The 385,857-nt window shown below is 31.8% G+C and carries 320 protein-coding genes (1 of these 320 only partly in view); 178 read left to right on the forward strand and 142 right to left on the reverse strand.

Annotation, left to right across the window (positions count from 1 at the left end; translation table 11 throughout):
• Positions 1 to 689, reverse strand: partial view of a lysophospholipid acyltransferase family protein gene (locus tag GCL57_RS01125; protein ID WP_152211417.1) — the 5' portion only. 172 nt of this gene lie to the left of the window's left edge; 689 of the gene's 861 nt are visible here — the first part of the coding sequence; its start codon is at positions 687 to 689; its stop codon lies off the left edge, out of view.
• 83 nt (positions 690 to 772) lie between these two features.
• Positions 773 to 1,582 carry a hypothetical protein gene (locus GCL57_RS01130; protein ID WP_152211418.1) on the reverse strand — a complete coding sequence of 270 codons (810 nt, stop codon included), beginning with the start codon at positions 1,580 to 1,582 and terminating at the stop codon, positions 773 to 775.
• A 152-nt stretch (positions 1,583 to 1,734) separates the two neighbouring features.
• Between GCL57_RS01130 and GCL57_RS01135 the strand changes: the two genes are divergently transcribed.
• On the forward strand, positions 1,735 to 2,016 hold the full coding sequence (locus GCL57_RS01135) for a 2Fe-2S iron-sulfur cluster-binding protein (RefSeq protein WP_152211419.1): 282 nt from the start codon (positions 1,735 to 1,737) through the stop codon (positions 2,014 to 2,016).
• Between the two features lie 41 nt (positions 2,017 to 2,057).
• A complete protein-coding gene (locus GCL57_RS01140; protein ID WP_152211420.1) occupies positions 2,058 to 3,158 on the forward strand; it encodes a diaminopimelate epimerase in 1,101 nt (366 codons plus the stop codon).
• Here GCL57_RS01140 and GCL57_RS01145 read toward each other — a convergent pair.
• A complete protein-coding gene (locus tag GCL57_RS01145; RefSeq protein WP_152211421.1) occupies positions 3,122 to 4,315 on the reverse strand; it encodes a hypothetical protein in 1,194 nt (397 codons plus the stop codon). The genes GCL57_RS01140 and GCL57_RS01145 overlap by 37 nt on opposite strands.
• Before the next feature lie 113 nt (positions 4,316 to 4,428).
• Here GCL57_RS01145 and GCL57_RS01150 point away from each other — a divergent pair, with 113 nt between their 5' ends.
• Positions 4,429 to 5,025: a hypothetical protein gene (locus GCL57_RS01150; RefSeq protein ID WP_161597531.1), complete on the forward strand. Its 597-nt coding sequence runs from the start codon at positions 4,429 to 4,431 to the stop codon at positions 5,023 to 5,025.
• Here the strand turns inward: GCL57_RS01150 and GCL57_RS01155 are convergent, their stop codons facing one another.
• The 3 genes from GCL57_RS01155 to GCL57_RS01165 form a co-directional block, all read right to left on the reverse strand.
• Positions 5,026 to 6,657: a peptide ABC transporter substrate-binding protein gene (locus GCL57_RS01155; RefSeq protein ID WP_152211423.1), complete on the reverse strand. Its 1,632-nt coding sequence runs from the start codon at positions 6,655 to 6,657 to the stop codon at positions 5,026 to 5,028. It abuts the gene before it with no gap.
• A gap of 76 nt (positions 6,658 to 6,733) precedes the next feature.
• A complete protein-coding gene (folE, locus tag GCL57_RS01160; protein WP_152211424.1) occupies positions 6,734 to 7,333 on the reverse strand; it encodes a GTP cyclohydrolase I FolE in 600 nt (199 codons plus the stop codon).
• A 10-nt stretch (positions 7,334 to 7,343) separates the two neighbouring features.
• Positions 7,344 to 7,688: a YhbY family RNA-binding protein gene (locus GCL57_RS01165; protein ID WP_152211425.1), complete on the reverse strand. Its 345-nt coding sequence runs from the start codon at positions 7,686 to 7,688 to the stop codon at positions 7,344 to 7,346.
• A gap of 149 nt (positions 7,689 to 7,837) precedes the next feature.
• On the opposite strand from GCL57_RS01165, the gene GCL57_RS01170 reads away from it, so the two are divergent.
• The 6 genes from GCL57_RS01170 to cheB are packed head-to-tail and all read left to right on the forward strand — an operon-like array spanning position 7,838 to position 13,543.
• Positions 7,838 to 8,206, forward strand: coding sequence for a response regulator (locus GCL57_RS01170; RefSeq protein ID WP_130609049.1), 369 nt, complete (start codon positions 7,838 to 7,840; stop codon positions 8,204 to 8,206).
• A gap of 15 nt (positions 8,207 to 8,221) precedes the next feature.
• The gene (locus GCL57_RS01175) at positions 8,222 to 8,785 is read left to right on the forward strand and encodes a chemotaxis protein CheW (protein ID WP_152211426.1); all 564 of its coding nucleotides are present in this window, start codon (positions 8,222 to 8,224) and stop codon (positions 8,783 to 8,785) included.
• Between the two features lie 13 nt (positions 8,786 to 8,798).
• A complete protein-coding gene (locus GCL57_RS01180) occupies positions 8,799 to 9,110 on the forward strand; it encodes an STAS domain-containing protein (RefSeq protein WP_152211427.1) in 312 nt (103 codons plus the stop codon).
• 41 nt (positions 9,111 to 9,151) lie between these two features.
• Positions 9,152 to 11,386 carry a chemotaxis protein CheA gene (locus GCL57_RS01185; protein ID WP_152211428.1) on the forward strand — a complete coding sequence of 745 codons (2,235 nt, stop codon included), beginning with the start codon at positions 9,152 to 9,154 and terminating at the stop codon, positions 11,384 to 11,386.
• A gap of 31 nt (positions 11,387 to 11,417) precedes the next feature.
• On the forward strand, positions 11,418 to 12,491 hold the full coding sequence (locus GCL57_RS01190; RefSeq protein ID WP_152211429.1) for a chemotaxis protein: 1,074 nt from the start codon (positions 11,418 to 11,420) through the stop codon (positions 12,489 to 12,491).
• Positions 12,492 to 12,508: 17 nt separating this feature from the next.
• Complete coding sequence (gene cheB, locus GCL57_RS01195) at positions 12,509 to 13,543, forward strand: chemotaxis-specific protein-glutamate methyltransferase CheB (protein ID WP_152211430.1); 1,035 nt, start codon at positions 12,509 to 12,511, stop codon at positions 13,541 to 13,543.
• A 7-nt stretch (positions 13,544 to 13,550) separates the two neighbouring features.
• Here the strand turns inward: cheB and GCL57_RS01200 are convergent, their stop codons facing one another.
• Both GCL57_RS01200 and GCL57_RS01205 read right to left on the reverse strand, forming a co-directional pair.
• Positions 13,551 to 14,240, reverse strand: coding sequence for a Crp/Fnr family transcriptional regulator (locus tag GCL57_RS01200; protein ID WP_152211431.1), 690 nt, complete (start codon positions 14,238 to 14,240; stop codon positions 13,551 to 13,553).
• A 31-nt stretch (positions 14,241 to 14,271) separates the two neighbouring features.
• On the reverse strand, positions 14,272 to 16,347 hold the full coding sequence (locus tag GCL57_RS01205; protein ID WP_152211432.1) for a hypothetical protein: 2,076 nt from the start codon (positions 16,345 to 16,347) through the stop codon (positions 14,272 to 14,274).
• A gap of 157 nt (positions 16,348 to 16,504) precedes the next feature.
• On the opposite strand from GCL57_RS01205, the gene lspA reads away from it, so the two are divergent.
• The 7 genes from lspA to rlmN (GCL57_RS01240) all read left to right on the forward strand — a co-directional run bounded on the left by lspA (position 16,505) and on the right by rlmN (GCL57_RS01240) (position 25,484).
• The gene (gene lspA / locus GCL57_RS01210) at positions 16,505 to 17,131 is read left to right on the forward strand and encodes a signal peptidase II (RefSeq protein WP_152211433.1); all 627 of its coding nucleotides are present in this window, start codon (positions 16,505 to 16,507) and stop codon (positions 17,129 to 17,131) included.
• A 55-nt stretch (positions 17,132 to 17,186) separates the two neighbouring features.
• Positions 17,187 to 19,676 carry an ATP-dependent Clp protease ATP-binding subunit gene (locus GCL57_RS01215; protein ID WP_152211434.1) on the forward strand — a complete coding sequence of 830 codons (2,490 nt, stop codon included), beginning with the start codon at positions 17,187 to 17,189 and terminating at the stop codon, positions 19,674 to 19,676.
• A gap of 38 nt (positions 19,677 to 19,714) precedes the next feature.
• On the forward strand, positions 19,715 to 20,611 hold the full coding sequence (locus GCL57_RS01220; protein WP_152211435.1) for an FkbM family methyltransferase: 897 nt from the start codon (positions 19,715 to 19,717) through the stop codon (positions 20,609 to 20,611).
• A gap of 42 nt (positions 20,612 to 20,653) precedes the next feature.
• Complete coding sequence (locus tag GCL57_RS01225) at positions 20,654 to 22,153, forward strand: carboxypeptidase M32 (protein ID WP_152211436.1); 1,500 nt, start codon at positions 20,654 to 20,656, stop codon at positions 22,151 to 22,153.
• Positions 22,154 to 22,489: 336 nt separating this feature from the next.
• A complete protein-coding gene (locus GCL57_RS01230) occupies positions 22,490 to 23,431 on the forward strand; it encodes a ribose-phosphate pyrophosphokinase (RefSeq protein WP_152211437.1) in 942 nt (313 codons plus the stop codon).
• A 9-nt stretch (positions 23,432 to 23,440) separates the two neighbouring features.
• Entirely contained in the window at positions 23,441 to 24,352 is a 912-nt protein-coding gene (locus GCL57_RS01235; RefSeq protein ID WP_152211438.1) for an alpha/beta fold hydrolase, read from the forward strand.
• Positions 24,353 to 24,359: 7 nt separating this feature from the next.
• Positions 24,360 to 25,484: a dual-specificity RNA methyltransferase RlmN gene (rlmN, locus tag GCL57_RS01240; RefSeq protein WP_152211439.1), complete on the forward strand. Its 1,125-nt coding sequence runs from the start codon at positions 24,360 to 24,362 to the stop codon at positions 25,482 to 25,484.
• A 15-nt stretch (positions 25,485 to 25,499) separates the two neighbouring features.
• Here the strand turns inward: rlmN (GCL57_RS01240) and GCL57_RS01245 are convergent, their stop codons facing one another.
• Together GCL57_RS01245 and GCL57_RS01250 are read right to left on the reverse strand one after the other, a co-directional pair.
• A complete protein-coding gene (locus tag GCL57_RS01245) occupies positions 25,500 to 25,787 on the reverse strand; it encodes a hypothetical protein (protein ID WP_152211440.1) in 288 nt (95 codons plus the stop codon).
• A 213-nt stretch (positions 25,788 to 26,000) separates the two neighbouring features.
• The gene (locus GCL57_RS01250; RefSeq protein ID WP_152211441.1) at positions 26,001 to 26,729 is read right to left on the reverse strand and encodes an aspartate/glutamate racemase family protein; all 729 of its coding nucleotides are present in this window, start codon (positions 26,727 to 26,729) and stop codon (positions 26,001 to 26,003) included.
• A gap of 191 nt (positions 26,730 to 26,920) precedes the next feature.
• On the opposite strand from GCL57_RS01250, the gene GCL57_RS01255 reads away from it, so the two are divergent.
• Positions 26,921 to 27,727, forward strand: coding sequence for a substrate-binding periplasmic protein (locus GCL57_RS01255; protein WP_152211442.1), 807 nt, complete (start codon positions 26,921 to 26,923; stop codon positions 27,725 to 27,727).
• 20 nt (positions 27,728 to 27,747) lie between these two features.
• Here GCL57_RS01255 and GCL57_RS01260 read toward each other — a convergent pair whose 3' ends face one another.
• Complete coding sequence (locus GCL57_RS01260; RefSeq protein ID WP_152211443.1) at positions 27,748 to 28,452, reverse strand: hypothetical protein; 705 nt, start codon at positions 28,450 to 28,452, stop codon at positions 27,748 to 27,750.
• A gap of 166 nt (positions 28,453 to 28,618) precedes the next feature.
• Here GCL57_RS01260 and GCL57_RS01265 point away from each other — a divergent pair, with 166 nt between their 5' ends.
• Positions 28,619 to 31,114 (forward strand): alpha-ketoacid dehydrogenase subunit alpha/beta, encoded by a 2,496-nt coding sequence (locus GCL57_RS01265; RefSeq protein WP_152211444.1) that lies wholly within the window; start codon positions 28,619 to 28,621, stop codon positions 31,112 to 31,114.
• Here GCL57_RS01265 and GCL57_RS01270 read toward each other — a convergent pair.
• Positions 31,082 to 31,846: a substrate-binding periplasmic protein gene (locus tag GCL57_RS01270; protein WP_152211445.1), complete on the reverse strand. Its 765-nt coding sequence runs from the start codon at positions 31,844 to 31,846 to the stop codon at positions 31,082 to 31,084. The genes GCL57_RS01265 and GCL57_RS01270 overlap by 33 nt on opposite strands.
• A 115-nt stretch (positions 31,847 to 31,961) precedes the next feature.
• On the opposite strand from GCL57_RS01270, the gene GCL57_RS01275 reads away from it, so the two are divergent.
• Positions 31,962 to 32,600 (forward strand): lysoplasmalogenase, encoded by a 639-nt coding sequence (locus tag GCL57_RS01275; RefSeq protein WP_152211446.1) that lies wholly within the window; start codon positions 31,962 to 31,964, stop codon positions 32,598 to 32,600.
• 7 nt (positions 32,601 to 32,607) lie between these two features.
• Here the strand turns inward: GCL57_RS01275 and GCL57_RS01280 are convergent, their stop codons facing one another.
• Positions 32,608 to 33,279 (reverse strand): MarC family protein, encoded by a 672-nt coding sequence (locus GCL57_RS01280; RefSeq protein ID WP_161597532.1) that lies wholly within the window; start codon positions 33,277 to 33,279, stop codon positions 32,608 to 32,610.
• Positions 33,280 to 33,348: 69 nt separating this feature from the next.
• Between GCL57_RS01280 and GCL57_RS01285 the strand changes: the two genes are divergently transcribed.
• Positions 33,349 to 34,476, forward strand: a complete 1,128-nt coding sequence (locus tag GCL57_RS01285; RefSeq protein WP_152211448.1) for a PilZ domain-containing protein — start codon at positions 33,349 to 33,351, stop codon at positions 34,474 to 34,476.
• Here GCL57_RS01285 and GCL57_RS01290 read toward each other — a convergent pair whose 3' ends face one another.
• Together GCL57_RS01290 and GCL57_RS01295 are read right to left on the reverse strand one after the other, a co-directional pair.
• On the reverse strand, positions 34,477 to 36,600 hold the full coding sequence (locus GCL57_RS01290; protein ID WP_152211449.1) for an asparagine synthetase B family protein: 2,124 nt from the start codon (positions 36,598 to 36,600) through the stop codon (positions 34,477 to 34,479).
• A gap of 10 nt (positions 36,601 to 36,610) precedes the next feature.
• Positions 36,611 to 38,269, reverse strand: coding sequence for a hypothetical protein (locus tag GCL57_RS01295; RefSeq protein ID WP_152211450.1), 1,659 nt, complete (start codon positions 38,267 to 38,269; stop codon positions 36,611 to 36,613).
• An 81-nt stretch (positions 38,270 to 38,350) separates the two neighbouring features.
• On the opposite strand from GCL57_RS01295, the gene pyrG reads away from it, so the two are divergent.
• The 16 genes from pyrG to GCL57_RS15160 all read left to right on the forward strand — a co-directional run bounded on the left by pyrG (position 38,351) and on the right by GCL57_RS15160 (position 60,046).
• Complete coding sequence (gene pyrG / locus GCL57_RS01300) at positions 38,351 to 40,006, forward strand: CTP synthase (protein ID WP_152211451.1); 1,656 nt, start codon at positions 38,351 to 38,353, stop codon at positions 40,004 to 40,006.
• Positions 40,007 to 40,009: 3 nt separating this feature from the next.
• Positions 40,010 to 41,320 carry a glutamate-1-semialdehyde 2,1-aminomutase gene (gene hemL, locus GCL57_RS01305; protein WP_211363200.1) on the forward strand — a complete coding sequence of 437 codons (1,311 nt, stop codon included), beginning with the start codon at positions 40,010 to 40,012 and terminating at the stop codon, positions 41,318 to 41,320.
• A 248-nt stretch (positions 41,321 to 41,568) separates the two neighbouring features.
• On the forward strand, positions 41,569 to 42,441 hold the full coding sequence (locus tag GCL57_RS01310) for a CPBP family intramembrane glutamic endopeptidase (protein WP_161597533.1): 873 nt from the start codon (positions 41,569 to 41,571) through the stop codon (positions 42,439 to 42,441).
• A gap of 15 nt (positions 42,442 to 42,456) precedes the next feature.
• The gene (gene dtd, locus GCL57_RS01315; protein ID WP_152211453.1) at positions 42,457 to 42,987 is read left to right on the forward strand and encodes a D-aminoacyl-tRNA deacylase; all 531 of its coding nucleotides are present in this window, start codon (positions 42,457 to 42,459) and stop codon (positions 42,985 to 42,987) included.
• A complete protein-coding gene (locus tag GCL57_RS01320; protein WP_152211454.1) occupies positions 42,984 to 44,435 on the forward strand; it encodes a sensor histidine kinase in 1,452 nt (483 codons plus the stop codon). The genes dtd and GCL57_RS01320 overlap by 4 nt, the downstream gene beginning before the upstream one ends.
• 12 nt (positions 44,436 to 44,447) lie before the next feature.
• Entirely contained in the window at positions 44,448 to 45,944 is a 1,497-nt protein-coding gene (locus GCL57_RS01325; protein WP_152211455.1) for a phytoene desaturase family protein, read from the forward strand.
• Positions 45,945 to 45,949: 5 nt separating this feature from the next.
• Positions 45,950 to 46,495, forward strand: a complete 546-nt coding sequence (locus GCL57_RS01330; protein WP_152211456.1) for a hypothetical protein — start codon at positions 45,950 to 45,952, stop codon at positions 46,493 to 46,495.
• 26 nt (positions 46,496 to 46,521) lie between these two features.
• Positions 46,522 to 47,670: a polyprenyl synthetase family protein gene (locus tag GCL57_RS01335; RefSeq protein WP_152211457.1), complete on the forward strand. Its 1,149-nt coding sequence runs from the start codon at positions 46,522 to 46,524 to the stop codon at positions 47,668 to 47,670.
• Positions 47,667 to 49,730, forward strand: a complete 2,064-nt coding sequence (locus GCL57_RS01340) for a phytoene/squalene synthase family protein (RefSeq protein WP_152211458.1) — start codon at positions 47,667 to 47,669, stop codon at positions 49,728 to 49,730. Before GCL57_RS01335 ends, GCL57_RS01340 begins: the two co-directional genes overlap by 4 nt.
• Positions 49,731 to 49,742: 12 nt before the next feature.
• Entirely contained in the window at positions 49,743 to 51,284 is a 1,542-nt protein-coding gene (locus GCL57_RS01345; RefSeq protein ID WP_152211459.1) for a phytoene desaturase family protein, read from the forward strand.
• A 44-nt stretch (positions 51,285 to 51,328) separates the two neighbouring features.
• Positions 51,329 to 52,189, forward strand: coding sequence for a dienelactone hydrolase family protein (locus tag GCL57_RS01350; protein ID WP_152211460.1), 861 nt, complete (start codon positions 51,329 to 51,331; stop codon positions 52,187 to 52,189).
• 484 nt (positions 52,190 to 52,673) lie between these two features.
• Positions 52,674 to 54,659 carry an acyltransferase family protein gene (locus tag GCL57_RS01355; RefSeq protein WP_152211461.1) on the forward strand — a complete coding sequence of 662 codons (1,986 nt, stop codon included), beginning with the start codon at positions 52,674 to 52,676 and terminating at the stop codon, positions 54,657 to 54,659.
• Between the two features lie 287 nt (positions 54,660 to 54,946).
• The gene (locus GCL57_RS01360) at positions 54,947 to 56,932 is read left to right on the forward strand and encodes an acyltransferase family protein (RefSeq protein ID WP_152211462.1); all 1,986 of its coding nucleotides are present in this window, start codon (positions 54,947 to 54,949) and stop codon (positions 56,930 to 56,932) included.
• A gap of 280 nt (positions 56,933 to 57,212) precedes the next feature.
• Positions 57,213 to 59,198 carry an acyltransferase family protein gene (locus GCL57_RS01365; protein WP_161597534.1) on the forward strand — a complete coding sequence of 662 codons (1,986 nt, stop codon included), beginning with the start codon at positions 57,213 to 57,215 and terminating at the stop codon, positions 59,196 to 59,198.
• A gap of 242 nt (positions 59,199 to 59,440) precedes the next feature.
• A complete protein-coding gene (locus GCL57_RS15155; protein ID WP_152211464.1) occupies positions 59,441 to 59,551 on the forward strand; it encodes a transposase in 111 nt (36 codons plus the stop codon).
• Between the two features lie 261 nt (positions 59,552 to 59,812).
• Positions 59,813 to 60,046: a transposase gene (locus GCL57_RS15160; RefSeq protein ID WP_425483321.1), complete on the forward strand. Its 234-nt coding sequence runs from the start codon at positions 59,813 to 59,815 to the stop codon at positions 60,044 to 60,046.
• Positions 60,047 to 60,103: 57 nt separating this feature from the next.
• On the opposite strand, the gene GCL57_RS01380 is transcribed toward GCL57_RS15160, so the two are convergent.
• Together GCL57_RS01380 and GCL57_RS01385 are read right to left on the reverse strand one after the other, a co-directional pair.
• The gene (locus GCL57_RS01380; protein ID WP_152211465.1) at positions 60,104 to 60,613 is read right to left on the reverse strand and encodes a GNAT family N-acetyltransferase; all 510 of its coding nucleotides are present in this window, start codon (positions 60,611 to 60,613) and stop codon (positions 60,104 to 60,106) included.
• Between the two features lie 94 nt (positions 60,614 to 60,707).
• Positions 60,708 to 61,373, reverse strand: coding sequence for an HAD family hydrolase (locus tag GCL57_RS01385; RefSeq protein ID WP_152211466.1), 666 nt, complete (start codon positions 61,371 to 61,373; stop codon positions 60,708 to 60,710).
• Between the two features lie 104 nt (positions 61,374 to 61,477).
• Here GCL57_RS01385 and priA point away from each other — a divergent pair, with 104 nt between their 5' ends.
• The 4 genes from priA to GCL57_RS01405 all read left to right on the forward strand — a co-directional run bounded on the left by priA (position 61,478) and on the right by GCL57_RS01405 (position 69,432).
• Entirely contained in the window at positions 61,478 to 63,607 is a 2,130-nt protein-coding gene (gene priA / locus GCL57_RS01390; protein ID WP_161597535.1) for a replication restart helicase PriA, read from the forward strand.
• Between the two features lie 72 nt (positions 63,608 to 63,679).
• On the forward strand, positions 63,680 to 64,945 hold the full coding sequence (locus tag GCL57_RS01395) for a tetratricopeptide repeat protein (RefSeq protein WP_152211468.1): 1,266 nt from the start codon (positions 63,680 to 63,682) through the stop codon (positions 64,943 to 64,945).
• Positions 64,893 to 65,789, forward strand: coding sequence for a hypothetical protein (locus GCL57_RS01400; protein WP_152211469.1), 897 nt, complete (start codon positions 64,893 to 64,895; stop codon positions 65,787 to 65,789). Before GCL57_RS01395 ends, GCL57_RS01400 begins: the two co-directional genes overlap by 53 nt.
• 1 nt (position 65,790) lies before the next feature.
• Positions 65,791 to 69,432 (forward strand): ATP-binding cassette domain-containing protein, encoded by a 3,642-nt coding sequence (locus GCL57_RS01405; RefSeq protein WP_152211470.1) that lies wholly within the window; start codon positions 65,791 to 65,793, stop codon positions 69,430 to 69,432.
• Positions 69,433 to 69,484: 52 nt separating this feature from the next.
• On the opposite strand, the gene GCL57_RS01410 is transcribed toward GCL57_RS01405, so the two are convergent.
• From GCL57_RS01410 to GCL57_RS01420, 3 genes are all read right to left on the reverse strand, one after another.
• Positions 69,485 to 71,044: a GH3 family acyl-acid amido synthetase gene (locus tag GCL57_RS01410; RefSeq protein WP_152211471.1), complete on the reverse strand. Its 1,560-nt coding sequence runs from the start codon at positions 71,042 to 71,044 to the stop codon at positions 69,485 to 69,487.
• Positions 71,045 to 71,165: 121 nt separating this feature from the next.
• Positions 71,166 to 71,873, reverse strand: coding sequence for a YggS family pyridoxal phosphate-dependent enzyme (locus GCL57_RS01415; RefSeq protein ID WP_152211472.1), 708 nt, complete (start codon positions 71,871 to 71,873; stop codon positions 71,166 to 71,168).
• A 19-nt stretch (positions 71,874 to 71,892) separates the two neighbouring features.
• On the reverse strand, positions 71,893 to 72,504 hold the full coding sequence (locus GCL57_RS01420; protein ID WP_152211473.1) for a Maf family protein: 612 nt from the start codon (positions 72,502 to 72,504) through the stop codon (positions 71,893 to 71,895).
• Between the two features lie 115 nt (positions 72,505 to 72,619).
• On the opposite strand from GCL57_RS01420, the gene GCL57_RS01425 reads away from it, so the two are divergent.
• From GCL57_RS01425 to GCL57_RS01445, 5 genes are all read left to right on the forward strand, one after another.
• Positions 72,620 to 75,613, forward strand: coding sequence for a chemotaxis protein CheA (locus GCL57_RS01425; RefSeq protein WP_161597536.1), 2,994 nt, complete (start codon positions 72,620 to 72,622; stop codon positions 75,611 to 75,613).
• Positions 75,594 to 76,202, forward strand: a complete 609-nt coding sequence (locus GCL57_RS01430) for a chemotaxis protein CheW (RefSeq protein WP_152211475.1) — start codon at positions 75,594 to 75,596, stop codon at positions 76,200 to 76,202. Before GCL57_RS01425 ends, GCL57_RS01430 begins: the two co-directional genes overlap by 20 nt.
• A 46-nt stretch (positions 76,203 to 76,248) precedes the next feature.
• Positions 76,249 to 76,518: an OB-fold nucleic acid binding domain-containing protein gene (locus tag GCL57_RS01435; protein ID WP_152211476.1), complete on the forward strand. Its 270-nt coding sequence runs from the start codon at positions 76,249 to 76,251 to the stop codon at positions 76,516 to 76,518.
• On the forward strand, positions 76,515 to 78,044 hold the full coding sequence (locus GCL57_RS01440; RefSeq protein ID WP_152211477.1) for a hypothetical protein: 1,530 nt from the start codon (positions 76,515 to 76,517) through the stop codon (positions 78,042 to 78,044). The genes GCL57_RS01435 and GCL57_RS01440 overlap by 4 nt, the downstream gene beginning before the upstream one ends.
• Before the next feature lie 151 nt (positions 78,045 to 78,195).
• A complete protein-coding gene (locus tag GCL57_RS01445; protein WP_152211478.1) occupies positions 78,196 to 79,320 on the forward strand; it encodes a DUF2786 domain-containing protein in 1,125 nt (374 codons plus the stop codon).
• 23 nt (positions 79,321 to 79,343) lie between these two features.
• Here GCL57_RS01445 and GCL57_RS01450 read toward each other — a convergent pair whose 3' ends face one another.
• Together GCL57_RS01450 and GCL57_RS01455 are read right to left on the reverse strand one after the other, a co-directional pair.
• Positions 79,344 to 79,577, reverse strand: a complete 234-nt coding sequence (locus GCL57_RS01450) for a hypothetical protein (protein WP_152211479.1) — start codon at positions 79,575 to 79,577, stop codon at positions 79,344 to 79,346.
• Positions 79,578 to 79,627: 50 nt separating this feature from the next.
• Entirely contained in the window at positions 79,628 to 80,821 is a 1,194-nt protein-coding gene (locus tag GCL57_RS01455; protein ID WP_161597537.1) for an MFS transporter, read from the reverse strand.
• Positions 80,822 to 81,012: 191 nt separating this feature from the next.
• Here GCL57_RS01455 and GCL57_RS01460 point away from each other — a divergent pair, with 191 nt between their 5' ends.
• From GCL57_RS01460 to GCL57_RS01475, 4 genes are all read left to right on the forward strand, one after another.
• The gene (locus GCL57_RS01460) at positions 81,013 to 81,813 is read left to right on the forward strand and encodes a substrate-binding periplasmic protein (protein WP_152211481.1); all 801 of its coding nucleotides are present in this window, start codon (positions 81,013 to 81,015) and stop codon (positions 81,811 to 81,813) included.
• A gap of 198 nt (positions 81,814 to 82,011) precedes the next feature.
• Positions 82,012 to 82,785 (forward strand): hypothetical protein, encoded by a 774-nt coding sequence (locus tag GCL57_RS01465; protein ID WP_152211482.1) that lies wholly within the window; start codon positions 82,012 to 82,014, stop codon positions 82,783 to 82,785.
• Between the two features lie 17 nt (positions 82,786 to 82,802).
• Entirely contained in the window at positions 82,803 to 84,671 is a 1,869-nt protein-coding gene (locus GCL57_RS01470) for a S8 family serine peptidase (protein WP_152211483.1), read from the forward strand.
• A 35-nt stretch (positions 84,672 to 84,706) separates the two neighbouring features.
• Complete coding sequence (locus GCL57_RS01475) at positions 84,707 to 85,372, forward strand: hypothetical protein (RefSeq protein ID WP_152211484.1); 666 nt, start codon at positions 84,707 to 84,709, stop codon at positions 85,370 to 85,372.
• A 100-nt stretch (positions 85,373 to 85,472) separates the two neighbouring features.
• Here the strand turns inward: GCL57_RS01475 and GCL57_RS15040 are convergent, their stop codons facing one another.
• Positions 85,473 to 88,076 (reverse strand): ATP-dependent Clp protease ATP-binding subunit, encoded by a 2,604-nt coding sequence (locus GCL57_RS15040; RefSeq protein WP_152211485.1) that lies wholly within the window; start codon positions 88,074 to 88,076, stop codon positions 85,473 to 85,475.
• 249 nt (positions 88,077 to 88,325) lie between these two features.
• Between GCL57_RS15040 and GCL57_RS01485 the strand changes: the two genes are divergently transcribed.
• From GCL57_RS01485 to GCL57_RS01510, 6 genes are read left to right on the forward strand one after another with little or no spacing between them, the layout of a single operon-like run.
• The gene (locus GCL57_RS01485; protein WP_161597538.1) at positions 88,326 to 89,591 is read left to right on the forward strand and encodes an FtsX-like permease family protein; all 1,266 of its coding nucleotides are present in this window, start codon (positions 88,326 to 88,328) and stop codon (positions 89,589 to 89,591) included.
• A gap of 16 nt (positions 89,592 to 89,607) precedes the next feature.
• Entirely contained in the window at positions 89,608 to 90,861 is a 1,254-nt protein-coding gene (locus GCL57_RS01490) for an aldo/keto reductase (protein ID WP_152211487.1), read from the forward strand.
• Between the two features lie 33 nt (positions 90,862 to 90,894).
• Complete coding sequence (locus tag GCL57_RS01495; protein WP_152211488.1) at positions 90,895 to 91,530, forward strand: MotA/TolQ/ExbB proton channel family protein; 636 nt, start codon at positions 90,895 to 90,897, stop codon at positions 91,528 to 91,530.
• A 14-nt stretch (positions 91,531 to 91,544) separates the two neighbouring features.
• Positions 91,545 to 91,970 carry an ExbD/TolR family protein gene (locus GCL57_RS01500; RefSeq protein ID WP_152211489.1) on the forward strand — a complete coding sequence of 142 codons (426 nt, stop codon included), beginning with the start codon at positions 91,545 to 91,547 and terminating at the stop codon, positions 91,968 to 91,970.
• A 34-nt stretch (positions 91,971 to 92,004) separates the two neighbouring features.
• A complete protein-coding gene (locus tag GCL57_RS01505; protein WP_161597539.1) occupies positions 92,005 to 93,327 on the forward strand; it encodes a glutamate-cysteine ligase family protein in 1,323 nt (440 codons plus the stop codon).
• Positions 93,328 to 93,361: 34 nt separating this feature from the next.
• Positions 93,362 to 94,333, forward strand: a complete 972-nt coding sequence (locus tag GCL57_RS01510) for a DMT family transporter (protein WP_152211491.1) — start codon at positions 93,362 to 93,364, stop codon at positions 94,331 to 94,333.
• On the opposite strand, the gene GCL57_RS01515 is transcribed toward GCL57_RS01510, so the two are convergent.
• Together GCL57_RS01515 and GCL57_RS01520 are read right to left on the reverse strand one after the other, a co-directional pair.
• The gene (locus GCL57_RS01515) at positions 94,320 to 94,847 is read right to left on the reverse strand and encodes a hypothetical protein (protein WP_161597540.1); all 528 of its coding nucleotides are present in this window, start codon (positions 94,845 to 94,847) and stop codon (positions 94,320 to 94,322) included. The genes GCL57_RS01510 and GCL57_RS01515 overlap by 14 nt on opposite strands.
• Entirely contained in the window at positions 94,801 to 97,080 is a 2,280-nt protein-coding gene (locus GCL57_RS01520; RefSeq protein WP_152211493.1) for a DUF4301 family protein, read from the reverse strand. The genes GCL57_RS01515 and GCL57_RS01520 overlap by 47 nt, the downstream gene beginning before the upstream one ends.
• Positions 97,081 to 97,220: 140 nt before the next feature.
• Here GCL57_RS01520 and rlmN (GCL57_RS01525) point away from each other — a divergent pair, with 140 nt between their 5' ends.
• The 3 genes from rlmN (GCL57_RS01525) to GCL57_RS01535 all read left to right on the forward strand — a co-directional run bounded on the left by rlmN (GCL57_RS01525) (position 97,221) and on the right by GCL57_RS01535 (position 100,278).
• A complete protein-coding gene (gene rlmN / locus GCL57_RS01525) occupies positions 97,221 to 98,291 on the forward strand; it encodes a dual-specificity RNA methyltransferase RlmN (RefSeq protein WP_161597541.1) in 1,071 nt (356 codons plus the stop codon).
• Complete coding sequence (locus tag GCL57_RS01530; RefSeq protein ID WP_152211495.1) at positions 98,292 to 99,401, forward strand: tRNA dihydrouridine synthase; 1,110 nt, start codon at positions 98,292 to 98,294, stop codon at positions 99,399 to 99,401.
• Positions 99,402 to 99,531: 130 nt separating this feature from the next.
• Positions 99,532 to 100,278 (forward strand): Bax inhibitor-1/YccA family protein, encoded by a 747-nt coding sequence (locus GCL57_RS01535; RefSeq protein ID WP_161597542.1) that lies wholly within the window; start codon positions 99,532 to 99,534, stop codon positions 100,276 to 100,278.
• 670 nt (positions 100,279 to 100,948) lie between these two features.
• Here GCL57_RS01535 and GCL57_RS01540 read toward each other — a convergent pair.
• The 4 genes from GCL57_RS01540 to GCL57_RS01555 all read right to left on the reverse strand — a co-directional run bounded on the left by GCL57_RS01540 (position 100,949) and on the right by GCL57_RS01555 (position 104,938).
• On the reverse strand, positions 100,949 to 101,905 hold the full coding sequence (locus GCL57_RS01540) for a putative adhesin (RefSeq protein WP_152211497.1): 957 nt from the start codon (positions 101,903 to 101,905) through the stop codon (positions 100,949 to 100,951).
• A gap of 408 nt (positions 101,906 to 102,313) precedes the next feature.
• A complete protein-coding gene (locus GCL57_RS01545) occupies positions 102,314 to 102,790 on the reverse strand; it encodes a hypothetical protein (protein ID WP_152211498.1) in 477 nt (158 codons plus the stop codon).
• Between the two features lie 403 nt (positions 102,791 to 103,193).
• Positions 103,194 to 103,847 (reverse strand): energy transducer TonB, encoded by a 654-nt coding sequence (locus GCL57_RS01550; protein WP_152211499.1) that lies wholly within the window; start codon positions 103,845 to 103,847, stop codon positions 103,194 to 103,196.
• Entirely contained in the window at positions 103,805 to 104,938 is a 1,134-nt protein-coding gene (locus GCL57_RS01555; protein ID WP_161597543.1) for a glycoside hydrolase family 3 protein, read from the reverse strand. The genes GCL57_RS01550 and GCL57_RS01555 overlap by 43 nt, the downstream gene beginning before the upstream one ends.
• Positions 104,939 to 104,994: 56 nt before the next feature.
• Between GCL57_RS01555 and GCL57_RS01560 the strand changes: the two genes are divergently transcribed.
• Positions 104,995 to 106,503 (forward strand): FGGY family carbohydrate kinase, encoded by a 1,509-nt coding sequence (locus GCL57_RS01560; RefSeq protein WP_152211501.1) that lies wholly within the window; start codon positions 104,995 to 104,997, stop codon positions 106,501 to 106,503.
• A 73-nt stretch (positions 106,504 to 106,576) separates the two neighbouring features.
• Here GCL57_RS01560 and GCL57_RS01565 read toward each other — a convergent pair whose 3' ends face one another.
• The 3 genes from GCL57_RS01565 to GCL57_RS01575 all read right to left on the reverse strand — a co-directional run bounded on the left by GCL57_RS01565 (position 106,577) and on the right by GCL57_RS01575 (position 108,764).
• On the reverse strand, positions 106,577 to 107,026 hold the full coding sequence (locus GCL57_RS01565) for an Hsp20/alpha crystallin family protein (RefSeq protein WP_152211502.1): 450 nt from the start codon (positions 107,024 to 107,026) through the stop codon (positions 106,577 to 106,579).
• Positions 107,027 to 107,220: 194 nt separating this feature from the next.
• The gene (locus GCL57_RS01570) at positions 107,221 to 108,420 is read right to left on the reverse strand and encodes a hypothetical protein (protein WP_152211503.1); all 1,200 of its coding nucleotides are present in this window, start codon (positions 108,418 to 108,420) and stop codon (positions 107,221 to 107,223) included.
• 110 nt (positions 108,421 to 108,530) lie between these two features.
• Complete coding sequence (locus tag GCL57_RS01575) at positions 108,531 to 108,764, reverse strand: KH domain-containing protein (protein WP_130612833.1); 234 nt, start codon at positions 108,762 to 108,764, stop codon at positions 108,531 to 108,533.
• Positions 108,765 to 108,974: 210 nt separating this feature from the next.
• On the opposite strand from GCL57_RS01575, the gene GCL57_RS01580 reads away from it, so the two are divergent.
• Positions 108,975 to 110,552, forward strand: coding sequence for a hypothetical protein (locus GCL57_RS01580; protein ID WP_152211504.1), 1,578 nt, complete (start codon positions 108,975 to 108,977; stop codon positions 110,550 to 110,552).
• Here GCL57_RS01580 and GCL57_RS01585 read toward each other — a convergent pair.
• From GCL57_RS01585 to GCL57_RS01605, 5 genes are all read right to left on the reverse strand, one after another.
• Complete coding sequence (locus GCL57_RS01585) at positions 110,464 to 111,267, reverse strand: hypothetical protein (protein ID WP_152211505.1); 804 nt, start codon at positions 111,265 to 111,267, stop codon at positions 110,464 to 110,466. The genes GCL57_RS01580 and GCL57_RS01585 overlap by 89 nt on opposite strands.
• A gap of 50 nt (positions 111,268 to 111,317) precedes the next feature.
• Complete coding sequence (locus tag GCL57_RS01590) at positions 111,318 to 111,878, reverse strand: phosphatase PAP2 family protein (RefSeq protein WP_152211506.1); 561 nt, start codon at positions 111,876 to 111,878, stop codon at positions 111,318 to 111,320.
• Between the two features lie 3 nt (positions 111,879 to 111,881).
• Positions 111,882 to 113,981: a transketolase gene (tkt, locus tag GCL57_RS01595; protein WP_152211507.1), complete on the reverse strand. Its 2,100-nt coding sequence runs from the start codon at positions 113,979 to 113,981 to the stop codon at positions 111,882 to 111,884.
• A 120-nt stretch (positions 113,982 to 114,101) separates the two neighbouring features.
• Complete coding sequence (locus tag GCL57_RS01600; RefSeq protein WP_152211508.1) at positions 114,102 to 114,800, reverse strand: DUF3313 domain-containing protein; 699 nt, start codon at positions 114,798 to 114,800, stop codon at positions 114,102 to 114,104.
• 40 nt (positions 114,801 to 114,840) lie between these two features.
• Complete coding sequence (locus GCL57_RS01605; RefSeq protein WP_152211509.1) at positions 114,841 to 115,095, reverse strand: glutaredoxin; 255 nt, start codon at positions 115,093 to 115,095, stop codon at positions 114,841 to 114,843.
• A 229-nt stretch (positions 115,096 to 115,324) separates the two neighbouring features.
• On the opposite strand from GCL57_RS01605, the gene GCL57_RS01610 reads away from it, so the two are divergent.
• The gene (locus GCL57_RS01610; protein ID WP_152211510.1) at positions 115,325 to 115,729 is read left to right on the forward strand and encodes a hypothetical protein; all 405 of its coding nucleotides are present in this window, start codon (positions 115,325 to 115,327) and stop codon (positions 115,727 to 115,729) included.
• 4 nt (positions 115,730 to 115,733) lie between these two features.
• On the opposite strand, the gene GCL57_RS01615 is transcribed toward GCL57_RS01610, so the two are convergent.
• Positions 115,734 to 117,422 (reverse strand): ArnT family glycosyltransferase, encoded by a 1,689-nt coding sequence (locus tag GCL57_RS01615; protein WP_152211511.1) that lies wholly within the window; start codon positions 117,420 to 117,422, stop codon positions 115,734 to 115,736.
• Between the two features lie 161 nt (positions 117,423 to 117,583).
• Here GCL57_RS01615 and crcB point away from each other — a divergent pair, with 161 nt between their 5' ends.
• The 7 genes from crcB to GCL57_RS01650 all read left to right on the forward strand — a co-directional run bounded on the left by crcB (position 117,584) and on the right by GCL57_RS01650 (position 126,148).
• Positions 117,584 to 117,961 (forward strand): fluoride efflux transporter CrcB, encoded by a 378-nt coding sequence (crcB, locus tag GCL57_RS01620; RefSeq protein ID WP_152211512.1) that lies wholly within the window; start codon positions 117,584 to 117,586, stop codon positions 117,959 to 117,961.
• A gap of 101 nt (positions 117,962 to 118,062) precedes the next feature.
• Positions 118,063 to 120,450 (forward strand): TonB-dependent receptor plug domain-containing protein, encoded by a 2,388-nt coding sequence (locus GCL57_RS01625; RefSeq protein ID WP_152211513.1) that lies wholly within the window; start codon positions 118,063 to 118,065, stop codon positions 120,448 to 120,450.
• Between the two features lie 30 nt (positions 120,451 to 120,480).
• Entirely contained in the window at positions 120,481 to 121,476 is a 996-nt protein-coding gene (locus GCL57_RS01630; RefSeq protein ID WP_152211514.1) for a hypothetical protein, read from the forward strand.
• A gap of 68 nt (positions 121,477 to 121,544) precedes the next feature.
• Complete coding sequence (locus tag GCL57_RS01635) at positions 121,545 to 122,564, forward strand: adenosine kinase (protein ID WP_152211515.1); 1,020 nt, start codon at positions 121,545 to 121,547, stop codon at positions 122,562 to 122,564.
• A 31-nt stretch (positions 122,565 to 122,595) separates the two neighbouring features.
• On the forward strand, positions 122,596 to 123,627 hold the full coding sequence (locus GCL57_RS01640) for a L,D-transpeptidase family protein (RefSeq protein WP_152211516.1): 1,032 nt from the start codon (positions 122,596 to 122,598) through the stop codon (positions 123,625 to 123,627).
• 280 nt (positions 123,628 to 123,907) lie between these two features.
• Complete coding sequence (locus tag GCL57_RS01645) at positions 123,908 to 125,530, forward strand: beta-ketoacyl synthase N-terminal-like domain-containing protein (RefSeq protein ID WP_152211517.1); 1,623 nt, start codon at positions 123,908 to 123,910, stop codon at positions 125,528 to 125,530.
• Positions 125,531 to 125,533: 3 nt separating this feature from the next.
• Entirely contained in the window at positions 125,534 to 126,148 is a 615-nt protein-coding gene (locus GCL57_RS01650) for a 3'-5' exonuclease (protein ID WP_152211518.1), read from the forward strand.
• Here the strand turns inward: GCL57_RS01650 and GCL57_RS01655 are convergent.
• From GCL57_RS01655 to gltX, 3 genes are read right to left on the reverse strand one after another with little or no spacing between them, the layout of a single operon-like run.
• The gene (locus tag GCL57_RS01655; RefSeq protein WP_152211519.1) at positions 126,143 to 127,612 is read right to left on the reverse strand and encodes a sensor histidine kinase; all 1,470 of its coding nucleotides are present in this window, start codon (positions 127,610 to 127,612) and stop codon (positions 126,143 to 126,145) included. The two genes, GCL57_RS01650 and GCL57_RS01655, sit on opposite strands and share 6 nt — an antisense overlap.
• 9 nt (positions 127,613 to 127,621) lie before the next feature.
• Positions 127,622 to 130,375, reverse strand: a complete 2,754-nt coding sequence (locus tag GCL57_RS01660) for a M16 family metallopeptidase (RefSeq protein ID WP_152211520.1) — start codon at positions 130,373 to 130,375, stop codon at positions 127,622 to 127,624.
• Positions 130,376 to 130,384: 9 nt separating this feature from the next.
• The gene (gene gltX / locus GCL57_RS01665; RefSeq protein ID WP_152211521.1) at positions 130,385 to 131,836 is read right to left on the reverse strand and encodes a glutamate--tRNA ligase; all 1,452 of its coding nucleotides are present in this window, start codon (positions 131,834 to 131,836) and stop codon (positions 130,385 to 130,387) included.
• 249 nt (positions 131,837 to 132,085) lie between these two features.
• On the opposite strand from gltX, the gene GCL57_RS01670 reads away from it, so the two are divergent.
• Positions 132,086 to 132,382 (forward strand): hypothetical protein, encoded by a 297-nt coding sequence (locus tag GCL57_RS01670; protein WP_152211522.1) that lies wholly within the window; start codon positions 132,086 to 132,088, stop codon positions 132,380 to 132,382.
• 195 nt (positions 132,383 to 132,577) lie between these two features.
• Positions 132,578 to 133,975, forward strand: coding sequence for a delta-60 repeat domain-containing protein (locus GCL57_RS01675; protein ID WP_152211523.1), 1,398 nt, complete (start codon positions 132,578 to 132,580; stop codon positions 133,973 to 133,975).
• 118 nt (positions 133,976 to 134,093) lie between these two features.
• On the opposite strand, the gene GCL57_RS01680 is transcribed toward GCL57_RS01675, so the two are convergent.
• From GCL57_RS01680 to GCL57_RS01700, 5 genes are all read right to left on the reverse strand, one after another.
• A complete protein-coding gene (locus GCL57_RS01680) occupies positions 134,094 to 135,227 on the reverse strand; it encodes a porin family protein (RefSeq protein ID WP_152211524.1) in 1,134 nt (377 codons plus the stop codon).
• 49 nt (positions 135,228 to 135,276) lie between these two features.
• Positions 135,277 to 136,773 (reverse strand): M17 family metallopeptidase, encoded by a 1,497-nt coding sequence (locus tag GCL57_RS01685; RefSeq protein ID WP_152211525.1) that lies wholly within the window; start codon positions 136,771 to 136,773, stop codon positions 135,277 to 135,279.
• Between the two features lie 11 nt (positions 136,774 to 136,784).
• Positions 136,785 to 138,335, reverse strand: a complete 1,551-nt coding sequence (locus GCL57_RS01690; RefSeq protein ID WP_152211526.1) for an ABC transporter substrate-binding protein/permease — start codon at positions 138,333 to 138,335, stop codon at positions 136,785 to 136,787.
• Positions 138,332 to 139,105, reverse strand: a complete 774-nt coding sequence (locus tag GCL57_RS01695; protein ID WP_152211896.1) for an amino acid ABC transporter ATP-binding protein — start codon at positions 139,103 to 139,105, stop codon at positions 138,332 to 138,334. The genes GCL57_RS01690 and GCL57_RS01695 overlap by 4 nt, the downstream gene beginning before the upstream one ends.
• A 172-nt stretch (positions 139,106 to 139,277) precedes the next feature.
• Positions 139,278 to 140,036: a substrate-binding periplasmic protein gene (locus GCL57_RS01700; RefSeq protein ID WP_152211527.1), complete on the reverse strand. Its 759-nt coding sequence runs from the start codon at positions 140,034 to 140,036 to the stop codon at positions 139,278 to 139,280.
• 285 nt (positions 140,037 to 140,321) lie between these two features.
• On the opposite strand from GCL57_RS01700, the gene GCL57_RS01705 reads away from it, so the two are divergent.
• Complete coding sequence (locus GCL57_RS01705) at positions 140,322 to 141,317, forward strand: ABC transporter substrate-binding protein (protein WP_152211528.1); 996 nt, start codon at positions 140,322 to 140,324, stop codon at positions 141,315 to 141,317.
• Positions 141,318 to 141,356: 39 nt separating this feature from the next.
• On the opposite strand, the gene GCL57_RS01710 is transcribed toward GCL57_RS01705, so the two are convergent.
• Both GCL57_RS01710 and GCL57_RS01715 read right to left on the reverse strand, forming a co-directional pair.
• Positions 141,357 to 143,225 (reverse strand): M3 family oligoendopeptidase, encoded by a 1,869-nt coding sequence (locus GCL57_RS01710; protein ID WP_161597544.1) that lies wholly within the window; start codon positions 143,223 to 143,225, stop codon positions 141,357 to 141,359.
• A gap of 71 nt (positions 143,226 to 143,296) precedes the next feature.
• On the reverse strand, positions 143,297 to 143,959 hold the full coding sequence (locus GCL57_RS01715; protein ID WP_152211530.1) for a Dph6-related ATP pyrophosphatase: 663 nt from the start codon (positions 143,957 to 143,959) through the stop codon (positions 143,297 to 143,299).
• A gap of 306 nt (positions 143,960 to 144,265) precedes the next feature.
• Here GCL57_RS01715 and pstS point away from each other — a divergent pair, with 306 nt between their 5' ends.
• From pstS to pstB, 4 genes are read left to right on the forward strand one after another with little or no spacing between them, the layout of a single operon-like run.
• Positions 144,266 to 145,375, forward strand: a complete 1,110-nt coding sequence (gene pstS / locus GCL57_RS01720; RefSeq protein ID WP_152211897.1) for a phosphate ABC transporter substrate-binding protein PstS — start codon at positions 144,266 to 144,268, stop codon at positions 145,373 to 145,375.
• A 53-nt stretch (positions 145,376 to 145,428) separates the two neighbouring features.
• Complete coding sequence (gene pstC / locus GCL57_RS01725) at positions 145,429 to 146,352, forward strand: phosphate ABC transporter permease subunit PstC (protein ID WP_211363201.1); 924 nt, start codon at positions 145,429 to 145,431, stop codon at positions 146,350 to 146,352.
• Positions 146,349 to 147,197, forward strand: a complete 849-nt coding sequence (pstA, locus tag GCL57_RS01730; protein ID WP_152211532.1) for a phosphate ABC transporter permease PstA — start codon at positions 146,349 to 146,351, stop codon at positions 147,195 to 147,197. The genes pstC and pstA overlap by 4 nt, the downstream gene beginning before the upstream one ends.
• A complete protein-coding gene (gene pstB, locus GCL57_RS01735; RefSeq protein ID WP_152211533.1) occupies positions 147,194 to 148,054 on the forward strand; it encodes a phosphate ABC transporter ATP-binding protein PstB in 861 nt (286 codons plus the stop codon). The genes pstA and pstB overlap by 4 nt, the downstream gene beginning before the upstream one ends.
• Here pstB and GCL57_RS01740 read toward each other — a convergent pair.
• The 4 genes from GCL57_RS01740 to GCL57_RS01755 form a co-directional block, all read right to left on the reverse strand.
• The gene (locus tag GCL57_RS01740) at positions 148,051 to 149,130 is read right to left on the reverse strand and encodes a trypsin-like serine protease (RefSeq protein ID WP_152211534.1); all 1,080 of its coding nucleotides are present in this window, start codon (positions 149,128 to 149,130) and stop codon (positions 148,051 to 148,053) included. The two genes, pstB and GCL57_RS01740, sit on opposite strands and share 4 nt — an antisense overlap.
• A 119-nt stretch (positions 149,131 to 149,249) precedes the next feature.
• Positions 149,250 to 150,209: a Crp/Fnr family transcriptional regulator gene (locus GCL57_RS01745; protein WP_161597545.1), complete on the reverse strand. Its 960-nt coding sequence runs from the start codon at positions 150,207 to 150,209 to the stop codon at positions 149,250 to 149,252.
• A complete protein-coding gene (locus tag GCL57_RS01750) occupies positions 150,206 to 151,222 on the reverse strand; it encodes a chemotaxis protein (RefSeq protein WP_152211536.1) in 1,017 nt (338 codons plus the stop codon). The genes GCL57_RS01745 and GCL57_RS01750 overlap by 4 nt, the downstream gene beginning before the upstream one ends.
• A gap of 76 nt (positions 151,223 to 151,298) precedes the next feature.
• Positions 151,299 to 152,321, reverse strand: coding sequence for a cyclic nucleotide-binding domain-containing protein (locus GCL57_RS01755; RefSeq protein WP_152211537.1), 1,023 nt, complete (start codon positions 152,319 to 152,321; stop codon positions 151,299 to 151,301).
• Between the two features lie 163 nt (positions 152,322 to 152,484).
• On the opposite strand from GCL57_RS01755, the gene GCL57_RS01760 reads away from it, so the two are divergent.
• On the forward strand, positions 152,485 to 152,784 hold the full coding sequence (locus GCL57_RS01760; RefSeq protein WP_152211538.1) for a YggT family protein: 300 nt from the start codon (positions 152,485 to 152,487) through the stop codon (positions 152,782 to 152,784).
• Here GCL57_RS01760 and sppA read toward each other — a convergent pair.
• The 3 genes from sppA to GCL57_RS01775 all read right to left on the reverse strand — a co-directional run bounded on the left by sppA (position 152,781) and on the right by GCL57_RS01775 (position 157,122).
• On the reverse strand, positions 152,781 to 153,785 hold the full coding sequence (gene sppA, locus GCL57_RS01765; RefSeq protein ID WP_161597546.1) for a signal peptide peptidase SppA: 1,005 nt from the start codon (positions 153,783 to 153,785) through the stop codon (positions 152,781 to 152,783). The two genes, GCL57_RS01760 and sppA, sit on opposite strands and share 4 nt — an antisense overlap.
• Before the next feature lie 113 nt (positions 153,786 to 153,898).
• Positions 153,899 to 155,662, reverse strand: coding sequence for a 30S ribosomal protein S1 (locus GCL57_RS01770; RefSeq protein ID WP_152211540.1), 1,764 nt, complete (start codon positions 155,660 to 155,662; stop codon positions 153,899 to 153,901).
• A 158-nt stretch (positions 155,663 to 155,820) separates the two neighbouring features.
• Positions 155,821 to 157,122 carry a 30S ribosomal protein S1 gene (locus GCL57_RS01775; protein WP_152211541.1) on the reverse strand — a complete coding sequence of 434 codons (1,302 nt, stop codon included), beginning with the start codon at positions 157,120 to 157,122 and terminating at the stop codon, positions 155,821 to 155,823.
• Positions 157,123 to 157,231: 109 nt separating this feature from the next.
• On the opposite strand from GCL57_RS01775, the gene GCL57_RS01780 reads away from it, so the two are divergent.
• Together GCL57_RS01780 and GCL57_RS01785 are read left to right on the forward strand one after the other, a co-directional pair.
• Entirely contained in the window at positions 157,232 to 158,224 is a 993-nt protein-coding gene (locus GCL57_RS01780; RefSeq protein ID WP_161597547.1) for a type 2 periplasmic-binding domain-containing protein, read from the forward strand.
• Positions 158,225 to 158,242: 18 nt separating this feature from the next.
• Positions 158,243 to 159,445: a metallophosphoesterase gene (locus GCL57_RS01785; protein WP_152211543.1), complete on the forward strand. Its 1,203-nt coding sequence runs from the start codon at positions 158,243 to 158,245 to the stop codon at positions 159,443 to 159,445.
• On the opposite strand, the gene GCL57_RS01790 is transcribed toward GCL57_RS01785, so the two are convergent.
• From GCL57_RS01790 to lepA, 3 genes are all read right to left on the reverse strand, one after another.
• Positions 159,432 to 160,412 (reverse strand): DUF7986 domain-containing protein, encoded by a 981-nt coding sequence (locus GCL57_RS01790; protein ID WP_152211544.1) that lies wholly within the window; start codon positions 160,410 to 160,412, stop codon positions 159,432 to 159,434. The two genes, GCL57_RS01785 and GCL57_RS01790, sit on opposite strands and share 14 nt — an antisense overlap.
• Positions 160,413 to 160,493: 81 nt before the next feature.
• Entirely contained in the window at positions 160,494 to 161,684 is a 1,191-nt protein-coding gene (locus GCL57_RS01795) for an MFS transporter (protein WP_152211545.1), read from the reverse strand.
• Positions 161,684 to 163,504, reverse strand: a complete 1,821-nt coding sequence (lepA, locus tag GCL57_RS01800; protein WP_152211546.1) for a translation elongation factor 4 — start codon at positions 163,502 to 163,504, stop codon at positions 161,684 to 161,686. The genes GCL57_RS01795 and lepA overlap by 1 nt, the downstream gene beginning before the upstream one ends.
• A 77-nt stretch (positions 163,505 to 163,581) precedes the next feature.
• Here lepA and GCL57_RS01805 point away from each other — a divergent pair, with 77 nt between their 5' ends.
• The gene (locus GCL57_RS01805; protein WP_152211547.1) at positions 163,582 to 164,157 is read left to right on the forward strand and encodes a hypothetical protein; all 576 of its coding nucleotides are present in this window, start codon (positions 163,582 to 163,584) and stop codon (positions 164,155 to 164,157) included.
• Here the strand turns inward: GCL57_RS01805 and ruvB are convergent.
• Together ruvB and ruvA are read right to left on the reverse strand one after the other, a co-directional pair.
• Complete coding sequence (ruvB, locus tag GCL57_RS01810; RefSeq protein WP_152211548.1) at positions 164,152 to 165,171, reverse strand: Holliday junction branch migration DNA helicase RuvB; 1,020 nt, start codon at positions 165,169 to 165,171, stop codon at positions 164,152 to 164,154. The genes GCL57_RS01805 and ruvB overlap by 6 nt on opposite strands.
• An 11-nt stretch (positions 165,172 to 165,182) precedes the next feature.
• A complete protein-coding gene (ruvA, locus tag GCL57_RS01815) occupies positions 165,183 to 165,884 on the reverse strand; it encodes a Holliday junction branch migration protein RuvA (RefSeq protein ID WP_152211549.1) in 702 nt (233 codons plus the stop codon).
• 422 nt (positions 165,885 to 166,306) lie between these two features.
• Between ruvA and GCL57_RS01820 the strand changes: the two genes are divergently transcribed.
• Positions 166,307 to 167,038, forward strand: coding sequence for an MIP/aquaporin family protein (locus GCL57_RS01820; RefSeq protein ID WP_152211550.1), 732 nt, complete (start codon positions 166,307 to 166,309; stop codon positions 167,036 to 167,038).
• Positions 167,039 to 167,140: 102 nt separating this feature from the next.
• Positions 167,141 to 167,785 carry an EcsC family protein gene (locus GCL57_RS01825; protein WP_152211551.1) on the forward strand — a complete coding sequence of 215 codons (645 nt, stop codon included), beginning with the start codon at positions 167,141 to 167,143 and terminating at the stop codon, positions 167,783 to 167,785.
• Positions 167,786 to 167,865: 80 nt separating this feature from the next.
• Here GCL57_RS01825 and vioE read toward each other — a convergent pair whose 3' ends face one another.
• The 5 genes from vioE to GCL57_RS01850 form a co-directional block, all read right to left on the reverse strand.
• Complete coding sequence (gene vioE / locus GCL57_RS01830) at positions 167,866 to 168,447, reverse strand: violacein biosynthesis enzyme VioE (protein ID WP_152211552.1); 582 nt, start codon at positions 168,445 to 168,447, stop codon at positions 167,866 to 167,868.
• Between the two features lie 108 nt (positions 168,448 to 168,555).
• Entirely contained in the window at positions 168,556 to 169,845 is a 1,290-nt protein-coding gene (vioC, locus tag GCL57_RS01835) for an NADP-dependent violacein biosynthesis oxygenase VioC (RefSeq protein ID WP_152211553.1), read from the reverse strand.
• A gap of 4 nt (positions 169,846 to 169,849) precedes the next feature.
• Positions 169,850 to 172,873 (reverse strand): iminophenyl-pyruvate dimer synthase VioB, encoded by a 3,024-nt coding sequence (gene vioB / locus GCL57_RS01840; RefSeq protein WP_152211554.1) that lies wholly within the window; start codon positions 172,871 to 172,873, stop codon positions 169,850 to 169,852.
• A gap of 57 nt (positions 172,874 to 172,930) precedes the next feature.
• Positions 172,931 to 174,217 (reverse strand): flavin-dependent violacein biosynthesis tryptophan-2 monooxygenase VioA, encoded by a 1,287-nt coding sequence (gene vioA, locus GCL57_RS01845; protein WP_152211555.1) that lies wholly within the window; start codon positions 174,215 to 174,217, stop codon positions 172,931 to 172,933.
• A gap of 461 nt (positions 174,218 to 174,678) precedes the next feature.
• Positions 174,679 to 175,233 (reverse strand): SOUL family heme-binding protein, encoded by a 555-nt coding sequence (locus GCL57_RS01850; protein WP_152211556.1) that lies wholly within the window; start codon positions 175,231 to 175,233, stop codon positions 174,679 to 174,681.
• Positions 175,234 to 175,453: 220 nt separating this feature from the next.
• Here GCL57_RS01850 and GCL57_RS01855 point away from each other — a divergent pair, with 220 nt between their 5' ends.
• The gene (locus GCL57_RS01855; RefSeq protein ID WP_152211557.1) at positions 175,454 to 176,554 is read left to right on the forward strand and encodes a hypothetical protein; all 1,101 of its coding nucleotides are present in this window, start codon (positions 175,454 to 175,456) and stop codon (positions 176,552 to 176,554) included.
• Here GCL57_RS01855 and GCL57_RS01860 read toward each other — a convergent pair.
• The 3 genes from GCL57_RS01860 to GCL57_RS01870 form a co-directional block, all read right to left on the reverse strand.
• Positions 176,551 to 177,921: a hypothetical protein gene (locus tag GCL57_RS01860; RefSeq protein WP_152211558.1), complete on the reverse strand. Its 1,371-nt coding sequence runs from the start codon at positions 177,919 to 177,921 to the stop codon at positions 176,551 to 176,553. The genes GCL57_RS01855 and GCL57_RS01860 overlap by 4 nt on opposite strands.
• A 158-nt stretch (positions 177,922 to 178,079) precedes the next feature.
• The gene (locus GCL57_RS01865; protein ID WP_152211559.1) at positions 178,080 to 179,054 is read right to left on the reverse strand and encodes a CobW family GTP-binding protein; all 975 of its coding nucleotides are present in this window, start codon (positions 179,052 to 179,054) and stop codon (positions 178,080 to 178,082) included.
• Between the two features lie 47 nt (positions 179,055 to 179,101).
• Entirely contained in the window at positions 179,102 to 180,121 is a 1,020-nt protein-coding gene (locus GCL57_RS01870; RefSeq protein WP_152211560.1) for a FliG C-terminal domain-containing protein, read from the reverse strand.
• Between the two features lie 54 nt (positions 180,122 to 180,175).
• On the opposite strand from GCL57_RS01870, the gene GCL57_RS01875 reads away from it, so the two are divergent.
• A complete protein-coding gene (locus GCL57_RS01875) occupies positions 180,176 to 180,619 on the forward strand; it encodes an acyl-CoA thioesterase (protein ID WP_152211561.1) in 444 nt (147 codons plus the stop codon).
• Between the two features lie 3 nt (positions 180,620 to 180,622).
• Entirely contained in the window at positions 180,623 to 182,650 is a 2,028-nt protein-coding gene (locus GCL57_RS01880) for an acetoacetate--CoA ligase (protein WP_152211562.1), read from the forward strand.
• Positions 182,651 to 182,667: 17 nt separating this feature from the next.
• On the opposite strand, the gene GCL57_RS01885 is transcribed toward GCL57_RS01880, so the two are convergent.
• Complete coding sequence (locus GCL57_RS01885) at positions 182,668 to 183,663, reverse strand: M14 family metallopeptidase (RefSeq protein WP_161597548.1); 996 nt, start codon at positions 183,661 to 183,663, stop codon at positions 182,668 to 182,670.
• Between the two features lie 242 nt (positions 183,664 to 183,905).
• Between GCL57_RS01885 and GCL57_RS01890 the strand changes: the two genes are divergently transcribed.
• Both GCL57_RS01890 and GCL57_RS01895 read left to right on the forward strand, forming a co-directional pair.
• A complete protein-coding gene (locus GCL57_RS01890) occupies positions 183,906 to 185,921 on the forward strand; it encodes a S9 family peptidase (protein ID WP_152211564.1) in 2,016 nt (671 codons plus the stop codon).
• Between the two features lie 178 nt (positions 185,922 to 186,099).
• Positions 186,100 to 186,399 (forward strand): FmdB family zinc ribbon protein, encoded by a 300-nt coding sequence (locus tag GCL57_RS01895; protein ID WP_152211565.1) that lies wholly within the window; start codon positions 186,100 to 186,102, stop codon positions 186,397 to 186,399.
• A gap of 8 nt (positions 186,400 to 186,407) precedes the next feature.
• On the opposite strand, the gene GCL57_RS01900 is transcribed toward GCL57_RS01895, so the two are convergent.
• From GCL57_RS01900 to GCL57_RS01915, 4 genes are all read right to left on the reverse strand, one after another.
• Positions 186,408 to 187,283, reverse strand: a complete 876-nt coding sequence (locus tag GCL57_RS01900; RefSeq protein ID WP_152211566.1) for a hypothetical protein — start codon at positions 187,281 to 187,283, stop codon at positions 186,408 to 186,410.
• Positions 187,284 to 187,478: 195 nt separating this feature from the next.
• On the reverse strand, positions 187,479 to 190,886 hold the full coding sequence (locus GCL57_RS01905) for a UvrD-helicase domain-containing protein (protein ID WP_152211567.1): 3,408 nt from the start codon (positions 190,884 to 190,886) through the stop codon (positions 187,479 to 187,481).
• Positions 190,879 to 193,698 (reverse strand): PD-(D/E)XK nuclease family protein, encoded by a 2,820-nt coding sequence (locus GCL57_RS01910; RefSeq protein ID WP_152211568.1) that lies wholly within the window; start codon positions 193,696 to 193,698, stop codon positions 190,879 to 190,881. The genes GCL57_RS01905 and GCL57_RS01910 overlap by 8 nt, the downstream gene beginning before the upstream one ends.
• 115 nt (positions 193,699 to 193,813) lie before the next feature.
• Positions 193,814 to 194,698: a DNA-processing protein DprA gene (locus GCL57_RS01915; RefSeq protein WP_152211569.1), complete on the reverse strand. Its 885-nt coding sequence runs from the start codon at positions 194,696 to 194,698 to the stop codon at positions 193,814 to 193,816.
• A gap of 506 nt (positions 194,699 to 195,204) precedes the next feature.
• Here GCL57_RS01915 and GCL57_RS01920 point away from each other — a divergent pair.
• Both GCL57_RS01920 and GCL57_RS01925 read left to right on the forward strand, forming a co-directional pair.
• Positions 195,205 to 195,474 (forward strand): hypothetical protein, encoded by a 270-nt coding sequence (locus GCL57_RS01920; RefSeq protein WP_152211570.1) that lies wholly within the window; start codon positions 195,205 to 195,207, stop codon positions 195,472 to 195,474.
• Entirely contained in the window at positions 195,471 to 196,109 is a 639-nt protein-coding gene (locus GCL57_RS01925) for a hypothetical protein (protein ID WP_152211571.1), read from the forward strand. The genes GCL57_RS01920 and GCL57_RS01925 overlap by 4 nt, the downstream gene beginning before the upstream one ends.
• On the opposite strand, the gene GCL57_RS01930 is transcribed toward GCL57_RS01925, so the two are convergent.
• From GCL57_RS01930 to GCL57_RS01950, 5 genes are all read right to left on the reverse strand, one after another.
• Entirely contained in the window at positions 196,090 to 197,019 is a 930-nt protein-coding gene (locus GCL57_RS01930) for a DMT family transporter (RefSeq protein ID WP_161597549.1), read from the reverse strand. The genes GCL57_RS01925 and GCL57_RS01930 overlap by 20 nt on opposite strands.
• A 174-nt stretch (positions 197,020 to 197,193) precedes the next feature.
• Positions 197,194 to 198,414: a murein transglycosylase A gene (mltA, locus tag GCL57_RS01935; RefSeq protein ID WP_161597550.1), complete on the reverse strand. Its 1,221-nt coding sequence runs from the start codon at positions 198,412 to 198,414 to the stop codon at positions 197,194 to 197,196.
• Between the two features lie 159 nt (positions 198,415 to 198,573).
• Positions 198,574 to 199,542 carry a hypothetical protein gene (locus GCL57_RS01940; RefSeq protein WP_152211574.1) on the reverse strand — a complete coding sequence of 323 codons (969 nt, stop codon included), beginning with the start codon at positions 199,540 to 199,542 and terminating at the stop codon, positions 198,574 to 198,576.
• A 183-nt stretch (positions 199,543 to 199,725) separates the two neighbouring features.
• Positions 199,726 to 200,343: a YceD family protein gene (locus GCL57_RS01945; protein WP_152211575.1), complete on the reverse strand. Its 618-nt coding sequence runs from the start codon at positions 200,341 to 200,343 to the stop codon at positions 199,726 to 199,728.
• Between the two features lie 20 nt (positions 200,344 to 200,363).
• Entirely contained in the window at positions 200,364 to 201,701 is a 1,338-nt protein-coding gene (locus tag GCL57_RS01950) for an MFS transporter (RefSeq protein ID WP_152211576.1), read from the reverse strand.
• Positions 201,702 to 201,821: 120 nt separating this feature from the next.
• Here GCL57_RS01950 and GCL57_RS01955 point away from each other — a divergent pair, with 120 nt between their 5' ends.
• The 6 genes from GCL57_RS01955 to GCL57_RS01980 all read left to right on the forward strand — a co-directional run bounded on the left by GCL57_RS01955 (position 201,822) and on the right by GCL57_RS01980 (position 207,925).
• Positions 201,822 to 202,046, forward strand: a complete 225-nt coding sequence (locus GCL57_RS01955) for a flagellar FlbD family protein (protein ID WP_152211577.1) — start codon at positions 201,822 to 201,824, stop codon at positions 202,044 to 202,046.
• 61 nt (positions 202,047 to 202,107) lie between these two features.
• Positions 202,108 to 204,894 (forward strand): tetratricopeptide repeat protein, encoded by a 2,787-nt coding sequence (locus tag GCL57_RS01960; RefSeq protein ID WP_152211578.1) that lies wholly within the window; start codon positions 202,108 to 202,110, stop codon positions 204,892 to 204,894.
• Positions 204,895 to 204,925: 31 nt separating this feature from the next.
• The gene (locus GCL57_RS01965; RefSeq protein WP_152211579.1) at positions 204,926 to 205,228 is read left to right on the forward strand and encodes a hypothetical protein; all 303 of its coding nucleotides are present in this window, start codon (positions 204,926 to 204,928) and stop codon (positions 205,226 to 205,228) included.
• Entirely contained in the window at positions 205,225 to 205,719 is a 495-nt protein-coding gene (locus GCL57_RS01970) for a hypothetical protein (RefSeq protein WP_152211580.1), read from the forward strand. The genes GCL57_RS01965 and GCL57_RS01970 overlap by 4 nt, the downstream gene beginning before the upstream one ends.
• 83 nt (positions 205,720 to 205,802) lie before the next feature.
• The gene (locus GCL57_RS01975) at positions 205,803 to 207,002 is read left to right on the forward strand and encodes an aminotransferase class I/II-fold pyridoxal phosphate-dependent enzyme (protein WP_152211581.1); all 1,200 of its coding nucleotides are present in this window, start codon (positions 205,803 to 205,805) and stop codon (positions 207,000 to 207,002) included.
• On the forward strand, positions 206,999 to 207,925 hold the full coding sequence (locus GCL57_RS01980) for a 2,3,4,5-tetrahydropyridine-2,6-dicarboxylate N-succinyltransferase (protein WP_152211582.1): 927 nt from the start codon (positions 206,999 to 207,001) through the stop codon (positions 207,923 to 207,925). The genes GCL57_RS01975 and GCL57_RS01980 overlap by 4 nt, the downstream gene beginning before the upstream one ends.
• Before the next feature lie 4 nt (positions 207,926 to 207,929).
• On the opposite strand, the gene GCL57_RS01985 is transcribed toward GCL57_RS01980, so the two are convergent.
• Genes GCL57_RS01985 through GCL57_RS02000 form a run of 4 tightly spaced genes read right to left on the reverse strand, consistent with a single transcriptional unit; the run spans position 207,930 to position 210,944 of the window.
• Positions 207,930 to 208,631 carry an amino acid ABC transporter permease gene (locus tag GCL57_RS01985; protein ID WP_152211583.1) on the reverse strand — a complete coding sequence of 234 codons (702 nt, stop codon included), beginning with the start codon at positions 208,629 to 208,631 and terminating at the stop codon, positions 207,930 to 207,932.
• Position 208,632: 1 nt separating this feature from the next.
• Positions 208,633 to 209,346 carry an amino acid ABC transporter permease gene (locus GCL57_RS01990; RefSeq protein ID WP_152211584.1) on the reverse strand — a complete coding sequence of 238 codons (714 nt, stop codon included), beginning with the start codon at positions 209,344 to 209,346 and terminating at the stop codon, positions 208,633 to 208,635.
• A 31-nt stretch (positions 209,347 to 209,377) separates the two neighbouring features.
• A complete protein-coding gene (locus tag GCL57_RS01995; RefSeq protein ID WP_152211585.1) occupies positions 209,378 to 210,190 on the reverse strand; it encodes an ABC transporter substrate-binding protein in 813 nt (270 codons plus the stop codon).
• 13 nt (positions 210,191 to 210,203) lie between these two features.
• A complete protein-coding gene (locus GCL57_RS02000) occupies positions 210,204 to 210,944 on the reverse strand; it encodes an amino acid ABC transporter ATP-binding protein (protein ID WP_152211586.1) in 741 nt (246 codons plus the stop codon).
• 67 nt (positions 210,945 to 211,011) lie between these two features.
• Between GCL57_RS02000 and GCL57_RS02005 the strand changes: the two genes are divergently transcribed.
• Both GCL57_RS02005 and GCL57_RS02010 read left to right on the forward strand, forming a co-directional pair.
• Positions 211,012 to 212,394, forward strand: a complete 1,383-nt coding sequence (locus GCL57_RS02005) for a DEAD/DEAH box helicase (protein ID WP_152211587.1) — start codon at positions 211,012 to 211,014, stop codon at positions 212,392 to 212,394.
• Positions 212,363 to 213,583 (forward strand): DUF790 family protein, encoded by a 1,221-nt coding sequence (locus GCL57_RS02010; protein WP_161597551.1) that lies wholly within the window; start codon positions 212,363 to 212,365, stop codon positions 213,581 to 213,583. Before GCL57_RS02005 ends, GCL57_RS02010 begins: the two co-directional genes overlap by 32 nt.
• 225 nt (positions 213,584 to 213,808) lie before the next feature.
• Here GCL57_RS02010 and GCL57_RS15165 read toward each other — a convergent pair whose 3' ends face one another.
• The 3 genes from GCL57_RS15165 to recA form a co-directional block, all read right to left on the reverse strand.
• The gene (locus GCL57_RS15165) at positions 213,809 to 214,231 is read right to left on the reverse strand and encodes a thiol-disulfide oxidoreductase DCC family protein (protein ID WP_152211589.1); all 423 of its coding nucleotides are present in this window, start codon (positions 214,229 to 214,231) and stop codon (positions 213,809 to 213,811) included.
• Between the two features lie 31 nt (positions 214,232 to 214,262).
• Positions 214,263 to 215,531, reverse strand: a complete 1,269-nt coding sequence (locus GCL57_RS02020; RefSeq protein WP_211363202.1) for a BaiN/RdsA family NAD(P)/FAD-dependent oxidoreductase — start codon at positions 215,529 to 215,531, stop codon at positions 214,263 to 214,265.
• 164 nt (positions 215,532 to 215,695) lie between these two features.
• Positions 215,696 to 216,850, reverse strand: coding sequence for a recombinase RecA (gene recA, locus GCL57_RS02025; RefSeq protein WP_152211590.1), 1,155 nt, complete (start codon positions 216,848 to 216,850; stop codon positions 215,696 to 215,698).
• A gap of 224 nt (positions 216,851 to 217,074) precedes the next feature.
• Here recA and GCL57_RS02030 point away from each other — a divergent pair, with 224 nt between their 5' ends.
• The 3 genes from GCL57_RS02030 (at position 217,075) to GCL57_RS02040 (ending at position 221,065) form a co-directional block, all read left to right on the forward strand.
• Positions 217,075 to 218,253 carry a D-alanine--D-alanine ligase family protein gene (locus GCL57_RS02030; protein ID WP_152211591.1) on the forward strand — a complete coding sequence of 393 codons (1,179 nt, stop codon included), beginning with the start codon at positions 217,075 to 217,077 and terminating at the stop codon, positions 218,251 to 218,253.
• 130 nt (positions 218,254 to 218,383) lie between these two features.
• Positions 218,384 to 220,486, forward strand: a complete 2,103-nt coding sequence (gene fusA / locus GCL57_RS02035; protein WP_152211592.1) for an elongation factor G — start codon at positions 218,384 to 218,386, stop codon at positions 220,484 to 220,486.
• A 120-nt stretch (positions 220,487 to 220,606) separates the two neighbouring features.
• Positions 220,607 to 221,065 (forward strand): ferritin family protein, encoded by a 459-nt coding sequence (locus GCL57_RS02040; protein ID WP_152211593.1) that lies wholly within the window; start codon positions 220,607 to 220,609, stop codon positions 221,063 to 221,065.
• Here the strand turns inward: GCL57_RS02040 and GCL57_RS02045 are convergent.
• Entirely contained in the window at positions 221,048 to 221,824 is a 777-nt protein-coding gene (locus tag GCL57_RS02045) for a hypothetical protein (RefSeq protein WP_152211594.1), read from the reverse strand. The two genes, GCL57_RS02040 and GCL57_RS02045, sit on opposite strands and share 18 nt — an antisense overlap.
• 165 nt (positions 221,825 to 221,989) lie before the next feature.
• On the opposite strand from GCL57_RS02045, the gene kdpA reads away from it, so the two are divergent.
• The 7 genes from kdpA (at position 221,990) to GCL57_RS02080 (ending at position 230,174) form a co-directional block, all read left to right on the forward strand.
• Positions 221,990 to 223,720 carry a potassium-transporting ATPase subunit KdpA gene (gene kdpA, locus GCL57_RS02050; protein ID WP_152211595.1) on the forward strand — a complete coding sequence of 577 codons (1,731 nt, stop codon included), beginning with the start codon at positions 221,990 to 221,992 and terminating at the stop codon, positions 223,718 to 223,720.
• 1 nt (position 223,721) lies between these two features.
• Positions 223,722 to 225,752: a potassium-transporting ATPase subunit KdpB gene (gene kdpB / locus GCL57_RS02055; protein ID WP_152211596.1), complete on the forward strand. Its 2,031-nt coding sequence runs from the start codon at positions 223,722 to 223,724 to the stop codon at positions 225,750 to 225,752.
• 15 nt (positions 225,753 to 225,767) lie between these two features.
• Positions 225,768 to 226,352, forward strand: coding sequence for a potassium-transporting ATPase subunit KdpC (kdpC, locus tag GCL57_RS02060; protein ID WP_152211597.1), 585 nt, complete (start codon positions 225,768 to 225,770; stop codon positions 226,350 to 226,352).
• Position 226,353: 1 nt separating this feature from the next.
• Positions 226,354 to 227,478 carry a kinase gene (locus tag GCL57_RS02065; RefSeq protein WP_152211598.1) on the forward strand — a complete coding sequence of 375 codons (1,125 nt, stop codon included), beginning with the start codon at positions 226,354 to 226,356 and terminating at the stop codon, positions 227,476 to 227,478.
• Positions 227,475 to 228,602, forward strand: coding sequence for a PAS domain S-box protein (locus GCL57_RS02070; protein WP_152211599.1), 1,128 nt, complete (start codon positions 227,475 to 227,477; stop codon positions 228,600 to 228,602). Before GCL57_RS02065 ends, GCL57_RS02070 begins: the two co-directional genes overlap by 4 nt.
• A 189-nt stretch (positions 228,603 to 228,791) precedes the next feature.
• Positions 228,792 to 229,022: a hypothetical protein gene (locus GCL57_RS02075; protein WP_152211600.1), complete on the forward strand. Its 231-nt coding sequence runs from the start codon at positions 228,792 to 228,794 to the stop codon at positions 229,020 to 229,022.
• 30 nt (positions 229,023 to 229,052) lie between these two features.
• Positions 229,053 to 230,174, forward strand: coding sequence for a hypothetical protein (locus GCL57_RS02080; protein ID WP_152211601.1), 1,122 nt, complete (start codon positions 229,053 to 229,055; stop codon positions 230,172 to 230,174).
• Between the two features lie 229 nt (positions 230,175 to 230,403).
• Here GCL57_RS02080 and GCL57_RS02085 read toward each other — a convergent pair whose 3' ends face one another.
• On the reverse strand, positions 230,404 to 230,598 hold the full coding sequence (locus GCL57_RS02085; RefSeq protein WP_152211602.1) for a hypothetical protein: 195 nt from the start codon (positions 230,596 to 230,598) through the stop codon (positions 230,404 to 230,406).
• Here GCL57_RS02085 and GCL57_RS02090 point away from each other — a divergent pair.
• From GCL57_RS02090 to accC, 7 genes are all read left to right on the forward strand, one after another.
• Positions 230,597 to 232,978 (forward strand): ribonucleoside-diphosphate reductase subunit alpha, encoded by a 2,382-nt coding sequence (locus tag GCL57_RS02090; RefSeq protein ID WP_152211603.1) that lies wholly within the window; start codon positions 230,597 to 230,599, stop codon positions 232,976 to 232,978. The genes GCL57_RS02085 and GCL57_RS02090 overlap by 2 nt on opposite strands.
• Before the next feature lie 29 nt (positions 232,979 to 233,007).
• Entirely contained in the window at positions 233,008 to 233,991 is a 984-nt protein-coding gene (locus GCL57_RS02095) for a ribonucleotide-diphosphate reductase subunit beta (RefSeq protein WP_152211604.1), read from the forward strand.
• A gap of 76 nt (positions 233,992 to 234,067) precedes the next feature.
• Positions 234,068 to 234,337, forward strand: a complete 270-nt coding sequence (locus GCL57_RS02100) for a hypothetical protein (RefSeq protein WP_152211605.1) — start codon at positions 234,068 to 234,070, stop codon at positions 234,335 to 234,337.
• Between the two features lie 154 nt (positions 234,338 to 234,491).
• Positions 234,492 to 235,355: a YdcF family protein gene (locus GCL57_RS02105; protein WP_152211606.1), complete on the forward strand. Its 864-nt coding sequence runs from the start codon at positions 234,492 to 234,494 to the stop codon at positions 235,353 to 235,355.
• Between the two features lie 115 nt (positions 235,356 to 235,470).
• A complete protein-coding gene (gene efp, locus GCL57_RS02110) occupies positions 235,471 to 236,037 on the forward strand; it encodes an elongation factor P (RefSeq protein WP_425483322.1) in 567 nt (188 codons plus the stop codon).
• A gap of 248 nt (positions 236,038 to 236,285) precedes the next feature.
• Entirely contained in the window at positions 236,286 to 236,816 is a 531-nt protein-coding gene (gene accB / locus GCL57_RS02115) for an acetyl-CoA carboxylase biotin carboxyl carrier protein (protein WP_161597552.1), read from the forward strand.
• 28 nt (positions 236,817 to 236,844) lie between these two features.
• Complete coding sequence (accC, locus tag GCL57_RS02120) at positions 236,845 to 238,185, forward strand: acetyl-CoA carboxylase biotin carboxylase subunit (RefSeq protein WP_152211609.1); 1,341 nt, start codon at positions 236,845 to 236,847, stop codon at positions 238,183 to 238,185.
• 14 nt (positions 238,186 to 238,199) lie between these two features.
• Here the strand turns inward: accC and acpS are convergent, their stop codons facing one another.
• Positions 238,200 to 238,586, reverse strand: coding sequence for a holo-ACP synthase (acpS, locus tag GCL57_RS02125; RefSeq protein WP_152211610.1), 387 nt, complete (start codon positions 238,584 to 238,586; stop codon positions 238,200 to 238,202).
• A gap of 85 nt (positions 238,587 to 238,671) precedes the next feature.
• Between acpS and GCL57_RS02130 the strand changes: the two genes are divergently transcribed.
• Positions 238,672 to 239,256: an ATP-dependent Clp protease proteolytic subunit gene (locus GCL57_RS02130; RefSeq protein WP_152211611.1), complete on the forward strand. Its 585-nt coding sequence runs from the start codon at positions 238,672 to 238,674 to the stop codon at positions 239,254 to 239,256.
• 5 nt (positions 239,257 to 239,261) lie between these two features.
• Here the strand turns inward: GCL57_RS02130 and hemG are convergent, their stop codons facing one another.
• Positions 239,262 to 240,710: a protoporphyrinogen oxidase gene (gene hemG / locus GCL57_RS02135; protein WP_152211612.1), complete on the reverse strand. Its 1,449-nt coding sequence runs from the start codon at positions 240,708 to 240,710 to the stop codon at positions 239,262 to 239,264.
• Positions 240,711 to 240,998: 288 nt separating this feature from the next.
• On the opposite strand from hemG, the gene GCL57_RS02140 reads away from it, so the two are divergent.
• Positions 240,999 to 241,235 (forward strand): (2Fe-2S)-binding protein, encoded by a 237-nt coding sequence (locus GCL57_RS02140; protein ID WP_161597553.1) that lies wholly within the window; start codon positions 240,999 to 241,001, stop codon positions 241,233 to 241,235.
• Here the strand turns inward: GCL57_RS02140 and bfr are convergent.
• A complete protein-coding gene (gene bfr / locus GCL57_RS02145) occupies positions 241,177 to 241,656 on the reverse strand; it encodes a bacterioferritin (protein ID WP_152211614.1) in 480 nt (159 codons plus the stop codon). The two genes, GCL57_RS02140 and bfr, sit on opposite strands and share 59 nt — an antisense overlap.
• 317 nt (positions 241,657 to 241,973) lie before the next feature.
• The gene (locus tag GCL57_RS02150) at positions 241,974 to 242,621 is read right to left on the reverse strand and encodes a hypothetical protein (protein WP_152211615.1); all 648 of its coding nucleotides are present in this window, start codon (positions 242,619 to 242,621) and stop codon (positions 241,974 to 241,976) included.
• Positions 242,622 to 242,999: 378 nt separating this feature from the next.
• On the opposite strand from GCL57_RS02150, the gene GCL57_RS02155 reads away from it, so the two are divergent.
• Positions 243,000 to 244,604, forward strand: a complete 1,605-nt coding sequence (locus GCL57_RS02155) for an APC family permease (protein WP_152211616.1) — start codon at positions 243,000 to 243,002, stop codon at positions 244,602 to 244,604.
• Positions 244,605 to 244,610: 6 nt separating this feature from the next.
• Here GCL57_RS02155 and GCL57_RS02160 read toward each other — a convergent pair whose 3' ends face one another.
• Positions 244,611 to 245,213 (reverse strand): DUF3575 domain-containing protein, encoded by a 603-nt coding sequence (locus GCL57_RS02160; RefSeq protein ID WP_152211617.1) that lies wholly within the window; start codon positions 245,211 to 245,213, stop codon positions 244,611 to 244,613.
• Positions 245,214 to 245,410: 197 nt separating this feature from the next.
• On the opposite strand from GCL57_RS02160, the gene GCL57_RS02165 reads away from it, so the two are divergent.
• Complete coding sequence (locus GCL57_RS02165) at positions 245,411 to 245,842, forward strand: acyl-CoA thioesterase (RefSeq protein ID WP_152211618.1); 432 nt, start codon at positions 245,411 to 245,413, stop codon at positions 245,840 to 245,842.
• Between the two features lie 74 nt (positions 245,843 to 245,916).
• On the opposite strand, the gene GCL57_RS02170 is transcribed toward GCL57_RS02165, so the two are convergent.
• Complete coding sequence (locus GCL57_RS02170; RefSeq protein ID WP_161597554.1) at positions 245,917 to 246,639, reverse strand: toxin-antitoxin system YwqK family antitoxin; 723 nt, start codon at positions 246,637 to 246,639, stop codon at positions 245,917 to 245,919.
• A gap of 243 nt (positions 246,640 to 246,882) precedes the next feature.
• The gene (locus GCL57_RS02175; RefSeq protein WP_152211620.1) at positions 246,883 to 249,153 is read right to left on the reverse strand and encodes a heavy metal translocating P-type ATPase; all 2,271 of its coding nucleotides are present in this window, start codon (positions 249,151 to 249,153) and stop codon (positions 246,883 to 246,885) included.
• A gap of 130 nt (positions 249,154 to 249,283) precedes the next feature.
• On the opposite strand from GCL57_RS02175, the gene GCL57_RS02180 reads away from it, so the two are divergent.
• Together GCL57_RS02180 and GCL57_RS02185 are read left to right on the forward strand one after the other, a co-directional pair.
• On the forward strand, positions 249,284 to 250,066 hold the full coding sequence (locus tag GCL57_RS02180; protein WP_161597555.1) for an SDR family NAD(P)-dependent oxidoreductase: 783 nt from the start codon (positions 249,284 to 249,286) through the stop codon (positions 250,064 to 250,066).
• A gap of 17 nt (positions 250,067 to 250,083) precedes the next feature.
• Positions 250,084 to 251,640, forward strand: coding sequence for a multicopper oxidase family protein (locus GCL57_RS02185; protein ID WP_152211622.1), 1,557 nt, complete (start codon positions 250,084 to 250,086; stop codon positions 251,638 to 251,640).
• A gap of 1 nt (position 251,641) precedes the next feature.
• On the opposite strand, the gene GCL57_RS02190 is transcribed toward GCL57_RS02185, so the two are convergent.
• From GCL57_RS02190 to GCL57_RS02210, 5 genes are all read right to left on the reverse strand, one after another.
• Positions 251,642 to 253,684, reverse strand: coding sequence for an amylo-alpha-1,6-glucosidase (locus tag GCL57_RS02190; protein ID WP_152211623.1), 2,043 nt, complete (start codon positions 253,682 to 253,684; stop codon positions 251,642 to 251,644).
• Between the two features lie 70 nt (positions 253,685 to 253,754).
• Positions 253,755 to 254,306, reverse strand: coding sequence for a superoxide dismutase family protein (locus GCL57_RS02195; RefSeq protein WP_152211624.1), 552 nt, complete (start codon positions 254,304 to 254,306; stop codon positions 253,755 to 253,757).
• 26 nt (positions 254,307 to 254,332) lie between these two features.
• A complete protein-coding gene (locus GCL57_RS02200) occupies positions 254,333 to 255,355 on the reverse strand; it encodes an NAD(P)/FAD-dependent oxidoreductase (RefSeq protein ID WP_152211625.1) in 1,023 nt (340 codons plus the stop codon).
• Positions 255,356 to 255,506: 151 nt separating this feature from the next.
• On the reverse strand, positions 255,507 to 257,645 hold the full coding sequence (locus tag GCL57_RS02205; protein ID WP_152211626.1) for a carboxy terminal-processing peptidase: 2,139 nt from the start codon (positions 257,643 to 257,645) through the stop codon (positions 255,507 to 255,509).
• Between the two features lie 9 nt (positions 257,646 to 257,654).
• On the reverse strand, positions 257,655 to 258,137 hold the full coding sequence (locus tag GCL57_RS02210) for a hypothetical protein (RefSeq protein WP_152211627.1): 483 nt from the start codon (positions 258,135 to 258,137) through the stop codon (positions 257,655 to 257,657).
• Here GCL57_RS02210 and GCL57_RS02215 point away from each other — a divergent pair.
• Positions 258,136 to 258,891 (forward strand): DUF3025 domain-containing protein, encoded by a 756-nt coding sequence (locus GCL57_RS02215; RefSeq protein ID WP_152211628.1) that lies wholly within the window; start codon positions 258,136 to 258,138, stop codon positions 258,889 to 258,891. The genes GCL57_RS02210 and GCL57_RS02215 overlap by 2 nt on opposite strands.
• Positions 258,892 to 259,009: 118 nt before the next feature.
• Positions 259,010 to 259,762 (forward strand): substrate-binding periplasmic protein, encoded by a 753-nt coding sequence (locus GCL57_RS02220; protein WP_152211629.1) that lies wholly within the window; start codon positions 259,010 to 259,012, stop codon positions 259,760 to 259,762.
• Here the strand turns inward: GCL57_RS02220 and GCL57_RS02225 are convergent, their stop codons facing one another.
• Positions 259,763 to 260,959 (reverse strand): esterase/lipase family protein, encoded by a 1,197-nt coding sequence (locus tag GCL57_RS02225; protein ID WP_152211630.1) that lies wholly within the window; start codon positions 260,957 to 260,959, stop codon positions 259,763 to 259,765.
• Positions 260,960 to 261,182: 223 nt separating this feature from the next.
• Here GCL57_RS02225 and aroA point away from each other — a divergent pair, with 223 nt between their 5' ends.
• From aroA to GCL57_RS02290, 13 genes are all read left to right on the forward strand, one after another.
• Complete coding sequence (gene aroA, locus GCL57_RS02230) at positions 261,183 to 262,568, forward strand: 3-phosphoshikimate 1-carboxyvinyltransferase (protein WP_152211631.1); 1,386 nt, start codon at positions 261,183 to 261,185, stop codon at positions 262,566 to 262,568.
• A 4-nt stretch (positions 262,569 to 262,572) separates the two neighbouring features.
• Positions 262,573 to 263,685 carry a chorismate synthase gene (gene aroC / locus GCL57_RS02235; protein WP_152211632.1) on the forward strand — a complete coding sequence of 371 codons (1,113 nt, stop codon included), beginning with the start codon at positions 262,573 to 262,575 and terminating at the stop codon, positions 263,683 to 263,685.
• Positions 263,663 to 264,901, forward strand: a complete 1,239-nt coding sequence (locus GCL57_RS02240; RefSeq protein WP_161597556.1) for a 3-dehydroquinate synthase family protein — start codon at positions 263,663 to 263,665, stop codon at positions 264,899 to 264,901. Before aroC ends, GCL57_RS02240 begins: the two co-directional genes overlap by 23 nt.
• 146 nt (positions 264,902 to 265,047) lie before the next feature.
• Complete coding sequence (locus GCL57_RS02245) at positions 265,048 to 265,509, forward strand: PH domain-containing protein (protein WP_152211634.1); 462 nt, start codon at positions 265,048 to 265,050, stop codon at positions 265,507 to 265,509.
• A 112-nt stretch (positions 265,510 to 265,621) separates the two neighbouring features.
• Entirely contained in the window at positions 265,622 to 267,145 is a 1,524-nt protein-coding gene (locus GCL57_RS02250) for an ArnT family glycosyltransferase (protein WP_152211635.1), read from the forward strand.
• Positions 267,146 to 267,274: 129 nt separating this feature from the next.
• Positions 267,275 to 268,222, forward strand: coding sequence for an ABC transporter substrate-binding protein (locus GCL57_RS02255; protein WP_152211636.1), 948 nt, complete (start codon positions 267,275 to 267,277; stop codon positions 268,220 to 268,222).
• Positions 268,223 to 268,461: 239 nt separating this feature from the next.
• Entirely contained in the window at positions 268,462 to 269,409 is a 948-nt protein-coding gene (locus GCL57_RS02260; RefSeq protein WP_152211637.1) for an ABC transporter substrate-binding protein, read from the forward strand.
• Between the two features lie 30 nt (positions 269,410 to 269,439).
• Positions 269,440 to 270,501, forward strand: coding sequence for an NAD/NADP-dependent octopine/nopaline dehydrogenase family protein (locus tag GCL57_RS02265; RefSeq protein WP_152211638.1), 1,062 nt, complete (start codon positions 269,440 to 269,442; stop codon positions 270,499 to 270,501).
• Positions 270,492 to 271,406 (forward strand): DMT family transporter, encoded by a 915-nt coding sequence (locus GCL57_RS02270; protein ID WP_152211639.1) that lies wholly within the window; start codon positions 270,492 to 270,494, stop codon positions 271,404 to 271,406. The genes GCL57_RS02265 and GCL57_RS02270 overlap by 10 nt, the downstream gene beginning before the upstream one ends.
• On the forward strand, positions 271,387 to 272,409 hold the full coding sequence (locus GCL57_RS02275) for a FecCD family ABC transporter permease (RefSeq protein WP_152211640.1): 1,023 nt from the start codon (positions 271,387 to 271,389) through the stop codon (positions 272,407 to 272,409). Before GCL57_RS02270 ends, GCL57_RS02275 begins: the two co-directional genes overlap by 20 nt.
• Positions 272,402 to 273,400: a FecCD family ABC transporter permease gene (locus GCL57_RS02280; protein WP_152211641.1), complete on the forward strand. Its 999-nt coding sequence runs from the start codon at positions 272,402 to 272,404 to the stop codon at positions 273,398 to 273,400. The genes GCL57_RS02275 and GCL57_RS02280 overlap by 8 nt, the downstream gene beginning before the upstream one ends.
• A 90-nt stretch (positions 273,401 to 273,490) precedes the next feature.
• A complete protein-coding gene (locus tag GCL57_RS02285; protein WP_152211642.1) occupies positions 273,491 to 274,519 on the forward strand; it encodes an adenosine deaminase in 1,029 nt (342 codons plus the stop codon).
• A 190-nt stretch (positions 274,520 to 274,709) separates the two neighbouring features.
• Positions 274,710 to 275,870, forward strand: coding sequence for an NAD-dependent formate dehydrogenase (locus GCL57_RS02290; protein WP_152211643.1), 1,161 nt, complete (start codon positions 274,710 to 274,712; stop codon positions 275,868 to 275,870).
• A gap of 13 nt (positions 275,871 to 275,883) precedes the next feature.
• Here GCL57_RS02290 and GCL57_RS02295 read toward each other — a convergent pair whose 3' ends face one another.
• A complete protein-coding gene (locus GCL57_RS02295; RefSeq protein WP_152211644.1) occupies positions 275,884 to 276,570 on the reverse strand; it encodes a hypothetical protein in 687 nt (228 codons plus the stop codon).
• A gap of 228 nt (positions 276,571 to 276,798) precedes the next feature.
• On the opposite strand from GCL57_RS02295, the gene GCL57_RS02300 reads away from it, so the two are divergent.
• Both GCL57_RS02300 and GCL57_RS02305 read left to right on the forward strand, forming a co-directional pair.
• Complete coding sequence (locus GCL57_RS02300) at positions 276,799 to 277,338, forward strand: sugar dehydrogenase complex small subunit (protein WP_152211645.1); 540 nt, start codon at positions 276,799 to 276,801, stop codon at positions 277,336 to 277,338.
• 51 nt (positions 277,339 to 277,389) lie between these two features.
• Positions 277,390 to 278,988: a GMC family oxidoreductase gene (locus tag GCL57_RS02305; protein WP_152211646.1), complete on the forward strand. Its 1,599-nt coding sequence runs from the start codon at positions 277,390 to 277,392 to the stop codon at positions 278,986 to 278,988.
• 11 nt (positions 278,989 to 278,999) lie between these two features.
• Here GCL57_RS02305 and GCL57_RS02310 read toward each other — a convergent pair whose 3' ends face one another.
• The 3 genes from GCL57_RS02310 to GCL57_RS02320 all read right to left on the reverse strand — a co-directional run bounded on the left by GCL57_RS02310 (position 279,000) and on the right by GCL57_RS02320 (position 282,012).
• The gene (locus GCL57_RS02310; RefSeq protein ID WP_152211647.1) at positions 279,000 to 279,734 is read right to left on the reverse strand and encodes a substrate-binding periplasmic protein; all 735 of its coding nucleotides are present in this window, start codon (positions 279,732 to 279,734) and stop codon (positions 279,000 to 279,002) included.
• A 120-nt stretch (positions 279,735 to 279,854) separates the two neighbouring features.
• Positions 279,855 to 281,084 carry a 3-deoxy-7-phosphoheptulonate synthase gene (locus tag GCL57_RS02315; RefSeq protein WP_152211648.1) on the reverse strand — a complete coding sequence of 410 codons (1,230 nt, stop codon included), beginning with the start codon at positions 281,082 to 281,084 and terminating at the stop codon, positions 279,855 to 279,857.
• Positions 281,085 to 281,124: 40 nt separating this feature from the next.
• Complete coding sequence (locus tag GCL57_RS02320; protein WP_152211649.1) at positions 281,125 to 282,012, reverse strand: undecaprenyl-diphosphate phosphatase; 888 nt, start codon at positions 282,010 to 282,012, stop codon at positions 281,125 to 281,127.
• Between the two features lie 160 nt (positions 282,013 to 282,172).
• On the opposite strand from GCL57_RS02320, the gene prfB reads away from it, so the two are divergent.
• From prfB to GCL57_RS02350, 6 genes are all read left to right on the forward strand, one after another.
• A protein-coding gene (gene prfB, locus GCL57_RS02325; protein WP_152211650.1) for a peptide chain release factor 2 occupies positions 282,173 to 283,313 on the forward strand; the annotation gives its coding sequence in 2 pieces (ribosomal slippage) (positions 282,173 to 282,232 and positions 282,234 to 283,313; 1,140 coding nt in all).
• A 61-nt stretch (positions 283,314 to 283,374) separates the two neighbouring features.
• Positions 283,375 to 283,911: an adenine phosphoribosyltransferase gene (locus GCL57_RS02330; RefSeq protein WP_152211651.1), complete on the forward strand. Its 537-nt coding sequence runs from the start codon at positions 283,375 to 283,377 to the stop codon at positions 283,909 to 283,911.
• Between the two features lie 325 nt (positions 283,912 to 284,236).
• Complete coding sequence (locus GCL57_RS02335) at positions 284,237 to 286,003, forward strand: hypothetical protein (RefSeq protein ID WP_152211652.1); 1,767 nt, start codon at positions 284,237 to 284,239, stop codon at positions 286,001 to 286,003.
• A gap of 141 nt (positions 286,004 to 286,144) precedes the next feature.
• Positions 286,145 to 287,251, forward strand: coding sequence for a GTP-binding protein (locus GCL57_RS02340; RefSeq protein WP_152211653.1), 1,107 nt, complete (start codon positions 286,145 to 286,147; stop codon positions 287,249 to 287,251).
• A 109-nt stretch (positions 287,252 to 287,360) separates the two neighbouring features.
• Positions 287,361 to 288,350, forward strand: coding sequence for a type 2 periplasmic-binding domain-containing protein (locus GCL57_RS02345; RefSeq protein WP_152211654.1), 990 nt, complete (start codon positions 287,361 to 287,363; stop codon positions 288,348 to 288,350).
• Entirely contained in the window at positions 288,317 to 290,614 is a 2,298-nt protein-coding gene (locus GCL57_RS02350) for a sensor histidine kinase (protein ID WP_152211655.1), read from the forward strand. Before GCL57_RS02345 ends, GCL57_RS02350 begins: the two co-directional genes overlap by 34 nt.
• Before the next feature lie 13 nt (positions 290,615 to 290,627).
• Here the strand turns inward: GCL57_RS02350 and GCL57_RS02355 are convergent, their stop codons facing one another.
• Positions 290,628 to 292,247: a HAMP domain-containing methyl-accepting chemotaxis protein gene (locus GCL57_RS02355; protein ID WP_152211656.1), complete on the reverse strand. Its 1,620-nt coding sequence runs from the start codon at positions 292,245 to 292,247 to the stop codon at positions 290,628 to 290,630.
• A gap of 217 nt (positions 292,248 to 292,464) precedes the next feature.
• On the opposite strand from GCL57_RS02355, the gene GCL57_RS02360 reads away from it, so the two are divergent.
• Entirely contained in the window at positions 292,465 to 293,091 is a 627-nt protein-coding gene (locus GCL57_RS02360) for a glutathione S-transferase N-terminal domain-containing protein (protein WP_152211657.1), read from the forward strand.
• On the opposite strand, the gene GCL57_RS02365 is transcribed toward GCL57_RS02360, so the two are convergent.
• Positions 293,088 to 293,843, reverse strand: coding sequence for a substrate-binding periplasmic protein (locus GCL57_RS02365; protein ID WP_161597557.1), 756 nt, complete (start codon positions 293,841 to 293,843; stop codon positions 293,088 to 293,090). The two genes, GCL57_RS02360 and GCL57_RS02365, sit on opposite strands and share 4 nt — an antisense overlap.
• 387 nt (positions 293,844 to 294,230) lie before the next feature.
• On the opposite strand from GCL57_RS02365, the gene GCL57_RS02370 reads away from it, so the two are divergent.
• Positions 294,231 to 295,592 (forward strand): NHL repeat-containing protein, encoded by a 1,362-nt coding sequence (locus GCL57_RS02370; protein WP_152211659.1) that lies wholly within the window; start codon positions 294,231 to 294,233, stop codon positions 295,590 to 295,592.
• On the opposite strand, the gene GCL57_RS02375 is transcribed toward GCL57_RS02370, so the two are convergent.
• The gene (locus GCL57_RS02375) at positions 295,593 to 296,252 is read right to left on the reverse strand and encodes a carbonic anhydrase (RefSeq protein WP_152211660.1); all 660 of its coding nucleotides are present in this window, start codon (positions 296,250 to 296,252) and stop codon (positions 295,593 to 295,595) included. It abuts the gene before it with no gap.
• Between the two features lie 278 nt (positions 296,253 to 296,530).
• Here GCL57_RS02375 and GCL57_RS02380 point away from each other — a divergent pair, with 278 nt between their 5' ends.
• The 14 genes from GCL57_RS02380 to GCL57_RS02445 all read left to right on the forward strand — a co-directional run bounded on the left by GCL57_RS02380 (position 296,531) and on the right by GCL57_RS02445 (position 314,936).
• Entirely contained in the window at positions 296,531 to 296,962 is a 432-nt protein-coding gene (locus tag GCL57_RS02380; RefSeq protein WP_152211661.1) for a BLUF domain-containing protein, read from the forward strand.
• A gap of 162 nt (positions 296,963 to 297,124) precedes the next feature.
• Positions 297,125 to 297,775 (forward strand): hypothetical protein, encoded by a 651-nt coding sequence (locus tag GCL57_RS02385; protein ID WP_152211662.1) that lies wholly within the window; start codon positions 297,125 to 297,127, stop codon positions 297,773 to 297,775.
• Between the two features lie 81 nt (positions 297,776 to 297,856).
• A complete protein-coding gene (locus tag GCL57_RS02390; RefSeq protein WP_152211663.1) occupies positions 297,857 to 298,777 on the forward strand; it encodes a hypothetical protein in 921 nt (306 codons plus the stop codon).
• 80 nt (positions 298,778 to 298,857) lie between these two features.
• Entirely contained in the window at positions 298,858 to 298,998 is a 141-nt protein-coding gene (locus GCL57_RS15170) for a DUF4113 domain-containing protein (RefSeq protein WP_152211899.1), read from the forward strand.
• Positions 298,999 to 299,609: 611 nt separating this feature from the next.
• Complete coding sequence (locus tag GCL57_RS02400; protein WP_152211664.1) at positions 299,610 to 300,053, forward strand: SRPBCC family protein; 444 nt, start codon at positions 299,610 to 299,612, stop codon at positions 300,051 to 300,053.
• A gap of 421 nt (positions 300,054 to 300,474) precedes the next feature.
• Positions 300,475 to 304,539 carry a TcdA/TcdB pore-forming domain-containing protein gene (locus tag GCL57_RS02405; protein WP_152211665.1) on the forward strand — a complete coding sequence of 1,355 codons (4,065 nt, stop codon included), beginning with the start codon at positions 300,475 to 300,477 and terminating at the stop codon, positions 304,537 to 304,539.
• 22 nt (positions 304,540 to 304,561) lie between these two features.
• A complete protein-coding gene (locus GCL57_RS15045) occupies positions 304,562 to 305,734 on the forward strand; it encodes a TcdA/TcdB pore-forming domain-containing protein (RefSeq protein WP_281349638.1) in 1,173 nt (390 codons plus the stop codon).
• A 61-nt stretch (positions 305,735 to 305,795) separates the two neighbouring features.
• Positions 305,796 to 306,284: a hypothetical protein gene (locus GCL57_RS02415; protein WP_152211667.1), complete on the forward strand. Its 489-nt coding sequence runs from the start codon at positions 305,796 to 305,798 to the stop codon at positions 306,282 to 306,284.
• 356 nt (positions 306,285 to 306,640) lie between these two features.
• Positions 306,641 to 307,126, forward strand: coding sequence for a hypothetical protein (locus tag GCL57_RS02420; protein ID WP_152211668.1), 486 nt, complete (start codon positions 306,641 to 306,643; stop codon positions 307,124 to 307,126).
• 701 nt (positions 307,127 to 307,827) lie between these two features.
• A complete protein-coding gene (locus GCL57_RS02425; RefSeq protein WP_152211669.1) occupies positions 307,828 to 310,428 on the forward strand; it encodes a hypothetical protein in 2,601 nt (866 codons plus the stop codon).
• Positions 310,428 to 311,531: a hypothetical protein gene (locus tag GCL57_RS02430; RefSeq protein ID WP_152211670.1), complete on the forward strand. Its 1,104-nt coding sequence runs from the start codon at positions 310,428 to 310,430 to the stop codon at positions 311,529 to 311,531. Before GCL57_RS02425 ends, GCL57_RS02430 begins: the two co-directional genes overlap by 1 nt.
• Before the next feature lie 835 nt (positions 311,532 to 312,366).
• Positions 312,367 to 312,960: a hypothetical protein gene (locus GCL57_RS02435; RefSeq protein ID WP_152211671.1), complete on the forward strand. Its 594-nt coding sequence runs from the start codon at positions 312,367 to 312,369 to the stop codon at positions 312,958 to 312,960.
• Between the two features lie 351 nt (positions 312,961 to 313,311).
• On the forward strand, positions 313,312 to 314,313 hold the full coding sequence (locus GCL57_RS02440) for a nucleotidyltransferase domain-containing protein (protein WP_152211672.1): 1,002 nt from the start codon (positions 313,312 to 313,314) through the stop codon (positions 314,311 to 314,313).
• Positions 314,313 to 314,936: a Cap15 family cyclic dinucleotide receptor domain-containing protein gene (locus tag GCL57_RS02445; RefSeq protein WP_152211673.1), complete on the forward strand. Its 624-nt coding sequence runs from the start codon at positions 314,313 to 314,315 to the stop codon at positions 314,934 to 314,936. The genes GCL57_RS02440 and GCL57_RS02445 overlap by 1 nt, the downstream gene beginning before the upstream one ends.
• Here the strand turns inward: GCL57_RS02445 and GCL57_RS02450 are convergent.
• The 4 genes from GCL57_RS02450 to GCL57_RS02465 are packed head-to-tail and all read right to left on the reverse strand — an operon-like array spanning position 314,933 to position 320,324.
• Positions 314,933 to 315,667, reverse strand: a complete 735-nt coding sequence (locus GCL57_RS02450; RefSeq protein WP_152211674.1) for a hypothetical protein — start codon at positions 315,665 to 315,667, stop codon at positions 314,933 to 314,935. The two genes, GCL57_RS02445 and GCL57_RS02450, sit on opposite strands and share 4 nt — an antisense overlap.
• A complete protein-coding gene (locus GCL57_RS02455; RefSeq protein ID WP_152211675.1) occupies positions 315,664 to 318,657 on the reverse strand; it encodes a Tn3 family transposase in 2,994 nt (997 codons plus the stop codon). Before GCL57_RS02455 ends, GCL57_RS02450 begins: the two co-directional genes overlap by 4 nt.
• 1 nt (position 318,658) lies before the next feature.
• Positions 318,659 to 319,690, reverse strand: a complete 1,032-nt coding sequence (locus GCL57_RS02460; protein WP_152211676.1) for a PDDEXK nuclease domain-containing protein — start codon at positions 319,688 to 319,690, stop codon at positions 318,659 to 318,661.
• Positions 319,691 to 319,712: 22 nt separating this feature from the next.
• Positions 319,713 to 320,324 (reverse strand): recombinase family protein, encoded by a 612-nt coding sequence (locus tag GCL57_RS02465; RefSeq protein ID WP_152211677.1) that lies wholly within the window; start codon positions 320,322 to 320,324, stop codon positions 319,713 to 319,715.
• 246 nt (positions 320,325 to 320,570) lie between these two features.
• On the opposite strand from GCL57_RS02465, the gene GCL57_RS02470 reads away from it, so the two are divergent.
• The 4 genes from GCL57_RS02470 (at position 320,571) to GCL57_RS02485 (ending at position 322,191) form a co-directional block, all read left to right on the forward strand.
• Positions 320,571 to 321,026: a hypothetical protein gene (locus tag GCL57_RS02470; RefSeq protein ID WP_152211678.1), complete on the forward strand. Its 456-nt coding sequence runs from the start codon at positions 320,571 to 320,573 to the stop codon at positions 321,024 to 321,026.
• A gap of 208 nt (positions 321,027 to 321,234) precedes the next feature.
• The gene (locus tag GCL57_RS02475; protein ID WP_152211679.1) at positions 321,235 to 321,489 is read left to right on the forward strand and encodes a hypothetical protein; all 255 of its coding nucleotides are present in this window, start codon (positions 321,235 to 321,237) and stop codon (positions 321,487 to 321,489) included.
• Positions 321,490 to 321,518: 29 nt separating this feature from the next.
• Entirely contained in the window at positions 321,519 to 321,905 is a 387-nt protein-coding gene (locus GCL57_RS14885) for a hypothetical protein (RefSeq protein ID WP_211363203.1), read from the forward strand.
• A gap of 25 nt (positions 321,906 to 321,930) precedes the next feature.
• A complete protein-coding gene (locus tag GCL57_RS02485) occupies positions 321,931 to 322,191 on the forward strand; it encodes a hypothetical protein (protein ID WP_152211680.1) in 261 nt (86 codons plus the stop codon).
• Positions 322,192 to 322,267: 76 nt separating this feature from the next.
• On the opposite strand, the gene GCL57_RS02490 is transcribed toward GCL57_RS02485, so the two are convergent.
• Positions 322,268 to 322,834, reverse strand: coding sequence for a MarR family transcriptional regulator (locus GCL57_RS02490; protein WP_152211681.1), 567 nt, complete (start codon positions 322,832 to 322,834; stop codon positions 322,268 to 322,270).
• A 97-nt stretch (positions 322,835 to 322,931) separates the two neighbouring features.
• Here GCL57_RS02490 and GCL57_RS02495 point away from each other — a divergent pair, with 97 nt between their 5' ends.
• The 3 genes from GCL57_RS02495 to GCL57_RS02505 are packed head-to-tail and all read left to right on the forward strand — an operon-like array spanning position 322,932 to position 325,991.
• Positions 322,932 to 323,378, forward strand: coding sequence for a hypothetical protein (locus GCL57_RS02495; RefSeq protein ID WP_152211682.1), 447 nt, complete (start codon positions 322,932 to 322,934; stop codon positions 323,376 to 323,378).
• Positions 323,379 to 323,433: 55 nt separating this feature from the next.
• A complete protein-coding gene (locus tag GCL57_RS02500) occupies positions 323,434 to 325,188 on the forward strand; it encodes a hypothetical protein (RefSeq protein ID WP_152211683.1) in 1,755 nt (584 codons plus the stop codon).
• Between the two features lie 26 nt (positions 325,189 to 325,214).
• Positions 325,215 to 325,991: a hypothetical protein gene (locus tag GCL57_RS02505; RefSeq protein ID WP_152211684.1), complete on the forward strand. Its 777-nt coding sequence runs from the start codon at positions 325,215 to 325,217 to the stop codon at positions 325,989 to 325,991.
• Positions 325,992 to 326,012: 21 nt separating this feature from the next.
• Here GCL57_RS02505 and GCL57_RS02510 read toward each other — a convergent pair whose 3' ends face one another.
• The 9 genes from GCL57_RS02510 to GCL57_RS02550 form a co-directional block, all read right to left on the reverse strand.
• Positions 326,013 to 326,312 (reverse strand): hypothetical protein, encoded by a 300-nt coding sequence (locus tag GCL57_RS02510; protein WP_152211685.1) that lies wholly within the window; start codon positions 326,310 to 326,312, stop codon positions 326,013 to 326,015.
• A gap of 679 nt (positions 326,313 to 326,991) precedes the next feature.
• Positions 326,992 to 327,417, reverse strand: coding sequence for a helix-turn-helix domain-containing protein (locus tag GCL57_RS02515; protein ID WP_152211686.1), 426 nt, complete (start codon positions 327,415 to 327,417; stop codon positions 326,992 to 326,994).
• Positions 327,414 to 327,734, reverse strand: coding sequence for a DUF4258 domain-containing protein (locus tag GCL57_RS02520; RefSeq protein ID WP_152211687.1), 321 nt, complete (start codon positions 327,732 to 327,734; stop codon positions 327,414 to 327,416). The genes GCL57_RS02515 and GCL57_RS02520 overlap by 4 nt, the downstream gene beginning before the upstream one ends.
• Positions 327,735 to 327,878: 144 nt before the next feature.
• Entirely contained in the window at positions 327,879 to 328,721 is an 843-nt protein-coding gene (locus GCL57_RS02525; RefSeq protein ID WP_152211688.1) for a hypothetical protein, read from the reverse strand.
• Positions 328,718 to 329,329 (reverse strand): hypothetical protein, encoded by a 612-nt coding sequence (locus tag GCL57_RS02530; RefSeq protein ID WP_152211689.1) that lies wholly within the window; start codon positions 329,327 to 329,329, stop codon positions 328,718 to 328,720. Before GCL57_RS02530 ends, GCL57_RS02525 begins: the two co-directional genes overlap by 4 nt.
• Before the next feature lie 101 nt (positions 329,330 to 329,430).
• Positions 329,431 to 330,003: a HEPN/Toprim-associated domain-containing protein gene (locus GCL57_RS02535; RefSeq protein WP_152211690.1), complete on the reverse strand. Its 573-nt coding sequence runs from the start codon at positions 330,001 to 330,003 to the stop codon at positions 329,431 to 329,433.
• A gap of 29 nt (positions 330,004 to 330,032) precedes the next feature.
• Positions 330,033 to 330,908, reverse strand: coding sequence for a tyrosine-type recombinase/integrase (locus GCL57_RS02540; protein ID WP_152211691.1), 876 nt, complete (start codon positions 330,906 to 330,908; stop codon positions 330,033 to 330,035).
• Positions 330,895 to 331,458, reverse strand: coding sequence for a hypothetical protein (locus GCL57_RS02545; RefSeq protein ID WP_152211692.1), 564 nt, complete (start codon positions 331,456 to 331,458; stop codon positions 330,895 to 330,897). Before GCL57_RS02545 ends, GCL57_RS02540 begins: the two co-directional genes overlap by 14 nt.
• Before the next feature lie 281 nt (positions 331,459 to 331,739).
• Positions 331,740 to 332,084: a hypothetical protein gene (locus GCL57_RS02550; RefSeq protein ID WP_152211693.1), complete on the reverse strand. Its 345-nt coding sequence runs from the start codon at positions 332,082 to 332,084 to the stop codon at positions 331,740 to 331,742.
• 42 nt (positions 332,085 to 332,126) lie between these two features.
• On the opposite strand from GCL57_RS02550, the gene GCL57_RS02555 reads away from it, so the two are divergent.
• From GCL57_RS02555 to GCL57_RS02565, 3 genes are all read left to right on the forward strand, one after another.
• On the forward strand, positions 332,127 to 333,464 hold the full coding sequence (locus GCL57_RS02555; RefSeq protein WP_161597558.1) for a thymidylate synthase: 1,338 nt from the start codon (positions 332,127 to 332,129) through the stop codon (positions 333,462 to 333,464).
• A 14-nt stretch (positions 333,465 to 333,478) separates the two neighbouring features.
• On the forward strand, positions 333,479 to 335,287 hold the full coding sequence (locus GCL57_RS02560) for a DUF4209 domain-containing protein (protein ID WP_152211695.1): 1,809 nt from the start codon (positions 333,479 to 333,481) through the stop codon (positions 335,285 to 335,287).
• 506 nt (positions 335,288 to 335,793) lie between these two features.
• Positions 335,794 to 336,318, forward strand: a complete 525-nt coding sequence (locus tag GCL57_RS02565) for a hypothetical protein (RefSeq protein WP_152211696.1) — start codon at positions 335,794 to 335,796, stop codon at positions 336,316 to 336,318.
• Between the two features lie 153 nt (positions 336,319 to 336,471).
• Here the strand turns inward: GCL57_RS02565 and GCL57_RS02570 are convergent, their stop codons facing one another.
• From GCL57_RS02570 to GCL57_RS02585, 4 genes are all read right to left on the reverse strand, one after another.
• Positions 336,472 to 336,801, reverse strand: coding sequence for a helix-turn-helix domain-containing protein (locus GCL57_RS02570; protein WP_152211697.1), 330 nt, complete (start codon positions 336,799 to 336,801; stop codon positions 336,472 to 336,474).
• Between the two features lie 2 nt (positions 336,802 to 336,803).
• Complete coding sequence (locus tag GCL57_RS02575; protein ID WP_152211698.1) at positions 336,804 to 337,136, reverse strand: type II toxin-antitoxin system RelE/ParE family toxin; 333 nt, start codon at positions 337,134 to 337,136, stop codon at positions 336,804 to 336,806.
• A 264-nt stretch (positions 337,137 to 337,400) separates the two neighbouring features.
• Positions 337,401 to 337,580 (reverse strand): Tn3 family transposase, encoded by a 180-nt coding sequence (locus tag GCL57_RS02580; protein ID WP_152211699.1) that lies wholly within the window; start codon positions 337,578 to 337,580, stop codon positions 337,401 to 337,403.
• A 198-nt stretch (positions 337,581 to 337,778) separates the two neighbouring features.
• Complete coding sequence (locus tag GCL57_RS02585) at positions 337,779 to 338,543, reverse strand: substrate-binding periplasmic protein (RefSeq protein ID WP_152211700.1); 765 nt, start codon at positions 338,541 to 338,543, stop codon at positions 337,779 to 337,781.
• Positions 338,544 to 340,006: 1,463 nt separating this feature from the next.
• Here GCL57_RS02585 and GCL57_RS02595 point away from each other — a divergent pair.
• Positions 340,007 to 340,723: a hypothetical protein gene (locus GCL57_RS02595; RefSeq protein ID WP_152211701.1), complete on the forward strand. Its 717-nt coding sequence runs from the start codon at positions 340,007 to 340,009 to the stop codon at positions 340,721 to 340,723.
• Here the strand turns inward: GCL57_RS02595 and GCL57_RS02600 are convergent.
• Both GCL57_RS02600 and GCL57_RS02605 read right to left on the reverse strand, forming a co-directional pair.
• On the reverse strand, positions 340,720 to 341,097 hold the full coding sequence (locus GCL57_RS02600; protein WP_152211702.1) for a type II toxin-antitoxin system VapC family toxin: 378 nt from the start codon (positions 341,095 to 341,097) through the stop codon (positions 340,720 to 340,722). The genes GCL57_RS02595 and GCL57_RS02600 overlap by 4 nt on opposite strands.
• Positions 341,094 to 341,336, reverse strand: a complete 243-nt coding sequence (locus GCL57_RS02605) for a type II toxin-antitoxin system Phd/YefM family antitoxin (protein ID WP_152211703.1) — start codon at positions 341,334 to 341,336, stop codon at positions 341,094 to 341,096. Before GCL57_RS02605 ends, GCL57_RS02600 begins: the two co-directional genes overlap by 4 nt.
• Positions 341,337 to 341,690: 354 nt before the next feature.
• Between GCL57_RS02605 and GCL57_RS02610 the strand changes: the two genes are divergently transcribed.
• The 3 genes from GCL57_RS02610 (at position 341,691) to GCL57_RS02620 (ending at position 346,226) form a co-directional block, all read left to right on the forward strand.
• Positions 341,691 to 342,773: an acyltransferase family protein gene (locus GCL57_RS02610; protein WP_152211704.1), complete on the forward strand. Its 1,083-nt coding sequence runs from the start codon at positions 341,691 to 341,693 to the stop codon at positions 342,771 to 342,773.
• Between the two features lie 603 nt (positions 342,774 to 343,376).
• On the forward strand, positions 343,377 to 344,765 hold the full coding sequence (locus GCL57_RS02615; RefSeq protein ID WP_152211705.1) for a phosphatidylinositol-specific phospholipase C domain-containing protein: 1,389 nt from the start codon (positions 343,377 to 343,379) through the stop codon (positions 344,763 to 344,765).
• 369 nt (positions 344,766 to 345,134) lie between these two features.
• The gene (locus tag GCL57_RS02620; protein WP_152211706.1) at positions 345,135 to 346,226 is read left to right on the forward strand and encodes an alkene reductase; all 1,092 of its coding nucleotides are present in this window, start codon (positions 345,135 to 345,137) and stop codon (positions 346,224 to 346,226) included.
• Positions 346,227 to 346,764: 538 nt separating this feature from the next.
• Here the strand turns inward: GCL57_RS02620 and GCL57_RS02625 are convergent.
• The 4 genes from GCL57_RS02625 to GCL57_RS02640 all read right to left on the reverse strand — a co-directional run bounded on the left by GCL57_RS02625 (position 346,765) and on the right by GCL57_RS02640 (position 352,065).
• A complete protein-coding gene (locus GCL57_RS02625) occupies positions 346,765 to 348,390 on the reverse strand; it encodes a methyl-accepting chemotaxis protein (RefSeq protein WP_211363204.1) in 1,626 nt (541 codons plus the stop codon).
• A gap of 394 nt (positions 348,391 to 348,784) precedes the next feature.
• Positions 348,785 to 349,555 (reverse strand): hypothetical protein, encoded by a 771-nt coding sequence (locus GCL57_RS02630; RefSeq protein WP_152211707.1) that lies wholly within the window; start codon positions 349,553 to 349,555, stop codon positions 348,785 to 348,787.
• Positions 349,556 to 349,868: 313 nt separating this feature from the next.
• On the reverse strand, positions 349,869 to 350,501 hold the full coding sequence (locus GCL57_RS02635) for a YceI family protein (RefSeq protein WP_152211708.1): 633 nt from the start codon (positions 350,499 to 350,501) through the stop codon (positions 349,869 to 349,871).
• Between the two features lie 235 nt (positions 350,502 to 350,736).
• Positions 350,737 to 352,065 carry a hypothetical protein gene (locus tag GCL57_RS02640; RefSeq protein WP_152211709.1) on the reverse strand — a complete coding sequence of 443 codons (1,329 nt, stop codon included), beginning with the start codon at positions 352,063 to 352,065 and terminating at the stop codon, positions 350,737 to 350,739.
• Positions 352,066 to 352,645: 580 nt separating this feature from the next.
• Between GCL57_RS02640 and GCL57_RS02645 the strand changes: the two genes are divergently transcribed.
• A complete protein-coding gene (locus tag GCL57_RS02645) occupies positions 352,646 to 353,470 on the forward strand; it encodes a penicillin-binding transpeptidase domain-containing protein (protein ID WP_152211710.1) in 825 nt (274 codons plus the stop codon).
• 71 nt (positions 353,471 to 353,541) lie between these two features.
• Here the strand turns inward: GCL57_RS02645 and GCL57_RS02650 are convergent, their stop codons facing one another.
• The gene (locus tag GCL57_RS02650) at positions 353,542 to 355,596 is read right to left on the reverse strand and encodes a GAF domain-containing hybrid sensor histidine kinase/response regulator (protein WP_152211711.1); all 2,055 of its coding nucleotides are present in this window, start codon (positions 355,594 to 355,596) and stop codon (positions 353,542 to 353,544) included.
• 357 nt (positions 355,597 to 355,953) lie between these two features.
• Here GCL57_RS02650 and aqpZ point away from each other — a divergent pair, with 357 nt between their 5' ends.
• The 4 genes from aqpZ (at position 355,954) to GCL57_RS02670 (ending at position 362,295) form a co-directional block, all read left to right on the forward strand.
• On the forward strand, positions 355,954 to 356,682 hold the full coding sequence (gene aqpZ, locus GCL57_RS02655) for an aquaporin Z (RefSeq protein ID WP_152211712.1): 729 nt from the start codon (positions 355,954 to 355,956) through the stop codon (positions 356,680 to 356,682).
• Between the two features lie 105 nt (positions 356,683 to 356,787).
• Positions 356,788 to 357,531, forward strand: coding sequence for a response regulator (locus GCL57_RS02660; protein ID WP_161597559.1), 744 nt, complete (start codon positions 356,788 to 356,790; stop codon positions 357,529 to 357,531).
• Positions 357,532 to 357,543: 12 nt separating this feature from the next.
• A complete protein-coding gene (locus GCL57_RS02665) occupies positions 357,544 to 359,598 on the forward strand; it encodes a tetratricopeptide repeat protein (protein WP_152211714.1) in 2,055 nt (684 codons plus the stop codon).
• A 63-nt stretch (positions 359,599 to 359,661) separates the two neighbouring features.
• Positions 359,662 to 362,295 carry a PAS domain S-box protein gene (locus tag GCL57_RS02670; RefSeq protein WP_152211715.1) on the forward strand — a complete coding sequence of 878 codons (2,634 nt, stop codon included), beginning with the start codon at positions 359,662 to 359,664 and terminating at the stop codon, positions 362,293 to 362,295.
• A gap of 5 nt (positions 362,296 to 362,300) precedes the next feature.
• On the opposite strand, the gene GCL57_RS02675 is transcribed toward GCL57_RS02670, so the two are convergent.
• Entirely contained in the window at positions 362,301 to 363,500 is a 1,200-nt protein-coding gene (locus GCL57_RS02675; RefSeq protein WP_152211716.1) for an MFS transporter, read from the reverse strand.
• Positions 363,501 to 363,665: 165 nt separating this feature from the next.
• Here GCL57_RS02675 and GCL57_RS14730 point away from each other — a divergent pair, with 165 nt between their 5' ends.
• Positions 363,666 to 363,824, forward strand: coding sequence for a hypothetical protein (locus tag GCL57_RS14730; RefSeq protein WP_161597560.1), 159 nt, complete (start codon positions 363,666 to 363,668; stop codon positions 363,822 to 363,824).
• A 57-nt stretch (positions 363,825 to 363,881) separates the two neighbouring features.
• On the opposite strand, the gene GCL57_RS02680 is transcribed toward GCL57_RS14730, so the two are convergent.
• From GCL57_RS02680 to GCL57_RS14735, 9 genes are all read right to left on the reverse strand, one after another.
• Entirely contained in the window at positions 363,882 to 364,091 is a 210-nt protein-coding gene (locus tag GCL57_RS02680) for a cytochrome b/b6 domain-containing protein (RefSeq protein ID WP_161597561.1), read from the reverse strand.
• 37 nt (positions 364,092 to 364,128) lie between these two features.
• A complete protein-coding gene (locus tag GCL57_RS02685) occupies positions 364,129 to 365,691 on the reverse strand; it encodes an SGNH/GDSL hydrolase family protein (protein WP_152211718.1) in 1,563 nt (520 codons plus the stop codon).
• 142 nt (positions 365,692 to 365,833) lie between these two features.
• Positions 365,834 to 379,063 carry a non-ribosomal peptide synthetase gene (locus GCL57_RS02690; protein ID WP_152211719.1) on the reverse strand — a complete coding sequence of 4,410 codons (13,230 nt, stop codon included), beginning with the start codon at positions 379,061 to 379,063 and terminating at the stop codon, positions 365,834 to 365,836.
• 536 nt (positions 379,064 to 379,599) lie between these two features.
• Positions 379,600 to 380,214 (reverse strand): hypothetical protein, encoded by a 615-nt coding sequence (locus GCL57_RS02695; protein WP_152211720.1) that lies wholly within the window; start codon positions 380,212 to 380,214, stop codon positions 379,600 to 379,602.
• A 2-nt stretch (positions 380,215 to 380,216) separates the two neighbouring features.
• On the reverse strand, positions 380,217 to 381,947 hold the full coding sequence (locus GCL57_RS02700; RefSeq protein WP_161597562.1) for a hybrid sensor histidine kinase/response regulator: 1,731 nt from the start codon (positions 381,945 to 381,947) through the stop codon (positions 380,217 to 380,219).
• Positions 381,948 to 382,386: 439 nt separating this feature from the next.
• Complete coding sequence (locus GCL57_RS02705; RefSeq protein ID WP_152211722.1) at positions 382,387 to 383,838, reverse strand: ABC transporter substrate-binding protein; 1,452 nt, start codon at positions 383,836 to 383,838, stop codon at positions 382,387 to 382,389.
• Between the two features lie 21 nt (positions 383,839 to 383,859).
• Complete coding sequence (locus tag GCL57_RS02710) at positions 383,860 to 385,314, reverse strand: ABC transporter substrate-binding protein (protein ID WP_161597563.1); 1,455 nt, start codon at positions 385,312 to 385,314, stop codon at positions 383,860 to 383,862.
• 108 nt (positions 385,315 to 385,422) lie between these two features.
• Complete coding sequence (locus tag GCL57_RS02715) at positions 385,423 to 385,623, reverse strand: hypothetical protein (protein ID WP_152211724.1); 201 nt, start codon at positions 385,621 to 385,623, stop codon at positions 385,423 to 385,425.
• Between the two features lie 45 nt (positions 385,624 to 385,668).
• Positions 385,669 to 385,857: hypothetical protein (locus GCL57_RS14735; protein WP_161597564.1), on the reverse strand; the 189-nt coding region annotated here is incomplete at its 5' end.

The following is a 385,857-nucleotide window of genomic DNA, read 5'->3' on the forward strand; positions in this document are numbered from 1 at the left end:
GCTTTTCTTTTAATTATAACAGGGATAACAGGAGCATTTCTTTTTAACCAAAGTTTAGCAAGGCTATTATTTGTCGAGGCATCTTTTCCGAAAAATGGAAGAATTTCTCCACGTGGTCGTTTTTGGTCAACTATAAGTCCAACAACTTCTTTTTGTTCAAGTGCATTGAAAATTTGAGTGGTCGATGATTTTTCTCCTTTTCGATCGATAATACGATATCCAATGGAGGCACGCATATTTTCAATCCATTTTGCAAGGGTACCCTTGCCTATAGGTTTAACAACAACGTGAACGGGAGCAAAGTAAATGGAGTTTATATGGCATAAATACTCCCAATTTCCAATATGTATGCACATTGCATAAATACCTTCATTTTTCTTAAAAGCTTCATCTACTAATGGTTTATTTTTAAATATGACTTTAGTTTTTTTAAAGAGTTTATTTGCTGCAAGTAACTCTAAAACTGTGCGAATAAAATGAATTGTAGAAAGTCTTCCTATCTTATTTAATTCATTTTCTGATTTTTCGTTTTGAAAGGCAATAGTTAGATTTTTGAGAATAACTGTTCTTCTAATTCGTAAAATATCATAAGAAATAAATCCGATAATTTTAGATAAAACTAATATTCCTTTGAAGCCAATGAGGCTTAAGAAAGTGGAAAGACAATTTAAGAAAAAAACTAAGAACATGCTATCCCTCGGATTTAATAAAAATAACTCATAAAGTTATTATTTTAGTAACGTGTGATTGTATGCATATTTGTAGGAAGAGTCTACACTGTTTCGACTAAAGGGTGTTCATTAAAATGATTTTCTGCTTCCATTTTGGTAAAGAATTTTTCATTGCATACAGAGCAAACATAATTTGACCCATTTCTAATAAATGGCTTTTGTCCTGGGGTTCTAAAATGGACTGGTTTGTCTTTTTCAGCAGGTTTTTCATAATAAACGGTATCATGATCCATTGGTTCGCCTGTTGCTGGTTCTGTTTCTGGCATTTGTTCAAGTTGCGGGGCTTGTGCTTTGATTTCTGTCGATTCATTTTCTAATGAGTCAAAACTCTTTTCTGGGGAAGGGGGTGGGCTAGAGTCTTCATCGTCATCCAAGGAATCATTCATTTCAGTTGCTTTTTTACTCAAACTTTGATTGTCAGCTTCAGAAACAGAAGTAATCCCTCCTCTTTGACGGGTGCTAAGAAGATTTCGTCTTGTCTTAGGATCACTGTTTAACATGGAGTAAGCCATGCTGAGCAAATGTTCTGAAAGTATTCTTGGAAACCAACCATTTTCAACGTCACGAATGGTGCATATAGATGTATCTTGTTGATTAGCATATGCTTTTCCGCATAAGATGCATTGATAATTGTGTGCAAATGAATTGCTAGAGGCTATGAGGTGTGATTTTATTTTTAAACCACCAATGGTAACACATTTCCAAGCGTCTTTTAATTTTTTATAACGTCTGCCACACAGTCCACAAATGTAACAATCCGGACCTTTCAGAACCCTACATACGCGCTGCATTGTAGGGGAGGAGGATTTGGACTTAGCTCTAAGTAATAATTGGATATTTTCAACAACCATGCTTAATTCCAATCTACGTACAAAGAGTTGCCCTCATGTGCACGTCAGATCATATATCGGTGCAATGAATGAAAAGTAAATATTGCGATAAGATATGATTTCAGTTAGGAATACGCGGTACCCTTTGGGGAGTTAAATAAGGAAATCGATAAATGCCCATACTGACAGTAAAGACTGATAAAAAAAATATTAATATCGAAAAAGGTGCTGCAATTATAGATGTTTGTGAGACAGAAGAAACAAGCATTCTCTTTGGATGCCGTGATGGCGCATGTGGGGCATGCATGATTCGCGTGCTCGAAAATCCAGAAAATTTAAGTCCAATGGAAGAGCATGAGCGCGACTTTCTAGAAACAATGGCAGCACGTGAAGATGAACGTCTTGCTTGCCAATGTAAAGTGCTTGGTAATGTGACAGTTGAGGTTTCTGAGTAAATTTTTGATTCATTTCCGCTCTATTAAATGAAAGGGAAAATGTGCCAAAAATTTTTGATAATATTCAATTTGAAAAATTACACGGAGCATCCAACGATTTTATTTTTCTTGATTTTATTCAATATTCAAATTTAATTAAGAAGATAAATACTCAGAATAAAGCTCCAATATCATACCCTCAATTTTTTTTAAAAGAATTTGTGATAAATTTGTGCCACAGAACCCGCGGTGTTGGTGCAGATGGAATTGTTTTTTATAAGTTTGTAGACCCTCAGATAAGAAGTAACAAAACCAATAATCAGAAATTAAAAGTTGAAATACTTATCGTAAATTCGGATGGTAGTTTTGCTGCTACTTGCGGGAATGCTCTGCGTTGTTTAGGTCTTATGTTAATGCGCAGTAGAGTTTGGGATGGTTTAAAAGAATTACAAATTGATCGATTGTCGCCAAAAGAGTTTAGTATAAAAAAGAATGATATTTCAAATGATGAGCAGTTTGTTTGTGAAATAAACCCATTTGCCACTCTCATATTTGGCCAGTATGTAAAAGACACGGAAAAAGAATTAGCTGTAATAAATGTGGCAATGGGAATTGAAAAAAAAGTTTTTTTAACACCGCTCGTTGAGAATTCTCTTATTCATTTTGGTAAAGAAGTTGATTTTTTAACTCCTGTTTTTGTTCAATTATCCAATCCTCATTGGGTTTTTATTTCGCCTCTTTTTAAAAGTTTTACTAAAAAGCAGTTTGAAGAATTTGGTTTATTGGCACAAATTGAATTGAAAAATAAAATATTAGGAAATTCTGTTCCTTTAGCAAATATTGGAATGTTGTCTGTTCTTGATATTTCACAAAACTCAAAAGAAAAAATTATTTCCAAAAATGAAAATAATTGGAGTTTAGCAGTTTTTGAACGAGGGGCTGGGTTCACAGAGTGTTGTGGCTCTGGTGCAACAGCCGCACGTGTAGCACTTGAATATTCTCAACTTATTCCAAAAGAAATTGAAGAAGTGTACTTTAAAATGCCGGGCGGAAAAGTCAGTATTTCTAATAGAATTATACAGAATCAAACCCAACGTGTTTTATCTGGTGATGCGCAGTTCGTTTTTCAAGGATCAGTTTCTTTCACAGCTTTTTCTAAATAACTTTTATTTTTAATAGCTTTAAAATTTATATTTACTTCTCTAAATAAGTTAAAAATATTTTCTCGTGATTTAGTTTGTATTTCTTGAAGTGGGATTGGTTTTTTGGGTGTTATAGAGATAAAAAAGTATTTTGGATTTTCAATAAACCTGTTAAATTCTAATAAGCCATGTTCTAAAGGTGTTTTTTCTATGAAAATGAGCATCATATTATTTTGCTTAATAGCTTTTCTTTTTTCTTCATCATATGAAATATTATTTTCTAGTGATTTTCTCCAAAAATAATTATTAATAAAATTTAAATCTTCTAAAAGAATAAACATATTATTTAATTTATAATTTTCTGAATGAAATATCTCCTCAATTAAAAAGGATGTGTTGATGTTTAAATGAAGTATCTTATGAATCAAAAGTTTAATTTTTAGTTCGTAATTATTTTCTATAGATTTGTCAAAGTTTAATTCTAAATCGGTGTAAATGGTGTCAACTTTATTACCTAATAAATCTTTTAAAGCAGGATTTTTTTTAATATTTTCTTTTAAAGAAATTGCTATGTCTTCTAAATTTATTTTCATTTTTTTTATGAAAAATTTTAAAGGATATTTTGTTTCATTTAATGGAAACTGATTGATGGTTAAATAGCTTTCCATTAATTTTATTTTTCCTTTAGATAAGGAAGTTTCAATTTCATAGATTTCTTTATTATATTCTCCTTTTAAACTTAAAATTGATTTATCTAATATACTGTCTATTGTCTCTTTCGAAATGGGAAATTGTTTATGCGTTCTTTGTAAAGATTCTTTTAAGTTATTTAATGAAAAAAATGTAATACTATTTGTTTCAAAATTCATAGGTAAAATATCAGGTCCATTTTTTATATAATTACTAACGCATAGGCTTTTTATGTAAATATTTAAAAAGTGATATTTTGAATGTATAACAATGTCTTTAATGTAAAATGTTTTGTTTATGAAAAAAAAAGGAGAAAGAGAAATGCGACTGAATTCAATCTGTTCAGGGTATGAAGGCCTGTTTTTAAAGTTTTTAATACTTTTATCTAAACCAATGGATATTTGAATTTGAGCATACAGCATACTAATACAGTATAGGGTGCAAAGTAAGACAAATGCACTCAATATGACTATGGCTCTTTTTCTCATTTCAATGAATTTCCTTAATTTTTTTTGTTTTAAAAATTGAAAATTAAATTGCATATGATATTATAAAGATAATCATACACATTAACTTTGTAAGAGTACAGTAGATGAATCTTATGTACAAAAAAGTCGTCATGCTCGTTGTGCTATTTATAATTTTAAATATTGGCGCTAAAAACTCTAGTTTTTGGGGAGAAGACAGGGCAAATGGTTTGTCAAGTTTAAATCCTTCCATCCCCAATGGCGTATATATTTTAAAAAACATAAATATTTGTAAAGTGGGCCATGATCATGGGGAAGAGTGCAAATATGATAAAATTAATGTGAAAGGCAATGCTAAAATTTCGTTGGCAAAAATTTTAGATGGTCAGTATTGGCTGGTTTTTCAAGGATATTCAAAAATAAGATATAAAAATTCAGATATTACTTTTGGTTGTAAGACCGGAATAATTGACACTCACATTTTTTTTAATAATAAGCAGAAAAACGAATTTTCTTTTGAAAAATCTCAAGAAAACGAAGTTTCTGTTGTTTCAAGTCAAGTGAGGATTTTTGAAAACACCTGTTTATCTGATTCTACATATTTTGTTTGTGACGGAAATTTTTTAGGAGATTATTCTTACTATCAAATATCAAAGAAACTTTATATTTACCAGTCACGCATGTTAAATGGCTCAAGGGTAAAAATGTACAGTGAGTTTGACAAAAGTTAATTAACTATTTCCATCATGTGAAACGATATAAAGATCTTTTGTTGGATAATGGTCATTTGGATTATTAAAGGCAGCACCTTGTACGTAATGTTTTATAAGTCGCATATTTGTCCCAGAATAAATTGGAGACACTGAATAATCTTCAAGTCCAATTTTCATTGCTTCTTTAATGAGAATTTTCCGTTTATCTAAATTTGTTTCTAAATTGGAAGCGGCGAGCATTTCATCAAACTTTTTATTTTTATGGTTTGTTAAGTTTTGAGCGTTGTTACCTTCAATTAATGAAGCAAAATTTAACGCATCATCAAAATCAGCTTGCCATAGTCTTAAAGTCAATTGATATTTTTTTTCATGCAATGAATTGATATGTACTTTCCATTCCGAACTCGATAACTCTGTTTTAACTCCAAGATTTTTTGCCCACATTGAAGTGATAGCTGTTACATATTTTTTATCTGTTTCATTTGTTTGGTGCTGAATCGAGATTTTAGCAGGATTATTTCTAGAATAACCAGCTTCAGCGTAGAGCTTTTTAGCTTCAGCAATTCGCTTTTCACTGCTCCACTGTGCCCATTCGGGTTCATACTGTGAATAATTAGCAATGCCGTAAGGGCTTAAATCATAGAGAGGTTTTTCGCCTTTCTCTAAAATATATTTTGCAAAATCATCGCGATCGACAGACAAAGCAAGCGCTTTTCTGAGCTTTAAATTGTCAAGAGGAGGTGCTTTGGTATTAAACATTAAATAACTAGTTGATAATGAGGGAGAATGTTTAACTTCTGACTTAAATTCTTTTTTTATTTTTGTCACTTGACCAGGAGGGAGGCCATAGGTCCAATCTATTTGACCTGCTTGATATAAGCGCAGGGCAGCTGTTTTATCAGTTACTACCCAGTAATTTACATTTTCAATCACTGTATTTTTATTATCCCAGTAGTTTTTATTACGTTCCAATGAGATGTGATCAGATATCTTCCATTCCTTTAAAATATAGGCTCCATTTGAAACCATATTTTTTGCTTGAGTCCATTCAGAACCGTATTTTTCAATGATATCTTGTCTTAATGGAACAAGTTGTGACATTGTGGCTAAACTTTGAAAATAAGGAGCAGAATATTCTAAAGTAATCTGTAAAGTGTGGTCGTTTATTGCCTTTACGCCCAGAGCTTCAGGCTTTAACACTCCTTGGTTTACTTTATCTGCATTTTTGACCATAGTTATCATATAAGCCATTGATGCAGCCGTTTTTGGATCACTCAGCCTTCTAAAGCTATAGACAAAGTTGTTTGCTACAACGGGTTTGCCATCGGACCATTTTGCATTTTTTCTCAAATAAAAAGTGTATACAAGTCCATCTTTACTTATGTCCCAATGGGTTGCAGCTCCTGATACGTATTTCCCTTGGGAGTTATTTACGATGAGAGTTTCATAGAGGTCATCAATAATAAATGTGCTTAAATTATCTGAACTTAAAGACGGATCAAGCGAAGTTATTTCACTCGAGTTGTCTTTATTTAAGAGCTGTTTCTTGGCGAGTTTAGTGCCTACTGGAATAACCGCAGCAAATATTTCAAAACACATGAAGAGTGAAATACTTGTAATAAGCGCCTTTTTTAAGTGCTTTTTTTGCATAAAAAAACCTCCAAAATGGTTTAATGTTTACAAATTAAACTAATGGAAGTGCATTGAATGTCAAGATAGTAAAAATTTAATTCTTTGTTATAAAAGACATGAATTCATTGCGTGAGGCAGCAGAGTCTCTAAATTGTCCAAGCATGGTGCTTGTTACCATTTTAGCTGATTGTTTGCGTACGCCACGCACACACATACAGCTATGAGTTCCTTCAAAAACAACAGCAACACCCTGAGGGTTTAAATGCTTAGCTATTGCTTCGGCAACTTGTTGAGTGAGTCGTTCCTGAACTTGGAGGCGTTGAGAAAAAGTATCAACAATGCGTGCGAGTTTAGACAGTCCTACAATTTTTCCTTCCGAAGGAATATAAGCAACATGGGCTTTACCACTGAAGTTGAGTAAGTGATGTTCACAAGTTGAGGTAAATTCGATGTCTTTTAACAAAATCATTTCATCGGATTGAGATTCAAATGTGGTTGATAGGATTTCTTCTGGATTAGAGCTGTATCCTTCTGTGAGTTCTAAAAGTGCACGACAAAATCTATCTGGAGTGTCAATCAATCCTTCCCTATCAGGGTTTTCTCCAATATATCGTAACAATGTCCGCACAGCATCGGTCGCTTCTTTTGCTGTAATATTATTTGAAGAAATTGCCTTTTTAAAAAATGGACTCATTGCTAACTCCTCATAATCTTTTCAGAGTGATTTTTGCCTCACTGGGATCTTTTTCAAAATATAGAATAAGACTTCTGCCAATTCTTCCTATCACATGCGTGTTTTTTGGCAAGATTTGGCTGATTTCATCTTTTTTGCTGTTTTTGCTTTCTGCATCGCTGTTTCCTGGCAATTGCACTTTAATGAGCTCATGTTTATCAAGTGCCAATTGAATTTCTTTTAAAACAGTTTCGCTGAGTCCTTGTGTGCCCACTTGGACAACGGGTTTTAAATGGTGAGCTTTCCCTTTGAGTTTTGCCTTTTGCTCACTTGAAAGAGTGTCACAGAATTTATGTGCTTTTGGTTCTTTTGCCATGCTAAATCGCTCCCTTCTAGAACGTTAAAAACGCAGCTTGCCCCAAAACTTTCCGAAATGCCATACTTTTTGCAGCTCATAAATGTTACAAAATACCTTAATTTCTAAAATTAAGTGACGATAACGACTCTGCAACAGGGAGGATGGCAATGGCCAAGAAAATACTCATCGTGGATGATTCTCGTACGATTCGTCAGCAGGTGGGTTTCACCTTGACTAAGGAAGGTTTTGAGGTTGTCGAAGCCGAAGATGGTCAAGATGGAATCAACAAACTGCAAAGTTCTGGTGAGATCAGCATGATCATTTCCGACGTAAACATGCCAAATATGGGTGGTCTTGAAATGGTTGAAGCCATTCGCCAAATTGAGCAATTTAAATTCTTGCCAATCATTATGCTTACAACAGAAAGCAGTGGTGACAAGGTTGAAAGAGCTAAAAAAGCAGGTGCAAGTGGTTGGTTGGTGAAACCTTTTAATCCAGAGCAACTTGTTGGTGCTGTTAAGAAATTAGCACGCTGATGAAAGGATATCAATATGTCTAATAAACCAGGGGGAGCAAAGGGAGGTAAAGGAGCTAAGCTCGATGATCTTTATAAATTAAAGCATGACAATTCTGGTGTGAGAAAAAGAATTGCTCCAACAATTGAGACATATAAATTAATTGGATTTAAATTAAATGAAGAAGAGTTTGTTATTGAAATAGAAAGAGTCAAGGAAATAGTTCGTGTTCCTTTAGTGACTCGTGTTTCAAAAGCTCCTCACTTTGTCGAGGGAGTTGCAAACTTACGTGGTGATATATTACAAATTGTAAATTTTCATAAAATAATGGGTCTTGAAAATCCAATCATATCTGAAAAAAGCAGAATAATTGTTTTAGATGATAAAAATGTATTAGCTGCAATTATTGTTGATGGAGTGAGTGAAGTTATAGAAGTTGAAAAAGAAGCAGTTCAACAAACTCCAGATATTGTTGCAGGTGAAAGATCAAAGTTTTTAAAAGGAATTATTAAACCACACAAACATAGAAATATTCTTTGGCTTGATTGTGGAGCAATTTATTCAGAGTTTAGTGCACAAAATCAAAAATCAACTGCTTAGTATAGAGGTTTTTATGTCTTCATTAGTTGCTTATGCAAATAGAACTTTTACTTTTACAGGTAAACTCACTATTTACAAAGTTTCTGAATTAAAAAATAAAATAATTGAAGGCTATAATAGCGAAGCAACTAAAAGCGGTGATTTTTTTATAGATATGTCTGCAGTAGAAGCAGTAGATGCTGCTGTATTACAATTACTTGTTGCTTTAAAAAATACTATAAAAGGGAGTCAAGGAAACTTAAAAATTAAATCAAGTGCGCAAACATTTGATTCCTTGCTCGATTTATTTGGAATACCAGCTGATACATTTCCGAAAGGAAAGTAAATGGATTCTTTATTGTTATCTCAGTGAAGAGGTGGTAAGTCGTGAGTTATAACGAAGAACAGATGCAAGAAATATTCTTTCAAGAAATGCGAGAAGTCTTCGAGCATATTGACAGCTGTATTCTTGTGCTTGAAAAGACACCGGGTGATCTCGAAATCATTAAAAACTTATTTAGAGAAGTTCATACTTTAAAAGGTTCGAGCGGTGTATTTGGTTTGCGTGAAATTGCCGATTTAACACACCATGCAGAAGATCTTCTTGATCGTATGCGTGAAGGAAAACTTGATCCAACAGAAGAAGTTTTTTCTGCTTTGTTACGTTGTTTTGACAGATTAAAAGAGATGATGAGCGGGGCTCAAAAAAAGCAGAATTTAGCAAGTTTTGACAATGCCGATATCGTACGTCAACTTTGTGATTTTAAAGAAATTACAGGAGAGCAACTCCAACAAAAAGTTGCTGCTGGGGAAGTCGCTCCTACCCCAAGTGCAGAAAATATAAAACCAGGTGAATGCCCCTATCATATTTCTATTACTGGAGCAGATCAATTCTTTTTAACTGGAATTGATCCTATAACACTGGTGCTCAACTGTCGTGATATTTCAACAGGCACATTTTCATTATTTACAAATATTTCTCGTATTCCATTAATAACAGAATTAGAGGCAGAACGTTGTTATTTTGAATTTACATTTAATTTTGTTTCGATGGCTGAATTTAAAACAGTTCAAGATATTTTTGAATTTGCAATTGGCTCAAGCAATGTGAAAATTGAAATGGATGGGGTAAGTGCCGTGGGAGCAGGAAAAGCGTCCGAAGCCAAACCAGCAGTTGTTCAAGCCCCAGCGCCTGCAGCAGCCAAAGCCGCTACTCCAGCAGCAGCAGCAGCAGCTCCAAAAGTAGGTGCAGCACCAGCAGCAGCGGCTGCCGCAAAACCAGGAGCCGTTGCTCCTGGCAAAGCCGAACCTGCACATGGCGGAGGCAGCGATGCTAATGATTTCGTTCGTCTTAAGAAGGAAAAACTAGATCAACTGATGAATCTTGTGGGTGAATTGATTACAGTTAAAAATCTTTTTGTGCATTTATCGAATAAACTCGAAGAAGTATTGCCTGAAAATGAGATTACCAAAGGATTTAAAGAAGGAACAGGACATGTCACGCGTCTTTCTGCACGTTTGCAAGAAAGCGTAATGAATGCACGTATGGTGCCAGTGGGTAGTGTATTTACTAAATATACAAGACTTGTTCGTGATGTAGCTAAAAAACTTAATAAGAAAATTAATTTTGTTATTGAAGGTGAAGACACTGAGCTCGATAAAACAGTCAGTGAAGCAATTTCAGATCCAATTATGCACCTCATTCGAAATTCTATAGACCATGGAATTGAAACACCTGAAGTGCGAAAAGAACGAGGAAAGAGTGAGACAGGTACTTTGTTACTTAAAGCAGGTTATGAGGGTAACAATGTAAAACTCGTTGTCCGTGATGATGGGAATGGTATTGATTTAGACAGAGTTAAAAATAAAGCTGTTACTTTAGGTATTATTACTCAAGAACAAGCAGATATGCTTGCTAAAAAAGATATTATTGAATTTATATTTCACAGCGGATTTTCCACTGCGGCAGAAATCACGGATGTGAGTGGACGTGGTGTGGGAATGGATGTTGTAAGAAATAATATTCGCAAATCCAGTGGATCTATTTTTGTTGATACAAATCCAGGACAAGGAACAGAATTTAAAATCATTTTACCATTAAGTTTAGCAGTTATTGAAGCATTATTAATTGGAGTTGATGGAGAAACCTATGCATTGCCTCAAGAAGTTATTACAGAAACTGTAAGAGCAGAGAAAAAAGATGTTGTTAATTTAAATAATCAGCCAAGTATTAACTTGCGTGGTGAAGTGATTCCACTTTTACGATTGAATGAAGTTGTTAATTTAAGACCATCTATACTTGACGATTTTATTCACGCAGAAAAGAAAAGAATGAGTCAAGCAGGGGAAGAAAGTGAAGATGCTGAAAATAATTTACAAGAGCAAGATGATGGATTGACTAATCCTGTTGTGATTGTGCAAATAGATGGCCTTAAAGTCGGAATTCTTGTTGATGTTTTATACTGGCAAGAACAAATAATGATCAAACCATTAGGCGGTTTTTTAGCGAATATCCCCGTATTTACAGGTGCTTGTATCATGGGGAATGGCTCTGTCGTGCTCGTACTTGAGCCAAAAGAGCTTTATTATGCGGCCTGTCATGACGATGCTAAAGCAGCATGAGTTTTGAGTTGGCCCATTTAGGAGATATGCAATGGCAATTTATATCGCCAAGAGCAAAAAAGAAGAGAGAATGTTACAAATCGGGAGCAACAAGTTTGAACTTGTTGACTTTAGATTGAAGGATTATCCTATTGGAGCTGATACATCTGGCTCTGCTCAATATGAAGGAATTTACGGTATTAATATTGCAAAAGTTCGTGAAATTAATAAAATTAGTCAATTCACTAAAATGCCAAACTGTCATGAATGTATTGAAGGACTCCTCGAACTCCGTGAAGAAGCTATTCCAATCGTAAATTTGGCAAAATATCTAGGCTATGCAAATCATAGTTTAAGACCGACTGACAATATTATTATATGTGAATTTAACGGCTTGGTAACTGGATTTGTGGTTCACCAAGCAATGAGAATTCGTCGTATATCCTGGGAGGCTATTTTACCTCCGACACGTTTAATTGGGCGTGAAGGGGGCTGTGTCACTGGTATGCATAAACTTGCGAAAGGGCAAGATAATGAACGTGACCTTATGCTTCTTATTCTTGACTTTGAAAAAATTGTTGCTGAAATCAATGGTGAAACCGATGCCCTAAACCGCTTTACAGAAGATAAACTCAACAATCGTGTTTCCACAGGCAATGATGAAACCAAAACAGTTCTTGTGGTTGATGACAGTATGACTGCACGCACCCAAGTTGAACTCTTCTTAACTCAACATGGTTATCGTGTGATTACGGCTACAGATGGTGAAGAAGGTCTCTTCACTCTCACAGCACTGTATGATCAAGCACAACATGAAGGTAAGGAAATTACAGATCTTGTGCAAGTGATTGTAACTGACGTTGAAATGCCACGTATGGATGGACATGCTTTTACGCAAACATTAAAGAAAGATCCTCGTTTTAATTCTTTACCAATTATCATGCATACATCTCTTTCAGGTAGAGCGAATCAAGAAACAGGTAAGAGCCTAGCAGATGAATATGTTGTGAAATTCAATGGTGAAGCTCTCATTGCGACAGTAAATCGTATATGGAAAAAATTAATGGATAAAAAAGAAAATGAAAGAACCGAAGAGTTAAACGAAGACGAAGATATGGCATCCTAGCTAATGGAGTTTTTCTCATGGCAGTAAATGTATTAATCATTGATGATTCTTCGACAGTGTGTGCAATGTTAACACAGATGTTGACTGCTGCTGGATTTACTGTTGTGGGAGTCGGTAAAAATGCAGATGAAGGGCTTGAACTTGCAGGCAAATTAAAGCCAGATGTAATCACTTTAGATATTGAAATGCCTGGAAAAAGCGGATTACAAATACTTCCTCAATTGCAAAAAATCTGTGATGCTGCAATTATCATGTGTTCTACTTTAACAAATCAAGCTGCTTCTGCAACTTTACAATCCCTAGAAAAAGGAGCATTTGACTATATTCCAAAGACTGAAATTGGAAAGGCATTTACTCCTGATATGCTAAGAGAGCGTGTAAATAATGCTCATACGTATGTTATAGGCAAACGTAAAGGTGAAGTGGCTCATTATAAACCAACAGTTCCTGTGACTTCATTGCCTTTTGTCGCTCCTAAAGCCATTGTTATTGGAGTCTCTACAGGAGGCCCCGCTGCACTGCATAAGCTCTTTACAGCGCTCCCAATTATGCCAGTACCGATTGTTGTCGTTCAACATATGCCAGCAGCCTTTGTGGCTTCGTTAGCCGAAAGAATAGCTCAACAATCAAAGCACAAAACTTCAGTTGCAAAAGATGATCACACGTTTGTTTCTGGAGAAGTTTGTTTTGCTCCTGGAGATAAACACGTTGTTTTTAAGAAAATTCAAAATAGACTTTATTGTGATTTAAGTGAAGAACCTAAAAATATACTACACAAACCTTCTGCTGATGTCTTATTTCAAACGGCAGCTGAAGTTATGGGCAAAGATCTTCTTGCGGTTGTTTTAACAGGCATGGGGCGCGATGGGGCAGATGGTTCTAAAACAGTTCGTTTGCGTGGTGGTATGGTGTTAGCAGAAAGTAAAAGCTCATGCGTTGTTTATGGAATGCCAAAAACAGTTATCGAAGCAAAAACCGCAAATTTTGAATTTGATTTACAGGATATGGCTGCAGCAATTACAAAAATTGTGACTGGAAAAATTATTAAATAATAATTATTTAAAACTCAGAAATTTCTTTTAATTTATTCTGATCTAAAATATTAAAATCTGCAATACTTCCTTCTACTGCACCAAGTCTTTTTAATTCTGCAAAAACCCTGCTCACAGTTTCGGGAGTCATGTCTGCAAGATCTGCAAAATCACTGCGATTGAGCAGTGCTTTTTTATAGAAAGATTTATTTTTTAAATAGGGTGAAAAATCAAGAAAACAGGATGCGAGTCTTTGCTTCGCTGATTTATAACGAACACCTTCTATTCTATTATATAGACGAGAGGATACATTGCTCAAACGCTTTAAAAAATCAAAATAAAGCGAAGGATTTTTTTCAGCAATTCCGAAGATAGCAACGTTCGGCACTGCAAAATAATCGCAATTTGTAATTGCTGTACATGTTCTTTCAAAATAAGGAGATTTAGAAAAAATTTCTAAGACTCCGAAGCTATCTCCTTCTTTTGCAAGTGAGCTTATTATTGTTTTATCCTTATCAAATTCTCTTGTAAACTTTACACATCCATTAACAATTAAATAAATAGAATATGATTTTTCACCAGCTATAAAAATATTTTGCTCTTTTCTTACGGATAATTCAGAGGAACTTTGGTATAATAGTTCGATTTCTTCTTCATTAAGCGTTGGAAAAAAAGAGGCAAACTTTTTAAATGAATGTCCTGTTGGATTCTTTTTCACTTGCAAATCCTTACTACTTATAAATTATTCTTTAAAAATCAAACCATTCTTCCCAAGTTTTGCCACCATGATTATCAGTCAATGTTGGAATAACTTTTTCATTAGCGAACTGTGGGAACGTTGTTTTTAGCGATTCATCTAAAGCAAAAACAAGTCCGCATCCTCCGAATGAAAAATCAAGACGACTTTGAAGAACTTCATCGGCACCTAATTTAGTCAGATTGATAACTTGTGCTATCTTTCCTGAGAAAATTGCTTCTTTGGGATCTAAGCCAAGGTTTTTTACAATAGCCTCAGTGTAAAGAACATGTGTTGCATGAATAAAATCTCCAGATAATCCTTCTTCTTTAAAACGATCAATGAAGTTCTTTTCGAGTACAAACTGAAATTCTTTAAGCCAATCATAAGTTTGCTCTTCGGATCGGCCGCTCATAAAAAGGCAAATCGGTGTCAAACAACCTCTTCCTAGCCAAAGGCTGCAAAGCTTAGCAACTTCTTCCGTAGAGTATTGTAGACCAACTTTCAAACTGTTTTTTACATCGCCCTGAGGAATTAGATGAGTTTTAGAATTTTTTAGTTTTTTTGTAAATGTTTCTATCGTATTATTTGTGCCAAAAACTATAGCTGCATCAAAATAACTCAAATCTTTTGAGAGATTTCTAGTTTTTTCAACGACTATTTTTGTAGGAAAGAAAAAAGGTTCAAGTTTATCTGTGAGATCTTCAATTTTTGCGCGAACTCTATTTGCGGCGAGATCATCACCTCTTAGTGAAGGTAATTTAATGTGTATTGAATTTGCACCCAATAAGCATGCCACTCGAGCGGGATATACCCAAGTAATTGGAATGTTTGCAGAAGAAATAATTAATATATTCTTGTCTTTTAGTTTTTCAATATTTTTAATTTGTATTTCATTCCAAGAAAAAAGAGTTGATGCTAAATCTGCCCAACAAAATGATGTCCAAACTTTTGAATCAAGTGTTTCAATAAAACTAAAGACATCTGCAGGTGAGTGAAAATTTTCACGAGAGACTATATTTCTAGGGAGTTTTTCTTGAATGTCTGTTTCTAAACTCAACTCAGAAAAGAAAAAAGTTTCTTTAACATTTAAACTACAGCCTTTTAAAGTAGCATCGGGAGCTCGTCCTTTGAGTTCAAAAATACCTTCTTCCTGATCAAAAATACAGCCAATATCATCGGTAATTATTGATGGCCAAGTATCCATATTAAGTGAGTCAATAAATCCTAAAAATCCATATTCATTCACTTTTAAAATTTTTCTTTCTTTCAAATTAATTGCAACAGGTACCATAGTTTTATTACAAATAAATGTACCATCATGCTGGCTTTTAGCAGACCAAGCTTGTGAAGCAAGTTCACACATACCATACTCTGATAAGAATAAAAATTCATTAGGATTGCCATATGTTTTTTTAAATATTATTTTTGTTTCTTCAAGACTGAAGTTTTGAGTTCTTCCTTTTGTTCCGCCCGTATCAATGAGGGCAAGTTTGTTACCTTTAAATAGTTTTTCAATTTTATTAGATTGGACAAATTCACTTACAATAATGTGATGAAAGGTTGTTCCAAAAATAATAGTCTGGTTATATGTTCCATTATTTTCCAGAATTTTTTTGAGATTTTGGCAATCTTTTTCAATGTTACAGTAAATAATATTGAGCCCTAAATCTTTAAACATTGAGATCATGGCGGCTAACGAACTTTTATTCCAAATTTCTTTTGCTGGAATAAGACTGATTACGGGAATATTTTTGTTTAGATTATGTTTTTTTAAAAATCTCAAAAATCCTTCTGTGGAGTGTTGAGCATAAAGTCCTAACCTTTGCGGAGTGAATACATGCTTTGCTTGAATTGCATGTGTGCTTCCACTGGAAAAAAAGGTTGTATTCTCTTCTGCCTGTTTTCCAATGTGCAAAGTAAAATCTCGAAAGCAACGAATAGGTAAAAAAGGTAAATTATTTTTAATATCAGGATTTGAAAAATAGATATCTGTAAAAAAATTTTGAAGCTTTGGATTAACTGTTATGAGCGCATGTTTTTGCCGGACCATTTGTTTTAAGATATCAGCTGTGAGAAATTCATTCATTTTAAACCTACTCTTAATAAAATTATTGATTAATATATCCATTATATCGAGGTAAGATAAAAGAGCCTTTCTTAAATTCTATAAACTGTATACTTGCCTATATGAGTGATATGCATTAATTATATGCTTGTTTGATTTTTTTTTCAAAGGATTATAAATGCAAAAAGATTCCTCAAGCATCGAGTCGCTTCCAGTTAAGATAAAGGCATCAAAAGGTTCACTCTTAGGTTTTTTATTTCTTTGCGTAGGCTTTGTTTTATTAGATCAATCGACAAAACTTTGGTCTGAAAAATATTTTATGGTGAGTACGTCTGCAACAGATATTCGCAATTATTATCCAAGTTCACAACATGTTTTTACATTAGGCAATTCCGTAAATTGGCTTGATTTTAATACTACATATGTCAGAAATACAGGTGCTGCTTGGGGCTTTTTAGGAAATTTGCCTGAAAATATTAGACCATATTTTTTTTATATATTAACAATTGTTGCAATGATCGTAATTTTAATTTTCTTTTTTAAAACAAAAGCAGATCAAATTTTTTCGCGTTTAGGTATAGCGTTTATTTTTGCAGGGGCTGCAGGAAATTTCATTGATCGTATTTGGTTGCATTATGTAATAGATTGGATCCATGTGCAATGGAGTGTAATTGGTTGGCAATATGATTATCCCGTTTTTAACGTTGCAGATTGTTGCGTAACAACTGGAGTTATCATTCTTCTTATCGATGCTGTTCGAGAAGAATTACTTGCCAGAAAATTAAAAAAGAAAAAAGAAGGTTGACATATTGCTTTTTCTGTAAATGTTATGTGAAACAGACATAGCGGAGTAATAATGTATGGCTCAACAGTTTTTGAAAAACTCGACTCATCGCGTTAATGAACTTTTTCAGTCAGGAATTACCGAAGCATTAAATGCGCAAGTTAAAATGCTCATTCCCGAATTTCTTTTATTTGCTCTTGTGGAACAAAAGGATTCCATCGCATTAAAAATTGCTGTGGAATGTAAACTTGATGAAGTCTTAGTTAAGACAACAATTATAAATGGTATTTATGATAGTATCAATCAATTGCAGAAAAAACAGGACACTCATTTTCCGCATATGCGTGACGCATCGGGAATGTATGGATCTCCCGAAATTGCCTATTTATTAGAAAGAGCTGATTTAGAACGAAAAAATTTTGGTGATGCCTACATTAGTACAGGAACGTTATTTCTCGCATTCTTCGATTCTCGCTTAAATTCAAAAGATATTCTTATAAAATCAGGTCTTAACTATGAAGAAGTTAAGAAAGCTTTGCTTGATGTGCGTGGCAATCATCGGGTTACCAATCGAGATGATGAAGCAAAGCAAAGTGCTTTAAGTCTTTATACGCGAGATATTACGGCAATGGCGCGCAGAGGTGAACTCGATCCGGTGACTTGCCGTGAAAAAGAAATTGGAAGAGTTGTGCAAGTGCTTTCTCGTCGGAAAAAAAATAATCCAGTCTTAATTGGTGAACCGGGAGTTGGAAAAACGGTTATAATTGAAGGTCTTGCACAGAGGATTGTTGATTTAGAAGTACCTGATCATCTTGTCGGTAAAAGAATTTTAAGTCTCGAAATGGCAGATCTCGTTGCAGGCAGTAAAATGCACGGTGAATTTGAAGAGCGTTTAAAAGCAATAAAAGAAGAAATTATTGAATTAGAAGGGCAGGTAATTTTATTTATCGACGAAATTCATACCGTTGTAGGCGCAGGGCGTACGATGGGAAGCCTTGATGCATCAAATATTTTAAAGGGATCTTTAGCGACAGGACAATTGCAGTGTGTAGGTGCAACAACATTTAAAGAATATAAGCAATATATAGAAAGTGATAGAGCGCTTGAGAGACGTTTTCAACCGATTAAAGTTGAAGAGCCATCACTTGAAGATGCAAAAGAAATTTTAAAATCTATCGCAAACAAATATGAAAAGCATCATCAAATAAACTATAGTCCTGAATCACTTGATGCAGCTGTTGAATTAAGTAATAAATATGTTTTTAGTAGAAGTCTTCCTGATAAAGCCATTGATCTAATTGATGAAGCAGGTGCTTTAAAAAGAATTAAAGTTGTTAGCATTCCTGCAGATATCCAAAAATTAGAGCGTGAAAAAGCCAAAAAAGAATTAGAACGAAGTGATTATTTTAATAGGCAAGATTTTGCGATGGTCGCTAATGCGCAAATGGAATTGCTCACATTGGAAAATAAAATCTCTGAGCGGAGAAAACAATGGGGTCTTGAAATGAATCAAGAAGATCGCATTGTCACTGCTGAAGATATTGCAATATTAATCTCAAAAGTAACAGGTATTCCAGTACAAAGATTGCAAGCAGAAGATTTAGAAAAATTAGCACATATCGAAGATGCATTAGCAAAAAGACTTATTGGACAAAAATATGCAATTCAAGCTGTCGCCAATGCACTTAGAAGAAATCGAATCGGCTTGAGAGAAAGAAAAGCTCCTATTGGTAGCTTCTTTTTTTTAGGCCCCACAGGTGTTGGAAAAACAGAGCTTGCAAAGGCTTTGGCAGAATATGTTTTAAATGATGAACATCGCTTGTTGCGCTTTGATATGACTGAATTTATGGAACGACATGAAACTTCAAAACTTATAGGTTCTCCACCGGGTTATGTGGGCTATGGCGAAGGTGGGCAACTGACTGAGAAAGTAAAACGCCAGCCTTATAGTGTATTACTTTTTGATGAAATTGAAAAAGCGCATCCTGATGTTTTTAATTTATTTTTACAAATTCTTGATGATGGCCGCTTAACTGATGCTGAAGGTCAGTTCGTTAGTTTTGAAAATACTCTTATTATTTTTACAAGTAATATAGGCAGTGAATATATAAGTGAAAATAAAAGAGGAGTGGGGCTTGGTGATTTTAACAAAGATCTTACAAATGATGAAGTGCGTGATCTTGTTATGGGAGAATTAAAAAAATCATTTAAGCCCGAATTTCTTAATAGATTAGATGAGGTTATTGTTTTTGAGAAATTAAACAAAGATGATATTATGCAGATTTTAAATTTAAATCTTGAGAAATTATCCAAGAAAGTAAAAAGTCAAGGTCTCGATTTATCAATTCATGATGATGTAAAGAAATATTTGGTAGAACGTGGGTTTGATCCTTTGCATGGAGCAAGACCTTTGCGTCGTTTATTAGAAACCGAAATAGAAAATAAAATTGCTCAAGAAATTATTAGTAAAGGGAAAGACAAAATAACAGGTTTAGTGAATGGAACAAAATTAGATATTGAGTTACAAAAAAACCCTGAGACGTGTTTGATCGTTAATATATCTTGATTTGACAAATCAGATTAGTTGTACAGGGTTAGAAATTGATGAAAATTAGAATTAAAAATCGTAGAATGGTAAATTTTCATGCAAAAAAAAGATGGATAAAAAGACTCAATATCTTCAAATTTCCAGGGCAAAGTTATGTAGAATGGAATGGATTTAAGATTTATGTTGATTTGAGTGATTGGTGCGGTCCATCTTATCATGTTTTAAATTGGGGTATGGATACATATGAATCAAGAAGTATGGAAATCTTAGAATACATTTCATCGGAAGATTCTGTTTTTATTGATATTGGTGCAAATATTGGAATTTTCTCTATTATGATGGCTAATAAATTTCCGAAAATGAGTATATATTCGTTCGAGCCAGAACCAGATGCATTTAATTGTTTGAATAATACTATAAAAAAGAATAATATTAAAAATGTAAACTTGAATAAACACGCAATCTCCAATAAGATAAGTCAAGAAAAATTTTATTATGACAGTCGTAACCATGGTGGTCATTCTTTGGATCCTCAATCAATTATAGATGAAGGAAGTTTAATCTCACACAGTTTAAATGTTAATATAGAAACTTTAGATCATTTTATTGGACAGAATTGTATTCCGAAAATTGATATTATTAAAATTGATGTGCAAAGACATGAAGATAAAGTATTAGAAGGAGCAATTAATTCGATTCAGAAGTTTCGCCCAATTCTTTTAATAGAATGTTATGTTAATGATATGAACTCTGAAGAATCAGTATTAATGAATGCTTTGAAAAAATTTGAAAATTATTTTTTATATGAACCAAAATCAAAAGCGCTTTCATTGCTTGAAAATTACTCTAAGGAGTTATTTCTTGAAAAAATAAATAATAAAGCTGTTGAATATTGTGATTTATTTTTTATTCCGTCAGAGAAAAAGGATAATTTTTTAAATAGTATTAATTAATATTATTATTTTGATTTTATAAAACGAATGGGAGCTTTGTAAATGAACTCAGCTGAATGTTTTAAAAAATTAAGCGATCTCATTTGTGAAGTGACTGAAATGCGTTCTATTTCAAATCTTTTGCATTGGGATCAAAACACTTATATGCCAATTCAGGGCGCAAAAGGGAGAGGGCGCCAAGTAGCAACTTTAGGAAAAATTACCCACGAAAAATTTACAAGCGTTGAAATTGGAAAGTTATTAGAACAATTAGAGGGGTATGAAAACCAGATTCCTTATCATTCCTTTGAGTCTTCTTTTTTGCGATTGGTACGTAGGGAATTTCAACTTGCGACTCAGGTTCCAGCAAAATTTATTTCCGAAATGTTAAATCATTTTTCTGCTTGTTACAACACTTGGATAAAAGCACGAGCAGAAAATAATTTTAAACTAATTCAATCAATGCTTGAAAAAAGTATAGAATTTTCTATTCAATATGCAGACTTTTTTCCTCATAAACATATTTCTGATCCTCTCATTGCAGAGTTTGACTATGGTTTTTCAGCAGCAAGTGTGCAAGAAATATTTACAAAGTTACGTGTAGAACTTTTACCATTTGTTAAAGAAGTTCTAAATCAAGAACAAGAAAATCATGATTTTTTAAATAAAAAATATCCCAAAGATTTACAAAAAGAAATAGTAGAAAGAATTTTAAAGGAAATTGGTTATGATATGTCTCGTGGACGTGTTGATGTTACATATCATCCCTTTATGCTTTCTCTATCTCATGGCGATGTTCGTATTACAACACGCTATGATGAAGATAATTTTACAGACAGTCTTTTAAGTACAATACACGAAGCAGGACATGCTTTTTATGAGCTTGGCAATGCAGAATCTTTAGATGGATCTATATTATTTGGAGGAACTTCAGCGGGGATACATGAAAGTCAATCACGTTTGTGGGAGAATATGGTTGGAAGAAGTTTTTCATTTTGGGAATTCTTTTATCCTACGTTGCAAAAAACATTTTCCGATCAATTAAATAATGTATCCGTTCAACAATTTTATGCAGGAATTAATAAAGTCACTCCTTCACTCATTCGTACAGAAGCAGACGAACTGACATATAATTTGCATGTTATGATTCGTTGTGATCTTGAAACTCAAATGCTTGAAGGAAACTTAAAAGTAAAAGATCTTCCTGAAGCGTGGAATGCTCGTTATTTAAGTGACCTAGGTATTAAGGTAACAAATGATGTTAATGGTTGTCTTCAAGATGTCCACTGGTTTTCTGGTTTAGTTGGAGGCAGCTTTCAGGGATACACACTTGGAAATATTATGAGTGCCCAATTTTATGATGCAGCACATGCAGCGTTGCCAAATTTGAAGAGTGAAATGAAAGCTGGAAATTTTGTTAATTTAAAGAATTGGTTGACTGAAAATATTCATTGCCACGGCAAAAAATTTACGGGACTGGAAGTTCTAAAAATGGCAACAAAGAGTGAGTTGAATATCGCAAATTATATGAATTATCTTAAGAAAAAATTTCCTATCAAATAAATGACGATCATGTAACTTTTTATATGTTTATATATTTGCAAAGTCGTCGAAAGTATGAATAGCGGCTCGCGGTTATATTGCAAACGACCTTCAGGAAGAAGGTGAAAAGGAAACCTAATTTGTGCCATTGTTTAACAATGCACTTTGGACATCAGCTTTAAAAAACAGCTGATTAGCCTACGGATGGGTTCAGATTCTCAGGATGGAATCTTGGTTGCGGTTTGCATTAGAATTGTGCTCCGCTTTTTTTATTTAAAGTTGCATTCATGTGTTTTTACCGCTACAGAGTAAAGGTCTATGTATCATTGTTTTACTCTATTTTAGCGGGTTAATCATATGGAAAGTGAACTCCTTATATTTTCAGGCAATGCAAACCGTGAGCTGGCAAATAAAATTTGTCAATATCTCGATGTCCCTTTGGGAACTGCATTTATTGGTCGTTTTTCAGACGGAGAAACGCGCATTGAAATTGAAAGCAATGTGAGAGGCCGGGATGTTTTTATCATTCAGCCGACCTGTGCTCCAACGAATGAAAATGTCATGGAACTCCTTATTATGATTGATGCTTTGCGACGAGCTAGTGCGCTGAGAATCACAGCTGTTATTCCTTACTATGGTTACAGTCGACAGGAACGTAAAAGTGCTCCAAGAACTCCTATTACTGCAAAATTGATTGCAGATCTCCTAGTCAGTGCGGGTGTAAATCGAATTCTTACAATTGAACTCCATACCGGCGCTATTCAAGGCTTTTTTAACCTCCCTGTCGATCATCTTTTTAGCAAGCCAGTCTTTGTTGAACACTTCACAAAAATGAATTTAAAAAATATTATTACAGTTTCTCCTGATGCGGGTGGTGTAGAAAGAGCGCGTGCTTTGGCTAAGGTTTTGGGTTGTGGTCTTGCTATAGTGGATAAGCGTCGTGATCGCCCAGGTGTTTCTCAAGTTATGAATTTAATTGGTGATGTTAAAGATAAAACAGCAATATTGGTGGATGATATCTGTGATACCGCTGGTTCTTTAACATCTGCTGCAGCTGTATTAAGTGAACGTGGAGCTGTTAAAGTTTATGCTGCTATCACGCATGGGGTTTTATCAGGACCTGCTATTTCTCGCTTAAATGAGAGTTGCATAGAGAAACTTTTTATCACCGATACTATTCCTTTGAGTGAAGAGGCCATGAAGTGCTCTAAAATAGAGGTGTTAAGTGTATCTGAGCTTCTTGGAAAAGCCATTCGGCGCATTCATAATTCAGATTCCATCAGCAATCTTTTTATTTAAGGCGAATCTGTGAATAATCTTGAATTTTCTTCCTTGCCTCAGTCTCTATTTGATGCTTTTCTAACAGAAGAGACAGGTGTACAGTTTCTGGAATTTGAAGGAGCAAGAATTGCTTTTGACTTCCAGCCTGCCAAAGAAACTTGTCAGAATTTATTGATTTTAGTAAATGGGTATCAGCGCAGTCGTCTTGATTTCAGAGCTTTTCGTAAAAAAATTGAAAGGTTGTCTCCAAATACAGCAACTCTTTCTTTGGACAATCGTTTCTGTGGTGAAACGATTGTAAATGATTTGGAAAGTCTTTCCGTACAGATTATGGCGCGAGATGTTTGTGCATTAGCAGCCATTTATTGTCAAAAACTCAATCTAAATTCTTTTTCTTTACTTGGCATAAGTATGGGTGGGATGATTGTGCAGACACTAGCTGCTCATAATGAAAATGTTGAAAAGCTTTTTCTTGTGAGCACCACAGCCGGAGGCTCTGGACGGATATGGCCTGTGCACGTGAATGATCCTAAAAACCTAAAGTTTAAAAATAATTATATAACTTTAGAATCAACCAAAGAACATATGTTTCGTTACTTTGGAAAGAGATTTTTACAAGGTTCTCCTTTACTTTTTGATATGATGTGTAAGTCTATTTTAAAGGCAAGAGTTGAGAATGAATCTAATACGGATAAAGGTGCGGAAATTCAATTTTATGCATCTGCTGAGTTTGATGGAGTTTCATTTCTTTCGCAAATAAAGGCTAAGACATTTATTATATCAGGGAATGAAGATCAAATCATACCTGTTGAAAATTCTTATTATCTCAAAGAAAATATTGAGTCTTCAAATTTAAAAGTCTATGAGGGTGTAGGGCATCTGATTTTAGTTGAAGAAGCTGACAAATTTGTAGAAGATGTGAGTGCATTTTTAATTTAAGGTTATTATGAATAAGAAAATAGCTCTTACAATGAGCGAAAAAGATTGGGCCGATTGGTTTATCAATAATGGCGACAAAGGTTTTAGGGCTCGTCAAATTATGGATTGGCTGTTTTTGCGTCATTGTTTTTTGCCTCAAGATTTTTCAAATATTCCTAATAAATTTCGTGAAAAATTAAATGATGAATTCGACTGGTCTGTTCCTACAATAGATACAATACTGTCCTCTGATGATGGCAGTGAAAAAATATTGTTGAAATTACATGATGGGCGTTTTTCTGAATGTGTTCTCATGCCATCTGAAAATCGTGTTACTTTATGTATTAGCAGTCAAGTGGGCTGTAGAATGGCTTGCACATTTTGCCAAACAGGTAAAATGGGTCTGAGTCGGAATTTAGCTATGGGCGAAATATTAATTCAAATTGTCATTGCTAACAAAAGACTTATTGAAAGAAATATTCATGAACGAAAAGTAACAAATATTGTTTTTATGGGTATGGGTGAACCACTCGATAATTATGACAATGTTGTTGCTGCTTGTAAGCTTATGGTTGATCCAAAAATGTTTGGGCTTTCAAAGCATAAAGTTACAGTTTCAACTTCTGGTTTATTACCTGAAATTGTTCGATTGGGGCAAGATGTTCCAGTCGCATTAGCAATTTCATTGCATTCTCCAGATGAAGAGCAACGTTCTTCTATGATGCCAATTAATAAAAAATATTCACTTGCAGAAATGAAAAAAGTTTTACTCGAATATCCTGTGCAAACTCGTCATGGTATTACATTTGAATATGTTATGATTAAAGGTGTGAATGACTCTATGACACATGCAAAGAAATTAGTAAAATTTTTGCACGGAATAAAAGCAAAAGTCAATTTAATTCCTATGAATCCACATCCAGGTGCAGACAATATGGTTGCAACAGATTTTGATCGAATGCGTGAATTTCAAAAATATTTGTCTGACAGATCCATTCCTGCTCCCGTACGATACAGTCGTGGACAAGATGTGAGTGCAGCCTGCGGACAGTTGGCATCTAAACGAAAAGATGAATTAAATCTTCCTCCTCGTACAGTTGCATTGGCAAGACGACGTGAATATTTAAATGCAAAGCAAGATTTTATTGATTAGTATAAAAAAATTTAATTAGTGGTAAAAACCATCTGGTTTTATATCTTGAATGTCAAATTCCAAAGTATCTTTGTTTTCATTTTCACTTTTGTTTTCTTGAAATAGATTATATTCTTGTTCTTTTTTTATTATAGTTTCTTTTTCATCTTCGCGAGCTGAATCTGCTATATCAAGTAAATTTACAAATTTCTCTAAAATTTTATAGTAGAGTGGTTTATTCACAAGCCTAAGATCTGATCTATTAAGAGATTTTAAGATACCTATTAATTCGCTTTGAATAGCGTCACTAGTAGAATTTTTCATTTTCACACCTTAAAATAATAAATTTATTAACAATAAAATAATGTTATCTTATAAAACGATATTCGTCAATTTTTTTATATCAATTATTATTATAGATTTGGAGATCAGTTATTTATAAAAAATATTGAAATATTTAATTAAATTAATTACTCAGTGTGAAAATTTGAAACTTGTGTCTGAAAATTTAAAATACATATAAAATTAGATTTTATTTTAATCTATTTTTAGATTATTTCTCTGAGTTAAGTTTAAATACCTTTTTACGCAAGCATGCGCTAAAGCATCATAAGAGTCGGTAATATTTACAAATCGATTGCTTCCTTCAATTTTTAAGCAAGGCGATAAATCGCTATTGGTATTCATAATACTATCGCAGTTTTGTTCCAGACAGTAATTATAAATGGTTTTCCATAATTTTTGGGAATGAGCTGAAAAACCGGTTTGCTTGATTGAAATAATCAACTGCGAAACATTATCTTGTAATTCATCATCATGGAAAAAATCAATTCCTCTATCCAGAAATTCTTTTTGGTAAGTTCCAAGCTCGATTGTTGAGCTTGCTCCTAAGAGAGCTAATTTTTTATTTTCTGTTGGAAGTGAGTTTAGTGCTTCTTCAACTATATGCAAAATAGGAATATCTGTTAACTGTGAAATAAAATCGTAATAAGTATGTATATAATTACTTGGTATTACTAAAAAATGAATCTGCGCATTTTTGAGTCTTTCTACTCCAAATCTCAAACACTCCTTTAAATTTTCATTATCAACAGGCTTATTAGGAAAAAAGGGAACGGGCAGTGAATAGATCATCATATGTGGGAGATCAGAATCAAGCCGTGCGCCATATAGAATTTGGCAATATGAGACAATCCTGTCCAAAAAGGGGGCCGTTGTTTTAGGGCCATGTCCTGCAAGAATGCCAATCACGATATTTGATAACATTTATTTCTCCTCATATTTTTTTATTTTAAGTGCTTTTATAATAATTTGGAGTGTCAAAGAAATATTATATTGGTATTTATAATTTATGAAATATACTTTTTTTCATAGAGAGAAATTTTTTGATTCGAGGAACTTTTCGAATTTGAAATTATTAAGTTAATGTATAATTAATATTAAAGATTAAGATTTATATGTTTATAAAAAAAATTTTGAAATATTATTTTATATTGTCTTTTATTTTAACAGTAAATTGTTCTTTTGCAAAAACACAGGTTTTAATTTATGCAGATGATGGTTATCAGCCGTATTCATTTGTAAATAATGGCAAGCCTGATGGGATTTATTATGATATTTTAAAAATTGCTTTTGCAAGAATGAAAAATTTTGAAGTTGTGGTGCAAACCATTCCTTGGAAGAGAGGACTTCAGGAAGTGGAGCAAGGTATTGTTTTTGCAATTTACCCACCTTATTATAGACCAGTGGATAGAGCATGGATGGCATATTCTAAGAAAATATTAGATGAAAAATATACTATGTTTTGCAGAGCAACAAAAAAGATTAAAGCTAAAAAGAAGTGGCCTGATGATTATAAAGGTTTAGTTGTTACTAAAAATTCTGGTTTTGCATTGCCACCCATTTTCATGGAAGCTGTAAAAAAAGGATATGTTTCTTTAAGTGAAGTGAGAGAAACAGAGCGAAATTTAATGAAGGTCATAGCACATCATGCTGATTGCTATGTGAATGATGAATTAGGAATTCAAATTGAACTTGCAAGGATGAAAAAAATAGGGAAATATAATCCTAAAAATAATGAAGATAAAATTATTAAAATAATGGATCTAAGTAATGAAAATGGGTATATAGGTTATTTGAAAAATAATTCAAAAAAATTTCCTTATACAGATTCTTTTGTGAAAGAATTTAATAATATCATTACTGATATGATTAAGTCTGGTGAAATTGATAAAATAAAGAGCCAATTTATTAAAAAATATTAGAGTAAAATTTATTTTTTTGATTATAAAATCCATCTGAATGAAAGTGGTGAGATTTTTAAGTCAAATGTATTTCTTCCAGAAGAAATTCCTACTGAGTCATACGTGTATGAATAATTAAAAGAAATATAGGGAACGATAAATAAGTGTGAAGTAAGTTCTTTTGCATAGAGCTCTTCTATAAAAATATTTACACCTTTTTGTTCTGTCATTAAGGTAGATGAGTTATTTATAGTCATTCTTTGATCTAGATATTCATAAGAAATACGCAGTGTAAATTCAAGGTCATTTTTAACAATTGATGTGTGAAATATTTTGATGTAAGGCCCAAATAGTAAATTAGATTCAATGGTCTCACTTTTTGTATCTCCATTTCCTAATTTTTTTTGACTTCTATTTAAGGAAAGATATAAACCAATTTCAATATTATCTTGAAATATTTTTCCAATTGAAAAATCCCCATTTGTAGATGAATTATATGGATTTAAAGCAATAAAAGGACGGAAAATAAAATTTTGGCTTTGAAAACAAAAGTTGAGTGAAGGTCTTCCTGTAAATGTTTGTTGAGTTTCTCCTGAGTTGTTATTATTGTCAGCAACTATATTTTGGTAATCATAAAGAAATGAGTCAATTTGCAGGTAGTTGCATAAGTGTGATGTTGATTGCGATTGTGCAAAAACATAGGAGTTAAATAAAAAAAATATTATTAAAAATACTGTATTTTTCATGTATTTTCCTTAATATATATAAAAGTCTCTGCTTGACAAAGAAAATTAAGTAACTGGCTAGATTTTTTAAATTGTCTCATATATGTGTAGGTAAAAGCAAATCCCATATTTTTGGGAGAATGCCTTAAAAGCGAATGTATGCAAAAGGTTAGAGGAGTGCGTTTCTATGGAAACAAACCACGTTGTAAAGACTCCCAATGGGAAATATTCATTCTCATTTGAAGAAATTTTAAATGATTTTCGCATTGCAATACGGAGTCGTATTGCGAGTGTAGTGGGAAGGAAAGAAGTCTTAACAGGTAAGGCGAGTTTTGGTATTTTTGGTGATGGAATTGAATTGCCACAAATTGCTGTAGCAAAAGCCTTTTTAAAAGGAGACTTTAGAACAGGCTATTATCGTGATCAAACCTTTGAAATGGCAATCGAAAATGTAAGTGTAATACAGTTTTTTTCCCAACTATATGCTGATATTAAATTGGAAAATGAACCGAACTCAGGCGGAAGGCAAATGAATGCGCATTTTGCAAGCAGGCTGCTAGACGAAGATGGACGTTTTAAAAATCAGTTAGAAAGTAAAAATTCCATTTCAGATATTTCACCTACGGCCGGGCAAATGAGTCGTATGCTTGGTTTAGCTTATGCATCAAAAATCTATCGTAATAATAAAAAACTAGAAAAATATTCGAAGAATTTTTCAAAGCATGGCAATGAGGTTGTTTTTGGTTCAATAGGTGATGCTTCAACCTCAGAAGGCGTTTTTTTTGAAGCTATGAATGCTGCTGGAGTGTTACAAGTTCCTTTGGTTATGTCCGTGTGGGACAATGGTTACGGAATTTCCGTACCGCGTGAACTGCAAACAGTTAACAATTCGATATCAAAAGCGCTTGCAGGATTTTCCTCTGAAAAAGCTCACGAAGGAATTTCAATATATAAAGTAGAAGGTTGGGATTATTTAAAATTATGTGAAACCTATTTAGAGGCAACTGAAAAATCGCGTAAGGATCATAAACCCGCTCTAATACATGTTACTGAATTAACTCAGCCTCAAGGGCACTCCACAAGCGGGAGTCATGAAAGATATAAATCAAAAGATCGTTTAGAGTGGGAAAAAGAATACTGTTGTTTAAAAAAATTTCGAGAATGGATTCTCGATAGAAAAATCACAACATCTGCAAAGCTCGATAAAATTGAAGACGAAGAAAAATTATTTGTAGAACAATCACGTAAAAAAGCTTGGAATCTTTATTTAGATCCTATTAAAGAAGAAAAATCTATTGTCTTGACTTTACTATCAGAGAATTTAAAATCCGCCCAAAATAAAGATAAAATAAAATCACTAATCAATAAATTAGAAAATTCTATTTCGTTAAATCGTAGATATATTCATTCTATTTTATTTAAGGCTCTTTTAATTTTATCTGAAGAAGAAACTTTAGAAAAAAATAAGCTCATTAAATATTATGAAGAATATGCTGCAAAATTTATTAAAGTTTATGAAAATAGACTCTACAGTGAATCAAGCGAATCTCCTTTAGAAGTTAAAGAAACTAAGCCAATTTATTCTGAAAAATCAGAAATGGTTGATGGACGTGTTATATTACAGCGCTGTTTTGATCAGCACTTTACATCAAATGCAAAGTTTTTTGCCATTGGTGAAGATGTTGGTAAACTTGGAGATGTTAATCTCGTATTTGAAGGTTTAAATGCTAAATATGGAGATTTACGTGTGACCGATACCGGCATACGTGAGTCAACAATTTTAGGGCAAGGAATTGGTGCAGCTATACGAGGTTTGCGCCCTATTGTTGATATTCAATATTTAGATTATTTTTTATATGCAATTCAAACAGCTTCTGATGATCTTGCAACACTCCATTATAGAACAGCAGGAGGGCAAAAAGCACCTGTTATTATCAGAACGAAAGGACACCGTTTAGAAGGTATTTGGCACACGGGTTCGCCAATGGCAATGCTTTTGAGTACTTTACGTGGAATATATATATGCGTTCCAAGAAATATGACTCAGGCAGCTGGAATGTACAACACCCTTTTACAGTCAGACAATCCTGCTGTTGTTATCGAAGTGTTAAATGCCTATCGTTTAAAAGAAAAAGTCCCTGAAAATATTTCGACCTATACTGTTTCACTTGGTGTTCCAGAAATTATTCGTGCAGGTCGTCATTTAACTGTTGTTACTTATGGTGCGTGTTGTAAAATTGCACTTGATGCTGCTGAAGAACTTGAAAGTTTTGGAATTTCAGTTGAAATTATCGACGTTCAGACTCTTTTGCCATTTGATATCTCAGGAATAATTGCAAAATCAATTAAGAAGACAAATGCTGTTCTCTTTTTTGATGAAGATGTACCGGGTGGTGCAAGCGCTTATATGATGCAGCAAACATTAGAAAAAAATAATGCTTTTCATTATCTCGATTGTATGCCGCGTACTTTAACTGCTACAGAGAATCGTGGCGCATTTGGACGTGATGGAGATTATTATTGCAAACCACAAATTGAAAATGTTTTTGAGGTTTGTTATAAGATTATGCGTGAACGTGAACCAAAAAAATATAGAGATCTTTTTACCGCACAAAAGAAAATAATGGGGGCAAGTTCAAACGAAAAGGAATTAATTCTTAACAGTAAGTCCATATTTCTTTAATATTTTCTGATATTCTCCTGATTTTTTCATTTTAGTGAGGCCTTTATCAACAGTATCTGCTAATTTTTGAGAATTCGGGAGAACTTTTGGAAATCCAATATATAGCCCTGCTCTTTTCCCAATATTGCCCGTAAATTTCATTGATGTAGATAAATCTAATTTTTTTATATAATATTGCAATACATGATTTTCATCAAGAACAGCATCAATTTCTTTGTTTTTAAGTTTCATTAAATTTTTTTCGAGTCCATTTTCTCCACCAATTTCACTTATTTTTTTTGCATTATTTTTTATTTGATCAATATTTCCACCATATATATAACCTAAAATCAATCCAAGATGAATGTCTTTAAGTGAATTAAAATTTTTAAACTTCCAATTTGTTTCTTTCAAAACAACAAAAGATTGTAAACTCTGTATCAATTCTATTTTATGAAAAATGAACTTTTCTCTTCCTTCTTTAAAAGCAGCAAGAATTGCGTCAATTTCTCCTTTTTCACCGCGTTTTAATGTCCGAGCCCAAGGCATAAATTCAAATTTAACTTCATAGTTTTGTGAGTTGAATATGCTTTCTGTAATATCGCGAAAAAGTCCTTTTTGTTTTATAGCGTTTTCATCGCACATATAGGGGCACCATTCATCTCCTTCAATATGTAAAACAACTTTTTCACTTGCATATGTATTCATTGTCAAAAAGAAAATAACTATAAAAAGAATTAATTTGAAATTCAATGAATGCCCCTTCAATAAAGCTCAATATTCCATAATTCATAATATTATGATATATTTTACTGCAAGTTTAAAGAGCGTTAAAATTTTGGCTTTTCCTATTTAATTGAGGTCTGAGATGTTTCAAGTGAATGGTCTTATAATAATATCTGCTATTTTTTCATTTATATATCTTCTGTCATTAAATTTGTATCCTTTTAAGTTGCATTGGCTTATAAAAGGAATGTCAATTATAGCAATTGCTATTTATAGTTTTTTTTACATACCTAACTCATTTGCTTTTATTTTTGCAGTATCACTTTTATTTTCTGCATGTGGAGATATGTTTCTTGCATATGATGGACAGAAATTTTTTATTCAAGGGCTTATTTCTTTTTTGATTTCCCATATAATATACGCTTACATTTTTTTTATGAATTCAGGTCATTTTTTAAATGATTTATCTGTTCGTGTGTTTTTACTTGTTTTAATGCTCACTTTTTTTACTGTTATGCTTAAAGTTCTTTCGCAGAAAGTTGGCAATCTAAAAATTCCTGTTTTTATTTACATGACAGCTTTATCATGCATGGTCATTGCATCAATATTAATAAAAGATTTAAATTATCTTCTAATTTTAGGTGCGTTATTATTTGTTCTTTCTGACACACTTCTTGCAATCCAGAAATTTATAAATTCTTATAAAGGTATAAATTACTTTATTTGGATAACTTATTACTTTGCGCAAATGTTACTTTTAGCTGGAATGTTTAAACTTTAATCTAGTGTTAATTCCATAAATTTGGAAAAGAATCTCGTAGACCTGTGATCATAAATTCTACAGCAATTGCAGCAATGAGGATGCCCATTATTTTACCCATTAAATTTAATCCTGTTTTACCTAAGAGACGGAAAAGATATTGACTTGATTTTAAGGTTAATGAAGTGACCCACATAACGAGAACTATAGCAATTAAAAGAAGAATAAAGTCGATCCAATTTTGTCCGCGGGTAGATTGAACAACAATGGTCGAAATAGCTCCTGGTCCTGCTAGGAGAGGCATAGCCAAAGGAACTATTGAAATATCATCCTTTGTAAGACTTTCATCTTCTTCATCGCCTCTTATTTTTTCAGAGTCACCTTTCAGATGCTCTAAGGCAAATTTAAGAAGTAGAATACCTCCAGCAATGCGAAGTGCTGAAATTGAAATTCCAAAAAAGTTTAATACACCCATGCCAGTTATGGCAAAAGTAAGTAAAATTGCTGAAGCAACCAGAATAGATTTACGTCGTGTTTTTTTGACATCTGCAGGAGTGAAACGCTCTGTCAGAAGAAGATACACTGGAATTGCAGCAAAGGGATCGACCATGACAAATACGGACACAAATGTGTTAAAAAGATAAGTAATGGATGTTCCAATTGTTGAGTTTTGTTCCATCAGTAATGAGATGAAGCTCATAATCTTTTCCTGTCGTTGTTCAAAGTTTGCATTGCGTAAGAACATCTTGCTTTGCAAAGGAGGATACTAGTGAAATTTCTTGCTGTGAGTCAAGACAAGTCTCTTTTAAAATCTATGTGTGCTGAATTTGAACTGCAAAAATACCTTGTGTTTAGTGCAAACTCATTAAAAGAAGCTGGAGAAGTATGTGAAAAAGAAAAACCAGAGGTGATTGTAGCTGATCATATTCAATCTGACGGTAACTTCTTTGATTTTTACGACTCTTTAAAAATGTCTTTAAAAAATGAAACAGCTCCCGTAGCAATCATATTGGTCGAACCCAAAAGCACTCTTACACCTGAGGTGGCAATCGCTATGGGTGCGTGGGCGTTATATACAAAGCCATTTAATATTAAATCCTTATATTACTCAGTAGAAGATGCTGTGTTTTCTCGTAGAGCGGGCTATACGAAAAGACTAGATGAACGAGTTGATCTTATTTCAAGACTTGAAGTCAAGCTAGAATCTTCTCAGGAATATATTTCTACGTTTTCAACAAATATTAGTTTTGGAGGTTTTTTTGCAGCACTTACTTCAAATATTCCTGAAATTAATGAAAAAGTAGATTTTAAATTAAAATTTACAAATTCGGATGTGATTGAGGGGAAGGGGAGAGTTGCTTGGGTGAGAAAAACTCCAAAAGTTGGAGCCCAAATGGGATGTGGAGTTCAATTTAGTGCGGGGCGAGAAAAATATGTAAAAATTTTAGTTCCTATCATTAATGAGGCTCGCACGCGACAAATAGAAACAGCCTCTTTTCAAATTGAAGATTTAAAGGAACTTTTAGCTCTTTCAATTCAAGCTGCAAAAGAGAAAATTTCAAAAAAACTATCAGAAATTGAATATAATCCACCAACAGAAAAAATAACGATTATGTGTCGTTTGCCACAAATTCACAGTGCATTTACTGAACTTTTATACGAACTTATTTATCCAATGCGTGAAATAGCAAATTCAAAATGTACTATTGAAATTAAAAATAAAGATGAAAAGTATGTTCAAGTCTTATTTGTTTGCATACCAAGTGGAACATCATTATACATTGATCAATTGATTGCTGAAAAAGTTCAACCTATTCTTGATCTACATAAAGCAAGTATTGAAAGTGAATTTAATTCTATAAATTCAACTGTTACAATAACTTTTCCAAAAAACTAATTAAAATACTTTTTGATTTACAAGAACTTTTTCTTCGTACTCTAAATCTCTCTTTGGAGTTATTTCTTTAACAATACTCTCATCAATCATAGAAAAACTTATAAATGTTTGTAAAGCTGATTGAAGATGCGTGTATGTATGAGGAGACGATTTCTTTTTAAAAGCAGGATCTTTAAGAACAAAAATAAGATCTTTAATAGCTTTTTCTTCAAATAAATTAGTTTCTTTAGCCTTTAATAAAATATTTTGTTGATGTTTTTGTAAATCTTTTTCTTCAATTAAAAAAGGAGCGCCAAATTGTTTTTTAGGGGCCATGGCAAAGCGTGAGTCAATTTTACTTTTGTAACTTCTTCTTAAAATAGATTTGTTTTCAAAACCACGAATAAGCATATTGTCTTTCAGATTATAAATGAAATTTTTTATTTCTAATGATAAAAAAGGAGTGCGTCCCTCTAATGTATTTGCCATTTCCATACGATCTCCTACCCAATTTAGAACTTGGACGGGAAGATGTGTTTTGCAAAAATAATTTTGCCAGAGCATTAATGTATTGTTTGGATCCGTTAAAAATTCTTCATCTTTTTTAAGACCAAAAGAAAACCAAGAAGAAACAGATTCTCTTTGTTCCTTTAAAAATTTTAAAGCTTCATCTGCACCTAAAAGTGCAGTGGCAATTGTTTTAATTTGTGTAAATAATGGGTGTGGAACTCCCCAGATAGAAAGGCTTTCTATAAAATCTTCTCCCGATCCTTCTGAACTTGATCCTGCGGCCCAAGGATCTTTGCTTTCATTTAAAAATTTCTTGGCATAAACTGTATCTCTCCAATTTTGTCCAATTGGTACCTTAGCTATTTTATCAAATAAATTTTTTTCTTCTCGATTGTTCAGAGCAAATTTCCACCAATTTGCATATTGAAAACTTGGATATCCACAAAATAATTCATCAGCTCCATCCCCAGTTAAAACACCTTTTACATATTTTCCCGTAAAGCGACTGAGCCACCATTTTGCCGCACCATTGGTATAGGGTTGAATATTTTCGGAGTGATAAACAGCATGTTCATATGAGTATGAGAGATCTTTATCTAAAATTTGTAATACATGCGGCAAAAAATTTAATTTATGTGCATAAGCGAGTGATTCATTTGCTTCATCAAAGACTTCATTTTTAAAACTTATGGTAAATGATTTAAGTTTTTTTGATATTTTATGTTTTAAATAATACTGTGAGGCTTCATAGGCAATAACTCGTGAATCAACTCCACCACTTAAATAAACGCCTAATTCAACCTCAGATAGCATTCTATTATGCACAGAACGACTGAGTCTTTTAGAAAATTCTCCATATAATTCATTATCATTTTTTTCAACAGCAGTTAATAAATTTCTAATAGATTTATTTTGTATTTGAATTTTCGTATTGTAAATATCACCACTTTTTTTTGCGTATAAAAACGAATTTGGTGGCATTTGTATGATATTTTGGAAAGGAGTTTTAATGGGTTCATATAATCCAACAAACTGTTTTATAAAGCCATTGCGATCCCATTTTTTTTCGACCATCAGTCCTTTAATTTCGCTTGAAAAATTAATTGATTTTGTATCGAATAAATAGATTTCTTGTGCATTTGAAAAAATTTGCGTATTAACTCCTTCAAAAGCAAGGAAAAGTGGTTTTACTCCATAAGGATCACGCATGGCAAAAACTTCTGTTCCATCTGTGCGACTAATTACAAAGCTAAATTCACCTTCAATGAGATCTTTTATTTGTTGGCCATAATTTAAAAATCCAGCGAGAATAGCTTCAGTATCACCCTTTGTTTGAAAGGAGTAATCAAATTCTGTTTGAATTTTTTTTCTTAATTTAGGAAAATTGTAGATTTCGCCATTAAAAGTGATAATCCATTTTTTATTTTGACTGAACATAGGTTGAACATTTGTTGTCAAACCTTGAAAAGCTAAACGAAAATGAGCTAGAAAAAGATTATTAAATGTTTCTTTTCGTATAGGTTCATTTCCTCTGTGTTTTAAGCGGGATGCTGCTGCAAAGAATTTATCTTTGCTATTTAAATCTTTTGCAAAAAAACTTTGAGGAGAGAAAATAAGACCAGCATATCCACACATAGAGTCTTTCTTATTTCTTTGAAGTTTCTTTGGCAAGTCTTGCGAGCACTGCAAGAGCTCTGGTGACAGGGTTGTTACCTAAGTTATCTTCAATGTTTGGGTTTAATATAATTTCTTTCCACATTGCGAATTCAGCTGATATATCTTGGTTATTCAGTGAATTTGCGAGTTGAGATTGAAAGCGCGCTTCAGCACTTGCATATTGCATAGCTTCCGTACGTGTCAATCTTGCAAGGAGATGAAGTGCATACAATGATTCTGTTCGACTGGCAAAAAAAGGTGATTTTTTACGCATTGATCGCGCGATAAACTCAACATAATCATAGTGTGGCTGGGCCGGCTCAAAATTTTCTATGAGTGTTTCTTGATATACTTTTTCAAGCAACTTAAAGGAATGTTCTTGCAACCATTGTGCAGGAGCTGTTTGAAATATTGAGGCACAATAGAGACTGCCAGCTTCAATGACCCAATTGGGTGGTTCGCGTAAGCTGGCATCCCAAATATGTGCAGCAAGAGTTCTTATCCAGCGCCAATGGCTTCTTTTAAAAAAACGACTTTCTTCATTTTGTAAAGGTATTTCTATTGCCCAATTAGCAATGTATTTTGAAGTATAATTGTTATCTTTTTCCGCTAACGTAACAATTGATGGAAATATATTTTGTGCCAAGGACAATGCTCTTTCGAGTAAACTTGGTTTATATTCTTGAATTTTTTGCATTGGATGTGTTGCTAAAAAAGAGAAATCTTTTTGAATTGCACGGATAAGTCCGCGCATAATATGCAGTTGATTACCCAAATTTAAAGAAATATATTTAATTAAATTAATGTAACTATCATTATTTTCTTCATTTAGGATGGCTTCAACTAACGATTTTTCAAATATCCATTCAACAATAAAACCTGTTTTAAAATCCGAGGCATTTGAGGTCTTTAAAATGTCCATAGCCGTGTTAAAATGCTTAATACGGCCTGAAGTTCCTTGACTTGTAGGTTCAGTTTTATAATAAGAAGGGCCATTGCGTAAAAGATGATCGTCCGCAGTTTTTAAAATGATATTTAACATTTCTAAAGGTTGGGGGCGAACCGAAGCTAAATTTGTTTCATTTATGTAGTCATTTGGAGACATCAGCATAAAGCGAAGATGTTGAAAATGTGGTGAATTTCTCATTAGTTTGGCAAGTGTCGGATTTGTCGTTTTTATAAGGATTGTTAAATTTGCCTTATCTTCAAGGTCAACCGGTTTGCGAGCATGGAAAAAAGAAAGAATTCTTTCAGAAAGTAATTCAATGATGGAGTCTATTCTGATATTGCCTAACAGTTCTTGCGACATATTTTTTTGAAGATAGCGCAATAAGGCACGAAGTGAACCAGAGGCAGCTTTAAACGACAAAAACTCAGGAAATTGCGGGTGGGACGATAGATAGAAAACGAGATCGCTACAATCTTCTGTAGAGTTTGCATGGGTTACGGCCTCTAAGATGCCATTGCATGTAGCTATATTTAAGAGATGTGCTGGTACGTGAGACTCAAATATTTGAGCGCGTAAGACATCAGCTATTGTTTGCGGAGAAATTTTTCTTTCCACAAAGCCCATTAACATATGAGAAACAATTCCATCTGTGGAATGATTTTCTGCAGTCATTTGAAATTGGCTGCGTAGATTCTTCATTGTTATCTTGACTCCTGACCATTAGTTAGTGTTACTCTGTGTTCCCGTGTCGAAACAAGATTATCGAACGGAGTAAGTATAATGCAACATCATGATAGTAAATCCCCCAAACGTTTCTCTCAACACCCTGTAAAGTATATATTTGTTACCGGTGGAGTGGTCTCAAGCATCGGCAAAGGTCTTGCTGCTGCGAGCATTGGAGCACTGCTTGAAACACGTGGTTTGCGTGTATCTATGACGAAGATGGATCCATATATTAACGTCGATCCTGGGACAATGTCTCCTTTTCAGCATGGAGAGGTTTTCGTAACTGATGATGGAGCGGAAACAGACCTTGATTTAGGGCATTATCAGCGTTTTACAAAGGCAAACTTAGCAAAACGCAATAGTTTTACTTCTGGACAAGTATACGACACTGTCATCAATAAAGAACGTCGTGGTGATTACCTTGGTGGAACAGTTCAAGTTATTCCTCACATCACAGATCAAATTAAAGCAAACATCATCACAGCATCAGAAGGCGCAGATGTTTCAATCGTTGAAATTGGCGGCACCATTGGCGATATTGAAAGTCTACCATTCCTCGAAGCCATTCGCCAGTTTCGTAATGATGTTGGAAAAGAAAATTCTATATTTATTCATGTTACACTTATCCCATATATTCGTGCTGCAGGTGAATTAAAAACAAAACCAACCCAACATTCTGTAAAAGAATTGCGTTCCATTGGGATTCAGCCTGATATCTTAATTTGCCGAGCAGACCAGCCTATGTCAGAAGATGTGCGTATGAAGATATCAACTTTCTGTAATCTTCCCAAGGAAAGCGTTTTTGAAGCTCTTGATGCCGATAGTATTTATAAAATGCCAATTATTTATCATGAACAAAGAATGGATGCGCGCATAGTAGAGTTATTAGGAATTTGGACAGCACAGCCAAATCTTGATGAATGGAAGCGTATTATCGAGTGCATCGAAAGGCCAAAGCACTATTTAAAAATTGGTGTTGTTGGTAAATATATGGGGACAAGGGATTCTTATAAGTCAGTTTATGAAGCATTAACTCATGCTGGTATAGCAAATGAATCTCATATTGAAATCGTAGGTATTGATTCTGAGCAGTTGAGTGTAGCAAATACAAAAGAGATTTTAGTTGAATATGATGCCATTCTCGTTCCTGGAGGATTTGGAGATCGCGGTGTGCTTGGAAAAATGGCAGCTATTCAATTTGCTCGTGAAAATAATATTCCATTTTTTGGAATTTGCTTAGGTATGCAGCTTGCATGTCTCGAGTATGCACGAAATGTCATAGGTATTGCCGATGCCACATCTGAAGAATTTGATACAAATGCGCGCAATAAGATAATTCACTTGATGGAGAGCCAACAGTGCATCGATAAAAAAGGTGGAAGTATGCGCTTAGGAGCTTACGATTGTATCGTAAGAAGAGGTACAAAAGGATTCCAAGCTTATAATAATGATCGTATCAGTGAACGTCATCGTCATCGTTATGAATTTAATCCTGAATTTCGTTCTCGTTTTGAATCATCGGGATTCATTGTATCAGGTGAAAGTCCAGATGGAACTTTAGTTGAAATGATGGAATTAAATAATCACCCATGGTTTGTAGGTTGCCAAGCACATCCAGAATTAAAGAGTCGTCCTATTGCACCTCACCCCTTATTCAAAGATTTTGTTGCAGCTGCTCTTGAAAGATCAATTCATAAAAAGGAGAATTAAGCTTTGCAAAATAAAAAACTCAATTTTTCGAATTCAATTTCAGTTATGGAAAGAAGTCAAAGAGTTTTCCCAGGTGGAGTCAATTCACCTGTTCGTTCTTTTCAATCCGTAGGTGGAACGCCAATTGTTTTTTCTTCTGGAAAAGGCAAATATCTTTATGATGTAGATGGCAATGAATTTATTGATTTCTGTGCTTCTTGGGGCCCCTTGATTGTTGGATATTCACATCCCGCAATATTGAGCGCAATGGAAGAACAGCTTCACAAAGCAGTTACTTTTGGTGCGCCATCGGATCTTGAAGTCCGTCTTGCTGAAAAAGTAATAGATTGGGTACCTGGGCTTGAAATGCTGCGTTTTGTGAGCAGTGGAACAGAAGCTACAATGAGTGCGGTAAGGGCGGCAAGAGCTGCTACAGGTAAAAATAAATTTATTAAATTTGAAGGCTGCTACCATGGTCATGCGGATCAATTTCTTGTGAAAGCTGGAAGTGGTCTTGCGACTTTAGGAAATCCAAGTTCAGCTGGAGTTCCTGAAGGAACTATCTCTGACACTTTGACCGCTATTTATAATAGTGAAGAAAGTGTGAATGAATTATTTGAAAAATTCGGAAATGAAATAGCAGCTGTTATTATTGAACCAGTTGCTGCTAATATGGGACTGGTATTGCCAAAACCTGGATTTTTACAATTTCTTCGTAAAATTACAGAAAAATTTAGTGCAGTGTTAATTTTTGATGAAGTCATGACAGGTTTTCGATTAGCACGTGGCGGTTGCGCAGAACTTTTTTCTGTACAGCCAGATATGTGGACTTTTGGGAAAATTATTGGTGGTGGAGTTCCTGCCGCAGCTTATGGTGGAAAAAAAGAAATTATGCAGCAAGTTGCTCCACTCGGTGCTGCATATCAGGCTGGAACCTTATCAGGAAATCCGCTTGCTATGGTTGCAGGTTATGCAACTCTTTGCGAAATAGAGAAGCAAAGTGCATTTAATTTACTTGAAAAACTAGGGCAAAAACTAGATTCAATTGTTGAAACAGAGTTAAAACCTTTTTTTGAAAAAGAAAAAATTTGTTATGTTCGTGAGGGTTCATTCTTCTGTTTCTTTTTTGGAACAAATAAATTGCCAAATAATTTCTCCGAAGTGGCTGCGACAAATATGACTCTTTTTAATAAGGTCTATCATGCATGGATTAAACAAGGAATTTATCTTGGGCCAAGTGGATATGAAGTTGGTTTCTTAAGCACTTGTATCGAAGAATCTGACCTCAAAAAAATGGTTAATGTTGTTAAAGATGTTTTAATGACCGAAGAATAATTCTTCGGTTTTTTTTGGTTTATCTTATATTTAATTCCTTAAATTGAATTGGGTTCAGTGAGTAAAGGAAAATGAAATCGATTGAGAACGAATTGCAATCAATTTTTAAGTAGGTTTGAGAAGGTAAGCAATACCCATCAGAAAATCGACTTGTTATGGTTTCAAGCTATGTTACACTTTACTCACAGGCCAATAATAATGATTCAGTGATATATAAAAATTCTTCGCTATTTAAAGGGTTAAATTTTATGCTGAGTACGAATCTCCTTTTTGCATTAGTCTGTTTGTCTTCTATTTCACTTTGGTTTTTTGTAAAACCGATTGTTCCAATTGTCCTCTCCTATATTTTCCTCATTGCCTCCTTTTATGAGGGATATGTTTCTTATCAATCTGTAATTTTTGTTGTGTTATTTACATTTTTTTGTGTTATTTATGAGAAAAAATCAAGTCAATTTGCAAAAAATTTTTCATTCATTGTTATTCTTTGCTTTTTATATATTTTAATTGCAGAGGATTTTCCTTATTCAACAGAGATTCCAATCTTTACTGGAGTTAAATTTAGCTCAATTTCAAAACCATTTTGGCTTGACATCAATGTGGAGAAAACAGTTTGCGCTGTTTCGATGGCTGCAATTCTTATGAAAAGATGCCAAACATTTAATGAGTGGAAAAAAATATTTAAAGAAGCTTTTCTCCCTTTATTAATTATAACAGTGATCATTATTCCGTGTGGTGTTTTAACTGGATTTATTAAGTTTGATTTTAAATTAGCAGCTGGCGCATTTTATTTTCTTTCTATAAATTTATTTTTAGTTTGTGTTGCAGAAGAAGTTTTCTTTAGGGGTTTTTTACAAAAAAGAATTTTTGATTTTCTTTCAAAACATTTTAAATCGAAAATCTCTGCCCCTATTTTAGCTAATGTATTAGTTGCTCTTTTATTTGGCTATGCCCATCTTTATTCAGGATATCTATTTGCTACTTTTGCATTTATTGCAGGATTAGGCTATGGCTATGCTTATCAAAAGTCTGGGAAGATTGAATCTGCAATTCTTGTCCATTTTGGTTTGAATTTAATTCATTTCTTATTTTTTACATACCCAGCATATCAGACATTGCCTTAGTAAGGAATTATAAATATGCATGATGATGATCTTCTTGTTAGGTGTGTTGTGCAAAGAGCCACTCATGCTGAAGTTATTATAGAAGGAAAATCTCAAGGCAGTTTTACAAAGGGACTTGTTATATTATTTGGAATTGGTTTTCAGAAATCACAACCCGAAATTCCTGAAACTGATGTTCCTGTGCTTTTAAATAAATTTTATCCAACCTTTGAAAAGCTTGCTGAAAAATTAATATCACTCAGAATATTTAACGACAATGATGGAAAAATGAATTTATCTGTAAAAGATATTAAGGGTGGCCTTTATCTTATAAGTCAATTCACGCTTTTTGCCGATTGTAAAAAAGGAAATAGGCCTAGTTTTACTTTGTCTGCTAGACCTTATCTAGCAAAACCTTTATATGAGTTATTTTTTGAAACATTACAGAAAAAAGCAGAAGAAAATAAAGTTCTCAGCGGAATTTTCGCTGCTAATATGCAGGTTTTATTTTGCAATGATGGCCCTGTTACTTTAACAATTGAAGCAGGTGTAAAGGGGATTTTGTGAATTTGGAATCAAAATTCACAAAGGTAAAAGCCAATTTACGACCTCTTATATCAGTATTTTATCCGAGTACTGTTAAACAAAGAATATTTCTTGGTATTATTCTTGGTGCTTTTATTGCCATTATACTCGATCAGTTTTTTCCTTTTGTGTTTATTTTACCAGGTTTTTTTCTATATTGTTATTATATTTTATATATTCTTGTTGATAAACCCACTCATTCATTATTGCAATTAACCCGTCATGGTGGGTTTGATGCAGGGATCGATAAACGTCCCATTGTTGGTAATGATGAATTTTCGAGAATTGCTCGCGCTGTGCAAGACATGGCCAAAAGAATGCGTTTTAGTATTTTAGAAGCACGGGAACAAAATACAAGACTCGACGAAATTTTTGGTGCGATTGGGGAAGGGGTTGCAATAGTTAATTCTGAAGGGAAAGTAATTAAAATAAATAACACTGTGCGTCGATGGATAGGTTGGTACACTGAAGTTGCTGATCGAAATGTTCTTGAAGTGCTTCGAAATGTCGAAATTTCTGAAATTATCCAAAATATGATTCGTGAAATGAAAGAAAAAAATAATATTCCTGCGCAAATTATTGAGTCTATTCATTTAGATGGTCCAGAAATACGGCGTGTGCGCGCTAAAATTGTTGCTATTCAGTCAGAGCAACAGAATCCTGTATTTATGATTTTTTTATTTGACTTAACAGATATTCATAAAGGGGAAGAAATACGCCGTGAATTTTTTGCGAATGTAAGTCACGAACTCAAAACTCCCATCGCAGCGATTCGTGGATATGCAGAGATTATTCAAGATATGCCTGACATATTAAAAAATGAAATAGCTCAAAACTTTCTTTCCGTTATTGTCCGAAACTCTGAAAACTTAACGAAGTTAATCGATGAAATGTTAATATTAACTGGTCTTGAGTCGGGAGCTTTAACCCTTGTGATAAAGCCTTATAATGTTAATGCTGGTTTTACTCGTGTTATCGAAAATATTATGCCAAAAGCAAAGCAAGCAGATGTTGACTTACTTGCAGATGTCGATCCTGAAATTGAAGAAATTATGGTTGATGCGCAACGCTTTGATTCTGTGCTTGTTAACTTAGTTGACAATGCCGTTAAATACAATCGCCCTGGGGGTGTGGTAAAAATAAGTGTGCGTCAGAACGAAACTCACCATATTATCTTTGTTGAAGATTCAGGAATTGGTATTCCTGATAATGCACGTATACGTGCATTTGAGCGATTTTATAGAGTTGATAAATCACACAACCGCCTCGGTGGAGGATCTGGCCTTGGACTTGCCATTGTAAAGCATGTGGTGCAGGCACATGGTGGAACTATTTCCTTAAGAAGTGAATTAGGGGCTGGCAGTGTCTTCACAATTATGTTACCTAAAACTCCAAGCAAAAAGAAAATAGATCTTTTAACCCCCTTCTAATGAAGGAGTGTCATGAAAGCAGCTATCGTTGGTGCTGGAGTTGGAGGATTAACAACTGCAGCCCATTTAGCAAAAATGGGTGTTGATGTTGATGTTTATGATATGGGTGCATTTGCTGGTGGCAAAATGTATAAATACACAAACAATGAAGGGCTCACTTGGGACACAGGTCCAACACTTATTTCTTTGCCAGATCAAATAAAAAAAACTTTTTCAGAGTTAAATTTAAACCCTCCAGAACTCTTAACTTTGAATGAAGGAAGCCACCTATTATTTGCTGATGGAACAGATTGGCATCTTCCAATTGGCAAAGATTCTCTTATTTCATATTTTAAAAAAAAAGATTATTTACTTTCACAACAATTAAATACATCTCTTAAAATTGCAAAATCAATTTTTGAATTTGCAGATAATTTTATTTTCAATGAAGAACCTCCAACAGTATTATCACTAGGTTTAAAATCAATGGCTTCGGGCGTTGTTTTTCAGCATCCAAAAACAATGCTAAGAGTTTACTCACAGGTAATTGATTCTCTTTTTACAAATAATAATATGCGTGAGTTTTTTTATCATTTTGCAAGTTATATTGGCGTTCAACCATCGGTAGCGCCAGGTGCTATTTTAAGTATTGCACATGTTGAACTCGGTTCTGATATTGTTTTTCCAAAAGGAGGTATTTATTCTATTGCAAAAAGCTTATATGATGCCGCTATAAAATATAATGCTAATTTTAGTTATCAAACAAAAGTAACAAAAGCAATTCCTCTAGGAAATGAATTTAAAAATAGAGGATGGCAACTTTATTTTCAAAGAGATAAACATGAGGAGACAAAAAAATATGACATTCTCATTTCAAATGGAGATCCTTATGTTGCTAGCCAAAATTGGATTGAAAGTGAGTTTATTAATAAGTTACTGAATAATAAGTTAACAAATAAACTCTTACGACCATCTGAAAGTCAATTTGTTATTCTCTTTGATTGGAAAGATCATACAGAAATTTCTCATCACACAAAAATATTTCCAAAAAGTTGGAATCAAAGTTTTTATGAGGTTGGAGTTGAATTAAAAATACCTGAAGATCCTTGTATTTATTTAGTTTGGCCACATGCTACGGATAAAAATATTTCACCTCGCATATTATTTATTTCTGCAATGGCTCCTAATCTTGCATCTGGTCACAGTTGGGATGAAAAATCTTCTTTAATTTATACAAATAAAATTTTAGATATTTGCAGAAAGCGAATAAATTTATCATTTAATGGAGAAGTTTTTAAAACAATTTCTCCATTAGAATTACACGAGCGCACACAAAGTTTGATGGGAGGAATTTACAGCGCAACAAGTGCTCAATTCCGCCCCATGTCTTTTCATTTCTCAGGAGAATCTAAGGTCGAAAGTCTTTTTTTTGTTGGTGCTGGTATTCATCCAGGTGCTGGTGTTACAATGGTTATGAAATCATCTGAACGTATTATAAAACGCATTCAAAAAAAATATAAATTAGGATAGTTGTTATGAGTATTGAAACTATGAGTTGTTTCTTTCTTATTCTCTTTACCATTGTTGCAACTGTTGATGGGCTTTACTTTCATCTTTATAAATATCGTTTATACGAAAAGCCAGAATCGCAAAAGGAACATGCACTCCACACATGGAATTCATTTTTATTTCCTTTCACTGTTTTTTTTCTTTTTGCAGAAAATTTTTCAGGAATATTTCTATGGATAGCAGTTATACTCACTTTTGTAACTTTAATAATTGAATTTTGTGATGTTTTTGAAGAAAAGAAAAGCAGACAAGCATTAGGCGGGCTGACAAGTTTAGAGTATTCCATGCATTTTGGTATGGCAGGCTTACGCGCTGTCTTTACGACTCTAATTCTAGCAAATAAACCTTGGTTTGCCTGGTCATTTACAGGACCACTTTTGCTTTATAACTACTCAAATTATGTGCGCTTTATCGGTTATTCAATTGCTTTTGTTGGAATCCCCATTTTTATACTGCATTTTATGTTAATGTTAAAAACAAAGAAAAATATTTTGAAATCAATACCTAGTTAAGGTTAAGAAATTTTTGGAGAGAACAATTGCCTCAGAGTAAAAGCACAAGACATATTGTTATGCGAGATTATCAATATTTCTCAATGAGACTCAATCATTTTTTTGATAAACTTGAGAATGACATAGATAAAATATCTCAAAATCAATTTGTAAACTTAGGTATAAAAGAAAGTCTACTAGAGTTGACTCTCTCTTCATTAAACTCTAAAGCAAAGAGAATTCGCCCTTTAATGTGTTCATGGATGCTAAGAAATTTTTATTTAAAAGAAGATTTTTTAAAAGATTACGGAGAGATTGAAAAAAAGAGCAGATCTGTCATTGAGAATTGTATGAAAGTTCTCTTGAGTGTTGAAATCCTACACTGTGCAAGCCTAATAATTGATGACATAGAAGATGGGAGTTTAGAAAGGCGTGGTCAGCAAGCTCTTTATGTTCAATATGGTATGCCAAATACTTTAAATACTGGAACGTGGATGTATTTTTTAGCAATTAAAAATCTACCATTAACAATGCAACCCATAGCTATAAATACTCTTTATGATTGTCATGTTGGACAAGCTTTAGATTTAAGCAATACAAATAAAAAGTTTATTGAATCGCTTTTTTTTGGCAACTCAGAGCAGCGTTGGGAGTTTTATAATAAATGTGCTGAATTAAAAACGGCACGTTTACTTCAGTTTTCAGTTGAGTGTTTAAGTCGTATTATTAAAATAGATAAAAGCAGCTCTCAAGCCATTCATACACTAATTAGAAACTATGGACTCTCCTTTCAAATTTATGATGATATTAAAAATCTATTACCTGAAATGAGCGGTAGTAAATCTCTTGAGGATCTTAATTCTGGTCTGCGTAGCGCACTTTCACTGGCATTTCTCGATTTTCTTTCTCCTCTTGAAAAGCAAAGCGCATATAATGCTTTTTTAAAAAATCAATTTTCTGACTTTATGCTTTCTCATGTTAAATTTAAGTCGAGTTTAGAGCTATGCTTCCAAAAAGCTCAGAGTTATTTAGAAAAATCCTCTCTTTTATTAGATTCTGTTTCCTGTCATAAAAAATCACGAGAATACATTCATCTTATTCTTGAAGTTCCTTTGGATAATATCAAAATAAGTGTATCTAAAGTAAAGCGAGATCATCACAGGAATACATCTGAATTGCAGAGTTTAATTTTATGAACATTTTAGAAATAGAAAAAGCTGAAATTGCAAAAATTGAATACCCAGCTCCTTTTCTATTGTCTAAATTTTTAAAAAATATTTGTTATGAATGGTTGTATTTTGAAATTACCTATGAAAATCAGCATATATTATGTATATTGAGTACATATGATCCTTTTACAGAGCATAATTATGAAAATATACCTGCGACGGTTTATTTAACTTGGTACGAAGATAATAACTTACTTGCATATTCATACACTGTATTTTCAAATTCTGAACGAGAGCACTTTGAGAATAAAATTGAAAGTTGGTTGAACGGAACAGATAAATATTTAGAATTTATATTGCCTTGTCATTCTTTAAAAAAAATAATTAAATTTTCTATAATCAATCCATTCAAATCATATAATAAAAATGATATATCTGTGAAGAAATTAGAAGGGTGTTCTAAAAAGCATTTTTGGCAATTATTAACCCATTCATTAAAAATAGATGGAAGTATCAGTACAGTTGAAGTTACAAAAGATGATTTAAAATACTGTTGTGAAAGATATTCATTTTTTTATGATAAATATCTACAAAATAAGCTTTTATTTCAATCCGCAAAGCGTATCCAATTTAGGGAAGCTAAATTATATTTTGATCATAATGCAGGAACAGAGAAGCTATCAAAATTAAAAAATAATTGGTTTTGGTGGCACTGCGAAAAAGAAAATTCTTGGGAAGTTTGTTATTATTTTCCAAAATATGAAAAAGCATTTTATGTAAATCAAGAATTAGGTGAACAAAATGCTATCATTTTAGAAACAAAAACTACTGAGATTGTCGTTAAATATGCTAAATCATGTTTTTTCCTAAAATATCCAGAAAAAATTTCTTCTCCTTTGTTTGGGGAAGTTTGTTTAAACCTTAAAATTGAATCAGCGCCTTTTTATTTTAGAGTCAGAGGGTTGGATAAATTTAATATAACTTTGGAAATATTAAATCCAAATAACATTGCAAAAAAAATCACTCAAATACTTATGGGAGCGAGAAAAATTTTCTTTAAAAGTTCTCATGTCCAATTAGATGATTTTCAATGTTTTCATTCATTAGAATATATTTGCAAAAATATCACAAAAAATAATGGTAAATCATTTTATCTTGCTTCTCATGTGCTGTTAAAGGAACAAAGAAATTCTGCATATTTTATTTATGCTCTCTGTCGACTTATAGATGATGCAACAGATGAGTTTGTTAAAATTCCAAACCTTCGCAATGCCTTACAAGGGGCAAGTTTTTCAAATAAATTTTTAAGTGTTTTATGGGGAAAGGATTCTTTGGTAGCAGCCCATTTTTTATTGCAAGTTAAAGAACGTATTTCTTTCTGTCTATTTATGATTATTGACTTAAAATCCGCGGAAAACTTTGTTTTTGAGGCGCGTAGAAAAGTCATTGAATTTAACTTAGAAAAAAAGCATTTTGAGGAGCTTATTATTGGTCAAAAAATGGATGAAAATTTTTCTCAACCACAAAACTTTAATGATTTTTATTTATATTGTTATCGAGTAGCTGGTGTTGTTGGACATATAATGGCAAAAATATTTAAAGTATCTCAAACAAATGATGCATCTGTAGCTGCGGAACATTTGGGTATTGCAATGCAGATAACAAATATATTAAGAGATATAAAACAAGATTTTGAAAATGGTCGAGTTTATATTCCAAAATCTTACTGTGAATATTATAATATAAAAATTGATAACAACTTCTTTTCAGAGAATAATAATTTAAAAAATTTATATTTTATAGATGATCTTTCCAATCAGGCAATAAATTATTATATAAGTGCTTATCAAGGAATTAAAAGTATTCCAACTCTTCGAGCGCGTTTTTGTGTTCGCCTTATGCTTGCAATCTACGGGTCAATATTAGGTAAAATTTTAATTGATAAACAAAATATTTTAAAACAGAGAACTGTTATTTCAAAAATAACAAGAATTTTTATCTTTTTTAAAATAATTTTAGGATTTTCTCCTATTAAGGTTGCAAAATTAGATAAAAATTTTAGAGTAGATAGAACTGTCATTTTGTGAAAAAGGTAAATTATGAGTCTATTTGATGTAGCTATTGTGGGCGCTGGCTTTGGAGGGCTGTCATCAGCCTTAACCCTACAAAGCATGGGGATGTCTGTTATTTTAATAGAATCCCTCGATAAAGTAGGTGGGCGTGCCTATGTTGAAGAACATCAGGGTTATCGTTTTGATAGAGGACCATCTATTATCACAGCACCCTTTTTAATTGATGATATTTTCCAAATGTCTGGTGCAAAAAGAGAAGATTATTGTCAATTTATTTCGGTTGATCCCTATTATAATGTCGTTTTCCATGATGGCTCACATATTTCTCATTTTAATTCAAAGCAGAAGTTATTAGAAGAAATTGTGCGTGTCAGCCCTAATGATGTTGAAGGTGTTATTGCTTTTTTTTCGCACGCAGAAAAAGTATTTCAAAAAGGTTTTATCGAATTGGGTGATAAAAACTTTTCAAATCCAATGAGTATGTTGGGAGTTGCTCCCCATTTATTAAAACTGGATGCTATTCGTCCCGTATATTCTCTTGTCTCTCGTTACGTTAAAAGTGAAAAAGTGAGACAGTTTTTAAGTTTTCATCCACTTTTAATTGGGGGGAATCCCTTTCGAGCAGCGGGAGTTTACTCTCTTATAAATAGATTAGAAAGAGCATATGGAGTTTATCATCCTGTGGGTGGTATGCATGCTCTTGCTAGAGCATTTCAAACACGATTTAGAGAATTGGGAGGGGAAGTCTTATTGTCCTCGCCTGTTGAGTCAATTAAAAAAAATCATAATGATCATTTTGAATTAAGAACTCCATTTAATATAGTTCGAGCAAAAAAAGTTGTTGCCAATGCCGATATGCATCGTTTTGTGCAAACAGTTTTAAAAGGAACTGCGCAGCCTAGAAGACTGGCTCGTAAACTAAACCGAGCAGATTACAGTATGTCAGCATTTTTAATGTATTTTGGTACAAATAAACAATGGACACATTTACCGCAGCATACAATTGCACTCGGACCACGTTATAAAGAATTACTTGAAGATATATTTACAAAGAAAATAATTTTCGATGATTTTAGTATCTATTTACATATTCCCACACGCAGTGATCCTTCATTAGCTCCTGAGGGTGGAGAAGTGATTTATGCATTGGTACCCGTTGCGAATCTTGCAAGTGGTACCAATTGGGATGTGTATAAAAATGAGTTTGCAAATAAAGTAACAGATATGCTTGAAGAAAAATTCTTACCGGGATTAAAATCTTCAATTGTCGTAAAAAGTATTTTTACCCCTGAAGATTTTAGCAATACATTGCAAAGTCATTTAGGAAATGCTTTTGGTTTAGAGCCTTGGCTTTTGCAAAGCGCTGGTTTTAGACCTTCAAATAAATCAAAAGAAATTGAAGGGCTTTATTTTGTAGGGGCAAGCACTCAACCGGGCGCTGGACTTCCTGGAGTTTTTTTAAGTTCACGGATTACCTGTCGTTTACTTGCTCAAGATGACGGTATAAAAACAATGCCTTCTCTTTTAGCAAATATTAAAAGTGCCTTTTCTTATGTTAATCCACACTAAGTCAGTTTTTGTTTTTGTAACTCATATTTCGAGCAGGAGAGACTATGACTGATCAAAACGAGAAAGAAAATTTAAGTCAATTGAATAGACGTGAATTCGTTATAAAAACAGCTTTAACAACGGGCTATGCACTTGCTGTTATGCCTATTGCGCACTCTGCAATTTCGACAAATTTAAGTGGCATTGAGGAAAAGGATGTAATGATACCTGTCGGAAAAGACAATATTCCTGCTTATCAAGTGATTCCGACAGGAAATGGTCCTTTTCCAGTTTTAGCAATTTGTCATGAAATATTTGGCTTGCATGAACACATTCGTGATGTGTGCCGGAGGTTTGCAAAGGAAGGTTTCTTCGTCATAGCGCCAAGTCTTTATTATAGACAAGGTGACGTAACAAAATTAAAAGATATTCCTGAGATTATGACTAAAGTGGTTTCTAAGGTAACTACAAAACAGGTCAATGGCGACATTGATGCTACTTTTGCTTTTATTAAGGCAAATAAAAAAGCAAATATGTCAAAAACTAATATTGTAGGATTTTGTTGGGGCGGAAAAACTGTGTGGTTATATGCCAGTCACAATCCTAAAATTAAAACGGGTATTGCTTTTTATGGTCCACTCGTAGGAACTTCGCCTGTGCAGCCGCAAGCAGCTGTTGATATTGCTTCCTCTTTAACTGTTCCTGTTCTTGGTTTGTATGGTGGAAAAGATAAATATATCACTTGGGATCACATTGCTCAAATGGAAAAGATATTAGAGAAAGGCAAAAGTAGTTCAAAAATAATTGTTTATCCTGATGCAGACCACGGTTTTTTTGCTGATTACCGAGAAAGTTACAATAAGAAAGCAGCTACTGAGGCTCTGGAACAAATGACGATTTGGATAAGAAAGCATAATGGACTATGATTTCAAAGTTTTACTTAAAATGTAAATTAAAATTATTACATCGATTAAAAATTAAAACTATATTCTGCATTATCAGTGCTTAAGATTACAATACTGAATTATTTAAACATAAATATATTAATATATAATTAATAGTGAAAGAGTGAATTTTATATGATTCAATTTTTATCCAAAATTGAATCATATTTTTGCTTGCATCAAGGAGTATTATTAAAAAAGCACTATAAGCCTTGAATAATTGAAATTATAATTATTAAAAAGAGAGTAATTCCATTTTTATAAATTATTATTGATTTTAATAATTTGAAATAAATATTGAAATATTATAATTTTGTTTTGAAATACAGTTGGTTCTAAAATGAAATAAATTGATAAGAATATACAATAACCTCGCTTTAGTAATTGATTAAATACAAAAAGATTGATAGTCCTATTTTAAATAGTAATTATTAAAATTATTATTAAGATTAAAAAGGGATTATTAATGAGTCATAATATAGTTTACCGCCCAGATATAGATGGCTTGAGAGCAATAGCGGTGATTTTAGTTGTATTTTTTCATTTGTTTCCTGAAGCAAATCCAGGCGGATTTATCGGCGTCGATATATTTTTCGTTATTTCTGGATTTTTAATTTCAACTATCATATTCAAAAATTTAGACAATAAAACCTTTAGTGTTACAGATTTTTATTTTAGAAGAATAGTTCGGATATTTCCAGCGCTTATCTTAGTTTTACTTTCAACTCTTTTAATAGGATGGCTTCTCTTATTAGATGGAGAATTTAAAAATCTTGGAATGCATATAGTAGGTGGTCTTGGCTTTGTATCAAATGTAATACAATGGAAGGAAGGTTTAAATTATTTTAATTCAGACTTGAAACCACTTCTTAATCTATGGTCACTTGGTGTTGAAGAGCAATTTTATTTTGTATGGCCATTTGTTGTAATTATATGCTGGAGATTTAAAAAATATTTACTAAGAATTATTGTTTTATTATTATTTTTGTCTTTTATAGCCAATATCTTTTTTCTATTTTCATTAGAGAAAGTAAATTTTTCATATAAAATGCCTATAACGAGATTTTGGGAGATTTTATTTGGAAGTTTATTAGGATATATTACTTTATATAAAAAGAGAGATGATAGAAAAATTATAAATAATTTTAAGTCATTATTGGGTATTTTATTCATTATTTTATCACTCATTTTTATAAATAGTGATAAGTTATTCCCTGGTTTTTGGGCTCTATTACCTGTTATTGGCACTTATTTAATTATTGACTCTGGACAGAATTCTTATATCAATCGAGTGTTTTTAGCCAATCGTTATGTAGTTTATATAGGTTTGTTAAGTTATCCTATTTATCTTTGGCATTGGCCATTAATTTCTTATAATAAATTATTATTTTCAGATCATCCTCCACTTATAAGTTTAATAATAGTTTTATTTTTAACAGCATTATTGTCAATAATGACTTATCATTTTCTTGAAAAGCCAATTAAGAAAGTCAATAAAAAATTTGCGGCATACACTTTGTTGTCAGCTTCATTATTTGCCGGGTTAATTGGAATAGGAGGATACATTGGCATAATCAAACCCTATTCAGATCAATTTGGAATGACTGAGTATAGTATTGCAATGAATGATTGGAATTTTCCCACAAAAAATTTACAGGCAAGAAAGTTTTTGGATTCAGATTTTTATGAAAGTAAAGATTATAAAGAAAAAATTCTTTTTTTGGGTGATTGTAATATGGAGCAATATGCTCCAAGAATTGAAAGACTTTTAAGTGAAAATAAAAATATTGAAAAAAAATCTATATTTTTTACAAAACAAGGATGTATGCCAATTAAAAGTGTAAGGGTATTGAATAAGCCTGAATGTCATCCTTTTGTCAATAATGCTTATAAATTTTCCGAAGATCCTGAAATAAAAACAGTGGTGATTGGATCTTTATGGTTGCGTTATTTTGATGATAATAAAAAAGCGTATTATAAAAATGGTAATTTTAATGAATATTTAATTCAATCACCTCTTGCTGTTGAAAAAACTCTGCTTGAATTCCAATTAAGTATTAAAAAGTTAGTGGATTTAAAAAAATCTGTTTACGTTATACTTAATATGCCGAGAGGAGATAAGGTTGATCCTATGAAAATGATAAATCGTTCTTTAGTTGGAGAAAAGTTTAGCCTGAACTTAATGAATCTTTATAAAGATGAAATTATAAACTCAAATAATTCATTTGTAAAAAAGTTAAAAAATGTTGCAATTCAAGCGGGTGCTCAAATTATTGATCCTTTAGACTATCTCTGCGACATTAATGGAATATGTCCTAGTTTATTTCAAAATAAACCTATTTATAAAGATGAATATCATCTCCGAGCTTCTTTTGTTAGAGATAATGTGAAATACTTAGACTTTTTAATTTTGGATAATAAAACAAGTGTTAGTATGGATAAAGTTGATTAATATAATTTATTAGGGTTTTAGAAAGGAAGCGACAAGTTTCCTTGTTATCTGCAATCTTTTAGAACATACTTTTTTAAATATGGAATAATATTTTTTTAATCAATTTTTATTAATCATTTGATAAAATATTATGAATTTTTTAATATTGTATCATTTTATTTACTATATTGAAGTGTTGGTTGCGATCATAAAATATTCTTTGCAATTGATTAAATTTAAAAAACTTGTTAAGCCTGCTTCTAATAATAATTATCAAAATTATTATTAAGAGTAAAAAGGGATTATTAATGAGAAATAATATAGTTTACCGTCCGGATATAGATGGATTGAGAGCAATAGCAGTGATTTTAGTTGTCTTATTTCATTTGTTTCCTGAAGCAAATCCAGGCGGATTTATCGGTGTCGATATATTTTTCGTTATTTCAGGGTTTTTAATTTCAACTGTCATATTCAAAAATTTAGACAATAAGTCCTTTAGTGTTTCAGATTTTTATTTTAGAAGAATAGTACGGATATTTCCTGCACTTATCTTAGTTTTACTTTCAACCCTTTTAATAGGATGGCTTATTTTATTAGACGGAGAATTTAAAAATCTTGGAAAGCATATTTTAGGTGGTCTTGGCTTTGTATCAAATGTAATACAATGGAAGGAATATACAAATTATTTTGATTCAGAATTAAAACCTTTGCTTAATCTATGGTCACTTGGTGTCGAAGAGCAATTTTATTTTGTGTGGCCATTTGTTGTAATTATATGCTGGAGATTTAAAAAATATTTATTAGGAATTATTATTTTATTTTTAGCTTTATCTTTTATAGCCAATATCTTTATTCTATTTTCATTAGAGAAAGTAAACTTTTCATATATAATGCCTGTAACAAGATTTTGGGAGATTTTATTTGGAAGTTTATTAGGATATATTTCTTTATATAAAAAGAGAGATGATAGAGAAATTATAAACAATATTAAATCATTTGTAGGTATTTCGTTCATTATTTTATCACTCATTTTTATAAATAGTGATAAGTTATTCCCTGGTTTTTGGGCTCTATTGCCTGTTATTGGTACATATTTGATTATTGACTCTGGACAGAATTCTTATATCAATCGTGTGTTTTTAGCAAATCGCTATGTAGTTTATATAGGGCTGATCAGTTACCCAATTTATTTATGGCATTGGCCATTGATTTCTTATAATAAATTATTATTTTCAGATCAACCTCCATTTATGAGTTTAATAATAGTTTTAATTTTAACAGTATTATTGTCAATAATAACTTATCACTTTTTGGAAAAACCAATTAAGAAAATTAATAAAAAATTTGCGGCATATACATTGCTATCAGTTTCGTTACTTGCAGGATTGATTGGATTAGGTGGATATATAGGCATAATCAAACCCTATTCAGATCAATTTGGAATGACTGAGTATAGTATTGCAATGAATGATTGGGATTTTCCCACAAAAAATTTACAGCCAAGAAAATTTCTAGATACAGACTATTATGAAAGTAAAGATTATAAAGAAAAAATTCTTTTTTTGGGTGATTCTAATATAGAGCAATATGCTCCAAGAATTGAAAGACTTTTAATTGAAAATAAAAATATTGAAAAAAAATCTATATTTTTTACAAAAAAAGGATGTATGCCAATCAAAAATGTAATGACAGATAAAAATCCGAGGTGCCGTTCTTTTGTTAATGATGCCTATAAGTTCTCTGAAGATCCTGAGATAAAAACAGTTGTGATAGGAGCCTCGTGGATAGGTTATCTAAAAGATAAAACAAAAGCATATTATGCTGACGGAATTTTTAATGAATATTTAGCTAAATCTCCAATTGCAACTGATAAAATATTGCATGAATTCCAATTGAGTATTAAAGAATTAGTAGGACTAAAAAAATCTGTTTACGTTATACTTAACATTCCAAGAGGAGAAGAGCTTAGGCCAGTAAAAATGATTAATCGTTCTTTAGTTGGAGAAAAATTTAGTTTAAACCCTGTAAATCTTGATAAAGATGATATTATAAAATCACATGGTTCATTTTTAAAAAGGCTTAAAAATGTTGCAATTCAGGCGGGTGCTCAAATTATTGATCCTTTAGATTATCTCTGTGATAAAGATTCAATTTGTCCAAGTATATTTCAAAATAAAATAATTTATAAAGATTCTGCTCATCTCTGCGCTTCTTTTGTTAGAGATAATGTGAAGTACTTAGACTTTTTAATTTTGGATAATAAAACAAGTGTTAGTATGAATAAAGTAGAATAATACAATTTATTAAGGTTATAGAATGGAAGCGACAAGTTTCCTTGCTATCTGCAATCTTTTAGAATCTACTTTTTTAAACACAGAATAATATTAGTTTTTAATCAGTTTTTCTTAATCATTAAATAAAATATTATAAATTTTTAATATTTTATTTAATGAATTTATGTGTAGATTACGATCATAAAATAATCTTTGCAATTGATTAAATATAAAAATCTTGTTAAGCCTGCTTTTAATAGTAATTATCAAAATTATTATTATGAGTAAAAAGGGATTATTAATGAATCAAAATATAGTTTACCGCTCAGATATAGATGGCTTGAGAGCAGTCGCGGTAATTTTAGTTGTATTTTTTCACTTGTTTCCTGAAGCAAATCCAGGGGGATTTATCGGTGTCGATATTTTTTTCGTTATTTCAGGGTTTTTAATTTCAACTATCATATTCAAAAATTTAGACAATAACTCCTTTAGTATTTTAGATTTTTATTTTAGAAGAATAGTTCGGATATTTCCAGCTCTTATCTTAGTTTTACTTTCAACTTTTTTAATAGGATGGCTTCTCTTATTAGATGGAGAATTTAAAAATCTTGGAAAACATATTATAGGTGGTATTGGCTTTGTATCAAATGTAATACAATGGAGGGAAGGTTTAAATTATTTTAATTCATACTTGAAACCACTTCTTAATCTATGGTCACTTGGTGTTGAAGAGCAATTTTATTTTGTGTGGCCATTTGTTGTAATTATATGCTGGAGATTTAAAAAATATTTACTAACAATTATTATTTTATTTTTAATTTTGTCTTTTATAGTCAATATCTTTTTTCTATTTTCATTAGAGAATTTAAACTTTTCTTATAAAATGCCTGTAACGAGATTTTGGGAGATTTTATTTGGTAGTTTATTAGGATATATTTCTTTATATAAAAAGAGGGATGATAGAAAAATCATAAACAATATTAAATCATTCTTAGGTTTATCATTTATTATTTTATCACTCATTTTTATAAATAGTGGGAAGTTATTCCCTGGTTTTTGGGCTCTATTGCCTGTTATTGGCTCATATTTGATTATTGACTCTGGACAGAATTCTTATATCAATCGTGTGTTTTTAGCCAATCAATATGTGGTTTATTTAGGGCTGATCAGTTACCCAATTTATTTATGGCATTGGCCATTAATTACTTATAATAAATTATTATTTTCAGATCAACCCCCACTTGTCAGTTTAATAATAGTTTTGATTTTAACAATATTTTTGTCAATGATAACCTATCACTTCCTAGAAAAACCGATTAAGAAAGTCAATAAAAAATTTGCGGCATATACATTGCTATCAGTTTCGTTACTTGCAGGGTTGATTGGATTAAGTGGATATATAGGCATAATCAAACCTTATTCAGATCAATTTGGAATGACTGAGTATAGTATTGCAATAAATGATTGGAATTTTCCCACAAAAAATTTACAGCCAAGAAAATTTCTAGATACAGACTTTTATGAAAGTAAAGATTATAAAGAAAAAATTCTTTTTTTGGGCGATTCTAATATGGAGCAATATGCTCCAAGAATTGAAAGACTTTTAAGTGAAAATAAAAATATTGAAAAAAAATCTATATTTTTTACAAAAAATGGATGTATGCCAATCAAAAATGTAAGGGTATTGAATAAGCCTGAATGCCATCCTTTTGTCAATAATGCTTATAAATTTTCCGAAAATCCTGAAATAAAAACAGTGGTGATTGGATCTTTATGGTTAAGTTATTTTGATAATAATACAAAAGCTTATTATCAAAATGATAATTTTATTGAGTATTTATCTAAATCACCTATTGCATCTGATAAAGTATTAAATGAATTCCAATTAAGTGTTAAAAAATTGGTGGATTTAAAAAAATCTGTTTACGTTATACTTAACATTCCAAGAGGAGATGGGCTTCAGCCGAATAAAATGATTAATCGCTCTTTAGTTGGAGAAAAGTTTAGTTTAAACTCTGCAAATCTTGATAAAGATGAAATTATAAATTCATATGATTCATTTGTAAAAAGGTTAAAAAATGTTGTGATTCAAGCGGGTGCTCAAGTTATTGATCCTTTAGATTATCTCTGTGATAATGATTCAAAATGTCCAATTTCATTTGAAAATAAATTAATTTATAAAGATTCAGGTCACCTCCGTGCTTCTTTTGTTAGAGAAAATGTGAAATACTTAGACTTTTTAATTTTGGATAATAAAATGAGTGTTAGTATGGATAAAGTTGAATAATCTAATATAAGATTAAACATTTTGTAAGATTAAGAATTTTATAATTAGGGTGTGTTCTCAAATATCGGAGAACACTTGATTTTTGGCATGTTTCCCGCAAAAGTTGAATTACTACGTCTAACGAAATAGGGAAAGTTGAGGCTGATGATAACAGATGCAATATGGTCGAGGCTAGCTCCATTGCTTAAAGATTTTAAAATTTATTTTTCAATTAGAATTAGGATTTTTATGGAGTCTGTTTTTTGGAAGTTAAGAACAGGAGCCCTTGGAGAGATCTTCCAACGGAGTTTGCTTCATATTCAACAGTATTTAATAAATTTAATCAATGGTCAAAACTAGGAATTTGGCGGTAATTATTTTTAAAAATTCGAGGCGAATTAGATAATGAATGGAATTTTATTGATTCAACAATAGTTAAAGCGCATCAGCATTCTTTAAATTCAAAATGCAAAAAGGAAGAATGCATTGGTCGGGCTGTTTGTGGAAATTCAAGTAAAATACATATGATTGCAGACTCACATGGAAACCCTATAGACTTTATTTTAAGTGAAGGACAAGTTCACGATAGTAGAATGGGAAATTAACTTATCGAAGTTAGCAATGCTGAAAATTTAATTGCAGATCGTGTATATAGCAATAAAAATGTAAGAGAGAAATTAACGAATAAAAAAATTCAAGTAATTATTCCTAAAAAGAAAAATTTTATTGATAGTAAAAATGATGGTTTTGATATACATGTATACAAAATTCGTCATTTAATAGAAAATTTATTCGCTAGATTAAAACAGTTCAGAAGCATTGCGACCCGTTATGATAAAAGTAACAATAACTTTGCTTCTATGGTTTAAATGGGGTGTCGCTTCATTTGGGGGAAAATTTGAGAACATACCCTAGGTAATAAAAAATTATTTTATATTCTTCCATAAATAAAGTATTTGGATTAAATCCATTCCATCAAGTTTAAAAGGTCTTTCTTCAGTTGCTTCCGCCCCAATTCTTTTATAAAAATCAGTAAAAGGATTTTCTTTTAAAATAAGAGCTGAAGCAGAATGATAGCCTTTTGTTTTAAAATATTTGACAATTTCTTTAATTAAAAGTTGACCTCCTCCCTTTCTTCTAAATTCTTTTAAAATGTAAATACAATACACTTCACCATGGCCTGCTATGGGTGGATCCCGTTGGGGACCCGCATTGGCAAAACCAAAGACTTCGCCTTCATCTTCTAAAACCCAAGTTATTCCTTGCCCATTTGGATAATTTAACCCTAATTTTTGCCACTCTTGCTCCTTGTTTTTTTCGGATAGATTTGCAAGGTATTCTTTGGGGAGAATGCCTTTATAAGTGGTTTGCCAACTCTTTACATGAATATATGCAATACGAGGAATATCTTCTACTTTAGCACTTCGAATAATCATAAAATTTTCCTTCCTGATGTGAGCATATTTGTTTTAGTTTCATGAGCTCATGAAGTTTTGTCAATGCTTTACTAAAAATTTATTTATATTTAATTTAACAGTTCCACTTTAAAAGCGTATAATTTTTATTTAACTCTTTAGTAAAAATCGATAAATGTTTATCTTTGGGGCAAATAATATATCTTTTATTTGAGCGAACGAGCATGGGGAGATCTGCAATGTGATCGCTCCATGCACTGTGCCAAATAAAATCTTTTCCAAGTGCTTCATGTATTCTATTTATTTTTTCTTCTTGATAACAATTTTTAGAATTGAGAACCACACCTCCTGCAAAAAAAGTGAGACGTGTCCCTATGATTGTTCTAAATTGAAGTTTATGTTCTGAAAGCATGGCGCGCACCCAAGTTTGGCCCGAAGCTGTCACAATTACGATTTCAATCCCCTCATCTCTAAGTTTTTGAAATGTCTGATTTGCTTCTTTAAACCATATCTTTTGACTTTCTGATGCAATGGAGTTGCGTAAAAAACGAACAGAATTTCTTTTGCTTTTGCCAAAGGTGAGACTCCAAAGTAGAGCTGATTTTGCTTTGGTTTTATCGAGCTTTAGCAAGAAGGTGAGTAAAAGAGTGGGGCTTACAAAAAGCAAAAGAAAAATTCTCCAAGGCGCGCCCTTGAGACCTTTGCGTAAAAGTGTCAGGAAAGAGTCTTGGCTTATGAGTGTGCCATCAAAATCGAAAAAGGCATAGCGTGGTTGGTTCATATTGTCTCCAGTGGGAATGGGAAAATCTTTGTGATTGCCCAATGTGTATGAAGGAATAGTTATCCTTGTTTTGTTTCTTATGTCAAAATCGAGATTGAGAAATGATGAATTTAGAATGTGAAAATAAATTTGGAAGATTTTTAGTTGTTGCTCAGACAGGGTTGTTGTTGACTTATTCTATTCCAAATGAATTTTCTCAAATGAAAAAAGGATCATTTTGCCTACTTCCATTAAGGAAGGGAAAAATTGTTAAAAAACACGTAGGAGTTTTCATAGGTTTTTGCCTTAAACCAGAGTTTAATTGTCAAAATATTTTAAGTATTATTCCTTTTACAAGAAATCTTTCAGAAAATTTATTATTGGTATTACAATGGACTGCTGATTATTATTTATCTTCATTAGAAAAAATTATATCCCTTGTTGCCCCAAGTTTCATTTGGGATGTAGCAAAACATCAGGCCTTAGAAAAAAGAATAGCAAAATTTATTTTTAATAACTCAGAGAATAAATCTAAAGAAAATACTCACAAAATAAAGGGCGAAATTCATCTCGAAGAACGTTCAGAAATAATATTGAATGAAGAACAATCAGCCATTTATAATGAGTTATTAGAAAATTTAAACTCTACTATTGTTTTGCATGGGGTAACGGGTTCAGGAAAAACAGAGGTTTATTTAAAAATAGCGCAAAAAATAAATCAATTAAATAAGAATGTCCTCATGCTTGTGCCTGAAATTGTCTTAACTCCTCAAATGAGCGCAAGATTTCGCTCAGTATTTAAAGGAGACTTAGCTATACTTCACTCGGGTTTAACAAAGGTTGAATATGAGAGAGAGTGGTTTCGTATTCAGAATGGTCAAGCAAAAATTGTCTTAGGTGTGCGCACAGCTGTTTTTTGTTCTCTTGAAAATATTGGACTTATCATTGTAGATGAAGAGCATGATGGGAGCTATAAATCTCATGACTTTCCTGTTTATCATGCTCGTGATGTTGCTGTGGTTAGAGCTAAAAAAGAAAATGCTATGTGTCTTTTAGGATCTGCAACACCTTCTATAGAGAGTATGTACAACGTTAAAAATTTAAAATATAAATATCTTAGTATTAAAAATAAATTCTCAGGAAGTCGAGTTGATAGTTTAATTATTGATAGCAAAAAAAATTTATTTTTAAATTATTCACAAAAAAAATTAAATTATACAACTCGTTCAACTCAAATTTCCTTTCAAGAAAATGCAATTTCACAAGCTGTTTGTGACTTTATTAAAGAAAATAAAGAGCAAGGTGAGCAAAGTATTGTTATTATAAATCGTAGAGGTTATGTGAATTTTGCGATCTGTGCACAGTGTTCCACTCCTTTAAGTTGTCCGCACTGTTCTGTTACGACAACGTTACATAATAGTGGGAATCTTGAAATTTGTCATTATTGCGATTTTAAAATTCAACGCAGAAAATCCTGTGCAAGTTGTCACAGCACTCATTTTCTGGATCATGGTATAGGCACACAAAATATAGAAGAAAGACTCACGCAGCTTATTCCAGACTTAAAAATTGCCCGTCTTGATCGGGATGTGATGACGAGTAATAGCAGAATTACTGAAATTATTGATGATTTTAGAGTTGGTAAAACGGACTGTCTTGTAGGGACTCAAATGCTTGCGAAGGGGCATGACTTTCCTAAAGTAACGTTGGTTGTTATTTTGCATGTTGAGGATGCTCTTTTCCTTCCAGATTATAGAGCAGCTGAGAGGACATTTCAGTTGTTAACCCAAGCAATGGGGCGAGCAGGACGAGGAAATAAATCAGGCAAAGTCGTATTGCAGTCGCTTGTTTTAGGCCATCCTGTGATCGAAATGTCTCTTAATCACGATCTAGAGGCTTTTTGGCAGCGCGAATTACAAATGCGTCGTCTTGGCTTTCATCCTCCCTATTCGAGGCAAATACTATGTGAATTTCGCCATAAAAATAAGGATAATGCTTTTTATTTAGCTAATAAACTTAAAGCTTTTCTTGTTAAATTTTGGCAGGAAAATAAATATACTGAAAATGAAGTGCGTTTGTCTGGACCCTATTTAGCAGCACTAGAAAAATTGAAAGATGAATATCGAGTGCAACTCTGTTTGAGCTCTGTTAAAAATCTTCACCCTGCTCGTTTATTTCCGGAAGAGGTGTTTTCAGATAAAGAGCTTTCTCGCCAAGTTTTACGTCTTGATGTGGATCCCTACTCTTTCCTCTAGAGTTTTTTTAATCTTTTCCGATACGTTCTATGCTCTAAGGATAGGTAATAATTTGGTTTTTTGGAGTGAAAAATGGCTGATGCGAACACAAATACAGGGGGAGGAAAAATTTGTGTTCTTATTGTCGAAGAAAAAGCCGATTTGCGTACTTTTTTTATGGGTATCTTAACAAAAAGCGGTAATTTTGATGTAAAAAATGCAGCTACTGCAAAAGAAGCTCTTGATATTTTAGCAAAAGAATCAAATGCGATTCATGTAGTTGTGTTTGATTGGTCAATGGTAGATGTTTCAGGTTCCGTTTTTGTACAAAAACTAAGAAGAGATCCTCTATATGATCATATTGAATTTGTTGTGTGCTCACAAGCTTTAAGTCAGGATGATTCATTTTTAATGGTTGAAGTTGATGTTCATTACAGTATTATAAAACCAGTCAATGCGAACGATTATTTAAAAACAATGGAACTTGTAAGATCAAAATATAATAAAAATAAGCCTATAAACTCAAAATTAAAAGAGTTAAGTCATCTAATAAGCGAAGAAAAAATACAAGAATGCGATGAATTATTAAAAACTCCAGGAATTGAAGATGAAATAAGCAAAAATCCTCGTTTTGTTTATTTAGGCGGGGAAATAAGAATTTTAAAAAAGCAGTATGGTGAAGCGGTTGAGTTTTTAAAAAATTTCTTTAAAAATAAGCAGGAAAATCCTGCTGAAGATAATTTAAAATCATTAAGTACTTTGGGCAAAGCACTTTGTTTGGTGGGTCGTTTTGACGAAGCATTGATTATCTTTCAGAAATTAGAAGATAAAAGTCCAAAAAATTTAAGTCATAAGGTTATGGTGGGTGACGCTCTTTTGGGACTCGATAATATTGATGGAGCTGAAGAAAAATATGGAGAAGTTTTGGAAAATGATTCTACAAATAAAGATGCATTGATTGGCATGACAAAATCAAATTCAGTTAATGGAAATTATGAGCAAGCAAAATCTTTTTTTGAAAAAATTGAAGGTAATTTTGAGAGCCGCACTCTTGCTAGTTTTTATAACAATAAAGGTGTTGCTTTGGTTCGGAGTGGAAAAGTCAAGGAAGCTATTTTATTCTATGAAAATGCTTTGCAATTATTTGATAAATTTAAAGGACATGTTTATTTTAATCTTGGGATGGCTTATTATCGTGATGGTAATATTGCCAGTGCATTAAGTTGTTTTCAGGCTGCATTGGCAACAGATGAACTAGATTTACTTGCAGAAAAGAAAATTTTAAAAGAATTTCAGGATAAAGGCATTGAAAAATTCACAGCAGATTATAAAGACAGAATGGCAAAGAAAAAAAGATAAATATTTAATCGCAAGTATTCTTTTTGTTGTTACTTCAATTAGTATAACTTGGTTTATTCAATTTTTATTTAATGCTATTTTTGCAAAAAATTATTTAATATTAGCAAAATTTTTAATTATTTCTTGGATACCTTTTTTAATAAGTATTTCAATATGTGTAGCATTTAAATTACCGATGAATGTATTTATAATTTTACCACAAAAAAGTAAAAAAGTAATGTGGAGCTTACTCATTCCATCCCTTGTGGCCTCCATTGCTCTCTATTTAAGCCAATACATGCTTACTTTGAGCATTGAAGAACCAAGTTTAGCAATGGCAATGGCTGGTGATCATGTAGCTTCTGCTTTATTTCTCCTTTTTTCGAGTTGGTTTCCTGTCGTGATCTTTTGTTTTATGATTTCGGTTGGAATCGAAATTGCATTGAGAGGCTTTTTTATTGAAGTGTGTAAACGCGCCTCAATACCACTCCCTTGGTTTATCGCTGGGCTAGTTCAATTTCTTATTTTGTTACCTTTTTTGTGGTTTGGTTATATAGGGGGAGGACCCCAAAATATTAGATATATAATTTGTTGGTTTTTTCTACAAATTTCATTATCTGCTTTTTATTTTTGGCTTTCTCTTTCTGAAGATAAAACTAATTTGCAAATAAATAAAGCAAATAGATCTCTTATCTCCGTATTGCTTGCAGCTTCAACACAAAATATAGTCTATTATGTTATTGCATCTCATTTTGTTATAGAATCTGGTTATTGGTGGATGTCTGGTCCTGCAAATGTAATAGCTGTTGTGTTATACTTTCTTATTACTATTTTTTTGCTAACAACGAAAAGGTTGAAATACTGATATGTCTGGATTTCATAAAAAAAACTCTTGGTTTGTAATAGTAAAAGATTTTATTTTTTCAAAAAATTTAGATTCGCCTGAAGTTTTATTTAGAAAAATAGAAAACGATAAAAAAACTTTATGGTGGTTATTTTTTTATTCTTATAGAAGACAAATTTTATTTCTTTCAATTTTACAAATTTTATTTCTTTCTTTTATTTTGTGTTTTCCTTTAGCAATTGATTTCTATTTGAAATTCTTTTTAAGATCCACTTCTCCAATTGTACAGGCTCGATTGTTTTCTGCTTCACTCTATTTGCTTTCGTTTGTTATATTATTTATTTTTATTATATACTTTAAAAATAAATATTTATTAAACTGGGTTAGAACTATTAAATATCATTCTTGGTATATAATGGCTAAGCTATGTCAGGAGTCGCAGAAAAATAGTAATCATTTTCTTTATAAAAATTTTACTGAAGAGAATGAACAAAAAATTATTGATAAATGTATAGAATTTCCTAAAATATTAACAAATTTATTTTCTTTTCCGGCTTTGATTATTTCTTATTATTTTATTTATAAAACAATGGGACAATCCTTTTTTATTCCGTTGTTTTTGTTGTTGATCGTTTTTATTTTTCAATTTAAAAACGAATTTTTTCTTACAAAAAAATTTCAAAAAATATATGCTCTTTCTCAATTTAGAAGTCAACTTCTAAAAAAAATATTTACTTTTGGAAATCGAGTCCGTTATTTAGCAATGGAATCTTTTTTTCTTAGAAAAATAAATTTATCGCAAGATTATGCTCATAAAATCACAAAAAATATCCTAAATAATATCGCATTGTCTCGGGTTATTATTTATACTTCTGGTTTTATAATATTAATTCCAAGTGTAGTGGCTTTTGTCGTCATTAATAAAAATGCATCCATTGCAAGCCTAACAGAGCTTGTTATTCTTTTTATATTAGTTGCTCATTTTTACTCAAACATTATTTATCTTTTCTCGAAAAGTAAGACATGGAAGACAAATTATAACCAATTTAAGTCTCATATTAGTCTTGCAAAACAAGCTCAAGTAAAAAATGTTTCAAATCAAGAGGAGTGGAGTGAAGAGTTTAGTAATATTTTAATTAATACAAAAAGTAAAACACACTCTGCAGCTCAACTTATTTTTAACAAAGCCTCTTTCTTTTCTTCGAGCGGATTGTGTCTTTATAATTTATCTTTTGAGACTAAACCTGGAATGCTCATTGCAGTTGTTGGCCAATCTGGTTCAGGTAAGTCTGATCTGCTCAGTGCCTGTGCTGGTGAGCTTAATTTGGTGAGTGGAGAAGCAATTTTTTCAAATAATTTTGAAATTATATCAAGGAACTTTCAATTATTTGAGGGCACTCTTAGAGAAAATATTATTTTAAATCGTGAGTTTGATGGTCGACGTTATATTGAAACAATTCGTTCCTGTGCACTTGAAGAAGAAATGAACGCACTTGTGGATGGGGATGAAACGACAGTTGAACTTTTAAATGAAAAATTTTCGGTGAATTTTGTAAAAAAAGTTTGTCTAGCTCGTACTATTTATGGAAAAGCAGATTATTACTTTTTTGATAAACCCTTTCACGAACTCTCCAAGGAAGATGCTTCACATATTTTCAATGAAGCTTTGCAAAAACAGCTTTCTTCTTCTATCCGTATTTTTGCAACTGAAAAACTCGAATTTGCTTCATTGTGTCATCATATTTTAGTTATGAAAGACGGTTTAATTGTTGAGCAAGGCTCACATAAGACACTCGTAGAACGTTCAGGTACTTATGCTCGACTTTATTATTCTAGTGCAGATTCCAGAAGGTTTGAATTTTCTCAAAATTATCAAGGTAAAAGATTACAAAATACCATTTCTCCTTTAATTGACACTGCAGTTGAAGACAATCGATCCCGTGAAGGTCATATAGGCGAAAATAAATATTTTCGCTCTATTTTCGATTCCTTAAAATATTTTATTAAATTTTATTTTAAAGATAGAAGAGCTTTACCAAGTTTTGGGTTAGCGCTTTTGTCCCAATTATTTCTATGCACTGCTTTTTTTGTATTGTTTTCAGAATACTTTCAAGAAAGATTAACTCATATTTGGCAGGTTTCCTTATTTTGTTCTTTTTCTTTGCTTGCTTTAACAAGTTTTTTCTATTTTCATTTCAAGAATGCAACTATAAATATGATATTAGGTTCATCACTCGAAAAGAAAGTATATGATGTTTTAATTAAAGATCACAAACATGATTTAGCTTATACAGCACATTATCTTGAAGAGTTTTCTCAAGTCAAAGAAAAGCTTTTTGCAAATTTTACATCTTTATTAGTTCGTAGCTCATTTTTTATCGCAGGTTGTTTTTTGCTTTCAATTACAAATTTATCTGCTCTTTTTCTTGTCATAGCTATGATTGCTTTTATCTCAGTCTTTATTCTTTTTTATAAAGCGAAGTTTTTTCATGCTCAAGTAAAAATAAAATCAGAATTTTCTTTGCTTTTTAAATCATCAAAAAATTACTTTGAACTCTTCACGCAAGCACATTCTTTTTCTCTGCGAAACTTTGTTTTAAGAAAGTTAAAAGAAAAAATAGAAATTTCACAAAAAATTTCAGCTGAAAAAGACAAAATTATTTCTCTTTTCATTCAATTTGTCTCAATTTTCTTTTGTATTTTAATTGCGATTTCATTAGCATATTTTGTTGCTTATTATGATACTGTTTCTGCTGGAAGTGTTACACTATCTGTTATTGCAACTATTTTCTTTTTTCAGGCTATTTTTAATATTTCAACTGAATTAAATTCATTCATGCTTTGTTTACCACATTTTGAAAACTTAATGCGTACTTCACTTTTGCATGAAGCCAATGAAGATTTACATTATTCAACTTCTGAATATTGGCCTCAAAAAGGATCTCTTCGTATTATGTCATTGACAACTCAAGGGACTGAAGAATTTCCAAAATATTTGAGAAATTTAGATCTTTTTATTGCCCATGGCAAACGCTTTGCAATTGTTGAAGAGTCAGATACGAATAAAATATCTCCGTTCTTTGCTTCACTCTTACTATTTGTGCCTTTTCAATCTGGAACAGTTTTTTTAGATGATGAAGATATTCTTAGAATAAATCCTATAGAATTAAGAAATCGTTTTGCTTATATTTCTCTAAATTCATTTTTTCCATTTTTAAGCGTACGGGAAAATCTTGATCCATTCGAATATTTTGATGATTCAGAAATTTGGACGGTATTAAATAGAGTGGGCATTGCGCAACCAGTTGCAATATTACGCAATGGTTTAAACTCAAAAATAGAAGAGTTTCCCAATCAGTTTATTTGGTCAGGAGAACTTATACTTTTATCTTTTGCAAAAGCATTGCTGCATGCAAATAAAGTATTATTACTGGATAACTTATCTATTCCAGAAGAAATTGAATTGCGAATAATTGATTTAATTGAGCGCGAGTTTCTAGATGCCACTATTTTGATTTCAACTGATTCAAAATCGCCATTATTGCAATTATGTCCTGATATTATTCGGATTGATAATGGAGAAATGGTAAGAATTTCAGTTGATAAAAACAGTTATCATATTCCTATTCCATATGAAGAAATTGAAAATACAAGGCAGCATTAAATAGTTATTTTTAAGAATTGATTTTGTGTTAAATTTCTTACAATTTAATTATTTAAAATATATTTTCTAAATATTTTTCTAGATTCGGAATTTTTTCTTTCCAAAATGCATCAAAATCGTTTTTATTAGCAAATGCATTTTTCATTTTGAATTGCCCTTGGCCACTTCCTTGCAAAAAATATTGCTTAGTTAAAAATGCAGGAACAATTCGAACGGAAGGAGATTGTATGGCCCCACTCTCAAGTCTTTTATTCTTATAATTTTGTGAAGCTTCCATCATTAACTCATCTAACAAATTTTGCAATTGAACATGTGTTATATTTTTTAAATTATCGGAGCAGAGAATCCATTCATAGCGGGGTTTTTGATCAAATATTTTTGGATATACAAAGAAATGATCAATGACGCGGTTTAATTTATTTTGTAAATTGGATATGACCTGTAATATAGAATTTTGTGAAACTTTTTCAGATGCAATATTGAGCACAGCATCTTTTCTACCAAGTACTTTAAAAGTTAAGTTTGGCTTAACATGAATGACCTTAATTGTGTCTTTCATAGAGTACTGTATGAGACCACACAGATTGGATATATTCACATTGTATTCGCCACCCTCCTGTAATTCATTTAATGCTAAAGGCGTTGAATTTGGATGATCGGCGTTGATAAAAGAAAAGACAACGTGTTCTGGAGTAGGAATAAAAGTATGACTGCCGTCTGAAAGTTCTGGAAACTCGTAGCCCATGGGGCCTTCTGTAGCAGCATATGCTCCCACGCAGGTCACTTTGTCACCGATTGCTGTAAATAAAGCTTGCTCGTAATTTTCTATTGGCGTACCCGAATATCCAATGGCGCTTAAATTAGGCCAAATTTCCTTCAACGTCTGCTTTCCGCTGATATTTAAAATATCATGAACGAGATTCAGGATATGACAAGGGAGCCCAAAAATAATCTGTACATCTTTATTTTTTGTTTCATTATAAATTTGTAAAGAACGTTCACTATAATCGTCGATCATAAACGTCTTTGCAGATGGAAATCTTCCTTTTTTTAATTCTTCAGGTGGACTGATTCCAATAATCCCACTTAAATATCCTTGTGGAATGTCATCGATATTTCTTAAAAAAGGTTTTGCTCCCAAAGAAATATTTATTGAACTCATTGAAATTTTAGAAGAGCATCTTGACATAATGGAAATGAGTTCAAGTTGAAATGTTTTAAATATATCTAGCATTTCTTTACTGCAAGGAATTATTTTACTTGTTCCTGTAGTCGCAGAAGATGTTAAATAGCATTCAGGACGTCCTCTAAACATTTGTCCAAAATTTCCTTCAATTGTTTTTTTTATATATGGCTCAAAAAAATTGAACTCATGTATTGGTATTTTTTTTATAAATTCACTTACGTTACTTATTTTCTCTAATTTAAATTCTTTACTAATTTCAGTATCTGCAATTTGTGATTTAATTCTTTCAAATGCTATTTGTTGAGAATGCATAGGATTTTGTATAATATGAGAAAGTTTTTGTCTGATGGCATTGATTTTTTCGCATTCTGATTTATAATCTAATAAACTATTATTGATATTATAATTATTTTGTAAATAATTCAAAATAATCTCCTTTTTTTAAGATGTACGAATGTCAAAAACTTTTCTTATTAAATTTTAATACCAGAAATTTTAAAAAATTAAAATAATAAAAAGGCATTATTAAGGTGAGATTAAAAATGAATTACTTTTTTTTTCCAAATATCGCTGTACCAATACGAAGAAGTGTGCTGCCATGCTCAATGGCTATTTCATAATCAGAACTCATACCTAAAGATAAGATATATTTTTCTTTGGAATTATCTGCACAGGATTGCCAAAGACTTTCAGAATTTTTTGCAAATACTTCATATGATTTTCTTAAATAATCTTTGTTGGTTTCTTCAGGACCAATTCCCATAAAGCCGGCAAATTTCATTTTTTTTGATTGAACAATATACGAACAAAGTTCCTTTGCATTTTCAAAAGAAATGCCTGATTTATTTTTATCATTTTTATCTATTTGGAGTTGAACAAGGGCTTTGATTTTTAAATTAGAATCAATATTCGATTTTTTTTCGATTTCTTTAGCTAAATTTAATTTATCTATTGAATGAATACAGTGAATATTTGAATTGATATATTTTGCTTTATTCGATTGAATATGTCCAATAAGATGCCATTTTATGTTTGGTAAATTATTGAGTGCAGTATGTTTTTTCTGCCATTCTTGAATATAGTTTTCCCCAAAGTTTTCAATTCCGCATTCATATGCTGCCTTTATGCTCTCAGTTGTGTGGTATTTACTAACAGCAATAAGATTTATTTCTTTCGAATCCCTTTGGTATTTTTTTGCAAAAAAATTAATTTGATCTTGAATTTCACTAATATTTTTTTTGATCTTGTTTTCCATTTTAAACTCTTTTTTATTATTATGCTTCTTTTTGTGTGTATGTTTCTATACCGGCATAATTTTTAAGATCGAGAAGCACTTGACTCAATGGAAGTCCCATAACATTTGTATAACTCCCTTCTATTTTTTCAATAAAACCCATAGCACGACCTTGAATGCCATAGGATCCTGCTTTATCAAAGGGTTCACCTGTTTTAATATAAGCATCAATTTCTCTGTCGCTTAGTTTTCTGAAAGTCACAGATGTCTCTATGACTCGGGCTATTATTTCTTTTTTATTTTGAAATAAAGAATATCCGCTTAAAACAAGGTGTGTGTTTCCAGAAAGTGATTGCAACATTTTTTTTGCATGCTCTGGATTTTGTGGTTTTTCAAGAATTTTATCATCGTTTGTAACAACAATTGTATCTGCACTTAATACAAATTCTTGACTTAAAGTTTTTTCGCATATTGCGATTGCTTTTTCTCGTGCATTACGTTGTACATAAGCGTGTCCCCCTTCATTTTCTAAAGGCTTTTCCTCTATATCTGCAATGACAATATAAAATGGAATTCCACTTGCTTGTAACATTTCTTTGCGACGTGGCGAGGCACTTGCTAGAATTATTTGTTCACTTTTTTTCTTTGTCATAATTTACCGCCAAATCCCTAACTCTAAAAAATGCATATACATATAATGCGTTTAAAATACGAATATATGGCATAAAACGAATATGCCCAAATATGGTATACATACGGGGGCCAATGTGTTCTACGGCAACAAGACTGTTTTTATCCAAGCACCTGACGATGCATCTTCAGATAATGGACTTGCAGAAGAATTAAAGAACGAAGCAACAGAGCTCGTAGAGCGCTTAGCAGTACTTTGTCAAGGCTTTCAAGAGCATCTTATTGCTAATGAAGAAGTTCCCTTAGAAGAAAGCCAAGAACTTTTTAGAACATTGCACACTCTAAAAGGTCTTTCGCAAATGGCAAACCTAAATGAAATGGTTGCCACTGCCCATGCTGTAGAAGATTATATCGAACTTGTTCGTTCAGAAAAAGTAAAGCTTGTAAAAGAAATTATTGAACTTGTGTCTGACGCGCAAAATGTCTTTGAGCAAGTTTTTAAATCATTTCCTAAGCCCATTGACCCTGATGTTTTAATGGAAGCTGAAAGGGTTGCAAGGGAGTTTCATCATAAATTTGAAGAAGTTAAAAATGGGGGAGCTCCGTCTGCACCAGCTGCTGTTCCTGCTCTAGCGGATGCGCCTCCAGCCGCTGCTCCAGCAGAAGGTGATACTCTTGCCTTAACACCTGAAGAAAATGCTGCGTTTGAAAAATTTAAAACCCGTGTAGAGGGTTTATTTTCAGTTGTTTTAGCTGCAGATGTTTATAAAAATCTTGATGAAATTAGGGCAGGAAAACACGTTGATAATATCTCGCGTGTTGGTGATTCCATTTTAATAAAGCATTCTGCTCAAGGTTCATTGATTATTTTTGTAGCAGATTTGGATGAGGGTACATTAAAAGGAGTTGTCGAAGCCGAAGTTAAAAAGCTTGCAAAAGAACCTAATTGTTTAAGTATTTTGGGAGCCCCTTGGAACACTCTTGTTTTTTCAGGAGGGGGGGCTCCTGCCCCAGCTGCAGTGGCTTCAGCAAGTTCAGCCGCGGGAGCTTCTCCGCCAGCCGCTGCTTCCGCTCCTGCGGCAGGGGGGCATGGAGGAGAGGATGATGAAGGCCCTGAAGATTTTGACACGAAAAATTTGTCAGGTGCAAATGCAGTTGATGTTCCTGATCTTGACCCAGAAATGTTACAAGATTTCCTTTCAAATGCAGATGATCTTCTTGAGAATTTAAGCCAAGCAATGCTTGATCTGGAAGGCAATCCAGAAAGTAAAGAATCAGTAGAAAATATATTTAGAAATGCTCATACAATTAAGGGAACCTCAGGAATGTTTGGTTTCCGTGCAATTGAAAAGGTGACTCATAAAATGGAGAACCTTTTTGATAGCATTCGCAAGGGAAATCTTAAAGTAACACCTGCATTGATGGATGGACTTTTCTTTGGACTTGATCGCATTCGTAGTATGTTTGAAGCGGTAAAAGCAAATAAATCATCCGAACAACCGATTAATGATGCTCTAGAAAAAATTCGTTTGGCTGTTTCAAAAGTAGGTGCAGGCGCGGCACCCGCAGCAGCTGCTGCGGCAACACCCCCACCCGCCGCTGCTCCGCCTGCTGCAGCCGCTTCTCCTTCTCCTGTAGCTGCACCCGTCGCCGCTCCACCAGTTGCCGTTCCAGCTCCTGCGGCGGCTAAGCCTGCAGGAGAGAAGAAAAAAGCAGAAGAAAAAAAAGGTGAGGCTAGCGAAGCAGGCGGTACGATTCGTGTCGACTTAAAAAGGCTCGACAGTCTTGTTAATTTAGTGGGTGAACTTGTAATTGATAGAACCCGTTTCGCCAGAATAGAAGAAGAATTAAGAGGAAATGGAAATAGTGAGCTCGGTCATTCCATGAGTGAAAGTGTTTTGCTGTTCGGTCGTCATATGAATGAAGTGCAAAGCATTATAATGAAAATTCGAATGGTACCTGTGGGGAATGCATTTTATAAATTTACTCGAGTTGTACGTGATTTATGTAGACAAATTGGTAAAGAAATAGATCTGCATATTATTGGTGGTGAAACCGAGCTCGACAAAACGCTTGTGGAAGAAATTGGTGATCCATTGGTGCACTTAATACGTAATAGTGTGGATCACGGCGTTGAATTACCGGATGATCGTGAAAAGATCGGAAAATCAAGAAAAGGAAATATTCATTTAAAAGCCAGTCAAGATGGTAATATGATTGTTATTACCATTCAAGATGATGGCAAAGGTTTGCAAGTTGAAAAATTAAGAAGCAAAGCCGTTGAGAGAGGGCTCATTAAAGAAACAGATCATCTTACAAATAAAGAAACGTTCAATTTAATTTTTGAGCCAGGATTTTCTACAGCCGAAAAAATTACAAATATTTCCGGTCGTGGCGTGGGTATGGATGTTGTAAAAAAGAGTATCGTTAAATTAAAAGGAATAATTGAGCTTGATAGTGAAATCGGTAAAGGAACAACTACAACAATAAAGCTTCCATTAACTCTAGCAATTATTCCAAGCCTTATGGTTGAAACACGAGGAGAAAGTTATGCTATACCACTCGTAAATGTGATTGAAAGTATTCGTATTAGACCGGAAGATGTACAAAAAATGGGAACAGCTGATTTTGTTAAGTTAAGAGATCGTGTGCTGCCATTATTACGATTAACAGATGTTTTTGAACTTCAAATGATGGCTGAGTTACTTTGGTACTCTGTTTCTGATATTCAAAGAATTAAACATCATGATGAAGAAGAAGTAAAACCAGAAAAAGACAATGCAGGAAATCCTGTGGAAAAAAGTGAAAAGAAAGTTGAAAATGCACCACCGAAAACACCTTCACTGCCAAATTCTACATCATTTCGAGCGCGCCATACAAAGCCACGCATCATTTTTGTTGTTGTAGGAGTTGGAGAAAAAAGAGTGGGGGTCATTGTAGATCAATTGCAAGGGCAACAGGAAATTGTAATTAAATCATTGGGACAATTGATGGGAAAAAGAAGGGGTGTCGCAGGAGGATGTGTTTTAGGCAACGGGCGTGTTGCATTGGTTCTTGATGTTGGAGAAATAATAGACGATTTTTCACAAACAAAAATGGGGTACTCAAATCGTGCTGCATTATCGAATTAAAAATATTCATGCATCAGGAGGAGATGCGTCACAAGTTCAGTTACCTTATCAAGATGACACATCCAATAATCATTATATAAATGATGTAACCGATGAAGGCGCAATTCAAACTCCAGGCATTCAACACATCGGATTTAAATTACACACCGAAGAGTTTTTACTCCCTATGTCGCTTGTGCGTGAAATCATAATGCTCACAACAATTACGTTTGTTCCAAAGGCGACTTTCTTAGTCGAAGGAATAATTGCATTGCGTGGTGAAATTATGCCTGTATTAAACTTAAGAAGATTTCTTAAGTTTGAAAGAGGGAAGGCAGCATCAACCACTCGAGTGATCATATTGCAATGTGATTATGGAGGTTTTGGAGTTATAGTAGATGACATAACCGAATTTGTGCGATTGCAACAAACTGAGGTTGAGTCCATTCCACAAAACTTTTTCCCAGCTGAATATAAAATTTTAGCAGGTGTTTCTAGGGTTGGAGAACGTATTCGTGGTATCATAGATTTAAATAAAGTTGTAGATGAAATGACCTCTGATTTACAGAAGGAACAAGAGGATGAAGAGACTTCTTCACCTGAGCATTAGTATATTTATTTGCTTAAATTTTTTTTCATGTGAAAAAAGAGCACGTTTGGTTGATATCAAACTGCTTTTATTAACTCCAGATGGTTATTTTAATCAACCTATTGTGTTGTCAGGAAAAGTAAATGAAATAGGTCCAGGTGCGCTGTGGTTTATTTTAGAAGATAAAACAGGTTATATTCAGGTGACAACAGAAAATATTTCCCATCACAACTCCTGTATTCATAAAGGTAATGAATTATCTTTATCAGGGCGTTTAGAGCAATATGAAAATCATAAATATTTTTCTTTGCATTCAGTTTTGAGGTGTTTTCATTGAAAAATAATTTATTTATACTTATTTTTTTTATTTTTCTTTTTTCTGCATGTAGAAAAATTTCTTCAGATAATGAAAAGCAATATTTTGTTTTTCAAGGGTTATCAAATAAAGACATAATTCTTTATAAAATGACTCGAGATGATAAAGATAATAAAGTATATTATCCTTTGATGAAAGTGAATACAAATACAAAGGTTTTACTCCCAAAGGGAAAATATTTTTTAGCAAATGAATGTAGCTCTTATGAATTTAATAATGAAAGTGAAAAAGAAGAAAAAGTTGTTTTGAGTCGTGTGAGTATTATTCTTGGCAATAAAAATATTACAAATAATTCTCTTGATCAGAAAGAAAATGTCTATAATAGTTATTGCATTGACCCACTTGATGGTAAAGAACATTGGTTTATAAATAAATTAAGTTTTGATATATTACCAGGAAAGAACTCAATATCTATTTCTGGCCGCACTGTAGATTTAAATTTCCAAGCTGGATTATTTTCTGATAAAAGGATAGATCTTTGGCCTCTCACGCTTTCTTCTCCTATAAATACAGATTCCAGTAAGTTTTTTTCATTGCCACTTGATTTAACTTTGAAAGAGAAAAAATTTGTTATTTCTGCACCAGTAAATGGAACTTTATGGTTACAAGCGGGGCGTTATCAAGTTGAAGTCAATGGTAGCAAGCAGATTATGTTAATCCAACCTTCTTCAACTTATAATATTAAACTTGGAGTTATTCGTATAGGTTCTCCGAAAAATTTTCCTATTGAAGAGAGATTGAAAGCAGGTGGACAACCTATCTTTGCATATATTAATGAAAAAGTTTTATTTCGTCTGAATACAGATTATCCTGTTTTTCCAGGAAAATATAGAGTTACTTTAGAAGGGACAGAAATTGAAAAAAATGTAGTTGTGAGCGAATATGAATTGAGCTCTGTAAAAACTCAGGGGGCTTTGGTCATGTCGCCACCCTGCGGAGAAAAATATGAAAAATGTAGAGCTCCTTCACGAATAACTATCCATATGAATAGAATGCCTTTTGTGCTCATGACAGTTCCATCGGATATGCCTTTTTTAGTTTTTGATCAAAAATATGAATATGGAATTGAAGGTATTAAAGGTATTTTTAAAAATCTTTATACGTCAGAAGATTCAGTACGCATTGATAAATTAGGGCGTATTAAAATTAAATGGGAAACGCGTTATACAACAGGGAATACCAAAACAGATTTTGTCCGTTTTGAATCTAAAAGTATGAATATGTTTGGAAAATCAATAGATATTATGTATTTTAAACCGGATGAAATTTATCTACCTGAGGGAGATTATTGGTTAAGCTACTTTGTAGGCGATCAGAATTTAGTATTGCCAAAGACACGAGTTGATGTTTCCTTGGGTGGAGGGTTGACAAAAGAAGTGACCATCCCTCTTTATATGGAAAAAACCACGGAAAACTTAACAGCAGAAAAAAATAAAGAAAACTCAACATTGACAACAAAAACAACACTTTCTCCTATTAAAAACTAATAATTATAAAGATCAATACAGTTCTTAAAATGAAAAAATTACTTTTTAAAAAGCGGGATAAAAAATTTCTTAGTTTGCCCATATTTTGATACTTAAATGAAAATATTTCAAATGTGATGTAGAATTGTATTTGGAGGCAGTTAAGGATTTTATGAAATTTCAAAAGATTAAGAATGATTTACGCACTCGATGGACATTACAACTGTATAAAGAATATGGAAATATTTGTTATCAATATGGCGTATACTTAAAGAAACCTCTTATTTTAATAGAAGATTTAAAGAATACTTGGGGAAATTGGAACTCCCATTCTAAAATTATCACCCTCTCTATTTTATTGATTGAAGAGTACCCGTGGGATGTCGTTATAGGAGTGCTCAAGCATGAAATTGCTCATCAAATAGTAACAGATATCTTTTGTTCAAATGATAAACACGGTTCAGACTTTCAAAGAGCCTGCGAAATGATAGGTGTGTCAAAAGAATTTTGTAAATGCACTTTAGATATAGAAAATAAAATATTGCATTTTCGCAACGAAAAAAATTGTAATGAAGACGAAAATGTTCTTCGGAAATTAGAAAAACTACTAAATCTAGCACAATCTGCAAATGAAAATGAAGCTTTGTTAGCTATGGAAAAAGTGCAAGATCTTTATAGTAAATATAATGTTAAAAGAATACAAGAAGGGCAAAAATCAGAGTATTATTCACTTGTTGTTAATTTCAATAAGAAAAAAGCACCGAGTACTTATGTTTATATTGCTTCACTTTTACAACAACACTATTTCGTGAATGTTATTTTTTCAGATCTATATGATCCACTTGCAGATGAATCCTTTAAAACCCTCGAAATTTTGGGCACACGTCACAATGTGCTTATGGCTGAATATGTTTTTTATTTTTTAATTGAGCGCATTGAATCACTGTGGAAAAACTATCAAAAAGAAAAAAATGTCACGGGCCGTCATAAAATGTCTTATCAAAAGGGGTTGCTCGTTGGTTTTCAAGATAAACTAAACCTTTTACAAAAAGATAAATTAAAAAAGAAAAAAGAAAATAATATTGATCAAGAAAATATAACTTCTTTAATTCTCCTTGAAGATAAAAAATTACAAGATTTTACGAAGAAAATGTTTCCGCGTATTGTTAAAAAAGATTCATCTACAAATAAAGTCTTTACGGAACACTATGATAAAGGAAAGAAAGAAGGTGAAAAAATTATATTAAATAAAGCGGTAACAACTCATGTTAAAGAAAAACGTTTTTTAAGTTCGTAATTTAAATCCTAATATATTTAAATTTACAAAGTTCTAAAATAATGATTTATAGAAAAATTATAATCATCCTCACATTGATTATATGTCTTCCCTTCTGCAAGGCAGCTATTTAGAAAAGCTGTATAGGTTAATGCTGTATCGTGAATTTCTACAAGATTTTTTTCAACAAGAGATTGTATTTGATTTTCGTTGGCAAAAAGTGTATTTGAAAAAGAAGATAATATAAAATAAACTATAGCAATTTTTTTTGAACACATATCGATCCTCAAATGCAAGTGCTGATCAAATAGACATCCCTTAGAAAAGATTATTTTTCGGGCAATTGTCTGTTATTAAGTTCTTCATCGATTTTTAAATATTTAAATATTAAAGTCAATAATAGAATTCCTGCAAATATTTCAATATAGGCGGCATATCGCAATACCTTAACAGCACCAATGATATCTGCAAAGACTCCTGAGGCAGCTGCTAGAGAGGCCCCTAAAGTGCTTTTGGCTAATTGAATGATTGAAAAAGCAAATGGTCTATACTTTTCTTCTAAATCATTTTGGACTTTTGTTTCAACAAGAACTATTGTTACAGCTCCCATTAGTCCTAATAAAGTAAATATTGTACAACTGATATAAAAGTTTCCACTTATCGTAAAAAGAAAAACGAGTAAACCATCAAAAATGACGAGTAGTATAATTGAAAGAGCCTCATTTTTAAATTTCAAAAACATGGGTATTAAAGCCCCCGTGATACCTCCAATACCAGCCATTGAAAATAAAATACCTGTTATAGAATTGTCAGCATTAAACTTTTCTTTGACAAATGGAAAAATAAGAGGAGTTTGCATTTCAAGAACGATCACAACAAGACAATAACTTATTATAAGAAATAGTATGATTCTTTTTGAAAACAAATATAAAATATTTTCCTTAAAAGAGAGAGTTTTTTCTTGTCTAGCTGCCTGAAAATTAATTTTAACATTTTTTAAATTAATTAAGAAAAAAATTGGAATCAAGCAAAGAAATGACAATGATAAACAAATTTGTGAGAGGCTATAAAAGGCTGCGACAATACCTCCTAATGCAGGTCCAACGATGATTGCAATTTCACTTAAAAACGTTTTTTTACTATTGAATTTTGCTCTCAGCTCAGGTTCGATTTGTATTGCATCAAAGGATTGTTTGGAGACTCGAATAATTTGATCAAGTATACCATTTAGTATAATTAAAATCATTAGAATACTTGTATTATAATTATAAAAATAAAGGACAATGAGTGCAAAAAATTTTATAATACTACAGAAATGGATGTTTTTAATAAGGAGGTGAGATTTGAAGAAACGACCCGAAAAAAAACTTATTAAGAATGAAGGAAGAGTGATTGCTAAAGCAATAAAACCAATTTGAGAAGCGCTTTGGTTTGCTTTATAAACACCTCCTATAATTGCGATGTAATATAAAAATGCAGATGAAGTTAGGAAAAAATCTAAGAAGATAAGCCTATAATACATAAAATCCTCAATACCCATTCTAGAAAATTGTCTACTATAAATGAATCAAATTAAATTTAAAATGAATGAAATAACTTGATAGTCTCATTTTAAAATAAAATCATATTAGTATGTCAAGATCTCTAATTGAATATTTCTTTCGAGTGAAATAAAATTAGAAAGATGAAAAGTAATTTAAGAGGAGAATTTGCATGAAATTAATATCTCAGTATGTGTTACTTTTAACAATCCTACCACAGTTAAGTGTTTTAGGTCAAGATCTCCCAAAATGTTTTAAAAAATTTACACTCTCATATCTCGAATCAAATCATTTCTATAATTCTAAAAAAGACAAGGGGATTGATAAAGACATTATAAGTGAAATTTCAAAACGTTCTCATTGTCAATTTGTCACAGTTCATATGACGAGAGCTCGCATGTGGAAATCTATTGAAAGTGGAGAGCTTGATTTTAGTACGGGTGCGATCATAACACCAGAACGGGAAAAATTTGGCTATTTTAGTCTATATTATAAGAGCAAAAATTTAACTCTTCTCAGGAAGGAAATAAAAAAATCCTTAATGTCTGATTTTTTAGAAGATACCAAATTACGATTTGGAGTCGTAAGAAGCTTTAAGCATGGGAGCAATACACTTGATAATGTATTTTTAAAGAATCTTCAAAAAGAAGGGCGTGTGCTTGAATTTGTAGATCAGGAGAAACTTTATTTAAATTTATATCACAATAAAGTTCAAGGTATTTTCTTAGAATCCTTTAAATTTAGAGATTTATTTGAAAAATACAAGGATATAAAAGATAAGTTGAATATTGTGGATTGGATTCCCAAAGAAGAACCCTTTCTCAATGGAATTATTATGTCTAAAAAATCAATTCCGCAAATAGAGGCTGTAAAATGGCAAAAAATAATAGCTGAAATTGTTTCAGATGGAACACTTGAAAAAATATTTAGAAAATATTTGCCAATTGAAGATATAAAAAAAATAAGTTTATGACATTAAGTGTCAAATTCACCAGAAAAGATCACTCTTTTTCTTAGATGAAAAGTGTCAACTACAAAATGGGGGCACGAACAGCATGCAATTTATTACATAAAAGTCATCACTTTGACTTTTGAGATTATACTTTAAATTTATAATCTAATATGACTTTTAGTTATTATAATTTAAAAATTTTAAATATCGGAGATGAACTTGAATTATAAAATTATTATAATTTTATCTGCGGTTATTTTATTGCTCTTTATTGGAGTTAAAATACTAAAAAAAGATGAGAAAATTGAAAGCCAAAAAGTCGAAGAAAAAGTTCTTGAACAGCCACTTCAGTCAAATGCTCAAGGTGAGAAAGAGGTTATTAATTTGCCAGCAGAATTGACTAAGGAACAAAAGGAAATATTAAGTAAAGCACCAAAAAATCGTTTTGAAAGAGATATGTTGCTTTTAGAGGAAAAAAATAAAAATTTGCATAAGAATGTTGAATTTAAAGAAAGTGAATTTAAAGTCTTTTTAAAAAAAGAAGCAAATAGAAAAATTCCAAGTACAAATAATTGGTCATTTGTTAATAATGTTCTAGCAATGGATAAAAAAAATTTGAAGGATCCAAATAAAAAAATATTATGGGAAGATGATAATTTTTATTATGTAAGAACTAACTCATCTGAAATGAATGGTTCATATGAGCATTTTAATCCTAAGTTTTCATTAGTTGCAATCCAAAATGATACTTTTTCTGTTGGAATTGTCAATGGTTTTTTTATTATAGAATTAAAACAAAAAATAAATGATATACATGCTTTTGAGATACAAAATCATGTGAAATTAATTTCTTCTTATCCAAAAAGCAATATTATTGTGGTGCGTGCTCAGGAAAAGAGTAATATTTTACAAACTATTTATGACTTAAAAATAAATCCAAATATTAAAGATTCAAATTTAGAAATAATTACAGGCTTTCCTGTGCCTAATTAATAATTAAGAGGTCTTAAATGTCTAGTAAGAATATTTATTTACTTTTAATTTTACTTCTTGCAGGTTGTGGAAAAGATGGAAAGAGTCATAATAATTCATTATTTGATAAGCAGTGGCATTTAAAAAACACCGGTCAAAAATTATTTATCAATGAAGTTGGGAAGGCAGGAGTAGATATTAATTTGACTTTTCCAAGTAAATTTACTGGAAAAGGAGTTAATGTTCTCGTCACTGATACTGGGGTTGATTTTTATCATGTTGATCTTGAAAAAAATATGAAACCGAATTCTTTTATTGATTTTACCAATGCAATTGGACTAAGAGTTTTAAATAAATATAAATTAGAATTTGGAGAATCTCATCATGGGACAAGCGTTGCTGGTATAATTGGAAGTTCAGTTAATGCAGACAATCATTTTAGAGGTATAGCTCCTGATGTTAAAATAGCTTCCGCAAATTATTTATCTAACTATAAAATTATATCAATTGCTACACTTTTAGGTTCAGAGATGTTTATTTATGACTTTGCTGCTAATAATAATATTAAAATAATTAATGAGAGTTATGGTTCTCCAGCTTTTAATCCTGGTTCATTTTATTTAGGTCCTGATATTCATTTAAATAATGTTATAAAGAATAATATAAAAAATGCTGGAGCTGGATTTATAATTGTTAGATCTGCAGGTAATGCAACGTGCAGCCAATATTATGCAGAAAAGATATTAAAAGCAAAAGGATACTCCTATTGGCGTGTAAATGATATTTTAGAGACATTGACTCCGAATTCATTTTCAACTCTAAACATTGATATGACCGAGATATTAAAAGCAATTCGACCCACTTTGTCGCAAATGGACGAAGATAAAACAAATCCTTATAGAATTGTAGTGGCTGCTTTGAGCGCTAATGGAAACATTGCTTATTATTCAAGTATAGGAGCAAATATTTGGGTAACTGGATTATCAGGAAGTGAGAGTAGCGTTCGCGCAAACGATGGGATTTTTCATTCACCCATTTCTAAAATGGAATATCCAGAAATCCTCACAACAAGAATAGCGGGAATGCCAAGTAAAGGTGATTATTCTTTATTTGATATTGGTTTTTTAGTAGAAAATAAAAAACTTAATTACACTGCAAATTTTAATGGAACTTCAGCAGCTGCACCAACAGTCAGTGGCGTCATCGCACTTATGTTAGAGGCGAATCCTAATTTAAGTTTTCGTGATGTAAAACATATATTGGTTAAAACATCTAATCGAGATAAATTAACTCCAGACCCTAAACCTTATTGCATTAAAATCCTAGAAAAAATTGGCAATTTTAATCCTAATTTTTCACAGCTTTGGAATGTGAATTGGGTACAAAATCAAGCAGGAAATGTTTTCCATAATTTTTATGGATTTGGTCTGATTGATGCGGATAGAGCAATTGAAATGGCGAGAAATTTTCATTCACCATTTGGAACAAATCAGATTGAAATTAATGAAAAAAAACCTGAAAATATGAATGTTGGAGCTGGTATTTCTTCTACCTCGAATTTAAATATTGGAAATAATTTAAGCATTGAAGCTGTGCAAGTCACTCCTTTTATTGAAGCAGATTGGCCAGATGGTTTAGGAATTGTATTGCAGTCTCCTAGGGGCACCAAAAGTACATTATTATATCCAGGGAATTCATTGATAGCACTTGAAAATGATCGTAAAATTAAAAATTATTCATACCCAGTAAAAGATTATTCAAAAGTTGATACCACTTCGGGAGGTGTTTATCTCTCTAATGCCTTTTATGAAGAAAGATCGGATGGCGAATGGAAACTAACTCTTTTAAATAGCAGTCAACATCCTGCTAAATTAACTGGATGGAAAATAAAAATAATTGGACATTAAATATAGAATTTTTTGATTTTCACATGAGGTTTTTCATGGATTTAAAAAGAATAATATTGCTAATAGTTCTGATTTTTTCTTGGCAGAACTCTTTTGCTTTGGGAAGTAATTCAGATTTAGATATTCTGACAGGAATAGGTATCACGCGATATAATGAAAACAGTGATGATCTCTCGCCAATTTCTAATGCAGCTCTTACAGGAATAAATTTAAATGGCACTCTTTTATTTCCAATAAATAATGGTCAATTTTGGGCTCCTGTTTTTGGTGGGGGAATGACGTTTTCAGCTTTATTTGGAAAAGAAAATATCGGAACGTATAACTCATCAACCGTATTCATGTCATCCTTATTTTTAATTGCAAATGGGGGATTAAAATTTGGTTCCACTCCTTCATTTTCTCTATATACACTTGTGAACCTTGGATATTCTTTATATGATAAACATTCAGCTGAAATAGAAACAATATTTAGCACCTATCATGTGGATACTGAAATTAAAAACCATTATTTGTATGGTATAAATATAATTGGAATGTTTGAAAAATCAAAAAATTTTAATATGGGTGGCGGTTTTATATTCAATAGACACTCAATGAGATATAATAGTTTTATACTTCTTGGAAAAGAGCCTACAAATATTGGCATTGACACCACTTTTGATGAGTATTCTTTTAACTTTTTAATCAGTTTTAATTTCTAATTCTAAGATCATTTCTAGAAATTCTTGTGCAAAAATTCGATTTATAGAAGTGTTGTAGGACAAGAGTTTCTAGAAAGTTTATTAACGAATAAAAATAAAATTATCTTTTGCTAAAGACAATTTTATTTTCGCTGTTTTCATTGGCGACTATGGTGTCTCCTTCAGAAAAATGACCTGCTAAAAGTTCCATTGAAAGGGGCACTTCCACCAATTCTTGTAAGGAACGTTTGAGAGGACGGGCTCCAAAGTTTATGTCCCAGCCTTCAAGAGCAATGCGTTTAATGAGGTTTGCAGAAACTTCAAGTTGCATATTTTGCTGTGCAGCTAAACGAGCACTTAAGCGTGCTACCTGTATGCGGACAATTTTTTCAATAACATCTTCACCCAATGCGTTGAAAATTACAGTTTCATCAATACGATTCAGAAGTTCTGGACGCATGTGAGTGAGCAGTTCTTGCATAACAGCTTGTTTTAATTTTTCACCGTTACGTTCATGAGCCGGTTCTTCGAGTATGCGATGTGCTCCAATGTTGCTTGTCATAATAACAATGCAGTTTTGAAAACTTATGGTTCTTCCCTGACCATCGGTTAAACGACCATCATCCAGCATTTGTAACATAATGTTTAGGACTTTGGGGTGTGCTTTTTCAATTTCATCAAATAAAACAACGCTATAAGGTTTTCTACGAATGGCTTCGGTGAGCTGACCACCTTCTTCAAAACCGACATAACCAGGAGGTGCGCCAATTAAGCGAGAAACAGAGTGTTGTTCCATATACTCAGACATGTCTATTCGGATAATAGCCTTTTCGGAGTCAAATAAACTCTTTGCAAGTGCTTTTGCCGTCTCGGTTTTACCAACTCCAGTAGGACCTAAAAACAAGAAGGAACCCATTGGTTTATTTGGATCTTTCAAGCCACTGCGGCTTAAGCGAATAGCGTTTGCCACAGCTCTGAGAGCATGGTCTTGACCTACGACGCTGTCACGCAGCTCATCTTCAAGTTTAAGTAGGCGTTGGCGTTCTGCTGAGAATAATTTATTCACAGGTATACCTGTCCAAGTTGAAACAACAGCTGCAATGTCTTCTGCATCGACTTCTTCTTTTAATTGAACAGATAATTCGTCTGGTTTACGCTCTTCATTTTCTAATGAGTTTTGAGTGAGATCTCTAAGACGCTGTTGAAGTTTTGGCATTTCTCCAAATTTTATTTCACTTGCTCGAGCGTAATCGGCATGTCTTTCATATTCTTCCATTTTAACGCGGGCTTTTTCGATTTCTTTTTTTAGAGAATTAATTTCGTTGACGCTGCCTTTTGCTGATTGCCATTTTGCATGCAACCTTTTTGCCTCAAGTTCGAGTTCTTTCAGTTGATTTTCGATGTCAGATTTTCTTGAAAGTGCTTGAGAATCTGTTTCTTTAGATAAAGCAACCAGCTCAATTTTATATTGAGATATTTTTCTTTCGATAGTGTCAATTTTTTCAGGTACACTGTCCAGTTGAATTTTAAGGCGACTTGAAGACTCATCAATTAAGTCAATTGCTTTATCAGGTAAAAAACGATCGGGAATATAACGATCAGAAAGCGTTGCTGCAGCTACTAAAGCATTGTCTTTAATGCGAATTCCATGGTGGATTTCATAGCGTTCTTTAAGACCACGTAGAATAGTTATTGTGTCTTCAACGCTCGGAGGATTGACCATAACAGGTTGGAATCGACGTGCGAGTGCAGGATCTTTTTCAATTATTCTATATTCATCGAGAGTTGTTGCGCCAATACAACGTAACTCTCCTCTTGCAAGCGCAGGTTTTAGCATATTTCCTGCGTCCATTGCACCGTCTCCACCACCTGCTTTCACCATGGTGTGAATTTCATCGATGAAGAGAATTATTTTGCCAGAAGCATCTTGGACTGCTTTTAATACAGCCTTTAATCTTTCTTCAAATTCGCCACGAAATTTTGCTCCTGCAACCAAAGCAGAAATGTCGAGACCCATAAGTTTTCTATTTTTTAAGGTTTCAGGTACGTCACCACGAATAATGCGTTGAGCAAGACCTTCTGCTATAGCGGTTTTACCAACTCCAGGTTCTCCAATTAAAATAGGATTATTTTTTGTTCTCCGTGAAAGAATTTGAATAACTCTTCTCACTTCACTGTCACGGCCAATAACGGGATCGAGTTTATTTTCTTCGGCGAGTTTTGTTAAATCTCGCGCGTATTTTTCAAGGACACCGAGTTTGTTTTCAGGGGTTTGGTCTGTCACTTTGTTGTTGCCTCTTATGCTTTGAACAGCTTTTTTTAGAGTGTCTAAATCGAGATTATATTTTTTGAATAAATTAGAAATCGATGTTTGTTTACATATTGGTGCAGCAATTAAAAAATGTTCAATTGAAATAAACTCATCTTGAAATTCTTTTTTAATTTTTTCAATTTCATCAAGATAAGATGACAAGAAAGAACCAGTGGATGGCTCTGCACCACCTGAAACCTTAGGCAGATTTTCAACAATTTTTTTAAATTCATTGGCAAAAACTTGAGTTTTGATGCCTAAGTGTTGAAATGTCATTTTGACGATTTCTTCGTCTGTATTAAAAATGGAATAGAGGATATGGGAAGGGGTGAGTTCTGGATTTCCATTTTTTCGAGCAAGGGAATGGGCTTCATTGATTGCATTTTGAGCGTGGGTCGTAAAGCTGTAGGCCATGTGCAAAATCTCCTTATTTTTGTTGAGATCACAATAAGTTAATTTGCGAGTAACTTTTTAACTTGCTTTCTCACAAGATAAAAGATTTATCTTGCAGTAAAATTGTCAAGGTCTGTGCTTAAAATAGAATAAAATCTTTTTTGGGCACAGTTGGTTTCAGTCTCGAAAGAATATGATAAGTCATTCTTGATGTTGGATGTCCGAGCAAAAAAGTGCATGGTAGACTTTAATAACAAGAGGTTAATTATAGTGAACTTAATTTCAAGATTAGCTCTTAATTTTATTTGTAAAAAAAATTCAAAAAAGTTGAGTTTTACATCACTTGTTTCAATTGTTGGAATATGTTTTGGTGTTTCTGCTTTTCTCGTAGTTATTACTGTTTTAAATAGTTTTCAAGCGGAAATTAAAAATATTATTTCAACGGTTAATCCAAATTTAATTGTATTTTCTCAATATGGGATTCAAGATGTTAAAACAACAGAAAAAGAATTAAAGAAATTAATTAAAGCACCTGTTGAAGGTATGAGCCCATTTATTTATCAAGAATCTGTAATGGGACTCGGTCGGCAAACATCCTCGGTTTATATTAAAGCAATTCAAGGAACGAAGTCTGCGTCTGCAAATGAGGTAAGTAAATTTATTTATCCAAAGAGTGCGCTTGAAACGTTGAATGTTTCAAGTAAACTTATCGATCAATATCGTAACACATTAGATGCAGGTAACAATCCAGCTCTGTTGCCCCATGTTATTTTAGGTAAAGAACTTGCAGATGATCTCGATGCTAAAATAGGTAGTATTGTTACTTTAATGACTTTTGGAGCGGGAAAAAGCGCACTTGGAGTTCGTTATAATAAACTCTATGTGACTGGTATAGCCTCAACTGGATTATCTGAATATGATCGTAAAAATGTTTTTATGAATTTTCAAGATGGTGTGAATTTATTTGGCAGTGAAGGTTGGGCCAGTGGAGTTGAAATAAAACTCAAAAACTCAACTGAAGCTTTGCAAGTTTCAAAAGATTTACATGGAAAAACACCATATAACATTGTTGCATGGCAAGATATAGATACAAGTTTATTTGAGCAAATTGAAAGAGATGGTACGTCTATTAAATTAATTGTACTTATTATTTCTTTTGTAGCTGGTTTTAACATAATTGTTGCACTTAGCTTAACGGTTATCGATCGTTCAAAGCAAATTGCATTGTTAAGAGCTTTAGGCGCTAAGAAAACTCTTATTATAAGTACATTTGTATTTTCTGGTCTTTTTCTTGGAATTTTAGGTTCAACATTAGGAGTTTTTTCAGGACTTGTTCTATTAAAAGTATTTTCAGGAATCTCTTTGGGAGATTTTCAGAAATTTTATTACCTTGAAAAAATTCCCGTACAAATTGACACTCAGCTTATTATATTTGCATTTTTAACATCGATATTGTTATCATTTTTTGGTGCTTTGTACCCTGCTTGGAGAGCTTCTAAAGTTTCTCCTATGCATGGCTTAAAGCAAGGAAATTAATGGAAAGGAACTTGGAATGGCTTTACTCCCCGGATATGCAACTGCAAATGACACAAAACCTTCAAAAAACTCTTTGGGGCGTTTTTTTGAATCGCGTAGAAGGTGTTTGTATAAGGGAGGACCAAGCGTTTCCCCAGTGGGTTTTGGTTCTTATAGAGTGGGTTTGTCAAAAGGATTGGGTTTTCCAGAGTGTGCAAATGCATTGGAACTCGCTCTTAAAAAAGGTTTAAATTTAATTGACACAAGTACCAATTATGGTGGCGGTCAATCAGAAATGTTAATTGGAAAAACTTTAAAAAAACTTATCAATGAAAATTTAATTCAAAGAGAAAATATTATTATTGTTTCAAAAGTAGGTTATATTCAAGGCAGTAATATTGAGCTTGCAAAGTCAAAAGAATTACAAGGCATTTCATTTTCTGAAATAAGTAAATTTGGAGAAGAAACTTGGCATTGTATTCATCCAGATTTTATTTTTGATCAGATTGAGCGTTCAAGAAGTCGTTTAGGGCTTGAGACAATTGATGTTTATTTATTACACAATCCAGAATATATGTTAAAAAAATTTGAACTCGAAAAGATGGAACAAAGTGAAGCACAAAACTTATTTTATTCACGTATTCGAGAAAGCTTTCTTGCACTTGAAAAATTGGTTGAAGAAGGAAAAATTTGTGCTTACGGAATAAGTTCTAATAATTTAGGCGCACCTGAAGAAGAATATTCATCGGTTTCAATAAAAAGAATGCATGAAATTGCACTTTCAATTTCAGCGGACCATAATTTTAAAGTTGTGCAAATGCCAATGAATTGGCTTGAAGTTTCCCCGGCATTTTATGATGTCGAAGAAATTGGCGAGTCAACTCTTTCCTATGCACAAAAAAATAATATTGGTGTTATGTTAAACCGACCATTTAATGCGATGTTTAATGATGGACTTATTCGTTTAACACGTCCGCAAGTTTCTCAGGAAGATTATGATAAACTTGATGAAGGCATGAGAAAGGGGCTTGAAAATTGGACACAATTGTCATCTGATTTAGAGCGTCTTGCAAAAGAACAGCTTGCAGATGTTCCAGGTTATGACGATGCCACTCTTTCTCAGTTTGTTGTTTCGACACTTGCATGGGTTCCAGGGGTTACAAGTGTACTCTGTGGTATCCGAAAAGAGAAATATGTGAATGATGTTGAACAAGCGTTGGCAAGACCGTCTTTACCACGAGCACGCGAACATTTACGTGGAATATATGAGAACTTAGAATTTAGAAGTTAGTTAACTTTATTACTAAGGAATAAGGTAAATTGTATGAATCTCACACAAGAGTTTTTAAAGTTTGCCCTTGCGACAGGCCCTCAGTGGGTTATGTATCTTCTTATAATTTGTAGTATAGTTAATATTGCTATCATTATAGATCGTATATTATTTTTTCAAAAAATGCGTGGTGATTTTTCGGAGTTTATTAAAAATTTAACAGAGCGGCTTAATTCTTCTGAATCACTTGATAAAACATCTGCTTGGTGTTCGGGACAAAAAATGCTTGAAGCAAGCGTTGCTGCGGTTGGTCTTGAAAGAGGAACTGATAATTTAAAAGCAGCTGAAGAGTCAATGAATGCAACAATGATTGCTGCAAAAATGCGTCTTGAAAAAGGGACGGTGGTATTAGGAACGCTTGGTAGCAACACTCCTTTTATTGGTTTATTTGGCACTATTATAGGAATCATTGAAGCATTTCATGCTTTATCAACTGCAGCAAATCCAGGTCCCGAAGTTGTTATGGCCTCTATTTCTGAAGCACTTGTTGCTACAGCTCTTGGTCTTCTTGTAGCTATTCCTGCAGTTATTTCATATAATTTTTTCAATCGCGCTATAAAAAAGAAAATGGCAAATAGTGATGCAACTGCTCGCATTGTATTGACTCATATTGGTTCTAGAAGGTATTAGTCTGGAGTTTAAAAATGGCTGGTGGAAACAAATTTGGTGGAGATGATGAACCTATAGTTGATATTAATATCACTCCTTTTGTTGATGTGGTCTTAGTTTTACTCATTATTTTTATGGTTACAGCTCATTTTATTGTGAATAAAGGTATGAAGTTACAGTTACCTAAAGCTGCAACGGCAGAGCAATTACAAAATCAAAAATCGTTTAATATTATGATAGATAAAAAAGGTGAATTTATGCTCGATGGAAAGTTTGCAAGTCTCGATCTGCTAAAAACAGCAGCTCGGAATGCAATCACTTCAAACTTAAAAGTTGTTGCAATGATAAGCGCAGATAAAGATGTTGTTTATAATTCTGTTGTTTTAATAATGGATGCTCTTCGTTCTGAAGGTGTTTCTGATTTTGCTCTCCAACTTGATCCTTCCCCACAAAAAAAATAAAGTAGAAATCCTTTTTCTTTTTTTTGGAGTTTCTATGTTATTTCAAAACTCAATGGATCCTGAAAGTATTTGTTCACGCGTTTGGGTTAAGCCCATAAAAGGCACACGCGATGGAGTTGAAAAAATTGGTCTTGAAATGGAGATGCATGCATACGATTCTAAGACATTGGCTCCTATAGGCACCGAAAATTCTAAATTAAATATTCAAGATCTTTTACAGCGAATAGCTGAAATTTCACCAAAATCTACAATAAAATATGATAATGCTACAGGACTTATCACAACTGTTTTTTTAAAAGCAGGCGGAAATTTTAGTGCTGAACCGGGTGGGCAAGTTGAATACTCTTCAGATCCATTTGAAAAAATCGCAGATTTATCTATTGATGTCTCAACAAACTTAAAACTTCTTGAAGAAGCTTCGGCTGGAGATTTGGTTTTTCTTTCGCATGGGACAAATCCAATTGCTCAAGAAAACCATCCTTTAATTCTTGCCAAAGAACGTTATAAAATAATGACCCGTTATTTTAATTCTGCGCCAAATATTCGTGGAATAGATATGATGCGTCACAGTGCAACTGTTCAGGCAAATGTTGATATTTTTGGTGATGAAAATTGGCAAGATGCGGTTAATTTGACTCTTGTTCTTATTCCATTAACGGCAAAATTATTTGCAAATTCTAAATATTTTAAAAATAATAAAAGCTTATTTTATTCAGAGAGGCAGGAAATTTGGGAGCATATGGATCCCACACGTTCAGGCTTTCCGACTCATATGCCTTTTGCAGAAAACTCTGAGTGTGAATATGCGAAATGGGCTAAAAAAGCGTATGTCTTTTTTGTTGAAGGCTTGCCAATTAATGAGCAACCTTTATACGGCGAACTTACCTTTGAAAATTGGTTAAACAATGGTTATAAGGGAACAAGACCCACAGTTGAAAGTTGGGAAACTCATTTAGGAACTTTGTTTCCGCATTTACGGTTGAGAGATTTCTTAGAAATTCGTCATATCGATGCTCAACCCTTTGAGCACACTTTAGCGCCTGCTGCTTTTTTCTCTGTCCTGTTAAAAACAAGAAAAATAAGAAGTGAAGTTTGGGAGCTTATTCAGAATGCAAAAATTGATGTAAAAAATGTTTTTCAATCTAATGAAGATTTTTCAAGAATTCATTTTCCACTGATCGATTATGCATGCTCCGTTCTTGAGCAGCTAAAAGAAAAAGAAGGAATGAATGCACTTATTGCATATAAAAAGTTTGTAAAACAAAAAGAGGAGTATTGGAGTGCAGAAAATGCACTAAACTTTGTTCAGAAAAATAAAACTATCACTCCCTCCCTAGAATTCTTAAGGAATTTATAATAAATTAATTTGATTTTTATTTTAAAAGGATCCTATGGAGAGTGAAAATAAAAGAAACTATGTTGTCGGTACAGTGGAAATTGCCTTAGCTAATTCGTTTGTTGGAATAAATATTGTTATCAATAAATATCTTGTTGAAAAAGCTTCTGTCATTCAATTGCTTGAACTCAGATATATATTTGGGACTCTCATTTTAGCAGTCTTTTCTCTTTTTTTAAAAAAAGGATTCACTTTTTACTTAACAGAAGAAAAATTTGATCGTCGTAATTGGATTCTTTATTTATTAATGGCATTAAGCGGTGGAGTCCTATTTAATTTAATATATATGCTTGGAATTGGAAAAACAACTGCAACTTCTGTTGGAGTTATTAGCAGCTCTATTCCAACCTTAATAGCAATCTTTTCTTTTTTTATTTTGGGTCAATCCTTAAAGAGAGTTCATTTTTTATGTGTAATTTTGGTAGTTATTGGAATATTAATACTAAATATGACTGGAAATAAATCGCATTCAGGTTCGAATACTATAAACTCTTATGATATGTTCGTGGGAAATGTAATTGTTTTTCTTGCAATGATACCCGAGGCGCTTTTTACAATTCTTGCAAAACTTATTAGAATTAAAGTCTGTCCAGTCGTTTCAGGCCTGTTGATTAATTTTATCAATGCCTTAGTTTGCCTGCCTTTTGTTCTTTTAGGCGAGTTTAAATATGGAATATTTGAAATTGAATTTTCTGTTTGGGTTTTTAGTTTTTTTATTGGATTGATTAATGGAGCTTTATTTTACACTCTTTATAACAAAGGAATTGCAAAAATAGATTCTCAAACAGCAGCAATTATGACTGGAATGGTTCCGATAAGCTCTGCCTTATTTGGAATTGTTTTTTTGCGTGAGCCTTTCTATATTAACACTTTTATTGGTATTGTTTGTGTTTTATCTTCTATTTATATCGGAGTTCGTTTTGGAGAGAGTTCAAAAGTTTTGTTAAGAAGAGTCAGGCAAAAGTAATTGAGAGTGAGTCTGCTAAGAGTAACAACATTTCACTCATCTGAGCAGCAGATAAAGTTTTTTCATTCATTGTTCTCACATAATTGTCATCAATAATTTTAAATTCTTCTATGATTCCACTTTTTAAGATAAATAATTCAGGTCGACTTGTTTCACCCATTTCATTGCTGAGCTGTTGAACAACTTTTGTGGCACGATATAAATATATTTTTTCAATTCCAGTTGAGGGTTCTAGTAAAAAACCAGCATGATCTGGAATATGTAGAAATAAATATTTTTTTTCATATTTAATAAATGGCTTATGTTTAAATTGATCTAAAGACATAGAGCCAAAGGTAACTTTTAATTTTTCAAAGAAATGACTCTTTTCAAGATCTTTTTGTCCGCTTAAATATTGAAGATCTTTTTCGAGTTGTTTATTTAATGAGAATAAGAATTTAAGTCCGAGTTCTTCTTGTGAATGCGGATTAGAAATTTCGGGTTTCTGTTGTTGCCAAAGTTTCGTCAAAACCATAAGTGCGTCTGTCATTTCCTAATGAGTCAAAATAGGACTTATGCGGTCTAAATAATGTTCGTGGAACTTCAATAAAAACAAGATTTGTTGTTGCTGAATTTCCAATAAGTTCATGTAAGACAGTTTCATGATAACACACAGGTGTTCCCTTGTATTCTTTTTTACTTAATAGCCAAAACCGTTCGTCAAAAAGTTTTGAAAATTCAACCTTTTTACCTATAGATGGAGTGCTTTCAAATGCTCTTGTGTGCGTTTTTAATTCAAAAAATGCGAGAACGGGATTAAAATGAGTTGCTTTACCGCGTGGACCAAAATACTCACGAGCATCTTCTTCGTTTGCGTGAGGCATTTCAAGACAAAGTTTTATTGTGGTTCCATCAGGTAATGCTGCAAATACGGGACCTCCTCCAACATCGGCCACTTCTTTACGAACCACTCCAAACACAGAAATAGGCTTTTCAAGCCACTGCATAGTTTGTTCCCAAGCTTCGAAATCTGTTGAATGGGGAGTTAAGGGTTGCCAATGGAATAGATTTCCTAATATTTTATGAAGAGATGGATAAGGCACTCCCGTAAATGTTAATTTTTCATCGACACATGCGTCGAGGGCTTCATTTGCAATATTGTCGTCGATAAAATTTGCAAGGTAACGAAGGACATGAAAAGTGGTTTCATTTTGCAATCGATTGTTACTTTGATTTTTTATATAATCAAATAAATAATCTTCGACTTGTGCTCTTAAAAATTCAATACAATCACGAATAATTTTGAAACACTCTGCTGGAATATTGAGTTCAGAAGATCTATCCAGTGAAGAGCCTATTACATTATCAATGTTTCTGATGTGCAAACATTCAGCGTCAGGAAAATTATTTGTAATTTCGTCGAATAAATGAATAAGTTCACCATGGCCTGCCGAGACGGGAATATATTTTCCATTTTCATCGGTGTAAGGTCGACCATCCATATGGAAACGTATTGTGGAAAGATTTCGCCCTTGTTCTAACACAGCCCATGCACCACTTGTTTTTCTATTTTCTTTTAACCAAAGTGGTGCAAAAGGACTGTTTCTGAGTGCGAAAATATCACTTACATTTTCTTGTAACTGTGGTTTTAATAGTTCGATTTCTTTTTCAAACTCACTTTTCATAAAGGCAGGAACAACTAGGATATTGCCTAAACAAGGTAACAAGCCAATTTGTTCTGCAAGTTTAAGCATGAGAAATGAATCACCTTCAGAGGTAGTAGGAACCAGTGCTTTAGGAAGATTTGAATATTTATTTAACATTAAACAGCATGCAGAGTAGGTTTTTAGTATATTTTCTTCATGAGCGCTTAAATAAACAGAGGGTTCTTGTGAAGTATTTAGCTCTTTTCTTGCAAAAAGAGTTTGAGGAGTGATGCGATCCATCCAATGGGATGTGATTGAATCTGAATTGTGATAAATTTCATTATTTAAATTAGAATTGATTTCTGAATATTTACTTTTTCCAATATTTTTATTGTATTCCCAAGGAGTTCTGACAATGCTTTCTGAGTGAGCAATAGATTTAGTAAATTCTTTTTTAGAAAAATCTAAACTGCTTTGAGTTTGCAATATTGTATTTTGTAGATTTTTCTTGTCTACATTTCCTGAGATCAATAATTTGCTTAAATAATAATAAAAATGTTTTGAATATGCTTTTATTTCTTCGTCATCTTGTTCAAGTAATCCATCGTAAAGAGAAGATAATTCGGGAGAAATTTTAGTGTTTTGCAAAATTTCTTGAATATTTTTTCTGCTTTTTAAAGTCAATTCTAATTTATTTTTGTCATTTAGAAATAAATTAAATGAGTTTTTAAATTCTGGTATCTTATTGTCAATTCCTAGTACAAATTTTTCTAAATCAGTAAAAAAACGTGAAGCTGCACCTGCTGCAGGTATGCATGTTAATAAATAGTTTTCACGCCAATAGCGCAAAGAATTTTTTTGAAACTTTCGTAAACTAGGATGAAAAGTTGTAGATAACAGTCTTGTTACGAGTTTCCATGAAATAATTCCGCCGTTGTTAGTAGTACATGCTCCCATAATAGGAATTGTCGTATTTGTTTCGTTATTTAGTGCTTGCATAATTCTAGAGTGGTGAATTGATATTTTATTAATATTTAGTTCATTCTCTAATATAAGCTCATCTGAGAGTGGATATTTATTTTGTACTTTTGTATTTTTAGTCTTATCACTTTCAACTTGCATTGAATCTCCCCTCAAAATTCATCAGATGCAGCCCAATAGCATGAAATGTATTTATTAGCAAAAAACTTCTTGACCATATGAACATACTTTGTTTGAAAAAAGATCACCAATTTGAGGTGGTACTTAAGGAAATAAAAACAATGAATTCTTTTTTCGGGGCTGGGCGCATAGAACTTGAAGATAAAATTGCTGAGATATTTGGCACTAAAAAGGCTAAGCTGCGCTCAGAAACTATCTTTAAAAAAATATATAAACAAAACCCTTTAGATAATTATGATTTTTCAGAGTTGAGCCATGAAGTTATCGCTTGGCTAAAAAATAATTATGACTTTTCTGTTCCCTTAGAAATTTCTGATATTCAGATGAGCACTCACGATGGTTCTGTGAAGTTTGCCATGAGGCTAAAAAGTGACGGCAAGTTAGTAGAAAGCGTTCTTATTCCTGAAAGAGGGCGTTTGACTCAATGCATTTCTACCCAAGTTGGTTGTGCGCAAGGTTGTCGCTTTTGTCAAACAGGTCGCATGGGACTCATGCGGAGTTTAACGACTGAAGAGATTATAGGACAAGTTATTTTAGCGGAAAAGTGGAGAAAAGAAAATTTAGACTTTCATGTTTCAAGTTATCAGAGAATAACAAATATTGTTTATATGGGAATGGGTGAACCTCTTGATAATATAGATAATGTTATAAAAAGCACACAGATATTTTGTGATCATTTAGGACTCAATCTCTCTCCAAATAAGGTTACAGTGAGCACGGTAGGGCTTATGCCAGCGCTCGATCGCATTTTAAATGAAACAAAGGTTGCTGTTGCTCTCTCTTTACACTCTCCATTTGAAGACGAGAGATCAAAGGTCATGCCGGTAAACTTGCGTCATCCTTTGACTCAAGTTATTGAAACGCTCAGAAAGCACACTCTTTCTGGTACCCGTCATTCTTTTATGATACAATACACTCTTCTTAGAGGTATTAATGACACTGAACGGCATGCGGAAGCTTTAGTTTCATTATTACAAGGTGTTGGTGCTAAAATAAACCTCATTCCCCTCAACGAGCATGAAGGGGCATCTTTCAGGAGGCCTGACTTAGGTCGAGTCTATCAATTTCAACAAATTCTTAAAAATTCTGGAATGGTTGCTACTGTCAGATTGTCTAAAGGGCGTGATATTCAGGCAGCATGTGGGCAATTGATCAAAGATAAGGTAAAATGAATGAGTTTTTTTAATCAACCAATTCAAATAGGTAATTTAACCCTAAAAAATAGAGTTTTTTTAGCTCCTCTTGCAGGCGTTTCTGATATTCCCTTTCGTAGAATTTGCCAAGAGCTAGGCGCTGGGTTGACTTATGTTGAAATGCTATCTGCAACTGCTATTGCTTATAATAATAAGAGAACCTTTGAAATGATGGCGCGGCATGCTTCTGAAAACGTATTAGGTGTTCAAATCACGGGACCTACTGCCGCACAAGTGGCACACGCAATTTCCGTTCTTGATAAGCAAGGATTTGAAACTATTGATATTAATATGGGTTGTCCCGTGCGTAAGGTTGTCACTGCTGGCTGTGGAAGTGGTATTTTAAAAGATCCTGAAAGAATTTCTGAAACTGTTAAGCTAGCTCGCAGCGCAACATCTCGACCTCTTTCTGCAAAGTTTCGTTTAGGTTACACCCGTGAAAATATAAATGTTGTGAACACTGTAGAACGTGTTTTAGCTGAAAATGTAGATATGTTTACCATACATGGTCGCACCCGTTCCGAAAGTTATTCAACTCCATGCGATTTATCTGGTATTAAATTAGCAATGCACACAGCTTTGGCAAATTCAAAGCCAGTCATTAAAGTTGGAAATGGCGATGTTTTTGATCTTTCCTCTGCTTTAAAAATGCAGCAAGAAACAGCCTGTGATGCGATTATGGTGAGCCGTGGAGCTCTTGGGAATCCATGGATATTCAAAGAAATATTAAGTGCCAAAAAGGTTCAGCCCGAATTTTCTGAATGGCTTGATGTTGTTTTTCGCCATCTTGATTATCAAGAAGAGCATTTTGGGAAAACAAAATTGGCCGCCATTCTGGCTCGTAAACATTTGCTTTGGTATTCGAAAGGATTTCCAGCGAGTAAAAGTTTAAGAGATGTCCTTAATAGAGTTGAAGATCTCAATGATGCACGTGCACTCTTAAAAAATTATGCCGCAAATACTCCAAAAGATTTTATTCGTTATGCTGGTAGCAATACGGATCTTTCAAGTGATTATGATCCAAAATATGAAATGGATAGAAAACTTGATCGAGGTGTGGGAGATGAAGGCATGGAGCAATCCGTTTGATCTTCTTTTGTCAACATTAAAGTCATTAAGTCAAAGCACCTTGCCAATTACTAAAATTCGTTTAACTTTTAAAGGGTGTAGAGATTAATTACTTTTGCACAACTATTTTTACATGAGAAAGGATTTAAACATGGGATTTAATAGTTTTCAAAATAACGGCGGAGATTGGATGCAATCTGCTGGTAAAAACGCTGTTGCACAGTCTGTTGCGAGTAAAACCATAGCTGGTGTGTATGGCTGGATGGCATTTGGGGTTCTTTTGAGTGCGATGGTTGGAATGGGGCTTATACAATCTGGTGGATTGCAAGCTATTTTAAGCATGGGAAGCGGAGTATTTATAGCACTGATGATTGTGCAAATTGGTCTTGTAATAGGTATGAGCTTTGCTGCAAATAAATTAAGTGCAACTGCTTTAAAGGGAATGTTTTTACTTTATGCTTCTCTGACAGGTATAACATTTGCAACTATTATGGTTATTTACCCTATTGGAAATGTTGTTGCTCTGTTTGCTGTTGCTGCGCTTGGCTTTACAGCTCTTGCTGTTTTTGGTGCGGTAACAAAAAAGAATTTAGGATTTATGTCCACATTTTTAATGATGGGTTTATTCATGATTATTGGTGTTGGTATTATAAATATGTTCGTGCACAGTGAAATGCTACGTACGTTCACAGGTTGGGCAGGAATTCTTGTGTTTTCTGGTTTAACAGCTTATGACTCTCAACGCATTCGCGAAGGCGCTTACAGTCTCTCTTTACAAAGCGCTGGAGATTCTCAGGCGATGGGTAAATTTATGATATTTGGCGCCCTTACTATGTATTTAAACTTTATTAATCTTTTCATCAGTCTTCTGCAAATTTTTGGTGGGCGTAAAGATTAAATATTACTTTAATATATGTTAGTTAAGAACTAAAAATATACAATTAAAATAGGAACATATACCTAAATATACAGGTAGAAATCGTTCTAAAACATGAACTATTAGTCCCTTAGTGGATCGAGCTTTTGATGCAATTTGAAGTTCACTCTGTTCAATCAGCCATTTAAAAAAGATTTCAATGAATTATCTGATAGAACTAATAGATTTGAAATAGACTTTTTCATCACTAGAGTTAGTTTTTTTATTTCTAGAAAGTTTTATTGAAGTATGTAAAACAGAATTTCTTTTAGCTAAGTGTTCTTGAGTTGATTGATCAATAGATTCTTAGAAGAGGAGTATCCAACTGACGAAATATCTTTGGCAGTATTGCACTTGTGGACACAAAAACCCGTGGTGAGCATAATAGGTAAAGAGTCGATTAAAATAAAAGGCTGTGACGAATTTAAAGTAACTTTTCTTCGATGATTTACCTAGGGTGTTCTATCATTTAGGTAAAAATTTGAGAACACACCCTAAATGGTGATGAATTGGCTTTGCCAGTACATTGGTAGCTCCTTTGTTGCTTTTTTTAGCAACAATTAATTAATAAATCGGAGCTATTTCTTCAATTCTCTCAATATTTTTCTTAACTCTTAACTGGCATTATTAAATGCTGAATTATAAGTTTTAATTATAATCTATACATCAAATCTTTATTTCTATCATAACCAAAATCAGACAAATATACTAAACAAATGGAACGAATATGAACAACTAATTTAAGTAACTCAAAAAATGTTTTATTACTTGCTAGATTTAATTCATTAAAATTGTCTTCAATTTTGTCGGCGTATTTAACATAATCTATGAGTATTCCATAGAATTCAATTTGATTTTCAGGTATGTTCAAAAAAAAATGTCTTTTGCTTTTAAAAAATTTTTGTAGACTAGATAAACTCAATAAAAATCCTTGCACCAATATTCCGATGTTTCTAATAGCTGATATTTTATTACTTAATTTATTTGAAATTTTATATAATTCGATCACTTTAGTTTCAATTAATTTAGAATAGCTGTCTGTCATAATATTATTGTAAATAGAATATTCAATATTTATTTTTGGGAAATGAGTTTTCTTATTAAAACCTAATTTCCTACTTATTGCAGAGGAAAGGTAACCTCGGCAAGCCATTAAATGAATTTCTATATATAAATTATTCTGTTTATCTGATGGTATAGAAGAGTGAACATCTTTTAATAATGAGCTCAGTGAATTCCATTGTCCGCAATTTAATAAAGGTGGAATAATATCGAATTTTTCCGTTAATGATTTATTATATAATATTATTTCATCTTTACTTAAATTACCTAAGTACATATTATTTACTTTCATGCCCGGTGTATAAATTTCGGGAATAAATGCCTTGCAATTTATATTCATGAAATCAAGATGTTTCATCCTTTCACCTAATGTTTTATATGATTGCTCTTGATGATAATGCAAAATATCTGGAATAACGTCACCTTTTAATAAACTCCCTTTTTGAGTATATAGAATTAAGAAGATATTATTAGGAATTTTTGTTTGCATAAACATCCCAGAAGCGCCATGTGATAATATGAATTGTAAGCAATTTTGATTTATCATTTTTTAGATTTCCTATAAAAATAAATTAATTAATAATTTAATTATTTTCTCCAATTTATATTTTTTTAATAATAGTGAATTATTTCGATGCAAATTCCATTTATTTTTTTGCAATATTGTCCTTTTATATAAGTTTAAATTTCACATTAAAAATAGATAAACTTCTAACCTAAAACATAATTAAGCAAATTTAATGCCAAACTATTTAGATTATAATTTTTACTTATATTTAGCAAAAAGAAGATTAAATATTTAAGAAAATTAATATTTTTAAAAAAAATCTTTAGTGTAAAAGCGAGCAGAATAATATATTTCCCTTATAAAAGAAGATGCTTGACACCCATTTTGGGTATCCCTAGTAGATGTTCCAACAGTGCACCACGAATGCGATGAATATTGATAGATCTTTTACATCAATGCTGTGTTAAAAATAAGGGTTGGTTTCTCTAAATTGTTTTTATAAGAGAAGGTTTTAAACAACTTTTCCTTGCAGAAATCAAAAGCTTTTATATTGAGCAATTTAATATTTAAAAGTGATTCCTTGGGCTTAATGAATGTATTTCGATTAGATTCAAAGGAGAGAAAGAGGAAAGCAAGAAATTTCTGCAGACTTCGTGGGAAAACTTTTTTAAAGAATGCACTTTCATTTTTATTGAGTTCTGAGATATTTTTTAAAAAGAATGGGCTAAATATTTTTTTGTCATCTGTTTTTTTACAGATACAGATTTTTAGAACTTCTTTTATATTTTTATTTTGAATTCGCCCTTTAACGATATATTCATTAACTTCATTAACGCATTCTTGTAGAACGATCTCTTTTGTGATACCTTTTTCAAGTTTTCGGCCTGTTAAATATTGAGAGTAAGAAGTTCTAATCGCATTCATAAAATCTTCCTTGTATTAATTATTTTAAAATTGCTTAAACTTTTAAGACTTCAAGCAATGATATTAAGCAAGCAATATCCGTTCCAATCTTGAGCTCACCTTAAACAAATATTATTTTTATAAAATAAATCTTTTTAAGAAATATTCTCAATTACTGAAAAAGATTTGATTTTTAGGGAATTGTTTTGACTCCTTCTTAAGGTGAGTCATTCTTAATAATTTAAATGTTTATCGTGGTTATAGCAATTATTTTTACATTAAATATTCTTTTATCAGAGGATGTATTGTAAACATTATATAATTTTTAAAAATTAAAATTTATCGCATTAAAATGAAAAAATGAGGGACAACTTTATGAAAATAAAAATTATTCATCTTATTAAAGATGAATGTGCATTGAGTTTTATGGAACAATCATCCAAGTTATTCTTTTAATAACCCCAACACTGTGTTTTTCACGCCAAGCAGGTTTACAGTCAAGTTCTTTAGCAGCAGCAAGTGCAACTTGATCGATTTTGTAGCCTGTGCCTTTTATAAGTTTTGCTTCAATAACTTTGCCAACGCTGTTTATTTGGACCTCAATAATAACAGATCCACTTGTTATTCCAGCATTTGCAGCATCATCAGTTATATTAATTTCAGGCAAAGTGCACTGAGCCGTTTTATCGACAGTGGATTCTGCGGAAAAAAATTCTTTGCTGTCGTTGGTAGACTGTCCTGATGGAGTGACAGCTTCTTGCATTTTTTGGGCTGTAGAAACTTTTTCTGCAGGAATTTCTTTAGGGGCGGGGGATGGCTTTCCAATTGATTTAACAAATTCTTTTGTTGGTTGAACTTTATCACGATGTTTAAGTAAACTTTGCTTATTAGAATTTGGAGTCTTTGAAGAGATTTGTACCGTATTTGTAGTAACACGGAGATCCGTTATATCGACAGGATTAGGAGTTAAGAAATTTATTAAAATAACAAGTAAAATATGAAAAAAAATACTATAGCATAAAACAATGTAAAATTTTACTTCTTTTGTGTCTTTGTCAAAATAAAGTAGATTTTCCAAGCTTTCTCCAGCATGTGTTTATGAAATAATTTATCATTTTTCATTTTTTTTGCAATCGAGTGTGCAATTCTTGCTTCTCTTTCAATGCTTTGGCAACTTAGCAAAATATCACAACCTGCTTGAAGAGCGTCAATGGCTGCAATATCAAGATAGGAATCTTCCTCTGATAAAGAAACAGGGTTATTTTCTGTTATAGAGGATTCAATTTTTCGATTTTCTTTATAAAAATTTGCAATAGCGTTCATTCTTAAATCATCACTTAAAATGAGTCCTTTAAATTTTAAACTTTTTTTCAGTTGCTTTGTTAATATTTCATAACTTAACGTTGCTGGGAATTTAGCATCTAATTGAGGAATGAGAACGTGTGCTGCCATTATAAATGGTATTTTTTCAGAAATTAAATTTTTAAATGGAATCCATTCTCGTGTTTGCAGAGTATTTAAACTCACATCGCTTACACTAAATTCTTTATGAGAATCCGTTTTAGTATTCCCATGCCCTGGAAAATGTTTAGCACAAGAAAATAATCCTTCCTTTAATAAAGTTTTATTTACAAGGGAAGTGTATTTAAGCACGGTTATGGGATCTCTGCCGAAGCATCGATCGCCCATCACAGGATTGCTTGGTTCGGTTAAAATATCGGCTACAGGACTTAATAAGCAATTAATACCAAGCCCTTTTGCAACAAAAGCTTGATGAAGAATTTGATTTTCTAAACCTATTTCATCATTATTATCCGAAAACTCCAGCGCAGGCTTTCCTCTTGAAAAGGGGGGGGGCAGTCGAGACACTCGTCCTCCCTCTTCATCAATAGAAATAATAAAGGGCATACTAAACTTATGATTTTCTCTTTCACAAATTTTTATGATATTTGAAATTAAACTTTTACCTTGAGAAAAATCTGTGAAATTTCTTTTAAAAAGTATGCATCCTGAAGGTTTAATTTTTTTTAATAATTTAATTTCATTTTTATTCAGATCACTTTTTCCTATTGAAGGCCAAAGAAAAAAACCTGCCTGTTCTAAAAATGGTAAGGAAGTAAAATATTTTTTGAAAGTTTTAGGGAAATGTTCTTGCACAAGTAAACTCACATCACTATCCTCCATAATTGTATTTGATACATTGAAAATGCAAAAGGAGAAAACCTATGAGCGATTTTATTCTTTCCATTGACGAAGGTACCACCGGAATTCAAGCATCATTTTTTAGCATGACCGATTTTTCAATGCATGGGAATAATAAAATAGAATTTCCACAAATTTATCCTCGCCCTGGGTTGGTTGAGCACAATCCTGAAGATATTTGGAACACGACTTTAAAAGCAATTGAGAATAGTATCAAATTTGCAGAAGGTGAAAATAAATTTTTTTCAAAAAAGAATATTTCTGCAATTGGTATTACCAATCAAAGAGAAACCTGTCTGGCTTGGAATAAGAAAACAGGCGAAATTGCAGGGAATGCAATCGTGTGGCAGGACAGACGGACTTCTGAATTTTGTGATTTATTAAAGAAAAATGATTCTGTGCGTAAAATGATTTTACATAAAACAGGATTGGTTTGCGACCCCTATTTTAGTGCTTCAAAAATGCATTGGATGCTTGAACACTATGCAAAAGCGAAACAGTGGTCATTAACGGGTGAACTTGCCTTAGGTACTATTGATTCATTTTTAGTTTGGAGATTGACGGGGGGAGCATCTTTCGTAACAGATCACACAAATGCAAGTCGTACAATGCTCTATAATTTACACACAGGAAATTATGATTCTGAATTATTAAATTTATTTTCAATTCCAGAAAATGCTCTGCCAGAAATTAAACCAAGTATTGGACGATTTGGTTTTACTAAAAATGTTTCTGGTTTGCCTGATGGTATTCCCATCACAGGAATTTTAGGCGATCAGCAGGCCGCATTATTTGGGCAAAACTGTGTGCGGTCAGGAGAAGCAAAAATCACCTTTGGAACAGGCGCATTTTTACTGATGAACACCGGTGAAAGTATTGTTACTTCAGATGAAGGACTTTTAACTACAGTGGCATACAGCACAACACAAAAAAGAACTTTTGCTCTAGAAGGATCAGCATTTATTGCGGGAGCTGCTGTTCAATTTTTAAGAGATAATTTTGGCTGGGTTAAAAATTCTTCGGAGAGTGCAGAGTTGGCCATGGGGTATCCGCGCGATGAAGATGTTTTATTTATCCCATCTCTTGCAGGATTAGGCGCACCTTATTGGAATCCGCAAGCTCGTGGAGTGCTTTTTGGAATGACGAGAGGAACTCAAAAATCACAAATTATTCGTGCTGTTTTAGAAAGTATTGCATTGCAAAATGTTCAGCTGTTACGTTTGATGGAAAAAGTAAGTCATCAAAAAATAATTCGAGTTGGAGTGGATGGCGGTGCCTCACGTAATGATTTCCTAATGCAATTTCAGTCTAATATTTTACAAACTACCTTAGTGAGACCCACAAATATTGAGACAACTTCTTTAGGCGCAGCAATGGCAGCTTGTGTGGGAGTGTTAGAAGAAGATGTTGAATTTAATAAAGTAGAGGTGGCAAAAGAATTTAAACCAGAAATGCCCGGAGCCCTTGCAAATGCAAGTCTATATAAATGGTTGAAAGCAGTTGATTGCGTAAATGCTTTTTATAAAAAATAAATTATATTTAAATATTTCCTTTAATAAAATAAAAATATAAAAAAATCTCCTCTTTTAAAGAGGAGATAAAAAGTTATGACTTGATTTCAATTTTTTTCACTTCGTCCTTTTTTTCAGTTTCTTTTTCAACCTTTACAGTAAGAACTCCATTTTTAAAGGATGCTTCGATATTTTCGTCATTAATACTTCCTTGAAATTCGAAGGTTCTATTGAATTTACCATTCACAATTTCTTGATGATAGAATTTGTGATTTTCATTTTGATTGATATTCTTTTTTTCACCTGAAATGGAAAGCATATTTTTTTCCAGTGAAATTTGAATGTCACTTTGTTCAATACCCGCAAGTTCCATAGTAATATAGAAGTTATTTTTATCTTCATATAAATCTGTACTTGGATTTATATTTGTAAAGTCTTCTTTTTTATTACGGACTAAAGTATTTAAAAGATTGCCAAAATCATTTTGGAGTGCAAAAAATGGTTCTAAAGTTTCGTAGTTCTTTGCAAACTTTCTAATATACATACTGTTCTCCTTTATTGTTAGATTTGAAAAATTCCCTTTCTCATATAAAGGAACATAACCCGAATAAAAATTTGTAAAGGTCTGTTAACTTAATTTTTTGACAATTTATTTTTATTGTTTTTTTTTATATATGAGGTATTGACAAATAGTTATGCCGTTTAATTTAAACAGAACTATTTTAATAATTTGAATATTTATTTCATATAAGTCAATGGAACTTTAAAACTATACTGGTAAGGTGTTGATGTGACAATGGGTGTGTAAGGGCTGGCAGCTGTGGTATTAGAAGCTAAAAAATTTTCACTATCAAGTAAATAGGCATCGAGAAAGTAGCTTGTTCCAGCTGTAAGTGCTGTGAGATCGGTAAAGATATTTGTAATATTCATATTGCAAGTTTGAAAAGGATATACAATCGCTCCGTGTGTTCCTGATACTGACAAAGTGATTTGGCATTTAGCAACAAATGAACGGTTGTTAGAATTTGATTGACTGTTTGGATAAAAGCTCGTCATTCCTGAGCTTATATCTGGAGGCGAAAACGTATATGAAGCAATGTCAGCATAACGTGGATTTCTATTCAAAGAATCGCGTCGCGTGGCAATGGAAATTTCATCATCTAAAAAGCTATCTGTGCTTTCGTTCATGGGAGTGAGGGTTCCTGCTCCACCAATTTGCATAAAATAAAACTTAGCAGTTGAAGATCCTTTTGGTAAAGTTGGGGTAAATATTTGCGTTGTGCCGTCAGTCGTTACAACCCGAAAGCGAAATTGCCCAGAACTGCTGTAAATTGGAATGTCTGTTGGATATCTGCCGCCTGAATCGACGGATTCAGACAGAGGTGTTTTTTTACAAGGATCTATAATTGAACTTTTGCTTATGACATCTTCTAGGTAAACAGTCGCATTTGCCGCATTTGCATTTGATGAATCTAATATTTTAAAACCAAAATGATCAAAATTTACGAGCGTAAAAGGGTTTGGGAAATTAATGTCGATGGAACTTGTTGTTTCGTCTATAGATAAAGTTTGTGTGAGTTCAGTATAAAGCACGGAAGTGGTTTGATTATTGTTTGAATTGCACTGCTGCGCAAGAGTTTGACTTCCCGATAGACCAATAGCGAGATAACCAATTGTCAATGTGAGAGAGGTGGCAACAGGTAAAGAAATTGTATTTGCACCAGCTTGTAAAGTTCCTGTAAAGGAAAACCCTGCATTGCTTGTGATGGAAATGGGGATGTGGAATGGAGCAAAGGATGTAAAAGTAGAATAATTACTAAACTTAGGTAGATTAGGGCTTTTTAATTTAAAACCAAGGTTTTGTGTTTTTAAATTGCCACAACTAAAAATAATAGAAGAAATAAATATATAAAAAAATGAAATAAAGATTTTTGACATATTCTTTCCTATCAAAATGAATGTATTTTTATTTTCGAGTATAACATTTATTTATAAATATAGGAAAGAATTTTTTGACAATAAAATGATAACTAAAAGAGGCAAAAATTTTATTCGTCAATTATATGTAAAATATAACGTTTATTCATTTTGGCAGCACCACAATTTAAAATGGTGCGAATCGCATCGGCGGTACGACCGCTTTTTCCAATTATTTTACCAACATCTTCTTTTGCTACTTTAAGTTCGATGACATTTGTCTGAGCGCCATTTATTTCGTTGATTTCGACCTTTTCGGCATTATCAACGAGAGATTTTGCAACGTATTCGATTAATTCTCGCATGGAGGCCGCTGCGGCTATGGACATGGACAACTCCCTTCACAGTATTAACAAGTTCCACAAGAGCAAAAATACCACAAAGTATTAACTCGGGTTTTGGCGATCGATGCTTTAGTAACCAAAATAAAATTATATTTCAAGCAATCTATGCCGCCTCAAGTTCTTACTCAAGCTATACGATACGCTATAGTACTGTAGTCTGGGGGAAAAAGAGTGGACTCGCAGCAATTTGAACTTAAAAATGGTAATTTGTTTGTCCTTGCAGAAGCTGCTGGTGGAGTTTATAATGGCGGGCAATTACGCTTAATTTGTGAAGTTGCTGAAGATGTTTCTGCTTTTTTAAAAGTGACTGAAGATCAACGTATTGGTTTTACTGTCCCTAAAGATAAAATTTCTGATGTTCAGGCTCGTTTGGCGAAGTCTGGAATATTAGTCAAACATTATAGAAGTTTTTCAACCCTTTCCCCCAAGGCTTGCCTCGGAGAACTCTGTCCAAAATGTGAACAGGATGCACTCGGTGATGCAATTGAGATTTCTCCATTTTTGAACGAAAAGTTTAAATCAACTTTTTCAACTTTAAATATTGGAATGAATGGTTGTGCAACGGCATGTGTAGCATCTTCAACAGATGAGGTTCATATCGTGGGTGATAAGGATGGGTATAAAATATATATTGGAGGTCGATCCTGCGAACCTCCCCAAGTTGCTCAACTGGCCGTTGAAAAAGTACCACGTAAAAAAATTGGCTTGGCCATTGCAGATATTTTAGAAGTTTACTCAAAGAATAAACAAGATGAAGAGAAAATTGTAGATGTGCTTGCTCGTATTGGCATGGAAGAGTTTGCAAGCGTATTGGCAAAACATGTGAATGGGGAAGAGGCTGCATCTGCTGAAGATGAAGCTCCTATCATGGATGCCTCTGCTCCCGCACCCGAAAGTGAAGTCCCAGACATGGATGATGCAGTAGAATCTCCCCCTGCTGAGGGCGAAGCTCCTCCTATAAACGCGGCTCCAGTAGATGAAGCTCCTGCAGAAATGCCTGCAGAACCTGCTGTGGATGTAACCGCTGACACGCCACCTATGGAAGCCGCAGCAGATGTAGAAATGCCAGCAGAGGAAACTCCTCCAGCTGAAGAAACTGCTGCAGAAGCGCCTGTTGTAGCGGAAGAAATGCCTGCAGAAGTTCCAGCTGAAGAAGCCGCTGCAGAAATACCATCTGCAGAAGGAGAAATGCCAGCAGAGGAAGCTCCTGTTGCAGAGGAAGCTCCTGTTGCAGAGGAAGGTGGTGAAGCGCAAGTTGATGCATCTGCAGAATCCTCTTCTCCAACTGAAATGAAAGATCTTGAAATTGTTGATGATATAGGAGAAGGCGATGCCTCTCCGCAACCTATTGACCATGGACTTGAAGAGGCTGAAGTTGCAGCAGGGGGAGAAGGAGCGGCGCCTGCTGAAGTGAGTCCTGAAGAAGCTCTGAATGAAGATATTGGCGAATCAGGATTAGATGACAACTCAAGAGTGGGTGAAGGCGCCTTTCGCAATAGAAAAACACGTATTCAAATTCGTGGCGCACATTTATCAATCACTTTAGCGGATGGTTCTGACTTTATGCTTCCATTTAATGCTTTAGATGAAGGACGTGTTATTGAAATGGAAATTGAAGATGAAAGTTTTGTGTTAGAAACAGTTGACGGAAAACTCTGTGTTAAATCGGGCGAGTTCGAGATGCATATTCCTTTGACGCACGGGACTTCTTCAGAGTTAGAAGAAGACGAGGCAGCCACCGCCGCTTGAGCTGTTTTAATCTATCGATTTCAGTACAAATTTTTGGAAAAAGATCATGACCTTCTTCGGTCATGATAAGTTTTTTAGGAAAGTTTTTTTCGTACCAAATGATTTTTATTTTTGTTTTTTTATAATATTCTTCATCGCTTAACATTCCAAAATGTTCCCAGTAATATGTTTTTTTACCAAGTTTTATTGTAAAGTCAGGATAATATGTTTTTCCATCTGCTGATAGAGCCAATTCGTATTCAAAATCAATTTTATTTTCAAATAATTTTTCAGCAATAAAAACTTCGCTTTTACTGCGAACTTTTAGGCCAAATGAAGTTAAAATCTGAGGTGAACCAAATGATGATAAGTTTTTTGGGGTTTTGCTTTCGCTAACAGTCGTTTTTTGGTTTTTGATTTTTAAAGAGAATAATAATTTTAAATATAAGAAGAATCCTTTAAACCTTTGCATTATCCAAGTTAAAGTGTATTGAAATAAAACTAAGCAAATTAAAAATAACGAGAATTTAAATAAAAAAAGATCATTTTTTTGTTCCAATAGATAATTAAAAATAAAATATAAGTTTAAAAGTATAAGAATAGTTTTTATTTTTTTATTTGCAGTTGGAAAAAGAAGAGTTAGGTGCAAAATAAGGATAAAAAGTGATGCAAAGAAAAATTTTAAAATAAACACTTGATGTGCATGATAAAACTCGAGTAGAGATTGAGGTAACATCCTTGTTTCCTAACCATTTTAATTCTCTTTTAATATTAAAAGAGAGAGAATTACTTTCTCTTTTTTAAGGGTTTCACAAAAATAAGCCCTCCAAGACAGCAAAGAATAACAGCTGCAATGACATCTGTAGGCCAGTGAGCAAAGGAGTAGATGCGGCTAAATCCTACAAAAGCTGCTAGAGGGACAGCAATAATTGCATATTTTAATCCGTAACGGAGTGCTAAAAAAACCGCTCCTGAAAAAGCTCCCGCTGTGTGACCGCTTGGAAAACTCATGCTGCCACCGCGTGGGCGTGTGTCGTCGATACCAAACACATTGCTTAAGCCTAGCTTAAATGCCCAAGTGATACCAACTACAAAAATAAGTACTTTTATCATTTGCAAGGCACCGACTTTATCCTTTTTCCAAAGAACGGGTACGAGTGCATACATAGGAATAGCTATTTGAAAAATGGTTCCTACGATTTCGATCCAAGTTTCAAATGGTTCTTTATAGTTTAAAAAAACATTAATAAGAATAACAAGAGATAAGCAAAAGAAAAACGTTACATTTGTGTTGTGTGAAGTGGACTTATTTATTATTTTTTTAGATTTATTTACAAGTGGAGACATAAGTTACCTTAAATTCATTTGATTGAGAACGAAAGAACAAAACGCTTCGGGTGTAAAGCCAAAATGTTTTGCAAGTACAGAAGCGGGAGCAGAGCTGCCAAAAGTTTTCATACTAAAAATAGCACCATTGCGGCCAACTATTTCTCCCCAACTTTGCGGAGAGCCTGCTTCGATTGCATAAATTGGATATTCTTTAGGAACAAGCTTATTTAAAGTGACAGGATTTTCAACCAATACTTGTGGTGCTTGTGCGCTGACAACACGAACAGAGAGCTTTACTTTTTCTCCTGATGCAGTTTCTGACATTTTACTTTCAAGTAATTTTGCGGTATTTAATGCAATAATAACTTCACTTCCAGCAGCAATTAAAACAATTTTATGTGCTTGGTTTTCGTTGGAAAAATCTTTTAAAAGATAGGCACCTTTTTTAATGCCCTCTTTTATGTCATCTTTGTTACGCTGCTCTGGCAAATGAGAATCAATATCTTCGAGATCTTGGCGTGTTAATAATAAAGCTGTAGGTTTATTTTCTGATAAGATTGCATTTTCCCAAGCTACAAAAGTTTCAACAATATCGGCAGGACGATAAACATTGAGATCCGGAATGGCTCTTAATGCGGCTGCATGTTCGATAGGTTGATGAGTTGGGCCATCTTCACCTACAGCATAGCTGTCGTGGGTTAAAATAAAGAGTGTTGGAATTTTCATAAGGGCAGCAAGACGGATTGCAGGACGCATATAGTCCGAAAAAACAGCAAATGTTGCGCAGAATGCACGTAAACCACCGTGAAGAGTGATGCCATTGCAAATAGCTGCCATGCCATGTTCACGCACTCCAAAATGAATATTTCGGCCAGAGAAATCTTTTGCATTTATAAATGTTGTATTTGGCAAAGTTGTTAAATTGCTGCCAGCTAAATCAGCAGAGCCGCCGACAAGTGCAGGATTTTCAGCGGCAAGTTCGCAAAGAGCTTTTCCACTTGCTGTGCGGGTTGCCATTTTCCCTTGGGCTAAATTTAAAGTGCTCTCTTGAAAACCTTTTAATGAATTATTTTCAAATAAATTTTTCCAAAGGTTATACTTTTCAGGATTTTCTTTTTCCCACTGGCTTGTTACTTTATTGAAGGTTTCAAACCAGCTTCTTGTTTTTTTTGCGCAAATATTTGCTAGTTTATTTGCAGATTCTATGCAGTAATGAGGAATATAAAATGGTTCTGTATTGGAAACACCTAAATGTTTTTTAGCATCGATAACATCTTCAGCACTCATTGGATTGCCATGAATTTTAGGTTTGCCCTCCCATTTTGGGGAGCCTTTACCGGGGATGCCTTTACAAATAATAAGGGTTGGTCCCGTTTCACCATTTGGCATATTTGAGAAGTGATTTGCTTTGTCCATAGCTTGTGCTAATGAAATAAAGTCATTTCCATCCGCATTTAATATATTCCAACCATAGGCTTCGTAACGTTTTCCAACATTTTCTGAAAATGAAATATCAATTGTGCCGTCTATTGTAATATTATTTGCATCATAGAGTACGATGAGTCTATTGAGTTTTAAGTGTCCCGCAAGGCTGCAGGCTTCAGCACTGACACCTTCCATAAGGCAGCCATCACCTGCGATAACAAATGTTCTATGATCTATAAGTGAATGATGAGAGTCATTAAAGCGAGCGGCAAGCATACGCTCTGCAATAGTCATTCCCACAGCATTTGAAATGCCTTGTCCGAGAGGACCTGTTGTACATTCGATCCCTGCTGTGTGACCAAATTCGGGATGTCCTGGAGTTTTACTGCCAAGTTGTCTAAATTGTGTGAGGTCTTCTTTTGTGAGATCGTAGCGTGCAAGATGAAGAAGTGCATACTGAAGCATACTTCCATGACCCGCTGAAAGTACGAAGCGATCGCGATCAATCCAGTGCGGTTGTTTTGCATCATGATTCATAACTGCAAAATAAAGAAAAGTTCCTAATTCTGCACCACCGAGCGGCAGACCGACATGACCTGATTTCGCTTTTAGGACGGCATCCATGCCGAGAAGTCTAACTGCGAGTGCAATATTTTCTAAGTCATTCTTGTGTTCTGAAACAAACTGAGTAAACATAGGCGCTGTCTCCCGCTTGAGGTAATAATTCTTAAAACGCCCCAAACCTACATTTAGATTGTTTATTTTTCAACATTTTAGAGCTTTTTTTTAATTTATTGCATATAAAGTTAAGGTTATTTAATTTAAAATTGTGTTTTTTTGTTGCATTGATTTAAATATAGTTTCTTGCACATCTGCTGCAATTGCAGTTGAAAAAGCTTTCACGGCATTGTCTACAGCTTCTTGGTACCTTAATGCATGCAGGTCAGGGGTTTGTTGCATATAATTTAAGGTTCTGCCATCGGTATCACCAATTTCGTTAAAAACGGCGGGAGATATATTACTTGCGGCGTAGCGTTTCGCCCACATAACTTTACCAGAGTTTAAATCGAAAGCTTTTACTTCAACGACAAGCGAAAGTTGTTCTGTCGCAGGTGAAATTGTCGGCTTATTAAATGCATATGGTGTTGAGGTTTTTGAATCGAGAGCTTCTGGATGAATTTTTGCACAAGAATAAGCACCACTTGCTGTATTTGGTGTAGAGGGATTTTTACAGGAATCCACAGCAGTTATGCTTTGAATTCTATCAAGAATATTGATTTGTAGAGCCCAGCGTGCATTTTCTAAATTAGTAAATGAGATATCAGTTCGTTCAGATAATTTATTACGAATAGCAAATGAGAGGCGTGAAGAATTGCCCCCATATATTGAAAAATCGTGTGCTGCAGGAAGATATACTTTTGCATATTCTTCGGGAATATGGTTGTGCATGTTAGAAAAACCAATTATACAACTATTAGAAATAATTGATAAAACAAAAATAATTATTTTTTGCATGAGGCACTCATCTGTTGCAAACATCTTAATGAATTTATTTTTAACTTAATAATTTAGAAAGCTCACCATTTTTGTAAAGTTTGTTAGCATCATCGAAACCACCAATAAATTTATCTCCAATAAAGATCATGGGAACAGTGCGCCAGCCATTATTGTCTATTGAAAGTTTTGTTCTTAAATCAGGATCATTGTCTAAATTGATTTCTTCGTATGTAACACCAAGGCTTTTAAATAAATTTTTAGCAGCATTACAATATGGGCAAACGGTTGTAGTATATATTTTAACGACAGGCAATTTAAGACTCCTTATTTCATGTTGTTAGAAAGAGGTTCCCAATAAGGGTTTCCTTTATGATATTATTAATACATAACACTAAAGAAATGTCACCTGTTCTATTTTGAGTGTGCTTGTATTTTTTTAAATAACATATGACTTGAGAATTTTAAGTGTCCGTATTATCAAACGTTATAACACGCTTAACCTGTGTGTTAAATTATTTTTTGAGCTTGAGAGGTTTCATATCATGCATGTAATTTGGAAAAGACCTGATGGTTTTCAAAATGCTTTACCCGATGATTTCAGGAGAATTGCTTTGAGCAATGGTGCTCATTTGTGGCTTCATAGACATGAACTTGATTGGTATCCGTTTCAAGTCAGTGGAGATTGGGAAGGACAAGATCAAACAAAAAGATTAAATCGTTTGGTCAATATGCTAGATTCTCCTCACACTTCTTGGCAATCCTATTTAGAGCATGTGTCTGATGATGATCTTGATATAAAAGACAACCAATCTATAGTTGAAGTTGCTCAATCAATAATCGCTTGGATAGGCAGTCTTGAAAGATTTGCAAAAGGACATACGTGGGAAATTGAAATTGTGCGCTGTGCGTTGCATGATGTCCTTGAAATTCTTAAATCATTTAAATAATCAATTAATAACGAATTTCTCTTTTATTTTTCTCATAAACTTTATTAAGAATTTCTTTGCTTTTCATTGTTCCTTTAATAAGTATTATTTTATTATCGTCGTATGGTGATAACGAAAATTCTTCTTGATATTCGATGTTCATAACTTTTTCTAAATTTGCTTCGTTATAATGATTTAAACTTCCAAGAACAATAAATTTGCAGCCCTCTAAATTATATAAAGGGTCTCTCCAAGAATAAAACGAAGTATTTGTAAAATCAAAATTATAAATTTTTGGCTGATTATTAAAATAAAAAGCCATTTGAGCTGTCCAATACCATCGTAAAGATGCAATTTGATAATGACTGGAACAGTTTTCATTTGTTGGATAAGGTTGTGTCTTTAATTTAATATTCAATTGATTTTTAAGTTCATCCTGTAAGGTTTGCCATTGAAAGACCTGAGCAAGAGGACTTGCATTTCCTGTAAAATAGATAAAAGTTTTGATAAGAAGATTATTAAAACTTTGTGTACAAATTGCGGTGGGAACAATAACAGAAATAATAAGTGAAATTGTACAATAAATTTTCCAAGCTATTATTCTTGTGCCTGTAAAGGGTTTCCATTCGTTTACGATAGCAGGTATCAAAAGATAAAATCCAGGCATGGCCCAATGTGGAAGGGCTTGTTTTCCAAGAGCAGAAAAAGAAATAAGAAGAAATAAAATTGTAAATGGCAAAATACTTAATAAATAATAAGAAGAAATTTTTTTAGGTTGTGCAAAAAATTTATTGACAAAAGCGATTGAAAGTATAAAAAACCAAGGCAATAAATAAAACAATGAACCAAGTAAATAACGGAAAAAGCTTTTAAAATCAAGAGAAAACCCTGCAAAACCATGCTGACTTTGAAAATGAAACGAAGCAAAATTATTTTGAAAATTCCAAATAAAAACAGGGCTTGCAACAAGCATTGATACTAATATTCCTGTGATCCAAAAAGCAATATCAATTTTTTTATCGATTTTATATCTTAAATAAAGGCTTGCTATTAAAAAGCCAACAGCTATTGGAAAGGTATGATATTTTGAAAGAGCTGCAATTCCTAGAAAAAATCCAAAACAGAGGGCATATTTGAATGAAAATAATTCATGAACAGATTTAATACAAGAATTAAATGCACTTAAAAGAAAATAAAGTGCGCCTGAAAGACCTAAAAGTAATGTGGCATCGGGTAAAAGTAATATTCCTTCTAAATTAAAAACGGGTGTTATTTGTGTGAATATTAGAACACTCAGAGCCATTTCATTTGTAAATTTTTTAGTGTTTAATGTTGCAAATTTTTTTGCAGAAAAAAGAATAAAGAGAGTTGAAAATGTGTGAATAAATGGAATTAAAAAGCGTGCTCCAGTTGCACCTGGAAGCAATAATGTGCCAAGAAAAGACATCCAAGCGACAAATGGAGGAGCATCTACATAACTGAGTTGTAAATGTCGAGACCAATCCCAATAATAGACTTCATCATTGCTCATTGGAAAATTTGCAATCCAAAAAAAGCGTAAGGAAAAGAAAATAAAGATTGAGAAAAGAAACCATCTGTTTTTAATTTGAAATTCTTGCTGTAAATTTGTCTTTGAAAAGAAGTTATTGAGTGGATATCGCATAAAAGTGATTTTTACCTTAGTCAATTTGTTTGTGGATTTTTGCAAATCCAATAAATGATTCCTACAATATAAGAATTGCAGGAGCAAAGTATTTTTTATTCTCTCCTATCTTAATTGTAAAATGATGAATTTAAAATCTTCATTCTTTGTTAATGGGGGATTACTTTAGATTATGCTTTAAAATGAATCATATTATTCCATAGGAGGTTTTGATGAGTCTTTTTTATATTGGATTTTTTGGAATATTAGGGGTTTTTTGTCGCTATTTTTTAGGTCTTTTTATGCATAAAATCTTCATTTCTCCTTTTCCATACAGCACATTTTTTATAAATATTATAGGTTCATTTGTTATTGGAATTATTTATGTTTTAGGTGTAGAAAAATTGCAAATATCACACGAACTCCGTTTGGGACTTATGGTTGGATTTTTAGGAGGATTCACGACTTTTTCCTCGTATTGTCTTGAAGCTATAAAGTTAATGGAGGAAAGTAAGTATTTCTATGCGCTTTCTTATTTATTTTTAAGTCCATTTGTTGGAATTATTTTAACTTTTTTAGGAATTTTTCTAGCAAGAAAAATTTTTATTTAAAATTTGTAATTAAAAAAATTTGCTCACTGGAATTCTCTCAATGTAGAATTTTTATGTTATGATGATTATCATTTTGGAACAAACATAAAGAGTTGAATTCTATGAAAATATTTCGTTTAACACTGACTTTGTTGTTCATGGTTGGAAATTATTTTTTTGTTTTTGCTCAAAGTAACAAATTAGATAATCTAAATAATATAACTCTTACCGGACAGGTTAGACCTCTAGGTGATTTATCTCCAATAGAGAATGCACTTGTCATAAATACTGATAATAAATTAAATTTTGTGAAAACAAATAAAAATGGAATTTTTTCCATCACTGTCCCTAAAGAAACAAAAGGTATTCTTATTCGCGCTGAAAATTATCAAGATCTTCAAATTCCAATAGAGAATTCTCAATTAAAACTTTCATCTCCTTATTTGCTTGAACCTTCTGCAGAGTATGGTGGTACAGGAATTATTCGTGCAAGACGTAAAGATGAAGTTTCGCAAAATACATTTCAGCAAGAAGAAATGGCCCATGTTGCTGGAACAGGCGGCGATGCGGTGCGTGCATTGCAAACTCTTCCTTCTGTTTTACCAGCAAATGTAGGCAGTGCAGATGTTGTTGTCCGAGGAGGATCACCTGGCGATAATTCTTTTTATTATGATGATTTGTTGTTGCCATTTATTTTTCATTTTGGTGGAACTGAAACGATTATCCCAACGCGCATGATAGAATCCATGGACTTTTATCCGGGAGCTTTTAGTGCATATTATACAGATACGATTGGTGGTGTCATTCAATTGCGTAGTTTTAACAGCATTCCGAAAAGGTTTTCTGGTGAAATAGAAGTTGGACTGATTCAGAGCGGAATTTTTTTGGAAGGAAATGCCTTTGGAAGTTCAATTGAGAAAGAAATAGATAAAGAAAAAAATTCCCAAGAAACTCATATAATAAAAAATGAAAATGAAAAAAATGGTCAGACTAATCAAAGTAACAACAATGAAAATTCAGATGATGCCATTGGATATCGTATTGGTTTTAGAAGAACATATTTAGAGTTATATAAACCGCTCATTGCTAAACTTGCAAATAATACAAGTTTTGTTACAATTCCTCAAGCTACAGATTATCAAATGATATTAAATGGAAATCACTCACGTGGGACATGGCAAATTTATTTATTAGGTGCAAATGACAGTGCTTCTCTTTCAGCTCCCATTGGGAATAGTACTACGGCTTCGGGACAAAATAGTTTTAGCTTTGAAAATTATATGGAAACAGCTGGTTTTAAATACAATTTAAACTTAGGTAACGGATTAGGATTTCGAGTTAGTTTTCAACAAAGATATTATTTATTGAATCAATCTATTTTTGGCAATAATATTAATATAGAGAGCCAACTATACTCATTTAGTTTTATATTAGATAAAAAAATAAATGAACTCTTTTCATATTCGCTTGGAGTTCGTCCAAAATATCAGCACTATGAAGCAGGATTAAATGTCATACAACTTCCTGGTGGGGGGATGACCACAAGCTTCGATAGTGAGTTAGCTCCTGTGGTACAAGATAAGGTTGTGGTTGATAGTTTTTATGGAGATGCTTTTGTCGATATTATTTTTAAGCCTATTAATAAATTAACTATTAATCCTGGTTTAAATATGATTGTTGGTTCACATAGCAGTGAATTTGCAATCGATCCACGTATTGGAGTCCGCTATGAATTTATTGAAGGACAAACTCTAAAAGCAGGCGGAGGATATTACAGTCAATATCCTCAACCACAATACAATGCTCCACGTTACGGTAATCCTAATTTAGAGTTAGAAAGAAGTATTCAATATGCCATAGGGTATGAATCTAAGTTTTGGGATGATTATTTTATAGATATTCAAAGTTGGATTAAATCAAGTGATAATTTAGTAGGACCAGCCGTAAGTAATCCTAATAATAAATATGAAAATTCTATTGAAATGCGAGCCAAAGGAGTTGAATTCTTTTTAAAGAAAAAAGCATCTGGAATTTGGTTTGGTTGGATGAGTTACGGAATCAGTCAATCTGAGCAAAGGGATCCTGGAAGTGGTGAATGGCGATATTCCAATTATGACAGAACTCATTCTGTAAATATTGTATATGGACAGAAAATTACAAGCCGCTGGAATGCAGGAACTCGTATTCAATTTATGACAGGAACACCCTATTCAACTGTTTCGGGTGGAGTATATAATGAAAATACAGGAAAATATTCACCAGTAAGCGATGGTAATACGTATTTAATTAGTAAAAATGATGCTCGTATTCCTTATTTTTTTGAGGTTGATTTTAGAACAGAATATGATTTTCTTTTTCAGGATTGGAAATTGACATCTTATCTTGATATTTTAAATGTATTTAATAGAAGCAATGTTGCAAATAATAGTTATAATAGAGATTATACAAAACAGGTCTATATTACAGGTTTACCAATTCTTCCTTCCATAGGGGTAATAGCAAAGTTTTAAAATGAATTTTGTTAATTTAGGAGATGAATAATGTTAAAATATTTTTTAGTTTTATTGAAATGTATTTTTATCATTATTTTTTTAGTGACCTGTAAAAAACCAGATCAGACTTATTATACAATTAATCAAGTTAGAGCTGTTGGAGTTGTTGTGCAAACTTCAGCTCTTAGCACGGGTGCAAATAATTTTCAGAGCACAAGCAGTCAACAATTTCCAATTAGGCCAAATTGCTCTGCTGGATCAACTGAATTTGATATAGTGGTTATTTCTCCTACAAATGAAATACCAACTCTTACAATAAATAATTTAAAATTATTGCCAATAGGTAATTATTATTTGGCTTCTGGAGGAGGATCTCGCGGCTTGCCCAATGGCACAAATGGTACGAGCATAGCAATGACGAATATTTTTACTTCTGCGACAGCAACTCCAACAACCGTATTTACATCTCCTTACAGGCTCACTGTTTTTAAATATATTGTGGATTGTGCAAATATAGGAACAAATCTCTCAAACTCTTTTACACAAATTTCAGATATACCAGCTTTTCAATTGAGCTACACTGTTTCTTCAGGAACGAGCAGCGATCAAGGGTTTTATACTTTTTATACTTTGCCAGATAATAATGATTCATTTTGGAATACTTCTCCAGTAAACGTCACATTGAGTTCTAATAAAATATCATCGCTCACCACAGGTCTTGCAATTACAAATAATCCAATTCAATTCTCAAGTATATCTCCTGCTGCGAACAGTGTCCTAAATGGCAATTCAAGTTCCTCGATTTCAGTGGGTGTGACAATTCCGAGCGTTCCATTCCCTCGTGATCCAAATAATACAAATTTTCAAGCAAAAACAAGAATTCAGTGGTATGTGACCAATGGATCTCTCTCGCTTGACACATCTTCTTCAACAGATTGGAATCCAGAATCAAATGCTGGAACTACCGTAGGTGGTTTTGTTGTCGTTAGGGATCTTTTGGGTGGAGTTGATTTTAAAGTTTTTGGTCCCTTTACGACTCAGTGAAGCATTTTATATGACTCATTGTTGTTACTTAATTCTGCTTTTAAAGCAAAGAAATAGGATTTATAGATATGATTCAGAATTCTTTTTTTTCAATAGAACAATTTAATCATCAATATGATGTGGTCGCAATTGAAAATGCTCTTATAGATATGCTTGTAAGAGCTAATGATTCTGACCTAAAATCTTTTGGTATGACCAAAGGTATTATGCAACTTGTTGATGAAGAGACTCAAAAAAATGTTTTGAAAAATTTAGGAAATGCAAAACCCGAAATTGAATTAGGAGGAAGCGCTTCAAATGCTATTCGTGGTTTGGCAGTTTTAGGAGCAAAAACAAGTTACAGCAGCACAGTTGGGAATGATTCTTATGGAAAAGCATTCGCAAGTCGTATGAATGAACTTGGAATTACAAATCGCTTAACTGTTGTCGACGGAGTTCATACAGGAACTTGTCTTGTCGTAGTCACTCCAGACAGTGAACGTACATTAAATACTTATCTAGGTGCATGTAGAAATTATATGACATCTCATATTCCATACGATGACATTATAAAATCTAAAATCTTTTTTACTACGGGCTATATGCTCGATACACAAAATCAAATCGATTCATTGCATTCTGCAGTTGATCACGCTTTAAATAATAATGTCAAAGTTGCTTTTGATGTCGCTGATCCTTTTGTAATTGCACGTCATGGACAAAAAGTAATTCTATCATTGCTCGAAAAAACACATCTCGTTTTTCTCAATACTGAAGAAGCTAAAATGCTCGTCGGTCTCTCTCCAGATAAAGCAGCTTTAGAACTATCTAAAACTATTCAAATTGCTGTAGTGAAAGACGGTGAAAAAGGAGCATATATTGCCTATGATGGAAATCTAACATTTATACCTGCACTTAAAGTAGAAGTTGCCGATACTACAGGAGCAGGTGATATGTTTGCAGGAGGGTTCATGTATGGTCTTTGTAAAGGCCTCACTCTTGAACAATCTGGGCAAATAGCAACTGTTTTAGCGGCAGATACTGTTTCTCATATGGGTGTGCGTCTTTCATCAGGAATTCGTGCACGAGTGGAAACCCTGCTGAGGTAAATACATTTGATCTAACGGGAGCTTGTGTAGTGTGAATACAAAATCCTATGTCTTGAACATTAAGATCATATTTATAATTTTATACACACTTTTGGGTGTCAAAAGTTATGCGGAAAATATTTTTTCGCAATCCTCTTTTACTGCATTTAATGGCATCCCCTCTGCGTTTATCAGCCTTGGCGCCTATCATCCTACTTTTGCTATGGTCGTTGAAAAAAACTTTCACAGGCTGAGCGTATTTAAGCTTCTTCCTGATGGAAATTATACGGTTGTCAGAACTTACCTTGCTATAACTGGAAAAGAACAAGGTGATAAAAAACAAAGAGGTGACAATCGCACTCCTGAAGGTATTTATTTTATTGTTGGACAAAAAGATGGGTCAGAATTGGTACGGCAATGGGGTCCTGCTGCACGTAAGTATGGCCCACGTGCTTTTATACTTGATTATCCTAATATTTTTGACAAAAGACAACGTAAAACGGGATCTGGAATTTGGATCCACGGAGTAGACAGCGATGCACGCATGCTCCGGCCTTTTGATACGGAAGGGTGTGTTGCTTTAAAAAATGAAGATGTTATTGATATAGCTCAATATGTGAGTGAATTTCAGACACCCGTTGTTATTGTAGATGAAATGCAGACTATCAGCATGGACGCTATACAAAAAGAACGTCAACGTGTCTTTAAAATGGTCGAGGATTGGAGAAAGAGTTGGGAAAACTCAGATTTTAAAAAATACCTAAGTTTTTATTCGGATAATTTTCAATCCCTTGGTAAAAATAAAGATGGATGGCGTGAATTTAAATCAAAATTATCTGAAACGAGAAAAGGCTCTATCACTGTGCAAATCAGTGAGCCTAAAATTCTTGCGTTTCGCAATCAATTGCTAGTTGAGTTTTTTCAAAAGTATTCCTCTCCTGATAAAGATGATTTTGGTAGGAAATTTCTATACTTAAGGCAAGAAAAAGAAGGATTTAAAATAATTGCTGAAAAGTGGTATAACTCGCAAAAAAACCAAACCGATCTTGCCGTTTTAAATGATACAAAGAAAAGACATGATTAGATTATGTAAAAAAGAGAAAGCATTTTAAACTTACCAAAAATATTTTTTCCAATGATTTTATATTCCATTCATTTCCTTTGTCACAATTTATTTAGAGTGATATTGAAGGCACAAGAGCTTTATGAAGTCAGGGGTGCTTCTTAGAGTTTTTGCTTTTTTTTGTTAAAAGATTATTTTAAAGGTGAGTATCACTTATATCTAACTGTACTCTTAAATTGAGTTAGGATAAAATTGTAAGTATTTACTTCCAATTGTTCCCTACTCCAAAAGGAATTGTCGCATGTCTAAAAGTTCTTGTCCTATTCAAACTGCTCGCAGAAAGGTCTTTCTTTATGCAGCATCAGTTGTTGCTCCTGGAGCGTCAAATTTGAACGAGTTTCTTGAGATGATAGCGAAAGGGAAGTCTGTGTTATCTATTAAAGAATCGCTTTCAAATGCATTTCTAGTAGGTGAGCCTAAATTTGATTTTTCGAACTATAAAAATTGGCTTGAAGAAAGACATGGTCCTAAGAGATATTCATTATTAAATGAAAAAAGTGGTGATTTGGTTAAATATGGGATTGGAAGTTTAATTGATGCCTTAACCTCTAGGCCTTCATTAGAAAAAGCTATAAAAACACTGGATCCTAAAGTGTCAATTCAATACGCAACTGGATTAGGTGATTTGCCTGTTAATTTTCAATCTGCGCGAGAATATGATGAGGGTCTTTTTAAATGGAACTTATTTTGGGCAGATCCTATTCGCAATAAACCTTGTTATGAACATGTAAATAACATAAATATTGTAGAAAATGCACCTGAAAATCCAATTCAATTTCCACATGACTCTTATGAGCGTGTTGAAGCACTTAAGACATGGAATTCTTTTTGGACAAAAAAATCTCCTCTCTTGCAAGAATACTTAACTGAATTAAAAGCAATTGAAGCGCAACCTGTGGTTGGAAATGATATTGAAAATGCAAAATTAGCTTTAATTCGTTCAAAAACAAAAGCGCGTAGAGAATTAGTTGAAAAATATAAACATCCGACTCCACCATGGGAAAGTATTTCTCCAAATTTATTGTGGAATATACCAAATGTGGCAGCCTCTCAGGTTTCGATGATTTTAAATTTACATGGAATTTCAACGGGTTCAAGTGCGGCTTGTGCTTCTTTTGGTGCATTAATCGATAATGCGATGCTCGAAATTCAAAGTGGAAGAACAGACTTAGCTATTATAGGAGGAGTGGACTCTAATCCAAGTAATGAATTGGTTTCAGCTTTTTATTCTGGCAGGCTTGCTGTGTTAGGAGACACTCATGGAGTTCCATTTTGCGATCTGAGAGGAACTCACATTTCTGGAGGGGCTTGCACTTGGATTATAGCTGCTGAAGATGCCATGCGTAAGTTTGAAATTGAGCCATTACCAGTAGAAATTTTAGGGGCAGGTGTGAGCAGTGATGCAGAGCACATTATTACCCCTTCCAAGGAAGGTCCAAAACTTGCCATTCGAAGAGCTTTTGCTCAAGCTGATATAGTACCAAGCCAAATTCAAATGTGGGATATGCACGCAACAGGAACCCCCGGAGATTGGAATGAATTTAATCTCATAGAGGAGTTTGTTCCTAAAAAAGCTTTTATTTCTGCAAGAAAAGGAATTTTTGGGCATGGTATGTGTGTGGGTGGGGGTTGGGAATTAACGGCTCAACTTTTGGGTACCCAAAAAACAGGAGCTAATTCCTATTCGCTTATGCCTTCAGGAATCGATCCTGAAAGAGTGAATCCAAAAATTGCTTCACTTGAACGCAATCTTTTACTCAATAAAATAGTTAACTTTGAAAATACAGGTGATGGAATATATTGTGGAAAACTAAGTATGGGGCTTGGTGGAACCTCAAGTTGTGTGATTGCTCGGGTGAAGTAATCTATGCTTTCTCATACAAACTATTGTCCAGAACTTGGTTTTTTGGCTTGTTTATTTGAAAAACCTTTAGCTATAATCGATTTTGAAACTTCAACTCATCCCACATCACCTACGGGAGGAATTTTTGAAGTTGCCATTGCTAAAGTTGATCTTGATGGAAATGTTACTTTCAATTCTTCATATGTTAATCCTGAGTCTCAAATAACAGATTTTGTAAAAAACTTAACTGGAGTTGATCCACAAACTCTCAATCAATTTCCAACTTGGGGTGAAGTTTGGGCAAAAGAATTTATTGAAATCGGAAATGGTTGTGTTGTGCTTGGTTACAATATTTTAAGTTCCGATTTACCTGCTGCGCAAATTCAAAACAAAAGGTATCAATTTCCTCTTCCTCAATTTCAACATGCGCTTGATTTATATGAGTTACATAAAAAATTAAATAAGACAAATAAAGGTAAACTTCATGATCTTGCAAAACAATATGGAGTTCAATATGAAGGAAAAGTGCACAATGCGCTTGATGATGTCCTAATGACTTTGTATTTAGCGGAATCAATGCTTGTAAAACATGGTGTCGATATTTTTGTGTCTTCTGTTTGCCGCTTTGTTGCTTTATAAAAAAGGCAGTTCGACAAGAAATGTGGTTTTATTATTTTCTGAATTAAAAGATAATTTTCCATTTATTTGTTCTATAATATCTTTTGCAACATTGAGGCTTATTCCACTCCCTTTGCCACTAGGCTTAGTTGTAAAAAAAGGTTCAAAAATTTTATTTTTATTTTCTTCTAACATTGTGATTCCATTGTCTGTAAATGCAATAAGTATCTTTTTATCTTTTTTAGTAACACGTATACTAATTTGTCTATTTTCATTTTGTTGATTTAGAATAATAGAATCGATGCAGTTTAGAATTAAATATCTAAAAGCAAGATTGACTTCGATAGGATGACAAGTGATTTCTATATTTTCTGCATCTTCAAATTGGGTGATTAGATTTATTTCAAATGCATTTAATTTATCTTCAAAAGCGTTTAGAGATAATGTTAAAATATCGATTACTTTAATTTTTTCAAGATGCTGAGAAATATTTTGTTTTGATAATGTTCTCATTGTTTTGAAGGTTTTCTCAACTTTTTCAATATAGTTTTCAATAGTTTGAAAGGATATTTTGATAGTGTCATTTTCAATATTCGAAATTTCACTTGGAACGTGAGGAACTTTTTGAATATAATTAAGAATAATAGTGAGCGGATTTTTTATATCAAAAGTAATTCTTCCGAGCATATTGCTCAAATAAGATATTTTTCCAAAATAATCGATTTCTTCTTGAAGATCTTCTAATTTTTTTTCAATTTTTTTCCATTTAGTAACATTTTTTGAAATAACCAGATGGACATTTTCTCCAAAAGGTAACGTAATATACACCTTAGTATTTTCAAACCATATTGGATTTCCAAAGTGATCCGTTATCAGTTCTATTTCTGACGGGTTTTTATTTATAAGTTCTTGCTTTTTCTCATTTCCAGGCAACCATATTTCACCTTCTTCAATGAGTTTATTTAAAGAATCAACTTTAAATTCATTGTTTTTGCCCGCAAAATCAAAGAGAGCTTTATTGGCAAAGAGGTAATGCCCTACATGGTTAATAATTCCAATTAAATTAGGATCACTGTCAAAAATAGTTTTCATCAGTCCTTTGTGTAAAATGAAATCTTCAGCAGTATATTGATTTAATTCTTCACAAGAAAAGGCAAAGTTCTCTTGATCGAGTCGTGTTGCATTCCATCGCGTATGGATTATATGATTTGGAAAAGAAGAAAATTCAATGGAAACACTCTGGCTGAGGGGATCTTCTTCTTTTATTGTATTTAATTTTTGTTTAGCTTGTTCCGCTTCTATTTCTATTACAAATGTAAATAAATTTTTATTTTCTTTGAGACCATATTTTTTTGCAGCAGGATTTGCTTTTATGATTATGCCATTTTGATTTACAATAAATAAAGGATATTTTGAGGTTTGAAAGAAAAAAAGGTAATTTAGGTCATCCTGATTTGAATCTTCAAATGTCAGTTCATGACCCATTTTATGACCTCATTTTGATAAATTCCACTGAAAAACTTTATCTGATTTTTGAGGAATCCAAGTATCCTTGGGACCCACTATACTGATTATAGGATGATTTTCACATAATAAAGATTTTAACACGCTGCTAATCATTTCAGGTGTAACCGCATTGACACGTTCAGAAAAGCGTAAAAAGTTATCAAAATCGAGACCGTACACATCACTCATGGCAAGTTGTGAGGTTTGATAATTGTAATGTTGGGATTCGATGCTTTGAGATCCTAATACAGAACGTTGAGCGCGCATGAGTTCTTCCTGAGTGGGATTTTCACAGGCAAGTCTTTCAATATGTTCTTTTAAACCTTCTATGGCTTCTTGAGTTTTATGCGCTGAGGTTGCAATATATGTTGTAAACACCCCTGCTAGAACATTTGGAGATTGCGAAGCGCTGACCGCGTAAGCAAGTGAACGTTTATCACGTAGGTCAAGAAAGAGACGTCCTCCTTGTCCAGCAAGAATATTAGCTGCAAGTTCTAAAGCAGTACGTCTTGGATCAGATAAAGGGAAAGAGCGGAAGGAAAGCATAATATGTGCTTGCTCTCTTTTTAATTCATCAAAACCAATTTGTGCCTCAAATTCTTTTGGAAAGGGCGCATAAATAGGTTCTTGCAAGTTTTTAGCGACAAAATTTGCATCAAAAAAGGTTTTAAATTCAGACTCAATTAAATTAACAAAAGAGCGTAAATCAAATTCACCAGCTATTGAGAAAACAAATTCTTGAGCATGAAATAAATGAGCCCAAAAGTCGAGAGCATCTTCTTTTGTTACGTTATTTAAGGAGCTTTCTGTTCCAATTCCCGATAAAGAATAAGGATGATTTGGAAATAAAAGTGGTTGAGACACCCTTGCCAAACGTGCTGCTGGACTGTCTTTTTGTGCAATTAGCACTTCCAGTGTTTCTTTATGAATGCGTTGCCATTCTGTCTGTGAAAATTCGGGACGGAACAGGCAATCAAGCATCATTTGTGCTGTGCGTAAACTATTTTCACTAATGGAATCAAAGCGCATGCCAAATAAATCTCGTGACGAAAAAGCGCTAATACTCGAGGCATTATCTTCTAATTCTTCAATAAATTTTCGATAACTTTGTCTTTTCGTTCCACGTGTAAGCATACTAGCTGCTAAACCACCCACGCCATTTTTTAGGGAAGGCTCATTCATAAGGCCTCCCTTTAATACAAGCATTGCGCTCGTAATAGGAAGTCTATTTGATTCACGATAATTTATTTTAAGAGTTTTATTAAAAGGAAGTGAAATTTTAATTTGTTTGACAGCTGGATTTAATTCGGAAACTATTAAATTGTATGAATTGATCCAATTTTCTTTTACAAATTCTGGACTGTTACTTTGTTGAAGGCTCGCTTCAATTGGTTCTTGATTGTGATGCGTCATACAGACTGCACGAGAAATAGCTTCAATAAAATCATTTTCATTTGTCTCGGGCAATGCATCATTTGCAAGTGCAACTGAAATATGAAAATTTCCCGCTTCTAATTGGTTTACAACTTTTTGCGCAATATTTTGAATACTTTTTGTTGTTACCTTAGAAACGGAGTCCATATAAAAATTTTCAAATTCCATTTTTTGTGCTGTTTGTAAACTCATTCCAGCACTTCTTGATATACCATCCATGCTTTCACGGGAATATATTCTTTGTGCTTTTAAAGTATTTAAAACACGATTGAGTTCTTCGCGTGTAGGTGGAACTTCGGCTAAGCGACGAATTTCTTGTGTAATTAATTGCAATGCAGCTAAGCTATTTTTTGCCATTCCAAAAAAACCAATGCCAAAGAGTCCACTGTAATATTTTGGAGTGTAGCAAGAACTGTCAATGCTCGTCACAAGTTGAGTTTCTTCACGTAGTGTGCGGTTCAGGCGTGAGGAGTCAGACTCTCCTAAAATTGAGGCAAAGACATCCCAACTTGGCATTTCGAAGTGTTCTAAATTTGGAGAATAAGTTGCCAATTGAATACGAGCTTCTTGCCAAGGACCGCGTTCAATTTTTGCGGTGGGTTGCTTTTTCAATGAATTATCAATCAGTAAAGGTCTTGCTCTTTCTGGCACGGATTGCGGTGGAAATTCTTCACTGAGTTTTTCAAGGTGATTAAGCATATCTTGTGAATTAAAATCACCTGATGCAATAAAAATCATATTATTAGGTGTGTACCATTTTTTATAAAAATTATAGACTGTTTCTCGTGAGAAATTTTCTACAATATTTTGGTAACCAATCACAGGTCTTGCCATACTAGTTCCCTCATAAAAGAGGGAAAATAAGTTGTGTGAGACGACTGCATTGGGATTATCACGACTGCGCCTTATCTCTTCGATAATGACTTCGAGTTCTCGAGTGAGCTCGCCTTCGTCTAGAAGGCTGTTTTGCACAACATCAAGTAGGAGTTCTGCTCCTTTTTTAGCAAATGCTGCTGGCGCAGTTAGATGATAATTTGTGTGGTCAAAGGTTGTATAAGCGTTGATGTCTCCGCCTTCAAATTCGACTGTAGATGCAATTTGTCCTGTTTCTGGAAATTTTTTTGTTCCTTTAAATAACATATGCTCAAGAACATGAGCAACACCACCTTCAAAATCTTCTTCATCAAGTGAACCAGCTTTGACAAGAACTTGAATAGAAACTATAGGTGCAAAATCTGATGGATGGAGATAAACTTCCATGCCATTTGAAAGGTAACGGTGAATGATCTTGTGTTTTTGTTTGAGCATTTTTCCTCGTTATTCTTTTATTGTTTTTAAAAAATCAATTGCAAGTCGTGTTCTTCTTTGAACAATATCTTTGCCTAAGACTTCAATGCATTCGAATAAAGGTGGAGTTTCTTTACTACCTGTAACGGCAACTCGCATAGGCATAAAGACATCCTTAGGTTTTAAGGCCTTTTCAGCAAGGTATTGATTAAATATATTATGAATTTCTTCATGTTTCCAATTTTCACAGATATCGAGCTTTAAAACAAGGTCATTTAAATAACCTATTACATCAGCTGCGGTCCTTCCTTTTGGAATTAAGGGTGCATTATTATAATTTAAATCACCTTGAAAGAAAAAGGCTGTGCTGTCGATAAAATCTTCAAACTTTTCAACTCTTTCTTTAATAAGGGGTATTATTTTTAATAAATACTCATCATTGAAAACAATTTCTTTTAAATTTATGAGCCACTTTTCGTTGCTCTCTTGTTTTAAGTATTGTCCATTGAGCCATGCAAGTTTTTTAAGATCAAACACGGGGCCGCCCAAAGTCATTCTATCCCAAGTGAATCCTTCAATCATTTCGTGTGTGCTAAAAATTTCGCGATTGTCACCGAAATTCCAGCCCATAAGTGCAAGAAAATTACGAAGAGCTGCTGGTAGAATTCCTTTGCGACGATAATAATTAATAGATGTAGGATTTTTGCGTTTTGAAATTTTAGATTTATCTGAGTTTCTTAATAAAGGTAAATGACAAAACTCTGGTTGCTCCCAGCCAAACATTTCATACAGCATAACATGTTTTGGAGTTGAAGATATCCATTCTTCCCCACGAATAACATGAGTGATTTTCATAAGCTGATCATCTACAACCACTGCGAGATGATAGGTAGGAAATCCGTCTGTTTTTAAGAGGACTTGATCGTCTACGCCATCGTTTTCAAATTCAATATTCCCACGCAACATGTCTTTAAAAATGGTTTTACCAGTTGTTGGCATTTTCATGCGGATAACATGTGGTAGATTTTGTGCAAGTTTTTTTTCAACATCTTCTTTGGGAAGATCACGACAAAGTCTGTCGTAGCCAGGAGGAAGTTTTTGTGCTTGTTGAGCTTTGCGCAACTCGTCAAGACGTTGTGATGTGCAAAAACAGCGGTATGCGTGACCTTTATTGACTAGAACTTCAGCATATTCTTTATAGCTTTCTTTTCTTTCGCTTTGCTTATAAGGAGCATGTGGTCCACCGATGTCAGGACCTTCATCCCATTGAATTCCAACCCATTTTAGGGCGCTTAAGATCATAGCTTCGCTGTCAGCGCGATAACGTTTTTGATCGGTATCTTCAATACGGATAATAAATTTTCCATTGTGCTTTTTAGTAAACACATAGTTAAATAATGCAATATATGCAGTTCCTATATGAGGATCTCCGGTTGGGCTTGGTGCAATACGAACCCGCACTTCTTTGTGCGCTTGTGTCATGAAATAACTCCTGTTTACGTGGGAGAAATGAATCCCTGTTCAATATGGCTTTACAACATGTTGAGTTCTTTTGGCAACGACTTAAATATATGGATTGAAAAAGAAAGCTTAGAATAATTGAGTTGCAAAATAAGGAGCTCACTTTATACTGCAATTTGAACATGAAGCTTTTGAATACAGCTAAATTCATTTACTTCATAACAGAAAGTATAAATAAAATTATTTAAGTAAATTAGAGAATTGTTATATATGAGATTTGAAAAACTAAACAGTGGCCATTATTTTTTAATATTAAAACAAGATTTTTTTAAGCGTGATCTTTGGCTTAAAGAAGCTGTTGTTTTTGCATTAAGTTCACATAAGGCGGCTGAAATATATACTGAAGCCTATTGCCAAGAAAATGATCAAGTTCATAGTATAAATAAAATCTCTGAATTTAATTGTGAATTTATATTAAAAGGCAGTCATAATTACGAATGTAAATATAAAGCGGAAATTGTCAGAGAATTAGAAACAGAAATACCAGCCTATTTACGAGAAAAATAAAAGTATAACTATCAAAACAATACTGTTAATATTTTTAAATAATAGAAAAACTTATAATTTTTCCATTATAAAGTCTTCTCAATCGTTAACTAATCGTCAAAAAATTGACACTTCAAGTTATCTTTTATAAAAAACTAAAATATAAATTGTTATAATAAATAAAGTTTTTATTACTATAATAGAATAAGGTGCAATATGAAAAAAAGAATTTCTAAATTCGTTATCTTTACATTTTCTGTTTTTATTATTTTGAATGGTTGTCAAAAATCAAGTAATGATTTTGGTTTTTTAAATGGTATATATAACTCTGGACTTGATTCTATAAATGCAAGCTCTTTGATAGATGATCATAATAATAATGAAAATCCAACACAATTAATTAAATTCAATGGAGTTCTTGATAAAACATTTGCTAAAACTGGATATGTGCAAACAGAAATTAATACTAAAGCACAAGTTACGGCGCACGCTGTTGCTCCAGATGGTTCCGTTATTGCGGGCGGATTTTCAATTTTAAAAGATGGTACAAGTGTCTTTAGTTTAGCAAGATATAATAAAGATGGTACTTTAAATACAAACTTTGGAACGGGTGGAACTGTTCAGACGCAAATAGGATCAGAAGCGGCAATAAATTCGATTCTTTTATTGCAAGATGGCTCTATTATTGCCGGAGGTTTTTCGAGAAACTGTGCAAATGTGCCGCTGTTTACTTTAGTAAAATATAAAGCGGATGGAAAAATAAGTCGTTCTTTTGGCTCGAGAGGAATTGTGCAAACTCCGATTGGGATTTCGTCTGCTATACGTAGCTTAGTTTTATTAAAAGATGGCAATATTCTTGCTGCCGGATATTCTGCAACGAATCCGAAACTTCCAATGATGACAATAGCAAAATACAGTACTTTTGGAACTTTAATTGATGAATTTGGTGATGATGGGATTGTGCAGACTCAAGCGGGTGAATCTAGCCAGTTTTATTCAGCCACAACCCTAAATGATGGAGCAATCGTTGCTGGTGGCTATATAAATACAGATCCATTTAATAGATCTTATGCTCTCGTTAAATATGATTCTTCCGGTAAGGTTTCAGCTGATTTTGGTACGAATGGAATTACAACTGTGCAGATTGGGGTAGGTTCTTATGTTTTATCGTTAGCGGCCTCATCTGATGGTACTATTATCGCGGGGGGATACTCTGAAGGAGCAACACATTTAAGTTACTTTACGGTTGCAAAATTTGACTCTCATGGCTATTTACAATTAAATTTTGGCACTGGTGGAATAATTTTAAATGCAATGGCGGCAAACATTTCTTTTTCTTCTTACACATGTTCAGTGCTTGTTTTAAATGATGGAAGTATTTTAGCAGGAGGTTATGCAACAGGAGTTGATAATTCTTCTGCATTTACCATGATTAAGTATGATCGAAGTGGCAATATTGCTTTAGACTTTGGTAAAAAAGGTATGGTTCAAAATAAATTTGGAAATTATTCTTATTTGCAAGCGATGACCTTACAAAGTGATGGTACTGTTGTTACAAGCGGATATGGTGAGAAAAATGGAAAAATAGTTTTTACAGCAGCTCGCTATAAATAAACTTTAATAAACATGACTTTCCAGCTGAGCACTACAATTGCTCTAGAAGGTTATTCAGATGTTAATTGGTGTATTTTAAAGCTTACGCTTGGATTGAAAAGTGATTTATAAACTCATTTCATATAAATGCATCAAAGTTAATCCCTAACGAGAGGCATAATAAAAAGTAATTTTTAAAATTGCTATCTGAATAGCCAAAATCAGTAGAAAAACCAAGGTTAATATAATTTAATTTACTCATAAGACCAAAAGTAAAGTGAGGTCTAAATGATGTATTATGTCGATTTGAAGGTTCTAAGTAGGTTCCTAATAAAATTTCATAATTATAAATTTTAGAATATTCTTTAATCATTTGCAAACCAATTTTAGGAACCAAGCGTGCTGAAAGTGTATATTTTGCATCGTCATCTGCGAGTGTTTTATTAAGAAATAATGTATTAAGTGAGTTTTCATTTAAGAGTGAATATGGAGTGTATACAACTTCTTTGATATTAAAATAAAAGAGTTGTAATTGACTCATTATATTAACGATTGAAAAGTAATTTATTTGAATATTTGGGGCATATAGGCCACCTATTTGTAATTTACCTGGCTCAATAAAGCTGATATCTTCATTTCCATTGCTTTTTGAAAGAATTGTTTTAGGATAATAAATAAAATTGAACAGCAGACCTTCTCTAACAAGCCAGGTGCTAGCAAAAATAATTCGATATCCAAAAAAATTTGTACTGTAACTTCCAGTGTTATTATCACGTTCTAATACTTTTCCTGCCTGTGATATTCCTAAACCAATGTTTAAATTATCATTAAGCTTATATCCAACATTTAAATTTAAAAAATTTGTGCTTACATGAACAGTGTCATTTTGAAGTTGGCTGCTAAATCCTTCTTTTTCATTTAATAAAGCAACAGCCAATCCAATTTTATCATTTATTTTATAAGAAATACCAAGGCCAATCCCAATGATATTATTAGGATCACTCGGTATTGAGTTTTGCACTGCAGGTGAATTATCTGTTCCTTGATATAAAATAAAAGTGGGATCGAAACCTTCTTCTTGCAGACCAATTATAGAAGGGTTGTTATAATAACTAAAACTAACATTTTTTGATGCTGCTGAGGATCCCGCTAGCCCAATATATTTAGGATCACCACTGTTTGTAAATCGATTTGAAGAATAATAAATTGCATATGAATTAAAGTTCCAAAGATTAAAAAAAATTATGATTAATATTTTGAATATTTGATTCATGCAATCCTTGATAATTTTATTTTTAAATTATAAATATTTTGTATTTACATTATTTTTTTGCAAGATTTTCTATAATATTGACGATGGTTCTTGCTCCATAAGCAGAAGAACAGTTTGTTGCTAAATATCCATTGTCTCTTGAGTTTTCAGAAACATTAGCAATGTCTAAATGCAACCAATCTGTATTTTGTGGAACAAATGCCTGTAGGAACGCTGCCGCATGCATAGTTGCAGCACCTTCGCTCCATTTATTGTTCATATTTGTAAAATCTGAGACTGTTCCTTTAATGTTTTCTGTAGCTTCTGGTAAAATCTCAAGATGAACAAATTTTTCACCTGCAAGTGCAGAAGCTTCTTTTACTTTTTCTATCATTTGATCATTATTTGAACAGACAATTGCAGCTAAATTACCTGCAATTTGAGTTGCGCCACCTGTGAGTGTAGCAATGTCAATAATTAATTTAGGAGCAAATGATGCTGAAAAGGCAATAGCATCAGCTAAAATAAGACGGCCTTCTGCGTCTGTATTAAAGACATCAACAAGTTTACCATTCCAAGCTTTATAGACATCACTTGGTCGTTGAGCATGATCTCCAATGGTGTTTTCAACACACACAATCATACTGATAATGCGAATTGGAATGTCTTCCTTTGCAGCTATATAAGCTGCTGAAAAAACATTGGCAGCACCGGACATATCGTATTTCATTTCATTGTGGTGTTTTTTTCCTTTTATAGAATAACCGCCAGTATCAAATGTAACACCTTTGCCAATGACAACGACGGTTTCTTTTGCATTTGGAGGATTGTAGTCAAAAATTGCTAAATAAGGTTCGTGAATACTACCTTTGCCAACGGCAATAATTCCACCAAAGCCTTGCTTTTCAAGTTCTGATTTATTTAAAAGAGTTGTTTGGATGTTTTTAAATTTTAAAAGCTGCTCGCTCGCTAAGGTAACAAGATCTTTGGGGCGCAATTGATTTGAAGGGAGATCGCTTAGGTAACGGGCATAATTTAAACTTTGTCCCCTATGAATACCTTTTTCAATTGCTGAAAGGATAGTTTTTTGCTCAAATTTATGACTTGAGAATTTTAATTTGATATTTTCAACTGATATCATTTTCTTTTGGGGGAATGATTGATTTGAATAGATATGTTCGAATGAGTACAAGGCTAAAGCTGCTGTTTCTGCAAATACATAGGCAATATAATTTAAATCAGAGCTTTCTGAAAGAAAAATATCAACAAAAATATTTTGTAGATTTTGTTCTTTTGCTTCAGAAATGATTTTGCCGATTGCTTTGCGAAAACCAAATAAGTTTGCATTGTTTGCAGAACTACCTGCTCCAATAGCAATAATAATTTGGTTATCTTGAGATAATGTCTTTTTATCTCCACTCTTTCCAAGAAAATGAGATTCTTTAAATTTATCTAAAAGTTTTTCAGATTCTTTAAAATATTCATTATTTTCGCAAAATATTGAAAATATAGTCTCACAGTTTTGCGGTATCTTTTGCATAAGATCTATGGTTATTCTTGTCTGCATTTTCTGTTTCCTTAAGATTGGACTCCCTTGAGTTGCTTTTTATTATTAACAGAATAGTACTTTTCTGCCATTCTTGATAGACGTGCAAAGGGCAAGCCAATTAAAAAATACATAGCTGCAGTAAGAAGTCCAATCCCTAAGTAATCAAAGTAAGTTGATGCAAGTTGTCCATAAACAGTTGTAAGCTCAATTAATGTAATGACAGAAACCAAGGAGGAGTCTTTGATCAAAGCGATGAAATCGTTTGTTACTGGTGGAATAACCACTCTCATTGCTTGTGGAATTACGATATGGCGCAGTGCTTCTAAACGAGACATTCCCAGTGCAAATGCGGCGTCCATTTGACTATGTGGAATGGAAGATATTCCTGCTCTATAATTTTCAGCTTCACTTGCAGCATAATTCATGCCTAAACCAATAACTGCTGCGACATAAGGTTCAAATTTAATTCCTAAGTTTGGTAAACCATAGAAAATTAAATAAAGTTGAATTAATAATGGAGTTCCTCTAATTATTTCAACATAAGTTAAGGCTAATTTAGAAAGAACTGGATGTGCGTAAAGTCTAATTAATGCTATAAAAAGGCCAAATACAACTGCAACAACCATAGCGAGCATTGAAATTTCTAAAGTTCTAACTGCACCTTTTGCGAGTAAGGGAAAGAAATCGACATAAAGCTTAAGTTTATCAATAAATGTGCGTTCTAAATTCATGCTGCGAAGATATTCTTTATACCCAACTGCCTCTGTTTTGGGTTCTACACTGACTCCCCATGCTTCAGCCATTTTGGGATTCCACAGTCCCCATTTTTCAATTATGGTCTGTATTTTTCCTTCTTTTATAAGTATATTTAGCGCCTTATTTACTTTTATTCTAAGAGCATTATTGTCTTGCTTAAAAGCAATTCCGTATTTCATATAGCCAATATTTGGACCAACAAACTTTAATTTCGCATTGTGTTTTGCATAATACTGGGCAATAGGAGCATCTAATAAAACAGCATCAAGCCTTTCGCCCGAAGCAAGATCTGCATAAGCATTTATTTCTTCGCCGTATTTTTTTATTTGAACATCTCCAGTGTCTTCAAGAATTTTATAAGCTAATGATGCTGGGAGAGTTGCAACTCGTTTGCCTTTTAAATCTTTTAATTCATTTATTTCGTGATTTTCTTTATTAACGACAAGTTGTTCATAAGTGATATAGTAAGGATCAGAAAAACGAATAGCTTGTTCTCTCTCATCAATAATTTCAAGACCATCTATAACGACATCATAATTTCCGGCGTTCAAACCAGGTATGAGTCCGTCCCATTGATTTTGAATAAAGACTGGTTTCATATTTAGCTTTTCAGCAACTGCTTCGATTATATCGACATCCAGTCCAATGATTTTTGAAGGATCTTTTGCATCGCGGAATACATAAGGTGCACCACTGTTTGCATCGCTGCCCCAGCGGAGAATGCCTTTTTCAGAGCAAAATGCGTGAATGGAAAAGAAAATACAGGATAAAGTAACAATAATGTTTCGCATGTTCAGCATTGGTGTATGATCACCTTTCTTCATAGGAAATTTCTAAGAAAACGACGCGTTCTTTCATCTTTAGGCGAAGAAAAAATTTGCTCTGGAGTTCCCATTTCGACAATGCGACCTTCTTGCATATGAACAATATGGTCAGCAACATCACGTGCAAAACGCATTTCATGGGTCACCACGATTTGTGTCATCCCCTCATCATCTAGGGTGCGCATAACCTGTAGAACTTCATGTACGAGGTCGGGATCAAGTGCTGAGGTGGGTTCATCATAGAGAATTGCTTTTGGTGACATAGCTAAAGCTCTTGCAATTGCAGCTCTTTGTTGCTGTCCACCGGAAAGTTGGCAAGGATAATGATCTGCATGCCGCTCTAAGCCTACTTTTATAAGAAGTTCTTTTGCTTGGCTGTGGGCAAGATCAACGTTCATTTTCTTAACGACAACAGGTGCCTTTGTAATATTTTCTAATAGAGTTAGGTGTGGAAATAGATTAAAACTTTGAAAAACCATTCCAACATTTTCACGTATAGCACGTGCTTTTTTATCAAAATCCTTCATAATTGATTTTGAATCTTCACTTCGCTCAAGCGCAACGCCGTTAATAACTATGGACCCTGAGTCAAGTGTCTCGAGTCCGTTAAGACATCGAAGCAAAGTGGATTTTCCACACCCAGAAGGTCCAATTAAAACAGTAAGTTCTCCTGGTGTGACTTCGAGATCGATACCACACAATACAGCAAGATCACCATGTTTTTTTTTCAGATTTTTCACTGAAATGTATGCGCCAGTTGCACTTATCATCATGATGTTAAAGCACCCCCTAAAATCTAAAAGATGAATGAAGTAAAGGTAACAAAAGGAAGGCATCAATTGCCGAGCATGCAGGTAACATATAATAATCAGATTTGGAAATGAAAGAATGATAAAAATGAGTGAGGAGAGATTTTTTTATGAACTAGGAGAATGATAGGAGTCAGTCATACTTTCTCAAAATTACTTTATACTGAGATGTTTGTTTATATTTATCCAGTGCAATTTTTAATTCTTGTAAATCTTCTTCTTGTGTTTGTAAGGAAGTTGCAACCCATATTTGGCATTTTTCTAAAATAAAATATTTATTCATAATATTATTATAGTTTTTTTTCTTGACATTATAAATTAACTTTTTGGTGGTACTAATCCATGCATCTATCTTTTCTTGAGAGAGAAGCTCCAAACACTGCATGTCGCTTTTACAAGGATAATATTTGTCATTCAATTCTAGTCTTTTGAGAATGATATCGGCACTGCTCCCGGCTAAGGCTCCAATTTTCTTTAATGAGTTTATTTGAGTAAAAGATGTTATTTGAGGATTCTTCTTTAAGTTTACAATAATTGAGTTTTCATCATAAAGAGAGGAAATCCATTTGAAACTCTTTTCTCTTCCAATTGATCTTAATAAAAAAGTGAGTGAATTTTTTTGAGTTGCAAGATTAACGGCCCTTGTCCAAGGCAAATCTGTTTCAGATATTTTAAATTTTATATTATTCTTTAGCAAAGCTGCAATAAGAATTTCAACTCCAATACCCTGACTTTTAATGCCATCAAACTTAATAAAGAGGGGAGGGTTTATACCCGCAATTATTTCAAAATCAACATTTTTTGCAAATAATTTATTATGAGAAATAAGAAGTGTAAATATTAAAATATACCCATAAAATATTAATATTTTTATTTTTTTTAATAGAGCCATTGAAATCCCATAAGAATAATATTAATTAAAAGAATAAAATCCTTTTAAAATGTACTATGATCTTTAATTTATAGCATATTTGTCTTAATGCCTTCATTGGAGGTGAAAGCAAATGGTCAAAAAAATGGCAATATCTAACGTCGCTTATTAAATTTAATAAAGCTTAAATAAAGAGCGGTTTTTGTTCGTTTGAATCTATTACGAAATGGTTTCTTTTCATTAGATTGACTTATATTTTAATCAATTTTAAAAGGAGATGATTTTGAAATAGGAAGTGGAGGCTCAATGTTAAAGAAAATTGTATTTATACTTATTGGGTTAATAGCACTCTTAATTGCTGCAACTGCAATTTTTATAAATAATAAAGATAAAAGTATAATAAAAGATAGGAAGTCTGTTACTTTGCTATTGGATTGGAAGCCAAATACAAATCATGCTGGCTTTTATGTGGCTAAAATTAAGGGATTTTATGAAAAAATAGGTATTGAATTAAAGATTTTAAATCCCAGCCAAACAACAACAACAACTTTAGTTGGAACAGGCAACGCTGACTTTGGTATCAGCTATGCAAATGATATTATTTATGCTCGAAATATGGGGGTTCCCATTGTTTCAATTGCTGCGATCATTCAGGCAAGCACTTCATGTTTTGTTTGGAGGAAATCTGCAAATATTTCAGACATAAAAGGTTTTGAAGGAAGAAGATATGGAGGTTGGGGAGGGCCCGAAGAAAATGCGACCTTAAAATATATTATGGAAAACAATGGTGCTGATTTTTCGAAAGTCCAAATGCTTACGACGGGTTCACAAGATTTTCTTCAAGCAACTCTTAAAAATGTTGATTTTACATGGGAGTATTTGGGGTGGAATATCCTTGCCGCGCAGTTAAAAAATATAGAAATCGAAACATACTGTCCTGCTGATCAATTTCCCGTGTTTGATAAACCGTCTCCGTTGATTATTACGAGCGAGAAAATGTTAAAAGAGAACCCTGAGCTCGTAAAAGCATTTTTAAAAGCGACTTCTGAAGGATTTAATTTTACAATTGAAAACCCAAGTGAAGCTGCTGATAATATATTACAATCTGTACCTGAATTAGATAAACTTTTAGTTAAAAAATCCACCGAATTTTTAGCAAATTTATATAAGGGAAATGCTTCTCAATGGGGTATACAAGATGAGAAAAAATTTAATCTTTATGCAACATGGATGAAAGATGTCGGTCTTATAAAAGATGTACCAAAGGTAGATACATATATTAATAATAAATTTTTACCTTAAAATTTTAAATATATGAAAAGCTAAGTTTTTGGAGTGACTCTATTTTTTAATAGTGTAATTTACTAGACCTTCAAAATGCTCAATTTGCTTTTCAATTATTTTTAAACTGCTTTGCCAAAAATCTGGTTTTCGAATATCAACATTCAAATGTGTTTTTATAAGGTCTTCTGCGGTCATATTTCCTGTGTCTCTTAATAAATTAACATATTTATTGTAAAAATCTTTTCCAAGTTTTTCTTTTTGAGCGTAGACTCCTAGACTGAATAAATAGCCAAAAGTATATGGGAAATTATAAAAGCTCAAGTCTGAGATATAAAAATGCAATTTACTTGCCCAGAAAAGAGTATTCATCTCGGAAAGTGTATCGCCGTAATACCGCTTCCATGAGCGTTCCATTAAATTTTTGAAATCTTGTACACTCAAATTTTCTTTTAAACGCATTTCATAGAATTCTTTTTCAAAAGTAAAACGAGCAGGGATATTTAATAAGAAAGTTGCAGCATTCTCTGCATTGTTAAAGGCAATTGGAAATTGTTCTTCTTTACATTTTGCTTTGTTCATGAGGGCATTGCCAACAACTGTTTCGGCAAAAATGCTCGCAGTTTCAGCTAAATTCATGGGATAGTTTGTTTGAATATGAGGTAAATCACGCATTACCCAGTGATGAAATGCATGCCCTAATTCATGGGCAAGGGTGGAAACATCTCCTAGACCTCCCATAAATGTCATGTAGACGCGCGGAGATCTCGACTTTTCAAAGCTTGTGCAATAAGCACCCGGTCTTTTATAGTCGCCCAGCCTGCCTTCAATCCATTTGTTTTTTTGCATCATTTCAGCAAATTCAGCCATTTTTGGATCGACTTCAGCAAAGGCATCAACTATAATTTTCATACCTTCTGCAAAAGTATATTTTGATTGTGTTTCTTTACTGCCTAAATGAGGTGCTGGTGCAAAGAGGTCAGAAGGGTGAAGTTGTTCAATTCCACTTGCTTTTGCTTTTAAGTGCAAAGCTTTTTGGCCGATTTGTTTACCTTCTTGAATAACTGAAAATAAAGAATCAAGAGTTTCCTGTGACATTCTATTTTCATGTAGTGGATTAATTAAAAAATGTTTGTTTGTTTTTGTGGATCTTCTTTTATTAATTGTGTGTCGCCACCCTGCTAGGGCATTGAGAGCTTGTGCACAGACTTCAGTGTTTTTTTCCCACCCATTTTGAATTGCTATATAAGCGGCTTTTCTTATGGCAGGACTTGCATCTTGTAAAAGAGCATTTGCTTTTGCAATCCCCATTTTTTCTGTTCCGTTAGGCATATGAACTTCACATTCAATTTGTGATGAAATATTGCTATATAAATTATCCCATGCTGTGTGGCCATCAATTGCAAGTGACGTTATCAGTGTTTCTTCATCAAGGCTTAAAAGAAAGTCCTTTAATTTTCTTTCATGTTCAATTTGAAATTTTTGTGTTTTTGTTTTTTCGTGATTCAAATAATCATGAAGAATTTTCTCTGGAGCTAGGGTAAGAAAGAGTGATAAGGGTTTATACGCTTGTTCTAATTGCGCATGTAATTCTTGACATTTTGTAATCATTTGTTTGGCTATTTCGTTTTTGCCATCAACTGATACAATGCAATTTGTATAGACATAAAGATTTGATGCCACCACATTTGCATTTTCGCGAATTGTAAATATTTCTTGCCCGTTTTTTACAATTTCTTTAGCTGTTTCATTTGATAAATTTTCAATTTCTTTTATATTTTTTGAAATGACTTTTGTTAATTCTTGAATTTGCAAGATAGCTTGTTGCACTGATTTTAAATCATTTTTATATTCAATGCTATTTAATGAAGGATATTCAGAGGAGTTATCCCAATGTGGACCTTGAATGTTACTTTGCAGGTTTGTCATATTTTCTCCATTATATATATGCATCAAAAGACAGCTGTTAAAGATAATGTAATGATTTATATCATTACATGTTAACTTACATTTAATATTGAAATGTCAAGTGTCCAATATCCATTTCGTAAATTAATATCACCATCTTTTAATATAAGTCTATCTTTAAAGAAAGGGGCTTCGTGGATAATGGTTTGATATTCTCCATTTTCTCCCCAAATGTCTATTTTTCTGTTTCTAAATTCTTCAATAATCTCCTTATCTAAATTTTTCCCAAGAAACTCTCTTGTTAAGCATTTTTCGTTTACTGCAATGATTTTTGCTTTGAAACCATTTTCAAGAAAATCTGAAAGTGCGGCTTCTTTATTCTTTTGCCACAATGGAAAATGGTTTGATAATTTTTGTCTTTCACAAATTGATTCTGCTAAGTTTTTGCGCTCTTCATTTGTTATTTCGTTAAAGAAACCACCATCAATTTTATGCTTTTTAAGCGATGCGAGAGTCAATTCATAGTTTTTTTCAAATTCTTGTAAAGATGTATTAAATATGAGCAATGGAATATTGAGAAGATCTGCTTGGGCACGCAATATATGTGGAGAAAGAGAATGTGTTCGATGGCCTGTATTTGTTTCCATGATAGGCGTAATAATACATTTAATCTGATTTGATTTTTGTGCATCATAGAGTGCTAAGCAGCTATCATGACCGCCAGACCACATACAAAAAAGGTTTTTTTGTTCCAAAGCTTTACTTCCTTTTAAAGATAAAGTGAAAAAAGAAAAATAGAAAAAAGCAATCTAAATATAACAAAAATTTTAGTTTTGACAATCTTTGGTTTTTTGCTGAAAATTCAGACTTTTTGTGTGACAATTATGTGTCTTTTTTGTATCATTAATGCATAATTGCCACATTATAGCCAAATTCTTTTAACAACAAATAAATATAAATTCCGATAAATTTATACTATCTCTTAAAAGGTAAGGAGCTTGTTATCAATAGTTCTTACAAGCTCAGTAATTTTGTTATGAGGTGAAGTCTCTATGCGACCTATTTTTTTGAATGTGACTCGTTTAATTGCAGTTTCACTTGCTCTTACGAGTGGATTTGTTGCCAATGCTTCTAATCTTATCACTGGAGCTGGATCAACTTTTATTGCTCCCGTTCTTTATAAATGGTCTTCCGATTATAACAAAGAAACAAAAATTAAAATCAATTATCAATCAACTGGATCAGGTGCTGGGCTTAAACAGATCGAAGGAAATATTGTCGCTTTTGGTGCTTCTGATATGCCTCTTAAAAATGAGGAACTCAATTCAAAGAGTTTATTTCAATTTCCAGCTGTAATTGGTGGGATTGTTGTTGTTACAAATATTGAGGGAATATCAAAAGGACAGCTGGTTTTAGATGCAAAACTCATTGCTGAAATCTACAGTGGACAAATTAAAAAATGGGATGACAAGCAGATTCAAGATCTTAACCCAGATCTTAAACTTCCTAACAAAAGCATCACAGTGGTTTATCGTTCAGATGCTTCGGGAACCACTTTCAATTTCACTCACTATCTTGAAAAAGCAAGTTTGGGAGTATGGAAAGCAGGAACGGGCACAGCTGTTTCATGGCCATCAGGAGTTACAGGTTTTGGTGGCAAAGGGAATGAAGGTGTCACTTCCATGGTTAAACGAGCTCCAGGTTCGATTGGTTATGTTGAATATGCTTATGCTTTGCAAAATAAACTCGCTTGGGCACGCTTAAAAAATGCAGATGGAAAAGTCGTGCCAAAAATAGAGTTAAATGATCTTGATGATCCTGAGAAAGTAAGTGAAGCATTTAAGAAATCATTCCAAGCGGCTGCTATAAATGCAGATTGGGAATCTACGCCAGGCATGTATGTTCTCCTTGCAAACCAAAAAGGTGAATTTACTTGGCCAATTACAGCCTCTACATTTATTCTTATCCATAAAAATCAAGAGAATGTGGAAACCGGTAAAGATGTCTTAAAGTTCTTTCATTATGTTTTTAAGCATGGTGCAAAATCTGCAGAATCATTAGATTATATTCCTATTCCTGAAAAAACTTACAAATTTATTGAGAAAAAATGGTCTGAAGAGATAAAAGCGAGTAAAGACAAATCACCCTTATGGGTAAAGCAAGGAACTTAATAAAAGTTCTATGCTGATTGACTTTTGTATTTTTTTGTAAATGGAGATTGAAATTGGGCGATCTGGTTTTCTCTAACTTAACAAAAGCTTTTTCTTGGCTGGCTTTTTTGTTACTAATTTGTGTTTTATTATCACTTATTGTTGCAAGCGCTCCTGCTTTACATGCTTTTGGTTTTCATTTCCTTTTGAGTGACTCTTGGGATCCCGTTAATGGTGATTTCGGAGCGCTCAGTGCGATCAGCGGAACTCTTATGACTTCTGTGATTGCGATGTTTATTGGTGTTCCTTTAAGTGTTGGAATTGCAGTTTTTATTTCTGAAATTTCTCAAGGTAAAATTTCAAAAACAGTTAGAACTCTCATAGACCTTATGGCAGGTATTCCAAGCATCATCTATGGAATGTGGGGACTTTTGGTTTTAGCCCCCTTCTTGTCCAATTATGTGCAGCCACAAATCAGTGACGCTGTTGAAAATATCCCTATTTTAGAAGATTTATTCGGTGGTCCTCCGCTTGGAATTGGAATATTTACAGCAGGGCTTATACTTGCTATTATGATTATTCCTTATATTTCTTCTACTCTCATCGACATGTTCAGATCTGTCCCACCTGTTCTTAAAGAAGCTGCCTATGGCATTGGCGCTACTCGTTTTGAAGTTGTCCGCAAAGTTATTTTCCCATACGTGCGTAAAGGAATGATTGGTAGCCTCATGCTTGGTCTTGGACGTGCTTTAGGCGAAACCATGGCTGTTACTTTTGTAATTGGAAACTCAAAACAATTAACTTCATCTTTATTTATGCCTGGAACAACTATTTCTGCATCCATCGCAAATGAGTTTAATGAGGCCACTGGACGATTGTATCCCGCTTCATTATTAGAACTTGGTGTTATTCTTTTTGTTTTATCTTGCCTTATTTTAGGCTTTGCTAGACTTTTTCTATTAAGAATTAATAAAAAAAGTGAAGGAGCTAAAATATGAAAAGAGTTCAAATTATAAGAAAATTTCAAAATAACACTTTTAGTTGCTTGTGTGTTTTGGCTGTTCTCTTTGGCATTTCTATTTTAAGTTCAATTTTTTATGCACTTATTTTGAAAGGCTTTCCTGCGCTCAGTTGGAATTTCTTTACTGTAGACACGCCCCCCCCTGAATATGTTGGCGGTGGACTGCGTAACGCTATAGTTGGAAGTTTTATTATAACAGTTATTGCTGTAGCCGTAGCAACTCCGGTCGGTATTTTTGCTGCAACTTATTTGTCAGAATATGTTCGTGGAAAAAAAATTGCTTCAACAATTCGCTTTGTCAATGATGTCTGGCTCAGTGCACCTTCAATTATTGTTGGCTTATTTGTTTATACCGTATTTGTTCATCCTATGGGTAATTATTCTGCAATTGCAGGTGCCATTTCTCTTGCTATGATTGCATGTCCCATTATTACGCGTAGCACTGAAGATATGTTGAACCTCGTTCCAAATGAACTGCGTGAAGCAGCAATTGCACTTGGTTTACCAAAGTGGCGCGTTATCGTGCATATTGCATGGAAAGCTTCTAAACAGGGAATTCTAACAGGAATATTACTTGCTATCGCGCGTATATCAGGTGAAACAGCTCCACTTTTATTTACGTCTCTCAACAATCAATTTTGGAGCACTAGCCTCGTCCAGCCTATCGCAAATTTGCCGGTTACCATTTATCAATTTGCAATGAGCCCTTACGGAAATTGGCAAGAACTCGCTTGGGGCGGAGCCCTTCTAATTACAGTTATAGTTTTATTTTTAAATATTTTAACTCGATATTTTACTAAACCTAGGGGAAATCGTTCATGAGTATTTTTTCTCGAAAATCAAGTTATTTAGAATATTCTGGGCAATCCAGTTCGGCTCTTTCAAATAATTCTTCTGACTGCGATAATATTGTGGTCTTGCGAGATGCAGCTCATATTTCACTTCAGGATGTAAATTTTTATTATGGTAACAAACATCGTTTAAAAAATATTAATATTGCATTTAAGAAAAATAAAATAACGGCTCTAATTGGCCCTTCTGGATCAGGTAAATCAACTTTATTAAGAACGATAAATCGAATTTACAATTTATATCCCGAACAAAAAGCCTATGGAACAATATTAATTAATGGAAAAAATATTCTCGACTCAAAAGTTGATCTCATTGAACTCAGATCAAAAGTAGGTATGGTTTTTCAAAAACCAACTCCTTTTCCTATGACAATTTTTGAAAATATTTCTTTTGCAGTAAAAATGCATGAACGATTAAATAAAAAAGAACTCGCACAAAGGGTAGAGTGGGCATTGCGCGCAGCCGCTTTGTGGGACGAAGTAAAAGACCATTTGCATACATCAGGACTTGGTCTTTCTGGTGGACAGCAGCAGCGTCTTTGTATTGCCAGAACTATTGCTGTAAAGCCTGATATCCTTTTACTTGACGAACCGTGCTCCGCTCTTGACCCTATCTCCACCCAAAAGATTGAACAATTGCTCGCAGAACTTAAAAAAGATTTTACGATTGTTATGGTAACTCATAATATGCAACAAGCTATGCGTTCCAGTGATGACACTGTCTTTATGATTGGTGGCGAAATTGTTGAAGCAAGCGATACCAAAACCTTCTTTTCAAATCCGAAAGATAAAAAGTCTCTTGACTATGTGCATGGTAAATTCGGTTAATCAATAAATGTAATTTTTTGATTTTTATCTTGATCACTAAATTGATTGTTATCTTTATAATTTTTAGAAAGTTTTTTACTTTCACTTAAAATCCATTCTTTATATGCTCCTATTTTCATATTCATACTTAATTTATCTGAGCAATCATCATTAAGGATTGCATGGGTAATACCTGCTCCAACATATTTTCCATCTCTTTTAACAAAAATAGCTCCGCCAGAGTCGCCTGGGCAAACGCCATTTTCGTTTGTAAAGCCAGATGTTATTAAAAAACTTTCGGCAGGAGATTTTTCATTATACTTTTTTGAAATATATTTTTTTACATTAGTTTCCCAAAAATCTTTTATCTTCCAATTTACATAATTTTTATCATAAAAGGTGTATGCATTTATCTTTTCATTTATTTCATTTGTTGCATATGCAATTCCCCATTTTTTAATTGCATATGTTTTTTCATCATGTTTACTTACAGTGTTTCCATATCCAACTAAAAACAATTTTTCATCGTTTAGTACATAATCAGTTAAAGATAAAACTTCAGCATTCATGTCACTTGCGCTGACTGGAGAATAAATAAGAGCAATATCGGCAAAATCATCAACTCCAAATTTCTGTGGTTCATTTTCATCTGATTCCGAAATGTATTTTGAAAAAATTTTAAAGTATGGGTGTGCAATAAATGTCTCTGATGTGCTTAAAGGTCTAAAATAATAATTATAGATTTTATTTATATTTGATATTTCTATCTTATTTATTTCTATTTCATTATAATTATAATCTTTTTTTACAAGACAGTGAGCCGCTGTTAAAATAATATTTTCTGAAATAAAATTACCAGAACAACTATTAGGATTTCCGAATTCGAATGAAGTTTTTAAGTAAACTGAGGTCTTTATTGCCGGAAACTTTTGTTCAATGTCATCGGTGATTTCGCAGCCTCCATATATATTGTTTTCAAAGGCACTGGAAGAATCACAGATTTTTTCAGTTCTTAATTTGTTTATGATTTTTTGACATCCTGTTGATAACAAAGAAATAATGGATATGAAAAGTAAGGGTTTAAAATTTAAATACATGAATTTCCTTATTAAAAATAATTTTTAAAATTTGTGTAATATATTCTCAAAATTGTATTTTGAGAAGAAACTATAAACAGTTTATAATAAATTTTCAAGTTAATTGAAGCAGAAAAAAATTATGGAACTATATCTTTTAAAATACGTGAAAGGCTTTCGAATACTACAGTTTTTTGTAGTTTGCTCGTTGTGAAAGTAACAAAATTATCTTTTTCACTTAAAACTTCGTGCTGTATCAGTTCTGAGACTAAAAATTCTCCGTCCTCACGTCCCAGTTCGGTTTGAATTAATATAGCTAAATCAGATCGCTTAAATTTTTCTTGACTGTTATTTTTTTTACTTATACGTGCAACTGCACTCATCCAAGGATAAAACTTTTGGGGAAGGAAAGTGATGGATCCTTTTTTCGCAATATTAAGAGAATAAACGGCAAATTCTTCTAGTAAACCAGGGCTTGGTTTAAATAAAATTTTCCCATATTTTTTATCATCAATTTCTTTTACAAGCCCACATTCATTAAATGCTTTAAATATTTGTTCTAAATAAGTATATTTTTTCATAAGAATCAATTCTGCACAGGTTACAAAATCTTTTGTAGGGTAAATAGATACTTGACTGTCGTTTAAAATAGCTCCTTTTCTGACCAAGGAAGCAAGCAAGTATGCCAGTTGTGCAGAGTGATGATGAGAAGATCCTACATTTCGTAATAATTTTTTTTCATTTAATTTAGATTCAATTAATAATTCATTGACATGTTTAACTCGCCCAATGGCATCTTTTATTACTGCTTGGCTCCATACTGGAATTTCTTTAAATGAATTTTTAAGTCCATCACTTTGAAAAAAAAGCACTGTGCATTTAACAGTTGCTCTTGCCGACGCCGTTCTTGGCTCTTTTGAGAGAACAGTAAGTGTGCCTAATACATCATTTTGTTTTAAAGTTCCTAAATTGATCTCAGTGCCTTCTCTCACTCTAAATATTTCTACAACACCTTCTTGAATTAGATAAATACCATTACTTTCTTCACCTTCATTAAATATTATTTGTAGCGGTGCAAAAGATAATGTGTCTGGTTTCATGCTGCGCCAGTCCATGTTGGTGGGAGTGCAGCTTTTAGCGCTTCAACGATTTCTTTTCTATTGAGCTTTCCTACATAAGCATCAGCTCCAGCTTGTTTCGCTCTATCGCGATTGACATCCCCTGTTAAACTAGAATGTAAAATAATTGGCATTTTCTTTAATTTTTCATTGTTACGAATACGTTTTACAAGGGAATATCCGTCCAGTTTAGGCATTTCAACATCGCTCACTATCAATTGCACTTTGCTTAAGTCTGAACCTTCTTCGGCGCTTACCAGATCTTTCCAAGCACTTTCCCCATTTGTGTACTCTATAATATCGAGTTGCATGCCTCTAAGCATTTCACATATGGCACGTCTTGCCGTTGGTGAGTCGTCCACGACAAGAATAAGAGGTTTAGCACTTTTTCCTGCTGGTGCACCTTGCTGTGCAGGAGCGGCTGCGCCTCCTCCATGGGATGAGCCAGGTTGAATCATTCCTTCGTTCGCGCTGTAGCCCGAGGCTCCTTGACCTGTGCTGCGTCCTTCTATGTCCAAAAGTATACGCTCGAAGTCGAGAATGAAAATAAAATCTTGATTTTCAATTAACATCATTCCTGTAATAGTATTGAAAGCATCACTTGAAGGAGGAAGAACTTTATCCCAGCTGACGCGACGGATTCTTCGAGTGCCAGCTACAACAAATCCTGCACGGCGGCTTGAAAATTCAGTCACAATGACTTGGCTTGTAGGGGTGACGGGCTCTTCATCATAACCCAATGCTTTTGCTAAATGAATAGCAGGTATGGGCAGTCCTCTTAGGTTAAAAACACCTAGGACTTCAGGCGCATTGGTTAAACAAGGTACAATTGTGGGAAGGCGAATGACTTCTCTTACTTTAGCAACATTCACTCCATATAAAATAGGAGTTTTGCGATCGGAAGCACCGGGCACACCCGTTTTTGTAGCAGTAAATTCAATGAGTTCAAATATGTTGCTACCCACTTGAAACATGGGTCGTCCGATACTAACCACTTCATCTCCCCAAATGCTTCGCTTGTCTTATTTCCTATCGGGATTCTTCTTCAATTCTACAGTCAACTCGCACTCATTACTTTTTCTCAGCTGGTTTGCTGTTTTCCTTTTTTTCTACAGGTTTGCTGCTATCGAGTTCATTTACTGCACGAGAAATGCTTTCAAATATAATTCTTTTTTGCAATTGTATGGCATTGTAAAAAATTCGTTTGCTTCCTTCGTCCGCACCTTTTTCAGTAATGAGTTTATAACCCATTAATTTATGCATAATTTCTTCGCCATCCTGTCTGCCAAGCTCTCGACTTATCATATTTGGGAAGTCTTTCTTTGGAAAAGCTCCATTATTATCTTTGTTTCTCTTGTGAATTCTTATCAATCCACTCATCCAATTATGGCATTTGATTGGTACAAATGCAGCAATGCCTTTTTTTCCTACATTTGTTGAGAATATGGCGAAATCTTCTATTAATTGAACATTTGGTCTTAAAATAATGTTTCCATATTTTTTATCGAAGACAACTTTAATCAGGCCGCTTGTAGAAAAAGCTGTAAATATTTTTTCTAGATAATCAAATCTTCTAAATAATATAATTTCCCCATTTATCAGAAATGATTTTAATGGGTAAATTTTATTGTCGTCATGCTCAATGGTTCCTTGTCTGACAAAGGCTGCAAGTAGGTGTGCAAGTTGAGCGGCATGTTGATGAGAAGTACCTGAATTTTTTTCAAGTTTTTTCTCGTTCATTTTCCCTTCCACAGCCATATCACTTAAGTAAGCAAGTCGTTCACAAACGGCTTTAATAAAAGTACTCACTATAGGATTTGCATCGTTGAAAAAAGGGATAATAGAATCGGTTGAATAAAAAAGAGCAACTGTTTGAACGATGGTACGAGCCGTAAGGACATGACGGTCTCTATTCATTAAGGTGCTAATGCCAATAATATCACCACGGGATATTTCTCCAAGACTGATTTCAAACCCTTCGACGGTTTTAATAAGTTCTACTTTTCCTTCTTGGATAACGTAAATGCCTTTTGTCTCGTCTCCTTCTTGAACAACTGTAGTTTTGGGTGGTAATACGATACTTGCTGTTTTCACTTTTTAGAGTCCATTCTTTAATTGACTATAATCTCAATTGCTTTTCGGTTTTAATGAATAATTCTAAATTGGGAAGAATTTGACTCTGAAAGTTTTTCATTATTGGTGAAAATACTTATAATTTTTTTGATGTTACTTTTTTATTCTTCCTTAAGGAGAGAATATGCTATTGATCGAAATTATTTTTAAAATTGCTTATTATTTACTTTATTTTTATATGTTATGTTTAGTTATTACAGGAGTTTTGAGCTTGGTAGGTGCAAATCCATCTAATCCTATTGTGGGTTTTCTCAATGCGATCACAGCCCCTCCATGTCGCATGCTTGTCAGAAAATTTCCAAAACTTTTAGTGAAAAATCAACAAGGTTATTATGATCTTTCACCAATGGTTCTTATTTTAGCGGTTGGTTGTGTGATGATAATCATACAAACGATCGGGAGTTCGCTCGGATTTTATATTTAAAGTTGAGTTTTTGGCAATTGAGAGTGTTTTTCTGATTTTAAAAATAAATTACCTGCCGTTTCTGTTAAAACCCGTGTCGTTCCACCAATTAATTTTTGAGTGAATAGGTCTGAAAAGGGCTGAATGTTTTCGTAGTAAAACAATTCTGGAGTTTTCTTAAGTTTTGCTAAATTTGCTATTTCAGCGAGAGCTGTTTGTTTAGTGCCAATACCGTCAATTAATTTTAGTTTTAACGCTTCATTAGCAAGAACCACTCTTCCATCTGACATAAAAGATAAAGTTGAATCAGGCAATTTTCTGCCAGCTTTTACATCGGCAACAAATTGTGTGCGCATATTTTCGATAAGAGTTTGCAGGTATTTTTTGTCATTTTCATTCATGGAGCGGGTTGGGGAGCCAGCATCTTTGAGTGCACCTGTTTTTAAGGTGATAGGATTTAGTTTTAAAAAAGTCATGAGTTTATCGGCCTCAATATTACTTATAATAACACCAATACTTCCAATTAGACTTCCTCGATTTGCAATGATTTTATCTGCAGATGCGCTTGAGTAATAAGCTCCACTTGCAGCTAATTCTCTAACATAAACGACCACAGGCTTTTTTGCACGAAAGTCATTAATGGCATCATACATTTCTTGGCTAGGAACGACTGTGCCGCCTGGACTGCTTACTTCAAAAAGAACGCCAACCGCGTTTTTGTCATCTTTTGCTGTTTCAAGTTTTTCAATGACTTCATTAGCAAGCGTTGAATTGATTTCACCACTGAGTTTAATTCCTGCAATATATTCAGTGTTACTAGCAGGAACAGTAAAATTAATACCTGTTGCTGAAGTTTGATTGTTTAAAGTTGATGACAGATTTTTCATTCCGCCCGAAATTGAGTGAATTGTATATGCCAAAAAAGAAACGAATAATATTATAAATAATATAGAAATAGCGCCAATAGTTGATAAAACAGTTAAAATAATACGAGGCCGCTTGTTAACTTGCAAATCGTTCATGTTCATTCTTTCTATTCTTGTTTAAGATAAAAAGCTTAAAAAAAAGCTCTCACAATCCTGTGACCATATCACAATCCTGTGAGAGCTTTAAAGAACTTATAATGCAAACTTTATTAGTTGCTGTCTTTGGTTGCTTTTGCGCGAGCAAATGCTTCAGCAAAACTGTTTTGTGGAGCAGTTTCATTGTTGAGAGCTGCTTGAATTGCCTTATTATGTGTTTCATCAAGACCGCGCGTTGCTGCCTTTTGAGAAAGTTCAAAACGACGTTCAGCAAAGTCTACACTGAGAACAACATAGTCGATTTCAGTGTCAACAGCTGTATTTGGATTTTCGAGTTCACTTGTGTGAACAAGACCTTCTACGCCAGGAGCAATTTCAACGAATGCACCGAATTCAGCAATACGAGTGATTTTACCTTTGCCTTTTGTTCCAGGAACAAACTTTTTAGCAGCCAATTCATATGGATCTTCGCCAAGCTGTTTGATTCCGAGGGAGAAGCGCATATTTTCAACGTCAATTTGGAGAACTTTAGCTTCCACTTCGTCGCCTTTTTTATAAAGGTCTTGTGGATGCTTAATGCGTTCTGTGTAGCTGATGTCAGAAACGTGGATAAGTCCATCAACGCCTTCTTCGATGCCTACAAAGATTCCGAAATCTGTAATATTACGGATTTTTCCGCGAATTACGTCGTTAACTTGGTATTTTTGAGTAACAATTTCCCAAGGGTTTGGTTCAGTTTGTTTCATACCAAGAGAAATGCGGTGGTTTTCAAGATCAACAGCTAAAACAACAACATCCACTTCGTCACCGATGTTAACGATTTTGCTTGGATGTTTGATGCGACGGTTCCAAGTCATTTCAGTAACGTGGATAAGACCTTCAACTCCTGGCTCAAGTTCAACAAATGCGCCGTAGTCAGTTAAGCTTACAACTTTTCCGCGAAGGCGTTGTGCAGAAGCATATTTTTCAGCAACAGAAACCCATGGGTCATTTTGAAGTTGTTTCAAGCCAAGAGAAACTCGGTTGCTGCCTGGGTCAAAGCTGAGCACTTTAACATTGATTTCGTCACCAACATTAAGGATTTCAGATGGGCTGTTGAGGCGTCCCCAAGACATATCTGTGATATGAAGGAGTCCATCAATTCCACCAAGGTCAATGAACGCACCGTAATCAGTGATGTTTTTAACAATACCGATCATGGATGAGCCAACTTGAAGACCTTTTAGAGTTTCGCTTCTCATACGTTCACGGTCTTGTTCAAGAAGAACACGACGGGAAAGAACGATGTTTCCACGTTTTTTATTAAATTTAATGATTTTGAACTGAAGAACTTGACCAAGAAGTTTTTCAAGGTTGCGCACAGGGCGAAGATCAACTTGGGAGCCTGGGAGGAATGCTTTAACGCCGATATCGACAGAAAGACCACCTTTTACGCGTCCAACAATTTTACCTTCAACAAGTTCATCTTTTTCAAATGCTTCAGAAATGCGATCCCAAGCTTTGAGCATGTCTGCTTTGTCTTTAGAAAGAACAAGTTCACCTTCGTCGTCTTCGAAAACGTCAACAAAAACGTCAACAACATCACCAACTTTAAGTGAGAAAACTGTATTTTCAGCTGTGAATTCGCTTTTTGGAATTTCGCCAGCAGACTTATGACCAATGTCGATAACAACATTTTCATCTTTAATTTCAATGATACGGCCTTTAACAACTTGGCCTTCCTTAACTACACTTTGTGACTCTTCTTGAGCTTTAAAAAGAGCTGCAAAGCCATCAGGAATTTCTTCTTGAGATAAGAAATCTACGTCTTCGTCAAGCCATTCGAGGGAGTTGTAGTTTACTTTTTTCTTAGAGACGTCGGAGTGAAGACTTGCCATATGCGCAAAACACCTTTCTGTGGGCCGCAAAAATTGAAAGCTCAGCTTAAAATTTTACGGGAAAAGCCAATAATTTGGCTAAGTTAAATAATAAAAAATGATGCGGGTATGAAACCCGCACAAACCTAGCATATTTATAAGAATTTGTATAGGTTTTGTTACTTTTTCTTGCTTGCTTTGGTGAAAGCAGCAGCAAAAATATTTGTATCTTCTCTATTCGCTGGTGTAAAGACTTTTGCATCATTTGCTTTATAATCTTCCCACTGCTTCATGAGAGTTCTTTCTTCTTCACTCAATGAAGACTCATTATGCTTCTTGCTTTTGAACTTATTTGCAAGTTCTTCAGGCATTGGTCCTTTAATAGAAAGACTCAATCGATGAGCTCCTAAGTCGGCAGTCATAACGTGCACTTTAACAGATTGTCCCACCTGTAATATATCTTTAGGGTGATTGATTCTTTTTTCCCAAGTAATTTGGCTTATTGGAACGAGTCCGTCCACGCCTTCAGCGACGTTGACAAAAGCGCCTCCATCAATCATACGCACAACTGTACCTTGGAGAACTTCCCCAGGATGAAGGCGAGTGGCATTGGCAATCCAAGGATCTTCACCCGCTTCTTTAAGGCTCAGAGCAATTTTTAATTTTGGTGTACGTTCGATTTTAATGATTTTTACAGTGACTTGCTCGCCTAGGCTAACAACTTCACTTGCTTTTTTAATGCGTTTCCAGCCCATTTCGCTTAATGGAATGAGAGCCTCTACTCCTTCAATTGAAGCAAATGCACCAAAATCAACGAGGCGGGTGACAGTTACAAAGTGATTTTGTCCGACTGCCAGTCCTTGTAGAACAGATTCAATTTTGCTGTCCATTTCTTCACGTAATATTGCTTTGCGTGTCAAAACAATGTTGCGACCTTTGAATTCAGATATTAAAAATTTAAAGGTATTACCTACATAAACTTCAGGATTGTCAAAGTGTGCGATATCCATTTGTCCGAGAGGAATAAAGCAACGCTTTGCACCAATAGTGGCTTCAAAGCCTCCTTTGATTGTCTTTTCAACTTTTGCTTCTACAGGAATACGTGCTTCAAATGCATTTCTTAGAAGTGAATCATCTGCTTCGTTGCGACGCAAAGTTCGTGTTAAAAGAATTTCAGAACCGTTGTCAGAACGTACAAATGCAGAAATGCTATCTCCTATTTTTGGAGCAGATAATCCAGCACTTGTGTATTCTTCGGTAGAAAGGGAGCCTGAGCTTTTCCCACCTAAATCGATAAAAATAAACTCAGGACTTGCCGAAATAACATTTCCAGTAATGGATTCACCCATACGGTATCTACGTGCTGTTGGAATATTTTTATCATCTTTTAGTAATTCTTCGAACTCATTCGCAACATTACTTTGTGTTGCAAAAGGATCGCGGCTGTTTTCATCTGCGTCAATGTATCTAAATTTTGCCATTTCTCAATTTATCCTTGTTAGTTGCTTTTTCATCTCCATCAAGCATCAAGAGTGCTTTTGTGCCATAATGTCCCAATAAGATCAATTGCAGATGAAAGGAGAAGTCATTTTGTTTCGTTTATATTTCATCGCTGTTTTATGTGTTTTTACGAATATGTGTTGGGCTGTGGCATTTAAGCCAATTCTCAATGTCTTGGCTCCAATGGGAGTGTTGTCCCCAAAAATTGTGTCACAATTTGAAGAAGAGACACATACAAATGTGCGAGTTGAATTTATTGGCAGTCGATATGAATATGACTCAAGGTTAAGAGCAGGTTTGCGAAATTATGATGTGATAATTGCAGATGAACGTAATTTGCAAAGGCTTTCCTTGCAGAGGTTATTAAGATCTTTAACAGATGACTCTATTTCAATTGTAAATCCCAAATTTCCTCTTGATCAAAGATCAAAGCTAAATTTAGATGGTCGTTCATATGTTACTTTATTGATCGATCCTATGGGAATTGCATATAAAAGAAAATCCTTTTCCTTAAAGCAAAATCAAATCAATTGGGATCTTTTAATCAATCCTGATGAAAATCCTTATTGGCGTCAGCGTGTTTTTGTGTCAAATTCTCCTAAGCATCAATTATTGATTGCATTGCTTGCTACGGGAAAAGAAATAACAAGTACTTCATGGTTTATCCCAGAGGCGAGTTTAAAGTGGTTGCAAAATTTAAAATTGCAAAGTACCAATATTGATTATCCACTTGAACTTGCATTTTTAGGAAATAAAATTGAAGCAGCCGTAGTCTTTCGTTCAGAGTATTTAAAATTAAAAAAAGTTGTTCCTGATCTTAAATTTATGATTCCAGCTAATGTAACATATTACGATAGGATGGGAGCTTCCTTGGTTGCGGATACTGTGCAAGAAAGTTTAGCACAAAGTTTTGTGAAGTTTTTGAAAATAAAACGGGATAGTTTGATTTCCAATGAAAATTTTTTAAGCTATAAAGTACAAAGCTTTGAGGGTTCGTCAACTAAGAATTGGATATTATATGATGATGACTTTCCACTGCCTAGAAGAATTGAAAATATTTTAAATGATTTTTATAAAAAATAATTAATTAAAGGTATTGTGATGCAAATGGTTGCTTTTATCGTATTTATTTTTACTTTTTTGTTTTTGTCTTACTTTTATTTAGTCCGCTGTTTATCAATTGTATTTAAACCTAAAAATAAATATATGATTAGATTTGTAATCTTTTTTTACATTGTCACAATTGCCGCTGGATTTTTTGGAGGAAGAATATTTAGAAATCAAAAATTTATTCCTGAGTACTTTCATATTATCGTATGGGTAAGTTATTCATTTCTGGCTTTATTGCTTTTAATGATAGTGAGTTTTTTTACGGTTGACTGCTTTTTAATTGTTAAAAAAATATTTTATGCAATAAAAAGAAAAAATTATATAGAAAAATTAAAAAAACTAGTTGATGAAGAAAATATTAATAAAGATAGAAGACGCTTCTTTTTCGTAATTGCCTTTGCAGTTTCTTTTTGTTTAACTGGGAGAGCATTTTTCAATGCGCGTAGAGTTCCTCAAGTTAAACAAGTTTTTGTGCCTATTCAAAATCTTCACCCCGATTTAAAATCCCTTTCAATTGTGCAAATTACCGATCTGCATGTGGGGCAAACCATTGGAAAAGAATATGTAGAGAGTGTTGTCGAAAAAATAAATGAATTAAAGGCAGATATTATTGTTATCACAGGAGATCTCGTAGATGGATTTGTTTCACAGTTAACAGACTGGGTTGCTCCTTTAGGTGGAATAAAAAGTAAAAGAGGTCTTTTTTATGTAAATGGCAATCATGAATATTATTGGGATGCAAAAGGCTGGGCACGTTATATGGAAGAACTGGGCTATACCTTTTTAGAAAATGAACATAGGCTCTTAAAAATTGGTAGAGCTCAACTTGTTATTGGAGGAGTTACAGACTTAAATGCAGATAGATTTGATATTATGCAAAAGAGCAATCCTAAAAAATCTATTATTGGTGCTCCCAAAAATGCAGATTTAAAAATTCTTCTTGCCCATCAACCGAACAGTGCTTTTTCTTCTGCTGAGCTTGATTATTATGATTTACAATTATCTGGACACACGCATGGAGGTCAATTGTGGCCTGGCAGTTGGTTGATTCGTCTTCTTCAGCCTTTTCATCCTGGTCTGACTTTATTTAATAAAATGTGGGTTTATGTGAGTCGTGGAACGGGCTATTGGGGACCACCAGCTCGTCTTGATGCGGATTCTGAAATTACTTTAATTCAATTTAGAGAGTCTTGAGTCCATATTTTCCAACATCATCCTCAAGTGCAGGTTTTGTTACTTTAGGGATGCCTGGAATGTCAAGTGATTTATCTGTCCCCATTTCATAAACTTTAATGGGATCAATGTGTTTGTAGCGGAAACTTCTTATTTCACAATATGCTAAGCCATGTAAAAGTGGTAAAACATCATAGAACGGGGTTTCTGGTACAAATGGTGAAATATCTTCTTGAGTTCCCAACGCCATGACTAAATTTCTTGAACTGATTATTCGTGGCATTTCAGCTAATTTCTTTGTGACATTTAATAAGTCAATTGATTTCTTTTTTTCTGCGCTTTGAATTTGTAATTTTTGTTCTGTTACTGAATAAAGTAAACCATTTCTTCTGCCAAGTTCTTCACGCCAATCAATTCTATTTTTTGCTTGGCAAAAACTTGTTCCTTTTAAAAATTCATTTACATTTTTTTCAATAATATGCTTAACAAGTTTAGAGTGTAAAATAAAAGCTTTGGTAAAATAATTTACGTTATCAAATGAAATGAGGCGGCCTTCAAAAATTTGTTTTATATCAAAACCTGCGAATGAATACTCAGGTAATGGATAGACGGTATCTGTCCTTTCTGCGAGTAAATCTGTTACAATTAGTGATTCATCTTTATGTGATTCAACTTGGAAGAGTGAGTGGCGGAAACTGCGTAATTGCTCATATTTGATAATTTCATCGAGGGTAAAACACGATTGTCCATTGTATAAAAATGTTTCAAACACCGTTGAACCTGAAAATCCTTCTGAAAGTCTATATTCAAAAATAAAAAACTCTTGAAATGAAGCCATGCGCTGTTCAAAGAAAGGATCATCGTCATTCACTTTACCCGTTGCTATGGAATAAAGCTCTCTTGCAATTTGTCTTTCTTGCTGAAACTCGGTCTTTAACGAATATTCAGATAAAATTCTTATAATTTCTTGGCAACGATGAGCCGACATAAAGAACCTCTTTTTTTTGCATGAGTTTAGCTCATCGTATTCGATAAACTAAAGCAAAGAAAGAGGCAAAGAATGCTTGGATCATTCGGACTTTTCTCTGCGCATTTTTAGAAGGAGTGCAAATGAAATAAGCATTGTCATACTGATAAAAAACGTAAATGAAAATATTTTTCCATTATAAATAAATCCATAGAGTGCACAGGTCGTCGAACCAATAGCAAAAGAAATAAAATAGAATAACGCAGAGGCAATTCCTTTTGAATGGTGAGTGGAATCGAGTACAATTCGATTGAGTGGGGCCGCTAGAATACCATAACCGAAATCAAATATTGCTATTGATATAATCAAAAGAAGAATGCTAGTTGGATTTAAAAAAGTTGTACAAATAAGTATTAAAAACCCAAGTAAACAAATAATCAAACCAATAAACATGCATTTTTCAATCGGAAGTAAATTCGTAAGGTAACGAAGAATAAAGGTTCCTAAAATAAATGACATAAAAATTGGAATCTGCACTAAACTAAATTCAGTGGCATTGAGTCCCATCATATCCATTAAAATAAGTGGTGAGCTCGAAATCCAAATCATGAGTGCACCAAATAAAAATCCATAACTTAAGCTGCCATAAAGAAATCTTTTGACTTTAATGATTTCAATATAATTTATAATAATATCTTTAAAATTAATTTGACGAGCTTTACTCTTATTTAATGTCTCAGGCATGCAGAACCAAAGACCAATTAGACCAATAAAACATAAAATAAAAGTTGTTATAAATATGGTACGCCAACCTGCAAAGAGCATTATGAAACTGCCAAGAATGGGTCCCATCATGGGGGCAAGTAAAGCGACTGATGCCATCCAAGAGATGACGTGTATTGCTTCTTTTTCTTTGTAGAGCTCATGCACACAAGCATAACCTGCAACACCTATAAAACAAGGACCCATTCCTTGTAAAATTCGTGCAATAAAAAAGAGAAACATATTGGGCGCAATTGCGCCTAGAATATTACCAATAAGAACAACGACTCCACCAAAAAACATTGTGGGGCGTCTGCCGAACCTGTCTGAAAATGGGCCTACAATGAGTTGAATGGATAAAGAACCAACCAAAAAGATACCAAGAGACAGCGGAATAAGGCCTTCTGGTGCTTTGAAATCCTGCACGACTGCTGTAAGAGCAGGAAGAATCATATCATTTGATAAGTAAACAGCAAATTCAAACAATACCAAAAAAATCAAAAAGAAAATTTTATTTTTACTTTGTTCCATTATTCCACATCTGATAGATTAAGTATTGCCATAAATGCTTCTTGAGGAATTTCAACACTTCCAACTTGTTTCATACGCTTTTTGCCTTCTTTTTGCTTATCTAGCAATTTGCGCTTACGTGAAATATCCCCACCATAGCATTTTGCAGTTACGTCTTTACGCATTGCACTTAATGTTTCTCGGGCGATAATCTTAGAACCTATAGCTGCTTGTAAGGCGACTTCAAACTGTTGACGAGGAATGACGCCTCTCAGTTTTTTAACGAGCAAACGTCCTCGTTCAAATGAGTTGCTACGATGAACAATACAAGAGAGGGCATCGAGGGCTTCGCCATTGACAAGAATGTCTAACTTAACAAGATCACTTTCTTTATAGCATAAAAATTCATAATCCATACTGGCATAGCCACGAGAAATACTCTTTAATCTATCAAAAAAATCGAATACCATTTCGTTTAAAGGCAACTCATATTGAAGCATGACACGACTTTGAGACAAATATTCCATCTTTGTTTGAACACCACGACGTTCAACCAATAAAGACATTACAGTTCCAAGGTGTTCTTGCGGCATATGAAAGGTTGCTTTAACAACAGGTTCTGAAAATTTAGCAATGCTTGTGGGTGGCGGTAGATTTGCAGGGTTATCAACTTTGAGCTCTTCGCCTTTTGTTGTTTCCACGATGTAAACGCAGGTTGGAGCTGTGAAAATGACATTCATATTGTATTCGCGTTCAAGGCGTTCTTGAATGATTTCCATATGCAAAAGTCCTAGAAAACCACAGCGAAAGCCAAAGCCTAAAGCAACGGATGTTTCGGGCTCATAGCTCAGAGAGCTGTCATTTAAAGTTAGTTTTGCAAGTGCGTCTTTAAGTGATTCATAATGGTTTGTTTCAACTGGGAATATTCCTGCGAAAACCATCTGCTTTGCTTTTTTAAAACCTGGAAGTGCATCGACTTCTGAATTTGCATGACATATGGTATCGCCCACGCGTGAATCTTTAACATCTTTTACGTTTGCAATTATATAACCCACTTCGCCAGCACTTAAACTGTCCCTTGGAAATGCTTTAACGCACATAATTCCTAGTTTTTGCACTTCAAAAACTTTGTTGGAGTGCTTCATTTTAATTTGATCGCCAGTTTTGACTTGCCCATCGACGACTCTGACGAGAACAATGACTCCTTGATAGGTGTCAAACCAGCTATCAAATATAAGAGCGCGTAAGGGTTGCTCACGCGTATCCACAGGAGCTGGAATATTATGAATAATAGCTTCTAGAATGTCAGGTACACCCATTCCCGTTTTAGCACTGCATTTAATTGCGTGGGTTGTATCAATTGCAAGTTCTTCTTCTATTTGTATGCAAACTCGCTCATAATCTGCACTTGGTAAATCGGCTTTATTAATAACAGGTAAAACTTCAACATTATTATCGGCAGCTAAGTAAACATTGGCAACAGTTTGAGCTTCAACTCCTTGAGTTGCATCAACGACAAGGAGAGCTCCTTCACATGCAGTTAAACTGCGACTCACTTCATATGTAAAGTCCACATGACCAGGGGTGTCGATTAAATTTAAAGTATAAATCTTTCCATCTTTGGCAAGATAATCAACAGTTGCAGTTTGAGCTTTAATCGTAATTCCTCTTTCGCGCTCTAAGTCCATGCTATCAAGAATTTGAGCTTGTTTATCTCTATCTGCGACTGCACCAGTCATTTCAAGCAAGCGGTCAGCGAGGGTTGATTTTCCATGGTCTATATGCGCAATTATACAAAAATTTCTTATTAAATTCGGTTCTGCATTTGCTGTTTTGCTCATTCTTTTCTGCCTTAATTAAATTCGTTTCAATCCGATAGCGCAAAGAGTACCCAAGCGAGGTCATCACAAAGGTCACTATGTGCATACGATACCATTCTTCATTAGCAAAATTTTTGACTTATATGCTACTCTCATTTTTTATTTCGTGCGAGTCCACAAAAAATCAAGTAAATACAGGAAGAAACAATTTTATTCAACCCATTTTTATACCCATAAAAAGATCTTGGTTTGAGTACTATGATCAAGACAATTGGCGATTTATAATACAAGAGATTGAATATATTGATGGAAAAAAAATGAGAACACTTTCTTCAATTTGGTATATGGATTTCACACCAATTGAAGTGGTATTGCTTGATAATCCAAATCCCAGTGAAATTTTAGCGTTTACTTTTAACAAAGGGAATAAGGTTCTCTTCAGAAAAACCGAAGTTTTTTTACCTTTTTCTTCAGTTTCAAACGCTGAAAATTATGAAAGTCTTTTACCTACATGTGGGGGAGGAGAAATTCGTGCTATTGCACGTATTGTAAATAATAAAGAATACATTGGGGTCCCTAAAGATGATATCAGTGATATTGATAAGCAAAAACGACCATGGTTTGTATTAGGCAATGTCATTTGTATAAAAATATTCAATCAAAGTAAGCTATGATTGAATATTCTTTAAATGTTCTTTTCCTGTAGTAGAAAGCATACGGCCACGTGCTGTTCTTAAGATAAATCCTCGATAAACTAAATAAGGCTCATAAACATCTTCTAGTGTGCTTTTTTCTTCATTTAGCGCAGCAGATATTGCTTCTAATCCAACTGGCCCTCCCTCGTATCGTTCATGCATTATTCTTAAAAAATCTCTGTCCATATGGGAAAGTCCTTCACAATCAACTCCCAGTCGATTGAGAGCTTTATCAATAATTGCAAGATCTATTCTGTCTTTTTCAGCGACGAGGGCAAAATCGAGAACTCTCCGTAGAAGTTGATTTGCTATGCGTGGGGTGCCTCGGCATCTTTTTGCTAAAAGAAGGGCTGCTTGTTCGTCGATAAGTGTGCCCATTATTTTTGCGCTTCGCAAAATAATTTTTGTTAAGGATTCATAAGAATAATAATCGAGATGTTCTTGTATACCAAAACGATCTCTTAAAGGTGCTGAAATGGAGCCTGCGCGTGTTGTGGCTCCAATTAGGCAAAATGGAGGTAAATCGAACTTAACAGTCCTTGCTGTAGGACCTTGTCCAATTAAAATATCAAGGCGCATATCTTCCATTGCTGAATAAAGAATTTCTTCTACATTTGCTGGGAGTCTATGAATTTCGTCAATAAATAAGATTGTGCGACTTTCTAGACTCGCCAAAATTCCCATTAAATCAGCAGCTCTTTCAATGACGGGACCTGAAGTTATTTTAATTTGGCAATCCATGCTTTCGGCGATAATGCCTGCCAGTGTCGTTTTTCCAAGCCCAGGGGGGCCATGAAAAAGACAGTGATCAAGCATTTTTCCACGAATTTTTGCGGCTTTAGTATATATTTTTAAATTTTCACAAATTCGCTCTTGCCCAGGATATTCTTCAAAACTTTTTGGCCTAAGATTTGTATGAGGCTCAATTGTTTCTTTAGCAAGTTCCTGCACGGCTATTGGGGATTCAAAATTCGCATGAATACTTGTTTCCATTTTTTGTTACCTTAATTTTTTTGTAAGATTCGCTCTGACAATTTACAGAGTGCTTCTTTTAATGCAAGTTCTAAGGTAATTTCTTCTCCTAGTTGCATACGATGCTCAAAACTATTGACAACTTCGGTATATTGTTTGTCTTTATAGCCTAGATTTGCAAGTCCACTTTTAAGATCTTCAACAATTTGTCTGCGAATTATTTTCAGTTCAACTTTTTGAGAAATTTTATTTTCGTTTACAATGGAGCCTGCTATATTTTTTGTGATATTTGATTTTTGTATTTCAACATCATCTTTATGGCGCGCAAGTAATTTTTGTACTTTGGTTTTTAATTCTAAGATAAGTCTTTCCGCCGTTTTTGGACCAATACCTGGAATGGCTGTTAATTTAGCAATTTGAGCACAGTTGATGATTTCACAAAGCTCATATCCATCAACGGATCCTAAAAGTGCAAGTGCAGCCTTTGGACCCACACCCGAAACAGAAATGAGTTCTTGGAATACTTTTTTGTCGAATGTAGAAATAAAACCAAACAAGCGGATTGCATCTTCTCTAACGTGAGTTAATACGAAAACATATGCTTCTTGTTGTAGTTGAGGAAGCAAACACAATGTCGAAGCTGGTACTTCTAATTCATAACCAACTCCAGCAACATCTAAAAGAATATTTTCTGGATTTTTACCAATTAATATTCCACGTAATGATCCAATCATTTGTTTGTTCCTTTCTTGTATGAAAATGATCACTCATTTATACAAAGCAGAATATCAGTCTCCTGCATTCATTATACATAAAGCGATCGTATTTGTATTAACCTGTATTTTTAGGATGTGTAAAGGTGTTGTTAGGAGCTTTCCCTTTTTTATGAATTATATTGACAAAATAACTTTATTCTATAGACATTTTTTATTTAAAAATTTAGTAAAAATAATTCGGTAAATAAAATTAAACAGTGAGGATTAAAATGTGATTAAAAAATAATCAAATTTTAAATATAAAAAAAATAAATGTTTAATAGACAAATAATAAAAAATGGTGTTTTTTATAAATACTGATTTTTTATACTAATTCTCTTAGAAATCAATTTAATGTTACTTGAATATTATGTATATTTATTAAACTGGAGAAATAATTCATGGAAGATATAGCATTGGGTGAGTTTTTAGGGTGCATTTTTTTAATGGTTTTTGGGGGAGGGGTTGTTGCAAACTGTGTTCTCGAAAAATCTAAAGGGTTAAATGCTGGTTGGTTGGCTATCGCAATAGGCTGGGGATTTGCAGTGATGGGCGCAGTTTTTGTCGCTAAATCGACTGGATCAATACAAGCAGATCTTAACCCAGCAGTCACTTTAGCTAAGTATTTGCTGGGTGGAATTTATGAGTTTTCTCAAATAATACCCATAATTTTAGCTCAATTCTTTGGATGTTTTGTTGGTGCGATCATAGTTTGGTTAGCATATTTTTCACATTGGAAAGAAACAAAAGATCCTGCGACTATCTTAGCTGTTTTTTCAACAGGACCCGCTATTCGTAATTCTGCAACAAATTTTTTGAATGAAGTCATTGGTACTTGCGTTCTTGTTTTTGGAATTGGTGCTATTTTCGGTAAAGCAACAAACAATGGAGAGATTTCACCTGCAATGGGACCTTATTTTGTAGGACTTTTAGTTTGGGCGGTCGTTCTTTCTTTAGGGGGAGTAACAGGCTGCGCCATTAACCCTGCAAGAGATTTAGCTCCTCGTTTAGCGCATGCTCTTTTACCGATAGCTGGCAAAGGGAAATCAGATTGGTCGTATGCATGGATCCCTGTTTTTGGACCTGTGGTAGGTGGTATCGTGGGTGCATTGCTTTGGCGTGCGTTCTTATAAATAAAGAAAACTGCTTTTTCTTTATTTTATATGCTATAAAGCAATTTGTTTTTTTTAATAGAGTTGTTGCATAGCATATTTAAAGGTCGAGAAAGCAAATTTATGTCAAATAAGTTAAATGAATCTCTAATTATGAAAGCTCTTGATTGGGCTTATAGTAAGGCAATTACCCAATCTCTTCCTGGCTTAGACAGTGCATATTCTCTTGCAGAAGACTATTTAAAACAAAAAGGGACTCGTGCAGAACAGGTTGATTCTCTTATCAGGTGGCAAAATACCAAAGCAGCGGCATTTGGTTTTGCTTCTGGTTTAGGAGGATTTGTTACTGTCCCTGTAGCTATTCCTGTTAATTTAGCAAGTGTCATGTTTGTACAAGTTAGAATGATTGCCGCAATTGCAATTATGAATGGTTATGATGTGAAAGATGATCGTGTAAAAACCATGATATTTGCATGTATGTGTGGTTCTGCGGGAGGGGATATTTTAAAAAATGTAGGAATCGATATCGGGTCAAAAATATTTCATAATGTGATTCATAAATTGAGTTTAGAAACAATTCAGCAAATAAATAAAGCAGTTGGTTTTAAGCTTTTAACAAAGTTTGGTGAGAAAAGCGCCGTAAATATTGGTAAAGCTGTGCCATTATTAGGTGCTTTTATTGGTGGTACTTTTGATGGTGTTGCAACAAATTTAATTGGTGAAGTTGCCAAAAAAGCATTTTTAACAGTCGACTCTGAAAATAATTAAAAGTGAACCTCTCACTTTCTCAACCTGCTATTTAATAAAACTAACGAAAATATCATCAGCTCAATTAAACTCAATCGCTTTTAAACGTCGTTTGAGAAAATCTCATCAGGAATAGTATGAGTTGTAAAATTGGGAAAATCACGAACAGAAGCATGTACTTCAGGATCTCCCGTCACCATCCTGATCAATTGATTGGTGCCTTTTACAAAATAATAGGTCGAAGGCCCCTTGCCAGGCTTGGTAAAAGTCCAAGCGTCTGTTTCTCTACCTAACAAATGCTGGCTTCCTGCATAGCTTGCCTGGTATTGCAACAAAATATCTTGTGCTAATAAGACTTCATGACATGCTTCTACATCATCATCAAGCACAACCGCATCATATTCCGTCTCACCTTGAGCCGGCTCACGATAGTAAGCAATTTTAGATTTCTTTGTTTTCCCTTCGCCAGCGGTTACAATTTCTGACATCCACAAACGATGGCCTGTTTTTACCTCAGACCACGGATTAAACAAACCATCGATCCGGCAGCGGTTTTGATCATAATCAAACCAGCAAATACCCGAGGTGATTTGATCTTCTTGCTGCATAGGTTGCCAGTAAGAAATATAGCTGCTGCTCCATTGCACAGGTAAGCGCGGTGGAGTGTTTTTATCTGAAACCATCTTAAAATTCCTTACGCAATAGAGCCATACCAGGTACGGCTGATGTCGACATGCCCGCTAAATAATTGTATCAGCGGAATAAATTTTTTATTAAAATCTTCTAAAGAACTAGTTTACTCTCCCTAGTTTGTACCAAACATTTTGCTTCTGCTGGATATTTCTAAGCTCACTATAAGCCATCGAGGTAAAATAAAGCTTTTCAGCCATATCCGGAGGATAATTGGCAGGGAATTTATGACTCATATAACGCAAATATTTTGAACGCATAAAGAAAATAGGATTAGAACGGCTCAATACTTCATAATTATTAATAGCCATAATTTGCATTGCATCGGCCTCAATTTTTCTTAAAACATTAAATTCAGGCAGAATTTTTTCAATATGACCATCATACTTTTCAAATAATGAATCTAGGATATAAGCATCTTCCAGTGCCATATTCATTCCCTGCCCTAGAAAAGGAGCTGTAGCATGGGCAGAATCTCCCAGAATTAATGCATTCTGTTTATAATGAAAAACAGATGATTTAACATTAATTAAATCATTGCTTGGTTTTTCGATAAATTGCGAGAGCAATTCTTTTCTGGTGGCCTCAGGCAGCATGGGATAATATTTATCAAAAAAACGCCTCATGGTTGCTGTATCTTTGGTCTGTAAACTGATTTCACCCTGATAAGGTAGACAAACTGCAAAGCTAATACTGCCATCAGGAATGGTAGCGGCTCGTCCGGCAAATAATCCACCTGAATCCATTCCAAAAAAGTAAAGCAAATCTTTTCTTAAATTAAGCTGACTGGCATCAGAAATAACGAGTGTTTTATAACCATGCTTAAAAAAAGATTGCTGATATTCAAACCGGCGACAATTGTTTTGCATGGCCTGGCGTACGCAAGATCGAGCGCCATCAGCACCAATTAATAAATCACCTTTATGCTCGGCAATTTGCCCATTATTATCTTTAGTAATAATAGTCTTTTCATCTAAATTAACTTCTAAGCAACGTTGTCCATAGTGGTACTGAACATTATTAATCGCTGCATATTTATTTAATAATTTCTGAAAGTCTGCTCTGCTTAATGAAAGAGGAGAAAGTGTATCCAGTGGTGGCAAATTTCTGGTTCTGAATTTTCCAGCAATATAGAAAGACATCCCTGAAATAGGAATTCCACATAAATCCAGCTCTCTTTTCGGAATACCTGCATTTAAAACCGCCTGAATACCGCGCACCGTCATACTCACACCAATGGCTCGTGAACTCACTTGATCCACATATTCTGATAATGCCAAAAAAGGATCGCCGCGTTTTTCGAAAACATGTACTTCATAGCCGCGCCTAGCTAAATATATGGCTGTTAAGCTCCCTGCTAAGCCACCTCCGACAATAATGATTTTTTTCATTTTTTCAGCCCTCACGTGAAAGTTTACCGGTTGCAAGTTCCATCATTTGTTTGTCATAAAATTCAAGTAATTCGATTTGAGCGATTGCCGGTTGAATAAGCTGTATTTCTCTAGCAAATTTTGCAAGCGCTCTGCATTGCTGTGCAAGCATCACACAGCCGGCTCCATAATCCGTAATCAATTCAAATTGAATCGCCTGAGGCACAGGCGGGCCTGCATTCCGGCCCGGCACACCTGAAGGTAATGTCATAATCTGCACTGACAAAGGCCTTAATATTCCAGACATAATATCAATTGCCGCATTCATTAATCTTGAGCGGCGCAAACTCCCTAAAGGCTTTTGTTCAAAATGCTGAATCATCATATGAAAGGTAAGTTCATGGCAGCCTTTATATAAATGCATTAATTGTCTGGCCTGCGGATTAAGCACTGTATTACAGCCCGGCATTGGGTCTAATACGGGGTTTTTTAAAACGGGAAAAGCGGGTTCAAATGGGATTTTACTGGCGAGCAATGTGCGCAAAATTTCTCTTAAGCGATTAAAGTGGCTTTGAGCATAATAAGGTGAATCTGACGCCCCACCTTCGCCTTGCTCTGTAACAAAATCAATTGCAAATAAAGCGGTTTCTTGGTTATTTATTTCTAGCTGATATGCAGGAAACTTTCTGTTGGTTAGCTCATTTAAAAACAAATGATGCTCTCCGCTTGTTTTAGCCAATTCATTTGCAAATAAATTCGGAATATTTTCAAATGCCCTGCGAATTAGTGCATAAAATTCAGCAATTGATTTCCCTGTTGAAGGAAAATAATGAGGCCATTCAAAGCGGACAAACTTGGCTAATACATTTTCAGAAAATGGCTCAAAAGAAAACTCAGTATCAAGGCCGAATACTTCGGTAGCCTTTAAACCAAACAAGGGTGTGCCTGGGAAAAAGGGCTCTCCAAGGGACATTAATAAATTATTCACAACCAGATAGTGAATCATTTCCTCATGCGCAATTTCCAGAATTGTTCCGCGCCAACCAGAATTATGCCTGCGGTCTGCACCGCCGCAAACTAAAGCTAATTGCTCAAAACTCCATTTATTACTGAGCATTAATTGTTCCCCTGCCGCAAATGTTGGCAAAGAATACGCGGCATAAATATATTGCAGCATAATGGATAGTTCTAAATTAACGGCCTTCTTTAATGCCAGAACTAATTCTTCTTTGCTGCTTATTTCATTCTGTTTTACATTTGAAGCCAAGGTAAAGTTGTGTTGATCACTTAAGGCAGAGGCTTCAACATTGCTTAAATACTTAAGAAAAAGTATCGATTTAGCATAAGACATTTCTCTGGTGCTTGGCATGTAATAACTTTTATCACGATTCAATGGATCACACATTTGCCACATTAAACGCGCATAGGTTTCACATTTACACTGATCTGCCATGCTGAATACTTTATCAGCCATAAATGGATAAATCAGCTCGTAATAACTCATTACCTGTTCATACAGAAAAGTATAATCTACCTTGTGATCAGGAGTATCTAGGAGAGCCCAATCATCAGGGAGTACTCGGACCAGAATTTTGCTCCGCTGATCGTCGACAAAAACTTCACTCACTCCAGGTTTTTCGCTGGTGACAGTAAAAAATGCAAGGCCGTTTTCATTGCTGGATAGAGTTAATTGAGAAGTGCTAACAACAGATTTATTCTCAATAAAAATACTGATATCCTTTTTTCCTTTTGGCTTACCACGAAAATAGCTAAATATTTTTAAATCCTTAGAAAAAGACGTATGATTTTTCCTGTCTGGGGCTTCCAAAGAAATTACATTTTGCTCAGCCTGGATCAACCAGTCAGATTCTTCCCATTGATTGCCCGTACCACGTAAAATAAGTGAATCATCAGTCATATTGTTTAATAAAGGTACATCAAAAATCCCAGCAGTTTTCCAATATTTTCCATAAATTGCTTCAGGTATTATCGCTAATAAAACGCCAGATTTATTCCTTAATTCCAATTCACCCAGAGAATATTTGGGTCCTAGAGCATGTGTAAGCTGGCCTGTGCATTTCGCCTCTCGACTCATAAATGGAATACTGCAAGGCATGCTGATACTTGCCCAGTTATCTTGAGTTTTAATAGTTACAGGGCCAAAGCCATGGCTATTCTTTGGGTATAAAACCCTGCCATTGGCAAATGTTGCCATATCCTGCTTGAGCCACAAGCCAATGGTGCCGCTTAAATCATAAAACACAGGCGTATCAGGCTGCAGTGGTGTAGACATATTAAAAACACTGTATTGAATGCTTAGTCCTAACACATCATCTCTTTGTAACTCCCGTTGCAAATATTCGAAAAACTCAGATTTAAACCCAAGCTGATTAAAAATAAAATGCTCAGAATCTTTAGGAATGGAAAACTGAAATACCCTTGTTTTAGAAAACTCAGGCTCTAGGAAATGAGGCTGTTTTTCCCGAATATGATTTTCACCATACCAGCGAACCGAGTGCACAGAATGAATATCAGAAGAAAATAGAAAGGGAGTGTTTGCCATCGCTGTTGCTTCTTTTATACATAGCTGCCCGGCATAAATTTGCGAGGTATCGTCTCGGCTCGGGTCAATTTCTACCCACCTTGCTCGATTAAATGTGGTACGCAAATATTCATTATAATGCCCCCATAATTCAACCTTACACCCAAGCAGGGCGTCGTTTTCCAGTAGAATACCCGGCTGTATTTGCAAGGAAATGATCTGTGTATTTTCCCAGGAGAAATGATTATTCCCCAGAAAATTATGTCCGGCTGCCTGATTAAATATGCCCAAATCATCAGGCATGCCTTGCAAATTAAACCTAGGGGGCAATTGTCTTAAATACTGATGAAACGCACTTGGGTGTTTCTTTAAATCAAACAGCACACCGTCTTGGTAAACAGTATTTGTTGCAATATCTAAAGTGCCGGCAATATTTCTATTTCCAGTCGGCAAATTTAGCCTAGCGGCACCTTTAAAATTAATTCGTGGAAAATTCAGAATACTCATTAAATATAATTACCAATTTAGAATTATTAAGTTACTTTGCAAAGGTCAGAGAATAGATTAATTAACCTCTATTTCTACCTCTGCTAACTCTGCTTCCTCTAGCTGCTTTAATATATAATCAGCCGCATTTCTGCCTGCAATAATGCCGCCCTCCATCCAGCCACAGTGAGGGGTATAGGCATCAGAAGTCGTAATTATTTTTCCATTATTTTTGGATAAAACAGGCGGGTGCTCTCCCGAGGTTTCTAAAGCAAACTCCACTCCGCTCTGCCAGAACTTGAATTTATGATTGATCGGCCAAGGTAATTCTTTAATAGGGATATTTAATGCATTACTCATTAAAGTCATCACTGTATTTATAAAATCACACTCTCCTTTTTTTGTTTCATCATGCCAGAAGTCGGCATAAGCACAATCTGTGTAAAAGAAGATATATTTGTCACTTTTAAAATATAATTTTCTTAATGGATTATCAATAATTGTTACTTTATTCTCTAAACCATAGTCTTTCCACCATGGCGTATCAAAAAACATAAACCCTTTGAATAATGGAATAGAACCATAAGTAAAATCGCTCCAGCCATTTGGAAAATCTACATTTAATGATGACATTGCGGTCGGAGGAAGTGCCAATACGGTATATGCAGTATTCTGCCAGACCTCTTGTTGTTCTGGATCTGAAAAACCAAGGCGTGTGTTGCTTGAGTCTATTTGAAAATTAATTAATTTATGTTGGAAATAAAATTCCACGCCTAAGACTGCGGCCCGCTCGTACAAATTAGATACCAAGGCAGAAAAACCATCAACCAGATTAAACCATTCGTAACCTTCATTATCTGAAAAACACTGAATTTCCGGATGCTTTTCAATAATATCATATGCTATTTTGGGGGAAATTTGCGGCAAATATAATGAATCATAGCCCAGACCATTAATCATGGCGTGAGTTTTTTCACTTCCCATATGACTGCTTAAAAATTGAAAAAATGATTCATTATAGCTGCTTACAATTTTTAACTTCAATTGAGCCAGTATTTCTTTTAATCCCTTATGTTGTGGGTGAGGGCATACAATTTTTGTAAAAGGAAAGACTTCAACGTTCCCTCCTAATTCATTAATAAGCTGTGAAACATTCGGATGCAAAACAGGAGAGAAGCGCCCCGCACCTAAATCTATGCTGAAGTCATCCACTTTAACTGAATATGCCCTTCCACCCACTCTTTCTCCATGCTCAAAAATACGGAGAGTATAGCCTTTGGTCAATTTTGAGCCAGCTAGTTTTAATGCACAGCTTAGCCCTGATAATCCAGAGCCTACAATGGAGATTACTTTGTTATTTATCACAGTGTGAAATACCTCAGTGTAAATCAAAAGGGATAATTCTCTTTTAGTATTTAAAAAAATACATAAACTATGGTCTAATCCCCAATAAGTGGACGGTTAAATTTTGTAATTTGCTTCATACTCCATAGGAAAAAAAGAATCAAGTGGTGCATGTGAACGTATTTTATTATAAAATAATTCAATAAATTCAATAATTTATATTTCGGTTCCTTTCTTGTATGATAATTGCATCTATGTACTAATTCTTTTTTCCAATTACAATTTACTGTGGAGTTTCAAGTTTTCTATGATCTTTGTATTTTAAAATGCTTAATTTTTTGTTTTAGTATCAATTATAAGTTTTTTGAAATTACTCCATCAACTCTGACTTCATCATTAAATGTAAATAATTTGTTTGTAAGTAAAACAGTATTTTTTATTTCTTTTTTATTTTTGCGAGGGTTTTAGCAAGCTTGTTTCGTTCAAGTTATTTCAAACATTATTTCATTTCTACGTAAAAAAGGAAGCGTCCAAGGTGGATTATAATAGGACAGATAAAAAGGGCCTTTTATTTTAATTTCTTTTATTTGCGCATAAGAAATGATTTTATCTAAATGAGCTTGAATATTTTTTTTGGTATTTCTACCTTTATAACGTATGACTAAAAACTTTTGTTTTTCTCTTTCAAAAAGTTGCACTCTTGAATTATTTGGAGTTGGAATTGTGTCTAAATTAAAATAAGAAGGCAATACAAATTCAACACTCCAAAGATGTTCACCATTTCTTTTTTGAATAACAGGAACTGTCATGGGTATTTTTTCACTTCTGCGACTGATGGGAGCGGTCATAGGTATTTTTTTTTGAGTTGTATTATTCCCAAAAATATAATTGGCTAGGAGAAAAAATCCTTCTTGTAAAGCATCTTTCTGTTCTCCTGAAGTTTCAACAGTTGCGACAATCATTTCTTCATATTCTCTTACCTCAAAAGGCCCATCTGCAATTGTTACCTTATATTTAGCTTCTTCAGTTTTTGCCATAGGAACCTCCACTTACAGAATAATTTGAATAAGATAAACATTCAATTGACTTAGCTTAGTGGAATTTTTGACAAACATGAAAAAGAATATTAGGAGATGGAGATTATGCATTTTTAAACTTAGATTTGCATTTTATTTTCCTTTGACGCAATGTATGAGTCGAGTTTACACACATATTAAGCAATAGTTTTATCTCATAATATTCAATAATGGAGATTCTATGAAAGTTAGGTTAATTTTTTTTTCTTTATTAGGATTCATTTCTTGTGTGTCGCAAAATCAATCTGAACAACAAAACTTAATTGATTCTGAGATAAATCATGTTTATGCAAAAATATCTAAAACTGGAATTATTACGTGTTTTCCTGAAGGAACTCAGACAGCAGATCATAAAGTAGCGCATTGTGAAGCATCTGCAGTCGTGTTTTATGATGATAAATTGGTACTTGGGAATGACAAACCCTTATTGCCCCCTTTATCTCCTGTTTTTTCTATAGATTATAAATCTATTTGGAATCCTAATCATCAAAAAATAACCTACTACACAGATTATAATTTCATTCAACCGCAAAAATTTGAAGATTTTACAATTTCACTTGATGAGAAATATATTTTCGCCGTGACTGCGTTTGACCGAACTCCCATCGAAAAAAATGATGCAAATGGTACTTTAATATATTGGAGTACAAAAGATTTTCATAATGTAAAATATGTCCAAATTAAAAAAGGAGAGCAAGCTTCTAATAATATTAGAAAAAAATTAGCACAAGCATTAGATAATCCTGAATATTTTAAAATTGAAGGATTAGCAATTTTGCCAAAAAATAAACTTCTTTTTGGAGTGAGGGAGCAAGGGCATAATTATAACAATTTTAAGTACACAATAAAATTAATTTCTGTCTCATATTCTGAAAATAAGGAAAGTCTTATTTTAAATGACGATTTTAAACTTATATATAATTTTGAAAATGCAAATCAATATATAAAAGAAGATGTTGGTCTTTCAAGTATTGAGTGGGATAAGTTCAATAATAGACTTTTACTTTTAACAAGTTTTGAATCTAAAGGTGGCAGTATTGGTGCATATTTATGGACTCTTAATTTGGAAGATTTAAATTTAGGTCGTGACCCAACTCTTGTCTATAATAATGAGATTCCACTTAAATTTAATAATAAATCAGAAGGTATGACTGTTGTTAATAAGAAAGAATTATTTATTATAAATGATGATGACAGATATGTTAAACCGACTGAAATTAATGGGAAACAATATTATAAAAAAGCAAATGAAGCTATTTTTAATATTGTTGAGTTTAACTAAGGTGGGCTCACTTCAAACGAATCATTGTAGAGTCTATGTTTTTTTCCTGTTTTTACGGTGTAAAATGCAGGTAAGGAAAGAAATGGAATGACCATATTATAATCAAAAGCAATGCTCTCTGTATTTTGTGCTTCGAATCCTCTTTTATTTTGAAACCATTTTTTCCAATTTTGTGATGCGGGTGATAAAGATTCTATATAATTAATTTTATTGTTTTCTTTCATTGTTAAAGCATTTGTTGGTGAAGGAAAAATGCTTGATTCTAGGCCAATTTCAGGTTTTTTAGGATTCCATTGAGAAGCTCCGTGACAACTCATGCAAGAAGAGTTTTGTGCGTTTTTTTTGAATATATTTTTTCCATTTTCTTTGAAAGTAATATTGTTAACAGCTCCATCATTTGGACCTGCTAAGCGTCCTCCCCAGCCTAAAGTCATTTTTGAGTACTTTGGTGCATTTGGATTAAGCCAAGTTTCATTTAAAACAGCATTTGGATATCTTGTACTATCGATCTCAGGATCATTTCCCCATTGTGCTCCAAGTGGAATCATTTTATCCCAAATATTATTTCCCTTTGCCATATAATCATAGACGAGGGTTGTGAATATCCAGTTTGTTTTGGGAGATGATTTCGAATCTTTTACAATAATGTCTAACTGCATAAAATATGTTTTTGTTAATTTAGGTGCTGCATTTGATCCCAAACCTTCTGTTGCATTCACTGAAATATATAAAGGCCAAGCCAATGCATTTTTCATAACGGGCCATGAATTCTCATCTGCTGTTGTGAAAGCTAACTTAACAATTATCGAGTTTTCAGAAAACTGAGTATTTTGCTTTTCTATAAATGGTTTTTGAGCATCTTTTTTCCATATTTTATATAATGTATATGCAGAAATTTTATCAAAATAAGTGAGAACATAGGTTGAGAAATTTTTATTAAGCTGAGTGCCTTCAAACAAATTTTTTTGAATATTCTCATTGCCAACATACATGCCATGAATGGGTTCACGTAAAGAGAATACCCACGGTTCATTGTACCAATTTTGCTTATGAGAAGACCATTTTTTATAATTAAAAAGCAGATTTTTCATGTCTTTTGCAATATAATTCTTTAAAGCTTCAACATAGATGCTAGCATTGGTTTTATTTATTAATTTATTCTTTATGGATAAATGCCAAGGCATATTTTTTTTTGATTGAATAGGTGTTGAAGGATAGTCGTGGTTTAAATTAAATAGAGGTCCTTGGTATTGTTCTGCTGTCGGTAATTTCCCATTGTTATTTAAAAATGCACTTTTCTGACTTGCAGCAATAGAAAAATAAGCAAGTGAAATGAAGAAAATAATAAATAGATAAAAAAAACGCATGTTTTAAAACTCCTTAATTTATTTATGTGCATTTTAACGAGGTCAATTCATTATTAAACAGGAGTTTCGTAAAATATTAAATAAAAAAAAGAGACGGCATAATAATTATGACATCTCCATTTTTCGTACATTAAAAGACAGTAAATAAACTATTTTGTTTATAATTTAGCTACACAGAGAGAAAGGCCTTCTTCTAATACTTCTTTTGGTAAGTGTCTGCCAATGAAAACCATTCTTGTTTTGCGTTCTTCAGAAGCTTCCCAGGCACGGTCTTCATTGCTTCCCATTGTAGTATGAACACCTTGGAAAACAATACGATTGGGCTCATCTTTAATATTTAATATGCCCTTATAACGTAAAACTTGATTGCCTAGTTCACTGATGACAAGCTGCATAAATCTATTTAAGCGTTCCATATCAAGAGGACGTGTTTCTTCAAGATAAATACTTTGAATGGCATCATCATGATTGTGTTCATGATATTCTTTTGTGATATCAGGATTTAATTCAGTTCTTGCTTGTAAGTCAAAAGCATTTATTCCAAGAATTTCTTCAATTTTAATGTTAGAGTTTATTGTTTTAAAGAGTTTTGCAATGGAGTTGATATTTTTAATTTTTTTCTCAACATCAACAATTTGTGTTTCTGTAATTGTATCAATTTTATTTAATAAGATGACATCAGCAAAACCAATTTGATCTTGTGTTTCTTTAATCTCAGAAAGATTTTGATCGATGTGTTTCGCATCGACGACAGTTACCACAGCATCAAGATAAAAGTGTTTACGAAGATTTTCATCCATGAAAAAAGTCTGAGCCACTGGACTAGGATCTGCCATACCAGTGGTTTCAATGACGACATGATCAAAATTGATTTTTTTTGTTATAAGGTCGAGACAAATTTTTGTAAGATCGCCACGCACAGTACAACAAACACAACCATTATTCATGATTTTAAGTTCTTCACCAATGCTTTGGATGACGAGTTCTGAATCTAAATTGACATCACCAATTTCATTTAAAATGACAGCAATTTTTTTTCCGTGGTTTTCTGACAACATACGATTGAGAAGGGTTGTTTTTCCAGAACCAAGGAACCCTGTGACGACAGTGACAGGATATTCTTTTTGACTCATATTGTTCTCCATAATTTAATATAAATGCGTCAAGCAACAACGCTCTCTTATATCAAAGTCTCTTCCCATGGAAACACTATTTTTCCTGAGTTTTTCAATTCAAGTGCTTTTTTAACAATGAGAGCAGCTGATTCTTCTGCTACTTTTTTAAGCTCTTTGCCTTCATGCAAACTTTCTTCAACGATGTGTCGCCTTTTTTTGGACATGGCGTTTAAATATTTTTCTTTAATTTCAGTGTTTTCAAGCCTTAGAGCTAAGGAAAGTATTGAGTCGGACAGATTTCCGCATAATATGGAGAGGTGTGTTGGGTCTAATTCAGCGATTTTTGCAACTGAAATAAGTTCAAAGATGAGTTTTTGTGCCAGTTCAGGGTCACGTAATTTAATTCCTTCAATGAGTTTTGCCCTTTGTTCTGCAGAGGATGCTTGTAAAACGGATAGAATTTTTTCAAACCCTCCTGCAGAAGTCACTATGGTTTTAAAATTTTTATTTAATTTATCAAGTTCTTCGTAAAGATTTTCTAATTCTAACGTATCGACTTGATTCATTTGACTGATCCGTAAAATAAGTTCTGAGCGTAAAGATTCTGGTAATAGTTTAAATAATGCAGACGATTTTTCTGGAGTACAGATAGATAAAACGAGTGACATTGTCTGTGGCAATTCATTTCTTAACCAACTGACTAAGGTCTTATTTTCTATGAGATCTAATAGCTTTCTTATTTCTTCGACTAAAAATGAATCAGAAATACTTTCTATCCATCTGTCATCCTTTAAAGTGCCGTTGGCTGTATTGAGTATTTTTTTTATGCTTTCAATTGATAAATGATATGTTGATGAGTTTAAATTATTTATTATTGCAAGAAATTCTTTGGCAATCTTTTCAATGTCCTTTTCTGTCATGCGTGGTAAACGACTAAAGGCCCGTAGTATTTTTTTTATTTCATGTTTTGGTATGTTTTTTACGAGGTGACTTGCATTTTCCTCTCCTGCTAACGCAAGAATTGCAGCGGCTTTTTGGTCTGGAGTCATTTCTCTACTTTCTGAAAAAAATTGATTTTTATACAATCAAGCTCTATTTTTAAATTTTAGTACAACTATCCTAACGAAAGAGGATTTTTTATGTCAACAACAGAACAGATTGAAGTCAAAAAGCAAAGTGAAATTAAAATCAATGACAACAAATACACTCGAGTGACTTCACATTTAGTATTAAGTGCACACTTAAATGCAGCAAATACACTTTTTGGGGGGTTGCTTATACAGTGGGTTGATGAATGTGCTGGAATTTTTGTAATGGAGAAGTTAAAAACTCATCTTATCGTAACAAAAAAAATATCAGAAGTTCTTTATAATGAACCCTCCCGTTTAGGAGATGTGCTTGAGTTATTATGTCGCATTAAAAAAGTTGGTAAAACATCATTAACAGTAGAGTGTGTTGCACGCGCAAAACAGATTGACAGTGATGACCGTCTCCGTATTATTCTAAATTGTGATTTGGTATTTGTAAAAATTGATAAGTTTGGGAAACCTTCCCCCCATAATTTTATATTAGAGGATATTTAAAAAATGCTCTTTAGAAAATCATTTTATCATTTGTCAAGTGAAAATGGAATTTGCCTGTGGGAACCACAAAAGGAAAGAGTTGAATCTTCGAATATCTTAAAATTTATAAAATATGTAAATCAAAAATATTCACTCAATCTTTTAAATTTTGATGAGCTCTACAATTGGTCTATTTCTACTAAAGAAAATGAAAATGGTTGCGAAAAATTTTGGTCTACTTTATGGGATTTCTGTGAGATTAAAGCAGAAATTAAAGGAGAAAGTATTCTCTCTAAAGGCGGAAATTTTTTGGAAGCAAAATGGTTTTCTGAAGCAAAAATAAACTTTGCTGAGAATTTACTAAAGAAAAAAGATGATGAAATTGCGCTTATTTTTCGAGGCGAAGATATCTTGACTCGGAAAATTTCATTTTTAGAGCTCAATGAGCAGGTCTCTAAAATTCAGCAATTTTTTCAAGAGCAGGGCCTAAATGAAAATGATCGCATTGCATTATTTATGCCAAATACAATTGAGGCTGTTGCAGTTCTTTTAGCTGCAGCCAGTTTAGGTCTTATTTGTTCATTCTGCTCTCCTGATTTTGGTGTGCAGGGCGTTCTTGATCGCTTTGGACAAATAGAGCCTAAATTATTTATTTATACAGATAAATGCGTTTATAATGGGAAAATAATTATAAATCATGAAAAAGCAAATGAAATACTAAAAAAGCTTCCTTCCGTAAATGATGTAATATGTGTTTCTTTCTTTAACGAAAATTATATAGATATTAACTTAGAAACTTTAAAAGAAAAAAATTATTTTTATTATAAAAAAATATTAAATGAATATAAAAATAAAGATATATTATTTAAACAGCTTCCATTTAACCATCCGCTTTATATTATGTATTCTTCAGGTACGACAGGTATTCCAAAATGTATTGTGCATGGGGCTGGTGGCACACTCATACAACATTTAAAAGAGCATGTTTTGCATTGTGATTTTAAACCAAGGGATAAAGTTTTTTATTATTCGACTTGTGGTTGGATGATGTGGCAGTGGCTTCTTTCAGCTCTGGCATCAGAATGTACATTGTTACTTTATGATGGATCTCCTTTTTATCCTAATCCAGAAACTCTTTTAAAATATATTGATGAAGAAAAGGCTCAATTTTTTGGAACTTCTGCAAAATACATCGACTCTTTAAAGAAATCAGGTTTTATTCCCAAAGATAAATTTGAGTTTAAATATTTAAAAACTATAGGTTCAACTGGTTCTCCTTTGGTGGCGGAGAGTTTTGATTTTGTATATGAGTGTATTAAAAAAGATGTTTGTCTTTCTTCACTCTCAGGCGGCACCGATATTATTTCTTGCTTTGTTTTAGGCAATCCTATTGGAAATGTTTATCGAGGGGAAATACAAACCCGTGGACTTGGTATGAAAGTAGAAGTTTTTAATGAAAAAGGTGAAAATGTTGAATATGAGAAAGGAGAACTTGTATGTACATTCCCATTTCCTTCACAGCCTATTTATTTTTGGAATGATCCTGATAAAGCTAAATATAAAGCAAGTTATTTTGAGAAATATAATAATATTTGGCATCATGGTGATTGGATTGAATTGACAAATCATAAAGGAATTATCATTTATGGTCGTTCTGATGCCACACTCAATCCCAGTGGAGTCCGTATTGGAACTGCAGAAATTTATAGACAAGTTGAACAGTATGATGAAATTATAGAGTGCATTGCGGTCGATCAAAAATGGAAAAATGACAATCGAATTATTTTATTTGTTCGTATGCGTGAAGGGATAGCATTATCAGAAAATTTAATTTCTGAAATTAAAAATAAATTACGTAATAATTGCTCACCGAGACATGTCCCTGCAAAAATAATTTCAATTCCTGATATTCCAAAAACAAAATCTGGAAAGATTGTAGAAGTCGCTGTTCGGAATGTTATTCATAATATTGAAATTAAGAATAAAGAAGCAATGCTGAATCCAGAATGTTTAGAGTTTTTTAGTAATATAAAAGAATTGAAGTTAGATTAAATACAGCTCCGCTTGCTCTAAATTTGCTGCCAATTGAGAGGGTGTTCTGTGGTTGGCGTTGCTAACACATAGATTTCTCCTGGTAAGGGGAGCTCTGCTTCACCATCTTGATTTCTTAGAGGGTATTTGGGAAATAAAATATATCCTTCTTTAGGGCTTTCTAATGGATTTTGAAGTTGATCAGAACCAACGACCATATTTTTAGAAATCTTATGAAAATTACAAAAACCTTCATTTAAACGCTTTTTAGGAGATTCAAAAGGTTCTCTGTATGTGATACTTAGAAATTCAAAATCGTTATTTTTTTTGCAGAGCTTTTCAATAGAAAAATTATTTAAATATATTTGATCCATGTATTTGAGTGCTCTTTTCATGACTTCAAATGCAAGTGACTCAGCTTCGTGTGAGAAACCTTGCTCACCAAGTTCTAGTGTCAGTCCAACTTTTTGAAATGAGCGAACATATTCATCGCTGCACATCCCAGCACTGGAGAATTGAGCACCTTTTTTACGGGTGACGAGAGTTGTTGCTCCGCCCGTTGCTCTTGCCCAAAAATAGCTTTCTCTGTTCATTTCAAATATATAAAAGGGCTTTAAGCTTGGCATAATGGTTTGATGAAAATCTATAAAAACATCTGCCGTTTTTAAAATGGGCATGATTTCGAGTGCACGCTTTCTTTCTTGTGTTTCTTTGCCAACGTAATTATTTCCGAAACAACGGTTGAGATCGCTTTCTAAGTAACGCACTCCTTTTTTTGCTGCTTCTATATTTCCTAATAAAAACGAGACTTTTCCACCAAAATGAATTTCCTTGTTCATAAGCTTTTTAATGCATTTTAATATTGCAGGGAGTGTTCCAGTTTCGTTCCCATGAATAAGACATGCAAAAATGATGTGACCTTTGTGCTTATTATAATTTAGAGAAATTGTATGAGGAGTCTGCGAATTTAATTTTTCTCCTAATGAATAAAATGCGTTTAAATAATATTCTAATTTTTCTTTTTTCGTTTGCAAAATTAAATTCCTTTATCCTGTAAAAGAAGTCTAAAATGAACACTATAATTTGTATGCGATAAGGAAAATAAAAGCAATGTTTATAATTATATCTTATTTTATGATTTAATATCAGAATTATTATTAATCGAGTGTCAATTGAAATAAGGGGTAAAGTAAAAGATAATTTTTATTGACAAATTAGAACTGTTTGTTAGTGGTTATTAGTTGAGTTCTTTTAAACCATTTATAGGAATTTCCTAATGAAAATAGTACATACAATATTTAGAATATCTTTAATAGTATTTATTACAAATATTATGACTCATAATATAAAATCTTATGCGATTGACAAGAAGAATGAGCTGATACCAAAAAAAGTATTATTTGGCAATCCAGATAAAGCTTCGGTGGCCGTAAGTCCTGATGGTGAATATATTTCATATCTTGCTCCATATAATGGAGTTTTAAATATTTATGTTGCTCCTATTAATAATATAGAACAAGCGAGTCCAATAACAAATAATAAAGATAGAGGTATAAGTGCATATTTTTGGTCATATAATAAGGAATATATTGTTTATTTACAAGACCAAGATGGTGATGAAAATTGGCAAATATATGGAGTTCACGTCAAGAATAAAAAGGAAAAAAAGCTAACTAATTTTCAAGGTGTACGTGCAGAAATCAATAACCTAAGCGAGAAATTTCCAAACGAAATATTAGTTTCATTGAATAATAGAAATAAAGAGTTACATGATCTGTATAAATTGAATATAATTAATGGAAAATTAACTAAAATTTACGAGAACAATGATTTTAGTGATATTATAACTGATGATACATTTAAAATTCGTTTAGCTTTAAAACAAACGGATGATGGTGGTTCAAATATATATAAAATTAATAGCAAATTAAATAAAAAATTATTTTATAAAATTGACTCAGAAGATATTAATACAACAGGAATTGTCGGATTTAATAAAGAAGCTGATTCAATCTATTTTATTGACTCTAAAAATCAAAATACCGCAGCTCTATATAGTTTAAATTTAAAAGATAATAAAAAACAGCTTATTTATAGTAATAATCATGTAGATGTAAATGCTGTATTATTGCATCCAACTCGTAAATCAGTTGAAGCTGTTTCTTTTAATTATTTAAAACAAGATTGGAAAATTATTGATCAAGGTATAAAGAAAGATTTTGATTACCTGAAGTCAAAAATGAAAGGCGAGCTCAACATTGTAAATCGTTCTTTAGATAACAAAATATGGATCATTGCTGATATTCAAGATAATTTTCCTGTCAGTTATTATAAATACGATAGTGATAAGAAAAAAGCAGATTTTTTATTTTTAAACAGACAAGATTTAAAGAAATATAAATTGGCAACTATGCATCCTGTGGTCATACCCACAAGAGATAATATGGAACTTGTTAGCTATTTAACATTGCCTTTTGAAGTTCAATCTGCTTCTCATAATTTTAAGCCCCTTGAAAAAGTACCCCTTGTACTATTTGTTCATGGAGGTCCCACGGCTCGAGATTATTGGGGGCTAAATTTGGTTCATCAGTGGTTATCAAACAGAGGTTATGCTGTTTTGAGTGTTAATTATCGTGGTTCTACTGGCTTTGGTAAAGAGTTTATCAATGCTGGAAATGGGGAATGGGCTGGCAAAATGCATGATGATTTAATTGATGCAGTAAATTGGGCTATTCAACAAGATGTGACGGAAAAAGATAAAGTTGCAATCATGGGAGGAAGTTATGGTGGTTATGCAACTTTAGTCGGGCTCACTTTTACTCCTGATGTATTTGCATGTGGAATTGATATTGTTGGTCCTTCAAATTTATTAACCCTCTTAAAAACGATCCCTCCTTATTGGAAACCAGCATTAAATTCTTTAAAACTAAAACTTGGCGGAGATCCTGAAACTGAAGAGGGCATTAAAATTTTAGAATCTAAATCACCTCTAAATTTTGCTTCGAAAATTAAAAAGCCTTTATTAATTGCACAAGGTGCGAATGATCCAAGAGTTAAACAATCTGAATCAGACCAAATAGTAGCTGCCATGAAGGCTAAAAATATTCCTGTCACATATGTTTTATATCCTGATGAAGGACATGGCTTTTCTAAACCACAGAATAGAATATCATTTTATGCAATGACAGAATCATTTTTAGCTTCACAATTAAAAGGGTGGAGTGAAAAATCTGAAGATGATTTTAAAGGATCTTCATTAATTATTAAAGAAGGCTCAAATTTAAAAAATTAATTTATAAAAATAATAATTAAATAAATATTATTAAATATGTTGTAAGATGATTAGTTATAAATTGACTTATTTAAAAACAAATTTTATATTTTTTTGTGAGAAATTGTAGCTATCAAAATTATTATAATGCGATTAGCTAATACAGCAGTTTATTTAGAAATTTAAAGTGAGGTTTATTTTGCCAATTTATATATATGAACCAACCATTTGGTCTGAAAATGAACCTGTAAATAATTGCTGCTTTTTTGAAAAACTGCAATCGGTTAATCAGGAATCTATAAAAAAATGTCCTACTTGTGGTCATGACGTGCATCGTGCTGTTACCGCCTTTAACGTTAACTCGCAAGCGGCGTCGGCTTCATCTACTGCTTTAGCAAATAACTATTTTGCTTTTAATAAAGCAAAAGGCGATTCACCTGCTGCAAAAGCTGCACGTTTGGCAATGCGACATGTTTGTGGAATGGGTTGTAAACATTAAGAAAAGCTTTAACCACGTTCAAAAAAAAGAATTGTTTTAGGTTTTTTTTGCAATTCACGCATGGCTTGATCACCGCGTGCAATTGCAGTGGCACGGGTTATCTTGCCTTTTTCAACTTCAAAAATAAGCACGCCAATTTTTTGCATAACCATAAAAATACCAAGTCCTGCACCTGCGGTTCCTTGACTTATACCAACTCCTGGGTCTTTTAGCCCTAAGGCGTGACATATGTATTTTTCAATGGTTGCTCCATAAAATGTGCCAAATTGATCACTTACAGAAAGTATAAAATTTAAGGTATCGAAAATACATAATAAATTAACTTTTTCGCTTTCATTCAATGCAATGGCTTGACTTCTATCAGTGGATGCTCTTTTGGGATTGGCGTCCCAAATAGCATTCATTAAAAACTCATCTAAAATATCACCCATGCTTTTCGCATAGGAATTGGTGCCTGCAACGAGTTTGTCTTTATTTTTTTGAATTTCCTGTTGAAAAAAATCTGTTACTTTTTGCTGGAGTCCACTTCTTTCTGATGAATGCATGACATCGTGTTTGAAAGTAACAATATTTTCCTTATCAAAGTAAGAGCATATTCCTTTTTGATTTTCTTTATTTTTAAATTCAAAAATGTGTTTTAAAAATATTTTTAGAAGATCATTAGGAGGATTGCCTATGATAAACCTTATTTTTTTTATTTCTTCTTTATGATTTTCAAGTGCGAAAGATTCCTTTTCTTGTGGCATTAATATAAAGTTATTATTGACTAATGCTTTATTTTTCTTTATAAAGCAAATAAAATCATTGACTTCAAGAACAACAAAAGCTTGATTGTTGTTTTTTAATTGATTCATAATTTCTAAATTACTGAGATTCTGTTGCAAATTAACTTTACACTCTTCGCACACGACTTGAAAAGAGTTCAATTGTGCTGGAGTTATCAGCTTATTAAGGTTCTCAGCGATATAGAGGGTAAATGATGTCATCATGAGCCTTATTATATCTGGTTTTACAAAATTGTTACTCTTTTTATGCCTTTGGTCAAAGTAGTGTGTCGGCTTTTTTGGGAGCAAAATTTACTATTTAAATAGATAAAAGCTCTCTCCCGACTCAAATTGATACTTCGGCAAATTCATCTCCTCCCAATAAGTTTCATCTCTCTCATCGACATTTTTAGTATAGCAAAGAGCGCTCATGATGAGGTATTGGCGCTTTTTATCAGAATTGACATCAATGCGTTTTAATGAAAAATTATTTATAATATTCATATAGTTATGAACTTGCGTTAAATGTTCTGGCTTTTTTTTCCCTGTTTTGAAATCAACAATTAGAACGACTGCGATGTCAATTTCTTGATTTGCAATAAATTCAGTAAAATTTATGGAATTTTTGGTTGAAAAGTCATAAATATTTTCAAAACTGAAATCAGAAAACTTTTTTATTTCATACAATGCCAGAAAATCAAGTATATTTCTCGAAGAATTTAAAAAGTGCAGATGGTTTTCTTTTTTTGACCATATTTCAAGCTCATGAAAGGTCTGATAAGCACTTTTTTCTAAAAGAAATTGAATTGAAGATTTACGTGCCTTTCGGTTTTCAACTGCTGCATGATAAAGAATTCCTTTATATATTTTACTTCTTTGTGTCTTTAATTTATTTAATATCTCTTTGATATTTTCTTTCTTAAAAGAGTTTAATTTTTCTTCGCTATGATCTAACTCTATTTCATCAGAATTTAATTGCTCTTCATTGTGAATAAAATCATATTTATTTTCAATTGTTTGGGCTGCAATTTTTGGTCCTAAGGTAAAATTTATCTCATAAAATGGGTTTGATTTAGTGATTATTTTTTGTTTTTTATGAAATGAATGCAAAAACTGGGGACCATAATCATAAAATGCGATATTTTCACATTTTGAAACAAATTGATTGGGAGTTTCTTCTCCATCTTGATACCAAGGTTCAGGAGGAATGAGGGCAGGAAGACTTCTAGAACCTTTGCCTTTGGGTTTTTCAGGGCTTCTTAAAAAGAAATGTTGATCTAAATATCTTAAATAAACATCTTCCTCTAAATATTTTTGAAAAGGCAAATCCGTTGATTTTAAAAAGTGAAAATCATCTCTCAATCCTTTTTCTTTTTGTCGCATAGGTTGAAATAAAATAAGATTCTTTTTTGCACGAGTGAATGCTGTATAAAAGACTCTTTGTCGTTCAAAATCTTGTTCAATATGATTGCGTAATTTGGCAAACCAATGAATTTTATTTAGAGCTCCATTTTTTTTATATTCACTTTCATGATCATTTTCTAAAAAATTCAGATTTTGAATGCGCTGCATAATAGATAGAGAGTCATCATCATCTTGTAACCAAGAAATATCAAGGTACTTTGATGATTGCGATGTGGTGAATTTTCCAAAAGATTTGCTTGAACCAAATTTTGGTAAAAAGCAGACTACATTCCATTGTAATCCTTTAGCTCCATGCACAGTTTTAACTTCGAGAGCATCTTCCTTATTCTCAATTTTATTTTCAGTGTTTTCAATATCCCATTTGTCAATGCTTTCAGGTAATAAAAATTTATTAAAATTGTCTAATTTTTCTGCTTCATTTAAATTATTTAAAATAATGGAGATTTTATTTTTCAGGAGCATTTGAAAGGATGGGGAAGCAAGTTTATTATTTAAAGATTTTGCAAAGGAATCCATTTTAGCGCAAAAAACAGAGGCCGCAAATTTTAATTGAGTATCTTCATGTAATTCAACAATTTCCCATCTTAAAAGTTGCCACGCTTTAAAAAAATTTTCCTTTGCAATATGTCTATATTTTTCAATTAAATTTAAAATTTTATTCTCAGTTAAGTTTTTAAACTTTAATTCTTTAAAGTACTCTTCAATGCTTTCATGTGAATAAGGTGACAATGAGCTTTGCATAATCTCATATAAATCAAAGGAATCACCTTCAAATGCCAACAGTTTTGCTAAAGCTAAAGCAACATTCAACTCAGGTGAGTCATTATTATCATCTTGGTTTTTTGCATTGCATTTAACAGGGACTCCAATTTCTCTTAACTTGTCTGTAACAGAGAGCGCATCTTTATTTGATTCGCATAAAAATACATATTCAGACCATTTTTCACTTCTTTCTTCTTTAAATCTCTTTAGGTGAGTTACAAACTTTGTTAAAGCATAGTCTTTTAACTTAATTTTATTTTCTGAATAGGAGTCTTTTTTTTCATCACTGCTAAAACGATCAGGTAATAGAGATGCAGTTACAATAAACACCGAGGGTGATTGTAGCTGTGATTTATATACATCATTCTTATTTTCACTTGGTAGATTTTTTAATCCAACTTCCAGTGGATTATCCGCAATAAATTTATGTAAAGCTTCTTTATAAAAATAAGAATCTTTAAAGGAGTTTGGAAAAAATGGATTTTGCCAAGAGAAAGTTATATTTGAGAGTTTATTAATTTCATATAATAATAGAGGAACGGAGCGAAAATTTTTTTTAAGCTCGATATGTTTCCAGTGATTATCATTCTTTATACTTTGAAAGACATCCACACTGGCATTGCGAAAACCATATATACTTTGTTTTGGATCGCCAACAACTAACATTCTTGCTTGACACTCTTGAACAAGATGAAATAAAATTGCATGTTGTATATGATTTGTGTCTTGATACTCATCGACAATGAGTTCTTGAATTTGTATAGGAATATTGTTTTTTAAATTTTCTTTTAAAAAAACCGTTCTATCAGCATAGGTTAACTCACCTTTTTGTAGTCTTTTTTCATATTGAAGACGGGCAATATTATGCATTTTAAGCAATAAAAATAAAGTTGCAGGATGAATATTTTTAGCTGCAATACGAATTTCATTTTCAGTGGCAGCTAAAAAGCAGTCTGAACACATTGTTGATAGTAGGTTTTCTAATGTTCCTTTATTTTTTTTAAAACCTTTTTTAAAACCACCAGATAAAATAAAATCAATAGTAGCTGATTTTTCATATTCTGAAAAAGTATTATTTTTAAAGAAATTAGAAAGTGTGATATTAAGTTCTTGGCAAACAATATTTTCGTGGATCAATTGCAATTTGGGTGGCATGTATTTTGATTCACTATTTTTTATATGATTTCCCCACCATGTTGGATAAATACACTGTACTAATTCTGCAAAAAAACTATCAATTGTTGAAATATGAATTAGAGGAAAAAGATCTTCTTTTAAATTTTCATTTCGTAATACTTTTTCAACTCGTTCTGCAATTTCAAAAGAAGCATCTTTAGAAAAAGTTACAACAAAGATTTTCGCAGGACTTATTTGAATATTTGGATTTTTATGATGTAAGAGCCAATAAATACGTTCGGTAAGAACTTGCGTTTTTCCAGCTCCTGCGCCGGCTTCAATGATAAGATGCTTTTGTAAATCTTTTTTATGAGGATAAAACTCTATACATTGCTTTTGTTCAATAGTTAGTTCAGCCATGGCCTTCACTTTCTTCAGCCTCAGGTTTTATTTCGTTTGGAAGAGGGCAAATACTTTTAAAATCACAAAAATCACATTGTGCTGCTTGAACGGGTTTGGGATAAAAGTCACCTTCTTTTAGATTTTTGGCATACTCACTGAATTCATTATATATTTTTAAATATAAATCACTGTCTTTTTCTAATGGAGATTTAAAAATATAATTTAAAATAATATTCTTTTCTTCATCTAAATTTTTAAGCTGAAAGAGTGAAAATGATATTATTTTATGAAAATAATTTTTTTCTTCAGTAAGTAATTTTTGTGATGCCCATGCTAAGCTGTATAAACCTCCTTGTACGCATAATTTAGCAGTTTTTTTATTTTTAAGTTCTGAAGGTAAAATTACTATACCGCTATTTTGTTTAGTTGCTTTAGAAGTTTTATAGTCGATAATATGCAATCCTTCAGAGGTGGCATCAATGCGATCAATTTTTCCAATAAATTTTAAATCTGACAATTCAAGTACAATATTGCGTTCTCTTTCAAGACCTGTTTTTTTATTTGGAATATTTTGAGTAAATTCTTTTTCAAGCATTAGAAAGCGATAAAATGTTCTTTTAATGGTTTCTCGTTCAATATTTTTTTCAAATGTGCTTTTTACACTTTTCTCAATGCTCCATAAAATGTCAATTGCTTCTTTAAATGCAGAAAATATTTCAGAAGAATTTTGGCATTGGGAATTATCAAGAGCTGTTTTAAATAATGAATACCAGGTCTCTTTGTCAGAGCTTAAAAAAAGAGTTTCATTTTTTAATTCATGCAAAATACTTTCATATACAGACGACATAACTTTACTATAATCTTCATTGCCAAGAAGAGTGACAAGCCTTGTGATTATTTGTTCGGCAATCATATGCATTTTTGTGCCGATGCTCATATAATCGATATTTAAATTTTCATTTTTTAATTTTTTTATACCTAAAATATCTGTTAAAAAGTATTGAAGTGGACAAAGAATATATCTTTCAAATTCAGTGATTGAAAGATACTTCTTTTCATACAGAAATCGAGATTTCCAGTCAGTTATATAAAATTTTGGATCTTCGCTTTGAGAGTTGAGACGTAAGAATAAATTGGAAAAATGAGTGTCAGGAAGTTTTTGGCCAAGTTCAAATATATTCCTTTTTGGCTTTAAATATGTAGGAAAATTATCCAATTCTCTTGAGTTTTCAAGCCAAAATTCAATTGGTATTTGTTGTTCGCAGAGGTTTTTCCAATAACCTCTGTACATAATTTCACTTGCTGGAAGATCTATTAAAACTCCTTGTTTTCGCAGGAGTGAAATTGCATTGTTAAGCACTTTAACATGAAAACTTGATGATGTGGGCGCATGCGCACGACCTGCTGCAACTATTTTTTGGGGTAGAAATTTTCCATTAAGGAATGATAAGGCTCTAGGAGATTTTGCAATAGGATGAGGTTCCCCAAGTGTGATGGTTTCTTTTTCAAGATTTCTTTGAAATAGTTTAAAAATGACATCGCTATTAATTGTGTTAAAATTTATAGAATAATTTATTGCGATTTTAGATAATAGTTCTTCATCAGAAATGAGAGAAATTTTATCTAAGAAATTTTGAAAAAGATCGTCAATTTTAGGAAAGATATTTTTGGAATCTGTATAGGAAAAATTTTTATTTTGCCATTCTTCAAAATCACTTAAAGATAAATTATAAGATCCTCCCGCATCAGAACGAGTTTCTTTAAATGTACCGGGGTCAAAGTCCGCTAAAAGCGTGAGGGTCTCTTTTTCATTGAGCACATTGTTAAGCAAATCAAAATAATTGTGCTTATTTTCTGCCACATAATATGAAATATGACTATTTTGATTGTGCTCTTCACTTTCTAGATTTTGAGATGAGTTTTTGTATTTTTGGGTAAGTATAGTTCTTGAATCATAGAATGAGTTTGTTGTGAAATTTAAAATATCTCGTGCTTTGAGAATGGCTTTTTTAAATTCTGAGACTACTATACATTGAAAATTTCCTGGTTTTATACATTCATTATCTTTAATCTTTTCTATATGTTCAATATTTTTAATAGGATATTCAGGTGCAGAGATCCAAAGAATATTTCCTTTTAAAAACTTTTTTGGCAAAACTAATTCTTTGTTTAGTTCAGTATTAAAAAGATGATCTTTAAAAGATCCTTGTAAATATTCAGAAACCAAATTTTGCAATCGACTGTAATTTTTTAATTCTAAAGATGCATATTGATAAGCGGCAATAATTTGTTTGAGTGCTATTTCATTAATTTCTTGAACAGAACGCGTACTTTCTTTTTCTTGAGTGCTTAAAATAAGTTGAACAAAATTTAAGTCGGGAGGCCAGGTAGCGTCGATAAGGGAAAGAATTTGTTTTGCCAATGGCAGTGAGTCATTGCCTGCATAACCGAATAATTGCAAGATTATTTCTATAAGATTTTCTTGGTTTATGACATCAAGATAGGGTTTATGTATGAATGAAGGAAGTTCAGCTAATAGTTTTTTATTCGTTGTTGCTGCAAGAGTAGAGCAAAAATTTTGTGCTAAACTGTCTAAAGTGTACATTGAAATGCCCATGATAGCATTTGTATTGTTTTGAGTGTGATTTTGTTTGTCAATCTCATAGAATAATTGATTGCGAATTGCTATTAAATCTTCTTTTCTTTCACAGATAACAGACCACTGAATATTATCTTCTTTTATCTGTTGATTGATAAAATTTTCTGCAAATTCTTTTATGCCTTTATGATTACACAGGAACATTGAATTTTCAAAGAAATCTTTTTTCACAATACCAATCCTTATTCAAAAGCGCACTTCAAATGCGCATTTGTAGCCGGAGATTAAATGAACTCACTCGCATTGACAAATGGTGTGCTCATAATTTGTACTTTGTTTTGCGGATTTAAACATTTCGATAAAGTGAGTTTAATCTTTCAAGAATATCTTGAGAATTTTGAATACAAAATGCTCCATTTTTTATAAGTTCATTGGTCCCTTCGCTGTTCATATTATCAATGCACCCTGGAACTGCTCCTACATCAACGCCCAATTCGCAGGCCGCATTGGCAGTGATAAGACTTCCACTCGTCAGAGTCGCTTCTATTACAAGCACAAAGTCAGCGAGGGAAGCAATTGTTATATTTCGCTGCGGAAAATTCCATTTATGGGCTCTTTCTTGCATAGGAAACTCGCTAAAAATAAGACCTTGAGGAGATTTTTTAAGTTTTTGAAAGAGAATGTGGTTGCTTGAGGGATAAGGGTTTTGCAGACCATTTCCTAAAATGCAACAAGAATTTCCATGCTGAAGGGCTACTTCCTGTGCAATGGTGTCAATTCCAATGGCACCGCCTGATACAACCGTGCAGCCTGCTAAAGCGAGCTCTTTAGCAAAGCGATATGCCTGTTCTCGTCCGTAAAGTGTGGGTTTTCTTGAACCAATGATAGCTACTTTAGGTGAACTTAAGATAGCTGGATTTCCAATATACTGAATAGCTAAAAGGTTGGGGTGAGGTATTCTTTTATGAACTGCACTTTCTAATTGATAACGAGTCAGAAATTTTATGCAGCTTTCTGCAATACTGTCGTTTTTATTTTCTAATATATCTATTAGTTTTTTTTGTTTTTCTTCATTGGCACAGCAGTGTGCAATAAAAATTTTGCTTTTAAAATTTTGATGATGGCGAGTTAAATACTCAAGTGCGCGCATTCTCTCAAGTTGACTTAGATTTGTTTGTAAATACCAGTAGTCTATAGATTTTAAAGTATTGCGGGCTGGATTTTGGATCATATTATACCTTTTTGCAGTTATATATTTGAACTTAATAAAAAGACTCTAGCTTTATAATGAAAGATTTTGAGTATGGTTGGGGGTGACTAGAATTTGGGGTTTATTTATAAAAACTGAACAAAATTAAAATTGTAAAAAATATAATTTTTAATATATAATTTAAAATTATTTTATAAAATTATATATTATTTTTAATATTAAGAAATATTTTCCCAGTGCATAAGGTTTATGCAAGAAAGTAATTTGAAGAAGTGAAGGGTAAAAGTGCAAAATTCAGTTCAATTGCATTTAAAAAGTTCATATTTTTGACTCTTTCAAAAATATGACATGCAAAATATAAGATAAGCTTCCAAAATTACATAGGAAAATATTTGACTGGAGATTTGCAATATGATTTACTCTGTTTAAAGCCATTTAAGCTTAAATATGTGTCAAATTTTCTACATGTGCAAATTTTTTGCGCATCTAGCTCCTGTTTGTGTATTTTCTAGCCATGGAGGTTAAGCATGAAGGAGAGTCGCTGCCCATACCACGTAAAGCAAGGTTTGGTCGATGCTCAGGGGAAACTTGTGCTGAGCGAAGTTTGTGGAGTGAAATCGGCTTGTGGAGCCGCATGCACTTTTGCTCCTTTTACAGAAAATTCACATAAAAGTTGTCCAAGATTCCTTGCGCATACGAGGGGTGGTGAACGTCAGGTGCTTGTGCCAAAGAACGATATAGAGTATTTGCCAGAAGTGAGTGGTATGGGAAATTTTAGTGAGATTGATCTTTTGTGAATAGCTCTTTCGATATAAATAGTAAAAAGACGCAAATGCAAGCGACTATGACTTCCGATATTTTAGGAAGTGAAGTCGAAACATTTGATATCGGGACAAATGCATTGTTTAAGATAGCGTTATATCTTGGTGTGCCATCTGGTTCATCTGATGTAGATGATGTTTTTCTTGATATTTTAAAAAAATCTCTTTCACAAAATTCAAAGCTTTCCTTTCAGAGATTTTTCACATTGCTTTCCTTTCATTATTTCAAAAAAAGATTTGTTCCTCAAGCTATTTATGAAGTTAAGCAATTAAGAACAGATTGGTTGCTTGGGCAGTGTGTGGTTTCTGAGTTATCTGGTCTCGATTCCAAGGGAGCACAGCATTATTTTAATACTCTCGAGCAAAGAGTTTTTGTAGATTATATCACGGGATGGCCTTCACTTCACAATTGGCTTGAACTTGAATTTCAAAAAATTCGCAAAAAGTTTTTAATTTCATTATTAAAAAAGTATAGTAATTTTATTTTATTTTGGTGTCTTATAATTTTAGCTGTATTTATTGGCCTACATATTACTTCAAAAGAAAACTCCTTAACAATGTGGGAACAAATTCAGGGTTGGATTGGGTTTATCACTCAACGTTTGCGATAGTTGCTTTTTTTGTAGAAAATTTTTGTATCGAATTTATTATTTGCCTATAAAATGCGATAAAACTGCCTATGAGTTGTAGACATAAACCAAAAATCAAATTGCCTGTTATATTTAGATTTTCAAATAATATGGATAATATTATGCCAACTGCAGGAAAAAGTGTGACCATATAACTGGCATTAGCTGCTCCAATTCTTTTAATTAAATTTAGAAAGCAGAGCCATGCTAAAAAAGAAGCAAAAACGGCTAAATATAAAAGGGATAGATAATAACTAGAGCCTACAGTTGAAATGACGGTTATTTTTTGTGGAATAAAGATCGATGTATAAAATGTCATTATTAAAATACTATAAAAAAGCCCCCACATATTTGCTTGAATTGGGGGTATATCTTTTTCCACATTTTTCATTGAAAAAACATCTCCAATAGATGTTAATACAGTGCCAAGAAGTGCAAGAATAATTCCATAGAAAGATAAATGTGCGTTTTGGAATGAATCTTTCAAAAGAAAGACTACACCTACTATGGAAATAAGTGCACCAGCTATAAGATTTCGGCTTAATTTCTGTCGTTTTATAATACTAAATAAAATAGGTGAAATAATACTTTTAACTGAAAAAATAATAACAATATAACTTGAGATTAAGTAACCTGCTGCATAGTAAAACAAAATATAATTAACTGAAAAACTAAATGTTCCAAATAATGCAAGAGTTGAGTGATCTGAAAATGAGAGTTTCTTTTTAGTATTTTTAAACATACCATTTAAAATTAAAAAAAGAACGAATGCAATAAGGAGCCGAAATAAAACCGAATACTCTGAAGCAACAACTCCATATTGATATTTAGTGGCAAAATAGTTCCCGCCCCAAATGAGAGTGCAAGTTATAAATAAAATAAAATTTTGCATGATGACAAGCCTTTCGGATTTTTCGAGAGCATTTAAAAATGATTTAAATGCTCTCGAAAATATATCACTAATATAATGCATAAAAATTTTTATTTAAAAATTAAAAATGATTTTTTATTGATTGCATTTTTTTAACACTTCTATGAGTTGCTTCGGTGGAGATTGAAAGAGATTTTAATCATGAGCTAAAAGAGGAAGGCAAGGATTTTTTGGAATCAGCACATACATTTCTCCTTGTTGTTGAGTAGCACCTGCAATCTCTCCTGCTTTGTGACCTTCCCCCCAAAAAACGTCAATTCTATGGGGTCCCTTGATTGCACCACCAGTGTCTTGAACAAAAGCCAGTTGATTAAACTTTTCGTCAGGCAGATTTTGAATATTTGTCAGTGTATTGAAGGTTGCTGGCATTTTAAAGTCAAGAAGTGTTAAGGTACCAGCTGGTAGAATTCTTTGATCTGCAGCAATACTTCTTTCAGGAATGAGTCTGACATTGATATTTCCAAAAGGACCATCATCTTCTAAAGAAAAGAAGACGTAAGACTTATTATAATTTAAGATTCTATTTTTTTCTTTTGGATTATCATCTAACCATTTTCGAATGCTTTGCATGGTAATCTTAGATTTATCTAAATGACCTTCTTTAAATAAAAGAGCACCTATTGGATTATATTCTCTTCCATTTTGTGATGAGTAGTGAATATATTTTCTATCACCATTTGGATAAATTAATAAACCAGAGCCTTGTATTTCAATAAAAAAAAGATCTACTTTGTTTTTTACCCATGCTATTTCTAGATTTTTATTGTCTAATTTTTTTTTGCTCGTAATTTCTTCGCGTGTCCAGTAAGGCTTGAGTTGATTCTTTTCAACTCTACCTCGAATTCTTTTTCCTTTATAGTTTGGATTAAAATCTTCTAAATCTACTGTGATGAGATCTTTCGGCATTTTATAAACGGGCGTTTTGTATGTTTTTGAAGGTTTATCAGAAGCTTCAGCATAAGGAATATAGTAACCTGTGTATAAAACATTTTTATCATCTTCTATGGCTAGTTTATAGACATCAAAATTATTTTTCAGTGAAGTTAACAAAATTTTATCTCTTTTAATGTCATTTAATAAGTTAGTACTTGAACAGATATAATCTTGTGTCGAAAACTTTATATCTTTTAATTGAAAAATAGAATTTGATTTTTTGTTATTGAGCCATTGAATATTATTTTCTATTGAGCTAATAAGTGAATCTTTTTTAATTAAAGTTTCACTTAAAGGAACATTGTCCCAAGACTCTTTTTTAAATGTAAAGTCATCAAATAGAAAACTCTTAGAAGGAGAACGACATGAAGAAATTAAAAAGCTAATGAATAATAGAGGAGGAACATATTTTTGAAATAACATATTAAAGGCCATTTTATGAAAGTGTTAACTTTTAAGCGGAATAAAAACCAAATAACAGGAAAGAATGTATAGTATATTTTTAGAATTAGAAAGTTATTATATGCATATAGACAGATTGTATTTTTAGCAATGTTTGACAGATTGAATTATGAGTTCGATTTAAAGTGAATCAGATTCATTTATTATAAAAAATTTCTTAGGTTTTTTGCAACATTTTGAATCAGGTTCTTGAAAACCAATTTTGCAGGCAGGCATAGGAAAACAATATTTTAAAGATTCAATAAAAAATTGATAGTTTATAAAACTTTCAGAATCGTTCTTATAACTCATTAAAGGACTCAAATTATTATCTGTTTGAGAATCACTCGTTTTTTCTTGTTGTTCTATTGTATTAGTTTCTGTAATAGCGGTTTGGATTTGGGGTTTAAACTCTCCAGCTGGTTTCTTTTCATGAGTGCCATTTGAAAAAGTATCTGATTTATTTTGTGGTATTTTTGATGAATTTTCTTTTTCAATAAAAGCACTTTTCTTTTGATTTTGTGCTGGCAATGTAAGAGTTTTTTTCGTGATGGATTTTATTTCTTCAGGTTTTTGAAGGATAGGTTTCTTCTCAAGTGTTTTTTTAACCACCGGTGGAGTTTCTTCAGGTTTTTTAGGAATTGGTTTTCTTATCACAGTTTTTTGTGGTTCTTTGTCATCTTGCTTTGCTTTTTTAATAATTATTTTTTCATTTTCAGTCTGAGTTACAACTTTCTTACTGGTTTTGGGTTTTGTAGGATCTTTTTTAGCATATTCATTCTCCAAATTTTTTTCATTTTTATTTAAATTTGCATTTCTCCAATTATCTGCTTTGGGGAGCTTCAAAATCTCGCCAATGTATATGAGATCTCCATTATGCTTCTTTTTTACTGGATTTAAATTTAAAGTTTCTGCCAATGAACCATTTGCTCCAAAAACAGGACGTAATGAATGCCTTTTTAAGATGTGAATAAGAGTATCATAGGCTTGGACTTTATACTCATCATAATTTTGTTCTTGAGCATAGACAGTAAAACTCATAGCTAAACAAAATGTTAACAAAATCAGCTTACTTAAATATGTCAAGAAGGAAGATTTAGTAATGTACATATGTACAGATCTCCTTCAATACCATAAATGTATCTAAAGCTATTTCGGTGTGAAATTTATAATTTATTAACTAAATATTAATATTTAATTGAAATTAATTTGTTAACTTTTGATATATTGATTTTAAATAAAAAATTCCCTTCAATATTAAATGTATAAAGGGAATTTTTGGGAACGGATAGACTAATTATAAGAGCAATTTTTGGTATGAATGGGAGAGATTTTTTTACCTTCAAAATAAACTTCATTTAATTCTGTTCCACAGCTCGAACAAAGACCTTTACAGTCTTCTTTGCATAGGGGAAGTTCGGGAAGGGCAAGATAAAGTGAATCTATAATGAATTCATCAAGTTCAATAAAGTTTCCATTATATGAATAGGTTTCTAAGTCTGAAGATTCTAATTCAATTTCTTCTTCAGGCTTAGAGTCATTCATATATCGAGAAATTCCAGAGTTTTTGAAAGCAGCAGAAGTTTCTGGGACAAAATAAGCACTCACGTGAGCAGTGACTTTTTCTCTAAATGGAGTGAGAGAACGAACACATTCAAGAAGGGGTTCAAACTCAATTTCTCCTTCAATTCTATACATGTTATGTTCACGAGTGAGTTTTAATAACCCCTTCAATCTTGTAAATTGTTCTTCTGGCGTGGTAAGTGATGTTGTTTCAAGAAATTCTCTTGTCCATTCGCTTAAAATATCATTAAAATGTATTGAATTTGAGGGTTTATTTTCTATGCTACCAAACGAAATATCTAAATTTTGTCCGATTTTTGCAACGTTGATAGCTAGGGATTTTCTCATCCATTTGTTCCTTTAACTCATTATATCTTGTTTTCTTTAGGAAATACGTATGTAACTCTTATTTTTCGGAGAGCTTCATAACTTACAATCACTCCAGTTAAGAGAATAAAGGCAGATATGTAAAGAGATTTTTCACCTTTTAGATAAGAAATATAAAAGCCTGTCTCATAAGCAATCCCCATAAAAGCAGGACCAATCATGCGAGCAATTGCAGCCACTGTCTGTGAACAGCCAAAAGCAAATCCTTGTGCTGTACTTGGCGAAAGTCGACTTACGAGTGCATTTATGGAAGGATTTGATGTACTTGTGCCAATACATAAGAAGGTAAGTCCACTGAAAAGCACATAAGGATTAGGAGCAACCAGTGGAATTAAAATAATTCCAATAATTATGCTTAGTTGCCCTATTTGAAGAGTGTATACTTCTCCTAATCTTTTAAGTAAAAAACGTGCTAAAAAAGCATTTCCTAAAAGTGAGATTATTCCAATGAAAATATAGCTCTTATAAATGAATGACTCACTAAAATAGTAAGCATCGCTTAAAAGAATGGGTAAAAGCGTTTCAACCCCAGCAAAGGCAAAAATTTGTAGAAATACACTTACCATAACCCCAACAAAGGCACGATTTCCTGAAAAATGTCTTAAGTTTTGAACTAAAGTCGCTGTTTTTTCCTCTTTTATATTTTCAAGAGAGCTATTTATGTGAATGATTTCAATTAAGTTTTTAATTTGATCCTTTGCATATTTAGGATGAGTTTCAGGTTGAAGTTTAAGCAATAAAACTAAATTTATAATATTAAATGCCGCAGCCGCTATTCCGATTGCTTTAAAATAATTTCCTTCGAACAGAGAGAATGTATCGCATAAAAAGATGACAAGTGTACCTATGGCAGGACCTATTGAAAAGCCTCCGCCAAAGGCAAGCCCAATAATGACCATATATTTAGCTCTGTTGTTGCGCTCTGTGATGTCAGCAATACAGGCTTGGGCAGCAGATAGATTGCCACTGGCAAAACCTGCTAGTATGCGCGCAAATACTAAAAAAAGGTAAGAAGTTGAATAACCTGTGAGTATTTGAGCTATTGCTGAAATGACAATTGTAGACACAAGAATTTTTTTTCGACCATAGATGTCTGATAAATGTCCGATAAAGACTACAGAAAGCACTGTGGCTAAAGAAAACCAAGTGGATAATAGAGTTGCTTGTGTGTCTGAAGCTTGAAATGAGCGCGCGATAAGTGGCATAATAGGAATAAACATACCAAAACCAAGCAAATCAATAAATATGATTAGAAAGACTGAACAGAGGACTTTTTTTCTTAAGGAATTCATTTGTTGGGTGTCTATGATTTGAGGCATGATTATTTTCCAAATAATTCGGCTTGTTTTAGATTGAAAGGTGCTGATACAATCTGATTTGCACCATAGATCTAAACTTAAGTCCACGCAACGAACTCAAGAGTCGTTTGAGGGGGGAATATGATTCGAGTTACGCGTCTTGATGGATCTGATGTTTTTATAAATGAAAATAATATTCAATGGATAGAAAGTTTGCCGGACACTGCAATTACTTTTTTGAGTGGTGCAAGAATTTTGGTTAAGGAAAAAATTAATGAAATCATTGATAAAATGGAAACGAAAATGAAAAGTGATTTTAGAGTTGAAACTTCTAAAAATATAAATGAAATGTCAGATAAATTATAATCCATTTTTTGCACTTTTCTTGCCAAGTCTGAAGTCGATAAGGTGACATGGAGGCGAGAAAGTGTTTAAAAAATTAAGTAATATATATTTATTTTTATTAAATTTATTTCTTGTTTTTGTTACTTTGTCATTTCACTCGCTTTGTTATTCCCAAAATTGGCCGAGTCTATTTGATAATGAAGATTTTATTCCACAAAATGAAATCGATTTAAAAAATAATCCAAAGATCACTCTAAAAGATTTTAAGAAAATGGAACAAGAACAGTTACGTAAAAAAGTATTTGATTCCTTTTATTTTATTGCTGATTTTGGCAGTAGTATAAAGGGTGAAGAACCACGCAATTGGTTTGATTCACATAAAAATCCCGAAAATTCTTTGAAAGTTGGCTTTCCACCAAGTATAAAAAGACCGCCTGTAAAAATACACTTTCCAGTTTATAATTTGACAAAATTAGCTTATTTTAAAGCAAATGATCAATACACTTCAAAGCTAAATATGTGCCAAGATTTTTGGTTACAAAATCGTTTACAAAAAGCTTATGATTGTTTTTTCTTTTTACAATTAGAATTAGCGCAAGACAAAGTTTCAATAGAATCGCTTATTCGACTTAATGTAAATATTTTACATGGGTTTTTCTTAATATTTTTATCTTCTAACAATGAAGATAAGCTCTATATTTGGAATGCGAATACAGTTCCTCCATCCGAAAGAGAATATACAGATGGAGATCATTATTCCATTGCGCGCAGTTTATTTTCATACATAACTACACGGGTAGATAATGCGGTTTATTTTCCAACTAAAAAAGAAGACGTAATTGATCCCATTTATCAAAATATTTTTAACTCTCCAACTTATTTCAAGCTCTTAGCAAAAATTGCGGGAGAGAAAGTTTCTGTTTCCTTATTGCCAGAACCCGTCGATCCTCTTGCTTGGATTCGTACTGTCATGCCCATTGTTTACGCTGATGCTATGGCAATGAATCAAGGTTGGCTTATATGGCAAAGAGCCTTTACATCAGCGGCAAAGATGGAGGATTTTATTAAAAAATTCTCATATCCTTCACTGGAAAATGATTCACCTCTTAGTATTGAAAAAAATGCAACTTCAAGAAGTGAAGTCTTTGTAGCTGCAAAAAACAATACGGATCTTCTTTCAGCCATCGATTTATTTCGAGCCGTTGCGATGATATCTTCTAAAGATCCAACAGCAGCTATCGAATATATTGCGAGTGGAATTTCGCGACAATGCCATCCCGATCTTGCATCGTTGCTTTTTTCTTTATCAGGGGACATTTATTTTGATTTAGATATTTTGAGGTGGGCAAGAAGATCTTATTCGTGGGCCGAACTAAATGATAAAAATTTTGTTGAAAAAGTTCCGAGCTCATTATTTTTTGGAGCTGAAAGTGCTTATTGGCTTGGTCAATATGATATTGCAAAAAGAGGTTTTGAGAGATTTGTAAAGTCAGTGGGTGATCCAGAGTTTGGCCCTTGGGCTCGTTTGAGGTTAGCTGAAATTTCTGAATTGAATAAAGATTCTGATACGGCTCGAACAATTTATGAAGTGATTTTAAAAAACTTTGATCGTCATCCCGCTTCGGAAGATGCTCAAGTTAGGCTTTTTTGTTTATATGAAAAAAAGTTAACCCCAAATGTAAAAAAAGTAGAATACAAAAAAGTTTTAGAAAAAATTAAAAATGGGCGTGATGTTTTAAAGAAACAGGCAAAAGCTTGTTTATTACGATCTGATCTTGTCGATATGAGTGAAAAATCAAAAGAAGAAAAGAAAAAAAATGTTGTGCAAAAAGCAAATGATCAAAAAGAAAAAATTGATGTGTATCGCAAAGAATTTCCTGAGAGCGAATTTTTAGTGCTTTTTTCTCATAGATTAAAAGAACTTGAACTTGCAGAAGGCACTTTATTAGCTTCAGAAAATAAATGTAAAGAGTTAATAGAATATTATAATAAAAATAGGAAAGAATTGATTTCTTTAGAAAAACATAATCATAATTATGTCGCAGGTTTAAAATGGGATGATAAAGATAAAGTTAAGTTGTTACGTTGCAGCGCATTCTTAAGTGATATGAAAATGTGGAAAGAAATGAGAAAGACAAATATCGGAAAAGACGGAAAAGAAATGCATGAAATATTTTACAGTTTAACAACACATCCTTCTGTTGAAAAGGCAATAGAAGGTTATCATTTATTAAAATCTAAAAGTCAGGAGTGGGGAAATAAAGTAAAATTGTATGAAGGTTCTGCATTTGAAATGACAGAACGAGAAGATTTTTGGGAATTATTAACTTTACAGAGACTTTTAAAATATGAGTTTGTTTCTAAAGTTTCAGTAAAAAATTTATTGAATACAGTGATTTCAAGAGATCTTTTAAGTAAGCCGGACAAAATTTTTGAGACACAAGTTTTTTGTAATTGGATGCTTAGGATGAAAGATCAACTAAACGACAGTGAATGGGATACTATTGCTTCGGCAAAAACATCAGAACAGTGGTTAAAACTTGAATTTAATGAAAAAGATCAAAAAAGTCATTTGTGTGACACAGCCTTTGCTAAGGCACTTTTAGCAGTCACATTGACACGTCCAAGCACTTTTCGTGACAAATCAGTACTTTTACCGTATCTTGAAAAAAAAGGAATTTCAAATGGTTCAGAAGAGTGGCTACGCTATGCTCAGCGTCTTGAAAGGGAAAGAAGCTCTCAAGATCTTGAAGTTCAGGGAATTTATACGAAACTTGCCAAAGATGCAAAAGAGAAACTTATAAAAGAATCTGCCCATGCTTGGATAAAGAAGAATATCGACAAAGAAGCCGATAAATTATTGTGGTAGAATTGTAAGAGTGAAGCCAAAAGAGGTGTTTATGAATAACGTCGTAAATTTATCTCATAAAAAGATAGAGATTGAAAAGAAAAGAGAAAGAGAAAAGCTCAATAAACCTGATGCTTTGACGATTAAACTTTGGCGTCTTTCTATGGAAATTGATGATTTGATTAAAAAAGGCGTTCTTGATGACTCTTTGCCGCCAGATGAAATTGCGGCAATAATTGCTCACAGACTCGGAACTTTAATCTCTTGCTCTGAAAAGTCAGTTGAACTCTCTGAATTTTGTTGTCATATTATTGAAAGAATGAATTCTAGCCGCGTAACAGGTGAACCTGCATGACTTCCGAATTATCGATAAAATGGAAAAGAGATGATTATGTCTCGATAGCAGGCATTATAGATGAAAATGCAAATTTTAGTGATTTAACCAATAGAAAAACTGATATTCTTTATATCGATCTTAAAGATGTGGCACGTATCAATAGCAGTGGAGTGAGAAAATGGGTCAATGCTATTGAAATGCTTAAAGAAGTTGAACTCCATTATATCAACTGTGCTTGTTCCGTTGTCGATCAACTTTCTATGGTGCCTGAATTTATAGGAAGAAAATGCACTGTGGAATCTTTTGATGCTGAATATGCTTGTGAAACATGTAATAACACACAAATTTTTACACTTGTTGTGGGGTATGACATTGAACCAGGTCTGACTAAATATTTAGATGGTCCTGAAAAGTTTTGTCAAAAATGTAAAAATAGACTCGAATTTAATCACAATCCTGATAGTTATTTATTTTTCCTAAGTAAGCTTTCAAAAAAGAGAAAAAAATAACATTTCAACTATTCTTGTCACTCACCAACTCACAAGTTATATCTAAACTTTCAGAGAGGTCTATTACTGTGTGAGGGACAAAAATGAAAATCAATGAATTAAATTCATGGCTACTTACTCTAAAACCTTTTGCATTAACAAAAAATGATGAAATTAAAGAAAAGCTAACATCTCAAGGTATTGAAGTTTTTGACTTCACTTTAGGAGATCCTAAAGAACCCACACCCTCTTTTATTAAACAGGCTCTTATAAGCGGCATCACTGATGTCAGTCAATATCCACAAAATCCTGGTTCCCCTGAGCTCAGAAGGGCATGTGTTGCTTGGGCAAAGAAAAGACTTAATGTAGATGTGAACTGTCAAACTGAAGTAATTTCTTCAAATGGCAGTAAAGAAGCTGTTTTTCATATCCCTCAACTGCTCTTAAATTCTTCAAGTCAAAGAAGAATGGTCATTTTTCCTGAACCAGGTTATCCAGTTTATAGGGCAGGAACAATTTTAGCGGGTGGAATTCCATATGAAAATCCACTTAAAGCTGAAAAAAACTATGTTTTTGATCCAACTGAAATACCAGAAGAACTTTTACCGCAAATCGCTGCTATTTGGTTATGCTATCCTCATAATCCAACGGGTGCGACTATCACACACTTAGAAATGGAAAAAATATACAGTTGGGCGTTAAAGCATGACATCATTATACTTTCAGATGAATGCTATATGGACATGTTTTATGATGGAAAAACCATTCCAACCTCGTTTCTAGAAATTTCTAAGAGCAATCAATTTAAAAATGTTCTTTCCTTTTTTTCTTTAAGCAAGAGAAGTGGAATGACCGGATATCGTTCAGGTTTTGTTGCTGGACAAGCCGAGCTCATAGGCCTTTTCGCAAAATATAGATTAAATGTGGGGCTTGGTACTCCCGACTTTGTTCAAAAAGCTGCAATAGCTGCTTGGGGAGATACCGAACATGTGCTTGAAAGAAATAGAATTTTCTCAAGCAAAAGAAAATCTGTCGATAAGTTTTTTAAAAAAAATAGCATCAAGGTGCTTCCCAGCAATGCCACTTTTTATGTTTGGGGAGAAATTCCTGAAAGTTATCAATCAGGAGTGGATTTCATCAATACACTTTTGAGTTTGACTGGAATAATGGCAACTCCTGGGAATGCATTTGGAAACTCATGTGACCGAAATTTTAGAATGGCTCTTGTGCCAACAGTAGAAAAAATAAATGAATGCCTTAATATATGGCAAACAAAAATAGACTCTGGAGAATTTAAGTTATGAATCAATTGAATGATTTAGAATTAAAGCAATTAAAATCTTTAATTTCAAAATCTTATGGAAATTGGGAAAGTCTTAAAAACAAAGAGCTACAGGAAGCCGTTACGATCTGTCTAAGACATATTGAAAAAGGTTTCCTTCGTGTTGTATCCCCAAAAGGTATGCAAGCAAATTGTTTTGAACAAGAAATGATTCATTTACAAGAATGGGAAGTACATTCTTGGGTTAAGCAAAGCATTTTAATGGCAATGCGTTTGAGAACTGCAGAAACATTTCATTTTAAATTTGATACTCCTTTGAATTTAGATACTTATAGTAGAGTTCATGCAGGTTTAATCAGTTATCATGATAAATTTGATGTGAGAAATGATCTTGCAACATATGGTGTCCGTTCGGCCCATGGTTCAATAGTTCGTGAAGGAGCTTATGTTTCTCAAGGAGTTATACTCATGCCGAGTTTTGTAAATATTGGTGCATGGATTGGTTCAGGAACAATGATTGACACTTGGGCAACTGCAGGAAGCTGTACACAAATTGGTAAAAATGTGCATATTGCAGGCGGTGTTGGAATTGGGGGCGTGCTTGAACCAGAAAATGCACGTCCTGTCCTTATTGGTGACAATGCATTTTTGGGCAGTCGTGTGGTTGTTGTGGAGGGTTCTGTCGTGAGCGAAGGTGCTGTGCTTGGTGCAAATGTATGCTTAACATCTTCAACTCCTATTTATGATATGACAACCCCAGATAAAAAAGAATACCGTGGATATGTTCCACCAAATGCAGTTGTAGCTGCTGGAACAAGAATAAAATCATTTCCAGGTGGAGATATTCCGTTACAGTGTGCTTATATTATTGCGTATAGAAACCAAAAAACAGATGTGAAAGTAAGTTTAAATGATATTTTAAGAGAAACGGGAATTCCAATTTAAATTATTAAATTACTTTTTTCCAAGATAAACTTTTTTCTAACCATCTGCTTAAACTTGTAAAAATAAAACAAATTATAAAATATATAAAAGCCAAGAATATAAATATTTCAGCAGAATGAATTTGTGTTCGATTATTTATTTGCATTGCAACTTGGGTGATTTCAGACACACCAACAATGTATCCAAGAGAGGTATCTTTAATTAAAGAAACAAACTGATTCACAAAAGATGGAATCATGTTACGTAAACCTTGCGGTAAAATAATGTAACGCATACTTTGCCAGTAAGTAAGCCCAGTAGAAATAGATGCTTCGGTTTGTCCCCTTGGAATACTGGCAATGCCAGCAATAACAATTTGTGAAATGTAACACGAAGTAAAAATACTGAGAGCGCATATGACAGTGGTATTTTCAGGAATCTTTCCTCCAGTAATCGAAGGTAGAATAAAAAACATCCAAAAAATAACCATAAGCAAGGGCATGGCACGAACAATATTTACGATTGCTATGATGGGTAAGCTAATAAATTTATTTCTTGATATGCAAAGTAAACCAAGTATCAGTCCACCAAAAATAGAGAGTATGACAGATATGAATGCCAATATTAATGTGAGTGCCAGCCCACCTAGCGGGCCGTGCGGGTATCTGCCAATTAAAAGCTGTAAAAAATTATCTGAAATGACTGAAAAATCAAAAATACTTTCCATTTTAAGGTGTTCCTTTTCCAAGTGGATTAAGAACTTTCTTGTCATACCAAGTCACTAGGATTGTAATTGAAAATGAAATGCAAATATAAATAAAAGTTGCTGCAAAAAAGGCTTCAAAACTTTTAAATGCTTGGCTTTCAATTTGGCGCGCTTGATAAGTGAGTTCACCGACTCCAATAACCATGGCCATTGAGGAGTTTTTTGTTAAGTTAAGAAACTGATTGATGAGTGGAGGAATTGTATGTCGCACTGCTTGAGGTAGAATAATATAATGCATGGAACGCAAATAAGAAAATCCACTGCTGCGTGATGCTTCCATTTGTTCTTTGGGAATAGCTGTAATTCCTGAGCGGATATCTTCTGCAATAAATGCAGATGTATAAAAGGTAAGAGCAATGACAGCAGCAACAAATTCAAAATTATATTGATTTAAAAAATCATTAATTGGTTTCGGTAAGATTTGATATGAGCCAAAGTACCAAAAAAAGAGTTGGACAATAAGAGGGGTGTTACGAAAGAACTCAAGGTAACACTGTGCAAACCAGCGGACTGGAGTAAAACTAGTCATACGCATAATTGCAATATTTAGTCCCAAAAAAAATGCCAAAACGCATGATATACTTGATAGCTGAAGTGTTGTAATTAGACCTTCATAAAGCCATTCTGCATATTTTCCATGCAGAACAACTGAGAGGTCAAATTGGGTTGCGGACATTTTTTTCTCCCAATTGGATCATTTGTTACCTTTATGGAACTATTTTAAAATCACGAACAAGGGGTACTTGAGATTTAGGGCCAAACCATTTAGTAAATGTTTCATTCGCTTTTCCATTTTTTTCCATTTCAAGTAGAGTTTGATTTACAATTTTAAGTAATTCTGGATTTTTCTTATTAACACCAACCCCATAAGGTTCTTTAGAAATATCAAATGAAGATAATTCAAAATCTTTCTTTTTAATTGATCTTGATAATATTCCTGCAAGAATAGATTCATCGGTTGTAATTGCAAAAACTTTTTCTTGTTGCATAGCTAAATACGCTTGTGGATAATCATCATATGAAATTATTTTTGCATTTGGTAATTTAGCTGCAGCATTTTTCTCAGAAGTAGATCCTTTTGTTGTTCCTATTTTTTTATCATCTAAATCTTTTAAAGATTTTACAGAACCTTTTTTAACAATAAATTTTTGTTTTGAAATGAAATAAGGATAGCTAAAATTAATCTCTTTTGCTCTTTCAGGAGTAATTGTCATTGTACATATTAATAAATCGACATTTTCTTCGCTCAATAAAGGAATTCTATTTGCTGAAGTCACAGCTTTGAGTTCAACTTTAACTCCTAGTTTTTTTCCTATTTCATTTGCAAAATCTATATCATACCCTTGCAATCTACGTGTTTTTTCATCAACAAAACCAAAAGGGTATAAAGAGTCTTTAACTCCAACTATAATTGAACCTTTTTTCTTAATTTCTGTAACATCGGCATAAGATTGCTTTGTAAAAGATAAAAAAGTGAGAGTAGAAAGCGCCACTAAAAAAAATCGTCTATTGAGTTTCATTTAATAATTCCTTTCATTCGGATTGCATTGGAGTGAGAACTTGTTTTAGAAATTTTTGTGCACGGTCAGATTTTGGATGATTAAAAAATTCTTCTGGAGAGGCTTCTTCAACAATGATGCCTTGATCAATAAATATAACTCGATCCGCAACTTCTCGTGCAAATCCCATTTCGTGAGTAACAACCATCATTGTTATATCTCCGCTGGCTAAATCTTTCATGACTTTTAATACTTCACCAATCATTTCAGGATCGAGTGCAGAAGTAGGTTCATCAAAAAGCATAATTTTGGGCTGCATAGCAAGGCCTCTAGCAATTGCAACACGTTGTTGTTGGCCACCAGAAAGCTGTGAAGGATGTGAAGATTTTTTATTTTCCATTCCTACTTTTGCTAATAGTTCCATAGCAAATTTTTCGGCTTCTTTTTTTGCAATTCCTTTAACTTTGCGTGGTGCTAAAGTGATATTATCAAGAACATTTAAGTGTGGATATAAATTAAATTGTTGGAAAACAAAGCCAACTTCGGTGCGAAGTTTATTGATATTTGTTTTGGAATCTGAAACATTTACTCCATCGACAGAAAGTATTCCTTCACTTATTGGTTCGAGTGAGTTTACCGTGCGAATGAGAGTTGATTTACCCGAACCTGAAGGTCCACAGACAACGACAACTTCTCCTTTTTTTACAAAAAGATCAATGTTGTTTAAGACGTGGAGCTTTTTAAACCATTTATGAACACCTTTAAACTCGATCATAAGATCTGCCTTTTTGAAAGATTATTACTTTTATGTACATTAACACATCTTACTAGGAGGATATGTCTTGCTTGAAATTTTTTTTGACAAAGGAACGTTGATAGCTGAACAATGCATTAGTCAATTTAGCAAAAATTTTAAATTTTTCAAGTGGGACGAACGAGTTCAAAAATATCGAGCACCTGCATTTTACTATCGAGAATTTATTTTATCCTTGCGAGAGAAAAAGATCTCTTATATCGATCATGCAAAAGATTTTTTACCTTGCACATTTTTTTTACAAGAAAAGATTATTCCCAGATATTACCAACAACATGCGCTAGAGAGTTGGTACGAGAAAGGAGCAAAGGGTGTTGTTACCTTACCAACTGGTGCTGGAAAAACAATATTAGCAATTTTAGCTATAGAAAGAATTGGTAGGCCTACATTGATTCACGTTCCTACAATTGATCTCATGCAGCAGTGGTACCAAGTTTTAAAACGCTATTTTAATATAGAAATAGGTTTGTTAGGAGGTGGTTACCATAATTTAAGTACCATAACCGTATCAACTTATGACTCTGCACTCTTGCATGTTCCTTTTAAAGGAAATAAATTTGGTTTCCTTATCTTTGATGAATGTCATCACTTACCTGGAGAACAGTTACAATATACAGCAATAAGCTCCGTTGCTCCATTTCGATTAGGATTAACTGCAACTCCTGAGCGATCAGATGGAAAGGAAGAGCTACTTTATAAAATATGTGGACCAATTTGCTTTCAAACAGATATTCGAGATCTAGAAGGTGTAACTTTAGCACCCTATGATATTGTTACAAAAGAAATTGCTATGACAGAAGAAGAACAGTTACTTTATGCTGAGAACAGAAGAAAATATCTTGATTTTGTTAGAGCTAAAAATATTCAATTTTCACATAACAATGGCTGGCAAACTTTCTTGCGGGTAGCACATCAAAGTAAAGAAGGAAAAGAAGCATTTCAGGCTTATTTAAAACAAAAAAAATTGGCTCAAGCTTCTTCAAATAAAGAGAACTCGGTTTGGGAAATTTTATGTCAACATAGAGCAGATCGCATTTTAATTTTTACCCAAGATAACGAAACTGCCTATCATTTAGGATCAAAATTTCTTCTACCTGTCATTACCCATCATACAAAAGTAAAAGAGCGTGAAAGTTTTCTATCTGCTTTCAGAAGCGGAAAATTTAATATTCTTGTTACTTCTAAAGTCTTAAATGAGGGTGTTGATGTCCCTGATGCAAATATTGCAATTGTTGTTTCTGGAAGTGGAACTGTGCGTGAACATGTTCAAAGGCTTGGAAGAATATTAAGAGCTAAAGAAGGAAAAAAAGCAATTCTCTATGAATTGATCTCTGAAGGCACCAGCGAATATTTTGTCAATCAAAGAAGGAAACAGCACAGTGCTTACGAAAAAAGAACTGCTTCTATTTAAAAAAAACAAAGGTAAGATAATACCTTTATTTATTGATGCGAAAGATCCTTTACTTTTAGAATATGCGAAAGATCTGATTGAAGTTTTTTTAAATTCTTTGGGAAAAAAACGGCGAGAACTTGAAGAAGAAATTTCACATATCAATTCCGTTTATGACTATTCAAATGAATTACAAAAAGGAATTGTTAAGCTTTTATTTGATAGACTTGAATTTAAAACTTCGTTAGGTGATGAAGTAATTGATTTTAGAGAAGTTATTTTTACAAAATCCTGTGAATATTTTAACTCTAATAAAAATATATCATATGATAGTTATATTAAGTCTATTTCTGAAGACATAAATTTATTTTCTGAAGAAATTAAGCTTCAACTTTATTCTGACCTTCCAGAATTTCACACAGCAACTCATTTTAAATCTATTCAAGCAAAGGATCTTTTAAATCGCTATAATTTAGCTCTGTCGCAAGGTTTTTTATTTCATAGCTCTGCAATTGTCATTAAAATACCAATAAAAGAGAATGCTAAACTAGAAATTAGATACCTTTTAAAACAAATTCGTTTTTTCCAGTTGGTTGCAAATATTCAAATTACAGATGATTTCTATGAGATTGTCTTAGATGGCCCTCTCTCTCTTTTTATGCATACCCAAAAATATGGATTTAATTTAGCTTCTTTTTTTCCTTCTCTTGTCCTTTTATCTCAATGGGAAATTTCAGCAGATATTCAGTTGGGTCGTACAGAACGAAGTAAAGGAGTGTTGAACTTATCTTATGAAAGCCCTTTAGTTTCTCATTATAAAAACTTTAGTGCGTATTCACCAGATGAATTCAAAATGTTTGCTGAATTGTTTCGTAAAAAAAATGGAGAATGGAATATTGAGCTTTATTTAGATGAAATATTTTATGATGGAAACAATTATTTTTTCCCAGATTATGAGTTTACAGCTCAAAATAAAAAAGTTTTCTTAGAATTATTTCATCCGTGGCATAAAACAGCTTTAAAGCAAAGAATAGTAAGTATAGAAAAAAAGAAAATAAGTGGATTCATAATCGGTGTTTCAAAAGCACTTTTAAAAGATATTGAGTTACAGAAGTTAATGGAAGACTCAAATTATTTTAAAGAAAATGGTTTTATTTTTCGAGAGATGCCAACAGTTTCTCAAGTGTCAGACATTCTGAATCGAGTTTAAGTGATTTAGAATGTCTCTAAATTTATGAACAATATTAAATTTTAAGAAAAATATATCTTAGCTTTCTATATAATTCTTTATTTCATTAACAATAAGATCTTCTCCTAAACTATTTGAGAATTTTATATGGATGGCGCATTGCTTAATATTTATTAAAAAATTCAATATTTATAATGATTACTTGGTGGCTTAATCATGTTGGACAGCTTCTAATTTATTTTTTTATTAAAAATTATACAAATCATTTTCTCTTGTAATAAATCTTTTTTTGTACTCTTGGGGTATGATTTCGCAACTTTCGCTTTTACCAAATAGGTATCTATTCTTACTGAAAATATCATATATTTTGTTATGAAATATGCTCGGAATGAATTTGAATAATATAAATAAATTTAACGGAAATTTTAAATGTTTTGATAATTCTATAATTGCAAAAAACTTGATATAAACGTTTTCGTTTTTATATAATACAATTGATTTATTATCAGAAGTATAGTGATTTTTTTTAAAAAAAATCTTTGATATTTCTGCATTTAAATCGCAGAAATAAAAATTATATTCTTTATTTTTTTCAAGTTTTAGACATAACAATGAAAATTTGCTACAAAACAAACAATCTCCATCAATAAACACTAAAATTTTTTTCATACTTTAACCTGCGGAGTAAAAATCGTTGAACTTAGAGTCCAAGTTTTTTTGCAATGTCTTGTCCAGAGAGCCATGCTCCTGTCCATGCATTTTGAAAGTTAAATCCTCCCGTTACTCCATCAATATCGACAGCTTCTCCAGCAAAATACAGCCCTGAATGAATTTTACTTTCCATATTGCGGAAATCAATTTCTTCTCGAGAAACTCCTCCTGCAGTGACGAATTCTTCTTTAAACTCACCCTTACCATTTAGACGTAGGGTCGTTTGTGTCATCCTTAGTGCAAGTTCCTGTAATTGTTTTTTAGTCGTTTCACTATAAATTATTCCTTCCTTGAGACCTGTTTCTCGCAAAATAGCATCCCAAAACCTTTTTACGCAGTTAAATGGGTTTTCGTTACTCACCTTTTTTTTAGGGAAATGACTCTTACACATTTCGAGTTTTTGTAGAGCATCTTCCAATCTTAAGGATTGAGTCCAGTTTATTTGTAATATTCCTTTGTAATCACTCTTATGTAAGTCACGTGCAGCAAAAGCAGATAATTTTAAAACTGCAGGTCCACTAAGGCCCCAGTGAGTAATGAGACAAGAGCCTATTTGAGAGAAGTCTTGAGTTGTTCCTTCAATCTTTAGATGAATGCTTATTGAAGAAAAGCTGATACCTGATAAATCTTTTAGGAGGGGGTCTTTTACTTGAAAGGTAAAAAGTGAGGGAACGGGCGGTACTAATTGATGTCCTAAGTTGGCTGCTAAGCTGACACCGTATGGCATACTTCCAGTTGCGAGTAAAACAAATCGTGTTTTAATAAGGTCTTCTGATTTTGCTTGGATTTCAAAGCTATTTGTGGCGGACTTAATTTTTTGTACGAGTTTATTTTTTCTAAGGACAACCCCTGAATTTCGAGCTGCTGAGTCGAGACAATTGATAATTGTTTGGGAATCATTGGTTATGGGAAACATACGGCCATCTTCTTCAACCTTTAATTCAACTCCATGATCTTTAAACCATGTTACAGTGTCTTTAGGCTGAAATTTATGGAAAGGCCCAATGAGTTCCTTTTGTCCCCTTGGGTAAAAAGTTGTAAGCTGCTTTGCATCGAATTGGTGGTGAGTGACATTGCAGCGTCCCCCTCCTGAAATTTTAACTTTTGTTAAAACCCTTGCTGTGGCTTCAAGTATGAGAACACGAGCCCCTGGAAATGCCTCTGCGCAAGCAATTGCTCCAAAATATCCTGCTGCGCCGCCGCCAACGACTACGAGATCCCATTCTTCCATAATATTTCTCCAAATAACCAGATTCATTTCAAGTTTCTTACTTTTATAAATAAGAAACTTGACCCTATATATTCTCTAAAATCTTTGCAACAAAGCTCTTATGAGTTGGTTTTTATAATTTTCTTTAAAGAAGGGTTGAATTGAAATGAGGCTGCTGTTGTGGAAGGAGAGAATTCCACAACATAGGGTTGTTACTCAGCTGAAACAGAGGCTCCTGCACTGCTGCGTCGCCCAGGTTTGCTTGATGTGCTTGGAAGGGCTTGAGTTGCTCCTGGTAAGGACTTTATTGTAGAGTCTTCTACATTTTCGTCATTTGTGTTGCTTGGGTTACGAATGAGATTAGCGCGAGCGCGTACAGCTGCTTCGATTTTTGCCATTGTTTCTGGATGTTCACGTAAATATTCTTTTGCATTTTCACGCCCTTGTCCAAGGCGTTCTCCATTGTAAGTAAACCATGTGCCGCTTTTTTGAATAATTTCTGCATCGGGTGCAGAAGCAAGATCAAGAACATCACCTTCTTTACTAATGCCATGTCCAAACATAATATCGAATTCAACTTCTTTAAAGGGAGCTGCAACCTTATTTTTAACAACTTTTACTTTAGTGCGATGACCAATGGTATCATTGGCGTTTTTAATAGCCGCTGCTTTTCGCACTTCAAGACGTACGGTAGAGTAAAATTTAAGAGCTTGTCCACCCGTTGTGGTTTCGGGATTGCCGAAGACAATACCAATTTTCATACGCACTTGATTGATGAAAATAACGCAGCAATTTGTTTTTGAAATGCTTCCTGTGAGTTTGCGCAATGCTTGGCTCATAAGGCGTGCTTGCAAGCCCATATGACTGTCACCCATTTCTCCTTCAATTTCAGATTTTGGAGTGAGAGCGGCAACGGAATCCACCACAATGAGATCAACTGCGCCACTGCGAACAAGCATATCAACTATTTCAAGAGCTTGTTCTCCATTGTCAGGTTGAGAAACAAGGAGATCAGAGGTGCTAACACCTATTTTACGAGCATAACTGACATCGAGAGCATGTTCTGCGTCGATAAAAGCTGCAATGCCTCCCTTTTTTTGGCATTCAGCAATAGCATGTAAAGTCAGCGTGGTTTTACCGCTGGACTCCGTTCCATAAATTTCAACAACACGCCCTTTTGGTAAGCCACCCACTCCAAGAGCTACGTCGAGACTAAGGGAACCTGTTGGAATAACCTGAATTTCTTGTGCAATTTTGGAGTCATCAGAAAGACGCATGATGGTGCCTTTTCCAAATTGTTTTTCTACGGACTGGAAAAGAGTTTCTAGAGCTTTAAATTTATTGATGTTTGTATCTGTAGCGGACATGAGGTTCTCCTTTTATTGCAAAGATATGTTGCACGTGATTAGATAAAGGCATGTGTTCGAGAATCGTGCAACCCATAATCGTATATAGATTCTTCCAGAAAGGAAGAGTACCATACATTTGTACTGTCTACTCTTTCATAACTCTTGTTCAGTTTCAATTCAAGTGAAGCTCGTGTATTTTCCATGGCTAGTTATGTTTCCCAGTCGTTATTGGAGAAAGCAAAATGAATCAATTTCACAATTTTGAAAATACAGTTGCTGTTTTATTTGGGGGGCGTTCAAGTGAGCATGAAATATCATTGCGCTCAGCCGTGTTTATATTCAAAAACATACCTGATAAATATAATATCATTCCTGTTGGTATAAATAGAAATGGTATATATTACAGCCTTGAAGGAACATTCAAAGCAAAAGATTTCTTAGACATAACGGTTCAAGATCTTTCAGAAATTATCGAGGGACGTTCATTAATTAAAATACCAGATCGAAAAAACATAAAAAGTGTTATTCTTCCTCATTTAGCAGAAGAAATTGCAAAGGATTTTGACTCTTTTCCCTATCGAATTCTTAACCTAGAAGCTTCATGTTTTTTCCCTGTTTTGCATGGTCAAAACGGAGAAGATGGTCGTTTGCAAGGACTTTTTGAACTGGCAGAAGTTGCTTATGTTGGCTGTGATATTCGAGCCAGTGTGGTGGGGATTGATAAAGATATTGCCAAACGACTTGCACGTGATGCAGGTATTTCAATCGCAAAGTATGAAGTGGTTGTTGGCGAAGTGTATTTTAAAAATCAAGAAGAGACATTAATTAATCTTGAAAGAGCAATTGGTTATCCGTGTTTTGTGAAACCCAACTCCCTTGGTTCAGCTGTAGGCACAGGAAGAGCTAAAAATCGACTTGAATTGCAAAAGCTATTAATAGAAGCATTGTCTTTCGATCAAAAAGTTTTGGTTGAAGAGCCCATGAGTGGAACTGAAGTTGAATGCGCTTTTTTAGGGACTTCTGCGTTTCCAAAAATAACTCTAGCAGGAGAAATTGTGACAAAGGACTTTTACTCCTATGAAGAAAAGTATTCAAATGCTTCTGAAGCCACTTCAAATATTCCAGCAAAAATAGATTCTGAGCGCATGCAAGAGCTTAAAACTTTAGCAGAAAAAATTGCAAAGGCAACAGGCATATCAGGGCTATGCCGCATTGATTTTTGGAATTGTAAAACACTTAATCGATTTGTTTTTAATGAGATTAACACTTTGCCCGGTTTAACATCTATAAGTATGTTTCCAAAACTATGGGAATATGAAGGTATTCTTGGTAATATTTGGATAGAAGATATTATTGAGCAGGCTTATGCTCGACGCAAATGGATGGCAAAAAGTCAGTATGGTATAAGAGCTTCAATTTAGAAGCTTCTCCCAAGAAAAGCTTAAAAAAGGCTATTGAAATTCAGTTCAAAATCAGATAGCACAGAGCGTGTTTCCCGTCCTCTGGTTTGGACTGAAGTTTTAACCATTTTTATGTTGAGTTGGATCAAATATGACAATCAAAGACCTCTCCCACGTTAGAAATATTGGTATTTCTGCTCATATCGACTCCGGAAAGACCACTCTTTCCGAGCGTATTCTTTTTTATACCGGTAAAATTCACAAAATTGAGGAAGTAAAAGGCAAATCTGGCGTTGGCGCGACTATGGATCATATGGATCTTGAGCGTGAAAAAGGCATTACAATTCAGTCTGCTGCTACTTTTTGCCAGTGGAGAGAGACTTGGATTAACCTTATCGACACCCCCGGTCACGTTGACTTTACAGTTGAAGTTGAACGTTCATTGCGTGTTCTTGACGGAGCAATTCTTGTTCTTTGTTCTGTCGCAGGTGTTCAGTCACAGTCTATTACTGTTGACCGCCAAATGCGTCGTTACCGCGTTCCACGTATTGCTTTTGTAAATAAAATGGATCGTCCAGGCGCAAACCCTTACCGTGTTTGCCAACAATTACGCGAAAAATTAAATCACAATGCATGGATGGCACAAATGCCAATCGGCGCTGAAGACCGTTTCCAAGGTGTTGTTGACCTTCTTTCCATGAAAGCATTCTACTTTGATGGTGCTAACGGTGAAAATGTTCGTGAAGAAGAAATTCCAGTGGATATGATCGACGAAGCGAAATCTCGCCGCAGTGACCTTATTGGTGCGCTTGCTGATTTCGACGATGTAGTTGCTGAAAAATTCCTTTCTGATGAATTTGTTACCCTTGACGAAGCTACAAAAGCTATGCGTAAAGCCGTTATCAGCCTTCAGTTTACACCTGTATTTTGTGGTTCCGCCTTCAAAAATAAAGGTGTTCAAGTTCTTCTCGATGCAGTTACAGCTTATTTACCTGCACCAAATGAAGTTTCTAACGAAGCTCTTGATCAAACAAATAACGAAGAACGTGTTCCTCTTAAAGCAGATCCTAACCTTCCACTTGTTATGCTTGCATTTAAGCTTGATGAAACACGTTATGGTCAGCTTACATTTATGCGCATTTATCAAGGGACAGTTAAAAAAGGTGAAATGATCACCAATATGTCCTCTGAAAAACGCGTTAAGGTTCCACGTATTGTTCGTCTTCACTCAGACGATATGGAAGATATTGATGAAGCTTCAGCGGGTGATATCGTTGCTCTCTTTGGTGTTGACTGTGCTTCAGGTGATACTTTCACAGACGGCAAACTCAATGTAACAATGGCTTCTATGTACGTTCCAAATGCAGTTATTACGTTAGCAATTGCACCTAAGGACAAAACAGCTCAAACAAACTTCTCCAAAGCTTTAAATAAGTTTACAAAAGAAGATCCTACATTCCGCGTTTCCCGAGATGAAGAATCTGGAGAAACAATTATTGCAGGTATGGGTGAACTTCACCTCGAAATTTATGTTGAACGTATGAAACGTGAATTTGGCTGCGAAACAATTGTTGGTAAGCCACAAGTTAACTTCCGCGAAGCACTTACTTCACGTGCAGAAATTAACTACACACACAAAAAGCAATCCGGTGGTTCTGGACAATTTGCTCGTATTATTGGTTTTATGGAGCCTTTAGTTGATGCTGGCGATAAAGTCTATGAATTTGAAGATGATACCGTTGGCGGCTCCATTCCAAGACAGTTTATTCCTGCTTGTGAAAAGGGCTTTGTTGAACAGTTAAAAACAGGTCTTCTTATTGGAGCTCAAGTTGTTGGCGTGAAATTAGTTGTAAATGACGGTTTACACCACCCAGTTGACTCAAACGAAATGGCATTTAAAACATGTGCTATGACAGGTTTCCGCGAATCTTATATGAGCGCTAAGCCAGTTATTCTTGAACCTATTATGAAGGTTGGCATTGAAGGACCAGAGGAGTTCCAAGGAACTATGATGGGCCTTATTAATCAACGCCGTGGTGTGATTATGGGAACTGCTGGAAATGGTGGTTATTGCCAAATTGAAGCAGAAGTCCCTCTTACAGAAATGTTTGGCTTCTCTACAGACTTACGCTCAGGAACTCAAGGTAAAGGTGAATTCTCAATGGAATTTGCTAAATACGCAGCTGTTCCACGCAATGTTCAAGAAGATATGGTTGCTAAATACAAAGCTAAGAGAGCTGCTGAAAATAAATAATTTTCAAATGATCTTTTTATAGAAAGCCACGTACATTATGTTTTGTATGTGGCTTTTTTTATTTTATGTTAATGTATTCATGTTGTGAGTTGGAACAGGATTCTTTTGGAGGTCATTCATATGAAAATCACAGGAGAAATGGCGAGTGGTTTAGTTGCTCTTGTACAAGTACATGCAACAATTTTACAGCAGCTGCGAGTGCATAGAAATATTTGTCAATTATGGGGTTATCAAAAGTTATTTGATAAAATAACTTTGCATCGAGAAGAGGTTTCTATACAACTTGATTCTTTAATTATGCTTATGTTAAGTGCAGAGTTAAACTTTGATTTACAAAACTTAAATAAACTTAATATCGGCCAAACTGTAGAGGAAATTTTTGTAAGTGATCGAGAAATGGCTGAAAGTTGTAAAGAAGTTGCTTTAAGATTATCTCTCATTGCAAACCAAAATATAGAAATACGTCAAATATGTGAGAAAATTGTTTTAATACATATAGACTATGTGAATTTTATTTCTCAACAATTAGAGCTTGTTCGTCAAATGGGAACACAAATGTATTTAGCGACGCGCTGCTAAAGGAGTTCTATATTTTGGTTTTTTAATTTTCCAGTTTTTTTGTTTTTTAAAGCAGTTAAACAATTCATCTAACTTTAAATCTAACTCTTCATTACTATTTTTGATCGTGTTAATCTTACTTTGAATTGAAAAGTTTGTATTAAGGACTTTATTTAATTTTGAGTTATTATCAGCTATTTTTTGCGTAAAAATTGTTTCTTCTTTATTTATTAAAGCTTTAAGGTTGTTTAACTCTTCTTCTTGCTTAAATATTTTTTCTTTCATCAATTCTATATTTAAGACGACACTTCTTTCTTCTTTCCTTTTTTCGCTTTGTAGAAAAAGTTCAGTCGCTTTATGATTGAATTCCGTTGTCTTTTGATTCTTATTTTTTAAAGTTAAAAGTATTTTTTTTGGTGGTATATTAACTTGAGAGCTTTGAGTCTCTTCAATAATTTTTTCAGATTTTAAAGTGCTTTTAGAGTCGAGAGTGCTTGTTTCTAAATATTCATATGAATTTCCATGCATTTGGGATCTTTGATGGTTTAGAAGATCGCTCAGGCGATAAAACAGTCGATTTCTTGTATCAATTTTTCTGCGCTCAAATAAGAATATTCCTTTACTTGTCAGTTGTGACAAACGAGAACGATTGACTCCAAGAATTTGCGCCGCTTCTTCGGATCCAATGGTAAAACTCTCTGAATTTTCTTGAAGATTATGTTCCTCAGAAATTAGATTTCTATTGTAAATATTTTCTTCAGTGAGTTGTGTATTGCTCATAATTTCTCCATAAATTGCATGATTTTAATGCAATCATAATCCTCGTTTATTTTAGCACATCAAAAATGAAACTTCATAATTATACCAACCTCTCTTGAGAGTTTATTTTTAAAAATGTATAAGTCTGGAAAATGCGCTCTTAAATAAGTTGAGGATTTTTAATATATGAATGCTCATGATTTTCTTTTTCTTTTTCTTTTTTTGTTTATGTTTATCTTATTTATACTCTCTTATCCATTGGGAAATTTTATATTTAAAGTCATGAATGGAGAAAAAACTTTCTTACATTATTTTTTACTTCCCATTGAAAAGCGTATTTATAAGATTGCAAAAATTGACTCAGACGAATCTCAATCTTGGCAAAAATATTCATTAGATATCATTATTTTTAGTGCATTTCTTTTTGCATTAACTTTTTTTATTTTAAAGTTCCAACATATATTCCCGCTCAATCCACAAAATTTTCCTGGTTTACCCACTGATCTCGCTTTTAACACGGCCGTTAGTTTCTTGACCAATACAAATTGGCAAGCATATTCTGGCGAAACAACGATGAGTTATTTTTCGCAAATGGTTGCCTTGAGTTCTAATAATTTCCTTTCTGCTGCTATTGGTCTTGCAGCTTGTATTGCAATTATACGAGGATTAGTTCAAGAAAAGTCGGTTGGACTTGGATGTTTTTGGGTTGATTTATGTCGTTCTACTTTATATATTTTATTACCCCTCTCTTTAATATTTGCAATTTTCTATATTTCGCAAGGAATAATTCAAAATTTTTTAGCTTATATTCATGTAAAAACCCTTGAGGGAGTTGAACAAATACTGCCTCAAGGTCCAGTTGCTTCGCAAGTGGCAATTAAATTATTAGGGGTCAATGGAGGCGGTTTTTTTAATGCAAATGCTGCTCATCCATATGAAAATCCGACAGCTTTGAGTCATTTTTTTCAAATGATTTCAATATTTCTAATTCCAAGCGCGCTTGTGTTTACTTTCGGAAAAATGGCAAATTATATGAAACATGCATTTGCTATTTGGATAAGTATGACCATTCTATTTTTAGCTTCTGCAATTTTAGTTGCATATTTTGAATATCAAGGAAATCCAAACTTTATTGACACACTTGGTTTGTCATCTTCTATAAATATGGAAGGTAAAGAAGCACGTTTTGGAATCTTTTCTTCTTCTCTATTTACGAGCGTTACAACAGCTGCTTCCTGTGGAGCTGTCGCTAATTCTCATAGCAGTTTAACTCCGCTTGGAGGTATGTTTGCACTTATTAATATGCTTTTAAATGAAGTTATTTTTGGAGGGGTTGGTTCTGGTCTATATGGCATGATTTTATTTATAATCTTGGCTGTCTTTATTGCTGGCCTTATGATTGGACGCACACCAGAATATTTAGGAAAAAAGATTGAAGAAAGAGATATAAAAATAGCAATTATTCCAGTTATAAGTGTAAGTTTTGTTATTCTTGTTCTTTTGGCAATTTCATCCATGGTTCAAAGTGGCTTTTCATCAATAGGAAATCCAGGGCCACATGGTTTCACAGAAATGCTTTATGCATATACATCATCAGCACAAAATAATGGAAGCGCTTTCGGATCTCTCAATGCAAATACACCATTTTGGAACTATACCACTTCCATTGCTATGCTTGCAGGCCGTTATTTAAATTTAATTCCACTGCTCGCAATTGCAGGTTCGCTTATACAAAAGAAAAAGAAGCCCATAACCGAAAATAGTTTTAAAATTGATGGCTTTCTATTTATATCACTTCTTATTGGTACAATTTTAATATTAGGACTTCTTGTTTACTTACCCTCTTTATCACTCGGGCCAATAATGGAATATTTACAAATGACAAATGGAAAAATAATTGAAATAGGTGGTAAATAACATGGGTGGAAATTCTTTAATAATCTCTAATGAACTAATACTTTCTGCAATTAAAGCATCATTTACAAAAATGAATCCTTTTAAGTTAATAACTAATCCTGTCATATTTATAGTTGCATTGGGTGCATTGATAACCACATTAATAATGATCACGCATTTTTTTTCACAGGATAATAAAGAAGCTCTATTTTCTTTACAAATATCTTTATGGCTTTGGTTTACAGTTCTATTTGCAAATTTTGCAGAGGCTATTGCAGAGGGTCGTGGTAAAGCTCAAGCAGAAAATTTAAGACAAACCCGAAAAGATACACAAGCAAAAAGGTTGAATAAACAAAGTAACGAATACGAAATTGTTTCAGCATCAACACTTTTAAAAGGCGATAAAGTTGTTATCGTTGCCGGAGAAATTATACCAGCGGATGGCACTGTAATAGAAGGAATGGCTTCTATTGATGAATCTGCAATCACTGGAGAATCAGCTCCCGTTATTCGAGAATCTGGTGGAGATCGTTCTGCTGTTACAGGTGGTACAACAGTTCTTTCTGATAAAATTGTTGTTTTAGTAACGGCCGAACCGGGGAAGTCTTTTTTAGATAAAATGATTGCGTTGGTTGAAGGTGCTGAAAGAAAAAAAACTCCAAATGAAATTGCTTTAAATATTTTGCTTATTGCTTTGACGATTGTTTTTTTACTTTCTGTTTTTACTCTTAAACCCTTCGCACTTTTTCAAAATTTAAATGTTTCTCTTGTTGTTCTTATTGCATTGCTTGTCTGTTTAATTCCCACAACAATTGGGGGACTTTTATCTGCAATTGGAATTGCCGGAATGGATCGTGTTTTGCAAAGAAATGTGCTTGCCATGTCTGGAAGAGCTGTTGAAGCTGCTGGAGATGTCGATGTTTTATTACTTGATAAAACTGGTACAATTACAGTTGGAAACCGTATGGCAAGTGAGTTTATTCCAGCAGAAGGAGTCACTGTTGAAGAACTTGCACGTGCCTCACTCATTGCATCATCATTTGATGATACGCCTGAAGGCCGCTCTATTGTTAAGTTGGCAAATGAACTTCACTTTCATTATTTAATTCCTAAAAACTCCATAGCTATTCCATTCACAGCTGAAACGAGAATGAGTGGTATTGATACAACTACAGAAACATTTCGCAAAGGATCTTTAGAAGCCATTATAGGGTGGGTGCGTTCACTAGGTGGTCAAGTACCTAAGTGTGTACAAGAAAATGTAATTAAAATTTCTAAACTAGGAGGAACTCCTTTAGCAGTTGCAAAGGGAGCTCAGCTTTTAGGTGTTATATATTTAAAGGATATTGTTAAACCAGGAATAAGTGCACGTTTCATGCGTATTCGTGCGATGGGCATACGCACAGTTATGATAACAGGAGATAATAAATTAACTGCAACTGCCATTGCTGCTGAAGCAGGTGTCGATGATTTTCTTTCAGAAGCAAAGCCAGAAGATAAATTATTGCTTATAAAATCTTTAAAAAAGGAAGGGCGCATGGTTGCTATGTCGGGTGACGGAACAAATGATGCTCCAGCCCTTGCGCAAGCAGATGTTGGTCTTTCTATGAATACGGGAACTCAAGCAGCAAGAGAAGCTGGTAATATGATTGATCTCGATTCAGATCCCACGAAAGTTATTGAAATTGTTGAAATTGGAAAGCAACTTTTAATTACGAGGGGTGCATTAACGACCTTTAGTATTGCAAACGATGTGGCAAAATATTTTGCAATCATTCCTGCTATATTTATAGAGAGCGTTCCTCGTTTTGAAATATTTAATATTATGCATTTAGAAACACCTTATAGCGCAATTCTTTCAGCAACAATTTTTAATGCTTTAATTATAATTATTCTTGTTCCTTTAGCATTAAGAGGTGTGAAATATAAACCTAGAAATGCATCGAGTTTATTAAGATATAATCTTCTTGTCTTCGGACTGGGTGGAATAATTCTTCCATTTATTGGAATTAAAATTGTTGATGTTATAATAAATAGCTTAAATATTATTTAAATACAGGAATGAGTGATGATAAAATCAATTTATAGATGCATTTTTCTAACTTTAATTTTATTTGTTTTGTTGGGTGGTATTTATCCTCTTATAGTTACTTCTGTAGGAAAAATATTCTTTCCATTACAAAGTAATGGTGGGGTAGAATATATAGGTTCACAAGCTGTTGGTGCAAATCTGATTGGCCAAAATTTTTCTTCAACAAAATATTTTCATGGTAGACCTTCATTTGCAGGAACGCTTGGATACGATGGTTTATCTTCTACTCCATCAAATCTTGCTAGTACAAATCCAAAATTATTTACAGATATAAACATGCATATTATTAAAATTTTAAAAGGAAATCCAACAGTAAAACGAACTGATATTCCAGTAGAACTTGTAACATACTCAGGCAGTGGACTTGATCCTCATATTTCTTTACAATCCGCACTGATACAGATTCCAAGGGTTGCGAAAAGTAGAAATATAAGAGAAGATAAAGTAACGAAACTTGTTCATTCATCTCTCGAAAAACCTATTTTCGGCTTTTTTGGCGTTGATATAATAAATGTTTTATTTTTAAATCTTAAACTTGATAACGAATTTAATAATAATTAATATGAAAACATTTGAAGAAATACTTGAAACGAAAAGGCGAGGATCATTAAAAATAATTTTGGGTTATGCCGCTGGAGTAGGAAAAACCTATGCCATGTTAAATGAAGCACATCGTTTAAAACAAAGAGGTTTTGATGTTGTCATTGCTTATATTGAGCCACATAGAAGACCTGAAACTCAAGCACTTCTTGCAGGACTTGAGCAAGTGCCTTTAAAGACATTTAATGTTGGTGATAAAACATTCACTGAAATGGATGTTGATGCTGTCATTAGTAGGCAACCACAAATTGTTCTTGTTGATGAATTAGCGCATACAAATATTGTTGGCAGTAAAAATACAAAAAGATTTTTAGATGTTTTAGAAATATTAAATGCTGAAATCAATGTGATCACCACTCTAAATGTACAACATTTAGAGTCCATAGCAGATCGAGTTGTTGCGGCTACGAAAGCCCCTGTACACGAGCGTATACCAGATAAAGTTTTACAGTTTGCTCAGCAGATTGTTATGGCAGATATCAGTATGGAAGATTTAAGAGAAAGATTACGGCTTGGAAAAGTATATGAAAAAGATAAAGCAGATAATGCTTTGGCAAATTTTTTTTCGTATAATAACTTAGCTTTTTTAAGAGAAATTTGTTTAAGAGAAGCTGCAGGGAATCAATATCAAAAAATGCAAGAAAATGAATTTTCCGAAAACTATGCTATTGCTGAAGAAGCAGTTATGGTTGCTCTGAGTTCAGATCCAAACAATGCACCTATGTTAATTCGCAAAGGAACAAAACTCGCTTCTCGTTTATCAAGTCGAGTTTTTGTTACATATGTTCAGAAAAAATCAGAAGATCCTGCTCACATTGATTCCCAGTTGCAACGAAAAATTCAACAAAATTTTGATTTGGCAACAAAATTAGGGGCTGAAGTTAAAATTCTTTACGGAGAAAAAATCTCTGATATTCTCGTTAATTTTGCTATTGATAATAAAATAAGACATGCTGTTTTTGGAAAATCAAGATTGACACCTATTCGTGAACGTTTGCGGGGTTCAATTCTACTTGAATTTATTCATGATGCAGCTGGAGTTGATGTTCATATAATTAATGTTGAAAGTGGAGGCAAAATTAGATGATTGCTTTGCCTCCCATGCGTAGAGGTATTTTAAAAGAAGTCTTAAAAATAGTTTTTTTATTTGGAGCACTAGGGTTTACTTTAATTTTATTTATTCATTTCAGCAGTAAGAATCCCAAAAATTTAATATCTTTAAATTTTCAAGCATCCAATGTTATCATTGAAATGTTTGATCATTGGGAATTATTGAATGATCATAATATCAATTCAAATTTAGTTGTAACTGAAAATAAAAAGTCTTTTCAGCAATCTCTTGATTTTTTAGAAAAATATTACAGTACAAACGATACCTCAATTATTTTACATGAGATGCACCTTATTTTTGATAAATATAAAATTAAAAATAATGAAATATCAAGGCAAGATTACTTACAAATGAGAAAACTTTTAAAAAAAATAATGAAAGAGAATCAGTATAAATTGTCTACTTTAATTCTTTCAAGAGAAAGATTTTCAAATAAGATGGTTCTTTTAGCGTGTCTTATTTTTCTTATTGCACTTGGATTTTCTGTTTATTTTTCGGAAAGGTTATCCAGTCGTATTGCATATCCTATAAAAAAAATATCAGAAATTTTGCAGAGTAAACCAGATTTAAATCACAAATTAAAATTTCCTCCACCAGAGACTTTAGAAATAAAAGTCTTGACGATTGAATTTATAGAACTTTGGAAGCGTCTTTCTGACTTGCATAAAAAGAATCTAAAAAATTTAAAGTTGCAGAGAAATGAACTTAATGCAGTTTTTGATTCTATGGAAGATGCAATTGTTGTTTTAGATAATAAAGGAAAAATTGAACATTATAATAAACTTTTTCTGCAGATAATTGGGGCAAAAAATGAATCCTTATTGTATCAGCCTTGGTCAGATGTTTCTTTATCGTCGATCACCTATATGCAGCTGCGTAATTTAGTAAGAAATGATAATTTTGAAGAATCAAATTTTTGGGCATTTGTAGATGGGAATGAGACTATTTTTAGAGTTAGAAAACGTATTATTAACGATGAAGATAAGCAGAGAAATGGTGTTATTTTAATTTTACACAATCTAAGCAATCGCTATTCAGCCGCGCAATTTAAAGAAATAGCAATTAAGCTTAAAACAGAGCAAGCTTCTTTAAGTATTTAAGTTAAATAAATTATATAATGATTGATAAATATGGATATTTTACAATAAAGCGGCATGATTGTTGTTTTTTATTGTTATTTTATGAAAAATATGTTTTGTATATTCTTCTGTGATTTTTTGTTTACTATTGTGGTTATTTTTATTTGTTGTTTATTTTCGAGTTCTAAATTGCGGAAAGGCTCACTTTTTATGAGAAATATTCTAGCTTTATGTTCATCAGCGATCCTTTTATGTTCGTGTGCTATCAATCTCAATGACACGACACCCCCTCAAAAAAGCTCTATGGAAAAGCTTGAGGATCTTTGTCAGCAAGGCAGTAAAGAAGCCTGTGAAGTTCTTGATTTAAAGCAAAAGCAAAAGGATGAAGAGAATAAGAATAAACTCAAACTTTCAGGAGCCCACGATAAAGGAAAAAGATAAGGTTTTTTAATTTGTATTTGAGGATTATTTATGAAGTTTTTAAAATCCAATCAAAGGGCATTTCATATATTATCTTACATTATTATATGTATTTCATTCATTGTTTTATTCACATCTTGCCAAACTTCAACTCAGCATTCTAGTAAAAATACTTTACAGACTCTTCAAGATAAGAATGCCCTCAATAAAGCACTTGTTTTTTATGCCTCTGACGATCCAATTTTACTCCGTTATTTTTCTACATCTTTCACCCGCCGTATTTCAGATGATGGTATTTATCAGGCCATACAAGATAGAAATTTAAATAGAGAATGGATGGCAAACAGCAGTGGTGGTAAATTTGATGTTGATGTTGAGCAAAGACTTAAACTTTATTCACAAAATATAAAAGAAGCTTATCTAATAAAACACACAGCAAAAGTAAGTTTTATAGCACGTAATGCAATGAAAGAAGCAAAAAATTTATTATCGCATAATCCTGTATCCGTAGGGCTTTCCTATGCGGAGCTTGCGTTTTGGGCATCTATTGCAAATAACAGTATCCCGCATGTGGCACGTTCATATGCTTTAATTTATGAAAAATATGCAACTTTTGCTCTTAAAGATCATCTTGAATCACAAATTGATGTTAAAATTATAAATCAATTGAAGGCACTTACAGCTCCTTACCTTATAAAGCAAAAAACGGTTAAAATATTAAATTCAAATAAATGCGCTATTTTTGTTGATGGACAAGAATTAAAAAGCAAGTCTATCCAAATTCCAGCTAAAATGAGCAGTGTTATTTCAGCAAATTGCACAAATGGCTCCTTTGCTCAAACTTTTACTGCGGATAATTTGTCTGCCGTAAAAATAGTTCCTTATTTTCCAACTGCATTTTATAGCATGCCCAACCCAGATACTCTTCCCAAAGAGCAGATTTTAAAAGAACGTGTAGCTGCTGTTATTTTAATTTATTGGTCACATTCTGGACGTTATATGGACTCTATTTTTATTGAACCTAAAACTTTTTCTATTGTTAAAAAGACACGAATTGCTTTAACCACGCGACAGGATCTTGATCAGGCTGGCGACAATCTTATGGCGTTTTTGAAAATAGCATCTGCTAAGATTGCTAAAAATAATTCCGTACATTTGACTGCTGGGAATTAACTCTATAGTGTCCCCCCTGCTAATCAGATTGATTGTAAGGTTATATTTCCATACATATTTATGGTAGGCAATTCTGTCAAAAGACTGTCGCATAAAACTTACTTATTTTATTTGTCTTTTTTAGTTGCTTTATCTGCTTATATATTGAGCCATTTAATTAAATCCTGAAATAATTCGAGAAATTTTTAAGCATCAAAATTATTTTTAACACTATTGACAGTGTCTTTCGTTATGGGATAACACTATATATGATAAGTGCAGACACTCTACAACTTACCAATTGTGGTGTCGCAACTCCTCTTTTGTGAAGATTTGCGGCAAATGTGTAGCTATGCGCTTCATACCATTCATTTGTATGGTTATTTTTAGCTTTCCTATGTTTCAGAAAAGACAATGCTTTGTACCACCAGGAGAAATATTTCATGGCAAAGAACTCTTACAGACCTTTTCACCCGAAGGTAAATCTCACAGAACTCAATTTTTCTACTGTTGATTTTAATTCAACATTACAAAATATTATTTTGAATGTGAGACCTCTCATAGAACAAGGAAGAGAGTATTCTTATATTGCCGCATCTCTTCTCTCTGAAGAATTGCGTCTTGAAGTGTTAAATACAGTTGGAATAACAGCTTCTTTGAGTGAGTTGCCAGAACAGGAAAAACTCTATCCAACATTGTCTGAATATGTAAAATTTGGAACAGAGCAAGGTCAATTATCATCAAGATTGCGCGAGCTTGATCTTGAGTATTTAAATTCATGCATTCGACATGATAGAAATTATTTATTTGATTATTTAGGTTCTCATACACTTTATGATCGTTATCTTTTGCATAAACAAGGACAGCGTTACGAAACATTCCAACATTTTTGGATGCGTGTTGCTATGGGAGTTGCTCTTGCAGAAAAAAATGCACAAGAGGCAACAAAATGCGCAGCTGAATTTTATGAAGTTATTTCTCAAATGCTTTATGTACCAAGTACACCCACACTATTTAATTCAGGGACAAAGCATTCTCAAATGTCATCTTGTTTTTTGACCACCACTCAAGATGATCTCCTTGATATTTATCGTCAGTATTCAGATAATGCAATGCTTTCAAAATATGCAGGAGGCCTTGGCAATGATTGGTCTAATATTCGTGCCAGCGGAAGTTGGATTAAAGGAACAAACGGGCGTTCTCAGGGTGTTATTCCATTTATTAAAGTACAAGATTCTTCAACAATTGCTGTAAATCAGGGCGGAAAAAGAAAAGGAGCTGTTTGCGCATATCTTGAGACATGGCATCTTGATATTGAAGACTTTCTCGAACTTCGTAAAAATACAGGCGATGAACGTCGTAGAACACATGATATGAACACAGCTAATTGGGTGCCTGACTTATTTTTAGAGCGTGTTGAACAAAATGCTGAGTGGACCTTATTTTGCCCATCAGAAGCAAAAGATCTTCATGACTCATATGGTGAAGATTTTAAAAAACTGTATGAAAACTATGAAAAGAAAGCAGAGCTTGGAGAATTACAAAATTTTCGAAAAGTGTCATCTGTACAGTTGTGGAGAAAAATATTAACAATGATTTTTGAAACGGGACACCCTTGGGTAACGTTCAAAGATCCATGTAATTTAAGAAGTTCACAACGTCATATTGGTGTTGTACACAGCAGTAATCTTTGTACAGAAATTACTTTAAATACAAATGCTGAAGAAACAGCTGTGTGTAACTTAGGATCTATTAATTTAAAAGCCGTATTTCAATCAGAAAATCCAGCAAAGACATTAGCACATGCAGTGAGTGTAGGTATGCGTATGCTTGATAATGTCATCAGTGAAAATTTTTATCCTATTAAATCTGCAGAAACAGCAAATCATCGTCACCGTCCTGTTGGCCTTGGCTTTATGGGGTTTCAAGATGTTCTTTATATGAAGAGAATTCCATATTCTAAGCCAGAAGCAATGTGGTTATCCGAAAAAATTGCTGAGTATATTAGCTTTCATGCTATTAAGGCATCAGCAAATTTAGCAAAAGAACGCGGATCTTATAGCTCTTACCAAGGTTCAACTTGGTCAAAAGGTAAAGTGCCAAAAGACACTGTTTGTGAATTGGGTGTACATGTGAATTATCCTGTATCGCCAACACAGTTTAAAGATAATAATGGAGAGTTAAGAGCTTGTCCTGAGCTTTTATTTGCAGATGGTTTTACAGAAAGTTTAAATTGGGATGAAATTCGTTCCCAAGTGGCACAAGGAATGCGTAACAGTCTATGCTTAGCAGTTGCACCAACGGCAACTATTTCTAATATCTCTAACTGTACGCAATCTATAGAGCCAACATATAAAAATTTATATGTAAAAAGTAACATGGGCGGTGATTACACAATAATTAATGAATATTTAATAGATGATTTAAAAGCTTTAGGTTTATGGAACGCTGAATTATCTCGAGAATTAAAAAGAGCAGATGGTGATTTAAATAGCTTAAATATACCAGAGGATATTAAAGAGCTTTATAATACAGCTTTTGACATAGAGCCTGAGCAATTAATACGTTGTGCTGCTTTAAGACAAATATATATTGATCAATCTATGAGTTTAAATCTTTATATGTCTGCTCCAAGCGGTAGAAAAATAGATGAAATGTATCGTTATGCTTGGCACAGCGGCTTAAAAACAACATATTATTTAAGAACAAAAGCTGCAACAAGTGTAGAAAAATCTAGTATTTCTAATAGAAAAAATGAAATTAAATTACCTGTCGAAGCAAAAGCTTGTTCTATTGACAACCCAGAATGTGAATCCTGTCAATAAATATTTGCTTTTGTTTAAGGAGAAATAAAATGTTGATTAACGAAACAAAAACACAGCTTATGCCTTTTCAATATCCATGGGCTTGGGATGAATTTAAAAACCTTTGTAAAAACCATTGGCTTCCACAAGAAATTTCTATGGCATCGGATATTGCACAGTGGAAAAATCAAGGTTTTATTACAAATGATGAACGTCATTTAATTAAAAAAATCTTAGCTTTTTTTGCTAACACAGATGTTCTTGTTGGTGATAATATTATTATGGCTATTTATAAGCACATAACAAATCCTGAGTGTCGTCAATATTTAACAGCGCAGGCTTTTCAAGAGAGCATTCACTCATGGAGTTATTCTCATATTGTTGAATCACTTTCTATGGATCAGCAAGAAGTTTTTAGTGAATTTAAAAGAGTGGGAACTATAAAAGATAAACACGACTTTCAAGCTCAATTTCTTGAAGGTATTTTAAATACAGATTTTTCTACTCAGACAGTGGAAGGGCGTTCTCTATTTTTAAAAAATCTTTGTGCTTATTATATTGGTATGGAAGGAATGCAATTCTACAGTGCATTTGTTTTGTTACTTAATTTTAAACGCCGCAATTTGCTTGTTGGCACTTCAGAGCAACTTGAATATATTGTCCGTGATGAGAGTTTACACTGTCGTTTTGGAACAAAACTTATCAATCAATATATACAAGAAAATGCAGATATTTGGACTAAAGAACTGCAAAATGAAGTGAGAAAAAATATTGAGCACGTTGTAGAGCTTGAAGATGCTTTTGTTGCGGATGCTTTGCCAAGAGATGTTCTTGGGCTGTCTTATGCACAATTTGCAAAATACATTCGCTACATTGCAGACAGACGTATTGAAAGTATAGGTCTCGAGCCTATTTATGGTGAAGAAGACACTCCTTTTCCATGGATGAATGAAATTATGGATTTACCAAAAGAAAAGAATTTCTTTGAAACAAGGGTGACGGAGTATCAAACGGGCTTTGGTCTTGAATGGTAATTTTTTAGGCATACGCGTTTGAATCACAAAATAAAAAGAGGTAAGCTATTAAAAGTATCAATAGGGGAATAATTATATGTTTTTCAAAATACTTTTAAAAGTAACTCTTTTTATTTTATTTATTCTATCAACGGCATGCACAAAGCAAAGCTCAGTAGATTTCATAGTTGAAAATCCAGAGATGTTAAAAAAAGATAAATATGCTTCTTTTTATGGTGTTGAAGCTATGAAAGACTGTCAAATCTATCGTAAAATATATTCGGGTTTTTGTGACACAACGAGTCAACCTTTTGTGAAATGTTTTGATATAAATGATAAAAAATATAAATCAACTTCTTGTGAATAGCCCTATTATTTATAATTAAATAAAAAAAGAATGTATAGCTCTCCTGTTAATTATTTTTTTTCTATCATGTGTTAAGACTTACCTCTAAGGCCTTTTCTCACTTTAAGAAAAAGCATGTAAAAAATACAAATAATTGAAAGGATTAAAATATAAAATGAGTGAAACATCAATTATTGCAGATTGGAATTTAAGTATAATAAAGCTTTTTAAAGAATTTACCTTTGATGCAGGATTGCCCACAATTATTCTAATAGTTTGTTGTCTTTTATTGTGGCTTTGTATTTTTAAAAGAGTGGTAAAACTATTACTAACATGCGCAAGTCTTTTTCTTATAATTTTATGCTATAAAGGCACCCCTAAATTTCTTTTAGATCCCCTCCTTTCTCAAGCAGAAAAAGATTTACAATTTAGGGCAAGTGAAATTTTTAATCAAAATACAATTGTCCAGCCACTGCCAAGTTGTTTGCATAATATTGGAGGAATTATTGTTCTAGGGTCTGGTATTTATCAAAAAAATATTCCAGGAATTGTTGCTCAAACAAGGCTTATTGGCTTGAGTCATCTATTAAAAAACTCTGGCTTTGAAAAGCAATGGATAAATGAAAAATTGCCAATAATATTTTCTGGCGGAGTTACAAATATATATGTAGAGCAAAGTGAAGCAGATGCTATGAAAGAATTTGCAGCTTATACATATGGAAAAAATATTGATCACTTTAATTTAATTGCCGAAACAAAAAGTAAAAATACTTATCAAAATGCTCTATTTGCAAAAGATATATTTGAAAAAAAGAATTTTAGAAAAAAAATTATTCTTTTGACAAGTTCTCAGCACATGTTTCGCGCCAAAAGGGTTTTCTTAAGACAAGGTTTTGATGTCTGTCCTGTGCCGGTAGCAACTTTAGAAGGATTTGGAGAAGGGGCTTTTAATTTTGCAAATGCCGCAAAATCAGTGTCTATTTTAAATGAATATTTTGGAGTGCTTGGCTATACAATAAAAGGTTGGCTTGAAATATGAATAATTCAATTTGATTGAGTTTTTGTTTATATGGAAAAATGCTTTTAATTGCAATTTTATATTTATGGTGGTAATTCCAGCTTCGTCTGAAAAAGGAGTGTGCTTTATGAGTAGTATGTATGATACACGTGAGTTTCGTCGCGGACTCAAAGTTTTAATTAACAATGATCCTTGGGTAATCGTTGATTTTCAACATGTTAGCCCTGGGAAAGGTGCCGCATTTACCCGTACCAAGGTAAAAAACTTACGTACTGGTCAAGTTGTTGAACAAAATATCAAAAGTGGAGATAAGTTAGAAAAACCAGATGTTGAAGAAAGAAATATGCAATTTCTTTATGCAGATGCTGATGGGTTCAACTTCATGGATACAGGCAACTACGAACAAATATCGCTCACAAACCTTGAAGTTGGCGACACAAAGAACTATCTTATCGAGAACTCAGTTATAAAGGTTGTTTTTTTCAACGGTAAGCCAATTGGAGTTGAAACAGATACTTTTGTTGAGCTTAAAGTTGTTGAAACAGCCCCAGGTGTGCGTGGTGATACAGCCACTGGTGGAAGCAAACCCGCAAAACTTGAAACAGGTCTTGTTGTGAGTGTGCCTTTTCATATTAACGAAGGGGATATTTTACGAGTCGACACAAGAGAAAATGTCTATGTTGATCGTGTAAATAGAAAATAAGTTTACTTACACAACCTCTTTTGTTTATAAAACCGGTGACTCTACGGCCGCCGGCTTTTTTTTTAAAGAAAAGTAAAAGTTTAACTTATTTCAATGGTTTTTTAACGCAAGTTCTTGACTTTACTTTAAGAATTAGAGAAGTCTAAGGGTGTTTGAAAATGGATTAAAATTATCCTTTTAATCTTTCTTGGTACATTATGTCTTTGCTATTACTTTGTAAGCAAGATATATATTTAGAGGAAAAAATAATGATTGATGTATCTAAAATTGAAAAATTAATGACACTTATGGCAAAGCATGGATTTGATGTTGTACAGGCTGAATCTTCTGCGGAAAAAATTTCTTTGGCAAGAAATGTAGGTCAAACATCTTTATTTCAATCGCAAGCATACACTGCTGCCACATCAAAAGTAGCAAATGCTACGCAGGTTTCACAGACTTCATTAAATAATTTAGATTCCTCAGATAGCACATCTGAAAATCCATCTGCAATTATGAAGACTGAAGACAAAAATGAACCTAAAAAGTTGCCAGAAGGGACCACTATCACGAGCCCATTTGTAGGTACTTTTTATAGATCGCCTAGTCCTGAAGTGGCACCATTTGTAGAAAATGGTTCAAAAATTAAAAAAGGACAGGCTCTTTGCATTGTAGAAGCTATGAAACTTATGAATGAAATTGAAGCTGAAATTGACGGGGAAATTGTTGCAATTTTAGCAGAGAATGCAAAACCTGTTGAATTTGGCACTCCACTTTTTATTGTTGCTCCATCTAAGTAAACAAATTAAATATTGTGAGTAAACTTAAATGAAAAAAATTCTAATCGCCAACCGTGGTGAAATCGCCGTACGTATTATTCGTGCATGTCGTGAACTCGGTATCAAAAGTGTCGCAATTTATTCTCAAGCAGATGCTCATAGTCTTCATGCAAAGTTAGCTGATGAAAGTATTTGTATTGGTCCAGCAGAGAGTAAGAAAAGTTATCTTCATATTCCCGCAATTATTGCAGCCGCAGAAGTCAGTGGTGCCGATGCTATTCATCCAGGCTATGGTTTTTTATCTGAAAATGCAGGTTTTGCTGAAATCTGTAGAAAGTGTAATATTACATTTATTGGACCCACTCCAGAACAAATGCGCCAATTAGGCGAAAAGGTTGCGGCTCGTGATGTTGCACGTAAAGCAGGTTTGCCTTTTTTACCAGGGTCTAAATCTGCAATTGAAAGCATTGATATTGCTAAAAAATCTGCAAAAGAAATCGGCTTTCCCGTTATATTAAAAGCCAGTGGCGGTGGCGGTGGTCGTGGTATGAAAATCGTTCACAAAGATGAAGATCTTGAAAAAGCCTATTTTACTTGCCGACAAGAAGCAGCAGCGGCTTTTGGTAATTCCGAAGTTTATCTCGAAAAATATCTTGAAAATCCACGTCATGTTGAAATTCAAATTATGGCCGATAAGCATGGTAATATCGTTCATTTAGGTGAAAGAGATTGCAGTGTACAACGCCGTCACCAAAAAGTCATCGAAGAAGCTCCTTGCAATTTGTTAAATGAAAAAGAGCGCTCTCGTATTGGGGCCTATGCAGTCGCTTTAGCAAAAGAAGTGGGCTATCATGGCGCAGGTACTGTTGAATTTCTCATGGATGATGATAAAAACGTATATTTTATGGAAATGAATACGCGTATACAAGTTGAACATCCTGTAACGGAACAAATCACAGGAATTGACCTTGTTCGCACACAAATACAGGTTGCAATGGGTGAGGCATTACCATTTTCGCAAGAAGATGTGAAAATCAAAGGGCATGCTATCGAATGCAGAATCAATGCAGAAGATCCAAAAAGTTTTGCACCTTGGCCAGGAAAAATAACAGCTTACTCAAGTCCAGGCGGCTTGGGCGTTAGAGTTGATGGTTTTGTTTATCATGGCTACACTGTGGTGCCTTATTATGACTCTATGTTAACAAAACTCATTGTAACAGCTGATACACGTGAGCTTGCCATTAAAAAAATGGAATGTGCACTGAAAGAATTTATAGTGGATGGAATTAGAACAAATATTCCATTTCATTTAGAAGTATTAAAGCATCCTGATTTTATGCAAGGAAAACATTCAACCCGCTTTTTAGAAAAAGCTGGTTTTGTAAAATAAACTCAAAAAGAAAATTAATTTCTAAAAAGAATAACTGTGGCCATTGCATAATCTATGTGGTGGCTTAATGAAATATCAAAGTCATCAATGTTTAATTCTTTTAATAGTATTTTAATATTTTCCGCAATATTTAAAAAGGGTCGTCCACTTTCTTCATTTTCAATCCAAATATCTGTAAAAGCAACGCCTTTAGCGTAAAGACCCGTTCCTAAAGCCTTTGAAAAAGCTTCTTTTGCTGCATAACGAGCTGCATATGAGGAAGATTTTTGTAAAACTTTCTTTTCACAATAGAGAATTTCATTGGGATGAAATATCTTTTGTATAAAATTACCTACTTGGAGAGAACGCTCAAAGCGTGGAATATGAACCAGATCGTTGCCAACAAGGATTTTTTTTGTCATTTCTGAGCTTGTCCCGCTTTCTTATTAGAATTATACTTTCTGTTATGAATGTTTCTTATTTTGAAACACAAAGGAGTCCGAAAAAATGTCGAATCTAGATGAACTCTCTTCTCTAATGGAATCAACAACCAATAAAAAATTATTTGATCAACGCCTTATCGTGTTATCAGAAGCAATCACATCCAAGTCAGCAAAAAAAATTATTGAACAATTACTTGCCCTTGAGTCTGCTGATACTGCAAAAGACATTTGGATATTTTTAAATAGTCCAGGTGGCGAAGTTAATTCTGGATTTGGCATCTACGATACCATTCGATTCATTCGTCCAGAGGTTAAAATCATTGTTACAGGTTTAGCAGCGAGTATTGCAACAGTTATTTTATTAGCAGCTGAACCAAAGCATAGATATTCTCTTCCAAATGCGCGTCTTTTAATACACCAACCACTTATCGGTGGAAGTATTCAAGGGCAGGCTTCAGATATTGAAATTCATGCTAAAGAAATACTAAGAACTCGTGAAAAAATTGCTGAATTATATACTAAAGAAACTAAGCAGTCACTTGATCGGGTGCGAAAAGATATTGAACGTGATTATTGGATGACTGCACACGAAGCGCAAGAGTATGGACTTGTAAATAAAATTATTTCTTCTTGGAATGAAGTTCGCTAATTTTATTAAATTAACTCATTAATATATTTTATGACTTTTTCAGCTGTTTCATTAGCCTGTGCAAGGCAATCTGGAACAGCTGGTCCTTTAATGTAATTACCTGCAAAAAATAAACCCGGCATAAGAGCTTCCAATTGCCAGACAGATTGAATTACTTTATCTTGTAGTTCTGTTGATAAAGGAAGATATTTTTCCCATTTAACAACTTCTGTAAATTCAAATTTTGTTTTGTCAGATATAATCTTTGCTTCTCTAAGTCGCTTTTTGCTGAGTTCAAGAAGTTCTTCATCTGACAGTAAATTAATATCTAAATCTCTATCTCCACCTAACATAACTCTATATAAAAAAGAGTTTTCAGGAGTATGTGAGGGATAAGTTGAATGAATAAATATAATTCCAAGTATATCATTTGACCATTCACCTGCTAAAGCTCCAAAACCTTGAGGGGCTCTTTTTTCAGTGTCTTTTCCGCCAAGTCCTATAACAGCAATACTATGAGACTCTATATTTCTTAAAGTTTGAAAAGGATTGTTGATCTCTGGAAAAGTGGATGCAATAGATATGTGCGAATCACGCCAAGGTTGGCCCGTATAAATGACACAGTCATAATCCTCTCTAATTACATTATCTTCATTTAAAATTTGATATTTAAGTTCGAGTTTATTTTTGTCTTTATTAATTTCTCTTACACTAGCAGTTAGTTTTAAATTAAGTTGAATATTATTTCTAGAGCAGTTTTCTTTTAATTCTTTGTGTAAATTATCTATTAAACAATGCATTCCTTCTGGAAAACTTGCTAAACCTAAAACTATTTTTTCTTTTTTATAAAATAGTTTCTTAAAAAAAGTATAAAAAGCTGCTCTAAATAAACTACCATAACCGTTTTCTAGTTTTAATAATTGCGGAAACGTATAACGAATTAATAATTTACGTGAACTTCCTCCCCAAATACCAAATGAGAGTGGGACAAGAAAAGTAGAGGCAAAAGCCTTTCCAAAACGTCGCGAAAAAAATGAATATAAGGATTCATTTGGATTTTGAATTACAGGCTTTCTTATAAAAATTTCGAAAATAATTCTTAATATATCGCGAATTCTAATCAATCCTTTTCTTTTGAATTTAAATAAATTTGGGGAAAGAGCAATTATCTCAGATGGGGTTAATAGAAAGCGTTTTAGCTTTTTTGTAGGGGGAAATAATAATTTATGATTAAGCTTGAGATCATCGATACAAGTTTTAAATGTTTCTCTTGAAAGCAAAACTCCTTGTGCCCCATGTTCGAGTAAGTAACCATTTTTTTTTGTATTTCTAATAACACCGCCAAGGTAATCATTTCTTTCAAATAATGTAATATTTTTAAGTTTTTGATCTGTTCTTTTACTTAATAAATATGCCGTACGCAGTCCAGAAATTCCTGTACCGATTATTGCGACATTTACTCCATTTTGTTCCATTGAGCAGACTCCTTAAAATACTACTTTAAGCATCAAAAACAGAAATTCTTTTCAACTCTTATTAACACTTTTAAAAAGCAAGATGCCACAATTGCAAATTCTTTTTGAAGTTATACAAAGTAGAGGCAAAAACGATGGGCAAGAATTTTGACATATTTTATTTAACATTTTGTTTTTATTAAATATTTATATGATAATGAGAATAGTTATCAATGACTCTTGAGAATTGTTCTCATATCATGTAGCTTACAACCGATGCTTAAAAAGCTGATTAGAAGGGAACAAATTATGCTCATGTGTTTATGTTATGGTATTTCTTGTCATGAAATTAAAAAACTAATGGAAAATGGAAAAACCACAACAGAAGACATACAGCGTGAATGCAATGCAGGACTTGGTTGTGGTTGTTGTCTCGATGCCCTTGTTTCTATGGTGGAGTCAGAGGTATCGAAAAAAGGGGAAATATCTATGAGTTCTTCTCATGCAATTGCTGAGCCAAGTAGTTCTCTAACCCGATGTCTTTAATAAGTCCGAGTTGTGCTTCGAGCCAATCAATGTGGTTTTCTTCTTCTTCTAAAATATGTTCAAGAAGTTCACAACTTGTATGGTCACGAGCAGCTTCGCAAGCATCAATCCCTTTCTTAAGTCTTTCAAGAGCCATAAACTCAAGGGCAAGGTCTGCTTCAAATTGTTCTTTTACATTTTCGCCAATATTGAGCTTATCTAGCTTTTGTAGATTGGGAACTCCTTCCAAGAAAAGAATGCGATCAAGTAGGCTTTGAGCATGTTTCATTTCTTCGATGGATTCTTTGTATGTAAATTCAGCAATGCGATTATAACCCCAATTTTTACACATTCTTGCGTGTAAAAAATACTGGTTAATAGCTGTGAGTTCGCCCGTTAAGACTTCATTTAACGCTTTTATGACTTGTACGTCACCTTTCATATCACTCTCCTTTGTTTAAGAAAACAGTGTCCAAAGTTACAAACCTAGCAATTAATATATAATTTGTCTATTTAACTTAAAAATGAATTCCAATAATTTTAAGTATTTGTAATAATTATTTGTTTCAATAATTCATGAAATATTTTTATTATCGAGCGAATCTAAGGAAATAGGCATTCATTTTTACGTATTCTATAACTAACTATAGCAATGATTTGTTTAATATAAATCATAGAATTTAATAAATTTTAATATTAATTTAAATACTCTATGATAAATCAAATAATATAAATTAAGATAAGTTCAAAATAAAAATGCTAATCATTTAGTCTAAAGTATTTCTTATGTTCCTTATAAGCGTCTCCAGAATAATCATTTGATTGTGGATTTTTGCTTTTTGAAATTTTATGATTCAAGTCAGCAGGAAAAAATATTATATCTTTTTTTATTTTGTAAGAGTAAAGCATTTCGTCACGACCTACTCCTCCTCCACCAATGACAATAATTTTATCACTCAAGTTCACAACAACATCTGATGTGGGAGATAAAATTTGTGTATTGGGTAAATATCCACCCCATAGATTGTCTTTAATATAAACAACAGTATCACTTAGAGGAGACGTTTTTACTTGGTCATTTTCGGCTTGTGATGAAACAATTCCAATTGTTTCAAAATTCATTTCTTTTGCTAAACTATAAACCTTTCCAATGCCTTCTGGAGTTGCTCCAATGCTAATTAAAGTGTGTTTAGGATCTTCTTGAAGGAGTATTTTTTGAGCAATATCAAGCATTGCATTCTCATTTTCATACTCTGCGCTAGAGTATCCAATAAAAGTAAGCACTTTTTTATGATTGTTTTTAAAAAAATTTAATGCCTCTCTTGCAGAATTAAAATGTAATATTTTTTGTTCAGAGTAAGCATTTGAGAATATTAGACATGAAAATAGAAAAATAAAAATTTTCATATAAACTCCATAAAAATAAAAGTGGAATAAAATATCTCACAATTTAAAGTGTTTAGTTTATTTTTTAAATTATGTCAATATTTATTAATTGTATTTATATAATATAATTAATAAATATTAATTTTTAAATTATTAAAAAATATATTGAATCTGTTAAATTTTTTATAAAATATTATGGATTTAATTATTTTTTTATGTATTAAATAATATTTGGATTAATTATAAAAGTTAAAAATAGACTCTTGAGCTTAGATTTTTCAACTTCAGAAATAGCATTTTGAGCGGTTTAGATTCTAACATTTATTAGACATGCATAAAAAATTAGGTTAAATCATTTGTTGCTTTTATATTAGTGTTTTTTTGAAATGGAGATAATTTATGCAATTTAAGCGACAGATAGGAGCAGGAGGCGTAATGTTTGCCTCGATAGGTGCAATGGTAGGTTCTGGTTGGCTTTTTAGCTCTCATTATGCGGCTCAACTTGCAGGTCCAGCTTCTATTATTACATGGCTTATTGCAACTGTAATTATAATTATAATTGCATTAACTTTTGCTGAATTAGGAACTCTTTTTCCAATTGCAGGTGGTATTGCAAATTATCCTTTCTTTACGCACGGAAAACTTGCAGGTTTTCTTCTTGGCTGGATATCTTGGCTATCTTTTTTGGTACTTACACCAATTGAAGTTCAGGCAACAATACAATATATGAGTAATTTTTATCCTGCATTGACCCGCGTTGAAGACAAAGTTTACCATTTGACTGGTATAGGATACGTAACCGCAACAATTCTTATGCTTGCTCTCGTTTATGTAAATTCTCGAGGCGTAAAATTTATGTCTGATACAAATAAGTTTTTTAGCATTTGGAAGATTATTATTCCTGCGCTTGCAATACTTATATTTTTCTTAGCGTCCACAGGCACAAATAATTTAAATTTAGAATCTGCAGGAGGTTTTGCTCCATTTGGTTGGCATGGTATATTATCTGCACTTGCTCTTGCAGGAGTAGTATTTTCTTTTAATGGTTTTCAAATTGGTATAATGATGGCTGCTGAAACTAAAGATCCCCAAAAAAATATTCCGAAAGCCATTATAGGATCCGTTTTACTTGGTGCCCTTCTTTATATTTTATTGCAAATCTCTTTTTTAGTAGCTATCCCTGAATCAAGTTTAGCAAATGGATGGGGTGCTCTCACATTTTCTGGTGATGCAGGACCTCTTGCTGGTTTGGCGCTTGTACTTGGTTTTGGCTGGATCGCTTGGCTTCTCTATGTCGATGCGGTTGTTTCTCCATTGGGGGCAGGTATTGTTTATGCGGCATCGAGTACACGTGTGCTTTATGCTTTAAGCGCAAATGGATATATTCCTGAGCAAATTAAAAAAATTGATAAAAGAGGAATACCAAGTGTAAGTTTATGGGTAAATTTCTTTTTCGGAATGCTTGCTTTTTTACCATTTCCAGGTTGGCAAAGTATGGTTTCATTTTTATCTTCAACTATGATTACAGGTTATGCAATTGTTCCCGTTTGTCTTGTTGCATTAAGGCATCAACAGCCTAAATTAGATAGACCATTTCGCTTACCCAGTTATAAAATCATTTCGTTTATTGCATTTTATTTTTGTAATTTAATGCTTTATTGGTCTGGTTGGTATATTATGAGTAAGCTCTTTATAGCAGTGCTTGTTGGTTTTTTAATTTATGTGTCTCGTTTGATATATCGTAAAGAACTTATAGAAAATATATCAACTTGGAAGAATGCAGTTTGGATTTTTTTCTATCTATTAGGACTCTGTATTCTAACAAGATACGGTGAGTTTGATGGTGGAAATGGAAAAATTTCAATGGGATATGATTTTCTCATCATTGCCATCTTTAGTTTAGTGACAATGTATATTGCTCAAAAATCCATGCTTTCTAATAAGCAAGCAGAAGATAATATCAAAATGATTCTGAATGAACACAATCAATCAAATCAAACATAAACTTGATTAAAATATATATCCAAAAGTAATCCCATAGTCAGGTTGAAACTGTGATGTATTTAAATTGAGTTTATTCTGAGCTTTTTGCCAGTCTGTATTATTTTGTTTTGTGGTAGGAATGTGTGCATCTGAAAATTCATTATTTTTTGATTTAATACCTACACCAATATACGCTGAAAGAGAAAATTTATTTTCTGAAATAAAACGATATCCAATCTGAAGAGTTGGTGCAAAATATAAAAAATTATCAGTAGATGAAGTGTCGGAGTCTGATATTGAGCTATTAGAAGATGTAAAAAAAACTTTAACACCCATAAATGGGCCTTCCATTTTATCATTTATAAAATAAAATCTAAGCTTTGGTGCAATGGTATAAATATTTCGTTTTGCGTTGACTCCATTGCTATTATAAGGATTTTGAATAAAGAATTCAAAATCTATACCTTGAGAAAGCGAGCTATCGTGCTTGTATTCAAAATCTATACCAAAACCTTGATTGATAAATAGCAGTCCATTGCCTTCAATTAAGTAATTTGTTTGCCCAAAAAGTGAGCTTGAGTAAAGAAGGGAAGATTTAGCAATGAATCTTAATATATTAAATATTCTCATTTTTTTGCCTTTTTATTTATTTTTATAAAAATAAAATTAGATCTCTTAAAATATTATACTCGAAGCATAGCAATAAAAATCGTTTTTTCATAACTCATATGAATTGTTTGATATTCATCCCAATGCTATAGACAAATATATAGATGTTCTTTAATGGCACATCAAAATTTAGATTTAGAATAATGAAAAGAGGATATATGGATAAATTAAAAAGTGCTCAAAAATATGAATATGAGATTCAGATAAAAGAAAATCATCTTGATACCTTTGGTCATGTTAACAATGCTGTTTATTTACAACTTTGTGAAGAGGCTCGTTGGGAAATAATTACTGAAAATGGTTTTGGTATTCAGGAAATTCAGCAATTAGGAATTGGTCCAGTTATTTTAGAAGTGAATATTAAATTTCAAAAAGAATTGAAATTAAGAGAGAAAATTAAAATATCAACTCAGTGTATAGCCATTCGTGGAAAAGTATTAGAAATACAACATGAAATTATGAATGAAAAAAATGAAATCTGTTCAATAGCTCTTTTCACTATAGGAATATTTGATACGAAAAAAAGAAAAATTATATCGCCAATTCCTTTGTGGTATAAATCTATTGGCGTGGAAATTGAAGAATATTAATAAAGATATAATATCTGCTTTTTAAAAAAGAATATAAAGCACTCCAGCAAAAATATCTTTAAAAAAATAAATATTTATTTATTTTTAACATTGCAATTGTTTTTCTTTTTGCTCATAATATGGCAATAACTCCAATTGTCTTCTCGCCATTCCTTAACTTCTTCTTTATTTAGGTGAGTTCCATCTACCCGTGTGATTGAAATGAGTTTATCTTTTTCGTAATGAGCATTTAAACACATTTCACCATCTTCTCGATAATATGTGGTTGTACCATTTAATTTTCCATTTTTAAAGGTACCATTAGAGTAAAGTTCGCCATGTCTGTAATAAACTTTAAAGTCTCCATCTTCTTTTCCTTCAACATAATTAAAGTCTCCTTGTAATTGGCTATTCTCATAGTATAACAGAAGTTTACCATGTAATTCATTTTTTCTATGATTAGCTTTAGATTTCATAACGCCATCTTCATAATATCTTATAACAGTATCGTAGGAACCATGATAATAGCCAGACATAATATATTCTAGGTTTCCATTTTCGTAAAAACCCTTAGCTATTCCATCGATAACGCCATTTTTAAATTCAATTTCTTCGCTGATTTTTCCAGCACGATGATATTTTTTTAATATTCCAGTAATAGGTTCTTTGCTATCTCTGTCTACTGCTGCCTTACCGCTAATATATTTTACATCTTCCTCAGAATATACGCGTTGGCCATTTTGATATATAATCTCTCTTTTTATATGAGTGGTTGTGCAACTTGTAATAAGGATGAGTAATAAAAAATATCTAAACAATTTGATTTCCCTTCTGTAATAAAAAAAAGTGTGCTTGGATTTAAAATTTAGAAACAAGCTTTAGGAATGAAAGAATATGCTTTTTTAAATTTTAAACAATATATTTTGCGAAACTTAAAAATTAAAGTAAAATAAAAAATAAATTATTAATTGTGAGTTCTAATAAAGTTTTATACACGTTTCTTGTAATGAAGAAACTTGCTTCAGATGCTGTGCTTGCTAATTGTGCAGAATATATAAAACTTAGTTATTATTAATTCCATTTGCAGGTTTCCATCTTTTTAAAAGCAAAGCATTTGAGATCACACTCACACTGCTCACAGCCATGGCTGCTCCTGCAACCATGGGGTTTAGCAAGCCCATGGCAGCTAAAGGAATTCCAATTATATTATAAATAAATGCCCAAAAAAGATTTTGACGAATTTTCTGAAATGTTTTTTTTGAAATATCAATTGCGTCTGGAATCAATAAAGGATCACCTCTCAAAAGAGTAATACCCGATGCATGCATTGCAGCATCGGTTCCAGTTGACATTGCAATCCCTATATCCGCAGCAACCAATGCAGGAGCGTCATTTATTCCATCTCCAACCATTGCAACTATTGTATTAGTTGATTTTATTTGTGTAATAAATGCGGCTTTTCCCTCAGGAAGAATATTTGAATAGAAGCGATCGATATTTAGTTGCTTTGCAATTGACTGAGCGCTCCCAGCATTGTCTCCTGTCAACAGAATAGTTCTAATACCTAATTTTTGCAGACTTGCAATACATTCTTTTGCACTGCTTTTTAAGCTGTCACTAAATGATAAAAGTCCTTTTAATTTGCAAGAATCAGTATCTTTTTCAAATAAATAAGAAATACTTTCTCCTTCAGAAGAAAATTTTTGTGCTGCAAGTATTAAATCTTTATTAATATCAACATTATATTCTTTAAGAAGTTGTTCGCTACCTAAGTAATAATTTTTGCCTTCAATGGTTGCAGAAATTCCTTTTCCTAATAGAGCTTGAATATTTGTAATTTTTGGAATTTGAATTTCATTTTCTTTAGCCGCAATTAAAATAGCTTTTGCTAAGGGATGCTCACTGCCAGTTTGGAGTGCAGCAGATACTTTTAATAATTCATTTTCTGAAATTTGGAATGGTAACAGATGTGTTAACTTCGGTTTTCCTACCGTAAGGGTGCCTGTTTTATCAAAGGCAATAATATTAATTGAATATGCTAATTCAAGAGCTTCAGCATCTTTAATTAATATTCCATGTTTAGCTGCAACTCCTGTCCCAACCATAATGGAAGTCGGTGTTGCTAATCCAAGGGCGCATGGACATGCGATGATCAATACAGCGACTGTATTTAATATTGCCTTTTCCCAATTTCCACTGAAAATACCCCAAAATAGAAGAGTTAAAAGTCCTATTATTAAAATGATAGGTACAAATATTGAACTAACTTTGTCTACAAGCTTTTGAATGGGAGCTTTTGCAGCTTGCGCACTTTCTACAAGACGAATAATTCGAGCAAGTGTGCCTTCAACTCCGATAGCAGTTGTAGTGACTTTAATGAATCCATTTCCATTTATTGATCCGCCTGTCACTTTATTTCCTGTTACTTTATCTACAGGAAGGCTTTCTCCCGTAATGAGTGATTCATCAACTTGAGTAAAACCTTCAATTATATTTCCATCGACTGGTATTTTTTCTCCTGGTTTAACAAGAACGATATCTTTTATTTTAACAAAATGAATAGATATTTCCTGTTCTTCTCCATTTCGTAATACTCTTGCTATGTCAGGACGTAGGGATTGCAGAGCCCGAATGGCTGCGCTTGTTTTTTTCTTGGCACGGGCTTCAAGCCATTTTCCAAAAAGAATCAATGTGATTATTACAGCAGAGCTTTCAAAATAGAGATGCAAAACTCCCCCAGAATTTTGCATTGAATTTACAATCATTTGATAAACACTCATGCAATATGCTGCAGAAGTGCCCAGAGCGACTAGAACATCCATATTTGCTGATTTTGCACGCATTGCTTTCCAAGTCGAAATATAAAAACGACCTCCAAAATAAAATTGAATAAAAGTTGCAAGTGCAAGTTGTAACCAAGCATTTAGCATCCAGTGAATAGAAAAAGGAATAAGTAACATTGGCAATACAAGAGGAAAGGAGATTAAAGCTGAAATTATGACTTTCCAAGTCTCATTTCCTTTTTGCAATTTATCAATGCGAGAATTTTCATTCGTATTTATTTCAACTGAAGAGGCCTTATATCCTGCTTTTTCAACTGCAGATATAATAGTTGTCTTTTTTACATTTTTATGTAATGATATCAGAGCTTTTTCAGTTGCCAGGTTAACTGAAGCATCAATAATACCAGGAACAGATTTTATTGCTTTTTCAACATGATTTACGCATGAAGCACAGTTCATTCCCTCAATATTAAGTTCTATTTCAAAAGTTTCATCTACATTTTTCAGTGCAGACAAATTCTTATTTGTTAAATTAGACTTTTGTTGCATAAATTCTCCTAAAAAAGATTTAAATAGCAATCACTCTTTAGTACTGTTATTTTAGGATGAAGTACACCGCTTATACATAAATTGGTCAATGCTTTTTATAACAATTTCAAAAAATGGGATATTTTCTAATATGCAAAATAAATTGTTTTCAGTAAAAAATAAAAAAATTCTTATAACAGGTGCTTCTTCTGGGCTTGGTCGTCATTATGCTCTAACTTTAGCAAATGCAGGAGCATTTGTAATTGTATGCGGAAGAAGAGAGCAATTGTTAAATGAAGTTGTTAATGAAATTAAAGCAAATAATGGTAAAGCAAAAATGCTTATATTAGATGTGACAAAATTCAAAGAATCTGAAGAAAAATTAAAAGAATTATATTCTCAAATTGAAGGAGTGGATATTCTTATTAATAACGCTGGGTGCACTGCAAGAGTTAAACGTCCAATATTAGATGTAACTTTAGAAGATTGGGATGAAATTATAGATACAAATTTAAAGTCAGTTTGGAATATTTCAAATATAACTGCAAAATATATGCATAAATATTCCATCAAAGGAAGTATTATTAATATCTCTTCAACAGTAGCAAATAGAGCGCGTATAGGCAATTCAATTTATGGAATCTCTAAATCCGCTGTTGTTTCTTTAACACAAAAATTAGCATTAGAATACGCTCAATTTGGTATCCGAGTGAATGCAATTGCACCCGGTTTTTTTGAAACAGATATAAACTCTGCATTTGTTAAATCAGAAGCTGGACAAGAACTTTTAAAAAGATCAATTCCAGTTGCACGTAAAGGTGAATTTGACGAATTGAACGGTGCCTTGTTCTTGTTTGCTTCAAATGCATCAACTTATATCACTGGTGAGTGTTTATTTGTAGATGGAGGCTATATCATAAACTCAATCGTTTAATATTTGAGGTTGAACATATGAATGAATTGAATTTTAAAAAAGCCGTTTTCTTATTATCATTTTTAATAGTGAATCCAGTTTTTTCTGAAAAGACTCATGATCACCATGAAAATTCTTCATTGCTTAATAAGAGTGATAATGAAGAGTTTTCTAAATCAACAGAAGGACTTCCATTTGTCAAAAAAACTGAAAGTATTCAATTAAAAGATGGACAAAATTTCACTTTGATTGCAAGCGAAGTAAAGCAGAAAATTGGTGGCAAAATAATTAAGCGGTATGCATATAATGGAAGTATTCCTGGTCCTATTCTTGAGATTCAAAAAGGCGCAAAAATTAATATCAAATTTATAAATAAAACAGAAACTGATCAAACCCTTCATTCACATGGCTTACGCTTAGATTATCGTTTTGATGGGGCGGTTGGTTTAGGACAAAAAGCGCCTGTTAAACCAGGAGAATCTTTTGATTATAAACTTACATTTCCTGATGCAGGTGTTTACTGGTATCATCCACATATTCGAGAAGATTATTCTCAAAATATGGGCTTATATGGTAATTTTATTGTAAAACAAGAAAGTGAAAAAAGAATTTTACAGGTAAATAAAATAATACCTCTCATGTTAAGTGATTATTTATTAGATCCAAAAGCCCAGCCTTTCTATAAAAATAGAGCGAATTATGCTGCAATGGGACGTTTTGGAAATATTTTACTTATAAATGGAGTTGATAATTACAAAGAAAAAATAAATGAAGGTGATGTTATTCGATTTTATCTTACCAATACGGCAAATACAAGAACATTTAATTTTAAGATACCAAATGCAAAAATAAAATTAGTTGCAGCCGATGCAAGCCCTTATGTGCAACAACAGTGGATTGATAATATAACTATTTCTCCATCAGAACGTTATACAATAGATGTTCTTTTTAAAAATAAAGGAACTTATAATATTCAAAATTCAACTCCAGAAAAAAGTCAGAATTTTGGAATAATTATTGTCGGAAATAATAAATCTGAGATTTCTTATGAAAAGAATTTCTTACAGTTAAAAGAAAATAAAGAACTTAAGAATGAAATAAGTTCTATCTCAAAATATTTTGATAAAAAGGTTGATAAGCAGTTAAAAATTTCTGTTGATATGAAAATGGATCATTCAGGACACGGAGAAAATCCTGAAATTGAATGGGAAGACAATATGCCCACAATGAATTCTTTTATGACTTCAAAAGATGTCACTTGGCAACTTATAGATCTAGAAACCAACAAAATAAATATGGATGTAAATTGGATTTTTAAAAAAGGGCAATATTATAAAATAAGAATATTTAATGATCCAAATTCAAAACATCCCATGCAACATCCAATTCATTTTCATGGACAAAAATTTTTAGTGTTGTCTGATAATAACGTTAAAAATCCAAATTTGGCTTGGAAAGATACATTTTTAGTTAAAACGGGTCATACTGTGGATATATTATTAGAAGCTTCAAATATAGGAAAATGGATGGCTCATTGTCATATTGCTGAGCATTTAACAGCTGCTATGATGATAGGATTTAAAGTTGAAAATTGATTTAAATCATGTTTTTTATTAAATAATTATCTTGTTTTAAAGAATCCACATGGGGAGAAATAATTTTCCAAGCACGTAGTGTTTCTGCAACTCCCCAAGCTTGCGCAATACAACCACGAGCTTGGTAAGGGGAATCTCCATCAAATATTTCACTGATAAAACCAACTCCGGATTCATTTAAATGTTTTGCAAGTGGTTCAACAAAGCCAAGAGCAACAGAAGCATTGTGTGTTACATTAAAATAGGCAATAGCATAAACCCCAAGTAACCAGCTCCAAGATGTGCCTTGATGATAAGAAGCATCTCTTGTAAAGTGATCACCAATATATTTTCCTTTGTAATTTGCTGAGTCTTTTGCAAGACTGCGTAATCCATAAAGGGTAAGAAGTTTTTTTCCACAGATATCAATTATAGATTTTTTTTGAAATGAATTTAAAGGACAAAAAGGCAATGACAAGGCTATGATTTGGTTTGGGCGTAAACTGTTATCGTTGCCTTCGGGAGAGTCAATAACATCATAGCAATATTGAAGATTATCATCCCAATACTTTATAAAATTAAGTTCAATTTTTTCTGATAATTCAAAATAAAATTCATTTTTTATGTTAAGAATTTTAGAATACTCAATCATATTTTTTAAAGCATTGTACCAAAGTGCATTGACTTCTATGGGTTTTCCAATGCGTTCTGTAAAAACAACATTATTTGCTTTTGCATCCATCCAAGTTAATTGTAGACCTTTTTCTCCTGCATAAATAAGGCCATCTTTAATATCACACTTAATATTAAAGCGTGTTCCTTTAAAATAGGAGTCAATAATTTCTTTAAGAACAGGGTAAATATATTTTAAAAACTTTATATCATTTGTATACTTAAAATAGTTTGCAATGGCTTCAATATACCATAATGTTGCATCTACTGTATTGTATTCAGGTGTTTCTCCATAATCAGAAAATCGATTAGGAATCATTCCTTGATCGAGATATTTTGCATAATTTTCTAAAATTGATTTCGCAATTGAATATTGCCCTGTGGCGCAACACAATCCAGGTAGACTGATCATTGTATCTCTGCCCCAATCACCAAACCAATGATAGCCAGCTAAAATGCTTTTTGAATCGGAATCATTTTGGTTCTCACGCTTAACGATAAAATGTTCGGCTGAATAAAGTATTTGAGAGATCCATTGAGGTGTGAAATTATTTTGAGAAAATTTAAATAAATTCTTCTTATTTTTTTCTTTAATTTTTGTTAAAATATAATTGGGATTATTATTAAAACTATCCTCAGTGCTTAAAATAATATGAGCTTCTTTTTTTTCTTGACTTAAATTTGTCGTAAAAATTGTCGCACATTTATGATTTTCAATAAAATCAAAACCTCTCTCTTTTTCTGCATCTAACTGATAGTTAAAATATAATATATCGCTTTCAAGAATATTTTCAAAATCTGAATATGCCGAGAATAATAATTCATTTTTTTGATCAAGAAAATGAATATGTCCATTTTCGTACCGAGATATAATATTGATATCTTTATTCAGTGCGTGAAAATCTCTGTTATTTACAAAAAGTTTACTGGTTATCAAAACATTTTTATCTATAAAATCATTTAATATTTTATAAGTAATATAAAATGTATTTTTTTCAAATTCAAAGAAGTATTTTTTTTCAAGCAACAGTTCATTGCATTTATAGTGCCATGTTGGGACATCATCATCTAAATAAAAACTTTCAATATGCTGATATCCTTTTGGAAAGAGTTCTTCACTGCCTTCCCATTTATTTGAGCTTAATAAAAACTTATTACCAGAATACTCTATTTCTTCTTCTATTTTACTAACATAAAGGACTCTACCTAACGGAGGTTTTTTAGCAATTACAAAAAGTCCATGGTAGCGGCGCGTGAGAATACTTGATAATGTGCCTGAGGCATAGCTTCCTAAGCCATTTGTTACGAGCCATTCTCTATTTATATCTTGATTTATTTGTTCTTTATTTAAAGAAATAAAGTTAATAGATGTTTTAAAGTGATTTGGGGACATATTTTTTCCTATATAATAAAAGATAAGTTTATTATAAGTTACTTTTTATTATTTGTCCCGATTTTGTATTTTAGTCTTTAATGACACCGCAAAGAATTCTTTTACCCGCATTTCCTGCAGGAGCTGTTTTTTCATCATCTTTATTAGCATGAATGACTAGAGCACGACCAATAAGAGAATATTTATTTTCTTCACTTAATGTAAGAGCAGGAGATTTTATAATGATTTTAATATTAGCATTACCAGATTCATCTGATATAATATTGCCAAGATCACCTGCGTGTTGATGATCATATTCACTATTTGCAATTGATTTTCCATGAGTGTGGGTTTTATCAGGATTAAAATGGCCTCCCGCTTTCATAGCTTCTAAATCGGAACAATCGCCATTTTCATGAAAGTGGAAACCATGCGTTCCATTAGGTGAGAGACCTGAAATTTTACCCGAAATTTGAATTCCACCATTTGAAAATTCTGAAATTTGAATTTGTCCACTTGCATTTGAATTACTTTTACCTTCTAATTTAACTTTTACAGTCTTATCAATATCATCTTTTGATGAAGTTTGACAACCAACAAGAGTTGTTAAAGTGATAAAACTAAAAATAAGTGCTAGCTTCATAATTTTCTCCTTTTAGCGATAAAAAATTAAATTTTGTTTAAGCGCTTTTCTTTTTTTTCTTTTATTTCCATGAGAGTTGTTGAATGCATGGGCTGTGCTTTTTCTTTTGGATTTATAAATATTTTTGCGAAGGCAACTGCAATTGCTGCTTCAGAAAAACCAGTAACAATGAGATCAAGCTTTGCTGCATATTTTGCAATGTCACCCGCAGCAAAAATTCCTGGTAAATTTGTCTCCATTTTTTCATTAACACAAATTCCATTACCCACGAGTTCAAGACCCCATTCTTTTATTTTGCCTAAGGAGCTGTTAAAGCCAAACATAATAAGTGCATCATCAACTTGAATAATTTCATCTAAATCGTTTTCAATCCCTTTAATGTGAATTTTTTCTAGCTTTTCATTTCCAAGAAACTCTGTTACTTCGGAATTTAAAATAACTCGAGCATTTGTCTTTTGCAACTTAGAGACAGAATCATCGTGTGCGCGAAATTTATCGGATCGATGCACTAAGGTCACTGATTTAGCAATATTTACAAATTCATTTGCCCAATCAAGTGCAGAATCTCCGCCTCCTGCAATAACTACGTTTCGATTTTTATAGATTGATTTTTCAATAACAGCATAAGAGATACCTTTGTCTTCAAACTTTTCAGATCCGATAGCTTGGTGTTTTTTAGGACTATACGAACCCACTCCTGCAGCTATGATAATAGTTTTGGCAAGATGTACATCTTTGTGAGTGGTTAACTCCCAAATACCTTCTGCATTGCGAACTAAGGATTGGGAGGTTTCATTTAAGCATATTTCTGTTTGATATGGCTTAATTTGCTCGATTAAATTATCAACTAGATCTTTTGCTAATATTTTAGGAAATCCAGCAACATCATAAATAAATTTTTCAGGATAAACAGCTGTCAAGCGTCCGCCTAAGGCTGGCATAGAATCAACAATTTTACAGCTTGCATTGCGCATACCGGCATAAAAAGCTGCAAATAATCCGGTTGGACCACCACCAAGAATAAGAATGTCATATACTTTTGAGCTCATTGCTATTTTCTTTCTTTTGGAAATTTTATAAAAATTAAAAGTTAAAATATAAAAGATGATTCAATCTACTCTTTTTTTTTGATATTATGTTATATAAAGGATCAAGTTTCTTGAAGAGTAGAAGATTCATCCTAGCCTTTAGGAATGAGATTTATTCCTGTTTTGAATTAAAATCAATTAATTTGGCGCTGTCTATAAGTATATTCGAAGCTTCTCTAAGAACAATATCATTTTTTCTAATTACTTTTGCAGAAAAATCAGCATTTTCTTCTTCATCATTCATTAAATCTGCTTCAGGATCTTTTCGTGTCGGTGTCTTTTTAGCTATTGGTTTCTTATCAGCGCTTTTTTTAGGATCAACTTTATCTAATTCTTTTAAAGAAACAAGAGTGTTTTTATCATTTTTAACTTTTTCCATAGCTTCAGTTATTTTTTTAAATTCACTTGATTTTTCAACTCTTTCAGCACTTAATTTTTGTAATTTTGGAATAATTTCTCTGAAATTTCTTTCTGGTTTAAAATCTCGTGAGGGTTTAATAGTTGTATATGGTAAAGCATAATCATTTTCTTGTTCACCAATATCTGTGGCATCTATAATATCTGGTATAATAATATCTGATATTATTCCTTTTTCTTGATTACTTTTGCCGCTTGGTCTAAAAAACTTTGCAATTGTAACATGAATGGCACCATCTGATTGACGACCATTTGTCCCTGGCACCTCAAAAATTGTTTGGACAGTTCCTTTTCCAAAAGTGCGTGAGTCTCCAACAATAAGACCTCTACCATAATCTTGAACTGCACCTGATAAAATTTCAGAGGCTGAGGCCGAGTATTTGCTTACTAGAATTGCAAGAGGGCCCGTGTAAAGAGCGTCTTTATTTTCAGAATCAATTGAGCGAACTTGTCTTTCTCTATCTTCAACTTGGGTTACCACAGGATCTTTAATGAAAAGACCAACTATTTTTTGAGTTTCGGTAAGATCTCCCCCCCCATTTCTTCGTAAATCTATAAGAATTCCATCAACCTTTTGAGCTTTTAGTTTCTTAACTTCACGCGCCATATCATTAGACGAACTGCGGCATATTCTAGGGGCGTCTTGGCATTCCTTATAATCAATATAAAAGTTAGGTAGATTAATAACTCCTATTTTTTTATTTTCTAAATTTAATATTTCACTTTTAGCTTGGTAATCTTTTATTTGGACTACGGCTCTTTTCAGAGTAATTATATTACGACTCATTTTGCCATCTGTTTCTTTACGAAGAATAGCAAGTTTTACAATGGTGCCTTCTTTACCTCTTATAAGTTGGACAACTTTATTTAAATCCATCTCGATGACATCTTGCATTCCAGAACCATCTCCAGAGTCAACAGCTGTAATTTTGTCATTCTTTTTTATCCTTCCATCTTTTGCAGCAGCTCCACCTGGAACAATAGCATCAATAACTGTATATCCATCAATACTTCTGAGTGTTGCGCCAATACCAACGAGTTTTAAACTAAATTCAATTTGGAATTGGGTATTGTCGGTTGGCGTTAAAAAGCTTGAATGGGGATCGAGAGAAAGTGCAAAGGAATTTAAAAAAAGTGAATTGATATCATCATTTGTGCGATTATCAACATCTTTTTTTATCATTTCATAACGTCTTATTAAACGCTTTCGTATCTTTTCAACATCATCAGTATCCTTCATATTTAAAAGAATAAACTTAATTGTTTTTCTCCACCGTTCAGTTAATTCTTTTGGAGATTTAGCCCAATCTAGTTTTTTTCTATCAGTTTCTATATACTCATCAATACTAAAATTAATTTTTTCTTGGATAATTCCCTTAGATGCTAAGGTTGCTTCTGCAACTCTCTTTTTATATTTTTCATACACACCATTTTCGCCACTAATAAATCGACAATCAATACTAGTTAGATTCTTAAATAAATCAACTTCTTGTTTTCTAAATAAATCGATGTCATCTTGAGTAAAATAAAGTTTATTTGGATCGAGTAACTTAAAAAAAGTATCAAAAGTTCTTGCTGATATTTCTTTATCAAATGAACGATAAATATAATGGTTTTTTAAAAAATCTTTCATTCTTTCGGAAAGAGATGAACAGGTTAAGTATCCAATATTTTTTTTTGGTACTTTTTTAATGTCTTTTATAATATCTTTTATATTATTTTCTTCGGAGTTAGCATTCGGGAATATTGGAAATACATTTAAATATTGGCCGAGAGAGATGCACGCTACAATTGCAGCAAGGCTGAAAAAAACTTTTCTTTTTGATGAATTCATTGAGAAGACTCACTTTCGTGTTGGAATTCTTATATTCCTTCTTGAAAACCTAGATGATATAGGTGCTGTTATATCATCATCATCCTTATCTGTGTACACAATTGTTTTTTCTCGTGCACGAAATGTTTTAGAAATATTTGATTGTTGATTAAACTCGCTCAAATTTTCTTCACTGTAAGCTAGGCTTTCATTTGTTTCAACAAATCGCCCATTAAACCAACAAAATATTTGTCCTTGATGAAAGCGAATTCTTGCCTCACCTGCTGCATCTACTCGTTCATGAATTTCATCTAGTCGCGCTTTAATTCTTTCATAATTGTCATCGAACATAGCAATCGCTAAAGATGTTTCTTCTTCATCCGCTCGAATGGTAATGCGATGAGTGAATTTTTGCTTTAATTTTTCACGGAGAGAGCGTAAAAGACGATCTCGATCGGAAGGCACAACTTCGGGATCAAGGTCAATAACGATATATAGTGAGGCTAAATACATGGCACACCCTAATGAATCAAGGGTTGAAAAAAAAGAACACATTGTACCCCAACTTACATTTAGAAGTTGGAATTCGCAATTTTTAAAATGCTCTGAACTGTTCTTTCCAATTATGCCATATGGAAAGGTTTTTTCAAACTTCTGTTCTTGGCCACAGTTAAACGATTTAAATGTGCATCTTCCAAGTTTTATTTGTTCTTGGAGTGGTCAAAAAATTAACTTTGTTCTCCAAAGAGGTATGCGTGTTAAGGAAGGCTTTGAAGGTCTCTATGAGCCACGCATTTTTTTGCTTGGTGAAGTAAGAACTCGTCTTGAGAATTGGCATGACTTTTTTAATGCACAAATTTGGTATTCATTTCCTAAAACAAAGTCTGCGTTAAATATGCGGCAATTTTTTGCTTTCGATGAACATGCAGAATTTCCTTGGTGCAAATCTCCTCCAAATAGGATGCGTGAGCAAGATTATATGACTATGTTTGATGAGGGGGGGTGTTTGATAGCAAAAATAAATAATGTAAAAGTTCCATTTATTTTTGGTCATGCAATCTATGAACGCATGTTGTACGGACAAACTGATTTATCTATGTGTGCAATTACTATTGAATGTGAAGTTAGTTTTTTAAATAAAAGATTAAAAGATCAATTAAAAATATTAGATTTAAAAGCAGCAAAAATTCTTTCTAATAGAAATATTTATTATGAAAATAAACCCTTTTTTACATTTTCAATAGCTAAAGCTCTTAGCTATTTATAAAAACATAAAGTTTTAAAAGTAAAACATTAAAAAATATGACAAATATTTGACTGAATCTTTGCAAGACTATGAATTTTTATTTACATAGTAGAACATTTGTTAAAGGAAGGTTTTAATTATGAAAAGAATCCTTAATTTAATGATAATAATTGTTTTAACTCTATTTAGTTCTAAGTTATTTGGAAAAGAAGTCAATAAAATTACTTTAACAACGGAAGCATTTATTTATCAGACAGAAAAATTGAGTGACAATCGTGTCGGAGGGTTGGCTGGAAAAATTATCAGTGCATCATTAAAAAAAATTAATTTTAAATATAATATGTTATGGCTTCCTTGGAAAAGAGCCCAGCTTGAGGCTTTGTTAAACACTGACAAAGCAACTTTTATATTGCCACTTACAAGGAATAATGAAAGGGAGAGTAAATATAATTGGGTATCACATTTATATAATAACGATACAACATTTTTTAGACTAAAAGGCAAAAGTGCTATTAATGATTTAAAGAGTGCAAAAAATTTAAAAACTGGAGTTCTCAATGGCTCGTCATATGAAATAACATTAAAAGAGGCGCAGTTGAGCTATGAAACATCTACTCTAGACGAAACAAATGTAAAAAAATTAATTCTTAAAAAAATTGATGCATGGTACACCGATAAATTAAGTGGAATGACATCATTTAAAATAAACAATATAAATTTAGAGCATATCTCATATGGACGTACAATTGACTCTGAAAAAATATATATTGCAACTGCAAAAAGCACTCCTCAAGCTCTTGTGAAAACTTTGAGGAATGCTATTGAAGAATTTAAAAAGTCTGATGAGTATAAAAGTTTACTTAAAGATTCGTTTAAAAATTCTGAAGAATAGTTAAAGTGAATGTAATAAATTTAAATGTTGTTCATAAAATTCTTTGATTTTCCAATAGGGTTTAATTGGATTCGGAACGGCTCCTATTATTTCTAAGTGATCCCAACCATGTTTTATTCCCATATCATTCCAAATCCCTTTTTGAACAGTGCCATCATAAAAAACACGCTTTTTATTAAATGGAGACGCCATACTAATCGTATTTACAACTCCATCGTTAGCTAGCCATTTTTCATTTATTTCAATCTTTCCAGGGTATTTGTGTGTGAAGCAGCCAATTGCATTTGCAGGAAAGCTTAAAAATGTTAAAATTGAAATTTGGCAGTTTGTAAATGGAATGTTTATTGCTGTTGATTGCGTTGAATATGAAAAATAATAAGTATCATCATATTCCTTATCTGATGTATTAAAAATATGTGCTCCTTCAGGGCTGAGATCCCATTTGCTAATATCATTTGTATTCCAAATATAGGATTGATATGCTCTTTTTAAAAACGCTGGAATACTTTCATTTTTTCCTTTTACTAAATTCCATTGCTCTAATTTAAAATCTAAAAAGGGTTCTACTCCGAGTGCACTTGCTATTGCTGCCATTGAAGTGATTAAAAATTGAGACGTAGGTAAAAAAACGTCTGCTAAATGTGTTAGTGAAGTTCCATTATTTGGAGTTGATACTGTTGTTATACTTGTTACCCAACTATTATTTCCTCTAAATAGTTCTGCGACATCAGTAGAACTTACAAGCATTTCTTCTTTATAACCTTCTCGAAGTAAATTCAATAGAACTCGAATCGTTTGTCCTCCTTGACTGTGACCAAGCAAATGGATTTTATGATTTTGATCCCATTCTGGATAAAGCGGTTCTGGATAACAGCGACCAAAACGAGCATGTTTAAATCTTTTTGCATGGGCTTCTCCATAATCTGCACAACCTCCTTTAATTTGTGCATAGAGATCAACCGCACGATCGTAGTTAGAGCTAAATTTACCAACAGATGCGGTAAAAACTTTTCCGTTATAAACTTTAAGATCTTCCTGTAGATCATTAAACCCTCCCCAGTATTTATAGCCAAGAAGTTCATGACGTCCCCAGCCTGAAAATCCATGGACAAGCACCAGGGGGTCTCGATTTGTTGCATAGCTGCCAATTGAAAAAATAAGTAAGAAAATAAATAGACTGATTCTAATGAAAGTCATAAGGATCTCCTTGTGGGTGTGCCAACCCAATTTTTGAACTGGCTGTGTATTTAATTGTCAAACAACTGAGTTTATTATATGATTACAATATCTTGGAATACAAATGTTTTTTAACAATATTTTATTTTTTTGATTTTCAAATAAGTAAAAAATTAAAAATTTATTTTTATTTTTTAGAAATATTCTTAGAATAAATAAAAGTAATATATTTGTCAGAGAGCATATGGATAAAGAAAATAAAAAATATTTTTTTTCTTCAATCGATGAAAAAAAGAATGTAAAAGAAATTTTCGTAATTCAACGCAATAATATCATGCAAATTGATATGTCAATTTATGGTTCTAAAAGTTTTACAAACCGTGCCATTGTCCTTGCTGGAATGAGTGCAAGAGTGACTAAAATTGAAGGTTTTCTTTTTTCTGAAGATTCATATTGGGGCTTGCAAGCTTTAAGTTCTTTAGGATTTCGTATTAAAGTAAATTATTCTGAAAAAAGTGTAATAATTTACCCCCCTATTGAAAATTTTCAAAATTATTTTGAAATATATTATGGGAAAGCAGGTACTTTAGCTCGTTTTTTTCCTGCAGTTATATTAAATTGGCAAAAGACTTTTCCAAAATTTAGTAAAATTAAAGTTCTTACAAATGCAGATGATCAGCTTATTAAACGACCTATTTACGAAATTGTTCATGCATTGAAAGAAATGAATGCAAATATTTCTTGTGATAAATTACCAATGCAAATATCTTCGTCAAATATTTTTGGAAATTGTAAAATAAGTGGTAAGACTTCAGGCCAATTTTTAAGTGGATTGATCTTTACAGCATTTGGGGCAAAATCGTTAATAAACATTAACAGAATAGATAATCTTGTTCAGCCAGATTATGTAAGAATGACTTTAAAGTCAATTGAAACTTTTGGAGGACAAATTAAGTGCGATCAAGAACTCACTCATTTTCAAATTTTTCCTTCATTTAATATTGGAACGGACTGCTATCAGGTTGAAGCAGATGCATCAACTTGTTGTTATTTTATATCTCTAGCTTATTTACATAATTTTAGTTTAAGAATAAGAAATTTAGGTCAATTAACTTTGCAACCTGATTTTCATTTTATTTCATTTTTAAAAGAATTAGGTGCTCTTATAGAATTTACTGATTCTGAAATATTTGTGTTTAGAAAAGAAGTGTATGAAAAGCCAAAAGGAAATTTTACTTTCAATTTTTCTAAATTAAGTGATCAAGCATTGACTATGGGAATAATTGCACTATTTGCAGCTGAACCCATAGAAATTAGAAATATCATTCATATACGCCATCATGAAAGTGATAGAATATCTTGTTTTATAAATAATTTGAGAGCATTAAATATTCAATGTGATGAATTTGTAGATGGATTTCGAGTTTATCCTTTCAAAAAAGGGCTCAATAATCTTGTCGGTCAATGGAAAACATTTGTTGATCATCGATTTGTAATGAGTGGATTTATTTTAGCATCATTTGCTCAAAATATATCTATAGAAAATCCATCCTGTGTTGAGAAAACAGCTCCAATGTTTTTTCAACAGCTCAAAGATTTAGGTTTTCAATTTAAAATAACTGAGGCATAAATTTATGGCGAACACTTTTGGTAGATTATTTAAAGTGACAACATTTGGTGAATCACATGGAGTTGCTTTGGGATGTGTGATAGATGGCTGTCCTGCTGGTTTGTATCTAGATGAAGAAATAATTCAAGCCTTATTAGACAGAAGAAAACCAGGACAGAATCTTTTTACGACTGAGCGTGCAGAAAGCGACAAATGTGAAATTATTTCTGGTACTGAGAATTCTGTTACTTTAGGAACACCCATAACTATAATTATTCGTAATCAAGATAAAAAGCCAAGGGATTATTCTCAACTAGAGAATATTTTTCGTCCTGGACATGCGGATTACACAACAAAAATAAAATATGGTTTGACATCTAAAAGCGGAGGAGGAAGAGCCAGTGCGAGAGAAACGGTGGGCAGAGTTGCGGCCTCCGCAGTGGCTAAAGCATATTTGCAATCTATTTTTCCTGCTATAAATGTAATGGCTTGGGTACAAAGAATATCTAATATAAATGCTCATGTAAATCACTCAGATCTTATTATTGAAAATATTGAAAAAAGTGAAATCCGTTGTCCAGATTCTAATGCGAGTGAACTTATGAAGAGAGCAATTCTTTCGGCAAAGGAGCAAGGTGATTCTCTTGGGGGTGTGATTCGATGTGTTGCTTCTTCTGTTCCGACAGGAATTGGTGAACCAGTTTTTGATAAACTTGAAGCTGAATTAGCTAAAGCCATGTTGAGTATCCCCGCAAGTAAAAGCTTTGAAATTGGCAATGGATTGGATGCAACTTATTTAATGGGTAGTGAAAATAATGATCCTTTTTATATTAATAATGAAGGAAAAATTCTTACTAAAAGTAATAGATCAGGAGGAATTCAAGGGGGTATTTCGAATGGAATGCCAATTGAATTTAGTGTCGGATTTAAACCTATTTCTACAATTTATAAAGAGCAAGAAACAGTTACAAAGCAAAATCCTACTGAAATAAAATTTTCTATACCACAAGGAAGGCATGACCCATGTGTTTTACCACGTGCCGTTCCAATTGTTGAAGCAATGTGTTGGCTTGTACTTGCCGATCAGTTCATGCTTCAAAATTTTAGGGAAATATATGATAAACATCATTTTAAATAAAGAAAAAGAATTAAAATCTATTCTACAAGATTTCTTTTTTAAAGGATATCATAGGAATTCAAAACCTGAATTTCGAAATTTTTATGATGAAGAAGTCTTTCAAGTCGCTTGTCAAATATATAAGAGAGGATTTACGCAAAATCAACAGAATTTTGCACTAAATGGCAATTCATTAGATATTAATTTTGTAGAAAAAAAACAGATAATAGATATTTTAAATAAGAAGGCTTCAAGTAAAATATTTTATATTATTGACGCGAATTTTTATAAAAAATATTTAAATTTAGTCAGTGCAAAAAAAATATTTCTTTATGAAGCAAGTGAAACAAATAAAAATTTAGAATCAATGACTCAAATATTAAGAGAAATTTCATCTGATTGTGAAGAAATTATTGCCATAGGTGGAGGAATAACTCTTGATATCTCTGGTTTTATTGCAGGTATATGTAAACTTCCAATCACTTATTTAGCAACTTCATTATTAGCAACGATTGATGCTGCTGTCGGTGGAAAAACAGGTGTTAATTTCACACCTTTTGGTAAAAATCAAATTGGTCTTTTTTATAATGCAAAAGAGTTTTATTGCGTACCCGAATTTTTTCAAACATTGCCTCAAATTGAAATTATTTCAGGGATGTGTGAAGCATTAAAGCATTCTTGGTTGTATGGTTCTTTCGATGAAGATTTACCTATATTTAATGACATATGCCAAGGTGAATATAATTTTATAAACTCAATTCAATTTTTTTTAAAACACATCTCATATAAGATGAATATTGTTAATCAAGATCCTTTTGAAAATAGTGTAATACGATCATCACTAAATTTTGGTCATACATTAGCACATATAATTGAAGCATTGTGTGAGGAAGATAGAATAAAAAGAATTCCACATGGAATTGCCGTTGCGCATGGAATGTATTTTCTTATTCAGAATAAATATGTTGAGAATAAAAGTATAAAATTTATTAATTTTTTAACTCAAATTATTTATTTATATCCAATTGTAAAGTATAAAGGAATATATGCCAGTGAAATAGAAAAATATTTGAAGCATGATAAAAAAAACATAAATTCTTTTCAATGTGTTTTAAGTTTACCGAGTTATGCTTGTTTTTCTCTTAATGAAGTTCGAAATAAAAATCAGAATATTTTAAAAATTTTCAATTCTATGGATTTTTCAATTTTAGCTTCTCAATATTTAAATAGCTTTTGACATACACTTTTAATTATTTTTTAAAAATTTGTATTAAAACAATAATATGTCGTCAAAGGAAGGTTGTTTTTTTTAATAGATTCCATAAAATGGTTTTACTTCAGATTTATTAGATTTTAATTGCTTTAATTTAATAAGGAGATAGTATGACCTTAAACTTAAAGAGTGGAGAAAGAATTCTTCATAAAATTTCTATTCATTGGTCAGATACAATTCCAAATATTTTATTTGGTTTAATATTATATCTTATGTTTCTTCCAAGTTTAGTTTCGAATAGTTCTTCATTTTCTTATTTCTTTATACTATTTCTTTGTTCTTCTCCTTTAATTTCTAAAATTATTTCAAATTTTAATAAAAATATCGTACTTACAAATCAAAGATTTTTCATTGAAAGTGGAATTTTACTAAAAAAAAATCAAGAAATCCCAATTCAAGGAATAAGAGCTCTTGAAATCCATCAGGGAGTGATTCAAAGAATTTGGGGAGCTGCAGATATCAAAATTTTGACTCCTAATGAATCGACATTTTTTATAAAGCAAATTGCATATCCAACAAATTTTAAAGAGGAAATTTTCCAATTTTTAAATATAAAATATAATAAGATTTGACTTTTAAATATCAACATTGATAGTTTAACCTAAATATCATTATTGGGAAGCAAATATATTAACATGACGAAATGTAAAATTCCTATTATGAAAGGTATTTAGGTGCTAGGTAATGGAGAATGTTTTTAATAGAAAGAGATTTTTTAATAAAAAGTTAGTGATCAGTTGTTTACCTTATTTATTTGTTTTTGTAGTTGTTTTACCCAAATTGCTTGGATATGGAATGTTTGTAGATGGGGTACTTTATGCAACTATTGCAAGAAATTTATCAGAAGGGTTAGGTCAATTCTGGCAGCCATATTATACTAAAACCATGTATCCTTCTTTTTTTGAGCACCCTCCTTTAGCTATATATATTCAATCTATTTTATTTAATCTTTTTGGCGACACGCGGTGGATTGAACGCACTTATACTTTATTTACTGGAATGTTACAGGTTTTACTTATTTCTCAAGTTTGGAAGGCCGTCACGAACGATGAGGATCTTATATGGTCAGCCCCTTTTTTATTCGTGATCACTCCTATTGTTTTTTGGACTTTGGCTAATAATGAGCTTGAAAATACTCTCGTTGTATTCATGTTGCTAAGTACAATATTTGTTGTGCATGGCTGCAAATCAAATAAAACATTGGCAACTGTCTTTTGTGGTTTTATAGCAGCGCTCTTTATTTTTTTAGGATTTTTATCAAAAGGGGTTTTTGCATTTTATCCCCTTATATTTCCATTTTTTTGTTATTATTTTCTCATAGGATCATTTAAAAAAAATTCAATTATTTGTCAAGTATCTCTTATTATCTCACTTGCATTAATGCTTATATTTTTGTTCTCTATTACAGATGCACGACATTTTTTTGGAATCTATTTTATGACTCAGGTCTTTAAAAGTTTATCTGGGCAAAGAGAAATAGATTATCCTCACTTTCTTATATTTAGAGCTCTATTGGAACATATAATATTGCCTATGGGTATTTGTTTTGCTCTGATTCTTATCAATCGATCTATTAAGTTTTTGAATTATAATAGAAATACTCTTCTTTTTCTTTTGATGGCTCTTTCTGCCACATTGCCATTAGCTATAAGTGCAAAAAATCATGGTTGGTATCTCATGATTTCCATGCCATTCTATGCATTGGCACTTGCATCACTATGTTCATATTATATTTTAAAATTTCAAGAATTCTGTATTTATAATAAATTTGGGAAAATATTTTTGAATTCAATTCTTTTTTCTATGATTTTATTATCAATAATATTATGTATACGAAATTTTAATAGAACTGTTAAAAATTCTCAGTATCATAATGATTTTACAATGCAAGGGATAATGCCTTTAACAAATATCACCGCTAGTTTTTGTCCACTTTGGTTTCGTGACAAAGCTGAGACTTGGATGATGATTGCAAACTTAGCAAGAGATTATAAAATATCTCTTTCTATGAATGTAAATCACCGTTATCGAGTTTATTTGGTAAATAATGAAAATGCATGTGCAATACCTCCGTCCTGTAAATTATTTTTTCCAATGGAACCTAAAATTTTTGCAATGTATGATTGTATAGCAGATCCAAAAACAAATTTAGATCCAAATCAAAGAGAAGCTCTTTTAGACGAAGAAGCTCAGAAATCTGAGAATTAAAAATATTAAAAATAAGTATTAAATCTTTTTTTGAGTTAGCCCCTTGACTTATTTTTAGAGACTGTTTAGTTATGAACTAATGATAATGAAAATCATTCTCAAATATGTTTTAACCTAAGGGAGGCTACTTTGAAAAAATTAATTGCAACGACTCTAATTAGTTTATGCTCTTCAATGAGCTATGCTGCGCAATTTCCATTAGCAGTAAAAGCTGAAAACGGAACAGTTATTTTGGAAAAAAAACCTGAAAGAATTATTGTCCTTGAATTTGGTTTGCTTGATGAATTGAAATTGCTTGGAGTAAAACCTGTTGGCGTTGGTAAAAGTGACAGTACGGAAGGGCAGGATCCTGCATATTTACAGGAGTTTATAAAAGATATTCCAGGTGTTGGAACTCGGGATGAACCGAGTCTTGAAGCCATTGCCAATTTAAAACCCGATCTTATACTCGGTGAAATTTCATTTATAGCTAAATTATTACCGCAACTAAATAAAATTGCACCAACCGTTCTTTTAAATGGCATTTTAGGCGATACTAAAGTGCAAATAAAAAACTTAAAGATATTGTCTGAAATTACAAATAATGAATTCAAAGTTGATGGAATTGTTAAACATCATGATCAGATCCGAAATAATGCAATTTCAATCGCAAAAAAATCTCCTCAAAAAAATGTTTTGATGGGATATGTGACTCCGAGTGGTGTATTTAGAGCTCTCTCTGCCAATGCAATTGCAACTCCTATCTTGAAAGATTTAAATAAAGTAAATCTTATTCAGGAAACAAGTTCAATGCACAGAGTTGAATTGACGGTTGAAGGAATAATTCAAAAGAATCCTGATCAAATTGTCATTTTGCTCACAGACGGAGATTCATCACCTTATAAAAAATTGCAAGAAAATCCATTGTGGAAAGATGTGCGAGCTTTTAAGAGCAATCAAATTTATTTTCTTGATAGAAATGTTTGGGCTAAAACACATGGACTTGAAGCAATGCAAATTAAATATGAAGAAGCAATTAAGTCAGGTTTTTTAACAGGAACTCCTCAAAATCAGTTTTCATTAAATGAAATTAATTAATTTCAATAATTAAATTAAAGTTAAAAGAATTATCTATAAAAATTATAAAAAAAATTCATAAATTGCTTACCAATATTTTAAATATAAAAAAAATTATTGAAACAACTTAATTCATGAATTAATTTTATTTTGAGAAAAGAGCCTTGACAAAGATTTGACCTTTGATTATCAAACAAAAATTGATAATGAAAGTCATTCTCAATATAATGCCTTGCTGTTAGTAATCATCGGAGTTTGATATGAGAAAAATAATAGTTTCGACTCTACTCAGTTTATTTATGCCTATTTGTTATGCAGCAGAATTCCCGCTGTCTGTTAAAGCCGAAAATGGAATCGTAAAATTAGAAAAAAAGCCAGAGAGAATTATTGTGCTTGAGTTTGGATTACTCGATGAATTAAAATTGCTTGGGGTAAAACCAGTAGGTATGGGTAAAAGTGATAATACTGAAGGTCAAGATCCTGCTCACTTACAAGAATTTATAAAAGATATTCCAGGCGTTGGAACACGAGACGAGCCAAGTTTAGAAGCTATTGCAAAATTAAAACCTGATCTTATAATTGGTGAAGTTACTTTTATTTCAAATCTTTTACCGCAGCTTAATAAAATTGCACCTACAGTGTTATTGAATGGTATTTTAGGTGATCCTGCAGAACAAGTTAAAAATTTAAAAATACTTGCAAGCATTACAAATACAGAAAATAAAGTTGATGGTATTATTAAGCATCATGATCAAATTCGTGAGCAAGCTATAGCACTTTCTAAAAAATCTAAACATAAAAGCGTATTAATGGGCTTTATCACTCCAAGTGGAATATTTAGAGTTCTCTCTTCCAATGCAATTGCAACTCCTATTTTAAAAGATTTAAATAAAACAAACCTAATTAAAGAAACAAGCGTAATGCATAGAGTTGATATTACAGTTGAAGGTGTTTTACAAAAAAATCCTGATCAAATTGTAATCTTATTAACAGACGGAGATTTAGCACCTTATACAAAATTAAAAGCAAATCCATTGTGGAAAGATGTACGTGCATTTAAGGCGGAACAAATTTATTTTCTAGATAGAAACGTTTGGGCTAAAACACACGGAATTGAAGCTATGGAAGTTATGTATGAAGAAGCAATGAAGTCTGGTTTTTTAGATAGCAAACCTCAAAAATTGAATTCTAATAAAAATAATATTTAATTAGAATTCACAATAAGAAAGGCACTAAAAATGAAAAAAATTGCAGTCATTGGTTGTGGTCATGGTGGACAGGCTTTAGCAGGACATTTTGCGATATTGGGGCACTCCATAAATATATATGCTCACCCACGTCACTTAGGTGGATACGAAGCCGTTCATCAAAATGGAGGTGTGCAATGTCAAGGAGCAGTTCAAGGCTTTGGAAAGCTAAATCTTGTTACAACCCACCTTGAAAAGGCTATAAAAGATACTGAAATTATTTTTATAGCATTACCAGTGCCTGCACATGAATCTATATTTATTAATATGCTTCCATTTTTAGAAAGTCATCAGTTGGTGATAAATTTATCAGGCCATTTTTCAGGTATTTTCCAATATGATATTTTAAAAAGATCGGGTTGGGAAAAAGAAATTATGATAGCTGATATTACATCATTTCCTTATGCATGTCGTGCGGAAAATCCATCTTTTGCTAATATTTTAGCAATTAAAAATAAAATGGGGTTAGCTTCAATATCACTATCTCATGCACAAGAAATTAAAAGCATTATACAAGAATTCTTTCCTTCAGAATTAATTTGTATGTCAAGTTTTATTGAAGCAGGCTTATATGATCCATGTGGGATTAGCCATCCACCTTCGGTTTTATTTAATGCAGGAAGAATTGGTAATAAAGAAGATTATTATTTTTATAAAGAAGGAATTACCAGTGAGACAGCATTGTTTTTAGAAAAAATCGATGAAGATCGTATTAATATTGGGAAAACCCTAGGGTTTAAGTTACCTTATTATTATGAGGTTATGAACGATTATTATGGATTATCTTGTAAGAGTATATTTGATTTCTTCAAAAACTCTCCAATCCATAATAAAAATAAGTTGAACCCAAAATCTTTAAAAGATCGTTATATTTCTGAGGATGTGCCATTTTCACTTGTTCCTTGGTACAGTTTAGGACAGAGTGCAGGATATGATTCTGCTGCTATGAGAAATGTAATAGAAATAACTTCAATTTTAAATGAAGTTGATTATTTATATTCTGGACGTAAAATTACAAAAGAGCATCTGAAAGATTATAAAATATGTGGGTAACGATTGCTATACTCAGTTCTATTATTTTTGGGATAGCAAGTGTCATAATGAAGTCGGCTTCCCTAAAAAAATGTTCTGATCACTATGTTTTGTGGGGGCTATATCTTACAGGTTCCCTTGTCTTTTTTATTACTTCCTATGGAAGTTTATCATTTAATATTAATTTTTCGATTATATTAGCATCTATCTTTATTGCTATTGGTTCTTATTTTGGTAACTGGTTTTTTATTAAAGCACTTGAAGTTGGACCTGCAAGTTTGACAGCATCGATGCTAAATATCAATCTTCCAATTATAATTTTAATGTCTGTTATTATTTATAGCGAAGAGTTGGGTTATATTAAATTAGCTATTATTTTTCTACTTTTTATAGCTGTTTTATTAGTTAAATTAGATCCAAATGAGAAAATGGTCATTAAAGATAGAAAATGGTTTATTTGGGTGATTTTGAGTTCAAGTTTTCTTTTTTTAAGAGAAGGCGGCTTAAAAATTACGCTTGAATTTGGTTTTAACAATCAAATTATTTTATTGTATTCTTATATTATTTGTTTATTTTTATCTACATTAAGCATAATAAATAAAGAATATAAGGGTCTCATTAAAGATAATAATAAACAAGAAGTTTTTAAAAAGTTGAAAGATGCAAAAATATATTTAACTAAAAATAATATAAATGGTATCTATTTTGGTTTAGTTACAGGCATTTGCTCTGGTGTTGGCTTATTTTTATATTCTGAAGCCTTAATTATTGGTCCTACAAGCTTGGTTGCGCTTATTTTTTCTGCTAGAAGTATGGTTATTGTTGTCATGTCATATTTGTTGCATAAAGAACGACTCTCTATGTTTCAAAAATGCTCGGTATTATTTTTGTGCATAGGACTTTCACTTGCGAGCTTTATCAAATAATTCAATTTTAAATACAAAAAAATTTTTTTTAATTTATTTTTTTTGCATCTTTTTATTAATCATACTCTTTCTTTATTCATTATCATTAGGCCCAGTCTATCTTTCATTTGAAAAAGTATTACAGGCTTGTTTTCAATCAGAAGATACTTTTGAACGAAGGCTCATAGTAGAAACACGTCTTGCTAGAACTATAATGGCATGTCTTGTGGGTTCAAGTTTTGCAGTTGCTGGGGTTATGCTGCAGTCAATCACAAAAAATCCAATGGCATGTCCAAGTCTTTTAGGAGTGACACAAGGTGCTGGGTTAGGAATTGTAGTTATTTTAGCCTTATTTCCTTTTTGTCCTTTGCCTGTTTATTTATCTTGTGCTGTTGTGGGCGGAATAATAGCATCATTATTAACATATATTGTTGCCGTATCTGTAGGAATCTCTCCCTTAAGGTTGATCTTAGCTGGGCAGGCGATAAATGCATTATTATACGCATTGACCCAAGCCATACTTATTTTTTTACCAACTCGAGCAGGAGTTATCCTGATAAATTTAAATGGCTCTGTTGCTGGTGCCAATTGGCAACAGTTAACTTATGTTGCTCCTGTACTTATTTTATTAATATTAATTGCGATATTTAATATTAAAAATCTGCATATTTTATCTTTCGGAAAAGATGTTGCAAGCTCTATTGGGTTGCGTACTGAGTTTTTAATAGCATTTTTTCTATTTATAATTGTGTTACTTTGTGCTTCTTCTGTTAGTTTGGCTGGTCCAATTCTTTTTTTCCCATTAATTGTAGTGCATTTTAGTAAATTTGTCGTTGGAGAAAATCCAACTCATTTGCTTCCTTTTTCAATTGTTTTTGGTGCAATACTTATGCTTTTTTCAGATTGTCTTATGCGCGTTGTTTTTGCAAACCAAGAAGTTCCAGTTGGATTTTTTATTGCTTTGGTAGGGGCTCCAATTCTTATTCTATCTTCGCGTATGAAAAGGCTATTGAAAAATGCTTAAAGTGCTTAATAAAAATATTTATTTATTTATTCTTTTTTTTCTCCTTTTGCTCTTATGCTATTTTTACCTCATGATCGGTATTTCTTCATTTTCAGTCCTAGAAGTGTGGAATGTGCTTACAAATAATAAATTAATTTCAGGCACGCAATTTGTTGTTGGAGACGTCCGTTTTCCTCGTGTTATAATTGGTATTTTATGTGGAGCTATGTTTGCAATGTCAGGCAGTTTATTGCAATGCGTACTTCGTAATCCTATGGCAGCACCAGATATTTTAGGTGTAAATTCAGCATGTTCATTATTTATTTTATTATTTACATTTTTTATTCCAAATAGTTTTGCTTTTAGCAATCTCATTTATGCTGCTTGTGGAGGATGTATTGGTTTTTTTGTTACGATACTTTCTTCCTTAGAAAATAAAAGAATAAATCAGACTCGGCTTATAATTGTAGGGGTTGCAGTAGGAGCACTCTTTAAAGCATGCTGCCAATTTATCATAATGCAATCTGATGAGCGACAAAGCTCTTTAGTTTCATTTTTAACAGGCACACTTTATCACTCTAGTTGGAACTCAGTTCAGCAGATCATTTATCCCGCATGTTTTTTAATATTTATAACTTTTTTCTTATATAGACAATTGGATATTTTATTATTAAGTGAAGAAACTTCATCGAGTATTGGATTTAAAGTAACGAAGTGGAAAGTAATTGTTATTCTCCTTGCTTTAATGCTGGCTTCTGTTGCCGTGTCTGGAAGTGGAAGTCTTGGTTTTATTGGTTTAATTGCTCCTAATATTGCTAAGATTTTATTTGGATACTCGCATAAATACAATTTATTTGGTTCTTGTTTAATAGGAGCGACATTGACTTTGCTCTCTGATCTCATTGGTCGAATCATTTTTCCTCCCTATGAAATTCCTGCTGGTCTTGTGTCAATTATAATAGGAGCTCCTTATTTTCTATATCTTATGAAAAATATTGGGCGTTATAAGTAATTTTATTTTGAAAATATTTTAAGAATTTTTCATTGACTTTAATTTAATAATCCTATAAAAATCACCCTTTATTTAATATAAGGATGATTTATGCAAATTTCTCAACTTATCAAATTACTTCCAAAAGCTGAACTGCATTTGCATATTGAAGGGACTCTTGAGCCAGAGTTAATGTTTGAACTAGCACAACGAAATAATATTCAACTTCCTTATGCTAATATCGAAGAAGTACGTAAATCTTATGAATTCCATGATCTTCAATCTTTTTTAGATGTCTATTATTTAGGCGCCAGTGTTCTAATAAAAAAGCAAGATTTTTTTGATTTAACTTACGCTTATCTAGAGAAGGCCAATGAAGATGGAATAAAGCATGTCGAAATCTTTTTTGATCCTCAGACTCACACTCAACGAGGAGTTTCTTTTGAAGACATCATTACAGGTATTGTTGAAGCATTGAATAAAGCTAAAGATGAATTTGCTATTTCGTCATTTCTTATTATGAGTTTTCTAAGACATTTAAGTGAAGAAGATGCTTTTGAAGTTCTTGAACAGGCAAAGCCATTTTATAATAATATTAAAGCAATTGGTTTAGATTCAGCTGAAATTGGTAATCCACCTGAAAAATTTAAAAATGTATTTAAAAAAGCTATCGATTTGGGCTTTCTTACAGTAGCACATGCTGGAGAAGAAGGTCCGGCTGAAAATATTAGAAATTCACTTGATCTCTTAAATGTAAAACGAATTGATCATGGTGTAAATTGTGTGACTGATGAATCCTTGCTACAAGAACTCATTAAACAAAAAACTCCACTCACAGTTTGTCCCCTTTCAAATGTAAAATTAAAAGTTTTCAAACATATGAGTGAGCATAATATTAGAGATTTATATTTAAAAGGCGTTTGTGTGACAATAAATTCAGATGATCCTTCTTATTTTGGGGGGTATTTAGCAGATAACTATATTGAATGTCAAAAACATCTGAATTTTTCATTTCTAGAACTCGTGCAAATTGCAAAAAATTCATTTCAAGCTTCTTTTTTAACTGAAGAAGAAAAGGAAATAAGATGCAAAGAAATAGATAAATTTTGTCAAAATTTGGCTGATATGTATGGAATTTAATTTTCACTAAACTTTTGAATTTATATTATATGACAGCAAATTTTAATTAAGAATAAGGCAGATTAATTTTTATAAAATAATAAATATTTAATAAATTAAATAAAAATAAATTATTTACTAGACATACATTAGTTGAGTGAGTATGTTTAGCTGAGAAGAATTTTTAAATAATTTATTAAGGAACAATAAAGTGGCAAAAGTATTATGTGTGCTTTTCGAAGATCCGATAACAGGATATCCTAAAAATTATCCTAAGGAAGATATCCCAACAATACAAAATTATGCAGGTGGACAAACACTGCCAAATCCAAAGAGTATTGACTTTAAACCAGGTCATTTACTTGGGAGCGTTTCAGGTGAATTGGGTTTAAAAACGTATTTAGAAAAATTGGGACATAATTTTATAGTAACAGCAGATAAAGAAGGTGAAGATTCACTTTTTGAGAGAGAAATGCTCGATGCAGAAATTATAATTTCTCAACCTTTTTGGCCAGCCTATTTAACAGAAGAGAGAATTGCAAAAGCTAAAAAATTAAAACTTGTGATAACGGCAGGAATTGGTTCTGATCACATAGATCTTAATGCGGCAATCGAGAAAAAAATTACAGTTGCAGAAGTTACAAACAGCAATAGTATTAGCGTGGCTGAGCATGCTGTAATGATGATCTTATCTCTCGTACGCAATTATATTTCATCCTATGATTATGTAGTTAAAGGAGGTTGGAATATAGCTGATTGTGTCTCGAGAGCATATGATTTAGAAGGCATGAATGTGGGAACCTTTGGAGCAGGCCGCATTGGACTGGCCATTTTAAAAAGATTAAAACCTTTTGACGTAAGACTTCATTATACTGATAAATATAGATTATCTGCTGAAACTGAAAAAGAATTGAATTTAACCTATCATGAGAATATTGAATCTCTTGTTAAATCAATAGATGTTTTAACTATAAATTGTCCTTTGCATCCAGAAACAGACGAAATAATAAATGAGCAATTGATTCAAAAAATGCGTAAAGGAACTTATTTAATTAATACAGCACGAGGTAAAATTTGTAATACAGATGCTGTTGTAAATGCTTTGCAATCAGGTCATTTGGCAGGTTATGCAGGCGATGTTTGGTATCCACAACCTGCTCCTCGAAATCACCCTTGGCGAACAATGCCACATCATGGAATGACATCACATATTTCAGGTGCAACTCTTTCTGCACAGGCTAGATATGCATCAGGGGTAAAAGAAATTTTAGAGTGCTGGTTTGAAAATCGATCTATTCGAACTGACTATTTAATTGTGCAAAATGGTCAATTAGCTGGAGCTGGGGCTCATGCCTATACGACAAAAAATTAAGAGACTGAATGTATTAATCTAAGCTTTCTTCTTCGAGCTTATTAAGTAAATTTTGTGCAGTGCCTAAAGAGTTTTTAAATAGTTTTTTTGAAAACTCAATTATACCACAACGAAAATAAAAAGCTTTTTTAATTTCTTCATTGTTAAAATATATTAGATTGACATTCATCCCAAGTTCTGGATGTATTTCCATTGAAGAAATATAAAATTCTTTTTGTAGTTTTAAAATTATAATATCATTATTTGTAGGTGTGTGAGAACTAACTATTTTTAAAAAACCCATTTTTTGAGTGTAGTCTAATGTTTTAGAAAGATAGTCAGAATAAATCCCTATTTTCCTATAATCTTTGTGTACTAATGCATGTTTCATTAGATACTCATCGCTTTCCTTTTGCTCTCCGTGAAACATGGCAATAATTTTTCCATTATCCTTCACTAAAAGACTGTCTCTAATAGCATGATTTTTAAAATAATTTGCAAGATTTTCTTTCTTTCTTTTTTCTTCACTTGAAAGTAAATGTTCTTTGATAAAGCGAAGTTCAGAATGATTGTGAATTGACATTTCGCTTGTATACATATCTATATAAACTGAATGTTCGACCCGTTCAATTTGATATTTGTTTAATATACCTGAAGAAAAGAATTCTTTCCAAATTTTTAAATGTTCATTTCTCATTTCATTTTCTGTATAAATTTGCATATTCATTTCTCATTTTTTTATGTTTTTTAAGACAAAAACTTATAGGAAGGTTTATTATATATAAAAAATTATAATAATCAACTTTTTAAATTAATATGTTTTTTTAACTCATAATAAAAAAATTGGCTAAGACAAATATTTGACAACTTTCAGAAAGCATTTTCCTTAGATCCCTTTTTATCTCATTTTTTGTATAATTTTAGGGTAGCTATTAAATATGAGGTAGCCATGAGTTCTAAAATAACAAAAAAAGAATTGAGCCGTCGTAAATTTATTTTAATAGGTGGAGTTGCAGCAGCAGGCGCATTATTTTTAGATTTAATCGCATGGTCAGATCAAAATATCACTTTAACTCAGCCTAATAACTTTGCTCAAAAGAAAGCAAGTTTAACAGAAAGTGAATTTTTGTTACTTTCGAAGTTTTTAATGAATGATGATGCATTAGATGCTGATATTTCTAAAAAATTATATACTTTTATTAGAAAAAGCAATGCAGATATTTATTCTCTTTATGAATATATAAGAACTCATAAATCCTTAAATAAAGGAAGCTTTAAATCTTATCTGCAGAGCAATAAAAAAGCATTAAAAGTTTATACATATATAGCAAAGGCTTGGTATTCAGGAGTCTTGACTATTGGAAAAGTTTCTATGCGATTCACCTATTTTGATTCCTATATGTTCAGATTAATGGCAGGGCTTGCACCCACCCCCGGCATTTGTGGTGGAGCAACAAATTATTGGTCAGAAAAACCAAATGTAGGATAAATATTTTTAAATTATTTTTTATTCAACGTCTAATAAAAGAGAGAATCATATATGAGCGATGATCAATTATCTGCTGATGTCGTTGTTGTTGGTTCGGGAGTTGCAGGTTCACTTGTAGCTTACGAACTTTCGCGTAAAGGAATAAAAAATATTATTTTGTTAGAAGCGGGTCCTAAAATTGCTAGACAAACAATTGTTAATAATTTTTATAAATCTATTGATTCAAGCAATTATATGGAACCTTATGAGATGGCTAAACATGCCCCCCATCCTGATCCAAGTAAGCCTGAAGGTTATATTATTGAAAAAGGGATGAATCGTTATAATACCCAATACATTAGAGCTGTAGGTGGAACAACATGGCATTGGGCAGGATGCACTTGGCGGCTTGTTCCAAATGATTTTAAATTAAAAAGTTTATATGGTGTTGGTAGAGATTGGCCTCTTGAATACAATGAGCTGGAACCTTTTTATGAGACTATGGAAAAAGAGCTTGGAGTTTCAGGTGAACTTCCTTTAGGGTCACCCAGAAAATCGCCTTATCCAATGAAAGGTCTAGCTTTTACATATATGGACTCATATATTGAAAAAAAACTTGCTCCAAAATATAAAGTTGTTTTAGAACCACTTGCAAAAAATAGTGTTGAATACGACTCTCGTCCACCTTGTTGTGGGAATAATAATTGTATGCCTGTATGTCCAATTGGAGCTCAGTACAGTGCCATTGTCCATGTAGAAAAGGCTGAAAAAAATGGTGTGCGTTTGATGGAAAATTCGGTTGCATATTTTATTGAAACGGATAGCAATAATAAAGTAATAGCAATTCATGTAAAAACACCAACAGGTCAAAAGAAAATAGTAAAAGGAAAATATTTTGTTTTAGCAGCAAACGGAATTGAAATTCCAAAACTATTATTGCTTTCAAAATCAGAAAAAAATCCTCGAGGTATTGCAAATAAAAATGACTTAGTAGGTCGCTTTTTAATGGATCATCCAGGTCTAAATAGAACAATTACATTAAAAGAACCAATATATGGAGGACGTGGTCCAGTAGAGTTATCAGCAATACTTGAGTTTAGAGATGGAAATCTTAGAAAAACCATGGCATCAAAGAAAATTCATTTTGGAACTCAAGTTAATTATAAGCAACTTTCGGATTCTTTAATTGAGCAAGGCTATTCAGGTGATGAGCTTAAAGAGAAATTTAAGTATAAAGCAATTAGAACGTTTGGAATTGGGAGTTTTCATGAACAACTTCCTGATTCTAATAATAGAGTCACACTCAGCGATAGGAGCGATGCCATTGGAATAAAAAGACCTCAAATTCAATACTCTATCGAAGATTATGTTAAAAAAAGTGGTTCAGATACAATTGCAAAGATGGATGAAATTGCAAAGATGCTTGGTGCAGATGAGATAACAAAAACAAAAGGATTTGATCCAAATAATCATATTATGGGAACAACAATAATGGGTTCTTCAGAACGAGATTCAGTTGTCGATAAATATTGCCGAACTCATGAAAATAAAAATCTTTTCATTGCCTCAAGCAGTGTTATGCCTTCTTCGGCATGCGTTAACCCAACAGGAACAATTGCAGCTTTAAGTTTACGTATTGCGGATTCAATTTATAAAGAATTAGTGAAATAGTTTTAATATTTTTATTTCATTTCCAATTGTTCAATATGATACTTTTTAAGATTTTCTTCAATTTTAACTCGAATATTTTTGCTTAGTTTTTTAGAAAATGCCATATAAACACTTACTTTTTTATCTGGAATTTTAACCATTCTAACAGAACTTGCAATACCCATCATTTTGGCTTCAAAATAAAGTGCTTCTGGTAAGAAAGCATAAGCGGCTGTTATGCGTTTATGCAGCAGTTTATTAACTTGTATTGGGATAAAATTTTCATTTGCTGTTTCATCAATATGTAATAGGTGTTTATTTAATTTAATAAAATCACAATAAGCACTGTTTTGGACTATTCCAATTGTTTCTTTTTTAAGATCTTGAATGGATTCAATTTTAACTAATTTAGAATTGCTTAAAACCATTAAATAATTGTAAGTGGAATAAATTGGAGTTTCGCTAAAATATATTAATTTCTCTCTTTCAGGATTTTTTCCTAATATTGCAACGATATCGATACTATTATTACTGACTTCTTTTAGAACACGAGATAGTGGATATTGTTGATAATTTATTTTAATATTATCAAATTTAAGAATCTTTTTTTTTAAAAAGTCAATAATGATTCCTGATTCTTTACCTGTTTGCTTTTCTATGTAAGAAAAAGGTCTATTATTGAAAAATCCTACAATAAGAGTTTTTTCTCCATCTGCAAAACTAAGCTGCGTATATATTAAGAAAACTATAACCAAGATAGTGCGCATATTTTCTCGTTTACCTAAAATTAATTCTATTGTGTAGAAGAAATGGAAACGAGTCAAATAGGGAAAAAATATTGACAGTTCATTTAAAATTGAATTGAGAGAATATTTATATGAGAGTTTTTAAAAGTTGTTAAGAAAATTTCCGAGATTTAGTATAATTTCTTTACTTTGTTCATTATTTAAACGAGGATCACAGTAAGATAGATACTTATTTTTTAATTGTGTTTCAGATATTAAACACTCACCGCCAACACATTCTGTGACATCAAATGGAGAGATTTCGAAGTGTGCTCCTGATAAAGATGAACCATAATTATTATGGATTTCTATTGTTTCTTTAAGTTCCTGCCAAATATCTTGAAAATATCTAGTTTTAATTCCATGTTTTGTTTTTTGACCATTGCCATGCATAGGATCACAACTCCAAGTGACTGCGATATGTAATCTTTTAATTTTATCCAATAATGAAGGTAAAATTTCCTGAGTCATACCTACCCCAAAGCGAGTTATTAAAGTAATTCGACCCATTTGATTTTCTGGGTTCAACACTTTTAACAAAGATATTAACTCATTTGGTGAAGTATGTGGTCCAATTTTAATGCCAATTGGATTTGAAATACCTCTTAAATACTCTACATGAGCTCCGTTTAAATTTTTAGTTCTTTCTCCTAACCATAAAAAATGGGTACCATAGTTTAACCACTTACCTGATTTAAGAGACAAGCGAGTTAAAGCAGATTCATAATCTAAATGCAGTGCTTCATGTGAGCAATAAAAGGAGTGTCTATTTATTCCAATATTCAAGTTTAAATAATCTCGAATCCAATTGTATGTTAATTTAGAGCATTCAAAAGCGCGAATAAGTCTTAATGGGTCTGCTTTTCTTGATTCTGAATTAAAATTAAAACCATTTATAATATCTCCTCTATAACAGGGTAGAGTGATATCATTTATTGTTTCAAAAAATTCAGATCTTGGTTTTGCATATTGTCCAGCAATTCTTCCAATGACAATGACTGGTTTTTTTATATTATTTTGGAGTAGTTCCTGCAGTCTTTGTAAATGACTGACACGTTGTATAACATTTTCATTATTGCAATCTAAAAAAGTTTCAGCACAATCTCCAGCTTGTAAAATAAATACATTTCCTTTAGCTGCTTCATGCAGATAGAACTTAATTGAATTTATTTCCTCTTCAGTCACAAGATTTATGCTATTTTTTAAATTTAAAATACAATGCTCTAAAAGACTTATATTTTCGTAGTATGGTTGTTGAACTGTAGCAAAACTCTTCCAGCTATAAGGGTGCCATGATGTGTAATATTTGCTTTGTAGTTGCGCAGATTGCATGAATAACCTTTAATAATACTTTAATGTATAAGACAATAAATTAGCTGATCCATCCTAAATAGGTTCCTAATATAAGAACAAATCCCAGTGATAAACGATACCACGCAAAAATAAGTGTTGAACGACTTTCAAGGTATTTCATCAACCCAAAAACGGCTAAAAATGCAGCGATAGAAGCTGTAATTATTCCAACTGTTAGAACACTCCACCCATATGCAGTCATTCCAGCATTATACATCTCATGAATTTGTTTTAAGCCAGCCGCAACAATGACTGGGACCCCTAAAATAAAGGAGAAAGCAGCCGCAGTTTCTCGTTTAAGTCCTAAAAAAAGTCCTGCAGTAATTGTAGATCCTGAGCGTGATACTCCAGGAATGAGTGCAGCCACTTGAGCAAGGCCAACAATAATACAGTCTTTAAAAGTTAATTTACTAAAATCCCGACCATGCTTACAAACTTTTTCAGCAACGATAAACAAAATACCCATTACGATACAAGCAGCTCCAATAACATATAAAGATCTTAAAGGCGAATTGGGTGAATTGAGAGTTGATTTTAATAAAAGTCCCATGATCCCAACGGGAATTGTTCCAATTATAATTCCCATTCCGAGTTTAAAATCAGTGGAAGAATAGTTTTTTTCTTTAATACTGCTTAAGGTACCAAAAAATATCTGCGCAATTTCTTTTTTAAAATAAATCATAACTGCAAAGAAACTCGCAAGTTGAACTGCACCTGTGAACGGAGTTCCAGGATCTTGCCAACCTAAAAATGCAGGAACAACCCTTAAATGCGCTGTGCTACTAATTGGTAAAAGTTCTGTAATACCTTGAATAATCCCTAATATAATAATTTTAAAATATCCTAATTCTGCAAATCCGCAGTCTATTAATTGATCATGTATTGGAATAGGGCAAACAAGACTCATATAGAATCCCTCATAGAAAAAGTTGCACAATGGTCTTAGATACCATATCGTTTGCTCTTGGCCACTGAGTGGTGCCTTTATTTTTTAAAAGAGCCCGTCTTTTTTTTATACTAACACAGACGGGTTCTTTTTTGCGTGTATCTGTATTTAGGAGTGTAAAATGAGTGAACTTCAACGGACTCTACTTGAAGAAATTCGAGAAAAATTTGAACCTATACGGAGGTATCTTTGACACTCCATTGAAACGCAAAAGAGTTCTTGAAATTGAATCAGAAAGCAACACAGATATTCATTTTTGGAATGATAGAAAAAAATCATCTGCTTTATTAAAAGAAAAAAAGAGTATAGAAGACGGTATTTCATCATGCGAGTCACTTTTAAAAAAATTCGAAGACATACTGGTTGCTATTGAATTTGGCGAAGAAGGCGATGAATTATCTGTGAAAGAAGCAGATGACTGTATTGAAGAACTTTCTAAAGAAGTGCAAATATTAGAAACAAGAAGGCTGCTTTCAGGTGAGACAGATAAAAACAGTGCTATAATAACTATTAATGCAGGCGCAGGTGGAACAGAAGCATGCGATTGGGCCATGATGATCATGCGGATGATTTTACGCTTTGCAGATCGTAAAGGCTTTAAAGCAGAAGTTGTTGATGAATTAGAAGGTGATGGAGCAGGAATAAAAAATGCAACAATTACCATTGATGGTGATTATGTATATGGCCTCTTTAAATCAGAAAATGGAGTGCACAGGCTCGTCAGAATTTCTCCTTATGATTCAAATGCAAGAAGACACACTTCATTTTGTTCTGTGTTTGTCAGTCCTGTTATTGATGATGATATAAATATTGATGTAAAAGATAGCGATTTAAAAGTTGATACCTATAGAGCTGGTGGGGCAGGTGGACAGCATGTTAATAGAACGGATTCAGCTGTTCGTATGACTCACATGCCTACTGGAATTATTGTTCAAAGTCAGCAACAAAGAAGCCAAATTCAAAATCGGGAAACATGTATAAAACTTTTAAAAGCAAAATTATATGAACTTGAATTAAGCAAGAGACAAGCTGAATCAAAAGTAATTGAAGATGCAAAAATGGACAATGCATTTGGTTCTCAAATACGTTCTTATGTTTTACATCCATATAAACTTGTAAAAGACGTGCGTACATTGGCTCAAAGCAGCGATCCAAACGCAGTACTCGATGGTGATATTGAAGATTTTTGTATTGAATATTTACGGCAAATTGCTGCTGGTCAGTTCAAAGGCAAAGGCGGCAGTGGAGAAGATCTCGAATAGTAAATATTAATTTATTTTAAAATAAACTCTTTATTAGAGTGCAATGGGATGAGGATTTATAATGAGTATTCAAAATGAGCTTCTTTCAATTATTCAGGATGTCCCAAATTTTCCAAAAGAAGGAATTATTTTTAAAGATATAAATCCTCTTTTACGAAATCCTGTTGCTATGAAAAAAGTCATTGCAGCTATGTCTGAATTTGCACGTGAATTAAATGTTCAACATATTGTTGGAATAGAAAGTCGTGGTTTTTTCTTTGCGCTTCCGCTTGCTTTGGAAATGAATATTCCCTTTGTTGCTGCACGCAAAAAAGGGAAATTACCCGGTGCCATTTTAAGTGAATCTTACAGTTTAGAATATGGTAAAGATTCTATTGAAATTCAAACAGACGCCTTAAAAAAGGGTGAGCGATATCTTATTGTAGATGATGTTATTGCAACAGGTGGCACTGCAAAAGCTTGCTCTAAAATTATTCAAAAAAGTGAAGCAATTGTTGTTGGATTTTCTTTTTTGCTGGAGATTACTTTTCTGCAAGGACGAGAAAACTTACTTGAGGGAAATAGTAAAATCCCAATTCAATCTCTTGTTAACGCTTAAAGATAAAAAGTAAAATTTAATATTTTAGAATTATTTTTTTATTTTGTAAAAATTACCGTTTAAATCTTTTCTATTATTAATATTAAAAAATTTATATAAAAAAGTTGTGTGTAACTTTAAAATAAGCTATTTTCATTGTTATGTAATAACTAATTTGGTTTTACATATTCATTTAAGTAAATAGTTTTAAATTATTTTTTATTAAATAAAAAAAATAAATTATCAATATATTTTATAGTATTATTAAAAGTTTAAATATTTTTTTAAAATAAATAGTTTAAGTGGCTTTTTTACAAATTTTTACATTATTTCAAATGGATCTGATATGAATACTTATCCCTTATTTTCTATTTTATTATTGCTAACTTTTTTTTATGCCTGTGGAAAAGAAACAAAAGTAGAATCAAAAAAAAATATAGTTCATCTTGGTTTTTTGCAAAAGAGTGGGTCAGTAATCAAATCTCCGTTAGAATCACCCCTTGATTTGATGCAAGGTTTCAATAGCTATGTTCAAACAGTTCATGAAAACTGTATTCAAGCAGAAGTAAATAATCCAGTGAAATCCATTTCAGCTCATGTCCAAAAATTAGAAAATAAAAACTACAGTGAATTGCTAAATACTATATCAAATTCATTACACACATCACTGCCAATTAAAATTTCTGATTCATCTATTGCAATGCAATTTGCGAAACAGTCTGAAGCTCATTCATTAAGTTGGAATTATACAATAGTGAGTGAAATTAGAGCAGGAAAAAGAGAATTAGATTCAAATAAACCAAAACGTATCGCTGAAGGACTTGAAAATTATTTTGATGAAAACGGTAAGCTAAAATATTTTTATGAGTTTATGAATAAATGTGGGAACGAAGCAATTACAAAGCAAGACCTTATTGCCAAACTTTTAATAACTATTAAATTAGAGTTTGATTCAAGCGAAGATAAAATTAATTTTACAAATAAAATTGGTTCTTCCATTGATAATTTATTTGCTTTTGAAAATGCAGGTCCGCTCTCAGTTACTTTAAAAACAAAATATATCAACAGCAATCTCAAGAAGAAAACTCATTTAAGTGTTAATGCTATTCAGTTTGGTGGGGATACTAAAAAATTATCACAGATATTAAGTTCTAACTCTTCTTGTGATTATAAGAATATTGAAAAGTGTGATAAAACCTATTCAAATTTATTATCTTATCTACATGAGTTTAACAATCAGTTCAATGAGAGTGATTTAAATTCATTCACTGTGTTGAACTCTGAGACTAGACTTTACAAAGAAATGATAATTGTTGATAAAAATAATAGAATACTTGATTTTTCAATACTTGATCATAGGAATGACGAATTGGAGTTGGTTTCTGTTTTCAATAAAATAGATTCATTATTTAAAAAAGAGAAATATAATTTAGATCGTGCAACAAAATATTTCAATATGGATATTATTACAGAAGCCCAAAAAAGAGAGCTTTTAGATATCATAAATAAAGCAACATCAAATATAAATGTGTTAAATGAACTCAGCAGTCTCGTTCCTGAATCATTAAAATATATCAACTCAGAGAAACGTTTGATGTTATCATCAGAGAAGCGTTATTTTCCAGAAATTCTTGAAGAAAAAGATAAACTTTATAATATTAAAGCAAGATATGATAAATTCAGAAGTGAATATAGTACTGAAGTTCTTGAGAACTTCATAATTGCAAAAGGAAACTGTCGCATTAAACCTGCAAATAAATTTAAATTAACAAATTTATTGCATAAAGTAGACCGAGTTTGCCAAGATATATCTCAATTTAAAACATTTTTTAATTTAATTGGCAATGAAAGTTTTAAGTCATTTGAATTCCTTTTAAAATCAAAAGATGGTAAGATTATTGATAAAGGTTCAGTTGATATTTACTGCAATATCCCAGCTGGCCGAGACAAGCTGCTTTTTAAAGATATTAGCTCAGGTTTTAATCCACTCTTTTCCTCATTTGAGAGTTTTAAAATGAATGGTTGTAATCCTGAATATGGTTTTTATGCCGCAAATCCTAAAGATTTAGAAGACATAGATATTTTTACATTAGAAGTTATTGGTAAAACATAGTAAATTAATAATTTTATTAATAAATTAAATCAATAAAGCAATTTAAATGCAAAATTTTTGCATTTAAATTGCTTTATTGATTTAATCCGTGTAAGAGATTAATGCAAATATTTTGCGTTTACTCTAAGATGAGGTTTGAAAATGAATTTTGAAAAATTACCGGTCACTTTGCTCTCTGGCTTTCTTGGAGCTGGAAAAACAACTTTATTAAAGTATATTCTAGGTAATAAAAATAATTTAAAAGTTGCAGTGATAGTCAACGATATGAGTGATATTAATATAGATGCTGCACTTATTAAAAATACGGGAACAATATTTACGCATACAGAAGAAAAATTAATAGAAATGACTAATGGTTGTATTTGCTGCACTCTGCGGGAAGATTTACTTATAGAGATTGCTAAACTGTCAAAAGAACAGGCCTTTGATGTCCTTCTGATTGAGTCATCAGGAATTTCAGAACCTTTAGCAGTAGCAGAGACTTTTACTTTTACCGATGAAGACGGAAAGAGTCTTACTGATATCGCTCAGCTAGATGCGTGTATTACGCTTGTAGATGCTTCACAGTTTTTAGTAGATTATTGTGCATCTGAATTCTTAAATGAGAAAAAAATTGGATTAAATGATGAAGATGATCGTAATATCTCTGATTTATTAATTGCTCAAATTGAATTTGCTAATATTATTATAATTAATAAGATTGATTTGGTTTCAAAAGATGAATATCTTGAACTTTGCTCTATAATAAGTAGTTTAAATTCAAAAGCAAAAATTATAACGACAAAAAATGGTATTGTTCCCTTAAATGAAATTCTTGCTACAAATTTATTTCAACTTTCTGAGGCAGAACAAAATGTGAATTGGCTGCATGAAGAAAGAGGTTCACACAAATCAGAGACAGAAGAATATGGGATATCAAGTGTCGTTTATAGAGCTGATAAACCTTTTCATCCTGAACGATTCTGGAATTTTATGCACAATGAATCTGAAGGAATATTTCGTTCCAAAGGATTTATTTGGCTTGCAAATTCTCCAAAGACTTTAGAATACTGGTCACAAGCAGGCAATTCCTGTAAAATTGAAGAATATGGAGAATGCGATGATTTATATCAAGAAGTCGTTTTTATAGGACAAAATTTAAAACAAAATCAAATTTTAGAAAAATTAAATAAATGTCTTTTAAATGATGAAGAAATTAAAACTCCCAAAGAGCTCTGGCCCACAGTTTTTAAGTCTTTGGAAATTTAATCTTATGTAATAATAAGCTTTGGTAAGCTATAAAAATTGACATATATATTCATATAAAATAAGTTATAGAGGACACTATTTATGAGGATTTTATTATCCAGAGGTTTTCTTGGCTTTAAAGTTGAAAAAAATTATATGTTATATTACTTTTTTTATATGTAAAAAATCTTATTGCGTAACTATTTTTACATGGTGGGGATATCTTGATAATGAGGTAAAACTTTCATTAGAAAAAGAATGCAAAACAACAGTCTCATATGATGAATATTATTCTAATGATGAATTTTTGAGAAGATTTTATAAACAAAATTATTCGATCGCAATTTTTTCAAATGTAGTTTACGATTTTCTTCCAGAACGAATTAAAGGTTCAGGAACTAGTTTTAAAGACATTAAGAGAAATTATAATTCAAAACTGCTGAAATCTTTTAATGATAAAAAATTCCCTGATAATATAGGGATTTTTGCAATTTCTTCATCAGGTTTTTTATATGATCCAGAAAAAATTTTAATAGATAAAGAAGATGATTTAAAAACTATATTTTCAAAAGCTAATGGTAAAATAGTAAGTATTATTGATGATCCAATTGAAGCATTATTGCTAATTAATAATATAAAGAGTGATATTGACTTAGATAGACATATGAGTGAATTTAAAAAATTAGTTTTTGGAACTTATCCAATAGTTACGAATGACGTAGTAAAGTTGATATCCAATAAAAATTTTGCTTTTGCATATGTTTGGTCGGGCGAAGCTTATAATCAGATTAATAAAACGAATAAAAATTTAAAATTTACCTTTCATCCTAAAACCTCATATATATCAGTCGATCTTATTGCAACTCTCGATAAAGATTCTAAAACAGCTTGTGTTGCTAAAGCTCTTTCTGGAAAGAAAATATTAGATCCTCTATTGATTAAATCCTTTTATTTTTCTCCTTATGGCTCTTCTATTAATAGTTCAAATATATTTTTTGATTTAGAAAATAAAAAATATGTTGACAATTATAATATGGAATGGATAAGTAGACCAAGTAAAGCTGAATATCAGCAAAAGAGTAATATATGGCAAAGAATAAAGATTGCAATAAAAAAATAAATCTTAAAAAAATAAAAAAAAGACTAAATATTTTATCTTTTTTTTCAATTGTTTCTGTCTCTTTTTTTATTGTATTTATATTTCTGTTTTTAACAGATACTTTCAATCTTAAAAATGAAAATAAAAAATTGCTAGAAGAAAAAAAAGTACAAATTTATAATCTCTATTTAGGTGATATATTTAAGAGAATATTATTGCTTGTAAACTCTACTCCATTTGTAGATTATTTACGTTCAGGTCGTGAGACTAGAATTGACCTTGAAAGTGAAATGTTAAATAATTTCAGCCATTATATCGATGAAGAAATCAAAGGATATAAAATTATTAGCAATAACAATAATGACCTTATTTTTATTGGAAAAGAATCAAATTTTAATTTGCTAATAGAGCTTTGTTATATCAATGATAAATTAAATTTTGAAATGGGTAGGTGTGCCGCAAAGCTTTATATATATTTTGATGAGGATGAAATATTAAATAAAATAAAAAAATTCGATCCTTTTATTGAAAAATGCTTTAAATGTAATGCATTTGAAATAAAAAATGGTAGCATAATTAATGGATTGTATATTTCAAAGAGTGACAACTTTAAAATAAAATTCAATATTAAAAATATGCAAAACTATAGCAAAATCATAAATTTTATTATCATTTCTTTTTTGGTCATGGTATTAATCTGCTTTTTAACTTTTTATTTAAATCACAGACTTCTTAATATTTATATTTATATTCCTTTAACTAAACTTTTTAATTATGTTAAAAATGATTCTGAAAAACAATCTTTTATTTTATCTGAAGTAAATGAAATTGCAGATAAAGTCGAGGAATTTAAAAATAATGCGCAGAAAAATGAGAAAATTAAACAACAAATTGAATTTTCAAAATTAGCTTCACAAGTTGCACATGATATTAAATCTCCTTTAGTAGCTTTAAATATATTCTTTGCTAAGGCAACACAATTGCCAGAAGATAATAGAATTTTAGTTCGTAATGCAATTCAGAGAATCCAAGACATTGCAAATAGCCTGATTTTTAAACATCAAGAACTAAATAATCAAAATAAAAATGTGATTGAAGATATCGAACCTCACTCAGTTCAACTTCTGTCAAGTTTGATTGAGTCTTTGATATCTGAAAAAAGAATGCAATATAGAGAATATCTTGAGATAGAAATTGAGGGAAAATTTGGAGTCAATTCTTATGGGTTATTTTCAAGAATACAGCCAAAAGAATTTAAACGGATGCTTTCAAATTTAATTAATAATGCAGTTGAAGCATTAAACAAAAAAGGAAATATTATATTATTTCTTAATTCCAAAAATGACAAAATTTTATTTTCAATAAAAGATAATGGAAAAGGAATTCATCCGTATCTTTTGCCAAAGCTTATGAAGCGAGGGGCATCTTTTGGAAAAAAGGAGGGGAGTGGGCTTGGACTGTATCATGCAAAGGTACTTTCTGAGCAATGGGGAGGTAAGTTAGAACTTAATTCTGAAGTTGCTAAAGGAACTGAAGTGTTACTTACGCTTCCTAAAGCATCCGAACCAACTTGGTTTATTTCGACTTTAAATATTTCATTTGACTCTACGATTGTAATTATTGATGATGACGCTTCCATTCATAATATTTGGGATGATCGATTTCAAATATTTTTAAAACAAGAGTATAATATAAAAATTATTCATTTTTCTAATCCTGAAAATGTTATATCTTGGTTTACAACAGAAAATATAGAAAATATTATTTTCCTTTGTGACTATGAATTTATTAACCATAAAATGAATGGTCTTGATTTAGTTTCAAAATTAAATACTCATTTGCAAACAATTCTTGTTACCAGTCGATTTGAAGAAGAAGGATTTAGAGAAAAATGTGAAAAAATGGGCATAAAAATGATTCCGAAAAATTTAGCATATTTTGTGCCTATAAAAATGTTACCTGCAAAAGAAAAGCCATATGCAATTCTAATTGATGATGATTTATTTATACACACCATTTGGAGAGCGACCGCAGCTGAAAAAAACATCCGATATTTTCAGAGTGCAGAATCATTTATGAATGAAGTTGAAAGATTTGATAAGAGCACTCCTCTTTATATTGACTCCCATTTGGGTGAAGGATTAAATGGAGAAGATGTGGCTAAAAAAATCTATGAAATGGGTTTTAGAGATATATATTTAGCAACTTCATATGATGCTTGTTTTTTTCCTCCAATGAATTGGATTAAAGAAATTAGAGGTAAAGAACCACCTTGGTTTAATTGATTTCTTCGAATTATCAAGTATTTATTAGATACCTATTTTCTTGATCATCTGATTCAATTCTTTTAGTTCCATTTACAGTATCTGTCAGTTCATTTACTACAGCACCTAGATTTTCCACTTGAGATGATAATTGTTCAGCAATATGAGCTGTCTCATTACACGCTGTTGCATTGAGTTGAGTAGCTTGATCAAGTTGTCTAATTGCATGGTTGATCTGTTCTGCACCACTTGCTTGCTCATTTGAAGCAACAGAAATTTCCTTCATCATCGCACTGACTTCATTAATACTCTGAGCTATATCTTCAAAAGCAATATTGCAACTCTGAGCAACTTCTGAACCTCGGTGAACCTTTTCTTTCCCTATTTCAACAAATCTACTTACTTGAGATTTTGTATTCTCAACAATTTCTTCAACTTTTTTTGTGCTCTCTTTAAGCAATGATGTGATTTCTTTCGAAGCATTTCCGCTTACTTGCGCAAGGTTTCCGACTTCTTCAGCAACCACGGCAAAGCCTTTTCCGTGCTCACCCGCTCGAGCTGCTTCTACTGACGCATTGAATGAAAGTAGCTTTGTTTGAAAAACAATTTCATTTATTACTTTAGTTTTATTTCCTATTTCTGAAATGACTTTGATGATTTCCGAAATATTTTTGTTGCTATCCTCAATTTTTTTAATAATTTCATTATTGCTAGCGTCAATATCATCCATAGCATTTAGCATCTCTTTAATAGCATTTCTTCCACTTTCAACGGTTTTTTGGCTTTTCGCGGTTATAATTTGAGATTGAGTCGCATTTTGAGCATTTTGTTGTGTCATTGCACTCATCTCTTCGATGGAAGCCGAAGTTTCTTGAATCGAAGATGCCTGTTCTTGAATAGCAGATGAAAGTTTATGACTGGAAGATGAAATCTGTTTACTTGCAGATGCGACAGAGTTTGATACTTCTGTTAGTTTATTAGTGATATTTTTAAGTAATTTACTTAAATAATGGGATATAATAACTCCAAATAAAATGCTTATTATTACTCCTATTAGCACAATAATCAAAGTTCTTAAAACTGAAAGGGCACCAATATTTTGGGCAAGTGATGTCCATTTGTTCTTTTCAATTAATTGAAAATTATAAATTTTTTCTATTTTAAGAATTAAATCTTCTTTAAGTTGGACAAACTCTTTCGCACCCAAATGATCGCGAAGGGCTTCATTTTCTTTTGAAATTGGGAATGAGAGTGAAATTAATTTGTAGGAGAGCTCCATGAACGGCTTCCAATTTTTCTTTGCGTCATTCCATTGTTCTTCTTCACCTGCTACAAAAGGAATTCCTTCGTAAATCTTAGCTGCTTTTTCAAATTCATTTTCTGCTTTTGTGGCAATATTTTTACTTAAAGTAACTTCTGATAAAGTTGAATGTGAACCAAGAAGAAGGCTTACTGCAATGATAATATCTCGTTGTGCAGTTTGCATTTTTCCAAGAGCTACCATGTTTTCTAAATTTACTTCAGATACATGAGTGAACGTTTCAATTGTTTGTTTTAGACCGATGTAAGCACTTAAACTCGTCGCAAGTATACAAATTGCACAAAAAATATAAGAGTTAACCAATTTCGCTTTTAAACTTAATCCATTGATCATGCTTGCTCCAATGTGAGTTATTTTAGATAATCATAATAAGATATAAATTATACTCATTTATGTAAAACCCAATTTCTTTAAAGAGTTCTTTTTCTCCATTAGCTATTTTAGCCACTTGGATTTGGCTTTATATGAATTTATTGAAAAGATTGCGCTTCTAGACAATTCAAGTGATTATAAGTTAAATTGAGTATAATTTAAAGTAAAGGAAAATCCTATGAAGTTGTACTATGCAAAAGCAGCGAGCTCTTTAGGAGCGCATATTATTCTCGAAACATTAGGAATTCAATATACGGCGAGCGCAGTTGATCTTTATAAAGGAGAGAATAGAACACCAGAGTTTTTAAAATTAAATGCTCTTGGAAACGTTCCCGTTTTAATACTTGATGATGGCTCTATCCTTACAGAAAACTCTGCGATATTTCAATTTCTAGGGGACTATAAGCCTGAATTAAAGTTAATTCCAAAAGGAGGCACACAAGAAAGATATAAAGCAATTGAATGGCTCGGATTCATAACATCTGAATTGCATAAATCAGTGAATCCAATCTGGACTGTTGATGATTATGTAAGTGATGCAAAGCCTAGAAAAGAATTAAAAAATAAATTTATTGCAATATTAAAAGATAAATTAAAAGTGGCAGAGATGAGACTTGATAGCAAAGATTATTGTCTTGGTAAGTCATTTAGTGTATGTGATGCATACTTACTAGCAATTTTAAATTCAATTCATTTTCTAAAAATTGATATTTCAGAGTTTAAAAATCTAGTACATGTATATCAAATCATAAAAAATAATCCACTTGTAATGAAAGTTATGAAATTAGAAGGATTAGCAGTTTAGTTTTGAGGTGGAGTTAATCCATATTTTTTATAAATTTCAATATATTTAGGTGTTTTTGCTAAAGAATTAAGGGCATTTTTTAATGAGTTAATATCTTCAGTTGTAGATTTAATATTTGTACCAAAATACCAGTTAATTTTGCCTAAAGGTATTCCTTTTTGAATTCTACTTTTTTCTACGTGAGCTTTTCTTAATTTATATATGCCATTTTCATAAGCAGCTAAAAATCCATCTACTCTTTTAGCAAGTAATTTTGCAACAACATAGTCGCCATCATTTGAAGGCTCTATCATTTTTTCAAAATTATATTTTTTAAAAATTGGTTCATATGGTGCTCCAGCAATATATCCAATCGATTTTAATTTTTTTATATCATGGGGATTTTTTATCTCAATTGTTGGTTTTAAAGTGATAATATAAATATTATCACTTAAAATTTTAAAAATAAAATTGTACTTTTTCTTATTTTCTTCCGTATCACCTATTGGTACGATGAATATGTTTCTTTTAGTCGTTGATTCAAAAAGTGCGCGTCTCCATGGAGTCCAAGAAATATTAAAATTATTTGATATTTTTGCAAGTTTTATAGCTTCTATAAAAAGATCTCCTGCCAATCCACTTACCGTGTTTTCGTTTATTTTTATTGTAAGAGGAGTGTTTTCTGCAAATAATATCGCACTTTTTGCATTTGATTTTTTATGATTTTGAAAGAGTGCCATAATTAATAAAAAGTAAAATAAACTTTTTGCCACAAGATCCTCATGATTCATTCTTTTAAGTTAAATTATTCTTAAAATATTATTGTAATATAATATATAGTTTTGGCCTTATAAATAAAAGGGTCATTTTTTTGACAATTATATTTTTCTGTTTTATTTATATCGTTTACTTTATAAAATTCCACTTAATTAATAAATATCTTTGTTTATTTTAATTGAAAATATCTAAAAAAAGCTCTAACCAGATTTAACTATTTTTTAATAATATGTTTATTTTAAATTTAATTTTTATAATAGTTTATTATACATTATAATGATAAAATAATAAATATTTTTTTATTTGACTTTTTATATTAATATATTATAACAATCATGTTCCATTGTTAGAAAATTTTTTCATAACGAATTTTAGGAGAATATATGAAGATAAAGCAACTTAAATATTCACTCGTTTTATCAGTATTGTCTGTTTCTTTAATCTCTGCACATGCAGCAAATTCTATGAGTGCATTAAATATTTCAAATTTATCTCCACATAATAATTTAAATCCATTAGCATTAAGTGATCAATCTGGAGAATTAGATGATACATTTGCTGGAAATGGAGTCGTAAAAATAACTCTAGGTGATAGATCTAATAAATTTAATAAATCAATCGTTCTAACAGATGGAACAATAATTTCTGGAGGGAGTTCTGTAACTGCAGATAATTTTGTTTCATTTACTCTCATAAAATTTAACTCTGATGGATCCGCAAATGAAGAGTTTGGTAGCAATGGTATTGTACAAACAAAAATTGGTATTTCTTCAGAAATTATTTCACTTTCTATTTTAAATGATGGAGGCATTCTAGCATTTGGAAAAGCTGAAGTATCACCAGGACAAATTCAAACTGTTTTAGTTGGCTATAATGCAAATGGATCACTTAATACATCGTTCGGAAATTCTGGAATTCTAGTTGTTGATCCAAATATAATAGCAGCAACAACTCATACACTTACAAAAGACGGAGTCATTATTTTAGGGGGCTCCTCTTTAGCTAAAACAGCAAGAGGTGGTAATACAAAAGTATTTACTATAGCAAAATATGACTTAACAGGAAATCTTGTAGCTAAATTTGGTAATAAAGGAGTTATAAAAACGAATATTGGGGTTCTTTCATTTATAACAAGTATTTCAGTTAAAAAAGATGGTTTGATTATTGCTGCAGGCGTTTCTCAAGAAGCTGATTTAAATAATAAATTTACAATAGCAAAATACTTTTCAGATGGCTCTATTAATAAATCTTTTGGTCAAAATGGAGTTGTTCAAACCAAAATTGGAAATAATGCTGTTATAAACTCTTTGACTATTGGAAGTGATGGAACAATTATTGTTGGTGGACAATCTATTCAGCAATCAATGAGCGAAAGTAGCTATGTAATCACTCTTGCTAAATACAATGTAAATGGAACTCTTTCAAATACTTTTGGAACAAATGGAATCGTATTTACAAAGGTTTTGCAAAATGATTTTTTAAATAAACATATTATTCAAGATGATGGTTCTATTTTAGCTGTGGGAACATCTCGAGACAAAGCATTAAACTCTCAATTTATTATAGTTAAGTATAATGCAAATGGAACATTAAATACAGAGTTTGCCCAAGAAGGATTTGCTCTTGGAGATACCTTTGATTTAAATGCCCATTTTTCAAATATTACTTCAACAAGCGAAGGAAGTTTTTTTATTTCTGGAAATTCAAGTGGTGATACAGAAGCTATTCTCGCTAAATTTAAATAATTATTCATTTAAAATTCTAGCTGCTTCTTCATCATCGAGAAGAACAAATCTTCTTTTCTCTTCATTGTAAGAATAGACATCTGCAGTTGCTATATCAAACCACCAACTGCAGATACGTAATTTTCCTTCTTTAATTAGATCTTGAACAATTGGATATGTTTCTAAGTGAATTTTTTGTTCAAGAACATTAATTTGTGACAATTGATTGTGAGGAAGTAGACCAGGGTTGATTTCAAAGCCATCTTGCATTTTTTGCAGAGCAGATTCTCCATATTGAAGCCATGATCGTAAATTAGGTGATGAAATGGCATTACGATTTTTAACGAGTGATTGCATGGCTCCACATTCAGAATGGCCACAGATTATAATATTTGCTACCTTGAGCTGGGTGATGGAGAATTCAATAGCTGCGGCCTCAGATTCATCACCAACAGAGAAGCCATTTCGACTGCAGGGTGGAATAAGATTGCCGACATTTCTAACCACAAAAAGATCACCAGGATCAGTTGAGGCAAATAGGTTTGGAACAACTCTGCTATCAGAACAAGCAATAAATAAGGCATCTGGCGATTGTCCCAATGCGAGGCGCGCAAAAGTATCACGATATTCTGGAAGTACTTTTTTTCTAAATTCAGTTATTCCATTTATAAGTTTCTTCATTCATAAATCCTTCTTTAGTTCGCTTTGTTCGGAAATAGAATTCTGGACTTTATCAAAAACTCCATAACGAACAAAAACGAGGTACGTTCTTGAAGTAACTCGTTTCAATGGATTTTTACAGGATAACATCTTAAAATACAAATAGCCCAACTGAGGATCTGTATGATGTGAGAAAAGTTTTTTATTGAAAGCTGATTTATTGATGGTTTTAGAATATTTTATAAAATTCAATGATTTATTTTTAAATTAATTTTATTATACAAAAGGATTGGTTTCTTATGACAACAACCCAATTACATAGACTTTTATATAGAAGTGAGCAGACAAACATTTTTCAAGAAATAGATTTACAAAAAATTTTAAATACTGCAAGGGATAAAAATGCAGCGCGAGCTGTTACCGGTTTACTTATTTCAAGGGGGCTATTTTTTCTGCAACTTCTTGAAGGAAATGCAGAACATGTTGTTGAAACTTTTTATAGAATAAAACAGGATGCAAGACATAAAAATGTCGAAGTCATTGTTAATGAAGAAGCGGCTAGTCGGGTTTTTCCGAACTGGAGCATGGGGTTAATAGATGACACTTCGAGTTCTTTTTCAATACCTGAGATGTTAAAAACCATAGATTCTATTTTAATGCAGAAAGAAAAAAAATCTAATGTTAAAATCGTTGAAATTTTAAGAGTATTTAGTATGAAAATTAAAAATTAGATTTTTTAATAATCCTGCTCTCAATTACTTTCTAATAAAATAATTTTATTATCTTGACAAAAGAGAAGAATTTTTTTATTTAAGTCATGTCATAGTACATTAATTTAAAATTATATAGTTAATTTTTAATACTTTAAAAAATCTTATAAATAAGGAAAAGTAATGAAGAATTTATTTTGTGGTGTTATTTTATTGTGCTTTCCATTTTCTCTTTGTTTTGCCGATGAGGGAGTGTATAATAGAGAATATTTACAACCCATAATTTTAGATTATTTTGGCACACCCGTGAAATTTTGTAACACATATTCACTGGGCACTGTTGATAATTCTAATTCTTCTACAAATGATGGCTTTCTTATTGCTAAAATCTCATTTTTTGGACTTACTAAATATCTTGCAAGAACCATTTATGAATCAAAAAGAGCGGCAGGGTATATTCAATTTATTTCGGTAAAAAACATTCCATGTGATCATGAGGTTAGAGAAAATGATCTTCTTTTTATTAATCTTAAAAATGCTGAGCAATCAAATTCTTATTATGTAAAAATGGATGACGATGGATTTTATTTTCCCCTTGCACAAAAAGAAAATAGTTCAAATAAAGATCACATATTTCAGTTTATAAATTCTAAAAAAAACTATGCAAAATCATCTTATACGCTTCAATATATTTCAAGCAATTCGATGACATTTTTAACATGTCAAGGATTGAATTATTGCGAATCTACAGAATTTCCTTCGAAAGCTTTACTGATTAGATTTTTACCAGTGAAATCAACTAGCCGTGAAAAGGCAATTATTAGTAATTACTAATTCAAAATTATATTAAATTTTAATTTTTTTTGACCGATACTCTATATACTATAACTCTTATATTAAACTTTATAAGGACGTATGAGAAATTATTATAGACTAACATTATATATCCTAATGATTTTTATTGCAGTTGTTGGCTGTGATAATTCTAAATCTTCTAAATCAAAGAGTAATTCTAATGACCTATTTGAACTTGCACTAGCGCCTTTAGAGTTAGCTGATAGAAAAAGAAATTTTTTAGAAACAAATTCATTGATTCATCCGCGTGGATTACAAAGTAGATTCAATAATTTGAATGATATGGAACTTAATGATGGGAGTACATGCCCTTCACCAAGAGTAGCAACTTATGATTATCCAAATGCAGGGCAAGAAGCTTATTGTATAAAAATTCCAATGGAATTTCGAAATAATATTCCAAATGAAATTAAACAGGAAATAATTTCGCATGAATTAAATACATTAGATTTGTATTTTATTGCTCAACATAAATATCAAACTTATGATGCACCTCGAGTAGATGTTTTTAGAGTTCATAATTGGGTATTTCCTCATATTCCATCAACATTTAGCGGATCGATATTTAATAGGAATATTTTGATGACTGTTTATAGTAATTCTAATATATTGTTAAGTAATCAAATTATTGAAAAAGAACTGAAGCCTTTTAATGTAAATATTCATGACAATCTTATTTCACCTAATAATGCGCATACAGCAATCGCATCGGCACCACATATTAATTTTTCTTTTTATTCTTTAGTCATAGACTCTCATACTAAAAGAGCTGTAGTAACATTGCATTGGATGATAGAACCAAGCGATTTTTTAATGGATAATACTCGAAATCCAGCTAATTATATGCATTCTTTACAACATATAAATGGGAGCACTCATTCACCAACTTCTTTGCGAACACTAATTGAAATTTTAAAAAGACATCCTCACTTTAATTCGACCACCGAACCAATGCGTTCTCTTGAAAAGCTTCTTCAATAGAAATTTAATTCTATCCATAATCTAATTAGTTTTTACCATCAAATTTATTTGATCAACGAGATTTAGAAAGAAACAACTCTATTGTTTTAGTTGTAGATAAATTAAATAGTTTAAAAGGGGCTTCAACTATAAATTTTGGAGATATGTTTGAGAATAACGAATGGAAATCTAAACGCAGTAATGTATCGAATAGATTTGCAACTAATTTTATGAGATATTAAAAATTTACTAATTCTTAAAAATAATAGATTTAATAAAACTAGGAACATCAAAATTAGTTATTTTTACGAATACTATTAATAAAAATAAAAGCGCAATGCCTATCAAAGTCACTTTTTTATTAAATCTGCTATCTAACGTTTCTTTTACTGGATGACCGCAGGTAATACACGATGCCGCTGATCTGGAAATAGGCTTATTACAACATGGACAAGGTACAATCACACTCATAATTTCCTCCTTATAATTGTAAGTAATAAATATAAATAAGTAGTTAGATTTAAAGCAAGTGTGGAACCATATTTTTTTCAGCACAATAATCTCGATATCGAATTTTCTAGGATTTAATTAAAATTCGAACCTATATCTAATTCTGTATGTTTTCCATTGAGGGCTCTGTTTTTAGATACTACCTCTTTTTTTTCATTTCCACTTCAAACATTTATTTCTGTTATTACCATGATTATATAATACGAATCAATTTTTGCCAGCTTCAATCAAGGATTACAATAATTGAATTTACTTTACGCACATGCCAAACTTCTTCCTAGAGATAGTCAATCAGATAAATAGCATCCCAACAGCGTTCAGAGCCCCAATCAAAGGAGGTACTATGCCCAATTCTATTAAACTTCACAGAGTGTTATGCACAGAGCCAGAAAATATTTATCGAGCATTTCTTGATGCTGAAGCCATGTCAAAATGGCTTCCTCCAAATGGTTTTACAGGAAAAGTACACCAGATGGAGGGCAAAGAAGGTGGAGTCTATAAAATGTCATTTACAAATTTCAGTACAAAGAAAAGCCATTCATTTAGTGGTAAATATGTTGAATTAATCCCATATGAACGCATCAGCTATACAAATATATTTGATGATCCTAATCTTAAAGGTGAGATGCTAACAACGGTTGTTTTAAAAAAAGTTTTTTGTGGTACTGAATTGAACATAACTCAAGAGGGAATTCCAGATCTCATTCCTCCTGAAGCGTGTTATCTAGGTTGGCAAGAATCTCTTATTCTCCTTGCAAAACTAGTTGAAGCAAATGTCAGTGATTGAAGGGCGGGCGGTGGCACGAACAGAGTTACTATGTTTTTTTTGTTTTTTTAATGGTAAAGAAAAGTTGACAAAGGTTATTGAGAATCCAATTAGCTCGGTTGAGCTTCAGATTTAGAAAATCATAATGTTAAAAGATATAATTGATAAAGATACAGTTATTTTACATTATTTAATTATATATATTTATAAAAATCCACCTCTTTTTATTACTAATTATATACTTCCTTATTCTTTTTATATTGATGTTTTATAGCAGCTATTATTTTCAAATTTAAACTTTCAAAATATTGCGAAATATTATAAAAGAATTATTGGATTTTTGTTTTAGTTGAATTTTTTCGTTATAAATAATAAAAAATGATCTCGACACCACTTTGATTACATCATTCATTACTTAAAATATAATAAGGATCGAAATAAAATGAGAATGAACTCAAAATTTTATAGTTTCCTGTTGATACCTTCTTTTACATTTGGATGTTCTAATGAAAAAAATAAAGATAGAATAAAGCAAAATGATTTTAATCACCTTATTTTAACAACTCAAACTACGAAAGATGAAGAAATAGGTACTTTAATTGATACTTCTTATAATGAAATAAATGCTGCGGAGGAAATTTTAGGAAAAAAAGAGATTCTTGATATATTAGAATACTATAGAAAATCAATTGATAAAACTCTTACCAATGAAGAAAAATATCAACTTATTATGGATATTATGTTAATTTTACCTGATGAGTTTGAAGTTGATAGCTCTGTCTATACGAGTACTTATAATAAATTTGCAAACACTCTTAAGGATTTATATGAAAGAACATCAGAAGTTGTTCCTAAAAAAATTCATTTCATTTGGGCAGGTAGTGAGCTAAATGAAATTCAAAAGGATTACATTAAACTATGGGCAAAATTAAATTCAGATTATGATGTATTTGTTTGGTACGACTCAGATGCTATATATGCAAATAGGATAAAAACTAAAATTAGTGATTATGTTCATGCAGGGCTTAGAAAAAACAGAACTCATGCAAACATTTATGAAGAAAGATATGCTGATAAAATAATTAATATTCAAAATGATTTATCAAAATTTATGGAGATCAGTATCAATAGCTCTCAGAACGATATAGATTATGATGTTTTAAAAAATGACTTTATAAAGAGTGATCTATTAATTGATTTAGAAAATAAAGAAAATATATTAGATAATAAGAAATTATATATTGAAGAAATAAAAAAAGAATTTCTCAAGGCAGAAGGAAAAATTGTATTAAAAGATATACGAAATGAATTAGATAACTGGAATATGAAAAAATATTATGATCAAGAAATTAATTTAAGAATGAATTTTGCTGCTGCCTCAGATATTTTCAGAGCAAAATTAGAGAATAAGTATGGAGGGGTTTATTTTGACGTTGACATCTTTCCATCATTAGCAAGCAATATCTATTTTCTAGATAATGACCCCCAATTATTAAGATCTATTTCTAAAAATAGATCCCTCATAAAATTAGTAAATTTAGCATTTATTGAATCAATATTAAATGAAAATATAGAACTTAAAAAATTTATAAAAGGAAGGCATTTTAAATCATCTGAAAATCTTGATCATTTAAAAGACACTTTATCAACAGAATTAAATCATTATCCAGATGACATTTCTCAAAAAATGCTTAATCTTCCTCAAAAAATTTTAGAGGCGGCAGTAAAGTCAAAATCAACTCCTATTATTGATCTATTTAATAAACTTGGTGATTTACGTATTAGAAAAGGGCAGTTTAAGACAGCTACTGAAATAAACAATGTAATAATTAGCCATCCAAGCGTAAATGAAACGGATTGGATCAATGGAGTATTGCACTCTATCAAAAATAATTATTTTATTCTTAATTATATTCATCATGGGACGTCTGGAAAAAAGGCCGAGTTATCCAATCATATTGCAACGATTGATTTTGATGATATGAGGTTTTCTAATGCTTTATTAAATTATAGATATGATGGTTTATTAACGAACTCAAAGTCGACGATAACAATTTCTGGTCCAGGAGTTTACAATAGGTTTCTAGAAAACAGATATGGTATACTTGCGATAACAAAAAACTACTTCAAGAGTATAAAATGGTTTGAGCATAGAAATTCTATTTTTAATAATAATACGGAACAAGATAAGTTTTCTTCATGGCTAGTAAAGGAAGATGATAATGGCAAATTGAAAAAAAAATCCGTTGAGAAGCATTATATAATGTCAATTGGAGAAGATGATAATATAAAGAAATCTGCTATGATGCTTTTTAGAGGAGCTTCTAATCGAAAAAAAGAAAATCTTTATAAATTTAGTTTAAATGAAAATGAAGTATTTAAACCCACTGATACCCCTTTCAGTGCAAATGAAGAATCTAGGCTCCAAATTATCGCCAATTCTAGTGTTGAAAAGATAGGGGAGAGAAGTTTCCTAAAAATAGGTGGATTTTATCCTGATGCTCTTGCAGAAAGAATAGCTAAACAATTCACATGGGGAAATAGCACAGATCCAAGTTTTGAACACATTAGTATTCTCAGTTGTGATCAGAATGAGGAGAATTCTTTCTTAATGGGAACGTTTGTTGAAGCCTTATTGAATAGATTAGAGGAATTAGATATCTCTGTTCGAAAATTATATCTAAGGACAAATTTATCTCGTATCACTGAATTTGGTGAAAAACAGTATTATGATTTTAAATCAGGGAAAGTTTTATACGTTGATAATGGAAAAAATTTATTTTATTCAAAAGGCCTCAATAATTCTATTTCTTTTAAAAAAATCCCTGTTATTAAAGAATCAAATACATCTGAAGATGTAACTACTTCTCAAGCTAATTTTTCTTTTCCAGAAGGAGAAATAGAAAAATTAAATGAAAATTCTTTAAAAATTTATTTAAAGTATGTTGGTTTTTCCTCTGAAGCATTTATAAATACAAGAGAATTTGAAAAAACGATCTGGCGAGTTATGACGCATCAAAATCTATCCAATGGGTTTGTTCCATTGCTTCACAGCATCGATGCGAGATGGAAAGCCATTAAGTTTTTCCATCCTATTTCTAAAGAAAATCGTTTGATTCTTTTAGAACCAAGCGATTTCAAAATTGTTTCTGATTTTAAAGATTATTTTGAAAAAAATATTAAAAATATGGCAATTAAAGTAGGGCAAAATAAATTAACAAGAGAGCAATATTTAAATGAAGGTTTAGGTGGATTAAATGAAGGCCTTGCAATCAAATCTATCTTTGATTATTTGGCAAGAAAAAATAGCAATAACCAAGATAATAAAGCTTTATCAGAAATATTGAAAGCGCATGCTTGTCTAAATTTATTCCAATTGGCAACAGGTGTTTTAGAAGACGGAAATCAAATGGCAAATATGTTTATTGCCCTGAATCAAGTTATGTCAAGTGAAGAGCATTTTGCGAGTATTTTTAAAGGTGGTGTCTCTCTTGGTACAAAAGCAAGCTTATTATTAAGCGCAGCCAATGTTGTTTTAGATTCATTAGAACTTTCAAAAGCTACAAAAGCTTCTGAAAAAATAACTTATGCAACCCAGCTTGGTTTTGACAGTATTGGCTTAGCAATGGGAAGTGGTAGTCTTTTCCTTGCAATGCTTGGAGAGGCAACTACTGCTTCTGCCATCGGAACCTTTCTCATTCCATTTGCTGGTCTTGCAATTGGTTTTACTTCTTTTGCTACGGCGGCTGCAGATACGCATGAAAAATCTATTGGAGCGGCTAATTATTTTTTACAGTATCAGAGAAGCCATGATCTTGTGGGAATTAATTCATTTAATATTCCTAATAATAATATTAAAGTACTATCGTTGACACATAAAAGTATTATCAGTGAAGTTAATAAGGAAAATCCTTCAAAATATTCACTTAAAGGTGCTGCTAGTCCAGCTATCATACGTACGATAAATTTGACTTCTCCAAACACACTAAAATTTAATTTTGGCACCCACCACATGTATAAGACAGTTAGGGCAGATGAAGGTTGGTGGTTTACAGGCTTTGGTATTTCTCCTCGACCCATGTTTGGAAATTGTAACAACTATGAGAATATAACAATTCCTATTCGCAATTATTTAGATATCAATGCTAAGGTGCAATTAAACTTACAAGAAAATACAATTATTTTATTACCTATTACTCCCGAAGCATGTATTTCATATGAATTTGGATATTCCCCAGGAATCATAAATAGGCATGATGCAGAGCTTGTTCCTATTAGAAAAATGCAACAAAAAGGTGAAATTCTTTTTGAATATATGGTTGGTCTTTTTGAATTTTCAATACGGAGACTAAATTTTGAGTACATTAAAACAAATATAAATGTAGAACTTGGTTCTCATGATCAGATACTTCTTACCCCAACTATTCCATATGAATGGATAGATAAAATAGATTATTCCATTAAAGGGACAGCTTTCACTCGCAAAAGGGGCAACATATTACTTTAAGTCAGCAGGAGAAGGAATATGGATTGTTGATGCAAGACAGATTGATGGAGATGTTTCTATAACGCAAAATAAAGTAACAATTGGAAATTCTTCTCTCCATTTTGAAGGTGTTCACCCACGCCAGTTTTTATTAAAAAAGAAAGATGAGAGTATTGTAAATATTAATTTCTCACTTGGGACCCAAGAAATTATTGAAATAAATGAAGCAAATTTTTCTAATATAAACTTCTTCTACAATGATTTAGAACAAATAACAATGACTCAACATGGAGCTAATAGTTATATTAAAATAGACAATCATAAAACTGCTGATGGCCTTGTTGTAGATGCTTGGTATAATGTGAAAAAGAAATCTTTCCTTTTTCCAAAATTTGAACCTAGTGTTAACTATGATACTTCGGAAATACAATTACTTGGAGTGATAGATGGTCAAGTGTATTATTACGATCCAAAGCAAAAAAAGGTTCTCTATCAACTAAATTCTGACGCTATTACAATTTCTCTCGCTGCAGGAATTAAAAATGCTTATTTTAAAGATGATTTTATATTTGCAGAGCATGAAGACGGTTTTGGATTGCTATTGCAAAACCCTATCAAAAAATCCCTTATCCAAATTTCTCAGGCAAATTTTAGTCTTGAATTTATTTCAAATAACAACTATTTAAAAAGTAACAATATAAGTTTAGATAAATTTGTGCGTGTAACAAACAGTGATGGAAATGTTAATGGTTGGTTTATTAATACGCCCGATAAAATTCTGAAAGTAAATGTTACTGCCACGGATTTAGCAAACCAGAATTTAGTTGGGTTTATCAACTCTAAAGAAGAAAATATATTAAATTCTTATTTCTTTTATGATCAAGTACAAAAGATTTTAAAAATACAGAAGGGGGAAAATGGGGTTATCGAGAATGTTTCCTTAAATGACATAGTGCAAGTTATTACCGTTGGTACAGAACCAATTGCTATTAAACAGGATGGTTCCATTTATCATTTTGATTTAAATGGACAGCCAATTTTAGTTGGAATGAATCAAACGTGGATTGATCAAAATAAAAATATAGAATTGAAATCAGCGATTGAAAATATGCTTTTAAACAAGCCAAATCATACTGATACTCTCTTTTTGGTGAGTAAAGATAACTATATGATTTATAATATCAATAAAAAATCATTATCTTCATTGTTTCACTGATATTGTAAACACAAACTTTTTTAAAGAATACTTTCATTTATAATTATTATATGAGGCTAATATGTTAATTAAATTTTTTTTTATACTTTCTTTTCTCTTTACAAATTTAGTATATTCATCAACATCTTTTTCTTCTAATGCTGAAACCACCTCTCATAATGAGGTCTCTTTACCAAGTGGTCAATGGGTTTCAAAAATAGAGAGTGTTGCTATTGGTTATTATAATGTGATAATTGAAAATGGAAATCAGGTTAAAATATATATTAATGATAACTGTGATTTAGATGATTTTGGGCGTAAAGAATTATCAACATGCAATAAGGGAGAAACGCTTTTCTTTTACGGAACAGCAAGCTTAGTCAATGAAACCCAGAATGGAATGTTAAAAGTTTATAAAGTGAGTGATACAAGATATGCGCTTGTATTAAAAAATAACACGCCAGTGCGTCTCTTACGATTTGAACTGAATTTCAGACTTGCAGATATTTATCCTAGAGAATATAATCGCATCAGCCACACTACGAATCTAAAACTTAAATCAAATAATTAAGCAGATGCTGTCATTTTGTTACAAAGATTATAGAGCAAATAATAGTTTATGCTTTATATTGGAACAAAATGACTCTTCAGCTGTGGGAAGAAACTTTGTATTGAGTGGCAAGAATAATTTATAATACAATGAAAATATATAAATAAAATTAAATTCACATATATATTCGCTATATATGTGAATACTAATAATATATTTATTTAATTTTAAATAAAACTTGAATATTATAAAAAATATGGTACTCAAAGTTGAATTGGCAAGTTGTTTCTCTCAATGAGAGTAAATTTCAACTTGCTTAGAAATTATTCATTTCTGATAATACCAGTTAGTCACCCATTTAAAAAAGGAATTTTTAAATGTCAGTTATTCAAAAGTTTTTATTCTGTTTTCTTATCTTTTCCTCGATATCATGTTTCAGTTCTAACTCATTTGCTGATGAAGCAAGTGTTTACTGTGCAACAGCAAACGGTTCAAGAGCATGGTTACCTAACCCCCAAATAAAAAAAAGAATTCTTCTTGATAGCAGTACAGCCTTATTTCTCAATAATTATAATCCACCTATTACTGTTAACGGAGTTTGGAAGAGTGTTCGGATGGGTGATAAAGATATAAATTATTTCTTAATCGATGGTGGGAAAGAGCGTATTGTTACATTAAGGCAAGATTGTATTCGGAGAGTTGGCTCTAACTATATATTCGTTCATCCTCATCACAATTCACTTTCCCATAATGACTATCACCTTTTTGTATATTTATTGGAAAATGGAAGTTATCAGTTCGAGACAAGTTATATGGTAGAGTATTCAATAGACAACGAAAATTTTGCTATTAGAATGCAATAGATGATTTTTATTCAATTGTTAAATAATTTATAAAAGAAAAATTTTTAGCACACCAAGTGTATTTGTTTTCAGATAAAATCCATTTTTTATTGTAGTAGAATAGCATTTATTCTAGGAATTCCTAAACAAAATATTTTAATAACTTCTCCTGAAGATCTTTGGTTTAATAATCATATAGGTTTAATTTAATATGCAATAATTTCTGCTCAACTCTACTTATTTTAAAGCACTATCTATTTATATGTAAATATGATTTAATTTATTTGATTTATAACATATATATAAGTTTATATAAACATATAATAAAATTTTATTCAGATATTGTAAATCGTTATAATTTATTGAAAATTAACACTTGATTTTTTAAACATTAAAAATTACCAAAATATGATAAGCGAGTTATTTACTTTTTCAGTGCAAATTAAATATTTGCTTTGATCCCTAATTTATAGATCTCATTTAATCATTTAAAAAGGAGTTTTAGATTTTATCTATTAGGACTATTTTTCTTCTTAAACAATTCAATCATGTTGTTTGAATTGTTTAATTTTTGCAATATATTATTATAATTTGTATTTATATAATAATGATATTTTATCAAATAATTTCATTTTAAATTTATTTGATTGAATTTTGCTTTATATTTTTTTAGGAAAACTAATACTTCAATATAATTAAATTATTAAAAATAAGGGATAAATGTGAAAATAAAATTTAAATTTTATATTAGTTTTTTCTTAAAAAAAGTGCCTATTTTTATCTTAAACGCTTTTTTTGTAAAATCTGTAATTGCAATTCCTCAATATCATTGTCAGCAAGAAATCAATGCTGAAGAAATTAGGGCAAATGCAAAAGAAAAATTTACACGAATTGACTCAGAAACGTCTGAGCCAAAAGAGTTTTATAAATATGTTCCAAATTCAATAGATAGCTCTCATTTTAAAATCTTCCCGTTGACAAGCCAAAAAATAGTAAATAAGTCCGAAATCCCTGAAATATTTCTACACGAAAAATCATTGATGGAGAATGCTATTCGATCTGAGAGTGGTTTATCCATTGCAGGGGAAATATTTGGTCCAATTGGCAATACGGCAATGGTGCTTCTATGGGGAGTAAATATAATCAACTCGTTTACGAGTGAAACAGATACGGGATATGACAAATCATGTGCAGTTCTTGGGATTGTACCCATTGTTGGGGACGTTATTTGTTTAACTCGAGATGTAGTCGATGCAAAAATATTCCATGCAAGGTCGAATAAACTCATTAAAAATGGGTATTACAACTACGTTGAAAATGCATCTTCACAAGACCAAGATTTAATGGAAGCTCAAAAAAAATGGGAAATAGCAATTAATAACTTTTATGGAAAGCATGTTCCTTTATTAGCGCGTTCCATTGTTGAAGATGTTATCATAAAATATAATAATGCGCATAAATGGCAAGTAGCTTCTCAAACAAGAAATTTAGATAATATATTCAATAACCTTGATTTTGAATTAAATAAATCACTAAATAATGATTTATTAGCAGAACAATACCCTCTTGGACAGCAAGTGTTTTATGGATCTACAGAAGATGTTTGCAAGATTAGCAGAGATGATTTGATAGAAACAAAACAGTATATTAATTATGTAAAATGTGAATATAATAAAATAATATTTCCTCATATAAATGGTTTGATTCTTGATCTTAAGAAAAAAAAGAATGAAAATTTCAACTCGAATATAGCGACAGAGTATTTTGATCTTCATAAAGTAGCAGTTGCCAGTTCAATGGAGAAAATCAGTTGGATAAAAGATAAGGAATTGATAATTTCACAGATTAAAAATGAATCAAAAGAAAGATTACTTGAAATTAAGAGATCTAAGTGGATTAATGAAGTCGGGGAATATGCATATCAAAATATGTCTGAATTAGCTTTTAAGAGTTGGGTACTTTCTGTATTTAATAGAGAGGCTAGCAGATTAGAGATCTTTAATAAAAAAGTAAAAGTAATCGATAAAATGGAGAAATGTAGTGGTACTATATTATTTTCATGTAAAGAATATCCAGAAGAATATGAAGTTTTTGATGAAAATAAGGATGTTCATTTATTTCGGCTAAAGAGCCTTATAGAAAATGTAATGAATGAGAGTATAGATAATTTAGATAACTTAATAGAGCTTATTATTTCTGGCCAAGATCTCAAAAACTCTAGCTGGATGCGTATGCAAAATGAATCAATTGAATATTTCATTGAGAGTAGAAAAATTGAAGTAAAAATTGATTTTATCATAAAAAAATTTGAATCACTTTATGATTTAACTCAAGCAAATACGAATAAGAGTTTGTGGAAAAAAAATGAATTACATGAAAATGGGATCCCAACAACAAAGTTAGGAAAAATTGATTTTAAAAGTGTTGATTTAATTCTTTTAAAACATTTTATGGAAAAGAAAGCATCTTTATATAGGGGTCTTAATCGTTATTCTGAACCGTATTTTAGTGCGTATAATATCTATTCCAATAGAGATGCTTTAGTCGATGATATTAAAAAGATTTTAAATAAGAATATCGATTTGTATTATAAACAAAAATTCACTATACAGCATCCATATTTTAGCGATTATCCTGCAATTTTATTTGATCTAAAAATACATTCTCCAATTATTTATAATGCACTTGTGAATGCTTCATTAAAGTCAATAAATTTAAAAGAAACATTATTGAAAACAATTAAAGATGAATATGAAATATGGAAGGAAGATGATTTAAAATTATATAAAAACATCGGAGATTTTTCAAGAATTGCAATGTTTCATCGTTCAATATTACCCATAAATGGCCATAATGGAGAAAATTCAAATATATTCTTTTCAGATTCCCTTCCTCAAAAGTATATGTACTTTGATTCCATAAATCACGAAGCTTTTTTCATAACTGAATTGTATGAATTTTATGATAATTCGGATATAATGTCTCAAAAATTAGCAGGAGTATTGAATTTAATATCCATGGAATATAACAAATTGAATGATCATTTAAATGAAAATAGTGAGAATGATTTACGTCAATTTTGTTTTATTCAGTTTTCAACAGGAAAATGGTTACTACACAGCTTTGAGATAGAAAATAAGAATAAATACAAATACTTTCCACATTTTGAGAATTATTTCAATTCAATCATAAATTCAATGGAAAAGCTAGATCATAATGTTAAATTTATCCAAAGCAAAGTATGCAATGATATGCAAACAAATCAGTTCTTTGAAAATAAAGATGCCACAAGCTATGATTTTGCATTGAGGGAAGAAAATTAATGTATAAATTTAAAATAAAATTAGTAACTATCATCTTGTTTACTTTTTCTTTTTACACTGCATTTCCAATGCAAAATAGTACATGCATTTCAAATGATTTTAAAGAAATAAATATTCTATCCACAGAACATAAGAAAATTTATGAAGCTAAAGAGAAGTTAATTGAAAAGATAAAAAATCCTTCTGATTTTTATAACAAAAAGACAGCATTAATTTCCAAAGATATTCAAAAAGGAATTGAGCCATTTTCATTTGCAGAGTATTCAGATAATTATGGATTAAACCAAAAGTACTATTCGATTAATAGTGATCTAAAATTTAAAGATCCTATTGAAGGGGAACATATTTTTCTAGATTTCAATAAGAGCGGATATACACAACCTTATTACAAAATAATTTCACATATAATGAGCCAAACATTCTATGATTCATCTGGAGAATTGAAAATATATATTTTAAAATCAAAATATGATCCTAAACATACAATAGTTAAAATGTTCAAAGAAGAAAGGCCAAATATCAAACTCTCTGTCTATTTATGGAATCATAAAAGTGAAAAAATAAATAGTTTTTTTTTAAAACATGAAAGTTATGTTACCCTTCCCATAAAATTTCAAACAGATATTGAGTCAACTTATCGGCTTGATAGCCGTCCACCAAGCATTATTTTAACTAGGGGATTTGAAGGGGCAAATACCGCGTTACCTAATAAGATTTTTGGGGACAATACAGTATTTTCAGCAAGGGACGAAGATGGTGCTAAATTTTTTTACAGAGAAGTTGTCAGAGCATTTCGCGATACCAAAGATCCTCAATTTGGAGGGAGGAAACTTTATCTTTATAAGATTAATAGCCAAGGATTTCCTGCTGTAGATTTACAAAAGGCATCGCAAGAATTCGGATTGGAGCATTTTTCTCGGCAGATTTCCACTAGGGATTATAATGTAAATTCAAATTCAAAAAAATCAATTCAGTTCAGCGCCTACATTCGCGCAAAGAAATATTTGAATTTAACTGCGAGGTTTAATAAGGAAGTACAACTATCTGGACCAATTCCATTTGATAAAATTGAATTTATTCGTGAAATGCCTGAAATTAAATAAATTTGCACATGTTAACTTTATTTTTTGCTTGAAGAATTTCTCCCTATGCCTAATTTTAACAAACTTTCATATCCTCTCTATAAATTTACTAAATTTAAATATTATATTACTAAATTTATATTTAAATTATATGTATAAATTTAGTAAATTAACTAAAGCATTGTATAAATAGATTTCACTTATGATAACCATCATTATGGTGCGTGAGATTTGAAAACTGAATTGAAATTAAGCATAAGAGACTTTTCAAGATAAAAATAGCCAGAAAAAAGACGTAGGAGGCCCTCTGTCATTTCCCAAAGAGGATGAGACTGGAGGATATGTAATTTCAGTATGTTACCCAAAGAAAATGAGACTGATTTTTCCCAAAGACGATGACATCAAGTAACAGATACCCCAAAGAGGATGAGACTAAGCTCCAATGATTGATATTATTGATTAATTTAGTGTCATCCTCTTTGGGACTAATGTCATCGTTTCTAAAAAATACCAACAGCAATCATAAACAATCGATAAAAACATTAAAATCCAGCCTCTGTGTAATTTTCCAAAGATAGTGACATCAGGTAATAAATACCCCAAAGAAGACGAGACTAAGTTCCATAGATTGATATCATTGGTTTATTTAGTGTCATCCTCTATGGGGATCAATTAAAGACATAAAAGGAAATGATTTTAAGATAGAGCAAATAAATTTATATTTTAAATAAAAATTATTATAAATATCAATAGATATTTATATTTATAATAATTTTGTAGATTTAGCTTACTTTGTTAATAAATGAATTTTAAGTTAGCATTCACTCGATTGGCTATCTCTAGAAAGGAGTACGCCATGAACAATAATATAAATCCAATTAATAAAGTTGATTCTAAAAATCAAATTAGTATTCCAACAAACATAACTTCTCAAAAAGCATGGGATATTGCGCGAGAGAGATATAAAATACTTGAGCCTATTCTTGGTCTTGATACAATTCCAAAAAATAAGATTAAAGACTTATGCAATGAATTAAAGATAAGTAGAAGTACCTTATTTAGATTAGTTAAAAAATATAAAGATTCGGTTGGTGCTGTTAATGCCCTTGCGCCTCAACCTCCACCAGGTGGTGGAGGCAAAAAAAGAATAAATCGTGATGTTGAAAAAATAATTGCTGAATTAATTGAAAAAATATATCTAAATAAGCAACGTAACAGTATAAAATCAGTAATAATGGAAGTCCGTAGGCAATGTGTTCAAGCATCTCTAAAAGCACCAAGCAAGAATACAATTCATAGGAGAATAAATTTATTAAGTGCAAGATACATTATTGAAAAAAGAAAAGGAAAACTTTCAGCCCATTCTTTTACACCTAATAGGGGTAGCGACCTGTTTCGAGAGAAAAACGGCGCTTTAGCAAATACTACCATAATGGTAGTATTTATATGAAAACTTAATTAAATTAAAAAAATTCATTCTATAACAATTTATAATTATTAGATATATAAATAAGTTTTGGAAAAAATTTAAATGACCTCTTGACACGGCTAACACGCCGATTACGCTCTGTAAGTGAGCCTATTTTTGGAGTTTTTATAATTGTAGGCAAAATCAAAACTGAACATGGGCGGGAGTTTATTAATATTAACTTTATCATGCCCTAGGAGATAAGTTATGGATTAAACTATATTTTTTAGTTCTTGAATGCTTTTAGGCGCTGAAACTCAAAAGCAAATACTCTTAAACACGCAAAAATTGTAACATCTAACAAATTTTGCGTCAACTACTTTAAGGAAATTTATGTCAAATAATTTGAATGAAGAAAACACTTTAATAACAAATAGATATGCAACTGATGACAGTTTTTGGAGTGAAAATCTTAAAAAACTTGTTGAATATAAAGTAAAAAATATAATGGAAAATCGTGAAAATAAACTAAAAGAGTGGTCCAAACCAACTAGCGACACTGAAATAGAAAAATGTGAACGATCGCTAAGAATGGTGAAAGAGGCGGTTAATAGCGACTCTAATCTATCAAAAATGAACCTTGAGGTTTATGCAAAAGGCTCATTTTATAATAGAACAAATATACCTTCGGATAGTGATGTTGATATTGCTATTGTAGCAAAAGACTACTTTTTTAATAAGTATCCAGAGAATATAAGTAATGAAAACTTTGGGTTTATTACTTCCCCCTATTCATATGAAGATTTTAAAAAACAAATAGAATTAATATTGAAAGTTAAATTTGGACAATCAAATGTCACAATCGGATCAAAATCTATAAAGATCCGTTCCAATAGCTGTCGAGTTAATGCTGATATTGTTCCTCATTTCGCTCATAGAAAATATAAGGATTTTATTTATTATGATGAAGGAGTTGCATTAAAGGATTCTAATGGAGGAATTATTTATAATTGGCCAAAACAAGATTATGACAAAGGTGTTTTTAAAAATAACAGTACAAATAGACTATACAAAAATTTTGTCAGAATACTAAAAAATATAAGATATGAAATGGAATCTATATATCCTTCTGCTAGCAAAAATAAAGTACCATCATATTTAATTTCTTGTCTAATTTATAATGTTCCTGATTGTTATTTTAATGAAAACGATTATTTAAGTTTCAAGATTATTATTGAATTTTTGATTCAAAAATTCAATGATCCAAATAATTTAACAAATTGGCTTGAAGTTAATGAAATAAAAAATCTTTTTGGTTATTATCAAAAATGGGAAATTAATGATGTTCATCAATTTCTTTTAGATGTTAAAAGATTTTTAGAGGAACTTAAATAGTGAAAAAGGAAATGATTGATAGATTGACAATAGCTGTTGGAATTATTTCATTCATCTTATTCATTATAATAAAGAATTTAAATTATACTGATTTGGAAAATAGTTATAAAGAATTAATAAGTATTATTTTATCCTCAATTACAATTGCGATATTATTCAAGTATTTATTTACAAAATTTATATGGAAATATATTCCTTATAGTTTTAAATTATTTGGCGTTCCATATCTTGAAGGTGATTGGGAAGGTAGTATTGAAACTACTTATCAAGAAAATGAATCATCAAATTTATCTAAAAATAAGGATATTAATGTAAAAATAACCCAACCAGATATCTTTATAATTAAAGTAACTTTAAGTACAAATGGATCTATAAGTCATTCTTATGGAGAATATATTGAAGTCAAAGAGGATGGCTCTATATATTTGAATTACTCATATTGTAATGATCAAGATGCAACTGTCAGGGAAAAAAGTCCTATTCATTATGGTTCTGCAAGATGTAAGTTGGAAATTAAAGAAGATTTATTAAATTTAAATGGAAATTATTGGACAGATAGAAAAACAACTGGTGTAATTCGTTTACAAAAAAGAAAATGTTTTAAATCAATAGAGAGAAATTAAGAATAAAGGATGTAGTCTTTAAATATAGAATTATCTTTTATCGCTTGTTTAATTAAATTGGATACTTTACTATTATTCCTGTCGTTTTTATCCAAACTAAAAAATAAATTAACTCCAATCTGCAATCTATTATATTCTATTAAATTGTTATTTTTTTTCATATTTGCCCAAATATATTCAGGAGCATCTAAGTAGTCTGTCACTAAACATTTATTTGAATTTTTAATTTTAATTCGAAATTCTTTATATTCTTTTATTGGTAACTTATCAAGATTTTCTTCAATATGCTGTCTAAGTGTTCTTTTCTCAGCTTGTTTTAGAAGCTCTTCAATTAAAAGTGGAGGTCTACCAATAATTTTTCCATCCCTTGCTTTTTTTAACTCAGCTCTTAAATAATTAATTCGTTCTCTAACGGGTGCATCAAGGTCTGCTATATAAGATTTGTAAGTTTTTTTCTTACTTAGGGAGATACGATCATAAATATCTTTTCCATTATAAAAAAACTTTTGCTTCTTATTTTGATTTTTCTCTAAATAAAAAAAAGTAAAATTCTCATTTTTATCATAACCATCATTAAATTCATTCTTGATAATGCTAAATACTTCTTCTTTTTGTTCTGGCTTAAATAACAATGCAGCTTGAAAAATCTCCCCTCTTGTATTTGTCCATTTATGTTCTTCAAACCGATAAGACAAAGATTTAAGTAATGATAAAAGTGATGTATTATTCATATTATCATTGTTTCCTCTTCTCTAGAAAATTTATAGTGACCATTAATTGCGATGTGTTTATAAGCCAATGGAGAAATGTGTCCTAATAATTCATCTTTTATAGGAAATCCAACGCTTTTAAGTTGATGAATAATAACATCATAATCAATTGAATTTGAAATCAAAATAATATTACATACAATAGAAAGACAGCTTGCTTGACACATTAATGATTCAAGATCGCCATATCTAAATTCACCTTTATTAGCAAAAAATACATGATCTGCTAGTGTATGTCTATGTTCACCTTTGTTTAGTTGTCTACGAATAATTTTTCTAAACTCAGGATCGGATGAATACCTAAGTAAAAATATCGTTTTTACTATTTGGCCTAATGTAGTAAATGCTTGGGAAAGTTTATCAATATAGGAACCTTTGCCAAGCTTTGGTAAAATATCACAGGCTCGGACATGGCCCTCTTTTAACGCAGAAACGACGCGAATCATGTCGTCCCAATGCGGAGCAATGGAATCAATATTTGCAAGCCCTGTAAAGTTAATTGAATAATCACCTAAGTCTTGTTTTGGTAATATTCGAAATAATTTAACTCCACCAAGATCTTTTAAACGTGGAGCATAAGTAATTCCAAGTAAATATGAAATGGAAAAAATTTGATCCGTATATCCATGTGTGTCTGTAGTATGAATTTTAGATTGAATAAAATTTTCAGAAGATAAAAGACCATCTAAAACAGCAATTGCTTCTCTTATGCCGCAAGAAAGTATTTGAGTTGAAAATACGCTATAATTATCTGCGACATGGGTATATACATTAACAGCTTTCTTATAAAATCCAAAATAACGTGTACAAAAGCTTGTATATAATGATCCTTCTCTCACAGCAAAACGCTGCCCATCACTTGAAGAGCATTTGCCATCACCATAATTTTTTGAATAAGATAGCTTTAAAATAAATTCGACTAAGAACTGATTTAATTCTCTCAAAATTTGTGGAGTAAAGCACTCACGAATGCAGTCGCTTAATTCATGGACAGAAATACCATCTGTCGATCGCACCATACCAGACATTCCGATATTGGTTGCTTGCGAAAGCATAGCCGCTAAGACAACATGTTTCTTTTTTTCCCATTTTGAAGCATTCCTCGTTTTTGAAATGATAAAGTTGATAAAATGACAATGATTATCAACTGATTCAAAAATATTTTCAATTGATTTGTTAGCTGGCAAGGAATGTTCGATTGCTTTTCGAATAACGTCTACCTCAGGATCTTCTTTGGTTCCAAGATCTCTACTAAAAATAAATTTGTTATTTATAACCTTTACAAATTTATTTTCTGGTAATGTTTTTAAAAAATGGTTATAAGTTTCTTCATATTGTTTGACAAGTTCATTTCTTATAATAGAAAAATCTTCGGAGATTTTAAGGTTTTTAAACCCTTTTTCTCTTCTTTGTTTCCATTCTTCATCAGTAAAAATCATTTCCCAGAACGGACGATATTTTGAACTTCCCCTGATAAATAAATCTCCTGATTTTAAACGTTCTTTAATTTCACAAAGAAGTCCTATTTCCCAAGCACGTAATCTTTCGTTTGGAAGAGAAGATTCAAACATCTGTTTCCAAGGGGCTTTTAAAAATTGAGATGGGGTATCTGGTAACAATCCTTTTAATCTATTTTCAACCCTATTTCTGACTATATTTAATGATAAAATAATATCTTCAGAGCCTTTTTGGGCTTCAATTGGTAAATTAAAAAACAATTGCATGTATTTATTAAGTTGATTATGCCTATTTAGGCACTCTATTAAAAAACCCCTGTCTTCATAATTAGAAAGCTCTTTGATATCTCCAATAGCAGTAAGTACGGAATCAATATCGATTTGTTCTTCAATTTGATCTGCTTTTTTATCTTTAATTAAACGAATAGATTTTTCACTATATTCTAAAAGAGTTTTTTTGGATTTTTGGTAATATTTTGTTTTAGATGTTAGCGATTTATAAAATTCATTCCTACATGATCTTTCAAAATTAGTAAGACACATATCATTCATTTGAACAATTTGATCTAAAATACGACTTTGACTTTCAATAAGGAAGCATGCAACTAAAGTATATCTTTTTTCTTCCTTTAAATCTTTTAAAGCATGAACATCATATTGTTGCGCATCACGATCGAATTCTTTTGCAAGTTGAGGACTAATGCTTGTTAAATCTATAGTTGAAGTATCAAAATCCTTTAATAAATTATATTTTTCAATCCATTCTTGAATAGCTGAAGGCTTAGGCTCTGGAGGAGGTTGTTTAAATGAAAAAAGAGCAGATTTTTTTGACTTTGAATTTGAGTCAACATAAAGTAAATTGTTTATTTTACTTTTAATATCATCAGATAATTTGGAGTAAATATTTTCGTAAACCTTATCCTTTACTTCTTCCCAAATTGAACAAAATGCTTTTTCGAGCGAAGATTCTGCTGGAAGTATGACCATCCATTTTTTCAAAAGTGGAATGATCTGTTCCCGAACATGAGCCTCAGAATCACCTGCACATGCATGTTGAAAAGCCCATGATTTTAAATCTTGTACTACCTTTTCATCAAAATCTTCGTAACCAAGAAAAGACTTAATAGAATCTAATATTTCAGTTCGTGTTTTATCACGTTCAGGAAAAATAGTTGATTCCTTAATTGGTAATTTTAAAATTTTATTTAGCCACATAGAAATCGTAGCTGATGGTTTTTCATTTGGTTTAGGAAACCTAGAATACTTTCTTAAAAGACAAAGAGAAAAGGCAGCCCATGCTCGGTTTTCAATTTTAAACTTTGAAATAAAAACAAGTTCTACTCCATTTAAATTCCAATCCCTTGCTAGCTCATCTGAAGATGGGTTTTCTGGAAGATCTCCATAAAAAAACTTATAGTTGCACTGTCTGTTATATTGAGATTCTTTATTTTTTTCTTCAGAATAATAATGATTATAACGCTCAGTTTGTTCCATATTAATCTTCTTTTTTTAGTAAAATTAAACTTTTTTCTCGGATAATTTCTTGCTTTAATTCTTCTTCTGTTGGGAGCTGTAATTTATATTTAGATGCAAATATTTTTTTATTGCTGTCGCTAAGTGTGTACTTAACGACAGCATCATTTTTGTCGGAACAAAGAACAATTCCGATGGGAGGGTTATCGCTTTCTAAAGTAAGTTCTTTTTCATAAAAATTAACGTACATTTGCATCTGGCCAAGATCTTGATGCATAAGTTTACCAATTTTCAGATCAATTAATACAAAACATTTCAATATATAATGATAAAATACAAGGTCTACATAAAAATGATCACCATCTATTGTAAGCCTTTTTTGTCTGGCAATAAAAGAAAAACCTCTTCCTAATTCAAGTAGAAAATTTTGTAATTGTTGAATTAAAGCATTTTCTAAATCTTTTTCAAGATAGCGTTCATTTTCTTTTAATCCTAAGAATTCAAGTACAAAAGGATCTTTTACAATATCCGATGCTTTAAAAGGCTCTGCACCTTGTTGTGCCATTTCCATAATTCCTGCTTTATCTCGACTCAAAGCGAGTCTTTCATATAGCATTGAATTTAATTGTCGCTCTAATTCTCTAGTAGACCAACGTGATTTTAAGCATTCAACCTCGTAAAAACTTCTTTTTTCTTTATCTTCTATCCTTAATAATTGTCTATAATGCGTCCAGCTCAATTCTAGACGCAGTGCGTCTAGAATTGGATAAGCAAGGTAAAACTTACGTATTTTCCATAGGTTACTTACATCAAAGCCTTTTTCTCCCATTTCAGAAAGTTCTTTTGAAAGGCTTTCGATGAGAGACTTTCCATATTCAGCTCTTTTTTTACCTTTTTGTTCTTCTTCAATAATTGTTTTTCCAATATGCCAGTATGATTGCAACATAAGAGTATTGACTGAAGTTATTATTTTCTTTTTGGATTCAAAAATAATGTTAAAAACTTTATCAAAAAAATGTTTGTTTTTTGAAGTATCTAAATTACTTTTAGACATGATTTACCTTACTTAAATATAGTTATTTATTTAAAATTGCAGTTGCAAGAGATTTTGGTGTTCCATCGCCATTGATATAGGAATAAAGGGTTGTTGTTGTAATACCTAATTTTTTAGCAACATCTGATGCTACCGCAGAAGGATCACTTAAAGCAGCCATCGCCATTTGAAGGACAGATTTATCCATTTTCCTTGGTCTGCCTCCTTTTTTTCCACGGGATCTCGCCGCAGATAAACCTGCTTTTGTTCTTTCGGCAATGAGTTCTCTTTCAAATTCAGCGAGCACTGCAAAAATACCAAAAATCATTCTTCCATTTGAAGTTGTAGTATCAATTTGCGCTCCAGAACCCGCTAGAACTTTAAATCCAATATCTTTTTGTCTGAGTTCATCAACTGTATTAATTAGGTGCTTTAAATTTCTGCCAAGCCTATCAATTTTCCAAACAACAAGAGTATCTTCTGGTCGAAGCGCTTTCAAGCAGGCTTCGAGACCCGGTCTTTCATCAAACCTACCAGAGGCCAGATCCTCATAAATTCTTGTTGAACTGATTCCAGATAAAATTAATGCATCTTTTTGTAGATCAAGGGTTTGAGATCCATCAGATTTAGAAACGCGAGCATAACCTATAAGCATGGGTTGATTTCCTAGTGTAAGAAAACTCGGTTTTTATGGTTATTCTTGTATTGATTTTCTTAACGGTTTTTATTGTGGAAAAACCTATTAAAATTAACCATATTTCAATCCACCAGATAAACGGTCGTTTTTCTGGTGGTTAAGATTTAAAATACTACCATCATGGTAGTATTTGTCAAACCGCCGTTTTTCTCTTGAAGAAGGTCGGTACCCCAAGTAGAGCAATCAAAAGAGTGGCAACCTGTCATGCAAGCTGCCATGCAGGTTGCAAAAAGTAGACAAGCAATCGAGAATTTAATAAAAAAAAATGTTATAGAACATAAACAGATTGGGGATAAAAAAATAACTCATGTTTATATTCCTAGTTTGTTAATGCATTATGCCTCTAAAAAGAATGATGCAAATTGCATATCGACTAGCACCAAATTAGATGCAAGTGATTTCAGAATAGAACTTGCATTAGCAAACGCGGAATGCAAACGGTTATCTGATTTGCTAGCAATATATGAAAAAAATTTGACAAGAACTGAGTCTGAATTGCTTAATGAGCGTAGAGAACTGTTAAAAGAGCGTGAGCGAAATATACGTTTGCAACATGAAGTTTTAACCTTAACAAAAGAATTTAAAGCAATACTTAATAATGAAGATGGATTATCGAATATTATAAAAAAATTGTTTAATAATAAAAAAAATTACAAATAAATAAGTTACAAATAATTTTAATTTATTTATTTGTAATTATATTGATATCCTAGACATCCAAAATTTATTTGAAATTAAATAATATGTTATGGTTACTTATTAATATTTACAAATATTATAAATATTAATATGATAATTTCACATCAAAGTAAATTTTATATATTTTGATGTGTTTTTTAAATCTTATATTTTTTGGAGTATATAATTTATGAGTATCAAAAAAGTATTAGTTATTTCTTTATTGAGTATTTATCCAATATCATCAAATGCGTTGACTTATTTACATGATAATGACGATAAATCATCTGAAGTTTTTTCTGGTAGAGGAGGTGATGGTGGTCATGGGGCAGGTGGTATTGGAGGAGGTGGAAATGGCGGTAACGGTGGAAATGGAAGTAAAGGAGGAGGTGGAGGTAACGGCGGTAACGGTGGTCCAGGCGGATCAAAAGGTGGAAATGGATAATTTATAAAAAGAGAAAAGCAAATAGTTATATGCTTTTCTCTTTTTACTTTTTATATATAATAAATAATTTATTTAATATAAATTTAATAGGATATTTTAATAATATGATAGCTTTATTAAATATGATAACACTTACTATTATACCTATTCATGATATAGATAATCAAATATATCAAGATAATATTTCTAAATCTAATGTATATCTAACAGGAAACGGAGGGAACGGAGGAAACGGTGGAAATAGTAAAGATGGTAGAGGAGGGAACGGAGGAAACGGTGGAAATAGTAAAGATGGTAGAGGAGGGAACGGAGGAAACGGTGGAAATAGTAAAGATGGTAGAGGAGGTAAAGGAGGAAGTGGAGGAAATGGTCCGGGAGGAAATGGGAAAAACGGAAATGATGGGAAAAAAATATAATAATAATTAAAGAGGTAGTTTTAATATGAAAAAAATATCTAATATAATTTTAATTGCAATATCTTTTGTATTTTCAAATTTTTCATATAGCAAAGAAATTTGTAATCATAATAAGGATAATAAGTGTTTATCTATTAAATATAGTAAATATAATGATAAAAATGAATACGATAATAGAGGTAAAGACGGTAAAGACGGTAAAGACGGTGAAGACGGTGAAGACGGTGAAAATGGATCACCAGGTATTTTAATTGGAGGAAATGGTGGAAATGGTGGAAATGGATAAATATTTTTATTAAATACTTTCAGTATTATACATAAATATTTAGATTAAAATAAATAAAATATTAATAATAATGAATTTAAAATAATGTAGGATGTTTTTTATTTTTTATTAGTTTTGCAGCTTCTGATATTTCTTTTTTTTGTTCTTTTTTAGTATCTTTTTTCTCTGACTTTATTTTTTTATCGATATATCTCTCTGTATCGTATTCTTCTACAAGTTCCAAATGTTTTTTTCGTTCTTGTTTTAAAAATTTAAGCTGACCTTTGTATGCATAATTAGCATTTAATGTATATGTATATATTCCATTTAATCGTGGACCTTTAAGTATTATTCCTTTATTTAGAAGTTTAGTCATAGATTTACTTACATTTGATTTATGCATTTTTAATTGTTCACATATATCTTTTTGACTAATTGATATGAAATTTTTCATATCTAAATATCTAAAAAGCTTTAATAAAACTCTTAAATCATCATAAGTCATTTCACGATCTTCTGATATAAGATCAAGAGATTTTTGAAACATACAAAAATAGTCCTCCTCAAAATAATTTCTTTTAACGGGTACTACCGCGTACGTTACTTCCCCAGACTCGAGATCTTGAATCTCTCTTTTGCCTTTTAATCTATCAAATGAACCCATTTCACACTCCATTGTAATTGATTTAGATCAAGAAAAAGACGTGAGAAGGTCGGTACCCCATATTGACAATACACCATTGGAAAAAATGACAAATTCATTGGAAGCTCAAAAAAATAAATATTCGAGAGGTATATCTAGATTAATTGATTCATATACTCAAGAATATATTAATAAAGAAGAATTTGAACAAAAAATTAAAAGTATGAAAAAACAGCAAGAAGAAATTACTAAGCAATTGAATGAGTTAATTTCTCAAAGAGATATGTCATCTCAACTAAAATTAATTATAAGGAATTTAGAGGAGTTTTTTTCTTGTATAGAAAACAATTTAGAAACAATAGATTGGTTAACTAAACGTGCTATAATTAGAATGATCGTTAAAAGAATTGAAATAAATTTAGAGGATGTCAATATTGTGTACAGAATAAATGAACTTCCTAGCTCTGAAGCAGGAGATATTAATATTATGCAACATTGCTCTAGGAGTAAAAAATCAGCTGCCGGATTAGACCCCCTAATACCCCTATACTTATTTTTTAAATAAGTATTTTTTTTAAAATTATTATATATACTAGTTAAATTGAATAAAAGGATGTTGAATGGAGAAATTAATAAATTTAGTTAATATAGATAATAATAATTTATTGTATCCATTTATTTTATTTGCTTTTATATTATTTTTTATAGAAAGATTAATTAAAATAAAAGCTGATAATTTTATTAGATATATTATTAATTCTGTTATCTATAATTTTATAGAAAATACGAATAATACAAAAAGAAATTTATTTATAATAAATTATCTTAAAAAATTAAAAATATTCTCTTCTAGAATAAGTGTATTTTATACTAATGGATTCTATAATTTATTACTAAAACTTACAAATGACAATAAAAATTTAATTTATTGTTTGAACTCGGACAATAAAATTGATTCTAAATTATTGATTTCATCTGCTATTATTGATTGCTTAGAGCACAAAAATAGAAACTATAATAAAATATTTAATCAGTGTGCTTTAATCGATATAGACCATAATGAAATAACATTTCAAATGACAACAGAAGAAATAATTAATATTTTTCAAGCTAAATATAAAAAATGCATTATGAAGTCTTGCATTAATAAAGATATATTGCCAAAATCGATAATTTTATTCTATAGAGAAAAGTTTATTAATGAAATTAAGCATAAAAGAATATCTAAGGCAGTCAAAAAATTTATACTGGAAATTAAAAGCAATATCGACCATGATGCGGTAATTATTTTACTAGACTATATATTTGATATTGAGCAAGAAAACATATATATTATTGAAACAAATGAATTTCTTATAAAAAATAACGACTTAAAATTAACTCAGAATATACATTTTAAAGGGATTGATTTAAATAGTTACAATTTTTTAAAAAATATGTCTAAGTATGATTCTAAATTGTTTATTTTAGAATCAATGAATAATTTTTGGAAGAAAAAATATTCTTCTCTATATAAATTAATATATAGTATAAATATTTCTTTTAAAAATAAGTTTAGAAGTCATTCAAGTACGCCTTTTAAAAAGCATTATTCTAATAATATTTTTTGCAATATATTTTATACTTTTTTAATTCTTTTTTCTTGTTCTTTAATAACATTTTTACTTAAAAATATAATAAATTACAATATTTATTTTTATAAGTTTTATATTATTTGCTTATTAATAATGTTAATGTGTATTTCATTTTATTTTATAATAAAATCTTTCTCGTATGGAATTGAGAAGATAAATGCAAATATTTTGACAAATTGGAAGCCAAAACTTTTTGAAATAAATAGCAATTACATAACATTAATTATATCTAATTTTTATTTAGTAACAATACTCTTAATTACTTATGTAATCAATTTTGGAATATTAAATTATGTCGATTCGGGTAAAGGTGAAATAAATAACAATAACATATCTCATAATTATATGTCTTACATGTATTTAATTATAATAATTTTTATAGCTTTATTATTTCGAACTATTTACAATGTATATTTAAAAAGAAGAATCCATGAATTAATATTTAAATCATCTAATCCAATTGAAATTGTTTTTGCAAGTAAGTCTATTTATGAACTTCAGAAATGGATAAGCATTAATCCACAATATTTTCTTAGTGAAGATAAGTATAAAAACGAAATAATTAAGATTCTTCAAGAATGGGCTTTTGGTTATGTAAGTAATTATCCATATAAGTGGAAAAGAAGAGATAATACCCCATATTCTGGATCAGCTTGGGATTTAATTTATGAAATTGAACGTTATTGTTCAATCAAATATGAGAGAAATCTAGTTCAAGGAAATAATACTGTTAAAGCTTAATTGTTACGGCGCGCATTCCTAGGAGCATGGATGCGCACTTATCCGATGAGTGCGCGCCGCTACAGTTAGGGGATACTAATACCTCAAAAATAAGCACTGCAAGTGATGCACAAATCGAAAAGATGTACAAAGAACGGTTCGGCTTTTACTTACCTATCCTTGATAGGTTTAAATATTTACTATCCAATAGGGAAGATTGGGAAGGAAATTTTGAAAAAAGTGATACGATGTATCATAAAAACTTTCCTGAATTTAAAATTCTACGCTCGAAACCTGAAAAATTCCGTGGAGAAGGGTTTAGTTGTTTCTTTTTAGCATGGGATGAAAATCATACTGGAACTCTTTTATTTAAGCACCATAATACTGTCGTTTATAAATGTGAGTACTTTTGGGGGAATCAATTATCACATTTTTTTCCTTATCCAAAGGAAAATAGTCCTGATTGGAATGAACTTTATGGCAGCTATTATTATTATTATTTCGACTTGGATTCTTTAAGTGGGAAATTATTTCAATTACTCTATCCAAATCTATATATAGAAGCAATATTCGAAAACTCTCGTGTTTTACCAATCCTTGTATTTTCTTCTAATAATGAGAAGGAAGAATTTAACCATTATTTAAAAGAAAATAAGAGTAAGTGTTTAGAAAAAAAGAGTTGGGATATTTTTGCAGAAAAACCTTTGCCGAGTGAGAAAAAACTAAAAGAAGACTACTACATGATGATCGTAGCCAATGCAAAATATTTAAGTAAATTTTATCAAGTTTATGGGGATTGGAAGAGGAATAGTTGGCCTCATTAAAAAGGCAGTCTCTATATTATTTCATAGGTATTCTCTCGAACAATAAATTTCACATCCTAAACCAACCCTTTCAATTATGTGATTTAAGATTCCTTCCGCATTTTGAATGATGGCAGAAATTTTAAATTTGCCAGAATCACTTTTTAAAATCAAATCACAGCTTCCTTCTTCCCTCAAAGGACCATAGACCTTTTGACCAAATAAATCGTCATTGAAATCAATACTATCTAAAATTTCAATTGCTGAATAAGTTCTATCACTTAAAGTAACACCTATCATCCCTCTTTGAGGGTTTATCATTGAAATGATCCCTGTTTCCATAACAGCCTCCTTGCTAAATCAAAAGGATTCATAACGGATAAAAAAGAAACTTTCAATGATTTTGATGGAATTTTAAGTTCATAAATTATTTTGAATTTATTAAGTACATATTCTTTTATCAATCAAAAATTAAAGAACTTGAGGAAAAGTCTTCTATTATGGGATTTTGTCTTCACTGTATATTTAAACTTTGTTAATTTAAACAATGAATATATTGGAGTTTATTTAATGTTAAGTGAAATTCCTGAAAAGGGATTTTAGAAGCATTTCCTTCTTTTTTTGGTAAAACTTTCATAATATAGGTATAAATATCTTTTTTAAGGAAGGATTTCTTCTTTCCCAATTACCCAATTACCCAAGTATCGACATCCATTTCTTTGATTTTTGGATACATCAATCGATAGGAATCTTCCATATTTGATTGATTTATCGCATCTTCAGAAAAGATAAGTTGTGCAACCATTTTTTTGCATTTAAAGCAAGGTAGAATCTTAGAAGGAATCACTTTAGAGGATAATTTCGAAGATTTTACAAAATTCGCAAGCTAATTGCCCTTAGATTGCGAGTAAACGAATATCTCTATGGGATGATTAGATTGCGAGTAGAGGAGCATTTTATGGATAAAATTTCGCAAGATAAGGAAGCTAGCAATCTAATATTCAAAGGCGGATTGCTATAATTAAGCTGCCCTTACATAAATAGGTTCAGAACGATTAGGCATATTTTTTAATTTAACAAGTTTTTCTGCTGAAATTGTATTTGATATATAAACTTCCATTGAAAGTCTCAACAAAACCTCAGTATTATAATCCATTCCGCACACCGCATCATCTTTGTTTTCCCATTGAGAAACAATTGAATGATTTGAAAGATTTAAAAGCTCAGAAAATTTTTGTTGAGTCATATGCATATATTTTCTAATAAAATGAAGTTCATTTCCAGTTAATCTAAATGGTTTATCGCAAAGAACTTTAAAGACTTCGTCTTGTAGTATTTTCATGTTTGGAGCTGGTACTTTTGTTCCATCTGGAAGCTCATACATATCAGGATTAATCAGGTATATTCTGAATCCCAATTCATCATATGGGACAATATTGTTTTTCATAAATCTTCCCCTTCTTCATTTAAAATAACGACAGTTACAATCTTAAGTAGATCATCTATTGCTACAATAACTCTAAGTTCACGCTCATCAATTGTTGATCCTTCAAAGGCATAGCTCCAAGTTTTTAATAGGGCATCTTGACGGTCTCTTTTTTTGGTTCTTTTCCCATTTAAAAGAGCGCATTCAATGTCTTTAGGAAGAACTTTTCTTTCTTTTGTTCTCAGACGAGCGTGTGGAAGTATAATATAACGACCTGTTTCAATAGATGTTTTTACTTTTTCAAGAATTTCAGATTCACTATGTTTTGGCACCACCATGTACCTTTCCTCCACAGATTAAGAGTATCAAATGATTTGTTAATAGTAAATAAAAATGTTAACAAATAACAATTTTTATTTCTTCTCTAGAGCTAAATATATGATTTTACAAATAAAAGGACTTGTGGTGAGCAATTTGAAAACTCAGAAAGTTATTCGCCACCAATTTAAAAATTTTTTTAAAATCTCTGGAATTGGCTTAAATGAAGAGATAAATCCAATTATAGCAAATATAAATAGAATAAATTTACTTATACTGTTCTGTGTTAAATAATTAGTAAATGTTTCGAATGTTATTCCATTTTCTTGAAAATAATTTGATTTTCTTTTGAGCTTTTTTAGCATTAAATCATTTATAATATAGCTAAATATACGAACTTTTTTTAACGTTGAATTATGTAATTTTAAATAATCACCATTTTCAAAGCATTTGGCTTCTTCTTCACCACTCATTAAATCATTGCAACTATAATTATTGTACTTAATAATGTTCATTAATTTTGGTTTATCTATATATTTATCACCAAATAAATTATATAGAATATTGGAAATATTAATCTTATAATCATCACGAACTGAAAAGGGTTTGCCTTTTAAAACTCTGAACCTATTTTCTAAAGCAATAAAACCATATGCTGAATCTTTCATATTCCAATGCAAAATAATGGTATTACGATTTTTGCATATCTTTTTCATGTATTTAAAATAGCAATCAAGCATTTTAATCTCAAAGTTTAAGTAGTTATCTTTAATTATGTTTATATCAGTTATTTTTTCTTGTTCGGCAAATTGATGAATTGAGAATGAATGTGTTTGTTCACTTTCAAGATTTAGAATAGAAATTGAAGCAATTTTTGGAGATAATCCATCTTTAACATCTGAGAAACTTTCACAAGAATAATGGATGAAATATACTTCTCTTTTATTTTTTGAAATTTTAGACAATATTTCATTCGCTTCACTTATTAAATTTTTTCTTGATCTCAACTTAATTCTCCATACCTATATTCTGAAGTAGAGAAGTATCTGAATGTATTGAATATATGTTCACAAACACATCTGATTTCATTAAAATTGGGGTCATTTATATTTTTATTTTCCAAAGTATTTCTAAACTTATCTTGAACAATCTTTTTATTTTTTTCACTAATACTGCTTTGGTATTGGGAAATCTCTTTTTTAAATGCCCCCCATTCAATTTGATAGAAATTTCCATATTTATCTTTCAAATTCTCTTTTCCAAGATACATTTCAATTCCGCATGCTTTTTCGTTTATATCAACTGGCTCAATATTTCCTGTATGAGACTTTGCGGGATAGGAACTAAAAAAAGCGAGTTTTGGAAGCGAAATAATTTTTATATTATCTGGTATAATTTTTTTTAACTTTTCAAGACTTTTAAGTGAAGAAATGCCTTCGCTATCATTATCAAATATAAATATAATTTTATCATTAACATGCGCTGTGATTGCAAATTTTATCATATTGATAAGCTCTCCTGTTCCGCCAGCAAGGCCATTGCCATTATCAGAGGCGGTATAAGAGCGATCAAAAAATTTGTATAAATGGGAGTATTCTGGATAAAGAATATTCATAGATTTTGATATAAATTCATAATCCGTTTTACCTTCTGTTACGAGTAGATATTCATATCTTACTTTAGGAATATCTTCATAGCGTTCAATTGCAACCCCACCTATGATATCTGAGAAAGATCTAAAATAACTTTTTCACTTTCATTACAAAACTCCATGATTGCTCTAAATATATTCATAAATCCAATATTAGGAATCATAAAATAATTATTATCAATAAGGAACTCTGAGAATAAAAGTTGAGCATCAATGGGATAATTTCGATAATTAAAGTATATATCAGAGCTATTTGCATAATATTTTTTTATAAGTAGGATCCATTTTTCAATTGTCATGTCTTTAAAAATTGTATTATACTCATTTAAACTATCTTTAAAATAATCTAAGCATTCGTTATATGTATTTTGGATTTCTTTTTGAAAATTATCCTTAAAATAATCGTAAGAATGTCCAAGGATTTCAAGTCTTTTTTTTGCGCAATAAACTGAAGTTTCATAATAAATAGCATCATATTTTATTTTTTTATTTGTTTTATAATCTATATAAGTTTTTTTTCCTTTTTTCAATTCAGAGTCATGAAACATCTGTTGAAGGAAAGGGCCTATATTAAAACCATTATATTCATCAAATATGTCATCAAATTCACCAATGCTTAAGCAATAGCAAGATCCCATTTTACCTCCATGTGAAATGGAAATTCTTATTAATCTTCAAGGTGTACCACAGCCTTGCTTAAATCTTGAAGTGAAGGGGTGGTGTATTTCTGAGTTACGGTAAGGGAGGAGTGGCCTGCAAGGGTTGCAATCTTATCTATGCTTACGTTGCTCTCTAAAAGGTTTTTACAGAAGGTATGCCTTAAAGCATGTGGTGTGACTTTTACCCCAGCTTGTTTGCTTAGGGAATAAAACATCCGTAAGACTCCATCTTCATTCAAAGGGTTCTTTCTGATGCCATAAAATAAATAGTCTTCTCTTTTAACCAATGATTCTTCATATTTTTGAAGAAGATTTCTTGCTGTTGCATTCAAGGGAACAAGGCGTTCCTTTTCCCCTTTCCCTTTTCTTATCCTAAGCGTTCCTTGATAACGTCCCGTATCGATATCTTCCCATCGTAACGAAACAAGCTCACCGACACGAATACCAGTATGATATAAAAGGTTTACAATGGTTTTATCACGTAGATTTCTCTTTGTTTCGAGTGCTCTTTGAATGGAATTCATTTCATTTCTTGTGAGCCACCTTGGCGATAATGTTTGAAATTTTGGAAGTTTTATTGCTTCTGGAAGTTTTTGTTTTCGATATCCCTCTTGAACGCACCAATCTAAAAACCTTTTAAGAGTCATAAATTTTCTTTTAACAGTCGCTGGTGAAGAAGCCCCTAGATAAAATTTATAGGTTTTAAATTCAACACTTGTTGCATTGATAAAAAGATTTGAAAGATCTTTTTCATTAATATGTTCTTCACTTAAATGCTTTAGATAATCTTGCAGATCAAGCTTGTAGGCTTTTAGGGTATGCTTTGAGGAGCCTTTTATTTTTAAATAGTGAAAAAACTTATCTAGGATTTCATTTGTTTTCATTAGCTTTCAATTCTTCTTTAAATTTTTTGATTTCATTTCTGAAAGATTTGGAATTTTTTTTGCTTGCAAAATATTCTCTTCCTAGAGAGCTAAAAACGGAATAATTCTCGTGTTTTATAAAAGTTTCTAAGAATTTTAAACACTTATCTTTTGGAATTTCTATTCCAGAATCTTTCTTTCCAAATATTTGAATTGGAATGTTTAAAGATTGAGTTGGCAATAATTGTTTATCATTTATCATTGCAATGATTTCATCATTGAAAATCATATATTTCTCATTCATTTTTGGATTTGATAAAGTTAAACCAGAATTATTTAAATATACTCCAATGTTTGTAGGATTAAGAATTTCAATATATATAAAACAATTCTTTTCTTGGGGTTCATTTGAAAGATACATCATAGAACGAAGACTAAGTTTTAATTCGAGCCTTGGTTTATTTTGTCTGTATGTAAACCATGCAATGAAGGCAGAAGCAGCGGCTGCAATAGAACTTGCAATCGCTGCTATCATAGAAAAAAGTTCTGTCGAACAAGAAGGAGTGCTCATTTTATTTGCTCCCTGTTTCTTAAAGCATTCTAAACGTTCCTTTAACACGTTCTGTCTCTAAAAACGATTCCCTCTCCTCAAGGTCGTCTAATAAGTTATCCGGAGAAAAAAGGGACTGCTCCCGACAGGTTTTATAAAAAATAGAAAATTTCATTTTCCTGAATTTTCTAGCTTTGGAGTCAGGGGGATATTTTGTTAAATCCCAATCTCACCGGATAACTTAACTTATCCTCCCTATTTGGATAATTAAACACCATGATTATAGAAAATTTAAATTTTACTTATTTTAAATAAGCATATAGCCCATTTGCAACAGAGTCATTTTCATACTCATGAGTTCCTTTAAAGTGCAATCGCCAATATTTAGCTTTTTTTTGGGGAGGAATAATAATAAAATCTTCTATTTCAGATGTTATTAACATACTTAGAGCTTCTTTTTTTGTATCACCGTGAAGGGATATTTTTGCATTTAAATTTGGAATTTCAGAAGTATTAAAAGATACTATAACTTTCATATTTGATTTATTTTTATTTGAACCGTCTAATTGAACTGCTTTTGTATTTTGAGGAAACCATGTGCTAATTAACCATTCTTTTAGTTCTTTAAATGAATCAAAGTGTTGCACTTTGTATCTCCTTTAAAAAATAAGAAAATATAAGGAATGATAATGTTTCATTATGAAAGTGAATCTTTTGATCATATTTATAAAAAACTCATAGGTTTATTATTATCTGGTGAGTCAAATAGAATTGCCTCTTCTAAAGGGAATAATTTTGAAGTTAGAGAAGTATATATTAAGCTATTAAATGCAAATAATTATAATATAAATTTTTTAGATACAAAGTATCCACAGAGACAAGAAAAATATGATAAATATCTAAAAGATGAACTAAAGTGGTATATTAAAGGTTGTGATAATGAATTATATTATAAAAACACCCCCTCTCCAAAAGTATGGAAAAAATATGCAGATAAATCAGGAAAAATAGTTTCAAATTATGGGTATTTAATTTTAAGAGAAAAGAAAAAATTTGGTTTTAGAGAAAAAAAGAAAGTAATGACATCATTTGAATACTGTATTAAAATATTAAAAAGAAAAAAACATACAAAACAGGCCATATTACACTATAATATTCCTTCTAATATTTGGCTAAATTCAAAAGATATTCCTTGTACTGTTTCTTCTCAAATAATTATTCGAGAAGATAAGTTAGATATGATTATATTCCAAAGATCTTCTGATATTTATACAGGTATAATATATGATGTTCCATGGCATTGCGAACTGATGAAAATGTTTGTTTCATGGTTTGCTTATCCTCCTCCACCTTTTCAGTTTCATAAGATGCGCGGCTATTGGGAAAATAATACATATGATGCAAATACTGCTCAATTCTTTTCAGGTCAAAAATCATACCCGTTCGATTGTTTGGATCATTCAGTTGAAATTACTAAATGGTCAGAAATATTGTCTAATAAGGAGATATATGGAATAATTTTTCCTTTAAAATTAATTCTCAGAGGTTTACTTAACATGCTATCTTCAATAAATGATTATGAATTTAAAAATAAAGATAAGGCTTTAAATGGTATTCTTGATGCTCTTGTAGGAATGGATGGCCTAATTCAATTGGAAGAAAAACTTTATAAGCATAAAAAAGTATTTATAAACACTTGGAAAGATATAGTAAAAAAAATTGGGTATTGTAATCATACAAGTATTATGAAAAGTTTATATAAACTAAGATGTTCATTAGCTCATGGGGATCCTGATGATATAAAAAGCCAACTTAAAAATGCAAAGTTAAGTTTAGGAGATAAATATAATCAAAGCAATTATGATTCCCCAAGTTTTGGATGGGAATTTGGACATTTTTTAATTAAGCTAATTGAATTATTTCAAAAAGAACCATTATTATTACTCAATATTTATAACCCATCAAAAAAAAGTAGTTGCTTATTTACGAATATAAAACAAATTTTTAAAAAAAAATTGAAATTATAAATTAGGATATTATTTTGAATAAAAGTAAAATTAATGAAAATAAAATTGAAATATGCTCTCGGGTAGAAGCATCTGAATGGATAGCCAGTAGTTGGATATTTCCAACTATTTTAGAATCAGAATTATCAAATATTAAAATTAGAGATGAACTCTTTAAGGATGCAGAAAAATTAAAAAACAATGGAAAAATAATTATATCTGAAAATGTTGCCTTATTAGCTCATATCATGGGTATGACACTTGATGCAAAAGATAGAAAAAATCCATTTAAACCATTTTTTAAAACTAATATTTCACGTTCTTTCTCTATGGATGACTTAGTAGAAAAGCTTCTTAATGTACTAAAAGAAGCCTTAAGTCTAATCCAGAACCCTATAATTCGTTCACGTATATTAGATATTTTGTGGATAAGAGTACGTCCGAAAAATGTTTCTTTAGCCATTGATGCAATAGATGAATATATAAAGTCTTCCATTGCACAAAGAAATATAAATCCAGAACTTATTTTTAAATCTTCACATTACTTAAGAAGGGCTATTATTATCTGTAAAATGATAAGTAATAATAATTTAGAGGCAAAAATTTTAGATGAAATTATATATTGCATGAAGCTTGAAATTCCTGAGCCAAATAACTATGAACGAGAATTTTTCTTTGAACTTTTACCATTATGTATAAAAGAAACTGACTATCAATTTTGGAAAGATAAAGGAAGTGATTTTATTTCTCAATCAATTAGTCAAAATAATTTTGAAAAAGCTCGAAAATATTCTCACTATCTTAAAGAATTAGCTATATTTGCAAAAAATAAATCTGATATTAAATTTTATAAAAATAAAGAGACGGAGCTTTATGTACAAGAAGCTTATACAATGAAATGTTTAGGTGCAGACTCCATGATACTTCGTTCATTATATAATAAAGCAATTGAAACTTGTCGACAAACAGAAGGTCAAGCAGATAAGGCGAAAGAACTTCACAAGGAGTTAATTGAAATTCAAAAAAGTGCTTCAAGTAATACTAGTAAAATAGAACACACTATTGATCTTAAACCATGTCTTAACATTATTTTAAAGAATATTAAAGATGCTAATCTAATTGATGTAATTAAAGAAATATCTAATATAGCAATTCCTATGAAAAAATCTGATCTTTATAATAATGCTTTTGAACTTGCAAATGCACATCCTTTATCAAATTTAATTACTAAAGTTATAATTGGTGAAAATGGAAAACAACTTGTCACTCACCCTGGAATTGGTGGTACTGATGAACAGCAAGAAGTTGCTATTAAGTATAAAGCATCAGAATATTTTCAATATTATGTAAATATATATGGAAATATTATAGCACTTATACTTAAAGAGATTGATTATTCAATTGAACAAATTGATCAAGAAATTGAGAAATTAATTTATCCAAACCTTTTTATTCCTTTAACAAAGAAATATCAATTTAAAAGAGGATTAATAGCTGGTTTTAATGCAGATTGGATAACTTCTAATGCAATTTTAGTTCCTCTTCTTGAAAATTCATTGCGTTATATAATGACTCAAAGTGGAAAAAATATGAATATAATTAACGATGAAGGAAATCAAAAAGAAAAAGATTTTAATGTATTTGTTTTTTCTTCAGATTTTAAAGAAATATTTGGAGAAGATCTTCAATTCCAACTTCAATCACTTTTCACTAGTCTTGGATTAAATATTCGTAACAATTTAGCACATGGTTTAATGACCGATTCTGAAGCTTTATCAATGTCTGCTCCTTATATCTGGGCTTTAACTTTACATTTATGCATTTGGTTTCAAAGTCATCACTAAAACGGCTTCCAAAAAGTTTTTAACCAAAATACAAAAATATTCCCTTATTTTTAAAGCATTTTAAACCCTGTTCTACAAAAAACTTAATGGACGACGTAAATATAATGATAGCTAGTCTTTAGGTCTTTGGGAATAGTCCAATTGTCTTTGGGAACTGACACTGGTACCTTAAATTACGTTAGCAAGTGGGTTTTTAATTGAATACAGGTAACGCACCTCCAGTAGTGAAATTTTCATGCTGCAAACTTCAGATAAATGCAAATGTACAATAAATTAATTATATTCTCTATTGAATTCAATAATTAGTAGAAATAATATCTATTTATAAATACTTGTTTTTATGTCAAATTTTATAACTTTAAAAAAAATAAATTAATACATAAAATTTTATCAATAAATAATATGTTTTTAATGATAAATATGTGTATAAAATATTACAGAAATATTAAAATGTAATTTAATATTTCTGACTATGCAAATCTATTTTTTGAGGGGCGCTATGAATTATGTTTAGTAAAAAATTATTTAAAATTTTTATGGCAATGTTTTTTGGATCTTTTAACATTTATGCTTATTCCGATTATGCATATACATATTGTGTTACAGAAGATGGCGATTGGGATTTATTATATGATTATTTTCAAAAAGAAAGAATTGAAGAAATATCATACCTGCATTTATCTAATCCTTTCTATACTGAAAAGAAAGAAAATATTGTAAATGGAGAATGGACTTCTACTAGTGTCAAGGGGGATTTTACATATGTATTTTTACCTTATGAAAAAGAAAATAAAATTAAATCATTAGAAGAAAGATGTAAAAATGAAGTGAGTAAATATAAGAAAAAATATATATATGCTCAACCAATGTTTTATTATTTTGGATTTATCCCTTCTGGATATGCGTTATTTGGAAAGAATAATAACGAAAATTTATCGCTAAGTAATGGGTATTTGCCTGACAGAATTGCTTTTGATCATATGAATAGTTTTATAATTGTTCCTAAAAAATCTAATGATTATTTTAATTAAGTTTATCTTTTTTTAATAAATAAATGATTATTGTGCTCTTCCTGATACCCGGTTAGTAACTGTGTCAAATAGGGCGGGATCTGTCTTTAATGTCATATAATTTTTGATTAATTTTAGAAATTTTTATTAACCTGCAGAGAAAAAATTATATTTTCATGCACAACCTGAAGTTAATTCTTTAATTAGATCTTCTCCTTGATTAGCAAGAATATCCATTAATCGTAAAGCTACACCTTGTGGTTGATTTCCACCTTGTTCCCACTTTGCAACCGTTTCATGAGAAACAGATAAAAAATTTGCAAACTCTTTTTGGCTCAATCCAAGTGAAAGGCGAAGTTTTTTTATTTGATTTGGTTTCATAATAGTAACAGGCTTAAACACAATAGTTTTGTGCTCATGAACTCTTGCTGCTACTTTTTTATTACCCTCTTTGTATTCAATAGCCTCTTTTAAACCTCTTTCAAGTTTTTTAAATAAGGTCATGATTAATCCTCTTTTTTCAACTGGTTAACTAGTTTAGCAAGTATGTTAATTTCGGATTTCGAAAGATTTGCTTTTTCATTCTTTGATATAACGGCTATTAAATAAATTTCTTTAGATGCTGTTATATCAAGATAAAAGACTCTAACACCTCCGCTTTTCCCTTTATTTCCAACAGCCCAACGGGTTTTTCTAACCCCTTTAGATCCCTGTATAATATCTCCCATAGTTGGGTTTTTCATGAGTTCTATCTCAAGGGAATTGATTTCCGAATCTCCGAGCTTGAGGCGCTGCCAGTCTTCCCAAAAGCCATCCAAAACGATAAAAGTTCTATCCATTACAACTCCACGGTAGCATCAACTAGTATTAAATACTAGTTGATGCTACCGCAATTGTCAACTTAAATCCTTTATCAGCTTTTTTTCTAAATACTTGAATTTTAAAAACTATATTCTTAAAAAAAATCAAGTCAAATCCAGCTTTAAATCAAACTCTTCTTTCTGAATTGGAAGTTTTTCAATTTTATATATTCAAAATCCATTAATATGAGAAGTCCGATACGGGCTCAATTTAGAAATTACTTTTTTAGTTATTGGATGTCCTTAATGAATAAGATCTTTAAAAGCTTTAGACATTGAAAAAACATTATAAAAAATAAATATATTTGCAAGTAAATGATTGTACTTTATTGCCTTTTCTTGTTCAACACGAACGTTTTCAGACATTTCAAGATTAGCAGGATAATAGAGCTTATCCTGATTCTTGTCAGTTCTATACTGCATTTATTCACCTGGAAATGAGAAGTGTGCATGGAGAGCATCACTTTGTTTTAAGCAAAATTTAAACTTTTAGATATCTTAGTCTCATTCTTTTTGGGAAATGACAGCCTGAAAAAAAACATATGAGGGGTGTCAAATGTGGCTTGGGCGCTTTTACAAATGTTACTCGACTGTCTTGCCTGAGACCCCAATTAAGTAAATTTAAGGTTTTTTAATATGGTATTTAGAATACCGTAAAAACAGATCTTGATAAAAAGGAGAATTCTTTACTTTAAAAAAATATTTTCTATATTTTTTAACAATTTTAGGATCTGTTTGTTTTGAAAAAGCAATATATAATTGATTCGTTCTAATTTTATATGCCATAATGATCTTTTCAGAAGGAATATTTTGCTTTTCTGCACGTGCATAAACGCTAACATCCGTTGCCATCCAAAGATCAAAGCGCCCTGAAATTAACATATGAATAAGACTATTTCCTATAACATTTTGACTTTGAGCAACTCTATAAAGGTTTTTAAAGCCATTTTTATTAAGAAATTTTTCATGGGAACTTCCCAATTGGACACCAATTATTACCTTTTTTTTTGCATCATCCAATGACTTTATTGAAACTTTGGAATCAGACCTTTTGAAAAAACCAACAGTCCCCTTTGCTAAAGGGCCTACCCACTGATAATTATCTTTATTTTCATCAGTCTGGTATACGCTAAATCCAGCTGTATTAGGCTGTTTATCAATTATATTAATTAACCTTGGGAAAGGAATTACTTCAATACTATCCTTACTATTCATTAAACGTAACATTTCATTTACAATTTCAACAGAAAATCCATCTAATTTTCCATTTTCAAAATAGTTAAAAGGATAAAAATTCTCCGTAAACCATTTTACTGTGACTGCTGATGCAATATTTTTAATTAAAAAAGATAGATTACAAACTAAAAAAATTATTATTATTCTCATAAAAAGTAAACCTTTTAATAGGGTTTCTTAGCGTAAACCACAGAAATTTTCGCGAACGTTATTTTGTGTGAATCTAACGTCGGCTTAGCCACAGATAAAGGGTTGACGGTGAACACTCGTAAATACACATATTTGTCCATAATTCATTACCCAAAATGATAAAAACCAAGATTCCATTTTAATTGGACACAATGCGTCTGATATTAACATAAAATACTGGATGATAATAGGGGGCTTAGGCGCTTTGAAGAGAAAATTGTTGGTACCGTCTACCATAAATACCCATTTTTGCCCTCATTTTTTGGACATAAAAAGTCTAGTAAATTCAAAACACAAAAAAAAGTACTCTTGATTGTAGTTAAAGATACTTATTTTTACTTTGAAATTTTCAGTGAATACTTTTCAAATTTTATTATTTATGGTTATCTATTTCATTATTGTATATTTCAGATCAAACTGATATGCATTATAAGAAATAGTAATTATAATTAATAAAATTTAAATAATAGTTTATATTTTGCATTGGACCCCAATTCACCAAAACTCACAAGCAGGTTTTTCTCTCGCAACAGGTCGAAACCCCAATTAGAGTTGCTCGATATCTGAGTGATTGCAAAAACTAAATCTGAATTATTTTTGAAATTGAGTAATAATTTATTTGATATTTTAAAATTAATTTCAAAAGGAAATGCAATAGGTGACGATTTTAGAATTGAGATAATTAGATGACAATAATTTCTCAATTAAATTTTTAGAACCCAAATATGCAACTGCATTATTGCTTAAAAAATTACGTAAAAATAAGTGTTTAACGCAGTCTAAAGTTGCGCTAGAATTAGGTTCGGAAATTAATTGTTATGTGCAGTATGAGGAAGGGAAATGTGAGCTATCATTAGGAAAATTTACAGATATATTAAATGTATTGGGCTACGAATTGCAATTGACGTTGCAAAAATAATGAGAATCAATTTCGAGTTAGGCTTCTTTTGCCAGTTTCTGATGCTTAAATAGAGTTATCATTTTTAAAACTTAAAGAGGGAGGGATGTTATTCTTAAAAAAGATGAATAAATAAAATCTTTTCCTTAATCCAAAGAATTTTTTCTCCATAATCTCTTGTAAAGTTGAAAACTAATAGCAAGGTCGTTAAATAAGTGCATAAAATTCATTTAAGAATTTAGATTATTTTGTTCACAGCTTAAATAAATTTTAAAGATAATTATTTTAAAGTCTTTTCAAATTAATTCAAAGAGAAATTATTTGGCATTCATTTTGCTTAGCATCTTTATAGAAGGTATTCGCAAATGAATTTTATATCATTTGCTTCAATTTTAACAATCAAACTTGGTTTTCTATGAAATTTAAAATAAATTTTTTTTCTAGTTCAAATAAGTGCTGCTTATGTAAAGTCAACATAAGTAATTTATTAGGAAAAATTAATAATTGTACAAATTGTGGAATTTTAGTGTGTAATATCTGTTGTAAATCAGTGATAAAAGGTATTCAATCCAAATATAATAATTTAAATGAAAATAAAATCAGTGATTCCGTGCATGTGTGCAGAAAATGTATGACAGATCCAAATACATTATTTTTACATGATGATATTAAAAATTATCGGAATAAAGAACTTATCAGGGAATTAAAAAATCTTATTATTGATATAAATAAAAATTTCCCTGTCTCATCATCTAGACAGTTTTATTTTAACTTATTTGATAATAATTTACATAAAGGAAAAGAACGAAGTCATTCAAGACAAACCCATGATTTACTTAGAAACTTTGAAAATACTTATTATGAAAATGAGAGTAATAAAATTAAAGAAATAGAAAAAAATTATGCTCATTGTTTAAAGATATCAATTGCAAACTGTCATGAAATGGCACATTTCTGTCTTCTGTATTTTTATTATAAAGGAAAAAATAGAAAAATTAATTATAAATATACAGTTTTTAGCGCTCTCGATGCAGATCATGTCTTCTTTTGTATTCATGAAGATGATATAAAAAATTCTGGCATCATTTGTGATCCATGGTATAAATCTGTTTTTCTTTTTAAAAATCTGCCTGAATACTATGGAATTACAAAAGCAGAAGCATTACTTAGTGATAGTGATATTAAATCTCTAAATAGTTATTACACAAACTTAAGCCAAATCAGACCAAGAAGATTTATTTAAACTAACTCAACTAAATCAGAATATTTTTTAACTAACGCATCTGCTGTAATTAATCTTAAAGGTTCAGACAGCGCCTGAGCAACTAGCATTCGATCAAATGGATCTCTGTGAATATCTGGCAACCCATTTAATGATAGAATATGATCAAATTTTAACGGTAACTCAATAAAATTCGTCTTTTTAAATATGCTTTTTAAATCGTCTATTTCTATATCCAATTTTCCTAAATTCATTTTTATCATCATTTCCCAGACTGATACTGAGCTAATAAAGACCTCATCAGCATTATCAAGAATTTTGCGAGCTTTTTTTGATAGTTTATCTGAATCTTCCAAAATCCAAATTATTATTTGAGTGTCTAACAAAATCTTCATTTATGATCACCATAAAACATGTTATTAATTTCATCACATGGCGCATCAAAATCATCAGAAATTTTAATTTTTCCCTTCATTAATCCGTAAACTATTTTGTGCTTTTCTTTTTTAATTGGTTCCACCGTTACTAGTGGTTTTCCAGCTTTAGCTATAATAAACCCGACCCCGTCGGTTATAGCGTCCTCAATCAATCTGGATAAATTTGTTTTTGCTTCATGCATATTAATTACGTGCATATCATATATCTCCTGCTGACCTATCGGCTAAACTAAGCTTAGCTTAAATTGAAATAAAAGGCAAGACTCTTTTAGTATATGCAAAAAAAATAAGCTAATAGCTCAATACTAGATTCATTCATCAAATAATGGGACTTAGTGTGCAAAACTCCATTTTAAGTAAAATTTCAATTTTTAGCTATTTTAATCTCATTCTCTTTGGAATATTTAATGAAAAAATATTATTTTAATCAATTAGTTTCATGATATTATTTGATTAAGTTTCACTCTCTTTGTGAAATGACAGTCACCATTAATACTTTTATTGTATATTAATAATGCAAAAATAAGATCATCATCAAGAGGTTTAATCTTATGCATATACATAAAAGAATATCTTCAATCGATGCTTTGCGTGGCCTCACCGTAGCAGCAATGCTCCTAGTTAATGATGCGGGAGATTGGGATCATGTTTATCCTTGGCTAGAGCATTCAGAATGGAATGGTTGTACGCCAGCAGATTTCATTTTTCCTTTTTTTCTATTGATCGTCGGTGTGTCGATACAATTGGCATTAGGACCAAAGGCGGAGAATGCGTTGTTAGCAGCTGAGCGAAAAGCACTGGTGAAGGCCGTTATCTGGCGCGGCGCCCGAATTTTCTTATTAGGTCTCCTTTTGCATCTGCTTGCTGCATTCATGATTGATGGTCAGGTATTTCGTTTATTGGGAGTATTGCAACGAATTGGTGTGTGTTTCGCTGCAGCAGGCATGATAACAATTTATATGAAACAGGCATTTTTACAATATGTGTTGTTTGCTACAATATTGCTCGGATATTGGGGATTGCTGCAATTTTCAGGGGGTTATGCTCCGAACATCAATCTGGCTGACCGCATTGACACAGCAGTGCTTGGGCGACTGTCTTACACATTTGATCCAATAACAGCACTCGCGCACGATCCAGAAGGAATTTTATCGACATTACCTTCCTTCGCAACCGTAATCCTGGGCTTACGTGCTGGTGCATTATTACGAAAAGGACATACTTTGCGTTTGATTTTAATTGGGTTTATAATGATGGCAGTAGGCTATGTCTGGTCGCATTGGGTACCTTTGAATAAACAATTATGGACATCGTCATTTGTCTGTTGGACTGGCGGTGCGGCATTGCTATCAATCGGGATTTTTCATTATTTGATTGATATACGCAGTTGGCCAGCGATCGGAAGGAGTTTTGGAGTGAATGCCATTACTGCTTATGCTGGCTCTTGGATCGCAGTTTGTCTACTATCTTGGTTAAACATAATGAATCCATTATATTTCCATTGGTTTTCTGAGCCTCTGACAGCGCAATTTAGTGCGGAATTCGCATCATTTGCTTTTTCACTGACATTTACATGTCTTTTTGGAATAGCGATGTGGTTTTGTAATTTGCTCGGTTGGCGGGTTGTAATTTGAAAGATTGACCACACTTCCAATTCACATTTCTTAAATTCATCAAGAAATGGAATTAGGAAGATTCTTTAGATACTTTAATTTCTTCTTCTTTGGGAAATGTCAGGGAGGGAATTTTAGTAAGTGAACTGAAGGGTGACAATTTGTTTCTATTTTAAAAAAGTTTATATGGGCGCGGAATTGTTTTATTTGAAAACTTAATATGGTAAGCGGTAAGGATCTGCGCGCCGTGAGGCACGCAGATCCTTACCATATACCTAGAAAATACTACTCTAGATTATTTTTGGTTTAAAAAAAATAATATTAAAAGAAATAAAAACTCTGATTTTTGGAGAAGATAAGTAAATTTATATGAGAAAATATTCAAAATAAATCAATTTAAAATAATTTTATTTATCTATTTTTATATTATTTACTTTGGGATTAATTCCATCGTCTTCAGGTAAAGATAATTAATTTATTAACAAATAAACCAATTATCTTTAATTGATTTGTTAATATACCAATTATTTTAAATATCGTTACTCAATATATATTTAGTATCCATTTGCATTAAAAATTGTAATACGTAATAATTTTATAAAATCACCCAATATAGGAGTTACCATGAAAATAAAGTTATTAACCTTCTTATTTCTTCTTTTTTTCTCAGGAAAAACTTTTGCAGGGCAAGGTGCGTTTCTGTCTTTTCAAAATCACTATGATCCTGAACTGGATAGAAATAAAGGAATTAATTATTCACCAGCAAATGTGAAATGTTTGAATGGTTTAAATCTAGCTGGCAATAATTTTCTCACAAATGTGTTGGGGTATTATATTGAAACAGATACTCAACTTGGAAACGGATGTCTATTTTTAGGAGTTGTCCCTCTCGATATTGTTGTAAAAGATTTTCAAGAAACGATAGCAACATATCATGTAAATTTAAGTTTAAATCAACTATTAACAGGTGGATTAACCTCCCTAAACTCAAAATACTGGAGTCATGGTGATTATATGAGTCATGGCGTATCTATTTTAGGGATGAGAAACACTCAAGATAGAATTATGATCAGTGCAGCAAAGAAAGAAACTGTAACGAGTTGGATGGGGCAAATTTACAATGTAATTAAAGATAGGCCCATTAATCAATTAATGATTCCTGGAAGCCATGATTCCGGTACCTATGACTTAGGTGATAAGATATCTCCTGACTCCACTTTGCCAGCAATAATAAGTGGTGCTCAAATTAACAGTTTAGCAAGAACTCAGTATTATTCTATTGCGGAACAGCTTGATAGAGGAGTTAGATATTTAGACATTCGTTTATGCTCTGATGGCTCTAATTTATTAGTTTGCCATAGTGTATTTGCGAATACGTTAACTATCGAATCTATCTTTGAACAAGTAAAGAATTTTTTAGATCAACCTGTTAATAAAAATGAAGTGGTTATTGTTGACATTCAAGCAGTGCAAAATTGGGATAATTTTTCTCCTAATATAAAGTATAAAATTCAAACTGCATTAATGAAATATTTAGGAAATTATGTAGCACAACCCAGACAATTCTCTCCTGAAAGTCACTTTGGAGATTTTGTACAAAGTGGTAAACGAGCAATTGTTTTGCAATATCATCCAACAACAAGTTTAATCTGGGAAAGATCAAATTATATGTGTGGACTTTGGGCTAATTCAGATAATCCTGATAAGATTTGGGAGTACTTTCAAAGCAATATAGAGAATCGATCTAACGTTTGCAGCAATAATAAATTTATGCAGAGTCAATTAGTTTATACCATTCAAGGCGCTACAATTGACAATGTGCTAGGAAATTCATTAAGAGATATTGTTGGTCCAACCAAATATAATTATTTATTAAAGTTAAATAATAATTATTTATTATCAACTTCTATGAGAAAAAATGCAAATATTGTTATTGAAGATTTTACTTCAGGATTTGATTTGGCATTAATGGCAAAATGGCTTAATTGGTCAAAGAAGTTTTTTCATGATTAATATATTCGGTTCTGAAGTAAAAAATGGACGAATTTTTAGATTCAAAACTTAACAATTTTTCATCTACACTAAATCCAAATTTAAATATGATTTTTTAATCATATTATAAGATCTTTGCTAAATCTCACTCTTAACGACCCTAATTATCATTAGTTTCAAAATCTTTATGATATTTTTAAGGTTCTTTACAAATTCTATTCTTAAAAAATTATGATTTACCAGTGTTAATAAAGCTATAAACAGTTACTTATCGTGTTGCTTAATAATTTTTATTAAACTAATCGAATTTTTATATTATATGATATAAAAATTCTTTGCTCGATCAGATTGTTTTCGATGCTAAAATTTAAAGACTAATGAGGAGACTTTATGTCTATTTTATTTGAGCCTATCAAAATAGGCGACTTATCTCTTAACAATCGAATTATTTTAGCTCCTTTGACACGTTGCAGAGCAGATTATCAAAGAGTGCCAAATAATTTGATTAAAAAATATTATTCTCAAAGAGTTTCATTTGGAATGATTATTTCTGAAGCTACATCAGTTGACTTACTTGGCGTCGGATATCCAAGAACTCCAGGTATTTGGAATGAAGATCAAGTGAAATCTTGGAGAAATATTACGGATGCCGTCCATGAAAAAGGCGGAACAATCTTAATGCAACTGTGGCACGTTGGAAGAATTTCCGATCCAATTTATATAGGACAAGTTCCGATTGGACCAAGTGCCATCGCCGCAAAACATAAAGTTTCTTTAGTCCACCCTGAAAAATTTTACGAAACTCCACGTGAAGTTACTTTAGCAGAAATAAAGCAACTTGTAGAACATTTTAGAAATGGAGCTAAAAATGCAAAAAAGGCAGGATTTGATGGAGTTGAATTACATGGAGCAAACGGATATTTATTGGATCAATTTTTGCAATCCAATTCAAATATTCGAAAAGATCAATATGGCGGCTCAATAGAAAATAGAGCAAAATTTCCATTAGAAGTTGTAGATGCCGTTATTGATGTTTGGGGTCCAGGTAGAGTTGGATACCACATTTCTCCAAGAGGAGATATATTAGACGTTAATGACGAGAATCCTCTTGCAGCATTTAGTTACTTTGTTTCTGAATTATCAAAACGAAATCTTGCATTTATATGTGCACGTGAATATGAAGCTAAAGATAGTATATCTCCAAAATTAAAAAGTCTTTTTTCAGGTAAATTTATATTAAATGAAGGATTTACAAAAGAATCGGGAAATAATGCAATTCTTAATGGAAATGCAGATGCTATTGCATTTGGTCAATTATCAATTTCCAATCCAGATTTAGTACAAAAATTTAAAATGAACGAAAAATTAAATCAACCTAATCCGAAATATTTTTATAATGAGCATAAATATTTATTTGATTTAGCTGAGCCTATTTCTGAAAAAGGTTATTACGAGATAGATAAAATAGGATATACGGAATAGGGACATTTATATGAGATAATAATAAAAACTTAAAAAATATAGTAAAAAATACTTATTACCAGCCTATTTATTTAATTCTTTCTCGTAATCACTTTCTAATAGCTTCATATGACGCAAATTAATCTTTTCAAAAGAATTATCTGAAGGATGGAATAAGTTCAAAGATTTATCTCTAATAATAGATCTATAGCTTTTATTTGCAGGTTTCATTCCCCACATATTATTATAAATGGCTAAGGTATATATGAATGGTTAATTTATTTTCTCAACATAATACAATATTAATTGTCACTGTCGCAAGAATTTATATTAACACCCATCCATTGATATTTTGCTTATCCCTTAAGCTACAGACATGTTGTATTATTTAAAATTGTTTTTAATAAAAAAAATAAAATTATTTTAATGATTAACTTCTATTTTATTGACAAATATTTTTTTTATTTTTATAAATGTTTTGTCAATACTATTAATGGAGCCTCCATGTGAGTCTACCTGGCAAACGATAATGAGTTTTCATTTGACCGCCTAAACTTGGTTACTTTGCTTCTAATCTTGACACCAGATCTTTTAAATTTATAGCAAGATGACTTAATTCTTTTGCAGCTTCTTGAAGTTGAGAAGCTCCTATGGAACTTTGAGTAGCTGATTCTGAAACATTTCTAATTGAATTAGATATGCCTTCTACAGCTTTACTTGATCCCAAAACAACTCGAGATACTTCGTTTGTTGTAGCTGCTTGTTCTTCGATTGCAGTTGCAATGGTCATAGAAATTGAATTAATTTCTTCAACAGCTTTAGAAATATCTTCGATTGCAATAACTGCATTTCCGGTACTTTGTTGAATAGTGCTAATTTTCAATGAAATATCTTCAGTTGCTTTTGCAGTTTGTTTAGCAAGTTCTTTTACTTCATTTGCAACAACAGCAAACCCTCTACCAGCATCTCCTGCTCGAGCGGCTTCAATGGTCGCATTTAATGCTAATAAGTTCGTTTGTTGTGCAATAGAACTTATAGTTTTAATCACAGTTCCAATTTCTTTACTTTCTACGCCTAATTGAGATACTAAGGCATTTGTTTCCTTTGATCTTTTCATACTTTGTCTTGTCTTTTCAGATCCTGCCGTTGAATTTTTAGAAATCTCTTTAATTGAGGCTGCCATTTCTTCTGTATTTGTTGCAACAGATTGAATTCCTTTGAACACTTCCTCTGATGCAGTGGAAGCGCTAATTGATAGGTTGGTAGTCTTTTTCGCATTGTTTTCAAGTTGAGATGCAGTAGCAGATAGCTCTTCTGATGCTGTTCCCAATTGAACAGCTGTTTCGCTCATTATTTTTACAAGTTCTCGCCATTCTTTCTTTTCTTTAGTTATTTCAGTCGCATATTTTACAACTTTAAAAACCTTTCCAGATAAATCAAAAACAGGATTGTAAGAAGCTTGAAGCCAAATTTCACGATTTCCTTTTCCTTGCCTTTGAAATTGACCAGATATAAATTGACCGTTATTTAGCTTATTCCAAAATTCATTATATTCAGGCTTTTTTGTATAATTAGAATCACAAAACATGGAATGATGCCTTCCTTTAACTTCTTCTATTCTATATCCCATGGCATTTAAAAAATTATCATTTGCATCGATCACTGTACCATCTAGATTAAAATTAATGACAGCTTGGGTTTTAGAAAGCGCTGCTAATTCTTGATCTTTTAATTTCTGTTTACTTACATCAGTGGCAAATTTAATTACTTTATAAGGCTTTCCAAATAAATCTAAAATAGGATTATAGGAAGCCTGTATCCAAATTTCTTTACCCCCTTTTCCAATTCGTTTGTATTCGCCAGAATCAAACTCACCTCGATTTAACTTTTCCCAAAAAAATTTATAATCATTTGATTTTATAAAACTAATATCACAAAATATTTCATGATGCTTTCCTTTTATTTCCTCAAAGGTATATCCCATGACATTTAAAAAATTATCATTTGCATGTTGAATAATGCCATCTAAGCTAAATTCAATGATTGCTTGGGTTTTATTAATTGCAGTTATTTGACCTAAAAGATCTCTAATTTTCTCTTCTGACATATTTTTAGAATCATTATTTTCTAGGATATTTAATTTATTTTCAACATTCATTTGCATAATTTTAGGCTTATCTTCCATAAAAGTATTTTCCTTAACTTTTAAGAAATTAAAAAAGAATCTACGACCTCTATCTATTCGGTTTTTATTTTAAATTCTTTGCAAAAATATGAGGCTATACCCCGACTGCTCAGTACAGTATTATTGGAAATTTGATAAAAGCAAAAAAAGATTAAAAACTTGATAGTTTTCCAAACTGTATAAATTTTATTTTATAGAGAAAATAATTAGCAGCAAACCCATTGTCCCCAAAGCGGACGAGATTCTGCAGTCATAGAAATCTGCTGATTAGATTGCTCTCATTCCATCTTACATATTCCTCGTCTGGCTTTACGTTGGATTGAGTCAATCCCTTTTTTCCGTTTCAGAGGGGGAGGACGGGATTTGTGTAAATGAAGATTAAAATATATAAAACTTATTTTATAAGACCTGGTATAAAAATGATTGGGATATTAAATCTTCGAGATATTTGAGAAATATATGAGTATTCTTTTTTCATAATAATATCTTCTTTTTTTTGGTTAATTTCTTCATTAATTAAAACATAAGCTGCTTTTACTTTAATAGTTCCAGTTTTAGGAAATCCTCGATGGATATTTACATCTGGTTTTCCACATACTATAACCTCATTATGAATATCCTTATGAGTGATTATTTTTTTAGGAGCGGTAAATAATTCTAGTGGAGATAATATTTTATCAATTTTTTCTTTAACATGAATGGATAGTAATCCATTATTGATTATTTTTTTATTTTTCACACGTTTTTCTTTTATTGATGGATCAATATTCTTATCAAAAAGTGTGCCTATATGGTTATTAAACCAAAGATCTTCAGGAGAAGTTAATAAGATATTTTGTTTAGGAATTCCTAAAATAAATCCTATACTACTACCATAAAAAAATGGTGCCTTATCTGAAACAACACAAATACTCATTGCATCCCACTTTTTAAAAACCGATTCGGGATTTTCCTTTAATAAAGGAGTTAAATTTGATTCGCTATAAAAATGGCCACCAGAAATTCCGTGGGTGGTAAAGATAAACTCTTTATCATATTTTAATTCTAATCTACCATTATTTCTATTTTTATTGGTAATTCTAGTTGTAAAATTTTTAGGATCAGTAAACAGACTTTGTTCCCATGAGTGCAGTTTTTCTAATTGTGAGTTTGATAAATAAGACATTATAATCCTTATATTTAAATTTGTAAAATACTACTATATTGTTTAAAATAAATTCAACTAAAAATTTTTTCTAATTGAATTTATTATTATTTATTAAAATAAAAAAAATGGCAAGATTTATTACATTTATATTATAAAAATTTATAATATATTAAAAGACTTAAAATAAAATAATTAAATTTGAAGATAATATGAATTTTTCAATAAAGCATAAATTTAAATTACTTAACGATTTTTATAGTGGATTATAATAAATGGATAAACTTATAGATTATATATATAATTGATATTATTTTAATATTTTTAAAAAAAATTAAAGCTTTATCACTCCTTCACAATTAATATTTATAGTTACAATATCGCCAACAGTGGCTGTTGCTTCAACTATTTTATTATAATTTATTCCAAAATCTTTGCGGTTAATTTTTGTTGTTCCTTTAAACGCAACAATTTCTTTTGCTTTTGATTTAAGCTCTCCGTTATAAGTAATATTGAATGTAACAGTTTTTTTCACACCACGTATATTAATATCTCCAGTTAAATCGAAAGTATTTGCTCCAGTTTTTTTAGCTGATGTTGACTTAAAGGTCATAGTCGGATACTTTTCTGCATCAAAAAAATCTTCTTTTTTTAAGTGTTCATCTCTTTGTGTGTTATCAGTATCAACTGAAGCGACATCTGCAGTTGCTTCTAGCTCAGTTTTAGTAAAATCTTTTGGATTAAATTTAAAATGACCTTGAAATCTTTTAAATTTTCCGGTGGCTGTACTGATAACAAGATGAGCAATCTCAAATGAAACTGAGGAATGAGAATTATCAATTTCATATTTCTTAGCAGTTTCAGCAATAGCAACATATTTTTCTTCTTTATTTTGAGCAAAAACAAAATAAGGTAAGGTAAAGAAAGTCGAAATCAGGAATAATTTTGTAAATTTACTTATAATCATATTACTCTCCAAAGCATTAAAATTAAATTTATCACACAGGAGTATCTAACATATTTTTGTTTGTTAAGAAAATAATAGGTACAATTTTTAGAGATTAATAATTGAATTAATAAAGTCTTTGATAAGATTATGTTATTTTACTATTGCTTCAAAATATTATAAATACCTTTATTGCTATAAATATAAGCAAGTAATCTTCAGAAAGTTAGTAACATTAAATTTTTAAAAAAATAATTTATTTATTTAATTCAATTTTAAATTCGGAGTTACCATGCGTGACTATTATTTGTCCTTTAATATTTTTTTCACGAGTATCTATTATATCATCCGCAGTTTTTTGCCAAGATTTAAATGATGAAGCATAGGTGTAAGGAGGAACAAAGAAGTTATATTTATTTTGAAATATATAATTAATAAGTAATAAAATAATAAATAAGTATGCGAATTTTTTGTTAATTACTTTATTTAAATAAGAAAACAAAATAGAATAAACTGATAAAATTGAGATAGGCAATAAAATAAAAAAGTATCTTGTTTGGAAAAGTTCAAAGTTATTAACCAGACCAAACCATGCCGTATTCCATGTCCCTTTTCGAACTATGCAAGTCATTAATATTAAAATTATATATGAAAATATTGAGGAAAAAATTATACAATATAATTTTTTATTCCAAGTTTTATAAATAAAATAAAAAAATAAGATCATAAACCCAAATCCAATATAAAGGACAGACTGCCAACGTTGATTTATATAAAAAGTGATTTGATCTCCAAAAATCGGTATTAAAAACATTCGATTAAAAAAACTATAAAAAAATCTGTTTGGAAAGTAGTTTTTTACAAATTCCATTTTTGCCTGTAAACCAGATTCTCCTTGTGTCCAAATGCTATAAGTATTTGTAATATATGCATATGAATTCAATAAAGTACTAAACAAAACTATTCCAAGTAAAGTTAAGTGATTATAAAGATTTCTTTTTGTCTTATTTTTTAATAGGAACATTCTTGTTAATATTAATGGTAATAAAGCGCAAATTTCCCCCGCACTTAAACCAGAAAATATAAATAATAAAAAATGTCTAAACTTATACTCAGTATTTAAATCATACATTAATGTAAGTACACAACATAAAAAAAGTACGGAATGGATATTAGAAAAGTTCCCTAAAAATTCATTCTGTCCCGGTATAAAAAATATAAATAAAGCAATAATAAATCCTAAAAATCTGCTTTGAGTGATCCATGTTAGCTCTTGCTTGGTGAAAAGTGAAAGTGTATAGGAAAAGATTGCTGTACATATAAATAAAGTTAAATATGGATAATATTTTAGTGATATAAGGGATGAAATATAAGATAAAATTTGTGGTAAAACTTGAAAATACCCTGCATAGGTCATAAAAATAGAATTATAACTATCCTCTAATGAGCGCTTTAAAAATATATAACCATCTTCTCCCCAGAAGCCGGGATGAATAAATCTAAAATATTGTTTTATGCAAAGTATCAAAAAAAATAAAATGAAATATTTAAGTTTATCCAAAATTATATTGCTATTTTTTGGCATCAAATTACTCACAATAATAAAAATTAAAATTTAGACTATCAAAAAAGCTAACCCGACACTCTCAAATTTGTCAAGTATAGATATTAATTATACTATTGATATTAAAAAGTTAGAAATTTTTTGTCACTCGGTTGGTGTATTCTTAAAGTAAAAGGGAACTCATATAAAGATCTGATTTAGCAAATCATTATTTTAGAGCATTAAGCAGTTCTCCTTTACAGCAAACTGAAGATATAAAAAATGTATTAATCCATTGTGATTTTAATCCATCTGAAGATACATTATTGGAAAAAATATGATTTTAGTAAATGCCCATTATGGATAGACAATTGGGATGTCCCTTCACCTACTATACCATTAACATGGAAAGATAAAAATTGGTCTTGATGGCAATTTACAAGCAAAAGAAAAGTTGATGGTATCGTTGGCAAAGTGGATAGGAATAATATCCACAATCCTTTAAGGAAATGTTAGAGGATGATATCGTACACTTTAATTTATATAATAATATTTTATAAGTTTAGCATTTGACAAAAAAATTTCTTTTATTTAACTTTTCCTCTTTTAGAAAGGATAGGTAATGAAAAGTTTTTTTTATGTTTTAATGTTAAGCTCATTGACTACTTATGCAAAAGAAAATATAAACTATAAAGATTATTATAAAAACTCTCAAGGATGTTTTATATTATTTGATGTCAAAAAAAATAAAATTGTTGAGGAATATAATGAGAAATTTTGTAAAGAACAAATGCCACCCAATTCAACATTTAAAATTCCTTTAAGTATTATAGGATTTGACAAAAAAATATTGAAAGATGAAAAGAATCCAGAATGGAAATTTAAAGAAGAGTATTTAACCAATGGTTTTCAAAGCTGGATGCCAGTTCAATGGAAGGAAGCAAACACTCCAAGCAGTTGGTTAAAATATTCCGTGCTTTGGTACAGTCAAGAGCTTGCAAATAAAATTGGCACTGAATCAATAAAGGGTTATCTAAATAAATTTGATTATGGAAATATGGATTTTTCTGGCAAGACAGAAAAAAATAATGTCTCAACAATACCTTGGGTAGACTCCTCTTTGAAAATCTCTGCAGAAAATCAAATTCAATTTCTAAAGAATTTTGTTCTAAAAAAGCTTCCTGTTAGTGATTATTCTATTGAAATGACAAAAAAATTGCTACTAATTGATCAAAATAATAGTAAAATATCTTTATTTGGTAAAACAGGAGCAGGTTTTATGGAAAAAAGAATTGCACACGGATGGTTTATTGGCTGGGTTGAAAAGGAAAATAACTCTTATCTTTTTGTAAGTCGGATAAAAGATAATTTAAGTGATGGAGAATTAAATAGTGTTGTTGCTCGAGAAAATGCAATGAAGTTTTTGCAAAAGCTTGATATTTTGTAATATTATTTTTCTTAAAAAGCAAAAGTGAAAAGTCACTATATATCTAAGTCTCATTAATTAAGACCGCTTTATTATTCATACAATTCTTCTTTATAATTTAATTCTTTAAGTTCCATTTCAAGATTTGCAATTTTTTCTTTTAATTCTTGATATATTTTTTCTGCACCTTCAATAATTTTTTCATGCCCCATTTTTTCAAGTTGTATAGCTAAAATAATGGCTGGTTTCGCAAAAAAATTGGAAAGAGCTCCTTTTAATGTATGAGCTGCAAGTTCAAGTTCGAATGGGTTTTTATTTTCAAGAGATATTTCGATTGCAGAAATAAGTTTTGGGAGGCAAACAAGAAAACTACTGACTACTTTTGTCGAGAATTCTTCAATCCCTTTATAGTTATTTAGAAAAGCATTTTTATCAAAAGATGTAAGCTCACTTTTTATTTCAATCGCTTTTTGATCATCTTTAATTATGTCTTTTTGCGCTATTTCTTGTAGACATCCACCTAAAGCATCTAAAAGAGATACGATTGCAATCGGTTTAGATATAAAGCCATCCATTCCACACTCAAAACACTGATCAATATCTTCTTTCAGAGCACTTGCTGTGAGTGCTATGATACGTGGACGTTTTGCTGCTTGTTTATATTTTACCAAAATCTGTTTTGTGGCCTCAAAGCCATCCAGTTCAGGCATATGGCAATCCATGAAAATGAGATCGTAGAAGTTTTTTTCCACACTTATTAAAGCCTCTTTACCATTGTTTGCCACGTCAGCATGATAACCAAGCTTTCCGAGGAATCCAATAGCAACAAGTTGATTTGTATTGTTATCTTCGGCTATCAAAATTTTTAAAGGATGTTTTTTTCCCATTTTGGGATCAAAAGTAGGAAGGATGTCATCTGTATTTTCTACTTCTGAAGGTGTTCCTTCTTCAGCAAGGAATGTAAATGAAAAAATGGAACCTTCATTCACTTTACTTTCTACCCAAATGCTTCCGCCCATCTTTTCACAAAGTCCCTTACTAATTGCTAATCCTAAACCTGTTCCTCCAAATTTTCGTGTAGTTGAAGCATCTACTTGCGAAAAAGATACAAAAAGTTTGTTCATAACTTCTTCTGGAATTCCAATGCCTGAATCTTTTACTGAAAATTGAATTTTTATCTTTTTCTCTTTTATTTTAATTATTTGAGAAGAAATATCAATACGTCCTTTTTCTGTAAATTTTATTGCATTTGATACAAGGTTCATTAATATTTGCTTAATACGCATGCTGTCTCCAATAACAGCATCTGGAGCTTCAGGATCATAGTTGTAAGAAAGTATAATTCCTTTTTCAGAAGCTCTCACGTTCAAAAGCTCTACAATGTCTTTAACCATTGCGTGGAGAAAAAAACATTTCATTTCAAGTTCTACTTTGTCTACTTCAAGTTTTGAAAAATCAAGAACTTCATTAATAAGATCAAGCAGTGAGTTACTGCAATTTTGTATTATCTTTAGGCGTTGAATATTAGTTGGTTTGATAACTGAATCTAAAAGTAAATTTGTCATTCCAATAATTCCATTTAGCGGAGTTCGAATTTCATGACTTATATTAGCAAAGAATGTTGTTTTTGTTTTTATACTCGTTTCAGAATTTGCTGCAGAAAGTCTAAGCTCAAGTTGACTAATGACTTGTCTAGCAAGCGTTTGTAGAGAGATTATTTGTTCTAGAGTTAAATTACGTGGAAAATGATCAATGACACAAAGAGTCCCAAGACGGTGTCCAGATGAGGTTTGTAGTGGAGCGCCTGCATAAAATCGAACAAAAGGAGCACCTACGACCAATGGGTTATCATGAAAACGTTCATCTTTAGAAGAGTCAGGAACAATGAATACTTCTTTCTTTAAAATTGCATGTGAGCAAAAAGCAATATCTCTTGGAGTTTCTGAGGCGTCTAGACCTACTTTCGACTTAAACCATTGTCGATTTTGATCCACAAGTGAAATTAAGGCAATTGATGATTTACAAATATAGGATGCAAGAAATGTAAGATCATCAAAGTCTTGTTCAGAAGCGCTATCAAGAACCTGGTAGTTTAGTAGTTTTACCAAACGTGCTTTCTCATCGGGTGGTAGAGGGGCGATTTTCATAAGAGCTCCTTTTTTTATACTTATAAATAACTTTTTCTCATTAATTATCGAGAAAATATAAAAATAAATTATCTTTTTATAAGAAGTTAATAATTTATAAGTAACAAGTTCACCTTGCTACGATCGTTACTAAAAAACTATGGACTTGATCCTGATCTCTATTAAAAGTGACCGTGAAGTTTACAGATATCAAAATTATGGCAACATTCTGAAAAAAAGTTCAAAAAAAGATTTAAAAAGAAATAATGGAGTGATTTTAAATTCTAAAATATCCGGAATAAGTTAATATTATAAATGCTAAATCATCTACTCTGAGTCTGAATTCGCTTTTTTTAAACAGGATTGGAGTTTCTTTATATGGCTAATTCAATTGATCTTAAAAAACTGTTCGCCGAATTTATTGGTACTTTCTGGCTTGTTTTAGGAGGTTGTGGGAGCGCCGTTTTAGCTGCTGGATTTCCTCAACTTGGGATTGGGTTTGTTGGAGTTTCATTTGCTTTTGGATTAACAGTTCTGACCATGGCTTATTCAATTGGAGCAATTTCAGGATGTCATTTAAACCCAGCCGTATCATTAGGTTTAGCTGTTGCCGGAAAATTTAGTTGGAAAGATTTTCCCTATTACGTCATTGCACAAGTATTGGGAGCCGTCATTGCAAGTGCTATCTTATGCATCATTGTGAGTGGTAAGGCTGATTTTGTAAATATAGGTGACTTTGCAAGTAATGGCTTTGGTGAGCATTCCCCTGGAAAATTCTCTTTTCTATCCGGCTTTATAACTGAAATTGTTATGACAGCGATTTTTTTATTTGTTATTCTTTCCTCTACTGATGCCAAAGCACCCGCTGGTTTTGCCCCAATTGCCATAGGCTTATGTTTAACCCTTATTCATCTTATTTCCATTCCTGTAACAAATACATCAGTGAATCCTGCTCGTAGTACAGGTCCTGCTCTTTTTGTCGGTGGTTGGGCAATTGAACAACTTTGGCTGTTTTGGGTCGCACCTTTTTTAGGTGCTGCATTAGGTGCTGTTACTTATAAATTTATTTTTAGCATTTCTTTTAAAAAACCAGTTAAGGGTAAATAAATATTTCTATTAATGTCAAAAAAAATGTACTTTAAATAATACTCTACTTTTTTTGTTAATCTATTATTATAATTATAGACTAAAATGAAATTTGAGGATATTTTAATGAAAGCAAATAGTTTAAAAGCACTCATAGTAGAAGATCAAGAAAACTTTCGGAACACGGTTGCCGAAATGCTTAATTTCTTAGGTTTTGAAACATCGACAGCAGAAGATGGTCAAAAAGGGATTGAAAAATCAAACTCATGTAAATTTGACTTGATTATTTCTGATATACGTATGCCAAACAAAGATGGTCGCTGGTTTCTGAATGAGGTACGCAAAGTCAATAAAAATTATCCTCCATTTATATTTATGTCTGGATACGCAGATTTCGCTGTTTGTGACGCTTATCAGGAAGGAGCTGATGCTTTTATATCAAAACCCCCAATTCCTGAAAAACTAGAACATATCGTAACAATATTATGTTCTCCTCATTCAAAAAGATGGTCTAAAGCTTCTAGTAATATAAATCAAAAGCATAACAATAATATTTTAAAAAAGTTTTCTAATTCAGTAGACGATCCAGGATTTCATCAAGTTATTGTTGGGCGCGGAGGAATTTTTTTACAAATTGAAGATTACGAATTTGAATTAGATGAAATAGTTTCCTTTGATTTAAATTTTTCAAGTGGTCCTATTGCTTTTTTAAAAGGAAATGGTCGAGTTGTATGGAAAATTGAAGAAGATTATGGTGTTCCAAGTAAGCACGGTATTTTTTTTGAATATTTAGAGCCAAAAACTTCCGAAATTTTTTTAAATTATTTAGCTAAAAAAGATTTCGTCGCAGTTATTCCTAATGGAAAATAAAAAGGTATTTTTATGTCAAATATATCTATACTGAATAAAGAGAAATGTAGAATTTTTTTACTTGAAAAGGGCGATACTCTGCGGCAAATGTATGCAGATGCATTTAAGCGTGCAGAATATCAACTAATTACCCCCTTTTCTGAAAAAGAAGAATTGACTGATAAATTAAAAAATGAATATGTTGATTGGTGTGTTTTAAGCCTCGATTCTTTTCGAGGTTTAAATTTAACAGAAATACTTGAGAATTTATTTTCTAGTTCAAACAACTCAGACTTACTTATCTCTTTTATTAATGATAAAGTTGATGATAATTTATTACCTATTTTATTTGAATCAGGTATTTTCTGTAACTTTGAAAAATCCTATACCATTGCCCCGTTTGAAGAGCAACTTTCTTTTTTATTAAAATATGTTCACTTATATAAGGGAGACTTTACTCTCATATCTGCTGAATACATTCGTTCTTCTTTAAAACGAAGAAAATTTTATGGATCTTTACTTGATTTTGAAGATGCATTACAAGAAGTTTATCCTGGTAATCATTTACTTCTTATAAAGCTTTGTGAAGCTCAGTGTTTAAATTCAAAATACGGCGCAGCAGTGAGTTCTTTAGCTCAAGCAGAGTTTATCGAACCTAAAAGTAAACCTGCAGCGGATCTTCTTCGGAAAAAATATTTAAAGCTTATGCAAGAAGATAACGTAGCCATTGCAAATAATATTTTAGGAATTAAAGACTGCTTAATTATTGATCCTGATACTGATATTCATCATAATGTAATTGAGAATTTAAGCAAACTTGGAATAAGTGAATGTCAATGTTTCGAGAATGGTGATTTAGCTTATAAATATCTTGAAACTAATATAGAACCGAAATTAATAATAATGGAATGGAAAATTCCTATTATTTCTGGTGTGGCTTTAATTCAAAGAATACGAACTAAGCTTGGCTTTAATCAATGTATGATAATGATTATTAGTTCCCTTATAAAGAAACATGATCTCTCACTTTTGCAAGAAATGGGAGTTGATGCTGTGCTTGAAAAGCCTTTTGATGCTTCACAATTAGCAAAAGAATTAATTGGTATTATCCATCATTCACTCAAACCATCTGAACAGCGTTCTCTTGAAAGAAAAATTCGTCTTTTTCTTGCAAATAATAAAACTGGAGAAGCGGAAAGGATGATTGCTGAGTATGTAAATATTCCAGAAATTTCTAATGGAGCTAAACTTCAGATACGTGCTGAATATGAATATTCATTAAACCGTTTCGACGATGCTCTTAACCATGGCCTTGAAGCCTTAAAGCTATGCGGTAAGTCAGTTATATTGCTGACTTTGCTTGGAAAATGTTTTTTAAAAATAAAAGATTTTAAAAATGCCTCCTCTGCTTTTAAAAATGCTCATGAACTTTCACCTTATAATGTTGATAGAATGCTTACTTTAATAAGCCTATATATTGAAGATGGAAGCCTTGAAAAAGCTACTGAAATTTTACAAAAAGTTAAAACAGTGGATGAAAAACGACAAGATGTCATTGAAATTGAATGCAGATTGGCAATTGAAAAATCAGAGACGAGTTCTGCTACAAAATTATTCCAGATGCTTGACTCTTTAAGTGGGATTGTAGGAATGATAAATAACGACGCTGTTTCAAGAATTCATTCAGGGAAATATGAACAAGGTATAAAGCTTTATCATCAAGCTCTTAAAAGCTTGCCCGAAGATTCAATTGAGTACTGTGCAATTGTTAACTATAATTTAGGACTTGCATATGCACGCTATGGGGATCTTGATCAATGTTTAAATACATTAATAAAGATCAATCCACCGAGTACTATAAAAATACATCAAAAATATTTATCGCTTCAAGAAAAAGTAAGAACTAGTATTAATAATGGGACAAAATTAGAATTTCAAGAAATGGCTGTTAAAAAAGTGGAATCCGTTCCTGCGGAAGATAAAGTAACTTATACTTTTGAAGAAATAATTAAAAAATTTGGAATCAAAAAAGGTTTACGCTGTTGCTATAAAATTTATTATCGATCAGAAGATGTCATGAAATTATAATAAAAAACTCTAGATTCTAATTTAAGAATTGAATGAAAAACTCTTATAAAAAAGGGTTTACAAATGAAAATCCGTAAACAATTAATACCTGAGCAAAAAGAACAGGTTGAATTAAAATACATCGATCCAATCGAGAGAAATCAATATATTAATTTTTTTGAAATATCACTTGATCTTTATTGTACTATAGATGCAAATAAAAATTTTAACCAAATAAATCCAAGTTTTATCAAATTTCTAGGTTTTACAGAAAAAGAGATTTTGACTAAATCTTTTATTGATTTTATTCACCCAGATGATATTTCTAGTACATTAAAGGAAATCAAAAATCTTTCAAACAATACACCTTGTACTTATTTTGAAAATCGATACAAAAGTAAAGATGGAAATTATAAAAATATTTCTTGGATGTTTCAATATGACTTACATTCCAATATGCTATTTACAACTGGACGAGATATAACTAGCTTAAAAAATTATGAAAAAAAAAGTCAAAAAATTTTTAATACAATAACAAAATTGGCAATGATTATTTTTATAAATGCAAAAGGAATGATTATTGATGTTAATGACTCCTTTTGTAAAGTCAGCGGTTACACAAAAGATGAACTTCTTGGAAAAAATTATCACTCATTAAATTCAAATTTTCATTCAGAATTATTTTTTAATGAAGAGTTTGAAAAACATATTGAGGATCAGTTTTTAACAACTGAAACAAAGATCTTAGCAAAAGATGGTACAAAATATTTTTGTACCTCTTTTATTACGCCATTGTCTGATCTAGAGAGTACAATTAATTGTTTTATGATCATTAGTTTTGACATAACAGAGTATAAACAGATTGAACAAACATTTATAGAAGGCCAAAAAATCTCAAAAATTGGAAGTTGGAAATTTGATTTTAAAACTCAAAATCTTATTGCTACCGATGAGTATTATAGAATTTTTGAACTTGATCTAACTAATAAAAATAAAATTGAAAAAAAACTTTATAAGACAATACAAAAAAGAATACATCCTGATGATCTTATTAAATTTAATAAAATTTTTGAAAAACCAGAAAAGTCAGAAAAGTTAGATGATTATTTTACATTTACGTATAGACTTATATCTAAAGATAATGGATATTATAAACATATAAGAGATGTAGTGAAAATAATTAAAAATCAATTAGGTGTACCATATATGTTAAGTGGTACGAGTCAAGATTTAACTGAAATAGTAAAAATTCAGGAAGAAAATCGTTACATACTTGATGCTATCGGAATTGGAGTCTGGAAATATAACCCAGTTAATCAAAATTTAATTTGGGATAATTCTATGTATAAATTATATGAAATGGATCCACTAAACTTCAGTTGCCATTATCAAGCTTGGGAAAGTTCATTGTCATCTGACGCAAAAGATAAAGCAATCAATGAGCTTTCCCAAGCCTTAAGTGGAGAAAAAGAATTTAATACAACTTTTGAGATCACTACTAAATCTAATCAAAAAAAATATATTGGTGCAAAGGGAATCGTCATACGTAACAATAAAGATGATCCTATTATGATGTATGGTATCAATTGGGATCGTTCAAAGGAAGTTGCAAATAAACAACAAATTGAGTATCAACGAATTTTACTTGAATCTGTTTTAAATAATATTCCAAATATGGTTTATGTAAAAGATTATCAAGATAATAGGATTATAATTCTTTTTAATAAAGCAGGTGAAGAACTTTTAGGTATAAATGCACAAAGCATAATTGGGAAAAATGAAAATACTTTTGTTTCTAAATATAAATTAAATATTTTTTCTAAAAGACATAATGAAGCATTTGAGAAAAATAAAACTATTATAATTGATAAAGAACTCTTAGATACCCCTAATGGGAAAAGATATCTTAGAACATATATGATACCAACTTTTACTTTTGATAAAAAGCCAGATCTCCTTATAGTGATATCAACAGATATTACCGAAGAATTAGAAATGTCTAAAAAGCTTGATATAGAAAAAAGTAAAACTATTCAAAACTCAAAGCTTGCTTCTTTAGGAGAAATGTCAGCTGGAATTGCTCATGAGATCAACAGTCCTTTAGGTGTTATATCGCTGTCAGTTGAATTGTTAAAAAAAGCGAAAAATAATCCTATTAAATTTAGAGAAAGATGCGATAATATTGAAAAATCAATACAAAAAATTTCAAAAATTATAGATGGGCTTCGAAAGTTTTCTCGAATCACAGCTAAGACCATACATAAAGAAATATTCATTGCTGATATTATAAATGAGGCTCTTATAATTGCTGAAAGTAGGGCTCGATTTCATTTTTGCAATATTACAATCAATTTACAGCCATCTACAAAAATTAGATGCAATGTGCTTGAAATTGAACAAGTCATTATTAATCTTATAAATAATGGAATTGATGCAGTTAAAAATTTAGAAGAAAAATGGATCAAAATTAATGCCTTTGAAAACTCTGAAAATTGTGTGTTACAAATAATTGATTCTGGTTCGGGCATATCAATGGAAATAGAACAAAAATTATTCCAACCATTTTTTACTACAAAACCTTTTGGAGAAGGGACAGGTCTTGGTCTTTCTATTTCAAAAAGTATTCTATTAGAACATAACGCAACAATTATGATTAATAGAGATTTCACAAACACTTGTTTTGAAGTCTTGTTTCCACTTTGCCTTAAAAAAGATTAATATTTCTAAAATATTAATCTTTTTTTAAATCTCCATATAATTAACATAATCATACCTGTAAATGCAAAAGAAGCAGAAACTATAAAGGCAATTGGAGAGCCATATTTAGTCATTAGAAATCCCATTAGAAAACTTGCTGGAAGTGCGGCAAGTCCTAAAATAAGTTGCAATGCACCAAAACCAGTACCTCTCTTTTCAGCTGGGAGTAAATCACTGAGTAATGCTTTTTCAATCCCTTCAGTAAATCCATAAAACATGCCATAGAGTAATATAGAAATTATAAATAAATCTTTAGATAAAGAAAGACCTATACAAACATAAGAAAGTCCGTAAATAAACCATCCTATTGCTAAAAACCGTATTCTACCAAATTTGTCAGATAGTTTTCCTATTGGTATTGTCAATAATGCAGCTATCAAATTAAAAAATATAAAAATTATAAGAATCTGTTGGAATGAAAAACCAATTTCTTTTGCTTTTAAAATTAAAAAAGCATCGCTTGAATTAGCTAGAGTAAAAACAAAAACAATTGCTAAATATGTGCGTATTTCTTTGGGAATTGAAAAGGAAATATAAGATTTTGATTTTATGACTCTCGGAACATTTTTAACCCAAAAAATCAGCAGACACAATGAAATAATAGCAAATGGAATTGAAATATAAACAATATTTTTAAATGTATCCAAATCAAATTGACTGCTGCCAACTCCACAAATTAAAACGACACATAATCCAGTAACAGCACCAAGAGTGTCTAAGAATCTTGTAATGCCAAATACATGTCCTGCCGATTTAGATATGGCTGCCGCATCAGCAATCATGGCATCACGGGGAGCAGTGCGAAGACCTTTACCTATACGATCAAGTATTCGAGCTAAAGCAAAAAAAATAGGTAAATAAATTACAAGTAATGCAAGTCGAGAAAAAAATGAAGAAACGTATCCTATAATAACTAATGGCTTTCTTGAAGTCATTTTATCAGATAACCATCCTGAAAATCCTTTTAAAAATATACCTAGAGTCTCTGCAACTCCTTCAATAATACCAACAAATAGTGGTGACATTCCTAAACTCGCAGTAAGTAATAATGGGAGAGTTCTTGAAATTGCTTCGCTTGAACAATCATTGAAAAAAGATACCCATCCTAATTTTGTTGCAGTGGATGTTTCTTTAATATTGGCTTGAATCTGTTTCTTATTTTCCATAATTTTTTCCTGATATCCTTATATTGAAAGTTTTCTCCAGTCAAAACTTCGCTCTGAAATTATTGATAAAAATAACTTCTTACTACGAAAATATAAAAGAATTATGAGGACGTTCTTTCATGAGTGCTTCTTAGAAAAATATAAACTATTTTGAAGCAGGATTTTATGATACATTCTGAATTTGAAAAACCAATATCATTAGAAAAATTTCAATTACAACATAATCCTACATTACGCATTGCAATTGTTGGAGCTGGTATCGGTGGATCAATTTTTACAGGAACAAGTCGACAGATGCATTCTTATCGAGTTAAAATACCTTAAGGTTTATTTCTTTTTCGATATTGAAATCCACTGAACATAGCTTGAGTTAGAGGGTATTTATTTTTTACTTCGTGATAGATAAACATAAAAATATGCAATGAATGTATGATAATTATAGATAATTTCTTTCCAATTTTCATATTCTTTTAAAAAATTTTTTAGCCAAATAGTAAGCATTAAACTAAAAACACTTAAAGCATTAATCCAATGTAAAATTCTAAGAAAAGGATCATAAACATTTTTTGCAATCAGATTTCTTTCTTCCACATTTTGAGGTACTCCAATAAAATATTTTAAATTAAAGTTAAATTTCACCTTTTAGGCAGTATTCTCTATACTCATCTATATTCTTCGTTGATTTTTTAATTATTCCTAATTCTTCTAGTTTTGTTTGAATAACATAACTTATCCAGCAGTGACTAAAACTTGTTGGATGTGGAGAATCCCAAAAAATTGTGTTTTTAATAACTTCATTGTTTGTATTTCTACAAATGTACTGTAAAGAATTTTTATACATACTTTCATTTGTGATAGATGCTAGTATAGAAATTTTTGTATAGCTACCTGTATAACATTGATTTTGTATAAATTTTCCACCACTCTCTTTTATTGAAATATTTGAATCTAAAATAGAAAAACCATAATTAAACTCTTTGTTATCTAAAAAATTTTTATTATTAATATAATTGTCAAACATTTTTGAGATATCAAAATGAATTAAATTAATTTTACTCTTAAGCTTTACTTTCAATTTATCAATTTCTTCTATCAATGTTAAATTATGATTATAAATAAGAGAAGATAATTTTTCTGAATATTCTTCTCTATCTTTTATTTCATTATTATATTTACTGTATTTTGCTGATAATACAGCTGGAGATTTTCCAAGATCTGGAATATTTAGAACAAGGAAATTGTATGCGCCTTTACGATTTAAGGACATAATTTGAGAAATAATATTATTAATAGTTTTTTTTAATATTGCATTAATTTTTTTATCATTATTTTTTTCTTTTAAAAAGAGATCAGTGATTTTTTTAAATTCAAATTCAGCTACGTAATCATTAGCCCCAATCCAAATAATATATAAGGTTTCTTTAGGATTAAATATTTTTCTTGTTTTTGTTTTATAAGAATTAATAGTTAAATAATTATTTAAATAATCAGATATTTCAAGGCGTGAGCTTCCTGAAACAAGCTTTGCTACTTTTGCATCGACTCGATCACTTAAACTTTTAATTAGAATTTCATTCGCACCAGCAGTTTTTGCACCCCCATAAGCAAAATTTAATATTGGAATTTCCGATGCCTTTGCAAAATAGTCATTCCAAATAAATCCATTGGAAAAACGACCATACCAATATGGATAATAAGGAATTACTTTTGTCCATTTTTTTAAATTGCCTGTGTCTGACAGACTGTCTCCAAATATTACGATTTGCTTAATTTTTGAATCTTTAGAATTGTCTTTTATAAAACGAATAGGGTATTCATATGCGTGAAAATTTGATTTAGATGCTTTAAAATCATATAATTTAAAACTTTTTTTGCTGGGCCAAAGAAGCAAACCCTTTTCAATAGCTCTTTCACATCCATTCACAATGTCATTGCGCGATAAAATTTTTTCAATAAAAAAACCGTCTTTAATAATACCGGCAAGTGTAAGTTTATCTAAAGATTTCTGATTGAGCGCCCAATAATAATTTGAACTTGCACCTATGTATACTTTACTTGGTTCCATGAGAGAAGGATTTTCACTATTTTCATCTGTTATGGTATCGTAATAGTAACAAGCAACAAAATATTCCTCTGCAAATGCAGAAATTGGCAAAAAAACAAATGTCATTATTAAAACAAAATACTTCATAATTTAGTATTCTATATAATGAATGAAAATTTTGTCAAATAGTCGTCTGTTTTAAAAAATGACATTTTAGATTACTCAAAAATGTCATAGGAATATTATTTCATTTTAATCGTAACTTTTATATTTTTCTCATAATATTAAGCTATATTATAAAATTATTCATTTCATCGATAATGAACTTTTCTTCTTGTATAATTGTCAAATGAGTTGCCGTATTTGCATGAACAATTTTAAACTGATTTTTATTCAAAAGGATACTTGGGATATTATTTTCTTTTAAATTTAATAAATACTCTAAATATAACTCTAATTTTTTATTTCCAGAGTTTCCTTTATTTTTCATTGCTTTAAAAAGGAGAATTTTTGAAAATTTTAGGGTTGAACTTATTTTTTGATCTAAGAATTTATTTTCAATCTCATAGTTCTCTATTACTTTATCAAAGTCTTTCTTTATAAATTCATGCTCTGCATATTTCATAAAGACATCTAAACTAAGTTTATTTTCTATAATATATTCATCATAACAAAATGAGTCTAGTAAATAAACAAATATATTTTTTTCTCCTCTTTTTTCTAAAATACTTGCAATTTCGAGAGAAATATATCCACCTAATGACCAACCGAATAAATGATATGTTTTTTGTTTACTTTTTTCCATTATTTCTTCAATTTTACTAAGATAATACTCGGCTAATACATAAATATCTTCAATTTTATATTCATGATGAATATTGAAGTAGTCAACTCCGTAACAATGAAAATCATTGTGCATTGCTTTTGCCAATTCGGTATACACTTCACAACCAGCTCTCGCAGGATGCACCATAAAAAGATCGGGTTTATGAAAAGAATTATTTAATTGAACTATAGCTTGATAACCCTCTTTTTCAACGATCTTTTGTTCCAATAATTTTTGATTAGCATTATTTAGAAGATAAAAATCAATACAATGTGCAATGTTTTCTTGCAAAGACTCTTGAAAGAAATAAGCTAAATTTTCTGTTATTTCTTTACTAAATCGTGTTTCTATTAAAAAATTAAGACAACCATCTATTATGCCACTATTCGCAGTTATGAGGTTATTTTTTAAATCAAACGAATGCATAGAAAGACCACTTGATTCATTTACAATTTGCCAATTGCTTTGATTCTTCAACTGTAAATGAGAGTTATTAAATTGCCCGAGGTAGTTAAAGCTTATATATGGCAATTCATTTGGTTCATAATTATACAATGCTCCAAAACCAATCCCTTTATTTGGAATTTTTCTTAGATTTTCTTTTATATCTTTAATTTGTTTACCAAGATCTTCATTTGCTTCAAAATATGCAGGATACATAGCTGTAAACCAGCCAACAGTTTTTGTTACATCATAGCTGCAATCAAGTTCTTCTCTTCCATGTCCTTCAAGCAAAATATGATGAGTGGAGTTACCCGTTAATTTTTTTAGCGCACTGATGAAACTAGAAAGTAAAATATCATTTATTTGAGTTTTGTAAGTTTTATGGCAATCAATAAGTAATTTTTGTGTAAATTCTTGATTTAAATTTATCTCCTTTTTATTTTTGCTACCTTCTGGAGATAAACATTTTATTATATCTTTTTTTAGTGTCAAAGATATATCTTTAAATTTAGACAGGACTTCGTCCCAATAATTTTTTTCACTCAGATGGGAAGTTGCATATCCTTCTATATTTTGAAACCATTGTCGGTAACTTGTTCCTTTTTTTCCTAAACTCTTATTTTCATATAATGATTGTAAATCTTCAGTAATAATGCGCCAACTCACAGAATCAACAAGCAAATGATGAAGTGCAACAAATATTCTTGCGCTTTTGTCATGAAAGCCTTTTACATAAGCAAAAGAATAAAGAGGGCCTTTTTCAAGGCAAAAATTATTTTGCCAGCTTGTATAAATTTCATCTAGTTTAGAAATAAACTCCTTGCTACCCTCTTTTTCTTGAATTGTTTTTATATCTAAGAATTTAATATCTATTAAAGGTGCATTGATATCATAATATTGAGTCCACTCATTTTCATATTTTTTGTAACGGAGTCTAAAGGAATCGTGTTGCTCAACTAGATTGTTGATTGACTCCTTCAATTTTTCAAAATTAATTTCTGGAGTTTTTATTAAAAAAGAATGGTTCCAATGTTCAGGTTTCATAAAATCATTAGAAAAGAACCATTTTTGAATTGGCATTAAAGGAACAGGACCAGAAAGTTTTCCTTGCTCACTCTTTTTAATATGCAATCCAATTTTAGAATTATTTTCAATAAATCTAGCGATTTTAGAAACGTTTTTATAATTAAAAATATCTTTTACACTAATTTCAACACCCATTTTGTTGCGCATACAAACGACAACTTGAATGCTCATAATACTGTCGCCACCTAGGCTAAAGAAGTTGTCTTGTATACCAACAGAATTTGTTGGCAATCCTAAAATTTCTTCCCAAATAGCACAAATACCTTTTTCGAGTTCATTTCTTGGCGCAAGATGATTTTCATTGCTTTGGAATACAGGGTCAGGAAGAGCTTTTTTATCAAGCTTTCCGTTCACGTTTAAAGGCAACTCGATAAGATGAACAAAATAACTTGGTACCATATATTCTGGAAGTTTTTCAGATAAGTGATGCTTCAGTTCTTCTTCAGCAATTTTATTTTCTGAAATATAGTAACAGATTAAAGTTTTATTGTGACTAGAAGAACTGCTCTTATGTTCAAATTCTTTTGCTATAGCGACTGCTTGTTTAATATTTTTGATCCCCAAAAGAGCGCTTTCTATTTCTCCAAGTTCTATACGAAAGCCTCGAATTTTAACTTGGGAGTCATTACGTCCTATATATTCTAGTTCACCATTGGGTAATAATTTAACCAAATCTCCTGTTTTGTAAATGCGTGCATTACTTTCACAGATTTCATCTTCTTTTGTTTGAAAAGGATTGCTAAAAAATCTATCTAAAGTTAAATCATCCCTATTTAAATAGCCTCGACTGACCCCTACACCACCAACATAAAGTTCTCCAACGGCTCCAATGGGTAGAATATTTAAATGAGGATCTAATACGTACCCTCTGTCATTTGCGACAAGGGTTCCAACCCAGTTTACTTGTTCAGCGCTTTTATATTTGTGAGTATAACAGATCACTGTTGTTTCTGTTGGCCCATAAGCATTCACCACTTTTGTATTTTTATTTAAGTAAGCATTTAATATCTGTTTATTTGTTTTATCTCCAGCAACAAGAAGTAGTTCTAAGTCTAACAAATTATCTTTATCCAAAAGGGAGGGGGGGAGCATTGCAACTTGGATTTCATTTGTATTGATATATTTTGATAATAAATAAATATCTTTACGCGTATCATTATTTGATAAGTATAAACAATGTCCATGAAAAATACTTGCACTTAATTCCCATACATGGGCATCAAAAACATAGTTTGCAAATGACAAGCATTTGATTAATTTATCTCCAAATTCTTGAGAAATAAACTTTCTTTGGCTTTCTATGAGATTCACAACACTATTGTGTTCAACTAAAACGCCTTTTGGCTTGCCTGTTGTTCCTGAAGTATAAATAATATAGGCAAGATGATGACTTTTTGCTTGTGAGTTAACATTATCATTCTTTTGTAAAAATATGTCTTGTTCTGTTTTCTTAGAATCTACGAAAACAATTTTTAAATCATGCAAAGGACTATTAATCTCATTAATCAAGTTAATTTTGTCATTTAGCAGCATATCTTTATATATGTCATTTGCGAGTAACACTTTTGCTTTTGTATCTTGTAGAATATATTCCATTCTTTCTTTTGGAAATTCAGGATCAATTGGAATATATGCTCCTCCTGCTTTTAAAACAGCGAGAATGCCAATTAACATATGTTCATTTCGTCCTAAGCAAAGAGCAACAAATGTATCAGGTTGTATTATAAAGTTTTCCCTTAAATAATTTGCTAGCTGATTAGCTTTTTGGTTTAGCTCTCCATATGTAAGTTTATTTTTTTCGCTCACAAGTGCAATATGAAAAGGTGTTCTTTCCACTTGTTCTTCAAAAATTTGAGAAATCGTCTTATTTTTTTGATAAAAAACAGCGGGAGTTTTCCAAGCAGAAGATATTTTTTCTAAATGTTCATCTGGCAAATAATTTATTTGCTTTAAACAAAATTCTTTATTCAAATCTTTGCCATTTAACAAACAGAATTCTTTTAATATTTTATTATATACAGCCAAGTAATTATTTATTGTTTCTTCATAAAATAGGCTTGTAGAGTAGTTAAAGCATACTAAAAAACTATCTATATTGTCATCAATAAAGAGACTCAAATCAAACTTTGCAGGACTGTATAAACTATTTAATATAAGGCTGCATTCCTGTATATTATTAAATAAATCAGACTCAAAGCTTTTAACTTGTTTTGCATTTAAAGTCTGCATACTAAATAATACTTGGAATAAAGGATGCTTACTTTGATCTCGAGTTGGTAAAATTTCTTCGACTAATTTTTCAAATGGCAAATCCTGATTTCTTTGAGCCTCAATAACTTCATTTCCTATCCCTTTAATAAAATCTATCAAACTTATTTCAGGCTCTATGACTGCACGCAAAGCAAAGGTATTTACAAAGAATCCTATTAAATCTGCAATCTGATTGTAATGGCGATTTGAAATAGGAGAACCTACGATAATATCCTTCTGTCCGCTAAAACAACTTAGCATTAAATAGTAGGCAGAAAGAAAAAGACTATAAAGAGATACATCTAGTTTTTTTGCAAGAGTTTTTAATTCATTTGATAAAGCATGGTCAATTTCAAAATAAACATTTCTGCCTTCATAACTCACTTGGAGTGGTCTTTGTTTATCAGTATGAAGATCCAATGTTTCATATCCCGTGAATTTATTTTTCCAATATTCTAATTGCATTTTTAGAATATTGTTTTTAAGATAATCTTTCTGCCAATAAGAAAAGTCCTTATATTGAATATTTAATTGTGGTACTTTCTCTTTTAAATTCAGATTATCGATTTTATTTTCATAGTACTGGTATAATGTAGAAAGTTCCCTTAGAAAGATTTCAACAGACCAGCCATCAAATGCAATATGATGAACAATAATATTTAAATAGTGATCTTGATTGCCCTTTTTATTGGCTATTGTATATAAGGAAATACGAATAGGGATTTCTTGACTTAGATCATAAATATAATTCATTTCTTTTTTTAATATACTTTTAAACTCTTCTTTTGATTTACATTCAAATTTATTGACATGAAATAAATACTCACCTTCTGTAAGGGGAATTTGATAAGCTATGCCCTGAGAAGTCTCTTTAATCACTGTTCTTAAAATTTCGTGCCTTGAAATAATTTCTTGTAAAGAGCGACTTAACGAAACAAAATTTATATTAGAGTTAAGTAGGTAAAGCATTGGGACATTATAGCTATTCATGCCTTCGCTTAATTTTTCTATAAACCACAAACGTTCTTGAGCAAAAGAAAGACTTTGCTCTTCAATATTAATATTATTAAGCTTTTTTATCTCAACCTTTTTTACTCTAGTGTGTTCTGAATTTTTTAATATACTATTTATATTTTTAAATTCTAGTACATCTTGCAAAGAAATATCAATTTCTATCTTTTTATTAATTTGATTCACAAGTTTAATTGCAGAAATACTATTGCCACCCAAGCTAAAAAAATCATTTTGAATTCCAACAGTTCCCTCTTTCAGTGACAAAATATTTTCCCAAATAGAGCAAATATTTTTTTCAAATTCATTTCGTGGAGCTATATAGTTGTTTTTCTCTTGAAATTCAGGTTCAGGCAGAGCTTTGTGATTAAGTTTACCATTAGCAGTCAGTGGCATGTCTTCCAAATGAATAAAAGCGCTTGGTATCATGTAATCAGGAAGTTTTGTTGATAAATAATGAATAATCTCTTCTTCATTAAGCTTATTTTTTGAAATATAGTAACATGCAATACTTTTATTTTGATTAGCAGAATTATGCGTATTTCTAAATTCTTTTGCGATAGCTATAACTTGCTTGATGTTTTGAAAACCTGTAAGGGTACTTTCAATTTCGCTAAGCTCTATGCGGTAACCTCGAATTTTGACTTGATTGTCATTGCGCCCCATATATTCAAGCTCACCATTTTCTAACCAACGAACCAAGTCACCTGTCTTATAGATTTTCTCATTGCCATTTATTTTTTTATCCTCTTCATTTTGGAATGGATTATCTATAAATTTTTCTATATTCAATAGCTGTTTATTTAAATATCCTTGAGCGATATTTATCCCACCGACATAAAGCTCTCCTACAGCTTGAATAGGCATTGGACTTAAATTTTTATCTAAAACATATATTTTAGACTGTTCAAATGCTTTACCAATGAATGATCTATTTGAGTTGAGCTCTAATTTAGAATGATCTAATGAATATTTTTTAACTGTCACTTCGCCTGTTTCGGTTGGACCATAGTAATTTAAAAATATTTTTTCCTTTTCCATAAATTGGTTTATTAATTTAGGCTCAAGGGATTCTCCGCTGAACATTATTTTATTTAAAGACTTTAGTTCATTTAAATTTACTTCTTCAGAAAATATTTTAAACTGTGATGGAACAAAGTGACAAATGCTTATGTTATTTTCTTTGATAGATTTTTCTAATTCATTTATATTGAAAACATTTTCAGTAATAAATAGTTTTGCACCAGAAATTAAAGTACAAAATATATCTGAAAATGAAACATCAAAAATAATATTTGTTTTAAATAGAAAAGAGTCATATTGATTCATTTCATTTTGTTTTATCATATATAAAATACGAATCACACAACTCTCGTGGCCCATCATGACTCCCTTAGGCTGCCCTGTGGTGCCGGAAGTATAAATGACATAGGCCAATTTATTTCTGCATAAATTTTCAGATAAATTACTTTTTTCTTGTTTTAAAACTTGCGAAACTATATTTATTGAATTAATAGGGATCGTTTTTGTCGGATAAATACTTTCAATACGGGCAGTATTTTCTTCATCTAAAAGCACAACACTGGGCTTTGCATCCTTTAAAATATATTGAATGCGATCAATTGGAAGATTTGGCTCAATTGGGACATAGGCTTTACCAAGTTTTAATATAGCGAGAATAGTAATAATCATTTGTTCACTGCGATTTAAACAAATTGCAATGAAGGGGCTCTCAATTATCTCATAGCTCATTTTTAAAAAATGAGCCAATTGATTTGCCTTTTCATTTAGAGCTTTGTAACTTATTTTTTCATCTTTATAAACAAGTGCTATATTATCTTTAAATGCAGAAGATTTTTCTTCAAATATTTCAATAATTGTTTTATTACATGAAATATAATTTGAGCTATAATTCCAAGTTTCTATTATTTTCTTATACTGATCACTATTTAGATAGCTAAGAGAATTTAATTCAATATTTGGAATATTAGAAATCTGTCCTAATATTTCTTTAACTATAGATAATAAGTTTTCTATAGTTGATGCACTAAATAGTTCACCCGCATATTTAAGTTTAAAACAGAGTGATAATCCTCGCTCATACGCAATTACGCTTAAAGGATAATCAAGTTTTTCAAAAATATCTTGCATTCTTACTTGAATTTTAATTCTATTCTCAAACTCTTTGGGTATCATATTCGGATAATTTTCAAAAACAAAAATGCTATCAAAAAGTCTTTTTCCATTTTTTTGGATGTCTGTAAGATTAATGTTACTTCTCGTATTTATCTCATTAATTTGCTCTTGAATTTCTTTAATACAATCTATTACTCTCTTATTATTAGAAGTTTCATGTTGGACAAAAAGAGGTAATGTATTAATAAAAAGACCGACTGAATTTTCGATTCCATCAACAGGCAGGTTTCTCCCTGAAACTGTTGTTCCAACTGTAGTTTGAGAACTGTTAGAATAAATGCTAAGCACCTTATGCCAAGCAAATTGCAGTAAAGCATTTAAATTAACAGAATGATTTTGGCAAATTTGCTTTAAGGATAGATACATATCGCCTTCAATGGAAAAGGAGCTTTCCATTGGAAGTTGAATAAAGCTATATTCAGTGCAAGATAAATTTTGAGCTTTTGCTTTATCAGATAATAAATTGCTTAAATCTAAGTTATCCTCAATTTGAGAAACATAATTTTTCCAATAATTTATATTTTCATTTTTATGCGCATTAAGATATTTTTGTGTCTCGCTATATGAGGTATCTGGTGTCGTATTAATAAGCTTATTATCTATTAAATTTAAATACACAGTATGAACATAATTTAGTAAAATAGAATTACTCCAGCCATCAAGAATAGCGTGATGATTGCTAAATACACAAGTATATTTATTTTCTTCGATTTTTACTAAATAAACGCGACTCAAATTACCTTCACTTAAATTAAATTTATGAGATCTATCTTTTTTTTGTAGCTCATTTAAAAAATTATTTTTTTCACTTTTATCCTGACATAAATCAATAAAACTCCATTGAAGGCTTGATTTTTTGTCAATAATTTGAACAATTTCTTCTTTCCATGCAAAACGCAAACGAAGATTCTCATACTTGTGTATAGCATGTTCCCATGCTGTTTTTAATTTTTCTACATCGATCTCGTTTTCATATTGCCAAACTATTTGTTCTATATAAGCTTCATCTTTTTCACCTTGTTTTAAAGAATGATACACAAAGCCCTGCTGCAAACTATTCGCTAAATAAACATTTTCAATTTCTTTATCTTTTTGCAAGAAGTCCAAATACTCTTGGCTAAGCACATGATCAATATCACTACTTGTTAAATAATTTCGGTTTAAATTTATAATATAATGAATATGTTCTTCAAGTGATTCGCTAAAATAGTGAGAGAGATTTTCTGCAATGCTTTTGCTAAAATGAGTGTCCAAAATAAAGAAAAGATTTTCTCCTAAAATTCCTCCATTTGCACTTATGAAATTATTATCTAAATTTGACGGATGAATTGCTGTACCACTCTCTTCGGCGGCAATTTGCCAAACGGATTTATCATTTATATTATCCAACTTACCTAAATAATTAAAGCTTATGCGAGGTAAGGTATCACTATTGTAACCATAAAAAGATCCATATCCAATTCCATTATTTGGAATATTTCTAAGTGTCTCTTTAGTTGCAACAATTTGTTGAGCAAAATCATTTTTTTTCTCAAGACGAACTGGATACATACATGTAAACCAGCCAACAGTCTTTGTGATATCAATATTTTGTTCGATTTCTTCTCGACCATGAGCTTCAAGTGCAACACAGTGAGTGGTGTTTCCTGTAAATTTTGAAAGCGCATCAGAAAAACTTGCGACTAAAATATCATTTACTTGAGTGTTAAATGCACTATGACATTCATTTAACAATTGTTTGGTCATATATTTTGATAATTTAAACTCTACCCGATTTCTTTCTTTATTTGAGGTAACAAAGTTAGAAAGGCTTTTATTTTGTGAAGAAGATATTTCTTTGAAATCTAAAATAACTTTATCCCAATATATTTTCTCATTTTTATGAGAAATATGATAATCTTGAATGGCACCTACCCATTGCCTATAGCTTGTTCCTTTTTTAGCTAAGCTTTTTCCTTCATATAAAGTTTGAAGATCTTCTGTAATTATACGCCAACTAACCGCATCAACGAGTAAATGATGGAGTGCAACAAATATTCTTGCACTGTCATTTTTAAATCCTTCCACATATCCAAAAGAGAAAAGAGGAAATTTTTCAAGTGAAAAGTTACTTTGCCAGCCTGTAAAAATATCGTTTATTTTATTTGAAAAACTATTACTTCCTTCTTCTTCATACAATGTTTTTACATCTAAAAAATTTATACTGTTGATTGGATACTCATTAGAATAACTTTGGCACCAATTATCATCTTTTTTAGTATAAACGAATCGGAAAGAATCATGTTGCTCAATTAATTTTTCAATAGACTTCTGTAATTTAGCAAAATCTAACTTCGGCGTTTTTATTAAAAAAGATTGATTCCAATGACTGCTTTTTGGAAATTCATTTTCAAAAAACCATTTTTGTATTGGCAATAACAATGACTCTCCTACTATTTGTCCTTGTTCACTCTTAATAGCTAATTCCTCTTTGCTATTTAAAGATTCATTTGATAAAAACTGTGCTATTTTTTCAATTCTCTTATATTTAAAAATATCTTTTACACTTAGAATAATTCCGTGTCTATGGCGTAATCGAGCCACAATTTGGATACAAATGATGCTGTCCCCACCAAGCTTAAAGAAATCATCTTGAATTCCAATAGTATTCTTTTCTACTCCTAAGACTTCCTCCCAAATGGTACATATATTTTCTTCAAGAATGTTCTTTGGTACTACATAGTTTTCTTTGCTTTTAAGTTCTACTTCTGGTAGTCTTTTTTTATCTACTTTTCCATTTGCATTTAATGGTAACTCAGAGAGACAAACAAAAAAGCTTGGAATCATATAATCAGGAAGTTTTTCTGACATATATTGGGCAAGCTCTTTATCAATAATATTGTGCTGAGATACATAGTAGCAAATTAAGGTTTTATTATGTGTAGAGTTTGTATTTTTTTGCTCAATATCTTTTGCAATAACGACTACTTGTTCAATATCTTGATATCCTAGTAATATATTTTCAATCTCACCAAGTTCAATACGAAATCCACGAATTTTAACTTGAAAATCATTACGCCCAATGTATTCAATATTTCCATCCGGTAAAAAACGAGCAAGATCACCTGTTTTATAAATATAAGAATTTTTTATAGATTCTAAATAGTTTTTTGGTTGAAAAGGATTATTTAAAAATCTTTCCGAAGTTAATTCTATTCTGTTTAAATAACCTCTGGCTAAATTTTCTCCTCCAATATACAATTCTCCAATGGCTCCTATTGGCATTGGTTTTAGACTTGTATCCAATATATAAATTTTGTTATTTATAATAGGCTTTCCTATAATATTTGCTTCTTCAGCACTATTATAGGTATAAATACTTGCTTCGACTGTTGCTTCTGTTGGGCCGTAAGCATTTAAAACTTTAATTTTATTTTTCAAATAGCAATCAAGAATCTCTTTATTTGTCTTGTCTCCTCCAACAACTAATATCTTTAATTTTAAAATATTTTCTTTGCTTAAAAGAACTGGTGGCAAAACAGCAAGATCAATTTTATGTGCAAGAATATAATCTGATAATAAATTAATATCTTTACGAATTTCGTCAGATAAAAGATGCAAACTATGCCCATGAAAAATACTCGCACATAATTCCCAGATATGTCCATCAAAGACATAGTTTGCATACCATAAGCAATTTATGTTTGAGTTACCTAAATAAGAAGAAACTATTTTAGCATTCTCATTTGCAAGATTAACAACTCCCTTTTGTTCAATTAAAACACCTTTTGGCTTACCTGTTGTTCCTGATGTATAAATAATATAAGCTAAATTATTTTCTGTTATTTCAACTATAGGATTTGAATCTTTTTGTGTACATAAAATCTCTTGTATTTCATCTGAATCTATCGAAATAATTTTTAATGCAGAGGAATCTCTTTTGTTAGAAACAATGTTTTCATTGATTGAATTTTCAATGCAATATTTTAACAAATTTTCTTTATGAATTTTATTTGTTAATAGTATTTTTGCATTTGTATCTTGCATTATATATTGAACTCTTTCTTTGGGAAACTCAGGATCAATAGGAACGTAAGCTCCTCCTGACTTTAAAGTTGCTAGGATCGCAATAAGCATATGCACATTGCGATCAAGTGCTAGAGCAATTAATGTCTCTGGCTTTATTTCAAAATTATCTATTAAATATTGAGCTAATTGATTTGATTTTTTATTTATCTCACGATAGCTGAAAGAATGACTTCCACAAACTAATACAGTATGAAAAGGAGTTCTTTCAACTTGCTCTTCAAATAGTTGGGGTATAGTTTTTTTGTTTGATAATTCAACCTTTGTATCATTCCAATTATTAATAATTTTTTCATAATCTTCTTCTAAAAATACATTATAGTTTTGAATTGGTTTAAGTAAAAATCCTAAGCTATGATCATTTAATAGATCATCCACTATTTCAGAGTATATATGTTGATAGTTTTTAGTGAAGTTTTTGATAAGATCATCGGAAATAATATCATTCTTATAATCTACTCTAAAATTAATCCCTTGACTTGTAGCTTCTAATTCAAAAATGAATTCATTTGTCAAAGCAATATTTGAATTTTCACTAATTGAAGATTTTATCCCATCAAGTTCAAGTAAAATATTTTGAAAATTTGCACTAGAAAATGTAGCTGAATTTAAATTCATTTTAGTATAATTAATAATATCATAAATGGGAAAATAGCTATATCTGATTTTCTCTTCTTTTAATGACTTAAAAAATAGCTTACATTGTAAAATAATATCTTCCACTGTAATATTATCTTGCAAATGAAATGGCAAAATATTTATGTTTACGTTTGCGCCAAATACAAGATCAATTCCTTCTTTAATAGCAATTGGGTAGGAAATGCAGAATCTTTCTTGCTTAGTGTATTTAAAAAGGGTAATCGCAAAAATTATCTTAGAAAAGAGATAAGGTGTTATAGCATATTTCTTTTTAATTTTGCTTACTTTTAAAAATACCTCCTTGTTCAAAGAAAATTTGATTTCACTAATACCAAAATACTCTTGGATAGTTTCTCTTTTTGAAAGTTTTTTCTTACATTTTAATGTAGGATCTTTTAAAAATGATATATCTAAAGATTCACAATCAAGTAGTTTTTTCTTCCAAAAATTTATATTATTTTCTTTGTTTTTTTCAAGCTCATCTCTTAAGCTGTGAGTGAGTTTTGCAATATTTTCATATTGATCAGAAAGACTCATACCAATAGAATAATTTTCATAATTATAATATTTAGAAATTTCAGAATATATTTGTTGAGTAGAGGCTCCATCAATCAAAGCATGGTGCTTAATATAAATAAATCTATATTTTTTTTCATCAATTTTAAATAATCCATATCTATATAGAGGACCACTTTCAAGATCAAATCCTTCTTCAATAAATTTTTTTACATCAGAAAAATTCGTAATATTTTCAAAATATGATAATTTTAAAATTTTATTATTCTTTACCCAATAGTATTCTCCATTATCTTCTTCAATGTGAGAGTTGAGAATATAACATTCTGATATTATTCTTTTTAATGCGATATTTAACCTTAAAATATCTAGCTCACCTTCTAAAACTTGATCTAAAACCATATGATAATCTGTGCGAGTTGGATCAAGTTTCCATTCAAAATAAAATGTTTTTTGAAATGGAGTAAGAAGTATCTTATTATTCATATTTTTTAATTCCTAATGTTTAGTATCCTTGAAAATTATTTTTAATGGATATTTTCTACATACTTTTATCTTCTCTAAGGAAAATGTTAAAGCATTTTTATTTATCAATCCTTATAAATCAGATGGAATTTAATTACAAGTAATTTAAATAATTATAATAAATAAAATAGAGAATTAAGAAATAATCAATTTGGTAAGTATAATTCAAAGTGAATTGGTAAGTAAAAATAACTGTTTCGTATAAATATATTCTAAAATAATTTTAGAAATGTCTTACCATAGTTATTCAATTTATTAAATGAAGTTTATTTAGTCAACGAATTGAAAGTCTTAAATTTAAATATGCTATGATCACTCTATAAAATGAGTTTTTTATTTTACAACATTACATTTTTATAAATAAGTTAATGCAAATCATTTTATTTATAAAATTAACAATTTATTTGACTGGGATAGTATGTAAAAGGAAGATTTTGTTTTTGATTATAAGACACACTTATATTGATAATACTGGAAATCATATTATTTTTTATTAATTAATTATAACTGGATTTAAAAAACTTTGAAAGTAATTCAATTGCAGAATCAATTCGATGTTGACTTTTGTTTTTGGATTTTGTAAAAACATACTCCAAAAGCGAATCAAATAATTTAAGGTTATTTTTTCCGATTTTTTCTATGATAACATCATGGATTAATAAAGAGATTTTAATGATCCGTTCTAAGTCTGAAGAATCTTTTTTATGAGACATGAATACCTGCATATATTCAGTACGGGTATCCAAATCTAATGTATGAAAATGTTCCAACAATATTTTTTCCCAGCCAAATAAATTTCTTTCATTTGAAGAAAGATTATTTTTAATTTCTGAAAATAAAAACTTATTTGGATTGTCTAAATAATAAGCGAATTCATGTAATGACATATTGTCAAGACTTCCAAAAGCACACAAGGTTTCAACTGCATTCATGAACTTGCTATCTTCAGGATAACCTTCTATTTCTAGTTTTCGGTAGTTTGAAAGGGACATTTCTAAAATGTCTGCAATATTTTGAATCGAATACTGAGAACGGTTTCGAAAACCTTTTAAAAAATGCGTAATTCTTTTTGCGTAGTATTTTGTTTGATCCTCACTTAAAACTTTTTTCATAGCTACATCCTTATAAATTTTTCTGGAAATAAGTCTTTAATTTCGGAAAAAGTCTTGGGCTGTTTTTCGATAAAACCATCAAAAACTTTAAGTTCTTGATGACCACAACACACCTCAGAAGATAAAAAGCATGCTTTTTTATAACCATATCTTCTTAACAAATCAACAAAATTCATTTGCACAATATTTTGTGTGATACCTTCATAGTAATAGTCTAAAATAATGCAAGAGGTATTTTTTAATAATGCAGAGTCTTCTTGTATTTTTTCAAATAGGGCTTCAGGACTTTCAAATGCAAAGACATTAGCATCAATTAACGAAAGTTTCCACATTTTAAGATAAAAAGGACTGTCATCTACAACTAAAACAGTTTCCTTTGAATTTAAACTATTTTCATAATTTATTTGCTCTTTTTGTGATAAAAAATTGCTAAAAATTTCAAATATACCAATTTTTCCAATTGGTTTTTCAACAAATTGCTTAGCTCCAATTTCAAATACCCGATCTTTTGAAAAAATTCGATTTGTATGAATACAAATGTAACAGTTTTTATCTTTTGCATGTACATATTTTATAATATCAAATCCATCATGAAAATTGTCTTTTAAATCAATGTCAGAAATAATAATATTAGGTTTTTCTTCATTATATATACGTATGGCCTCATCATAATTTGTCGCTTTATAAAAATAGATCTTTTTTTCTGATTCAGAAAAAATTTCAATAGCAAAATCATACATTGCTTCTAAATAAGATTCTTCATCATCTATTAAGAGGACAGATATTATATTTTTATTTAATAAAATATTATGGTTAATATTCTTAATTTTATCTATACTGAGTTCTTTTCTTTTTTCTAAATATTTATTTATATTGAGTTTCAAAATAGAATCAGAGCTGTCTAGAAATACTTTATTTTTTGGAATGCTCACTTTATCTAAAGATGCTGGGAGTGTGAAAATAAACTCAACACCTTTTTCCATATCTGATCTACAATAAACTATTCCTCCAGAGGATTCCACTAGTGTTTTTACACTATATAATCCTATACCATTTCCTGTTTCTTTTCCCATTGTATAATTAAGTTCAAATATTTTTTGTCTATTTTTTTCAGAAATATATGAGTTATTATTGCCAAAACAAAATTCAATAAATAAAAGGTCTTTACATCTAATATTTTTTGTATAAAACCAAATATTCCCAATTCCATTCATTGCCTCTATTGCGTTGGAAATGAGATTATTTAAGATTCTTTCAAATTGGATTTTAGGAAAGGAAATATTATGAGTATGTGAAAAACTGTATGAAAAATTAATTTTACAATTATCATTTATTTTGGAAGAATTTACAAGTGAACTATATATATAATCTTCAGGATTAAAGCTTTCAATATTTTCTTTTTCTTTATTGCCAAAATGCATAAAATCATTTAACATAAATGTAACTTTATCGAGATAGATATTGAGGTCTATTTTTGATTTTGCTACTTTTAAGTTCATATCAGCGAGATCTTTTGATTTTTCAATGGATGAAATAATGATTTTTAACATAGAAAATGGAGCTCTGATATCATGGGCAAGCATCCTGATAGATGTTGTTATGCCAGTCATTTCAGCCGATTTAATTTGATTAACAAATTGTTGATAACTTTTCAGCCTTATTTTAAGTAAATGCTTTGATACCAGAAAAATAATAGATATCAATGATAAATAAATGAGAAGAATAAGGTACATTTCTATTTCTTTAATAGTATAAATAAAGGGATAATTATTTTCAGAAAAATGTTTTTTCTGAATAATATAAAATCGGTAGTTAAGCATTTTAACTATAAAATTTTCAGAATAATTTTTTATTAAAGGGCTGCATATAGAATTATCCGGCTGAATAATGTATTTCGATTTATCTTCAATCCATAGAGTGCAAAAGCTATTTGTTTTAATCAGGTATGAAATTTTGTTTTTAATGGAAAACTCATCTCCTTTTTCAAAGGAATGCAAAATACTAGGAATTGAGAGAGTGAGTAATTTATTGGGAATGGTAAAATAAAATTGATAAATAAATAAAGACACGGAGCCAAAAAAGAATAATGTAGCTAATATAATAATACCTAAAGTATCCTTTTTTGACTTCTTTACGATTTCATTTTGAAGGAAAACCTTTATATTTATATTATTACCCTTTCAAAATAATGTTTGCTAAGTGGAATGTTTGACCGCCAAATTGCTCACCAATAGAATTTATTTTTTGCGGATTATAATACGCAATCGTTGGAATTTCTAAAAGAGGAACCACAAAATTATTTTCATTAAAATAATTTGATAAATTTTCAATGTTTTGCTCTAGTGCATCTTTATTCGACGACTTTTTTGCCTCATCTAATAGTTGCTCTAATTTATCGTCATTGGGATTACAATTTATTAAGGGGCTTCCATTTTTATACATTGCAAAGCTCATAAGTGGATCATAAAAATCTGCAACGATACTATGCAAACGAAAAGGTGAATTTATAAGCTCTCCTACAAAAGGATTCCAAAGATTGGTTGACAATACAAACTCAACTTTTAAACCTGCTGCGTCAAACTGTTTTATTAATTCATTACGATATTCATTCCCCAAATATTCTAAATCTGGAGAATAAGGTATTTTGAAAATTTCATTTATCTGTGATCCAAGTGATTTTTTAAATAATTTATTAGCCTCAACAATATTTTGATTTTCATCAATATTAATTCTTCCAACTGTGCCTTTCGCTAGCAGTTCATTTAATGGTTGCGTTGGATCTAAGGTCAATAGAGATATTGATTTTCTTTGTAAAGAAAGATTAATAGCTTTTCTAAAATCGGAGTTACTCCCTTGTTTGGCGGAGTAATTAAAAGAAAATATGCGAACATTTTGAAGAGCTGTTAGTTCCATTTTTTTAAATGAACTATCTTTAGTTGAAAGAGCATCCTTTAGAGTGAGATCTGGTTTCGTTTTCCTCTCTTGATCAAATAAAATCGTTTGAGGAGCATAAGGATATGTTTTAGAGTCTACAAGTTCTAGTGTGTAGTTTCTATTTTCTTTATCTTCATTTTTAATTTTATAAGCACCAACTCCAATAGGCCACTTTCTCCAATTAAGGAGATCATCTTTTAATTCTTCTCTTGGAACGAATGAATAATTCCATCTAGTAAATAAGTGCATAAAGTTAGGGTTTGGTGAGCTTGGAGTAATGGCGAGAGAGAATTGATCTAAAATTTTTACTCCTTCTACCTTGCCACTATGAAAAGGCTCTCCTGGCGTAATTTTTTCAGCCCCTTTGATATTTATTAATTGTATTGTTCCTTCGTTTGCTGTAGCTGCAAAAATGTGGCGAAGAATACTAAATTCTAAATCTTCAATCGTAACTTTACGTGCATTTGTAAAATAAAGATTTTCCTTTATTGTTAAAATGTAATGTTTATTTTTATTATCCCAATGAAATGATTTCAAACTCAAAGGTTTAATATTAAAATCTTTATCTTTATAAGCAAGTAGACTCACTACGGCTGTCATAAAAAAATGTCGCGTATCGCATGAAGCATTTTCTATCCAAGGATTTTCTGCTTTATTTGGGCTAAAAAAAACAATTTCATTTGTGTCCATGACTTCTCCTAAATTAAATAATTATTCTTTATTCATTATAATATTTGCTAAGTGAAAAGTTTGGCCACCAACTTGTTCGCCAAGTGAGATTATCTTTTTAGAATTATAATAAGTTACAGTTGGAACTTCAAATAAAGGAATTATTGTATTATTATCAATAAAATATTTAGATAATTTTTCAATATTACTACTAAGAACATCTCTGTTTAGGGAATCTTCAGCATCCTCAAAATATTGATTTAGTCTATCATCATTTGGATAAGTATTTATTGCTGGGCTTCCTTTTTTAAAAATAGTAAATGTTAATAAAGGATCGTAAAAATCGGCTCCTTTACTAAGAAGACGGAAAGGAGAGTCTTTAAATTCTTCTTGAAATGTATCCCAAAGGATATTTGATTGAATGAATTCTATGTTTAAGCCAGCTTCTTTTAGTTGGTTAGTAATAATATCGCGGTAATCTCTACCTAAATACTCTAAATCTGGAGTAAATGGAATTTTGAATACATTATTTTTTTGACTTCCAAGGACTTTCTGAAATGTTTTTTGAGCTTCAGGCAAATTATAATTTTCTTCAATATTCAGCCTTCCTATGAATCCCTTTGTTACAATTTCATTTAATGGTTTTGTTGGTACTAAAGTTTTGTTTGAAAACTGTTTTCTTTGTAAAGCTATGCTTATAGCTTTTCTAAAATCTGGATTATTACCTAATTTTGAAGAATAATTAAATGCAAAAATACGAATAAATAATGGAGCTGTTAAGTTACTTCGCTCATATGAAGAATCATTAACTGCTAAGGTATCAATTAATGTTAAATCAGGTCTAAGGGTTCTTTCTAATTCAAAAATAATTTTTTGCGGAGCATTTGGATAATTTTTAAAATCAATAAGCTCAAGTAAATAGCTATGTTGTTCTTTGTCTTCATCTTTTATTTTATAAGGTCCTACGCCAATAGGCCATTTTTTCCAATTTAGAAAATCTTTTTCAAATTCTTCTATAGGAACTAAGGAGTAATTGGAACGTGCTAAGGTATACATAAAACTTGGATTAGGAGAACTTGGTGTAACAGCTAATGAATGTGAATTTAGGATTTTTACTCCTTCAACTAAACCACTTTTATATGCCTGTCCAGGCACAATTTTTTCAGATCCTTTTACATTTACCAATTGCATTGTACCCTCGTTCCCAATTGCTGCAAAAAAAGGGCGTAAAATACTAAACTCTAAGTCTTCGATTGTAACTTTACGGCCATTTGTAAAACTAAGATTTTTTTTCAAAGTTAAAACATAGTATTTATTTTTATAATCCCAATGAAATGATTCTAATGTAATTGGTTTTATATTAAAATTTGTATCAATATAAACAAGTAAATTAAGTACTGCTGTATTAAAAGTATATCTAGTATCTGCAGCAGCATTTTCTATCCAAGGATTTTCTGCATTTGTTGGACTATAAAAAACAATTTTATTTTGGTTCATTTTTGCTCCATATGAATTTAAAAAAATAAACATAAAAGTTAGAAATAATATTTTCTTCACAATTATTTATCCTAATATTAATTTTTTTTGAAATACAATTAGATTTAATTATCTAATTGTATGTGCATTTGTAGGCATATTAATCTCCCAAAGCTTTTTTAAAGAACTTTCTTCTATCTTTTTAATTTCTAACTCCTCATTTGAATTTAATTGTTTTACATTGACTTGATTTTTATTTATTTCAATAGCATTTGCTCCGTAAAGAGTCATAATACCAATACTAGTAATTAAGATAAATGTATTTTTCATAAAATTTCTCCCTATTTTTGTTCATTTGAATTTATCCTAAAAAAATTATTCTTTATTCATTATAATATTTGCTAAGTGAAAAGTTTGGCCACCAAACTGCTCTCCAACTGATTCTATTTTTTTAGGGTCATAATAAGCAATTGCTGGGATTTCAAAAAGAGTAATTGCTGAATTATTTTCATAAAAAAATTGGGATATCTTTTCTATACTTTTTCCTAGTACATCTCTATTTGG

Source organism: Fluviispira multicolorata, assembly GCF_009208585.1.
Lineage (GTDB): Bacteria > Bdellovibrionota_B > Oligoflexia > Silvanigrellales > Silvanigrellaceae > Silvanigrella > Silvanigrella multicolorata.

Excerpts from the sequence above, each read along its gene's own strand:
- GCL57_RS01220 (WP_152211435.1), top strand. The coding sequence starts at position 19,715 with ATGAAAATTAGAATTAAAAATCGTAGAATGGTAAATTTTCATGCAAAA.
- GCL57_RS01570 (WP_152211503.1), bottom strand. The coding sequence starts at position 108,420 with ATGTCAAAAATCTTTATTTCATTTTTTTATATATTTATTTCTTCTATT.
- GCL57_RS02565 (WP_152211696.1), top strand. The coding sequence starts at position 335,794 with ATGTTTAGTAAAAAATTATTTAAAATTTTTATGGCAATGTTTTTTGGA.
- GCL57_RS02140 (WP_161597553.1), top strand. The coding sequence starts at position 240,999 with ATGCTCATGTGTTTATGTTATGGTATTTCTTGTCATGAAATTAAAAAA.
- lspA (WP_152211433.1), top strand. The coding sequence starts at position 16,505 with ATGCAAAAAGATTCCTCAAGCATCGAGTCGCTTCCAGTTAAGATAAAG.
- GCL57_RS01340 (WP_152211458.1), top strand. The coding sequence starts at position 47,667 with ATGAACATTTTAGAAATAGAAAAAGCTGAAATTGCAAAAATTGAATAC.
- GCL57_RS02360 (WP_152211657.1), top strand. The coding sequence starts at position 292,465 with ATGAAGTTGTACTATGCAAAAGCAGCGAGCTCTTTAGGAGCGCATATT.
- GCL57_RS02265 (WP_152211638.1), top strand. The coding sequence starts at position 269,440 with ATGAAAAAAATTGCAGTCATTGGTTGTGGTCATGGTGGACAGGCTTTA.
- GCL57_RS01710 (WP_161597544.1), bottom strand. The coding sequence starts at position 143,225 with ATGACAAACCTGCAAAGTAACATTCAAGGTCCACATTGGGATAACTCC.
- GCL57_RS01630 (WP_152211514.1), top strand. The coding sequence starts at position 120,481 with ATGTTAAAATATTTTTTAGTTTTATTGAAATGTATTTTTATCATTATT.
- GCL57_RS02675 (WP_152211716.1), bottom strand. The coding sequence starts at position 363,500 with ATGGAAAATAAGAAACAGATTCAAGCCAATATTAAAGAAACATCCACT.
- GCL57_RS02440 (WP_152211672.1), top strand. The coding sequence starts at position 313,312 with ATGTCAAATAATTTGAATGAAGAAAACACTTTAATAACAAATAGATAT.
- GCL57_RS01785 (WP_152211543.1), top strand. The coding sequence starts at position 158,243 with ATGCAAATGGTTGCTTTTATCGTATTTATTTTTACTTTTTTGTTTTTG.
- GCL57_RS02505 (WP_152211684.1), top strand. The coding sequence starts at position 325,215 with ATGGATGCGCACTTATCCGATGAGTGCGCGCCGCTACAGTTAGGGGAT.
- fusA (WP_152211592.1), top strand. The coding sequence starts at position 218,384 with ATGACAATCAAAGACCTCTCCCACGTTAGAAATATTGGTATTTCTGCT.
- GCL57_RS02370 (WP_152211659.1), top strand. The coding sequence starts at position 294,231 with ATGAAGATAAAGCAACTTAAATATTCACTCGTTTTATCAGTATTGTCT.
- GCL57_RS02640 (WP_152211709.1), bottom strand. The coding sequence starts at position 352,065 with ATGCCAAAAAATAGCAATATAATTTTGGATAAACTTAAATATTTCATT.
- rlmN (WP_161597541.1), top strand. The coding sequence starts at position 97,221 with ATGAATTCTTTTTTCGGGGCTGGGCGCATAGAACTTGAAGATAAAATT.
- GCL57_RS01990 (WP_152211584.1), bottom strand. The coding sequence starts at position 209,346 with ATGTCCGCAACCCAATTTGACCTCTCAGTTGTTCTGCATGGAAAATAT.
- GCL57_RS01415 (WP_152211472.1), bottom strand. The coding sequence starts at position 71,873 with ATGGAAAACAAGATCAAAAAAAATATTAGTGAAATTCAAGATCAAATT.
- GCL57_RS02260 (WP_152211637.1), top strand. The coding sequence starts at position 268,462 with ATGAGAAAAATAATAGTTTCGACTCTACTCAGTTTATTTATGCCTATT.
- GCL57_RS01970 (WP_152211580.1), top strand. The coding sequence starts at position 205,225 with ATGACTTCCGAATTATCGATAAAATGGAAAAGAGATGATTATGTCTCG.
- GCL57_RS02605 (WP_152211703.1), bottom strand. The coding sequence starts at position 341,336 with ATGCACGTAATTAATATGCATGAAGCAAAAACAAATTTATCCAGATTG.
- aqpZ (WP_152211712.1), top strand. The coding sequence starts at position 355,954 with ATGGCTAATTCAATTGATCTTAAAAAACTGTTCGCCGAATTTATTGGT.
- GCL57_RS02200 (WP_152211625.1), bottom strand. The coding sequence starts at position 255,355 with ATGAGCTCAAAAGTATATGACATTCTTATTCTTGGTGGTGGTCCAACC.
- GCL57_RS02160 (WP_152211617.1), bottom strand. The coding sequence starts at position 245,213 with ATGAGAATATTTAATATATTAAGATTCATTGCTAAATCTTCCCTTCTT.
- GCL57_RS01625 (WP_152211513.1), top strand. The coding sequence starts at position 118,063 with ATGAAAATATTTCGTTTAACACTGACTTTGTTGTTCATGGTTGGAAAT.
- GCL57_RS01650 (WP_152211518.1), top strand. The coding sequence starts at position 125,534 with ATGCTTTCTCATACAAACTATTGTCCAGAACTTGGTTTTTTGGCTTGT.
- GCL57_RS02630 (WP_152211707.1), bottom strand. The coding sequence starts at position 349,555 with ATGTCTTATTTATCAAACTCACAATTAGAAAAACTGCACTCATGGGAA.
- GCL57_RS02285 (WP_152211642.1), top strand. The coding sequence starts at position 273,491 with ATGCAAATTTCTCAACTTATCAAATTACTTCCAAAAGCTGAACTGCAT.
- GCL57_RS02245 (WP_152211634.1), top strand. The coding sequence starts at position 265,048 with ATGACCTTAAACTTAAAGAGTGGAGAAAGAATTCTTCATAAAATTTCT.
- GCL57_RS02040 (WP_152211593.1), top strand. The coding sequence starts at position 220,607 with ATGAAAATCACAGGAGAAATGGCGAGTGGTTTAGTTGCTCTTGTACAA.
- GCL57_RS01215 (WP_152211434.1), top strand. The coding sequence starts at position 17,187 with ATGGCTCAACAGTTTTTGAAAAACTCGACTCATCGCGTTAATGAACTT.
- vioE (WP_152211552.1), bottom strand. The coding sequence starts at position 168,447 with ATGGTTTCAGATAAAAACACTCCACCGCGCTTACCTGTGCAATGGAGC.
- GCL57_RS01825 (WP_152211551.1), top strand. The coding sequence starts at position 167,141 with ATGTCAAATAAGTTAAATGAATCTCTAATTATGAAAGCTCTTGATTGG.
- GCL57_RS01385 (WP_152211466.1), bottom strand. The coding sequence starts at position 61,373 with ATGAACCAACCACGCTATGCCTTTTTCGATTTTGATGGCACACTCATA.
- GCL57_RS01875 (WP_152211561.1), top strand. The coding sequence starts at position 180,176 with ATGTCAACAACAGAACAGATTGAAGTCAAAAAGCAAAGTGAAATTAAA.
- GCL57_RS02585 (WP_152211700.1), bottom strand. The coding sequence starts at position 338,543 with ATGAGAATAATAATAATTTTTTTAGTTTGTAATCTATCTTTTTTAATT.
- GCL57_RS01795 (WP_152211545.1), bottom strand. The coding sequence starts at position 161,684 with ATGGAACAAAGTAAAAATAAAATTTTCTTTTTGATTTTTTTGGTATTG.
- GCL57_RS01905 (WP_152211567.1), bottom strand. The coding sequence starts at position 190,886 with ATGGCTGAACTAACTATTGAACAAAAGCAATGTATAGAGTTTTATCCT.
- rlmN (WP_152211439.1), top strand. The coding sequence starts at position 24,360 with ATGAATAAGAAAATAGCTCTTACAATGAGCGAAAAAGATTGGGCCGAT.
- GCL57_RS01535 (WP_161597542.1), top strand. The coding sequence starts at position 99,532 with ATGGGATTTAATAGTTTTCAAAATAACGGCGGAGATTGGATGCAATCT.
- GCL57_RS01860 (WP_152211558.1), bottom strand. The coding sequence starts at position 177,921 with ATGCGTTTTTTTTATCTATTTATTATTTTCTTCATTTCACTTGCTTAT.
- GCL57_RS02305 (WP_152211646.1), top strand. The coding sequence starts at position 277,390 with ATGAGCGATGATCAATTATCTGCTGATGTCGTTGTTGTTGGTTCGGGA.
- GCL57_RS01310 (WP_161597533.1), top strand. The coding sequence starts at position 41,569 with ATGCTGAGTACGAATCTCCTTTTTGCATTAGTCTGTTTGTCTTCTATT.
- GCL57_RS02390 (WP_152211663.1), top strand. The coding sequence starts at position 297,857 with ATGAGAAATTATTATAGACTAACATTATATATCCTAATGATTTTTATT.
- recA (WP_152211590.1), bottom strand. The coding sequence starts at position 216,850 with ATGTCCGCTACAGATACAAACATCAATAAATTTAAAGCTCTAGAAACT.
- lepA (WP_152211546.1), bottom strand. The coding sequence starts at position 163,504 with ATGAGCAAAACAGCAAATGCAGAACCGAATTTAATAAGAAATTTTTGT.
- GCL57_RS02540 (WP_152211691.1), bottom strand. The coding sequence starts at position 330,908 with ATGAAAACAAATGAAATCCTAGATAAGTTTTTTCACTATTTAAAAATA.
- GCL57_RS01360 (WP_152211462.1), top strand. The coding sequence starts at position 54,947 with ATGAGAAATAATATAGTTTACCGTCCGGATATAGATGGATTGAGAGCA.
- GCL57_RS01350 (WP_152211460.1), top strand. The coding sequence starts at position 51,329 with ATGACTGATCAAAACGAGAAAGAAAATTTAAGTCAATTGAATAGACGT.
- GCL57_RS01225 (WP_152211436.1), top strand. The coding sequence starts at position 20,654 with ATGAACTCAGCTGAATGTTTTAAAAAATTAAGCGATCTCATTTGTGAA.
- GCL57_RS02615 (WP_152211705.1), top strand. The coding sequence starts at position 343,377 with ATGAAAATAAAGTTATTAACCTTCTTATTTCTTCTTTTTTTCTCAGGA.
- GCL57_RS02670 (WP_152211715.1), top strand. The coding sequence starts at position 359,662 with ATGAAAATCCGTAAACAATTAATACCTGAGCAAAAAGAACAGGTTGAA.
- GCL57_RS02205 (WP_152211626.1), bottom strand. The coding sequence starts at position 257,645 with ATGAATTCATCAAAAAGAAAAGTTTTTTTCAGCCTTGCTGCAATTGTA.
- GCL57_RS01775 (WP_152211541.1), bottom strand. The coding sequence starts at position 157,122 with ATGGCAAAATTTAGATACATTGACGCAGATGAAAACAGCCGCGATCCT.
- GCL57_RS01685 (WP_152211525.1), bottom strand. The coding sequence starts at position 136,773 with ATGCAGACAAGAATAACCATAGATCTTATGCAAAAGATACCGCAAAAC.
- GCL57_RS02455 (WP_152211675.1), bottom strand. The coding sequence starts at position 318,657 with ATGGAACAAACTGAGCGTTATAATCATTATTATTCTGAAGAAAAAAAT.
- GCL57_RS01575 (WP_130612833.1), bottom strand. The coding sequence starts at position 108,764 with ATGCGAGAATTAATCGAATACGTTGCAAAATCTCTCGTTGATAATGCC.
- GCL57_RS01260 (WP_152211443.1), bottom strand. The coding sequence starts at position 28,452 with ATGAAAAATACAGTATTTTTAATAATATTTTTTTTATTTAACTCCTAT.
- GCL57_RS01655 (WP_152211519.1), bottom strand. The coding sequence starts at position 127,612 with ATGGGTCATGAACTGACATTTGAAGATTCAAATCAGGATGACCTAAAT.
- GCL57_RS02350 (WP_152211655.1), top strand. The coding sequence starts at position 288,317 with ATGGCAAAGAATAAAGATTGCAATAAAAAAATAAATCTTAAAAAAATA.
- GCL57_RS01155 (WP_152211423.1), bottom strand. The coding sequence starts at position 6,657 with ATGCAAAAAAAGCACTTAAAAAAGGCGCTTATTACAAGTATTTCACTC.
- aroC (WP_152211632.1), top strand. The coding sequence starts at position 262,573 with ATGGCGAACACTTTTGGTAGATTATTTAAAGTGACAACATTTGGTGAA.
- GCL57_RS02295 (WP_152211644.1), bottom strand. The coding sequence starts at position 276,570 with ATGCAAATTTATACAGAAAATGAAATGAGAAATGAACATTTAAAAATT.
- GCL57_RS02180 (WP_161597555.1), top strand. The coding sequence starts at position 249,284 with ATGCAAAATAAATTGTTTTCAGTAAAAAATAAAAAAATTCTTATAACA.
- GCL57_RS02070 (WP_152211599.1), top strand. The coding sequence starts at position 227,475 with ATGATTGCTTTGCCTCCCATGCGTAGAGGTATTTTAAAAGAAGTCTTA.
- GCL57_RS01420 (WP_152211473.1), bottom strand. The coding sequence starts at position 72,504 with ATGACAAAGAAAAAAAGTGAACAAATAATTCTAGCAAGTGCCTCGCCA.
- GCL57_RS01695 (WP_152211896.1), bottom strand. The coding sequence starts at position 139,105 with ATGATAAGTGCAACTGGCGCATACATTTCAGTGAAAAATCTGAAAAAA.
- GCL57_RS02195 (WP_152211624.1), bottom strand. The coding sequence starts at position 254,306 with ATGAAGCTAGCACTTATTTTTAGTTTTATCACTTTAACAACTCTTGTT.
- GCL57_RS02080 (WP_152211601.1), top strand. The coding sequence starts at position 229,053 with ATGAAGTTTTTAAAATCCAATCAAAGGGCATTTCATATATTATCTTAC.
- GCL57_RS15165 (WP_152211589.1), bottom strand. The coding sequence starts at position 214,231 with ATGAAAAAAATTTTAGTGTTTATTGATGGAGATTGTTTGTTTTGTAGC.
- GCL57_RS02000 (WP_152211586.1), bottom strand. The coding sequence starts at position 210,944 with ATGATCGAGTTTAAAGGTGTTCATAAATGGTTTAAAAAGCTCCACGTC.
- GCL57_RS01490 (WP_152211487.1), top strand. The coding sequence starts at position 89,608 with ATGGCTTTACTCCCCGGATATGCAACTGCAAATGACACAAAACCTTCA.
- GCL57_RS02270 (WP_152211639.1), top strand. The coding sequence starts at position 270,492 with ATGTGGGTAACGATTGCTATACTCAGTTCTATTATTTTTGGGATAGCA.
- kdpB (WP_152211596.1), top strand. The coding sequence starts at position 223,722 with ATGGGTGGAAATTCTTTAATAATCTCTAATGAACTAATACTTTCTGCA.
- ruvB (WP_152211548.1), bottom strand. The coding sequence starts at position 165,171 with ATGGAAACAAGTATTCATGCGAATTTTGAATCCCCAATAGCCGTGCAG.
- GCL57_RS01955 (WP_152211577.1), top strand. The coding sequence starts at position 201,822 with ATGATTCGAGTTACGCGTCTTGATGGATCTGATGTTTTTATAAATGAA.
- GCL57_RS02090 (WP_152211603.1), top strand. The coding sequence starts at position 230,597 with ATGGCAAAGAACTCTTACAGACCTTTTCACCCGAAGGTAAATCTCACA.
- GCL57_RS02530 (WP_152211689.1), bottom strand. The coding sequence starts at position 329,329 with ATGAATATTCTTTATCCAGAATACTCCCATTTATACAAATTTTTTGAT.
- vioC (WP_152211553.1), bottom strand. The coding sequence starts at position 169,845 with ATGAAAAAAATCATTATTGTCGGAGGTGGCTTAGCAGGGAGCTTAACA.
- GCL57_RS01865 (WP_152211559.1), bottom strand. The coding sequence starts at position 179,054 with ATGAGTCAAAAAGAATATCCTGTCACTGTCGTCACAGGGTTCCTTGGT.
- GCL57_RS01190 (WP_152211429.1), top strand. The coding sequence starts at position 11,418 with ATGGCAATTTATATCGCCAAGAGCAAAAAAGAAGAGAGAATGTTACAA.
- GCL57_RS02535 (WP_152211690.1), bottom strand. The coding sequence starts at position 330,003 with ATGGGATCTTGCTATTGCTTAAGCATTGGTGAATTTGATGACATATTT.
- GCL57_RS01455 (WP_161597537.1), bottom strand. The coding sequence starts at position 80,821 with ATGTATTATAGGCTTATCTTCTTAGATTTTTTCCTAACTTCATCTGCA.
- GCL57_RS01230 (WP_152211437.1), top strand. The coding sequence starts at position 22,490 with ATGGAAAGTGAACTCCTTATATTTTCAGGCAATGCAAACCGTGAGCTG.
- GCL57_RS01740 (WP_152211534.1), bottom strand. The coding sequence starts at position 149,130 with ATGTATTTAAATTTTAAACCCTTACTTTTCATATCCATTATTTCTTTG.
- GCL57_RS01460 (WP_152211481.1), top strand. The coding sequence starts at position 81,013 with ATGAAATTAATATCTCAGTATGTGTTACTTTTAACAATCCTACCACAG.
- GCL57_RS02690 (WP_152211719.1), bottom strand. The coding sequence starts at position 379,063 with ATGAATAATAAGATACTTCTTACTCCATTTCAAAAAACATTTTATTTT.
- accC (WP_152211609.1), top strand. The coding sequence starts at position 236,845 with ATGAAAAAAATTCTAATCGCCAACCGTGGTGAAATCGCCGTACGTATT.
- GCL57_RS02215 (WP_152211628.1), top strand. The coding sequence starts at position 258,136 with ATGGCACACCCTAATGAATCAAGGGTTGAAAAAAAAGAACACATTGTA.
- GCL57_RS01475 (WP_152211484.1), top strand. The coding sequence starts at position 84,707 with ATGGATTTAAAAAGAATAATATTGCTAATAGTTCTGATTTTTTCTTGG.
- sppA (WP_161597546.1), bottom strand. The coding sequence starts at position 153,785 with ATGAACGATTTGCAAGTTAACAAGCGGCCTCGTATTATTTTAACTGTT.
- kdpA (WP_152211595.1), top strand. The coding sequence starts at position 221,990 with ATGAATGCTCATGATTTTCTTTTTCTTTTTCTTTTTTTGTTTATGTTT.
- GCL57_RS01295 (WP_152211450.1), bottom strand. The coding sequence starts at position 38,269 with ATGAAGAATCTACGCAGCCAATTTCAAATGACTGCAGAAAATCATTCC.
- GCL57_RS01290 (WP_152211449.1), bottom strand. The coding sequence starts at position 36,600 with ATGTGTGGATATGCTGGTCTTATTTTCTCTCCTCAAAGTTTTTTTGCA.
- GCL57_RS02375 (WP_152211660.1), bottom strand. The coding sequence starts at position 296,252 with ATGAAGAAACTTATAAATGGAATAACTGAATTTAGAAAAAAAGTACTT.
- GCL57_RS01820 (WP_152211550.1), top strand. The coding sequence starts at position 166,307 with ATGGAAGATATAGCATTGGGTGAGTTTTTAGGGTGCATTTTTTTAATG.
- GCL57_RS02575 (WP_152211698.1), bottom strand. The coding sequence starts at position 337,136 with ATGGATAGAACTTTTATCGTTTTGGATGGCTTTTGGGAAGACTGGCAG.
- GCL57_RS02510 (WP_152211685.1), bottom strand. The coding sequence starts at position 326,312 with ATGGAAACAGGGATCATTTCAATGATAAACCCTCAAAGAGGGATGATA.
- GCL57_RS01530 (WP_152211495.1), top strand. The coding sequence starts at position 98,292 with ATGAGTTTTTTTAATCAACCAATTCAAATAGGTAATTTAACCCTAAAA.
- GCL57_RS01940 (WP_152211574.1), bottom strand. The coding sequence starts at position 199,542 with ATGTACATTACTAAATCTTCCTTCTTGACATATTTAAGTAAGCTGATT.
- GCL57_RS01330 (WP_152211456.1), top strand. The coding sequence starts at position 45,950 with ATGAGTATTGAAACTATGAGTTGTTTCTTTCTTATTCTCTTTACCATT.
- gltX (WP_152211521.1), bottom strand. The coding sequence starts at position 131,836 with ATGACACAAGCGCACAAAGAAGTGCGGGTTCGTATTGCACCAAGCCCA.
- GCL57_RS02190 (WP_152211623.1), bottom strand. The coding sequence starts at position 253,684 with ATGTCCCCAAATCACTTTAAAACATCTATTAACTTTATTTCTTTAAAT.
- GCL57_RS02490 (WP_152211681.1), bottom strand. The coding sequence starts at position 322,834 with ATGGGTTCATTTGATAGATTAAAAGGCAAAAGAGAGATTCAAGATCTC.
- GCL57_RS02500 (WP_152211683.1), top strand. The coding sequence starts at position 323,434 with ATGGAGAAATTAATAAATTTAGTTAATATAGATAATAATAATTTATTG.
- GCL57_RS02715 (WP_152211724.1), bottom strand. The coding sequence starts at position 385,623 with ATGAAAAATACATTTATCTTAATTACTAGTATTGGTATTATGACTCTT.
- GCL57_RS02665 (WP_152211714.1), top strand. The coding sequence starts at position 357,544 with ATGTCAAATATATCTATACTGAATAAAGAGAAATGTAGAATTTTTTTA.
- pstB (WP_152211533.1), top strand. The coding sequence starts at position 147,194 with ATGAGTATTTTTTCTCGAAAATCAAGTTATTTAGAATATTCTGGGCAA.
- GCL57_RS14730 (WP_161597560.1), top strand. The coding sequence starts at position 363,666 with ATGATACATTCTGAATTTGAAAAACCAATATCATTAGAAAAATTTCAA.
- GCL57_RS01255 (WP_152211442.1), top strand. The coding sequence starts at position 26,921 with ATGTTTATAAAAAAAATTTTGAAATATTATTTTATATTGTCTTTTATT.
- GCL57_RS02520 (WP_152211687.1), bottom strand. The coding sequence starts at position 327,734 with ATGGTGGTGCCAAAACATAGTGAATCTGAAATTCTTGAAAAAGTAAAA.
- GCL57_RS01205 (WP_152211432.1), bottom strand. The coding sequence starts at position 16,347 with ATGAATGAATTTCTCACAGCTGATATCTTAAAACAAATGGTCCGGCAA.
- GCL57_RS02610 (WP_152211704.1), top strand. The coding sequence starts at position 341,691 with ATGCATATACATAAAAGAATATCTTCAATCGATGCTTTGCGTGGCCTC.
- priA (WP_161597535.1), top strand. The coding sequence starts at position 61,478 with ATGAATTTAGAATGTGAAAATAAATTTGGAAGATTTTTAGTTGTTGCT.
- GCL57_RS01130 (WP_152211418.1), bottom strand. The coding sequence starts at position 1,582 with ATGGTTGTTGAAAATATCCAATTATTACTTAGAGCTAAGTCCAAATCC.
- GCL57_RS02185 (WP_152211622.1), top strand. The coding sequence starts at position 250,084 with ATGAATGAATTGAATTTTAAAAAAGCCGTTTTCTTATTATCATTTTTA.
- GCL57_RS01980 (WP_152211582.1), top strand. The coding sequence starts at position 206,999 with ATGAATCAATTGAATGATTTAGAATTAAAGCAATTAAAATCTTTAATT.
- GCL57_RS01180 (WP_152211427.1), top strand. The coding sequence starts at position 8,799 with ATGTCTTCATTAGTTGCTTATGCAAATAGAACTTTTACTTTTACAGGT.
- GCL57_RS01920 (WP_152211570.1), top strand. The coding sequence starts at position 195,205 with ATGAAGGAGAGTCGCTGCCCATACCACGTAAAGCAAGGTTTGGTCGAT.
- vioB (WP_152211554.1), bottom strand. The coding sequence starts at position 172,873 with ATGAGTATTCTGAATTTTCCACGAATTAATTTTAAAGGTGCCGCTAGG.
- GCL57_RS01545 (WP_152211498.1), bottom strand. The coding sequence starts at position 102,790 with ATGAATGCGATTAGAACTTCTTACTCTCAATATTTAACAGGCCGAAAA.
- GCL57_RS01690 (WP_152211526.1), bottom strand. The coding sequence starts at position 138,335 with ATGAAGAAAGGTGATCATACACCAATGCTGAACATGCGAAACATTATT.
- GCL57_RS02380 (WP_152211661.1), top strand. The coding sequence starts at position 296,531 with ATGACAACAACCCAATTACATAGACTTTTATATAGAAGTGAGCAGACA.
- accB (WP_161597552.1), top strand. The coding sequence starts at position 236,286 with ATGATTGATGTATCTAAAATTGAAAAATTAATGACACTTATGGCAAAG.
- bfr (WP_152211614.1), bottom strand. The coding sequence starts at position 241,656 with ATGAAAGGTGACGTACAAGTCATAAAAGCGTTAAATGAAGTCTTAACG.
- GCL57_RS01790 (WP_152211544.1), bottom strand. The coding sequence starts at position 160,412 with ATGTCGGCTCATCGTTGCCAAGAAATTATAAGAATTTTATCTGAATAT.
- GCL57_RS02100 (WP_152211605.1), top strand. The coding sequence starts at position 234,068 with ATGTTTTTCAAAATACTTTTAAAAGTAACTCTTTTTATTTTATTTATT.
- mltA (WP_161597550.1), bottom strand. The coding sequence starts at position 198,414 with ATGTTATTTCAAAAATATGTTCCTCCTCTATTATTCATTAGCTTTTTA.
- GCL57_RS02210 (WP_152211627.1), bottom strand. The coding sequence starts at position 258,137 with ATGTATTTAGCCTCACTATATATCGTTATTGACCTTGATCCCGAAGTT.
- GCL57_RS02045 (WP_152211594.1), bottom strand. The coding sequence starts at position 221,824 with ATGAGCAATACACAACTCACTGAAGAAAATATTTACAATAGAAATCTA.
- GCL57_RS02020 (WP_211363202.1), bottom strand. The coding sequence starts at position 215,531 with ATGAATCTGGTTATTTGGAGAAATATTATGGAAGAATGGGATCTCGTA.
- GCL57_RS14885 (WP_211363203.1), top strand. The coding sequence starts at position 321,519 with ATGCTTTTCTCTTTTTACTTTTTATATATAATAAATAATTTATTTAAT.
- crcB (WP_152211512.1), top strand. The coding sequence starts at position 117,584 with ATGAGTCTTTTTTATATTGGATTTTTTGGAATATTAGGGGTTTTTTGT.
- GCL57_RS01495 (WP_152211488.1), top strand. The coding sequence starts at position 90,895 with ATGAATCTCACACAAGAGTTTTTAAAGTTTGCCCTTGCGACAGGCCCT.
- GCL57_RS02075 (WP_152211600.1), top strand. The coding sequence starts at position 228,792 with ATGAGAAATATTCTAGCTTTATGTTCATCAGCGATCCTTTTATGTTCG.
- GCL57_RS02315 (WP_152211648.1), bottom strand. The coding sequence starts at position 281,084 with ATGCAATCTGCGCAACTACAAAGCAAATATTACACATCATGGCACCCT.
- hemG (WP_152211612.1), bottom strand. The coding sequence starts at position 240,710 with ATGGAACAAAATGGAGTAAATGTCGCAATAATCGGTACAGGAATTTCT.
- GCL57_RS01965 (WP_152211579.1), top strand. The coding sequence starts at position 204,926 with ATGAATAACGTCGTAAATTTATCTCATAAAAAGATAGAGATTGAAAAG.
- GCL57_RS02415 (WP_152211667.1), top strand. The coding sequence starts at position 305,796 with ATGTTAATTAAATTTTTTTTTATACTTTCTTTTCTCTTTACAAATTTA.
- GCL57_RS01560 (WP_152211501.1), top strand. The coding sequence starts at position 104,995 with ATGAGCGATTTTATTCTTTCCATTGACGAAGGTACCACCGGAATTCAA.
- GCL57_RS01950 (WP_152211576.1), bottom strand. The coding sequence starts at position 201,701 with ATGCCTCAAATCATAGACACCCAACAAATGAATTCCTTAAGAAAAAAA.
- GCL57_RS01805 (WP_152211547.1), top strand. The coding sequence starts at position 163,582 with ATGTGCATACGATACCATTCTTCATTAGCAAAATTTTTGACTTATATG.
- GCL57_RS01645 (WP_152211517.1), top strand. The coding sequence starts at position 123,908 with ATGTCTAAAAGTTCTTGTCCTATTCAAACTGCTCGCAGAAAGGTCTTT.
- folE (WP_152211424.1), bottom strand. The coding sequence starts at position 7,333 with ATGAGTCCATTTTTTAAAAAGGCAATTTCTTCAAATAATATTACAGCA.
- ruvA (WP_152211549.1), bottom strand. The coding sequence starts at position 165,884 with ATGATTGGATCATTACGTGGAATATTAATTGGTAAAAATCCAGAAAAT.
- GCL57_RS01985 (WP_152211583.1), bottom strand. The coding sequence starts at position 208,631 with ATGGAAAGTATTTTTGATTTTTCAGTCATTTCAGATAATTTTTTACAG.
- GCL57_RS01500 (WP_152211489.1), top strand. The coding sequence starts at position 91,545 with ATGGCTGGTGGAAACAAATTTGGTGGAGATGATGAACCTATAGTTGAT.
- GCL57_RS01280 (WP_161597532.1), bottom strand. The coding sequence starts at position 33,279 with ATGAGCTTCATCTCATTACTGATGGAACAAAACTCAACAATTGGAACA.
- GCL57_RS01675 (WP_152211523.1), top strand. The coding sequence starts at position 132,578 with ATGAAAAAAAGAATTTCTAAATTCGTTATCTTTACATTTTCTGTTTTT.
- GCL57_RS02430 (WP_152211670.1), top strand. The coding sequence starts at position 310,428 with ATGTATAAATTTAAAATAAAATTAGTAACTATCATCTTGTTTACTTTT.
- GCL57_RS02280 (WP_152211641.1), top strand. The coding sequence starts at position 272,402 with ATGCTTAAAGTGCTTAATAAAAATATTTATTTATTTATTCTTTTTTTT.
- GCL57_RS02095 (WP_152211604.1), top strand. The coding sequence starts at position 233,008 with ATGTTGATTAACGAAACAAAAACACAGCTTATGCCTTTTCAATATCCA.
- GCL57_RS01175 (WP_152211426.1), top strand. The coding sequence starts at position 8,222 with ATGTCTAATAAACCAGGGGGAGCAAAGGGAGGTAAAGGAGCTAAGCTC.
- GCL57_RS02130 (WP_152211611.1), top strand. The coding sequence starts at position 238,672 with ATGTCGAATCTAGATGAACTCTCTTCTCTAATGGAATCAACAACCAAT.
- dtd (WP_152211453.1), top strand. The coding sequence starts at position 42,457 with ATGCATGATGATGATCTTCTTGTTAGGTGTGTTGTGCAAAGAGCCACT.
- GCL57_RS01700 (WP_152211527.1), bottom strand. The coding sequence starts at position 140,036 with ATGGCTCTATTAAAAAAAATAAAAATATTAATATTTTATGGGTATATT.
- GCL57_RS01915 (WP_152211569.1), bottom strand. The coding sequence starts at position 194,698 with ATGATCCAAAATCCAGCCCGCAATACTTTAAAATCTATAGACTACTGG.
- GCL57_RS02165 (WP_152211618.1), top strand. The coding sequence starts at position 245,411 with ATGGATAAATTAAAAAGTGCTCAAAAATATGAATATGAGATTCAGATA.
- GCL57_RS02175 (WP_152211620.1), bottom strand. The coding sequence starts at position 249,153 with ATGCAACAAAAGTCTAATTTAACAAATAAGAATTTGTCTGCACTGAAA.
- GCL57_RS01705 (WP_152211528.1), top strand. The coding sequence starts at position 140,322 with ATGTTAAAGAAAATTGTATTTATACTTATTGGGTTAATAGCACTCTTA.
- GCL57_RS02330 (WP_152211651.1), top strand. The coding sequence starts at position 283,375 with ATGAGTATTCAAAATGAGCTTCTTTCAATTATTCAGGATGTCCCAAAT.
- GCL57_RS01975 (WP_152211581.1), top strand. The coding sequence starts at position 205,803 with ATGAAAATCAATGAATTAAATTCATGGCTACTTACTCTAAAACCTTTT.
- GCL57_RS01380 (WP_152211465.1), bottom strand. The coding sequence starts at position 60,613 with ATGATTATTCGAAGTGCTAAAGTAGAAGATATTCCTCGTATTGCATAT.
- GCL57_RS02485 (WP_152211680.1), top strand. The coding sequence starts at position 321,931 with ATGAAAAAAATATCTAATATAATTTTAATTGCAATATCTTTTGTATTT.
- GCL57_RS01265 (WP_152211444.1), top strand. The coding sequence starts at position 28,619 with ATGGAAACAAACCACGTTGTAAAGACTCCCAATGGGAAATATTCATTC.
- GCL57_RS02405 (WP_152211665.1), top strand. The coding sequence starts at position 300,475 with ATGAGAATGAACTCAAAATTTTATAGTTTCCTGTTGATACCTTCTTTT.
- GCL57_RS01505 (WP_161597539.1), top strand. The coding sequence starts at position 92,005 with ATGTTATTTCAAAACTCAATGGATCCTGAAAGTATTTGTTCACGCGTT.
- GCL57_RS02660 (WP_161597559.1), top strand. The coding sequence starts at position 356,788 with ATGAAAGCAAATAGTTTAAAAGCACTCATAGTAGAAGATCAAGAAAAC.
- GCL57_RS01275 (WP_152211446.1), top strand. The coding sequence starts at position 31,962 with ATGTTTCAAGTGAATGGTCTTATAATAATATCTGCTATTTTTTCATTT.
- GCL57_RS02220 (WP_152211629.1), top strand. The coding sequence starts at position 259,010 with ATGAAAAGAATCCTTAATTTAATGATAATAATTGTTTTAACTCTATTT.
- aroA (WP_152211631.1), top strand. The coding sequence starts at position 261,183 with ATGGATAAAGAAAATAAAAAATATTTTTTTTCTTCAATCGATGAAAAA.
- GCL57_RS02150 (WP_152211615.1), bottom strand. The coding sequence starts at position 242,621 with ATGAAAATTTTTATTTTTCTATTTTCATGTCTAATATTCTCAAATGCT.
- GCL57_RS02710 (WP_161597563.1), bottom strand. The coding sequence starts at position 385,314 with ATGAACCAAAATAAAATTGTTTTTTATAGTCCAACAAATGCAGAAAAT.
- GCL57_RS02570 (WP_152211697.1), bottom strand. The coding sequence starts at position 336,801 with ATGACCTTATTTAAAAAACTTGAAAGAGGTTTAAAAGAGGCTATTGAA.
- GCL57_RS01850 (WP_152211556.1), bottom strand. The coding sequence starts at position 175,233 with ATGGCAAAAACTGAAGAAGCTAAATATAAGGTAACAATTGCAGATGGG.
- GCL57_RS02695 (WP_152211720.1), bottom strand. The coding sequence starts at position 380,214 with ATGAAAAAAGTTTTAAGTGAGGATCAAACAAAATACTACGCAAAAAGA.
- GCL57_RS01540 (WP_152211497.1), bottom strand. The coding sequence starts at position 101,905 with ATGATAAATCAAAATTGCTTACAATTCATATTATCACATGGCGCTTCT.
- GCL57_RS02705 (WP_152211722.1), bottom strand. The coding sequence starts at position 383,838 with ATGGACACAAATGAAATTGTTTTTTTTAGCCCAAATAAAGCAGAAAAT.
- GCL57_RS01945 (WP_152211575.1), bottom strand. The coding sequence starts at position 200,343 with ATGAGAAAATCCCTAGCTATCAACGTTGCAAAAATCGGACAAAATTTA.
- GCL57_RS02085 (WP_152211602.1), bottom strand. The coding sequence starts at position 230,598 with ATGAAATATTTCTCCTGGTGGTACAAAGCATTGTCTTTTCTGAAACAT.
- GCL57_RS01170 (WP_130609049.1), top strand. The coding sequence starts at position 7,838 with ATGGCCAAGAAAATACTCATCGTGGATGATTCTCGTACGATTCGTCAG.
- GCL57_RS02300 (WP_152211645.1), top strand. The coding sequence starts at position 276,799 with ATGAGTTCTAAAATAACAAAAAAAGAATTGAGCCGTCGTAAATTTATT.
- GCL57_RS02650 (WP_152211711.1), bottom strand. The coding sequence starts at position 355,596 with ATGAAAATCGCCCCTCTACCACCCGATGAGAAAGCACGTTTGGTAAAA.
- efp (WP_425483322.1), top strand. The coding sequence starts at position 235,471 with ATGTATGATACACGTGAGTTTCGTCGCGGACTCAAAGTTTTAATTAAC.
- GCL57_RS01145 (WP_152211421.1), bottom strand. The coding sequence starts at position 4,315 with ATGAGAAAAAGAGCCATAGTCATATTGAGTGCATTTGTCTTACTTTGC.
- GCL57_RS02460 (WP_152211676.1), bottom strand. The coding sequence starts at position 319,690 with ATGTCTAAAAGTAATTTAGATACTTCAAAAAACAAACATTTTTTTGAT.
- GCL57_RS02225 (WP_152211630.1), bottom strand. The coding sequence starts at position 260,959 with ATGACTTTCATTAGAATCAGTCTATTTATTTTCTTACTTATTTTTTCA.
- GCL57_RS01395 (WP_152211468.1), top strand. The coding sequence starts at position 63,680 with ATGGCTGATGCGAACACAAATACAGGGGGAGGAAAAATTTGTGTTCTT.
- GCL57_RS01150 (WP_161597531.1), top strand. The coding sequence starts at position 4,429 with ATGTACAAAAAAGTCGTCATGCTCGTTGTGCTATTTATAATTTTAAAT.
- GCL57_RS01355 (WP_152211461.1), top strand. The coding sequence starts at position 52,674 with ATGAGTCATAATATAGTTTACCGCCCAGATATAGATGGCTTGAGAGCA.
- GCL57_RS02700 (WP_161597562.1), bottom strand. The coding sequence starts at position 381,947 with ATGTACCTTATTCTTCTCATTTATTTATCATTGATATCTATTATTTTT.
- GCL57_RS02545 (WP_152211692.1), bottom strand. The coding sequence starts at position 331,458 with ATGAGCACTCCTTCTTGTTCGACAGAACTTTTTTCTATGATAGCAGCG.
- GCL57_RS01365 (WP_161597534.1), top strand. The coding sequence starts at position 57,213 with ATGAATCAAAATATAGTTTACCGCTCAGATATAGATGGCTTGAGAGCA.
- GCL57_RS01470 (WP_152211483.1), top strand. The coding sequence starts at position 82,803 with ATGTCTAGTAAGAATATTTATTTACTTTTAATTTTACTTCTTGCAGGT.
- GCL57_RS02635 (WP_152211708.1), bottom strand. The coding sequence starts at position 350,501 with ATGATTATAAGTAAATTTACAAAATTATTCCTGATTTCGACTTTCTTT.
- GCL57_RS02450 (WP_152211674.1), bottom strand. The coding sequence starts at position 315,667 with ATGAATAATACATCACTTTTATCATTACTTAAATCTTTGTCTTATCGG.
- acpS (WP_152211610.1), bottom strand. The coding sequence starts at position 238,586 with ATGACAAAAAAAATCCTTGTTGGCAACGATCTGGTTCATATTCCACGC.
- GCL57_RS02555 (WP_161597558.1), top strand. The coding sequence starts at position 332,127 with ATGTTTCATTATGAAAGTGAATCTTTTGATCATATTTATAAAAAACTC.
- GCL57_RS01770 (WP_152211540.1), bottom strand. The coding sequence starts at position 155,662 with ATGGCAAGTCTTCACTCCGACGTCTCTAAGAAAAAAGTAAACTACAAC.
- GCL57_RS02470 (WP_152211678.1), top strand. The coding sequence starts at position 320,571 with ATGCAAGCTGCCATGCAGGTTGCAAAAAGTAGACAAGCAATCGAGAAT.
- GCL57_RS01610 (WP_152211510.1), top strand. The coding sequence starts at position 115,325 with ATGCATGTAATTTGGAAAAGACCTGATGGTTTTCAAAATGCTTTACCC.
- GCL57_RS02335 (WP_152211652.1), top strand. The coding sequence starts at position 284,237 with ATGAATACTTATCCCTTATTTTCTATTTTATTATTGCTAACTTTTTTT.
- GCL57_RS01600 (WP_152211508.1), bottom strand. The coding sequence starts at position 114,800 with ATGCAAAAAATAATTATTTTTGTTTTATCAATTATTTCTAATAGTTGT.
- GCL57_RS01880 (WP_152211562.1), top strand. The coding sequence starts at position 180,623 with ATGCTCTTTAGAAAATCATTTTATCATTTGTCAAGTGAAAATGGAATT.
- GCL57_RS01445 (WP_152211478.1), top strand. The coding sequence starts at position 78,196 with ATGAAATTTCAAAAGATTAAGAATGATTTACGCACTCGATGGACATTA.
- GCL57_RS01660 (WP_152211520.1), bottom strand. The coding sequence starts at position 130,375 with ATGCTCAAACAAAAACACAAGATCATTCACCGTTACCTTTCAAATGGC.
- GCL57_RS02600 (WP_152211702.1), bottom strand. The coding sequence starts at position 341,097 with ATGAAGATTTTGTTAGACACTCAAATAATAATTTGGATTTTGGAAGAT.
- GCL57_RS01995 (WP_152211585.1), bottom strand. The coding sequence starts at position 210,190 with ATGAAACTCAATAGACGATTTTTTTTAGTGGCGCTTTCTACTCTCACT.
- GCL57_RS01520 (WP_152211493.1), bottom strand. The coding sequence starts at position 97,080 with ATGCAAGTTGAAAGTGATAAGACTAAAAATACAAAAGTACAAAATAAA.
- GCL57_RS02155 (WP_152211616.1), top strand. The coding sequence starts at position 243,000 with ATGCAATTTAAGCGACAGATAGGAGCAGGAGGCGTAATGTTTGCCTCG.
- GCL57_RS01345 (WP_152211459.1), top strand. The coding sequence starts at position 49,743 with ATGAGTCTATTTGATGTAGCTATTGTGGGCGCTGGCTTTGGAGGGCTG.
- GCL57_RS01855 (WP_152211557.1), top strand. The coding sequence starts at position 175,454 with ATGAAAGTTAGGTTAATTTTTTTTTCTTTATTAGGATTCATTTCTTGT.
- GCL57_RS01565 (WP_152211502.1), bottom strand. The coding sequence starts at position 107,026 with ATGTATATTAGAAAGTTTGCAAAGAACTACGAAACTTTAGAACCATTT.
- GCL57_RS02685 (WP_152211718.1), bottom strand. The coding sequence starts at position 365,691 with ATGAAGTATTTTGTTTTAATAATGACATTTGTTTTTTTGCCAATTTCT.
- GCL57_RS02620 (WP_152211706.1), top strand. The coding sequence starts at position 345,135 with ATGTCTATTTTATTTGAGCCTATCAAAATAGGCGACTTATCTCTTAAC.
- GCL57_RS02240 (WP_161597556.1), top strand. The coding sequence starts at position 263,663 with ATGATAAACATCATTTTAAATAAAGAAAAAGAATTAAAATCTATTCTA.
- cheB (WP_152211430.1), top strand. The coding sequence starts at position 12,509 with ATGGCAGTAAATGTATTAATCATTGATGATTCTTCGACAGTGTGTGCA.
- GCL57_RS02065 (WP_152211598.1), top strand. The coding sequence starts at position 226,354 with ATGAAAACATTTGAAGAAATACTTGAAACGAAAAGGCGAGGATCATTA.
- GCL57_RS02250 (WP_152211635.1), top strand. The coding sequence starts at position 265,622 with ATGGAGAATGTTTTTAATAGAAAGAGATTTTTTAATAAAAAGTTAGTG.
- GCL57_RS01325 (WP_152211455.1), top strand. The coding sequence starts at position 44,448 with ATGAAAGCAGCTATCGTTGGTGCTGGAGTTGGAGGATTAACAACTGCA.
- GCL57_RS01250 (WP_152211441.1), bottom strand. The coding sequence starts at position 26,729 with ATGTTATCAAATATCGTGATTGGCATTCTTGCAGGACATGGCCCTAAA.
- GCL57_RS02320 (WP_152211649.1), bottom strand. The coding sequence starts at position 282,012 with ATGAGTCTTGTTTGCCCTATTCCAATACATGATCAATTAATAGACTGC.
- GCL57_RS02625 (WP_211363204.1), bottom strand. The coding sequence starts at position 348,390 with ATGGAAGATAAGCCTAAAATTATGCAAATGAATGTTGAAAATAAATTA.
- GCL57_RS01760 (WP_152211538.1), top strand. The coding sequence starts at position 152,485 with ATGCTATTGATCGAAATTATTTTTAAAATTGCTTATTATTTACTTTAT.
- GCL57_RS01135 (WP_152211419.1), top strand. The coding sequence starts at position 1,735 with ATGCCCATACTGACAGTAAAGACTGATAAAAAAAATATTAATATCGAA.
- GCL57_RS02310 (WP_152211647.1), bottom strand. The coding sequence starts at position 279,734 with ATGCGCACTATCTTGGTTATAGTTTTCTTAATATATACGCAGCTTAGT.
- GCL57_RS01680 (WP_152211524.1), bottom strand. The coding sequence starts at position 135,227 with ATGAATCAAATATTCAAAATATTAATCATAATTTTTTTTAATCTTTGG.
- pyrG (WP_152211451.1), top strand. The coding sequence starts at position 38,351 with ATGCAACATCATGATAGTAAATCCCCCAAACGTTTCTCTCAACACCCT.
- GCL57_RS02385 (WP_152211662.1), top strand. The coding sequence starts at position 297,125 with ATGAAGAATTTATTTTGTGGTGTTATTTTATTGTGCTTTCCATTTTCT.
- GCL57_RS02030 (WP_152211591.1), top strand. The coding sequence starts at position 217,075 with ATGAATCAATTTCACAATTTTGAAAATACAGTTGCTGTTTTATTTGGG.
- GCL57_RS01165 (WP_152211425.1), bottom strand. The coding sequence starts at position 7,688 with ATGGCAAAAGAACCAAAAGCACATAAATTCTGTGACACTCTTTCAAGT.
- GCL57_RS02400 (WP_152211664.1), top strand. The coding sequence starts at position 299,610 with ATGCCCAATTCTATTAAACTTCACAGAGTGTTATGCACAGAGCCAGAA.
- GCL57_RS02580 (WP_152211699.1), bottom strand. The coding sequence starts at position 337,580 with ATGCAGTATAGAACTGACAAGAATCAGGATAAGCTCTATTATCCTGCT.
- GCL57_RS02420 (WP_152211668.1), top strand. The coding sequence starts at position 306,641 with ATGTCAGTTATTCAAAAGTTTTTATTCTGTTTTCTTATCTTTTCCTCG.
- GCL57_RS02340 (WP_152211653.1), top strand. The coding sequence starts at position 286,145 with ATGAATTTTGAAAAATTACCGGTCACTTTGCTCTCTGGCTTTCTTGGA.
- GCL57_RS02645 (WP_152211710.1), top strand. The coding sequence starts at position 352,646 with ATGAAAAGTTTTTTTTATGTTTTAATGTTAAGCTCATTGACTACTTAT.
- GCL57_RS01450 (WP_152211479.1), bottom strand. The coding sequence starts at position 79,577 with ATGTGTTCAAAAAAAATTGCTATAGTTTATTTTATATTATCTTCTTTT.
- GCL57_RS01670 (WP_152211522.1), top strand. The coding sequence starts at position 132,086 with ATGAGATTTGAAAAACTAAACAGTGGCCATTATTTTTTAATATTAAAA.
- GCL57_RS01930 (WP_161597549.1), bottom strand. The coding sequence starts at position 197,019 with ATGCAAAATTTTATTTTATTTATAACTTGCACTCTCATTTGGGGCGGG.
- GCL57_RS02475 (WP_152211679.1), top strand. The coding sequence starts at position 321,235 with ATGAGTATCAAAAAAGTATTAGTTATTTCTTTATTGAGTATTTATCCA.
- GCL57_RS01585 (WP_152211505.1), bottom strand. The coding sequence starts at position 111,267 with ATGTTACCTCAATCTCTACTCGAGTTTTATCATGCACATCAAGTGTTT.
- GCL57_RS01515 (WP_161597540.1), bottom strand. The coding sequence starts at position 94,847 with ATGGTTTTGACGAAACTTTGGCAACAACAGAAACCCGAAATTTCTAAT.
- GCL57_RS02105 (WP_152211606.1), top strand. The coding sequence starts at position 234,492 with ATGAGTGAAACATCAATTATTGCAGATTGGAATTTAAGTATAATAAAG.
- GCL57_RS01635 (WP_152211515.1), top strand. The coding sequence starts at position 121,545 with ATGATTCAGAATTCTTTTTTTTCAATAGAACAATTTAATCATCAATAT.
- GCL57_RS01405 (WP_152211470.1), top strand. The coding sequence starts at position 65,791 with ATGTCTGGATTTCATAAAAAAAACTCTTGGTTTGTAATAGTAAAAGAT.
- GCL57_RS01745 (WP_161597545.1), bottom strand. The coding sequence starts at position 150,209 with ATGAAACCAGACACATTATCTTTTGCACCGCTACAAATAATATTTAAT.
- kdpC (WP_152211597.1), top strand. The coding sequence starts at position 225,768 with ATGATAAAATCAATTTATAGATGCATTTTTCTAACTTTAATTTTATTT.
- GCL57_RS01510 (WP_152211491.1), top strand. The coding sequence starts at position 93,362 with ATGGAGAGTGAAAATAAAAGAAACTATGTTGTCGGTACAGTGGAAATT.
- GCL57_RS01890 (WP_152211564.1), top strand. The coding sequence starts at position 183,906 with ATGAAAATAGTACATACAATATTTAGAATATCTTTAATAGTATTTATT.
- GCL57_RS02465 (WP_152211677.1), bottom strand. The coding sequence starts at position 320,324 with ATGCTTATAGGTTATGCTCGCGTTTCTAAATCTGATGGATCTCAAACC.
- GCL57_RS02355 (WP_152211656.1), bottom strand. The coding sequence starts at position 292,247 with ATGATCAATGGATTAAGTTTAAAAGCGAAATTGGTTAACTCTTATATT.
- tkt (WP_152211507.1), bottom strand. The coding sequence starts at position 113,981 with ATGTTTACTCAGTTTGTTTCAGAACACAAGAATGACTTAGAAAATATT.
- GCL57_RS02515 (WP_152211686.1), bottom strand. The coding sequence starts at position 327,417 with ATGAAAAACAATATTGTCCCATATGATGAATTGGGATTCAGAATATAC.
- GCL57_RS15040 (WP_152211485.1), bottom strand. The coding sequence starts at position 88,076 with ATGGCCTACAGCTTTACGACCCACGCTCAAAATGCAATCAATGAAGCC.
- GCL57_RS01245 (WP_152211440.1), bottom strand. The coding sequence starts at position 25,787 with ATGAAAAATTCTACTAGTGACGCTATTCAAAGCGAATTAATAGGTATC.
- GCL57_RS02435 (WP_152211671.1), top strand. The coding sequence starts at position 312,367 with ATGAACAATAATATAAATCCAATTAATAAAGTTGATTCTAAAAATCAA.
- pstA (WP_152211532.1), top strand. The coding sequence starts at position 146,349 with ATGAAAAGAGTTCAAATTATAAGAAAATTTCAAAATAACACTTTTAGT.
- GCL57_RS01590 (WP_152211506.1), bottom strand. The coding sequence starts at position 111,878 with ATGTCTCCACTTGTAAATAAATCTAAAAAAATAATAAATAAGTCCACT.